The organism is Arabiibacter massiliensis, assembly GCF_902386925.1.
GTDB classification, from domain to species: Bacteria; Actinomycetota; Coriobacteriia; order Coriobacteriales; family Eggerthellaceae; genus Arabiibacter; species Arabiibacter massiliensis.
This window is the reverse complement of the sequence record NZ_LR698996.1, coordinates 403,701-861,599: the sequence shown is the minus strand read 5'-3', so window position 1 is coordinate 861,599 and position 457,899 is coordinate 403,701. Positions and strand designations below refer to the sequence as shown.

At 67.8% G+C, this 457,899-nt stretch carries 400 protein-coding genes, 2 tRNA genes and 2 pseudogenes (2 of these 404 running past the window's edge); 229 read left to right on the top strand and 175 right to left on the bottom strand.

Translation table 11 applies throughout. The features are described 5' to 3' along the window. From aroA to FX134_RS03640, 13 genes are all read left to right on the top strand, one after another. A protein-coding gene (aroA, locus tag FX134_RS03700; RefSeq protein WP_080797759.1) for a 3-phosphoshikimate 1-carboxyvinyltransferase crosses the window boundary here: on the top strand, nt 1–29 show its final stretch. The gene continues 1,300 nt to the left of window position 1, outside the view; only the last 29 of its 1,329 coding nucleotides appear in the window; its start codon lies off the left edge, out of view; its stop codon occupies nt 27–29. Beyond that, nucleotides 26–706 (top strand): (d)CMP kinase, encoded by a 681-nt coding sequence (cmk, locus tag FX134_RS03695; RefSeq protein WP_080797756.1) that lies wholly within the window; start codon nt 26–28, stop codon nt 704–706. The genes aroA and cmk overlap by 4 nt, the downstream gene beginning before the upstream one ends. A gap of 139 nt (nt 707–845) precedes the next feature. Then, a complete protein-coding gene (locus FX134_RS03690; RefSeq protein WP_080797753.1) occupies nt 846–1,796 on the top strand; it encodes a lysophospholipid acyltransferase family protein in 951 nt (316 codons plus the stop codon). After that, nucleotides 1,793–2,629, top strand: coding sequence for a 4-hydroxy-3-methylbut-2-enyl diphosphate reductase (ispH, locus tag FX134_RS03685; RefSeq protein ID WP_080797751.1), 837 nt, complete (start codon nt 1,793–1,795; stop codon nt 2,627–2,629). The genes FX134_RS03690 and ispH overlap by 4 nt, the downstream gene beginning before the upstream one ends. A gap of 198 nt (nt 2,630–2,827) precedes the next feature. Further along, nucleotides 2,828–3,334 carry a MarR family winged helix-turn-helix transcriptional regulator gene (locus FX134_RS03680; protein ID WP_080797748.1) on the top strand — a complete coding sequence of 169 codons (507 nt, stop codon included), beginning with the start codon at nt 2,828–2,830 and terminating at the stop codon, nt 3,332–3,334. A gap of 96 nt (nt 3,335–3,430) precedes the next feature. Next, nucleotides 3,431–4,606, top strand: coding sequence for an ArsA family ATPase (locus FX134_RS03675; RefSeq protein WP_080797745.1), 1,176 nt, complete (start codon nt 3,431–3,433; stop codon nt 4,604–4,606). Next, a complete protein-coding gene (locus FX134_RS03670; protein ID WP_080797742.1) occupies nt 4,596–4,805 on the top strand; it encodes a hypothetical protein in 210 nt (69 codons plus the stop codon). The genes FX134_RS03675 and FX134_RS03670 overlap by 11 nt, the downstream gene beginning before the upstream one ends. Before the next feature lie 17 nt (nt 4,806–4,822). Continuing rightward, nucleotides 4,823–5,992, top strand: a complete 1,170-nt coding sequence (locus tag FX134_RS03665; protein WP_080797739.1) for an ArsA family ATPase — start codon at nt 4,823–4,825, stop codon at nt 5,990–5,992. Beyond that, nucleotides 5,989–6,483, top strand: coding sequence for a HigA family addiction module antitoxin (locus tag FX134_RS03660; protein ID WP_080797736.1), 495 nt, complete (start codon nt 5,989–5,991; stop codon nt 6,481–6,483). The genes FX134_RS03665 and FX134_RS03660 overlap by 4 nt, the downstream gene beginning before the upstream one ends. A 662-nt stretch (nt 6,484–7,145) precedes the next feature. Then, nucleotides 7,146–8,759 (top strand): DUF512 domain-containing protein, encoded by a 1,614-nt coding sequence (locus FX134_RS03655; protein WP_080797733.1) that lies wholly within the window; start codon nt 7,146–7,148, stop codon nt 8,757–8,759. Between the two features lie 9 nt (nt 8,760–8,768). Beyond that, the gene (gene der, locus FX134_RS03650; RefSeq protein ID WP_080797729.1) at nt 8,769–10,085 is read left to right on the top strand and encodes a ribosome biogenesis GTPase Der; all 1,317 of its coding nucleotides are present in this window, start codon (nt 8,769–8,771) and stop codon (nt 10,083–10,085) included. An 8-nt stretch (nt 10,086–10,093) separates the two neighbouring features. Further along, the gene (plsY, locus tag FX134_RS03645; protein WP_080797726.1) at nt 10,094–10,762 is read left to right on the top strand and encodes a glycerol-3-phosphate 1-O-acyltransferase PlsY; all 669 of its coding nucleotides are present in this window, start codon (nt 10,094–10,096) and stop codon (nt 10,760–10,762) included. A 1-nt stretch (nt 10,763) separates the two neighbouring features. Then, on the top strand, nt 10,764–11,765 hold the full coding sequence (locus FX134_RS03640; RefSeq protein WP_080797723.1) for an NAD(P)H-dependent glycerol-3-phosphate dehydrogenase: 1,002 nt from the start codon (nt 10,764–10,766) through the stop codon (nt 11,763–11,765). 522 nt (nt 11,766–12,287) lie between these two features. Here the strand turns inward: FX134_RS03640 and FX134_RS03635 are convergent. Both FX134_RS03635 and FX134_RS03630 read right to left on the bottom strand, forming a co-directional pair. Then, the gene (locus FX134_RS03635) at nt 12,288–14,315 is read right to left on the bottom strand and encodes an NAD(P)H-hydrate epimerase (protein WP_080797719.1); all 2,028 of its coding nucleotides are present in this window, start codon (nt 14,313–14,315) and stop codon (nt 12,288–12,290) included. 58 nt (nt 14,316–14,373) lie between these two features. After that, nucleotides 14,374–14,862 carry a methylated-DNA--[protein]-cysteine S-methyltransferase gene (locus FX134_RS03630; protein ID WP_080797717.1) on the bottom strand — a complete coding sequence of 163 codons (489 nt, stop codon included), beginning with the start codon at nt 14,860–14,862 and terminating at the stop codon, nt 14,374–14,376. A gap of 680 nt (nt 14,863–15,542) precedes the next feature. On the opposite strand from FX134_RS03630, the gene rpe reads away from it, so the two are divergent. The 5 genes from rpe to FX134_RS03605 are packed head-to-tail and all read left to right on the top strand — an operon-like array spanning nt 15,543 to nt 20,025. Further along, entirely contained in the window at nt 15,543–16,256 is a 714-nt protein-coding gene (gene rpe, locus FX134_RS03625; RefSeq protein ID WP_080797714.1) for a ribulose-phosphate 3-epimerase, read from the top strand. After that, nucleotides 16,257–17,468 carry a cysteine desulfurase family protein gene (locus tag FX134_RS03620; RefSeq protein WP_080797711.1) on the top strand — a complete coding sequence of 404 codons (1,212 nt, stop codon included), beginning with the start codon at nt 16,257–16,259 and terminating at the stop codon, nt 17,466–17,468. It abuts the gene before it with no gap. Between the two features lie 13 nt (nt 17,469–17,481). Beyond that, on the top strand, nt 17,482–18,294 hold the full coding sequence (locus tag FX134_RS03615) for a histidinol-phosphatase HisJ family protein (RefSeq protein ID WP_080797709.1): 813 nt from the start codon (nt 17,482–17,484) through the stop codon (nt 18,292–18,294). Nucleotides 18,295–18,350: 56 nt separating this feature from the next. Continuing rightward, complete coding sequence (locus tag FX134_RS03610; RefSeq protein WP_080797706.1) at nt 18,351–19,256, top strand: Nif3-like dinuclear metal center hexameric protein; 906 nt, start codon at nt 18,351–18,353, stop codon at nt 19,254–19,256. Nucleotides 19,257–19,305: 49 nt separating this feature from the next. Next, complete coding sequence (locus tag FX134_RS03605) at nt 19,306–20,025, top strand: zinc ribbon domain-containing protein (RefSeq protein WP_080797704.1); 720 nt, start codon at nt 19,306–19,308, stop codon at nt 20,023–20,025. 652 nt (nt 20,026–20,677) lie between these two features. Here FX134_RS03605 and rpmB read toward each other — a convergent pair. Continuing rightward, complete coding sequence (gene rpmB, locus FX134_RS03600; RefSeq protein WP_080797701.1) at nt 20,678–20,869, bottom strand: 50S ribosomal protein L28; 192 nt, start codon at nt 20,867–20,869, stop codon at nt 20,678–20,680. A gap of 224 nt (nt 20,870–21,093) precedes the next feature. On the opposite strand from rpmB, the gene FX134_RS03595 reads away from it, so the two are divergent. The 14 genes from FX134_RS03595 to FX134_RS03530 all read left to right on the top strand — a co-directional run bounded on the left by FX134_RS03595 (nt 21,094) and on the right by FX134_RS03530 (nt 37,265). After that, nucleotides 21,094–21,441 (top strand): Asp23/Gls24 family envelope stress response protein, encoded by a 348-nt coding sequence (locus FX134_RS03595; protein WP_080797698.1) that lies wholly within the window; start codon nt 21,094–21,096, stop codon nt 21,439–21,441. An 88-nt stretch (nt 21,442–21,529) separates the two neighbouring features. Then, nucleotides 21,530–23,161 (top strand): DAK2 domain-containing protein, encoded by a 1,632-nt coding sequence (locus FX134_RS03590; protein WP_080797694.1) that lies wholly within the window; start codon nt 21,530–21,532, stop codon nt 23,159–23,161. A gap of 232 nt (nt 23,162–23,393) precedes the next feature. Next, the gene (locus FX134_RS03585) at nt 23,394–25,604 is read left to right on the top strand and encodes an ATP-dependent DNA helicase RecG (RefSeq protein ID WP_080797691.1); all 2,211 of its coding nucleotides are present in this window, start codon (nt 23,394–23,396) and stop codon (nt 25,602–25,604) included. A gap of 7 nt (nt 25,605–25,611) precedes the next feature. Continuing rightward, nucleotides 25,612–26,202, top strand: coding sequence for a 16S rRNA (guanine(966)-N(2))-methyltransferase RsmD (rsmD, locus tag FX134_RS03580; protein WP_080797688.1), 591 nt, complete (start codon nt 25,612–25,614; stop codon nt 26,200–26,202). Continuing rightward, complete coding sequence (coaD, locus tag FX134_RS03575) at nt 26,199–26,675, top strand: pantetheine-phosphate adenylyltransferase (RefSeq protein ID WP_080797684.1); 477 nt, start codon at nt 26,199–26,201, stop codon at nt 26,673–26,675. The genes rsmD and coaD overlap by 4 nt, the downstream gene beginning before the upstream one ends. A 222-nt stretch (nt 26,676–26,897) precedes the next feature. After that, the gene (locus FX134_RS03570; protein WP_080797681.1) at nt 26,898–27,371 is read left to right on the top strand and encodes an ATP synthase subunit B family protein; all 474 of its coding nucleotides are present in this window, start codon (nt 26,898–26,900) and stop codon (nt 27,369–27,371) included. After that, nucleotides 27,372–27,920, top strand: a complete 549-nt coding sequence (locus FX134_RS03565; RefSeq protein ID WP_080797678.1) for a YceD family protein — start codon at nt 27,372–27,374, stop codon at nt 27,918–27,920. Between the two features lie 146 nt (nt 27,921–28,066). Further along, nucleotides 28,067–30,937 (top strand): helix-turn-helix domain-containing protein, encoded by a 2,871-nt coding sequence (locus FX134_RS03560; protein ID WP_172623364.1) that lies wholly within the window; start codon nt 28,067–28,069, stop codon nt 30,935–30,937. A gap of 512 nt (nt 30,938–31,449) precedes the next feature. Next, a complete protein-coding gene (locus tag FX134_RS03555) occupies nt 31,450–32,028 on the top strand; it encodes a TetR/AcrR family transcriptional regulator (RefSeq protein WP_080797671.1) in 579 nt (192 codons plus the stop codon). A gap of 9 nt (nt 32,029–32,037) precedes the next feature. Next, nucleotides 32,038–33,558, top strand: a complete 1,521-nt coding sequence (locus tag FX134_RS03550) for a phytoene desaturase family protein (RefSeq protein WP_197735967.1) — start codon at nt 32,038–32,040, stop codon at nt 33,556–33,558. 214 nt (nt 33,559–33,772) lie between these two features. Beyond that, a complete protein-coding gene (locus FX134_RS03545) occupies nt 33,773–34,144 on the top strand; it encodes a GntR family transcriptional regulator (protein WP_080797665.1) in 372 nt (123 codons plus the stop codon). After that, complete coding sequence (locus tag FX134_RS03540) at nt 34,137–34,994, top strand: ATP-binding cassette domain-containing protein (RefSeq protein ID WP_080797663.1); 858 nt, start codon at nt 34,137–34,139, stop codon at nt 34,992–34,994. The genes FX134_RS03545 and FX134_RS03540 overlap by 8 nt, the downstream gene beginning before the upstream one ends. A 4-nt stretch (nt 34,995–34,998) precedes the next feature. After that, entirely contained in the window at nt 34,999–35,703 is a 705-nt protein-coding gene (locus FX134_RS03535) for a hypothetical protein (RefSeq protein WP_080797660.1), read from the top strand. 101 nt (nt 35,704–35,804) lie between these two features. Then, on the top strand, nt 35,805–37,265 hold the full coding sequence (locus tag FX134_RS03530) for a helix-turn-helix transcriptional regulator (RefSeq protein ID WP_172623363.1): 1,461 nt from the start codon (nt 35,805–35,807) through the stop codon (nt 37,263–37,265). Between the two features lie 68 nt (nt 37,266–37,333). On the opposite strand, the gene FX134_RS03525 is transcribed toward FX134_RS03530, so the two are convergent. Genes FX134_RS03525 through FX134_RS03515 form a run of 3 tightly spaced genes read right to left on the bottom strand, consistent with a single transcriptional unit; the run spans nt 37,334 to nt 40,034 of the window. Further along, nucleotides 37,334–37,606 carry a triple tyrosine motif-containing protein gene (locus FX134_RS03525; RefSeq protein ID WP_087881527.1) on the bottom strand — a complete coding sequence of 91 codons (273 nt, stop codon included), beginning with the start codon at nt 37,604–37,606 and terminating at the stop codon, nt 37,334–37,336. A gap of 13 nt (nt 37,607–37,619) precedes the next feature. Beyond that, nucleotides 37,620–38,423 (bottom strand): molybdopterin-dependent oxidoreductase, encoded by an 804-nt coding sequence (locus FX134_RS03520; RefSeq protein WP_080797653.1) that lies wholly within the window; start codon nt 38,421–38,423, stop codon nt 37,620–37,622. Nucleotides 38,424–38,435: 12 nt separating this feature from the next. Then, nucleotides 38,436–40,034, bottom strand: a complete 1,599-nt coding sequence (locus FX134_RS03515) for a molybdopterin-dependent oxidoreductase (protein WP_080797651.1) — start codon at nt 40,032–40,034, stop codon at nt 38,436–38,438. A gap of 443 nt (nt 40,035–40,477) precedes the next feature. Between FX134_RS03515 and FX134_RS03510 the strand changes: the two genes are divergently transcribed. The 8 genes from FX134_RS03510 to smc all read left to right on the top strand — a co-directional run bounded on the left by FX134_RS03510 (nt 40,478) and on the right by smc (nt 51,782). Beyond that, on the top strand, nt 40,478–40,972 hold the full coding sequence (locus tag FX134_RS03510) for a hypothetical protein (RefSeq protein ID WP_172623362.1): 495 nt from the start codon (nt 40,478–40,480) through the stop codon (nt 40,970–40,972). A gap of 178 nt (nt 40,973–41,150) precedes the next feature. After that, nucleotides 41,151–42,440 carry a chloride channel protein gene (locus FX134_RS03505; protein WP_080797647.1) on the top strand — a complete coding sequence of 430 codons (1,290 nt, stop codon included), beginning with the start codon at nt 41,151–41,153 and terminating at the stop codon, nt 42,438–42,440. Nucleotides 42,441–42,443: 3 nt separating this feature from the next. Further along, nucleotides 42,444–43,697 carry a chloride channel protein gene (locus tag FX134_RS03500; protein WP_080797646.1) on the top strand — a complete coding sequence of 418 codons (1,254 nt, stop codon included), beginning with the start codon at nt 42,444–42,446 and terminating at the stop codon, nt 43,695–43,697. A 16-nt stretch (nt 43,698–43,713) separates the two neighbouring features. Then, on the top strand, nt 43,714–45,576 hold the full coding sequence (locus tag FX134_RS03495) for an ABC transporter ATP-binding protein (protein ID WP_080797644.1): 1,863 nt from the start codon (nt 43,714–43,716) through the stop codon (nt 45,574–45,576). A 298-nt stretch (nt 45,577–45,874) separates the two neighbouring features. Then, entirely contained in the window at nt 45,875–46,054 is a 180-nt protein-coding gene (gene rpmF / locus FX134_RS03490; RefSeq protein WP_080797642.1) for a 50S ribosomal protein L32, read from the top strand. Nucleotides 46,055–46,290: 236 nt separating this feature from the next. Beyond that, complete coding sequence (gene plsX, locus FX134_RS03485) at nt 46,291–47,334, top strand: phosphate acyltransferase PlsX (RefSeq protein WP_080797640.1); 1,044 nt, start codon at nt 46,291–46,293, stop codon at nt 47,332–47,334. Further along, complete coding sequence (rnc, locus tag FX134_RS03480) at nt 47,331–48,215, top strand: ribonuclease III (RefSeq protein WP_080797637.1); 885 nt, start codon at nt 47,331–47,333, stop codon at nt 48,213–48,215. Before plsX ends, rnc begins: the two co-directional genes overlap by 4 nt. Nucleotides 48,216–48,221: 6 nt before the next feature. Next, the gene (smc, locus tag FX134_RS03475) at nt 48,222–51,782 is read left to right on the top strand and encodes a chromosome segregation protein SMC (protein WP_080797635.1); all 3,561 of its coding nucleotides are present in this window, start codon (nt 48,222–48,224) and stop codon (nt 51,780–51,782) included. Nucleotides 51,783–52,415: 633 nt separating this feature from the next. On the opposite strand, the gene FX134_RS03470 is transcribed toward smc, so the two are convergent. Next, nucleotides 52,416–52,766 (bottom strand): hypothetical protein, encoded by a 351-nt coding sequence (locus tag FX134_RS03470; RefSeq protein WP_080797633.1) that lies wholly within the window; start codon nt 52,764–52,766, stop codon nt 52,416–52,418. A gap of 113 nt (nt 52,767–52,879) precedes the next feature. Here FX134_RS03470 and FX134_RS03465 point away from each other — a divergent pair, with 113 nt between their 5' ends. From FX134_RS03465 to FX134_RS03445, 5 genes are all read left to right on the top strand, one after another. Further along, nucleotides 52,880–53,233, top strand: coding sequence for a PadR family transcriptional regulator (locus FX134_RS03465; protein ID WP_080797630.1), 354 nt, complete (start codon nt 52,880–52,882; stop codon nt 53,231–53,233). Further along, on the top strand, nt 53,214–53,771 hold the full coding sequence (locus FX134_RS03460) for a DUF2812 domain-containing protein (protein WP_080797627.1): 558 nt from the start codon (nt 53,214–53,216) through the stop codon (nt 53,769–53,771). Before FX134_RS03465 ends, FX134_RS03460 begins: the two co-directional genes overlap by 20 nt. Before the next feature lie 140 nt (nt 53,772–53,911). After that, complete coding sequence (ftsY, locus tag FX134_RS03455) at nt 53,912–54,832, top strand: signal recognition particle-docking protein FtsY (RefSeq protein ID WP_080797625.1); 921 nt, start codon at nt 53,912–53,914, stop codon at nt 54,830–54,832. A 10-nt stretch (nt 54,833–54,842) separates the two neighbouring features. Next, entirely contained in the window at nt 54,843–55,829 is a 987-nt protein-coding gene (locus FX134_RS03450) for an MBL fold metallo-hydrolase (RefSeq protein WP_080797623.1), read from the top strand. A gap of 118 nt (nt 55,830–55,947) precedes the next feature. Further along, a complete protein-coding gene (locus FX134_RS03445; protein WP_080797621.1) occupies nt 55,948–56,424 on the top strand; it encodes a hypothetical protein in 477 nt (158 codons plus the stop codon). 21 nt (nt 56,425–56,445) lie between these two features. On the opposite strand, the gene FX134_RS03440 is transcribed toward FX134_RS03445, so the two are convergent. The 4 genes from FX134_RS03440 to FX134_RS03425 are packed head-to-tail and all read right to left on the bottom strand — an operon-like array spanning nt 56,446 to nt 59,376. Continuing rightward, the gene (locus FX134_RS03440) at nt 56,446–57,672 is read right to left on the bottom strand and encodes a hypothetical protein (protein ID WP_232050829.1); all 1,227 of its coding nucleotides are present in this window, start codon (nt 57,670–57,672) and stop codon (nt 56,446–56,448) included. A gap of 49 nt (nt 57,673–57,721) precedes the next feature. Further along, nucleotides 57,722–58,273, bottom strand: coding sequence for a hypothetical protein (locus tag FX134_RS03435; RefSeq protein ID WP_080797619.1), 552 nt, complete (start codon nt 58,271–58,273; stop codon nt 57,722–57,724). Beyond that, entirely contained in the window at nt 58,266–59,030 is a 765-nt protein-coding gene (locus FX134_RS03430) for an ImmA/IrrE family metallo-endopeptidase (RefSeq protein WP_080797617.1), read from the bottom strand. Before FX134_RS03430 ends, FX134_RS03435 begins: the two co-directional genes overlap by 8 nt. Next, nucleotides 59,020–59,376, bottom strand: coding sequence for a helix-turn-helix domain-containing protein (locus FX134_RS03425; protein WP_172623360.1), 357 nt, complete (start codon nt 59,374–59,376; stop codon nt 59,020–59,022). Before FX134_RS03425 ends, FX134_RS03430 begins: the two co-directional genes overlap by 11 nt. A gap of 190 nt (nt 59,377–59,566) precedes the next feature. Between FX134_RS03425 and FX134_RS15040 the strand changes: the two genes are divergently transcribed. Beyond that, nucleotides 59,567–59,683, top strand: a complete 117-nt coding sequence (locus FX134_RS15040; protein ID WP_143412123.1) for a zinc ribbon domain-containing protein — start codon at nt 59,567–59,569, stop codon at nt 59,681–59,683. A 205-nt stretch (nt 59,684–59,888) separates the two neighbouring features. Here the strand turns inward: FX134_RS15040 and FX134_RS03415 are convergent, their stop codons facing one another. Beyond that, on the bottom strand, nt 59,889–60,104 hold the full coding sequence (locus FX134_RS03415) for a helix-turn-helix domain-containing protein (protein WP_080797612.1): 216 nt from the start codon (nt 60,102–60,104) through the stop codon (nt 59,889–59,891). Nucleotides 60,105–60,323: 219 nt separating this feature from the next. On the opposite strand from FX134_RS03415, the gene ffh reads away from it, so the two are divergent. The 23 genes from ffh to FX134_RS03300 all read left to right on the top strand — a co-directional run bounded on the left by ffh (nt 60,324) and on the right by FX134_RS03300 (nt 86,996). Continuing rightward, nucleotides 60,324–61,733, top strand: a complete 1,410-nt coding sequence (gene ffh, locus FX134_RS03410) for a signal recognition particle protein (protein ID WP_080797610.1) — start codon at nt 60,324–60,326, stop codon at nt 61,731–61,733. Between the two features lie 418 nt (nt 61,734–62,151). Further along, nucleotides 62,152–62,895, top strand: coding sequence for an ABC transporter ATP-binding protein (locus FX134_RS03405; RefSeq protein ID WP_080797609.1), 744 nt, complete (start codon nt 62,152–62,154; stop codon nt 62,893–62,895). Further along, entirely contained in the window at nt 62,889–63,719 is an 831-nt protein-coding gene (locus FX134_RS03400; protein WP_080797607.1) for an ABC-2 transporter permease, read from the top strand. The genes FX134_RS03405 and FX134_RS03400 overlap by 7 nt, the downstream gene beginning before the upstream one ends. 67 nt (nt 63,720–63,786) lie before the next feature. Next, nucleotides 63,787–64,293 (top strand): GNAT family N-acetyltransferase, encoded by a 507-nt coding sequence (locus FX134_RS03395; protein ID WP_080797604.1) that lies wholly within the window; start codon nt 63,787–63,789, stop codon nt 64,291–64,293. Between the two features lie 257 nt (nt 64,294–64,550). Beyond that, nucleotides 64,551–64,796, top strand: coding sequence for a 30S ribosomal protein S16 (gene rpsP / locus FX134_RS03390; RefSeq protein ID WP_080797602.1), 246 nt, complete (start codon nt 64,551–64,553; stop codon nt 64,794–64,796). 6 nt (nt 64,797–64,802) lie between these two features. Beyond that, nucleotides 64,803–65,057 carry a KH domain-containing protein gene (locus tag FX134_RS03385; protein ID WP_080797601.1) on the top strand — a complete coding sequence of 85 codons (255 nt, stop codon included), beginning with the start codon at nt 64,803–64,805 and terminating at the stop codon, nt 65,055–65,057. After that, nucleotides 65,058–65,579 carry a ribosome maturation factor RimM gene (locus FX134_RS03380; RefSeq protein ID WP_080797599.1) on the top strand — a complete coding sequence of 174 codons (522 nt, stop codon included), beginning with the start codon at nt 65,058–65,060 and terminating at the stop codon, nt 65,577–65,579. Between the two features lie 33 nt (nt 65,580–65,612). Beyond that, the gene (trmD, locus tag FX134_RS03375; RefSeq protein WP_080797597.1) at nt 65,613–66,335 is read left to right on the top strand and encodes a tRNA (guanosine(37)-N1)-methyltransferase TrmD; all 723 of its coding nucleotides are present in this window, start codon (nt 65,613–65,615) and stop codon (nt 66,333–66,335) included. A 338-nt stretch (nt 66,336–66,673) separates the two neighbouring features. Next, nucleotides 66,674–67,237: a signal peptidase I gene (lepB, locus tag FX134_RS03370; RefSeq protein WP_080797594.1), complete on the top strand. Its 564-nt coding sequence runs from the start codon at nt 66,674–66,676 to the stop codon at nt 67,235–67,237. Between the two features lie 95 nt (nt 67,238–67,332). Beyond that, a complete protein-coding gene (locus tag FX134_RS03365; protein ID WP_080797592.1) occupies nt 67,333–68,781 on the top strand; it encodes a helix-turn-helix domain-containing protein in 1,449 nt (482 codons plus the stop codon). Nucleotides 68,782–68,924: 143 nt separating this feature from the next. Beyond that, entirely contained in the window at nt 68,925–72,263 is a 3,339-nt protein-coding gene (locus tag FX134_RS03360) for a molybdopterin-containing oxidoreductase family protein (protein ID WP_080797591.1), read from the top strand. 12 nt (nt 72,264–72,275) lie between these two features. Beyond that, nucleotides 72,276–72,923, top strand: coding sequence for a 4Fe-4S dicluster domain-containing protein (locus tag FX134_RS03355; protein ID WP_080797589.1), 648 nt, complete (start codon nt 72,276–72,278; stop codon nt 72,921–72,923). Beyond that, entirely contained in the window at nt 72,914–73,765 is an 852-nt protein-coding gene (locus FX134_RS03350) for a DmsC/YnfH family molybdoenzyme membrane anchor subunit (RefSeq protein ID WP_080797587.1), read from the top strand. The genes FX134_RS03355 and FX134_RS03350 overlap by 10 nt, the downstream gene beginning before the upstream one ends. A gap of 22 nt (nt 73,766–73,787) precedes the next feature. Next, the gene (locus FX134_RS14930) at nt 73,788–74,537 is read left to right on the top strand and encodes a hypothetical protein (RefSeq protein WP_080797585.1); all 750 of its coding nucleotides are present in this window, start codon (nt 73,788–73,790) and stop codon (nt 74,535–74,537) included. Nucleotides 74,538–74,553: 16 nt separating this feature from the next. Continuing rightward, nucleotides 74,554–75,285: a TorD/DmsD family molecular chaperone gene (locus tag FX134_RS03340; RefSeq protein WP_080797583.1), complete on the top strand. Its 732-nt coding sequence runs from the start codon at nt 74,554–74,556 to the stop codon at nt 75,283–75,285. Beyond that, entirely contained in the window at nt 75,282–76,055 is a 774-nt protein-coding gene (locus FX134_RS03335) for a 4Fe-4S dicluster domain-containing protein (RefSeq protein ID WP_080797582.1), read from the top strand. The genes FX134_RS03340 and FX134_RS03335 overlap by 4 nt, the downstream gene beginning before the upstream one ends. A gap of 24 nt (nt 76,056–76,079) precedes the next feature. After that, nucleotides 76,080–77,138 (top strand): 4Fe-4S binding protein, encoded by a 1,059-nt coding sequence (locus FX134_RS03330; protein WP_232050828.1) that lies wholly within the window; start codon nt 76,080–76,082, stop codon nt 77,136–77,138. Nucleotides 77,139–77,606: 468 nt separating this feature from the next. Next, entirely contained in the window at nt 77,607–78,173 is a 567-nt protein-coding gene (gene lepB / locus FX134_RS03325) for a signal peptidase I (RefSeq protein ID WP_080797580.1), read from the top strand. A gap of 21 nt (nt 78,174–78,194) precedes the next feature. Next, nucleotides 78,195–79,154, top strand: a complete 960-nt coding sequence (locus FX134_RS03320) for a glycine--tRNA ligase subunit alpha (RefSeq protein WP_080797579.1) — start codon at nt 78,195–78,197, stop codon at nt 79,152–79,154. Then, nucleotides 79,147–81,237: a glycine--tRNA ligase subunit beta gene (glyS, locus tag FX134_RS03315; RefSeq protein WP_080797578.1), complete on the top strand. Its 2,091-nt coding sequence runs from the start codon at nt 79,147–79,149 to the stop codon at nt 81,235–81,237. Before FX134_RS03320 ends, glyS begins: the two co-directional genes overlap by 8 nt. Nucleotides 81,238–81,241: 4 nt before the next feature. Further along, nucleotides 81,242–82,141 (top strand): pyruvate, water dikinase regulatory protein, encoded by a 900-nt coding sequence (locus FX134_RS03310; RefSeq protein WP_080797576.1) that lies wholly within the window; start codon nt 81,242–81,244, stop codon nt 82,139–82,141. Nucleotides 82,142–82,469: 328 nt separating this feature from the next. Beyond that, complete coding sequence (gene ppdK / locus FX134_RS03305; protein ID WP_080797573.1) at nt 82,470–85,208, top strand: pyruvate, phosphate dikinase; 2,739 nt, start codon at nt 82,470–82,472, stop codon at nt 85,206–85,208. Nucleotides 85,209–85,484: 276 nt separating this feature from the next. Further along, nucleotides 85,485–86,996, top strand: a complete 1,512-nt coding sequence (locus tag FX134_RS03300; protein ID WP_172623358.1) for a sensor domain-containing diguanylate cyclase — start codon at nt 85,485–85,487, stop codon at nt 86,994–86,996. A 553-nt stretch (nt 86,997–87,549) separates the two neighbouring features. Here FX134_RS03300 and FX134_RS03295 read toward each other — a convergent pair. From FX134_RS03295 to FX134_RS03280, 4 genes are all read right to left on the bottom strand, one after another. Next, entirely contained in the window at nt 87,550–89,913 is a 2,364-nt protein-coding gene (locus FX134_RS03295; RefSeq protein ID WP_080797567.1) for a cation:proton antiporter domain-containing protein, read from the bottom strand. A gap of 136 nt (nt 89,914–90,049) precedes the next feature. Further along, complete coding sequence (locus FX134_RS03290; protein WP_080797565.1) at nt 90,050–91,408, bottom strand: ATP-binding protein; 1,359 nt, start codon at nt 91,406–91,408, stop codon at nt 90,050–90,052. Between the two features lie 263 nt (nt 91,409–91,671). Further along, nucleotides 91,672–92,709: a DUF5692 family protein gene (locus tag FX134_RS03285; RefSeq protein ID WP_080797563.1), complete on the bottom strand. Its 1,038-nt coding sequence runs from the start codon at nt 92,707–92,709 to the stop codon at nt 91,672–91,674. 94 nt (nt 92,710–92,803) lie between these two features. Beyond that, nucleotides 92,804–93,403, bottom strand: a complete 600-nt coding sequence (locus FX134_RS03280; RefSeq protein WP_080797561.1) for a TetR/AcrR family transcriptional regulator — start codon at nt 93,401–93,403, stop codon at nt 92,804–92,806. Nucleotides 93,404–93,788: 385 nt separating this feature from the next. Between FX134_RS03280 and FX134_RS03275 the strand changes: the two genes are divergently transcribed. From FX134_RS03275 to FX134_RS03260, 4 genes are read left to right on the top strand one after another with little or no spacing between them, the layout of a single operon-like run. Next, a complete protein-coding gene (locus FX134_RS03275) occupies nt 93,789–94,352 on the top strand; it encodes a cytochrome c3 family protein (protein WP_080797559.1) in 564 nt (187 codons plus the stop codon). 25 nt (nt 94,353–94,377) lie between these two features. After that, nucleotides 94,378–94,884 (top strand): FMN-binding protein, encoded by a 507-nt coding sequence (locus tag FX134_RS03270; RefSeq protein ID WP_080797557.1) that lies wholly within the window; start codon nt 94,378–94,380, stop codon nt 94,882–94,884. Next, nucleotides 94,881–96,734 (top strand): FAD-binding protein, encoded by a 1,854-nt coding sequence (locus FX134_RS03265; RefSeq protein ID WP_080797555.1) that lies wholly within the window; start codon nt 94,881–94,883, stop codon nt 96,732–96,734. Before FX134_RS03270 ends, FX134_RS03265 begins: the two co-directional genes overlap by 4 nt. 1 nt (nt 96,735) lies before the next feature. Next, on the top strand, nt 96,736–97,434 hold the full coding sequence (locus FX134_RS03260) for a hypothetical protein (RefSeq protein ID WP_080797553.1): 699 nt from the start codon (nt 96,736–96,738) through the stop codon (nt 97,432–97,434). 61 nt (nt 97,435–97,495) lie between these two features. Here the strand turns inward: FX134_RS03260 and FX134_RS03255 are convergent, their stop codons facing one another. Beyond that, nucleotides 97,496–98,434, bottom strand: coding sequence for a MarR family winged helix-turn-helix transcriptional regulator (locus tag FX134_RS03255; RefSeq protein WP_080797550.1), 939 nt, complete (start codon nt 98,432–98,434; stop codon nt 97,496–97,498). A gap of 231 nt (nt 98,435–98,665) precedes the next feature. On the opposite strand from FX134_RS03255, the pseudogene FX134_RS15035 reads away from it, so the two are divergent. The 5 genes and pseudogenes from FX134_RS15035 to FX134_RS03230 form a co-directional block, all read left to right on the top strand. Continuing rightward, nucleotides 98,666–100,018 (top strand): annotated as a pseudogene (locus FX134_RS15035) (sensor histidine kinase); the annotation flags it as partial. Between the two features lie 349 nt (nt 100,019–100,367). Continuing rightward, nucleotides 100,368–101,174: an RsiV family protein gene (locus FX134_RS03245; protein ID WP_080797548.1), complete on the top strand. Its 807-nt coding sequence runs from the start codon at nt 100,368–100,370 to the stop codon at nt 101,172–101,174. Nucleotides 101,175–101,367: 193 nt separating this feature from the next. Continuing rightward, nucleotides 101,368–103,002, top strand: coding sequence for an SGNH/GDSL hydrolase family protein (locus tag FX134_RS03240; protein ID WP_197735965.1), 1,635 nt, complete (start codon nt 101,368–101,370; stop codon nt 103,000–103,002). After that, on the top strand, nt 102,999–103,328 hold the full coding sequence (locus FX134_RS03235; protein ID WP_080797547.1) for a hypothetical protein: 330 nt from the start codon (nt 102,999–103,001) through the stop codon (nt 103,326–103,328). The genes FX134_RS03240 and FX134_RS03235 overlap by 4 nt, the downstream gene beginning before the upstream one ends. Before the next feature lies 1 nt (nt 103,329). After that, entirely contained in the window at nt 103,330–103,698 is a 369-nt protein-coding gene (locus FX134_RS03230) for a hypothetical protein (protein ID WP_080797545.1), read from the top strand. Here FX134_RS03230 and FX134_RS03225 read toward each other — a convergent pair. Next, a complete protein-coding gene (locus tag FX134_RS03225; protein ID WP_080797543.1) occupies nt 103,695–106,421 on the bottom strand; it encodes a cation-translocating P-type ATPase in 2,727 nt (908 codons plus the stop codon). The two genes, FX134_RS03230 and FX134_RS03225, sit on opposite strands and share 4 nt — an antisense overlap. 234 nt (nt 106,422–106,655) lie before the next feature. Here FX134_RS03225 and mtnA point away from each other — a divergent pair, with 234 nt between their 5' ends. Beyond that, nucleotides 106,656–107,750, top strand: a complete 1,095-nt coding sequence (gene mtnA, locus FX134_RS03220) for an S-methyl-5-thioribose-1-phosphate isomerase (protein ID WP_080797540.1) — start codon at nt 106,656–106,658, stop codon at nt 107,748–107,750. A 3-nt stretch (nt 107,751–107,753) separates the two neighbouring features. Here the strand turns inward: mtnA and FX134_RS03215 are convergent, their stop codons facing one another. From FX134_RS03215 to FX134_RS03205, 3 genes are read right to left on the bottom strand one after another with little or no spacing between them, the layout of a single operon-like run. Then, nucleotides 107,754–107,969, bottom strand: coding sequence for a hypothetical protein (locus tag FX134_RS03215; protein ID WP_080797538.1), 216 nt, complete (start codon nt 107,967–107,969; stop codon nt 107,754–107,756). Further along, nucleotides 107,959–108,534: a DUF3990 domain-containing protein gene (locus FX134_RS03210; protein WP_080797535.1), complete on the bottom strand. Its 576-nt coding sequence runs from the start codon at nt 108,532–108,534 to the stop codon at nt 107,959–107,961. Before FX134_RS03210 ends, FX134_RS03215 begins: the two co-directional genes overlap by 11 nt. Then, nucleotides 108,531–108,743 (bottom strand): DUF3791 domain-containing protein, encoded by a 213-nt coding sequence (locus FX134_RS03205; RefSeq protein ID WP_080797533.1) that lies wholly within the window; start codon nt 108,741–108,743, stop codon nt 108,531–108,533. Before FX134_RS03205 ends, FX134_RS03210 begins: the two co-directional genes overlap by 4 nt. A gap of 388 nt (nt 108,744–109,131) precedes the next feature. Here FX134_RS03205 and FX134_RS03200 point away from each other — a divergent pair, with 388 nt between their 5' ends. After that, a complete protein-coding gene (locus FX134_RS03200) occupies nt 109,132–110,175 on the top strand; it encodes a deoxyguanosinetriphosphate triphosphohydrolase (RefSeq protein WP_080797531.1) in 1,044 nt (347 codons plus the stop codon). 235 nt (nt 110,176–110,410) lie between these two features. Next, on the top strand, nt 110,411–111,808 hold the full coding sequence (locus FX134_RS03195; RefSeq protein WP_172623357.1) for a helix-turn-helix transcriptional regulator: 1,398 nt from the start codon (nt 110,411–110,413) through the stop codon (nt 111,806–111,808). A gap of 70 nt (nt 111,809–111,878) precedes the next feature. Here FX134_RS03195 and FX134_RS03190 read toward each other — a convergent pair whose 3' ends face one another. Both FX134_RS03190 and FX134_RS03185 read right to left on the bottom strand, forming a co-directional pair. Beyond that, the gene (locus FX134_RS03190) at nt 111,879–113,909 is read right to left on the bottom strand and encodes an FAD-binding protein (RefSeq protein ID WP_080797526.1); all 2,031 of its coding nucleotides are present in this window, start codon (nt 113,907–113,909) and stop codon (nt 111,879–111,881) included. Between the two features lie 166 nt (nt 113,910–114,075). Further along, on the bottom strand, nt 114,076–115,251 hold the full coding sequence (locus tag FX134_RS03185; RefSeq protein ID WP_172623356.1) for a chloride channel protein: 1,176 nt from the start codon (nt 115,249–115,251) through the stop codon (nt 114,076–114,078). A 407-nt stretch (nt 115,252–115,658) separates the two neighbouring features. Here FX134_RS03185 and FX134_RS03180 point away from each other — a divergent pair, with 407 nt between their 5' ends. The 16 genes from FX134_RS03180 to FX134_RS03105 all read left to right on the top strand — a co-directional run bounded on the left by FX134_RS03180 (nt 115,659) and on the right by FX134_RS03105 (nt 131,566). Next, nucleotides 115,659–116,345: an AzlC family ABC transporter permease gene (locus FX134_RS03180; protein WP_080797522.1), complete on the top strand. Its 687-nt coding sequence runs from the start codon at nt 115,659–115,661 to the stop codon at nt 116,343–116,345. Next, on the top strand, nt 116,345–116,677 hold the full coding sequence (locus FX134_RS03175; RefSeq protein WP_080797519.1) for an AzlD domain-containing protein: 333 nt from the start codon (nt 116,345–116,347) through the stop codon (nt 116,675–116,677). The genes FX134_RS03180 and FX134_RS03175 overlap by 1 nt, the downstream gene beginning before the upstream one ends. 278 nt (nt 116,678–116,955) lie before the next feature. After that, nucleotides 116,956–117,303: a 50S ribosomal protein L19 gene (gene rplS / locus FX134_RS03170; RefSeq protein WP_080797517.1), complete on the top strand. Its 348-nt coding sequence runs from the start codon at nt 116,956–116,958 to the stop codon at nt 117,301–117,303. A gap of 108 nt (nt 117,304–117,411) precedes the next feature. Further along, entirely contained in the window at nt 117,412–118,200 is a 789-nt protein-coding gene (locus tag FX134_RS03165) for a ribonuclease HII (RefSeq protein ID WP_080797515.1), read from the top strand. Nucleotides 118,201–118,494: 294 nt separating this feature from the next. Beyond that, nucleotides 118,495–118,971 (top strand): YraN family protein, encoded by a 477-nt coding sequence (locus FX134_RS03160; protein ID WP_080797513.1) that lies wholly within the window; start codon nt 118,495–118,497, stop codon nt 118,969–118,971. Between the two features lies 1 nt (nt 118,972). Further along, entirely contained in the window at nt 118,973–121,018 is a 2,046-nt protein-coding gene (locus FX134_RS14740; protein ID WP_232050826.1) for a YifB family Mg chelatase-like AAA ATPase, read from the top strand. A gap of 90 nt (nt 121,019–121,108) precedes the next feature. Continuing rightward, nucleotides 121,109–122,515, top strand: coding sequence for a methylenetetrahydrofolate--tRNA-(uracil(54)-C(5))-methyltransferase (FADH(2)-oxidizing) TrmFO (gene trmFO / locus FX134_RS03150; protein WP_143412121.1), 1,407 nt, complete (start codon nt 121,109–121,111; stop codon nt 122,513–122,515). Continuing rightward, nucleotides 122,505–123,464, top strand: coding sequence for a tyrosine recombinase (locus FX134_RS03145; RefSeq protein ID WP_087881524.1), 960 nt, complete (start codon nt 122,505–122,507; stop codon nt 123,462–123,464). The genes trmFO and FX134_RS03145 overlap by 11 nt, the downstream gene beginning before the upstream one ends. Before the next feature lie 178 nt (nt 123,465–123,642). After that, complete coding sequence (locus FX134_RS03140) at nt 123,643–124,128, top strand: hypothetical protein (protein WP_080797509.1); 486 nt, start codon at nt 123,643–123,645, stop codon at nt 124,126–124,128. Nucleotides 124,129–124,264: 136 nt separating this feature from the next. Beyond that, the gene (locus FX134_RS03135; RefSeq protein WP_080797505.1) at nt 124,265–124,744 is read left to right on the top strand and encodes a hypothetical protein; all 480 of its coding nucleotides are present in this window, start codon (nt 124,265–124,267) and stop codon (nt 124,742–124,744) included. A 138-nt stretch (nt 124,745–124,882) separates the two neighbouring features. Further along, a complete protein-coding gene (locus FX134_RS03130) occupies nt 124,883–125,551 on the top strand; it encodes a response regulator transcription factor (protein WP_080797502.1) in 669 nt (222 codons plus the stop codon). 2 nt (nt 125,552–125,553) lie between these two features. Then, the gene (locus FX134_RS03125) at nt 125,554–126,591 is read left to right on the top strand and encodes a sensor histidine kinase (protein ID WP_080797501.1); all 1,038 of its coding nucleotides are present in this window, start codon (nt 125,554–125,556) and stop codon (nt 126,589–126,591) included. A gap of 88 nt (nt 126,592–126,679) precedes the next feature. After that, nucleotides 126,680–127,498, top strand: coding sequence for an ABC transporter ATP-binding protein (locus tag FX134_RS03120; RefSeq protein WP_080797500.1), 819 nt, complete (start codon nt 126,680–126,682; stop codon nt 127,496–127,498). Continuing rightward, a complete protein-coding gene (locus FX134_RS03115; protein ID WP_080803711.1) occupies nt 127,488–129,680 on the top strand; it encodes an FtsX-like permease family protein in 2,193 nt (730 codons plus the stop codon). The genes FX134_RS03120 and FX134_RS03115 overlap by 11 nt, the downstream gene beginning before the upstream one ends. Before the next feature lie 298 nt (nt 129,681–129,978). After that, nucleotides 129,979–130,902, top strand: a complete 924-nt coding sequence (locus FX134_RS03110; protein WP_080797499.1) for a HipA domain-containing protein — start codon at nt 129,979–129,981, stop codon at nt 130,900–130,902. 124 nt (nt 130,903–131,026) lie between these two features. Next, nucleotides 131,027–131,566 (top strand): hypothetical protein, encoded by a 540-nt coding sequence (locus FX134_RS03105; RefSeq protein WP_143412120.1) that lies wholly within the window; start codon nt 131,027–131,029, stop codon nt 131,564–131,566. Nucleotides 131,567–131,596: 30 nt separating this feature from the next. Here FX134_RS03105 and FX134_RS03100 read toward each other — a convergent pair whose 3' ends face one another. Next, nucleotides 131,597–131,941 (bottom strand): nitrous oxide-stimulated promoter family protein, encoded by a 345-nt coding sequence (locus FX134_RS03100; RefSeq protein ID WP_080797496.1) that lies wholly within the window; start codon nt 131,939–131,941, stop codon nt 131,597–131,599. Between the two features lie 187 nt (nt 131,942–132,128). On the opposite strand from FX134_RS03100, the gene FX134_RS03095 reads away from it, so the two are divergent. After that, a complete protein-coding gene (locus tag FX134_RS03095) occupies nt 132,129–134,258 on the top strand; it encodes a PTS sugar transporter subunit IIC/EAL domain-containing protein (RefSeq protein WP_172623355.1) in 2,130 nt (709 codons plus the stop codon). A 147-nt stretch (nt 134,259–134,405) separates the two neighbouring features. On the opposite strand, the gene FX134_RS03090 is transcribed toward FX134_RS03095, so the two are convergent. Together FX134_RS03090 and FX134_RS03085 are read right to left on the bottom strand one after the other, a co-directional pair. Then, the gene (locus tag FX134_RS03090; protein WP_080797494.1) at nt 134,406–135,680 is read right to left on the bottom strand and encodes a GHKL domain-containing protein; all 1,275 of its coding nucleotides are present in this window, start codon (nt 135,678–135,680) and stop codon (nt 134,406–134,408) included. Continuing rightward, nucleotides 135,677–136,468 carry a LytR/AlgR family response regulator transcription factor gene (locus FX134_RS03085; protein WP_172623354.1) on the bottom strand — a complete coding sequence of 264 codons (792 nt, stop codon included), beginning with the start codon at nt 136,466–136,468 and terminating at the stop codon, nt 135,677–135,679. The genes FX134_RS03090 and FX134_RS03085 overlap by 4 nt, the downstream gene beginning before the upstream one ends. Nucleotides 136,469–137,427: 959 nt before the next feature. Here FX134_RS03085 and FX134_RS03080 point away from each other — a divergent pair. Then, nucleotides 137,428–138,741 (top strand): ATP-binding protein, encoded by a 1,314-nt coding sequence (locus FX134_RS03080; protein WP_080797492.1) that lies wholly within the window; start codon nt 137,428–137,430, stop codon nt 138,739–138,741. Nucleotides 138,742–138,880: 139 nt separating this feature from the next. On the opposite strand, the gene FX134_RS03075 is transcribed toward FX134_RS03080, so the two are convergent. Continuing rightward, on the bottom strand, nt 138,881–140,152 hold the full coding sequence (locus tag FX134_RS03075; protein ID WP_232050825.1) for an ATP-binding protein: 1,272 nt from the start codon (nt 140,150–140,152) through the stop codon (nt 138,881–138,883). A gap of 373 nt (nt 140,153–140,525) precedes the next feature. Between FX134_RS03075 and FX134_RS03070 the strand changes: the two genes are divergently transcribed. Then, nucleotides 140,526–144,719: a fibronectin type III domain-containing protein gene (locus FX134_RS03070; RefSeq protein ID WP_080797491.1), complete on the top strand. Its 4,194-nt coding sequence runs from the start codon at nt 140,526–140,528 to the stop codon at nt 144,717–144,719. Nucleotides 144,720–144,997: 278 nt separating this feature from the next. Here the strand turns inward: FX134_RS03070 and FX134_RS03065 are convergent, their stop codons facing one another. From FX134_RS03065 to FX134_RS03055, 3 genes are all read right to left on the bottom strand, one after another. Further along, nucleotides 144,998–146,284, bottom strand: a complete 1,287-nt coding sequence (locus FX134_RS03065; protein ID WP_080797490.1) for an ATP-binding protein — start codon at nt 146,282–146,284, stop codon at nt 144,998–145,000. Nucleotides 146,285–146,520: 236 nt separating this feature from the next. Further along, nucleotides 146,521–147,870 (bottom strand): ATP-binding protein, encoded by a 1,350-nt coding sequence (locus tag FX134_RS03060; protein WP_080797489.1) that lies wholly within the window; start codon nt 147,868–147,870, stop codon nt 146,521–146,523. 297 nt (nt 147,871–148,167) lie between these two features. After that, nucleotides 148,168–150,087: a putative bifunctional diguanylate cyclase/phosphodiesterase gene (locus FX134_RS03055; RefSeq protein WP_080797488.1), complete on the bottom strand. Its 1,920-nt coding sequence runs from the start codon at nt 150,085–150,087 to the stop codon at nt 148,168–148,170. 330 nt (nt 150,088–150,417) lie between these two features. Here FX134_RS03055 and uvrA point away from each other — a divergent pair, with 330 nt between their 5' ends. The 22 genes from uvrA (at nt 150,418) to FX134_RS02940 (ending at nt 181,278) form a co-directional block, all read left to right on the top strand. Further along, the gene (uvrA, locus tag FX134_RS03050) at nt 150,418–153,309 is read left to right on the top strand and encodes an excinuclease ABC subunit UvrA (protein ID WP_080797487.1); all 2,892 of its coding nucleotides are present in this window, start codon (nt 150,418–150,420) and stop codon (nt 153,307–153,309) included. A gap of 106 nt (nt 153,310–153,415) precedes the next feature. After that, nucleotides 153,416–154,951 (top strand): GNAT family N-acetyltransferase, encoded by a 1,536-nt coding sequence (locus tag FX134_RS03045; protein WP_232050824.1) that lies wholly within the window; start codon nt 153,416–153,418, stop codon nt 154,949–154,951. A 204-nt stretch (nt 154,952–155,155) separates the two neighbouring features. Beyond that, a complete protein-coding gene (locus FX134_RS03040) occupies nt 155,156–156,760 on the top strand; it encodes a GNAT family N-acetyltransferase (protein ID WP_407641813.1) in 1,605 nt (534 codons plus the stop codon). Between the two features lie 47 nt (nt 156,761–156,807). Further along, entirely contained in the window at nt 156,808–157,341 is a 534-nt protein-coding gene (locus FX134_RS03035) for a GNAT family N-acetyltransferase (RefSeq protein ID WP_080797486.1), read from the top strand. A 449-nt stretch (nt 157,342–157,790) separates the two neighbouring features. Further along, a complete protein-coding gene (locus tag FX134_RS03030; RefSeq protein ID WP_232050985.1) occupies nt 157,791–158,432 on the top strand; it encodes an alcohol dehydrogenase in 642 nt (213 codons plus the stop codon). Nucleotides 158,433–158,784: 352 nt separating this feature from the next. Further along, nucleotides 158,785–161,925: a molybdopterin-dependent oxidoreductase gene (locus FX134_RS03025; RefSeq protein ID WP_143412119.1), complete on the top strand. Its 3,141-nt coding sequence runs from the start codon at nt 158,785–158,787 to the stop codon at nt 161,923–161,925. Nucleotides 161,926–161,941: 16 nt separating this feature from the next. Then, nucleotides 161,942–162,868, top strand: a complete 927-nt coding sequence (locus FX134_RS03020) for a 4Fe-4S dicluster domain-containing protein (RefSeq protein ID WP_080797482.1) — start codon at nt 161,942–161,944, stop codon at nt 162,866–162,868. Continuing rightward, on the top strand, nt 162,861–163,625 hold the full coding sequence (locus FX134_RS03015; protein WP_080797481.1) for a cytochrome b/b6 domain-containing protein: 765 nt from the start codon (nt 162,861–162,863) through the stop codon (nt 163,623–163,625). Before FX134_RS03020 ends, FX134_RS03015 begins: the two co-directional genes overlap by 8 nt. 191 nt (nt 163,626–163,816) lie before the next feature. Further along, the gene (locus tag FX134_RS03010) at nt 163,817–164,716 is read left to right on the top strand and encodes a formate dehydrogenase accessory protein FdhE (RefSeq protein WP_080797480.1); all 900 of its coding nucleotides are present in this window, start codon (nt 163,817–163,819) and stop codon (nt 164,714–164,716) included. 5 nt (nt 164,717–164,721) lie between these two features. Then, a complete protein-coding gene (locus FX134_RS03005) occupies nt 164,722–165,471 on the top strand; it encodes a formate dehydrogenase accessory sulfurtransferase FdhD (RefSeq protein WP_080797479.1) in 750 nt (249 codons plus the stop codon). A 389-nt stretch (nt 165,472–165,860) separates the two neighbouring features. Further along, nucleotides 165,861–166,868 carry a DUF559 domain-containing protein gene (locus tag FX134_RS03000; protein WP_080797478.1) on the top strand — a complete coding sequence of 336 codons (1,008 nt, stop codon included), beginning with the start codon at nt 165,861–165,863 and terminating at the stop codon, nt 166,866–166,868. A 285-nt stretch (nt 166,869–167,153) separates the two neighbouring features. After that, a complete protein-coding gene (locus FX134_RS02995; RefSeq protein WP_080797477.1) occupies nt 167,154–168,557 on the top strand; it encodes an NAD(P)/FAD-dependent oxidoreductase in 1,404 nt (467 codons plus the stop codon). 175 nt (nt 168,558–168,732) lie between these two features. Further along, nucleotides 168,733–168,999, top strand: coding sequence for a twin-arginine translocase TatA/TatE family subunit (gene tatA, locus FX134_RS02990; protein WP_080797476.1), 267 nt, complete (start codon nt 168,733–168,735; stop codon nt 168,997–168,999). A 205-nt stretch (nt 169,000–169,204) separates the two neighbouring features. After that, on the top strand, nt 169,205–170,698 hold the full coding sequence (locus tag FX134_RS02985; protein ID WP_080797475.1) for a helix-turn-helix transcriptional regulator: 1,494 nt from the start codon (nt 169,205–169,207) through the stop codon (nt 170,696–170,698). Between the two features lie 43 nt (nt 170,699–170,741). Continuing rightward, nucleotides 170,742–171,647 (top strand): UDP-N-acetylmuramate dehydrogenase, encoded by a 906-nt coding sequence (gene murB, locus FX134_RS02980; protein ID WP_407641848.1) that lies wholly within the window; start codon nt 170,742–170,744, stop codon nt 171,645–171,647. A gap of 185 nt (nt 171,648–171,832) precedes the next feature. Further along, the gene (gene cydD / locus FX134_RS02975) at nt 171,833–173,572 is read left to right on the top strand and encodes a thiol reductant ABC exporter subunit CydD (protein WP_080797473.1); all 1,740 of its coding nucleotides are present in this window, start codon (nt 171,833–171,835) and stop codon (nt 173,570–173,572) included. After that, nucleotides 173,569–175,317, top strand: coding sequence for a thiol reductant ABC exporter subunit CydC (gene cydC, locus FX134_RS02970; protein WP_080797472.1), 1,749 nt, complete (start codon nt 173,569–173,571; stop codon nt 175,315–175,317). The genes cydD and cydC overlap by 4 nt, the downstream gene beginning before the upstream one ends. Before the next feature lie 183 nt (nt 175,318–175,500). Further along, a complete protein-coding gene (locus FX134_RS02960; protein WP_080797471.1) occupies nt 175,501–176,313 on the top strand; it encodes a hypothetical protein in 813 nt (270 codons plus the stop codon). Between the two features lie 125 nt (nt 176,314–176,438). Then, the gene (locus tag FX134_RS02955) at nt 176,439–177,497 is read left to right on the top strand and encodes a nucleoid-associated protein (RefSeq protein ID WP_080797470.1); all 1,059 of its coding nucleotides are present in this window, start codon (nt 176,439–176,441) and stop codon (nt 177,495–177,497) included. A 31-nt stretch (nt 177,498–177,528) separates the two neighbouring features. Next, nucleotides 177,529–179,208, top strand: coding sequence for an energy-dependent translational throttle protein EttA (gene ettA, locus FX134_RS02950; protein WP_080797469.1), 1,680 nt, complete (start codon nt 177,529–177,531; stop codon nt 179,206–179,208). A gap of 189 nt (nt 179,209–179,397) precedes the next feature. Continuing rightward, nucleotides 179,398–180,003 (top strand): bifunctional phosphoserine phosphatase/homoserine phosphotransferase ThrH, encoded by a 606-nt coding sequence (gene thrH, locus FX134_RS02945; RefSeq protein ID WP_080797468.1) that lies wholly within the window; start codon nt 179,398–179,400, stop codon nt 180,001–180,003. A gap of 108 nt (nt 180,004–180,111) precedes the next feature. Then, nucleotides 180,112–181,278, top strand: a complete 1,167-nt coding sequence (locus FX134_RS02940; RefSeq protein ID WP_080797467.1) for an iron-containing alcohol dehydrogenase — start codon at nt 180,112–180,114, stop codon at nt 181,276–181,278. A gap of 21 nt (nt 181,279–181,299) precedes the next feature. On the opposite strand, the gene FX134_RS02935 is transcribed toward FX134_RS02940, so the two are convergent. The 4 genes from FX134_RS02935 to FX134_RS02920 all read right to left on the bottom strand — a co-directional run bounded on the left by FX134_RS02935 (nt 181,300) and on the right by FX134_RS02920 (nt 184,515). Beyond that, on the bottom strand, nt 181,300–181,902 hold the full coding sequence (locus FX134_RS02935; RefSeq protein WP_080797466.1) for a putative ABC transporter permease: 603 nt from the start codon (nt 181,900–181,902) through the stop codon (nt 181,300–181,302). A gap of 15 nt (nt 181,903–181,917) precedes the next feature. Beyond that, nucleotides 181,918–183,015, bottom strand: coding sequence for a putative ABC transporter permease (locus tag FX134_RS02930; protein WP_080797465.1), 1,098 nt, complete (start codon nt 183,013–183,015; stop codon nt 181,918–181,920). 89 nt (nt 183,016–183,104) lie between these two features. Beyond that, entirely contained in the window at nt 183,105–183,833 is a 729-nt protein-coding gene (locus tag FX134_RS02925; RefSeq protein WP_143412118.1) for a hypothetical protein, read from the bottom strand. Beyond that, nucleotides 183,805–184,515 carry a hypothetical protein gene (locus FX134_RS02920; RefSeq protein WP_143412117.1) on the bottom strand — a complete coding sequence of 237 codons (711 nt, stop codon included), beginning with the start codon at nt 184,513–184,515 and terminating at the stop codon, nt 183,805–183,807. The genes FX134_RS02925 and FX134_RS02920 overlap by 29 nt, the downstream gene beginning before the upstream one ends. Nucleotides 184,516–184,699: 184 nt before the next feature. Here FX134_RS02920 and FX134_RS02915 point away from each other — a divergent pair, with 184 nt between their 5' ends. Then, on the top strand, nt 184,700–185,503 hold the full coding sequence (locus FX134_RS02915; RefSeq protein WP_080797462.1) for a rhomboid family intramembrane serine protease: 804 nt from the start codon (nt 184,700–184,702) through the stop codon (nt 185,501–185,503). A gap of 26 nt (nt 185,504–185,529) precedes the next feature. Here the strand turns inward: FX134_RS02915 and FX134_RS02910 are convergent, their stop codons facing one another. Then, complete coding sequence (locus FX134_RS02910; RefSeq protein WP_232050984.1) at nt 185,530–186,405, bottom strand: helix-turn-helix transcriptional regulator; 876 nt, start codon at nt 186,403–186,405, stop codon at nt 185,530–185,532. A 274-nt stretch (nt 186,406–186,679) separates the two neighbouring features. On the opposite strand from FX134_RS02910, the gene FX134_RS02905 reads away from it, so the two are divergent. From FX134_RS02905 to FX134_RS02895, 3 genes are all read left to right on the top strand, one after another. Then, nucleotides 186,680–189,301: a molybdopterin-dependent oxidoreductase gene (locus tag FX134_RS02905; RefSeq protein ID WP_080797460.1), complete on the top strand. Its 2,622-nt coding sequence runs from the start codon at nt 186,680–186,682 to the stop codon at nt 189,299–189,301. 12 nt (nt 189,302–189,313) lie between these two features. Then, complete coding sequence (locus tag FX134_RS02900; protein ID WP_080797459.1) at nt 189,314–189,889, top strand: 4Fe-4S dicluster domain-containing protein; 576 nt, start codon at nt 189,314–189,316, stop codon at nt 189,887–189,889. A gap of 87 nt (nt 189,890–189,976) precedes the next feature. Beyond that, entirely contained in the window at nt 189,977–190,648 is a 672-nt protein-coding gene (locus FX134_RS02895) for a TorD/DmsD family molecular chaperone (RefSeq protein ID WP_143412116.1), read from the top strand. Nucleotides 190,649–190,663: 15 nt separating this feature from the next. On the opposite strand, the gene FX134_RS02890 is transcribed toward FX134_RS02895, so the two are convergent. Further along, complete coding sequence (locus FX134_RS02890) at nt 190,664–191,302, bottom strand: hypothetical protein (RefSeq protein WP_080797457.1); 639 nt, start codon at nt 191,300–191,302, stop codon at nt 190,664–190,666. A 28-nt stretch (nt 191,303–191,330) separates the two neighbouring features. Beyond that, complete coding sequence (locus tag FX134_RS02885; protein ID WP_080797456.1) at nt 191,331–192,449, bottom strand: putative NPN-dependent ornithine cyclodeaminase; 1,119 nt, start codon at nt 192,447–192,449, stop codon at nt 191,331–191,333. Nucleotides 192,450–192,915: 466 nt separating this feature from the next. Between FX134_RS02885 and FX134_RS02880 the strand changes: the two genes are divergently transcribed. The 8 genes from FX134_RS02880 to FX134_RS02840 all read left to right on the top strand — a co-directional run bounded on the left by FX134_RS02880 (nt 192,916) and on the right by FX134_RS02840 (nt 206,886). Further along, on the top strand, nt 192,916–195,531 hold the full coding sequence (locus tag FX134_RS02880; RefSeq protein WP_080797455.1) for a DEAD/DEAH box helicase: 2,616 nt from the start codon (nt 192,916–192,918) through the stop codon (nt 195,529–195,531). A gap of 157 nt (nt 195,532–195,688) precedes the next feature. Further along, the gene (locus tag FX134_RS02875) at nt 195,689–196,543 is read left to right on the top strand and encodes a transporter substrate-binding domain-containing protein (RefSeq protein ID WP_232050823.1); all 855 of its coding nucleotides are present in this window, start codon (nt 195,689–195,691) and stop codon (nt 196,541–196,543) included. Between the two features lie 12 nt (nt 196,544–196,555). Then, complete coding sequence (locus FX134_RS02870) at nt 196,556–199,642, top strand: mechanosensitive ion channel domain-containing protein (protein WP_080797454.1); 3,087 nt, start codon at nt 196,556–196,558, stop codon at nt 199,640–199,642. Between the two features lie 1,099 nt (nt 199,643–200,741). Continuing rightward, nucleotides 200,742–202,529 (top strand): ABC transporter ATP-binding protein, encoded by a 1,788-nt coding sequence (locus tag FX134_RS02860; RefSeq protein ID WP_080797453.1) that lies wholly within the window; start codon nt 200,742–200,744, stop codon nt 202,527–202,529. Nucleotides 202,530–202,584: 55 nt separating this feature from the next. Further along, nucleotides 202,585–202,995: a pyridoxamine 5'-phosphate oxidase family protein gene (locus FX134_RS02855; protein WP_080797452.1), complete on the top strand. Its 411-nt coding sequence runs from the start codon at nt 202,585–202,587 to the stop codon at nt 202,993–202,995. 77 nt (nt 202,996–203,072) lie between these two features. Then, a complete protein-coding gene (locus FX134_RS02850) occupies nt 203,073–204,068 on the top strand; it encodes an NAD-dependent epimerase/dehydratase family protein (RefSeq protein WP_080797451.1) in 996 nt (331 codons plus the stop codon). Between the two features lie 54 nt (nt 204,069–204,122). Further along, nucleotides 204,123–205,325 carry an NADP-dependent isocitrate dehydrogenase gene (locus FX134_RS02845; RefSeq protein ID WP_080797450.1) on the top strand — a complete coding sequence of 401 codons (1,203 nt, stop codon included), beginning with the start codon at nt 204,123–204,125 and terminating at the stop codon, nt 205,323–205,325. Between the two features lie 244 nt (nt 205,326–205,569). Continuing rightward, entirely contained in the window at nt 205,570–206,886 is a 1,317-nt protein-coding gene (locus tag FX134_RS02840; RefSeq protein ID WP_080797449.1) for an FAD-dependent oxidoreductase, read from the top strand. Between the two features lie 45 nt (nt 206,887–206,931). On the opposite strand, the gene FX134_RS02835 is transcribed toward FX134_RS02840, so the two are convergent. Both FX134_RS02835 and FX134_RS02830 read right to left on the bottom strand, forming a co-directional pair. Beyond that, nucleotides 206,932–207,918 (bottom strand): hypothetical protein, encoded by a 987-nt coding sequence (locus tag FX134_RS02835; protein WP_080797448.1) that lies wholly within the window; start codon nt 207,916–207,918, stop codon nt 206,932–206,934. Nucleotides 207,919–207,933: 15 nt separating this feature from the next. After that, a complete protein-coding gene (locus FX134_RS02830; RefSeq protein ID WP_080797447.1) occupies nt 207,934–208,242 on the bottom strand; it encodes a hypothetical protein in 309 nt (102 codons plus the stop codon). 175 nt (nt 208,243–208,417) lie between these two features. Between FX134_RS02830 and FX134_RS02825 the strand changes: the two genes are divergently transcribed. The 5 genes from FX134_RS02825 to FX134_RS02805 all read left to right on the top strand — a co-directional run bounded on the left by FX134_RS02825 (nt 208,418) and on the right by FX134_RS02805 (nt 214,388). Beyond that, nucleotides 208,418–209,440 carry a helix-turn-helix domain-containing protein gene (locus FX134_RS02825; RefSeq protein ID WP_080797446.1) on the top strand — a complete coding sequence of 341 codons (1,023 nt, stop codon included), beginning with the start codon at nt 208,418–208,420 and terminating at the stop codon, nt 209,438–209,440. 128 nt (nt 209,441–209,568) lie between these two features. Continuing rightward, complete coding sequence (locus tag FX134_RS02820; RefSeq protein WP_172623353.1) at nt 209,569–211,575, top strand: oxidoreductase; 2,007 nt, start codon at nt 209,569–209,571, stop codon at nt 211,573–211,575. A gap of 46 nt (nt 211,576–211,621) precedes the next feature. Beyond that, entirely contained in the window at nt 211,622–212,617 is a 996-nt protein-coding gene (locus FX134_RS02815; protein ID WP_172623352.1) for an SDR family NAD(P)-dependent oxidoreductase, read from the top strand. A 126-nt stretch (nt 212,618–212,743) separates the two neighbouring features. After that, on the top strand, nt 212,744–214,081 hold the full coding sequence (locus FX134_RS02810) for a Y-family DNA polymerase (protein WP_080797443.1): 1,338 nt from the start codon (nt 212,744–212,746) through the stop codon (nt 214,079–214,081). Continuing rightward, the gene (locus tag FX134_RS02805; protein ID WP_080797442.1) at nt 214,074–214,388 is read left to right on the top strand and encodes a hypothetical protein; all 315 of its coding nucleotides are present in this window, start codon (nt 214,074–214,076) and stop codon (nt 214,386–214,388) included. Before FX134_RS02810 ends, FX134_RS02805 begins: the two co-directional genes overlap by 8 nt. Before the next feature lie 82 nt (nt 214,389–214,470). Here FX134_RS02805 and FX134_RS02800 read toward each other — a convergent pair whose 3' ends face one another. Next, on the bottom strand, nt 214,471–215,373 hold the full coding sequence (locus tag FX134_RS02800; protein WP_080797441.1) for a Fic family protein: 903 nt from the start codon (nt 215,371–215,373) through the stop codon (nt 214,471–214,473). A gap of 208 nt (nt 215,374–215,581) precedes the next feature. Here FX134_RS02800 and FX134_RS02795 point away from each other — a divergent pair, with 208 nt between their 5' ends. Next, nucleotides 215,582–217,111 (top strand): aminotransferase class I/II-fold pyridoxal phosphate-dependent enzyme, encoded by a 1,530-nt coding sequence (locus tag FX134_RS02795; RefSeq protein WP_087881522.1) that lies wholly within the window; start codon nt 215,582–215,584, stop codon nt 217,109–217,111. A gap of 30 nt (nt 217,112–217,141) precedes the next feature. Here FX134_RS02795 and FX134_RS02790 read toward each other — a convergent pair whose 3' ends face one another. After that, the gene (locus FX134_RS02790) at nt 217,142–219,664 is read right to left on the bottom strand and encodes an excinuclease ABC subunit UvrA (RefSeq protein ID WP_080797440.1); all 2,523 of its coding nucleotides are present in this window, start codon (nt 219,662–219,664) and stop codon (nt 217,142–217,144) included. 141 nt (nt 219,665–219,805) lie between these two features. Here FX134_RS02790 and FX134_RS02785 point away from each other — a divergent pair, with 141 nt between their 5' ends. Continuing rightward, nucleotides 219,806–220,804: a VanZ family protein gene (locus FX134_RS02785; protein ID WP_080797439.1), complete on the top strand. Its 999-nt coding sequence runs from the start codon at nt 219,806–219,808 to the stop codon at nt 220,802–220,804. A gap of 96 nt (nt 220,805–220,900) precedes the next feature. Here the strand turns inward: FX134_RS02785 and FX134_RS02780 are convergent, their stop codons facing one another. Continuing rightward, on the bottom strand, nt 220,901–221,371 hold the full coding sequence (locus FX134_RS02780; RefSeq protein WP_080797438.1) for a hypothetical protein: 471 nt from the start codon (nt 221,369–221,371) through the stop codon (nt 220,901–220,903). 510 nt (nt 221,372–221,881) lie between these two features. Then, nucleotides 221,882–224,035: a Tex family protein gene (locus tag FX134_RS02775; RefSeq protein WP_080797437.1), complete on the bottom strand. Its 2,154-nt coding sequence runs from the start codon at nt 224,033–224,035 to the stop codon at nt 221,882–221,884. A 126-nt stretch (nt 224,036–224,161) separates the two neighbouring features. Here FX134_RS02775 and FX134_RS14925 point away from each other — a divergent pair, with 126 nt between their 5' ends. The 5 genes from FX134_RS14925 to FX134_RS02755 all read left to right on the top strand — a co-directional run bounded on the left by FX134_RS14925 (nt 224,162) and on the right by FX134_RS02755 (nt 228,317). Further along, on the top strand, nt 224,162–224,284 hold the full coding sequence (locus FX134_RS14925) for a hypothetical protein (protein ID WP_267900870.1): 123 nt from the start codon (nt 224,162–224,164) through the stop codon (nt 224,282–224,284). A 58-nt stretch (nt 224,285–224,342) separates the two neighbouring features. Continuing rightward, a complete protein-coding gene (locus tag FX134_RS02770) occupies nt 224,343–224,858 on the top strand; it encodes an ATP-binding protein (protein WP_080797436.1) in 516 nt (171 codons plus the stop codon). Between the two features lie 82 nt (nt 224,859–224,940). Beyond that, nucleotides 224,941–225,282 carry an arsenate reductase family protein gene (locus FX134_RS02765; RefSeq protein ID WP_080797435.1) on the top strand — a complete coding sequence of 114 codons (342 nt, stop codon included), beginning with the start codon at nt 224,941–224,943 and terminating at the stop codon, nt 225,280–225,282. A 156-nt stretch (nt 225,283–225,438) separates the two neighbouring features. Beyond that, entirely contained in the window at nt 225,439–227,394 is a 1,956-nt protein-coding gene (locus FX134_RS02760; protein WP_080797434.1) for a fructose-1,6-bisphosphatase, read from the top strand. 50 nt (nt 227,395–227,444) lie between these two features. Continuing rightward, nucleotides 227,445–228,317 (top strand): aldose 1-epimerase family protein, encoded by an 873-nt coding sequence (locus tag FX134_RS02755; protein WP_232050822.1) that lies wholly within the window; start codon nt 227,445–227,447, stop codon nt 228,315–228,317. A 61-nt stretch (nt 228,318–228,378) separates the two neighbouring features. On the opposite strand, the gene FX134_RS02750 is transcribed toward FX134_RS02755, so the two are convergent. Then, nucleotides 228,379–230,007, bottom strand: a complete 1,629-nt coding sequence (locus FX134_RS02750; protein ID WP_172623351.1) for an FAD-dependent oxidoreductase — start codon at nt 230,005–230,007, stop codon at nt 228,379–228,381. 329 nt (nt 230,008–230,336) lie between these two features. Between FX134_RS02750 and FX134_RS02745 the strand changes: the two genes are divergently transcribed. Next, entirely contained in the window at nt 230,337–231,740 is a 1,404-nt protein-coding gene (locus FX134_RS02745; protein ID WP_172623350.1) for a response regulator transcription factor, read from the top strand. A 1-nt stretch (nt 231,741) separates the two neighbouring features. After that, entirely contained in the window at nt 231,742–232,320 is a 579-nt protein-coding gene (locus tag FX134_RS02740; protein ID WP_080797430.1) for a DNA-3-methyladenine glycosylase I, read from the top strand. Nucleotides 232,321–232,419: 99 nt separating this feature from the next. Here FX134_RS02740 and FX134_RS14735 read toward each other — a convergent pair whose 3' ends face one another. Together FX134_RS14735 and FX134_RS14730 are read right to left on the bottom strand one after the other, a co-directional pair. Then, entirely contained in the window at nt 232,420–232,947 is a 528-nt protein-coding gene (locus FX134_RS14735; protein WP_232050821.1) for an STAS domain-containing protein, read from the bottom strand. Nucleotides 232,948–233,008: 61 nt separating this feature from the next. Beyond that, nucleotides 233,009–233,815 (bottom strand): annotated as a pseudogene (locus FX134_RS14730) (SulP family inorganic anion transporter); the annotation flags it as partial. 605 nt (nt 233,816–234,420) lie between these two features. On the opposite strand from FX134_RS14730, the gene FX134_RS02730 reads away from it, so the two are divergent. Both FX134_RS02730 and FX134_RS02725 read left to right on the top strand, forming a co-directional pair. Continuing rightward, a complete protein-coding gene (locus FX134_RS02730) occupies nt 234,421–235,464 on the top strand; it encodes a hypothetical protein (RefSeq protein ID WP_143412115.1) in 1,044 nt (347 codons plus the stop codon). Further along, nucleotides 235,461–237,074, top strand: coding sequence for a hypothetical protein (locus FX134_RS02725; protein WP_080797428.1), 1,614 nt, complete (start codon nt 235,461–235,463; stop codon nt 237,072–237,074). The genes FX134_RS02730 and FX134_RS02725 overlap by 4 nt, the downstream gene beginning before the upstream one ends. A gap of 190 nt (nt 237,075–237,264) precedes the next feature. On the opposite strand, the gene guaA is transcribed toward FX134_RS02725, so the two are convergent. Beyond that, a complete protein-coding gene (gene guaA / locus FX134_RS02720) occupies nt 237,265–238,248 on the bottom strand; it encodes a glutamine-hydrolyzing GMP synthase (RefSeq protein ID WP_080797427.1) in 984 nt (327 codons plus the stop codon). A 150-nt stretch (nt 238,249–238,398) separates the two neighbouring features. On the opposite strand from guaA, the gene FX134_RS02715 reads away from it, so the two are divergent. Beyond that, a complete protein-coding gene (locus tag FX134_RS02715) occupies nt 238,399–239,331 on the top strand; it encodes a DMT family transporter (RefSeq protein ID WP_232050820.1) in 933 nt (310 codons plus the stop codon). Here the strand turns inward: FX134_RS02715 and FX134_RS02710 are convergent. Beyond that, nucleotides 239,325–239,720 carry a metallopeptidase family protein gene (locus FX134_RS02710; RefSeq protein WP_080797425.1) on the bottom strand — a complete coding sequence of 132 codons (396 nt, stop codon included), beginning with the start codon at nt 239,718–239,720 and terminating at the stop codon, nt 239,325–239,327. The two genes, FX134_RS02715 and FX134_RS02710, sit on opposite strands and share 7 nt — an antisense overlap. Before the next feature lie 159 nt (nt 239,721–239,879). Between FX134_RS02710 and FX134_RS02705 the strand changes: the two genes are divergently transcribed. Then, the gene (locus FX134_RS02705) at nt 239,880–240,248 is read left to right on the top strand and encodes a PadR family transcriptional regulator (RefSeq protein WP_080797424.1); all 369 of its coding nucleotides are present in this window, start codon (nt 239,880–239,882) and stop codon (nt 240,246–240,248) included. Next, nucleotides 240,235–241,224: a hypothetical protein gene (locus FX134_RS02700; RefSeq protein ID WP_080797423.1), complete on the top strand. Its 990-nt coding sequence runs from the start codon at nt 240,235–240,237 to the stop codon at nt 241,222–241,224. Before FX134_RS02705 ends, FX134_RS02700 begins: the two co-directional genes overlap by 14 nt. A 42-nt stretch (nt 241,225–241,266) precedes the next feature. Here the strand turns inward: FX134_RS02700 and FX134_RS02695 are convergent, their stop codons facing one another. The 8 genes from FX134_RS02695 to FX134_RS02660 form a co-directional block, all read right to left on the bottom strand. Further along, nucleotides 241,267–241,638 (bottom strand): hypothetical protein, encoded by a 372-nt coding sequence (locus tag FX134_RS02695; protein ID WP_143412114.1) that lies wholly within the window; start codon nt 241,636–241,638, stop codon nt 241,267–241,269. Continuing rightward, nucleotides 241,635–242,027: a hypothetical protein gene (locus FX134_RS02690; RefSeq protein WP_080797421.1), complete on the bottom strand. Its 393-nt coding sequence runs from the start codon at nt 242,025–242,027 to the stop codon at nt 241,635–241,637. The genes FX134_RS02695 and FX134_RS02690 overlap by 4 nt, the downstream gene beginning before the upstream one ends. Before the next feature lie 83 nt (nt 242,028–242,110). Next, on the bottom strand, nt 242,111–242,329 hold the full coding sequence (locus FX134_RS02685) for a helix-turn-helix domain-containing protein (RefSeq protein ID WP_080797420.1): 219 nt from the start codon (nt 242,327–242,329) through the stop codon (nt 242,111–242,113). Nucleotides 242,330–242,338: 9 nt separating this feature from the next. Further along, nucleotides 242,339–242,821: a hypothetical protein gene (locus FX134_RS02680; protein ID WP_080797419.1), complete on the bottom strand. Its 483-nt coding sequence runs from the start codon at nt 242,819–242,821 to the stop codon at nt 242,339–242,341. An 88-nt stretch (nt 242,822–242,909) separates the two neighbouring features. Continuing rightward, entirely contained in the window at nt 242,910–243,155 is a 246-nt protein-coding gene (locus FX134_RS02675) for a VF530 family protein (RefSeq protein WP_080797418.1), read from the bottom strand. A gap of 207 nt (nt 243,156–243,362) precedes the next feature. Beyond that, nucleotides 243,363–245,291: a heavy metal translocating P-type ATPase gene (locus FX134_RS02670; protein ID WP_080797417.1), complete on the bottom strand. Its 1,929-nt coding sequence runs from the start codon at nt 245,289–245,291 to the stop codon at nt 243,363–243,365. A gap of 104 nt (nt 245,292–245,395) precedes the next feature. Further along, nucleotides 245,396–245,614 carry a cation transporter gene (locus FX134_RS02665; protein WP_080797416.1) on the bottom strand — a complete coding sequence of 73 codons (219 nt, stop codon included), beginning with the start codon at nt 245,612–245,614 and terminating at the stop codon, nt 245,396–245,398. Nucleotides 245,615–245,697: 83 nt separating this feature from the next. Continuing rightward, nucleotides 245,698–246,090 (bottom strand): ArsR/SmtB family transcription factor, encoded by a 393-nt coding sequence (locus tag FX134_RS02660; RefSeq protein WP_080797415.1) that lies wholly within the window; start codon nt 246,088–246,090, stop codon nt 245,698–245,700. Between the two features lie 166 nt (nt 246,091–246,256). Between FX134_RS02660 and FX134_RS02655 the strand changes: the two genes are divergently transcribed. The 3 genes from FX134_RS02655 to FX134_RS02645 all read left to right on the top strand — a co-directional run bounded on the left by FX134_RS02655 (nt 246,257) and on the right by FX134_RS02645 (nt 248,778). Then, nucleotides 246,257–246,877, top strand: coding sequence for an ATP-binding protein (locus tag FX134_RS02655; RefSeq protein ID WP_080797414.1), 621 nt, complete (start codon nt 246,257–246,259; stop codon nt 246,875–246,877). Nucleotides 246,878–247,004: 127 nt separating this feature from the next. Then, on the top strand, nt 247,005–247,883 hold the full coding sequence (locus tag FX134_RS02650) for an AraC family transcriptional regulator (protein ID WP_080797413.1): 879 nt from the start codon (nt 247,005–247,007) through the stop codon (nt 247,881–247,883). Nucleotide 247,884: 1 nt separating this feature from the next. Next, the gene (locus tag FX134_RS02645; RefSeq protein WP_080797412.1) at nt 247,885–248,778 is read left to right on the top strand and encodes a DMT family transporter; all 894 of its coding nucleotides are present in this window, start codon (nt 247,885–247,887) and stop codon (nt 248,776–248,778) included. Between the two features lie 80 nt (nt 248,779–248,858). Here the strand turns inward: FX134_RS02645 and FX134_RS02640 are convergent, their stop codons facing one another. Next, nucleotides 248,859–249,518, bottom strand: a complete 660-nt coding sequence (locus FX134_RS02640; RefSeq protein ID WP_080797411.1) for an SOS response-associated peptidase — start codon at nt 249,516–249,518, stop codon at nt 248,859–248,861. Between the two features lie 18 nt (nt 249,519–249,536). Further along, nucleotides 249,537–250,097 carry a DUF308 domain-containing protein gene (locus FX134_RS02635; RefSeq protein WP_080797410.1) on the bottom strand — a complete coding sequence of 187 codons (561 nt, stop codon included), beginning with the start codon at nt 250,095–250,097 and terminating at the stop codon, nt 249,537–249,539. Nucleotides 250,098–250,240: 143 nt separating this feature from the next. Between FX134_RS02635 and FX134_RS02630 the strand changes: the two genes are divergently transcribed. Both FX134_RS02630 and FX134_RS02625 read left to right on the top strand, forming a co-directional pair. Beyond that, a complete protein-coding gene (locus FX134_RS02630) occupies nt 250,241–250,546 on the top strand; it encodes a metal-sensing transcriptional repressor (RefSeq protein ID WP_325063573.1) in 306 nt (101 codons plus the stop codon). Nucleotides 250,547–250,674: 128 nt separating this feature from the next. Next, on the top strand, nt 250,675–253,218 hold the full coding sequence (locus tag FX134_RS02625; RefSeq protein WP_080797408.1) for a heavy metal translocating P-type ATPase: 2,544 nt from the start codon (nt 250,675–250,677) through the stop codon (nt 253,216–253,218). A gap of 128 nt (nt 253,219–253,346) precedes the next feature. Here the strand turns inward: FX134_RS02625 and FX134_RS02620 are convergent, their stop codons facing one another. After that, nucleotides 253,347–254,483, bottom strand: coding sequence for a pyridoxal phosphate-dependent aminotransferase (locus tag FX134_RS02620; RefSeq protein ID WP_080797407.1), 1,137 nt, complete (start codon nt 254,481–254,483; stop codon nt 253,347–253,349). A gap of 104 nt (nt 254,484–254,587) precedes the next feature. Between FX134_RS02620 and dinB the strand changes: the two genes are divergently transcribed. Further along, nucleotides 254,588–255,916, top strand: a complete 1,329-nt coding sequence (dinB, locus tag FX134_RS02615; RefSeq protein WP_080797406.1) for a DNA polymerase IV — start codon at nt 254,588–254,590, stop codon at nt 255,914–255,916. An 89-nt stretch (nt 255,917–256,005) separates the two neighbouring features. Here the strand turns inward: dinB and FX134_RS02610 are convergent, their stop codons facing one another. After that, a complete protein-coding gene (locus tag FX134_RS02610) occupies nt 256,006–256,884 on the bottom strand; it encodes a DegV family protein (RefSeq protein ID WP_080797405.1) in 879 nt (292 codons plus the stop codon). A gap of 384 nt (nt 256,885–257,268) precedes the next feature. On the opposite strand from FX134_RS02610, the gene FX134_RS02605 reads away from it, so the two are divergent. From FX134_RS02605 to FX134_RS02590, 4 genes are all read left to right on the top strand, one after another. Next, nucleotides 257,269–259,539 carry a hypothetical protein gene (locus FX134_RS02605; protein WP_080797404.1) on the top strand — a complete coding sequence of 757 codons (2,271 nt, stop codon included), beginning with the start codon at nt 257,269–257,271 and terminating at the stop codon, nt 259,537–259,539. 298 nt (nt 259,540–259,837) lie between these two features. Beyond that, on the top strand, nt 259,838–262,687 hold the full coding sequence (gene ileS / locus FX134_RS02600) for an isoleucine--tRNA ligase (protein ID WP_080797403.1): 2,850 nt from the start codon (nt 259,838–259,840) through the stop codon (nt 262,685–262,687). A 3-nt stretch (nt 262,688–262,690) separates the two neighbouring features. Then, nucleotides 262,691–263,242, top strand: coding sequence for a signal peptidase II (gene lspA, locus FX134_RS02595; protein ID WP_080797402.1), 552 nt, complete (start codon nt 262,691–262,693; stop codon nt 263,240–263,242). Then, the gene (locus FX134_RS02590; protein WP_080797401.1) at nt 263,239–264,246 is read left to right on the top strand and encodes an RluA family pseudouridine synthase; all 1,008 of its coding nucleotides are present in this window, start codon (nt 263,239–263,241) and stop codon (nt 264,244–264,246) included. Before lspA ends, FX134_RS02590 begins: the two co-directional genes overlap by 4 nt. A gap of 39 nt (nt 264,247–264,285) precedes the next feature. Here the strand turns inward: FX134_RS02590 and FX134_RS02585 are convergent, their stop codons facing one another. Continuing rightward, a complete protein-coding gene (locus FX134_RS02585) occupies nt 264,286–265,056 on the bottom strand; it encodes a putative ABC transporter permease (protein WP_080797400.1) in 771 nt (256 codons plus the stop codon). A 101-nt stretch (nt 265,057–265,157) separates the two neighbouring features. Between FX134_RS02585 and hemH the strand changes: the two genes are divergently transcribed. Further along, nucleotides 265,158–266,180, top strand: a complete 1,023-nt coding sequence (gene hemH / locus FX134_RS02580; RefSeq protein ID WP_087881521.1) for a ferrochelatase — start codon at nt 265,158–265,160, stop codon at nt 266,178–266,180. After that, entirely contained in the window at nt 266,173–267,372 is a 1,200-nt protein-coding gene (coaBC, locus tag FX134_RS02575; protein WP_080797398.1) for a bifunctional phosphopantothenoylcysteine decarboxylase/phosphopantothenate--cysteine ligase CoaBC, read from the top strand. The genes hemH and coaBC overlap by 8 nt, the downstream gene beginning before the upstream one ends. 205 nt (nt 267,373–267,577) lie before the next feature. On the opposite strand, the gene FX134_RS02570 is transcribed toward coaBC, so the two are convergent. Continuing rightward, nucleotides 267,578–268,843, bottom strand: coding sequence for a RidA family protein (locus tag FX134_RS02570; RefSeq protein WP_080797397.1), 1,266 nt, complete (start codon nt 268,841–268,843; stop codon nt 267,578–267,580). Between the two features lie 348 nt (nt 268,844–269,191). Next, nucleotides 269,192–269,268: transfer RNA gene (locus tag FX134_RS02565), tRNA-Pro, on the bottom strand. 234 nt (nt 269,269–269,502) lie between these two features. Here FX134_RS02565 and FX134_RS02560 point away from each other — a divergent pair. The 10 genes from FX134_RS02560 to FX134_RS02520 all read left to right on the top strand — a co-directional run bounded on the left by FX134_RS02560 (nt 269,503) and on the right by FX134_RS02520 (nt 279,692). Continuing rightward, nucleotides 269,503–271,404 (top strand): sensor domain-containing diguanylate cyclase, encoded by a 1,902-nt coding sequence (locus FX134_RS02560; protein WP_197735964.1) that lies wholly within the window; start codon nt 269,503–269,505, stop codon nt 271,402–271,404. A gap of 121 nt (nt 271,405–271,525) precedes the next feature. After that, entirely contained in the window at nt 271,526–271,777 is a 252-nt protein-coding gene (locus tag FX134_RS02555; protein WP_080797395.1) for a GlsB/YeaQ/YmgE family stress response membrane protein, read from the top strand. A gap of 173 nt (nt 271,778–271,950) precedes the next feature. Beyond that, nucleotides 271,951–272,154 carry a cold-shock protein gene (locus FX134_RS02550; RefSeq protein ID WP_080797394.1) on the top strand — a complete coding sequence of 68 codons (204 nt, stop codon included), beginning with the start codon at nt 271,951–271,953 and terminating at the stop codon, nt 272,152–272,154. A 412-nt stretch (nt 272,155–272,566) separates the two neighbouring features. After that, nucleotides 272,567–274,024, top strand: a complete 1,458-nt coding sequence (locus FX134_RS02545) for an MATE family efflux transporter (RefSeq protein ID WP_080803692.1) — start codon at nt 272,567–272,569, stop codon at nt 274,022–274,024. A gap of 277 nt (nt 274,025–274,301) precedes the next feature. Then, nucleotides 274,302–276,263: an NADH-quinone oxidoreductase subunit 5 family protein gene (locus FX134_RS02540; protein ID WP_232050819.1), complete on the top strand. Its 1,962-nt coding sequence runs from the start codon at nt 274,302–274,304 to the stop codon at nt 276,261–276,263. An 18-nt stretch (nt 276,264–276,281) separates the two neighbouring features. Further along, entirely contained in the window at nt 276,282–277,163 is an 882-nt protein-coding gene (locus FX134_RS14725; protein ID WP_232050818.1) for a complex I subunit 1 family protein, read from the top strand. 13 nt (nt 277,164–277,176) lie between these two features. Then, nucleotides 277,177–277,620 carry an NADH-quinone oxidoreductase subunit B family protein gene (locus tag FX134_RS02535; RefSeq protein ID WP_080797393.1) on the top strand — a complete coding sequence of 148 codons (444 nt, stop codon included), beginning with the start codon at nt 277,177–277,179 and terminating at the stop codon, nt 277,618–277,620. A gap of 3 nt (nt 277,621–277,623) precedes the next feature. After that, complete coding sequence (locus FX134_RS02530; protein WP_080797392.1) at nt 277,624–278,238, top strand: NADH-quinone oxidoreductase subunit C; 615 nt, start codon at nt 277,624–277,626, stop codon at nt 278,236–278,238. Between the two features lies 1 nt (nt 278,239). Next, the gene (locus FX134_RS02525; protein ID WP_080797391.1) at nt 278,240–279,328 is read left to right on the top strand and encodes a hydrogenase large subunit; all 1,089 of its coding nucleotides are present in this window, start codon (nt 278,240–278,242) and stop codon (nt 279,326–279,328) included. A 7-nt stretch (nt 279,329–279,335) separates the two neighbouring features. Continuing rightward, a complete protein-coding gene (locus tag FX134_RS02520) occupies nt 279,336–279,692 on the top strand; it encodes a 4Fe-4S dicluster domain-containing protein (RefSeq protein WP_080797390.1) in 357 nt (118 codons plus the stop codon). Between the two features lie 72 nt (nt 279,693–279,764). Here the strand turns inward: FX134_RS02520 and FX134_RS02515 are convergent, their stop codons facing one another. Next, nucleotides 279,765–280,355: a TetR/AcrR family transcriptional regulator gene (locus FX134_RS02515; RefSeq protein WP_172623349.1), complete on the bottom strand. Its 591-nt coding sequence runs from the start codon at nt 280,353–280,355 to the stop codon at nt 279,765–279,767. 218 nt (nt 280,356–280,573) lie between these two features. Between FX134_RS02515 and FX134_RS02505 the strand changes: the two genes are divergently transcribed. From FX134_RS02505 to gluQRS, 13 genes are all read left to right on the top strand, one after another. Continuing rightward, complete coding sequence (locus FX134_RS02505; RefSeq protein ID WP_172623348.1) at nt 280,574–282,457, top strand: FAD-dependent oxidoreductase; 1,884 nt, start codon at nt 280,574–280,576, stop codon at nt 282,455–282,457. 30 nt (nt 282,458–282,487) lie between these two features. Continuing rightward, nucleotides 282,488–283,189, top strand: coding sequence for a 2Fe-2S iron-sulfur cluster-binding protein (locus tag FX134_RS02500; RefSeq protein WP_080797388.1), 702 nt, complete (start codon nt 282,488–282,490; stop codon nt 283,187–283,189). 194 nt (nt 283,190–283,383) lie between these two features. Continuing rightward, entirely contained in the window at nt 283,384–284,034 is a 651-nt protein-coding gene (locus tag FX134_RS02495) for a CDP-alcohol phosphatidyltransferase family protein (protein ID WP_080797387.1), read from the top strand. Nucleotides 284,035–284,037: 3 nt separating this feature from the next. Then, complete coding sequence (locus FX134_RS02490; RefSeq protein WP_080797386.1) at nt 284,038–286,221, top strand: VanW family protein; 2,184 nt, start codon at nt 284,038–284,040, stop codon at nt 286,219–286,221. 23 nt (nt 286,222–286,244) lie between these two features. Continuing rightward, on the top strand, nt 286,245–287,549 hold the full coding sequence (locus FX134_RS02485) for a phenylacetate--CoA ligase family protein (protein ID WP_080803685.1): 1,305 nt from the start codon (nt 286,245–286,247) through the stop codon (nt 287,547–287,549). A 1-nt stretch (nt 287,550) separates the two neighbouring features. Then, a complete protein-coding gene (locus FX134_RS02480; protein ID WP_080797385.1) occupies nt 287,551–287,979 on the top strand; it encodes an amino acid-binding protein in 429 nt (142 codons plus the stop codon). A gap of 1 nt (nt 287,980) precedes the next feature. Beyond that, on the top strand, nt 287,981–289,342 hold the full coding sequence (locus FX134_RS02475) for a D-alanyl-D-alanine carboxypeptidase family protein (RefSeq protein ID WP_080797384.1): 1,362 nt from the start codon (nt 287,981–287,983) through the stop codon (nt 289,340–289,342). A 22-nt stretch (nt 289,343–289,364) separates the two neighbouring features. Next, nucleotides 289,365–289,805, top strand: coding sequence for an FHA domain-containing protein (locus tag FX134_RS02470; protein WP_080797383.1), 441 nt, complete (start codon nt 289,365–289,367; stop codon nt 289,803–289,805). Nucleotides 289,806–290,031: 226 nt separating this feature from the next. Further along, a complete protein-coding gene (locus tag FX134_RS02465; RefSeq protein ID WP_080797382.1) occupies nt 290,032–291,765 on the top strand; it encodes a thiamine pyrophosphate-dependent enzyme in 1,734 nt (577 codons plus the stop codon). Beyond that, entirely contained in the window at nt 291,758–292,369 is a 612-nt protein-coding gene (locus FX134_RS02460; RefSeq protein WP_080797381.1) for an indolepyruvate oxidoreductase subunit beta, read from the top strand. Before FX134_RS02465 ends, FX134_RS02460 begins: the two co-directional genes overlap by 8 nt. Beyond that, a complete protein-coding gene (locus FX134_RS02455; protein ID WP_080797380.1) occupies nt 292,366–292,800 on the top strand; it encodes an amino acid-binding protein in 435 nt (144 codons plus the stop codon). Before FX134_RS02460 ends, FX134_RS02455 begins: the two co-directional genes overlap by 4 nt. Nucleotides 292,801–292,807: 7 nt before the next feature. Continuing rightward, on the top strand, nt 292,808–294,172 hold the full coding sequence (locus FX134_RS02450; RefSeq protein WP_080797379.1) for a phenylacetate--CoA ligase family protein: 1,365 nt from the start codon (nt 292,808–292,810) through the stop codon (nt 294,170–294,172). A 219-nt stretch (nt 294,173–294,391) separates the two neighbouring features. Then, on the top strand, nt 294,392–295,609 hold the full coding sequence (gene gluQRS, locus FX134_RS02445; protein ID WP_197735963.1) for a tRNA glutamyl-Q(34) synthetase GluQRS: 1,218 nt from the start codon (nt 294,392–294,394) through the stop codon (nt 295,607–295,609). A 4-nt stretch (nt 295,610–295,613) separates the two neighbouring features. On the opposite strand, the gene FX134_RS02440 is transcribed toward gluQRS, so the two are convergent. Then, nucleotides 295,614–296,093 (bottom strand): hypothetical protein, encoded by a 480-nt coding sequence (locus FX134_RS02440; protein ID WP_080797378.1) that lies wholly within the window; start codon nt 296,091–296,093, stop codon nt 295,614–295,616. A gap of 624 nt (nt 296,094–296,717) precedes the next feature. Between FX134_RS02440 and FX134_RS02435 the strand changes: the two genes are divergently transcribed. The 6 genes from FX134_RS02435 (at nt 296,718) to FX134_RS02410 (ending at nt 304,064) form a co-directional block, all read left to right on the top strand. Then, complete coding sequence (locus FX134_RS02435; protein WP_232050817.1) at nt 296,718–297,479, top strand: hypothetical protein; 762 nt, start codon at nt 296,718–296,720, stop codon at nt 297,477–297,479. A gap of 24 nt (nt 297,480–297,503) precedes the next feature. Continuing rightward, entirely contained in the window at nt 297,504–300,341 is a 2,838-nt protein-coding gene (locus FX134_RS02430; RefSeq protein ID WP_080797377.1) for a molybdopterin-containing oxidoreductase family protein, read from the top strand. Then, complete coding sequence (locus tag FX134_RS02425; protein ID WP_080797376.1) at nt 300,341–300,955, top strand: 4Fe-4S dicluster domain-containing protein; 615 nt, start codon at nt 300,341–300,343, stop codon at nt 300,953–300,955. The genes FX134_RS02430 and FX134_RS02425 overlap by 1 nt, the downstream gene beginning before the upstream one ends. A gap of 117 nt (nt 300,956–301,072) precedes the next feature. Then, on the top strand, nt 301,073–301,762 hold the full coding sequence (locus FX134_RS02420; protein ID WP_080797375.1) for a TorD/DmsD family molecular chaperone: 690 nt from the start codon (nt 301,073–301,075) through the stop codon (nt 301,760–301,762). Beyond that, complete coding sequence (locus FX134_RS02415; RefSeq protein ID WP_080797374.1) at nt 301,759–302,442, top strand: ferric reductase-like transmembrane domain-containing protein; 684 nt, start codon at nt 301,759–301,761, stop codon at nt 302,440–302,442. Before FX134_RS02420 ends, FX134_RS02415 begins: the two co-directional genes overlap by 4 nt. A 218-nt stretch (nt 302,443–302,660) precedes the next feature. Next, a complete protein-coding gene (locus FX134_RS02410) occupies nt 302,661–304,064 on the top strand; it encodes a helix-turn-helix transcriptional regulator (protein WP_232050815.1) in 1,404 nt (467 codons plus the stop codon). A gap of 505 nt (nt 304,065–304,569) precedes the next feature. Here FX134_RS02410 and FX134_RS02405 read toward each other — a convergent pair. The 4 genes from FX134_RS02405 to FX134_RS02390 form a co-directional block, all read right to left on the bottom strand. Next, nucleotides 304,570–305,007 (bottom strand): lipocalin, encoded by a 438-nt coding sequence (locus FX134_RS02405; protein WP_080797373.1) that lies wholly within the window; start codon nt 305,005–305,007, stop codon nt 304,570–304,572. A 188-nt stretch (nt 305,008–305,195) separates the two neighbouring features. Beyond that, entirely contained in the window at nt 305,196–305,672 is a 477-nt protein-coding gene (locus FX134_RS02400) for a hypothetical protein (RefSeq protein ID WP_080797372.1), read from the bottom strand. A 16-nt stretch (nt 305,673–305,688) separates the two neighbouring features. Continuing rightward, complete coding sequence (locus tag FX134_RS02395) at nt 305,689–306,654, bottom strand: prenyltransferase (protein ID WP_080797371.1); 966 nt, start codon at nt 306,652–306,654, stop codon at nt 305,689–305,691. Next, nucleotides 306,651–307,823 carry an Mbeg1-like protein gene (locus tag FX134_RS02390; RefSeq protein WP_080797370.1) on the bottom strand — a complete coding sequence of 391 codons (1,173 nt, stop codon included), beginning with the start codon at nt 307,821–307,823 and terminating at the stop codon, nt 306,651–306,653. The genes FX134_RS02395 and FX134_RS02390 overlap by 4 nt, the downstream gene beginning before the upstream one ends. Before the next feature lie 41 nt (nt 307,824–307,864). On the opposite strand from FX134_RS02390, the gene FX134_RS02385 reads away from it, so the two are divergent. Then, the gene (locus FX134_RS02385; protein ID WP_080797369.1) at nt 307,865–308,320 is read left to right on the top strand and encodes an acyl-CoA thioesterase; all 456 of its coding nucleotides are present in this window, start codon (nt 307,865–307,867) and stop codon (nt 308,318–308,320) included. Between the two features lie 43 nt (nt 308,321–308,363). Then, nucleotides 308,364–308,933: a phosphatase PAP2 family protein gene (locus FX134_RS02380; protein WP_080797368.1), complete on the top strand. Its 570-nt coding sequence runs from the start codon at nt 308,364–308,366 to the stop codon at nt 308,931–308,933. On the opposite strand, the gene ku is transcribed toward FX134_RS02380, so the two are convergent. Together ku and FX134_RS02370 are read right to left on the bottom strand one after the other, a co-directional pair. Then, on the bottom strand, nt 308,930–309,775 hold the full coding sequence (gene ku, locus FX134_RS02375; RefSeq protein WP_080797367.1) for a non-homologous end joining protein Ku: 846 nt from the start codon (nt 309,773–309,775) through the stop codon (nt 308,930–308,932). The genes FX134_RS02380 and ku overlap by 4 nt on opposite strands. A gap of 389 nt (nt 309,776–310,164) precedes the next feature. Then, the gene (locus FX134_RS02370; protein ID WP_080797366.1) at nt 310,165–310,731 is read right to left on the bottom strand and encodes a hypothetical protein; all 567 of its coding nucleotides are present in this window, start codon (nt 310,729–310,731) and stop codon (nt 310,165–310,167) included. 625 nt (nt 310,732–311,356) lie between these two features. Between FX134_RS02370 and FX134_RS14520 the strand changes: the two genes are divergently transcribed. Continuing rightward, a complete protein-coding gene (locus FX134_RS14520) occupies nt 311,357–311,503 on the top strand; it encodes a hypothetical protein (RefSeq protein WP_172623347.1) in 147 nt (48 codons plus the stop codon). Here the strand turns inward: FX134_RS14520 and FX134_RS02365 are convergent. From FX134_RS02365 to FX134_RS02345, 5 genes are all read right to left on the bottom strand, one after another. Then, nucleotides 311,500–311,973, bottom strand: a complete 474-nt coding sequence (locus FX134_RS02365; RefSeq protein WP_232050813.1) for a hypothetical protein — start codon at nt 311,971–311,973, stop codon at nt 311,500–311,502. The genes FX134_RS14520 and FX134_RS02365 overlap by 4 nt on opposite strands. Nucleotides 311,974–312,118: 145 nt before the next feature. Continuing rightward, nucleotides 312,119–312,553 (bottom strand): MerR family transcriptional regulator, encoded by a 435-nt coding sequence (locus FX134_RS02360; RefSeq protein ID WP_080797365.1) that lies wholly within the window; start codon nt 312,551–312,553, stop codon nt 312,119–312,121. 86 nt (nt 312,554–312,639) lie between these two features. Beyond that, nucleotides 312,640–313,086, bottom strand: coding sequence for a dUTP diphosphatase (gene dut, locus FX134_RS02355; RefSeq protein ID WP_172623346.1), 447 nt, complete (start codon nt 313,084–313,086; stop codon nt 312,640–312,642). Beyond that, nucleotides 313,086–313,532, bottom strand: coding sequence for a transcriptional regulator NrdR (gene nrdR, locus FX134_RS02350; protein ID WP_080797364.1), 447 nt, complete (start codon nt 313,530–313,532; stop codon nt 313,086–313,088). Before nrdR ends, dut begins: the two co-directional genes overlap by 1 nt. A 97-nt stretch (nt 313,533–313,629) precedes the next feature. Next, nucleotides 313,630–313,938: a hypothetical protein gene (locus FX134_RS02345; protein WP_080797363.1), complete on the bottom strand. Its 309-nt coding sequence runs from the start codon at nt 313,936–313,938 to the stop codon at nt 313,630–313,632. Nucleotides 313,939–314,052: 114 nt separating this feature from the next. Between FX134_RS02345 and lexA the strand changes: the two genes are divergently transcribed. Continuing rightward, entirely contained in the window at nt 314,053–314,691 is a 639-nt protein-coding gene (lexA, locus tag FX134_RS02340) for a transcriptional repressor LexA (protein ID WP_080797362.1), read from the top strand. A 72-nt stretch (nt 314,692–314,763) separates the two neighbouring features. On the opposite strand, the gene hflX is transcribed toward lexA, so the two are convergent. From hflX to dapB, 16 genes are all read right to left on the bottom strand, one after another. Beyond that, nucleotides 314,764–316,080 (bottom strand): GTPase HflX, encoded by a 1,317-nt coding sequence (gene hflX / locus FX134_RS02335; RefSeq protein ID WP_080797361.1) that lies wholly within the window; start codon nt 316,078–316,080, stop codon nt 314,764–314,766. A gap of 174 nt (nt 316,081–316,254) precedes the next feature. Beyond that, nucleotides 316,255–317,220 (bottom strand): tRNA (adenosine(37)-N6)-dimethylallyltransferase MiaA, encoded by a 966-nt coding sequence (miaA, locus tag FX134_RS02330; protein WP_080797360.1) that lies wholly within the window; start codon nt 317,218–317,220, stop codon nt 316,255–316,257. After that, entirely contained in the window at nt 317,210–318,571 is a 1,362-nt protein-coding gene (gene miaB, locus FX134_RS02325; protein ID WP_080797359.1) for a tRNA (N6-isopentenyl adenosine(37)-C2)-methylthiotransferase MiaB, read from the bottom strand. The genes miaA and miaB overlap by 11 nt, the downstream gene beginning before the upstream one ends. 9 nt (nt 318,572–318,580) lie before the next feature. Beyond that, on the bottom strand, nt 318,581–318,931 hold the full coding sequence (locus FX134_RS02320) for a stage V sporulation protein S (protein ID WP_080797358.1): 351 nt from the start codon (nt 318,929–318,931) through the stop codon (nt 318,581–318,583). Between the two features lie 142 nt (nt 318,932–319,073). Continuing rightward, on the bottom strand, nt 319,074–320,177 hold the full coding sequence (locus FX134_RS02315) for an ATP-binding protein (protein ID WP_080797357.1): 1,104 nt from the start codon (nt 320,175–320,177) through the stop codon (nt 319,074–319,076). 15 nt (nt 320,178–320,192) lie between these two features. Then, complete coding sequence (rny, locus tag FX134_RS02310; protein WP_080797356.1) at nt 320,193–321,725, bottom strand: ribonuclease Y; 1,533 nt, start codon at nt 321,723–321,725, stop codon at nt 320,193–320,195. Nucleotides 321,726–322,379: 654 nt separating this feature from the next. Beyond that, a complete protein-coding gene (locus FX134_RS02305) occupies nt 322,380–322,967 on the bottom strand; it encodes a regulatory protein RecX (RefSeq protein ID WP_080797355.1) in 588 nt (195 codons plus the stop codon). Nucleotide 322,968: 1 nt separating this feature from the next. Beyond that, the gene (recA, locus tag FX134_RS02300) at nt 322,969–324,027 is read right to left on the bottom strand and encodes a recombinase RecA (protein WP_080797354.1); all 1,059 of its coding nucleotides are present in this window, start codon (nt 324,025–324,027) and stop codon (nt 322,969–322,971) included. A gap of 310 nt (nt 324,028–324,337) precedes the next feature. After that, nucleotides 324,338–325,516, bottom strand: a complete 1,179-nt coding sequence (gene pgsA, locus FX134_RS02295; protein WP_080797353.1) for a CDP-diacylglycerol--glycerol-3-phosphate 3-phosphatidyltransferase — start codon at nt 325,514–325,516, stop codon at nt 324,338–324,340. A 5-nt stretch (nt 325,517–325,521) separates the two neighbouring features. Next, the gene (gene rimO, locus FX134_RS02290; protein WP_080797352.1) at nt 325,522–326,826 is read right to left on the bottom strand and encodes a 30S ribosomal protein S12 methylthiotransferase RimO; all 1,305 of its coding nucleotides are present in this window, start codon (nt 326,824–326,826) and stop codon (nt 325,522–325,524) included. Between the two features lie 9 nt (nt 326,827–326,835). Further along, a complete protein-coding gene (locus tag FX134_RS02285; RefSeq protein ID WP_080797351.1) occupies nt 326,836–327,333 on the bottom strand; it encodes a YajQ family cyclic di-GMP-binding protein in 498 nt (165 codons plus the stop codon). 139 nt (nt 327,334–327,472) lie between these two features. Then, on the bottom strand, nt 327,473–328,528 hold the full coding sequence (locus tag FX134_RS02280; protein WP_080803667.1) for a helix-turn-helix domain-containing protein: 1,056 nt from the start codon (nt 328,526–328,528) through the stop codon (nt 327,473–327,475). A gap of 13 nt (nt 328,529–328,541) precedes the next feature. After that, complete coding sequence (locus FX134_RS02275) at nt 328,542–331,064, bottom strand: FtsK/SpoIIIE family DNA translocase (RefSeq protein ID WP_080797350.1); 2,523 nt, start codon at nt 331,062–331,064, stop codon at nt 328,542–328,544. A 98-nt stretch (nt 331,065–331,162) separates the two neighbouring features. Continuing rightward, entirely contained in the window at nt 331,163–333,058 is a 1,896-nt protein-coding gene (locus tag FX134_RS02270) for a ribonuclease J (protein WP_172623345.1), read from the bottom strand. Between the two features lie 151 nt (nt 333,059–333,209). Beyond that, nucleotides 333,210–334,103 (bottom strand): 4-hydroxy-tetrahydrodipicolinate synthase, encoded by an 894-nt coding sequence (dapA, locus tag FX134_RS02265; protein WP_080797348.1) that lies wholly within the window; start codon nt 334,101–334,103, stop codon nt 333,210–333,212. A gap of 87 nt (nt 334,104–334,190) precedes the next feature. After that, nucleotides 334,191–334,964: a 4-hydroxy-tetrahydrodipicolinate reductase gene (gene dapB, locus FX134_RS02260; protein WP_080797347.1), complete on the bottom strand. Its 774-nt coding sequence runs from the start codon at nt 334,962–334,964 to the stop codon at nt 334,191–334,193. Nucleotides 334,965–335,195: 231 nt separating this feature from the next. Between dapB and FX134_RS02255 the strand changes: the two genes are divergently transcribed. After that, nucleotides 335,196–335,402: a hypothetical protein gene (locus tag FX134_RS02255; protein WP_080797346.1), complete on the top strand. Its 207-nt coding sequence runs from the start codon at nt 335,196–335,198 to the stop codon at nt 335,400–335,402. Between the two features lie 67 nt (nt 335,403–335,469). Here FX134_RS02255 and pnp read toward each other — a convergent pair whose 3' ends face one another. The 6 genes from pnp to FX134_RS02225 all read right to left on the bottom strand — a co-directional run bounded on the left by pnp (nt 335,470) and on the right by FX134_RS02225 (nt 342,800). Continuing rightward, complete coding sequence (pnp, locus tag FX134_RS02250) at nt 335,470–337,710, bottom strand: polyribonucleotide nucleotidyltransferase (RefSeq protein WP_080797345.1); 2,241 nt, start codon at nt 337,708–337,710, stop codon at nt 335,470–335,472. A gap of 220 nt (nt 337,711–337,930) precedes the next feature. Next, entirely contained in the window at nt 337,931–338,218 is a 288-nt protein-coding gene (gene rpsO / locus FX134_RS02245; protein ID WP_080797344.1) for a 30S ribosomal protein S15, read from the bottom strand. Nucleotides 338,219–338,444: 226 nt separating this feature from the next. Continuing rightward, a complete protein-coding gene (locus FX134_RS02240) occupies nt 338,445–339,569 on the bottom strand; it encodes a GGDEF domain-containing protein (protein ID WP_080797343.1) in 1,125 nt (374 codons plus the stop codon). Then, entirely contained in the window at nt 339,566–340,723 is a 1,158-nt protein-coding gene (locus FX134_RS02235) for a GGDEF domain-containing protein (protein ID WP_143412111.1), read from the bottom strand. Before FX134_RS02235 ends, FX134_RS02240 begins: the two co-directional genes overlap by 4 nt. A gap of 190 nt (nt 340,724–340,913) precedes the next feature. After that, nucleotides 340,914–342,047 carry a sensor histidine kinase gene (locus FX134_RS02230; RefSeq protein WP_080797341.1) on the bottom strand — a complete coding sequence of 378 codons (1,134 nt, stop codon included), beginning with the start codon at nt 342,045–342,047 and terminating at the stop codon, nt 340,914–340,916. 24 nt (nt 342,048–342,071) lie between these two features. Further along, nucleotides 342,072–342,800 carry a response regulator transcription factor gene (locus FX134_RS02225; protein WP_232050812.1) on the bottom strand — a complete coding sequence of 243 codons (729 nt, stop codon included), beginning with the start codon at nt 342,798–342,800 and terminating at the stop codon, nt 342,072–342,074. Between the two features lie 778 nt (nt 342,801–343,578). Between FX134_RS02225 and FX134_RS02220 the strand changes: the two genes are divergently transcribed. Beyond that, complete coding sequence (locus tag FX134_RS02220; RefSeq protein WP_080797340.1) at nt 343,579–344,364, top strand: C39 family peptidase; 786 nt, start codon at nt 343,579–343,581, stop codon at nt 344,362–344,364. Between the two features lie 69 nt (nt 344,365–344,433). Here FX134_RS02220 and FX134_RS02215 read toward each other — a convergent pair whose 3' ends face one another. From FX134_RS02215 to FX134_RS02130, 18 genes are all read right to left on the bottom strand, one after another. After that, nucleotides 344,434–344,682, bottom strand: coding sequence for a TIGR03905 family TSCPD domain-containing protein (locus tag FX134_RS02215; RefSeq protein WP_080797339.1), 249 nt, complete (start codon nt 344,680–344,682; stop codon nt 344,434–344,436). A gap of 20 nt (nt 344,683–344,702) precedes the next feature. Continuing rightward, nucleotides 344,703–345,473, bottom strand: coding sequence for a DNA repair protein RecO (gene recO / locus FX134_RS02210; protein ID WP_080797338.1), 771 nt, complete (start codon nt 345,471–345,473; stop codon nt 344,703–344,705). A 7-nt stretch (nt 345,474–345,480) separates the two neighbouring features. After that, nucleotides 345,481–346,992 carry a PASTA domain-containing protein gene (locus FX134_RS02205; protein ID WP_080797337.1) on the bottom strand — a complete coding sequence of 504 codons (1,512 nt, stop codon included), beginning with the start codon at nt 346,990–346,992 and terminating at the stop codon, nt 345,481–345,483. A gap of 136 nt (nt 346,993–347,128) precedes the next feature. Then, nucleotides 347,129–348,046, bottom strand: a complete 918-nt coding sequence (era, locus tag FX134_RS02200; RefSeq protein ID WP_080797336.1) for a GTPase Era — start codon at nt 348,044–348,046, stop codon at nt 347,129–347,131. A gap of 31 nt (nt 348,047–348,077) precedes the next feature. After that, entirely contained in the window at nt 348,078–348,506 is a 429-nt protein-coding gene (locus FX134_RS02195) for a diacylglycerol kinase family protein (RefSeq protein WP_080797335.1), read from the bottom strand. Between the two features lie 18 nt (nt 348,507–348,524). Next, on the bottom strand, nt 348,525–348,986 hold the full coding sequence (ybeY, locus tag FX134_RS02190; protein ID WP_080797334.1) for an rRNA maturation RNase YbeY: 462 nt from the start codon (nt 348,984–348,986) through the stop codon (nt 348,525–348,527). 5 nt (nt 348,987–348,991) lie between these two features. Continuing rightward, complete coding sequence (locus tag FX134_RS02185) at nt 348,992–349,948, bottom strand: PhoH family protein (protein ID WP_080797333.1); 957 nt, start codon at nt 349,946–349,948, stop codon at nt 348,992–348,994. Between the two features lie 103 nt (nt 349,949–350,051). Beyond that, on the bottom strand, nt 350,052–350,729 hold the full coding sequence (gene hypB, locus FX134_RS02180) for a hydrogenase nickel incorporation protein HypB (protein WP_080797332.1): 678 nt from the start codon (nt 350,727–350,729) through the stop codon (nt 350,052–350,054). Between the two features lie 124 nt (nt 350,730–350,853). After that, entirely contained in the window at nt 350,854–351,954 is a 1,101-nt protein-coding gene (locus FX134_RS02175) for a C39 family peptidase (protein WP_080797331.1), read from the bottom strand. Next, nucleotides 351,947–353,266, bottom strand: a complete 1,320-nt coding sequence (locus FX134_RS02170) for a MiaB/RimO family radical SAM methylthiotransferase (RefSeq protein ID WP_080797330.1) — start codon at nt 353,264–353,266, stop codon at nt 351,947–351,949. Before FX134_RS02170 ends, FX134_RS02175 begins: the two co-directional genes overlap by 8 nt. Next, complete coding sequence (locus FX134_RS02165; RefSeq protein WP_080797329.1) at nt 353,263–354,030, bottom strand: RsmE family RNA methyltransferase; 768 nt, start codon at nt 354,028–354,030, stop codon at nt 353,263–353,265. The genes FX134_RS02170 and FX134_RS02165 overlap by 4 nt, the downstream gene beginning before the upstream one ends. Before the next feature lie 13 nt (nt 354,031–354,043). Further along, nucleotides 354,044–355,183 carry a molecular chaperone DnaJ gene (dnaJ, locus tag FX134_RS02160; RefSeq protein ID WP_080797328.1) on the bottom strand — a complete coding sequence of 380 codons (1,140 nt, stop codon included), beginning with the start codon at nt 355,181–355,183 and terminating at the stop codon, nt 354,044–354,046. 65 nt (nt 355,184–355,248) lie between these two features. After that, the gene (gene hrcA, locus FX134_RS02155; RefSeq protein ID WP_172623344.1) at nt 355,249–356,262 is read right to left on the bottom strand and encodes a heat-inducible transcriptional repressor HrcA; all 1,014 of its coding nucleotides are present in this window, start codon (nt 356,260–356,262) and stop codon (nt 355,249–355,251) included. 136 nt (nt 356,263–356,398) lie between these two features. Further along, entirely contained in the window at nt 356,399–357,511 is a 1,113-nt protein-coding gene (hemW, locus tag FX134_RS02150) for a radical SAM family heme chaperone HemW (RefSeq protein ID WP_080797326.1), read from the bottom strand. Nucleotides 357,512–357,723: 212 nt separating this feature from the next. Next, entirely contained in the window at nt 357,724–358,695 is a 972-nt protein-coding gene (gene dusB, locus FX134_RS02145) for a tRNA dihydrouridine synthase DusB (RefSeq protein ID WP_080797325.1), read from the bottom strand. 112 nt (nt 358,696–358,807) lie between these two features. Next, nucleotides 358,808–358,999 (bottom strand): hypothetical protein, encoded by a 192-nt coding sequence (locus FX134_RS02140; RefSeq protein ID WP_080797324.1) that lies wholly within the window; start codon nt 358,997–358,999, stop codon nt 358,808–358,810. A 1-nt stretch (nt 359,000) separates the two neighbouring features. Next, nucleotides 359,001–360,803, bottom strand: coding sequence for a translation elongation factor 4 (gene lepA, locus FX134_RS02135; RefSeq protein ID WP_080797323.1), 1,803 nt, complete (start codon nt 360,801–360,803; stop codon nt 359,001–359,003). Between the two features lie 244 nt (nt 360,804–361,047). Further along, complete coding sequence (locus tag FX134_RS02130; protein ID WP_080797322.1) at nt 361,048–361,485, bottom strand: hypothetical protein; 438 nt, start codon at nt 361,483–361,485, stop codon at nt 361,048–361,050. A gap of 176 nt (nt 361,486–361,661) precedes the next feature. On the opposite strand from FX134_RS02130, the gene FX134_RS02125 reads away from it, so the two are divergent. Further along, entirely contained in the window at nt 361,662–363,020 is a 1,359-nt protein-coding gene (locus FX134_RS02125) for a helix-turn-helix domain-containing protein (protein WP_080797321.1), read from the top strand. A gap of 640 nt (nt 363,021–363,660) precedes the next feature. Then, nucleotides 363,661–364,161 (top strand): 30S ribosomal protein S20, encoded by a 501-nt coding sequence (gene rpsT / locus FX134_RS14920; RefSeq protein WP_080797320.1) that lies wholly within the window; start codon nt 363,661–363,663, stop codon nt 364,159–364,161. Between the two features lie 107 nt (nt 364,162–364,268). Here rpsT and holA read toward each other — a convergent pair whose 3' ends face one another. The 10 genes from holA to FX134_RS02070 form a co-directional block, all read right to left on the bottom strand. Continuing rightward, complete coding sequence (gene holA, locus FX134_RS02115; RefSeq protein ID WP_080797319.1) at nt 364,269–365,246, bottom strand: DNA polymerase III subunit delta; 978 nt, start codon at nt 365,244–365,246, stop codon at nt 364,269–364,271. Between the two features lie 10 nt (nt 365,247–365,256). Next, entirely contained in the window at nt 365,257–367,605 is a 2,349-nt protein-coding gene (locus tag FX134_RS02110; RefSeq protein ID WP_080797318.1) for a ComEC/Rec2 family competence protein, read from the bottom strand. After that, nucleotides 367,593–368,252, bottom strand: a complete 660-nt coding sequence (locus FX134_RS02105; RefSeq protein ID WP_080797317.1) for a ComEA family DNA-binding protein — start codon at nt 368,250–368,252, stop codon at nt 367,593–367,595. Before FX134_RS02105 ends, FX134_RS02110 begins: the two co-directional genes overlap by 13 nt. A 204-nt stretch (nt 368,253–368,456) precedes the next feature. Beyond that, nucleotides 368,457–369,671, bottom strand: a complete 1,215-nt coding sequence (gene thiI, locus FX134_RS02100) for a tRNA uracil 4-sulfurtransferase ThiI (protein WP_080797316.1) — start codon at nt 369,669–369,671, stop codon at nt 368,457–368,459. A gap of 91 nt (nt 369,672–369,762) precedes the next feature. After that, nucleotides 369,763–370,023 (bottom strand): DNA-directed RNA polymerase subunit omega, encoded by a 261-nt coding sequence (locus FX134_RS02095; protein WP_080797315.1) that lies wholly within the window; start codon nt 370,021–370,023, stop codon nt 369,763–369,765. A gap of 6 nt (nt 370,024–370,029) precedes the next feature. Then, a complete protein-coding gene (gene gmk, locus FX134_RS02090; protein ID WP_080797314.1) occupies nt 370,030–370,602 on the bottom strand; it encodes a guanylate kinase in 573 nt (190 codons plus the stop codon). A gap of 9 nt (nt 370,603–370,611) precedes the next feature. After that, entirely contained in the window at nt 370,612–370,920 is a 309-nt protein-coding gene (gene mihF, locus FX134_RS02085) for an integration host factor, actinobacterial type (protein WP_080797313.1), read from the bottom strand. A 204-nt stretch (nt 370,921–371,124) separates the two neighbouring features. Beyond that, the gene (pyrF, locus tag FX134_RS02080) at nt 371,125–371,850 is read right to left on the bottom strand and encodes an orotidine-5'-phosphate decarboxylase (RefSeq protein ID WP_080797312.1); all 726 of its coding nucleotides are present in this window, start codon (nt 371,848–371,850) and stop codon (nt 371,125–371,127) included. Continuing rightward, complete coding sequence (locus FX134_RS02075) at nt 371,844–372,797, bottom strand: dihydroorotate dehydrogenase (RefSeq protein WP_080797311.1); 954 nt, start codon at nt 372,795–372,797, stop codon at nt 371,844–371,846. Before FX134_RS02075 ends, pyrF begins: the two co-directional genes overlap by 7 nt. Then, entirely contained in the window at nt 372,798–373,607 is an 810-nt protein-coding gene (locus FX134_RS02070; protein ID WP_080803661.1) for a dihydroorotate dehydrogenase electron transfer subunit, read from the bottom strand. A gap of 586 nt (nt 373,608–374,193) precedes the next feature. On the opposite strand from FX134_RS02070, the gene FX134_RS02065 reads away from it, so the two are divergent. From FX134_RS02065 to FX134_RS02035, 7 genes are all read left to right on the top strand, one after another. Then, nucleotides 374,194–375,381 (top strand): winged helix DNA-binding domain-containing protein, encoded by a 1,188-nt coding sequence (locus FX134_RS02065; RefSeq protein ID WP_080797310.1) that lies wholly within the window; start codon nt 374,194–374,196, stop codon nt 375,379–375,381. Between the two features lie 33 nt (nt 375,382–375,414). Beyond that, complete coding sequence (locus FX134_RS02060) at nt 375,415–376,044, top strand: DUF3267 domain-containing protein (RefSeq protein ID WP_080797309.1); 630 nt, start codon at nt 375,415–375,417, stop codon at nt 376,042–376,044. Nucleotides 376,045–376,171: 127 nt separating this feature from the next. Continuing rightward, nucleotides 376,172–376,642 carry a hypothetical protein gene (locus FX134_RS02055; RefSeq protein ID WP_197735962.1) on the top strand — a complete coding sequence of 157 codons (471 nt, stop codon included), beginning with the start codon at nt 376,172–376,174 and terminating at the stop codon, nt 376,640–376,642. A 5-nt stretch (nt 376,643–376,647) separates the two neighbouring features. Next, nucleotides 376,648–377,523, top strand: coding sequence for an alpha/beta fold hydrolase (locus FX134_RS02050; RefSeq protein WP_080797308.1), 876 nt, complete (start codon nt 376,648–376,650; stop codon nt 377,521–377,523). A 196-nt stretch (nt 377,524–377,719) separates the two neighbouring features. Further along, nucleotides 377,720–378,049 (top strand): type II toxin-antitoxin system MqsR family toxin, encoded by a 330-nt coding sequence (locus tag FX134_RS02045; RefSeq protein ID WP_080797307.1) that lies wholly within the window; start codon nt 377,720–377,722, stop codon nt 378,047–378,049. After that, complete coding sequence (locus FX134_RS02040; RefSeq protein ID WP_080797306.1) at nt 378,043–378,471, top strand: type II toxin-antitoxin system MqsA family antitoxin; 429 nt, start codon at nt 378,043–378,045, stop codon at nt 378,469–378,471. Before FX134_RS02045 ends, FX134_RS02040 begins: the two co-directional genes overlap by 7 nt. A 25-nt stretch (nt 378,472–378,496) precedes the next feature. Continuing rightward, entirely contained in the window at nt 378,497–379,222 is a 726-nt protein-coding gene (locus FX134_RS02035; protein ID WP_080803652.1) for an AAA family ATPase, read from the top strand. Nucleotides 379,223–379,277: 55 nt separating this feature from the next. Here the strand turns inward: FX134_RS02035 and carB are convergent, their stop codons facing one another. The 10 genes from carB to FX134_RS01985 form a co-directional block, all read right to left on the bottom strand. Further along, entirely contained in the window at nt 379,278–382,502 is a 3,225-nt protein-coding gene (carB, locus tag FX134_RS02030; RefSeq protein ID WP_080797305.1) for a carbamoyl-phosphate synthase large subunit, read from the bottom strand. After that, nucleotides 382,495–383,934 carry a glutamine-hydrolyzing carbamoyl-phosphate synthase small subunit gene (gene carA, locus FX134_RS02025; protein WP_080797304.1) on the bottom strand — a complete coding sequence of 480 codons (1,440 nt, stop codon included), beginning with the start codon at nt 383,932–383,934 and terminating at the stop codon, nt 382,495–382,497. The genes carB and carA overlap by 8 nt, the downstream gene beginning before the upstream one ends. Before the next feature lie 275 nt (nt 383,935–384,209). Continuing rightward, nucleotides 384,210–384,890 (bottom strand): PspA/IM30 family protein, encoded by a 681-nt coding sequence (locus FX134_RS02020; protein ID WP_080797303.1) that lies wholly within the window; start codon nt 384,888–384,890, stop codon nt 384,210–384,212. 31 nt (nt 384,891–384,921) lie between these two features. Continuing rightward, the gene (locus FX134_RS14665; RefSeq protein WP_197735960.1) at nt 384,922–385,977 is read right to left on the bottom strand and encodes a hypothetical protein; all 1,056 of its coding nucleotides are present in this window, start codon (nt 385,975–385,977) and stop codon (nt 384,922–384,924) included. Between the two features lie 136 nt (nt 385,978–386,113). Next, nucleotides 386,114–386,944 carry a hypothetical protein gene (locus tag FX134_RS02010; RefSeq protein WP_080797302.1) on the bottom strand — a complete coding sequence of 277 codons (831 nt, stop codon included), beginning with the start codon at nt 386,942–386,944 and terminating at the stop codon, nt 386,114–386,116. A gap of 481 nt (nt 386,945–387,425) precedes the next feature. Further along, on the bottom strand, nt 387,426–388,415 hold the full coding sequence (locus FX134_RS02005) for a PDDEXK family nuclease (RefSeq protein WP_080797301.1): 990 nt from the start codon (nt 388,413–388,415) through the stop codon (nt 387,426–387,428). Nucleotides 388,416–388,812: 397 nt separating this feature from the next. Beyond that, the gene (locus FX134_RS02000) at nt 388,813–390,105 is read right to left on the bottom strand and encodes a dihydroorotase (protein ID WP_080797300.1); all 1,293 of its coding nucleotides are present in this window, start codon (nt 390,103–390,105) and stop codon (nt 388,813–388,815) included. Then, nucleotides 390,089–391,033 carry an aspartate carbamoyltransferase catalytic subunit gene (locus tag FX134_RS01995; RefSeq protein ID WP_080797299.1) on the bottom strand — a complete coding sequence of 315 codons (945 nt, stop codon included), beginning with the start codon at nt 391,031–391,033 and terminating at the stop codon, nt 390,089–390,091. Before FX134_RS01995 ends, FX134_RS02000 begins: the two co-directional genes overlap by 17 nt. 3 nt (nt 391,034–391,036) lie before the next feature. Further along, the gene (gene pyrR, locus FX134_RS01990) at nt 391,037–391,624 is read right to left on the bottom strand and encodes a bifunctional pyr operon transcriptional regulator/uracil phosphoribosyltransferase PyrR (protein ID WP_080797298.1); all 588 of its coding nucleotides are present in this window, start codon (nt 391,622–391,624) and stop codon (nt 391,037–391,039) included. A gap of 295 nt (nt 391,625–391,919) precedes the next feature. Continuing rightward, nucleotides 391,920–392,864, bottom strand: coding sequence for a LysR family transcriptional regulator (locus tag FX134_RS01985; RefSeq protein ID WP_172623342.1), 945 nt, complete (start codon nt 392,862–392,864; stop codon nt 391,920–391,922). Between the two features lie 183 nt (nt 392,865–393,047). Here FX134_RS01985 and FX134_RS01980 point away from each other — a divergent pair, with 183 nt between their 5' ends. Next, the gene (locus tag FX134_RS01980; RefSeq protein ID WP_172623341.1) at nt 393,048–394,616 is read left to right on the top strand and encodes an FAD-dependent oxidoreductase; all 1,569 of its coding nucleotides are present in this window, start codon (nt 393,048–393,050) and stop codon (nt 394,614–394,616) included. Between the two features lie 98 nt (nt 394,617–394,714). Here FX134_RS01980 and FX134_RS01975 read toward each other — a convergent pair whose 3' ends face one another. After that, a complete protein-coding gene (locus FX134_RS01975) occupies nt 394,715–395,116 on the bottom strand; it encodes a hydrogenase maturation nickel metallochaperone HypA/HybF (protein WP_080797295.1) in 402 nt (133 codons plus the stop codon). Between the two features lie 75 nt (nt 395,117–395,191). Beyond that, on the bottom strand, nt 395,192–396,652 hold the full coding sequence (locus FX134_RS01970; protein WP_172623340.1) for a 4Fe-4S binding protein: 1,461 nt from the start codon (nt 396,650–396,652) through the stop codon (nt 395,192–395,194). A gap of 169 nt (nt 396,653–396,821) precedes the next feature. Between FX134_RS01970 and FX134_RS01965 the strand changes: the two genes are divergently transcribed. Beyond that, nucleotides 396,822–397,745, top strand: coding sequence for a LysR family transcriptional regulator (locus tag FX134_RS01965; RefSeq protein WP_172623339.1), 924 nt, complete (start codon nt 396,822–396,824; stop codon nt 397,743–397,745). After that, nucleotides 397,738–398,817 (top strand): selenide, water dikinase SelD, encoded by a 1,080-nt coding sequence (gene selD / locus FX134_RS01960; protein WP_080797292.1) that lies wholly within the window; start codon nt 397,738–397,740, stop codon nt 398,815–398,817. The genes FX134_RS01965 and selD overlap by 8 nt, the downstream gene beginning before the upstream one ends. Before the next feature lie 160 nt (nt 398,818–398,977). On the opposite strand, the gene FX134_RS01955 is transcribed toward selD, so the two are convergent. From FX134_RS01955 to FX134_RS01940, 4 genes are read right to left on the bottom strand one after another with little or no spacing between them, the layout of a single operon-like run. Continuing rightward, nucleotides 398,978–399,232, bottom strand: a complete 255-nt coding sequence (locus FX134_RS01955; protein ID WP_080797291.1) for a DUF3343 domain-containing protein — start codon at nt 399,230–399,232, stop codon at nt 398,978–398,980. A gap of 8 nt (nt 399,233–399,240) precedes the next feature. Continuing rightward, nucleotides 399,241–399,846, bottom strand: a complete 606-nt coding sequence (gene yedF, locus FX134_RS01950) for a sulfurtransferase-like selenium metabolism protein YedF (RefSeq protein WP_197735959.1) — start codon at nt 399,844–399,846, stop codon at nt 399,241–399,243. A 19-nt stretch (nt 399,847–399,865) separates the two neighbouring features. Further along, the gene (locus tag FX134_RS01945; protein ID WP_080797290.1) at nt 399,866–401,011 is read right to left on the bottom strand and encodes an aminotransferase class V-fold PLP-dependent enzyme; all 1,146 of its coding nucleotides are present in this window, start codon (nt 401,009–401,011) and stop codon (nt 399,866–399,868) included. Nucleotides 401,012–401,057: 46 nt separating this feature from the next. Continuing rightward, nucleotides 401,058–402,287, bottom strand: a complete 1,230-nt coding sequence (locus FX134_RS01940; RefSeq protein ID WP_080797289.1) for a glycosyltransferase family 4 protein — start codon at nt 402,285–402,287, stop codon at nt 401,058–401,060. A 185-nt stretch (nt 402,288–402,472) separates the two neighbouring features. On the opposite strand from FX134_RS01940, the gene selA reads away from it, so the two are divergent. After that, nucleotides 402,473–403,930 carry an L-seryl-tRNA(Sec) selenium transferase gene (gene selA / locus FX134_RS01935; RefSeq protein WP_080797288.1) on the top strand — a complete coding sequence of 486 codons (1,458 nt, stop codon included), beginning with the start codon at nt 402,473–402,475 and terminating at the stop codon, nt 403,928–403,930. Next, complete coding sequence (gene selB, locus FX134_RS01930) at nt 403,927–405,858, top strand: selenocysteine-specific translation elongation factor (RefSeq protein ID WP_080797287.1); 1,932 nt, start codon at nt 403,927–403,929, stop codon at nt 405,856–405,858. Before selA ends, selB begins: the two co-directional genes overlap by 4 nt. A gap of 197 nt (nt 405,859–406,055) precedes the next feature. On the opposite strand, the gene FX134_RS01925 is transcribed toward selB, so the two are convergent. From FX134_RS01925 to FX134_RS01835, 19 genes are all read right to left on the bottom strand, one after another. After that, nucleotides 406,056–406,152 (bottom strand) — tRNA-Sec (locus FX134_RS01925). 438 nt (nt 406,153–406,590) lie between these two features. Continuing rightward, complete coding sequence (gene amrS / locus FX134_RS01920; protein ID WP_080797286.1) at nt 406,591–407,430, bottom strand: AmmeMemoRadiSam system radical SAM enzyme; 840 nt, start codon at nt 407,428–407,430, stop codon at nt 406,591–406,593. After that, complete coding sequence (amrA, locus tag FX134_RS01915; RefSeq protein WP_080803645.1) at nt 407,423–408,847, bottom strand: AmmeMemoRadiSam system protein A; 1,425 nt, start codon at nt 408,845–408,847, stop codon at nt 407,423–407,425. Before amrA ends, amrS begins: the two co-directional genes overlap by 8 nt. Before the next feature lie 159 nt (nt 408,848–409,006). Further along, nucleotides 409,007–410,263: a chloride channel protein gene (locus FX134_RS01910; RefSeq protein ID WP_172623338.1), complete on the bottom strand. Its 1,257-nt coding sequence runs from the start codon at nt 410,261–410,263 to the stop codon at nt 409,007–409,009. Nucleotides 410,264–410,344: 81 nt separating this feature from the next. Continuing rightward, the gene (locus tag FX134_RS01905) at nt 410,345–411,229 is read right to left on the bottom strand and encodes a formate dehydrogenase accessory sulfurtransferase FdhD (RefSeq protein ID WP_172623337.1); all 885 of its coding nucleotides are present in this window, start codon (nt 411,227–411,229) and stop codon (nt 410,345–410,347) included. 19 nt (nt 411,230–411,248) lie between these two features. Next, entirely contained in the window at nt 411,249–412,073 is an 825-nt protein-coding gene (locus FX134_RS01900; protein WP_080797283.1) for a formate/nitrite transporter family protein, read from the bottom strand. A 184-nt stretch (nt 412,074–412,257) separates the two neighbouring features. Next, complete coding sequence (locus tag FX134_RS01895) at nt 412,258–412,719, bottom strand: hydrogenase 3 maturation endopeptidase HyCI (protein WP_080797282.1); 462 nt, start codon at nt 412,717–412,719, stop codon at nt 412,258–412,260. Continuing rightward, entirely contained in the window at nt 412,716–413,198 is a 483-nt protein-coding gene (gene hycH, locus FX134_RS01890; RefSeq protein WP_197735958.1) for a formate hydrogenlyase maturation protein HycH, read from the bottom strand. Before hycH ends, FX134_RS01895 begins: the two co-directional genes overlap by 4 nt. After that, entirely contained in the window at nt 413,195–414,034 is an 840-nt protein-coding gene (locus FX134_RS01885; protein ID WP_080797281.1) for an NADH-quinone oxidoreductase subunit B family protein, read from the bottom strand. Before FX134_RS01885 ends, hycH begins: the two co-directional genes overlap by 4 nt. Continuing rightward, nucleotides 414,034–414,570: a formate hydrogenlyase complex iron-sulfur subunit gene (locus tag FX134_RS01880; RefSeq protein ID WP_080797280.1), complete on the bottom strand. Its 537-nt coding sequence runs from the start codon at nt 414,568–414,570 to the stop codon at nt 414,034–414,036. Before FX134_RS01880 ends, FX134_RS01885 begins: the two co-directional genes overlap by 1 nt. A 9-nt stretch (nt 414,571–414,579) precedes the next feature. Beyond that, on the bottom strand, nt 414,580–416,310 hold the full coding sequence (locus FX134_RS01875; protein ID WP_080797279.1) for a hydrogenase large subunit: 1,731 nt from the start codon (nt 416,308–416,310) through the stop codon (nt 414,580–414,582). 7 nt (nt 416,311–416,317) lie between these two features. Next, entirely contained in the window at nt 416,318–417,910 is a 1,593-nt protein-coding gene (locus FX134_RS01870; RefSeq protein WP_080797278.1) for a hydrogenase 4 subunit F, read from the bottom strand. 9 nt (nt 417,911–417,919) lie between these two features. Further along, complete coding sequence (gene hyfE, locus FX134_RS01865; protein WP_080797277.1) at nt 417,920–418,573, bottom strand: hydrogenase 4 membrane subunit; 654 nt, start codon at nt 418,571–418,573, stop codon at nt 417,920–417,922. A 10-nt stretch (nt 418,574–418,583) separates the two neighbouring features. After that, nucleotides 418,584–420,035: a hydrogenase 4 subunit D gene (locus FX134_RS01860; RefSeq protein ID WP_080797276.1), complete on the bottom strand. Its 1,452-nt coding sequence runs from the start codon at nt 420,033–420,035 to the stop codon at nt 418,584–418,586. A gap of 22 nt (nt 420,036–420,057) precedes the next feature. Continuing rightward, on the bottom strand, nt 420,058–420,987 hold the full coding sequence (locus tag FX134_RS01855; RefSeq protein WP_080797275.1) for a respiratory chain complex I subunit 1 family protein: 930 nt from the start codon (nt 420,985–420,987) through the stop codon (nt 420,058–420,060). A gap of 13 nt (nt 420,988–421,000) precedes the next feature. Further along, nucleotides 421,001–423,031, bottom strand: coding sequence for a hydrogenase 4 subunit B (gene hyfB, locus FX134_RS01850; RefSeq protein ID WP_080797274.1), 2,031 nt, complete (start codon nt 423,029–423,031; stop codon nt 421,001–421,003). Beyond that, the gene (locus tag FX134_RS01845) at nt 423,028–423,618 is read right to left on the bottom strand and encodes a 4Fe-4S dicluster domain-containing protein (RefSeq protein WP_080797273.1); all 591 of its coding nucleotides are present in this window, start codon (nt 423,616–423,618) and stop codon (nt 423,028–423,030) included. Before FX134_RS01845 ends, hyfB begins: the two co-directional genes overlap by 4 nt. A gap of 74 nt (nt 423,619–423,692) precedes the next feature. Continuing rightward, the gene (gene fdhF / locus FX134_RS01840) at nt 423,693–425,909 is read right to left on the bottom strand and encodes a formate dehydrogenase subunit alpha (protein WP_080797272.1); all 2,217 of its coding nucleotides are present in this window, start codon (nt 425,907–425,909) and stop codon (nt 423,693–423,695) included. Between the two features lie 17 nt (nt 425,910–425,926). Continuing rightward, nucleotides 425,927–426,481: a 4Fe-4S dicluster domain-containing protein gene (locus FX134_RS01835; protein WP_080797271.1), complete on the bottom strand. Its 555-nt coding sequence runs from the start codon at nt 426,479–426,481 to the stop codon at nt 425,927–425,929. 392 nt (nt 426,482–426,873) lie between these two features. Between FX134_RS01835 and FX134_RS01830 the strand changes: the two genes are divergently transcribed. Together FX134_RS01830 and FX134_RS01825 are read left to right on the top strand one after the other, a co-directional pair. Next, complete coding sequence (locus FX134_RS01830) at nt 426,874–427,170, top strand: type II toxin-antitoxin system RelB/DinJ family antitoxin (protein ID WP_172623336.1); 297 nt, start codon at nt 426,874–426,876, stop codon at nt 427,168–427,170. 15 nt (nt 427,171–427,185) lie between these two features. Then, nucleotides 427,186–427,557: a PIN domain-containing protein gene (locus FX134_RS01825; RefSeq protein ID WP_080797269.1), complete on the top strand. Its 372-nt coding sequence runs from the start codon at nt 427,186–427,188 to the stop codon at nt 427,555–427,557. A gap of 7 nt (nt 427,558–427,564) precedes the next feature. Here FX134_RS01825 and FX134_RS01820 read toward each other — a convergent pair whose 3' ends face one another. The 10 genes from FX134_RS01820 to FX134_RS01775 all read right to left on the bottom strand — a co-directional run bounded on the left by FX134_RS01820 (nt 427,565) and on the right by FX134_RS01775 (nt 438,033). After that, on the bottom strand, nt 427,565–429,997 hold the full coding sequence (locus FX134_RS01820; RefSeq protein WP_080797268.1) for a glycoside hydrolase family 3 C-terminal domain-containing protein: 2,433 nt from the start codon (nt 429,995–429,997) through the stop codon (nt 427,565–427,567). Between the two features lie 406 nt (nt 429,998–430,403). Then, nucleotides 430,404–431,888: an APC family permease gene (locus FX134_RS01815; RefSeq protein ID WP_080797267.1), complete on the bottom strand. Its 1,485-nt coding sequence runs from the start codon at nt 431,886–431,888 to the stop codon at nt 430,404–430,406. A 128-nt stretch (nt 431,889–432,016) separates the two neighbouring features. After that, nucleotides 432,017–433,246 (bottom strand): serine/threonine protein kinase, encoded by a 1,230-nt coding sequence (locus FX134_RS01810; protein WP_172623335.1) that lies wholly within the window; start codon nt 433,244–433,246, stop codon nt 432,017–432,019. A 128-nt stretch (nt 433,247–433,374) separates the two neighbouring features. After that, on the bottom strand, nt 433,375–433,794 hold the full coding sequence (locus FX134_RS01805; RefSeq protein ID WP_080797265.1) for a transcriptional regulator: 420 nt from the start codon (nt 433,792–433,794) through the stop codon (nt 433,375–433,377). Between the two features lie 94 nt (nt 433,795–433,888). Continuing rightward, nucleotides 433,889–434,638, bottom strand: a complete 750-nt coding sequence (locus tag FX134_RS01800; protein ID WP_172623334.1) for a DUF5067 domain-containing protein — start codon at nt 434,636–434,638, stop codon at nt 433,889–433,891. Between the two features lie 185 nt (nt 434,639–434,823). Next, nucleotides 434,824–435,684 carry an aldo/keto reductase gene (locus FX134_RS01795; protein WP_080797263.1) on the bottom strand — a complete coding sequence of 287 codons (861 nt, stop codon included), beginning with the start codon at nt 435,682–435,684 and terminating at the stop codon, nt 434,824–434,826. Nucleotides 435,685–435,811: 127 nt separating this feature from the next. Next, the gene (locus tag FX134_RS01790) at nt 435,812–436,231 is read right to left on the bottom strand and encodes a type II toxin-antitoxin system VapC family toxin (protein ID WP_080797262.1); all 420 of its coding nucleotides are present in this window, start codon (nt 436,229–436,231) and stop codon (nt 435,812–435,814) included. Further along, nucleotides 436,228–436,470: a FitA-like ribbon-helix-helix domain-containing protein gene (locus tag FX134_RS01785; RefSeq protein ID WP_080797261.1), complete on the bottom strand. Its 243-nt coding sequence runs from the start codon at nt 436,468–436,470 to the stop codon at nt 436,228–436,230. The genes FX134_RS01790 and FX134_RS01785 overlap by 4 nt, the downstream gene beginning before the upstream one ends. A gap of 181 nt (nt 436,471–436,651) precedes the next feature. After that, a complete protein-coding gene (locus FX134_RS01780) occupies nt 436,652–437,428 on the bottom strand; it encodes an SDR family NAD(P)-dependent oxidoreductase (RefSeq protein WP_080797260.1) in 777 nt (258 codons plus the stop codon). Further along, a complete protein-coding gene (locus FX134_RS01775) occupies nt 437,428–438,033 on the bottom strand; it encodes a TetR/AcrR family transcriptional regulator (RefSeq protein WP_080797259.1) in 606 nt (201 codons plus the stop codon). The genes FX134_RS01780 and FX134_RS01775 overlap by 1 nt, the downstream gene beginning before the upstream one ends. Nucleotides 438,034–438,807: 774 nt before the next feature. Between FX134_RS01775 and FX134_RS01770 the strand changes: the two genes are divergently transcribed. The 8 genes from FX134_RS01770 (at nt 438,808) to FX134_RS01735 (ending at nt 447,858) form a co-directional block, all read left to right on the top strand. Next, nucleotides 438,808–439,317, top strand: coding sequence for a helix-turn-helix domain-containing protein (locus tag FX134_RS01770; protein ID WP_080797258.1), 510 nt, complete (start codon nt 438,808–438,810; stop codon nt 439,315–439,317). 111 nt (nt 439,318–439,428) lie between these two features. Then, entirely contained in the window at nt 439,429–440,034 is a 606-nt protein-coding gene (locus tag FX134_RS01765; RefSeq protein ID WP_080797257.1) for a hypothetical protein, read from the top strand. Between the two features lie 114 nt (nt 440,035–440,148). Further along, nucleotides 440,149–441,117: a helix-turn-helix transcriptional regulator gene (locus tag FX134_RS01760; protein ID WP_080797256.1), complete on the top strand. Its 969-nt coding sequence runs from the start codon at nt 440,149–440,151 to the stop codon at nt 441,115–441,117. A gap of 73 nt (nt 441,118–441,190) precedes the next feature. Further along, nucleotides 441,191–442,516 carry an MFS transporter gene (locus FX134_RS01755; RefSeq protein WP_080797255.1) on the top strand — a complete coding sequence of 442 codons (1,326 nt, stop codon included), beginning with the start codon at nt 441,191–441,193 and terminating at the stop codon, nt 442,514–442,516. A 43-nt stretch (nt 442,517–442,559) separates the two neighbouring features. Next, nucleotides 442,560–444,368 carry a glycoside hydrolase family 2 protein gene (locus tag FX134_RS01750; protein ID WP_080797254.1) on the top strand — a complete coding sequence of 603 codons (1,809 nt, stop codon included), beginning with the start codon at nt 442,560–442,562 and terminating at the stop codon, nt 444,366–444,368. Beyond that, nucleotides 444,368–445,591, top strand: a complete 1,224-nt coding sequence (locus FX134_RS01745) for a galactokinase (RefSeq protein ID WP_080797253.1) — start codon at nt 444,368–444,370, stop codon at nt 445,589–445,591. The genes FX134_RS01750 and FX134_RS01745 overlap by 1 nt, the downstream gene beginning before the upstream one ends. Beyond that, the gene (locus FX134_RS01740; RefSeq protein ID WP_080797252.1) at nt 445,591–446,901 is read left to right on the top strand and encodes a galactose-1-phosphate uridylyltransferase; all 1,311 of its coding nucleotides are present in this window, start codon (nt 445,591–445,593) and stop codon (nt 446,899–446,901) included. Before FX134_RS01745 ends, FX134_RS01740 begins: the two co-directional genes overlap by 1 nt. A 120-nt stretch (nt 446,902–447,021) precedes the next feature. Next, a complete protein-coding gene (locus FX134_RS01735; RefSeq protein ID WP_080797251.1) occupies nt 447,022–447,858 on the top strand; it encodes an SDR family oxidoreductase in 837 nt (278 codons plus the stop codon). A gap of 525 nt (nt 447,859–448,383) precedes the next feature. On the opposite strand, the gene FX134_RS01730 is transcribed toward FX134_RS01735, so the two are convergent. Continuing rightward, a complete protein-coding gene (locus FX134_RS01730; protein WP_080797250.1) occupies nt 448,384–449,772 on the bottom strand; it encodes a DUF362 domain-containing protein in 1,389 nt (462 codons plus the stop codon). A 142-nt stretch (nt 449,773–449,914) separates the two neighbouring features. On the opposite strand from FX134_RS01730, the gene FX134_RS01725 reads away from it, so the two are divergent. Together FX134_RS01725 and FX134_RS01720 are read left to right on the top strand one after the other, a co-directional pair. After that, entirely contained in the window at nt 449,915–450,352 is a 438-nt protein-coding gene (locus FX134_RS01725; RefSeq protein WP_080797249.1) for a cupin domain-containing protein, read from the top strand. Nucleotides 450,353–450,377: 25 nt separating this feature from the next. After that, a complete protein-coding gene (locus tag FX134_RS01720) occupies nt 450,378–450,674 on the top strand; it encodes a hypothetical protein (RefSeq protein ID WP_232050810.1) in 297 nt (98 codons plus the stop codon). A 376-nt stretch (nt 450,675–451,050) separates the two neighbouring features. On the opposite strand, the gene FX134_RS01715 is transcribed toward FX134_RS01720, so the two are convergent. After that, complete coding sequence (locus FX134_RS01715; protein ID WP_080797248.1) at nt 451,051–452,028, bottom strand: aromatic ring-hydroxylating oxygenase subunit alpha; 978 nt, start codon at nt 452,026–452,028, stop codon at nt 451,051–451,053. A 325-nt stretch (nt 452,029–452,353) separates the two neighbouring features. Here FX134_RS01715 and FX134_RS01710 point away from each other — a divergent pair, with 325 nt between their 5' ends. Further along, entirely contained in the window at nt 452,354–453,595 is a 1,242-nt protein-coding gene (locus tag FX134_RS01710; RefSeq protein ID WP_080797247.1) for a DEAD/DEAH box helicase, read from the top strand. A 7-nt stretch (nt 453,596–453,602) separates the two neighbouring features. Here the strand turns inward: FX134_RS01710 and pdxR are convergent, their stop codons facing one another. Further along, nucleotides 453,603–455,039, bottom strand: coding sequence for a MocR-like pyridoxine biosynthesis transcription factor PdxR (gene pdxR, locus FX134_RS01705; protein ID WP_172623333.1), 1,437 nt, complete (start codon nt 455,037–455,039; stop codon nt 453,603–453,605). Between the two features lie 123 nt (nt 455,040–455,162). Here pdxR and pdxS point away from each other — a divergent pair, with 123 nt between their 5' ends. After that, complete coding sequence (gene pdxS, locus FX134_RS01700; protein ID WP_080797245.1) at nt 455,163–456,059, top strand: pyridoxal 5'-phosphate synthase lyase subunit PdxS; 897 nt, start codon at nt 455,163–455,165, stop codon at nt 456,057–456,059. Nucleotides 456,060–456,069: 10 nt separating this feature from the next. Further along, nucleotides 456,070–456,663: a pyridoxal 5'-phosphate synthase glutaminase subunit PdxT gene (gene pdxT, locus FX134_RS01695; RefSeq protein WP_080797244.1), complete on the top strand. Its 594-nt coding sequence runs from the start codon at nt 456,070–456,072 to the stop codon at nt 456,661–456,663. Here pdxT and FX134_RS01690 read toward each other — a convergent pair. After that, on the bottom strand, nt 456,660–457,899 hold the 3' portion of the coding sequence (locus FX134_RS01690; RefSeq protein WP_080797243.1) for a fibronectin type III domain-containing protein. The gene runs 584 nt beyond the window's last position; 1,240 of the gene's 1,824 nt are visible here — the last part of the coding sequence; its start codon lies beyond the right edge, outside the window; the stop codon is at nt 456,660–456,662. The genes pdxT and FX134_RS01690 overlap by 4 nt on opposite strands.

Sequence of the window (457,899 nt, the reverse complement as noted above, 5' to 3'; positions counted from 1 at the left end):
TCTCCGACATCGAAAGGTTGGCACGATGATCATCGCCATAGACGGCCCGAGCGGGGCCGGAAAGTCCACGGTCGCGAAGGCCGCGGCCCGCGAGCTCGGCTTCTCCTGCCTGGACACGGGCGCGATGTATCGCGCCGTGGCGTGGCGCGCGCTCGAGGACGGCGTCGCGCTCGACGACGCCGAGGGCCTCGGCCGCGTCGCGCGCGAGTGCGAGATCGCGTTTCTGCACGAGCCGGGCGACCCCATGCCCAAGGGCGTCACCATCGGCGGCGTCGACGTGAGCAGCGCCATCCGCACGGCCGAGATCGACCGCGCCGTGAGCCCCGTGTCGGCCGTGCCCGCGGTGCGCGCGGCGCTCGTGGAGCAGCAGCAGCGCATCGGCCGCTCGGGCGACTACGTGGTGGAGGGCCGCGACATCGGCACGGTGGTGTTCCCCGAGGCGCCGGTCAAGGTGTTCCTGACGGCGTCGGCCGAGGAGCGCGCGCACCGCCGCGTGCGCCAGAACGTCGACCGCGGCGTGGGCTCCATCGACTACGACGTGGTGCTCGCCGACATCCGCCGCCGCGACGACCTCGACTCCTCGCGCGCCGCCTCGCCCCTGAAGCCCGCCGACGACGCGGTGCGCCTCGACTCCACCGGCCGCTACATCGAGGATGTGATCGACGACATCGTGGCCCTCGCCCGCGAGAAGCAACTGTCATCCTGAGCGCAGCGTAGCGGCCCCATTTGTCATCCTGAGCGGAGCGCGCAGCGGAACCATTTGTCATCCTGAGCGCAGCGCGCAGCGCGGAGTCGAAGGATCCCGCGCGGCGACAGCAGGTAAACGCACGATAAGGAGAGAGTACGTGAGCCTTTTCCTTCCCTACGAGAAGATGTGGGACATGCCCTTCGGCGGCACGTCCGACGAGAAGCAGGCGCCCCACTGGTCGGGCAACCTCATCTGGGGCTTCCTCGCGTTCGTGTTCAAGATCTGCTTCCGCTACAAGGTGGAGCACCGCGAGCGCATCCGCGCGTTCGCGGGCAAGAGCGGCCTCGTGGTCATCGCGAACCACACCTCGTTTCTGGACGTGGCCATCATGTACCTGGTCACGCGCCCGAAGCAGTGGATCCGCTTCATGGGCCGCGAGAACCTGTTCGGCAACGCGCACGGTCTGGTGGGGCAGATCCTCTCGCGCGTGGGGGCGTTCCCCATCAAGCGCGACGCCGCCGACCGCACCGCCATCAAGCGCGCCACGCGCATGCTGAAGAACGGCGAGATCGTCGGCATCATGCCCGAGGGCACCCGGCGCGGCAAGAGCGATCGCACGCCCGAGCTGCACTCCGGTGCCGCGTTCATCGCGAAGATGGGGAAGGTGCCCATCCTGCCCATGACCGTGCGCAACGCCGAGAACGTCAAGCGCAAGGGCGAGCGGCTGCATTTCCCGAAGATATCCATCGAGTACGGCAACCCGGTGCTGGTGGAGGACTTCGACTTCCTGCCGAAGGAGGACCGCCTCGACGGCTGCACGTGGTACGCCATGCGCGAGTGCTTCGCCCTGTCGCTGCGCGTTCCGCGCGAGCAGGTGGACATGCCCGCCCTGTTCCCGGGCGGCAAGGACTTCACCGCCGCCTTCGCCGAGCATCCCATCCCCGAGCACACCTCCGAGGAAGTCGTGGCCTCCCTCTGTCATCCTGAGCGAGCGGAGCAGCCCACCCCCCGTCATCCTGAGCGGAGCGCGCAGCGCGCAGTCGAAGGATCCTCTCAAGAAAGCGCCGAAGGCGCGTCACCCTCTTCTCCCGACGGGAGCGCCTCATGAGGGTGGTCCGCGCCGAATACGCGGGCGCGTGCTACGGCGTGCAGCGCGCGCTCGACATGGCCATCGAGGCCTCCGAGGGAGGGGAGGGCGCGTCCACGCTGGGGCCGCTCATCCACAACCCGCAGGTGGTGGCCGACCTCGCCGAGCGCGGCGTGCATGCCGTCGGCGGTCCTGAGGACGTGGAGCGCGGCACGGTCATCATCCGCAGCCACGGTGTGACGCCGGCGGTGCGCCGCAGCGTCGAGGAGCGCGGGCTGCCCATCCTGGATGCCACTTGCCCGCATGTCGCCCGCGCGCAGAGGGCGGCGGCCGACCTCGCCCGGCGCTGCGGGCGCGTGGTGGTGGTGGGGGAGGCGGGCCATCCCGAGGTGGAGGGCCTGGTGGCGTGCGCGCGCGAGGCGGGCGGCCAGGTGGCCGTGGTGGCCGAGCCAGCCGATCTGCCCGATGCCCTTGAGGCACCGGTGGGCATCGTCGTGCAGACCACGCAGACGCGCGAGGCGCTCGATGCGGTGACGGCCGCCCTCTCCGCGCGCGGCATCGAGCCCGAGGTGAAGAACACCATCTGCTTCGCCACGCGCCAGCGCCAGGAGTCGGCCGCCGCGCTCGCGGGCGAGGTGGACGCCCTCGTGGTCATCGGGGGGCGCAACTCGTCGAACACCACGCGCCTCGCCGACATCTGCGCCGCCGCCTGCCCGCGCACCCACCACGTGGAGTCCGCCGACGAGATCGACCCCGCCTGGTTCGCCGACTGCGAAACCGTGGGCGTCACCGCCGGCGCCAGTACCCCCGAGGACCAGATAGCCGCCGTAGTGGAGCGCCTGGAGGCGTTGTGATGTCCTAAACGGGGGCGTCCCTGTTTGGGGCAGTGGGTCGCTTTGAGCGATTTCACGTTACGGGTGTGCAATGTTTCACGTGAAACATTCGTACCGAAAAGGCTGTTCACGATCTTGCGCGTCGTAAAGATTGAGTATTCTCTTGACAGCGCATTACTTCGGTGGCAGAATGAAAATACTTCGAGAAAGGAAGTATTGATGGCGAAGCGCGTAGTCCCCGGAGCGGAGTTCGAGGGGGCGTACTGGGAGTTCCTCGATGCGGCGAAGGACGCGTTCGCGGCCGGCTGGTGGCAGAACGCGCTCATGGACTGCTCGAAGAACGAGATGCTCGCGCTCGTGCACGTGTACCGCGCGGGCGAGACATCCATGTCGCGCCTGGCCGAGTACGTGGGCGTCCCGCTCAACACGGCCACGGGCATCGTGAACCGCCTGGAGAAGCGCGGACTCGTGCAGCGCTGGCGCAGCGAGCAGGACAAGCGCGTCATGGTGGTGCGCATCACCGAGCAGGGGAGCGCGCAGGTTGCCTCCGTGCTGGAGGCCGTGGGCTCGACGCTGGGGCGCGTCTTCGAGGGACTCGACGACGAGGAGCGCCGCGTTCTGCTCAAGGTGGTCGGCCGGCTGCCCGCGCTGCTCGCGCAGGAGGCGGGCGAACGCGAGGGCGCGGCGCACGGCAAGGGCGGCATGAAGCGCATCGCCATCGAGTGAGGCGCGGGAATGCGAAGGATGCGGCCGGCGGGCCGCTCTTTTCGGACTAATACTTCGACTGATGAATAATTCGCAACCAGAAGGAAGGACGAGGGTATGGCGCTCATACGGGTGTTCACAGGGAAAGGCGGCGTCGGCAAGACGAGCGTCGCGGCGGCGAGCGCGCTCAAGCTCGCGGTCGAGGGCCAGCGTACGCTTCTGGCCAGCACCGATGCGGCGCACAGCGTGGGCGACGTGCTGGATATGCGCATCGGCCCCGACGTGGTGAACGTGGCGGAGAACCTCGACGCCGTGGAGCTCGATGCCGACCGCATCATGGAGGAGGGCTACGGCGCGCTCGTGACGTCGGCTCTTTCAATGGCGTCCAGCATGGGCGGGGGCGACGACGGGGACCTTCCCGCGATGCCGGGCATGGACGGCCTGTTCGCCCTGCTCAAGCTCATCGACTTCGCCGAGGGCGGCGCCTACGACTTCATCGTGGTTGACTGCGCGCCCACCGGCGAGACGCTCTCGCTGCTCAAGTTCCCCGAGCTGTTCGGCTGGTATCTGGAGAAATGGCTACCGGTGGGAAAGGTGGCCCTGCGCGTGCTCTCGCCTCTGTCGAAGAAGCTGCTCAAGGTGGAGCTGCCCGACAGGCGCGCGATGTCCGACATCGAACGCCTCTACGCGCGGCTCATCGAGCTGCAGCAGCTGCTGAAGGATCCGGAGCGCACGTCGGTGCGCATCGTGGCGCTGCCCGAGAAGATGGTGGTGGAGGAGACGAAGCGCAACTTCCTCTACCTGAACCTGTTCGGCTACCGGGTGGACGGCCTGGTGGTGAACCGCGTGCTGCCGCCCGAGGCGCGCGGCGGCTTCTTCGCCGAATGGGCCGACGTGCAGGCGCGGTGCATGGCCGAGCTCTCGCAGGTGTTCGCCGGCCTGCCGCGCGCGCAGGTTCCCTGGTACGGCACCGACATCTGCGGGATGGAGGGCGTGAGGCGACTCGCGGCCGAGCTGCCCGACGACGCCGTGTTCGCCGCCGCGCCGCCTGTGGAGCACGAGCGCTACGAGAGGACGGACGCGGGCTGGGCGCTTCTGCTGGCGCTGCCGCTCGCCGACAAGCGTGCGATGGAGCTCTACCAGGCCGGTAGCGACCTGGTGGTGCGCGTGGGTGCCATGACGCGCTGCATCCCGCTGCCGAACGCGCTGGCCGGCTTCGACGTAGCCGCCGCCAAGCTGGACGACGGCGTGCTGCGGGTTGAGTTCGCGAAAGGAGTAGATGATGAACGCTGAGTTCGTAGGGAAGATGCTAAAGGCCAAGCGCCTCGAGGCCGAGGCTGTGGCTGCGCTCGTGCCGCCGGAGGCGCGCCGCGCGGCGGCATGCGCGGTGCGGGCGCTCTCCGAGGCGGCCCTGGACGTGCTCGAGTCACCCGGCGGACGGCCCCGGGACGCAGGGCGGGGCTGTGTTGCGCGCCCCATTGACATCGGCTAGAAGGGGAGAGGCGAAACATGAGGATCATCCTGTATACCGGAAAGGGCGGCGCGGGCAAGACCTGCGTGGCTGCCGCGACGGCGCTGCGCCTGGCCGAGACGGGTCGGCGCGTGCTCGTGGCCAGCACCGACGTGGCCCACAGCCTGGGCGACGCGTTCGACTGCCCCCTTGGAAGCGAGCCCGCTTCCATCGCGCCCAACCTGGACGCGCTCGAGATCGACCCCGTCGTGGCCGGCCGCGCCGCCTGGGGCCAGCTGCAGGGCTACCTGCGCGCGGTCATGACGAGCCACGCGGACGGCGCGGAGGCGGGCATCGAGGCCGAGGAGCTGTTCATGTTCCCCGGCCTGGAGGAGCTGCTCTCGCTGGGCGCGCTGCTCGACATCGACGACGCGGGCGCCTACGACGTTCTGGTGGTGGACTGCGCGCCCACCGGCGAGACGCTCTCGCTGCTCAAGTACCCCGAGCGCTTCGGCGACTTCATCGAGCGGGCGCTGCCCCTGAAGCGCAAGGCGCTCAAGGTGGGCGGGCCGCTCATCGAGCGCGTGATGAAGATGCCCATGCCCGACGACTCCCTGTTCGACGAGCTGTCCGCGCTGGTGAGTCGCTTGGAGCGCCTGCGCGAGCTGCTCACCGACACGAGTCGCGTGAGCCTACGCGTGGTCACCACGGCCGAACGCATCGTGGTGAAGGAGGCGAAGCGGGCGTTCGCGTGGCTCGGCCTGTACGGCTACCACGTGGACGCCGTGGTGGTGAACCGGCTGTATCCGGAGGATGCGCTCGCGGGCTACTTCGACGGCTGGACGGAGCTGCAGCGCACGTCGCTCGAGGAGATAGAGCGCTCATTTTCGGGCACGGCGGTGCTGCGCCTCATGCTGCGCCACGGCGAGCTGCGCGGCGTGGACGGCCTGCGCGCGGCGGCGCGCGAGCTCTTCGGCGACGGGGACCCGGCGGCCCTGCTGACGCCCGTCGAGGCGGCGGGCGCGCGCGAGGGTGGCTGCGAGCTGGTCGTGCCCGCGCCGTTCTTCGACAAGCGCGACCTCGACCTCGTGCAGGACGGCGACGCCCTCGTGGTGTCGCTCGCCAACCAGCGCCGCCGCATCCCGCTGCCCGCCCACCTGCGCGGCTGCGCCGTCGTCGGCGCCCGCCACGAGGACGGCCTGCTGGTCGTGCGGTTCGAGGAGGCATGATACTATCTTTCTATGCCGTCGCGAGGCATCACGATAGACGGGAAGCGAGGCGCATCGCGAGCGAAAACGACATCATCGACCCTGTTTCTCCCGGCGAGCTTCTCAAAGAGGAGTTCTTGGAGCCGTTGGGCATCTCGCAGTGTCGCTTGGCGAAGGAGATCGGGGTGCCGGCCCAGCGCATCGGCCAGATCGTGCTGAACCGCCGTGCCGTCACCGCCGACACCGACCTGCGCCTCTGCCGCTTCTTCGGTCTGTCCGACGGCTATTGGCTCCGAGCCCAAGCTGCCTACGACACCGAGATGGCGCGTCGCAAGCTGGGCCCCGAGCTACGGAAGATCCGGCCCTGGAACGCCGCAACCTGCGCCGAGTTCGACCGGTGGGATGGACGCGATCGAAAGAAACCACCCTCAAGGCATTGCGGGAAGCGGGGAGGGGGCGTGCTCGCAAATGATGGACGAGGAGATGCGCGCAATGCATCGGAGCCGGTGTGAACAGCGTGCTCATAGGCATGGCCGTGGTTTACATTCACGCCCAATACGGATGCAAGTGCGATCTCATGATGATACTCAGTGCACCTGATTCACGATTTTTTGAGCAGAAATTGCGATAAAAAGAGCGATAATTCATATGTGCTTGAGGGCGGCAGTGTATTTGCGCTGGTCAAGGGAATGAGGGGGATGACCATTCCTTGTGCCAACTCGGTTTTTGAGCGGGGAAGAGGGCTCGAAGCGTCCTATAACGAATTTTTTGCTCAAAAATCGTCGAATCTCATACACTCTTCTGGCGAAACGCGGTTTAAGAAATCGAAGCTGCTTCCGAGAGCGAAATTCAACAGCTTCGAATGATGAATTTCGGTCATCACCTGTCACGAAGCCCTGAAAACATCTGCCCTCAAGACGACGCGCATGCGCATCGCGCCATGCCTTGTGACTTCGGTCGACCTGCGGCGAGCAACCTGCCCACGTGCTTTTCGTGAATCGCCACAGCGGTGTCGTTGACACAAAGTAAGATGCTGGCCTATAGTAGAAAACATCAAGCGCCCGAACGGTATGCATTGTACCTGCCTCGGGCGTTTTGCATTGTATCGGTTCTTGAAGCGAGTATCGACGGGGCACGATCCGGAGAATCTTCTCGACAGAGCGAAGGCCTTTTCATGAGCACCTATCCCTCCAAGGACATTGAACGCGCGGCGCGGGTCGGCGAGCCCGAGGCGCCGCGGGCGCTCGTGCGGGCGGTCGCGTCCCAGAGCCCGGCTGACGATGCGGGGTTCGAGCCCGGCTGCTACGTGACCAGCGTGGACGGACGTCCGGTGCGCGACCTCATCGACTGGCGGTGGCTCGCGTCCGACGATGTGATCGAACTCGGCTACATCGACCTCGACGGCGACGCGGGAGTGGTGGAGCTCGAGCGCGAGCCCGGCGAGGACTGGGGTTTCGAGTTCGAGGGCGTGGTGTTCGACGGCGTGAAGCAGTGCCGCAACGCCTGCACGTTCTGCTTCATGCGGCAGCTGCCCGATGATATGCGGCCCTCGCTCACGCTGCGCGACGACGACTTCCGCCTGAGCTTCCTCGCGGGCACGTTCGTCACGTTCACGAACCTCACGGCCGCCGATGAGGCGCGCATCCTGGAGCAGCGCATCTCGCCCCTGCGCGTGTCGCTGCATGCCTCGAACCCCGAGGTGCGCCGCCGCATCATCGGCCGCCACGCACAGCACGGCCTGGACGCGCTCGACCGGCTGCTGGCCGCGGGCATCGAGTTCCACGCGCAGATCGTGCTCATGCCCGACGAGAACGACGGCGACGCTCTGGTCGAGACGCTGGCCTGGGCTTACGCGCGCCCAGGCATCCTGGACGTGTGCATCGTGCCGCTGGGGTTCACGAAGCACCAGACGCGCTTCACGCGCAGCTTCAACGACCCGGCTGCCGCGCGCGCCGCCATGGAGCGCATCGTGCCCTTCCAGGAGCGCGCGCTCGCCGAGCGGGGGACGATGTGGGCCTTCGCGGCCGATGAGTTCTACCACAACGCGTATGGCCCTGCGCTCTTGGAGAACCTGCCGCCGGCCGCGCAGTACGGCGACTTCGCCATGTTCGAGGACGGCGTGGGCATCATCCGCTCGTTCGTCGACGATTGGCGCGAGGCCGAGCGCGCGGGACTGTCGGAGCAGGCCGCCGCCGCGCTGCGCGACGCGGGCCTACGCGTGCGCTTCGTGGCCGGCTGCGCCACGCGCCACTTCCTCGGGCCGCTGGTGGAGGAAAGCCCGCTCGCGGGCCTGTTCGAGCCGCTGTACGTGAAGAACGAGTTCTTCGGCGGCAACGTGGACGTGACCGGCCTCCTCTGCGGCTGCGACATCGCGGCGGCGGTGAGGGCCTGTCATCCTGAGCGGAGCGGCATAGCCGCGGAGTCGAAGGATCCCGCGCGGTGCCAACAGGAAGATCCGGGGCTGTCGCCGCACGGGATCCTTCGACTCGCTTCGCTCGCTCAGGATGACAAGAGGCGAGCCTCCGCCCAGGATGACAAGAGGCGAGCCTCCGCTCAGGATGACAACGAGGGAGCCCAGACGTCGCGCGCACGCTCTCTTTACCTCCTTCCGCGCGTCATGTTCAACGACGATATGGTGACGCTCGATGACATGACTTTGGAGGATATGGAAAACGCGGCCGGGGCGCGCATGTCCGTGGTATCCTGTAACGCGTCCGATTTCCTGCGGGAGATCGTCGATCTGGCCGCGCGCGAACGCACGGCGGCCCCTGACCGAACCAACCTGTGAGGAAGCATCATGCCTTTGCCCCTAGTGGCGGTGGTGGGACGGCCGAACGTCGGCAAATCCACCTTCGTCAACCGCATAGTCCAGGCCGACGAGGCCATCGTCCACGAGATGCGCGGCGTCACACGCGACCGCTCTTACCATGAGGCCGACTGGAACGGCGTCGAGTTCAAGCTCGTCGACACCGGCGGCATCGAGATGGGCGACGACGACGCCTTCCAAGGCTCCATCCGCGCGCAGGCCATCGCCGGCGCGAACGAGGCCGACGTCGTCATCTTCCTCGTGGACGGCAAGACCGGCATCAACGCCGACGACGAGGCCGTCGCGCGCATCTTGCGCAAGACGAACAAGCCGGTGTTCCTCGTCGTGAACAAGATGGACACGCCGAACCGCGAAGACGAGCTGTGGGAGTTCTACCAGCTGGGCCTGGGGGATCCGTGGCCCGTCTCGTCGATGCACGGCCACGGCACGGGAGATTTGCTCGATGCGGTCGTCGAGGAGCTCAAGCGCGCGGAGCTGCCCGGCGGGGAGGACGACGAGCCCGGCATCAACGTGGCCATCATCGGTCGCCCGAACGCCGGCAAGTCCTCGCTCACGAACAAGATGACGGCAAACGAGCGCTCCATCGTCTCCGACGTGGCCGGCACCACGCGCGACGCCATCGACACGCACGTGGAACACGACGGCCGCCGCTACACCATCGTCGACACCGCCGGTTTGCGCCGCAAGAGCCAGATCGACGAGGACGTGGAGTACTACGGCTTCGTGCGCGCCATGCGCGCCATCGACCGCGCCGACGTGGCGCTCTTGGTCATCGACTCCACGCTCGGCCTCACCGACCAGGACCAGCGCGTGGCCGGGTTCGCCGCCGAGCGCGGGTGCGCCATGGTCATCGTGCTGAACAAGTGGGACCTCGTGGAGGGACCCGAGGCCAAGGCCGAGATCCGCGAGCGCATCGCCGACCGCCTCACGTTCGTGGGCTACGCGCCGGTCATCGCCATCTCGGCGCTCACCGGCAAGAAGGTGGACCGCATCTGGGACGCCATCGACCTCGCCTATGAGAACTTCAGCCAGACCATCCCCACCAACCAGCTCAACACCTGGCTCGGCACCATCCGCGAGGGCGGCCACACGGTGAGCAGCGGCAAGGCGGTGCTGCGCATGAAGTACGTGACGCAGACGGCCACGCGCCCGCCGCGCTTCACGTTCTTCGTGAACCGGCCCGACCTCGTGAACGACAACTACGAGCGGTTCCTCGAGAACCGGCTGCGCGAGGGCTTCGACCTCGTGGGCACGCCGATCACGTTGAAGTTCAAGAAGAAGGACTAAGGGGCGAAATGCAGGATCTGCTGGTTGCGGCCGCGCTGTTCGTCGCGGCGTTCCTTCTGGGGTCGATCCCCTGGGGGCTTGTCATCTCGAAGGTGTTCTACCACACCGACCTGCGCGAGCACGGCTCGGGCAACATCGGCACCACCAACGCCATCCGCACCATGGGCAAGGTGGGCGGCTACGCCGTGTTCGTGCTCGACTTCGGCAAGGGCCTGCTGTCGGGCTTCCTCGCGTGGGCGTTCGCCTGGAACTTCCTGCCGGGGGGCGGCCTCGTGCCCGGCGCGCTCGTGAGCTACGACACCATGCTGGCCGTGGCGTTCCTCGGCTGCGTGTGGGGCCACATCTTCTGCCCGTGGCTCGGCTTCAAGGGCGGCAAGGGCATCGCCGTGGCCGTGGGCTGCCTGTTCGTGACGTTCGGCTGGGTGGGCGCGTGCCTGGAGCTGGCCATCTTCATCGTGCTGGTGCTGGTCACCCGCCATGTATCGGTGGGGTCGATCGCGGCGGCCGTGGCATGCCCGTTCTTCTCGCTGTACTACTTCTGGGGCGACTGGATCGCCTTCGCCATGTGCACGCTGGCGGGCCTCACCGTGGTGTGGGCGCATCGCGGCAACATCAAGCGTCTGCGCGAGGGCACCGAGAGCCGCGTGGGCGACAAGAAGAAATCGCAGGAGGGCTGACGTGAAGGTTGCCGTGATAGGGGCGGGGTCGTGGGGCACCGCCCTTGCGCAGGTTTTGGCGGGCAACGGGTGCAACGTGGGGCTGTGGGCCCGCAAGCCCGAAGTGGTGAACGCCATCAACGCCGAGCATCGCAACCCGCGCTATCTGAGCGACGTCGAGCTGTCTGAGAACATCGTGGCCACGCTCTCGTACAAAGACGCGCTTTTGCGCGCGAAGGCCGCCGTCATCGTCACGCCGTCGAACCTTATGCGCGGCGTGGCCCGCGCGCTCGCCGACGTGGTGGACTCGGAGTTCCCCGTCATCATCTGCTCGAAGGGCGTCGAGGAGGGCAGCGGTCTATTGCCCGTGGAGGTGTTCGAGGCCGAGATGGGCAACGCGGCGCGGCTCGCGGTGCTCTCGGGCCCGAACTTCGCCTCCGAGGTGATCCGGTGCATCCCGACGGGCACCGTGGTGGCGAGCCCCGACGCGGGCACGGCGACGTTCTTCCAGGAGCTGTTCGCGAGCGACACCTTCCGCACGTATGCGAGCGACGACGTCATCGGCGTGGAGCTGTGCGCCGCGTTCAAGAACGTCATCGCCATCGCGGTGGGCGTGTCCTACGGCATCGGGTTCGGCGACAACACGGCCGCCATGCTCATGACGCGCGGCATCGCCGAGATGAGCCGGCTCGTGGTGCGCTGCGGCGGGCAGGCCATCACGTGCATGGGGCTCGCGGGTACGGGCGACCTCGTGGCCACGTGCACCTCCGAGCACTCGCGCAACCGCCGCTTCGGCAAGCTCGTGGCCGAGGGGGGCACGCTCGAGGAGTTCACCGAGCGCACGCACATGGTGGTGGAGGGCGCGCTCGCGTGCAAGACGCTCGAGACGCTGGCCGATGCCTACGAGGTGGAGCTGCCCATCACCGATGTCGTGCGCAGCGTGGTATGGGAGGGTGCCGACCCCCGCGAGGTGGCCAAGACCCTCACGAGCCGCCCCTTGACGACGGAGTTCTACGGCCTGTAGCCCGAGCGGAGGCGGCGAAGCCAGCCCCTTTGCCATCCTGAGCGGAGGCGGCGAAGCCGGCCCCTTTGTCATCCTGAGCGGAGGCGGCGAAGCCGCCGGAGTCGAAGGATCCCGTGCGGCGCCAGCAGGAAGCGTCACGGTTGGCACCGCACGGGATCCTTCGACTCGCTCCGCTCGCTCAGGATGACAGGCAGGGCGCTTTGCTCGCTCGGGATGACAAGCAGCGCAATCCACGGCGTGGCAACAAGGCGTTGACCGGGGGTTCACCGAAGGCGCGGGCGTGTTGCGCCGATGGGCGGGCACGGGTATCTTAGTCTTCGCCAAGCGGAAGCGCGGCATTGACAACCTATCCGAGTGCCCGTCGTCTCGTCTCTCGTGTGAACCCCCCTCTCTCTCACTCTCTCAAAACCTCCGACGGGCCATGAGCATGCGCACCTTCCCCTTCTCCTCAGTGCGCACTGCACGAGCGCCTCCGGGACCCCCCCCATCCCGGAGGCGCTCCTTTTTTGCGGGGGAGCTCCCTTACGCATCCTCTCCCTCGATCAGGACGCCCTCGTCGGCGTACGCCGCCGCGTCCACTCCGAGCTTCGCGAGCCGCACCGCGCCCGTCCAGCGCCGGGCGACCGGAGCCACGAGCCCCGGCTTGTACGCGAGCATGGTCACCGTGAGATCGGCGGCGAAGCAGGGCCGGGCCGCGACGCCGGTCTGGGCCGACAGCCCGCTCGGCACGTCCACGGCCACGGCGAAGGGCGCGTCCTTCGCGCGCTCGGGCAGCGCGCGGCGCATCCCGCGCACGTGGTCGCCCCGGTCGTTCACGCGTCGGCGGTGCCTTCCGCGGCCCTTCCCGCGCGACCCCTCGAAGCGGCGGCGGTTGGCGGCCTCGATCCACGAGGAGAGAGGCTCGCGCACCTCGCTGCCGTTGAACCCCGTGCCCAGAAGCGCGTCCACGACGGCCTCCGCCCCGTCCACGGCCTCGGCGAGCACGTCGGCGTCGGGCGCCACGAGCACGCTCAGGGGCAGCTTGCGCGCCGAGGCGTCGGCGAACGCGTCGAGCGCGGCCGAGCGCGCCGGCTCGGCCTTGATGCGCTCGGCCAGATCGGGCGTCACGAGCTTCACGGGGTAGCCCGCCTCGGCGAGCGCGTGCGCGCACACCCAGCCGTCGCCGCCGTTGTTGCCCGCGCCGGCGAGCACCACCACGGGCGCGGGGTCGGGCACGTGCGTGCGCACCGCGTCGGCCGTCGCTGCGCCGGCGCGCTCCATGAGGTCGTAGAGCGGCGTGCCCGCCTCGGCGATGCGCCGCTCGATGGCGGCCACCTCGGCCACATCGTACACGCGCCGCCGGTCGCGCTCGAGCTCGACGCCCTTCACGGTCATCACGCGCGTGTTGGACAGAAGCCCGTTGAGCATGACGAACGGCCGCTTCGCCATCGCGGCCCGCACGGCGCGCACGACGAGGGTGACGGCCCACGCGGCCATGACCGCGACCCAGACCCAGAAGAGGGCCTGCTGGTTCTGGGCGGCGAAGGCCGCGACCGCGTTCATCTCGCCGGACCTCGACGAGTCGAGGCCCATCAGGCCGCTCAAGACGGCGAAGGGCCCCCAGATCATCAGGTACAGCAGGCCGTAGCGCGCAAGGTACTGGTACCAGCGGGCCGGCGACGCGTCCGAGCGCACGATGCGCAGGTGCAGAAGCTTCTGCCCGAGCGTCTGCCCGCGGGTGAGCGCGGGCACGATGACGAAGAACGTCCCTAAGACGAGCAGGTCGAGCCCGTACGCCGCGACGTTCCAAACGCCCTCCTGCGCCACCAGCTTGTCGGCGATCCCCGATCCGGCCACGCCGAACACCAGCAGGCATGAGACGGCGAACACGCAGATGACGTCGATGAGGAACGACACCCCGCGCTGCGTGACGCTCGCGCGCACGCCGGCCTCGCGCGCCTCCTCGTTCACGAGGCGGATGTCGGGCAGCACGCGCATCGCGGGCCCCACCATCCAGAAGCCCACCATGGCGCCGAGCGCGTTCATGATGAGGTCGTCCACGTCGAACAGCCGATACGGATGCGCGTAGACGCCCCACAGGCCCGTGAGCTGCGTGAGCTCGAAGGACAGCGTGACCAGAAGGCCGATCGCGAGCGTCTGCCACCACCTGCGCCGGAAGTAGTAGCGCAAATACATGCCCAGCGGCACGAGCAGCAGCACGTTGAACAGGGCCTCGTAGACGTAGGGATCGCGCAGCGTGGCCAGCCAGGTGGAGGGGTCGCCGATGGAGAACGTCGTCTCGGCCAAAAACTCGCGCAGGAAGTTGAACGGCACGAGCTGGGGCGTCTGGGCGTAGGGCACCACGGCCATGCGGTCCTCGGGCAGGGGCAGCAGCACGAGGAAGTACGCGCACAGAAGGTAGAACACGAACGAGTACACGATGAGCGTGCGCAGCCACGGCACCGAGCCGAACTTACGGAACTGGTAGATGAGGTAGGGCAGCGTGATGACGAAGGCGATCAGCGGGAAGGAGACGGCGGCGAAGACGATGTTGGACACGTAGACGTTCATGGCGGGGGGCGGGGCCTTTCGGATCGGGACGGACGGGGTGCGGGGATGCGGGCGTCGATCAGCCGGCGTCGCCCGCGACGGCGCGCCGCTCGAGGTCGAGCAAAAACGCCTTGATCTTGGTGCCGCTCGCGTAGCCGACGAGCGAGCCGTTCGCGCCGACGACGCGGTGGCAGGGCACCACGATGGGCAGCGGGTTTCTGTTGTTGGCGCCGCCCACGGCCCGGCAGGCGCGGGGGCTGCCGATGGCTGCGGCGATGTCGCTGTAGGAGCGCGTCTCGCCGTAGGGGATGTCGGCGAGCGCCGCCCACACCTTCTTCTGGAACTCGGTGCCCGCCGGCGCGAGCGGCAGGTCGAAGGCGCGGCGCTTGCCGGCCAGGTACTCCTGCAGCTGGTTGGCGGCGCGGTTCGTGAGCTCGGTGGCGTGCCGCTCGCCGGGAAGCTCCTCCTCGCCGAAGGCGATGGCCGTGATGGCGGCGCCGTCCGAGGCGATGGTGAGCCGGCCGAGCGGAGTCTGGTAGACGAAGTGCGTAGGGCAGGGGGCGTGCATGCGGGCACCTTCTTCCAGTCGGGTCGGGTTCATTATAGCAGTGCCGCCCGCCGCTCCGATGGATGCGGGCCTCTCCGCCGCCCCCGCAATCAAATCTCGACAAACGCAGTTCGAGCCCGCGCGCCCGCGGATCGACGTTTCGGCCGCCGCGCTCCTCGCTGCACGAAAAACCGGGCCGGCAGACACGAAAAACCTCGACGTGAAAGGCCTGGAGGCGGAAAAGGGCGCGCGTCGGTTCCCCGGAGCGGAGGCCCCTCGGCGTTACCCCAGGTCGCGAGAATCAGAAGCCCGCGCAGCTCGTCGGAATTCTTTCACGTCGAGGTTTTTTGCGCGGAGATGACCCGATTCGCGTGCAGCGAGATGGTGGCGGTTGTGCAGCGAATTCGACCGTTTCAACACGAAAACGTCCCTCGTGCGAACGTCCCCGTAGAGCGGGATTTTCGTGACCTGGGAAAACGCCCATCCTTCTTTGCGTCTAAGGGAGCGAATGGCCTCTCAGGGATCCGTCGCTTTCGCATGAGGGAGCTTTTTGCGTCGGAGGCTAAATCTCGGGTAGCGTCGAGATGGGGAATGATAGCGCCCCAGAGTGTCGTTTTCCTATGCCGCCCGCCTGCGCTCCTGTGCGCGCAGGCGGGCCTCTGCGTTAGAATGGGACGAAAACAACGGGAGGAGCGCAGGAAATGTTCGAACCGGTGAAGATCGCGCCGTCCATCTTGTCAGCCGACTTCATGGACCTGGGGCGCGACATCGCGCTCATCGAGCGCGCGGGCGCGGGATACGTGCACGTCGATGTGATGGACGGGCACTTCGTGCCGAACCTCACCATGGGCGTGCCGGTGGTGAAGCAGCTCAAGCGCGCCACGTCGCTGCCGCTCGACGTGCACCTCATGATATCCAACCCGCTCGAGCAGCTGCCCTGGTTCCTCGACGCGGGAGCCGATTCCGTCACCGTGCATGCCGAGGCGCTCGACGCCGACGGGCTCGCGCGCGCCGTGGAGGCCATCCACGCGGCCGGGGCCAAGGCCGCCGTCAGCGTGAAGCCCCGCACGTCGGTCGGCGCGCTCGCGCCGGTGCTCGCGGACCTCGACATGGTGCTCGTCATGAGCGTGGAGCCCGGCTTCTCGGGCCAGAGCTACATCGAGGGCAGCGAGGGCAAGGTGGCGCGCATCGCGGAGATGGCCCGCGCCTTGGGTGCCGCGCCCCTCATCCAGGTGGACGGGGGCATCGGCGTGTCCACGGCGCCGCTCGTGGCGGCCGCGGGGGCCGACGTGCTGGTGTGCGGCAACGCCGTGTTCGCCGCCGACGACCCGGCCGCTGCGCTCGCAGCCGTGGCCACCGCAGCCGACGAGGCGCGCCTGGCGGCCCTGGCCGCATCCGCTGGGGAGGCGCGCTAGATGGCCTTCGACCCGGAAACCTACGTCTACCTCGATTACGCCGCCACCGCGCCCTTGTGCGAGGAGGCCGCGGCCGCCATGGCGCCCTACCAGGTTCCCGGCCGCGCGAACCTGTCCGTGGGCGGCAACGCCAACTCGCTGCACGGCCCCGGCCGCGCGGCCTTCGAGGCGCTCGAGGCGGCGCGCCGCTCGCTCGCGCGCGACCTGGGCGCGAGCCGCCCCTCCGAGATCGTGCTCACCTCCGGTGCCACCGAAGCCGACGACGCGGCCGTGCTCGGCATCGCCCGGGCCGCCGCGGCCGAGCGACGCCGCCGGGGCGCGGGGGCCGGCTTCGTCCCGCATTTCGTCACCACCGCCGTGGAGCACGACGCGGTGCTCGCGCCCGCCAAGCGCCTGGAGGCCGAGGGCTTCCGCGTCACGCGCCTCGCGCCGAACCGCCAGGGCTTCGTGGAGCCCGCCGCGCTCGAGGCCGCGCTCGACGCCGATACGGTGCTCGTGTCGGTGCAGGCCGCGAACTCCGAGGTGGGCAGCATCCAGCCCATTGCCGAGCTCGCCCGCGCGGCGCACGCCGCCGGCGCCCTCTTCCATACCGACGCCGTGCAGGCGCTCGGCAAGGCCCCGCTCGATCTGGGCGCGCTCGGCGTGGACGCCGCGTCGCTCTCGGCCCACAAGGTGGGCGGCCCCAAGGGCATGGGCGCGCTCTACCTCAAGGCGCGCACGCCCTTCGAGCCCCAGGCGGTGGGCGGCGGCCAGGAGGACGGCCGGCGCAGCGGCACGCAGAACGTGGCCGGAGCCGTCGGGTTCGCCGCCGCCGCGCACGCGGTCACGGGCATGCTCGACGAAGAGGCCCCTCGCCTGCGCGCGCTTCGCGACGCGCTCTACGCGCGGCTCGCGGCCCTCCCGGGCGTCGAGGCCACCGTGCGCGTCGATCCCGGCAGCGCCGGCTTCCTGCCCAACATCGTGCATGTGCTCGGCGACGGCCTGGAGAGCGAGACGCTCATCCTGCGCCTCGACATGCAGGGCTTCGGCGTGTCGGGGGGCTCGGCCTGCTCGTCGCACTCCCTCGAGCCGAGCCATGTGCTGCGCGCCCTCGGCATCGACGCCGACCGCGCGCACGGCGCCCTGCGCGTCTCGATGGGACGCTACACGACGCGCGAGGACGTCGACGCCTTCGCCGAGGCGCTCGAGGCGAGCCTCGCCTGGAACCGATAGGAGCCCGCACGCCATGGAACTGGTCACCACCCACACGCACACCTGCTTCACGAACCACGGCGAGGGCACGGTTGAAGAGCTCGTCTCCGCCGCCGCGGCCGCCGGCATAACCACCATCGCCGTGACGGAGCACTATCCCCTCACCGACGCGTTCGACGCGCGCCACTACCTGGCCATGGACGCGGGCCGGACGGGGGAGTACCTGGCCGCCATCGAGGCCGCGCGCGCGGCGCACCCCGAGATCGAGGTCATCGCGGGCTGCGAGCTGGACTGGCTCGGCGACGACGAGGACCGCGACCTGAGCCCTGAGGACTTCGAGCCGTTCGGCCTGGTGCTGGGCTCGGTGCACTTCGTCGACCGCTGGCCCTTCGACGATCCCGCGCAGCGCGGCCGCTGGGACGAGGTGGGCGCCGACGCCATCTGGCGGCGCTACTTCGAGGTATGGTGCGAGGCCGCGGCCTCCGACGGCCCGTTCCAGGTGATGTCGCACCCCGACCTCGCCAAGAAGTTCAATTTCTATCCCAGCTTCGACCCCCGTCCCCTCTACGAGGAGGCGGCCGAGGCGGTCGCGTCGGCCGGTCGCATGGTGGAGGTGAACACGTCGGGCTCCTATTACGCCTGCAAGGAGATGTTCCCCGCGCCGGCGCTCCTGGAGGCCTTCTGCCGCGCGGGCGTGCCGTGCACGGTGGGCACCGACGCGCACAAGCCCGAGCATGTGGCGCGCGATATCGAGGAGGGCTACCGCCTGATGGCGCGAGCGGGTTATCGAACGGTAACGGTGCCGACAGCCGATGGCGGGCGCCGCGAGATTATCATCGACCTGTAGGTTCCGACGGCTTGCATGCCGCGGGATGAGGGCCGAAGCCGAAAGGACTGATGAGCATGGTTGCAGCGAAGAAGGAGCAGAAGGGCGCGCAGGGCGAGCGGGGCCTCGCGCAGCGCGCGTCGGGCACGTTGGCAAAGCCGACGACGGCGATCACCACGGGCGCGCTCGAGCGGGCGCTGCTCGCGGAGTTCCCCGCGGCCGATGCCGAGGCGTGGGACCGCACGGGCATGGCGGTGGGCGACCCGGCGCGCCTCGTCGAGGGCGTGGCGGTGGCGCTCGACCCCACGGTGGCCGCCATCGACGCCGCGGCCGACGCGGGAGCGAACGTGCTCATCACGCACCACCCGGCGTTCCTCGCGCCGCCCGACTCGTTCAGGCCGGCCTCGTCCGCGGCGGCGAACCCCGGCGCGGGCGTGTGGCGCGCCATCGAGCGCGGCGTGTCCCTCATGGCCTTCCATACCTCCCTCGACGTGAGCGCCCGCGCCCAGCGGGTGCTGCCCGGCATGCTGAGCCTCGTCTTCGAGCGCGTGCTCTCGCCCCTGCCCGGCTCGAGCGAGAAGGGCTACGGCCAGGTGTGCTCCCTCGGCGAGGACGACGGCCTCACGCTCGGCCAGCTGGCGGCGCGCTGCACGTCGGTGTTCGCGCGCGCCCCGCGCGTGTGGGGCGACTTCGCGCGCGACCTCGACCGCGTGGTCACGTGCACGGGTTCGGCGGGCGATTTGGGCCGCAGGTGCCTGGACGTCCAGGCGGACTGCCTCGTGTGCGGCGAGATCAAGTACCACGAGGCGCTGGAGCTTTCGCAGGCGGGCCTCGCGGTGATCGACCTCGGCCACGACACGAGCGAGCTGCCCCTCGTGAGCGTGCTCGCGAGCGCCGTGGAGGCCGTGGGCGTTCCCGCCGATTATGTGAGGGCGCTCGCCGAGCGGGATACCTGGACCTACCCGGAGACGGTGCGGGTATAATGGGGACAGCGCCGCACGCACGGCGCTCCGACGCGAACAAAGGACTTGCATGCGCATAGACACCGACGACCTCGCCACGCTGCTCCAGATGCAGCACATCGATCTCGAGGTGCTGCGCGCCCGGAAGAAGCTCGAAGCGCTTCCGCAGCGCAAGGCCATCCTCGACGCCCGCTCCAAGAAGAAGGCGGTCGGGCAGAAACGCGACCAGCTGGACGCGCTGCGCGCCGAGGCCGAGCGCAAGCTCTCGGTCATCGGCGACGAGGACGCGGCGCTCGCCGACAAGCAGCGGCGCGCGCAGGAGGAGATAGACGCGGCGCGCGGCGACTACCGCGGAGTGGAGGCGCGCACCAAGGAGCTCAACGGCTTCGCGAAGCGCCGCAACACGCTGGAGGCCGAGCTTACGGCCGTGGGCGAGGAGCTGTCGAAGATCGAGGGCGTGATCGCCCAGGTGGGCCAGATGCTCTCCGGGCTCGACGCCGAGGAGCAGAAGGCCACCGAATCGTTCGTGAAGGAGGGCGGCGCGCTCAAGGACTCGATCGCGCGCGCCGAGGCCGAGCGCGCGATGCTGTCCTCGTCGCTTCCCAAGGAGCTCCTCGACGCCTACGAGAAGACGGCCGCCCGCACCGGCGGCGTCGCGGTGGGCCGCCTGCAGGGCGAGAGCTGCGGCGTGTGCCGCATGGCCATCGAGGGCGGCCGCCTCATCGACATGCGCCGCGCCGGCAACCTGGCCCCCTGCCCCCACTGCGGCCGCCTGCTGATCCTGGAGTAGGTTCCGGGGTCGTCTCATTCCGACAGGTGCGCTTTGCCATTGAAAGCGCAGCTTGACTCGCTTCGTAGGGCAAGGGCTCTGCCCTTGCCGCCAACCCGCGACATCTTACTTGTTGAACGCAAAAGTTCTGCCTGGTCGTTTCTCATGGGTTGATCCGTAGGGAAGATGCGCAAGCGCCCGATTGATCAGAGCGAATGAGACGATTACCCCGCTCCTTTGTCTCACTAGCCGCCATGCGCAAAGCTACCCTCATCCGCGAGGGCGACCTGAAGCCGGAGGACTGGCGGTCCGAACACGCGCTGCCCGCAACGCCTTTGCGTGCACGGAAAATCCGATTTCGTGGCAGTTTTTGACGGAAATCCGCCGTCGGATCGCCCCGGAAGTGACGCGCCGCGCAGGCGCGCTGCCAAGCTGCTAGCGTTTCACCTGTTCACCGTCTTACCCTCCGCAAACCCGCTTTGAGCGGCCATAATCGAATCGCAGATTTCCGTCAAAAACTGCCACCAAATCCGATTTCGCCGTCAAACCAGGGTTGGCATAGACCAGGGAGGGGCTTCGCCAAGGCGAATGGGGCGGGCGAATGGCAACCCCCCCCCAACGCAAAAAAGCCCGCGCGAGCGGGCTTTTCGGGTTCGACCTGGGAGATTGCGCTTTAGGCGCGCTCCACCTTGCCGGCCTTCATGCACTTCGTGCAGATGTTGGCCTTGCGGACGCGGCCCTTGGCATCCTTGATGGTGACCTTCTGGATGTTGGGACGGAACCAGCGGTTCGACACGCGATGCGAGTGGCTGATGCTGCGCCCCGCGACCGGCGCCTTACCGCAAATTTCACAGACCTTCGACATAGTTCTCACTCCATTGACGTTTGGTTGCTCGTCGGCTCTCGGCCGTTGTTGACAAAAAAGCCCTCATACTATAGCACATAAACTGAAGAGGTCACAAGAATTTTTCGTGTATTATACTTTCCGTCCCGATCAGGCGCGTCGCACGACCGCGAGGCCATGCGTTATACTGCTTGAACAGGTTTTCGTCGTGCGCGGCCCTCGGTCCGCGCCGTGAAAGGAATGCCATGAGCGATACGATACCAGGCAACCTCCACGTTGCCAACGATGTTCTGGCCGACATGGTCGGCAACGCCGCGCTCGAATGCTACGGCGTCGTCGGCATGGCCGCCCCTAACGCGGTCGACGGCATCGCGAAGATCCTCCCGGCCTCCCGGCTACGCCGCGGCGTGGTGGTGACCACCACCGAGGCCGGCGTGCACGTGGAGCTCTACGTGGTCATCGAGTACGGCACGAACATCAACACGGTGTCCCAGAACCTCATCGACCAGGTCTCGTTCGCGCTCACCGAGTACGCCCGCGTCCCCCTCGACGGCGTCGAGGTGCACGTGCAGGGCGTCAAGGTGCGCAAGTAGCGCCACCGCCTTCGACGAGCCGCGCGGCTGCCTTGGAGAGAGGGGCGGCGCGCCGCGGCGTGTACGCTAAAAGGAGAATAGATAAGCAATGTCAGAATCCTATACCGCGAACGACCTGCTCAACGCCATCGCCGCCGCGAGCAAGACCTTAAGCGAGCGCAAGGACGAGATCAACCGCCTCAACGTCTTCCCGGTGCCCGACGGCGACACGGGCACGAACATGTCGCTCACGCTCGAGACCGTCGTCGAGAACCTGGCCCGGCTGCCCATCGGGGCGGAGGGCGCGGAAATTCGCAAGGCGATCACGACCGGCGCCCTCATGGGAGCGCGCGGCAACTCCGGCGTGATCACCTCGCAAATTTTGCGCGGCCTGTGCGAGGGCAGCGTGGGCCACGAGCTGGACGCCGTCGGCATCGACGCGGCGTTCTCATCGGCCGTGGACGTCGCGTTCCAGGCCGTGCGCAAGCCGGTGGAGGGCACCATCCTCACCGTGCTGCGCGACAGCGCCGCCGCCGCCAAGCGCGCGCGCAAGAAGAAGCTCGCGCCCGAGGAGGCCCTGGAGGCCGTGGTGGAGGAGGCCTACGCGTCGGTGGGGCGCACGCCCGAGCTTCTGCCCGTGCTCAAGGAGAACGGCGTGGTGGATGCGGGCGGCTTCGGCCTGGCCATCTTCTTCGACGCGTTCGCCTCGGCGCTCACCGGCAAGACGGGCCCGCTGCGCGACGAGCTGGCGTTCGCGCGCGGCGGCGCGGGCAAGGTGGAGATCGAGCAGATCAACGACTGGGAGGGCTCGGAGTTCCGCTACTGCACCGAGTTCCTCGTGCACTCCGACGACATCGACGAGGACGCGGCCAAGGACTTCCTGCCCACGATGGGCGACTGCGACCTCATGGTGGGCATGCATCCCAACTTCAAGGTGCACGTGCACTCGAACCGCCCCGACGAGGTGCTCGGCTGGTTCTTGAACCACGGCGCGCAGATCTCCGAGGTGCACATCCACAACATGCAGCTGCAGAGCGCCGCGCGCACCGACTCCCTGGCCTCGGAAGAGGCCGCCGAGCGCAAGCCGCTCGGGTTCGTGGCCGTGGCCGCGGGCGAGGGCAACGCGAAGATCCTCAAGAGCCTGGGCGTGGACGTGGTGGTGTCCGGCGGGCAGACCATGAACCCCTCGACGAAGGATCTGCTCGACGCGGCCGGCAAGGTGAACGCCGACGCCGTCATCATCCTGCCGAACAACAAGAACATCATCATGGCCGCCCAGAGCGCCTGCGAGCTGTCCGAGTCGCCATGCGCGGTCGTGCCCACGCGCAGCGTGCCCGAGGCGTTCGCCGCGCTGTTCGGCTTCGACGAGTCCGCGAGCCTCGAGGAGAACGTCGAGTCGATGACCGAGGCCTACGCCGAGGTGAAGACCGGCGAGGTCACCACGGCTATCAAGGACTCCAAGGACGCGCACGACAACCCCATCAAGGAGGGCGACGTCATCGGCATCGCCGACGGGGCCATCGAGGCCGTGGGCTCCACGACCGAGGACGTGGTCATGTCGCTTCTGGACACGATGGAGGCCGCCGACGCCGACACGCTCACCATCTTGGCGGGCGAGGACCTCTCCGACGAGGCGTTCGAGGCGCTCGTGGCGCGCATCGAGGAGGCCTACGACGAGCTGGAGGTGGACGCCCACCGCGGCGACCAGCCCCTGTACCCCATCGTGATGTCCGTGGAGTAGAGCGTATTTTGTCATCCTGAGCGAGCGAAGCGCCGCGTCTGTCATCCCGAACGGGCGGAGCAGCGCCCCCCCCTCTTGTCATCCTGAGCGGAGCGCGCAGCGCGGAGTCGAAGGATCCCGCGCGGCGATAGCCGAAAGCGCCGCAGCTGGCGCCACACGGGATCCTTCGACTCCGGCGGCTTCGCCGCCTCCGCTCAGGATGACAAGAGGCTAGCGACGAGGAAGTTGAATTTTGCCGAAAGCGCCTGACACGAACACGCCCGACCGCCTGGCGGCCACGCTCGCGCTCGACGAACCCGTCGGGCGCGTCCGTTTGGTGAGCCCGGGGCGGGCCCGCGCGCTCGAGGGGCTCGGCATCCGCACGGTGCGCGACCTTCTCACCCACTTCCCGCGCCGCTACGTGGACCTGTCGGCCAAGGAGACGGTGGCCTCGGCCGTCATCGGCCAGTCGTGCACCATCGAGGGCGCGGTGCACGAGGTGAAGCTCAAGCGCCCCAAGCCGCGCCTGTCGCTCGTGGAGATCTCGCTCGTGGACGAGACGGGCGTGCTGCTGGTGACGTGCTTCCGCCAGCCGTGGCTCGCCGACCAGCTGAAACCCGGCATGCGCGTGGCCGTGGCCGGCAAGCTGGAGTTCAACTACGGCTTCAAGCGCATGACGAACCCCTACCTCGAGGCGCTCGACGAGGGGCAGGGCGGCGGGGCCGAGGGCATGGTGATCCCCGTGCACCCGGCGTGCGAGAAGGTGTCGGCGGCGTGGATGCGGCGGCTCGTGGGCAACGCGCTGGAAGCGTCGCGCGGCCTCTACGACCCGCTGCCCCTCGAGCTGCGGGCGAAGTACCGCCTGATGAGCCGCGCATCGGCGCTCTCGTGCATCCACTTCCCGCACGCGATGGCCGAGGCGGCCGAGGCGCGTCGGCGGCTCGCGTACGAGGAGGTGCTGCTGCTCGAGCTCATGCTCATGCGCGAGGAGCGCGAGCGCACCGACGGCCGCGAGCCCGTGCGCCACGTGACGGACGGCCCGCGCGTGGCCGCCCTGGCGGCGGCGCTTCCGTTCGAGCTGACCGATGTGCAAAAGGAGGCTCGGCGCGCCATCCTCGCCGAGCTGGCCGCGCCGCGCACCGCGAACCACATGCTGTTGGGCGACGTGGGCACCGGCAAGACGGTCGTCGCCGCGTTCGCCCTGGCGGCCGCGTCGGACACGGGCGCTCAGGCGCTGCTCATGGCGCCCACCGAGGTGCTCGCGCGCCAGCACGGCAAGAGCCTGGGGCCGCTCTTCGACGCCGCGGGCGTCACCTGGGAGGTGCTCACCGGCTCGACCTCCGCCATCGAGCGCGAGGCCATCCTCGAGCGCTTCGCGGCCGGCACGGTGGACGTGCTCATCGGCACGCACGCGCTGCTCGAGGACGACGTGCGCCCGCGCCGCCTTTCCCTCGTGGTGATCGACGAGCAGCAGCGCTTCGGCGTGGAGCAGCGCGCGAGGCTCCTGGCCAAGGGCGACGCGCCCGACGCGCTCTACCTCACGGCCACGCCCATCCCGCGCACGCTCGCGCTCGCGCTCTACGGCAGCCTCACGCTCTCGTATCTGAAGCGGCGCCCGCACGATGTCGCGCGCCGGGCCACGTTCGTGCACCAGAAGGCCGACCGGGGCCGGGCCTACGACGCCGCCCGGGAGGCGCTCGCGCGCGGCGAGCAGGTGTACGTGGTGTGCCCGCTCATCGGCAAGGACGGCGAGGAGCGCGACGCCAAGGCCGCGGGCGCGCGCCGGCGCGAGGCCGACGAGGAGGCCTATGAGTTCGCCGCCATCAGCATCGAGGACGACGCCGACCTCGCGGGCGACGACGTGGCCGCCGCCTCGAAGGAGGCCGCCTACCTGCAATCCACCGTGTTCGCCGACTGGCGCGTGGAGCTTCTGCACGGGCGCATGGGAAACACGGAGAAGCAGGACGTCATGCAGCGCTTCCGCGACGGCGAGACGCACGTGCTCGTGGCCACCACGGTCATCGAGGTGGGCGTGGACGTGCCCAACGCCACGGTCATGATCGTGGAGGACGCCGATCGCTTCGGCCTCTCGCAGCTCCACCAGCTGCGCGGGCGCGTGGGCCGCGGCGAGAAGGACGCGCAGGTGCACCTCGTGTCGGCCTCGAAGTCCGACGCCGCCCTCACGCGCCTGGCCGCCATGGAGCGCACTGACGACGGCTTCGAGCTGGCCGCCTTCGACCTGTCGCTGCGCCGCGAGGGCGACATCCTAGGCAACCGCCAGCACGGGGCGAGCGGGCTCAAGCTGGTGAACGTGGTGCGCGACGGCAAGATCATCGAGGCCGCGCATGCCGACGCGGCGGCCATCCTTGAAGAGGATCCGCGCCTCGAGCAGCCCGCCCACCGGGTGCTCGCGCGCGAGGTGCGCCGCGCCTTCCCCGACGAGAGCGCCGTGCAAGGAGGCTGACGAGGACATGAGGATCATCGCAGGGGAGTTCCGGGGCCGGCCGCTCAAGGCCCCCAAGGGCGACGGCACGCGCCCCACCACCGATCGCGTGCGCGAGTCCATGATGAGCGTGGTGGCGAGCGCCCGCGGCGGCTTCGACGGGGCCGCGGTGCTCGACGCGTTCGCGGGATCGGGCGCGCTCGGGCTGGAGGCGCTCAGCCGGGGGGCGGCGAGCGCGTGGTTCTACGAGCGGGCGGGCGAGGCTCTGCGGGCGCTCGGCGGCAATGTGAAGGCGCTCGGCCTCGATCCGCGCCGCGCGCGCGTCTGCCGCGCCGACGTGCTGAAGAGCCCGCCGACGCGTGCGCGGGCGCCCTTCGACCTGGTGTTCCTCGACCCGCCCTACGCGCTGTCGGCGGCCGAGGCGCTCGGGGTCGTGCGGGCGCTCGCCGAGGACGGCGCGCTCGCGGACGATGCGCTCGTGGTGTACGAGCACGGGGCGGCGACGTGCGCGGAGGCCGACGACGCGGCCGCGGGGGCGGGTTTGTCCCTTGCGCAACGCAAGAAGTACGGCGATACTGTCGTGGACATCATGAAACCGAAGGAGCACAGCCTACTATGAAGCGAGCATTGACGCCCGGCACGTTCGATCCCATCACGAGCGGGCACCTCGACGTCATCACCCGGGCGGCCCAGCTGGTCGACGAGGTGGTGGTGGCGGTGGCCGCCTCCCCGAAGAAGCAGCCCCTGTTCACGCTCGAGGAGCGCGCGGGGCTCGTGCGCGAGGCCACGAGCCACCTGCCCAACGTGCGCGTGGAGCCCTTCAACGACCTGCTGGTGGACTTCGCCGCGAAGATGGACGCCACCGTGGTGGTGAAGGGCCTGCGCGCCATCACCGACTTCGAGTACGAGTTCCAGATGACGGCTTTGAACTACCAGTTGAACCAGGAGCTCGAGACGCTGTTCATCATGTCACCGCCGCAGTACATGTACCTGTCGTCGTCCATCGTGCGCGAGATCGCGAGCCTCGGCGGCGACGTGGACCAGTTCGTCCCCCCCTGCGTGGCCGAGGCTTTGAAAGGGAAGTTCGCCTAAGCGGGACGGGGGCGTGACAGGGGGACGGCGTCACGCCCGCTACGCCCCGACAGCGCCCCGACAGCGCCCCGACAGCGCCCCGACCGGGTAAGATGTGCACGCTTTGTGCAGTGGAGCTTGGCATTCCCCGCTTCCATGCTAGAATGTGGGGATGTATGCGCGCCAGGTACCCGCGCGCGCTCACGCAGATGAAACGCAGCACGCCTGGGTGGAAGGACGATAATGGACGAAACAGGAGTCTTGGGGCTTTTGGAAGAGCTCTCGATTCTGCTTGAGGACTCTAAGCCGGTGTTCGGCAAGAACAACATGCGCCAGGTGGACATCGCCGCGGCGTTCGAGATAATGGACGAGATCCGCGACACGTTCCCGAGCGAGTTCGCCCAGGCCCGGCAGATCGTTCGCGAGCGTCAGAGCCTGCTCGACGACGCCGAGGCCGAAGCCAACCGCATGATCGAGGACGCGCGCAGCCAGGCCATGACCATCGCCAGCGAGCAGGAGATCGTCCGCATCTCCCAGCAGCAGGCCGACCAGGTGCTCGCCGACGCCCGCGAGCTGGAGCGCCAGACGCGCGCCGGCGCCGAGGACTACGCCGACGAGGTGTTCGGCCACGTGGAGCAGAGCCTCGACACGCTGCTCGGCAACGTGCGCCGCTGCCGCGACCGCCTCAACGCGAACTCGCTGGCCGCAGGGCGCTAAATGGAAACGCGCATCCTGGTTCCCAACGAGCTCTTCGCCCCGGCGGAGAGCTCGCATTTCGAGGGGTGGACGAACATCCCCGTCATGAAGGCCGGCCCCGACCTCTACGATTTCGAGGGGCCGCTGGCCTGGCAGGTGGACATCTCGAACACGGGCGACGCGCTGCTGGTCACCGGCACGGTGGAGGGCGAGGCCAAGACGGCGTGCGCCCGCTGCCTCGACGAGTTCTCGTTCGAGGTGACCGGCGAGATAGAGGGGTACTTCCTGCTCGACGGGGAGAAGGATGCGCCCGAGGACATGGACGACGACGAGTTCGACGTGCTGCCCGAGGACCGCGTGATCGACCTCGAGCCGCTCATCACCGCGGCGCTCATGCTGGAGTTCCCGCTCGTGCCGCTGTGCGACGACGACTGCAAGGGCCTGTGCGCCACGTGCGGCGCGAACCTCAACGAAGGCCCCTGCGGCTGCGCGCCGGCCGAGGACGCGGGCGACGACGCGCCGCCGAACCCGTTCTCGGTGCTCAAGGACTTCCCGTTCGACGAGAAGTAGGCCGACCGCCTTTCGATAGCGATGCGCCCGCCCCCTCCGGCGGGCGTTTTTCGTCTGCACCGTCGGAAGCGCAAGATCGATGAAGACGAGGGCGCGCTTTTCTGGTTGAATGGATGGTTCGACGCGGCGGACGAAGGGAGGAGCCCATGGATCGGGAGCAGGAGCGTGCGGTGGGGCGCGTGCTCGAATGCGTCGAGGAGCGCCTTTCCGAGCGGATCGACCTCGACGCGCTGGCCGAGGAGGCCGGCTACTCCAAATACCATCTGCATCGGCTGTTCGCCGAGGCGACGGGCTTCGCCGTGTGCGACTACGCGAAGCGCCGCCGCATCACCGAGGCCGCGCGCGCCCTTGCGGCGGCGGACGCCCCGCTCGTCGAGGTGGCGCTCGCGTTCGGCTACGAGAGCCAGCAGGCGTTCTCCTCGGCGTTCGCGGCGCTGTACAAGACCTCGCCTGCGCGGTTCCGCGAGCAAGGGGAGTTCTACGCGCTCCAGCTTCCGTTCGAGCTGGGCGAGGGCGCGGGCGCGCCGGACGCGGAAGGCGGCTGGGAGGTCGAGTGCGCCGAGCCGGGCGACGAGGTCGCGTGGATGGAGCTCATGCGCGCGGCGGTGGACGGGTTCCCGCACCTCGACGAGGCCGGGCACGGGGCGTGGGCGGCGGCTTGCATCGCGGAGGGCCGCGCGCTCGTCGTGCGGGACGGCGACGTCCTCGCGGGCGCCCTCGCGTTCGATCCGGAGGCGGCGCGCATCGATGTTTTGGCGGTGCGCCCCGGGCAGCGCCGGCTCGAGGTGGCCCGCGCGCTCGTGGACGCCGTGCGCGCGGTGGAGCTGCCGGAGCGCGACGTGTCAACCACCACGTTCCGCGCGGGCGACAAGGCCGACACCGGCTGGCGGCGGATGCTCTTCGACCTGGGGTTCGAGGAGGCGGAGGAGGCTTGGGAGCTGGGATACCCCGTGCAGCGGCTCGTGCTGCGCGCGGAGGGCGGGCGCGGGGACGCGACGGGCGAGGAGCGCCGCCGCCTGGCCGAGACGCTCGGCCTCCTGCATGCGGCGCTCGAGGAGGCCGAGGGGCTGCACGAACGCGTGGACGGCGCGTACCGCGAGCAGAAGCGCTACATGGTGGAGTACCGCGGCGAGATCGACCCGGCCGAGGGGTTCCAGAACGAGCTCGCCCTGGCCGAGGTCGATCGCCGGGCGGCCGAGGCGCGCACGGCGGCCGAGCGGCTGCGGAAGATGCTCGACGCGCCGTACTTCGCGCGCGTGGACTTCGCGGCGGCGGGGGAGGGGGTGCCGGAGGCGTTCTATCTGGGGCGCTTCTCGTTCTCGGCCGAGGGGCGCACCGTCGTGTCCGACTGGCGCTCGCCGGTGGCGGGGCTGTTCTACGAGCACGACGAGACGGGGCCCGCGGCCTACGACGCGCCTGGGGGACGGGTGGAGGGCGTCCTCTCGCTCAAGCGCCAGCTGGGCGTGGAGCGCGGCGAGCTCGTGTACGTGGCGGACGGCGCCTCGGGCGCGCGCGACGAGGTGCTCGCGCGCGAGCTGGGGCGCTCGACCGATGCGGGCATGCGCGCCATCGTCGCGTCCATCCAGGCCGAGCAGAACCGCATCATCCGCGACGAGGAGCCGGGCACGATGGTCATCCAAGGCGTCGCGGGCTCGGGCAAGACGTCCATCGCGCTGCACCGCGTGGCGTATATGCTCTACCGCCGGCGCGGCGAGCTGTCGTCGCGCGAGGTGGCCATCCTGTCGCCGAACAGCGTGTTCGCCGACTACATCGCCGGGGTGCTGCCGGAACTCGGCGAGGAGCCCATCGCGTCGATCGACCTGCGGGGAATCATGGAGCGGGTGCTCGGAGGAACGGCGCGCGTCGCGCCCGCGCTTCCGGGGGTCGACGGCGCGCGGCTCGAGCGCGCGCGGCTGAAGGGGACGGTTGCGTTCGCCCGCGCCCTGCTCGCGTTCTTGGAGCGCGCGCCGGAGGCGGCGTTCGCGGCCGAGGACCTGGCGTTCGGCCAGCGCACGCTCGACGCGGCGTGGGTGGAGGCGCGGTTCCGCGCGCACGGGGGGCTTCCGCTCGACGAGCGGCTCGACCTCGTGGCGGCGAGCGCCGTGTACGAGCTGGAATCGACGAGCGTGGGGCGCGACCGCCACGCCGTGCCCACGAGGCGCGAGGCGCGCCGCCGCCTGGCCGACATGCTGCGGGCGAAGGACGCGCTTTCGCTGTACCGCCTGTTCATGGCCGAGCAGGGCTGGGAGGACGCCCTCAAGGTGGGGCCGAAGCGCACGGTGGAGTGGGAGGACGCCGCGCCGCTCGCGCTGCTCCAGGGCGCGTTCTCGGGCTTCGAGGCCTACGACGGCGTGAAGCACCTGGTGGTGGACGAGATGCAGGATCTCTCGCCCGTGCAGCACGCGCTCGTGGCGCGCCTGTTCCGCTGCGACCGAACCGTGCTCGGCGACTGCTGCCAGGCGATCGACCAGGGCTCCGGCGCGACGCTCGACGACATCGCCGAGGCGTACGGGGCCGCGCGCGCCGTGCGGCTCACGCGCAGCTACCGCTCCACGAGCGAGATCGTGGCGCTCGCGAACCGCGTGAAGCCCGCGGCCGCGCTCGAGGCCGTGGAGCGGCACGGCGAGGAGCCCCGCATCGTCGGCTGCGCGGACACGGCGGAGGTGCTCGCGCGGGTGCTGGAGGCCGTCGAGGCGTTCCGCGCGGGCGGGCTTACGACGCTCGGCATCCTGCACGCCTCCGACGAGTTGGCTGCGCGCTACTTCGAGCTGATCAGCCGCGACGTGGATGCGCGCCTTCTGACCGAGGAGTCCGCGACGTTCGGTGAGGGCGTGTCGGTGGCCTCCGTCAGGATGGCGAAGGGCCTCGAGTTCGACGAGGTGGTGGTGCTCGACGCCGACGCGCGTTTCTTCTCCGGCGAGCTGGGCCGCAACCTCCTCTACGTCGCCGTCACCCGCGCCCTCCACCGCATAACCCTCCTGCACCGCGGCGACCCCGCCCCCTTCCTCGCCGGGTAGGGACGCGAGTCGTCGCATACGCCCGTCCCGTCGCATTCGTCCCGTACCACGCCAGCTCGCCTCACGTGCCCGCCCCGCCGCGCCGGCCCTTCGCAGCCGCGATGTTTCACGTGAAACATCCGTTCTGGAACCCCCTCTTGACGCACAATCGAGCGCCTCGGGGGAGTGGTGCACGCGAATCGGGCCCTCTCAACACGAAAACCCTCGACGTGAAAGGATCTCGGCGATACATCCGCGTGCCAGGGTTTCGCGACCTGGGAAAACGCCGAGGGCTATTGCTCCGGGGAGCCGACGGCCGCCCTTTTCCGCCTCCGAGTCTTTCACGTCGAGGGTTTTCGTGTCGAGAGGGCCCGATTCGCGTGCAGGAGGAAGCGGTCGCCGCACTTGTGCGTCAAAAAAGAGTCGGGACATCCGTTCTGAATGACATCCTTCGAAGTCTGCGCCCAGGATGACAATCCCTGCGCCTCGTGCTACAATATTGAATATTTATTCAATGAAAGGAAGTTCAACAAATGGTGACGAGGCAGGAGCAGCGGGAGCGGCGGCGCGAGGAGATCCTCCGGGCGGCGCTGCGCCTGTTCGTGCGCAAGGGGTACGCGGGCACGAAGGTGGGCGACATCGCGGAGGCGGTGGGCATGAGCACGGGGCTCATGTTCCATTACTTCGACTCGAAGGAGGCGCTCTTCGGGGAGTTGATCGCCTTCGGCGTGGAAAGGCCGATGGCGATGATGGACGGCGGCACCGGCGCCGACGCGCTCGCGTTCTTCGAGGGGGCCGCCGCGAGCATCCTGGGCTTCCTGCGCGAGGAGCCGTTCATGGCCGACATGTTCGTGCTCATGGGCAACGCGCTCATGGACGACGCGATCCCGCGGCACGCGAAGGAGCTGCTCGCGGGCTTCGACGTGAACACGCCCACGGCCGAGGTGGTGCGCCGCGGCCAGCGCGAGGGCACCATCCGCGAGGGCGACCCCGTGGCGCTGTCCATCGCGTTCTGGGCCGCCATCCAGGGCATCGCCGAGGAGCTGGCGTTCGACCCGAGCATGCCGTGCCCGGAGCCGGAATGGATCGTCGACATCGTGAGGAAGAGGTAGGGGATGAGCATGGGGCGAACGGATGTTTCACGTGAAACAATGGGCCGCAAGCGCGTGGCCGTCGTGGGAGCGGGCATCGCGGGGCTCGCGGCGGGGGTGTACGCGCGCCAGAGCGGCTTCGACGTCATCGTCTTCGAGGCGCACGCCATTCCCGGCGGCGCGTCGACCAGCTGGAGCCGCAAAGGCTACCTGTTCGAGGGCGGCATGCACTGGCTCACGGGGTCGTCGCCGAAGACGGCGCTCAACGCGGTGTGGACGGAGATCGGCGCGCTCAACCCGGACGTGCCCGTCTACGTGCGCGACCCCTTTCTCGTCTACGAGTTCGAGGGGCGGACGGTCTGTCTCTACCGCGACCTCGACCGCCTTGAGGCGCATCTGCTGGACGTGGCCCCCGAGGACGGGCGCGAGATCCGCCGCCTGGTGAAGGACGTGCGGAAGTTCGCGAAGATGGACATGCCCGTCACCGATCTCAAGGGCGTGAAGGCGGCCGCGCCACGCACGGTGGGCCTGGGGACGATGCTGCCGATGCTGCCGGCGATGGCGCGCATGCCCTTCTACGCGGGCCAGACTTCCCGCACGTTCTCGGAGCGCTTCTCGAACCCGCTGCTGCGCACCCTGTTCACGAGCATGGTGGGCGAGGACATGAGCGCGATGGGCCTTGCCTTCACGCTTGCGACGCTGGCCTCGGGCGACGGCGGCTACCCGCTGGGCGGCTCGCTCGCCATGGCGCGGCACGTCGCGCAGACGCTGGAGAGGCTGGGCGGCCGGATCGAGTACCGCACGCCGGTTGAGCGCGTGGCGGTGAGGGACGGCCGCGCGACGGGCGTAGTCGTGGGCGGCGAGGAGCGGGCGTTCGACGCCGTGATCGTGACGCAGGATCTGCGCATGGCCGTCGACGAGCTGTTCGACCCGCCGCTCGCGGAGGGGTGGGCGGACGACCTGCGGGAGAACGTCTCGCCCATCCTCGACACGTTCGTGAGCCTCGGCATCCGCGCCGACCTCTCGGACGTGCCCGAATGCGTGAGCTTCTCCGTGGGCGAGTCCGTCTTCTGCGGCGGGCAGCGCCACGACGTGCTGGGCGTCAACAACTACGCCGCCTACGAGGGCTACGCGCCCGCGGGCTGCACGGCCGTGACGCTGTTCATGAGCGGCGACACCTACGACTGGTGGGCCGCGAGACGGGCCGACGGCACCTACGCGCAGGAGAAGGAGAAGCTGGCTGAAGCGGTGATCGCTGCGGTGTCGAGGAAGTACCCGCAGGTGGAGGGCAAGGTGGAGGTATGGGACGTGGCCACGCCGCTCACCTACGAGCGCTACCTGCATTCGTACAAGGGCTCGTGGATGTCGAACATGGCGCCGGGCGGGAAGATGGGCAGCTATCCCTCGAAGCCCGAGGGCATCGCGGGCGTCTACTTCGCCGGCCAACGCATCACGCCTCCGGGCGGCCTGCCCACCGCGGCCCAGACCGCCCGCACCGCCGTCCAGCACCTCTGCCGCGACACGGGCACGGTGTTCCAAGGCGCGCTCTGAGAAGCGCGCGGTCACTATGTTTCACGTGAAACATTCGTGCTAAGTCGCCAGATGTTTCACGTGAAACATCGGTAATGCGAACATGGGGGAGGCGTGTTGGGATCGGACGATTCGACGCGCCTCCCTTTTTCCGCTTGACATCCCGCCGGTCTCCCCTTAGACTGTCAGTTAGTTACTTGAGTAACTAACTGACAAGGAAGGGAAGGGAGGCGGCGTGAACATCGATCCGGGCAGCGACGTGCCCCTGTTCGTGCAGATCGCCGAGCAGATAGAAGACGATGTCTTCACCGGCGCCTTCGCCGAGGGCGATCGCGTGCCCTCCACCAACGAGCTGGCGGCGCTTCTGGGCATCAACCCGCACACCGTGCTCAAGGGCATGAACATCCTCGTGGACGAGGGCATCATCTATAAACGGAGGGGTATGGGCATGTACGTGCAGGACGGCGCGCGCGACAAGGTGCGCGCGAAGCGCAAGAGCGCCTTCGACGAGCGCTACGTAGCGGCCCTCGTGGCCGAGGCGAAGAAGCTGGGATTCACGAAGGAGCAGGTCATCGACCTCATCGAGAAGGGATACGACCATGCGTGAGCTGCGTGCCGAGCATCTGACGAAGCGGTTCGGAAAGACGACGGCGCTCGACGACGTGACGCTGTCCTTGGAATACGGCAAGATCCACGCGCTTCTGGGTCGCAACGGCGCGGGCAAGACGACGCTTCTGGGCATCGCGTCCAACCGCCTCGTGCCCACGGAGGGCCGCATCCTGGTGGACGGCGAGCCCGTCACGGACAACCCGCGCTCTCTCGCGAAGGTGTTCTGCACGGGCGACGTGCAGATGATCCCCGGCTCCATGTACGTGGATGACCTCATCGAATGGATGGGCCGCTTCCACGAGGGGTTCGATGCGAAGCGGGCCCTGCGGCTGGCGAAGGCGTTCGACCTCGACGTGAAGGCGAAGACGGGCGCGCTCTCCACGGGCTTCCGCACCATCTGCCAGCTGGTGCTGGCGCTCTCGCTGGACGCGGACTACCTGCTGCTGGACGAGCCGGTGCTGGGCCTGGACGCGAACCACCGCGAGCTGTTCTACAAGCTGCTGATGGAGGACTACCTGGAGCGGCAGCGCACGGTGGTCATCGCCACGCACCTCATCGAGGAGGTGGCGAACCTCGTGGAGCGCGTCACCATCATCGACGAGGGGCGCGTGCTCATGCAGGCCTCGGCCGACGAGCTGCGCGCGAGCGGCTACAGCGTGTCGGGCCGCACCGGGGACGTGCGGGCGTACTGCGAGGGGCTCGACGTGCTCGGCATCGACGAGCTGGGCGGCGTGGCGGTGGCGTACCTGCTGGGCAAGCCCGACCCCGCGCGCCTGGCCGATGGGCTGGATACGGCGCCCATGAACCTGCAGAAGCTGTTCGTGAAACTGACCGAGAAGGGGGAGTGACCTTATGAAGCTCAAGGCAGCCTTCCGTTACCAAGCCGTGGAACTCGTGCAGAGCGCAGCGGTGTTCTGCCTGATCATCGGCGCTATCCTTGCTGTTCTCTTCGTGATGATGCTCTCGGGTAGCGGGCAGGTGGCGCTGCCGGCCATGGGCGCGCTGCCCTATGCGCTCATGGCCTTGCTCGCCCTGTCCACGCTGCCTGGCGACATACGGTTCCTCATGCAGATGGGGCTCACGCGGCCCCAGATGATCGCGAGCACGGCGGCGTCGCTGGGAGCGGTCTGCCTGTTCCTGGGCGTCGTCGAGGCGGTATGCTCCGTCGTATTCCCGGCGTTCTGGCCAAGCGGGCAGTCGCTGTTCCTGATGACGTACGGGGTGGAGAACGGCCCCGTGCTCGACTTCCTGTTCATGTTCCTGGGCTGCGCCGCGGCCTCGGGCGCGGCGCTCGCGTTCGCGGCCCTGCAGATGCGCTTCGGCACGCGCCGCGTCGTGCTCTCCCTCATCGCGATCTTCGTGGTGGTTCCCTGGGTTCTTTCTGCCGTCCTGCCGTCGTCCATAGCTTTCTGGCTGGCCCTTTCGGATGCGACGCAGGCGGCGTTCGGCTTCGGCGCAGGGGCGAGCCTTGCGAACCCGTTCATCACGTTCGCCGTCGTTGCGGCCCTCGGCGTGCTCATCGCCTGGACCGCCGTCCGCCGCATCGAGGTACGCTGACCGGGACTGTTCAACTTAGGCCGGTTCGTGCGTCAAGCTTCTTCGGTGGTATACTTGATGGGATAAACAGGGGTGCCGAAGGGGAGCGGGGCTAGATGCGTTTGGACACTGGGTCGGACAAGAAGGGCTCTCGCTCTCTCTTTCTGCTCGGCTTCGCTTTCTGGTGGGTATGGTGGGACATGTTCAGGATCTCGGACTCCCACCTCCTGCCTGACGGCGTCGGCTACGACACCGATCTCGGTCGACTTATGCTCGCGGTCGGATGCAACGTCGGATTCTTCCTCATGTGGCGTTTCGGCAAGCGGATCGGCCTCGTTTGCCTTCGTCCGAAATTGCTCATTGCATCGGTTGCGATCATCATCGGCTGTATGGTTCTGTTCTATCTGCCGGTCGTGAGCGTCGCGCGTCCGGCACCTCTTGCGCTTCCGCTGGTCATCGGCATGGCGGGTGCACCGCTGTTCTTTGCCTGGTTCGAGTTCTACAGCCTGGACGCCGTGCCGCAATCGCCCACCCTTCTTCCCATTTGCCTGCTTTTGGACATAGTCCTGCTTCTGACGGCCCTGGTGGCGCACTTGTTCCTTCCGACTTGGATCATCATCCTCGTGCATTCCGCCGCACCGGTCGCCTCCTGTGCGATGCTGCTTAAGAACGTTCGGGACTTCCGCCCCTCGTTCTCGACGTCGTTCGACGAGGCGCTTGCAAAGCCTCCTCTGCGCTTCCCTGCGAAGCTCATGGCCGCGCTCATCGTCTTCGGGGCGACGTTCGGCTTCGTGTTGAATTTCGCTCCCAACCTCACGCCCGATCATTCCGCCACGCACCTCTCTCTTGCTTTGGAAATAGCCGGGGCCGCGCTCGGGGCGGTCATCTTCCTTGCATTCGCTCGGCGTTTCGTGGAGGAGCCCGAGAAGATATTGTCCATGCGCTGGGCCATGGTTCCCTTCGTGGTGTTGAGCCTCATGTCCCTTCTGGTGGTAGGAGGGCTGAACCCGTACGTGTCCAAGGCGTTCCTCTGGACTGGATACGAGTATCTTGATCTGGTGATGATGACCATTTACATCCGAATGGCGCGGGAGCTGGCGGCGCGGCCTCTGACGGTGAACGCCCAGGGACAGTCGGCCGACACGTTCGGCATCGCTGCGGGGATGGCGCTTGGCATCGCTGTGGGGGCGGTCGTGCCCGACGTGTCTCAGACGGCGCTTTCCGTCATCGTGACCGTGGCCGTGATGATCGTGATCGCCACGGCTATGAACATCATGACGGATCGCAACATATCGACGTTCTGGGGGATGCAGAAGAGGCCCGCCCGCGCGCTCGAGCAGATAGCGGCACGGCGAGGAAAGCGCCTCGAGGCGTTTGCTGACTTGTACGGCCTCACGCCGCGCGAAACGGAGATCCTCGGCGAGCTTGTTGAACAGAAGCGTCCGAAGCTCATTGCCGAGTCGCTGTTCATCTCTCCCGAGACGGTGCGGTCGCACACCGCTCGCATTTACGCGAAGACGGGCTGCCATTCCCAGATCGAGCTTGTGAAGCTCTTCGAGGAGGAAGGTTGCGAGGCCGTTTGACCGGTGAAACAGAAAGGGCCCGACTCGAAAGCCGGGCCCTTTCTAATGCTGCGTACTGCGAGCCTCTCTCAGTCCACGCTGAAGCTCACCACGGCCGCGAGCGGGCTCGCCTTGCCCTGGTCGTTGACCGATCGGACTTTGAGCTGGTATTCACCAGGGGATTTTGGCGTATAGACGAACCGCCACCTCACCCAGCGACCCGCTTGCGCCCCTTTCGTCGAGAAGCCCGTCCAGGTTGCTCCGCCGTCCATCGAGAACTCGACGGCCTTGATGGCGTGGTCGTAGTCGTCGGCGTACCCTTCGAACACGATGGGCTCCCCCACGGAGGCCTCTCCGACCATGAGGATCTCCTTCCTAGCGTGCGACCGAAGCGGACACGTTCGGCCGGTTCGTGTACATCATGCCGGACTCGGACAAGTCGGGCTCGGCGGGCGGCTCGTCCTGGCATGAAAACTCGACGTTCACGACGTCGCGCGTGAAGTGGGCACCGGCAGAGCCTGAAAGCCAAAGCTGGTTGGTTCCGCCCACGGAAGCCGCGAGCTCCTCGCCGTTGATCTCGAAGGCGATGACGGCTCCGTGCGAGAGCACGTAGGTGAGGGGCAGGCTCGACCTCGTCCCGTCAGCCGACTCGAACGTGACGGTGTTCACGTCGGCGTCGATGCCGGCCCGCACGATAAGCTCGCGGACGGGCACTCCAGTGACCTCTGCATTTGCGATGGCTCCACCGCCGGCTTGGTTCGCCGAGCATGCGCAGGTCATCACCTTGGTCTCCACATCGTCGCCCTCGGAGAGCTCGCCCAAGGTGGCCACGAAGGCGTTGCTCACGTCTCCCTTCACCTCGATGGTCCAGCTGTCGGGGTCGCCAGCCGCATAGCGGGGCAGCTGGCTGCACACGGCCGTGACGGCCTTCTGGAACATTCCGCGAATCGTCTCGTTCGGAGTGATCTCGTCTTGGCTGAACGCGAACTCCCCTTGGACGTCGGCGACGCTCACCAGGGATTGGGCCGTTGCGGAGGTTTCGCCTCGGGCCTCCTGGCCGGTGGCTTGCATGCCTTCTGCCTCGTCAGCCAAGGCCGGCGCGGCGTACGCCATGCCCATGCCCGCCACCATGGTCGTTCCCATGAGGGCGCTCAGCACTTTTGCGCTCTTGTTGTTCATCTTTCCTCCGTCCTATTTTTCCACCGTCACGATGATGTTGGCCGGTGCGGTCTGCACTGATCCGTCCTCGCTTTCGGCCAGCACTTTCACGACGTAGGTGCCCGCTTCCTCGGGAGTCCACGAGAAATCCCAATAGGTCCACTGAGTGGGGTCGAGGTCTGCGGGAGGGGCGAAGTCCACCCAGGTGTCACCGTAGTCCAGGCTGAAGCTCACCTTGTTGATGGCTCCCATGGACGATGCCCACGAGAACGAGAAACCCGTCAACTGCACCGGCTCGCCCTTCTTGAACGTCGTGCCGTCCTCCTGGAAGAAGGCGGAGTTGACCGGGTAGATGGCCTCGATGAACTTGTTCCTGTCGTAGGGGTTGAACACCTTCTCGGGATCGTCCATGGCGCGGAAGTCAAGGCTCGCCACATGCTTGACCCAAGCCGCGCCCGGCGTGCCGGGGGTCACGACGCAGGCGGGCGCTCCCTGGTTGTCGTTCAGCTCATGTCCGTAGAACTCGAGCGCGACCATGCCGTCGGCTGCCAAGATGGAGCTGATCGACATGCCGTCGTATCCCTCGCCTGTCCACGTGTCTGCGCTGACGGGGAACATCTGAACCGTGGCTTCGTCGGCGGCAAGGCCGCCGCATGCCTCGATGATGTCCGCCATGAGCACGCCCTTGACGGGGATGTTCATGACCGTCGTGCAGCCGAGGCCGGTGGTCTCGCAGCATTGGGTGACGGTGTACTCGGTTTGCGGCATGCCCTTCAGCTCGTCGAGCGTGAAGGAGCGCGGGTTGTTGACGCCCTTGATCTCAAGCTTCCAATCGCTGTAATCGTAGTCTTCGAGATGCCATTGCGTGCCGTTGATGTCGATGCTCTGCCAGTTGTTGATCTCCATGCAGTCTTTCTCGTCGGTGACGGGTTGACTGAACCTCACGTCGACGTTCGGGCTCGCAGCCACGTTCACGCCGGAGATGTAGCCGCTGTCGGCGATGCCGCGCGACTGCACCCAGTACAGCGTGTTGACGTCGGTGGGGTCGTCGTAGCCGGCGTAGAGGGAGTCGTACTTGACCTCGTCCCACAGCTCCCATGTGACTTCCTTGTCCTCGCCGTTGAGCGTTGCGTGGCAGCTCCAGCAGTTGCCGTTCTGCTCGTCAGTGAACATCGGGTTCGCATAATGGGACGCATGGATGGAGTCGCCGAAGTAGATGCCGGCGCGACCCCAGCGGAAGTCATGGCAGGGCTGGCAGTCCGCGTAGGTCATGGCCTTGTCGTAGCCTGCATAGTCGATGATGTGCTTGGGGTTGGTGGTCTGAAGCACGTCTATCAGATCTTCGTGGCATGAGTTGCAGCCGCGATTCCCCGTGTTTTGAAGCTGGTTTTGATAGATGTCCGGCAGGTCTCCCGTGTCGACGTTCTGGAAGTTCGCCCCGGTCGTCGTCGTGATGGCGGGAGCGCTTGACTTCGCTTTGTCCTCCGTCCCCCCTCCGTCCTGCCCCGCCGCTTGCGGCTGGCATCCTGCAAGGAGGAACGCGCCCACGACGAGTACTGCTGCCGCTGTTGCGAGGAATGCTTTCGCCGTCTTTGAGCGCGTTGCGGCGGGTTCCTCTTTCGTTCCTTTCATGTTTCACCTCGTTTCTCGCTTGGCGTTGATCGTCGTCCAGGCGTCTGTTCCTCCTTCCCCTCTCGCGCGGACCGACCTCGTCGAGCATAGAAGGAACTGAAGGTGTCGGTCATCGCGCAGAATTATGCAAAGCGCTGGCGTTCGAACACCAGGGCCTACATAAAAATTGGTGAGGTCTTCGGGACGTTTTGACGGCGTTTGGATAAGTCTGTGGGTCGCCTGTTCTCAAGAGCTCCGGTAACGTCGGCGGCGTCGGATGAGAAGATAGGAGGAGCATGATGCTGGGAAGCGATATGAAACGAAGGACGTTCATGAAACTCGCCTCGGTTGCCGTCCTCTTGTGCGCTTTCCCCCTTGCGGGGTGCGACCAAGATCAGAAAGAAGCGGCATCGAGCGAGGCTTTGGTCGTTGAGCCTGCGTTCGGAGAGGGCTTTCAAACGGTGATGGACGCCATGAGGCAGGAGGCTCCCGACGCCGTTCTTTTGGCGGTGCGCACGTCGACTGTGGTGGAGCCGGAGACGCGGTGCTCGTGGTCTTACCTGTTCGGCTCCGAAGGCGAAGGGTGCGCCTACACCGCTTTCACGAGCGAGGGAAAGGCGTACCCCGCCTATTTGGGCGTCTATGAGATCGACGACGAGGAATGGGCGTCGATACCCCCCGCGGACGAGGTGGGCGTGGACGCTGATCAGGCGCTTTCGCTCGCGCTGGATGCATGGGGCGGGGAGGAGGCAGCGGAGAACTGTTATGTGTACCTGCTCACCCATATTGCCGAGAACGAGGATCCGTCGGCGGGCACTATGAAGTGGTATGTTGAAATCAACATGCCGGATGCCGACGGCGAGGCTCTCGCTGCAACGGACGGGGAGTCGCCTTCGGGTTCGGCCGAGGCTGCTTTTTCCGTGGATGCACGATCGGGAGCGGTGGAGAAGGTGAAGTGAACCGACTCCTTGTCGAGAGCCTCCCTTTTCTTCAAAAGAGGTGGGCTTGAGGCAACCGGAGGATGCACGCGGGATGGCGGCTCGTTGACGGCGCCGCCTTCGGGTCCGCCGTCCGCCGCGCCTCGCCTACCATGAGCGGGATAGGCATCCATCATGGCGACGAGGCGGGGAGGCGAGCATGGCGAAGCGGGCAGCGCGGGACGGCGGCATCGATCCCTCGCAGGTCGCGCGGCACTTCCTGTTCGCTCTTGCCGCAGGGGTCGTGGGCGCGGCGGCGTCCATCGCGCTCTCGCTCGCCGTCGACTTCGCCGCGAAGCTCTCTGCCCGCTTCCCGTGGCTGCTCCTCGCGCTGCCGGCGCTCGGCGCGGCGTCGGTCGTGCTCTACCGCGCGCTCAAGCTGCCCGATCACCTGGCCACGGACACGCTGGTCGACCGCCTGCGCCGCAACGACCCCGTGCCGCCCGCCCTTGCCCCGGGCATCCTCGCGGGCACGTTCCTCACGGTGCTCGGCGGCGGGTCGGTGGGCAAGGAGGCCGCCGCGCTGCAGATGGGCGCGTCGCTCGGCGCGCTCGTGGGCCGCCCCTTCAAGCTCGCGCCCGTGCGCCGGGGCGCGCCGGCCATCCCGCAGGGCTACGCCGCAGCCGTCGGCATGGCGGCGTGCTTCGGAGCGCTCTTCTTCGCGCCGCTCGGCTCCACGATGTTCGTGCTGGAGCTCGCCCGCTTCGATCGGACCGTGGCGCGCCATGTGCCCACGCTTCTGCTCGCGTCGTTCGCGGCGTTCGGCATCGCGCGCCTCACCGGCATCGGCGATGTCATCCCGGGCGTCGCCGTGCCCGCCCTCTCGTGGCCGCTCGTCGCGCAGTGCGTGCTCGTGGGCCTCGCGTGCGGGGCGGCGGGCACCGTGTTCGGCACGGGGCTGCGCCTCGCGCGCCGCGTCGTGCGCCGACGCGTCGGTCGGCCCCTGATAGCCGCCGTCGCGGGCGGCCTTTTATTCGCGGGCGTTGTGCTGGCCTTCGGCTGGCAGGGCTTCGAGGGCACGGGCATGCCGCTGCTGCGGGGGGCGCTCGCGGGGCACGCGGGAGGCATGGACTTCGCCGTGAAGGCGGGCCTCACGGTGCTCGCGCTCGGGTTCGGCCTCAAGGGCGGCGAGATCATGCCCATGTTCACGGTGGGCGCGCTTCTGGGCTGCGCCCTCGGGGGCCTCACGGGGGCGGCGGCGCCGTTCTCGGCCGCGCTCGGGCTGGCGGCGTTCTTCGGGGCAGTGAGCCGCTGCCCGCTGGCGGCGCTCCTCATGGGCGCGGAGATATTCGGCCTGGCCGCAGCGCCCTACCTCGCGCTCGCGGTGGCCGTGGCCTACGCGGGCAGCCGCGACGTGGGCGTGTTCGGCCGCGGCACCGCAAGCGCGCTCGCGCGTCTGCGCGCTCGGGCCCGCCAGCGGGAGGACGCCCGCCGCCGGGAAGGCCGCTGAGCCATGACGCGCCCGGCCCGCCGCCTTCCCGTCCAACTGGCGCGCCACGCCGCGTTCGCGCTGGTTGCCGGCGCGACCGGGGCGCTCGCGGCGGCGCTCGCCACCCTCGCGCTCGACGCGGCCTCGGCGCTCTCCGCGCGCTTCCCCTGGCTCCTGCTCGCGCTGCCGGCGCTCGGGGCGGCCTCCATCGGGCTCTTCCGGCTGCTGGGCCTGCCGCTCGGCGCGCAGCCGGGCTCGGTGGTGGAGGACGTGCGCGAGAACGACCGCGTGCCGCCCGCCCTCGCGCCCGCCGCCCTCGCCGGCACGCTGCTCACGGTGGCCGGCGGCGGCTCGGCGGGGGCGACGGCCACCTCGCTCGCCATGGCGTCCTCGGCCGCGTCGGGACTCGGCCGGCTCGCGCGCGTGGAGCCCTTGGCCGCCTCCGGCGCGCGGACGCCCCGCCGCGGCTGGACGGCGGCCTGCGGGATGGCGGCCGCGTTCGCGGCCCTGTTCGGCGCGCCGCTCGCCGGCGCCGCGTTCGCGCTCGAGCTCGTCCGCTTCGACGGCGCGGTCGTGCGCCACCTGCCGGCCGTGCTCGCCGCGTCCCTGACGGCCTGGGCGGCTTCCCTGCTCTTGCCCGGCGGCTACGCGCTGCCCGCCATGGCGCCGCCCGGCCCCTCGTGGAAGGCCGCCGCCCTCTGCCTGCTCGTGGGGCTGGCCTGCGCCGCTGTCGGCACGGTGTTCGGCTGGTCGCTGCGCGCGCTCAGGCGCGGCTTCGGGCGGGCGCGCGCCCATCCGGCCCTCGTGGCCGCTGTGGGTGGGGCGCTCGTCTGCGCGCTCGTGCTCGCGTTCGGTTGGCAGCGCTTCGAAGGCTCGGGCCTCGCGCTTCTCGCGGATGCCTTCGCCGGCGGCGCCGCGCCCTTCGACTTCGCCGTGAAGGCGCTGCTCACCGTGGTCACGCTCGGCTTCGGTTTCAAAGGCGGCGAGGTGATGCCCGCGCTTTCGGTGGGCGCGCTCCTCGGCGCGAGCTGCGCGGGCCTCATCGGGGGTGCGCCCCTGTTCGCGGCGGCCATGGGCGCGACGGCGTTTCTCGCGGCCGCCGCGCGCTGCCCGCTCGCGGCGGTGCTGCTGGCAGCCGAGGCCTTCGGGTGGGCCGCCGCGCCGTGGGCCGCCCTCGCCGTCCTGCCCGCGTACCTGGGCAGCGCGGACGTGGGCATGTTCGGCCGCGGGATCACGAGCCGTCGCGTCAAGGATCGCGGGAGCGAAAAGGAAAGGTAAGCGCTACAATAGCCTTATGGAAACGAAACGAACCCCCGCAAACCCCGGAGCCTGCGCAAACCCCGAAGCCTCCGACGCGCCCGCCGTCTCGGCGCGCCAGGTGCTCGCGCGCTTCGCAAGTTACTACGGGCCCTACAAGGGGCTCTTCATCCTCGACCTTCTGTGCGCCACGGTGCTCGCGGCCGTCGACCTCGCGTTCCCGCAGTTCCTCGGCTTCTTCACGAAGGACTTCTTCCTCAGCGCGCCCGAGGCCATCCTCGCATCGCTCGGATGGATCGCGCTTCTGTTCGCGGCGCTCTACGGCGTGCGCACGGCCTGCCAGTACTTCATCACCAGCTGGGGCCACATCATGGGCGCGCGCATGGAGGCCGACATGCGCCGCGACCTGTTCGAGCAGTACCAGCGCCTCTCTTTCAGCTACTACGACCGCAACAACACCGGCGAGATGATGAGCAAGCTGGTCACCGACCTCTTCGACATCTCGGAGCTCGCGCACCACGGGCCGGAGAACCTGTTCATCTGCATCCTTAAGATCGCGGGCTCGTTCGCGCTGCTGTTCCTCATCAACGTGCCGCTCACCGCCATCATGCTGCTGGCCACGGCGCTTTTGGCCGCCTACGCGTTCTGGCGCAACTACCAGAAGCGCGTCATCTTCACCGAGAACCGCCGCAAGATGGCCGACATCAACGCGCGGCTGCAGGACTCGCTCGGCGGCATCCGCGTGGTGAAGTCGTTCGGCAACGAGGCGGTGGAGATAGGGAAGTTCGACCGCGCGAACGACCGCTTCGTGGCCACTAAGGAGAGCTCGTACCGGTTCATGGGGTCGTTCCATGCGGTGAACTCGCTGTTCATCGGGGTGCTGTATACGGTCACCATCGTGGGCGGCGGCTACTTCGTGGCCACGGGCGGCCTGGACGTGGCGGATCTGGCCATCTACGCCCTCTACATCGGCATCTTCATCTCGCCCATCGAGCAGCTCATCAACTTCACCGAGCAGTTCCAGAAGGGCTACGCGGGCTTCCGCCGCTTCATGGAGGCGCTGGCCGTGCGCCCCGATATCGCCGACGCGCCCGACGCGGTGGACCTCGCCGCTGCCGAGCGCGCCCGCTGCGGGGGAGCGGAGGGGTTCGTGGCCGGGGCGGTGCGCTACCGCGACGTGCATTTCAGCTACGACGGCATCCACGAGGTGCTGCGCGGGCTCGACCTGTCCGTGCCGGCCGGCGCGACGGTGGCGCTCGTGGGGCCCTCGGGCGGCGGCAAGACCACCACCTGCTCGCTGCTGCCGCGCTTCTACGACCCGGACGCGGGCAGCGTGGAGATCGACGGCATCGACGTGCGCGCCCTCACCGTGGAGTCGCTGCGCGACGCCATCGGCATCGTTCAGCAGGACGTGTACCTGTTCGGCGGCACCATCCGCGAGAACATCGCCTACGGCCGCGCCGACGCGACGACGCCCGAGATCATGGAGGCCGCGCGCCGCGCGAACATCCACGAGTTCGTCATGGGGCTGCCGGAGGGCTACGACACGTTCGTGGGCGAGCGCGGGGCGCGCCTGTCCGGCGGGCAGAAGCAGCGCATCGCCATCGCGCGCGTGTTTTTGAAGGATCCGCGCATCCTCATCCTCGACGAGGCCACGAGCGCGCTCGACAACGAGAGCGAGCGCGCCATCCAGAAGTCGCTCGGGGAGCTCTCGGCCGGGCGCACCACGCTCGTGATCGCGCACCGCCTGTCCACCATCCGCGGTGCCGACCTCATAGCCGTGGTGGAGGGCGGCCGCGTCGTGGAGCGCGGCACCCACGACGAGCTGCTCGCCCTCGGCGGCACGTACGCAAGGTACTACGAGATGCAGTTCGGCCCGAGGGAGCCTTCGCCATCCTGAGCGAGCATCTTGTCATCCTGAGCGGAGCGCGTAGCGCGCAGTCGAAGGATCCCGCGCGGCGCCAGCCGAAAGCGTCACGGCTAGCGCCGCGCGGGATCCTTCGACTGCTCTCACTTCGTTCGTTCCGCTCAGGATGACAGGGGGCCTCGCTTGTGAAACCTGCGTGCGGTTTGGGAAAATGTGGGAAACGACCCCTTGCGGCGCGGACTTCGCTTTGATAGTATATCGGTTCGCGTGTTTACCAAGCGAAAACGAGCGAGCGGACGCTGCTCGGCTTACCTGAAGGAGATAGAGAACCATGGCTGTACCTAAGCGCAAAATGGGCCGTGCCCGCACCCACGCCCGTCGCAGCTCCAACGACAAGATCGCGGCCCCCTCGCGTTCCGTGTGCCCGCAGTGCGGCGAGGCGAAGCTCCCGCATCGCGTGTGCCCGAACTGCGGCTTCTACAAGAACCGCGAAGTCATCGAGACCGAGTAGCACGGTTCGCGCTTGCGCGTCGACACGGTGCGCCGCGCGTTGACAAGCCTCCCCGCACATCGCGCTTTTCGCGCGAAGCGCCGGGAGGCTTTTTGCATGTTCGTCTATAATACGGTGGAGAACCATGCGTTGCGCGCATGCGCCTGCTCGCCAGCGGCCGGCCGCCCCGATCCGGGCCCGCCGCGAGCGGTCGGACGCATGCGTCCACGCGGCCCCGAGAGGAATGCGAGGACATCATGCCCCAGAAGGTCATCATCACCGTCGACGCCATGGGGGGCGACGACGCCCCCGGCGTCGTGCTCGAAGGCGTCGCCGACGCGCTTTCGGCCGACGAGGACCTGACCGTCATCCTGTGCGGCCCGGCCGAGGTGGTCGAGCCGTTCGCCGCCGCGCACGCCCGCTGCGAGGCGCGCGCGTGCTCCGAGGCCATCGCCATGGCCGAGCATCCGGCCAACGCCGTGCGCAAGAAGAAGGACTCCTCCATCGTGGTGGGCTGCCGCCTCGTGAAGGAGGGCGCGGCGCAGGGCTTCTTCTCCGCCGGCTCAACGGGCGCCTGCCTCGCGGCGGGCACGCTGGTCATGGGCCGCATCAAGGGCATCGCGCGCCCGGCGCTCGCCACGGTCATCCCCTCTCCCGTGCGTCCCGTCGTCATGTGCGACATCGGCGCGAACGCCGACTGCAAGCCGGAGTACCTCGTGCAGTTCGCCCAGATGGCATCGGTGTACGCCGAGAAGGTGGTGGGCATCGAGAGCCCGCGCGCGGCGCTGCTCAACATCGGCGAGGAGGACGAGAAGGGCTCGCAATTCGCCCAGGAGGCCCACCGCCTGCTCGCCGAGCGCCTGCCCAACTTCGCCGGCAACGCCGAGGGCGGCGACATCCTGCCCGCCACGTTCGACGTCATCGTGACGGACGGGTTCACGGGCAACGTGTGCCTGAAGACCATCGAGGGCACCTCCAAGACGCTGTTCAAGACGCTCAAGGGCGTCATGATGAAGAGCCTCGCCACCAAGCTGGGCGCGCTCGCCATCAAGGGCGGCCTCAAAGAGCTCATGGCGCAGGTGAGCCCCGACACCTACGGCGGCGCGCCGCTTCTGGGCGTGAAGGGGGCGCTGCTCGTGGGGCACGGATCGTCGGGCGCGCTCGCCATCAAGAACGGCGTGCTCACCACGGCGGGCATCGTGCGCGCCGACGTGGCCGGCATCATCGCGCGCACCGCGGCGGGCAAGGCCGAGGCGGCCCCTGCGCCAGGCGCGGGCGTTGGGGAAGGCGGCGCGGCATGACGAGCGAGCTGAGCGCGCGGTTCCCCGAGCAGGAGGCGTTCACCGACGAGCAGCGGCGCAAGCTCGACCGCGCCCAGGAGATCCTCGGCCATCGCTTCACCCATGAGCAGCTGCTGCTCTCGGCCATCACGCACCCCTCGGCCACCGAGGGCAAGTCGGTCAAGTACTCCTACGAGCGCCTCGAGTTCCTGGGCGACAGCATCCTCGGGGCCATCGTGGCCTCCATCGCCTTCGACCGCTTCCACGACCTGGACGAGGGCGGCCTCACGCGCATCAAGGTGGCGCTCGTGTCGGGCGCGAGCCTCTCCGATGTGGCCGACAAGCTCGGGTTCACCGACGTCATCGTGTTCGGCTCGTCGGAGACGGGCACGGGTCGGCGCGGGCTGCACTCGGCGCTCGAGAACGTCTACGAGGCCGTGGTGGCCGCGCTCTACCTGGACGGCGGCATCGAGGCGGCCGCGGCGTTCGTGCGCGAGACGCTGATCCCGCGCATGTCCGTGGACATGGCGCGCGAGCCCGAGAACCCCAAGAGCGCGCTGCAGGAGAAGCTGCAGGAGGACGGCATCACGCCCACGTACAAGCTGGTGGAGACGCAGGGCCCGCCGCACGACCGTACGTTCGTGGCGCAGGTGTTCGCCGGCAGCCAGGGGCTCGCGCGCGGGACGGGCCGCACGAAGAAGGAGGCCGAGAGCCAGGCCGCCAAGAGCACGCTCGCGCGCCTCGGCGAGTTCTTCGGCCTGGGCGTGGACGGCGAGGCCCGCGCCGAGAAGGCCGAGGCCGCCAAGCTCGCGAAGGCCGAGAAGGCCGCCGCGCGCGCCGAGGAGAAGGCCCGCAAGAAGTCCGAGCGCGAACGCGCGAAGCAACGCAACAGGCAGGGATAGCCGCCGATGTACCTGAAATCGCTCATCCTCAAGGGGTTCAAGTCGTTCGCCGACCGCAGCGTGCTCACGCTCGAGCCCGGCATCACCGCCGTGGTGGGGCCGAACGGCTCGGGCAAGTCGAACATCTCCGACGCCGTCCTGTGGGTGCTCGGCGAGCGCAATGCGAAGAACCTGCGCGGCCAGGCCATGGAGGACGTCATCTTCGCGGGGTCGTCCGCGCGCAAGAGCGTGGGCATCGCCGAGGTGGACCTGGTGCTGGACAACTCCGACGGCACGCTGCCGGTGGAGTACGACGAGGTGGCCATCACCCGGCGCATGTACCGCTCGGGCGAGAGCGAGTACCTGATCAACGGCACGCTCGCGCGCCGCATGGACGTGCTGGACATCCTGCACGACTCGGGGCTGGGCACCGGCACGCACTCCATCATCGGGCAGGGGTCGCTCGACTCCATCCTGCAATCGAAGCCGGAAGACCGCCGCGCGCTCATCGAGGAGGCCGCGGGCGTGCTCAAGCACAAGCAGCGCAAGGCGAAGAGCGAGCGCAAGCTGGCCGCGATGGACGCGCACCTGGCGCGCGTGAAGGACGTGGCCGCCGAGGTGGAGCGGCAGCTGGGGCCGCTCGAGCGCAAGGCGAAGCGCGCGCGGGCCTACCAGGGCCTCGCCGCCGAGCTCGCGGATTTGAACCTGACGCTCGCGGTGGACGACCTGCGCACGTTGCGGCGCGGCTGGGACGAGGCGTCGGCGCGCGAGCAGGCGCTTCTGGCGGAGCTCGAGGAGCGGCGCGCGGCCATCGCGAAGGCGGAGGCGGCGGCCGAGGAGCTGCAGGAGAAGATCCGCCGCGAGAGCGTGGACGCGGGGGAGCTCGCGCGGCAGCATCGGCGCGCGTCCTCGGCGGTGGAGCGCTTCGACGGCGCGACGCTGCTTCTGCACGAGAAGCGCCGCGCGGCGCAGGGCTACGAGGCTGAGCTGCGCGTGACGCTGGAGTCGAACAAGGCCAAGCGCACCCAGGCCGAGGCCGATCGAGCGCAGGCGGCCGCGCAGCTTACCGAGGTGCGGCGCGACCGCGAGGGGGCGGATGCGGCCGTTGAGCGCCTGAGTGCCGAGCAGGCCGAGAACTCCCAGGCCCGGCGCGCGCTCGAGCGCGAGGCGGAGGAGCTGGAGCGCGCGAAGCGGTCGGGGGAGCGCGAGCAGGAGACGGCGCGGCGCGAGCTGGCGAGCACGCAGGAGGCGCTCGCGAGCGGGCTCGCGCACGTGAAGCTCATCGAGGGCCATGGCAAGGAGCTGGAGCTGCAGCTCTCGCGCGCGCAGGCCGAGGCGGCCTCGCTCGCCGAGGCGGCGGCGGGTGCCGAGGCGGCGCTCGGGACGCTTGCGGAGGCCGAGGGCGCCGCGCGCGAGCGCGTGGGCGAGGCGCTCGGGGCGCGGGAGTCCGCGCGAGGGACGCTCGACGAGGCGCGCGACGCGGCCTCGCTTCTGGCGTCGGAGATCAAGGGGCTCGAGGAGCGCGAGCGGGCCGGCGCGGCGGCGGGGCCGGCGCGCGCGTGGCTTTTGGACAACGCCGGGGAGCTGGACGTGCGCCTCGCGCCCATCGCGCATGCGGTGCGCGCTTCCGAAGGGTTCGAGGAGCTGGTGGAGCGCCTGCTGGGGGCCGACGTGTCGGCGCTGCTCGTGGACGACGCGGCCCGCGCGAACGCCGTCGCGGCGGCGCTCGCGGCGCGCGACGAGCAGGGCGAGGTGGTGCTCGTGCCCCGCGCGGGCGAGCCTTCGCGCGGCTGCCCTGCGCGCGCGGCCGCGGAGGCCGGGTTGGGGCGGGCGCTCGTGGACGAGCTTTCGTATGCCGAAGAGGACGCCGCCGCTGTTGAGGCCCTGCTCGGCGACGTGGTGGTGTGCGACGACGCGGACGCGGCGTTCGCGGCGCATGCGCGGGGCGGCGTCGACGCGCGCTTCGTCACGCGCTCGGGCTGCGTCGTATGGCCGAGCGGCAAGGCGGTCCTGGGGGCCGCTGCGGCCGAGAGCGACGAGGGCGTGCTCGCCCGCGCCCGCCGTCTCGACGACCTGCGGGTGCGCCTGCATGCTGCCGAGGGGGCGCGCGCGGCTGCCGAGGAGGCTGCGGCGGCTGCCGAGGAGGCCCTGCGCGCCGCCCAGGGCGAGAGCCTGCGCCTGTCGCAGGAGCTGGCCGAGGCGCGCGGCAAGACCGACTCCGCCCGCGCCGAGGCGCGCCGCGCCGAGGAGAAGCTCGCCAGCGTGCGCCGCGAGTTCGAGGACATCGAGCGCCAGCGCGGCGAGGCCGAGCGCACCGTGGCCGAGGCCCGCCCGTCGGTGGAGGCGCTCGAGGCGCGGCTCGCGGAGCTCAAGGGCTCGCTCGAGCAGGGCGCCGCGCGCTTCGAGGAGGCGCAGGCGGCGGTGGTTCCGCTGCGCAAGGAGGCCGCGCGCCTGCGCGACGCGCTGGCCGAGGCCAAGCTCAAGGCGGCCACGCTCGCCGAGCGCGAGACGTACACCGCCCGCGTCGTGGACGCCCGCGCCCGCGACCTGGCGGCGGTGGACGCGAGCGATGCCGAGGCGCGCGAGGCGCTCGCCCGGAAGACGGTGGCGCAAGAGCGCATCGAGCCTCTGCTCGCGCTCTTCGAGGAGCTCGTGGCCAGCGCCCGGAAGTGGACGCGCGACCTGGAGGAGGCGGCCACGGCCGCGCAGGACTCCTCGGCGGGGCTGCACGGCGCCGTGAACGAGGCCCGCGCCGCCGCGCGCGCGGCCCACGATGCCTACGACGACGCGAACGCCCGCCTGTCGACGGCCCGCGTGGACAAGGGCCGCCTCGAGGTGCAGGTGGACGCCGCGGTGAACGCCATCGTGCACGAGTGCGGCGCTCCGCTCGAGCGCGCCCTCGAGCTCCCCGAGCTGGAGGACCGCGGGGCAACGGAGGACGCCGCCTTCAAGCTGCGCCGCCGCATCGCCAACATGGGCACCATCAACCCCGACGCCGCCGAGGAGTACGAGTCGCTCAAGGCGCGCTACGACTACCTGGCCTCGCAGCTGGCCGACCTCGACGGCGCGCGACGGGCGCTCTCGAAGATCGTGCACGTCATCGACGCGCGCATGAAGGACGATTTCATCCGCACCTACGAGGCCGTTGACGCGAACTTCCGCGAGATCTTCGCCGTGCTGTTCCCGGGCGGCTCGGCCGAGCTCTCGCTGTCCGATCCCGACGATCTGGAGAACACGGGCGTGGAGGTGACGGCGCAGCCCCGCGGCAAGCGCATCACGAAGATGATGCTCATGTCCGGCGGCGAGAAGTCGCTCACGGCGCTCGCGCTCCTGTTCGCGGTCTACCGCATCCGCACGACGCCGTTCTACATCCTCGACGAGGTGGAGGCCGCGCTCGACGACTCGAACCTGCGGCGCCTCACGGGCTACCTGCAGACGCTGCGCGATACCACGCAGCTCATCATGATCACGCACCAGCGGCGCACGATGGAGATGGCCGACGTGCTGTTCGGCGTGTCCATGCAGTCCGACGGCGTGACGAAGGTGGTCAGCCAGAAGCTCGAGCACGCTTTGCGGCACGCGGAATAGCGGTTCGACCTGCGGGACGGCGGCTCGGCGTGCCCGGGCTCGAGCTTCTCCCTAGCAGGAGGGGGAGGGTTCAACCTGCGCGTCTTGTCATCCTGAGCGGAGGCGACGAAGTCGCCGGAGTCGAAGGATCCCGTGCGGCGCCAGCCGAAAGCGCCACAGCTCTAGCCCAGCGGTATACTCTGGCCCTCACGTGAAACATCCGTGCTGATTCTTCCTTTGACGCACAATCAAGCGCTTCGGGGGGCGGATGCACGCGAATCGAGCCCGCCGCTGTTAAACCAAGATTGACATCGCTCAGGATGACAAGATGCGGCGTGTCAATCTTGGTTTAACAGCGGGTCGAGCCCTCTCGACACGAAAATCCTCGACGTGAAAGGGTCTCGGCGATCCGTGCGCGTGCCGGGGTTTTGCGACCTGGGAAAACGCCGAGGGCTGCTGCTCCGGGGAGCCGAAGGCCGCCCTTTTGCGCCTCCGAGCCTTTCACGTCGGAGGTTTTTTGTACATGAGAGGTCCGATTCGCGTGCAAGAGGAAACGGTCGCCGCTCTTGTGCGTCAAAGGGGAGTCAGAACATTTGTGCTGAGAAGGCTGGTGGCGGGGTTGCGTCGCGCTCCCCGCCACCGAAGATGGCTCGCTTACTTCACCAGCAGGTAGACGATGTTGGCCAGCGCCCAGATGAAGAACAGCACGCAGTTGGCCTTCGCCAGCACGTCGAGCGCCTTGTTTGACAGCTTCTCGCCTTTGACCAGCACGTCCGCGTTCAGCAGCGAGAAGAAGAGGATCATGAGCGAGTAGCTGTTCATGTTGCCCTCGTTGCCCATGACCAGCGCGTAAAAGAAACCCGCCCACGTCAGTGGCAGCATGACCAACGTGATCACCCGGAAGAAGCTCGCGTCCTGCCGTTTCCTCAGCTCAGGGTCTTTCCTCTGCTCGAACCAGCCTTTCTCCTGCCCGCTTGCAGGCGCTTCCAAATGCTCTTTAGCCATGATGAGACGCTCCATTTCCAGATAGAGTATAGTGGGGAAGTTGAAATTGTGTCCGCTTGCAAGCAGGATGATTGTAGCATAGTATCCATTATTGATATACTAGAAGGAGCGAAATGGCGAAGCCAAGCCCGTATGAGACAGGGGAGCTGTCCGACAGCATCTTCCTGATCCTGCTGGCCACGCTTGAGCCTGTGCACGGCTATCGGATCATGCAGAGCATCGAGGAGTCCACGGACGGCGCGGTGAAGGTGGGTCCGGCCACCATGTACACGACGCTCAAGAAGCTCAAGGCCGCGGGCTGGATCGCGGAGACCGCCGAGGACGAGAAGCGCATCCTCTACGCGGCCACCGCCGAAGGGCGCGCGGTCCTCGAGCGCGACTTCGAGCGGCGCAAGCGGCTGGTCGCTTTTGCGCAGGCGCGGCTGGGCGAGACGGACGGGGAGGGCCATGGCGAAGACGACCTATAGGATGTGCGGGGGCCTCGTGCTCATGCCGGGCCACGACATGGCGATGCTCAAGCGGATGAGCGCGAAGGGCTGGCACGTGACGGGGATCAACCGGGCGCTCCTGTACCGCTTCGAGCAGGGAGAGCCGCACGATTACGACTACGCGGTGGACTACCAGCGCGACTTCTCGCCCGAGGCCGAGGAGATCTTCCGCCTCGGGGGCTGGCGGAGCGTGGCCGTGGGCCCCGGCTGGCAGATCGTGCGCGCGGAGGCTGGTACCGTCCCGTTGTACACCGACGAGGACGCGCAGACGGAGACGCTCGCCGCGAGCCGCAAGGGCCTCGGGTGGACCGCGCTTCTCTGCGCGCTGGCCGCGGCGGCGCTCCTCGCGCTCGAGGCGCGGTTCTCGGCTCGGGGCGACGGGCTCTTATCGTGGGCGTGCCTCGTGGCGTGCATCGCCTTCGCCGCCGGCTTCGTGTTCTCGTTCCTGCCTTTCGTCGGGTACACGCGCACCTTACGCAAGATCCGCGCCGAGCAGGAGGCCGACCCGCGCCGCTGACGCCGATGTCCCAAACGGGGACAGTCCCCATTTGGGACATTCTCGAACTTGCGGGAACGCTGCGGTTTCGGCTCGCCCTGCCGCTGACGCGGGTCTTTCGTTGCGCTACACTGTTCCAGGTTGTTGAGAAAGGAGCCCGCATGGGATTTTTCGATAGGATCAGCGAGGGGCTGTCCCGCTCGCGCGACAAGTTCAAGGAGCAGATGAACGTCCTGCTTGACCGCGGGCCGGACTTGGACGAGGACTTCTGGGACGGCCTGGAGGAGACGCTCATCCTGGCCGATATCGGGGGAGCGGCGGCCTCGGAGATCGTGGAGAACCTGCGCGACCAGGCCACGCGCCGCGCGCTTCCCGACGCGTACGCGGTGCTCGATCTGCTGAACGACCAGATAGCGGCCACGTTCACGCCGGGCGGCGAGGATGTGCTCGGCGGCGAGCCGGCTGTGGTGCTGTTCGTGGGCATCAACGGCACGGGCAAGACCACCACGGTGGGCAAGCTCGCCAAGGAGGCCACGGACGCGGGCCGCACGGTGCTCCTCGGCAGCGCCGACACGTTCCGCGCGGCGGCTATCGAGCAGCTCGAGGTGTGGGCGCGCCGCGCCGGCGTGGAGGTGGTCACGCGCGAGCGCGGCAGCGACCCGGCGAGCGTGTGCTACGACACCCTCGAGCGCGCCGAGACGCAAGGCACCGACCTCGTGCTCATCGACACGGCGGGGCGCCTCCACACGTCGGCCGACCTCATGCGCGAGCTCGAGAAGGTGGTGAACGTGGTGCGCAAGCGCTCGCAGCTGCCCGTGTTCACCGTGCTCGTGATCGACGCCACCACCGGGCAGAACGGCCTGCAGCAGGCGCGCGAGTTCGACCGAGCGCTCGACCTGGACGGCGTGATCATCACGAAGCTCGACGGCACGGCGAAGGGCGGCATCGCGTTGGCCGTGAGCCACGAGCTGGAGCTGCCGGTGCTCAAGATAGGCGTGGGCGAGGGCCTCGACGACCTCAAGGACTTCGACGCCCACGACTTCGCCCGCGCCCTCGTCGGCGACTTCGACGAGCGCGGGTAGGGCCGACTCCATGTCATACACCCAGGTCAATGCAAATCCCGATGTGTTCGAGATCAAGGTTCCCTTCGCCAACGTGAGCACGAGCGCCACGAACTGCTTCGTCGTGATGGACGGCGGCGAGGCGCTCGTGGTGGACACGGGCGCGCCCACCGACGAGGGGGCGGGCGTGCTCGACGCCGCCCTCGACGAGCTGGGGGTAGACCGCGCGCGGGCGACGTTCTTCCTCACGCACCTGCACCTCGACCATGCGGGGCTCGTCGACCGCGTCGTGCCCGAGGGCGCGCCGCTGCTGATGAGCGCCGTCGACTTCGACGCGGTGCGCGCCTCGAGGGCCTCGACGGCCTACGACGCCTCGCGCCGCCGGCTCGTGGCGGAGGGCGTGGGCGCTTCGGACGCCTCGGGCTACGCGCGCTATGCCGTGGAGCCGCCGCTGTTCGACCCCGAGCGGGTGCGCGCGACGTTCGTCTCGGAGGGCGACGAGGTGCCCGTCGGCCGCTTCCGCTTCCAAGTGATCGAGGTGCCGGGCCATACGCCGGGGCACCTCGCGCTGTTCGAGCCCGACTCGGGCATCCTGTTCGGCGGCGACCACGTGCTGTTCGTCATCTCGCCGGGCATCGCGCCCTCGCCCGACGGCGCGGACTCCCTGCAAGCCTACCTCGACAGCCTGGCGAAGGTGCGCGCGCTCGGCTGCTCGCGGCTGTTCGTGTCGCATGGCGAGCCGCGCGACGACTTCGCCGAGCGCATCGACTGGCTCGAGGCGCACCATCGCGAGCGCCTGGAGGAGGCCGCGGGCATCGTGGCCGCCCATCCGGGCCTGACCGGCGAGCAGGTCGTCCGCCGCATCAAGTGGAACGTGCCGCACGACGCGTGGGAGGACATCTCGTTCGTGCAGCGCTGGTGCATCCTCATGGAGGGCCTCGTGATCCTCGATCACCTGGCCGACCGCGGCCTCGTGCGCCGCGAGGAGGGCGAGGCGGGCGTGCGCCGGTACTTCTGAGAGAGCCTGTTTCGCGCATATCGCGTCTGATTATGCGCTTCGCTTGCACGGCAGCCCGGCAGCCCCTACCATTGCGCGAAAGGCGAATCTCCCGAAAGGGCGCGCGAAAGGAGCGGCGATGAACGCGAAGGCGAAGGCGGGCTTGCTCGCGATGGTGCTGGCGGCTGCGGCTTTCGGAGGCGGCGCGCTGGCAGGATGCGCCGCAACCGAGCCGGCGTCAGGACCGAGCATCGGCCTCGTGAACGAGGTCACCACGCAGGAGGGCGTCGCGTTCACGCTGTACGTGGGGCTGGCCGATGCGGATACGGGCGCGCAGGAGCTCTCGTTCGACGAGGCGAAGGCCCTGGCCACGCCGCTGGTATCGGCCGTGGGCGGCGGCTACACCGTGATCGAGGCGCAAGGCGGCTTCACCGACGACGCGGGCAACCTGGTGGAGAACGGCACGCTGGTGTACACGGGCATCCATGCGGGCGAGCAGGAGGTGCTCGGCCTCATCGACGACCTGAAGGCGGCGCTCCACGTGGAGAGCATCTACGTCACGAGCGCCCAGCAGGGCTACGCCATCTACGGCGGCACCATCGCCCCCGCGGCGTAGGGAGCGGCAGGAAGAGGGGCATCACCGTTCGGGTGCGAAGGGATCCGTAGTGCGTGCCTCTGCCATGCGATGCAGCTTACGGCGGAGATCGGCCGCATCCACCGTCGGCAAGGCAAGCAGATGCTCCATTCGCAGTTGGATGTACTCGTTGAGAAGGTCGACGTATTCGTCTGCAAGGGCGCGCACGGGATGCGGCGTGAGTTCGAATTTGCGCAAAAGCGCGAGGCGATCCTTCATGTCGGCGGTCATCAGGTACTCTGCCTGGTAGTCCAGCGTCACGTCCATCTGGCCACGGTAACACGCCGCCGTGGATGCGAGGTCGGCGGCGGTCAAGCCCGAATCGATGTCGCGCATGAACAGCGCCAGGTTGTTGTCGAACACCGGCGCCGCGCCGGTTATGCGCCGCGAGGCGTTGTCGAAGAGGAAACCGAAGTTGTTCAGATGTCTATCATCGTTGGCCGTGAGCGCATCGAGCACCGACATGCCTGCGAATAGGCTGAACGCCTCCTCGCCTAACCCGAAATACACGGCTGCGGCCTCTTCGAAGGGCAGGACGCCGAACGTGGCCGCAAAGGACGTGAAGCCTGTTTCGCGACTGGTGAACAGCGGACAGGCGCTGCAGAGCGATCCGTGCCATTCAGCCAGGTCGTAAGTGGTATGATAGATCCCGAGAGCAACGGACAGCTGGGCGGCGAAAAGCTCCGCGAACGGCTCCAGCCCGTTCGTGTTGAGGGAGCCCGCCTTGTAGAGGAAGCGTTTCCCTTCGTGGATGCGCCAGGCCTTGGGGAACTGGCCGCTGGTGGTGAGCTCGCCGGAAGGGCCGGTCGGCGTTCGGGATGAGTCGACGATACCCGAAAAGGCCACGGTTGCGACGAGGTCGTCGAAATCGTTCTCGTAGAGGTTCTTCTCGGCGAACATCGCGTTCGATCCCTCGGGAACAACCCAGTAGGCATCGTTCAGGGAGAGCGCGTTGCAGGCGTCGAGTATCTGGATGGGGTCGTCGAGATGAATCCCGTATTGCCGCACGATGCGCGAGGCGTACGTCCGGTTCTTCGAGATGGTGCGCGCGCGAATCCAACGCTCCACCGAGGCGGGCTCGCCTGTCATGCGGAAGGGAAGCAGGTGGCGCTTGCCTTCATCCACCTCGGCGTTCATGCAACGCGCTCCCGTGCGTGCATCGCGCGCAAGCGTGAACCACGCCACGTCGACGTCGAAAAGCTTCAACCGGTATGTCCGCGCTTCGTCCATGGGGCCATTCTACCATGGCGGGCAAGGGGGTTTTCAGTGAGAAGGCAAGCTAGAGGCCGGCCAGCGGATCGATGGGCTTGGCGAGGAATTCAGTGAAGCTGCGCGCGCCGATCCAGCGGCCTTCGGAGAGCATGTCGGCCCAGATCGCGTTCGCCTCCGCCTCCGAAACCAAGCCGTTCTCGTATGCCTCCACGAGGATGCTCCCCGTCGTCTTGTACTTCAAGTTGAAGGCGCGGATGTAGGCGGCGGTGTCACGGAAGTTGTTGCTGGCCACGACGCCCTGATGGACGACGGCGAGCGCCATGGCCGCCGCCTCGCCGCGGCCAACCACCTTGAAGCCCGGCTTCGGTCGGCTTGTCATCTGGCGATACAGCGGGAAGGCCGGCGAGGAGAGGTCGATGTCGCGAACCTCGACGTCCGTGCTCGCAGTCAGCGCTGCCACACGCTCTTTGAAGGCGGGCGCGGTGACGCGCGAGAGCTCGTCGAGCACCGACTGGGGCACGACGACGCGCCCGGGATAGAGCCGCGTGACGATGCTTCCCTGATCGGTCCAGAGGAAGGCCGACAGGCAGTCGGTGTCGAAGAAGAGCGGCTCAGTCAACGAGCTCGCCGTCCTCGAAGGTCTCGATGAAGATGTCGTCGCGGAACCCGTCGGCCAAGAGCTCCTCCGCCTTGCCTTGCGACAGGACGCCCTCGCCGAAGAGGTCCGCTATGCGATCGATGTAGTCGCCGTCGGCCATGCGCGCCCTGCTCCCGCGGAGCGGCTCATACAGGGCCGTCGGGTAGCCGAGCCTGCGGGCGCCCGCCTTCACGTTGCGGCCGAGCGCGTCTTTCTGCGCAGCGTTCACGATCCCCTCGTCCTGCAGGCGCACGAGAAGGGCCAGGCGCGAGATGCCGAACTTCTGCTCGATGGCCACGACGGATGCGAGCAATCGCTCGTCGTTTACCGCTGCGTCCGGGGCGAGCCCCTGTGCCCGCAGCTCGTTTCGCAGGGCGTGGTAGGGCAGCAGGAAATGCGAGGCGAACGTATCGGCCGCCCACTCTGCCTCGTCGTAGCGCTTCGTACTCTTCGGGCAGACGGTCGTGGCGGCCGCGTCGTCGAAGAACAGGTGGTACAGCTCGTGGGCGAGCGTGAAGCGCTGCCGGCCGAGCGTCTGGGCGGAGTTGTACGCGATGAGCGAGAAGTCGTCGTGCTTGACGCACATGCCGCTGATGGAGTCGCCCAGCGGGTAGGCCACCGTGGTGAGCCGCGGAACCTCGCGCGCGCAGGCGAGCACGTCGATGGGGGAGAGGTTGTCCTTGCCGAAGTCGGCGCGCAGCTCCTCGGCCTGGCGCGCCGCCTCGTCCCTACGCCTCATCGCCCGCCGCCTTTTCGAGCGCTGCCATGCCCTCAAGGTTGCGCACGATGCGCCCGATGGCGGCGAGGGCGTGAAGGTCGTCGCCGGCGAGCCCGTCCGCGCGGAACGCCACCGCCTTTCCCACAGGTGCCTGGCTGCTCTCGCCGATCAGGTCGTCGAGCGAGCAGAAGAACAGATCGCACAGCTTTTCGAGCGAGGCTACCCCGAGCGATCGCTGCCCGCTCTCCACCTTGCTCACGAGCGTCTGGTCAATCCCGAGGTACCGCGCCATGTGCTCCTGCGTGAGCCCGCGAAGCTTGCGCATGCGCTTGACGTTCGCCCCCACGACAACGTTGATGTCCGCCATACGGCTGCCTCCTTTCAATGGGCAGTATAGCATGGATGTCATATTCAATACAAAAATGAAAGTTTAAAATATGACAACCGGTCAATTTGGGCGCATCAAACCACCCTGTGTTTTCGTGAGTGTGGTATAGTTCTGTTGACTTGATAAAGCAAGTCAACAGATATCAAGCGATCACTGTTTCGATTGGAAGATGATTATGCCGTTCGTCGCCTGCCCTGATTGCAACAACGTTGTTTCAGATGCCGCCCATAAGTGTCCGCATTGCGGCAAAGACCTGGATCAGATGTGTTCGCTGCGTGCTTCTTGACGTCGACCGTCGTGGCGAGCCTAACGTATTTCACGAGTTTCTGGATCATAGAAGAGCATACGGCGTCGAGCCTGCTTCCAATGATAGGCGTGAGCGTTGTCATGGGAGTGGCGTTATCCGCGATACCGTCGGCTTTGGCGGCTGTGATCTTGCATGCGGCGCTCAAAGAAGGGCGATCCTGATTCGACGCTTGTTGACCTGGGAGCTAAAAGTCGATGAGGTCTTTCACGTCGGCGCCGAGCCCGTCGGCGATGCGGCAGAGCAGGTCGATCCCCACGCTCACCTGGCCTGTCTCGATTTGCCAAAGATGAGTCTGGTTGGTGTCGACCATGAGCGCGAACTTGCGTTGCGAGAGGTGCTGCTCTTCTCGCAATCGCCTAATGGTTTGGCCCAGCTTGATTCTGCGTCCATCGCTTTTCATGGATTCAGGGTAGGTGCTACGCTTCCTTTGATGACTTGCTAAAGTAAGTCATCAAAGGAAGCGTATATAGCCGATGGCGAATCAAAGCGCGGTAAGGTTTTTTGCGCCAAGCCATGGAAGGGATTCTAAACGGCTTGTGTGTTTGCGTCCGCCGCCTGGCTAGCTGACGTATAATGCATGGTCAACAAGCAAGCGACGCTGGCAAGGAGCTCACCAACCATGCTCGAGAACCTCTCCGAACGCCTTCAGGGCATATTCAGCGGGCTGCGCGGCAAGGGCCGCCTGACCGAGGACGACATCAACGGCGCGATGCGCGAGATCCGCATGGCGCTTCTGGAAGCCGACGTGAACTTCAAGGTGGTGAAGGGGTTCATCGCGCGCACGAAGGAGCGTTGCCTGGGCGCCGAGGTGCTCGACTCGCTCACGCCGGCGCAGAACGTGGTGAAGATCGTGCTCGACGAGCTCACCGAGCTGTTGGGCCGCACGGACTCCAAGCTGGTCCTTTCCAGCCGCATCCCCAACGTCATCATGCTCGTGGGCCTGCAGGGCTCTGGCAAGACGACCGCCGCGGCCAAGCTGGCCTACCGCCTGAAGCAGGAGAACCATTCGCCGCTGCTCGTGGCCTGCGACGTGTACCGCCCCGCCGCAGCCGACCAGCTGCAAACCCTCGGCGGCGAGATCGGCGTGCGCGTGTACCGCGGCGACGGTCAGGACCCGGTGCGCATCGCCACCGAGGGCATCCAGGACGCCATCGACAACCTGCGCGACGTGGTCATCGTGGATACGGCGGGCCGCCTGCACGTGGACGACGAGATGATGGACGAGGCCGAGGCCATCAAGCGCGCGGTCAAGCCCGACCAGATCCTCATGGTGGTGGACGCCATGACCGGCCAGGACGTGGTGAACGTGGCGGCCGCCTTCGCCGAGCGCGTGGACTTCGACGGCGTGATCATGTCGAAGATGGACGGCGACGCCCGCGGCGGCGGGGCGCTGTCCATCAAGCAGGTCACCGGCAAGCCCATCAAGTTCATCTCGTCCGGCGAGAAGCCCGACTCGCTCGAGGAGTTCCACCCCGACCGCATGGCCAAGCGCATCCTGGGCATGGGCGACGTGGTCAGCCTCATCGAGAGCGCCGTGAAGGTGCAGCAGGAAGAGGTGGAGCAGGAGCAGGCCGAGCGCATGATGCGCGCGAACCTCACGCTCAACGACTTCGTGGACATGAACCGCCAGATCCGCAAGATGGGCGGCATATCGAAGCTGATCAGCGCGCTGCCCGGCGGCGACAAGGCCATGTCGCAGGGCCAGGTGGACGAGGGGGCGCTCGACCACATGGAGGTCATCATCAGCTCCATGACCAAGGCCGAGCGCGAGAAGCCCGACCTGCTGAACGGCTCGCGCCGCGCGCGCATCGCGGCCGGCGCCGGCGTGACCGTCTCGGACGTGAACCAGCTGATCAAGAAGTTCAACGAGACGAAGAAGATGATGAAGAAGATGATGCCGGCCATGGAGGAGGCTCAGGGCAAGCGGGGGAAGAAGGGCAGGAAGGGCCGTAAGCGCCGCATGCCCGGCCTGCCCGGCGGCATGAACATGGCCGACCTCAAGAAGCTCCAGGACATGATGGGGCAATAGGCGATTCGGGGGCCTTCCGCACGTGGGAGGCCCTCCTTTTTGCAACGTCGTCGAGTTATGCACCTCCGCGCAGACAGAAGAGGGCGGGTTTCGCGCGGACGTGGCTGTTCGTCTGCGCGAAACCCCTGGTCGCGTTTTCAACGTGTGCGGCGAATGGCCCGCGCACCGTCCGGAAAAGGTGCATAACTCGAGCACATTGCATTTTCTGGGGCTTTTCGATAACGCAAGGGTGCAGAACTCGAGGACTTTGCAAGAAGCTGGGACGGCCGGCTCGATGGCGTATAATAGTCCGAACACGATGTCATCCTGAGTGGAGGCGCCACTGCTAACGCCGCGCGGGATCCTTCGACTCCGCGCCTGCGGCGCTCCGCTCAGGATGACAAACGAGGTCAAAGACGCGTCGTCGGAAGGGGCGGGCATGGTGGATGCGACGTATCCAGGGCAGGAGGCGCCCGTCGCCGCCGAGCCGCCGGTGCTGCAGTGCGCGGGGCTGATCAAGGCGTTCGGGTCCATGGCGGCGCTCAACAGCGTGTCGTTCTCGGTGCCGCGCGGGCGCGTGGTGGGCTTGCTCGGCCCCAACGGCAGCGGCAAGACCACGCTCATCAAGCTGGCGGCCGGGCTGCTCACGCCCACGGCGGGCACGGTGCTGGTAGCGGGGATGGAGCCCGGTCCGCAGACGAAGGCCCTCGTGTCCTACCTGCCCGAGCGCCCGTACTTCTCACCCGGCATGAAGGTGGCCCGCACGCTCGACTTCTTCGCGGATTTCTACGCAGACTTCGACCGCCCCCTGGCCGAGGACATGCTCGCGCGCTTGCAGGTGCCCCTCGGCGCGCACATGGGCTCGCTCTCGAAGGGCACGAAGGAGAAGGTGCAGCTGGTGCTGGTGATGGCCCGCCGCGCGGCGCTCTACCTGCTTGACGAGCCCATCGGCGGGGTGGACCCGGCCACGCGCGACTACATCCTGGACACCATCATCGGCGCGTACCGCCGCGAGGCCACCATCCTCCTTTCCACGCACCTGGTGGCCGACGTGGAGCGCGTGCTGGACGACTTCATCTTCCTCCAGTACGGCACCATGGTGCTCCACGCGCCGGTGGCCTACGTGCGCGAGACGTTCGGCATGAGCGTGGACGACTACTTCAGGGGGGCGTTTCGATGCTAGGGAAGCTGTTCAAGCACGACATGGCCGCCCTCTCGCGCGTGCTCGTGCCGTTGCATCTAGCGGCGCTGGGCGTGGCCGTGCTCGCGGCCGTGTGCGGGCTGGCGGGCAACGGCCTGGGCGAGGCGGCGCGGCAGGCCACGGGCGTCGGCGGCGAGATGCTCAGCCTGTTCGCGGGTTTCGCGTACGTCGCGTTCGGCTTCAGCCTGTTCCTTCTGTGCACGCTCACGCTGGCGACGTTCTTCGTCGTCGCGCACCGGTTCTACCGCAACCTCTTCACCGACGAGGGCTACCTCACGTTCACGCTGCCCGTCACGGCCAACCAGATCGTGCTGTCCAAGACGCTCTCGGGCGCGCTTTGGCTGCTCATCGACTTTTTGGTGGTGGGCGTATGCATAACCGCGGTGATGTTCGGGATGGACGCGTTCTCTTCGATGCTCTCCCAGAGCTACTCGTTCGGAGGCGGCCCGCAGCTGCCGAGCGCGGGCGAGTGGGCGAACTTCGCGAACACGTGCCTCCAGGCGATAGCGTGGATGCTCGCGGCGTACGCGGCGCTCTGCGTGGGCTCGGCTGCCGCGCGCCACAAGGTGGCGGCCGCCGTGGGAGCGTTTCTGCTCATAGGGATGGCCGTGGGCATCGCCTCGGCCCTGTTGAACGCCGCGGCCTTCATGGCCATCTCGACGTTCGCGCCGGGGCTCTGGTCTGCGCATTTCGACCCGTACGGCCCCGTGTCCCGCGCCATCGGGCAGCTGACCATGCTCGCGCTCGCCGCCGCCAGCTACGCTGTCTGCGTCTGGTGCCTCAAACGGCACGTCAACCTGGCGTAAACCCGCACGCCCGCTTCCTCTGCTATACTGGCGCTCGCATTGAAGGCTGCGCGTGAAAGGATGCGCCATGGCGCTTGAGATACGCCCGTACCGCGAGGAGGACCTTGCGGGCATGATGAAGGTGTGGAACGAGGTCGTGGAAGGCGGCGAGGCGTTCCCGCAGATAGAGCCGCTTACGCTGGAGACGGCGCGCGAGTTCTTCGCCGAGCAGACGCTTTCCGTGGTGGCGGTGATCGGCACGCGGCTGTTCGGCCTGTACATCCTGCATCCGAACAACGTGGGCCGCTGCGCTCACGTGGCCAACGCGAGCTACGCCGTGGCGTCGAGCGCCCGCGGGGTCGGCCTCGGCCGGGCGCTCGTGGAGGACTCGCTCGCCCAGGCGGCGCGCAAGGGCTTCCGCGGCCTGCAGTTCAACGCGGTCGTGGCCGGCAACGCCGGCGCCATCCATCTCTACGAGGACATGGGCTTCACGCGCGTGGGCACCATCCCGGGCGGCTTCGTGAACTTCATGGGCGCCTACGAGGACATGCACATCTACTACAAGAGCACGCTGCCCGCCCAGCGCTCCTGTTGAGGCTAGCATCCGCCGCCCGGTCGGGCGGCACGAGGGGCGCGAAGGGGCTCCGTTCCCGCCCAAACATGGGCTTTTCGAGGACGCGCGGGGTCGGCGTTGGCCGGCTTCGCGCGTTTCGCTACAATTCGGCTTGGTAATCCGCTTGTCAAACGGTCGTTTTCGCCGTATCATAAGCAATTGCTGTTTTCGCTACGTCGCGCGCATCGCGGCGTTGAGCATCGAATCGAACGCAAGAAGCAAAAAAGGAGTTCACCTTCATGGCAGTCAAAATTCGCCTCTCCCGTCACGGCGCGAAGAAGCGCCCGTACTACCGCATCGTCGTCGCCGACTCGCGCGCCCCGCGCGACGGCAAGTTCATCGACGAGGTCGGCCGCTACAACCCCTGCGCCGAGCCTGCCATGGTGCAGTTCGACATGGAGAAGGTCGACCAGTGGATCAAGAACGGCGCCCAGCCCACCGACACGGTCGTCCGCCTGCTCAAGAACGCTCGCGAGAACGCGTAGCGCGCCATGGCCGAGCAGACCGAAGACATCGTCGGCCTCGTCGAGTCCGTCGTGCGTCCCCTCGTCGAGTTTCCCGACGAGCTCGAGATCACGGCGTCCGATGCCGAGGACGGCTCGATCCTCGTCGAAGTCCGCGTGAACGAAGAGGACGCCGGCAAGGTCATCGGCCGCCAGGGGAGGGTCATCAAGGCGATCCGCACGCTGGCCCGCGCCGCCGCCTCGCGCACGAACACCCACGTCGAAGTGGAGCTTCTCGACTAGATGCGCGCATGGGCGAACGTGGCCGAGCTGGCCAAACCGAAGAACCTGACGGGAGGGCTCGTCGCGCGCAGCGCGCCGGGTCTTCCCTTTTTGCTGCATGAGGGCCTGGAAGTGGCCTTCGTGCCCCCGCAGATCGACGCGCCGCGCCGGGCGCGGGTGGCCTCCGTGCAGGACGCGGGCCGGGGGGCCTACCTGGTGACGTTTGAGGGCGTCGACTCCATCGACGTGGCCGAGCGGCTGGCGGGCTGCCGCTGCCTCGTGCGCCGCGCCGACGTCCCCGAGGCCGCGCTGGCCGGGGAGGCGGAGGGCCTCGAGGGCTTCGAGGTGCACGATGCCTCCGCGGGCCTCGTGGGCGTCGTCGCCGAGGTGGTGGAGAACCCGGGGCAGACGCTCCTGTCCGTCGACCGGGGCGACGGCGGGCGCATGGTGCTCGTGCCCCTCGTGGACGCGCTCGTCGAAGGCATCGACGAGGGCGCGCGCCGCATCGACATGAACCTGCCGGAGGGCCTGCTCGACCTGTAGCGCGCCCCCGCCGCGCACGCGAAAGGACCTCTTGTGATCATCGAAACGCTCTCGACGTTCCCCGGCATGTACGACTCCGTCATGGGGGCGTCCATGATGCGCATCGCCCAGGAGAAGGGCATCCTCCGCTTCACGGCGCACGACCTGCGCGACTGGACGCACGACCGCCACCGCACCACCGACGACGACCCCTACGGCGGCGGCGACGGCCTGGTGATGAAGTGCGAGCCCATCTTCGAGGCTTTCGACGACATCGCGGCCGCAGGTCCCAGGCCCTGCACCGTCTTCCTCGCGCCCTGCGGCGAGCCCTTCGATGACGCGCTCGCCTGCGAGCTGGCGCGCGAGAAGCGCCTGCTGTTCGTGTGCGGCCATTACGAGGGCATCGACGAGCGCGCCTACTCGCTGGCCGACCGCGTGATCTCGCTCGGCGACTACGTGCTCACGAGCGGCGAGCTGGCCTCCATGGTGGTCATCGACGCCGTGGTGCGCAAGCTGCCCGGCGTGCTGGGGGCCGAGACGGGGGCGCTCGGCGAGAGCTTCGCCGACGGGTTGCTGGAATACCCCCAGTACACGCGCCCGGCGTCGTTTCGCGGCATGGACGTGCCGCCGGTGCTCCTGTCGGGCAACCACGCCGCCGTCGCCCGCTGGCGCCGCGAGCAGTCGCTCGAGCGCACCGCCCGCCTGCGCCCCGACCTCCTCGAGCGCGTGGACCTCTCCGACGCCGACCGGAAGTTCCTCACCGGATCGTCTTCCTGAGCGCAGCGGCGAAGCCCCCCTCTTGGCATCCTGAGCGAAGGTCGAAGGCGGCCTCCCTTGTCATCCTGAGCGAAGGCCGAAGGCGGCCTCCCTTGTCATCCTGAGCGGAGCGCGCAGCGCGGAGTCGAAGGATCCCCCGCGGCGCCAGCAGTGAGACTTCCGGCTAACGCCGCGCGGGATCCTTCGACTCCGCTCACTGCGTTCGCTCCGCTCAGGATGACAAAAGGGGGGGCTTCGCTCCGCTCAGGATGACAGAAGGGAGCGCGCGTTGCTTACGGCTCTCCTGCTGCGCTATCATGGGGGCAGCGTCCCGCGCAGCCACGAAAGGATGGTGCCCCGTGAACTCCGGCCAGCATGCAGCCAGCCAGCCTCCCGGCATCTTGCGCCGCTTCTTCAACCTGCTTGCGTGGGTGGGCTTCGTCGGCCTGATGTCGTGGCTGATGTTCGCCTACGTGGGGCACGCCTACGCGGTGCCGTCGGGCTCCATGGAGGGCACCATCATGACGGGCGACCGCGTGTTCGGCGAGAAGGTGAGCTACTACCTGCGCGACCCCGAGCCGGGCGACATCGTGATGTTCCAGGATCCGGAGATCCCGGGCCGGCTGCTGCTCAAGCGCTGCATCGCCGTGGGCGGGCAGACCGTGGACATCAACGGCGAGGACGGCCTCGTCTACGTGGACGGCCGGCCCCTCGACGAGCCCTACACGGCCGGCCAGCCTACCTACCGCCTCGACGAAGGCGTCGACTACCCCTACACGGTGCCCGAGGGATGCATGTGGATGATGGGCGACAACCGAGGCAACTCGCAGGACTCGCGCTACTTCGGCGCGGTGCCCGCCTCCACGGCCGAGGCGCGCAGCCTGTTCGTGCTGTGGCCCCTCGACGACATCGGCCTGCTGTAAAGGCCTCATCTGAAATATAAGCGGCGGGATGGGCGATGCGCTTTCGCCCGGTCGTGCTAGAATGGCGTTGGCGAAGAGACTTTCGGAGGGGAAGCATGCAGGGCCATTCGAGCGAGAGAACCTATATCACCAGCTGGTCGGCGGCGAAGTACCTGTCCTACGCCTTTTGGCGGGCATGGTTCCTGGTCATGTACTCCTCTCCTGTGTGGCTCTCCTTCGTGGTGCCCGAGGGCGTGAACCCGGGCCTGCAGATGTACTACCTGTCCACCGTGTGCTTCGTCGCGGCCTCCGTGATCCTCTCGGTGCTCCATGCCAAGACGGTGGAGCTCTTCTCGCTCAAGGGCGCCATGGTGGCGTTCGGGGCGGGCGCGAGCGCGGGCGTAGTCATGGAGTTCGCCGCCCTCATGCTGTGGCACGATCCGGGAAGCTGGCTGTTCTGGCTGGGAAGCGGCCTCACGGGCATCTGCACGGCGCCCATCGCCATCCGCGCGGGGCAGATATACGCCTCGGTGCGGGTGAACACGGCGGTCATCGGCACGCTTCTAAGCGACGTGGCCGCGGGGCTCATATTCTTCTTCTGCATCGGCACCTGGCCCATCGTGTGCCTGTTCATAGCTGCGGCCCTGCCCCTGCTCTCGGCGGTGATGATAGTCATCACCACGCCCTCGGGCGACGGGGGAGCGGTGGATATCGGCACGGCCACCGCAGGCGCGCTGTCGCGCAAGTCGTTTCTGCGCTTTCTGGTGGTGGTGTTCCTCATCGGCGCGGTGGCGTTTCTGCAGAACGGCCTGGGCAACTCCTGGTTCTCGCAGGCGAGCTTGGACAGCGGCCTTACGCTGGGCGTGAGCCTTCTGGTCATGGTGTCGTTCGCGCTGGCAGTGTTCTTCGCCATCGTGCAGAAGGTCCAGTTCGAGACGCTGTACCGCCCCATCATCTTCTGCCTCATCGCGTTCGTGGCCGTGGCCTACCTGCTGGACTTCGGCAACCCCGTGGCCATCGGCGGCACGTTCCTGGTGTACTGTTTGTTCTCGTCCTACATCTGGGTGTTCATGTCCTACCTGGGGCACAGCCGCTACTTCTCGCCCGTGCAGGTGTTCGGCTACGGGCGCAGCGCCTACGCGGGCGGGTCGCTTCTGGGCTGCCTTCTGGGGGTGTACGTGCTTCCGCAGGTTGACCTGGTGCGCGCGCTGCCGGTGATCGTCGTGGTGATGATAGGCATCCTGCTGCTGTGCGCGGTGGCCATCCGCCAGGTGGACATCTCCTCCATCCTGGTGCAGGACGCCGCGGAGAAGCGCTCCGACAGCCACCCCGCAAAGGCCGATGCGGCCGCCGCGCCCGTGGAGGCCGACCAGTTGGGCGACGTGCACCTCTCGCCGCGCGAGCTGGAGGTGTTCGCGCTCATGCGGGCCGGGCGCGACTCGGAGTACATCGCCAACAGCCTGTGCGTGTCGCGCAACACCGCCAAGACGCACATCCGCAACATCTACGCCAAGTTCGGCGTCCACCGCCGCCAGGATTTCATCGACGTCATCCAGAAGCTCTAGAATCCCCCTCACCCGGCATCACCCAGTGGGTGATATGCCCTCACCTGCGTAAACTTCATCCTACGGGAGGATTGTCCGCCCCTTCGCGACCGGCCATGCTGCTGAATGTAGCGTTATGCCATTCGCCGAAGAAAGGATGATCTATGAAGCGTGAAGGCTTGACCAGACGCTCGTTCGTCAAGGCGACGTCCCTGGCAGGTGCCGCGGCTGCACTCGGCACCCTGTACGGCGGGAAGTTGCAGAAGACCGAGCAGGCGTGGGCCGCGGGGGAGTCCACCAGCCAGCGCAAGACGTACGTGACCACGTGCCGCGGTTGCATCCAGGCCTGTCCCGCCCGCGTGTACGTGGAAAACGGCATCGTGGTGAAGATCGAGGGCCATCCCTACGCGCCCACGTCGCTGGGGTCGCTGTGCATGAAGGGCCTCAACCAGATAAACAACTGCTACAGCCCGCGGCGCGTGCTCTACCCGCTCAAGCGCTCGGGTCCGCGCGGTGCCGAGGAGATGGCCTGGGAGCGCATCAGCTGGGACGAGGCCATCGAGCTGGCGGCCACCAAGATCGCCGACGCCATCGAGAAGTACGGCACCTATTCGTTCTTCACGTCGGTGGGCGGCGGCGGCTCCTACGCCATGCGCCAGGCCATCACCATGAGCCACTCGCTGGGCTCGCCCACGGTGTTCGAGCCGGGCTGCGCGCAGTGCTACCTGCCGCGCTACTCGGTGGCGCTGTTCATGTACGGCGGCGCCGACCAGTCCATCGCCGACGCGGCCGCGCAGGAGCCCTTCAAGGGCATCGCGCGCCGCTGGTACGAGAAGATGGGCGTGTGGGACCAGATAGACGACGAGAACAAGAAGGGCTACGCCGACCAGATCGATACGAACACGATCGTCATCTGGGGCGCGCAGCCCTCGGTGTCACAGACGGCGCAGTCGGGCCGCGGCATGGCCGAGCTGCGCGAGGCCGGCTGCAAGACGGTGGTGGTGGACCCCAACATGAGCCCCGACGCCGTGAAGGCCGACGTATGGCTGCGCGTGCGCCCCGGCGCCGACGGCGCGCTGGCGCTGTCGTGGTGGAACTACATCCTCGAGCACGAGCTGTACAACGAGGAGTTCACCAAGCAGTGGACGAACCTGCCCTTCATCATCAACGAGGACACGAAGCTGCCCTACCGCGCCACCGACATCTGGCCGGACTTCAAGCAGAGCACCCCGGCCGACACGCCGGCCTACGTGTGCTTCGACGCCAACACCGGCAAGCTGGCCCCCTTCGAGTACCAGGACGAATCGGTGGACCCGCAGATTTTCTGGAGCGGCGCCATCGACGAGCTGGGCGGGGTGGCCGCCCGCAGCGCCGGCCAGATCTACAAGGAAGCCGCCGCCGAGTGGACGCTGGAGAAGACCGAGGAGATAACCTGGGTGCCCGCGGCCGAGAACGAGAAGGCCATCCTTTTGTACACCGCGCCGCTCAAGGAGGGCAAGTGCGGCGGCATCTGCCATGGCGTGTCTTCCGACATGGAGCAGATCGCCCACCAGCTGCCGGTGGGCCTGTGCGGCCTGGACGCCATCATGGGCTACGTGAACAAGCCCGGCTGCACGCTCACGCAGAACTCCAAGCCCAAGACCGACGAGAACGGCCATGTGGCGCGTCCCACCACCATCTTCCAGTACCGCAACGTGGACATCGTGCACGACTGCGGTGTGGGCTACATCGTGGGCAACTCGCCCGAGGAGAACGCCGCGCGCCTGGAGGGCTTCAAGCCCGACCCCGACGGGTTCCCGAACCCGCGCACGGCCGAGCTGCTCTACATCACCAACCAGCTGCGCCTCGACCGTCTGGGCATGAAGAACCACAAGGGCCTGTACCACTGGGAGCACAGCCACATCCCCTCGGTGCTGGAGGCCATCCGCACCGGCGAGCCGTACAAGCCGCGCGTGTGGTTCGACATGTCGGGCAACAAGCTGGCGATGCTGGGCAACGCGAAGTCGTGGTACGACGTGTTCCCGGAGATCGACTTCTGCATCTGCCAGCATCCCATGATCACGTCGTTCCAGGCCGAGGTGGCCGACCTCATCTTCCCCATCGAGGAGTGGCTCGAGGTGACCAGCCACGACGGCCGCGACATCACCACGGAGGGCGAGATCAAGGACCCCTCGCCCGACACCACCGACACGGGCCAGCTGAACTTCAAGTTCGGCATGTTCCCCATCCTGCACCTGGGCGAGACGGTGTCCAACTTCGTGGCGCCCAAGAAGGTGACCGGCAAGGTGGCCGAGATCTTGAACGCCAAGCTGGAGGCCGGCCAGGACATCGTGCTGGGCGCGGTGGGCCAGGCCACGGGGCGCACCTACATGGAGGAGCCCACCACGGCAAACGACGGCTTCCTGTCCACGTCGAAGGGCGCGTCGTATCTGCACGACGTCGACCGCTCGAAGTTCAACCTGCGCTTCCCGCTGCCCCCCGGCGTCATGTTCGGCGAGGAATCCGACGAGCGCATCCAGCAGTCCTTCGCGGAGCGCTTCGGCGCGCCGGACATGGAGGCGCTGCATGAGAATCCCGAGCAGTACCAGACGCCCGTGGCGGGCGAGGGCGGCGGCAAGCTCTGGCCCGACGGCACGCACCACTGGTGGAGCCCTCAGGACGAGTTCTGGGTGTACGACCAGCACGAGATGATTGCCACCGACGGCTTGAAAGCCGGGTTCGGCACCGAGAGCCGCAAGTTCGAGGTGTACGCGCAGATGCTCGTGCAGCTGGCCAAGACCGGTTTCCCCTGCTGCTACCCGCGCGCTCAGGTGGACGTGGACCCCTCCATCGGCCAGGGAGCCTACGAGGGCACCTACGCCCCCATCTGCCAGCACATCGAGCCGGCCGAGAGCCCGCTCGAAGGCACCGAGGGCTACGACCCCGAGTACCCGCTCTCGCTCACGAGCGGCCGCGTGTACTACACGCACCACGGCACGCAGCGCCAGGCGCCCTACATGCGCGAGATATGGCCGGCGCCCGATCTGCGCATGAACAGCAAGACGGCCGAGAAGTACGGGCTGGCGCACCTGGACTGGGTGAAGGTGACCTCGCGGCGCGGCTCCACGCATGCCCGCGTGTACATCACCGACGGCATGCACGAGAACGTGGTGTGGATGGAGCGCTTCTGGAACCCCGAGTGCTTCGACTCCTCGCAGGAGACGAAGACCGGCGGCTGGCAGGAATGCAACGTGAACATCCTCACCAAGAACACGGCGCCGTTCAACGAGGTGTACGGCTCCTACACCAACCGCGGCTTCTGCGTGAAGGTGGAGAAGGCCGAGAAGCCGCCGCGCGTGTGGGTGGAGCCCCAGGAGTTCGAGCCGCTCATGTACACCCACAAGAACCAGTACGTCGACGTGAACCCCTTCGAAGAGACACTGGCCGACCCGTCGGCAAGCTGGACCCCGGTGGTCACCTTCGACGAGGCGCACACGTTCTCCAACGAGACATTCAAGCATTAGGAGGGATACGCAATGGCAAGACGGACTTTGGTCATCGACCTGAACCGCTGCTCGGGCTGCGACTCGTGCACGGTGGCCTGCAAGTACGAGAACAACATCCAGCTGGGCTCATTCTGGAACCGCGTGCTGGCCGTGGGACCCACAGGCGAGTACCCCAACATCGAGATGTACTGGCTTCCTATGCAGTGCCAGCAGTGCGAGAACTCCCCCTGCGTGGGCGTGTGCCCCACGGGCGCGTCGTACCGCGACCCGGAGAACAACGTGGTGATGGTGAACAAGGAGCTGTGCATCGGCTGCCAGTACTGCATGTACGCCTGCCCCTACGGCGTGCGCCAGTTCAACGAGGCCGAGGGCGTGGTGGAGAAGTGCACGCTGTGCAACCACCTGACGGCGAAGTCGGACGGCATCGAGAACATCAACGACAGCTTCGACGAGGAGCATGCCGTGCCGCCCTGCGTGCACAACTGCTGCTGCGGCGCGCGCTACTACGGCGACTTGGACGACCCGAACTCCGCCGCGTCGAAGGCTCTGGCGGCCGCCGGCGGCGAGGGCTCCGAGAACGTGCATACGATAAGCGACCCCTCGGGCGCCAAGCCCACGGTGCGCTACATCTTGAACCCCTCCGTGGCGCAGTGGAAGGAGCTTGACTCATGGAAGTAGGAATCCAATGGCCCTTGGTGCTGTTCACCGTCATCGCGGGCGCGGGCTACGGCGCGATGGCAACTGCCGGCGTCGCCCGCCTGGCGAATAGGCAGAACGAAGCCACCCGCAAGACGGCCCTCATCGTGGTTCTGGCGCTGCTGGTGGTGGGCGGCTTGATGAGCGTGTTCCACCTGGCGCACCCCGAGCGCTTCATGGGCGCCATCGCCAACCTGCTGTCGTTTTCGGGCATCGCCCTCGAGCTCATCAGCCTGGCGGTGGGCGTGGTGGTCGCCTTCCTGTTCCTGGTGTTCGCATCCACGGGCAACAAGGCGGGCGAGAAGGTCATGGCGGCGTGCTCCATCGCGGTGGGCGTGGTGGCCGCGTTCCTGCAGGGCTACGCGTACTTCGAGGTGGCGGCCCAGCCGGGTTGGCACTCCCTGGCGCTTACGTTCGGCTATCTGTTCACGTCGCTGGCGGCTGGCGCGCTCATCTACGTGGCCGTGGCCGCCTTCAGGAAGGACGACGAGGCGGCCCTGCGCCTGACGGGCATCCTGGCCGTAGCGCTGGCGGCCTTGGCGGCGCTGTCGTGCATCGCCTACGCCGCATCGCTCGGCGCGGCCGGGCTGCTGGCGAACGCGGCGCTGGTCGTGGCCGTGCTCACTGTCGTGTGCGAGCTGGCGGCTGCGGGGCTGGGGACGTGGTTCGCCTTCAAGAAGCGTTCCCTGCCGCTGGTCGTCGCGGCCGCCGTGGCGGCGCTCGCCGCCTCCATCGCGGTGCGCGCGCTCATGTGGGTGGTCGCGTCGTACGGGTTCAATTTCATCTGGGAAGCGGCAGCGAACCGCGGCCTGCTCCTGTTCTAGTCAAGAGAAAGGCAGTCTCCTCATGTCAGACATCGCCCAAGCAGACGTTCCTGCGAACAAAGATCTGGCCGACCGGAAGGCGGCATGCGAGCCCACGTTCGACGAGAAGGTGAACGGCCTGATGAGGTTCATCCATTTCGAGCCGCTCATCAGGGAGCTGGACTACCAGGTGCTTCTGTACTGCACCGAGCGCAAGGGCCTGTCTGACATCGAGGAGCACCTCGCATCGCTGCCGGAGTTCAAGGCCGCCACGCGCGACCAGTACTCGCTCATCACCGAGCTGGTGCACCATCATGGCCTGGAGTTCTTCGAGCTTGACGAGGCGGGCAACCCCGTGGGCGAGGCCGATAAGGCGGGCCTCACGGAAAACGAGGTGGACGACCTGGTGGCAGGGTACGCCTACCGCACCACCGAGGCGGGCCTCGAGGTGGCGGCGCGGATGGACCCGGCGCGTCGCCTGGCCGATCTGCTGGAGGCCGAGCCGCACCGGCGCGACGCCTACCTGGCCCTGCTGGAGTTCTTGCAGGAGGCGCATTCGTTCGCCCAGGTGGACGGGTTCCTACGCGGCTGCAACGTAGCGGAACTCGCCCGCCAGGCGGGCGACGGGGGCGTGCAGCCCTCGGTGTTCGTGGATAAGCTGGAGCGCGCCGGTGTGATCATCTACGACGGCGGCTGGCAGGCCACCGAGGCCGGCCGCGCCGCGCTCGCGCAGCTGTCGGCCGAGGCCGGCCGCGCCGCGAACGCGAAAGCCATGACCCCCGTCCACGCGTAAAGGAAGGAAGGCAATCATGTCAAACGCCACGACCGCCGCGGCCCTCGCGCCGGATACGCTCGCGCAGCTGTGCGAGGTGCTGGAGGACCGCGCCGAGTTCTACCTCACCCTGGCGGGCTTCTACTACAAGCCGCTCACGCAGGACCAGATCGACCACATGGCCGCGCAGGACTATTCGCAGTACGCGGCCCACGCCGACGAGTCGCTTCTGGACGAGGGCTTCGACGACATCCGCCGCGCCCTGCGCAAGCGGCACACGGGCACCCGGTGCATCCTGGCCACGGAATGGACCAGCACCTTCGGCGGCGCCGAGGCCTACAAGGGGCGCTACTGCGTGCCCAACGCGTCGCTGTTTTTGGACAAGTCCGGCCTCACCTACGGCCGGCCGCGCAACGAGGTGAGCCGCATCTTCGCCGGGCAGCGGCTGCGCCTGCACGACGATGCCGGCATGCCCGAGAGCCATCTGTGCTTCGAGCTGGAGTTTCTCTCGGTGCTCTCCGGCGAGATAGCCGCGCATCTGCGCGCGGGCGAGCTGGAAGCGGCGCTGGAGAAGATCGACGTGTCGCAAGAGTTCATCCAGGGGCACATCCTCACGTGGTTCCCGCAGCTTTCCGAGCTCGCCCTGCTCATGCTGAAGACGAGGTTCTACAAGGGGGTCCTCAAGATCACGCAGGGCTACCTGGAGCTCGACGTGCAGACGCTCGCCGACGTGGAAGCCGAGGTGCGCTTCGGGGTGCAGGCGGCATGAACGGCCCGGTTATCTCGCGCCGCTCGCTCATAGCCGGCAGCATCGGCATCGCCGCGCTTTTGGGGCTGGGCGGGGGAGTGAAGTACGCGTGGGCCACCGAGCGCGAGCTTCTGCGCCCGCCGGGCGGGCAGGACGAGGAGCGGCTGCTGTCCCTGTGCATCCGCTGCGACCGGTGCCGTCAGGCGTGCCCTTTGCACGCCATCGAGAGCGCCGGCGTGGAGGAGGGGCTGCTGAACGTGCGCACGCCCAAGCTGAACTTCCGCACGCACGCGCTCGCCCGCACGCTGGGCACCACGGAGTACCACGAGGTGGACGCGGGCTACTGCAACTTCTGCGACGCGGAGGGCGCGGGCGGCCAGGTGAAGAAGTGCGTCGCCGCCTGCCCCACCGGCGCGCTGGCGGCCTTCGACGAGAGTTACGAGCGCATCGGTACGGCGGTGATCGACCCGGTGTACTGCATCAACTTCCCGCAGCTGGGGCAGACGCCCACGGGGTGCCGCCTGTGCGTGGACGCGTGCCCCTACGAGGCCATCGTGATGAACGACGAGCAGCGGCCCCAGGTGGTTCCCGACAAATGCAACGGCTGCGGCAAGTGCGAGGTGGTGTGCCCCAGCGCCTCGTACCGCGCGCTGGTGGGAGTGGGCGCTCTGGAGGAGCGCGCCGCGGCCGGCAACGCCGACTACGCCGCCTCGCTTTCGTTCTACCGCCGCACGGGCGTGCTGCCGCGCGGGATAAACATCGTCGTCCAAGACCAAGCAGCCGAAGCGTAAACCTGAGAGGAACGGGACTTCGCCATGTCTACCACCACTACCGCCCTCGATGATTCGATGGATACCGCGCCCGAGCCGAACGGGAAGGCGCCGTCCTGCGATGCGGCCTCCGGCGAGCATGCCGCGGTGGCGGGGGAGCGGCCCCTCAAGAAGCCGCTCGTGCGCCGCCTCGTGGTCGCGGGCGTGTTCCTGGCCGCGTGCGCGGGCATCGTGTTCAATCTGGGCGTGGGCACCATCTCGTCGTTCGGATGGGAGTCGCTTGCCGCCATCTGCCCGCTGGGCGGTTTGGAAACCATGCTGGCGGGCAAGCTGTTCATCCCGCGGGCGCTCGTGTTTTTGCTGCTGGTGGTGGCGGTGGGGGCGGTGCTGGGGAAGGTGTTCTGCTCGTGGGTGTGCCCGGTGCCCGGCGTGCGCTCCCTCATCGACGCCCTCGCCCACCGAAGCCCCCGCATAGCGACGGGAAAGGCGAAGGGGGAGGACGGCGCCGAGACGGCCGAGTTCAAGGTGGTGCGTCCCCTCACCCGCCGTGAGAAGCGCGCGCTCGCGAAAGCCGCAGGCGGCGACGGGGCCTGCGCCTCCTCCTGCTCCTCGTGCGCGGCGTGCGGCCCGCGGGAGCTTTGCGCGCGCCTGGACTCCCGGCACCTGGTGCTGGGCGGGTCGCTTCTGAGCGCCGCCGTGTTCGGCTTCCCGGTGTTCTGCCTGGTGTGCCCCATCGGGCTCACGTTCGCCAGCATCATCGCGCTCGTGCAGCTGTTCGGGCTGCAGACGCTGTCGTGGGGCGCGGTGCTGTTCCCGCTCATCCTGGTACTGGAACTCACCGTGTTGCGCAAATGGTGCGGCAGGTTCTGCCCCCTGGGCGCGCTCATGTCGCTTGCCAGCCTGCCGAACCGCCTGCTGCGTCCCCGGGTGGATGCGAAGAAGTGCCTGCGCGGCAAGGGCGTTGACTGCCGCATCTGCGCCGACGCGTGCCCCGAAGGGCTCGACCCGCACGTCGCCGAGGGCATGCACGAGTGCTCCAAGTGCCGCGACTGCGCCGTCAACTGCCCCGCTGGCGCCATCACCTTCCCCTTGCGCCGCCGCTAGTCTCGCCCGGCGGCCAGGGGCGCCGGGCGCGTCCCACGTGTTTTACGTGGAACATCCGTGCTGGAAACGCCGGCCGCGCCGTCCAGCGCCAGCGGCTCCTCGGCAATCCACCAAGAACAGCGGAGGGCCCGGGAGTCTTGCACGAGAATCGCGTTCGTGCGAGCTGTTTCACAAAGCTAACTTGACGTGAGGCCCGCCCCACTTTATCCGACCAGGCAAAACGCTTGAGCCTTGTCCAAAAAATACAGTTAGCCATGGCGAACACCTCGCACGAACGTCAATCTCGTGCACGGGACCGCGCCGCGCAGCCTCTTGACCCCCGGCGTACCGCATCCTTTCCCCCGATGATCGGGAAATTTCTGCAAACTTTGTCGAACGCGCCGGGCGCGCTGTCGCGACGCGCTATCATATGGGCTTGCGACTTCATCCGGGCGCATCGCGCCCGTTCGGAAAGGATAGACATACCTCATGGATTCCGGTCAGCACGCCGTTCGCCAGAGCCCGGGCATTCTCAGGACGTTCGTCGGCCTGCTCGTCATGGTCGCCTTCGTGTTCGGGCTGTCGTGGGTGCTGCGCACGTTCGTGTTCCAGGCTTACGAGATTCCCTCGGGCTCCATGGAGGAGACCATCATGACCGGCGACATGGTGTTCGCCGAGAAGGTGAGCTACTACCTGCGCGACCCGAAGCCCGGCGACATCGTGACGTTCCAGGACCCGGAGATCTCCGGACGCATCCTCATCAAGCGCTGCATCGCCGTGGGCGGGCAGACCGTCGACATCAACGACGAGGACGGCCTCGTCTACGTGGACGGCGTGCCGCAGGACGAGCCTTACACCGACGGACAGCCGTCCTACCGGCTGCAAAGCGACGTGGAGTACCCCTACACGGTGCCCGAGGGGTATCTGTGGATGATGGGCGACAACCGCACGAACTCGCAGGACTCCCGCTTCTTCGGCGCCATCCCCATCTCGTCCGTGACGGGGCGGGGGGCGCTCGTGTACTGGCCGCTCAACGATTTCAGCCTGCTCGACTGATCGATCAAGACAAGGAGAACCATGCCAACCGAAACCGCATCCGCGCACGGGGAGCGCGCTCAGGCAGCCGTCCAGCTGCCGCCGACGTTCCAGGACGTCATCATGAACCTGCAGCGCTACTGGGGCGATGCGGGCTGCGTCGTGCTGCAGCCCTACGACAACGAGGTGGGCGCCGGCACGAACGCTCCGTCCACCACGCTGCGCTCGCTGGGACCCGACACGTGGCGCACCTGCTACGTGCAGGGCAGCCGCCGTCCCACCGACGGCCGCTACGGCGAGAACCCCAACCGCACGCAGCACTACTTCCAGTTCCAGGTGCTCATGAAGCCCTCGCCCGACGACATCCAGGAGATGTACCTGGGCAGCCTGCGCGCCATCGGCATCGACGTGGACGCGCATGACGTGCGCTTCGTAGAGGACGACTGGGAGAGCCCGACGCTCGGCGCGTGGGGCCTTGGCTGGGAGGTGTGGATCGACGGCATGGAGGTGACGCAGTTCACCTACTTCCAGCAGGTGGGCGGCTTCGAGTGCAGCCCCGTGCCCGTGGAGATCGCCTACGGCCTGGAGCGCCTCACCATGTTCGTGCAGGGCGTGGACTCCATGTTCGACATCGTGTGGAGCCGCGGCGCCGACGGCGTGGAGTTCACCTACGGCGACGTGTACCTGGAAAACGAGCGCCAGTACTCGCGCTACAACTTCGAGGTGGCCGACACCGACTTCCTGTTCCAGGAGTTCAACGACCGCGAGGCCGAGTGTTTGCGCACGCTCGAGGCGGGGCTGCCGCTGCCGGCCTACGACAGCGTGCTCAAGTGCTGCCACGCGTTCAACCTGCTCGATGCGCGCGGCGTGATTTCCGCCACCGAGCGTATGGCCTACATCCTGCGCGTGCGCACCATCGCCAAGGCCGTGTGCGCGAGCTACATGGAGCACGTGGTGGGCGTCAAGCCCGCCGAGGAAGGGGAGGAGGCCGACCGTGGCTAGCCTGCACACGCTCGCGTTCGAGATAGGCACCGAGGAGATCCCGGCGTTCGACCTGCACAAAGCGACTGCCCAGCTGGAGAAGCTCGTGCCCGAGGCGCTCGATCAGGTGCGCATCCCGCACGGCGAGGTGGCCATCCACACCACGCCGCGGCGCCTCATCGCGCTCGTGGCGGACGTGGCCGAGGCTACCGAGGCGCTCGAAGAGGTGTTCCGCGGCCCGGCCGCCAAGATCGCCTTCGACGCGGAGGGCAACCCCACGAAGGCCGCAACCGGCTTCGCGCGCGGCAAGGGCGTGGACGTGGACGCGCTCGAGCGCCGCGAGGAGAACGGCGTGGAGTACGTGTTCGCCACGAAGAGCGTGGCCGCCCGCGACGTGGCCGAGCTCCTGCCCGGCGTGCTGGAGGGCGTCATCACGGGCATCTCGTGGCCGAAGTCGTGCCGCTGGGGCACCACGAGCGAGTATTTCTCGCGTCCGGTGCGCTGGCTTCTGGCGATGCTCGACGAGCGCGTGATCCCCGTGACGTTCGCGGGCCTCACCGCCGGCAACCTCACGCGCGGGCATCGCTTCCTGGCGCCCGGCCCGCACGAGGTGGCCACGGCCGCCGACCTGCTTTCCGTGGTGGAGGCCGCGCACGTGGTGACGAGCGAGGCCGCCCGCGAAGAGGCTATCCGCGCCGGCGTGGCCGAGGCCGAGCGCGCCACCGGCGCCCGCGCCGAGCTGCCCGAGAAGACGCTTCTGGAGGTGACGAACCTCTGCGAGCAGCCCACCGTGCTCGTGGGCACGTTCGACGAGGAGTTCTTGCGCGTGCCCGAGGAGATCATCGTGGACGCGATGCTCATGCACCAGCGCTACTTCCCGCTCTACGACGAGGCCGGCAAGCTGACGAACCACTTCATCGTGGTGAGCAACGGCGACCCGGCGCACGCCGACACCATCATAGACGGCAACGAGCGCGTGGTGCGCGCCCGCCTCTCCGACGCGAAGTTCTTCTACGAGGAGGACCTGAAGCGCCCGCTCGAGGCCTACGTGGAGCGCCTGGACGAGGTGGTGTTCCAGGAGACGCTCGGCACCATGCGGGCGAAGGTGGAGCGCATCGTGGCGCTGGCGAACCATCTGGCCGCCGACGCGGGGCTCTCCGCCGCCGACGCGGCGGACGTCGCGCGCGCCGCGCTTCTGGCGAAGGCCGACCTCGTGACGAACGCCGTGGTGGAGTTCACGAGCGTCCAGGGCGTCATGGGCTCGTACTACGCCGTCGCCTCGGGCGAGAACGACCAGGTGGCGCGCGCCATCGCCGACCACTACCGCCCGCGCTTCTCCGGCGACGAGCCGCCCGCGTCGGTCGTGGGCCGCATCGTGGCCGCTGCCGATAAGCTGGACACCATCTGCGGCCTGTTCGCGGTGGGGCAGGGGCCCACGGGCTCGTCGGACCCCTTCGCGCTGCGCCGCAGCGCCATCGGCATCACGGCCATGCTGGAGGCGGGGCTGCCCGTGTCGCTTTCCGCCGCCATCGACGCGTCGCTCGCCACCTACGAGGCCGCCGGCGTGGAGTTCGACCGCGATGCCGTGCGCGCCGAGGTGGCCGAGTTCTTCGTCACGCGCACGAAGGTGATGCTGCGCGACGGCGGCTGCGCGCCCGACGCGGTGGACGCGGTGCTGGCCTGCGGCGTGGAGGAGCCGGCGCAGATCATCGCCCGCACCCGCGCGCTGGAAGCCGCCCGCACCCACGCGCCGGAGACGTTCGACGATCTGGCCACGGCCTACGCCCGCGCGAACAACCTGCGCGACGCGGGCCTGGGCGAGGAGGTTGACGAGGCGCTCATGGGCGAGGCCGAGCGCACCCTGGCCGCCGCCGCCGACAAGGCGTCTTCCCAGGTGGAGGCCGCGCTCGCCGCAGACGACTACGCGGCGGCCCTCGAGGCCCTGGCCGCCCTGCGCGCGCCCATCGACGCGTTCTTCGAAGACGTGCTCATCATGGACGAGGACGCCGCCCTGCGCGGCAACCGCCTGCGCCTGCTCAACCGCTTCGTGGCCGTGTTCGCCCATGTGGCGGACTTCGGCAAGATGGCGAAGGGCGGCAAGTAGCGCCGTGACCGAGTTCATCTCCTACGGCCCGCCGAACGCCGACCCCGTCTCGCTGCCCACGTTCCATGTGATCAGCGATTCGGTGGGCCTCACCGCGCAGGCGGTGGCCCGCGCGGCCGCCGCCCAGTTCGGCGTGACGAACCCCGCCATCGAGGTCCTGCCGGGCGTGCGCACGTTCAAGGAGGTCAGGGAGTTCATCGAGGCGCACGGCGCGGTGCATCGGCAGAGCAAGGGCGACGGGCGCATGCTCGTGTTCTACACGTTCGCCGATGCCGCCCTGTCGCGCGAGCTGGCCGCCTACGCCGAGGAGTGCGAAGACCTGGTGGCCGTCGACCTCATGACGGCCCCCGTCAACGCCATCGTCCACATGACGGGCCGCAAGCCCTCGACGAAGCCGGGCGCCATCCACGTCGCCGACCAGAACTACTTCCACCGCATCGAGGCCATGGAGTTCACCATCGCCCACGACGACGGGCGCAACCCGCAGGACCTCGAGCGGGCCGACATCGTGCTTCTGGGCGTGTCGCGCTCGTCGAAGACGCCCACGTCCATCTATCTGTCGCAGCAGGGCTACAAGGTGGCGAACATCCCGCTCGACCCCAGCACCAAGCCGCCGGTGGAGCTGGAGAAGGTTGATCGCACGCGCCTGTTCGGGCTCATGACCACGGCCGAGGTGCTGCTGCCCATCCGGCAGCGCCGTCTGGGGCGCGCGGCGGCGGTGGCCACGAAGTACGCCGATCCGGAGTACGTGTATCGCGACCTCGAGCAGGCGCGCGCGCTCATGCGGAAGCTGGGCTGCATCGTCGTGCACACCGAGAACCGCGCCGTGGAGGAGACCGCCCAGGAGATCCTGCGCTACTACGAGCGCGTCCATCCCCCCAGCGCCCCCACGCCCGCAGGGTGACGAAGAGCACGCAAGCCCCCGCCCTCGCGATTCCGCCCGGCGGGCGTGGGGGCGCTGGGGGGATGGACGCGGCCCCCACGCCCGCAGGGTGACGAAGAGCACGCAAGCCCCCACCCTCGCGATTCCGCCCGGCGGGCGAGTCGCGGAGGTCTGCTCCCTGTTCTACTCGCTGCGAAGCGGGGCGCTTACGCCGAAAAAAACGCCGTTGAGGAAACCGCTCAGTGAATTTTGCGTTAGGATAGGTGCCCATCAGCCCTTGGCTGATAAGATGGTCAAGACCTGTGAACCAAGGTCCAGGCTGATAGGTACGTCGGGTTAAGGAGAAAAAGTGACTGAAGAAGTCAAGCGAGTCTACGCATTCGGCAAAGACGCCCAGGGGAACAACGTAACCGAAGGCAACACCTCCATGAAGGCGATCCTCGGCGGCAAGGGCGCGAACCTCGCCGAGATGGCCAACATCGGGCTGCCCGTGCCTCCGGGATTCACCATCACGTGCCAGACCTGCATGGAGTACGCCAACGCGGACAACACCTGGCCGGAAGGCGCGCTCGATACCATCCAGGCCTACCGCGAGGACCTCGAGGCCCGCATGGGCAAGAAGATCGGCGACGCGGCCGACCCGCTGCTCGTGTCCGTGCGCTCCGGCGCGCCCATGTCCATGCCGGGCATGATGGACACGGTGCTCAACCTCGGCCTGAACGACGAGTCCATCAACGGCCTCATCGCCCAGACCGAGAATCCGCGCTTCGCCTGGGATTCCTACCGCCGCTTCATCCAGATGTTCTCCGGCGTGGTCATGGGCCTGGACGGCGATCTGTTCGAGAACGCCATCACGGCCATGAAGAACGCCCGCAACGCCGCCTCCGACACCGACCTCTCCGCTGAGGACCTCACGCAGCTCGTGGCCGAGTTCAAGCAGATCTTCACCGAGAACGTGTCCGCCGAGGCCTACCCGACGCTCGTCGTGGACGGCCGCGTGCAGTTCCCGCAGGACCCGAACGTGCAGCTGCAGCTGGCCATCGAGGCCGTGTTCGGCAGCTGGAACAACCCGCGCGCGGTCCTCTACCGCAAGCAGAACAAGATCGCCGACGACCTGGGCACGGCCGTCAACGTGCAGTCCATGGTGTTCGGCAACAAGGGCAACACCAGCGCCACTGGCGTGGCGTTCACGCGCAACCCCGCCAACGGCGAGAAGGAGTTCTACGGCGACTACCTGGTGAACGCCCAGGGCGAGGACGTGGTGGCCGGCATCCGCAACACGAGCCCCATCGCCGACCTCAAGAACGTGGAGGGCCTGGAAGAGGCCGGCCGCGAGCTCGAGGAAGTGTTCGTCACGCTGGAGAACCACTTCCGCGACATGTGCGACATCGAGTTCACCATCGAGCAGGGCAAGCTCTGGATGCTGCAGACCCGCGTGGGCAAGCGCACCGCCGCCGCCGCGCTGCACATCGCCATCGAGATGGAGAAGGAGGGCCTCATCTCCAAGGAGGAGGCCGTCATGCGCGTCGACCCCGAGCAGCTCGACCAGCTGCTGCACCCGCAGTTCGACAAGAACGCGAAGTACGACGTGGTGGCCAAGGGCCTCAACGCCAGCCCCGGCGCCGCCGTGGGCGAGGCCGTGTTCTCGGCCGCCGACGCCGTGGCCGTCACCGAGGCCGGCCGCAAGTGCGTGCTCGTGCGCTGGGAGACGAACCCCGACGACCTGGCCGGCATGATCGCCGCCGAGGGCATCCTCACGTCGCACGGCGGCAAGACGAGCCACGCGGCCGTCATCGCCCGCGGCATGGGCGCGCCGTGCGTCTGCGGCGTGGAGGCCCTGCGCATCGACGCCGAGAAGAAGCAGGCCGCCGTGTCCGGCACCGACATCGTCATCAAGGAAGGCGACATGGTCTCCATCGACGGCACCACCGGCTCCGTGGTGCTCGGCGCGGTCGAGCTCGTGCTGCCCGAGATGACGGGCGATCTGGACACCATCCTCGAGTGGGCCGACGAGTTCCGCACGCTCGGCGTGCGCGCCAACGCCGACAACCCCGAGGACGCCGAGCTTTCGCGCAACTTCGGCGCCGAGGGCATCGGACTGTGCCGCACCGAGCACATGTTCCTGGGCGACCGCAAGCAGATCATCCAGACGTTCATCCTGAACGAGGACGAGGCCGTGCGCGAGAAGGCCGTGCAGGAGCTCCTCGCCGCGCAGACGGGCGACTTCCTTGGCATGTTCAAGGAGATGGACGGCCTGCCGGTGATCGTGCGTCTGCTCGACCCGCCGCTGCATGAGTTCCTGGAGAGCCCGCGCGCGCTGGACGTGGAGATCGCGCGATTGGAGGCCACGGGCGGCGACCGCGAGGCCATCGCGCAGAAGCGCCAGCTCATGGAGCAGATCGACGGCATGAGCGAGGCCAACCCGATGCTCGGCCTGCGCGGCTGCCGCCTGGGCATCGTGTACCCGATCCTGCCGGTCATGCAGGTGCGCGCCATCGCCACCGCCTGCGCCGAGCTCAAGAAGCAGGGCCTCGACCCCAAGCCCGAGATCATGATCCCGCTCGTGTCCGTGGTGGCCGAGCTCGAGAAGCTGCGCGCCGTGGCCGAGAAGACCATCGCCGAGGTGGCCGCCGAGCAGGGCGTGGAGCTGGACATCCCCGTGGGCACGATGATCGAGCTGCCGCGTGCGGCCGTCACCGCAGACGAGATCGCCACGCAGGCCGACTTCTTCAGCTTCGGCACGAACGACCTCACGCAGACGACGTTCGGCTTCAGCCGCGACGACGTGGAGGCCGAGTTCGTCCCGCAGTACCTGGCCGAGCGCCTGCTGCCGTTCAACCCCTTCGCCACCATCGATCCGGGCGTCGCGAAGCTCGTGAAGATGGGCGTGGAGCTGGGGCATGAGGGCAACCCGGGCATCGTGTGCGGCGTCTGCGGCGAGCACGGCGGCGACCCCGACTCGGTGAAGACGTTCCACCAGATCGGGCTCGACTACGTGAGCTGCTCGCCCTACCGCGTGCCGCTCGCGCGCCTCGCCGCCGGCCAGGCCGCGCTGGCGGAGAAGATGGGCGACCACCGCGACAAGTAAGCAGGGCCGCGCATCCGCATGGCGTTTCGACGGGGCGCTCCTTCGGGGGCGCCCTGTTCTATGGCGCGTCTTGTCATCCTTCGACTCCGCGCCTCCTCGGCCCCTCGCCGCGGTTTCCCTGCCGTTCGACGGCTCGATTGCGGCGGCGTTGCAGCTTGCCGACGGGCGCGCTTTCATGCCAGGTTGAAGTTGCGACCCCGCCTTGGCCTGGGGTGTCGCATGGTACAATGGCCGCTCCAACGACGGCGTCGGCCCGCACCCGGAGGAGGTGGCCGCTTGAACATCCTGTCTTTTCTGGCGACGGCTTCGGCCACGTACTTCGTCATGATCGCCTACCAGCGGGTGACCGACGGCCGCCAGAGCCGGCAGAACCTCATGGCCGTGCTCGTGCTGCTCAGCCTGGGCTGGTGGTGCCTGTGCGACGCGTTCTTCTACAGCGCGCCCACGGAGGAGACGGCGTGGTTCTGGCATCGGATGGGCGCGCCCGGCTGGTGCGGGTTCATCGCGCTCACGTCCTACTACTTCATCGTGATGACGGGGCGCGATAGGCGCATGGGGCGCGCGGCGAAGGCCGCCTTCTGGATCGTGCCGGCCGTGCTCGTCGTGCGGTTCATGGCCTTCGCGCCGAGCGGCATCGCCGACGGGCTGGTGGAGAGCGGCAGCGGCCTGGGCTGGACGTACGTGCAGGGCTTCGGCACCGTGTGGCCCTACCTGCTGCTCGCCTACCTCGTCGTGTACTTCGGCGCGGGGATGTGGTGTCTGGTGCGCTGGCGGCGCGAGGCGGCGAACCGCGCCGCGCGCGATCTGGCGCGCGGCTACATCGTGGTCGACCTGGCCGCCGTCGCGGTGGGGTTAGTGTCGCTGTTCGTGGTGCCCCAGTTCACCACGTACCTCCCGCCGCTCGGGTTCGTGGCCACCATGGTGTTCGGCCTGGGGTACTGGACGCGTCTGCGCGACTACGACTTCGAGTTCGTGGAGCTGGCGCTCATCCCCACCTACGTCTATGAGCACAGCATCGACGGCCTCGTGGTCACCGATGAGGAGCGGCTCGTGCTGTACGCGAACGCCGAGGCGCGCCGCATCCTGGGCGACGAGGCGCCGGAGGGAAAGCCCTTCGCGTCCTTCGTCGCGCCGGACGAGCGCCCGCAGGTTGAGCGGGGCGCGGAAGATGAGGACGTGCGGCTGTTCCGGGGCGACCTGGCCATGGCGAGCGGCATCCCCGCCATGTGCTCCGTGAACCGGGCGAAGGTGCGCAGCGGCCAGTTCGACCTTCTGCTCGTGCACCTCGCCGACGTGAGCGAGCTCAAGGAGGCGCGCGACGAGCTGGAGTACATGGCCTACCACGACCCCATGACCGGCGCGTCGAACCGCCGCCGCCTCGAGGACCTGCTCGACGAGCGGGTGCGCGCGTTCGCGGCGGGCGAAGGGGACTTCTCGCTTCTGTTCATGGATGTGGCCGGCTTCAAGCAGGTGAACGACACGTTCGGCCACGCGGTGGGCGACGCCGCGCTCATGGCGGTGGCCAATGCGCTCAAGGGGGCGTGCGCTGCGGGCGAGGAGGTCGTGCGTTACGCGGGTGACGAGTTCGTGGTGCTCGGAGGTGCGGACCACGCGGAGCTGGCCGCGCGCATGGACGCGGCCGTCGCGGCCATCGACGGCGGGGCCATCGTCTGCGGGCTGTCCATCGGCATCGACATCGGCGGCGCGCGCTACTCGGAGGCCGGCAGCGTGGACGACCTGCTGCGCCTGGCCGACGCCCGCATGTACGCGAAGAAGAACGCGAGGTAGAGAACGCCCTTTGTCATCCTGAGCGGAGCGTGAAGATGCCCCCCTGTCATCCTGAGCGGAGCGACCGAAGGGAGCGGAGTCGAAGGATCCCCTGCGGTGCCAGCATGAGCGCTTCCCGGTTGTGGCAGGAATTTGCGGCTATGGCACGCGCGGCGCGTTCGCGAAATTTGCGACCTGGGGAAACGTCGGCGGCTGGTCGCCCGCGCCGCCCGAAACCCGCCCGATCCGTGCCACAGCCGAAAAATCTCGCCACTTGGCTGAGGTGTCAGTTCCCCGCAGGGGCCACGAGCGCGGTTTCGGAGCCTCCTGCGAAAAAAATGCGCGCAATGGACGGATTGATGCCGCTGGGGTGGCATTTCGACCTGGGGTTTCCCTTGCGCGTCTCCGTGGAGGACGTCCTCAAAGCGGCGTTTCGCCCTGCGGATTCGTCCATTGCGCGCAAAAATTTCGCTGGGAGCCCCGTTTTCCCGCTTCAGCCTCGCTACGTCGACCGTGACGCTTTCAGCTGGCGCCGCACGGGATTTTTCGACTACGCTCCCTTCGGTCGCTCCGCTCAGGATGACAGGGGGGCTGCTTGCTCGATGAGGGCGGCGGCGCGGGCGGGGTCGCCGACGAGCCAGACGCGGTCGCCGGGGAACAGGCGCGTGTTGCGGCTCGGCTTCATGCGCACGAGCGCGTCGTGCTCGTGCGCTACCACCAGGCTCCTGTAGGCGCCCTTGAAGTCGATGGAGGCGATGGTCTTGCCGGCGAAGGGCGAGCCCGCCGCCTCCACGTCCACGGCGAAGCAGGCCGCGTCGAAGCGCGCCGGGCCGCGGGAGAGGTAGGTGTCGAGCATGGCGCTCTCGGCCTCGTCCTCCTCGAGCGAGCCGTCCTTGACCATGCTCTGCAGATACGCGTCCACCTCCGCCTCCGTGCCCAGAAACGCCAGCACGTCGCCCTCGCGCACGCCGAGCGGGTCGTCCGGATCGTTGATGCGCCGCGCGATCTCCTCCTTCGACAGGCGCGCGATCTCGTCGGCCCCCACGCGGCGGCCGTCGCGCACGATGGCCATGAGGTCCAGGTTGTGCGCGATGCCGAACATCACGTCGGCCGGTCGCCGCGCGCCCAGCAGCTTGAGGGTGCGCGAGGCCTCCACCTCCACCACGTACAGGTGCTTCTCCACCCAGTTCGCGTGCTCCTCGTCGCCCAGGCTGGCCCGGCGCTCGGCGAGCACGCTCTGGCTGAGGTTGCCGGCGAAGCTCGTCTCCAGCTTGAGGAACAGCGAGTGCAGCGTCCGCGACCGGCCGAGCGCGGCCGTGCAGACGGCGGCCAGAACGACCATCCATAGAAGGTTGTCCGCGCCGGCGGCGTAGGCGATGAACAGCACCGATCCGAACGAGATGGCGAGCCCCGCGGCCGAGAGCGCCGCGAGGGCGGGGCGGTTGCGGCGGCGGCGCATCCACAGCGCGCCGAATTCGTTCTTGCGGCCGGTGTAGAAGAGGTTGGCCATGAACAGTCCCGTGGCCAGGATGCCGAGGGCGGCCAGCGCGCCGGTCAGGAACGGCTCGGGGGCGAGCCCGCGCAGGAGGCGCGGCGCGATCCGCACGAGCAGCTCCACCGAGGCCGCGGCGCAGAGCACCACCATGCCCGCCTTGAGGAACCAGCGCTTCAGGTAGTCGCGCCAGAGGGTCTCGCCCTCGTCGTCGGAGCCGTCCTCGGCGGCTTTCTCGCGCCGCTCGAGGAAGGCGAGCGCGCTCGCGGGCAGAAGGCGCACGAGCACGCGGTAGGCGCGCTCGGAGTTGCGCACGAGCAGGGGCGAGGCGAGCGAGGTGATCACCGAAACCGTGACGATGACGGGGTAGAGGAAGCCCGCGGTCACGCCGAGGGATGCGCCGAGCGCCGCGATGATGAACGAGAACTCGCCGATCTGCGCGAGGCTCAGGCCCGCCTTCACCGCCGTCCTGAGCGACTGGCCCGCCAGAAGCGCGCCCGCGCAGCAGAAAAGCGAGCGCCCGACCACGGCCACGACGGCGATAAGCGCCACCGCGCCCGCGTTCTCGATGATGGCATGCGGCGTGACCAGCATGCCCACCGACACGAAGAACACGGCTCCGAACAGGTCTTTCAGCGGTTTGAACAGGGCCGCGACGCGCGGGGCCTGCACGGTGCCCGCCAGTATCGACCCGGCCAAAAACGCGCCGAGCGCCGAGGAGAACCCGATGCCCACGGCCAGCGCCGCCATCCCGAAGCACAGCGCGAGCGACGTGACGAGCAGGATCTCGTCGTTCACGGCGTCGCGGATGCGCTTGAGGGCGCTCGGCACCACGATGACGCTGAGCGCGAACCATACGATGAGGTAGAGCGCCATCCGGCCGATCTTGAGCGCGGCGGCCGCGGCGTCCGCATCGGCGCCCGCGCCGGCGGTGGAGAGCGCCGCGAGCAAGAACACCGCCGCGATATCCTCGATGACCAGCACGCCGAACACGAGCTCGGTGAAGCCCTGCCCCTTGACCCCCAGGTCGTTGAACGTCTTCACGATGATGGACGACGATGAGATGGCCAGCATCCCGCCCAGGAACAGGCTCATGGTGAACGACCAGCCCAGAAGCGTGCCCACCATCAGGCCCGTGGCCATCATGAGCGTCATCTCGAAGGCGGCGGTCACCACGGCGGGGCGGCCCACGGTGGCGAGCTTGAGCACGCTGAACTCGAGCCCCAGGCCGAACATCAGGAAGATCACGCCGATGTCGGACCACGCGGTGACGCTGGCCGTGTCCACCACGGTGGGGATCCAGTGGATGGCCGGCCCCACGAGGAAGCCCGCCAGCACGTAGCCCACCACGAGCGGCAGCCGGAAGCGGCGGCACACGATGGTGACCACCGCCGCCACGGCGAGGATGAGGGCGAGGTCGGTTATGAGCTGGGGCAGCTGCTGCATGGGATCCTTCCCGGGAGGGTTCTGCCGTCGGCGCGGGGCGCGAAACGCCCAACCATCCTATTCTAGCAGGTCGAAGCCCTTCGCGACATGCCGCATCCTGGGTTTCCAAGGGAGCTGACGCATGAACCTGCGGTGCTCAGCCCAAAGCCCACTTCCATGCCGGGATCATACGGATGGTTCCGTGCTCTGCCGCGACGGTTCCCTCCTCGCGCAAGGTGACGATGGTTCCGTTTTCGAGCCCGAGCCGAGCCATCGCCTCGTCAAGCGCGTGGATCTCGCGGTTCCGCGTCTTCTCCGACTCCATCGACGCCGTCACTTGGTAGAGCGCGTACGGCTCGGCAGCGAGCGCGTCGCCCACGAGGAAGTCCACCTTCGCGCGTTGCGGCGAGCCGAGGGTGAGCGAGGTGACCGTCTCGGTGCGCCTCCCCGCCATTCGTCTGCGCAATTCGAGGTAGACGGCGGTTTCGAGGCGCTTGCCGATGTCCTGCTGGTTCGCCCTCGACACCGCGTAGACTATGCCGGGGTCGACGGCGTAGACTTTGGGGACGGCTGTCGTGTCGGATTTGAGGGCGGTCGAGTACTCGGCGAGCTCATGGAGCATAAAAGCCTGCTTAAGCAGGTCGAAGAGTCGGTTGACCTTCTCCCAGTACACCTTGTACCCTGCATCCTGCAGCTGCTCCACCATGTTGTTGACCGAGAACTCGCAGGCGGTGTTTCGCAGCCCGAACAAGGCCAGCTGGTTCGCAAGGGCGATGTCCTCGCGCCCGAACCGCTCGGCCACGTCGCGCGCCACCACGTCGCGTACGTAGCTTTGAAGGATCTCGATGCGATCCTCCTGCTCGAGCGTCTGCACGCCGGGGAACCCCCCACATACGAGAAAGCGGTCGAACGCGGACTCAAGGGAGGTCTCGGTGCGTGGGGATACCGACTCGCTGCCGTTGCCTGGGGCGGGCACGCCGTTGAACTCGCAGAACTCCCTGAAGGACAGGGGCGCCATCTCGTGCGCATGCGAACGGCCGCGGAAGCTTGTGGCGATCTCCTCGGATGAGAGCTTCGACGACGATCCGGTGATCACCAGCGTCACATTCTCCAGCTCGGCCATGCGTTGGCAGAAGCCCTGCCAGTTCTCGGCTTCCTGCACCTCGTCGAGGAACAGGTAGGCGCCCTCGCTGCGCGCCGCGGGCACTTGGCGGAAGTATTCGGAGACCGTATCGTCCAAAACGGTTGCGGAAAGCGGCTTCAAGCGGTCGTCGGCGAAATTGAAGTAGAAAATATCTGATCGGGAAACGCCGTTTTCCATTAGGTTTTTCATCAGCTGGAACAGGTAGAAGGTTTTGCCGCAGCGGCGTACGCCCGTGATGATGTGGACGAGGTTGAAGGGCGCCGGTTCGGGGAGGCTGCGGACGATGTCGTTGCGGGCCACGAGGCGGGGCGGCATGAACTCCATGTATTCGCGCACCAGGCTCGGATAGATGCCCAAGGGGTTCGCCGCCATGATCTCTCCTTTCGCCGATGATCGACTATGATACCAACTTCTCAGCAAAATTGAGAAGTCATGCAAGAAACTTCTCAATTTCTTTGAGAAGTTGTAATCTGCGGCTTTGAGTGATAGGCAGGGGAACCCGATTGTCGACCGAAACGAACGCATGGGGCGCCTGTGGCGTGTGTTTCGGTCGACAATCGGGTTCCCCTGCCCAGAAAAGAGCCCGCCGGGGGGAGGCGGGCTCTCGAAGGGGGAGTGCGGGTTGCGCGCGGCGCCTATGCTCCCTGCGGGGCGGCGTCGTCCAGGTCGCCCTTGGGGTCGGCCGGCAGCGACGGCGCATCCTCGCGACGGGCCATGGCCTGGTCGTAGTCGCGCGTGCCCACGAACACCTCGTTCATGTACGGATTCTTCCCCAGCTTCTTCGCGCGGTACATGATGTAGGCGAACGCGGCCACGTTGGCCAGCAGCGCTATCACCGACACCACCAGGTTCACGTCCGGGTTGTTCACCGACTGCGTGCTGAACACGCTGTAGTCCTGGAACGCGGGGAACACCTGCGCGAACATGCACCAGATGGCCAGCGTGAACGCGCGGTTCTGGATCCAGCCGCCCTTGTTCCAGAGCATCGCCGCCACGGTGGGAGCCAGCAGCAGCGCCAGGCCGCAGTAGAACGCGTGCGAGGGCAGGCAGTTGTAGGTGTAGCAGAAGTTCCACAGGTCATACGCGATGATGAACACCCACGTCATGTCGGGCCAGAGCATGTCCTGCTTCTTCTTGGACACGTAGATGCCGAACCAGCCGGTCATGCACGCGATGTTGATGATGCCGGCCAGGCCGTTGAACACGTTGTGCCAGCCGCCGTAGAGCGTGACGCCCTCGCTCGACACCCAGGTGGTGCCCCAGGCGCGGAACGCGCTCTCGAAGTCGCTCACCACGGCGATGAGGATGTTGATGGCAACGATGACGAACGGGAAGCACTTGAACCACTCGGCTTTGCCGAGGCGGCCCCACTTGTACTTGAGCGCCATGAAGCCGATGCAGCCGATGGTGGCCGCGTAGAGCTTCGCGTAGTGGAACCAGCTGTTCATGTGCACGTACGTGGGGTTGTTGAGCGCCCAGTCGGCGCCGGCCGCCGCGCCCATGTAGATGGCCACGAAGTAGGCCGTGAGCGCCACCGGGATGCCGATGAAGCAGATGGTGCCGCCGATCTTCGTGCGACGGGCGATCTCGTTGACCAGGATGAGGCCGATGAACACCATGGCCCAGCCGAGCCACTGGTACAGGGCGTTCTCCCCGTAGACTTGGAACAACATGTGGAACCCTCCTTCAGTTTGGGTATGCTTCGCACAGGCCGCCTTCCGGCCTGCTGTTTCCGCTGGTGATATGGGTGGTGCGGTGCTGCGGCGCCTAGCCGCCGGGCGGGGCGGTGGTTCCGCGGTCCATGTGCAGCGTCTGGGCGATGAGGTCCTTCAGCACCTCGTCATCGGCATCCGGATGCGTGCGCAGGTAGCCCACGATGCCGAGGATGAGCACGTAGAACGTCTCGTAGACGTGCTCGATGCGTATCTCGTGCAGCTCGCCGTAGTCGCGCACGGTGGTGTCCACGATGTAGGAGGCCACGCGGTCGGCCACGCGGTTGATGAAGTCGATGTAGAGCGCCGCGTTCTCGCGCGAGGCGAGCGAACGGCGGAACGCGTCGTGCTCGAACACGCCCAGGCGCATGAGCTTCACCACGCTGGTGAGCGCGCTCTCGATGTCGCCGCGGCGGCGCTGGGCGTTCCAATAGTGCGTGGCCTCGATGAAGTCGGCCACGTAGTCGTCGAGCACCGCCGAGGTGACGGCGTCCTTGTCGGGGAAGTAGTGGTAGAAGAGCGAGCGGGTGACGCCCACGCGGTTCGTGATGTCCTGCACGGAGGTCTTCGAGAGCCCCTGCTCCTCGTACAGCTCGCGGGCGGCGGCCACGATGTCGTCGCGGCGGGCAGCGCCTTCGCGTCTGGTCTCCGTCATGTCGGCACCCCCTTGCGCCTGCGGTCGCGTTCCCTCGGCTTCGATGAGCCGAACCCCTGATGAGCGCAGCATACGCTCCTGATTGACGAAGCGTCAATAGACACTTTTGACAATCCGTCAACGGGGAGGGGTGCCTTGCGGGGACCGGCTGATGACGCAGGACGGGGGTAATGTCATCAAATCCGATAACCTTGGCTGTGATGACATTACCCCCGTCCTGCGTCATCCGCTGCGTCATCCGGTCGTTGACGGGTTGTCAGGGGGCGTCAACAGCGGCTTTCCTTCGCATTCCGAAGATGCTAGCATGCGGGCTAACAAGTTCACTAACGAAATAAAAACGAAACAAGTATGAACTAAAGGGAACGATCGAGCGAGGAGGGGACCTATGGGAGAGACGCGACCGAGCGGCAAACGCGCGGGAAGGCGGAAGTGGCCCATCGCAGTGGGCGTGGTGGCCGTGGTGCTGGTGGCCGCGGGCGCCGGGTTCTGGGTGTGGCACGAGCAGCCGAGTTTCTGCAACGCCATCTGCCACGATCCGATGGACAACTACGTGGAGGGCTACTTCAACGACGCGACGCTTCTGGCGAACGCGCACGAGCAGCAGGGCACGACGTGCCTCCAGTGCCACGAGCCCAAGATCGATGAGCAGGTGGCAGAGGGCCTGGCCTGGGCGTCGGGCGATTTCGAGACCGACGAGGCGGGAGACATCGTGCGCACGGGCGTGACGGCCGACAAGAAGATGTGCGCGAAGAGCGGCTGCCACGAGTGGGCCGACGTGGTGGCGGCCACCGAGGACTGGGGCGGCGAGGCGGGCGTGAACCCGCATGAGTCCCATCAGGGCGAGGCCATCGACTGCAGCAACTGCCACGGCGTTCACGGGTCGTCGCAGATGTACTGCAACACCTGCCACGACTACGAGCTGCCCGAGGGCTGGGCGAACCCGCGATGAGGGAAGCGAAGAGGAGGACTGATCGATGAAGAAGAGGGCAGCGGCCGTATGCGGCGCCGCCGTGCTCGCGATGGGCATGTCGGGCTGCGGCGCGGGCTTCGAGGGGTCGGGGTCGAAGGACGCCGCAAGCGCCGAGCAGCTTGCTCTGCGCGCGGACGATCCGTGGGCGCAGGAGGTGGCGGCCGACGGGCAGGCGAAAGCCGAGGGCGTGCTCGCCGACGGCGTGTACACCGGCACCGGCAAGGGCATGGAGGGTCCCATCACGGTGACGCTGATGGTGCAGGACAACCGCATCTCGTGCCTGGAAACCACGCAGGAGGGCGAGAGCCAGAGCCGCGGGGGCTACGAGGCCATCCGCGATGGCAAGTTCGCCGCCATGATCGAGGCCGCGCAAGGCGCCGACATCGATGCGGTGAGCGGCGCCACCATCACCACGGCGGGCGTGAAGCAGGCCGTGGAGGACGCGCTTGCGCAGGCCGAGGCGGCCGCTGCGGGCGGCGCGGCGGCAACCGAGGGAGGGGAGGCGAAATGAGCGGGAACGTGAAGCAGGGAGCGCGGGGGCTCACCCGGCGCGACTTTTTGGCCGGCGCGGCGGTGGCGCTCGGCGGAACGGCTGCTGCGGCGGCGGTCGCGCCGGTGGCGGCCTTCGCCGAGGAGCCCGGCATCATCGGCGACTGGGCGGCCGACGGCAGCAAGGACGTGGCCGTGCCCGAAAGCGCCGAGGGAAACGCCTCCGGCTCAGACGGCACCTACCGCGAGCACAACGGCGCTGCCTTCCCGGCGAACGACGCGAGTCCCATCCCGCCGCGTTCCGTGCCCGCGACGTGGGACTACGAATGCGAGATCTGCGTGGTGGGCGCGGGCGGCGGCGGCCTGAACGCGGCGGCGCGCGCGGCCGAGCTGGGTGCGCAGACGATCTGCGTGGAGGCCATGGGGCTGCACGGCGGCAACGCGCAGGAGGCCGGCATGTGCGCCATCCTCGGCGGCTCGAAGCTCCAGGAGTCCAAGCGCTTCGCCTTCCCCAGCTATCCCTTCGATGCGAAGAAGCTGGCCGACTGGGCCATCGACGAGTACCACTACGCGTGCGACCCGCACCTCATCCACCGCATCGCCGAGGAAGGCGGCCACTGCATCGACTGGATGGCTGACTGCGGCGTGCGCTGGCGCCTGGGCGAGGTGCCGGTGTACGTGGCGCCGAAGAACTCTACGCTCGACCACCACGTGCTGAAGATGAAGGACGCCACCGACGCCATGTTCGCGTTCGGGCAGCGCAACGGGGTGCAGTACCTGTTCCAGAGCCCGGCCGAGGCGCTCGTGCAGGACGGCGACGGCCGTATCGTGGGCGTGGTGGTGCGCGAGGACTATGCGCAGGAGAAGTACATCCACGCCACGCGCGCGGTCATCCTCACGGCGGGCGGGTTCTGCAACAACAAGGCCCTGCTGAAGCAGTACATCCCTACGGCGGCCATGGGCTGCGCGAGCAGCTACCTCACGGCGGGCGAGACGGGCGAGTGCTTCCGCATGGGGCTCGGCGTGAGCGCGGACGTGTCGGGCTTCAACAGCTCCGCGAGCTTCGACGGCGGCGTGGACTGGGAGGCCGAGGGCGGCCAGTGGGCGCGCTTCCTCTACGACGGCATGACGCAGCTGTCGCGCCAGCCGTGGTTCACCATCGACCGCTGCGGCAACCGCCTGCGCTATATGGACAGCCGCGTGGGCGAGGACGGCGCGAACGCCATCTACGCGCTGGGAGATCTGGCCACCATCCAGATGACGCCGCCGGGGCATCGCTCCTACATCATCTTCGACGCGCACTACGAGGATCATCTGGCGGGCTTCGCGCAGGAGCACTGCCGCAAGCTCATCACGCCGGACCTCGAGCAGATCGACAAGGTGCCCGAGCACTACCGCGACTGGCACCACGGCGTGGACGACGCCATCGAGGCCGACGTGCTGAAGAGGCGCGACTCGCTCGAGGAGCTGGAGCGCGACCTGGGGTTCGAGCCCGGCGTGCTCGTGGAGGCCGTGGAGAAGTGGAACGCGACGTGCGAGCGCGGCGAGGACGACTTCATGTATCCGATGCCGCCCGAGTGGCTGCACGCCATCAAGGACCCGCCGTTCTACGGCTGCCGCATCGGCGGCAACCTCTACGGCACGAAGGCGGGCCTTCTGATCAACGACGAGATGCAGGTGATCTCGACGAAGGGGCGGCCCATTCCGGGATTGTACGCCGGGTGGCACACCGCCGGCGGCGCGTGCGGCGAGAACAGCTACATCGGCGACCCCATTTTGGGCTCGCTGCTGGGCGACGTGAGCCTGGCGTTCTGCGGAGGGTATCTGTGCGGCACGTTCGCGGTCGAGAACGAGATGAAGGGAGGGGAGTAGCATGAAAGAGCAGATGAAGGCCATGGCCCGGCCGTTCGGGACGCTGTTTCTGATCGCGCTCGCGGTGGCGCTCGTGGGGCGCGTGGGGCTGGCCGTGATGGATTTGACCGGAACGCTCTCCTACGACTACATCTCGGCGGCCGACGTGCCCATACTGGACATCGTGTGCTCCATCCTCACCGGGTCGGCGCTGGTGGCGTTCATGTACGCGGCGGCGCTCGCCATGGTGGTGTCCACGGCGGGGGTCGCGCTCTACGGCTTCCTGGTTTGGCGCGGCGAGACCGGCGTCGGCAAGCCCGCGACGGCGTTTCTGTGGGGCTGGGCGACGGCGCTCGTGGCTGTTCTGTGCCTGCTGATCACGGTGAGTGGGATACTCTCCGCCGTGCAGGTGGCGTCGATGAGCTCGAAGCTGCCGAGCATGCCGGTGCTCGTGGTGGCGCTCGTCGTGTTCGCGGCGTTCCTGGGAACGCTGCTGGGCGCGGCCTCCATGACGGTGTGCGCGTGCCTCTCCCGCAAGCGCCCCGGCCGCGCGCTCGTCGTGGCGGCCCTCGCGTGCGGCCTCGTGGTCATGGTCCTCACCGTGGGCACGTTCGCGGCCATCAATACCGCGAGCATCAGCCTGCCCGCCGTGGGAGGCTGGTTCGCCGCCGACATCGCCGTGAACCTGATCATCCTCTTCGCCGCGCGCAAAATGGCATAGAAGGGGACAGTCCCCTTCTATGCCAAAACGTCCCAAATGGGGACTGTCCCCATTTGGGACATCACTCGATGGGCTGCAGGAGGCCGAGCGCGGCTTTGCGCTCGGCCTCCTTGCGCGCTTGGGCGTCGGCGATGACGATGCGCCAGGTGCGGGCGAGGGCTCGGCGCTGCTTGGCGTCGAGATTCGCCCACAGGTGCGTGCGCGCGAGCACGTCCACGGCGCGTGCGATGGCCTTCTGCCTGCGCCTGCCTTCCTCGGTGGCGGCTGCGAACACGGCCTTGCGGTCGCTCGGGCTGGCGAGGCGCAGCGCCCATCCGCGACCGACCAGGCCGTCCACGGCGCGCGCCACGGCCACGGGGCTCATCTGCAGCTGCGTGGCGACGTCTCCCACGCGCAGGGGCTCGCCCACCTCGCCGAGGCGCTGGAGCACCCGGCACTCGGCAAGCGGCGCTCCCACCGCGCGGCGCAGGGCCCCCTCCATTGCGCGCTTCACCAGCTCGAGCGACACGAGGGCGCGCGAGGCGGCGAAGCGCGAGGCGACATCGCCGGAAAGCGGTGGGTCGATGCTCGCGCCGGCCGCGATGGCCGCCTCCAGGATGGCACGGTGGTCGGCGTCCTCGGTGGGGAAGAGCGCGTAGAGGCGCTCGACGATGGAGGCGTTCGACCGGGCCACATGGGCCTCGCCGGTCTCGGTGACGCGGGCGGTGCGCGTGCGGCCGTCGGCCCCCTCGTCGCGTAGGCGCACCGCGAGCCCGGCCTCCTCGAGCGCGTTCAGGGTCTGCGTCACTACGTTGGGCTTGAGGTCGAGGAGGCGCCCTAAGTCGGATTGCGCGACGCCCTCCGCGCCTGCGGCCAGAAGCTTCACGAGCATGCGGTACTGGGTGACGTTGAGCCCGCTCGCCGCCGCGAGCCCGCTCTTGAGCGCGCGGTGCGTCAGGTCGAAGGCCACGAAGAACGTCGAGTCGAGCGCCAGGTCGCGCCCCGCATCCCCCTCGCTCATCCGACCTCCTCGCGCCTCGTATTCGTTCATTGATGAAACGATATTATACCGCGTGAGAAACCCGGTCGCCGAAACCCCACGAGAGCGCCATCAGCCTCTCAGGTTGAGCAGCGCGGGGACCCGCCATCTCTTGCTCTCAGCCTCTCTCGCTTATAAAGCAAGCTTGTCAACTTATAAAGATTGCTTTGCAATCATTCCGAATTTCCACCTCAACAGCACCGGGATCATCAAATGTTTCACGTGAAACATCGGTGGTTTCAGCCGTGCAGCGCCCGCTCGCACGGCGGTTGCGCTTCGGGCGCGGGGCGTTCATACTTGGCAGTGCATCGGATCGCCGCGTTCGAACGGGGAAGGAGAAGGGGCATGGACGCTTTCGCCTGGCAGCACTACCCGTGGGCCGCGTTGGACTTCCTCCTGTTCGCCTCCGTATGCGGCATGCTCCTGGACAGCCGGCTCGGCAAAAAAGGGACGCTCCTCGCGGCGTCGGGCCTCCTCGCCGCCATCGCGGCGCTGCAGGCGGGCCTGGTCCTGTCCGGTGCCGACGACATGCTCGTCCTCACGCTGCTGCCGCTAACCGCCTACCTCCCGGCGGTTATCGGCGTCCACGCGCTGTCACGCAACGGCTTCTTGCAGACCGCGGCCGTCTGGATGGTTGCGGGCATGGCGGCCTTCGTCCTCATCTTCCTACAGAAGCTGCTGGTCACGGGCGTACTGGGAGGCGCTGCCCTGCGCGGCGGCCTCGCGGAGACGGGGTGCGTGCTCGCCGTGGCGCTCGTGCTCGCGCTCATGGCGTGGCGCTGGCTGCGCGGGCCGTTCCGCACGCACGTCCCGCGCGGCGACGCCGGCTGGCTGCCGCTCAGCCTGTGCTCGGCCTCGGTGTTCCTGCTGCTGTCCTACTTCGGCAACAGCCCGGTCGACCTGCTGGTGACGGCGCTCATCTTCCTCGTCGCGCTGTCCGTGTACGCCGTCATGGCGCGCGCGATCCTCGCAGCCTCGCGCGCCCAGGAGGCGCGTCGGGCGCAGCAGGAGGCTGCCGCCCAGCTGGAGATCCAGCGGGGCGAGTATGCCGGCCTGCTGAGCAAGCTGGAGGCCGGCCGCGCCTATCGCCACGACATGCGCCACCACCTCATGGTGCTCGAAGAGCTTGCCGGCGAGGATGCCAGCGAGGAGCTCGCAAGCTACCTCGAGGGCCTCGGCGCGCGTCTGCGCGAAACGGAGCCTGAGCGCTTCTGCGAGAACGCCTCGGTGAACGCCGTGCTGGCCTCCTGCGTCGCGCAGGCGCGCGAGGAGGGGTGCGCGGCGACGGTGAGGGCGTCCGTCCCGGCCGACGTGCCCTTCGACGATCTGGACGTATGCGTGCTGCTGGCGAACGCCCTGGAGAACGCCGTCAACGCCTGCCGCGCCGTCGAGGGCGAGGGGCCGCGCGCGATCGAGGCGACCGTCGAGCTCGAGCGCGGGCGGAACCTGGCGGTGAGCGTGGAGAACCCCTGCGCCGAGCCGATCCGCCTCGACGCGGCCGGCCTTCCCTTGGGGCAGGAGCGCGAGGGACACGGCATCGGCCTTAGGAGCATCCGCGCCGTGGTGGACAAGTACGACGGCCTTTTGCGCTGCTCGTGCGAGGAGGGAAGGTTCCGCCTGCAGGCGGTGCTCTGCGCGCCCGCCGAGGAGGCCGAGCCGAAGAGGCGGCCGGGGCTCTTGCGCCGTCCGGCCCAAGGAACGCTCGCGCTCGGCTGCGCGCTGCTCCTCGCGGCGGGGTGCCTGCCGGCGGCAGCGCGCGCCTCGGACGGCAGATTGCTCGAGGTGGCGCAGACGCGGGTCGAGGGCTTCCGCTGGGGCGCCACGTCCTTCCAGGCGGCCGTGCCGCGGGTGGAGGCGCTCGCGCCGGCCGATGCGGGCGCGCAGCAGGAAGAGGCGCCCGCAGAGGAAGCGCCCGATGAGCCGCAGGCCGCCGCCCCGGCCCCCGAACCCGAACTCCCCGCCGCGCCCGAGCCCGTCGAGCCGCCCCGAACCCGAACTCCCCGCCGCGCCCGAGCCCGTCGAGCCGCCGGCATCCGGCACGCTCTCATGGGAGAGCGGCTCCAGGGACGACGGCGCGCCCGCGCCCCTGCCGAGCGTCCCGGAGGTGACCATCCCGGTTGCCCCCGCCAGCCCGGACGAAGGCGACGGCGCCGCCGACCCGCCGCCCGCCCTCGCGGAGGGCGTGGACGAGATCAACCGGCAGATGGAGGCCTACGTCGAGCAGATGCGCGAGAAGTTCCTCTGGTACGCCGCGCGCAAGTACAACGGCTACGTGGGCATGGACGTGGCCTACGACGTAGTGCGCGACGACGACGCGCTGCTGGCCATCCGGTTCGTCGGCACGCTCAACGCCGGCGGCTCGGGCGAGTACGCGCGCACGTTCACGCTGGACAAGCGCACGGGATGCTTCCTGGAGCTGGCCGACCTGTTCGCGCCCGGTGCCGACTACGTGGGGGCCGTGAGCGCCGAGGTGCTGCGCCAGATGGCCGAGCAGGTGGACGCCGGCACGGCCGACTACTTCATCCCCGGCGGCATCTGGCGGCCCGACGAGTGCTTCCAGAGCATCGCGGCCGACCAGCACTTCTATATCGACGACGCGAACCGTCTGGTCATCGTGTTCGACGAGTACGAGGTGGCCCCGGGCCGCGCGGGCATGCCGGAGTTCGCCATCCCCGCGAGCGCGCTCGCGGGCCTTCTGAGCGAGCCGTCGATCCTCTGCTGACGGCGCGTCCGCCCCGATCCACTTGCGCGCAAAACGGGGCCGAATGCGCGCAACGCGCCACAGGGAAGGCCGACTGCGACAAAATAGCAGGAGCGGCGCGCCGGCCGGAGGAGGCCGACCGCCGGGGTCGCGGCGGCACGTGGCGAAAGCGAGGCGATGCGGGATGCGGGGTTCGAAGGGATCGTCCGGAAGGTTGCGCAGAGGGGCGGCGGTTGCGCTGGCCGTCGTCCTCGCGACGGCGCTCTGCCCGGCGCGGGCGCTCGCGGCGGCGGGCGACGCAGTCGTCCACAAGAAGACGGGCACGGACATCGAGTACACGGTGACGGCCGAGGCGGGGCCCGGGCAGGGGAGCGCCGTGCTGTCCGGCATCGCGGACGACGCGGCCGGCACCGTCGCGATCCCCGCATCCATCATGGTCATGGAGGATTGGGAGCAGCCCGCCACCTACGCGGTGGCGGGCATCGCGGCGGGCGCGTTCTCGGGCGCGGCCGCCTCGTCGGGCGCCGTCGAGCGCATCGACATCGAGGGCGTGATCGACGTCGACCCGGCGGCGTTCTCGGGGCTTTCGGAGGCGACGGCGTTCACGGTGCGCGACCAGGCCATGGTCGAGCGGCTCGAGGCCGCCGGCATCGCGCCTGCGCGCATAGCCTGCGAGCCGCTGCTCACGAAGTACGTCGTGTTCGGCGACAGCATCGCGGCGGGCTACGCGCTGCAGGAGTACGACAACTCCGACCCGCTCTACGACCAGATGCCCACGCCCTCCGACGCGTTCGCGACGCTGGTGGGGGCGCATCTGGCGGACGCGTACGGCCCTGCGGCCACGGACAACCTGGCGGCGTCGGGCTGGACGAGCCAGCAGCTCTTGGACGCGCTCTCCGCCGGCGCCTACGACGCCGCGCTGGCCGACGCCACGCTGGTGAGCGTGACCATCGGCTCGAACGACCTTCTAGGCCGCTTCATCGAGATCATCGCGGAGGCGCTTGCGGGCATCGACGACTTGAGCGCGGAGGAGGTGCAGGCGCTCGCGGCCGAGGCTGAAGCCGATCCGTCCGCGCTCGAGGCGGACCCTGGGGAGGATGGGCTCGCGAGGAAGCGCCCCTCGCCGGTCCGGGACCTCGTGGAGAAGATCGCCGCCGCCATTGCCCAGATCAACGAGGCCATCGAGGCCGACCCGCAGCTGCTCGCCGCCTGCGAGACGTTCGCCCAGGTGAACCAACCGTCCATCCTCGCCGAGCTGCACGCGCGCGCCCCGCATGCGCAGGTGTGCTGGACCACGCTCTACAACCCGTTCTACGGCCAGGTGCTCGACCTGCGCGCGCTGTTCCCCAACCTGGCGGGACTCGTCGGCGACGACGTGGTCCTGTCCATCGACCTGAGCGGCGCGGGCGCGCGCTACATCGAGCTCATGAACGAGGCGTTCGACAAGAATACGGAGGGCTGCACGGCCGTGGACCTCTACGAGCCGTTCAACAACCCGGGCCTCACGAACGTGCAGATCGGGCGCGCGGAGGACGGCTCCATCGTCTTCGGCGTCGACTCTCACCCGAACCACGACGGCCACGCGCTCATCGCACGCCTGATGAACGCCGCGATCGACGCGACGTACCGGCCCGTCGCGCCGCCGCCTGCGCCCGAACCCGAGGCCGAGCCGCCGGCTGCGGGCGGCGGATCCGAGGCCGCCGCGCCCGGCACGCCGCTCGCTTCCACCGGCGACGGCGCCCCGCACCCGCTGGTTCTCGCCGCTGCCGCGGGGGCGGCCCTGTCCCTCGCCGCAGGCGCGCGCCGGCGGATGCTCGCGGAGCGCGACGCCGTGCGGAGCGGCTCATGAACGGGGAGCCGCGCCCGCGCGCCCTCCTGCGCCGCATCCGGGCCGCCGTCACGCCCGACCGCCTGCTGGCGACCCTGTGCCTCGTCGCCGCGCTCGCCATGGCCGCGCCCTGGGTCCGGGTGAGCGTGGCCGATCTCATCGACCGCGACGTCTCCTACTCGGTGCCCGACGTGCTGGCGACGGGGCAGGTGCTCGTCGACCGCGCCCAGTCGCTCGCGGACCTGGTCGAGAAGGCCCGCGCCGTCGCCGACCGCGCGGCGCAGATCGTCGAGCGGGCCCAGGACGCGGCCGAGCGCGTGTCGGACGTCCTCGACGAGAGGGGTTGAGATGGACATCGGCCTGATAGGGATCCTGCTCGTGCTCGCGCAGGCGCTCTGGTGCCTGCTGGTCGCGTTGCTGGCGGCCGCCGCGATCGCCCTCGCCGCGGGCGCGAGGGCACGCTACGTGCTGCTCGTCGCCTCCTGCTCGTGCGCGGCGACGCTCTCGCTCGCGTGGATCGTGCTGGTGCGCGTCGTCGACTCGCTCGCCGTCGGCGCCATGGTGGACGCGCTGGGCCCGTGGGTGGTGCTCGTGGCCTCCCATGTGATCGAGCCCACCGCGTGGCCCGCCGCAACGCTCGCCTGCTCCGTCTGCGGCATGGCGCTCGGCATCGTCGCCCTTCGCCGGAAGCGCGCCCAGCAGGGCCCTTGGGCCTAGCGCCGCGACGCCCGCAGGCGGCCGATGGCCTTCGCGACCTCGGTCTGCGCGAGCGAGAGCGCGGCCAGGCCGAGCGCCACGGCCCACTGCCACCCGTTCATGGGCGCGCCGCCGAACGCGGCGGTGACCGGCGGCACCAGCAGCACGACCAGCATGAGCACGGTCGATACGGCCACCGCGCCCCACAGCCACGGGTTGCGTCCGCCGCCGCGGTTCCATACGGGATCGACGGTGGAGCGCTGGTTCACGGCGCGCAGCACCTGCGAGAACGCGAGCACGGCGAAGGCCATCGACGATCCTGTGGCGTCGCCGCCCGCCTCGCGGCCCACCATGAACGCGAACAGCGCGAACGCGGCCACGAACACGCCTTGGAAGACAACGCGCCGCGCGAGCTTCGGTTCCAGCAGCGTCCCCGAGCGCAGGGGCGGATGCTCCATGATGTGGCGGCTCGCCGGCTCCACGCCCAGCGCCAGCGCGGGAAGGGTGGCCGTGGCCAGGTTCACCCAGAGGATCATCACGGCCGTGAGCGGGGCGTTCCAGTTGAGCGCCACGGCGGTGAGCAGCACGAGGATCTCGGCCAGGTTGTCGGCCACGAGGAAGGCCACCACCTTCTGGATGTTGCGGTACACGCGCCGCCCCTCGCGCACGGCGTAGACGATGGTGGTGAAGCGGTCGTCGAGCAGGATCATATCCGAGGCGTCCTTCGCCACGTCGGTGCCGGTGATGCCCATGGCCACGCCGATGTCGGCGGCCTTGAGGGCGGGCGCGTCGTTCACGCCGTCGCCGGTCATGGCCACGATCTCGCCGTCGGCCTTGAGCGCGCGCACGATGCGCAGCTTGTGGAAGGGCGACACCCGCGCGAACACGCTCGTGCGCTCGATGGCCGCATCCAGCTGGCGGTCGTCCATCCCGTCGAGCTCCTCGCCCGATACCACGAGGTCGCCCTCGCGCCAGATGTCCAGCTCGCGCCCGATGGCGCGCGCGGTGGCGGCGTGGTCGCCCGTGATCATGACGGTGCGCACGCCGGCGGTGCGGCAGGTGTCCACGGCCTCGCGCACGTCGGCGCGCGGCGGATCCATCATGCCCACGAGGCCGATGAAGGTGAGGCCGCGCTCGATGTCCTCTCCGTCGGCGGGCACGCCGGGCAGGGCTCGCGTGGCGAAGGCGAGCACGCGCAGCGCCTCGTCGGAGAGGTGCTGAGCCACTTCGAGCGCATGGGCGCGGTCCTCGTCGCTGATCGGGCGCGGGCCGTCCGCGTCCATCACGAAGTCGCACAGCGGCAGAAGACCGTCGAGCGCGCCCTTGACGGCCGCCACCGTCTCGCCGTCGCGCTCGTGCACGGTGGCCATGCGCTTGCGGTCGGAGTCGAAGGGCCGCTCGGCCAGGCGCGGATAGGCCTCGCGCAGAGCCGCCGGGTCGATGCCGCCGTCGCGGGCCATCACCAGCAGCGCGCCCTCGGTGGGGTCGCCGATCACGGTGTCGGGGCTCGCGGGGGCGCCCGCCGACGCGCCTTCGCCCTGCGCCTCGGCGAAGCTCGCGTCGTTGCAGAGCACGGCCGTGAAGGCCAGGTAGCCGAAGAGCTCGGGGCTCTCCTCGATCGCGCGGGCCGGGGGCGCGGCCTCGCCGCGGTCGAGGTCGGGCCCGAGCGCCACGCGCACGACGTTCATGCGGTTCTCGGTCAAGGTGCCCGTCTTGTCCGTGCAGATGACCGTGGCACCGCCGAGCGTCTCCACGGCGGGCAGCCGCCGCACGAGCGCCTGGTGCTTGGCCATGCGCTGCACGCCGAGCGCCATCACGATGGTGGCCGTGGCCGGCAGCCCCTCGGGGATCACCGAGATGGCCAGCGATATGGCCAGAAGCAGCAGCGGCGCGAAGGGACGCCCGTACGCCATGCCGACCGCCAGCACCACGAGCGCGGCGGCCACGCCCACCACGGTGAGCATCTTGCCGAACGAGGCCAGCTTGCGCTTGAGCGGCGTGTCCAGCTCCTCGTCGCCCTCCAGAAGGCCCGCGATGCGCCCGACCTCGGTGTCCATGCCGGTGCCCACCACCACGCCCGTGCCGCGCCCGCCGGTCACGATGGCGGTGGCAAAGGCCATGTCCGCGCGGTCGCCCACGAGCGCGCCGGGAACCACCGCGGCCCGGGCGTCCTTCTCCACGGGCACGGACTCGCCTGTGAGCGCGGCCTCCTGCATGCGCAGCCCCGCCGCCGAGAGCAGCCGCAGGTCGGCGGGGGCCATGCTGCCGTCGCCCAAGACCACCACGTCGCCCGGCACCAGCTCGCGGGCGGGCACCACCGTCTCCGCGCCATCGCGGATGACGCGCGCGGTGGGCGCGCTCATGTTGCGCAGCGCCTCGAGGGAGGTCTGCGCCTTCCTCTCCTGCACGATGCCGATGAGCGCGTTGGCCACCACGATGGCGAAGATGATGCCCGCCTCGGCCCACTCCTGCAGAAGCGCCGAGAGGGCGGCCGCCACCAGCAGGATGAGCACCATCGGGTCGCCGATCTGCTCGCGCACCATCTGGGCGAGCGTGCGCGGCGGCTTGGCGTTGAGCTCGTTGGGACCCACCTCGGCCAGGCGCTCGCGCGCCGCGAGCTCGGAGAGCCCCTCGGGCGAGGCGTTCAGCTCCGCGAGCACCTCCTCCAGGGGCATCGCATGCCAGGGGCGCAGGGCTGCGGGCTTCGCGCCCGGGGCCGTCGCAGCAGCAAGTTGGTTCGTCATGGGTCGTATCCTCCGTCGCGCGTGCGGTTTTCCCTACCATGATAAGCGCGCCGGGCGCATATGCCCCGAACCGTCACGAACCGGCAACCTAAGGGCCGATCTTCGCTCCGAAAACACGCCTCAGCGCACGAGGCGTGTTTTCGGAGCGAAGATCAGGTGCTGCCGCTGACCAAGGCCGTCCCCTCGGCCGTGGGGGTACGGTAGAATGTCGCCATCGGACAGAAAGGACGCCCCATGGCCGCAACGCTCAACCTGGATAACCTGCCGCGTACCATCGAACTCGGGCGCGACGGCGACGGGCGCGCCGAGCTCGCCTACGTCGACCAGCGCCTGCTGCCCGGCGAGCTGCGGATCGTCCGCACGGGCGACTGGCGCGCGGTCGTCGACGCAGTCAAGACGCTCGCGGTGCGCGGCGCGCCGGCCATCGGGGTGGCGGGCGCGGCGGCAGTGGCGCTCTGGGCCTGCAACGAGGGCGCGGCCGACGCGGCGGCGGGCGGGTGCGCGCAGGCCGGTCCGCGCTTCCTCGACGCCCTCGCCCGCGTGGCCGACGAGGTGGCCGACGCGCGTCCCACCGCCGTCAACCTGGCGTGGGGCGTGCGCCGCCTCGAGCGGCTCGCGCGCGTCTGCGCCGACGAGGGCGCTGCGCCCCACGCCATCGCCGACGAGCTCTTCGCCGAGGCGCGCCGCATGGAGGCCGAGGACGAGGCCGCCAACCGCGCCATCGGCGCGCACGGCTCGGCGCTGCTGCCTCAGGGCGCGCGCATCCTCACGCACTGCAACGCCGGGAGTCTCGCCACGGCCTTCTACGGAACCGCGCTCGGCGTGGTGTACGCGGCCGCCGCCGAGGGCAAGGTGGCGCGCGTGTACGCCGATGAGACGCGCCCGGTGGGCCAGGGCGCGCGCCTCACCGCCTGGGAGCTTGCGCGCGCGGGCGTGCCCGTGACGCTCATCTGCGACGACATGGCCGCGAGCCTCATGGCGAAAGGGGAGGTGGACGCCGTCGTGGTGGGTGCCGACCGTATCGCCGCCAACGGGGACGTGGCCAACAAGATTGGCACCTACGGCGTGGCCGTCCTCGCGCGCCACCACGGCATCCCGTTCTACGTGGCCGCGCCCGCCTCCACCATCGACCCCGCGTGCACGACCGGCGCGGACATCCCCATCGAGGAGCGCGACCCCGCCGAGGTGCTGCCCGCGCCCATCCCTGGCGTGGACGTGTGGAACCCCGCCTTCGACGTGACGCCCGCCGCCCTCATCACCCGCATCGTCACCGAGCACGGCGCCTTCGCCCCGCCCGATGCCGCCCGCGCCGCCATGACGGCGCGTTGACGTCTAGCCGTCCTTCCCGCCCAAGGCGAGCAATCCGACGAAATAGTCGGGACCTTCTTGCCACAGCCCCGTCTCGAAATCGTAGAGCGCGGCGTAAGCGGGGGACTCGATCACTTTGCGGCGCACCTGCTCCGTCGGCAGCCCTGTGCGCGCGGCTATGTCCTGCACGGCGTCGGCGAAGATCAGGTCGGCGCATTGGGCCATGATCTCATAGTTCATAGCGCGTCACCTTCATGGGTTCCAGGCATGCGACGGCTCGTTGAGTGGCAAAGCAGAACTGGTCCTTGAGCCGGTCGGGCAGGAGAAGGCCGATGGCCGTGCTCGCGGATTTCGGGTCGTCGAGGGGGCCGTAAAGCCCGTTGAGGTAGGTGGTTATGACAGGGTTTGTGGTGTCGTTAGCCACCTTTCCAATGATGACGTCGGCGCAGGTCAAACCCGGATCCACTTTGTCGCGCAACTTGACTGCCAAAGCGCTTCTGCGGTTCAGTGAGACGAACCGCAGCCAGTGCTCGTCCGCAGTGGGGAATTCGAAAACGCTCAGGGACGTTGCGGGCGTGCGAAATCGGAACGCGGAAACGTAGCCGGAGCGTTGGCCGGCATCAACTTGGCCGAGGCTTTGCGCTTTCAGCAGGGACGTTCGGATGAACCTTCTGGCCTGATCCTCGTCCGAGGTCAGATAGAATCCCTTCCCGAAATCTTTTCCCGTCGAGCATTTCTTGAGGTCGATGTCCTCAACGGGGGCATAGCTGCCATGGTAGAGGGTCATTCCGTCCGACAGGCTCATAGCGAGACTCCTTGGGCGGCGAGCTTCGTGCGGATGTCCTGGAGAGCGGCTTCGTCGCTTTCGAGATGGAGGGCGTCGTAGCACTCTTCGATGAAGCGCCAGATGCCCTGCTCCTCGAACAGGCGGTTCGAATCCTTCGGGCTGAGCCCCGTCTGCTCTCTGAACATGCGGAAGAGGCGCGCTTCCATGAAAAGCACTTCGTCGAGCATGGGACACCTCCTGTCTGCTCCGCCGTCGAACCTCGCCTAGGCCGCATTATACGCGACAAACTCCCGGGCGGCCTCGCTTGTTTCTCGCGCGATGCAATTGGAAGGGACGTGCTGCACGCGAAATCGGCTGTGCTTGCACGAAAATCCTCGACGTGAAAGGATCCCGGCGGGCCGTGCAAGCGCTGGATTTTCGCGACCTGGGGGAACGTGGCGGCGACGCCGCTTAGGGGAGCCGATGCCCGCCATTTCGCCGCGCCGAGCCTTTCACGTCGGGGATTTTTGTGTCGAGCAGCCCGATTTCGCGTGCAGCGGAGGCACCAAGGCGGGTCGCCCGAACCCCCTTTCTGCTACAATGGCCTCACCGCAGGCACGTCGCTAGGAGGTTCCCATGCGCATCATCCATCGCGAGGACCAGGAGCTGCGCGAGCACGTCGCGCTTTCCGACGACGCGTCGTTCGCCGACGAGAGCGAGGGCCGCGCCCGCTCGGCCGAGCCCGACATCCTGCGCACCGACTACCAGCGCGACCGCGACAAGATCCTGCACACGAAGTCGTTCCGCCGCCTGTCGCACAAGACGCAGGTGTTCCTGGCCGCCGAGGGCGACCACTTCCGCACGCGCCTCACGCACACCCTCGAAGTCGCCCAGATCGCGCGCACCATCGCGCGCGCCCTCGGGCTGAACGAGGACCTCACCGAGGCCATCTCGCTCGGCCACGACCTGGGGCACACGCCCTTCGGCCACACCGGCGAGGAGGCGCTCGCCCGCTCGCTCGCGCGGTGCGCCGGCATCGATCCCGCGTCTCCCGAGGCCGAGGCGCTCTACCGCCACAACGAGCAGAGCCTGCGCGTTGTGGAGCGCATCGAGAACGGCGGCAAGGGCCTCAACCTCACGCCCGAGGTGCGCGACGGCATCCTCTGCCACACGGGCGATCTGCGCGCCGAGACGCTCGAGGGCCGCATCGTGGGCACGGCCGACCGCATCGCCTACGTGAACCACGACATCGACGACGCCATCCGCGCGGGCATCCTGCGCGAGGCCGACCTGCCGGCTTCGACGCACGCCGTGCTCGGCCCGGACCACTCCTCGCGCATCGAGACGCTCGTGCTCGACATGGTGGAGACGTCCGCCGCCGCAGACGATATCCGCATGAGCGGCGAGGTGTGGGGCGCCATGATGGAGCTGCGCGCGTTTTTGTTCGATCGCGTGTACACCTCCGACGTGGTGATGGCCGAGGTGGCGAAGGCGACGCACCTCATCGAAGACCTGTTCGACCACTACGTCGAGCACGTGGACGAGGTGCCCGAGGAGTACCGCGACATCTCCGAGGGCGACGACCTGCGCGCCGTCACCGACTTCATCGCCGGCATGACTGACCGCTACGCCAAGAGCCTCTACCAGCAGCTCTTCATCCCGCACTCGCTGCACTACTAGGGAGGGAAACGCGCAAGGTCCGCGTCCGCCGAAGGGAGCGGAGGGTTCGGCGCGCCGGCGGTCCGCCCCCGCGCCCCCGCGCGTCCGAAAGAAATCAACCGGAGCTTCAATCTGCCCTGCCGGTCGATTATTTTTCACCGCGAGGCTCATCAATGGGTAGAATTGCGTGGGGACGACGCTGTGGAGGGAAATGATTGTGCGTACGGTGAGCCGTTTTTTGATTCCGATGGCGGGAATGGCCTTCTTCTGGTGCTATTTCCGCTTCCAGAGGTTCTTCGGGGTGCTGTACCCGCCTACCTTCTCTTACGAGCTCTTCGGCATCCCGCTCAACGTCTCATTGGTTTTCATCGTCGAGCTGGTGGTCGTGGGCCTGGCCTGCATAGCGGCGCGAAGGCAGATCGACCGGATGATGCGCCTTCGCCGGCCGCTCGTCTTCGCCTGCGCGGCGGTCGGCTCGATCGGCGCCCTTGCCATGCTCTCGCTGTCGCAGGGAGGGGCCCCGGCCGCGCTGCTGTGGCCGGCCTCCCTCCTCATCGCGGTCGGCTTCGCCGCGAACTGCCTTGCGTGGGCGACGTACTTCTCCGCTGATTTCGGCGCGAGGGAGGTCTGCATCCTGGTCGCGTCCTATCTGGCGAGCCTCGCTTTCATCCCGGCCCTCGGCCTGGTCATCGACGTCGACCGCACGCTGGTCCTCCTCACTCCGCTCGTCTCCGGCGCCGCCTGGCTTCTCTCTCCTCGGTCTGAGAATCCGGAGTTCGACCAGAGCGGCTCGGCTTTGAAGTCGATAGGCCTGTACGTCCCGCTTTTCATCGTCTTTCTGATCGCCGGGAGCGCGATGCGGGGCATCGTCGATGTGGCGGGCGGCGGAGGCTCCCGCACGGGGCTCTCAATCGCGATAGGGGCGCTGATCTGTGCGCTGTTCTGGTACTACTGCGGAAAGCCGAACCCCTTCGCCGGCACCTCGAAGGCGCCCTCCGCAGGCGCTTTCGGATCCGTCGAGAAGGCGGTATTCAAAAGCTGGGTGGTCCTCGTATTCCTCTTCCTCTTCGGCCTGTTCGTCAGCCTGGTCGCGCCCTACCGAGGCTTCGGCGGCCACGTGGTGGTCATCGCCCGCTCGTTTCTGGACCTCTTCCTCTGGGTCCTTCTGTGCAACCTGGCCTTCCACAAGAAGATATCGCCCGTCCTTCTGTTCGTGGCGTGCAGCCTGTTCGTAGAGGCGCTCTCCTGGTGCTTGAGCTACGTCGTGATCCCCATCCTGCTCTATCTGACGGGGGAGGGCCTGCCGCTGCAGAACAGCATCGGCCTCGCGGTCGTGTTCGTCCTCTTCTCCTCGGTGACGCTCATCTTCAGCTCGATCGTGAGGAGGCAGGCCGATGCGAAAGCTCCTTCGGGCCAAGGGGACGTCCGGCGCGCGGAGATCTCCGAAGAGCTCGCGGCGCGCTACGGCCTCACCAACCGGGAGGTCGAGATAGCCAACCTCTTCATGCGGGGGAGAAGCCTGAAGAAGGTCGCGTCGATGCTGGTGATCTCACCGAGCACCGCGCAATCGCATATCAAGAGCGTCTACCGGAAGCTGGATGTCCACTCGAAGGACGAGCTGATCGATCTGGCGGAGAGGTGGAACGCCGTCTGATTGGGAGCGCCCCCCGCGCCATCTGCGACGCGAGGGGCGCTCCGTTCGGATCCGCCTATCCTGCCTGCGCTTACTTCGACTTCGTCAGGGCGTCGTTGACGGCCTCTTCGAATCCGCGGAGGGTGTTGGTGGCGCCGCTCACCGTGTCGATGTCGAAGCTCTGCTTCTCGACGATGGTCTCCACGTAGGTGGGAAGCGCCGCCGCGCCGATGCCGGCGGTCTCCTTCGAGTCCACCACCTCCACCTCGGCGATCTTGCCGCCGGAGATGGTCACCGCGACGGTGATCTTGTCGTTGAAGCCGGTGCCCACTCCTTCGTAGGTGCCGTCCTTGTACGCGCCCTCGACCATGGTGAGCGCGGCCTCGTCCTCAAGCGGGCCCTGCCAGGTGATGGCCTCTTTGGTCTCGCCGGTGAAATCGCCCTTGGCCCGGTGCGCGGCGTTCTGGCCGGAAATGCGGCCGAACACCATGGTCTCGCCGAGGTTGCCGCTGCCGTTGTACATGTCGCAGAAGATCGAGCCGAGCTCGCCCGCGGAGAAAAGTCCTCCGATGGGGTAGCCTTCCACGCTGATGACCTGGCCGTACTTGTTGCGGCGTGGTCCACCCATGGTGTTGAAGTAGGTGGGGCCGATCTTGATCGCATAGAAGGGGCCCGTCTTCACGGGAACCATCGTGTCGATGGGCCTGCCGTAATCGGCGTCCTCGCCGGCGTCGAGGCGCATGTTGTACGCGTTGACGTCGGACACGAAGATGTCGGTGTCGAAGGCGGGGGCGTCCTTCCCGTCGTTCGACTTCCGGATGTTCTCGGCGAGCTCCTCCAAGGTGTCGCCGGTGATGACCTCGCCCTTCGCGATCTCGTCGACGTAGTTGTCGGAGAAGGAGCTCATGAACTTGACGGCCAGCTGGTCGGCGTCGTGGACGAGGTAGGACGGCAGGGGCATGGGGGTGGAGATCCAGCGCCCGCCGATGTCGATGCGGCCGTGGCGGTTCTCCGCGACCTCGTTCATGAAGCGCCCGCCGCCCAGGCCGACGATCACGCCGATCTTCGTGCTGGGCCCCGCCAGGCCGACGGTGGAGAGGGAGGGGTTCTTGTAGGTCCAGGAGAAGCCCGCGCTGTTCGACATGTGCCAGAGGTCGGCGCCTATGCCCATGGCCATCTTGATGCCGTCGCCGTCGTTGTACAGGCCGCCGCGCTGGTGCACGTAAGGCTGCTGCAGGTAGCTCTGGATCATCTCTTTGTTATGCTCGAAGCCGCCGGTGCACAGCACGACGCCGCCGTTGGCCTTGACCCTGACGTCCTGGCCATCCTTCTCGATGACGCACCCGATCACGTTGCCCTCGCCGTCCGCGATCAGCTTCTTTCCGGGGGCGCCGAGCCAGACGTCGATGCCCTTTCCCGCGCGCGCGTCGACGGCGGCGTGGCACAGGTTGTAGTAGCCGCGGTCGAAGCGGGTTCCCGTCGCCGTCAGGCACAGGCAGTGCTGCCCGGACTCCAGCTCGGGGAACTCGTGCCAGTTGTACACGTAGCCCTTGCGCCCCAGGCCCCACACGTCGTCCTTCTCTATCCAGTTCTTCGCGGTGGCCGGCGAGCTCTCCATCGGGAAGCTCGGCTTCTCGGTGGGGGCGATGACGTTCGGGTCGCCGCCCATGGGCCCGGTCATCCAGGCGAAGTTCTCCGCGCAGCCGTCGCAGTAGGCCTGCACCGCCTCGTTGTCCCAGTTGTTGAACTTGCCCATCAGGGTGGTCAGGTAGTTGTAGAGCTGCTCGGAGTCGTCGGTGGCCATGACGAACTGGCCGGATGCCGCCGAGTTGCCTCCTTCGCTGCCCTCCGGCGCCTTGTCGGTCAGCAGGACGGAAGCGCCCTCCTCGCACGCGGCCACCGCCGCATTGGCCCCCGCGGCGCCGAAGCCCAGCACCACGACGTCGTATTCCGCGTCCCAGTTCTCAGTGCCGCCCGCCGGCGCTCCGCCCGCCGGCTCGCCGCTCGCCTGCGGAGCGCCTGTTTGCGGGGCGCATGATGCCAGAAGCCCGGTCGCGGCCGCTCCCGTCGCCCCGATCGCGGCCCCCTTGAGAAAATCCCTCCGCGATAAGCCTTCACCCATGATGATCTCCTTTCACATCCCCTTCTTAAGCGGCGCAGCGCCCAAGATGGGGCCGCGTCGCTTCATGACGGTTGGCATCTTGGCGGGAGTCGGAGGGGAATTCATCCCATAAAACGAGGGGATTGCCTCACATAAAATCGGGGAGTGCTCTCTGACGTGGGGAAACTCAGAGCCGCGTGCTCGGCTGGGGCAGGAAGGCGCCGACCGCGATGGCGACGGCCAGCCAGGGCAGGTCCTGCACGGGGAAGCACAGGAGCATGATGAGCGCCGTCATGGCGGGCTTGCGGGTGAAGCCGCCGATGAGCGCGGAGGTGACCACGGCTACGGCCAGCTCGGCCGGCGCGCCGAGGGTCGCGGCGAAGCCGAACCCCACGCTCACGCCGCAGAAGATGAGCGGGAAGAACGGCCCGCCGCTCCACCCAAGGTTGAGGCACAAGGCGATGAACGCGAGCTTGATAAGCCCGGTTGCGAAGAGCCCTGCGGCTTCCATGCCCGTCCACGAGGCCGCGAGGTCGGACGCCTGCTGGGTGCCCGGGAACAGCACGTAGGGAAGCGCGAGCGCGACCGCGCCTAACGCGATGCCGCACAAAAGCGGCTTGAGCACCGGACGGTCGCCGAGAGTCGCGGCGAGGTGCCGCGATGCGCGCACGGCCAGGCCGTAAAGCACCGCCATAGCCCAGCCGACGAGGGCGAGCGGGACGCACCAGGCGGCCGCCTCCCAGGAAAGCGGCGCGGCGTCGAAGTGGGGGATGGGCATGCCGCCGCCGAGGAGCGCGCCGAACGCCGCGACGCCCGCGACGCCGCCCGCAACGCCGAGCGCGTACAGGGGGATCTTCTGCCTGAGGGAGAAGGCGCCCTCGACGCCCGCCAGACGGCGCAGCTTCGCGCCCACCCACGTGCAGCCGGCCGCGACGAGGCCGGTGAGCCCCGCCTCCGGCCCCACCGAGCCTCCGAACGCGATGGGCAGCAAGAACGATACCGCGCTCGGGGCGATCCGTCCCACCGAGTAGCCGCCTTTCGCGCGCACCTCGGCCATCACCTCGTCGAGCGGCTTGGGGGCGCTTCTGAACCGCGCGTTCCACAGGCCGATGAAGAGGCCGCCTGTCGTGCACGCGATCAGGGGGAACAGCGAGAACGCGGGCTCGCCGAGCATGCCGCGCGCGCCCGTCCACACGATGTCGGTGAGCCAGTACGCCGAGCTGAGCAGCGCCCAGATGGCGAATCCCACGCCCGCGCCGAGCACGGCCGCCGCGACGCCGAGCCCGAGGGCGCGCGCTATCCCGATGCGCGCCGGATCCGCCTCCCCGAGCGTCTCGTCCGCCTCCGTCTCCCGCTGCTCCATTCCGCGCCTTCCTCTTCGGATCTCGCTTCCCGGATTGTAGGGCATTTCCTTGAGCAGGTGCGCAGGCCTTGCGTCGAATCCTCCCTCTTTCGACACGCCATCCACGCTTGGAAGCGGCGCCTTCGGATTTTTGGGCCCTTCGAGTCACATTTTGGCCGCTCTGAAGCTCGCGCGGACTCGGCGGCGACGGCTCGTCGTTGCCGAACTGGGCAAACGCTCGCAAACGTTTCGGCGTGCCGCCGGAAGCTGGCCGTAGGGCGCCGGAAACGCTTCAGAGCGGCCAAAACCGTGCATTCGGGACCCGGTTTCCGCAATGCGCGGCCTTCGCGGCTCCCGGCTCCTGCGTGCACCGGGCGCGCGGCTTTTCGTTGTTGCGCAGGTGCACAAACCTTGTATAATCGATTGCTATGGTTTCAGGGGATCACATCAGGCAATCGTTCCAGGCGGCGCTGCCCATCATGCTGGGCTACGTCGCCATCGGCATTCCCTGCGGCATCCTCAGCGCCTCCATCGGGCTGAACGGCTTGCAGGTATTCCTGCTCTCGGCGCTGTTCTACTCGGGCGCGGGGCAGTTCATGATCCCCAACATGTGGCTGGCGGGCTCGCCGCTGGCCTCCATCATCGCTAGCGTGTCGCTCGTGAACACGCGCCAGATGCTGTACTCGGCGGCCTTCGCGCCGGCGTGCAGGGGCGTGCGAAAGCGCCTGTCGTTTTTGTTCGCGGCCACGGTGACCGACGAGAGCTACGGCGTGAACGTGTCGAAGTTCGCCTCCGGGGACTGGTCGGTAGGCCGCGCGACGATGGTGAACCTCATGTCGCAGAGCTCCTGGGCGCTCTCGAACGTGGCGGGCGTGCTCGTGGGCAACGCCGTGGGCATCCCGCTCTCCATCGCGTCGTTCGCCATGACGTCCATCTTCATCTGCCTGCTTGTGACGCAGAAGCCCTCGGCGGCGAACCTCGTGGCCGCAGGCGTGGCCATGCTCGGCGTGTTCCTGTGCAAGGCGGCCGGCCTTGCGGGCCCGGCCATCCTCGTGGGCGCGGTGGCCGGCGTGGCCGCGGCGCTCGCGTTCAGCTGGGCGAGGGGGCGGGGCTGATGGCGGCCATGGGCTGGGGCGACTTCCTCATCGTGTTCGCGTGCTGCGCGGGCACCATGCTCGTGTGCCGCGTGGCGCCGCTGTTCGCGCTCAAGGGACGCAACCTTCCCGAGAACGTCGAGCGCGCGCTCGGGTTCATCCCGCCCGCCGCCTTCGCCGCGCTGGTGGCGAACGACCTGCTCACGCCCGGCATGTTCGACGCCGGCGTGTGGCCCGCGGCCGCGCCCCTCGTGGCCGCCGGCGTGGTGGCCCTCGTGGCGTGGAAGACGAAGTCGCTCCTCTGGTGCGCCGTCGCGGGAGTGGCCGCCTACGCGCTCCTCACGCTGGTATAGAGACGGTCGCCGTCACCCCGTGAGCGCGATCTTCGCTCCGAAAACACGCCTCAGCGCACGAGGCGTGTTTTCGGAGCGAAGATCGCACCCTGCTGCGGGAACTGTGCGCGGAGCCGACTGCGGCCGGTTTTCTGCGCATCGCGTGGAGGGAGGGGAATTTTGAGGAAGATGCCCGAGAATATCCCTTGCATGCGATGTTGCCAGGCGGTATACTGTCAAATCGTGTCTTTCCAAGACGACATGCACGAGATTCATTGAACATATAGAAGGAACGGACCATGGATATCATTCGCGCCATCGAGCAGCAGCAGATCAAGCAGGACCTCCCCGAGTTCAACGTGGGCGACAACGTGAAGGTGCACTACCGCATCACCGAGGGCAACCGCGAGCGTATCCAGGTGTTCCAGGGCGACGTCATCCGCCGTCAGGGCGCTTCGAACCGCGAGACGTTCACCGTCCGCAAGATCAGCTTCTCCATCGGCGTGGAGCGCACCTTCCCCGTGCACTCCCCGAAGATCGAGAAGATCGAGGTCGTCCGCAAGGGCGACGTGCGCCGCGCCAAGCTCTACTACCTGCGCAAGAAGGTCGGCAAGGCCGCGAAGATCAAGGAGAAGGCCTACCGCTAGGCCGCTCCCGCACGCGAGCGATCGAGAAGCCCCTCGCCCTCTCCGGAGGCCGGGGGGCTTCCTTTTGCGCTATCATGGTGCGATGGGAAGAGAGACGGGGAGGCTTCGATGGGTCTGACGGTTGCCGACATAGAGCGGCGTCTGCGCGAGGCGGACGCGCGCGAGTTCGCCGTGCTGGAGCGCTCGCTCGTGGCCGACGCGCGCAAGGGGGTGCGCGACGCGGTGGAGCGGGCGCGCCGGCGCATCGAGGCGCAGGAGGCCGAGCGGGCGCGCCTCGCCGCGCTCTACGCCTTCGAGCGCGAACTTGCCGCCGGGCGGGGCGGCGGCGTGGTCGTGGGGCTTGACGAGGTGGGGCGGGGTCCCTTGGCCGGGCCGCTCGCGGTGGGCGCGGTCGTGCTGCCTCTCGAGCCCGTCGTGGAGGGCTTGAACGACTCCAAGCAGGTGCGCCCCGAGGATCGCGAGCGCATCGCCGCCCAGGTGAAGGCCGTGGCCGTGGCGTGGACCGTGGAGTACGTGGAGGCCTGCGATATCGATGCCTGCGGCATGACGGCCTCGCTCGTCACGGCGTTTCGCCGCGCGGTGGCCTGCGTGGAGGCCGCCGGGGTGCGCCCCGACGTGGTGCTGCTCGACGGCAACCCTTTGCGCATGGACCCGCGCGAGGTGAACGTGGTGAAGGGCGACTGCCGCTGCGCCTCCATCGCCGCCGCCTCCATCGTGGCCAAGGTGGAGCGCGACGCGCTCATGTGCCGGCTGGCCGAGGAGTACCCCGAATACGGCTTCGAGTCGTGCAAGGGCTACGCGAGCCCCGCCCATATCGAGGCCATCAAGCGCTTCGGCCTCACGCCGGTGCACCGCGCGTCGTTCTGCACGTCGTTTCTGCAGCCGACGCTGTTCTAGCGCCGCCGCGCGCGTTTCCACCGCGTGTTTATCCGCTTCTCCACAACGGCCCGCAGGATCGTCCTGCGGGCTTTGCACGCTTCTGGCCTGGGGTTACGGAGGGTCGGCTTCGCCGTGCTTGATTTCCGCTTGATTCCTGCTGGATTTCCGCTTGAAACGCGCTTGATCCGCGCTGGATATGCGCGCCATACGCGCTGGATCCGCGATGGATCGGGGCGCGCTTGCGCTTGACGCACGCCATGGATCCGCTGGATCGGCCCTGTACCATGGAAGGCGGAGAAGAAGGGAGCAGACATGGTGGAAAGCGCAGTGGCGGATGCGGTCGAGAAGGCCGCCCCGAAGCAACGCAAGAAGGCGTCGGGCTCGCGCCGCAAGAAGGGCGCGGCGAAGAGCGGCCTCACGGCGGGCGAGCGCAACGCCGAGCTGGGCCGGCGGGGCGAGGAGGCGGCCGCGCGATTCCTCGAGCGGAGGGGCTACGAGATCGTCGCGCGGAACTGGACGTGCGCGGCCGGCGAAGCCGACATCATCGCCCGCGACGGGGAATGGGTCGTGTTCGTGGAGGTGAAGACGAGGTCGAACTGCGAGCGCGGCCTGCCGTCCGAGGCCGTGAACGCCGACAAGCGCGAGCGCTACGAGCGCATAGCCGCGTGCTTCCTCGCCGTCTACGACGTGGTGGACGTGCCGCTGCGCTTCGACATCGTGTCGATCGTGGTGACGGCGCCCGACCGCGCCATGATACGCCATCACTTCGACGCGTTCTGCGCAGGCTGACATGCAGGGGCAATGCAGGGTTCGGGCCGCCACGCTGCGCGGCGTGCAGGCCGTCCCGGTGGACGTGGAGGTGTCGGTGGGGCCGGGCATCCCGGGCTTCGCCATCGTGGGGATGGCGGACGCGTCGGTGCAGGAGTCGCGCGAGCGCGTGCGGGCGGCGCTGCGCTCCTGCGGGTTCTCGGTGCCGCCGAGCAAGGTGGTGGTGAACCTGGCGCCCGGCGCGCTGCGCAAGACGGGCTCGGGGTTCGACCTGCCCATCGCGGCGGGCATCCTGTGCGCCACGGGGCAGATCGACCCGCGCGCGGTGGAGGGCGCGCTGTTCGTGGGCGAGCTCTCGCTGGAGGGGGCGGTGCGCCCGGTGGCGGGCCTTCTTGCCTACGCGCTCTGCGCGCGCAACCTGGGCTGCTCGCTGGTGGGCGCGCCCGTGGACGAGGGCCTCATGCAGGTGGAGGGCCTCGACCTGCGCTGCCTGAAGAGCGTCGCGGGCTTCCGCGACCTGCCGTTTCCCGCGGCCGTGCCCATGCGCCGCGAGCGCGCGTCGTCCGCGCCGGACTTCCGCGACATCGCCGGGCACGACATGGCCAAGCGCGCGCTGCAGGTGGCGGCCGCCGGCGGCCATGGGGTGCTCATGATGGGGCCGCCGGGCTCCGGCAAGACGATGCTCGCCTCGCGCCTGCCCTCCATCCTGCCGCCCCTGTCGCAGGCCGAGCGCCTCGAGACGGCGGTGGTGCACTCGGTTGCCGGCGAGCCGTTGGACTCCGTGCTCGGCGGCGTGCGGCCCTTCCGCAGCCCGCACCATTCGGCGAGCCTCGCGGGGCTCGTGGGAGGCGGCTCGCCTCTGCGGCCGGGCGAGATATCGCTCGCGCACAATGGCGTGCTGTTCCTGGACGAGGTGGCCGAGTTCGCGCCTAGCGTGCTGCAGGGCATCCGCCAGCCGCTCGAGGCGGGGCGCGTGGTGATAACGCGGGCCGACGGCAACGTGGAGTTCCCGGCGCGCTTCATGCTGGTGGCGGCGTCCAACCCGTGCCCCTGCGGGTACTTCGGCGACGGCGAGGAGCCGTGCACGTGCACGGTGCACCAGATCAGGACGTACCAGGGGCGCATAGGAGTCGTGAGCGCGCGGGACCCGCGGGGGCGCGGGGGCGTGCTGGAGGGGCCGCGCACGGTGCTCGAGCGGGGCGGCCCCGGCTATCCTTCGGCGTTCGAGCGGCTCGCGCAGCCGCCGGAGCGGCTCTACGTGGCGGGCGATCCGACGGCGCTCGCGGAGGGACTCGCCGTGGTGGGCGCGCGCAAGGCGACGCCCTACGGCATCGGCTGCGCGCGCCGGTTCGCCCGGCTGGCGGCCGAGCGCGGCATCGCCGTCGTCTCAGGAGGGGCGCGCGGCTGCGACGCGGCGGCCCATCGCGCCGCGCTCGAGGCGGGCGGGCCCACGGTCGCCTTCCTCGGCGGCGGCTGCGACAGGCCCTATCCGGCCGAGAACGCGGGGCTCTTCCAGCGCATCGTGGACGCGGGCGGGGCCGTCGTATCCGAGCACGCCTGGGACGAGCCGCCCTTGCCCTACCGCTTCCGCGCGCGCAACCGCCTGATCGCAGGGCTCGCGCGCGCCACGCTCATCGTGGAGGCGGGGCTGCCGTCGGGCACGTTCTCCACCGCCGACGAGGCGCTGGCGGCCGGCCGCGACGTGCTCGTGGTGCCGGGGGCCATTACCGCCTCCTCCTCGTGCGGGGCGAACCGGCTGCTCTGCCAGGGAGCGACCCCCGTGGTGGACGATGAGTCATTCGAGGACGCGCTGTTCTCGCTGTTCGGCTGCCTCAAGCAGGAGCGCTTCGAGGCGGGCGCGGGCGGCGCCGCGAAGGGCGAGGCCGACCCGGTGGCGGCCGCGCTGCGCTCCCAGCCGCTCGGCATGGAGGACCTCTACGCGCTGGCCGTCTCGTGCTGCGGCGATGCCGAGCCGCGTTCATGGCTCATGGAGCGCCTCGTGGAGGCCGAGCGCGCGGGCCTTATCGCCCGCTACCCCGACGGCCGCTGGGGCCCGGTCGTCAAGTGAGGAAGGGAATCGCGCAGCGAGCCGGTGGGGTAGTCGCGGGGATGCGGGGGAGTTTGCGGGTTCGCGCGCCGCTTAGGCGCGGGATTTGGTATGCTTCCCGGCATGTCTGAATCATACGTCACCATACTGGGCGCCGGGCTCGCCGGCAGCGAGGCTGCCCTGCAGCTCGCCGCGCGCGGCGTGCGCGTGCGGCTCGTCGAGATGCGCCCCGCCGTGCGCACCGCCGTGCACGACACGGGCCTCTGCGCCGAGCTCGTCTGCTCCAACTCGCTGAAAAGCACGAAGCCCGACAGCGCCGCCGGCATGCTGAAGGCCGAACTCGGCGGGCTGGATTCGTTCGTCTACGCCGCCGCCGGGCGCAATGCCGTGGCGGCGGGCGGCGCGCTCGCCGTGGACCGCGCGGCCTTCGCCCGCGACGTCACTGCGCTCGTCGAGGGCCACCCCGCCATCGAGCTCGTGCGCGAGGAGGCCGTCGACCTCGGGCAGGCCGCCCGAGGCGTCGACGCGCTTATCGTGGCGACGGGCCCGCTCACCTCCGACGCGCTGGCCGAGTCGCTCGCCGCGCTCACGGGCGAGGCCCACCTCGCGTTCTACGACGCGGCCGCTCCCATCGTGATGGCGGACTCGCTCGACTCCTCCAAGCTCTTCCGCCAAAGCCGCTACGAGGACGCCGCCGACGGCGCGGGCGACTACCTCAACGCCCCCTTCGACCGCGCCGAGTACGACGCCTTCATCGAGGCCCTCGTCACGGCCGAGCGCGTGATCAGGCGCGACTTCGAGACGCGCGAGCTGTTCCAGGCCTGCCAGCCCATCGAGGAGATCGCCCGCAAGGGCCACGACGCGCCGCGCTTCGGCACGCTCAAGCCAGTGGGGCTCACCGACCCGCGCACGGGGCGGCGCCCCTGGGCGGCATTGCAGCTGCGCGCCGAGGACGCGCACGGCGAGAGCTACAACCTCGTTGGCTTCCAGACGAACCTCACCTTTCCCGAGCAGAGGCGCGTGTTCCGCATGATCCCCGGCCTCGAGAACGCGGAGTTCGCGCGCTTCGGCGTGATGCACCGCAACACGTTCGTGGACGCGCCGCGTCTGCTCGACGCCGACCTGCGCCTGCGGACGCCGGGGGCCGACGCGCTGGGCGTGCCGGTGTTCCTGGCGGGCCAGATCGCGGGCACCGAGGGCTACTGCGAGGCGATCCGCTCGGGTCTGCACGCGGCGCTCTCCGTCGCCGCGCTCCTTGCCGGCGCGCCCGCGCCCGCGCTGCCGCGGCAGACGGCGTTCGGCGCGCTTCTGGCCTACGCGACCGATCCCGCCACGGCCGACTACCAGCCCATGCACGTGAACTTCGGCATCATGGAGCCGCTCGACGCTCCCGTGCGCAACAAGCGCGACCGCTACCGCGCCTACGCCGAGCGCGGCGCGCAGGCGCTCGCAGCCTACCGCGCGGCGCTCGCCGAGGCGGGTCTCGCGCTCGACGGAGGCGCCGACGATGCCCGCTGACGACGCGGCCGGCGGCCCCCTCGACTGCAACCCGCAGGCCGCCGCGCTCGCGGAGGCCTTCTGCGAGTCGATGCGCGTCGAGCGCAACGCCTCGGCCCACACGGTGCGCGCCTACCGCATCGACCTCATGGACTTCCTGCGCTGGGCGCGGCGCGAGCGCGTGGACGTGCTCTCGGCCACGCACCGCCAGCTGCGCCTCTACCTGGCCGAGCTCGACCGCGCGCAATACTCGCGCACCACGGTGAACCGCCGCCTGTCCGCGCTGCGCAGCTTCTACCGCTGGCTCAACGTGACGGGCGCCTCCGACGAGGACCCGGCGAGCGTGCTGTCGGGCCCGCGCAAGCAGAAGAGCCTGCCGAACGTCATCCGCGCATCCGACATGGCGCGCCTGCTTTCGGTGCACGGCCCGCGCGACGCCTCCGGCAACCCGCGCGAGCAGAGCCCGGCCGACCTGCGCGACCAGGCGCTCCTCGAGTTCCTCTACGCGTGCGGCGCGCGCGTGTCCGAGGCAAGCGCGCTGCTGGCCGCCGACGTCGACTTCGGGCTGGGCCAGGCGAAGGTGTTCGGCAAGGGCGCGAAGGAGCGCATCGTGCCGCTCCACGACATGGCCCTCTCCTCGATGCGCGCCTACCTGCGCGACGGCCGCCCCCTGCTTCTGCGCGAGCGCTCCTGCGACTTCTTCTTCGTGTCGACGCGCGGCAACCGCATGGGAACCGACGCCATCCGCAAGATGTTCAAGGACACGGTGCGCCGCGCGGGCCTCGACGAGACGCTCTCGCCCCACGACATGCGCCACACCTTCGCCACCGACCTCCTGGAAGGCGGGGCCGACCTGCGCAGCGTCCAGGAGATGCTCGGCCACGCGAGCCTGTCCACCACCCAGATCTACACCCATCTCACGCCCGGACGCCTCAAAGAGGTGCACGCCCGGGCCCACCCCCGCGGCTGACGGGCCCGTCCCTTTGTCACGCCGTGCGGCTACCCTGTCGCGGCGGTTCCGGCGGCGTGACCGCTCTCTGACGCTTGCGCGGGCCGCCGCGACGGCGTCCCTCCCTTCGGGCACAATCGACCCCGTTACCGGCAGCGTGCCGCGACCGCGACGCGCGAATCGACCAAGGGAGGCTTTTATGAAGAAGAAGATGCGCGCCTTCGCCTTCGCCACCGCCACGGTGCTCGCGTTCATGCCGTTTCTGGGCGGCTGCGCGGCGGCCGAGGACGCGGGAGGCCAGAACGGCGAGGCCCAGCAGGAGCTCGCCTACGACGAGCAGCAGCGCAACGAGGACATGGGCTCCATCGGCCAGGGCGTCCAGGGCGAAGACGTTCGGTACGGCCAGGTCATGGCTCTGAACGGCAACCAGGCCACCGTCGTGGTGGGCGAGCTCGCCGATGCCGCCGACGGCTCCAAGGCGTTCAGCTCCGGCCAGGACGAGATCACGTTCGACGTCACCGAGGTGCAGGTAGCGGACGGCCGGCAGCTTTCCGCCGACGACATCGTGGTGATGCAGGGCACCGGCGAGGGCTCGAGCTTCAAGCCCGAGACGGTCGAGGTCATGGACGTGGCCGCGGCCGGCACGAACGCCGACGACGCGCAAATCCCCCAGGGCGCGAAATAGCGAATGCGTGGGCGGGCGCGTCCGCAGGCGGCCCGCCCCTTGCCAACGGCCCCGAGGGGCCTATAATGACGGGACGCCGCAGAACCTGCGGCGTCCTTGCTTGCGCGGAGGGCCGCGACCGGACGGAGGAGCCATCATGCAGCTGTTGAAGATAACGACCGACAAGCTTCTGCTCGTGGCCGGCATCGTGTGGTTCGTCGCGGGGGCGAACATCGTGAACATCGGCCTGGCGGCCTACCTCGACGAGTCCGGCTGGATCTTCTGGGTGCTCGTCGTGGGCACGCTCGTCATCTTCACCCTGTTCCACATCTTCGTGTTCACCAAGATGGTGGGCAAGCACGCCGACCGCATCCGCGGCTACGACGAGGACAAGACGCACGTGTTCAAGTTCTTCGACAAGAAGGGCTACATCATGATGGCCGTCATGATGGGCGGCGGCATCGCGCTGCGCGCCTCGGGGGTCGCGCCGGAATGGTTCGTCGCGTTCTTCTACACGGGGCTCGGCCTGGCGCTGGCCGTGGCGGGCGTGAGCTTCATGCTGCGCTACTTCAAAAGCTCGAAGGCCGCATGCCCGGTGCTGCCCAGGACGCGCCCGCACCACCCGAAGGATTCCTGAGGGCCGCAGCTGCGGGCCGCCGGGCGGCGTCAACGAATCGGTTACGGCTTGCCCGCGCTGGGGAAACGCTCGCGTACCATGGAGCCGATGAAGTAGGAGACGAGTGGCCGCCTGCGGGCGGCGGTGAGGGGGCCAGAGGTGGCACGCATCTTCGTGGTGGAGGACGACGCGTCGCTGCGCGGCGAGCTCATGCGGCTTTTGGAGCTGCAGGGCCACGAGCCCCTCGGCTGCACGGGGTTCGACCGGGTGGTGGACGACATACTGGCCGCTGCGCCCGACTGCGTGGTCCTCGACCTGAAGCTGCCCGGCACGAGCGGGCATGCCGTCTGCCGCGACCTGCGGCGCGCAAGCGACGTGCCCGTCATCATGCTCACGTCGTCCGACAGCGAGTTCGACGAGGTCATGAGCATGAACCTGGGCGCGGACGACTACGTGACCAAGCCCTACAACCCCGCCGTGCTGCTGGCGCGCGTGCAGTCGGTGCTGCGGCGCTCGCAGCGTCTTGAGCCCGCCACGCGCCTGGAGCACAAGGGCGTCGTGCTCGACGTGGCGCGCGCCCAGGTTGAGCACGGCGGGCGCACGGTGGAGCTCACGCGAAACGAGCTCAAGGTGCTCCGACTCCTCATGGCGAACAAGGGCGCCATCATCTCGCGCCAGGAGCTTATGGTGGAGCTGTGGCAGTCCGACGCGTTCATCGACGACAACACCCTCACGGTGAACATCAACCGCCTGCGCAAGAGCCTGGCCTCCATCGGCGTGCCGGACGACTTCCTGGTCACGCGCCGCGGCCAGGGCTACCTGGTGTAGCCGTGACGCCGGGTGCCTACCTCAAGGACCGCCTGATCGACGTGGCCCTCGTCGCGCTCGCTGCGCTGGGGGTGGGCGCGATGCTGGCGCTTCTGGGCGACGGCTGGGATGCGGCGCTCGCGGGCGCGGCTTTGGTGGCGGGGTGCGGCGCGCTCGCCCTGGCCGTGGGCTACGCGCGCCGGCGGCGCTTCTACCGCGAGCTCGCGCGCTGCGTGGAGGAGCTCGACAAGACGTACCACGTGGCCGCGCTTCTAGAGGAGCCGACGTTTCTCGAGGGGCGGCTCGCCTTCGAGGCGCTCGAGGCTGCGGGCAAGGCGGCCGCCGACGACGTGGCCGCCCACAAGCAGCAGGCCGAGGCCTACCGCGACTACATAGAGCTGTGGATCCACGAGATCAAGACACCCATCGCGGCCGCCGGGCTCATGGCGGCGGGCCTGCACGGGCCCGAGGCATCGAAGCTCAAAGGCGAGCTCGACCGCATCGAGGGCTACGTGGAGCAGGCGCTCTACTACGCGCGCTCCACCTCGCTTGCGCAGGACTTCTCCATACGTCCGGTGAGCCTTGCCCTCACGGCGCGCGAGGTGTGCAAGAAGCACGCGCGCTACCTGGTGGAGCAGGGCGTCGCGCCCGCCTTCGAGCTGGACGAGGGCGCCCAGGTGTTCGCCGACGGCAAGTGGCTCGCCTTCGTGATGGGCCAGGTGGTGGCGAATGCGGCGAAGTACGGCGCACACACGGTGCGCTTCTCGGCGCGCGAGGAGGGGGAGGGCGCCGCCGGGCGCACGGTGCTCGAGATCGCCGACGACGGGTGCGGCATTCCGGCCGCCGACGTGCCGCGCGTTTTCGACCGCGGCTTCACAGGCGAGAACGGGCGGCGCACCGGGTCGTCCACCGGCATGGGCCTGTACCTGGCCGCCCTCATGTGCGAGCGCATGGGCCTGGGGATAGCCGTCGCCTCCGAGGAAGGCGCCGGCACCCGCGTGCTCCTCACCTTCCCCCACGACCGAAGGCGCATGGACTCCTCCTCCCTTTCAAATACGTAAGGTTCGCGTCACCCACTTCGATGGCGGCGCGGCGCGCAAGGCCGTAGTATCTTCCCAGCAAAGAGAGTGCGAGAGAAGGAGCAATGCCATGGCCGAAGTGTACGCCACGCCCGCGCAGGCGGCGACGACCCTGCGGGGGGAGCGCCCGATCCTGTCGGTGCGCCAGATAGAGAAGATGTACGGCAACCGCGACTCGGTGACCCAGGCCATCCGCGACATCAGCTTCGACGTGATGCCGGGCGAGTTCTTAGGGCTCATGGGGCCGTCGGGCTCCGGCAAGACCACGCTTCTGAACTGCGTGGCCACCATCGACACCGTGACGAGCGGCCACATCCTGGTGGACGGCCGCGACATCACGGGCCTGCGTTCGCGCTCGCTGGCGAAATTCCGCCGCGACGACTTGGGCTTCGTCTTCCAGGACTCCAACCTGCTCGACACCCTCACGGGATTCGAGAACATCGCGCTCGCGCTCACCATCAAGGGCGAGCCCGCCGGCCAGGTGAGACCGAAGGTGGAGGCCATCGCGCGCACGCTCGGCGTGTCCGAGGTGCTGGGCAAGCACCCCTCCCAGATGTCGGGCGGGCAGCGGCAGCGCATCGCCGCGGCGCGCGCCATCGTGAGCGACCCGAAGCTGGTGCTGGCCGACGAGCCCACCGGCGCGCTCGACTCCAAGAGCGCGCAGACCATGCTCGACACCCTCACCATGATGAACCGCGATCTGCACGCCACCATCATGATGGTCACGCACGACTCGTTCGCGGCGTCGTTCGCCAGCCGCATCCTGTTCATCAAGGACGGCGCGCTGTTCAACGAGATCCGCCGCGGCGACACCTCCCGCAAGGACTTCTTCGGGCGCATCATGGAAGTGGTCACGTTCTTGGGCGGGGATGTGCGCGATGCTAGCTAAACTCGCTTTCCGCAACGTGCGCCGCTCGGTGCGCGACTACGGCGTGTACTTCGTCACGCTCGTGTTCGGCGTGGCGGTGTTCTACGCGTTCAACTCCGTGACCAGCCAATCCATCCTCTTCGACCTGGAAAGCGAGTCCTCGGCCGGCGTGTTCATGCTCACGGGGCAGTTCATCGGCATGTTCAGCGTGGTCATCGCGTGCGTGCTGGGCTTTCTGGTGCTCTACGCCAACGGGTTCCTCATCCGGCGGCGCAAGCACGAGTTCGGCACCTACCTCATGCTGGGCATGCGCCCTGGCAGCGTGTCGGCCATCGTGCTTCTGGAAACGGCGGCGGTGGGCCTCGTGTCGCTGGCCGTGGGGCTGGCGCTTGGCTTCGCGGTGTCGCAGGGGCTCTCGTTCGTCACGGCGGGCCTGTTCAACATCCCCATGGTGAAGTACCAGTTCATCTTCTCGCCGGGCGCGTTTCTGCTCACCCTTGGGTGCTTCGTGCTCATCTTCGCGGTGACGGCGGTGTTCAACACCCTGTCGCTTCGGCGCTACAAGCTCATCGATTTGCTGTCGGCCCGCTCCAAGAACGCGCGCTTCCGCGTGCGCAGCCCGTGGGTGAGCCTTATCGGGTTCGTTGTGGCGGTGGGCCTGCTTGCGTGGGCGTACGTCACGCTCATCCAGAACGGGATCGTCTACTTCGATGACGGGTTCTGGCGCGCCACGTGGCTCATGGTCATCGGCACGTTTCTGTTCTTCTGGTCGGTGGCGGGCTTCGCGCTGGCCGCCATCGAGCGCACGCGCGGCGTGTACTTCAAGGGACTGGCCATGTTCACCATGCGCCAGATCGCCAGCAAGGTGAACACGGCGTTCGTGTCGCTTTCGGTGGTGTGCATCATGCTGTTCTTCTCGCTCACGGTGTTCTCCACCGGCATGGGCCTGGCGCGCGCGTTCTCGGGCAACATCGAGAACGGCACGCTCTACGACGCCACGCTGACGGCGAACGTGTACCTGAACACGGGCGGCACGGACGACGCCGAGAAGCTGGCGGGCATGAGCGAGGCGGATCGCGAGTACCAAAAGGTGGCCGACGAGAAGGCCGCCGCCATCGACGCCGACGGCGAGGCCTATGGCTGGGATATCGCCGCGAAGCTGGCTGATTCCTCGCCGGTGTGGGACGAGCTGGTGGACCGATCCGCGCAGGTGGACGCCTTCGTGAGCAAGGATGTGACCTACGGCGCGCTCATGGATCGCTACGGCCAAGACACGGGCAACGACCAGCAGAATGCGGCGCTGCACGGCCAGGGCGTCACGCTGGTGGGGCAGTCGCAGTTCAACGCGCTGGCCGAGATGACGGGTCGGCCCACGGTGGATGTGGGCGAGAACGGCTTCGCCATGAACAACACGCTCGACGCCATGAAGGCGCTCTCCCAGGCCGCCTCTCGCGAAGGCGAGGTGCTGGAGGTGGCGGGTCGCACGCTCGCTTCCACAGGCGAGATGCTCAGCCAGCCTATGGAGGACAGCACGTTTCCCTCAAGCGGCACGGAGTTCATCGTGCCCGACGCGGTGATCGACGAGCTGCGCGCGCAGGGCGAGGAGCCCACCGCGAGCTACCTTGATATCATGTACAAGGTGGGCCGCGCCGAGGGCGACAGGATGCTCGACGAGGTGCTGGCCGCGGCCTCGCCCGCAAGCGACGAGGTGGCGTCGTCCGGCTGGACGTTCAGCCCGAAGCCGTGGCCGGTCACGCTGAAGTTCACGGCCGAGGAAGTGCTCGTGCAGTCGAGCGGCATGAACCTCATGATCTCGTATCTGGCGCTCTACATCGGCTTCGTGTTCCTCATCGCCACGGCGGCCATCCTCGCCATCCAGCAGCTCTCCGAGACGAGCGACTCGCTGCCGCGCTATCAGGTGCTCGCGGAAATCGGCTGCGACCGCCGCATGATCCTGGGATCGCTGCGCACACAGGTGCTCGTGTACTTCCTCGCGCCGCTCGTGCTGGCGGTGTGCCACACCGTGTGCGCCGTGGGCGTGATCAACGGCGCGATCATCTCGCAGCTGGGCGTGTCCATCTTCGAGCCCGCGCTCATGACCGGCGTGCTGGTGTTCGTGGTGTACGGCGCGTACCTGCTGGTCACGTACTTCACCAGCAAAGGCATCATCCGCGCTTCGCTCGGCAAGAAGCTGCTCGGGTAGGGAAGGGAAAACAAAAAGAGGGCGCAGGGAAGGGGGGTCGGTCGGGTGGGCTGGGAGAGGTGAAAAAGAGACGGGGGGGGGGGGGGGGCGGGCTGCCCCCCCCCCCCGCCGCACGCCTCGCATGTTTCACGTGAAACATTTGTTCTCATATCGCACTACATTGCGACAAGTGTTTTACGTGAAACACCGCACATCGCGTCTGGGCGATGACGGGTTCCCCTCGTCTCTGAAGCCCTGCCGCCCGTGCGTGGTACAATTGCGCGAAGGATTTTGATGACGACGAAGGAGAGGCGGGGCGATGGAGATAGCGGATTTGCGGGAGTGCCCCGCGAGCGGCCTGTTCTACGGCGGTCGCGCCGGCCAGAAAGAGGGCATCCTCGTTGACGGTGCCCCCTGGATAGCGAAATATCCGCGTACGACTCGTGATCTCCAGGGAAAGCATCTGCCTCCTTACACGTCGAGTCCGCTTTCGGAGTACCTGGGTGCGCACATCTACGCGTCGCTCGGCGTCCCCGTGCACGAGACGATGCTCGGCTACCGCAACGGCAAGATCGTGTGCGCGTGCAGGGATTTCACGTTCCCGGACAAGCGCCTCTTCGAGTTCAAGGATATCAAGAACGCGCTGTCTGACGACGACGGCGGGTTCGACTCGGCCCCCTCCGACGGCGAGAGCGTGTTCTTGGGCGACGTGCTGGCCACTATCGAGACGTCTAGCCTGCTCAGGCGCGTGCCGGGTGTGCGCGAACGCTTCTGGGACATGTTCGTGGTTGACGCGTTCATCAAGAACCCCGACCGCAACAACGGCAACTGGGGCGTGCTCATGGATTCGTCGTTCAACTACGAGCTGGCGCCCGTGTACGACCTGGGAAGCTCGCTGTTCAGCAAACGCGGCGACTCACTGGCTGAACGCAGGATGGGCGACGAGTCCGACATCGAGCAGGACGCCTTCGGCACGAACGTGTCGTGCTACCGCCTGCCCACGTTGGACGGGAAGAGCGCGGCCATCCACCCCTTCGCCTACATGGCCGAAACCGTGAACCCGGACTTGAGCGCGGCTATCGGGCGTTTCCTCGCGGCCGTGGACATGGATGCGATCGATGCGCTCATCGACGACGTGCCGCCCGAGGCGTACGGTCGCCCCCTCATCTCCGACGCCGTGCGCGCCTCCCACAAGCTGCTGCTGCGCCGCCGTCTTGAGGAAGGCTTCGCGCCCTTGGCGTGAGCCAGCATGCGAAGCCAACGGTAACGGTTGGGCAACGAAGGAGCCTCGGCGCCGGGGGGGGGGGGCTGCTATGATGGCTAAATCTCGTAGGTGCGTATTCGCCCGCAAGACAGGGGGCCGGCTCATGATAGGGAAGCGCTTCAAGATTCTGGCGATGGCGGCGCTTTGCCTGGCTCTTTCGGGGTGCGCAGGTTTGGCGAACCGGGTGCAGACATCGATGTACGACGACGAGGGGCTCATTGCGCAGGAGGCCGATTCCTATACCGCCCTCATCTTCAATGGCTCCGTTCAGGACGAGATGAGCTTCGACGGCTTCACAGGTTCGTGCTCGGTGCTGGATGTGTCGGTTCCTGTAGGCGGCGGAAAGCTGCTCATCGAATACGATGTGTCCGTTTCCAAAGGCGACTTCAAGATAGTCCTCGTGCAGGGCGCGAAACAGGTGGAAGCCGTGTGCGAGGGCACGGGGGAAGGAACGCGGACCTTCGACCTGGAGGCCGGAAACCAGGTGGTTAAGGTGGTGGGGGACGGCGCCGCTTCGACCGTGGCTCTCGGGTTCAAGGCGACGGAGGGCGTCACCGCCCGACCGGCGGATGTCTTCTCCGAAGGCTGGCCCCTCGAAGACGGAGAGCCCGAGCCGCTGCAGCTGGACGCTCTCGACGTTTGACGTCGCTCTCAGCGGGGGAGGCCTGGGGCGCTACTTTCCCATGAGGTGCCGCACGGCGGCTACGGGGTGCTTTTTCAGCATGCGGGGGCCGGCGTAGCGCATGACCTGCTTGATCTCCTCGCGCGCGGCGGGGGCGTAGCAGTGGTTGCCGCATTCCTCGCAGGAGGTCTTGACTTCCATCTTGCGGCAGCGCTCGGTGCGCAGCACGGCGTAGGCGTCGATGCGCGCGCAGTCCGGGCACACGGCCTCGCCGCAGTGGGCGACTTCGGTGCGGACGGCGGCGTCGTGGTTGTCGGCGCAGTACAGCGCCACCATCTGGGAGATGGTGCGCTTCTCGCGCACGCGGCGCTTGGCGGTCTTCGGCGAGTCATCCATGGCTAACATGCTAGCAGAACCATCGCTCCCTGACGAGCGGGATTTCCCCGTGCGCCCGTCCGGCGGCCATGCGGGCAGGCGGGCGCGATGTTCCGCCGAGGCTCCGCACGTGCGAGTGGTGTGCATCTGCTGTTCGGGGTACAATGACCCTCAACGATTGGTGGAGGATCTTGATGGAAGGGCGGGCATGCTCGACAAGGTGTATGCGCGGTTCGCGCGCTTGGAGGACGTTATGGCGTTCCAGGCCCTCCGCCAAGGGCTCATCCTCACCATCCCCGTGCTGCTGGTGGGCTCGTTCTGCCTCATCCTGCTGAACCTGCCGCTCGACCCCTACCAGGAGCTGCTCGCCCGCGCGCCGCACATCGAGGGCCTGCTCAACCTCGTATACGACGCCACCATGGGCATCTTCTCGCTCTACGTGGCGGTGGCCGTGGCGCTGCGCTACGCCAACGCCTGCGCCGAGCGGCATAGTGGCTTCTTCGTGCAGGGCGCGCCTTTCGCCGCACTGGCGTCCTACCTCATGTGCGTGGGCTTCGGCACCGAGGGCTTCGATGCGGCGGTGCTCAGCACGCGCTCGCTGTTCATCGCCATCGTGTGCGGGCTGGCCTCGTCGGTGCTGTACTGCCGGCTCGTGCGCCGGCGGGGCGCGCGGCGGCTCTACGGCGACAGCATCGACAACGTGTTCAACCAGGCCGTCTCGGGCCTCGTGCCCATCGCGGCCGTCATCGCGCTCTTCGGCGCCGTGAACGCGGCCGTGGCGGCGCTTTCGGATGCGAGCTGCGTGGAGCAGCTGTTCTTCCAGGGCGTGAGCGCGCTGTTCCCCCTAGCCACGGCTACGCTCGGCAGCGGGCTTCTGTACCTGCTCATGAACAACGTCATGTGGTTCTTCGGCATCCACGGCGGCAACATGCTCGACGGCGTGGCGCAGAGCGTGTTCGTGCCCGGCACGGCGGCCAACGCGGCGGCGCTCGTGGCGGGCGGCGAGCCCGTGCAGATCGTGACGAAGACGTTCATGGATGTGTTCGCCTCCATCGGCGGGGCGGGCGCGCTCTTGTCGCTGCTCGTGGCCATCCTGCTGTTCGGTCGCCGCAGGAGCGCGCGGAGGCTCTCGTCGTTCGCGGCGGTGCCCATGTGCTTCAACATCTCCGAGATCATGCTGTTCGGCCTGCCGGTGGTGTGGAACCCGGCGCTGTTCGTGCCGTTCATCATGGTGCCGCTGGCGAACATGGCGGTGTCGTTCGCGGCCATGGACCTGGGCCTCGTGCCGCCGGTGGTCGTGGACGTGTCGTGGACCACGCCGCCGCTGGTGGGCGGCTGGGTGGCCACGGGCTCGCCCGCCGGCGCGGTGCTGCAGCTCGTGTGCATCGCCCTGGGCACAGCGCTCTACCTGCCGTTTCTGCGCCGCTACGAGCGCTTGGCCGACGACCGCGCGCGGGTGGAGTACGCTTCGCTTCTGGCGGCCTTCCAGGAGGACGAGCGCGCCGGCCGCGAGACCGAGCTGGTGGCGGCGCCCGGGGTGCTCGGCGGCGTGGCCCGCTCGCTGGCGGAGGACGTGCGCCGTGCCGTGGCCGAGCGCTCCTTCGAGCTGCGCTACCAGCCGCAGTTCGACGCCGCCGGACGCGCGGCGGGGGCGGAGGCGCTCCTGCGCCTGGAGCATCCCGTGTACGGCTGGCTCTACCCGCCGCTCGTCATCGAGCTGGCGCGCGAGGCGGGCGTGTGCGGACAGCTGGAGCGCGCCGTGTTCGAGAGGGCCCTCGACGACGCGCAGGCGGTGGAGGCGCTCGCGCACGCGGGCGAGCTGGCCGCGGATTTCAGCGTGAGCGTGAACGCCACGGCCTCGATGCTGCAGGACGAGCAGGCCGTGGGCTTCATCGTGGAGGCTTTCCGCGCCCGCGGCCTCGACGTCGACCGCGTGGTGGTGGAGGCCACCGAGCACGAGGCGCTGCGCTGGGACGCGGGCGCGCACGACCTGCTGCGCCGCGTGGCCGACGCGGGCATGCCGCTGGCCATCGACGACTTCTCCATGGGCCGCACGTCATTCCGGTACCTGGAGACGAGCGTGTTCTCCGTGGTGAAGCTGGACGGCGCCATCGCCAAGGGCGTCATGGAGAACGAGCGCTACGCCGAGATCGTCTCGTCCATCGCCGACCTCTCCGAGCACCTGGGCTTCATCGTGCTGGCCGAGTACGTGGAGACGGCCGAGCAGCGCGACGTGCTGAAGATGCTCGGCTGCTCCCGCTTCCAAGGCTACCTCTACGCGCCGGCTCTGCCGCTGCCCGAGATGCTTGACCTCGCGCGGGTCGATTCGTCATCCTGAGCGGAGGCGGCGAAGCCGCCGCAGTCGAAGGATCCCGCGCAGCGCCAGCGAGTAAGTGTCGCGGCTACGCCGCTCTTTTGGAAGGACCCTTCGACTGCGCTCAGGGTGACGGTCTTCGTGTCCTCTTGGGCGAGCGCGGCGCTGCCCTCACCCCATCCTCGGCGGGAAGGCCAGGCGCAGGGTGCAGCGGGCTTCGCGGATGTCCCAGTCGCAGGTCGCCCCGTAGCGCTCGGCGAAGGCCGCGAGCGAGCGGGTGCCGAAGCCGTGCCCCGGCTCGTCGGTGCGCGGCCGCCCGTCCGGCCCCAGCGTGCAGCCGGGCGCGCAGGAATTGGCCACCTCCACGATGAGGAAGGGCTCTGCCACGCTGCGGCACGTCACGCGCCGCTCGCCCTCGGGAACGTCCTCGCAGGCGGCAAGCGCGTTCTCCAACGCGTTCGCCAGCGCCACGGCCAGCTCCAGCGCATCGGCCGGCAGCTCGTCGGGCAGCCCGAGCTCGCAGGTGAACGCCACGCCCGCCGCCCGCGCGCGCTCGGCGTAGGCGCCCGCCACCGCATCGAGGGCCGGCTCGCGGCACAGCCGCTCGAGCGCGGGCCGGGCCAGCTCGCCGTCTGCCCGGCCGATGAAGGCGGCGGCCTCGTCCACCCGCCCCTGGGCCAGAAGCCCGCCCAGCACGTCCAGCCGGTGGCGCATGTCGTGGCGCTCGACGAGCAGCGCCTGCTCCTCGCGCCGGTCGGCCTCCATGCGCTGCTCGATCTCGCGGGCGCGGGCGGCCAGCGCCTGGGCGCCCGAGGCGCTGCGCGCCGCTTGGTCGATGCGCAGGAACAGCACGTACACCAGCTGGTAGGCCGCCACCAGCAGCGCCACCAGCTCGGCGAACAGCACCGCGGCGCCCGCGGGCACGCCCTCGGCAAAGTAGACGAGGTTCAGAAACAGCGCGATGAACAGCGCGGGCAGCAGGCACAGGTACGCCCACACGCTGCGCCGCTCCTCCGCGACCTGGCGGTGGATGGGCCGTAGGCGCGCCACCACCCACGCGAACGCGGCGGCGATGAACCCGAAGCGCGCCGCCAGCCCCCAGAGCCTGCCCGCGCCCGCGTGCACCACAAGCGACTCCAGCACCATGCCCGCGCAGAACAGCACGATGCCCGTGAGCACGGCGAACACGAGCCGCCACCCGCCGTAACGTGAGAGCACGGCGAACTCGGCCAGCAGCGCCACCGTGTTGAACACCCAGATGAACCGCTCGTAGCGTTCGTAGCCCACCGCCAGCATCGCGGCGGCGTTCACGGCCAGCGTGCCCAGGAAGAAGCCCGCCATCACGAGCGCGGTGGTGCGCGGCGGCCTCCGCCAGACCACGAGGGCGGCGCACAGCAGGGGGAGCACGGCCGCCGACACGGCCATGCGCGCGAGCTCGAACGTCATGCCGCGCCGTCGCCGTCCTCGGCGCCGGCCCCTTCCCGGCCGTCCGCATCCTCGCGCGGCAGCCACTGCTCGAGCCACGCCCGCCGCGCCGCCTCGGCCCGCAGGCGCGTGAGGGGCAGCGTGGTGCCGTCCTCCAGGCGCAGCGTCGTCTTGCCCATCGCCTCGACGCGCCCGAGGCTCACCACATGCGACGACGAGGTGGCGGCGAACCGTCCGCTCTCCACAAGCGGCGCCATGGCGTCCTTAAACGACGTGCGGATGGTGAGCGTGAGCACCGTGGAGCCGTCGCGCAGGTGATAGCGCACGGCGCGCTTCGCCGTCTCGGCGAACACGATGTCGTCGAGGGAGAGGCGCACGAGCCCCGACGCCGTCTTGGCCACGATGGTGGGGCAGGCCGAGCGCCGCTTTTTGTGCGCGAGCGCCTTCTCCAGCAGGTCGGACAGCCGCATGGGGTCGACGGGCTTCAGCAGGTAGTCGAAGGGGTGGGCCGCGTAGGCGTCCAGCGCGAACTCGGGCGACACCGTGAGGAACACGATGCAGGCGTCCTCGTCGAGCGCGCGGATGCGGCGCGCGGCCTCGATGCCCTGAAGGGGCGCCTCGGGCATGATGATGTCGAGGAGATACACGTCGAACGGCCCTTGGCGCTCGACGCGGTCGAGCAGCGCGAGGGGGGAGTCGAACGGGGAGACGATGAGCGCGTCGTCGCCTTCCGGGCGGCAGGCGCGGACGGCCTCGGCGATGCGCTCGAGGTCGCGGGGGTCGTCGTCGCAAAGCGCGATGCTGGGCATGGCCTCCTCCTTCGGTGGGTGCGGGGTCGCCGCGCGGGCATCTTCCGATTTTCGCATAACCGCGCCGGTTCTGCGCAGCATCTTCCGCGCAGTACACCTTCTGCACACCATTGTAGTGTCCCTGCGCCCCCGTCCGCACCGTTCGCACCCGTCGATTCCGCGCAAAATAGCGCCGATTCCGTGCACCGCTTGGGCAGCTGATGGCCCTGCATCGAGGTGTTGCTGGACAAAAATGAAGGCTGTGGGAACGAGGGGATGGGCCAGAGGGGTGTTTCTCCTGTCCGAATGCAAGAAACCCCAGGTCGCGAATATCTGAGACGAATCGGCCGCGCGAAGGCGTTCCTATAGCCTTCGATTCTGTCCATGATGCTGCAAGTCATATGAAACGGAGCATGAAACCGCCCGCAAATCGCCATTCTGCGCGTAGTCGAGGATTCTCCTAAAAACAGCGCGCCGCAAGGTACGCTTCCAACGCGGTTTTGTGCGCATTGCGCGCCGGCCCTGCCGGTCCCGTGCCGTGCATTTTGTATCGTCACTATGGTGTAAAATGCATCGGCATCGCAAACAATTAGTAGAAAGGCGCTTTGATGGCCCAAGCGCACGCTCGTCTTATGTGCATTGGCGCTCTTGCCTCTGTTCTCACGGTGCGAGCGTGGCGGCGAGGATGACGTACACCCCGTCGGTTCGGTGTTTTACACCCTTTCCGTTACGGAAAATACACCTTTCTCGTAATGGAGAATACACCCTACAAGCGATGTGGGTTGATTGCCATTTGAAGCGCACGGATTCGTGCAGACTAGTGCATTGACTAGTGCAACTTCAGATATTTTCTCTTCAGAAAAAGTGCGAGTAATGGGCAATATTCCCTTATATAATGTGTTCTGATCGTATCATTTTCCCTCTGAAAATATGATATCTTGTTGCAGGGAACAGTAGGGCGACTAATCGATGGGAGGAATATGGATCGTTTGTTCATGCGGTTCCTTGCCGAGTGGAAGGACAGGAAGAACCGCAAGCCGTTGGTGCTCGAAGGGGCCAGGCAGGTTGGCAAGACGTGGCTGGTCAGGGAGTTCGGCAAGAGCAGCTTTGACAGGACGGCCTACATATCCCTTCAGAACAACGAGAGGATGGAGCAGCTGTTCTCCGGCGACATCAAACCGCAGCGCCTCATCCCAGCCCTTTCCCTGGAATCGGGCGTCGCTATCGAATCCGGCACGACGCTTATCGTGCTCGACGAAGTGCAGGAAGTTCCCCGGGCGCTCACCGCCCTCAAATACTTTTACGAGGAAGCTCCCGAGTACGCGGTGATCGCCACGGGGTCGTCTTTGGGTATCGCCCTCCACCCCGGCACGTCTTTTCCCGTGGGAAAAGTGGAAGCAGCGCGCCTTTACCCGTTTTGCTTTCGCGAGTTTCTCATGGCACGAGGCGAGCAGGGGCTCGCCGACGTCGTGGCGAACATGGATCCCGATATGATGACCCTGTTTCACAATCGCCTCATGGAGGAGTTGAAGTACTTCTTCGTGGTCGGCGGCATGCCGGAGGCGGTCAAAACGTTCGTGGAAACGTATCCCGGGGTGGATTTCAAAGCGATCACTTCCGTTCAAAAGCAGATCGTCGAGAGCTATCGTGACGATTTCTCGAAGCATGAGTCGTCGGCGCCTCGCGGCTTGACCCTGCGCCTCAATCAGGTATGGGACTCGATTCCCTCGCAGTTGGCGAAGGAGAACAAGAAGTTCGTCTACGGTCTGGTCAAGCAAGGCGGCAGGAGACGCGACTTCGAGCTTGCGATACAGTGGCTCGTCGACACGTCGCTCGTACTCAAAGTGCCTCGCGTGAGCACCCCCCGCTACCCGCTCAAAATGCATGAGGACCTATCTGCGTTCAAGCTCTACCTCTGCGATGTCGGTCTTTTAAGGACGATGGGCGGCATCGAGCCGGAAATCGTTTTGGAGGGAGACGCCGTGTTCAACGCAGCGAAAGGGGCCCTCGCCGAGCAGTTCGCCTGCCAGGAGCTGCTCGCCACCGGCAAGGTGCCGTACTATTGGGCGGCAAAAAACGCGACATCCGAACTCGATTTCGTCCTGCAGCATAACGGGTGCGTCGCTCCCCTTGAAGTGAAGGCGGGTCGGAATCTGAAAGCAAAAAGTCTCAAGGCCTCGATAAACCGCTTCGGCTTCGAGAGCGCGTACCGGTTTTCGACGCTGCCTCCGCGTCACGACGGCGTGGTGTACGACTTGCCGCTTTACACCATAGGGGAATTCGCGGCGCGATGAAGGCGGAAGCGGCCCGCTCGGGACACCACCATGCAGGAAGACGGCGGAGCGGCTTCGCCGCGTAGTCGAAGGATTCCGTGCGGCGCCAAGCATATGGAGATCGGCGTCAACGGGGAAAAGCCATAAAATGAGCCTCGGGCTAGGGTTTCATGCAGCCGATCGCAATGACGTGCACGCCGTCATCGCGAGTGTAGGCATAGGTTCCCGCCGTCACGACAGCGAGAAACGCAGGCGGCCGCATATGCTCCTGGTCAACCCTGGAGGCGAATGCCTGCAAAGATCTCGCCCCATCTTCGACGCGGGCGTCTCCCAGCTTGATTTCGACGGCTGCCCAATCGCCGGTGTCAAGGACGAGGATAAGATCGACTTCCAAACCGGTGTTGTCGCGGTAGTGGTATGCGGCTCCGCCTAAGCGTTCGACATATATACGCAAGTCACGTGCGCAAAGCGATTCGAAGACAAGTCCAAAGGTGGGGATGTCGTCCAAAAGAGAGTCGGGAGAAGCGCCCAAAGCGGCGACAGCTATCGATGGGTCGACGAAATGACGCGTCGGCGAGGTTCGTATGGCCGATTTGGATCGCAGCTTCGGGGACCAGGCGTGCAGCTCATCCGTCACGAATATTTGCTTCAACGCGCCTAGATATTCAGCCAATGTTGGTGCGGACAGCTCCTGTCCGGATTTCTCCATGTCTTGTTGAAGCGTCGCGTTCGGCACCTGAGCGGCGCTGCTCCGCGCATAGGCTCTGAGCAGCATCCGTGCTTTGTCGGGATTGCGGCTCACATCATCAACCCTGCTGATATCCTTATCGCAGACCGCGCTCACATATTCTTTCACAATCGAGAGGGACTCCCGTCGCCTACCCTCGCGCCCCAGAACGACCGCTCGAGGCCATCCGCCTCGGGCGGTGGCGTAGGCCGTATCTTCGAGCGACATGCGGGAAACCCCTGCAGCTTCCGCGCCGCCGAATAACGAGGAGAGCGATACTTCTCCTGTCGATTCCTTCGACTCAAACAAGCTCATAGGACGCATTCGTAGAAAACCGAAGCGTCCGGTTCCCGTGTGCCGGGGCTTTTTCTTGCTCGGAACCGCCGAGCCTGTCAATATGAACTGGCCTGCCTCGCCATTTTGGTCTATGGAGAAACGCACGGCGTCCCATAGTTGGGGAGCCTCCTGCCATTCGTCGATGAGTCGAGGTTTTTCACCTCTCAGAAGAAGTGACGGCATGGTTTCTGCCGCAGCCATGTTGCGCTCGTACGTGTCGGGATCTTGCAGGAAAAGGGTGCTTTCGGCTATCTGCTTCGCCGTTTCCGTCTTGCCGCACCATTTTGGGCCTTGCACTTCGACCGCGCCCATATACGACATCTTATTCCGCAACGTCTCGTCGATGATCCTTGGTAGATATGTGTCCAAAATATCTTCCCTTCAGGTGACAATAGATATATATGATTAATTCGCATCGTTAATTTTAGAGAATGTAACGATTTTACTTTATCGTATGGAATGAATCAATTTGGGACTTTGAAACCTGGCGGTCAGGCAGTCAGGCGGTCTGCATCATGCGCGTCTGAGCGAGTGAAGCGAGTCGAAGGATCCTTCCAAAAGAGCGCGCCGCTAGGCGCGTCGCCCTTTTCCCACTGCCGCTCGCCGGTGGAACCCTCAATCCAATCTTGCGCAAAACGGCACCGATGCTGCGCAAACGCCCACGGGCGGGGGCGCCTTTGGGAAAATATCGCCAAAGTGTGCAGAGAGGCCGCGCGGGCGGCACGGGCGAAAGAGGGTTCGCATGGCGATGGCGAAACGGTTGCTGCTGGGGTTCTGGACGGTCGTAGCGGGAGCGGTGCTCCTGTGCGCGCTCTTGCCGGCGACGGCGTTGGCTGACGTCGTGGAGCTCACGGTCACGTTCGACGCCGATACGGAAGGTGCGATGACCACTGCCATCGACGCCGCTCTTGCAGCGCCAGGCGCGCCGGACAAAGCTACCGTCACTCGCATCAATGTCTCCGGAACCGCGACCGACATAACCGACGGCAACTGGGAGGCCCTCCGCACCTGCTTCACGGCAGACAGCGAGTGGGCCGCCCTCGAAGACCTCTATTTCACGAACATGCCCAATATCGCAAGCGTCGGCTTCACCTCCTCCGGGAGCACGTCCGTACCCTCCAGACTCATAGAGGTAAGCTTCTCCTTTCAAGACGCGCATCCCACGACCATCGGCAACTACGCCTTCCAGAACTGCTCGAAACTGTACTTCGTCTGGTTCGGCAACCATGTCGAAACCATCGGGAAGTACGCGTTCTCCGGCTGTAAGGCCTTCTCTTCGAGCAAAGTGCCTGACAGCGTGAAGAACATCGGGGAGTATGCGTTCAAGGGGTGCACGAGTCTCGATATAATCCGTCTACCCGATGGCGTGACGAGCGTTCCCGAAGGCGCCTTCCAAGGCTGCACGGGCTTGGAGCGGATGTGCTTTCCCGCCGGGGTGACGTCCATCGGGCCCCACGCGTTCGACATAACGTACTCGGACGGCAGGCCCCACTCGCTCACCCAGCTGACCTTCCTGGGCGCGCCGCCGACGATAGGTCAGGAGGCCTTCGGCGCAAGCTCTGAGGGCATACTGATCTGCGAAAGCGGTAAGGTCTCCGAGTTCGAGGCGTGGAAGGCGACGGCGTTCGGTAGCAGCGCCTCGAATTGGTTGATCAGCAGGGCCGACCGTGACCTTGTGGTAAAAGGCGGCGTTGAAGGCACGGATTGGAGCTGGTCGTCCGACAACAGCGTGCTCACCGTCAAAACCGCTACGCCGCTGACCATCTCGGGCAAGTGGAGCACCACGAAGTCGAACACTATGGACTCGGTGAAAGCCCGCATCGAGGTGGCTTGCGGCGAGGGAACGACCGCGAACATCACACTCGGTGACATCAACATCAACACCGATACCGGATCGGCCTTGCGCGTGGTGAGCGGCGCGCTCAACCTGGCCTTGATTCCCGATATAGGTACTATTTTCCTCAAGTCGTCCAATGGGGCCGGCATCGAGCATGGCACGAACCCTCTCGAGCTTAAGGTCGTCGACAACTACCACGCGATCGAGATAAAATCCACAGGCGGCGGCGCGGGCATCGGCGGAGCCGATGGCGACGGCCGCAAGGACGCTGGAAATCTCATCCTGTCCGATGATACCGAGATCGACAAAGCCGTCGAGGTGACGGGTGCGGCGGGCTGCGCGGGCATCGGCGGTGCCACAGGCGGCAGTGCGACGGATATGAAGCTTGGCGAAGGCAAGCTCAAATTCAAGGTGACCGGCGGCGCGGGCGCGGCGGCCATCGGCGCGGGCTCGGGTGGTACGGCTCCGGGCATCGTCATTCGGAAGGGCTACTTCGAGGTTGCCGGCACGCCGGCTTTCCCCGTTGGCACGGAGATCACCGGCGGGTACTTCGGCGCGGGCGACGAGAGCGCGAATACGGTGTACGGCATCACGCCGCAGGAGGGTTTCAAGGTATGCGCGAACAAGGCCTCCGATAAGGACGTGTACCCGTTCTACGTCGCCAAGTCCTCTACGCTCACGCTCAAGCAGAACGTGGAGAAGTTCTACACCGGCAGCGAGCTCGCGACGGGCGATGTGCTGGAGGCGGCCTCGTACGGCGCGACGGACGCGAAGGCAGACGTGAAGTTCACCTTCCGCGAGGCGGGCACCCAGGATAACTGGATAGGCGGCCTTCCCAAAATGCCGGGCACGTGGGACGTGACCGCCACGCTGCCTGCAAAGACGGTGGACGGCGTGTCCTACGCCGGCGCTACGGCCACTGCCACGGTGACCATCAAGGCGCTGCCCAAGCCTACGGACCTGAAGGTGGCGGACATCGGCACGGACAGCGCCGTGCTTTCGTGGACGGCCGCCCCGAACGCGACCGGCTACGAGGTGAGCTACGGGCAGCAGGGCGGGTCGCCCTCCACCAAGCAAGTTTCCGGCACATCGTTTACGTGCGAGCCTTTGGAGCCCGGCACCACCTACGAGTGGCAGGTGCGCGCGACCTTTGACAAGGGCCCCGCGTCCGACTGGGAGAAGGGGGAGCCGTTCACAACGCTCTCCCTTAAAAGCCCGCTCACGTCTGCGACAGTGACGCCGGCCAAGACGATGGCCGGGGAGGGCGTCGCGACCACGCTCGCGGTTGCGCCGAACGCCGAGGTAGACGGCAGCTTCACGCTGACGTACCAGTGGCAGGAGTCGGTTGACGGGGCGTGGGCCGACGTTGCCGGCGAGACGGCCGCTTCCTTGAGCGTTTCTGTGAACGAGAGCGCTCCCAGCAGGACTTTCCGCTGCAAGGTGACTGCCGAGCGGTCGGGTTACGAGAGCAAGACCGTGGAGAGCTCGGAGGGTACCATCGCATTGATGGGACTGCCCGCGAACCCGGTGGCAAGCGATGCGACCACGGGGGGCGCCGTTCTCTCGTGGACGGCTGCGACGAACGCGGCCGGCTACGAGGCGCACTACCGGGCGAAGGGGGCCGAGGCGTGGATCGACGCGTACAAAGGCGCCGACCTGACGTGCGCGCTTGCGTCGCTGGCTCCCGGCACCACCTACGAGTGGCAGGTGCGCGCGACCTTTGGCGAGGGCCTCGCGTCCGACTGGGTGGACGGCGCTGGGTTCGCCACGCTTTCCGAGAGCCCGCTCAAGTCCGCGACGGTGACGCCGGCAGAGACGGTGGCCGAGGCAGGGAAGACGGTGGTGCTGACGGTTGCGCCGAACGCCGAGGTGGACGGCACCTTCGCGCTGACGTACCAGTGGCAGGAGTCGGTCAACGGGGCGTGGGCCGACGTTGCCGGCGAGACGGGCGCCTCCTTGAGCGTTTCCGTGGATGATCGCACGCCCGCGAGGACCCTGCGCTGCGTGGTGACCGCCTCGAAGGAGGGCTTCGCGACGGCGTCCGTGGAGAGCGCTCCCGGCACCGTCATCCTGGAGGGACTGCCCTCGAACCTTGCGGCAAGCGACATCACGTCGAGCGGCGCCGCGCTGACGTGGACGGCCGCCACGAACGCGATCGGCTACGAAGTGAGCTATTCCGTGAAGGGGAGCGGCTCGTGGACCGTGGCCGGCAGCACGGCCGAGACGTCGTACTCCCTGAGCGGCCTCGAGCCCGCGACGGCCTACGAGTGGGGCGTCAAGGCGAAGTACGAGGGCGGCCTGATGTCCGACCTCGTGCACGGCCCCGAATTCACTACCAAGGGCTTCGTGCCGCTGACCTCAGCGGTTGTGGCGCCGGAGTCGAGCTCGGTGGATGCGGGCGCGGCGGTGCAGCTGGCCGTGACGACCGACCTCGACGGGGAAGCGGGCGTCACGCTGGCGTACCAGTGGCAGCGCCTTGCGGGCGGCGCGTGGGAGAACGTGGGCGGCAACGCGCGGGCGTATTCGGCCGTCGCGCCCGCCGCGGGTGCGAGCGACACGTACCGCTGCCAGGTGACGGCCGCCAAGGGGGGCTTGGAGTCCACGACGCTTACCAGCAACGAGGCCGTGGTGAGCGCGAAGGAGGCCCCGAAGCCGGTGGTCTACCCGGTGGTCGAGGGCGACAAGGGCACATGGAAGCCGGGCGGCGAGAACGGCATGCGCTTCAGGATTGACGCGCTGCTGGACAAGCTCCTCGAGGTGAAGGTGGACGGCAACGCCGTCGTGGCCGGCCGCGACTACGACGCGAGCGAGGGCAGCACGGTCATCGTGCTGCGCCCGGCCTACCTGGCCGGCCTGGCCGTGGGCGAGCACACGCTAGACGTGACGTTCGCCGACGGCTCGTCGAAGGCCACGTTCACCATCGAGGGCGCGCCCGGCCCCGAGCCCCAGCCGAAGCCCGAGCCGAAGCCGCTGCCCACCGGCGACGACGCCAAGAAGCTCGCGCCCACCGGCGACCCGCTCGGCCTCGCCCTCGGCGGCACCGCGGCCTTGGCCGCCCTCGCCGCCGGCGTGCTCGTGCTGGTGCGGAAGCGCGGCTAGCGCCGCTCACGGAGAATATCCTTCGACTCGCTTGCGCTCGCTCAGGATGACGAGAGGGGAGGCGTCATCCTGAGCCTGCCGAAGGATCCTTCCCCAAACAGCGCGCCGGGCGTATGCACCGAATTTGCGTCTGTGCGAGCTGTTGCACATGGCTAACTCGTGTCCGTGTACGGAGGATTCTTCGCGACCAGGGCAAACGTCCACAGCAATGATGGAAATCTAAGTTAGCCGTCAGAAACACCTCGCACAGACGCAATTTTCATGCACTGCGAAGGGGCCTACGCGTCCAATCGGCCGATGAGGCTTACCATGTAGATAGGCAGATACGTTATTGGGCCGGATTCTTCCACGTTGCCGTCGCAGAGGACCATTGCTTTCTCAAAGCCTCTCTTTGGGTTCTTGAGCAGGTTGTTCAGGGCGCTATGGCGCTTGTAGTCCTTTCCCGACTTCACCTCGATAGGTATAACGGTGCCCATGTCGGGGTCTTCCACCACGAAGTCGACCTCACCGAATTTCTTCGAGGCGAAGTAGTGAAGCCTGAATCCGTGGGCCTTCAGCTCTTGGGCTACGGCGTTCTCGAAGATCGAGCCGTAGTTCACCCCCGACGTGCGGTTGACGATGTCGAGGGCGGCCTTGCCCATGAGCCGAGACGTCAAAAGCCCCACGTCATTCATGAAAAGCTTGAAGGAGCTGCGGTCTTCCGAGAGTCCGAGGGGAAAGCTCGTTTCGCCCACGCGCGTTGCGGAAAGCGCCACGCCAGCTGCATCGAGCCAATCGAACGCGGTCTCCATATTGACGAAGCGCAGGTTCTTTTCCAGGCGCGCGTACTTGAAGCGCTTGCTTGGCGCGTTCAATTGGCCGGGGATCGATTCGTAGATCATCTTGATTTGGCGGGCTTCTAGCTTGCTGTCGACGTATTTGGCCATGTCATCTTCGTAGAGGTCGAAGATGGCGCGCTGGGAATTCCGAACGGGGACGATTTCAGAGGACGAGGCGAAAGCCTGGACGGCATCAGGCATCCCTCCGATGAGCAGATACTTGTAGAAAAGATCGATAAGCCTGTCGTGGAGGAAGCCTGGTACCTCAGAGACGCTGCTGAAACACTCGCGCAAGCGGTCGAATGCCCCGTCAGCCAATCCGGCAGCCCAGCAGAACTCCTCGAAGTCAAGCGGGAACATGATGTGTTCCTGGAGGAAGCCCACAGGTAGGGAGCGAACGTTGACGAGCGCGTCCAACCCCAGAAGGGAACCCGACAGCACGATATCGAGGCCGGTACGCTCGGCCAGGAACTTCACCCACGTCAGAAGATCTTGGCATTCCTGAACCTCGTCCAGGAAGAGCAGGGTTTTGCCCGGTTCCAGCCGCTTGCCCGTGAGGACGGACAGCCGGAAAAGAAGGTCGCTTGCATCTGCAGCTTGTGACACGGTTTCGATGGCGGCCCTGTTCCCGTAGAAGCTCACCTCCGACAAGATGTCGTACTCTCTGCGGGCGAATTCGCGAACCGCCGTGGTTTTCCCCACCTGACGAGCGCCGGTTAAAAGGAACGCTTGCGTCGTCCTGTTCATCTTCCAATCGGATAGGAGGCAGCGTGTACGACGACAAACGCCGCTGGAAGGCGTCCCGCTGAAGCCTCGTGCTGTCCTGAGCAGCGCGCCGCAAGGGAGCGTCGCCGAAGGATCCTTCCAAAACAGCGCGCCGCCAGGTGCGTCGCTGACTTGATGCAACGCGAAGGGTCACCAGGGGCGACCCTTCAAACGGTCGCCCCGGCGCTTCGAGTGGGACGCAGCAAAGCTGAGGTGCGCTAGATGAATTCGTTCATATCTACAACAAAGCTCTCGGGCAGTTCGGGTTTTTCGATGCAGATGAGCGCGTACCAAGGGAGGTAAGTGACCTTGCTTTTTTGCTCGATGTTGCAAGAACAGACAACGAAGGCGCTGCTGAGACGCCATTCCTGTACGGCAAGCAGGTTGTCGAGCGCGGCGTGTTTACGAAAGTCTCTTCCCGACTTCGCCTCAAGGGGCACTATGCTCTTGCCGTCCTGCAAAAGAAAGTCCACTTCGCCGACTCTCTGCTTGTCATAGTAATACAGATCGAAATCGTGGGCGACCAGCTGCTGAGCGATAGCATTTTCCAACAAACTGCCCCAGTTCACATCAATGTTTCCTTGGAGGAGTTCAAACTGGACGGTTCCTCCAAGTGCAGCGCCCAAAAGTCCCACATCGCAAAGGAACACCTTCAAAAGACTGTGTTGCGCGTTGATGGCGAGCGGGGCCTTAGGTTCGCTGGTGTTGTAACAGGGAAGCGCGACTCCAGCGTCCGCAAGCCACATGAAATCGCTTGCATAACGCTCCATACGAGCCGTCTTTGCCAGGTCGGAGAGTTTGAAGCGCTTGTTCTTCTTGTCCAGCTCTGCCGGTATGTGGTCGAAAATGGCATGAACATGTGTCTTGTCGCTCGCGTAACGTGCAATATCTTGGCGATACTGCGCGAGAATATCCCTTTGGATTTTGAGTACGCGCGCCAGGTCGCTTGAGTTGACGAATTCCTGGACAGCTGCCGGCATACCGCCGACAACAAGGTAGAGCCGGAACAGCTTTAGCAACCGTTCGTGTAGGGCTTCAGCTACAGGGGTGCGGTGAGAAAAGCAGGCCCGAACATGCTCGAATACCTCGGGTTGGATTCCGTTGGCGTGGAAGAATTCTTCTAGAGTGAGCGGATACATGCGCAGATAGGTTTCGTATCCCACCGGGTAAGAGGGGACTTCTTTGTAGCGCACGCCCAAAAGCGATCCCGATTCAATGTAGTCGAACCGTCCGTCGTCCACTAGAAATTTTATGGCGGTTCGAGCGCGGGGACATTCTTGAATCTCGTCGAGGAAGATCAAGGTGCTTCCCGGTACGAGCGGCTTGCTGCTGAAGGCGGTGAGATTGGCAATAAGGGTGCGAGCATCCAGATCGCCTTCGAATATGGCGGTAGCGCTGGGTGTTTGAACGAAATTGATCTCAATAAACGTGTCGTAATGATTTCGGGCAAACTCACGGACAAGGTAGGTTTTTCCTACTTGGCGTGCTCCGGTTATGAGGAGGGCGCGATGGTCGGGGTTGTTTTTCCACCGTTCAAGATGCTTAAGCGCTTTGCGTTTCAAGGCCATTTCAGTTCCTCGCTCCAGGGTATCCGCAGAGGTTCACTCGCAGTATACTACGTTTTATGAAGAGAATAGTGCTTAGTGTGCGACGTTTTATAAATAGTAAATGAATCATTTTGCGACGTTTTGCGCATTACTGCTCTGAGTGTGTCACAGGTCGGTGCATTATAAGTCCTGCCTCGTCGGTTCTCGCGGGTTTAAGCGTAGGGCAGGGGTTTGCCCTTGCGGCCGCCTGCGGAACGTTCCCATAATGAGCTTCAATTTCGGGACTTTTGATACAGTCCCCTGCGGGCGATAGGCGCATTACTCCGTCGCCAGCAGCTCGGCCAGGGCGTCGCCGTCGAGGGGGCGGGCGTAGCGGTAGCCTTGGATGCGGTCGGCGCCCAGCGCGCGCACGGCGACGTCCTGCTCCTCGGTCTCCACGCCCTCAGCCACCACGGGCAGCCCCAGCGCGTGGAAGAGCGCCACGAGCCGGCCCACGGCCTGGCGGTCGCGCTCGCTTTCGGCGATGTATGCCAGCAGGCTGCGATCCACCTTCACGCCCTCGAACGGCAGCTTCATCACCAGTGCGAAGTTCGAGAAACCGGTGCCGAAGTCGTCCAGATGGCATCCCACGCCCAGGCGCGCGAGGCGCTCCATGGTGTCGGCGGCCGTGCGCTCGTTCTCGGCCAGCACGCGCTCGGTGATCTCGATCTTCAGGCGCGAGGGCTCCACGCCGTAGCGTTCCAGCAGCTCGGCCACGCGGCGCTCCAGATGGGGGTCGAGCATCTGCGGCATGGACAGGTTCACCGTCACGGCGTTCAGCGGCAGATCGGGGCGCGCGGACAGGAAGCGGCACGCCTCCTCCAGCATGAACCAGCCCACTTCGTCCACGAGTCCCATCTGCTCGGCCAGCGGGATGAACTCGTCGGGCGGGATGGGGGTGCCGCCCGCGTCGGACAGGCGTACGAGCGCCTCGGCCTGCGTGAAGCGCCCTTCCGCGCACGAGAACACCGGCTGGTACACCACCGTGAACGACTTCTCCGCCAGCGCGCGCTTGAGTTCTTCGGCTACGAACGTCCGGCGGTCCACCGTGCGCTGGAAGTCCTCGTCGAAGCTCACGGTGCGCAGGCGGCCGTCGCGGGCGCGGGTGATGAGGGCGTCCAGGTAGACGATGATGCGCTCGGGGTCCCAGCCCTGCCCGTCGCGCACGAGCGAGCAGCAGCTGAACGCCAGTTCGCAGACGGTTCCCTGGAGCGCCCACGGCTCGTCGAAGCGCGCGGCCACGGCTTCCAGCGCGCGCTTCGCATCGGCCTCGCCGCGATAGGGGCGCACGAGGGCGAACGACACCTTCCCGTAGCGGAACACGTCGCCCTTCCGGTCGAAGGAGCGCAGCCAGCTGGCCGTCAGGTACAGCGCCTCGTCGGCCGTGCGATGCCCCAGGCGGTTGTTCACCGAGCCGAAGTCGTGCAGCGCCACCAGCACTATCTGGAACGGCCGCCCGTCGTCGCAGCGCCGGCGCAGCTCTTCGTAGAAGCTCATGCGGTCGCGGGCCCGCGTGAGGCTGTCGGTGCCCAGGCGGCTGCTCTGGAAGTTCAGCAGGATGATGATGAGGGCACACGCCGCGATGGAGCCGTTCAGGTACAGCTCCGGGTAGATGAGCTGGAACGCGCCCATGCCCACCACCACGGCCGGCAGCGTGCGCATCACGCGTACCACGCGCGCATCTACGCTGCGGCGGTTGCGCACGTAGCACATGAGGGCGAGCACCACCTCGACGGCCACTATCGCGTAGCCGGTGGCGTTCAGCGGGCCGCGCACGTAGGCGCCGTCGGCGGCGATGGCGAACACCGCGCCCGTCCACACGTTCGCCATCAGCAGCGCGGCGAACGCGACGTTGAGGGCGACGACGATGGCCGTGAGCCGTCGATGGCAGGAGCCCTGGTGCACGTGCGCCAGCATGAGGTCGTACAGGTAGAGGGCGATGAGGCTGGCCGTCCATACGATGACGAGGAAGTAGGCGCTGTTGAGCGCCAGCAAAAGCCAATGGGGCGCGCTTTGGCGCTCGAGGAGGATGGTGCAGACGGCGTTGAGCACGATGGAGGCGCCTGCCATAAGCAGCGCCGCGTTGAACAGGTGCCCGCGCCGCGTGGGCGCCACCTTGAAGCTGCCGTGCGCGTACAGCGCCATGACCACGATGAGCAGCAGCGCCATGCATTCAGCCGCGAGCGACCAGTACGTCATGCGGAGCCTCCGTCCTCGGGCACGGCCCGCAGACCGCGCTATTCCGAAGCGATATGATAGCAAATCGCAGAGGTCATGGTTGGCGAGACGGGCGAAGTCAGGGGTTTACCACCTGCGGAAGGCGACACATCCTTTACCCACGCCGGACGGGATCCTTCGGTCTGCCGCGCATCGAACAAATTGTGCGCATCGTTTGAACGCTTTGACACGAACGGATGTTTTCGCGCGCTCTTTTCGCCGGGCTGCGCTAGAATGAACGATTGCACGGAAATGATAGTTCTCCGGTAGCCAAACCTGCGGCCGCCGCGTGATAGAAAGAGCATACGCCACATGGGACAGAACGCCATCGTCATCAAGGGTGCCCGCGAGCACAACCTCAAGGACATCGACCTCACCATCCCGCGCGACCAGCTGGTGGTGTTCACGGGCCTGTCGGGGTCGGGCAAATCCTCGCTCGCCTTCGACACCATGTACGCCGAGGGCCAGCGCCGCTACGTGGAGAGCCTGTCCAGCTACGCGCGCATGTTCCTGGGGCAGATGAGCAAGCCGGACCTCGACAGCATCGACGGCCTGTCGCCGGCCGTGTCCATCGACCAGAAGACCACGTCCAAGAACCCGCGCTCCACGGTGGGCACTACCACGGAGATCTACGACTACCTGCGCCTTCTGTTCGCGCGCGTGGGCATTCCGCACTGCCCGGAATGCGGGCGCCCCATCATGAAGCAGACCACCGACCAGGTGACCGACGAGATCCTCGCGCTCTCGCCGGACGCGAAGGCCATCGTCATGGCCCCGGTGGTCACCGGGCGCAAGGGCGAGTTCACCAAGCTCTTCGCCGACTTGCAGAAGGAGGGCTTCAGCCGCGTGCGCATCGACGGCGAGATCGTGAAGCTGGACGGCGAGCCGCGCACCCTCAACAAGAAGATCAAGCACTTCATCGACGTGGTGGTGGACCGCGTGCAGCTTAAAGGTAGCGCCACGAGCCGCATCGCCGAGGCCGTGGAGCTGGCGACGAAGCTCGCCGACGGGCGCGTGCTCGTGCAGGTGCTTGGGCCCGACGGCCAGCCGCTCGGCGAGGCGGGCGGGCAGTCTTCCGGCGCGAAGGGCGGCCTGGGGGCGGGGGAGCATATCTTCTCGCTCGCGCTCGCGTGCCCCGAGCACGGCCACTCCATGGACGAGCTGCAGCCGCGCGATTTCTCGTTCAACGCGCCCTACGGCGCCTGCCCGGACTGCCTCGGCATCGGCAGCCGCGAGGAGGTGGACGCGTCGCTCGTGGTGCCCGACCCCTCGCTCACGCTGGCCGAGGGCGTGATCGCGCCGTTCAAGACCGGAAACTACTATCCGCAGGTGCTGCGCGCCGTGGCCCGGCACATGGGCACCGACGAGACCACCCCGTGGGAGGACATGCCGAAGAAGGCCACCGACGCGCTGCTGTACGGCCTGGGGAATCAGAAGGTGCGCGTGGACTACGTCACCGTGGACGGGCGCGAGACCTACTGGTACATCGAGTGGGAGGGCGCGCTCGCCGCGGTGCAGCGCCGCTACCAGGAGGCTCAGTCCGACTCGCAGCGCGAGAAGCTGGCCAGCTACTTCGCTGTTGTGCCGTGCGCCACCTGCGGCGGCAAGCGCCTCAAGCCCGAGATCCTCGCAGTCACGGTGGACGGCCGCTCCATCCACGACGTCACCGAGATGAGCGCCGCGGACTCGCTCGCATTCTTCAGCGGCCTCGAGTTTCACGGCGCGGAGGAGCACATCGCCGGTCCCATCGTGAAGGAGATCAAGGCGCGCCTCAAGTTCCTCGTGGACGTGGGGCTCGACTACCTCACGCTCGAGCGCGCCACGGCCACGCTCTCGGGCGGCGAGGCGCAGCGCATCCGCCTGGCCACGCAGATCGGCGCGGGCCTCATGGGCGTGCTCTACATCCTGGACGAGCCCTCCATCGGGCTGCACCAGCGCGACAACGAGCGGCTCATCGCCACGCTCGAGCGCCTGCGCGATTTGGGCAACACCGTCATCGTGGTCGAGCACGACGAGGATACCATCCGCAGTGCCGACTTCGTGGTGGACATGGGCCCGGGCGCGGGCGAGCACGGCGGAGAGATCGTGGCCATCGGCACGCCCGAGGAGATCGTGAACGCGGAGGGCTCGCTCACGGCCGACTACCTGTCCGGGCGGCGCTCGATCGCCGTGCCCGAGAAGCGCCGTAAGCCCCGCCGCGGCTCGCTCAAGCTGACGGGCGCGACGGAGAACAACCTGCGAAACGTCACGCTCGAGGTGCCCTTCGGCACGCTCACCGTGGTCACGGGCGTATCCGGCAGCGGCAAGAGCTCGCTGGTCACCGACACGCTGGCCCCGGCGCTCGCGAACCGCGTGAACCACGCGCACCGCCGCACGGGCGCGTACAAGAAGATCACCGGCCTGGACAAGATCGACAAGGTCATCAATATCGACCAGAGCCCCATCGGGCGCACGCCGCGCTCGAACCCCGCCACCTACATCGGCCTGTGGGACGACATCCGGGCGCTGTTCGCCAGCACGCAGGAGTCGAAGGCGCGCGGCTACGGGCCGGGGCGCTTCTCGTTCAACGTGAACGGCGGGCGCTGCGAGGCGTGCAAGGGCGACGGCCAGATCAAGATCGAGATGCACTTCCTGCCCGACATCTACGTGCCCTGCGAGGTGTGCGGCGGCGCGCGCTACAACCGCGAGACGCTGCAGGTCACCTACCGCGGCAAGAACATCGCCGAGGTGCTGGACATGACGGTGGAGGACGCGCTCGCGTTCTTCGAGAACATCCCCGGCATCCGCCGCAAGCTGCAGACGCTCTTCGACGTGGGCCTGGGCTACATCCGCCTGGGACAGCCCGCCACCACGCTCTCCGGCGGCGAGGCGCAGCGCGTGAAGCTGTCGAGCGAGCTGCAGCGCCGCCAGACCGGCAAGACGTTCTACATCCTGGACGAGCCCACCACCGGCCTGCACTTCGAGGACGTGCGGCAGCTGCTGGAGGTGCTCGAGCGCCTGGTGGATGCCGGCAACACCGTGCTCGTCATCGAGCACAACCTGGACGTCATCAAGTGCGCCGACCGCATCGTCGACCTCGGCCCCGAGGGCGGCGAGCGCGGCGGCATGATCGTGGCGCAGGGCACCCCCGAGGAAGTGGCCCAGGTGGAGGCCAGCTACACCGGCCAGTTCGTGAAGCGCATGCTGGAGGACGGCCGCCTCTAGCTGGTCTTTGGCGGGAACTTGCCGCAACCCCCTTTACCTTCGGGGCGCGAGGTGCGACAATGCTTCGGCTTTGTTGGCAGACGGTGCGGGAAGAGGGTTCGATCAAGTGGCGGAAGCGGTGGCGGCGGCCGGGGGCCGCCATGTGGCGCGGGGCGTGGTGTGCGCGCTCGCGGGCGGCATCTGCTGGGGGTTCTCCGGCACGTGCGCGCAGCTGCTCATGGACGACTACGGCGCTCCGGCTACCTGGATAACCTGCGTGCGCATGGTCATCGCGGCCGTGTTCTTCCTCGCGCTCACGGCCATGCGCAACTGGCGCGACCTCGTGGCGGTGTTCCGCGACTGGCGCTCGCTCGTCCAGATAGCGGCGTTCGCCATCTTCGGCGTGCTGCTCACGCAGCTGAGCTACCTCAACGCCATCGCCTACACGAGCGCCGGCGTGGGCACCACTATCGAGCAAGTGGGCCTCGTGCTCATCATGCTCTACGTGTGCCTGCGCAACCGCCGACTGCCGCGCGTGCGCGAGGCGGCGGGCCTGGTGCTCGCGCTCGGCGGCATGGTGGTCATCGCCACGCAGGGCGATCCCGGCCGGCTGGCCATCCCGCCCGAGGGCCTGGCCTGGGGGCTCGTGTCGGCCGTGGCGCTCACGTTCTACACGCTCATGCCCGTGCGCGTGCTGGGGAAGTGGGGCTCGATGCTGGTCACCGGCCTCGCCATGCTGTTCGGCGGCTCGGCCGCCTCGGCGGTGGTGCAGCCGTGGACGATGGACGTGCAGCTGTCCACCGGCGGGCTCGCGACGCTCGTGGCCATCGTGCTGGTGGGGACGCTCGGGGCCTACATGCTCTACCTCCAGGGCGTGAACGACGCCGGCCCGGTGAAGGCGAGCCTGCTGTGCTGCGTCGAGCCGGTGTCGGCCATGGTGCTCGCGCTCTTCTGGCTGCACACGCCGGTGTCGGTGTGGGACCTCGCGGGCTGCGCGCTCATCGTGGCCATGATCTTCCTCGTCACCGAGCGCGAGCCCAAGCTCGCCGAGGGCGCGCTGCCCGCCTCCGACTACGACGACCCGCCGCTGTTCGCCGGCCGCGCGTCGGTGCTCGGCTACTACACGAGCCGCCCGGCCGTGCGCGAGGACTTCGACCGCGTGTCCGCGCTGCTCGACGTGGGCCACCAGACGTTCGCCGAGCTCGGCATCGACGAGGGCCGCTCGAAGAAGTACCCGTCGGCCCGCCGCCTCATGCACAGCATCAAGAACGGCACCACCCACGTCATCGAGGACGCGCACGGCCGAACCATCGCGGTGTTCGCCGTGTCGTTCTCGCCCGACAAGAACTACGAGCGCCCCCTCGACGGCGCCTGGCTCACCGACACCGCCGCGCAGCCCCAGCCCTACGCCGAGCTGCACTGGGTGGCGGTTGACTACCCGGCCCGCCGGCGCGGCGTGGGCATGTTCATCCTCGACAAGGCCGACCACATCGCGCGCGCGGGCGGGCGCGCCAGCATCCGCGCCGACGTCTACCCGGACAACGTCCCCATGCAGAAGCTGCTGGAGAAGCACGGCTACGAGCGCTGCGGCACCCTGGCGTTCAAGGACGTGCTCGGCCGCGAGAAGCGCCGCGCCGCCTACGAGCGGCTGCTGCGCCCCTAGCCGGCGCGGCCCGGCTCGCAGGCGGGCTTCCGGCCCCCGTCGCTCGCCTTACGACATGGTGTTTTGAGCGGCTGCGCAAAACTTGGGCGAAACCCGGCCGAAACACCTTTACCGGCGCGGTCGGACGTGCGACAATTCCCTGATGCGCTGTAAGAGGCGCGCGTCCCGAGGGCGGCGCGCGAGGCGAAACGAGAGGAGGACGGCATGGCCCAGGAGGCGATGGGGACGGCCCCGGCAGGGGAGGGCGCGCCCGCGAAGGCGCCGGGCGGGCACGTGGCGCGCGGCATCGTGTTCGCGGCGCTCGGCGGAGTGTGCTGGGGGTTCTCGGGCACGTGCGCCCAGCTCATGACCAGCGGATACGGCGTGCCGGTGGCGTGGATCACCTGCGTGCGCCTGCTTCTGGCGGCCGTCATCTTCCTCGTCGTGTGCGTCATCCGCGAGCCGCGCAACCTGCTGGCCGCCCTGCGCGACAAGCGCTCGCTCGCCCGCATCGCGGCGTTCTCGCTCCTAGGCGTGCTGCTCACGCAGGTGAGCTACCTCACGGCCATCGCCTTCACCAACGCCGGCACCGGCACCGTGCTCGAGCGCCTCGGCCTCGTGCTCATCATGCTGTTCGTGTGCGTGCGCATGCGCCGCCTGCCGAAGGTCCGCGAGGCGGCGGGGCTCGTGCTGGCCATCGCGGGCACGGTGCTCATCGCCACGAAGGGCAACTTCAGCTCGCTCGCCATCCCGGCCGAGGGGCTGTTCTGGGGCCTCGTCTCGGCGTTCGCGCTCGCGTGCTACACGCTCATCCCCGGCAAGGTGCTCGAGAAATGGGGCAGCTTCATCGTGACGGGGCTGGCCATGCTCATCGGCGGCGTCGTGGCCACCGCGGCCGTGCAGCCGTGGACGATCTCGGTGAGCCTCACGCCCGACCTGGCCTTCGTCATGGGCGCCATGGTGCTCGTGGGCACGTTCGCGGCGTACCTGTTCTACCTGCAGGGCATCACCGACGCGGGGCCCGTGCGCGCGGGACTCGTGGGCTGCGTGGAACCGGTGTCGGCCACGGTCATCTCGGCCGTGTGGCTGGGCACCCCGGTGGGGCCGGTGGACCTCGTGGGCATCGGCATGATCATCGTCATGATGTTCCTCGTCACCCAGCGCGGCGAGGAACCCGCGCGCGGCGCCGCGGCCTACGACGGCGCGGCGTGCGACCTGCCGCCCTTCCAGGGCCGCGCCACCGAGCTGGGGTACTATCGCGCCCGCCGCGCCACGCGCGAGGATTTCAAGCGCGCCAAGGAGCTGCTCGCCGACGGGCACCGCGCCATGGCCGCGCTCGGCATCAGGGAGGGCGTCAAGAAGTACCCCTCGGCGCGCCGCCTTATGCGCTCCATCGATGCGGGGAAGACCTACGTCGTGGTGTCCCATCGCGCCGACGCCGACGGGGCGGAGGAGCGGGACAGGGGCCGCATCATCGGCATGTTCGCGCTCAACCCGCAGGGCGATCCTGCGTATGCGCAGGCCAGCGGCGCGCGATGGCTCACCGAGTCGCCCGAGCCGCCTGAGGGCGAGCCGACGTACGGGGCGCTGCACTGGGTGACCGTCGCCGAGGACGCCCGGCGGCGCGGCGTGGGCGGCTACATCCTCGGCACCGCCGAGCGCATCGCGCGCGACGCGGGGCTCAAGAGCATCCGCGCCGACGTGTACAGGGAGAACGCCCCCATCCGCGCGCTGCTCGAAGACTACGGCTACGCCTTCTGCGGCGACATCGAGATCAAGCCGAGCCTCGGCCGCGCGAAGCGGCGCGCCGTGTACGAGCGCGCCTGGTAGCCGCGCCGGCGCCATCGTCCGTCATGAGAAGAAAGCGAACCGAACCCGTGCGATTCCGCAGAACCAGCGAAAAGGACATCGACCGCGTCATGGACGTGCTCGCCGAAGGGCGCGCCTCGCTCGGCGCGCTCGGCATCGACCAGTGGCAGGGGGGCTACCCCCATCGCGAGGCGATCGAAGGCGACGTGGCCGCGGGCGACTCCTACCTCGTCGAGGACGACGGGGGCCGCATCGTGGCCACCGCCATGGTGGGCTTCTCCGGCGAGCGCGACTACGACCGCATCGAGCGCGGCGCCTGGCTCACCGCCGGGACTTCGGACGACCCGCGCTACGGCGTGGTGCACCGCGTGGCCGTGTCCTCGGCGTGCCGCGGGCGCGGGGCGGCGTCGCTTCTGCTCGAGCGCGCCGAGCAGCTCGCCCGGGAGCGCGGACGGGCGAGCGTGCGCGTGGACACGCATCCCGGCAACGCGCCCATGCGCCGGCTGCTGGAAAAGCGCGGCTACACGGAATGCGGCACCATCTACATCGCCCACGCCGAGGAGGCCACGCCCGACCGCATCGCCTACGAGAAGCTGGTCTGAAGCGCTGCCGCTCAGAGCGTCAATGACCTTACCAGTCATCAAATGTTTCACGTGAAACATCTGTGCTGATTCCCCTTTTGACCCACAATCGGGTTGCGGAGGCCGAAGGCCGTGTCGCTTGTCATCCTGAGCGGAGCGGCGAAGCCGCGGAGTCGAAGGATCCCGCGCGGCGACAGCCGTGGCGCTTCCTGCTGGCGCCGCGGGGGATCCTTCGACTCGCTTCGCTCGCTCAGGATGACAAGGGGGGGGGCTTCGCTCGCTCAGGATGACAAGGGGGGCTTCGCTCCGCTCAGGATGACAAGGGGGCTTCGCTCCGCTCAGGATGGCACGCGGTCCTTCGGCTTCCTGTCGAAATTCTGTCGCTTGGGCGGGCGGGGCTTGAGCGTGCGGGCGCGCGGTATAATGCGTGCACTATGTCTTCCCGATCTCGCGAGAAAATAGCTTTGGCGGTGTTCGCCGGCCTCATCGTGCTGAGCCTGTGCGGGCTGGGATGGTACCTGTTCGCGGGCCATTCCTGGAACGTGGCGGCCTCGAACATCGACGACACGTTCGGCAGCATGGACGGCTACACGGCCATCGTGTACGCCGGCACCGAGCAGACGCCCGTCGAGCCGATCGACGAGGACGATGCCGAACCCGCGGCCCCTGCGGCACCCGCCGAGAAGCTCCCCGAGCCCCTCGACCCCGCCGACGTCGTGGCGAGCTACGAGGAGAAGGCCGCCTCCGTGCTCCTCCTCGACACGCTCGATCCCTCGGCCTACGAGGAGGGCTCCATCCTCAAGAAGGGCGGCCGGCGCTTCGGCGTGTTCAGCGCCGAGGAGCCGCTCACGCCGCGCGCCCTCAAGCGCATGGTCGCCTACTTCGACGAGCACAAGGTGGACTTCGTCGTGGCCGTCGTCGCCGACAAGGCCTACGTCGAGGAGGCGGCGGGCATCGACATCGTCGTGTCGCTCCAGGATGAGGGGCTCTTCGTCATGGGGGAGACGATCGACGGCACGTTCTACGTGAGCGCGCCCGAGGCGGGCAAGGTGGGTGCCATCCTCGTCTCGCCGAGCAACGTGGTTTCGGCGAAGGTCATCGAAGAGCTGTAGGGCCGCCGGCGCCGCTCGCCCCGCTTTTCGGCCGTTCGTCGGTTTGTGAGTTTATCGTCCCTGATCAGAGCGGTGAAGGCGCTGAACGCCGTTCGCCGGCTCAAACCGCCGCACCTTCCCGTCCCGTTGATCGAATATCAGCCGCTCGCCGGATAACGTCTCTCCGCTCAGGAGCCCCGATGGTACGATCACGCCCGTCAGGCGGCGGAGGGCTGCCGCTCGGCGGCCCCCATGCGGGCCGGATCGCCATGGACGCGCGGCACGCCTCCCATGCCCTCGACGCGCCGCTTCCGTCCCCCGCGCGATCCGAATGCATGCTCCCCAATGGACGAGAGGAAAGGAGATCGAGGACATGAACCTGTCACGCAGGGGCTTCTTCAAAGCCGCCGGCGCAGCGTTCGCCACGTCCGTGGCGTTCGAGCTGTCCTCACAGTCGGAGGCGCTCGCCATCGAGCCGGCGTCCGACTGGAAGCTCGTGAACACCGAGGAGCACACCAACATCTGCTGCTACTGCTCGGGCGGATGCGGCGTGATCTGCTCCACGCGCGACGGCGAGCTGGTGAACATCGAAGGCGACCCGGACCACCCCATCAACGAGGGCGGCCTGTGCCCGAAGGGCGCCACCATGTTCCAGCTGCGCAACGTCGTGGACCCGGAGACGCGAGAGATCATCAAGAACCCCAACCGCACCACCAAGCCGCTCGTCCGCCGTCCCGGCGGGACGGAGTGGGAGCCCATCACCTGGGACGACGCCGTCAAGGAGATCGCCCGCAAGGTGAAGGACACCCGCGACGCCACGTTCGAGGCCGTGTCGAACGGCATCACGGTGAACCGTTGCCCCGGCATCGCGAGCCTCGGCGGCAGCCAGCAGAACTGCGAGGAGGAGTACCTCATCACCAAGATGATGCGCTCGCTCGGCGTGATCGCCATCGACAACCAGGCGCGTGTTTGACACAGCCCCACCGTTGCCGGTCTGGCAGCATCGTTCGGTCGCGGCTCCATGACGAGCCATTGGTGCGACTTCCAAAACGCCGACGTCATCATGACCATCGGCTCCAACAACGTCGAGAACCATCCCGTCTCGGCGAAATGGGTGCAGAAGGCCCTCGACAAGGGCGCGACGTGGATCGTGGTCGACCCGCGCTACACGCGCTCGGCCGAGATGGCGGACATCTACTGCCCCATCCGCTCGGGCACCGACATCGCGTTCTACGGCGGCCTGTTCAACTACATCATCGAGAACGACCTGTGGCAGCATGAGTACGTGCTCAACTACACGAACGCCTCCTACCTGCTCAACGAGGAGTACTCCTTCGACGTGCACGAGGGCATCTTCTCCGGCTACGACGACAAGACGGCCTCCTACGACAACGCCACCTGGCAGTACCAGGTGGAGGAGGTCAAGGAGTGGGACACCTCCGAGGGCGGCGCGTACGCGTGGGCCGCGAAGCCCGGCGTGCCCGAGTTCACGCCCCCCAAGCTCAAGGTGCCCAAGAAGGATCCCACGCTCGCCGACCCGATGTGCGTGTTCCAGCAGATGAAGAAGCACTACTCGCGCTACACGCTCGACGCCGTGGCAAGCGTGTGCGGCATGGACAAGGGCCTGCTCGAGAAGGTGTACGCCACCTACGCGTCCACCGGCGCGCCCGACAAGTCCGGCACCATCCTCTACGCCCTCGGCCAGACGCAGCACCACTACGGCGCGCAGAACTGCCGCTCCATGGCCATCCTGCAGCTGCTGCTGGGCAACGTCGGCCTGGCCGGCGGCGGCGTGAACGCGCTGCGCGGCGAGCCCAACGTGCAGGGCGCCACGGACATGGGCATGCTGGTGGCCACGCAGCCCGGCTACCTCAACTGGCCGACCGAATACGGCACGCCCTCCATCGCCGCGTGGTGCGAGAAGGAGACCTACGCCGACGGCTACTACACCAACAAGCCGAAGTTCCTGGTGAGCGCGCTCAAGGAGTGGTTCGGCGACGCCGCCACGGCCGAGAACGACTACGGCTACGACTGGTGGCCGAAGGTTCCCAAGTCGCCCGACTACACCATCATCGGCTCGTTCGAGCTCATGAGCCAGGGCGTCATCAAGGGCTACTTCAACTGGGGCATGAACCCGGCCCACTCCGCGCCCAACGCCTCCAACGTGCGCCGCGCGATGGCCAACCTCGACTGGCTCGTGGTGGCCGACTGGGTGATCACCGAGTCCGCGAGCTTCTGGCAGGCGCCGGACATGGACGCGTCGCAGATCGACACCACGGTGTACTTCCTGCCGGCCGCGCTCATCTACGAGAAGGAGGGCTCCATCGCCAACTCGGGCCGCTGGCTGCAGTGGCGCACCCAGGCCGTCGAGCCGTGGGACGAGTCCAAGCCCGACTACGAGATCTGCGACCTTCTGTGGACCGAGATCGTCGACCTGTACGAGAAGGAGGGCGGCGCCGTCCCCGAGCCCGTCGTGAACACGAAGTGGGACTACTACGTGGACGGAAAGATCGACCCGCGCCCCGTGGCCTGGGCCTTGAACGGCTACAACTACGAGGAGGGCGGCTTCGAGAAGGGCGCGCCCGACCTGCTCAAGACGTTCGGCAACCTGCAGGCCGACGGCTCCACGGCGTGCGCCATGTGGATCTACACCGGCTTCTACGCCAACAACGACGACGCGCTCGACCCCGCCGTGCAGCCCTGCGCCCGCCGCTCGACGGAGGATAAGTCGGGCATCGGCCTGTTCTCGGACTTCTCGTTCTGCTGGCCGCTCAACCGCCGCATCATCTACAATCGCGCCTCGGCCGACATGGCGGGCAAACCGTGGAACCCTGCGCGCAAGCTGGTCGAATGGAACGGCGAGAAGTGGGAGCAGGTGGACGTGGCCGACTTCGGCACAGCCGCGGCCGACGGCACGCCCACGCCGCCCAACAACAAGGCGTTCATGATGCTCTGGGAGCAGAACGCGCGCCTCGAGAGCTACGCCATGGGTGATGCGCCGCTGCCTGAGCACTACGAGCCCTTCGAGAGCCCGGCGGACAACCAGATGAACGGCCGCCAGAACTCGCCGTGCATCCGCTTCGCCGAGTTCGACTCGGTCAAGCGCGCCGACCGCTCCGAGTTCCCCATCGCGGTGACCACCTACTCGGTCACCGAGCAGTGGCAGACGGGCAGTCAGACGCGCTCGTGCCCCGCGCTCGTCGAGGCCATGCCCGAGCAGTTCGTGGAGATGTCGCGCGAGCTTGCCGCCGAGAAGGGCATCGAGAACGGCGACTTGGTGCGCGTGTTCAACAACCGCGGGTCGGTGAAGGTTCATGCCCTGGTCACGCCGCGCTTCAAGCCCTTCACGGTGAACGGCGAGACGGTGCACCAGGTGGGCATGACGCACCACTTCGGCTGGGCGGGCAAGTTCGCCACCGGCGACATCGTGAACGACCTGCCGCCCAACGTGGGCGATCCGAACTGCCAGGTGCCCGAGTTCAAGGCGTTCCTCGTGAACGTCGAGAAGGCTTAGAGGGGAGGTGCGGAAGATGACTGAGAAAGCGATACTCTTCGACTCCTCCCGCTGCTCGGCGTGCCGCGGCTGCCAGGTGTCCTGCAAGACGTGGAACAGCCTGCCGTCGCCTTTGGAGAAGAACGCGAACCCGTTCACGGGGTCGTATCAGAGCCCGATGGACCTCGGCGGCGACACCCGGCTCCTCATCAGCTTCAACGAGGAGGCCGGCGGCGACAAGGGCGTGATGTGGGCCTTCGGGCGCCGCTCGTGCCAGCACTGCGGCGACGCCCCCTGCTCGCAGATCTGCCCGCCGAACGCCATAACCAAGAACGAGGAGACCGGGCTCGTGGTGATCGACGAGTCCAAGTGCATCGGCTGCAAGTACTGCGCGACGGCCTGCCCGTTCGACGTGCCGCGCTACCGGGCCGACAACGGGCGCATGAACAAGTGCACCGGCTGCCCGGACCGCGTGGAGCAGGGGCTCGCGCCGGCGTGCGTGACCACCTGCCAGCCCGGCGCCCTCAAGTTCGGCGACCGCGACGAGATGCTGGCCATCGCGCGGGAGCGCGTGGAATACCTCAAGGGCAAGGGCTACGCCGACGCCGCGCTCTTCGGCGAGGAGGAAGTGGGCGGCCTGCATGTGATCCAGGTGCTCAAGCACGGCGTGGCCGCGCATGGCCAGGTGGAGAACCCGCAGGTGAACCCCATCGTCGGCCTCACGCAGATCATGAAGCCGGTCACGGCGGTGGCCACGGGCGTCACCGTGGCGGGCCTCGCCGCCATGTTCGTCCTGGGACTCGGCTACAAGCGCGACAAGCTGGCCTACAACCCGGCCACCGAGGACACGATCGACGTCGACACCGGCGAGGTCGTGAAGCACGGCGACGGCCAGGACGACGAATCGGTGAAGGAGCACATCTTCGAGAACCTTCCGGGAAAGAAGGGAGGCCGCGATGAATAGGGGACCCGTCAAGGTGCCGGCCCAGGAGGCCGCCGACAACAAGGCGTTCTTGGAGCAGATGGCCAAGGGCGGCGCCGAGCGCTACATCAAGCGGCATTCGCTGCAGGCCCGCATCACGCACGACGTGACCATCATCGCGTGCATCCTGCTGGCTATCTCGGGCCTGTTCGTGTTCGTGCCGGCGCTGGCCGCGGCGGTCGGGCCGGACACGGTGTGGCTCATCCGCATGTCGCACCGCGTGCTGGGCGTCGTGTTCGTGGCGGTGCCCATCGTGAGCGCCATCATGGCGCCGAAGGGCGTGGCCCACATCTTCAAGAACCTGTTCGCGAAGTGGGACTCCGACGACAAGAAGTGGATGATCCTGTTCTTCCCGTACCTGTTCATGGCCAAGTGGATCCACATGCCCGACCAGCATGAGGTGAAGAGCGGTCAGCGCTTCGCCGACGGCATGCTGTGGTTCGCGGGCGGCCTCATGGGCATCACGGGCGTGCTGCTCCTTCTGGGCACCACCGTGGCCGATTTCGGCGCGGCGCAGGGCGTGTTCCTGTTCCTGCATGACGTGGGCTTCCTGCTGATCGCGGTGTTCGCGCTCGCGCACATCTTCCTGGGCGCGGGCATCTTCCAGCCCTACCGCGGCACGTACAAGCTCATGTTCGGCGACGGCACCGTCTCCGAGTCCGACGCTCTGTACCACTGGGGCCACTGGGCCCGCGAGGAGATCGCCACCGGCGAGCACGTGATCGAGAAGAAGAAGTAAGAGAGACGACCGTGCGCCCCGCCGCGGTGGCGGGGCGCACGGTTTGTCATCCTGAGCGGAGCGCGCAGCGACCACCTTTTGTCATCCTGAGCGGAGCGCGCAGCGCGGAGTCGAAGGATCCCCCGCGGCGCCAGCCGGAAAGCCCACGGCCTCCGCCCAGGATGACAAACGACCTACGAGAAGGAACGCCCATGAACCTCAAAGCAATCGATGCGGCCCTGGCCGCGTACCGCCCGCAGCTCGACGACGCGGACAACGCGCGGCTCGCCTTCTTCCGCGAGCTGTGGGCCGTCCAGGACGCCGCGGCCCGCGAGTCCGCACCCGCCTACGACGTGCCCGCCGACGACGACCTGCGGGCCTGGGGCCGCGCGGGCGAGGCCGTGCTCGCGCATGCGCCCGTCGCCGTCGGGGCCGACGCGCTCGCGGGGGCCCTCGAGGCGCTGGCAGGCGTGCTGGCCGAGCACGGCGGCTTCGCCGACTCGGTGAACGAGGCGCTCGCGCGCACGAAGTGGGATCGCATCGTGGCCGCGAGCCCGCTCGAGCTGGCCGGCGGCGACCCGGCGGCCTACGTGGAGGCCTTCGAGGGGCTGCTCGCCGACGACGGCATGTCAGATGACGCGGCGCAGGTGGGCGCGATGGCCGCCACGCTCGCGTTGCGGGCGCTCCTCGACGGCGCGGCCGCCTCCGTGGCCGCCGCGCGCGAGAAGGCGTGCGCGAACGACCCCAAGCCCGTGCGCTGCCCCGTCTGCGGAGCCCCCGCCGCGCTCGCCCGCGTAGGCGCGGCCGACGTGGCGCAGGGCGGCGGCAAGGAGCTGTGGTGCGCGCAGTGCGGCAGCGCGTGGCCGTTCGAGCGCGTGCGCTGCGGCCGCTGCGGCACGCAGAACCAGGGGCACCTGCACTACTTCAATCTGGAGGGCGACGAGGCGCACCGCCTGGCCACGTGCGACGAGTGCGGCGGCTACGTGCGCACGGTCTACCAGCAGGACGCCCTCGCGCCCTTCGCCTACGAGGTGGAGGACGTGGTCATGGCCAAGCTCGACCTCGTGGCCTACCGCCGCGCGGCGGCCGACGCCCGCGCCTCGCAGGGGTGAGCGCCATGGCCCGCGTCGAGTTCTGCGCGCCCGCGCCGGCCGAGACGGCCGAGCGGCCCATCCGCATCTTCCTGAACGACGTTCCCGTGGCCGTGAGCCAGGGCAGCCCCTACGGGCTGGCCGAGCTCGCGGTGGGCTACCTCTTGTCCGAGGGGCTCATCGCCGACCGCGAGAGCCTCGTGCACGTGGAGGCCGACTCCGAGCGCTCCGAGGTGCGCGTGGCTTCCGGCGAGCGGGCCGAGACGGGCTACGTGCCGCTGCACCGCGTGACCTCGGCCGGCTGCGCCCAGTCGGCGCTGCTTTCGGCCGCACGCGTGGGGGAGCCTGCGCGGCTCGAGACGGATGCCGTGTTCGACGCCGACGCGCTGCTCTCGTGCATGGAGGAGCTCTGCGAGCGCAGCCCGCGCCGCAACACCGGCGAGTGCGTGCACGGCTGCGGCCTGGCCGCGTCGGGGGAGGGCGGGCTTCTGCTCGTGCGCGAGGACATCGGGCGGCACAACGCCATGGACAAGCTCGTCGGCCAGGCGTGGCTCGACCGCGTGGACGTGCGCGACAAGGCCCTGTTCATCACCGGGCGCATCAGCTGCGAGATGGCCCTCAAGGCGCACCGCGCGGGCTGCCCCGTGCTGGTGAGCCGCAAGTCCGCCACCGACGAGGCGGCACGGCGCGCCGCCGCGCTCGGCGTCACCCTCGTGTCCCACTGCCGCGAGGGCGCCCTGCGCGTGCTCTCCTGCCCCGAGCGCATCGCCGGCTGACGCGCCGCGCTGCACGCGAATCGGGCCGCCTCTGCACGAAAATCCTCGACGTGAAAGGATTTCGAGTAGGCTCCGGCGACCGTGAAAACGGCGAGCTGGGCAAACGCCGAGGCGTGCAGGGAAACGCGGCGACGAAGGCGGCTCGAAACACCCCCGGAGCTTTCACGTCGGGGGTTTTCGTGTTGGCGGAGCTGATTTCGCGTGCTAGAATGACGGCAACGAAGAGTCAGTGCGAGCGCCCTTCCCCGAAGCGGCCCATTGTGGAAACCGTGCCCGCGTTTCCCCTCCCACGCTCGCAAGATCCTCTGAAGCCCAGGGCTCAAAGGGGGTCTTATGCCTTCGTTCGTCTATCAACCTGATTTCAACGCGCGCAGCCAGGGGCGATTCGCATGAGCGCGCCGACGGCGTGCTTCGGGCATCGGACCGCGCTTCAAATCCTGCGCACGGCGGATCCGGCCGCCCGCACCTTGTTGCGTCGAGGATCGCACGCGCTGCCGGCCAGCGCGCCCACCGCCTCAGACCTTGGAGAGGTTGTCGAGCGGCTCGAAGCGATGCATCCCGGCATCCTCATCGAGCGTCCCGTCCACATCCTCGTCGCCGACGCTGCGAAGCGGTGCTATCCGAGAACCGCCGCGGCGCACGTGTGCTCGTTGGCGCTGCAAGGCCGCGCGCTTTATCGGCTCGCTCCCGGCGTGCTCACGGGCTCAGCCGCGCTCGCCCTCGTGCATGCGGCCCAGACTATGGACGCCATCGATCTTCTGCAGCTCGTCTTCGAAGCGTGCGGCTCGTACCAAACCAAAAGGACCGGCGTCCCTCCCGCCTACCAGGTGCCTTCCCTCGCTTCGGTTAAGGGTCTCGAAGAATTCGTAGCGCGCAACCCGTCGCTTCGCGGCTCGGGGAAGATGGCGGGCATCCTGCGCTACGCGGCCGACGGCTCCGCCTCGGCCCGGGAGACCAAGAAGGCCCTCGTGCTCGGCCTGCCCATGATGCGCGGCGGCTACGGTTTGGGAATTCCCCACATGAACTTCGAGGTGATGGCGAGCCCTGCTGCGCGGGCTCTCACCGGCAAGTCGAGCTTCCGCTGCGATTTGTGCTGGCCCGAGGCGAAGCTCGACGTAGAGTACCAGAGCCGGGAGCGCCACGAAGGCGAGAAGATGCGCATCTCCGACTCGCGGCGTGCGAACGCGCTTGCCTCCATGGGATGGACCGTCATCGGCGTCACGAACGACGAGCTGGACAGCATGGCGGCCACCGACGCCATAGCCGAGACGATCCGGCGGCACCTCGGCAAGCGCTCGCCGGTGAGGGTTTCCCACTACCACGCGCGCAAGCTCAAGCTTCGGAGGCAGCTCGGGCTTCCGGTAGGCTACGACGACCTCGCACTGCACGCCTTTTGAGCTCTCGCGACACGAAAATCCCCGACGTGAAAGGATCGGAGGGGCGCTGCGGAAGCTGGGTTTTTCCTGACCTGGGGAAACGCGAAGGCTCTCCCTTCCCAAGGAGCCGACGCCCGTCCTTTTCCGCCTCCAGGCCTTTCACGTCGGGGGTTTTTGCGTCATACAGCCCGGATTCATGTGCAGGGGGCTGGCCGTTGCATGCCAAGAGGGATCTCTGACGCGGGCTTGCGCTACAATGGCATCGGCCCGCATCGGCGCGGGCGGCGACACGGCAAGGAGGCGCGCATGGGCGCACAGGAGACTGACATCGTCATCGTAGGAGCGGGGCCCGCGGGCATCTTCTGCGCGCTCGAGCTGGTGAGGCGGGGCTTCCCGGGGCGCATCACGATGCTCGACAAGGGGCTGGCCGTGGAGGAGCGCTCCTGCCCGAAGCTCTCGGTCGGCCGGTGCGTGGGCTGCGAGCCGTGCCGCATCACCACCGGATTCTCCGGCGCGGGCGCGTTCTCGGACGGCAAGCTGTCGCTCTCGCCCGAAGTGGGCGGCGATCTGCCCGACCTCATCGGCGCGGATGCGGCGCGCACGGCCATCGGCGAGGTGGACGGCATCTACCTGGCCTTCGGCGCCGACGAGCGCGTGGAGGGCGCCGGCGCGCGCCCCGAGGTGGACGACATCCGCCGCCGCGCCATCAAGGCGGGCCTCAAGCTGGTGGACTGCCCCCTGCGACACCTGGGCACCGAGCGCGCCCGCGACCTCTATGCCCGCATCGAGCGGCACCTGGTGGAATCGGGCGTCGACGTGCGCTTCCGCACCCAGTGCACGCAGGTGCTCGTGGAGGGCGACGTCTGCCGCGGCGTGGCGGCGGAGGGCCCCGAGGGCCCCTTCGAGCTGCACGCGCGGCGCACGGTGGTGGCCACCGGCCGGCGCGGCGCCGACTGGCTCGAGCGCATGTGCCGCGAGCACGCCATCGCGCACTCGTCGGGACCGGTGGACATCGGCGTGCGCGTCGAGGTGCGCAACGAGATCATGCAGACGGTGAACGACGTGCTCTACGAGAGCAAGCTCATCGGCTATCCCAAGCCGTTCAAGAACAAGGTGCGCACGTTCTGCCAGAACCCTGGCGGCTACGTGAGCCAGGAGAACTACGACGGGGGCCTCGCCGTGGTGAACGGCCACTCCTACAAGGACCGCAAGTCGCCCAACACGAACCTGGCCATCCTGAGCTCGCACAACTTCTCAGAGCCCTTCGACCAGCCCATCGCCTACGCGCAGAAGGTGGGGGAGCTCGCCAACATGCTCGGCGACGGCAGCATCCTCGTGCAGCGCTTCGGCGACATCCTGGACGGCAAGCGCACGTGGAAGAAGGAGCTCGACCGGGGCAACGTCGTGCCCACGCTGCCCGACGCCGTGGCCGGCGACATCACGGCCGCCATGCCCTACCGCGCGATGACCAACATCATCAACTTCATCCTGGCCGTGGACGAGGTGGTGCCGGGCTTCGCATCGCCCGAGACGCTGCTCTACGCGCCGGAGCTCAAGTTCTACAGCAACCGAGTGAAGATGGACGCGCGCTTCGAGACGAGCGTGCGCAACCTGCGCTGCCTGGGCGACTCGAGCGGCTGGACGCGCGGGCTCATGATGGCGAGCGTGATGGGGCACCTTGCGGGAGGCTACGCGGCCGAAGAGCTGTGAACAGGCAAGACGCATTTCATACCCCGTTTGCACGACAAGGAGGAAAAGGCGGGGCCGCGAAAAATCATGCGTCTGCACGATAGCCAGGCGGCCGGCGGCGAGCGATGATGTGCCCACGTTGAAAAGCGGCGGCTCCCGACGAGGGATACTGCCCGGAACCTTTACGGAGGCGCACATGAAACTGTTAGGCATGGGAGTTCCCGAGCTCCTCATCATCCTCGCCGTGATCCTGCTCATCTTCGGCCCCAAGAACCTTCCGAAGCTCGGCGCGTCGCTCGGCAAGACCGTGCGGAACCTGCGCGAGGGCCTGGGCTCCGACAAGGCCGAGGAGGCCATGGAGCTGGCCGTCGAGGACGTCGAGGACGAGGACGAGCCCGAGCCCGTCCGCGCTGCCCCCAAGAAGACGGTCAAGGTGGCCAAGAAGGCCGAGCAGACCGCCTAACCATCCAGCCCTTCCCTCTATTCCAGGCGCGACCCCTTCCCTCCCCGCGCCCGCAACCGCCCCCGGCACGCCTGCCGGGGGCGGTTGCGCTTTTGGGGGAGATGGGCGCGCATCGGCCCGGGTGCGGCGGCGCTTCGGGTATCATGGAGGCGGCCGCGCGTGGCGGCCGTCGACGACGAATCGATCGAGGGGGAAGGAGCGGCCCGTGCCGTTCGGCTTGCGCGCCGGAAGCTTTCGCGAGGAGGGGGCCCTGCGGGTGATCCTCGGGTTCGCCTGCAACCAGGGGTTCGTCTTCTCGCTGTTCTACCTGGGGCAGAACCGCGCGGTGGGGGCGGGTGCCTTCGCGTTCGAGCGCGCCGACCTTTTGGGCGCGCTTTCGTGCATGCTGCTGTCCTTCGCGCTTCTGCGCGCGGCCTCGCCCCGCGCCCGCGATGCGCTTCTGGCCCGGCCGCTTCTGTGGTGCTACGCGGGGCTGCTCGTGCTCGGCTCGCTCGTGCCCTCCCTGGCCGGCGCCGGGGCTGCGGCGGGGGCCATCGTGGTGGAGAGCCTGCTCGTGGGCGTGCCCGCGGGGCTCATGCTGGCGGCGTGGGGCCGCGCGCTCGGGGGGCGGCCGGTCGAGCGCTCCGTGCCCGAGGTGCTCGTGGCCTCCGGCGTGGCGGCCGCCATCTGCCTGGCCGTCGCGGCCATCCCCGTGCCCGGGGCCCTCGCCGCGCTCAAGCTCCTGCCCCTCGGCAGCGCGCTCGCCCTGCGCGGGCTCGTCTCGGCCGTCGCGCCCGGCCGCGGGGAGCGCGCGGAGGGCTCGGGCGTCCTCAGGCTCGGCGACCTCGTGGCCACGCGCGAGCAGCGGGCCGAGACGGCGCGGCTCTCGAAGAAGATCATCGCCGGCACCGTGCTCTACGGCCTGGCCGCCGGATTCATGGAGACGTTCGGGTCGGATCCCGGCATGGCCTCGACGCCCGCCTTCGCGGCGACGCTGCTTCTGCTCGTGGTGTTCTGCCTCGCGGCCCTGCAGCTGCTCGCAGGCGGGCTCTCGGGCGGCGCGGAGGTGGGCGAGGCGGACGCGGAAGGGCCCCTTGACGGCGTGTACCGCCTGGCCATCCTCGTGATGATGGCGGGCTTCCTGTTCGTGCCGGTGCTCGGCGCGTTCGGCGTACCGGGCGAGGCCATCGTGCTCGCGGGCTATCTGGGCCTCACCTGCGTGCTGGTTTCGCTGTTCCTGGTCATGGCGAAGATCACCGGGCAGGACGCGGCGCTGTCGTTCGCCCGCGGGTTCGCGGCGCTCTACGCGGGGGAGCTCGCGGGCATCGTGCTCGGCAACGGCATCGAGCTTCTCGAGCCGCAGGGCCAGGCGCCCTACGCCGTCGCTGCGTTCGCCGGGCTGGCGGCGCTGTTCGCCTACCTGTTCCTGTTCACCGAGCGCGACTTCCGGGCGCTGTCGGTGATCGTGCGCGAGGCCGATCGCTTCGACGACGCGTGCGCGGCCATCGCCTGCGAGTTCGGGCTGTCCAAGCGCGAGGGCGAGGTGCTGCCGCTCGCGCTCAAGGGGCGCACGGGGGAGCGCATCGCCGCGGAGCTGTTCATCTCCAAGAGCACGGTGGAGACGCACCTGCGGCGCATCTATTCGAAAACGGGCACGCACGGCCGCCAGCAGCTCATCGACCTGGGGGAGCGCACGCTGCGCTCGCTCTCGCGGCGATGAGGGCGGATCCGTCGGGAAGGGGACCTTCAACATGGATCGATCGATGATGCGGGAGCTGCTCGGGGCCGTCGTCGGCGCGGGGCGCGTGCGCGAGGACGAGCCGATGGCGGCGCACACGACGTTTCGCATCGGCGGGCCGGCCGACTTCCTCGTGGAGCCGCGCACGGTGGAGGAGGCGCGCGCCGTGTACGAGGCCTGCCGCGCCGCGGGCGCGCCCGTGTGCACGGTGGGGCTCGGCAGCGACCTTCTGGTGTCGGACGCGGGCCTGCGCTGCGTGGTGGTGCGGATCGCGGAGAACCTCTCGGACGTGCAGGTGGAGGGCGAGCGGCTGCGCGTGCAGGCGGGCGCGTCGAACGCCCAGGTGGCGGACGTCGCCTGCGCGGCGGGGCTTGCGGGCTACGAGTTCGCGAGCGGCATTCCCGGCACCGTGGGCGGGGCGGCCATCATGAACGCCGGGGCCTACGACGGCGAGTTCAAGGACGTGTGCGAGTCGCTCCTCTGCCTCACGGCCGCAGGCGACCTCGTGGAGGTGGGGGCCGAGGAGGCCGCGTGGTCGTACCGGCACTCCATGATGGACGAGGCGGGGCACGTGGTGCTCGAGGCCGTCCTGCGCCTGGAGCGCGACGATCCCGCGGCCATCCGCGCGCGCATGGACGACCTCGCGCGGCGGCGCGCGGAGAAGCAGCCGCTCGAGATGCCGAGCGCGGGCAGCACGTTCAAGCGCCCGACGGGGTTCTTCGTCGGCAAGCTCGTGCAGGATGCGGGCCTGCGCGGATTCCGCGTCGGCGGCGCGCAGGTGTCGGAGAAGCACACGGGCTTCGTGGTGAACGCGGGCGGCGCCACCGCCGAGGACGTGCGCGCGCTCATCGCGCACGTGCGGGCCCGCGTGCTCGAGGACTCCGGCGTGCGCCTCGAGTCCGAGGTGCGCATGTGGGGCTTCGACGACTGACGTGAGCATGCGTCGCAATGTCGCACGATAGTGGTACAAATGTTTCACGTGAAACATTTGTACGTTTCACTGTATGTGCGGCATCGCGACGGGGAGTGGGCGACGGGTAGGGAAACGGCCCTTCCCAGCGGGGCGGAGAAATGTTACTATTGCTATAACATTTGTTGACGCAAGGGGGCGTGTCGATGATCGATCGTGCTTTGTTCGCGCTTGAGGGCATCCGCGGCGCGCTCGCGGCGCTGCTCGCGCTCGCGACGGCCCGCGCGGCGCTCGTGGTAGCCCAGGCGTGGGCGCTCGCGAGCGCTATCGTGCATCTGTGGGAGGGCGCGCCGCTTCTCGATCAGGCTCCGCTCATCGCCCTGTTCCTCGCGTGCTTCGTGGGCGGGCAGGGCGTGCGCTACGCCCAGGACTCCTTCCTCGACCGCTACGCCTACGCCCGCATCGACGACTTGCGCGGGAAGCTTCTGCGCGCGGTGTTCACGGAGGGCTCGCGCATCGTGCAGGCCGAGGGCTCGGGCAGCGTGTCGGCTCTCGTGCTCGAGGGCATCGACCAGGTGGAGACGTACCTGCGCCTCATCCTGCCCAAGATCGTGTGCGTCGTGGTGGTGCCGCTCGTGGTGCTTCTGTGCACCTTCCCGGTGGACTGGGTGTCGGGGCTCATCATGCTCGTGATGTACCCGGTCATCGTGTTCTACATGGGGCTCATCGGCGCCACGGCGAAGGCGGCCGCGTCGCGCCAGCACGACGAGTACCGCAGGCTCTCCAACCACTTCTTCGACTCGATGCGCGGCATCGACACCCTGAAGCTGCTCGGCCAGGGCAGACGCCACGGCGAGCGCATCTTCGAGGTGAGCGAGCGCTTCCGCGAGGCCACGGTGAAGACGCTGCGCCTGGCCACCCTCTCCGGCTCGGTGCTCGACCTCATCTCCACGCTCTCGCTGGCGGCCGTGGCCATCATGCTGGGGTTCCGCCTGGTGGACGGCTCGATCGCGTTCTTCCCGGCGCTGTTCGTGCTGGTGCTCGTGCCCGAGTACTTCAAGCCCATCCGCGAGTTCGCGAGCGACTACCACGCCTCGCTCGACGGCAAGAACGCGCTTGCCTCCATCCAGGCCATCGTCGCCTCGGCGCCCGCCGGCGACGCGAGCGAAGGCGAGGACTCGGGCGGCGCCGGCATCCCCGCCTGGGACGAGGAGTCCGTCCTCGAGCTCGCCGACGTGGGGTTCTCCTACCCGGGGCGCGAGGCGCTCTCGGGCGTGTCCTTCGCCGCGCGCGGCTTCGAGCGCATCGGCGTGATCGGCGCGAGCGGCTCGGGCAAGAGCACGCTCGTGAACCTGCTGGGCGGCTTCTCCGCGCCGAGCGCGGGCGGGGTGCGTGCGGCGGGCCGCGAGGTAGCCGACCTGCGCGACCCCTCGTGGCAGCGCCAGGTGCTCTACATCCCGCAGGACCCCTACCTCTTCCACGCCACGCTGCGCGAGAACATCGCGTTCTACCGGCCCGGCGCCTCCGAGGAGGACGTCGAGCGGGCCGTGGGCGTCGTCGGCTTGGACGCGCTGGTCGCCGAGCTGCCCGACGGCCTGGACACCGTGGTGGGCGAGGGGGCCCGGGCGCTCTCGGGCGGCCAGGCCCAGCGCATCGCGCTCGCCCGCGCGCTGCTCGATCGCTCGCGGCGCATCCTGTTGTTCGACGAGCCCACCGCGCACCTCGACATCGAGACGGAGCTGGAGCTCAAGGAGCGCATGCTGCCGCTTATGGAGGGGCGGCTCGTGTTCTTCGCCACGCACCGGCTGCACTGGGTGCACGACATGGACGCCGTGCTCGTGCTGGAGGACGGGCGCGTGGCCTGGTTCGGCCCGCCCTCCGAGCTGGCCGCCCGCGACGGCGCGCTCGCCCGCGTGGCGGCGCGGTTGGAAGGAGGCCTCGCATGACGCGCGACGAGGGCCTGGCGGCCGTGCTGCGCCGCGACGCGTGGGTGAGGCCGTTCTTCTTCCGCTATCGAAAAGCGCTCGCGCTGGCGCTTCTCCTCGGGGTGCTCACGTTCGCCTTCGCCTCGGCGCTCATGTTCACGTCGGGCTATCTGGTGAGCGCCTCGGCCGTGGTGGAGACCATCCTGTTTCTGCACCTGCCGCTCATCTTCGTGCGCATCTTCGGCGTGGGCAAGCCCATCTTGCAGTATCTTGAGCGCCTGACCAGCCACGACTGGGTGCTGCGTATGACGAGCGGCCTGCGCCTCAAGCTCTACGAGGCCCTCGAGCGCGACGCGGTGTTCTTCCGCGCCACGCACCGCACGGGCGACGTGCTGGGGCTTCTGGCCGAGGACGTCGGGCACATCCAGAACCTGTATCTGCGCACGGTGTTCCCCACGGTGGTGGCGTGGCTGCTCTGGGCGATCGTGGTCGCGTGCCTCGGGTGGCTCTCGCCGTGGCTGGGGCTCGCGATGCTGCTCGTGCTGGGCACGGCGGCGTTCGTGGCGCCGCTCGTGTCGGTGCTGGCCAACGCGGCGCGCCAGGCCCGCCACAAGGCGCTGAAGAACGAGCTGTACGCGGAGCTGGCTGACAACGTGCTGGGCGTATCGGACTGGGTGTTCGCCGGGCGGGGCGAGGAGTACCTCACGCGCCACAAGGCCCGCGAGCGCGAGATGCGCGCCATCCAGGAGCGCATGGAGCGCTTCGGGCGGCGGCGCGACCTGGCGCTGCAGGCGGTATTCGGGCTGGGCGCGGTGCTCCTGCTCGTGTGGGCGGGCGGCCGCTTCGGCGCGGAAGGGGGCGACGCCGCCAACTGGATAGCCGCGTTCGTGCTGGCGTTCTTCCCGCTCATCGACGCGTTCGCGCCGCTGTCGTCGGCGGCGGTGGAGGCCGGGGCCTACCGCGATTCCATCGCGCGCCTGAACGACCTGCCCGCGCCGCGCGCCGACGCGGCCGCCGCTCCCGTGCCGCAGGCCCCGCTCGACGTGCGGGTGGAGGCGGCGACGTACGCTTACCCGGGCGGCGCGGGGCCGGTGGTGGACGGCCTCTCGCTCGCGGTCCCGCAGGGCCAGCGCGTGGCCGTGCTCGGGCGCAGCGGCGCGGGCAAGAGCACGCTCGCCTCGCTCGTGCGCGGAGACATCCGCCCGGACGCCGGCAGCGTGACCCTCGGCGGCGTGGCGACGGCCGACCTCGGTGACGACGCGGCGCGCTGGATCGGCGTGATCCAGCAGCGCACGTACCTGTTCAACATGACGCTGGCCGAGAACCTGCGCCTCGGGCGCGAGGACGCGACCGACGAGGAGCTGTGGGAGGCGCTCGCGAAGGTGGGCCTGCGCGAGATGGCCGAGCGGCTGCCGCAGGGCCTCGACACGATGGTTGACGAGGCGGGCCTGCGCTTCTCGGGCGGCGAGCGGCACCGCGTCGCGCTCGCGCGCGTGCTTCTGCAGGACGTGCCCGTGGTCATTTTGGACGAGCCCACGGTGGGCCTCGACCCGGCGACCGAGCGGGCGCTTTTGGACACGCTGTTCGAGGCGCTCGCGGGCAAGACCGTCATCATGGTCACGCACCACCTGGCCGGCGTGTCCGCCATGGACCGCGTCGTGTTCGTGGAAGACGGCCGCGTGGAGCTGGACGGCTCGCCGGAAGAGCTTGAGCGCACGAGCGAGCGCTACCGCCGTCTGCTCGCCTTCGACCGCGGCGTGGCCTGAGGGCGCGCTCAGCTGCGGGCGCGCAGGAGGGCGGTGGCGTCTTCGGGCGCAAGCGCGCAGACGGTGGACCGCCGCTCTCTTCGAAAACCGCGAGGGCCAAATGTTGGAGATCCAACAGACGGCGCGGAGCCGGTCGGGTAGGGTGGGGGCATCGACCGTCCGCGCCGTCCCGAGGAGTCCCGCGTGCTTCCCTTCTTTCCCGCCTTCGTTCCCAACCTGCTGCAGGCCGCGCCGTTCGCGCTCGCGTTCTGCTTCCTATGCGCCCGCCCGCTGCGCGCTCATCCCGGGCCCTTCTACGCGCTGTGGGGCGTGGCCGCCGTCGCGGCCTTCTGGCACGATCCCGCTGCCGCCCCTCCCGCGCTCGACGCGGTCATGCAGCTTCTGACCTCGGCGTACACGGGGGTGTGCCTGTACTTCGTCGTGATGTTCGCCGGCGCGCTCGAGCGCACGCCCGCGGTGAAGCGGCTGCTGTCCATCCGCTCGGAGCTCTCCGTCATCGCCGGCATCATCATCGCGGGGCATCTGGTGCGCGTGATCGACTTCCTCGTGCTGTCGCTCACGCCGATGTGGGAGCAGATCTGGGGGCAGCCGGCGGCGGGCATCATGTTCGCCGCGGCGGTGGTCGTGGGGCTTCCCCTCACAGCGACGTTCCTCGTGCCGTGGATCACCTCGTTCAAGTGCGTGCGCCGGCGCCTGTCGCAGAAGGCGTGGAAGCGCACGCAGCTTCTGGCGTACCCGTTCGTGCTGCTCATGGCGGCGCAGGGCTTCCTGCTGGCGGTGGGGCACCTGCTGCACGGGTATCCCTACGACGGGCAGCAGACGCTGTTCGCCATCATGGCGGACCCGTCCGCGTGGCTGGCCACGTTCGCGCAGCAGGTGGCCACCGCGTGGCTGTACCTGGCGCTCGGCGTCGGCTACGTCGTGCTGCGCCTACGCAAGCGCGCCCGCGACAGGGCCCGCCGCGAGAAGGCGCTTGCCGAGGCGGCCGCGTGCTAATGTCCCAAAAGGGGACAGACGCCTTTTGGGACATTCCTCTCTGGTGATTTTCCGGCTTTCGGGGCGCTGGCGAGCGAACTCGGGTATCCTGATCGTTCTCGATTCCCACACCCGAGAGAGGCCCCATGAAGATCAACCACGCCATCCTGCACGTCTTCGACTTCGTGTCGTGCGTGAACGTGTACGCCCAGGAAGAGCTCGACCTCGCGAGCAAGAACGCCAAGCGCTACGCGACGAGCCACGCGAAGAAGGCGCTCGGCAACATCGACGCCAAGCGCGGCGAGTTCGCCGAGGACAGCCTCTTCGCCGAGGAGCTGCGTGCCTACTTCCACGGGCAGCGCGATTTCGTGGGATTGTCGACGCAGGTGGCCGAGTTCATCGCCACCGAGCTGGGCCGCATGGAGAAGTCCGAGTCGGCCGACCTGCTGGTGCTCGACTTCGAGGACGACCCCGACAACACGGTGCGCGAGATGGACGACGAGGAGGCCGCGGCCGCCTACGAGGCGCGCGGCAAGCGCTACTTCGCGTTCATGCTGCTGGAAAGCCGGCAGGCCTACATGCACGAGGTGGGCTACAGCGAGACCGGCGCGCAGCGCGTGGACGTGGCGCGCCACCACGCCATCCTGCCGAACCCCTCGCAGAAGGTGGCGTCGTTCGCGGTGGTCGAATCCAAGTCGCTTTCCGTGTCGTTCTGCGACAAGGAGCGCGAGATCGCCGGCGAGCGGCGTTGGCTCATCCCCGACGGCCTGCTGCAATGCTCGATGGAGGCATCGAGCAAGGAGGTGTTCGACACGGTGGCGCGCATCGTGGAAGAGGTGGCCGAGGAGTACGGCGCGAACACCGCCGTGGCGCTCTCGAAGGCGAAAGCCTACGTGGCCGGAAACGCTGACGAGTCCGATGAGCTGGCCCCGTGGGACCTCGGCGAGGAGGTGTTCGAGGACGAGCCTTTGCAGCGCCGCTTCGAGCAGGCGCTTGCCGAGGAGGCGCTGCCCGAGCGCGTCGTGGTGGAGAAGAGCGTGGCCAAGCGCGTGGCGAAGAGCCACAAGATCCGCACCGACACGGGCATCGACATCACCTTCCCGGCCGAATACGGCGAGAACCCCGAGTTCATCGAGTTCGTGAGCGGCCCGAACGGCCTCATCAACATCGAGCTCAAGAACATCGGCCGCATCGAGAACCGCTAGCGCGACGGGCGCAGCGAGAACAGGAGCACAAATGGCGGAATTCATCTATCAAATGCACCAGGCGCGCAAGGCGCACGGCGACAAGGTCATCCTCGACGACGTCACCCTGTCGTTCTACCCCGGCGCGAAGATCGGCGTCGTCGGTCCGAACGGCATGGGCAAGTCCACCCTGCTCAAGATCATGGCCGGCATCGAGGAGGTGTCCAACGGCGACGCGCGCCTCACGCCGGGCTACTCGGTGGGCATCCTTCTGCAGGAGCCGCCGCTTGACGAGGACAAGACGGTGCTTGAGAACATCGAGCAGGCGTTCGGCGAGCTCAAGGCCAAGATCGACCGCTTCAACGCCATCGGCATGGAGATGGCCGAGCCCGACGCGGACTACGACAAGCTCATGGATGAGATGGGCGAGCTGCAGGACGCCATCGACGCCGCGAACGGCTGGGACCTGGACAGCCAGCTTTCCCAGGCCATGGACGCGCTGCAGTGCCCCGACCCCGACGAGCCGGTGAACCACCTCTCCGGCGGCGAGCGAAGGCGCGTGGCGCTCTGCCGCCTGCTCTTGGAAGCGCCCGACCTGCTGCTGCTCGACGAGCCCACGAACCATCTGGACGCCGAGTCGGTGCTGTGGCTCGAGAAGTTCCTGCAGAACTACCCCGGCGCGGTGCTGGCCGTCACGCACGACCGCTACTTCCTCGACCACGTGGCCGAGTGGATCTGCGAGGTGGACCGCGGCAGCCTCTTCCCCTACAAGGGCAACTACTCCACCTACCTGGAGACGAAGGCCGCCCGCATCGAGGCGCAGGGCCAGAGCCAGGAGCGCCTGGCCAAGAAGCTGAAGAACGAGCTGGAGTGGGTGCGCTCGAGCCCGAAGGCCCGCCAGGCCAAGAGCAAGGCGCGCCTGGCCGCCTACGAGAAGATGGCCGCCGAAGCGCGCGCGAACAAGAAGCTCGACTACAACGAGATCCAGATCCCCGTGCCGCCGCGGCTGGGAGCGAAGGTGATCGAGGCCGAGCATCTGCACAAGGCGTTCGGCGACCGCGTGCTCATCGACGACCTGTCGTTCAAGCTGCCGCCCAACGGCATCGTGGGCGTGATCGGCCCCAACGGCGTGGGCAAGTCCACCCTGTTCAAGATGATCATGGGGCTGGAGCCCGTGGATAGCGGCACGCTCGACATCGGCGAGACGGTGACCATCAGCTACGTCGACCAGAACCGCGAGGGCATCGACCCGAGCGCGTTGCTGTGGGAAGTGGTGTCCGGCGGCAACGACTACATGATCGTGGGCGACACCGAGATCCCGAGCCGCGCCTACGTGGCGAGCTTCGGCTTCAAGGGCTCCGACCAGCAGAAGCCGGCCGGCGTGCTCTCTGGTGGCGAGCGCAACCGCCTGAACCTGGCCCTCACCTTGAAGCAGGGCGGCAACCTGCTCTTGCTCGACGAGCCCACGAACGACCTCGACACCGAGACGCTGGCCAGCCTGGAAGAGGCGCTGCTGGCGTTCCCCGGCTGCGCCGTGGTGACGTCGCATGACCGCTGGTTCCTCGACCGCGTGGCCACGCACATCCTGGCCTGGGAGGGCACCGACGAGAACCCCGGCAACTGGACGTGGTTCGAGGGCAACTTCGACGACTACCAGAAGAACCGTGTCGAGCGCCTGGGCGAGGAGGCCTCCCGCCCGCACCGCATCCACCGCAAGCTCACCCGCGACTAACGAACGCCATTTTGGCATAAAAGGGGACAGTCCCCTTTTATGCCATTTCCTTTTATGCCGCTTTCCCGGGCGCTTTTTCGGCCGCAGGGCCGACACGGCGAAGTAGGCCGTCGACGGACAGGGTATGATGTGCGAGACGTCTGGCGATGCGCGGCGCGCGGGGAAGCGCGCCCCGAAGGGAGTTGAGAGATGCATATCACCTGCTTGGACCTCGAGGGCGTGCTGGTGCCCGAGATCTGGATCGCGTTCTCGGAGGCGACGGGCATCCCCGAGCTCACGCGCACGACGCGCGACGAGCCCGACTACGGCAAGCTCATGGATTTCCGCTTGGGCGTCCTGCGCGAGCACGGCCTGGGGCTCAAGGAGATCCAGGACGTCATCGCGACGATCGATCCCCTGCCGGGCGCGAAGGAGTTCCTCGACGAGCTGCGCGCCGAAGGCCAGGCCATCATCATCAGCGACACGTTCACCCAGTTCGCACAGCCGCTCATGAAGAAGCTCGGGTGGCCGACGTTGTTCTGCAACGAGCTGGAGGTGGCCGAGGGCGGCGAGGTCACGGGCATCCGCATGCGCTGCCCCGACTCCAAGCTCACCACGGTGCGCGCCTTGCAGTCCTGCGGCTTCGACACCATCGCGGCGGGCGACAGCCACAACGACCTGGGCATGATCCTGGCCAGCAAGGCGGGCTTCCTGTTCCGCTCCACCGACGCCATCAAGGCCGAGCACCCCGAGCTGCCCGCGTTCGAGGAGTACGACGACCTCTTGGCCGCCATCAGGCAGGCCATAGCCGCGTAGCTCGCGAGCAACGTCGCGCGAAAAAACTTGCGGAAAGCGCTTGACTTGGAGCACGCTCCAAGAGGCATGATGGTCTCCAGACGGAACACGAGACGCAAGGAGATCATCATGCTCGGAAACTTCACCTACGACAACCCCACCCGCCTGCACTTCGGCCCCGACGCGCTCGAGCGGCTGCGCGACGAGCTGCCGAAGTTCGGGCGCGTGGTGCAGCTGGCCTACGGCGGCGGCTCCATCAAGAAGTCGGGCCTGTACGACCAGGTGACGGCCATTCTCGAGGAGTGCGGCAGGACCGTGGTGGACGACGGCGGCGTCATGCCGAACCCCACGTCGGAGAAGCTGGCCGAGGGCGTGCGCATCGCCCGCGACAACAACGTCGACTTCATCCTGGCCGTGGGCGGCGGCTCGGTGGTGGACTACGCGAAGGCCGTGAGCGTGTCGGTGCACTGCGACGAGGATCCGTGGGAGCGCTACTACCTGCGCTTCGACGACGTCGAGTGCGACATCGTGCCCGTGGGCTGCGTGCTCACCATGGCGGGCACCGGCTCCGAGATGAACGGCGGCGCGGTCATCACCAACCACGACCAGAAGCTCAAGATCGGGCACGTGTTCGGGCCGGAGGTGTTCCCGAAGTTCGCCATCCTGAACCCGGAGCTCACGTTCACGGTGCCGAAGTACCAGATGGCAGCCGGCATCTTCGACGTCATGTCGCACGTGATGGAGCAGTATTTCTCAGGCGTCGACGACAACGTGACCGACTACCTGATGGAGGGCCTCATGCGCTCGCTCGTGGCCAGCTCGCGCGCGGCGGTGGCCGACCCGCGCGACTACGAGGCGCGCAGCAACATCATGTGGGCGGCCACCTGGGCGCTCAACACGCTCTTCGCCATGGGGAAGGCCACCGACTGGGAGGTGCACATGATCGGCCAGGCCGTGGGCGCCTACACCGACGCCACGCACGGCATGACGCTTTCGGCGGTCTCTCCGGCGTACTACCGCCTGGTCGCGCCCTACGGCCTGCCCAAGTTCGCGCGGTTCGCCCGCACGGTGTGGGACGTGGAGGCCGACGGGCGCACGGACGAGGAGCTCGCGGAGGCCGGCATCGCCGCGCTCGAGGCGTGGGCGCGCGAGATCGGCTGCGTGATGAGCCTGCGCGAGCTGGGCGTGGACGAGGGCATGCTCGACGGCATCGCCGAGGCCACGCTTCCCATGGAGGGAGGCTACCACCCGCTCTCGCGCGACGAGGTGGTCGAGGTGCTGCGCGCGAGCCTGTAGGCCGCGCGCGGCCGGGCGGCCTCAGGCGAACTTCACGGCGCAGAGCACGGTGAACCCGACGACGACGGCTGCCGCGAGCGCGTTCATCACGCGCAGCGGCAGCTTCGCGAGCGCCTTCTGGCTGAGCGGGTAGACGACCCAGGTGTAGAGCATGGCCACGGCGCCGAGGGCCAGGTCGTTCACGAGCCACGCCTGGCCGAGCACGTTCAGCGGCAGCTGCGAGTTGTCCCACAAGGGGTATTCGCCGGCGGCGTTGGGCTGGTTCAGCATGAGGCCCATGCCCAGCTCCATGACCAGGCACACCCCCACGGTGATCAGGTAGAACTGCGCTCCCGCGCCGAGCAGCGTGCGCCGGCGCGCCACGAGGCGCTGCTTGAGCGGCTCGAGCAGGAGCACGCACACCGCCACGCCCACGCCGTACACGAGGAACGGGTACATCGGGTCGTCCCACACGAGCGAGTCGGCGTCCACGATGCCGAACAGGTTCATGGACGAGCAGTAGGCGATCTCCATCCAATGCCCGATCACGCTGAACGCGCAGAAGTACACGGCCAGGTTGCGCCAGAACGCGAAGGCGTCCGGCGCGTAGCCGACGAGCTCGTCGTCTTTCGTGAGGAGCGGCATGGGGATCGCGCGCCGCTAGCCCGCGCCGCCGGCCTCGGAGGCGGGCTGCACCTGCTCGGTCGGCGCGTCGTCGAAAAGCTCGTCATCGTCGAGATCGGGCAGCAGGATGTTCACGCAATAGAAGAAGAACAGGATGCAGAACGCGATGACCACCGCGATGAACGCCACGTTCATGACGTCCTTCGAGAACCGCGCGAGGAACGTCTCGAGGCCGGGGTAGATGACCCAGGTCGTGAGTGTGGCAACCACGCCGAACGCGACGGCGTTCTGCAGGCACACCTGGCCCATGAAGTTGCAGAACATGTCGCGGTAGTCCCACAAAGGCAGCGTCCCGTCGGGCAGCGGCTGGTTGAGCATGAGCCCCATGGCCAGCTCGATGAGCGTGCACACGAGCGCGTTCACGACGAAGCTGAGCACGAGCGGCACCCCGTGCGCCTTGATGTGGCGCTGGAGGAAGTTCTTGACGGGGAACAGCAGCAGCACGCACGCCACCGCGCCGAAGCCGTACACGCAGAACGGGTAGAGCCAGTCCGACCAGATCTGCGAGTTCGGGTCGTAGATGCCGGGGATGAGCCCGAAGCGGATGAGCGTGCAGTAGCCGGCCTCCATCCAGTGGCCCACCACGCTGAACACGCAGAAGTAGATGATCAGGTTGCGCCAGAACGCCCAGGTGCGCGGCCGGTAGAAGTCGACGTGGCGCTCAAGGTCGGCGCGCTTGATCTCGGCCGAGAAGGGACGTGTGAGCACCGCCTTGGCGCGGCGCGACGTGAGGAAGTAGGCGAGCAGGATGATGTCGGAGGCCGATGCGAGCAGCTGGTCGATGAGGTCGAACTGCCCCGTGGCCAGGTTGTAGATGCTGCCGACGACGATGTTGAATAGGCTGAACGCGATGATGAAGTGGCGCGCGAGCCGCTTCCTCTGCCAGATGAGCCAGAAGCTCACGCCGTCGAACACGAGGTTGACGAAGTCGAGTATCTCGCCGAAGCCCAGCTCATCGCCGCCCTTCACCACGAACACCAGAAGCGAGATGGTGAGCACGATGTTGATGGCGAAGAACACCTGCAGCAGGCGCATGAAGCCGAGCTTCTTCGGGTTGCTGAAATCCTTGGTCATGGGCGGACTCCAAACCGTTGGGGCGGATCGCTTCGATGATTATAGCGCGCCGCGCGCCCGATCGGCACCGCGCCGCGGGAGCGGGCGCGCTAGCTCGAAAGGATGCGCAAGGTCAATCTGCCCGCAACGCGCATATCCTCTGGAAGAAGGAGCCATGCGGGCTCATTCGGGCTTGCCAACGCCTCTGCTGCAGAGCGTATTCTGCTCCGATCCGATCCGTGGATGCTTTCGAGCATGGTCGCATGATCGCTCGCAAGGCTTGCTAACAAGGCGACGTCTTCAAGATGCCGATGACGGTCTTTCCCATCGGTCATCCATGCGGCGGTTTTGAGCACGATCGCGCCTAGCAGATTGGGCATCTCGATAACGGCCTGACGGCTCTCAGAGGCAAGCACCACCTTCATGCGCCTCTCGATAGCCTGCGCTCCACCGGGCGTTTCCATCATCGGCCAGCGATTCACCCTCGCATGCTGCTTTCTTCCTGAAGGCAGGTGATCCGCAACCAGCACGTCGACGATCATGCCGTCTTTGACAGTGCGATGAAAGGGGCTTCCCCTGAGCCCCGGCTCCTGCGGCTCGAAACCCAAGCGCCTGAGGCTTTGCATGACTCCTGAGACGTTCGAAGGGTGCGCGATGAGGTCGACCAGCACATCCACGTCCTTTGTGGCTCGAGAGGTTCGACCGCAAAGAGCGGCATGGGCCTGCGTCATGAGGCCGCCCACGAGGATCCAGGATCCTTGCGGTGCCGATGCGGCGACATCGAGGACCGTCTTCCAAGCTGGAATGCTTTCAACTATCTGAACCGTTGGCGTATCCATCGATCAGCTCCTTCAGCTTGGCGAGTCCGGCGCTTCTTCCCCGCGTGTCGAGCGAAGCCGCGAGATCCACGGCAACAACCGCTTCGGGCATGGTGCTTCCCTCGACATCCGGTAGCCAGTCCTCCGCATGCACGACCACATTCCCCCTAGGATCATCTTCAAGAAAGAAGGAACGAGCTAGGTCGGCAAGATCATCGAGGCGGGCATAGCCCTCAACCACGTCGTCGCTGGCTACGAGGCCAAGGGCACCCGACGTTTCCCGGGTTCGGCCAGACAGGATCATTCGTTCCTTGATGCGGGGGAGAAACGAGGCGCTCGCGCGATACCGCCTCTCGACGGCCCGCTTGCGGGTGACCCATACGAGATCTTCCGCCGTCGTATCGGCGAGCTTTATGCGCAGCCGCCGCCTTTGGGCATAAGAAAGCCATGGCGCCTCCAACCCTGAAAGCTCCCAGAGCGCTGCAAACGCCATGCGATTTGAAAAAGGCCTCCCTTTCCCCCTGCTGATCTGCTTGTACACGTAGAGAGAGGAGGCGTCGACCAACAGCGCGTCGCCAGCGGTTCTCAGGGAGGCTATCTCGCCATCGCGTGCGAGGCGGGCGACGTGGTGCGAGGTTGAGCCGAGAACGTGCGAGGCTTCAGCGGTTGAAAGATAGCCTGATATGTTTGAGGTCGTTGTCATTTACACAAATAGTACCATTAAGGACTATTTATGTAAATGACTGATGCGACATGATGCAGCGGGAGCGGGCGCGAGGGTTTTCTGGTGATCGCGAGACGTCGCTCTGCGGCGCATGCCCCGCCGCGCTCCCTCATGGTAGGATGGTCGGGTTTCCACGTACCCGACCAATCGAAGGAGCCAGCACGTGGCGTACCGTGTGAACGACCCCGACGCGCCCTCGAGGCCCGTCATCGACGACGAGCAGCTCAAGCGCATGATGGACGCGAACCGCCCGAGCTTCCTCAAACGCAACCGGTTCCGGCTGGTCACGCTCGCGCTCATCGCGCTCAACGTGATCGTGTTCGCCGTCGAGGCGGCTATCTCCGCGCTCGCCGGCGCGCGCATGGGGGCATCGCTCGACATCCCCACGATCGTGCTCGTGGACATGGGCGCCATGTACGCGCCGCTCGTGCAGGCAGGCGAGCTCTTCCGCTTCATCACGCCGATGTTCCTGCATATGGACCTCATGCACCTCGGCTTCAACATGGTGGCGCTCTACAGCGTGGGCGAGGTGCTCGAGCGCGTGCTCGGCCGCGGCAACTTCCTGGCGCTCTACTTCGTGGGCGGCATCACGGGCAACGCCGTGTCGTATCTGGCCGACGTGCTTGCGGGCGGCATGCCCACCGTGAGCGCGGGCGCGTCCACCAGCGTGTTCGCCCTGTTCGTGGCCGTGGCGCTGCTCGGCGTGCTGCACAAGGGCAACCGGCACGTGTTCGCCCAGTACAGCAAGAGCATGCTCGCCATCATCGGCGTCAACGTGGTCTACACGCTCCTCGTGCCGGGTATCTCCGTGAGCGGGCACCTCGGCGGCGCGCTCGGCGGCCTCATCGCCATGTTCATGATCCCCGCGAAGAACCTGCGCGTGCCCAGCGGCGTGCGCGTCGCCGTGACTGTGCTGTGGGTCGCCGCGATGGCCTGGGTCGTCGCCGGCGCGCTCGGGCTGGGGTAGCGCTACCTGCAGGGGTGAAGCGCCATTCAAAGCGCTGTTTCGCCGTGCTCTTCTCCGGTCCGATTCTTCCTGTAATCGCTCGGGGTCGTTCCGTATCTCTGCCGGAATGCCTTCGAGTAGTACCCTTGCGAGGAGAAGCCGCATCCGCTCGCAACGTCGGCTATGGGCGTGTCCGTCCGGTCGAGGAGCGCCCTGCTTCGTTCGAGCCGGAACGTGATGAGGAAATCGATGGGGGAGGCGTCGAGGTACTCCTTGAACAGCTGGGAGCATTTGGTTTTGCTCGTCTGTCCCGCCTGGGCGATATCGGACAAGGTGACTTTCGCCGCGTGGTTCTCCTTGACATAGGAGACCATGGATTTGACCGAGGCCAGCTCTTCTTGCGGGACCCTGCGCGCGAAGGGGATATCGGCCCTGCGCCGGGCGACCAGCATCGTCCACAGCCGGGCGGCCTCCAGGGAGCATTCGAGCTCGAAGGCGTAGGGCTGCCCCTCCACGAGGGTTTGGAGCCTGTCGAAGGCCTCCCGTACCTTCGCGGCCTCCTCCTGTCCGACGGGCAGGCGCAGGAAGTCGAACGCGTCGAGCTCGACGAGCGGCTCTACGTATAGCGACACGAGCGCCTCGTTCGCCAGCAGCCCCTCGGGGGCGAACAGCAGGATGTCGTAGGAGCAGCCGGACGTGTCGAGCGGCTCTGCGAAATGGATGCGCCGGGAATTGATGACAAGGCAGTCTCCGCTGTTCATCCGCACCTCCTTCGCGTTCACGTGGTAGAGCATCCGGCCGCTGCGGATGCGCACGATCTCGACCTCGGGGTGCCAATGAGGCTGGGAGTACCAGACGGGGGCATCGTCGGGCCTTCGCGGCCTGCCGGCAGCCGCAGGGCGCTGATCGATGCTCCCGACCATCACGGGAACGTCGGGATGGAGGTAGGGGACGCGGATGGACGAGTCGTCGAAACATTTGACCGGCTTCAGAGCGATCACCCCGCTATCGGATATGCAAGATCGATGATTGCAATATTTTACAAACTTCGAAGGCGATTGTCCAAATTCGGGAAAGAATTGCAAGATCTTACAAAAAACGAGGTCGATCATATATTTCGGACTTCTCCTGCGGTCAATATGCTGGGAACGGGACACCGAGGAAGGTTTCCCGCCATGACCAAGGGAGGAGAGGAATATGGAACATCCTACCAAAACGGGCCGACACCTGACCGAGTTGAGCCGCCGGAGCTTCGTGAAGGCCGCATCGGCCGCGACGGCGGCGCTCGCCGCGACGGGAGCGCTCGCCGGATGCGCGAACCAGGTGGGGGAGGCGGAGCCGGTAGCGGAACAGCCCGCAGGCGAGTGGGTTCCGGCCGCCTGCTGGCACAACTGCGGGGGCCGCTGCGTCAACAAGGTGCTCGTCGAGGACGGCGTCATCGTCCGCCAGAAGACCGACGACACGCATGAGGACAGCATCGAGCGCCCGCAGTACCGTGGCTGCCTGCGCGGCCGCTCCCAGCGAAAGCAGGTGTTCGCCGAGGACCGCCTCAAGTACCCGATGAAGCGCAAGGGATGGCAGCCCGGCGGCGGCGAGAGCTCCAACGGCCAGATGCGCGGCCGGGACGAGTGGGAGCGCATCTCCTGGGACGAGGCCATCGCCTACATCGCCGACGAGGTGCGCCGCATCATCGACGCGCACGGCAACCGCTCCATCCTCGCCTACGGCGGCGAGGCGTCGAAGGTCCTCTCCCTGCTCGGAGGCTACATGCCCGAATGGGGGACGGGCTCGTACGGTTCGTGGGCGCAGACTTCGAGCATCGTGGGAATCGACCGCGGATGGCCGGCTTTGGGCATCAACGACCGCATCGACATAGCCGACAACACCGACGTGATCGTGACGTTCGGCATGAACCCCGCGTGGTCCGCCCCCGGCAATCCCTGCAACTACCTCAACCACATGAGGAAAGACGGCATGAAGATGGTGGCCGTCGACCCCTTCTACAACGACACGTACAGCATGATGGGCGCCGAGTGGATTCCCGTGAGGCCTTCGACGAACACGCCGCTTCTGCTCGGCGTCGCCTACGCGATGCTGGAGATGGACGACGAGAAGCACCTCATCGACTGGGACTTCCTCGACCGCTGCACCATCGGCTTCGACGCCGACCACATGCCCGAGGGGGAGGATCCGGCCGGCAACTTCAAGGACTACGTCCTGGGAACCTACGACGGCACTCCGAAGACCCCCGAGTGGGCGTCGAGATTCTGCGGCGCGGCTCCCGAGCAGATCCGCCGCCTCGCAGAGCTCTGCGGCAAGGACAACGCCGTGGCGATCCTCCTCACCTGGGGCTCGGCGCGCACCCATAACAACGACACGCTTCCGCAGCTGGTCATGACCATCGGGGCGATGGGCGGCCACTACGGCAAGCCCGGCCATATGTGCGGGATCTCGTCGCACATGCATGCGATGAACGGCGGGCCGGGCATCATCAAGCCGGGTGACTCCGGGCAGGGCAGCGTGGCGAATCCGCTCGCGGCGACCGAGGGCGTCAACCGCACGGAGCTGTGGAAGGCCATCCTCGAGGGGAAGTACACCTACGGCGGCACCATGATGAAGAAGGTGCCCGGAGAGGTCCGCGACCTCGACATCAAGATGATCTACCACGACGCGATGAGCGCGAGCCTCCAGACTTCCGACGGGCAGGCGCAGGGCATCGAGGCGCATCGCAAGGTCGAGTTCGTCGTGTCGCATGCGATGTTCCTCACGACGAACGCCAAGTACTCCGACATCGTCCTTCCCATCACTTCGATGTGGGAGGTGGAAGGCGGCTTCTCGAGCCTCGGCACGGGCAGGGAGATGGTGCTGTACTGGTCGAAGGTCGTCGAGCCCTTGTTCGAGTGCAAGCCGGATGCGGAGATCGCCAAGCTGCTCGGCGACAAGCTGGGCGTCGACTGCTCGGAGATCTACCCGATCAGCGGTAAGCAGGCGCTGTTCAACCAGCTCCTGGGCGCGACGATCCTCGACGAGGCGGGCAAGAGCAAGCCCTTCCTCACCATCACGGAGCAGGACGTGTCCGACTGGGAGTGCGAGGGCGCGCCGCAGGAGGGCGTCGTCTCGATCAACGAGTTCATCGAGCAAGGATCGTACCAGGTCAAGCGCACGTCCGGGGATGGATACGGCTACATCGCCTACCAGGCCTTTGTTGAGGACCCCGAGGCCAACCCCCTCGACACCGAGAGCGGCAAGATGGAGATCTACTCCAAGAGGCTCAAGGAGCAGATCAACTGCTTCGGCTTCAGCCAGCCCATCGAGGCCATCCCCACCTACATTCCCTCTCGGGAGGGCGTCGAGGCCACGTTCAGCGATTTCGAGGCGGGGATCAAGGGCGACTACCCCTTCCAGGCGTTCAACCCCCACTACCTGCGTCGGTCGCATACCGTGTTCGACAACGTCGGATGGCTGCGCGAGGCGTGGGAGAACCCCGTGTTCCTGAACGCCCAGGACGCCGCCGACAAGGGGATAGCCGCCGGCGACACGGTGCTCATAACGAGCCCCCATGGGAAGAGCCTGCGCAAAGCCTGCGTCACCAACCGCTTCATGCCCGGCGTCGTGGGCGTCCCCCATGGCGCGTGGGTGGACGTGGACGAGGAGACCGGGGTGGACAAGGCGGGCTCGGACAACTACCTCACGGGCCAGATCCAAACCGGGCAGGGCACGTCCGGATGGAACAGCTGCATCTGCAACATCGAGAAGTACGCGGAGGACCTTCCCGCCGATGCCGACGTCGCTCCGCGCATCCCCGCCGCCCAGAACTAGGAGGACGAAACGATGAGACAAGGATTCTACTTCGACATGCAGGCGTGCATCGGATGCAAGACCTGCCAGATAGCGTGCAAGGACAAGAATGACGCGCCGCTCGGCGTCAACCTTCGAACGGTTGAGGACTACGAGACGGGGGCGTACCCCGCCGCCGCGGTGTACCACTACTCCGGCGCGTGCAACCACTGCGAGACGCCGGCGTGCGTGCAGGTCTGCCCGCAAGGCGCGACGTATCTCGACGAGGAAGACGGCACCGTGCAGCACGATGAGGAGAAGTGCATCGGCTGCGGGATGTGCGCGAAAGCCTGTCCGTACGGACATCCCCAGCTCGAGGCCGAGCGGAAGGTCATCCGCCGCTGCGACGCCTGCATCGACCTGCGAGCCGCCGGCGAGCAACCCGCCTGCGTCGCCTCCTGCCCCATGCGGGCGCTTGAGTTCGGCGACATCGAGGCGCTGAGGGCGGCGCATCCCGACGCGGTCGACTCGATCGCCGCGCTTCCCGATCCGTCCCAGACGAAGCCCTCGATCGCCGTCGGTGCCTGCGAGGCCGCTTTCGAGAAGGACTTCGTCCTGGCCATGCTCTAAAAGACGCGTCCGTGACGGCATCCGGCGGCGAGGCCTTCGCGCGCCGGATGCCGTCCAGCAGAGGAGGGATGAGAGATGGATCGGGCTATGACACAGCGGGAGGACTTGCTGCACGCAAGGGCCTTCCTCTACGCCTACCTGCACAGGGTGTTCGCGAGCGCTCCCGATGAAGAGCTTTTTTCCGTGATGAGAAGCGGGGTCGCCGAGGAGGCCTGCCGCGTCCTAGCGGGGTGCGAAGGCGCTGCGGCGCACGCGCAGGCGGAGCTGGCGGGGCGGCTCACCGGTTCGCCGTCGTCGTACGAGGACGATTTCGCGCGCGCCTTCGTGGTGCCCGGCAAGACCCGCGTGCCGTTGCACGAGTCGGTCTACTCCTGCGGCGAGCCCCTCCTGTTCCAGAAGAGCACGCTCGAGGTGCGGCACGCCTACCGGAGGGAGGGGCTCGAAGCGACGGGGTATCCCCACGAGCCCGACGACCACCTGGCGACCGAGCTGTCCTTCATGAAGAGGATGGCCGATCGGCTCCTGGAGGCGTGCCAAGACGGGTGCGAAGGCCGCGCCGCCGAGCTGGCTGATCACCAGGTCAGGTTCCTGCGCGATCACCTCGCCCCCTTCGCCGCTTCTTTCGCCGACCGGGTTGAGGAGGCGCTGCCCGAGACGAGCCTCTACGTGCCCGCCGCCCGGCTCTGCGCGTGCGTGTGTGCCGACGACGTCGCGGTTCTGGGGGAGTTGAAGGATGGGATCGTCTTAGGGATTGTGTAAGGAGATCGCCGTCCGTCACTCCCCGTAGGCGGGGCAGGCCACCTGCATGGTGGCGAAGGCTTTCATCACGCGCTCCATGCGCGCTTCGTCCCAGCCGAGGCGGTCGAGCGCGGCCACGTCGGCGAGATCCTTTTCGCGGGCGCTCGCCACCTTCGCCGCGCGGCAGGCCTCCGCGGTGGAGACGCCGATGCTCGTGCCGTCCGGCAGCTCGCGCATCTCCACGAAATCCTCCTCGGCGATCCCCTCGATCGTCGCCTCGAGCAGTGCCTCGTAGCCGGCGAACGCGCGGTGCTGGGCATTGCGCTGCACGAGCGCCCCGCCGCGCGCGAAGAAGGGCGCGAAGCTCGCGAGCACGCCGTCCACGCGCGCGTGCACGCCGAAGTCCTCGGCCGCGGCGTTGCAGGCGAGGAGCCGGGAGTCGAGGTCCGGGTCGTAGATCCCCTCGGCCTCGAGCCACACGCGTATGGCCGGCATGTCTGTGAGGCGCACTGAGAAGTCGACATCCCCGTGCTCGCGGCCGGAATCCCCGCCGCCGAGCACCCACGGTACGAGCCCGCCTTCCAGGAACACCTTGCCGGAGAGCCCGGGCGCGAGCAAAACGCGCAGGGCCGCGGCCTTCGCCTGCGCGCAGCTCGCCGTCTCCTGTTCGCCCATCAGCCCCTCCTCGCCTCGATGCCCTCTCTTACAGCCCGAGCCCCTTCGCCACGTTGGCGATGAAGTCCTGGACGTTGGTGACGATGCCGCGCGAGGCGATGGAGCCGCGGTCGGTGAGCTTGTTCACCGCGAACTCGGCGATGTCCACGCAATAGAAGTACACCTGCCGGATCGTGCCGTCACTCAGCACGCGGTACGACGGCGTCATGTTGCCGGTGGCGATGGAGTGCAGCATCGTGGCCATGCACACCACGGTCGTCGCCTTGCGCAGGTGGGCGCGCATGGCGTCCTGCGCCTCGTAGACGTTGGCGTGCACGCTGGGCAGGGGCCCGTCGTCGCGGATGGAGCCGGCCAGCACGTAGGGCACCTGGTTCTTCTCCAGCGCGTGCATGATGCCGCCGGTGACCCCCTCCTCCTCGATGAAGCGCCCGATGGAGCCGTGCAGGCGCACGCGGTTGATGGTGTCCAGGTGGTTGTAGTGCCCGAGCGGCATGTTCTCCTGCGTCTCGATGTCCTGGCCGAGCGCCGTGTGGAAGTACGCGCCCTCCAGATCGTGGGTGGCCATGGCATTGCCGGCGAACACCGCGTCGGCGTACCCGGCGTCGACGATCTTGGCGAACGCGGTGCGCGAGAAGCCGTTGAACGTGAACGCGGGGCCCATCACCCACACGATGTAGCCGTAGTCGCGCTCGTGGCGCAGCAGCTCGTAGAGCTCGTCGTACTCGCGGGAGAACGCCGTCTCGCGCGAGCGGCCCAGCCGGAAGGCGAAGTTGTCGGCGCGTCGGCCGGCGTCGTCGAGCTCGCCCTGGCCGTCGGCGCGGCGGTCGAACCCGCCGGTGTGCACGTAGATGCCGTAGGCGCCCGACTCCGTGCGCCCGCACGCCACGAGGTCGCCCTGCTTGAGATGGCGGAACTCGCGCACGAAGATGCGGCCGTCCTCGAAGACGGGCACGCAGTCCATGCGGCTGTCCTCGGCGAGCAGCCAGGCGCCGCCGATCTTGAAGTACTCGGGGTACACGCTCATAGCGTGGTAGCCCTCGGGCGCCACGCCGTCCTTCGGCGCGGGGGCCAGCACGGCGTCGGGCGCGGACGCGAGCGGTTCGCGGTCGAAGTCGGGCGGGCTGTAGGGGGTCAGCGCGAAGCTCATGGGCGGCCTTCTTCCTCGTGACGGGCGCGCGGGGACACCCGGATTCTCTCTCGGGCCCGATTATAGCAGCATGCGATGGACGCGCCGGCGAGGCACCGCAGCTCAACGCAGAGTGCAGGGCGCAGGGGAGCATCGCGAAAAATCAGGGTTCGAAGTCACATTTTTGCCGCTCTGAAGCTCGGCGCGCCTTGATCGGGAGGGGGCGCACGAAGCGACCAGGGCAAATGCTCTCCGGGTGCTCGTCTGAGCGCGAAAAAAGTGTTCGGCATCGCGGGAAAAGCTTCAGAGCGGCAAAAATGTGACTCGGGGGGCCTTTTTCGTGAAACGCGGTAGGCTCGCGAGTGCGCGCCGCCCGCCTCGCGCGAGTGGCGCGCATGTTCTTTTGCCGCCGCGTGCGGAGTGCGGCGGCCAGTCCGGGTAGAATGGGCATTCGACGAAACGATCGAAGCATTCCGGAGGCCTCCTTATGGCAGAACAGATGATGGACGAGGCGGCGGAGGCCGCCCGTGGCGAGGCCTTCTCGCACGGCTCGCTCGGGCGGCTCGCGCCCTCGTGGTGGGAGCCCGAGGAGGGCGAGCCCGCGCCCGAGCCGTGGCTCGAGCCCGACGAGGCGCTCGACCGCTTCCTCGCCTGGACGGTGGAGCGCGGCATCGAGCTCTGGCCCCATCAGGAGGACGCGCTCATGGCCCTCATGATGGGCGACCATGTGATCCTCGGCACGCCCACGGGCTCGGGCAAGTCGCTCGTGGCGCTGGGCATGCACTTCATGGCGCTCGCCACCGGCCGGCGCGCGTACTACACGGCCCCCATCAAGGCGCTCGTGAGCGAGAAGTTCTTCGACCTCGTGGAGGTGCTCGGGCGCGAGAACGTAGGCATGATCACCGGCGACGCGCACATCAACGCCGGCGCGCCGGTCATCTGCTGCACGGCCGAGATCCTGGCCAACCAGGCGCTGCGCGAGGGCGAGGGCGCCGACGTGGGCTGCGTGGCTATGGACGAGTTCCACTACTTCGGCGACTACGACCGCGGCTGGGCATGGCAGGTGCCGCTGCTCACGCTGCCGAAGGCTCAGTTCCTGCTGATGAGCGCCACGCTCGGCGACACCTCCGCCATCGCCCGATCGCTCAAGGCGCGCACGGGCACGGACGTGGACGTCATCGCCGACGCGCCCCGCCCGGTGCCGCTGTCTTACGAGTACGTGGAGATGCCGCTCGAGGGCACGGTGGAGCTCGCCCTGCGCGAGGGCGAGGCGCCGCTCTATCTCGTGCACTTCTCGCAGGACGCGGCGCTCGCCACCGCGCAGGCGCTCTCGAGCTACGGCGTGGCCACGAAGGAGCAGCGCGAGGCCATCAAGGAGGCCGTCAAGGGCACGCGCTTCACCACGGCGTTCGGCAAGACCTTGAAGCGCCTGCTGGCCAGCGGCGTGGGCGTGCACCACGCGGGGATGCTGCCGCGCTACCGCCTGCTGGTGGAGAAGCTCGCCCAGCAGGGCCTTCTGCCGGTGATCTGCGGCACGGACACGCTCGGCGTGGGCATCAACGTGCCCATCCACACGGTGGTGCTCACGGCGCTCACCAAGTTCGACGGCCGCAAGATGCGCCGGCTGCGCGCCCGCGAGTTCCACCAGATCGTGGGCCGCGCGGGACGCTCCGGCTTCGACACCGAGGGCATGGTGGTGGCCCTCGCGCCCGAGCACGACATCGAGAACGCGCGCCTCGTGGCCAAGGCGGGCGACGACCCCAAGAAGCTGCGCAAGATCAAGAAGCGCCAGCCGCCCGAGGGCTTCGTCACCTGGAACAAGCAGACCTTCGAACGCCTGATCGAGGCCGTGCCCGAGACGCTCAAGCCGCGCATGAAGATCACGCACTCCATGGTGCTCTCCGAGGTGGTGCAGGGCGGCGACGCCTACGCCCGCGTGCGCAGGCTCATCGACGACTCCGCGCAGACCGACGAGGAGAAGGCCGCGCTCGCCCAGCGCGCCGACGAGATCTTCCAGACGCTCATCGACGCGGACGTGGTGGAGCGCCTGGAGGGGGAGGACGGCCAGGCGGAGTACGCGTGCACCGTCGACCTGCCCGAGGACTTCGCGCTCGACCAGCCGCTCTCGCCGTTCCTGCTGGCGGCGCTCGAGCTCCTGGACCCGGAGAGCGACACTTACGCGCTCGACGTGGTGTCGATGGCCGAGGCTACGCTCGAGGACCCGCGCCAGGTGCTGCGCGCCCAGGAGCGGGCCGCGCGCGACAAGGCGATGTCCGAGATGAAGGCCGACGGCGTGGACTACGACGAGCGCCTGGAGCGCCTGGCCGAGATCACCTATCCGCGTCCGCTTGAGGACGTGCTGGAAGCCGCGTTCGAGCGCTACTGCGCCGAGGTGCCGTGGGCACGCGACTTCGAGCTGGCCCCGAAGTCGGTGCTGCGCGACATGCTGGAGAGCGCCTCGGACTTCAAGGGCTACGTGCAGCGCTACGGCATCGCACGCTCGGAGGGCACGCTCCTGCGCTACCTGTCCGACGCCTTCCGGGTGCTCGACCGCACGGTTCCGGCGGACAAGCGCAACGAGTGGCTCGACGACGCCATCGCGTGGCTCGGCTTCGTGGTGCGCTCGGTGGACTCGAGCCTGGTGGACGAGTGGGAGAGCGCGGGCTCTGCCGTGGACGCGCCGCCGCCCATGGCGGGCGAGGCCGTGGTGGCCGACCGCCGCGGGCTCACGGTGCTCGTGCGCAACGCGCTCTTCCTGCGCGTGCGGCTGGCCTCGCAGGGGCGCGCCGACGAGCTGGGGAAGCTCGACCAGGAATGGGGCTGCGGCGAGCCGCGCTGGCAGCGGGCGCTCGACGCGTACTACGAGGCGCACGAGGCCGTGCTCGTGGACGCGGATGCGCGCTCGTCAGCCTACCTCGTCATCGACGAGTCCGACGAGCAGGCCGCCCACGTGTGGCGCGTGCGCCAGATATTCAGCGACCCGGAGGGCGACCACGACTTCGCCATCGTCGCCGAGGTGGACCTCGACGCCACGCAGGAGGAGGGCGAGGCCGTGTTCAAGAGCCTGCGCGTCGGCTTCGCCGAGGACCTCGCCGAGGGGTGAGGGGCCCCTCAGCGCACTCCCGAAGCTTCAACAATTATTTGAACCGTTGCGATGTGGCTGCCGTTCCGTATCCTTTTTGCCATACTGCTCTTTTCGAGCGATAACGGCCGACGGTTTCGTGCGGCCGTTTGCATGCAGTCGATGGGAGGATTGACGTATGGGGAAGATGGGGAAGGCGAGAAGAGGCGGGCTCGCTCGGCTGCTCGCAGCCGCGCTGCTCCTTTCGTGCCTGCTGGTGGGTTTCGCCGGCTGCTCCGGCCCGGGCGGCGGCGGGGATGCCTCCCCGTCCGGCGAGGGCACGCTGCGCGTGGGCGTTCGCAGCGACGTGGTGGGCTTCGGCTACCTGAACGAGGAGACGGGCAAGCACTACGGCCTGGAGATCGACATCGCCCGCGAGATGGCCGCGCGCATGGGCTACGCCGACGTCGAGTTCGTGAGCGTGCTGCCCGAGAACCGCAAGGACATGCTGGCCAACGGCGAGGTCGACTGCCTCGTCGCGTGCTATTCCATCGCCGAGTCCCGCGAGAAGAACTTCGACTTCTCCCCTGCGTACTACACGGACGACTCCATCATCATGGTGGAGGACAGCTCGCTCATCGACAGCGTGGAGGACCTCGTCGGCCTGACGTTCGGCACGATGGCCGGCTCGAACACGGCGCCCCAGCTGGCCGCGCGGATGGCCGAGGCCGGCTTCTCGTCCGGCGAGGTGGCCTCGGCCAACGAGGACAACTCCGACGTGCTCTTCGACACGTACCACCTGGTGCAGATGGACTCCTACGAGTTGCTCAGCCAGGCGCTCGAGGCGGGCTCGATCGACGCCGCGTGCATGGACGGCAGCATCGCGCAGACCTACCTGAGCGCCGACCGCCACGTGCTCGACTTCGCCATCGCGACGCAGGAGTACGGGGTTGCCACCCAGAAGGGCTCCGAGCTGAGCCCGCGGACGGCAGAGGCCGTCCAGGGGATGCTCGACGACGGCACCATCGCCCGGCTGACGGACAAATGGGACTAAGGGGAGGCGCGCATGTCTAGCAAACTGAAGGCGAAGATCGTCATCCTCGTCGCCGTCGCGGCGGCCAGCATGGCGGTCATGGGCGTGCTTCTGTCCTCGATGCAAAGCGAGCTGTCGCTTGAGGGGTACACGCAGGAGATGCGGCAGAAGTCCGAGGAGCTCGACGACCTTCTGCGGGTGGCGAACGACAACGCCGAGCAGAACACCGCGACGTTCGACGACATCTACCGCTCCAAGGCCGCGAGCGTGGCCTTCATGGCGAAGAACAACGCCGGCTACGAGGCGACCGATGCGAAGATGGCGGAGCTACGCGACCTTCTGGGCGTGGACAACGTCCTGATCGTAGGCCGCGACGGCGCGATCGCGGCGCAGGCCCAGGAGACGCTGGCCGACTTCTCGTCGTCGCGCTTCAACCAGCTGCGCACCGTGTTCGACGACGACGAGCCCTCTCAGGCCGTGGAGGTGGAGCTGCCCGAGCAGGACTGGCTCATGCGCTACTACGCCGCGCGCATCGACGACGGCACCATGGCGGTGGTCGAGCAGAACCCCGAGGAGCTGCGCCAGCTCGTCCAGGAAACCGGCTCCGTGGAAAGCGTGCTCGAGAGCGTCGCCATCGGCCAGCACGGCTACGTGTTCGCCGTGTCCGCGAAGGACTACCTGATCTCGTACCACCCCGACGAGCGCCTCGTGGGCGCCGACGCCCTCGACGCGGGCCTCGACCCGACCGACCTGGAGGACGGCGCCTACGGCTGGATGGAGCTCGACGGCGAGCCCCTGTACTGCGGCGTCACCGAGATCGACGGCACGTACTACCTGGCCGCGCTGCCCGAGAGCGACATGGCCTCCGCCCGCAACATCACGGTGGGCGTCATCCTGTTCATCTTCTTCGCGGTCATGTGCGTGGTCATCATGTACGGCATCTTCGTCATGCGCGAGAACGAGCGCGAGGGCCTCGACCCCGACAACTACCGCTCGCTCGGACCGCTGCGCTACAATAAGGCGATCGGCAGGAAGGCCGCCGTGCTGTCGTTCGTGGGCTTTCTGGCCATCCTGGGCGTGTCGTTCTACATGCAGACGCTGTTCGCGCTCTCGTCCGAGTCGGTGGCGAACAACGAGCGCGCCCGCGAGACGGTGGAGACCATCGAGCGCGCCCAGGCGCGCATGGACGACCTCACCGACCAGTACAGCGAGCGCTACCTGAGCAAGTGCCGGGTGGGGGGCTACATCCTCGACCAGAACCCCGCGCTCAAGAACAAGGCCGACCTGCAGGGCCTCGCCGACGTGCTGCAGGTGCAGTACCTGTTCGCCTTCGACGCGGACGGCAACCTGACGGCCACGAACTCCTCGTACACGAACTTCCGGCTGAGCCAGAACCCCGAGGACCAGTCCTACGAGTTCAACCGCCTGCTCCAGGGCGCCGAATCGGTGGTGCAGGAGCCCCGCCCCGATGAGATATCGGGCCAGCTGCGCCAGTACATCGGCCTGCCGCTGCACGACGCCGAGGGCAACGCGAGCGGCCTCGTGCAGATCGGCGTGCGCCCCACGCGCCTGGAGAACCTGCTGGAGACGGTGCAGATCGACAGCGTGCTCGACGGCGTGAAGGCGGGCTCCGGCGGCTTCGCCTTCGCGGTGGGCAAGGCGGACAAGACGTTCGCCTACTACCCCGACCAGCGGCTCGTCGGCAAGAGCGTGCTCGAGCACGGCATGACGGACGCCCAGCTCAAGGACGGGTACTGCGACTACCTCGATATCGACGGGGAGCGTTACTACGCCTCGTCGGCCGAGACGGACAACTACTACCTCTACATCGCCGGCACCGAGGGCGAGCTCATGGCCGAGCGCGTGCCGCTGACCGTGACGACGGGGGGCGTGGCGCTCGTCTGCCTCGTGGTGGTGTTTTTGCTGCTGGCGTTCGAGCCGGGCCGCGCCCGCGTGGCGGCCAGGGCCGCCGAGGACGACGGCGACGATGACAGCCGCATGTTCGACGTGAAGATGCCGAGCGGCCGCAAGGCCAAGACCGAGTCCGCCGCCAGCCGCTGGATCTCCCGGTCGTTCAAGTGGAGCGAGAAGACGGCGGAGCAGAAGACGGCCACCGTCGTGCGCTGGCTCGTGGGCGTTTCGGTGCTCGCGGTGTTCCTGGCCGTGGTGTTCCAGGACCGCCTCTTCGGCTCGGGCTCCATCTTCTCCTACATCCTGGGCGGCGGATGGGAGCGCGGCCTGAACGTGTTCGCCCTCACGGCGTGCATCATGTTCGTGTGCGTGGCCCTGACCGTGGTCACGCTCGTGCAGAAGCTGCTGAACCTGCTGGCCACCGTGCTCGGCGCGCGCGGCGAGACCGTGTGCCGCCTTCTGGGCAGCTTCGTGAAGTACGCCACCATCATCGGCATGGTGTACTACTGCCTCATGCTGGTGGGCGTGGACACCACGACGCTTCTGGCCTCGGCCGGCATCCTGTCCATCGCCATCAGCTTCGGCGCGAAGGAGCTGGTGAGCGACATCTTGAGCGGGCTCTTCATCATCTTCGAGGGCGAGTTCCGCGTGGGCGACACCATCAAGGTGGGCGACTGGCGCGGCACCGTGGTGGAGATCGGCGTGCGCACCACGAAGGTGGAGGACGGCTCGCGCAACGTCAAGGTCATCCGCAACAGCGACATCAGCAACGTGGTCAACATGACCAAGGAGGTGTCCTATGCCTCCTGCGATGTGGGCATCGAGTACGGCGAGTCGCTCGAGCGCGTGGAGAACATCCTGGCCAAGGAGCTGCCGAGCATCCGCGAGCGTCTGCCGAAGGCCATCGACGGCCCGTTCTACAAGGGCGTCGTGGAGCTGGGCGACAACAGCGTGACCATCCGCATCGTGGTGCAGTGCGACGAGGGCGACCGTCCGCAGCTCGAGCGCGACCTGAACCGCGAGATGAAGCTTTTGTTCGACAAGTACGACATCAGCATCCCGTTCCCGCAGGTGGTGCTCAACGAGCCCACCGTGCACCGCAAGGCCACGGCCGCCGAGAAGCGCAGCGCCGAGCGGTTCAACGCGGAGCAGAAGGAGGCCTCGGAGGACGTGCTCGAGGATGCTCCGACGAAGTCGGAGGGGAAGTAGCGGAAACGGCGGCGAGAGCGCGCGAAGGGCCCGGGACGTGAGCGTTCCGGGCCCTTTTTCTGTGCGCGGCCGGAAAACCGCGCGTTCCGGCGAACCTCCGCGCGCCCCGGTGCTACACGGCCCTCGCTTCCTCGTAACGAGGCGGGAAGCGCCCGAGAAGACGGATTGAGTCCTAGGCTAATAGATTCGATCCACCGCCTTTCGTCGAACTTGCTTGAGGAAGTTCTTCTTGAACGTCTGCACCGATCCGAACATCTTAACGCTGAGTTCGTCGGTTCGTTGTTCGCGAACTTGGCGGCGGTCAGTTCTATCGTGCAGAGAAAATCTGCCACTTGAAAAAGCCGGTAGTCCTCGGGCCGTGCCTTTCGATACAGAATAGCTTCTTTGGAAAGCTCATAGTCGATAGCCCGATGAAGCGCCTCGGTGACCATGTGCTGCCCGTTATCGTAATAGATCTTCACCTTGTCGAACGATTGGAAGAAGGGCAGATTGTCTGCGAGGAAGACAACGAGGTCGCGCCGCAGCCGCGCGACGAAAGCCGGAGTGTCGACGATTTCGCTCCTGCGATAGATAAAGGATTTGTACTGTATCGGAAGGGATCTCATGAAAACGAAGAAAGCGGCGAAAAGCCGTTTTCGCTTGGCCAATGTCATGTCGCGATAATCGCCTTTTCCATACATGAGAGGCGAGGCGTGGAAGGGCACGTCTGGGAGCCCTTTCGCATGCAAGGAGCGCGCATATGCTCGAACTTGCTCTTCCAAATCGTCATCTTGGCTGTGGAAGACGAGCGTGATGAGGCAGTATTTCGATATGCCCTCCTGCCTCCTGACTCATCGACGAAAATGCTCAGCTCTTTCAAAAGGCCCCAATCAACAAAGATGCCGGAGGATAGCCCCCGGCGACTTGGTAGAAGTCCTTTCGAACCTCCGATACGTTTATACCACGATTCGAATGCCTTCTCAAGGCCGTGCCCGATCATTTGCAACAATTCGCGTATCGGCGTATCGGCGTCGGTGGGCCTGTGAAGCCGGAATGCGTAACGCGTCTGCGCGGCCCGGTTGTGGCATAATCGAGGGGATCGAAGAGAAAGGCTTCCTCCATGGCACATTCTGGCGCTCCGTCGACGACCAGGCGCACGCTGCACTACTTCTGGCTGGTCACGCGCAGGCACCTCGGGCTGTTCGCCGCGCTCATGACGGCGACGTTCCTGTTCGTGGCGCTCTTGTCCTACGGCAACCCCTACGTCATGAGCCTGGTGGTGGATCGCGTGAGCGCGGGCTCGGTGCCGCCGGATCAGGTTTTTGCCGTGTTCGGACCGTACATCGCGGCGCTCATCGGCATCAACGTGGCCGGCCAGGCGGCCAGCAAGGTGCAGGACTACGCCATGTACCGCCTGCAGATCGCCGCGTCCTACGACCTGGCCACCATGTCGTTCGACGCGCTGGCCAACCAGTCGATGTCGTTCCACTCCAACCGCTTCGGCGGCACGCTCGTGAGCCAGACCACCAAGTTCATGAGCGCCTACCAGCTGCTGCTGGAGACCATCACGTTCCCGTTTCTGCCGGTTGTCTGCTCGGTGGTGTTCACGTGCGCCATCCTGGCGCCGCGGGTGCCGGTGTACGTGGCCATCCTCATGGTGCTGCTGGCGGTGTACGCGGGCGTGTCCTACTACATGTACAAGCGCATCCTGCACCTGAACGAGCAGGCGGCGAGCGCCCAGAACCAGCTCTCGGGCGAGCTGTCCGACTCGGTGGCGAACATCCTGGCCGTGAAGACCTACGGGCGCGAGGACTACGAGCGCAGCCTCTTCGACCAGGCCAACCGCGAGGTGGTGGCGCGCGACTCCAAGCGCATGTGGGCGTCGCTCACGCGCGGCATCGTGACGGCGTGCATCACCATCGCCATCATGAGCGTGGTGGCCGTGTTCATCGCGGGCGGCAACGCGTGGTACGGCATCACGCCGGGCACGCTCGTGGTGATGTTCACCTACACCTACACGGTGACGAACCAGTTCAACTTCATCAACAACGGCCTGCAGCGCTTCAACCGCGCGTTCGGCGACGCGAGCGGCATGACCGTCATCCTCGACGAGCCGCGCCTCGTGGACGACAAGCCGGACGCGCTGCCCCTCGAGGTGCGCGAGGGCGCCATCGACTTCGAGGACATCGGCTTCTGGTACACCGACGGCGACGCGCGCACGAGGGTGTTCGACCATCTGGACCTGCACATCCCCGCAGGCCAGCGCGTGGGCCTCGTGGGCGCGAGCGGGGCGGGGAAGACCACGCTCACGAAGCTTCTGCTGCGGTTGTCCGACATCCAGGAGGGGCGCATCCTCGTGGACGGGCAGGACGTGTCCCAGACCACGCAGCAGTCGCTGCGCCGCCAGATCGCCTACGTGCCGCAGGAGGCGCTCTTGTTCCACCGCTCTATCGCGGAGAACATCGCCTACGGGCGGCCCGACGCCACGATGGAGCAGATCAGGGAGGCAGCGCGGCAGGCGAACGCGCTCGAGTTCATCGAGCGGCTGCCGCAGGGCTTCGACACCGTCACGGGCGAGCGCGGCGTGAAGCTCTCGGGCGGGCAGCGGCAGCGCATCGCCATCGCGCGGGCGCTTCTGGCCGACTGCCCGGTGCTTGTGCTCGACGAGGCCACGAGCGCGCTCGACTCCGAGAGCGAGCAGCTGGTGCAGGACGCGCTCGCAACCCTCATGCGCGGGCGCACCGCCATCGTGGTGGCACACCGCCTGTCCACCGTGGCCGCGCTCGACCGCATCGTCGTGCTCGATGGCGGGCGCGTGGTGGAGGACGGCCCGCATGCCCAGCTCATCGAGGCCGGCGGCCCCTACGCGAATTTGTGGAGCCGCCAGACCGGCGCGTACCTAGAGTGAGTGTCCCAAATGGGGACAGTCCCCATTTGGGACATTTTGGAGAAAGGATGTGCGCATGGAGGGCTTTTTCGGAGAGCTTGCGGGAAGCGAGGTGCTCGTGCTGTCGACGAGCCTGGACGACGAGGTGACGTCGCGGCCGGTCAGCCCGCTGGTGATGGACGGGAGGATCGTGGTGCGCACGTCGCGCTCCTCGACGAAGGCGCGGCAGATGGAGGGCAATCCCCGCGTGGCGGGCTGCGTCGGCGCCTCGTACTTCACGGGGCGTGCCCGGCTGCTCGGCGGCGTGGACGATCCGGCCGTCGCAGCGGTGCAGAGCGCATACGCAGCCCGCTTCGAGGGCGCGTTTTCCGACGAGGACGGATTCGTCGAAACCGACGAGGCGTTCTACGAGATAGAGGTCGCCACGCTACACCGGTGGGAATACGAGGACGGCGAGCCGGTCGGGCTATCCGAAGTTTTGGCATAAAAGGGGACTGTCCCCTTTTATGAAAGGGGACAGTCCCCTTTTATGACATTTTCGACGTCGAAGGGAAGGGGAGCGCCATGCGCGTGCTCGTTTTGGGTGGGACGCGGTTCGTCGGACGGGCGGTGGCCGAGGGGTTGATCGCGCGCGGCTTCGACATGTCCATCCTCACGCGCGGACGTCTGCCGGTGGAGTATGACGGCCTGATGAGGCATTACCGCGGCGACCGGCGCGACCCGGCGAGCCTGAGCGAACTTGCGGGCGAGCGCTTCGACGCGGTGGTGGACGTGTCGGCGTACGCGGCCGCCGACGTGGCGCCCGTGCTTGACATGCTGCGCTTCGGCGAGGGGACGCGCTACGTGCTCGTGAGCTCGGGCGCGGTGTACGTGCCCTCCGACGCGCCCCTCGCCGAGGACGCGCCGATAGGGGAGAACGAGGTCTGGGGCGCCTACGGCCTGGGGAAGCTCGAGGCCGAGCGCCTGCTTGCCCGCGAACGGGCGCAGCTCGGCTTCGCGCTCACCATCCTGCGGCCCGCCTACCTCTACGGGCCCGGCAATAACCTCTACCGCGAGGCCTACCTGTTCGGCCGCCTCGAACAGGGGATCGCCGTGCCCGTGCCCGCCGGTGGCGCACGCACGCAGTTCCTGCACATCGACGACTTCGTGCGCCTGTTGCTGAGCGTCCTCGACGCCGAGCCGTGGGGCGCGGAGGTGCTCAACTGCGCGCATCCTGAGCCGGTGGGCTGGGACGGCCTTGTCCGCGCCGCCGCGGCCGCAGTCGGCGTCGAGCCGCGCATCGTGCCCGTCGACGCCTGCGGCGCCATGGAGGCGCGCGAGTTCTTCCCCTTCCGCGACCAGACCTACCTGCTGGACGTCGGCAAGGCGGCGCGGTTCGGCCTGGCGCAGCCGCGCATAGCGCTCGCCGAGGGCATGCGGAGCTCCTGGGAATGGTTCCGGCGCGAGCGGCCGCGCCTCGCCGACCCCAGGATGTCCCGCGTCGAGGAGGCCCTCCGCATGGACATGCGCCGGATTATGGCGTCGTCCGGGCGCGCACCGGCGGATTCAACGCTATCATAGGCGGGTAGAGGAAAACGAGGGAGCGACGGCTCTTTGGACGCAGAAAGGCAGACCATGGCGAAGATTCAGATGACCACGCCGTTGGTGGAGATGGACGGCGACGAGATGACGCGCATCATCTGGCAGATGATCAAGGACGAGCTGATCTGCCCGCACGTCGACCTCAAGACCGAGTACTACGACCTGGGCCTGGAGCACCGCAACGCCACCGACGACCAGGTGACCGCCGACTCCGCCGAGGCAACCAAGCGTTTGGGCGTGGCTGTGAAGTGCGCCACCATCACGCCGAACGCCGCGCGCATGGACGAGTACGACCTCAAACAGATGTGGAAGAGCCCCAACGGCACCATCCGCGCCCTGCTCGACGGCACGGTGTTCCGCACGCCCATCACCGTGGCGGGCATCGAGCCGTGCGTGCGCAACTGGGTCAAGCCCATCACCATCGCCCGCCACGCCTACGGCGACGTGTACAAGAACACCGAGCTGCGCATCCCCGGCCCGGGCAAGGTGGAGCTCGTGTACACCGCCGCCGACGGCTCCGAGACGCGCGAGCTCGTGCAGGAGTTCGACGGCCCCGGCATCGCGCAGGGCATGCACAACCTGGACGCGTCCATCGAGAGCTTCGCGCGTAGCTGCTTCGAGTACGCGCTCGACCTGGGCCAGGACATCTGGTTCGCCACTAAGGACACCATCTCCAAGAAGTACGACCACCGCTTCAAGGACATCTTCCAGGAGATCTACGACGCCGAGTACGCCGCGCGCTTCGAGGCCGCCGGCATCGAGTACTTCTATACGCTCATCGACGACGCCGTGGCGCGCGTGATGAAGGCCGACGGCGGCTTCATCTGGGCGTGCAAGAACTACGACGGCGACGTGATGAGCGACATGGTGTCGAGCGCGTTCGGCTCGCTCGCCATGATGACGTCGGTGCTGGTGTCGCCGGCTGGCGTGTACGAGTACGAGGCCGCGCACGGCACCGTGCAGCGCCACTACTACAAGCACCTCAAGGGCGAGGAGACGTCCACGAACTCGGTGGCCACCATCTTCGCGTGGACCAGAGCGCTGCGCAAGCGCGGCGAGCTGGACGGCCTCGACGACCTCGTGGCGTTCGCCGACCGCCTGGAGCGCGCCACGCTCGACACCATCGAGGCCGGCGAGATGACGGGCGACCTCGCGCTCATCACCACGCTGGAGAATCCGACGACGCTCTCCACCCGTGACTTCATCCTCGCCATCGCCAAGCGCCTCGCCGCGTAAGCCGCAAAACGTCAACCTGCACGCGGCACTTGGGATCCGTCCCGGGTGCCGCTGGTTTCGGAGGATTGTCGACCGAAACACACGCTTGAGGCTGCTGTGGCGTGTGTTTCGGTCGACAATGGCTCACGCAAGCGAAACCGTTCGGCAAGGGGCGGGTGACGCGGCGCGTGGGCCAGCGGTGCGCCCGATCGGACGAGATACCCTTCTCCGCGACTGTTTCCATCTGCGGACGAAAGGGCTGGCCATGACATCTATCTGGGAGGCGACTGCGCAGCGGCCGGAAGGCCCCGTGCGCACGCTCCACGGCGACCTGCGCGCCGACGTGGCGGTGATCGGCGGCGGTATGGCGGGCATGCTGTGCGCGCACATGCTGACGCAAGCGGGCGCGCGCTGCGCGGTGCTCGAGGGCAAGCGCGCGGGCCTCGGCGTCACGGCGAACACCACCGCCAAAGTGACCGCCCAGCACGGCCTCATCTACGACAGCATCGTCAAGCGCGAGGGCCCCGAGCGGGCGCGTCTCTACTACGAGGTCAACCAGGCCGCCGTCGAGGGCTACCGCGCACTTGCCGAGCGCGTCCCCTGCGACTTCGAGGAGCGGACCGCCTACGTGTACGCCCAAGGCTCCACCGCCAGCATCGAGCGCGAACGCGCCGCCTACGAGCGCCTGGGCATCCCGCACCACGTGCTCGACCATGCGCCCGTGCCCGTTCAGAACAACGGAGCACTCGGCATGGAGGGCCAGGCGCAGTTCAACCCGCTCAAGCTGCTCTTCGGCCTCATGCCGTCGATCGAGGTGTACGAGGACGCGTTCGTCACGGACGTCGAGGGAAACACGGCGCACACGGCCCAGGGCTCGGTCACGGCCGACTACATCGTGTACGCGACGCACTACCCCCTGGTCAACGTACCCGGCCTCTACTTCATGAAGCTGCACCAGGAGCGCTCCTACGTGCTCGCGCTCGAGGGCGCCCAGCCGGTGGACGGCATGTTCGTGAGCGACGGCGGCGGCTACTCGTTCCGCACCTACGGCGACGCCCTGCTGGTGGGCGGCGGCGGGTGCCGCACGGGCGAAGGCCCCGGCCCCGACCAGGGCTACGCCCAGCTGCGCCGCTACGTCGGCGAGGCCTATCCCGGCGCGGCGGAGCGCTACGCGTGGGCCACGCAGGACTGCATGAGCCTGGACGGAATGCCCTACGTCGGCGTGCACCAGCGCAGCCACCCGAACCGCTACGTGGCCACCGGCTTCAGCAAGTGGGGGATGACCGGCTCCTACGTGGCCGCCCGCGCCATCTGCGACCTCATCGTGCGGGGGCGCAGCGACGTGCAGGGCCTCCTCTCGCCGCAGCGCTCCATGCTCTCGCCCAGCCTGTTCTCGAACCTGGGCGTCTCGGCCGCGAATATCGTGAAGCCGGGGAGGCGCTGCACGCACCTGGGCTGCTGCCTGGCGCACAACGACCAGGAGGATTCGTGGGACTGCCCCTGCCACGGCTCTCGCTTCGACGCCGAAGGCGAGGTGCTCGAAGGCCCCGCGAAGCGTCCCATCAAGCCTGAGAGCCGGTGACGGACGGGGGTCTCGCGCTAGGAACGAGGCCCCCGGCTCCGAACGCTATCTGTTCTCGGGCGGCGTGAAGGCGAGCTCCTCGTCGGCCTTCGCCTCGAGGGCTTCGAATTCGAACTGAGCCATGAACGCCGGCGCCTCGATTCCGTGGTTCTCGAGGGCGATGGGGCTGATCGAGCCGAAGTTGCCTTCGAGGTAGCGCATGCGCTCGTCCATGACCAGCCAGCAGTCGCCCGTGTCGTAGGCGATGGCCCGGTCGGTGGGGATGTAGAAGCGGTTCGAAATGCCGAACGCGGCGAGGAAGCCGTCCACGAGCGCCTTCCACTCCTTCTTGCCCAGGTCGGGCCCGTAGCCGCCGAGGGAAAGCGCCGTCTTCTCGATGGGAAGCCCGCCGTCTGCGGCGGGCAGGAAGATGCGCCTGAGCTCGAAGAGCCTGCACGCCTCCTCGCCGGCCCGGTAGTTGGCGGCGAGCGCCTCCTCGAGCGCCGGGGTGAGCACGGTGGGCAGGCCGGAGAAGGCGCCGAGCGGCTCGGCCAGCTGCACGCCGCGGTTGTTGGCGTCCCAGCTCTCCTGGATCATGTTCATCTTTCGATAGCAGTCGGCCTCGTAGACGTCGAGGCCGTGGAACTCGGCGAATCCGAGCCCGCGCAGCAGGTTGCATGCGCGGCGGCGGTGCGGCGCGCCGAGGGAGGAGGAGGCGTCCTCGAACCGGCGCAGGAACGTCATCGTCGGATCGTAGAGCTCCGCGCGCCCCGCAAGGCCGTGCGCGGCCACGGCCACGGCGTCTACGTCCACGGTGAAGGCCCAGGTGGGCGCGTCGCTGTCCTCGATCCCCAGCAGGGCGCGTGCCAGGCTCGACGCCTCCCCGACGCAAGCGAGCCGGAACGGGGCGCCGTCCGCGACCGCCCCCACCTCGTAGGCGCCCTCGCAGAGGGGCGCGAGCTCCGCCTGCGCCCCCACGCCGAACGCCTCCTCGGCCACGGCCGTCCAGAAGCGCCCGAGCTCGCGCGGCCCGATGTCGGCCTCCGCCCACACGCCCTCGATGCAGGATCATCCGGGGCGCTGCTGGTCGCGGGCGTCGTAGACCCTGCCTGCCGAGAACGCCCGCAGCGGGAGCGGCCCCCTCAGCGAGGCCAGCTGGGCGGCGAGCAGCTCCGAGCGCAGGGCGCAGCCGCCGTCCTCCAGGAGGACGGGCCGGGCGTCCATGTCGTCGGGCTTGCGATGCAGCTTGAAGGACCAGTCGGGCTCCTCGACCTCGCGTGCGGAGCCGTCGTCGTGCGGGGTGAAGCCGTTGAGCGCGAGCGCGCGTTTCAGCGCGTCCTCGACCGCGCGCAGCGGATGGTGCGTGATCTTTTCCATAGCGTCTCCTCGGTGAGTCTGTCGTGCGCTGCAGGATGGCGGATGGGGATGGAGACTGGATGAGTTGCCGAGGATTATCCTGCACCGTTGCTGGTACAATAGTTCAAATACTTTCCCGCGTCAATGAACGCGGGTGGCAAAATGGAAAATAATTGAACGTTGGAAGGACGCACCCATGAAGTTCGCCGTCACGCCAGAGCTGGCAAGGCTCATCAAAACGCTGCGCGCGCAGAACGGCGTGGGCGCCAAGGAGCTGGCCGAGCACCTGGGCAAGAGCCCCTCCTACGTGTCCAAGCTCGAAGGCGGCGCCGTCAAGTTCGTCGAGCGCGGCACGTTGGCCGACGCGCTCTGCTTCGCTGCCGGCGGCGGGGGCCTCTACGAGGAGGCGCTGCCGAGCGCGGTGCGGCTCCTCCGGGGATCGATGGAGCCCGGGCGGCTGGTCGACCAGGTGTGGCTCATGCACTTCGACGTGGTGGAGCGGCCGATCCGCGTGCCCGAGGGCATGGCCGCCGACATGGCGCGCAATCTCGCCGAGATGGGCGTCACGACGGAGGGCCTGGCGGCGTTCCTCAACGCCAACGTCGACTCCCAGATGTCGGACTCGTTTCCCGCCAACGAGATGCTGGTGGTGGACTACGACGGCAAGCGCCGCATGCTCGCGCGCGTGGAGATCGAGGAAAGCGCCATTGACCAGCTCATTCGCGAACGCGGCGCCACGGTGCGCTACTTCACGCTCTACAACGTCGTGCACGCGCTGTTCCGTCTCAAGCGCTTCCCGGACGTGATGGAGAAGCTCCCGCCCGACGACGCGGCCACGGTGCTGCGCTGCGCCGCGGCCTACATGGAGCGGTGGGGCGTGCACTCCCTCATCGGCTACAGCCACTTCCTCTCCTCCGACGAGTTCATCGAGCACCAGCGCCCGCTCGCCGCCGCCGAGGTAGGCATCGTGGAGCGCATCGGCGAGCGCTTGCGGGAGGTGTCCGCGCACGACCCGCTGCACGCCGTCAGCCAGCTCAACGCCTTCTACGACACGCTCGAATGGGATCCCGCCTTCGCGCTCAAGGTGATGGGGATGCCCTTCGCCGTCCTCGACGACCTGAGCTTCTCGAACAAGCGCAGGCTCCTCGACGACATCCGCGAGCTCGTGGAGCGCTACGACCGCATGGAGGAGTTCGAACGCAAGATCGAAAGCTACTGAAGCGGCCGTTGGTGGGAAAAACATTCCATTGAAGGAAGCAATAGTGGAAAATAATTGAATAGTAGGGCCCAGCCCGCTACCATGGGGGACGGATGAGCGGTCGAGGAGGTCGATCAGAGGAGAACTCCATGAACACCGAATTCCCCATGCTCATGAAGCCGGGGTCCATCGGCCGTTGGGATCTGCCCAACCGCATCGTCATGGCGCCCATGGGCACGCTCAACGCCGACAAGGACGGCTACATCACCGACCGCTCGATCAAGTTCTACGCCGAGCAGGCGAAGGGCCGCATGGGCCTCATCGTCGTCGAGTGCACCTTCATCGACGAGGTGGCCAGCAAGGGCGAGGAGAACAGCCAGATGCTCACCCGCGACGACCAGATTACGGGCATGGCGCGCCTGGCATCGGCCATCAAGGACTGCGGCGTGAAGGCGGTGCTGCAGCTCAACCACATGGGCAAGCAGATCGCGCTCACCGACCGCCCCTCCTGGGGCCCCTCCACCATGAACGAGCTGATGGGCGGCGTCATGCCGTTCCCCATCCGTGGCATGTCGAAGGCCGAGATCAAGCAGTGCGAGCGCGACTTCGCCAAGGCCGCCTGGCGCGCGAAGATGGCCGGGTTCGACGGCGTGGAGATCCACGGCTCCATCAACCATCTCATCGCCATGTTCTGCTCGCCGTTCTACAACCACCGCGACGACGAGTACGGCGGCTCGCCCGAGAACCGCGTGCGTTTCTACCGCGAGATCGTCGAGGAGGTGCAGAAGGAGTGTGGCAAGGGCTTCCCCATCATCGCGCGGCTGGCCGGCGACGAGTACAGCCCCGACGGCCTGACGATGGAGGAGGGCATCGCGCAGGCGAAGATCCTCGAGAAGACCGGCGTCGTGTGCTTCCACATCGTAGGCGGCGACTACCGCAACGTGCGCTGCATCAACGCCCAGTATGACAAGCGCGGCGACTTCATCGAGATCGCGCGCGGGTTCAAGGAGGCCGGCATCGAGCTGCCCATCATCCTGGACGGCGGCTTCACCACGCCCGACTTCGCCGAGCGGGCGCTTGCGGAGGGCGCGTGCGACTTCATCGGCCTGGGGCGGCCCATCATCGCCGACCCGCTGTGGGCGGTGAAGATAGCCGAGGGCCGGCCCGAGGACATCGTCCCGTGCATCCGCTGCACGAAGGGGTGCGTAGGCACCATGGAGACGTTCAACGCGGCCGTGGGCCTGCGCTGCTCGGTGAACCCGCGCTGCAACATGGCGGGCATCCGCGACGTGAACCCCGTCGGCCGGGTCAAGCGCGTGGGCATCGCGGGCGGCGGCCCCGCGGGCATGGAGGCGGCGCGCCTTCTGCGCGTGCGCGGCCACGAGGTGGACCTCTACGAGAAGCGCAAGCTGGGCGGCACCATGCACGAGGCCGCGTTCGACCGGGAGCTCAAGCACGACATCGGCCGGCTCATCGATTACTACGCCGTGCAGATGCGCAAGCTGGGCGTCAACGTGATCGAGCGCGAGGCCGACGCGCGCACCCTGATCGAGGGCGGCTACGACGCTGTGATCGTGGCCACGGGCGCGCCGGCGCTGCCCGCGAAGTGCAAGGGCGCGGACGCGCATGCGGGCAAGGTGCGCTCGCTGCGCGACTTCGCCGAGAATCCCGACGCCGACTCCCTCGGCCAGACCGTGCTCATCGTGGGCGGCTGCTTCATGAACCTGGAGATGGCGCTCAGCCTCCTGCGCAAGGGCAAGCGCGTGATCGTGAGCTCGCGGCGCGGCGCGACGATGGGCACGATGGAGCTCGGCGACGACAACTCCACGCCCCAGCAGCAGCGCCTGAACATCCTTTTGGACGAGTTCCGCAAGGAGGGCCGGCTCGCGTTCAAGCTGAACCGCTCGTTCGTCGAGGTGACGGACGCCGGCGCCGTGCTGCGCGACGGGAAGTCCAAGAAGGAGGAGGAAGTGGCCTGCGACGACATCCTCATGTGCCGCGGCTACCACGGTCAGCCGGCCCTGTGGCGCGAGGTGCGCGAGGCCGTGCCCGAGGCCTACCTGGTGGGAGACGCGGTGCTGCGCTCGCGCTGCGACGACAAGCGGGTCATCCACGATGCCATCACCGACGCGTGGGGCATCGCGAACAACATATAAGCCAGGGCCGCGAAGGGCGGCCGCAACGCGAGAGGAGACAAGGCTCATGGGAGTGTTGGACGGGAAAGTCGCCATCGTCACGGGATCGGGGCAGGGAATCGGGCGCGGCATCGCCGTAGGGCTCGCGCGCGAGGGCGCCCGCGTGGTCACGAACAACCGCGCGCCCGGCTCGCTGAGCGTGCGCAGCTACGACAAGGACTCCATGCCCGAGGAGGACTACAACGAGATGCTCGCGCTGGCGGGCGACGCGGAGGCCACGGCGGCGCTCATCGAGGCCGAGGGCGGCGAGGCCGTGCCCTGTTACGGGGACGTGTCGGTTCCGGAGGACGCCGAGCGCCTGGTGCAAGCCGCCCTCGACGCGTGGGGGCGCGTGGACATCGTCGTGAACAACGCGGCGGGCATGGGTTCGGGCTCCATCGTGAACCTCGACGAGGCGATGTGGGACAAGCTCACGGTCACGAAGATGAAGGGCGCGTTCAACATGATGCACTTCGCCGTGCCCCACATGATCGAGCAGGGCTTCGGCCGCATCTTCAACGGGTCGTCCGACGCCTGGGTGGGCCTGCCCGACAACGACGCGTACTCGGCGGGCAACGCCGGGATCGTGGGCCTCACCTACGCGTCCGCGAAGGAGCTCTTCCGCTTCGGCATTACCGTGAACGCGTACTGCCCGCAGGGGAAGTCGCCCGCGCATGCCGTGGAGTACAACAAGATGCTGCGCAACGTGAAGGCGGCCACCGGGGTGGATCCCGACCCCGAGCTTCTGAAGGTGGTCGAGGACGACCACGGCGATCCGGCGAACCTGGGCCCGATCCTCGCGTACCTGTCCACCGAGGAGGCCGGCTACATATCGGGCGAGGTGTTCGGACTGAAATCGTCGGGCAAGATCGACCGGTACTCCTACCCCGAGGTCGTCGCCCGCGCGCAACGCGAGCCCGGCCAGGGGTTCCTCTGGGACGTGACCGAGCTGTCGGACGTGTTTCGCGACGTGGTGATGGGGGAGGGCTACGTGAGCCACGCCTCCAAGCGCGCCTGGGGTTGACGCGCGGCGCGGGCGGGACAAGGGGACGGTTCCCTTGTCCCGCCCTTTTTCGTCGCCCCTCCCTTCTCGAACGTGGTATACTAGCGAACAAACGTTTCCACAAACGAGAGTTCGAAGGAGGGCGGCGTGGCCGAGGGGCGCACCTACGTGTGCATCGACTTGAAGAGCTTCTACGCGAGCGTCGAGTGCGCCGACCGCGGGCTCGACCCGCTCAAGGCGAACCTCGTCGTGGCCGATCCGGACCGCACGGAGAAGACCATCTGCCTGGCCATCACGCCGCCGATGAAGGCGCTCGGCCTGTCCAGCCGCTGCCGCGTGTTCGAGATCCCGGAGGGCGTCGACTTCATCATGGCGCGCCCGCGCATGCGGCGCTACATGGAGGTGTCGGCCGACATCTACTCCGTCTACCTGCGCTACGTGTCGCCGGAGGACATCCACGCGTACTCCATCGACGAGTGCTTCATCGACGCCACGCCGTACCTTGCGCTCTACCAGGTGGACGCGCGGGAGTTCGCCGTCATGCTCATGGACGCGGTGCTGGCCGAGACCGGCGTCTACGCCACGGCGGGCATCGGGCCGAACCTCTTTCTCGCCAAGGTGGCGCTCGACATCACGGCCAAGCACGCGCCGGACCGCATCGGCGCGCTCGACCAGGCAGAGTTCGAGCGCAGCATCCAAACGCATCGGCCCATCACCGACATCTGGAACATCGGTCCCGGCATCGCGCGGCGGTTGGCCAAGTACGGCGTGCACGACCTGCGCGGCGTGTGCGAGATGAGCGAGGCGACGCTCTACCGCGAGTTCGGCGTGAACGCGGAGTACCTCATCGACCATGCGCACGGGGTGGAGCCCTGCACCATCGCCGACATCCACGCCTACGAGCCGAGCGGCCATTCCCTGATGAACGGGCAGGTTCTGCCCGGCGACTACACGTTTGACGAGGCGCGCGACGTGCTCAAGGAGATGGTGGACCAGCTCGTGCTGGATTTGGCGGACAAGCGCCTGGTGGCGGAGTCCATCTCGCTGTTCGTGGGCTACGCGAAGGGGCCGGGCGGGAACGCGGACGGGGAGGGCGGCGCGTTCTTCGACGGCGGCCACGGCAGGAGGCCCGCGAGCGGCAGGCGCTCCTTCCCCCACACCGGCGCCACGCGCAAGCAGCCCGACCGCACGAACCTGTTCTCCAAGCTCATGCCGCGCTTCTTGGAGCTCTACGACGAGACCACGCGCACAGACGCGCCCATCCGCCGCCTCAACGTGGGCTTCGGCGGGGTGCTGCCCGAGGAGTTCGCCACGATGGACCTGTTCACCGACGAGGCGGCCGAGGCCGAGGAGCGCAGCCTGCAGCGCGCGGTGCTCGACGTGAAGCGCCGCTTCGGCAAGAACGCGCTTCTGCGCGGCACGAGCTTGAAGGAGAAGGCCACGGCGCGCGAGCGCAACGAGCAGATAGGGGGCCACCATGCCTGAGCGCCGCCCGCGGGCCGACCGCGCCCAGCAGTTCATGCCCTTCGCCGCCTTGCGCGGCTACTACGACCTCGTCCGCGAGCGCGAGCGGACGGCGGAGCCCCGGCGTGAGATGACCGAGGAGCGCGCGCTCGAGCTGTCGCAGAAGTTCGCGCAAGTGGAGCGCCGCGCGATGGTCGCCGTCACCTACTACGACGGCGAGGCCTACGTGATCGCGCGCGGCCTCGTGAGCGACATCGACGAGGCCGGCCGCACCCTCACCATCGTGCGCGAGCGCATCGCCTTCGACGACATCTGGGACATCGAGTGAACGGCGCATTGTCGCCCGAAACGTACGGTTTTCGCGCCAAAACCGTACGTTTCGGACGACAGTAAGGGCAAATGAGAGGGGACTACGAACGCTGCTGCTCCAGTTGCAGCATGCGCTGGCCGATGGAGTCCTCCAGCCGGCGGGCGACGAGGTCGACCATCGCCGAACCGTCGCGGCCCTCGAAGTCGCGCGTGAACGACTCGATGGCCTGGTAGTACGCGGCGACGCCCGCCTCGTCAGCCTTGAGGCTCACGGCGGGGTAGCCGGCGCTCATCAGCATGAAGTTGAGCAGCACGCGGCCCGTGCGGCCGTTGCCGTCCTGGAAGGGATGGATGTCCTCGAACGCGAGGTGGAAGAGCGCCGCCGTCTCGATCGCGGGGCCCTCGGCTTTCTTCGTCCAGGCGAGGAGGCTGTTCATGAACTGGGGGACGCGCGCGGGTGGCGGGGGGATGATGGGCGAGGAGGAGATGTAGCGCTGGTCCCAGCGGTACTCGCCGGGCTCGCAGTCGTCCAGATGCGCCGATGCGGCTTCGTGGATGGAGAGGATGACTTCCTCGGAGAGCGGCTTGCGGTCGCGCACGAGCTCGACCATGAGGTCGAACGCACGGGCGATGTCGACGACTTCGAGGTGCTCGCTCAAAGGCTTGCCGGGAATGACGGCGTCCTCCTCGAGCACCAATCCGGTTTCCTTGAGCGAAAGCGTATTGCCTTCGATGCGAGCGGTGGTGTGCACGAAGTCGACTTTCACGGTTTCGAAGATATGGTCTTCCTTCGTGGGGTCGAAGCCGTGAGCGGCGAGGATCTCCCTCTGATCTTCGAGCCGCTCTATGAGCGCCCTGTCGCATTTCGGAGCCGTGGGGCGCGTGTCGAAGCGATGAAGCTGGTATTGAAGAAGGCGCAGGTAATCCTCGCGTTCGTCGGTGATGCCGTACATCTTCTCGTAGCCAGTGGCGTAATCGAGATCGCTCAAGTCCTGTTCCGTCATGAGGGCCTTCCGTGTCTTCGAGGCGGTTGCGGGTTGCACGGTTAGATTCTACCACGTCTCCAACGGCACATTTCGACGCGGCCTGACCGTCTGCCTTCGCTGCGGTACCGGAAAATGAACTTTTCTGCGCATGCCTTGTATCCTCGGCGGTTCTCTGGTTCAATAGGTTCAATTTAATTCCAAGCGAAATTGAACCTATGGAGCGTCTATGAGCATGCAGCACGAAACGTTCGCCGACCGCCTTGCGCAGGCGATGGCGGCCAAGGGACTCAAGCAGGCCGATCTGATACGCATCGCCTCAAAACGTGGAACGAGGCTTGGGAAGAGCCAGGTCAGCCAATACGCGAACGGGAAAACCGAGCCGCGCCGCCCGGTGGGGCGTCTGCTCGCCGACATCCTCGAGGTGCCCGAGGCGTGGCTCCTCGACGGCGCGGGGCACGATGCGACGGGCACCGCCAAGGGAGAAATTGAACTTTCAGAACCGAACGAATCATCCGAAATTGAACTGAGGAGCGAGACCATGCGCGAGATCAAGAAGTCGACCAAACTGGACAACGTGCTGTACGACGTGCGCGGACCGGTGGTGGAGGAGGCTGAGCGCATGGAGGCGGCCGGCGCGCGCGTGCTGAAGCTCAACATCGGCAACCCGGCGCCCTTCGACTTCCGCGCGCCCGAGGAGATGGTGTTCGACATGAGCCGCCAGCTGGCCGAGTGCGAGGGCTACTCCTCGGCGAAGGGCCTGTTCTCGGCGCGCAAGGCTATCATGCAGTACGCGCAGCTCAAAGCTATCCCGGACGTCGATATCGAGGACGTGTACACCGGCAACGGCGTGAGCGAGCTCATCAACCTCAGCATGCTCGCGCTGCTCGACAACGGCGACGAGGTGCTCGTGCCCTCGCCGGACTATCCGCTGTGGACGGCCTGCGTGACGCTCGCCGGCGGCACGCCCGTGCACTACGTGTGCGACGAAGGGGCCGAATGGTACCCGGACATGGACGACATCCGCAAGAAGGTGACGAGCCGCACGAAGGCCCTCGTCATCATCAACCCCAACAACCCTACCGGCGCGCTCTACCCGCGCGAGGTGCTCCAAGAACTCGTGGATATCGCGCGCGAGCACAACCTCATCATCTTCTCCGACGAGATCTACGACCGCATCGTCATGGACGGCCTCGAGCACGTCTCCATCGCCTCGATGGCGCCCGACCTGTTCTGCGTCACGTTCAGCGGCCTGTCGAAGTCGCACATGGTGGCCGGCTACCGCATCGGGTGGATGATCCTCTCGGGCGACAAGGCGTCCGCGCGCGACTACATCCTGGGGCTCAACATGCTCTCCAACATGCGCATGTGCTCGAACGTGCCCGCCCAGTCCATCGTGCAGACGGCGCTCGGCGGCCACCAGAGCGTGCAGGGCTACATCGTGCCGGGCGGGCGCGTGTACGAGCAGCGCGAGTACGTGTACCAGGCGCTCAACGACATCCCCGGCGTGACCGCGGTGAAGCCCAAGGCCGGTTTCTACATCTTCCCGAAGCTCGACGTGAAGAAGTTCAACATCGTGGACGACGAGAAGTTCGCGCTCGACCTTTTGCACGAGAAGCGCTTGCTGGTGGTGCACGGCGGCGGCTTCAACTGGAAGAAGCCCGACCACTTCCGCGTGGTGTACCTGCCCCGCATCGAGGTGCTCGGCGAGGCCATGCGCGATCTTAGCGATTTCCTCAGCCATTACCGCCAGGCGTGAGGCGGCGTCCGTCGCGAAGCGCTCCTGCGGCTACAAATACCGCCCGGTGACGCTGTCGGGGTTGGCGGCGACCTCTTCGGGGGTGCCGGCGGCGACGATGCGGCCGCCGGAGGCACCGCCGCCGGGGCCGAGGTCCAACACGTAATCCGCATTGGCGATGACATCGAGGTCGTGCTCGATCACCACGACGGTGGCCCCTTGCGCGACCAGGCGGTCGAACACCTCCAAGAGCGTGCGCACGTCCAAGGGGTGCAGGCCGATGGTGGGCTCGTCGAACACGAACACGGCATCCGTCTGCGAGCGCTTCATCTCGCTGGCCAGCTTCAGGCGCTGGGCCTCGCCGCCGGAGAGCGCGGGGGTGGCCTCTCCGAGCGTGAGGTAGCCGAGCCCCAGGTCGTGGAGCGTCTGCAGGCGCGTGGCCACCTTCTTGAGGTCGGCCGTGCACGGCAGGGCCTCGTCTACGCTCATGGCCATGAGGTCGGGCAGCGACAGCATATCCACGGGGTCGCTTGCGTGCGAGCGGCGGATGCGGTCGGCCTCGGCCGCGTAGCGCGAGCCGCGGCATGCGGGGCAGGTGATGCCCACGTCGGGCAGGAACTGCACGTCTAGGCTGATGGAACCCGTGCCATCGCACACCGGGCAGCGCAGCTTGCCGGTGTTGTACGAGAAGTCGCCCGCCTTGAGACCGGCGGCCTTGGCATCCGGCGTGCGGGCGAAGGCGCGGCGCAGCTCGTCATGGACGCCCGCGTAGGTGGCCACGGTGGAGCGAACGTTGATGCCGATGGGGGAGGCGTCGATGAGGTTCGCCCGCTCGATGCCCGCGGCCTCGACGGCGCGCACGTGGGCGGCCGGCGCCTCGCCGATCGCAGCCGCCGCCAGCGCGGGCACGAGGCTCTCCAGCACGAGCGTGGTCTTGCCCGAGCCCGACACGCCGGTGACGGCGGTGAGCCGCCCGCGCGGGATGTCCACGGAAAGCGGCTTCACGGTGTGGAGCGCCTCGGTTTCCAAGTGGATGCGGCCGAGGGTAAACACGTCGCTGGCCGCCGCGCGGTCGCGCACGCGCACGGTGCGCGCACCGGAGAGGAACGGCCCGATGAGCGAGGCGGGGTCGGCCTCGATCTTAGCCACGGGGCCCTGCGCGACCACGCGCCCGCCCGCCGCGCCCGCACCCGGGCCCAGCTCCACCAGGTGGTCGGCCTCGCGCAGGATGCGCGTGTCGTGGTCCACCATCACCACCGAGTTGCCGTCGGCCAGCAGATCGCGCATGACCTCCAAAAGACCGTCGACGTTGGCGGGATGCAGCCCGATGGACGGCTCGTCGAGCACGTAGAGCACGCCGGTGGTGCGGTTGCGCACGGCGCGGGCCAGCTGCACGCGCTGCCGCTCGCCGGTGGAGAGCGTCGCTCCCGCGCGGTCGAGCGAGAGGTATCCCAGCCCCAAGTCGCCGAGCCGGCGCGCCGTGTGCTGGAACGACTCGCAGATGCTCACGGCCATCGGCCGCATCTCGGGCGGCAGGCCGCCCGGCACGGCGGCGACCCATTCCACCAGGTCGTCGAGCGTCATCTCCGTGGCCTCGGCCAGGTCGATGCCCGCCACCTGGGGGCGTCGCGCCGCGTCGGAGAGGCGCGTGCCGCCGCAGTCGGGGCAGGGGCCCTGCTTGAGGAAGCGCGCCACGCGGGCGAGGCCCTTCTCGTCCTTCACCTTCGCCAGCGCGTTCTCCACGGTGTACACGGCGTTGAAGTAGGTGAAGTCCATCTCGGCGAACGTCTCGGTCTTCTTCGCCCGGTACAGGATGTGGCGCTTCTCGGCGGGGCCGCGGAACACGATGTCGCGCTCCTTGGGCGTGAGCTGGGAAAATGGCACGTCGGTGCGCACGCCCATCTCGCGGGCGACCTGCTTCATGAGGTCCCACATGAGCGTGTTCCACGGAAGCACCGCTCCCTCGTCGATGGAAAGCGACTCGTCGGGCACGAGCGCGGCCTCGTCCACCGCGCGCACGATGCCGGTGCCGTCGCACTCGGGGCACGCGCCGTCGCCGTTGAAGGCCAGCTCCTCGGCGCTCGGGCCGAAGAACTCCACGCCGCACGTGGGGCACGTGATGGGCCGCTCGGCGGCGACGTTCAAGGTGGGCGGCACGCGGTGGCCGTTCGGGCACACGTGGCTGCCCGTTCGCGAGAACAGCAGCCGCAGCGAATTCAGGAGCTCGGTGGAGGTGCCGAAGGTGCTGCGCACGCCGGGCGCGGCGGGGCGCTGGTGCAGCGCGAGCGCGGCGGGCACGTGCAGCACCTCGTCCACGTCGGCGCGCCCCGCCTGCGTGAGGCGGCGGCGCGTGTAGGTGGAGAGCGCCTCCAGGTAGCGGCGCGACCCTTCGGCGTACAGCACGCCGAGCGCGAGCGACGACTTGCCCGACCCCGACACGCCCGCGATGCCCACGAGGCGGTTCAGGGGGATGTCCACATCGACGTCGCGCAGGTTGTGCACGCGCGCTCCGCGCACCTGGATGCGGTCGGGCGCGGGCGGGGTGGGCGGCTGAGTGTTGCGAGAAGTTTCCATGCACCCATTGTAACGGTTCGCGCGCCGAGGCTTACGAAGAAGTAAGCGCGCCGTAAGCGGCGGGCAAGAGCCCCGCAAGGAGGCCGCGCCATACTGGAGCCTTGAAGAAGAGCGCGGCGGATGGGAAGGGAGCGGGCGCGCATGGGTTTCATTTCGCAGTTCCTCGGGCGGTTCAGCGAGAGCTTCATGGCGGCGGTGGCGTTGTGGCCGCTCGCCTCGATGGCGCTCACGCTGCCCATCCTCGCGTATTTGTACCATCGCGACGGGCGGTTGCGCGCGGCATCGGCGGTGACGGCCTACCTCGCGGTGCTCTACGTGCTGGGGCTCGGGTGCTTCACGCTCTATCCGCTGCCCGACGGCACGTCCGGGCCCGGCATCACCTACGGCATCCCTCCGCGCTTCAACCCGCTCGGCTTCCTGGACGACTTCGCGAAAGACGGCGTGCGCGCCCTGCCGGACATGGTGGCCAACGTGGCGTTCTTCGTGCCGCTCGGCTTCATCGCGGGCCGCTTCTTGCGCTGGGGGACGATGCCGACGATCGCGCTAGGGTTCGCCACGTCGCTTTTGATAGAGACGGCGCAGCTCACGGGGTTGTTCGGCCTGTATCCCCATGCGTACCGTATGTTCGACGTGCTGGATCTCTTCTGCAACACGGCGGGTGCTGCCGTGGGCTGGGGCTTCGCCGCGCTCGCCGCACGGTTCCTGCCGCCGGGCGAGCTCGCGCGGGAAGGGCAGGTGACCGACCGCCCCGGCTTCGTGCGCCGCGCCGTCGCGTTTTGGATCGATCTGACGGCGGCGGGTGCAGCCGCCTTCGTCGCGCTCGCCGCGGCAAGCGTCGTTTTGCACCTGACGGGCGACGCGTCATGGACCGAGGATAGCTGGTGGGAAGGCTCGGTGCTCGTCGGCGTGTTCGTCGTGGCGGAGGGAGTCGTCCCGTGGTGCCGGCAGGGGCGCACGCTCGGCGGCGGCTTCGTGCGCATGACCTGCGAGACCCGTCCGCGCACCGGTTGGCGGCGGCTCGCGTTCTACGCCGTGCGGATCGCCGTGCTGGCCTGCGCCGTCGTCTTCTCGCCGCTCATGGCTCCGGCGCTGCTCCTGTTCTACGCCGTCAAACGCCGCATGCCCTACGACTTCGTGTGAGGTGCGTCCGTCTCGTCCGGTGGGCGGCCTACGTTGCTCAGGCCCTTGACGTGCAGGCCCTAGTGTCTCATCCTCGTGGTGTGCTAGCCGCGGCGCTTACAGCAGCTTCGTCAGCTTGTCGAAGGCGGCGTTCAGGGAGTGGCCCTGCACGAGGCCGGCTTTGACGGTGAAGCCCGTCAGCACCAGCTGCGCCTGCGCGCCGTTCGGGCACGCCTCGGCCACGACGACCGTCGGGTTGGCCATGGGCCCCTTGTTGAAGTACGCGATGAAGGGCGCGTCGGTGGGAGGCTGGCGCAGGGCGAGCAGGCTCTTGCCCAGCTTGCCCGCCAGATCGCGCAGCACGTCGACCGCCTGGTCGGGCGCGCACGCGAGCGGCACAATTCTCGTGTCCGAGCGCAGTCTGCCCGCCTTGGCGTAGAGCGCCGTCGAATCGGCCGCGCCGGAGCCGCCGACGATGGCCTCCAACGGGTTGCCGTCGAGCACGCCGTCCAAAAACGCGAGCGGGTTGAGCCCCGACTTCGCCTGCCCTTTGGCGAGGATGCTCTCGATCTCCTTGGTCGCCTGCATAGCGCGCCGCCTTTCGCTCGGGTTGTCGCTCTCGCAACACGATAGTGCGCTCAGTACACCAAAGCAACACCGTGCGCGCTTGGAGCGATCGGTAGGGGGGAGGTGCGGGTCTCCCGATATCCTCTACAATCCGTTTTAGAAAATTGTGCAAAGTGATGCGTGGCGGGCGCTCGCCAATGCGGCAAGTCGTATTTGCCTTTCAACCTGCTCATGGAGCACCTTGCCGCTTCGCGTACGTGATGGGCGGCAACTCCAAGCTTCTTTCCGCGGATATCGTCACCGAGTTCTGGGGCAGAGGGGGACGAGGTTCACGTTCATCTCCCTCATCACGTTCATCTCCCTCAAAGAAATCCCCCATAGACAAGTGTGCCGGAGGACACCCCCCGGCGACTTGGAGGAAACATCTTGCGATGTCTCCGAATACCCTTATACCACGAATCGAAGGCGGCGGCTAGTGCCTTGACGATCCTTGTTGCGAACTGGTGGAGCCGGTGGAGCTGGGTTTTGCGACTACGCCTTGCCCTTCACCATGGAGAGCGAGATCTTGCCGCGATCCTTGTCGACGGCGGCGACCCAGACGGTGACGGTATCGCCGACGGCCACGACTTCGCTCGGGTGGCGCACGAAGCGCTCGGCCAGCTTGGAGACGTGCACGAGGCCGTCCTGCTTCACGCCGATGTCCACGAACGCGCCGAAGTCCACCACGTTGCGCACGGTGCCCGTGAGCTCCATGCCGGGCGCGAGGTCGTCGAAGGAGCGGATGCCCTTGCTGAACACGACCTCCGGCGCGCTGTCGCGGGGGTCGCGGCCCGGCTTCTCCAGCTCGGCGACGATGTCGCGCAGGGTGGGTAGGCCCACGCCCAGCTCGGCCGCCAGCGCCGCGAGGTCGCCCAGGCGGCTCGCGATGTCGGGGGCGCCGCCACGGGCGAGCGCCTCGGGCTTCACCTTCGCGCGCTTGAGCAGCTCGCGCGCCACGGGGTAGCTCTCGGGGTGGACGCTCGTGGCGTCGAGCGGGTTCGCGCCGCCCGTCACGCGCAGGAAGCCGGCGCAGTTCTGGAAGGCCTTGGCACCGAGCTTGGGCACCTTCTTCAACTCGCGGCGGTCGGCGAACCTCCCGTGCTCCTCGCGATAGGCCACGATGTTTTTCGCCACGGCGGCGCTCACGCCCGACACGTAGCCGAGCAGGCTCGCGCTGGCCGTGTTGAGGTCGACGCCCACGCGGTTCACGACGCGCTCCACCACGCCCGCGAGCGCGCGGCCGAGCTCCGCCTGGTTGAGGTCGTGCTGGTACTGGCCCACGCCGATGGACTGCGGCGGTATCTTCACCAGCTCCGCGAGCGGGTCCTGCAGGCGGCGGCCCAGGCTCATGGCGCCGCGCGTGGTGACATCGAGATCGGGGTACTCCTCGCTCGCCAGCTGGGAGGCCGAGTACACCGACGCGCCGGCCTCGTTCACGATGGTGTAGCGCAGGGGCGCGTCCGTCCGGGTGATAAGGTCGGCCACGACCTCCTCCGTCTCGCTGCTGCCCGTGCCGTTGCCGATGACGATGGTGTTGGCGCGGTGGCGCTTCACGTACTCGGCCAGCTTGTCCTGCGCCTTGCGCACCTCGCTGCGCGGCGGGGTGGGGTAGACGGTGGTGAAGTCGAGCAGCTTGCCGTACTCGTCGAGCACCGCCACCTTGCAGCCGGTGCGGTAGCCCGGGTCGATGGCGATGACGCGCGCGCCGCGCACGGGGCGCTGCGAAAGGAGGCTCTCGGTGTTCTTGGCGAACACGCGGATGGCATCGGCCTGGGCGCGCTCGGTGAGGAGGCTGCGCATCTCGCGGTCGAGGGCAGGCGCCATCAGGCGCTTGTAGCCGTCGGCGAGGGCCTCGCGCAGCACGGGGGCGAAGGGGCTTGCCGGGTTCCTGACTACGCGGCGCTCGAGCTGCTCGATGGCGGCGTCCGCGTCCACGCGCACCTTCGCGCGCAGCTTGCCCTCCTTTTCGCCGCGGTTGACGGCGAGCACGCGGTGGTTGGGGATGCGCGAGAGCGGCTCGGAGAAGTCGTAGTAGGCCTCGTAGACGGTCTTCTCGTGCGGGTCGACCGCTTCCACGGCCAGCGCGCCGGTGCGCTTCGTGAACGCGCGCAGGGCCTCGGTGTGCTCGGCGTCGTCGGCGATGGCCTCGGCCACGATGTCCTGCGCGCCCTGCAGCGCCGCCTCCGGCGTGGGGAAGCCGGCCTCGGCGTTCACGAGCCCGGCCGCCAGGGCGAGCGGCGTCTTGTCGCTGCGGCCCTGCGCCAGGATGAGCAGCGCGAGCGGCTCGAGCCCGGCGTCGCGCGCCTTCGACGCGCGGGTGGCGCGCTTCTTCTTAAACGGCTTGTACAGGTCCTCCACGCGCTGCATGACCTCGGCCACCTCGATCTTCGCGCGCAGCTCGTCCGTGAGCTTGCCCTGCTCGTCGATAGCGCGCAGCACCTCGTCCTTGCGGGCCTCGAGGTTGCGCAGGTAGGAGAGGCGCTCGTCGAAGGCGCGCAGCTGGGCGTCGTCCATGCCGCCCGTGGCCTCCTTGCGGTAGCGGGCGATGAACGGGATGGTGTTCCCCTCGTCGACGAGCCCGATGACGGCCGCGACCTGGGCGGCAGTCAGGTTGAGCTCACGTGCGAGCGTGGTTTGGATGTTCACGGATTCTGCTCCTGACCCTATAGTGGAAAGCGTTCGTTTTGGGATAACCACGCTTCCGCGTATGTTCGCTTGCTAGTATAGCCGGGGAGTTGAAAAAGTCGGGCGCCGTTCGTGAAAGGATGTGCCATGGTCATGAACAAGGTGAGGATCACCGTCTTGAAGACCACGCTCGACGGCCTGCGCCCCGTCATCATGAAGCTCGTGACCACCGATATCCCCGTTAAGCTGAACTACGATCCGGTGAGGTAAGGGGCGGGGTTGTTCGCTAAGCAGCCGTGACAAATCGGAATTTGTGGAGGTAAGTGAAATGATTATTTTGATTACAGGAGCATCGCATACAGGCAAAACAGCACTTGCTCAAAAATTGCTCGAGAAGTATAAATACCCATACTTATCAATAGATCATCTTAAAATGGGGTTAATTCGCAGCGGAAATACAGAACTCACACCGATGAGTGATGATAAAGACTTGACCGCATACTTATGGCCTATCGTCCGCGAAATGGTTAAAACTGCTATCGAAAATAAGCAGAATTTAGTTGTTGAGGGCTGCAATATTCCGTTCGATTGGCAAAAGGGCTTTAATCCTGAATATCTTGAACATATTAAATATTATTGTCTTGTAATGAGCGAAGGGTATATTAGAAGTCATTTTGCAGACATAAGGGGATATGCAAATACCATTGAAAATCGTGTAGACGATGAATGGTGTACTATGGAGGGTGCATTGGAAGACAATGCAAAAATATTAAACTATGCGCAGAAATATAAAGTAAACTGCGTACTCATTGAAGATAAATACGAAATCAATATTGATTTATAAACGCGACGTCGGCATACATCCTTGCGCGCATCTGGTGGTTCTGGGCGTCGAGCCGATCTAGCAGGCGGGGGAGGCGAATGCGATGAACATCCAGGTGTTCGGCACCAAGAAGAGCTTCGACACGAAGAAGGCGCAGCGCTACTTCAAGGAGCGGCGTGTGAAGTTCCAGTTCATCGACCTCGCGGAGAAGGGGATGAGCAAAGGCGAGCTGGAATCGGTGCGCCGCGCGGTCGGCGGCATCGATGCGCTCATCGACCCGAAGGCGAAGGACCAGGACGCGGTGGCGCTGCTCGCGTACCTGTCTCCCGACCAGAGGTTCGACAAGCTGCTGGAGAACCAGCACGTGCTGGCCGAGCCCATCGTGCGCAACGGCAAGCAGGCCACGGTCGGCTACGCGCCGGACGTGTGGAAGCAATGGGAGTAGTCCTCTCGATTGCCCGCCCGGCATCGATCTTCGCTCCGGACGCTTCTCGTTCTCTGTCGATTATCCGAACCGTTCGGTTTCGGGCTGGGCGACGCGGCTTGCAAGCGGGTATCATAGGGCTATCGTCAAGCTGCTCGGACCCAAGGAGGCTCGCCCATGGATGCGATGGAAAAGCGGTACCTGGAACTTCTCTCGCGGTCGTTTCCCACCGCCGCGAAGGCTTCGGCGGAGATCATCAACCTCAGCGCCATCCTGAACCTGCCGAAGGGCACCGAGTTCTTCGCCTCCGACATCCACGGCGAGTACGAGGCGTTCTCGCACATCCTGCGTAACGGCTCGGGTTCCATCCGTCTCAAGATAGACGACGTGTTCGGCGACGAGCTGACCGAGCAGGAGAAGCGCTCGCTCGCCACCCTCATCTACTACCCGCGCGAGAAGATGGAGCTGGAGCTGGCGCGCACCGCCGATGCGCAGGCCTGGTACGAGGTCGCCATCCCGCGCCTCGTGGCCGTGTGCCGCCGCGCCGCGCAGAAGTACACGCGCTCCCGCGTGCGCAAAGCGCTGCCGCGCGACTTCGCCTACATCATCGAGGAGCTGATGACCGAGGACAGCCACGGCGTGGACAAGCAGGCCTACTACGCCGCCATCATCGACGCCGTCATCCGCACCGGCCGCGTAGACGCGCTCATCGAGGCGCTCTGCCAACTCATCCAGCGCCTCGCCATCGACCACTTGCACATCGTGGGCGACATCTACGACCGCGGGCCGTACCCCGACGTCATCATGGACGCGCTCGCCGGCTACCACTCGCTCGACATCCAGTGGGGCAACCACGACATCGTGTGGATGGGCGCCGCGCTCGGCCAGCGCGGCTGCATCGCGCACGTGGTGCGCAACTGCGCGCGCTACGGCAACCTCTCCATCCTGGAGGACGCCTACGGCATCAACATCCTGCCGCTCGCGGCGTTCGCGACGAGCGCCTACGCCGACGACCCCTGCGTCGGTTTCGCCCTCAAGGGCAACCCCGACCTGCCGCCGCAGGAGCTGGAGATGAACGTGAAGATACAGAAGGCCATGGCCATCATCCAGTTCAAGGTGGAAGGCCAGCTCATCGACGAGAACCCCGGCTTCGGCCTGGAGAGCCGTAAGCTTCTGGACAAGATCGATTACGAGCGCGGCACGGTGATGCTCGACGGAGTGGAATACGAGCTCACCGACACCGTGTTCCCTACGGTGGATCCGGCCGACCCCTACCGGCTCACGCCTGAGGAGGAAGAGGTCGTGCAGCGCCTCGAGCAGGCGTTCACGAACTGCGAGAAGCTGCAGCGCCACATGCACTTCTTCCTGGAGGCCGGCAGCCTGTACAAGGTGTACAACGGCAGCCTGCTGTTCCACGCGTGCGTGCCGCTGAACGAGGACGGCTCGCTTATGGAGACGGACGTGTTCGGCGAGAAGTACAAGGGCCGGGCGCTTTACGACGTGATGGAGCGCTACGTGCGCGCGGCGTTCAACGACCCCGACCCCGAGATGCGCAAGCGCGGCCGCGACCTTTTGTGGTACATGTGGCTGGGGGAGGGCTCGCCCCTGTTCGCGAAGAGCAAGATGGCCACGTTCGAGATCTACCTCATCGCCGAGAAGGAGGCGCGCAAGGAGGTCAAGAACCCGTTCTACACCTACCTGAACGACGAGCGCGTGATGGCCGGCATCTTCGAGGACTTCGGGATGGACCCCGAGACGTCGCGCATCGTGTGCGGGCACGTGCCGGTGAAGGTGAAGGACGGCGAGGACCCGGTGAAGTGCGGCGGGCGCGTGCTCACCATCGACGGCGGCTTCTCGAAGGCCTACCAGCCCACCACCGGCATCGCGGGCTACACGCTCATCTCGAACTCGTACGGGTTCGTGCTGGCCGCGCACGAGCCGTTGGAGTCAGCGCAGGCGGCGGTGGAGCGCGAGCTCGACATCCACTCGTCGCGCAGCGTGGTGGAGCGCGTGGATGGCCGCACGCTGGTGGCCGACACCGACATCGGCGCCGAGCTCAAGCGCCAGATAGCCGAGTTGGAGCGGCTGCTTGAGGCCTATCGCACCGGCGAGATAGCCGAAGGTGGGAAGTAGGGGTTGCGGCGTAGAGCGTCCTTTTGTCAAAACGGGAATAGGCGGCAATGATGGTTTCATTGGCGAACGAAGCGCTTTCCGTGCGCATCGCGCATAAGGGGGCGGAGCTGCAAAGCGTCGTGTGCGACGGGCTCGAGCGGATGTGGTGCGGCGATCCGGCCGTGTGGGGGAGGCGCGCGCCGCTTCTGTTCCCGCTGATCGGGCGCTTGCGGGACGGGTGGTACGCGAACGGCGGCGAGCGCGTGGACGTGCCGATGCACGGGTTCTGCCGCGACAGGGTGTTCGCGGCCGAGCAGGTGTCGGCCATGCACGCGCGCTTTGAGACGGTCTCCGACGACGGGACGCGCGCGGTCTACCCCTTCGACTTCCGCCTGCTCGTTGACTTCTCGCTCGAGGGCAACGCGATCGTGAAGTCGCACACCGTGGAGAACATGGGCGACGCACCGATGCCGTTCGAGCTGGGCGGTCACGAGGCGTACGCGACGCGGCTGCTGCCGGGGGAGCATATGGCGGACTACTTCGTGCGCTTCGAGGACCTCGATGCAATCGAGATGTTCGACATGGACGCTTCGGGCATCCTGACGTTCCCGAAGATCGAGGTGCCGCTCGAGGACGGCCGCCTGACGAAGACCCCCGAGCAGCTGGGCATCGACACTATCGTGCTGGAGAATGTACTCGGCAGCAGGGTCGCGCTGGCGAGCGTCGAGAACGACCGCGAGGTGACGGTTGAATTCCCCGACTTCCCCTACCTGGGCATTTGGACGAAGGACGGCCAGGACGACGCGCGCTACCTGTGCCTCGAGCCCTGGTCGGCGCTGCCTGACGCGCACTTCTCGTCGCGCGAGCTGGCCGAGAAGCCCGGCGTGCGCGTGCTCGCACCGGGGGAGAGCACGACGCTCGTGTACCGGATGACGTTTCACTAGGGGCGAAAGCGCGCAGAGGGCCCCGGAGGACCCTCTGCGCGGGAGGGAGGATGCGGAGGCGCTATGCGCCGAGCGTATCCACGGGCTCTTCGAGCATGCCGAGGGCCGAGCGGGCCGACAGCACGCCGAAGGTCCAAGCGCGACCGTGGGAGCCGCCGGTGATGAACAGGGGGTAATCGTCGCCGTAGTAGGAGCCGGACGCGTTGCCTGCGGCGTAGAGGCCGCCCAAGGGCTTGTTGGACTCGTCGAGCACCTCGAGCTTCTCGTTGATGGCGAGGCCTCCGCACGTGGACAGGACGGCGGGCATGCGCTTGATGGCGTAGAAAGGCGCTTCCTTGATGCCGTTGTAGGTCATGAACGTTCCATCGACGCCGAAGTCCTCGTCGTAGCCAGCATCCACCAGCTCGTTGTAGCGAGTGACCGTGGCCACGAGGTTCTCTTTGTCGATGCCGCACTTATCGGCAAGCTCCTCGATGCTGTCCGCCTCGACGATGGCGCCGCGCTCCAGGGCCGACTTCCAATCGTTGGCCGGATCTGCCGTGCCGCGGCTGTGGCTGTTGGGATGCTTGTAGTCTCCCTTGGGAGCGTGCTGGTCCCAATTCTTGTCGATGATTTGGAAGGCGGTCATTTCCGGCTGATAGCGGACCTGGGTCACATGGCTCTGATAGCCGAGGTTCTCGTTTCCGAAGCGCTCGCCGTTCAGGTTCACCCGAAGCCAGGGAATGCCGGAATAGGGGGCGTTTCCTTCGGGCATCCAGGTGGGATCGAAGTGCATCATCATGGTGTGGGGGGCGGGGTCCATGGAGGCGCCTGCCCACAGGCCCATCTTCTGTCCGTCGCCTGTGTTGCACGGCGCGCCGTGCATGCTTTGCACGCCGAGCATGAGGGGGCAGTAGGCTTCGAGCATCTCCTTGTCGTCGGACGTGTCGCCCGTGCACAGGATGACGCCCTTCGAGGCGTTCACCTTGACGTAGCCTTCCTTGCCCTCGCCGATCACTCCGGTGACGCGCCCGGTCTCGTCCTGGACCAATTGAACGGCGGGGGTGTTGTAGCGAACGTCGGCGCCGGCGGCCACTGCCTTGTCGGCGACGGCGTTCAGGAGCTTCTTGAACTGCTCGTAGCGCGTGGCCATGTCGTTGTTGATGTACCAGCCGTATGTGTGGCCGGAACCTTGCATGACGGGAGTGAATTCAGGCGTTTGACGGATGATGTAGTCGATCACCTCGCCGCTGCGACGCAGGAAGGTCTGGACGACTTTGGGGTTGTCGCGGCCGTTCGACAGGTTGGCGAAGTCGTTGTATATCTGCGCGAGGTCGTAGGTTTGCCCGGCGTCGAGGAACATTTGGGAATTGTACGCGGCGACGCACCATCCGTTGGTGATGACTTGGTCCAGCTTTTGCAGGACGACGACCTTCGCGCCGCTTTGGGCGGCGGCCATGGCGCAGGTGGTGCCCGAAGAGCCGAAGCCCACCACGCAGATGTCGGTGTCAATCGTCTCGACGATGTCCGCGTCGCTGATGGGCTCGGGCTTGGTCTCCCAGCTCCAGCGCGTTCCTTCGGCGGCGCCCGCGTTGGCCTCCGCAGACGCCTTGCCGCTCGGCGCGCAGCCGGCCATGCTCGTGACGGCAGCGCCCGCTACGGCAGCAGCGGCCCCGGTCAAGAAGTTGCGGCGCGAAATGTTCCGTTCCATGTTCGTTCCTTTCTCGATGCGCGTCTGGCGCGGGTTTTCCGATGCCGGACGCTTCCTCTCCCTTTGCTCGAGGCGATGTCTGCGTAAGGGGAGCCGCATCGCCGTCGTCGCTTGAAACCATACAAGGCCGGCCGCGTCTCGCCATCCTCCTCCGCACCTGGAAGGAGGGGGATATTCGGGAGAGAGGCATCCCCCCTGCCTCGTAAAGAGGGGGGATATTGGCGAATCGGAGCATCTCTCCCCACGCTTCGGCGCTATAATTCCCTCGCAGAGGGTTAGGCGGGATGGAGCGCAGGGGAAGGGAAGGCTCATACGAGCGGGGGCGCGTCATGAAGGTGAAACGGTTCGCAAACTTGAAGGAGCTCTTCATCGAGATGCCTTTTGCCTTCACGGGCATGGGGTTGTTCCGCGTGTGGACGGAAACGGTGTACTCCAACGGTGCCATCGCGTTTCCCTCCCAAGACCAGACGGGTTTTGGGTTCGCTGCTTTCAACATGATAGCCGCTGCCGTGCTGCTCGTTGCCACCGCCTGCTCCCGGCGAATCGCGCCCTTGCACGGCAAACCGGGGGTTCCCTTTGCCACCGGCACCTGTCTGGTAGTTTCCGCCTGCATGAACTTCTTAAGTGTTTACATGCCCGAGCTGGCAGGCGTCTTCGGTGCTCCTGCCGCTGTTTTGGGAGCGATCGGCATCGCCCTCATCATCTTGCTGTGGTCCGAGCTGTTCGGATGCTTGAATCCGTTTCGAGTGGCGTTGTACTTCTCTGGAGGGTTGGTCGTCGGCGCCTTGGTGCTGTGGCTTTTCAAAGGACTTGCCATTCCCTGGCTGTGGGTTTGCACGTGCCTCATCCCCGTCGCCAGCCTGATCTGCCTTCGTCGCGCTTACGCGCTCTTGCCCGACAACGAGCGTCCTCACGCCGCATGGGGTTCCTTTTCCTTCCCCTGGAAGCCGATCGCGATCGTAGCGCTCTACTCCTTCTCCTACGGAATGTGCGAGAGCGTGTTCGGGAGCGAGCTGGGCATCCATTCGGGCTTCGGCTGCGTGGCCGCCGCAGGCGCGGTGTACCTGGTCGTCTGCCTGCGCCGTGATCGATTGAGGCTGTCCTTCGCCTATTTCGCGGCGTGCCCGCTGCTCTTGATGTCGCTCGTCCCCCTGGGCTCTTGGATCCCGTTCGGCGGGGAGCTGGCAAGCTTCTGCGCCTTGGGAGCCTACACTTTCGTGTTGATCGTCATCATGGTAGTGCTCAGCAACCTCACCTATCAATACGGGTTCAACGCGGTATGGCTTTTCGGCATCGAGCGGGCCGTCCGGCTCGTGTCGGTGCAGGCGGGCCTGACGGCGACGGAGGTGCTGCCTGCATCCTCGTTCGGTTATCTGGCGCTTTGCGCGGTCGTCGCCGTCGCTGTCGCGACGGCGACGCTGTTCTTTCTTTCCGAAAAGCAGCTGACGACGCCATGGGGTGCCGTGCTGAAGAGCTTCAGCGGCCAAAGCTGCGAAAATCGCTTGCGGATCGGCGTGAAGTGCGACGAGCTGAGCGTCAAGTTCGGCCTCACCTCGCGCGAGTCCGAGATCCTTACCCTGATCGTCCAAGGAAAGAAGCAGGGGCAGGTGGCAAGGGACCTCTACATCGCGCCGAGCACGGTGAAGACGCATATCAAGCATTTGTATCAGAAGCTGGACGTGCATTCGCGCGCGGAGCTCTCCGAGCTTGTCGGCGTGGAATTGGGGGAGTGACATGGAGGAGAAGACCAGGTGCCCGTGGGCGGGCGACCTGCCGATTTACGTGGACTACCACGACAACGAGTGGGGAAGGCCCGTCCACGACGACCGAAAGCTGTTCGAGATGCTGATCCTCGAGGGCGCGCAGGCGGGCCTCTCGTGGCTAACCGTCCTCAAGAAGCGCGAGGCGTACCGCGGGGCGTTCGACGGCTTCGATCCCGTCAAGGTGGCGTCCTACGACGAGGCGAAGATCGAGGAGCTCATGGCGAACGCGGGCATCATCCGCAACCGCCAGAAGATCAAAGCCGCCGTGACCAACGCCAGGCTGTTTTTGGACGTGGTCGAGGAGTTCGGCAGCTTCGACGCGTTCATCTGGAGCTACGTGGACGGCACGCCCATCGTGAACCATTGGCGGAGCCAAACGGAGATCCCTGTCACCACGCTGCTTTCCGATCAGGTGAGCAAGGACCTGAAGGAGCGCGGCTTCAAGTTCGTCGGCTCCACCAGCATCTATGCCTACCTGCAATCCGTCGGCATCGTGAACGACCACATCGTGGGCTGCTTCGTGTACCGGGAGACGGTCGGGGCGCTGTAGGTCAGGCCTTCGCCACCGCCCCCTCCTCGTCCAGCAGGTGGCGTGCGAAGGCTATGACGTCGTCGATGTTGGCGCGGAAGTGGTCCTCGCCCACGAGGTTCACGAAGCCGGCGCGCGCATGGTCTTCATCGGCTGCTCGTTGGCGTGCGAGAAGATGAGGCTGACGCCGTTCTCGCGGCAGTACGCATGGAGGCTCTCGAGCGCGTTCATGCCCGTCGAGTCGAGCGAGGGCACGCCGCGCATGCGGATGATCAGGTACTTCGTGAACGATTTCACCGAGATGTCGGAGATGCGGTCCGTCATGCCGAAGAACATCGTGCCGTTGATCTCGTACACGCGCACGCTCTCGGGCAGCTCGCGCAGGTGCGTGACCTCGGAGTCCTCGTCGCCGTAGTACTTCCAGCCGCGCACCTCGGTCTCCTCGCTCACCATCTTCATGAACAGCACGACTGTGATGAGCATGCCCACGCCGATGGCCACCACCAGGTCGAACACGATGGTCAGCGCGAAGGTGAGCAGCAGCGTGGCCACCGCGCCGCGGGAGGCCGTCCTGCACAGGTGGACGAAGTTGCGCCAGCCGGACATGTTGTACGCGACGTGCAGCAGGATGGCCGCGATGACGGGCATCGCCGTTCTTGACGTTCGCGGCGGTGCGCGCGATGGCGCCCGTTGCCGGGATGCCGCCGAACAGCACCGAGCCGATGTTGCCCACGCCCTGCGCCACCAACTCCATGTTGCTGCGGTGGTGCGAGCTGATCATGCTGTCGGCCACGACGCAGGACAAAAGCAACTCGATGGCGGCCAGGATGGCGATGGTGACGCCGTTCGGCAGCTGGTCGCGCAAAAGGTCGACGCTGAGCTGGGGGATGTGAAGCGCGGACGGCTCGCTCGTGAGCACGTAGAGGTCGCCGATGGTGCTCACCTGCATGCCGAAGCCGCTCACCATTGCGACGCCCGCGAGGAGCGCCACGAGCGACCCGGGGATGCGCTCGCTCACCTTGGGCTAGAGGAACAGGATAGCGAGGCACACCGCGCCCACGAGAAGGGCCTGCCAGTTCGCCGTGCCGACGCTCTGGGCGACGGCTTGCAATTTGTCCATAGTCTCGACGGTCGGCGCGCCGGCGGGGAAGGCGAGGCCGAGGAAGTCCTTGACCTGCCCGATGACGAGGGTGACCGCGATACCCGCAGTGAAGCCGGTGGTGATGGTGTAGGGCACGAACCGAATGAGGGATCCCAGCTTGAGCAGACCCATCAGGATGAGCAGGACGCCGGCTATGATGGTGGCCGCGACCAGGTCGTCCACGCCATCGGTGGCCACGATGCCCGCGACGATGGTGGCGAAGGCCGCCGTGGGGCCCGAGATCTGCACGCGGCTGCCGCCGAGGAAGGCGATGAGGAACCCGGTGACGATGGCGGTGTAGAGCCCCTGCTCGGGGCTCACGCCCGAGGCGATGGCGAGCGCGATGGACAAGAGCAGCGCAACGACGGCCACCATGAGCCCGAGAGGACGTCCTTGGGCAGTTGCCGCTTGAGCTCCTCGGCGCTGGAGTGCTTGACGATGCTAAAAAGTATCGGCTTGATCTTGTCGCGTTGCAATGTGATGCTCTTCTCGATGGTCGGTCCCGCCCGGCGCGCGAAAAAGCGTTCCGTCCAGGTGGAAGGCCCGAACGGAACACGAAAGAACGCTATACGATTGGGTGCGGTGTGTGTCTTTGCGAGGCCATTATACCGCCAAGCAGCGAATAATGGCTAAGGCCGAAAAGGGGGCGGGGGCGAATGATTAAAATGTCCGTAAACGAATCTTCTCAAAGTCAAAGGTCGTGCCATTCGAACTCCTTAAAGGGTCGTTACCTGCTCTGCAATAAAATGTTAGTCATTACTAAGTCTATAATTCTCATCTGGTAAAATATGTATCAAAGAAAGTTTACAAAGAAACTTGTGTCTGAGAAAGTCGCTTGTGCGACCAGCAATCTAAGGGCTCTTATGTGTCTTTCTGACGGAGAACAGCTTCGGGCCTGCCTAAGGCCGCAGCGCTCGTTGTATGGGCGTTGCTCGCTTTAGTGGCTACATGAGATTTGCTGAAGAAAGGACTGCTCGTAGATGGGTTATACTTTCATTTCAACGGAGAAGGGCACGCCTGCGGGAAACGAAGCTGAGACTTGCGCACTGCTTCATCTGATGTGTTTCTCGAACGAATGCGATGAAATTGACCAGTTTGCAATAGATTGCTTCAATGATGTGACTGGAATGGATAGTTCATGCTTTTCTCTCCATGATGTTCAATCCAAAGCAGGAAAAGGTATCACCCCTTCCAAGCTAGGCGCAGATCTAGCGACCCTTTTTGAAAACTTTGTAAGCGAGTTCTCTCAGTATTTTGTCACGCTGACTATTTTTGTTGGCGGAGTTTCTGTAAGTGTTTTAGAAAACCCGGAGTCGTCGGAGTTTGGTTTTCATGACATGAAGCCAAGGGCTCAGAAAAGCGTGAAAGAGCATCTCATCGTCGCCTGCAATAATCGTCATGAAGGCATGTTTGCTGATCTGGCTACTGATAAGAACATTGATGCATTCCTAGATCGCGTAAGGTTCGTCGTAGCTAAAACAGATCCTATCGAATACATCCTATCTTTAGCTCGCACCTCATCCGTTTTGTTGCCAGGCGAGCGTGAACTTAGACGTATCTTTGCTGAAATACGCGACAAGCAGACAGCTCTCAAAAATCGTGCTGGTATTGCAGGCGCAAGTATAGATAGACCAGATAAAGTAATGGACTTTGGGCGAGTTCTCAAGGTTCGCGATATCAAATTGTTGATCATAGAGCGCTTGCTTAATCGCGATTTCTTCAAGGATGATGTACCCGAAGACTTTCGATACTATCTGGCATCGCTTCCTCCAGAAGAAAACGAGGACGAGGTTTTAGAGGATTGTAGAAATGAATTGTTCACCCAGTATTTCGACAAGAATGATCGTGACGCATTCTGGACGCTTTTTAACGAGATCGTAGCTATCTTTGAGGTAGATCTTGGAGCGGACATACAGGACGTTCATAAGTTGATAGAGATCACCAATTTGCAAGCATGCACGCATATGAACAGACGCTCGCACTTGTACTTCATAGCTATCATAAAGGATGGGTTGCGCAAATGATTAAAGTCAAAAAAGTTTATATTGGTAATGAGATTGAATCTTATATTCAGGGCGAATTAACGGATGGCGTCAACATAATTACAAGCGATGAGAACCATGTAGGAAAAACCATCGTCATGCAATCAATAATGTATGCACTTGGCTCCGATCCGATGTTTCCCCCTTCGTTCAAGCATAAGCAGTATTTTTTCATTGTCGATATTGACGATGATGGTCAAGAGCTATCGATCCTTCGAAACAAAGATACTTTCGTCATAAAAAGCAGCGAAACGATCACGCCGCTTGAATCCAGAATGAGCTTCGACGAATACTGGAGTGAGCATATTTCTCCATTACCTACGATTATTAAAAATGGAGTACCAACGCTTACTGGCCTTTCCTTATACACGCAGATGGCTTTTGTTGCACAGGCGGGTAGAAACACTTCCAATACTGTTGGCAGCTATTTCAAGAAGGATGACTTTACCGAGATGATCTTCGCTATCAAGGGGTTGGAAGCGAGGCAGATGGACTCAGAGACTGAAAAGGAACTCAAACGCAAAAGAGAAGTCCTCAAGACTCGTAAAAATGAGCTTTTTAAAAAATCGTCCACTTTGAGGCGAGTGGGAACATCTCTAGAGGCAGTCAGTCCTACAGCGGACAGAGAAGCGACCATCAGATTCGTCGCAGAACTCGATGGGCTGAAGAAGTTAATTACTGATTCCCAAAAGCGTCGAAACCATTCATATACACGGATGAAGAAGAACCAATCGGTTCTTGATGAGCTGCGCTCACTAAATAGGGAAATAAAGGTCGGATCAGTCGTGTGCATGAATTGTGGACAGGAGTCGATTGGATATAAGATGCCAGGCTCAGATTTTGTTTTCGATATTACAACTGACGATATGCGCAGACAGATTGTTCGTACGGTTGAGGACAGGATTGATTCATATGCTGCCGAAGTCGATCGTCTTGATAGGCAGATACGAGAACTGCAACGGCGATTCAATTCACTTGCCGATACAAGGGAGATTACGTTAGAAGACATTTATGTTGCTCGAGAGGATTATATCGATCTTGAAGAAATAGATCGCGAGCTAAGTGATATCTGCGATGAGCTTGACCGCATATCCGAAAGACTCAAAGATGCTAAACGGGTAGATAAAGAACTCAGTGAAGATCGAGCCGATCTAAAAGCATCAATGCTTGAAACAATGAACATGATGCGTCAGATTATAAACGATGATTCTGGAGCAGAGGAGTATACTGATCTATTTACTTCCGCTCACAGTCCCTACATGGGAAGCGAAGCCACGGAATTCTTCCTTGCCCGCGTTTACTCCCTTGCTATACATGTAGCCCACGGTTTGCCAATACTTATCGATTCATTCCGTGCAGAGGAGCTTTCTACCGCCAGAGAAGAACGCGCCTTGCCTCTCTTTGTCAACCTACCAAACCAAGTCATACTCTCGGCTACTCTTAAAGGTCAAGAAGCTGGTAAATATAAAAGCATGGAGCAAATTAATAACATCGATTATGCAGGCTACACTGTAAACAAGCTGCTTGGTGACGTAAATAATGAAGAATTCGGATCGAAAGTGACCTCGTTTGGGATTAGGCTGAGCAAGTAACTGCGAATCGACATCCCCGTTTATTAAGCTGCTGGTAAAGGAAGTCGACAAAAAGAGCACCGAGGGAAGCCGGTATTGTGCGAGGGTAAGAAATGGAGAACCCTCAACTTGCGTATCCGCCAAGAGAGCTTGGTTAAAACGCGGCCGCAGAGCAAGATCTGCGGCCGCGTAAGTGAAGCATTTAGGCTCGCTACTCCCACTCGATGGTGCCGATAGGCTTTGGCGTCAGGTCGTAGACTACGCGGCAGATGCCGGGGACTTCCGCCAGAATCCTGGCGGTGATCTTCTTGAGCAGCGACCAATCGAGCTCCGGCACCTCCGCCGTCATGGCGTCCACCGTGTTCACCGCGCGGATGATGGCGGGCCACTCGAAGGCTCGCACGCCGTCGCGGACGCCGGTGGCGCGGAAGTCGGGGACGCTCACGAAGTACTGCCACACCTTGCCCTCGAGGCCCGCCTCGGCAAACTCCTCGCGCAGGATGGCGTCGGCCTCGCGCAGCGCCTCCAGGCGGTCGCGGGTGATGGCGCCGAGGCAGCGCACGCCGAGTCCCGGGCCGGGGAAGGGCTGGCGCTCGACCATGCTCTCGGGCAGCCCGAGCTCGCGACCGATCACGCGCACCTCGTCCTTGAACAGTAGCTTCACGGGCTCGCACAGCTCGAACTGCAAGTCGTCCGGCAGGCCGCCCACGTTATGGTGCGCCTTCACGCCGTCGGACTCCAGGATGTCGGGGTAGATGGTGCCCTGCGCGAGGAAGCTCACCTCGTCGCCCACCTTGCGGGCCTCTTCCTCGAACACGCGGATGAACTCCGCGCCGATGATCTTGCGCTTGGCCTCGGGCTCCTCGACGCCCGCCAGCAGGTCGAGGAAGCGGTCGGCTGCGTCCACGTACACGAGGTTCGCGTCCAGCTGGTTCTGGAACACGTCCACCACCTGCTCGCTCTCCCCCTTGCGCATGAGGCCGTGGTTCACGTGCACGCAGATGAGCTGCTTGCCGATAGCCTTGATCAACAGCGCCGCCACCACCGACGAGTCCACGCCGCCGGAGAGCGCCAGCAGCACCTTCTGGTCGCCGATCTGGGCGCGGACGGCCTCCACCTGCTCGTTGATGAACGCGTTCGCCAGCTCGGGCGTGGTGATGCGCTCCATGTCCTCGGGACGCTTGTTGGGATCCATGCGGTGTCCTCCTCGATCTCGGTGATGTTCTGGGGGAATTATACCGGATGGCGCGACGTCAACCGAGTAAAAGCTCCAGGCGACAAAACGGATAGAGTCCCTCGACGACCGCGCGTCCGTCCCACGCGCCCGTGTGCTACCATGGGCGGCATGCGTTCTCCACTCCTGAAATACGCGCTGGCCGTCTTCTTGGGCGGGGCCAGCTACGGCGCCATGGGCACGGTGGCGAAAAGCGCGTTCGCCGCCGGCTTCGCGTGGCCCCAGACGGTCATGAGCCAGGCGCTGTTCGGCACGCTGCTCTTCGGCCTCGCGTTCGCGGTCGAGGCCCTGCGCAACAAGGGCGCGGCGCCCATGGACGCCCGCAAGCTGCTCAGGCTCGCGGGCACCGGCATGGTCACGGCCACCACGGGCGTGCTCTACAGCATCGCGCTCTCGAAGCTGCCGGTGGCGGTGGCCATCACGCTTCTGTTCCAGTTCACGTGGATCGGCATCGTCATCCAGGTGGTCGCCACGCGCAAGCTGCCCCACGCGGCCCAGGTGGTGGCCGCGGCCGTCATCATGGCGGGCACGGTGCTTGCGAGCGGCCTTCTGTCCGCCGACGTCGATCTCGCCTCGTTCGACCCGGTGGGCGTCGCGTGCGCGCTGCTCTCGGCGGTGTCGTGCGCGGCGTTCATGTACCTGTCGGGCCACGTGGAGAACGACATGCCGTCCTTCCAGCGCGGGTTCTTCATCTGCCTGGGGACGCTCGTCGTGGGCGTGATCGTGTGCCCGGGCTACTTCCCGTCGGGCGTGCTCTTCCAGGGCATCGCGGGCTACGGCGTGCTGCTGGCCGTGACGGTGCTGTTCGTGCCCGTGCTCCTGTTCGGCATCGGCACGCCGAAGCTGCCGGTGGGCGTGTCCACCATCCTCGCGGCCTCGGAGCTGCCGTGCGGCATCCTCGTGTCGGTGCTCGTGCTGGGCGAGGGCGTCGACGCCGTGCAGGCGGCCGGCGTGATCGCCATCCTGGCCGGCGTCGTGATCGCGCAAGCGCCCACGATGCGCGTGCGTCCCCGCCGGCGCCCGGAGGGGAAGCGGGCTCAGTAGCCCATCTCGTAGAGGCGATCGTCGTCGATGCCGAAGTAGTGGCCGATCTCGTGCACCACCGTCTTGCCGATCTCATCCACCAGCTCCGCGCGCGAGCCGAAGCAGCGCTCGTGCGGCCCCTTGAACACGGTGATTACGTCGGGCAGGTCGCCGTCGTAGCCGTCGGCGCGGTCGGGGAGGGACACGCCGTCGTAGAGGCCAAGCAGCTCGTCGCCCCGCACCGACGCGCCCAGGCAGTCGGGCTCGTCCAGGATGTCGAAGTGGTAGTCGTCGGGCTCGTCCTCAATCACCACCGCCACGTTCTCGAGCGCCTCGAGGAACCGCTCGGGGATGCTCGCCAGGGCCTCCTCGACCGCGGCCTCGAACTCCTCGTCCGTCATGCGCGCCATCGCCGCCTCCTTCGCCGTCGCCGTCTTCCGTGGGCACGAGTATAGCGGAAGGCGCGCGCTCGGCCGGCGTGAAAACTTTTACTGTGCGCCGCACACTAACGTGCAATCTATGGTATAGTGTGCGACACACAGTAAGCAACGACGAGGAGGGAGGCGCGCATGGAACGCGACGACATCGTGTCGAGCATGGTGCTCGAGCTGCGGCGCGGCACGCTGGTGATGCTGGCGCTCAGCCGGCTGCGCGAGCCCGCGTACGGCTACGCGCTGGTGAAATCGCTCGCCGACCACGGCATCCCCATCGAGGCGAACACGCTTTACCCGCTCATGCGCCGCCTGGAGGCCCAGGGGCTGCTGGAAAGCGAGTGGGATCACACGGGATCGAAGCCGCGCAAGTACTACCGCACCACCGAGGAGGGGCTGCGCGTGCTGCGCGAGGTAGAGGAGCAGTGGCACGTGCTCTGCACCGGCGTGGACGGGCTTTTGCGAACCGACGAACGAGGGAAGGACGACGAAGATGCCCTACGATAACGACCTGGTGGAGCGCTACCTCTACGCCGTCATGCGGCGTTTGCCCGCCAAGCAGCGCGCCGACGTGGCCGAGGAGCTGCGCACGCTCATCTCCGACATGCTCGACGAGCGCTGCGGAACCCTGCCGCCCACGCAGAAGGACGTGCGCGTCGTGCTCACCGAGCTGGGCACGCCCGGCGAGATGGTGCGCAAGTACACCGCCGACGAGGACGCATGCCTCATCGGCCAGCCGTACTACGCGCAGTACCTGCTCGTGCTGAAGATCGTGCTTGCATGCGTCGCCGGAGGCATCACGCTGGCCTCGGCGCTCACGATGGTCACCGGTGCCGCCGACGACGGCCTGCTCAAGGAAGGGCTCGGATGGTTCGGCTCGATCATCATGGCCTCGGCGTTCGCGTTTACGTTCGTGACGGTGCTGTTCGCCGTGTTCCACCGCAAGGGCGTGCAGGTGGAGGTCATGGGCTCGCTCGACGACCTGCCGCCGGTGCCGAACGGGAAAAGCTCCACGCGCGGCGAGGCCGTGGTCGGCATCGTGTTCTCGATCGCGTTCGCGGCCGTGTTCCTGCTGTTCCCCGACATTCTGAACGCGCTCAGCCACCGTGCGGACGGCGTGCCCTTCGACCCCTTCAACGTCGAGGCCATCCGCGCGTCGGCCTGGATACTCGTAGCATGGGTGCTCGTGAGCGTGGCGGGCGAGAGTTTCAAGCTGGTGGAAGGGCGCTACACGAAGCGGGCCTTCGTCGTGACGCTCGTTGCCAACGTGGCCGCCGCCGCGCTCGCGGTGTTCTGGCTCACGAACTACCAGATCGTCGATTCCCAGGCGATCGTGCAGGCGTTCGCCTCGACGGGCGACGTGCCGGAGGGATTCCTGCTCCAGCTGCTGTCGAACGTGCAGCCGGCGTTCTGCGGCCTCGTCGTGGTCGCGCTCGCCATCGACACGGTGAACGAGGCAGTGAAGACGTTCCAAGGACGCTGAGAGTGCGATGATGAGGCTGGCCGCGATAGCCGCATCGTCTTCCTAGCGCTCGTCCTCGGCTTCGTGCGCCGCCGTGCGGGCGAGCTCGGCGCGATGAACGCGCTTGAAAACGGGGAAGGAGAGCGCGGATCCGACGATGGCTCCCACAAGGCCCGGCACCATCGTGTCGGGCGTCGACCGGTCGAGCACGATGGCCCCAACCGCCTCGGACCAGGCTATGAGCAGACAGGCCGCGATCACCGCCATCGCGCAGGCCGAGCGCAGCGACATGCGGCGGCGCAAGGCGTTGACCAGCAGGAAGGAGAGGACGAGGTAAGCGGCGAACTGCACGGCCAGTCCGACCGTCCCTTCTCCTGCGGGCAGTGCGAGGGCGATGGCGAGCGCCCAGGCAAGAGCGACGACGGCACCGATCATCGCAGCGGGTTGAGGGTCCGGTCGACGAGCGGCATCGCCAGGTAGGCGACGAGCGCTCCGATGAGCGCACCGAGCGCGTCCACCAGCCAGAGCACCGGCACTGCGGCGAAGTCGGCGGTGCCGAGCGCCAGCTCGCCGACGACGGCGGCGAGCCCCGTGAGCGCGAATGCCATGACGCACGCGCGCTTGAGCGGAACGTGCTGCCAAAGGGCGTTGGCCAGCAGAAACGTTAGCAGGAAAGCGGCGAACATGCGCGGGATGGACGGCCACAGCACGACAACCGCTGCAGCCCAGGCGATCGCGAGGCCCCAGCGCACGGCCACGAGCGCCGGCCGCAGCTTCGAGCGAGCGACGGAGGAGCGGTTTTCGGATGTTCTTCTCGTATCCATGCCGAGCAGGGTACTCCACGGGAGGCCTCGCACGCCGCGCGCCCGTGGATCCGTTGCCCTCCGCTCGTCGCGCCGTTACCTGTTCACGCCTCTGCGTCGTCGGGGACGTACTCCAAAAGGTCGCCCGGCTGGCAGTCCAGCTCTTTGCAGACGGCGTTGAGCGTTTTGAACCGCAGGCCGCTCACCTTGCCGTTCTTCAGCTTCGATAGGTTGCCGTCCGCGATGCCCACGCGTTCGGCCAGCTCGCCGAGGGGCATCTTCCGGTCGGCCATCATCCGGTCGAGCCGTAGCACGATAGCCATGGCGCCTCCCTAGATGATCTCGAAGTTCTCGTCCTGCACGAGGCAGCCGTACTCGAAGATGCGCCCCAGGCAGAACACCACCGCCGCCAGCACGAAGGCGAAGATGACCCCTTCGTCGATGAGCGCCCCGACGAGCGTGCCTTCTTGGAAGCTCAGGATCGCATTGCCGAGCCATTTCGGCGCCGCGAGCGCGAGGAACAGAAACGCGGCGGCCGCCTTGATCATGCGGGGCAGCTCCGGGAAGAACGGCGTCTCCTCGCGGGCGATGCGCTCGAAGACGAACGCGATATACACTGCCAGCGCGATGAGCAGGGCCTCGGAGAGAAGCCCCACGCCCCTGCGGACGAAATCGGCGTCCGCGAGCGTGCTGCCGTCCGTCCACCATCCCGCTATGCGCGACGCCGTCCCGATGCCAAGCAAGAGCGCGATTGCGAGCAGCGCGACGCCTGCGACCAAGCAGCTCGACCTGATCTTCCCGCGCACCTCGTCCATGGATCCTCCTCTTCTTGGGAACGACTCCATCATACGCGCTTTGATGATGAAAAGCGACAAGAATTTGACGTTTTACGTCAAATTGCGCTCACAGCTTTACCCAGAAGCGCGAGTTCTTGTACAGCTCCTCCACCTTCGCCCGCGCCCACGGCGTCTTGCGCAGGAAGCTGAGCGAGCTCTTGAAGTTAGGATCCTTCTTGAAGCAGTTGATTCTGATGCGCTTGGCCAGGCCGTCCCAGCCGTACTTGTTCACCAGCTGCTTGAGCATCTGCTCCAACGTGACGCCATGCAAAGGGTCGTTGGGATGCTCGCGCTGTCTCGGGTCGTCGGGCATGCGTCCTCCATCTTCTTGCCGAGCCTCCATGATGACCGATGCACCGCCCGTTTCCGCTCGGTCGGCATCATCTGCGTGAAATCCCCTAAGCCCGGATGTTTCACGTGAAACATCCGTATGTGCAAACGCATGTTTCACGTGAAACATCGCGTCCGTCCATGAACGACGCGGCGCCGCCCTCTTGGACGGCGCCGCGGGAAGGGGGGGCTACTTCAGCTTGCCCACGTTCATGGCGCGCATGGCGTTCAGGATGGCTATCACGGCCACGCCCACGTCGGCGAACACGGCGAGCCACATGTTGGCGATGCCCACGGCCGCCAGCACCAGCACGAGGAACTTCACGCCGAGCGCGAACACGATGTTCTGCCACACGATGCCCATGGTCTTGCGCGCGATGCTGATAGCCCGCGCGATGTTGGACGGCTTGTCGTCCATGAGCACCACGTCGGCGGCCTCGATGGCCGCGTCGGAGCCCATCGCTCCCATGGCGATGCCGATGTCGGCGCGCGTGAGCACGGGAGCGTCGTTGATGCCGTCGCCCACGAAGGCGAGCTTGCCCTTGCCGGCCCCGTGCTCGTGCGTGGCAGCCAGCAGCTTCTCCACCTCGGCCACCTTGTCCTGGGGCAGAAGCTGCGCGCGGTACTCGTCCAGGCCCAGCTCCGCGGCCACGGCGGCGGCCACGTCGGCGCGGTCGCCCGTGAGCATGACGGTCTTGCGCACCCCGGCCGCCCGCAGCGCGGCCACGGCCTCGGCGGCGTCGGGCTTCACTACGTCGGCGATCACGATGTGGCCGATGTAGGCGCCGTCGAGCGACACGTGCAGGATGGTGCCCGTGAGCTCGCAGTCGTGGAAGCCCACGCCGCACTCGCGCATGAGCTTGTCGTTGCCCACGTACACCACGCGCTCGTCCACCTTTGCGCGCACGCCGTGGCCGCACTGCTCCTCCACGTCGGCGATGCGCTGCTGGTCGATGGGGCCGGAGTACGCCGCGCGCACCGAGAGCGCGATGGGGTGGTTCGAGAACGCCTCGGCGTGCGCCGCTACCGAGAGCAGTCGGTCGGGGTCGACGTCGGCCTCGGGGTGCACGGCCACCACGTTGAACGAGCCGTCGGTGAGCGTGCCGGTCTTGTCGAACACGACGGTCTCCGTGCCGGCGAGCGTCTCCAGGTAGTTGCTGCCCTTCACCAGGATGCCCAGGCGCGACGCCCCGCCGATGCCGCCGAAGAACGACAGCGGCACGGAGATGACCAGCGCGCACGGGCACGACACCACGAGGAAGATGAGCCCGCGCTGCACCCATTCCGACCAGCTCTGGCCCAGCACGAGCGGCGGCAGCACCGCCAGCAGCACGGCCACGCCCACGACGATGGGGGTGTAGTAGCGCGCGAAGCGGGTGATGAAGTTCTCGGTCTTGGCCTTCTTCTCGGCCGCGTTCTCCACGAGCTCGAGGATGCGGCTCACGGTGGACTCGCCGAAGGGCTTGGTCACGCGCACCGTGATGAGGCCGGTCATGTTCACGCAGCCGGAGATGATCTCGTCGCCTTCGCGCACCTCGCGCGGCACCGATTCGCCGGTGAGGGCCGCCGTGTCCAGCTGCGAGGAGCCGCGCACCACCACGCCGTCGAGCGGCACGCGCTCGCCGGCCTTCACGATTATCTCGTCGCCCACGGCCACCTCGTAGGGGTCCACCTGCATAAGCTGCCCGTCGCGCTCCACGTTGGCGAAGTCGGGCGCGATGTCCATCATGTCGGCGATCGACTTGCGCGATTTGCCCACGGCGTAGCTCTGGAACAGCTCGCCCACCTGGTAGAACAGCATGACGGCCGCGCCCTCGGCCATGTGCGGGTCGCTGTCGGGGAACAGCACCAGCGCGAACGCGCCGATGGTGGCCACGCTCATGAGGAAGTTCTCGTCGAACACCTGGCCGTGGCCGATGTTCTTCGCCGCGCGCACAAGCACGTCGTAGCCGGCGATGAGGTAGGGGATGAGGAACAGCGCGAACTCCGCCCAGAGCGCGTTCGTCTCGCCGCCGAGCCACGTGGCCAGCGGCATGAGCTCCGCCACTGCGTAGGCGACGGCGAACAGCGCGATGGCAAGGAGTATGCGGTTCCTCGTTCGTTTCTGCTTCTTGTTCATCGGTTTCAACTTTCGTTTCGTTCGGTCGAGGACGCACGAGGCCGCGATGTTTCACGTGAAACATTTGTACGGCAAGGGTCGCCCCCGGTATGTGCGGGAAGGTTTTAGTGCAGGATGACGCAGTCGGGCTCGATCTTGGCGCAGACGCGCTGCGCCTCGTCGAGGATGGCGTCGAAGCGCTCGTCGTCGGCGTCCAGCACGAGCTTCTGCGTCATGAAGCTGATCGTGGCGCTGTTCACGCCGTCGATGTCCTTGATGGCGTTCTCCATCTTGGCGGCGCAGTTCGCGCAGTCGAGGTCCTGGAGCTTGAATGCCTTGCGCATGGTGGTTCCTTTCGTTGATTGTCATCCTGAGCGGAGCGCGAAGCGCGGAGTCGAAGGATCCCGCGCGGCGCCAGCCGGATGGGCTATTCGCAGATGTGGGTCATGCCTTGGGCGAGCATCGTGTACACGTGGTCGTCCGAGAGCGAGTAGATCACGTTCTTGCCGTCGCGCTGGAACTTGACGAGGCGCGCCTGCTTGAGGGTTCGCAGCTGGTGCGACACGGCGCTTTGCGTGGCGCCGATGAGGTCGGCCAGGTCGGCCACGCACAGCTCGCGCGCCATGAGCGCGTAGAGGATCTTGATGCGCGTGGTGTCGCCGAACGTCTTGAACAGGTCGGCCAGATCGTAGAGCAGCTCCTCGTCGGGCAGGCCCTCCGGCGGATGGTCGGGCGTCGGATGCTCCGCGCTGCCGCAGGCGCAGCCGTTGTCGTGCGCGCTCGCGGCTCCGGCCGCCTCGTTCGCTTCATCTCTCTTCATGGTCACATCCTAACATATGATCAACTGTTCATAAGTATAGGCACGAGAACGCCGCTGTCAAGGGGTCTCGGCGGGTATTTTCCCCGTGGCGTTGGATTTCCAACAGAGCGCCCGAGCGGCCCTGTGCTATGCTCGCGGCAGACAACGGCGAGCGGGAAGGAAACCCATGAAGCGGAAGATCATCGAGATAGACGAGGCGGCCTGCAACGGCTGCGGACTGTGCGCGAGCGCGTGCCACGAGGGCGCGATAGGCCTGGTGGGCGGCAAGGCGCGCCTTCTGCGCGACGACTACTGCGACGGGTTGGGCGACTGCCTTCCCGCGTGCCCGACCGGCGCCATCACCTTCGTGGAGCGCGAGGCCGCGGCCTACGACGAGGCCGCCGTGCAGGCGGCGAAGCAGGCCCTGCGCGCGGGATCGTCCGAGCTGACGACGTGGCCCGTCCAGATCAAGCTCGCGCCCGTGCAGGCTCCGTACTTCGCCGGGGCGCGCCTGCTCGTGGCGGCCGACTGCACCGCCTTCGCCTACGCCGGGTTCCACCGCGACTTCATGCGCGGGTGCGTCACGCTCGTCGGCTGCCCGAAGCTCGACGGGGTGGACTACGCGGAGAAGCTCTCCGCCATCCTCGCCGGCAATGATGTGGCTTCGGTCACGGTGGCGCGCATGCAGGTGCCTTGCTGCGGCGGCCTGGAGCACGCCGTCCGCGCCGCCGTCGCGCGCAGCGGCAAGGACGTTCCCGTCGACGTGGCTGTCATCTCCACGCAAGGCGAGCTGCTCGAGCGCCGCTGATCCGGCGAATCGTACGGATGTTTCACATGAAACATCCGACCGGCCTCGCGGGCTCGTCCGCAATTTCGTTCAAGCGCGCTCCATCAGGACGTGGTATCGTTCTCATCTTGGACGAGAGGCAGGGTGCATGGAGACGCTTGAGGAATGGAACGCGCGCGCGGACGTGGCGGGTGCGCGCCTGGCCGACCCCGACATGGGGGCGGAGCATCGCCGCATCGCGCCGTATCCCGCGTGCCCGGGCGTCGAGCTCGTGACGCTCGAGGGCATCGTGCAGCCGTTCCCCCTGCATTTCCACGGGTTCTGGACCGTCGGGCAGATCGTGCGCGGGCGGCGGCGCACCGTCTGCCGCGGCGAGGAGCGGGTGCTCGGCCCCGGCGACCTGGTCCTCTTCGGACCCGGCGAGGTGCACGGCTGCCAGCCGGTGGGGGAGGAGCCGCTCTTCTACCGCAGCGTGGTGGTGCCCGACGAGCTGTTCGAGGTCCCGCGCGGGGCCCGCTTCTCGCGCGCGTTCGTCCGCGACCCTGAACTGGCCGAAGCCGTCGCGCGCGTCTATGCCCTGGCCTCGGACGAGTCCGCCGAGGCGCTCGAGCGGCAGGAGGCCCTCGCCGCTCTCGTCGGCCGGGCGGCCGCGCATTGCGACGCGCCCGCAGGGGAGGACGACGCGCCCCTCGGCGAGGCGGTCGAGCGCGCCCGCGCCCTCCTCGATGAGAGCCTGGTCACCGGCGTCTCGCTCGACGAACTCGCACAGGCCGCGGGCCTGTCGCGCTACCACTTCCTGCGCGTATTCTCGGCCCGGGCCGGCCTCACGCCGCACCGCTACCTGCAGGCCGCCCGCGCGAACCGCGCACGCTCGCTGCTGGCCGCGGGCGCGACGCCTGCCGAGGCGGCGGCCGGCGCCGGGTTCTCCGACCAGGCGCACATGACGCGCGTGTTCAAGGCGCTCTTCGGCCTCACGCCGGCGCGCTACCGGGCCGCCGCGGACCGCGCGGCCGGGAGGGGCCGCTAGCATGGGCGCCCCGACCCAGGCGCGCGGGCACGTCTACGCGCTGGTCACGGTGCTCGTGTGGGCCGTCACCTTCGTGTCCACGAAGGTGCTGCTCGTCCATCTCGCGCCCATCGAGATCCTCTTCTTCCGCTTCGTCATCGGCTTTGCGGCGCTCGCCGCGCTGCGTCCGCGCCGCCTGCGCGTGGAGGGCCTCGCGCAGGAGAAGTGGTTCATGCTGGCCGGCGCCACGGGCGTGACCCTGTACTATCTGCTGGAGAACATCGCGCTCACGTTCACCACCGCCTCCATCGTGGGCGTGGTGGTGGCCGCCGCGCCCCTGTTCACGGGCATCCTGTCGGCCGTCGTGCTGAAGGAGCGCCTGCACGCGCCGTTCTTCCTCGGGTTCGTGCTGGCCATGGCGGGCGTGTGCCTGGTGAGCTTCGCTGGGTCGGGCGTGGGCGCGGAGGGCATGGGCGGGACGGGGCTCGTCGGCATGGCCCTCGCGCTGGCCGCAGCCGCCACGTGGGCCGTCTACTCCGTGGTGACGAAGAAGGTGGCGGCGTTCGGCTTCGACAGCATCCTGGTGACGCGCCGCACGTTCGCCTGGGGCCTGCTGTTCATGGTGCCCACGCTGCCTTTCTTGGGTTTCTCGCCGGACTGGGCCTCGCTCGGCGCGCTCGAGATGTGGGGCAACCTGGTGTTTCTAGGCCTGGGGGCGAGCGCGCTCTGCTTCGTCACGTGGAACCTGGCGGTGCGCGCGCTCGGGCCGGTGCGCACGAGCCTCTACATCTACCTCGTGCCGGCGCTCACCGTGCTGGCCTCGGCCGCCGTCCTGGGCGACCCGCTCACGCCGCCCGTCATCCTGGGCGTGGTCCTTACCATCGGCGGCCTGCTCCTCTCCGAGCGCGGGAAGTAGCCGCGCGCCCTCCCGATGTTTCACGTGAAACATCGGTTCGCGCGTACGAATGTTTCACGTGAAACATTCAGCCCCTCTTGTCATTTTGAGCGGGCGAGCGCGAGCGCGCTGCGGTCGACGAGCCCTGCGAGGTCGCCGGCCAGCCAGTCGGCCGACTCGGCGGCGTCGAGCGCGAGCGGCATGCGGTCGTGCACGGGCGCTACGGCGGCATTCGGCTCCGTGGTGACCAGCGAGAAGCGCCCCTGGTCGTGGATGCCGGCCAGCAGAAGCGGCGCGCCGTCGGGCCGCTCGAAGGCGTACTGGCGCTTCACGGGCTTGCCGGTGCGCGGGCTGGGGACCGTCTCGCTCCCGTGCGACTCGAAGAACGCGCGCGCCGGCACGATGCAGCGCCTGCGCGCGAGCGACTCGGCCCACATGCACGACGGATCGTCGAGCGCCGTCTCGATGCGCGTGTTGAACACGGGACCGCGCTTCCACGGCACCTCGAATCCCCAGGTCATGTCGGCCACGGCCAACTGCGCCCCGCAGCCCGTGGGCGCGATGAGCGCCACAGTGGAGGAGGGGAAGGCCTCGCGCGCGGCCCCGCCGGCCGGGTCGGCAGGCTGCGACAGGAAGGGCCGGTACGCCTCCAGCGGGTCGAGCGACGCCAGCTCGCCTTCGCGTCCCTGCAGGTCGCGCGCGATCTCGCGGGCGATGGCCATCACCTCGTCGCGGTCGATCATGATGAAGCGCCGGCACATGCGAAAAGCCCCCTCGCGCTACGCTTCCGCTTCCAGCCGGAGCCTGCCCTGCTCGCGGTGCAGCTTGAAGGGGTAGATGATAAGCTCCACGCCCAGCAGGAGCAGGTGGTGCTCGATGTTGGCGAACGGGTTCAGGATGAGCAGCACCGCCAGCACCAGCTCGAACACGCAGATGGCGAGCGAGAGCAGGAAGGGCTCCTTCGCCTTGATGCTGCCGATGATGTCGTCGAACTCGCCGGCGCCCTTCTCCAGGCCCAGCAGCCCCCAGATGATGCCGATGAACGTGGTGGAGTTCGCGCCGTGCACGACGGTGACCAGGCCCAGCACCACCAGCACGATGGCCGCGCCCACGCTGGTCTCGCCGGCCTCCAGGTTCCGCTCGCGCGCCACGGCCACGATGCTGCCCGCGCCGGAGAGCACCATGGGAACGCCGAGCAGCCACGGAAGCGCCTCTTCGGCATAGGCGGGCAGGAGCAGGCAGAACAGCCCGACGAACGGCAGTAGCAGGATAGCCGCGATGGCCACCTTCTGGCTGAGCTTGATCTCCTTGACGTCTTTCACGGAATGGACGGTGGTCATGGGGTTCCTTTCAGCGGGTCGAGCATTGTACCACGCCGGCGGATTTCTTCGCGGAAAACCCTTGACGATACCCCTGTAGGGTATATACTGACCGACGAGACAAGATGCCCCCAGGGGGTATGCGAGGCGAAGGGAGGCCCGGGATGGGCGAGGAGGCGTGCTGCTGCCACCGCAAGGAGACGCCGCGCTCCGAAGAGCTGCAGGGCGATCTGCACCGGCGGCTCAACCGCGCGATAGGCCAGCTCAACGGCGTGAAGGCCATGATCGACGACAACCGCTACTGCGGAGATGTGCTCACGCAGCTCGCAGCGGCGGAGAGCGCCGTGCACCGCGTGTCGGCCCTTCTGCTGCAGGACCATCTGGAGACATGCGTGGTGGAGCAGATCCAGCGCGGCAACGTGGAAGTGGTCGACGAGGTCATGCAGCTCCTCCAGAAGTTCTCCCGCTAGCGAAGCGCCGATTGATGGCGCGCTCGCATCCCGCCGTAGGGCAAGGGCAGAGCCCTTGCCCTACAAGTCAACCATAGCACGGGAATGTTTCACGTGAAACATCCGTACGTATTACGAAAGGAACGCTCGTGAAGCAGACGTTCGACGTGACCGGCATGACCTGCGCGGCGTGCTCGGCGCGCGTGGAGAAGGCGACGCGCGCCGTGGACGGCGTGGCCGACGTGGCCGTGAACCTGCTGAAGAACAGCATGGAGGTGGAGCTCGACGGCGCGCCCGGCGCCATCGAGGCCGTCACGGCCGCCGTGGAGAAGGCGGGCTACGGCGCCTTCCCGCGCGCGGCTCGCGGCGCCGCGCCCGCAGCCCGCGCGGCCCAGGCGCGCCCCGTGGCCGACGCCGCCGCCGAGGCCCGCCGCGTGCGCACGCGGCTCATCGTGTCCGCCGTGTTCACCGTGCCGCTGTTCTACCTGTCGATGGGCCACATGTTCGGCTGGCCGCTGCCCGGGTTCTTCCTCGGCGACCAGAACGTGATGACGTTCGCGTTCACGCAGTTCCTGCTGCTCCTGCCCGTCATCTTCGTCAACTTCAAGTTCTTTCGCGTGGGCTTCAAGACGCTCTTCCGCGGCGCGCCCAACATGGACTCGCTCATCGCGCTCGGCTCCACGGCCTCCACGGCCTACGGCGTCTACGCCATCTACAAGATAGGCGCCGCGCTGGGCGCGGGCGACCTGCACGCCTCGCATATGGCCGCCATGGACCTCTACTTCGAGTCGGCGGCGATGATCCTCACGCTCATCACGCTGGGCAAGTGGTTCGAGGCGCGCGCGAAGGGCAAGACCACCGACGCCATCGCCAAGCTCATGGACCTCGCGCCGAAGGAGGCCGTGCGCCTCGTCGACGGCCGCGAGGAGCGCGTGCCGGCCGACGACGTGCGCCAAGGCGACGTGCTGGTGGTGCGCGCCGGCGAGGCCGTGCCGGTCGACGGCACCGTGCTCGAGGGCGCGGGCACGCTCGACGAGTCGGTGATCACCGGCGAGAGCGTGCCGGTGGATAAGCGCCCCGGCGACCAGGTGACCGGTGCCACGATGAACCGCACGGGCTGGTTCAGCATGCGCGCCGACCGCGTGGGCGACGACACCACGCTCGCGGGCATCATCAGGCTCGTCGACGAGGCCACCTCCACGAAGGCCCCCATCGAGAAGGCGGCCGACAGGATCTCGGGCGTGTTCGTGCCGGCGGTCATCGTCATCGCGCTCGTCGCCTTCGCCGCGTGGATGCTCGGCGGCTCGACGTTCGAGACGGCGCTCACCCACGCCGTCAGCGTGCTCGTCATCTCGTGCCCGTGCGCGCTGGGGCTGGCCACGCCCACGGCCATCATGGTGGGGACGGGCCGCGGCGCGCAAAGCGGCATCCTCGTCAAGTCGGCCAAGGCGCTCGAGACGGCCCACGCCGTGCGCACCGCCGTGCTCGACAAGACCGGCACGGTCACCGAGGGCGCGCCGAGCGTGACCGACGTGCTGAGCGCGCCGGGCGTCGCGAAGGAGCGCCTGCTCGAGCTGGCCGTGTCCATCGAGGGCCGCTCCGAGCACCCGCTCGCGCGCGCCGTGGTGGAGCATGCCCGCGCCCAGGGGGCCTACCCGCTCATCGTCGAGGCGTTCGAGCAGGCGCCCGGCGAGGGGGTGTCCGCGCTCGTGGACGACCGCCCGTCGCTCGCCGGCAACCTGCGCATGATGGAGGCGCGCGGCGTCGCCGCGGGCGCGCTGGCCGACGAGGCCGCGCGGCTGGCCGACGAGGGCAAGACGCCGCTGTTCTTCGCGCAGGACGGCAAGCTTCTGGGCGTCGTCGCCGTGGCCGACACGGTGAAGCCCACGAGCGCCGCGGCCATCCGCGAGCTTCGCGCCATGGGTGTGCGCACCGTCATGCTCACCGGCGACAACGAGCGCACGGCCGCCGCCATCCAGCGCGAGGTGGGCGCCGACGAGGTGGTGGCGGGCGTGCTTCCGCAAGGCAAGGAGCGCGAGATCCGCCGCCTCGCCGAGCAGGGTCGCGTGGCCATGGTGGGCGACGGCATCAACGACGCGCCCGCCCTCGCGCGCGCCGACGTCGGGATAGCCATCGGTGCCGGCACCGACGTGGCCATCGAGAGCGCCGACGTCGTGCTCATGCGAAGCGACCTACTGGACGTGCCCGCCGCCATCCAGCTCTCGCGCGCCACCATGCGCAACATCAAGCAGAACCTGTTCTGGGCCCTCGCGTACAACGCCGTGTGCATCCCCGTGGCCGCCGGCGCGCTCTCGGCGTGGGGCGTGAACCTCAACCCCATGATCGCGGCCGCCGCCATGTCCCTGAGCTCGGTGTGCGTGGTCACGAATGCGCTGCGCCTGCGCGGATGGAAGCCGAGCCTGCCGGAGGTGCCGACGGCCGCGCCGGATGCGCCCGTCGTGGAAAGCAAACCCGAAGAGAAGGAGAAGACCATGGAGAAGACCCTGCACGTGGAGGGCATGATGTGCCAGCATTGCGTCGCGCATGTGAAGAAGGCCCTCGAGGCCGTTGACGGCGTGGAGGAGGCCGTCGTGGACCTCGACGCCAAGACCGCCGTGGCGAAGATGGCCCGCGACGTTCCGGAGGAGGCCCTGGCCGCCGCCATCGCAGACGCCGGCTACGAGGTGAAGTAGCCCCCCTTGTCATCCTGAGCGCGCCAGCGCGGAGTCGAAGGATCTTCAACCGAGCGCCCCGTGCGCTGCCGAAGATCCTTCGACTCCGCGCTGGCGCGCTTCGCTCGCTCAGGATGACAAACTGCCTTCTAGCAGCCGATGATGATCTCGCGCAGGGCGGCGATGAGCTTCTCGTTGTCCTCGCGCGTGCGCACGGCCACGCAGAAGTAGCGGCCGTCGTCGAGGCCCGGCGTGCCCTCCAGCTTGCGGATGAGGAACCCGGCCAGCTGCAGGCGGCTCGCCAGCTCGTCGGCGCTCTGCACGCCGAGGGCCAGGTCAGGGCCGTTGTCGAACGAGCACATGACGTAGTTCGCCTCGGCGGGATAGATGTCGATGCCCGGGATGAGGTTGAGCATGCACTGCAACCACGGTATCTCCGAGTCCAGAAACTCGCGCGTGCGTTCCAGATGCGCCGTCTCGGAGAGCGCCAAGTCGCCGATGACCTCGGCGAACATCGGCACGGCCGATGAGTCGTAGAAGCGCGCGATCTGCGCGATGGTGTCGGGATGCGCGATGCAGTAGCTGATGGGGATGCCCGGCATGGCGAACGGCTCGCAGAACGAGCGCACCACCACGAGGTTGCGGTGCTCGGACACGAGCGGCACCATGCTCTCGCCGCCCAGCGTGAGCTCGATGGAGCGCTCGTCCACCACCACCCAGCCGCACGCCTCCAGATACGAGCGCAGCGTCGGCTGCGGCAGCAGGCGGCTCGTGGGGTAGCCGGGGTTCGCCAGCACGGCGGCGTCGAAGCGGATGCCGTGGCGCTCGGCGGCGGCAGGGTCGGGGATGACGAACCCGCCGGGGCTCGCTATCTCCACCACGCGGTGCCCGGCGTTGCCGGCGGCCAGCGCGTACTCCACCGGGCCCGGCACGGCCACGCCCACGGTGCACGGCTGGTAGGTCTGCGCGATGGCGCGCACCATGTCGCCCACGGTGGAGCCCACCAGAAACGAGTCCACGGGCAGGCCGTACTTGCGGGCCAGCACGCTGCGCAGCGCGTGGGCCTCGCGGTCGGGCGGGTAGTTGAGCTCGCCGGCGGCCAGCGCGGATTCCATGGCGCGGATGAACGAGGGGGGAGTGCCCAGCGGGTTGGCCGTGCCCGAGAAGTCGATCCAGTTCATCTCGGTGCGCAGCTCGTAGGGCGGCGAGAGCAGCTGCTCGGGCAGGGCGGTCACGCACGCGCGCACGCCGGATCGCGCGCCGGTGTCTCGCTGCGTCATCGTCATGTCTCTCCCTCCCTGGGTTTCCGCCTCGCGATTCGAGGCAAGGAATGAATATCCTAGCACATGTCCGCGGCGGGCGTGGACGGCGTGGTAGACTTATTCGCGCCATGGCACGCGAATTCCCACATACCGATCTGCACGGCGCCGATGCCTCGGCGGACGGCGGGCTGCCCCTCGAGCCCTGGGAAGGGCCGGCCATCCTGCTCGTCGACCTGGACGCGTTCTTCGCCTCGGTGGAGCAGCTCGACCATCCCGCCTGGCGCGGCAAGCCCGTCATCGTGGGCGGCGACCCCGACAAGCACGGCGTGGTGTCCACCGCCTCCTACGAGGCGCGGCCTTTCGGCGTGAGAAGCGCCATGCCCTCGTCCACCGCCAAGCGCCTGTGCCCGGACGCCATCTGGACGCACGGGCACTTCGACCGCTACCGCGAGATGTCCGATGCCATCATGGACATCCTGCGCGCCGAGACGCCCCACGTGCAGCAGGTGAGCATCGACGAGGCGTTCCTCGACGTCACCCCCACGTCCGTGAACCGCGAGCACCCCGCGCGCGTGGCCCAGCGCATCCAGCGGCGCGTGGAGGAGCTGGGCGTGACGTGCTCGGTGGGCGTGGGCACGTCGAAGACCATCGCGAAGATCGCTTCCGACATGGACAAGCCGCGAGGCCTCACCGTGGTCTACCCCGGCGGCGAGCGCGACTTCCTGGCCCCGCTGCCCGTGCGGACGATGAGCGGCATCGGCGCGGCGGCCGAGGAGAAGCTTGCGTCGCGCGGCATCCGCACGTTGGGGCAGCTAGCCGACGCAGACCTGCGCATGCTCGAGCGCGTGTTCGGCAAGCTGGGGCGCGTAATGCACGTGCGGGCGAACGGCGGCGACGACGCGCCCGTGGAGCAGGACGACGCGGTGAAGTCGGTGTCGAACGAGATGACGTTCGCGCACGACCTCACGCGCCGCGAGGACGTGGAGGCCGCCATCGCCACGATGGCCGCGAAGGTGGGCCGCCGCCTGCGCCGCAAGGGCCTGCGCGGGCGCACGCTCGCGCTGCGCGTGAAGTTCGACGACCTGAGCGTGCGCTCGGTGCAGCGCCAGCTGCCGCGTCCGAGCGACGACGAGCTGGCCTACACGCCGCTGCTCTACGCCATGGTGGACGAGATGTGGCGACCCGGCACGCCGCTGCGCCTCGTCGGCGTGGGCATGAGCGGCTTCGCGGAGGAGGGCGCCGTGCAGGAGAGCCTCTTCGACCTGTCCGAGGCCGCGCCGTGCGACGCCGACGTCGAGCCCGTCGTGCGCGACGAGCGCAAGCGCCGCGGCCTCATCGAGGCCACCGACCTCGTGAAGGACCGCTTCGGCGAGGCCGCCGTCCGCTTCGGCCACGAGCTGCGCAACGAGGAGAACACCACCGGCTCCTCCTCCAAGAACCCCGCCGACTACAAATGAGGGCATTGTCGCCCGAAAAACACGCCTCAGCGTTGAAAAGCGTGTTTTTCGGGCGACAATGCGTTGTGGAATAGGGGTTTGCGAGCTCCTTAGCGCTGGTCGGCCAGGAAGAACAGGGCCATCGTGCCGGGGCCGGAGTGGGCGCCGATGACGGGGTCGACGTAGTTGATGACGACCTCCTTCACGCCGAAGCGCTCGCGCACCTGCTCGGCCACGTACTCAGCCTCCTCCAGGCAGTCGCCGTGCGTGATGAACACCATCTGCTCGTCGATGGGCTGGACGGCGCTCTTCACCATGTGGTCCACGAGCGCGTTGAGCGACTTCTTGCGCCCGCGCACCTTCTCGAGCGGGATGAGATGCCCTTCGTCGTCCACGTGCATGACCGGCTTGATGTTGAGCATCGTGCCCGCCCAGGCCGCCGTCTTCGACACGCGCCCGCCGCGGAACAGGAACATGAGGTCGTCCACCGTGAACCAGTGGGCCAGGTGCAGCTTGTTCTGCTCCACCCAGTCGCGCACCTCCTCGATGGTGGCGCCGGCGCGGGCGCGCTGCACGGCGTGCCACACCAGCAGACCCTCGCCGCCGGAGGCCGCCAGCGTGTCCACGGCGAGCAACGTGCGCTCGGGGAACTCGGCGGCCAGGTCGCGGATGAGCAGCTCGGTGGCCTCGAACGTGCCGGAAAGGCCGCTCGAGAAGCCCAGGTACAGGATGTCGCGCCCCTGCTCCAGAAGGCCGCGCATGAGCGCCTCGGAGTCGGCCAGGTTCGGCAGCGACGTGGTGATCACCTTGCCCTCGCGCATCATGGTGTAGAACTGCGCCAGGTCGGTGTGCTCGCCTTTGAGATAGCTCTGGTACTGCTCGCCATCCACCATGAAGGTGAGGGGCAGGATATGCAGCCCGAAGTCGTCGATCATCTCCTCGACGAGGTTGCTGCTGGAATCGGTGACGATCTCGAAGCTCATGGGCATGGCGCGGTCCTTCCTCTATGTTCGAGCGCGCCGGCGTGAAGCGGCCGGCGGCCATTGCGCACAACAGATAAAAGTATAGCGGTTCGCTGCCCGCTCGGCGACGCGATTTTTCTCGCGCAGGGCGGCGGTCCGAGGCGAACTGGCAGGATTTTTCGGCTGTGGCGCAGATCGGGCGGGTTTTCGAGGTCTCGGGCGCTCATGGGCGAGCGTTTCCCCAGGTCGCGGAAATCGCGGACGCGCCGCGCGTGCCACAGCCGCACATTCCTGCCGCTTCGTCCCGAGGCCGCTCCCGCGGCGCGCATGGATCCTGGCGGTTACGCGGCCGCCTCCCGTGCTAGAATGGGGCGCATACGGTATGCGCGCGAACAGGGACGGGGGCTCGCCATGGAGGCTTTGAGAACGAGGGGGTCCGGCCTTCTGCGGGCCGGCGCGCTCGCGGCGCTCCTCGCCGCGTTTCTGGGGTTGCCTCTCGCGCAGACGGCCCACGCGGCCGACCTCGGCTTCAACGTGTCGGGCGGCAGCGCGGGCGTCGACTACACCTACGATGCCGGCGTCCTCACCGTGGTAGGCGAGGCACCGCTCGCCGTGTCCCTGGCCGGGGACGCAACCGCCGACCGCATCGTGGTCGACCCCGGCGAGGGCAGGACCGCGCGCCTCACGCTCGATGGCGTGCGCATCGACGTCATCTCCCTCGGAGAGGCCGCCTTCCTCGTCGAGTCCGGAGGCCTCGACCTCGTCCTTGCCGGCGACAGCTCCCTGAAGTCGGGAGGAGGGCATGCCGGCCTGGAGAACGGGGTGAGGCCGCTTTGCATCTCGGGCGACGGCAGGCTTTTCGCGCAGGGCCCTGGCGCCGGCATCGGCGGCGGAGACGGCGACGGATCGAACATCACCATAAAAAGCGGCGAAGTTGTAGCCAATGGCGGCTGCGCCGGCATTGGCGGCGGCTACGACGGAAGCGGCACATACATAACTATCGAAGGCGGCACGATCGTAGCTAACGGCGGCTGTGCCGGCATTGGCGGCGGCTACGACGGCGACGGCGCGAACATCACCATCTCTGGCGGCGTGGTCGTTGCTACGGGTAGCATGTACGCCGCTGGCATCGGCGGCAGCTTCAACGGCAACGGTTCGTATATCGCTATCACGGGTGGAACCGTCACAGCTACGGGTGGCGAGTTCGCCGCCGGAATCGGCAGCGGCCGCGGTCTCGGCAACGGCTCGGACATCACCATATCGGGGGGCATGGTCACGGCCACGGGAGGTTTCGGTGGCGCTGGTATCGGCGGTGGCGATTGCAACGGCGAAGCCAACTGTGCCAACGGCACGAACATCGCCATCACGGGCGGCACGGTCATAGCCACAGGCGGGGAGTGTGCCGCCGGCATCGGCGGGGGCTATAGCTGGAGCGGCCACGGCTCTGGAGGCGTCGGATCGGGTATCGCTATTTCAGACGGAAAGGTCACAGCTGTAGGCGGTCCGTATGGCGCCGGCATCGGCGGAGGCTGCGATAGCGACGGCTTTCATATCGCCATCACGGGCGGTGATGTTGCAGCTACGGGCGGCGACGAAGGCTCCGGTATCGGCGGTGCCGCCGATGGAAACGGCCTGGGCATAACCGTCTCGGGCGGCACGGTCGCGGCCACGGGCGGCATATACGCCGCCGGAATCGGCGGCGGCTCCGGCCTCGATGCCAATCTTGACCCGGGCATCGGCGGCATCGGCTCCGGCATCGCGATCGAGGGCGGGTTCGTCTCGGCGGTGCCGGGGGAGAACGCGCAGGCCATCGGCGGCGGCTCCGGGGCGGCGGAGCGCGAGGACCCCTCCCTCACCGGCGGGTTCTTCGCGGATGCGGCGCGCGACTGGGCGGGCAACAGGGTCTACGGCGTGGCGCCCGCGCGGGGCTTCGCCGCGGCGGAGAACCGGGACGCGGCCACGTCGGCCGCCTACCCGGTGCGCGTGCTTCCCATGGCCGCCCTCGAGCTGGCCGCCGACGCCCGGCTCTCCTACGACGGCGCGGCACCCGCCGCCTCCGAGGTCGTGGAGGCCGCCCGCTACGGCGAAACCGACGCCCTCGGCTCGGTGGCGTTCGAGCACCGGGCGGCCGGCGGCACCTCCTGGGAGCCCGGCCTGCCCTCTGCCGCCGGGACCTACCGCGTGCGCGCGGCGCTCCCCGAGAAGGAGGTGGGCGGCGCCCTCTACGCCGCCGCCACGGCCGAGGGCGGCCTCGTCATCGCCCCCGCGGCCTTCTCGTATCGCGTCGACGACCGGGAGGTTATTGTCGGCTCGCGCCTCTCGGACGTCGCGGTCCCGGCTGCTGCCGCGGGCGTGAACGGCGAGGCGGTGGAGGGCTCGCTCACCTGGTACGCCGACGCCGCCCGCTCGGCGCCCCTTCTCGGCGACTGGGAGTTCTCGGGCGAGGCGGGAGCCGCGGCCACGCTCTACTGGCGCTTCGCCCCCGACGCCTCCGAGGTCAACTACGCCCCCGAGCCCGTCTCCGGCCAGACGACTTTCACCCTCGTCGCGCGGCCGGCCGGGGGAGCGTCCGCGCCGAAGCCCCTTCCCGGGACCGGCGACCCGCTCGGGCCCGCGGCCCTCGCGGCCCTCGCCTCGGCCGCGGCCGCCGGCGCGGCCCTGCGCCGCGCGCGCAGGCGGTAGGCGGGCGCCGCCTTGTCATCCTGGGCGAGCGAAGCGAGTCGAAGGATCCCGCGCTGACGCCAGCTGCAAGCGTCATGGCTGGCGCCGCGCGGGATCCTTCGACTACGCGCTGGCGCGCTCCGCTCAGGATGACAAGGGGGCACTCGCTCCGTTCAGGATGACGGCGCGCGCTCCTCCTATGTCGCAATTTTGGAAAGTCGGGCCGGCCCTGGGGAAAGCACGCGGTTTCGCCTATACTATACAGGTTTGAATCTGAACCGCCTGAAACGCATGCACAGGATGAAAGGTACTCACAGCCGTGGCGAACAGCTATAAAGAGACGATGAACCTGCCTAAGACCGACTTCGCGATGCGGGCGAACCTGCCCGAGAACGAGCCGAAGCGCCTTGAGAAATGGGAGCGCGAGCATATCTACGAGCAGGTGCTCGAGAAGAACAGGGACGGCAAGCCATTCATCCTGCACGACGGCCCGCCCTACGCCAACGGCCCCATCCACATCGGCCACGCCTTCAACAAGATCCTCAAGGACTTCGTGAACAAGTCCCATGCGCAGCGCGGCTTCTTCACGCCGTACGTGCCCGGCTGGGACTGCCACGGCCAGCCCATCGAGCACATGGTGGAGAAGACCCTCGGCCCCGAGAAGATGGCCGAGATCGACCAGCCCACGCTGCGGCGCCTGTGCCGCGAGTGGGCCGAGAAGTACGTGGACGTGCAGCGCGACGGCTTCAAGCGCCTGGGCGTGAACGCCGACTGGGAGCACCCCTACCTCACGTTTCTGCCGAACTACGAGGCCGGCAACGTGGAGGTGTTCAAGCAGATGTACCTGGACGGCTCGGTGTACCGCGGCCGCAAGCCCATCCACTGGTGCAAGCGCTGCCACACCGCGCTCGCCGAGGCCGAGATCGAATACTCTGACGAGGAGTCGCCGTCCATCTTCGTGCGCTTCAAGATGGACGTCATGCCCGGCATCTTCGAAGCGGCCGGCGCCACCGGCGACGCCCACATCCTCATCTGGACCACGACGCCCTGGACGCTGCCGGCCAACACCGCCGTGTCGCTCGCGCCCGACGCCGACTACGTGATGGTGCGGGTGGACGGCGCGAACATGATCATGGCGCGCGAGCTGGTGGAGCAGGTTGCCGAGATCGCGGGCTGGGAGTCCTACGGCCTCGTGCGCGGCGCCGACGGCGAGCCGGTCGCGCTCAAGGGCCGCGAGCTCACGGGCCTCACCTACACGTGCCCCATCCGCCAGGACCTCAAGGGCGCCATCATCTACGGCGACCACGTCACGCTCGACTCCGGCACCGGCTGCGTGCACACCGCGCCCGGCCACGGCCAGGACGACTACCTGGTGGCGCTCGAGTTCGACGTGCCGCTGCTCATGCCGGTGGACGACAACGGCGTGCTCACCGACGAGGCGGGCCCCTTCGCGGGCCTCGACGTGGACGAGGCGAACCCGGTCATCATCGAGTGGCTGCGCGAGCGTGGCGCGCTGGTGGCCGAGAAGAAGATCCTGCACAGCTACCCGCACTGCTGGCGCTGCCACGAGCCCGTCATCTTCCGCGCCACCGACCAGTGGTTCGTGTCGATGGACAAGAACAGCCTGCGCGAGAACGCGTGCAAGGCCATCGAGAACGACGTGGAGTGGATACCCGCGTGGGCGTCGAACCGCATCGGCTCCATGGTGGCCGACCGCCCCGACTGGTGCATCTCGCGCCAGCGCAGCTGGGGCGTGCCCATCCCCGTGTTCAAGTGCGCGAAGTGCGGCAGCACGGTGGCGAACGAGGCCACGTTCGGCGCGGTGATCGACCTGTTCTACAAGGAGGGCGCCGACGCGTGGTTCACGCGCGAGCCGTCCGAGTACCTGCCGCGCGGCATCAAGTGCGAGACGTGCGGCTGCACGGAGCTCGTGCCCGAGCGCGACATCCTGGATGTGTGGTGGGAGAGCGGCGTGTCGCACACCAGCGTGTTGAAGCACCGCGCCTCCGAGGGCCTGCGCTTCCCGGCCGACATGTACCTGGAGGGCTCCGACCAGCACCGCGGCTGGTTCCAGTCGGCGCTGCTCACCAGCATGGGCGCCTACGGCGTGCCGCCGTACAAGAGCGTGATGCACTGCGGCTTCACGGTGGACGAGCAGGGGCGCAAGATGTCCAAGTCGCTCGGCAACGGCGTGGACCCGGCCGAGGTCATGGGAAAGTACGGCGCCGACGTGCTGCGCCTGTGGGTGGCCAGTGTGGACTACTCGCAGGACGTGAGCATCTCCGAGAATATCCTGAAGCAGGTGTCGGACGCCTACCGCCGCTTCCGCAACACGTTCCGTTTCCTGCTGGGCAACCTGGACGACTTCGACGACGCGCGCGACATGGTGACGTGGGACGCTCTGGAGCCGCTCGACCGCTACATGATGGTGAAGACGGCGTCGTATTTGTCCGACGTGGAAGAGGCTTACGACACGTACCGCTTCAACGCGGTGTACCGCATGACCTACGATTTCGTGGACGACCTGTCGGCCGTGTACATGGACGTGACGAAGGATCGCCTGTACTCCGAGGCGCCCGACTCGCCGCGCCGCCGCGCCGTGCAGACGGTGCTCATGAACATACTGGAGGTGCTCGTGCGGGTGCTTTCGCCCGTGTTGTCGTTCACCTGCGACGAGGTGTGGGAGCACTACCCGCTGGCCCTGCGCGAGCGTGAGGGACGGCCCGAAAACGTGCAGCTGGCCGGCTGGCCTGCCGCGAGCGACTTCGTGCCTGCCATCCCGGCGAGCGCGGCGGGGGAGACCACGGTGTTCGCCATGCTGCTTTCGGCCCGCGACGCGGTGACCAAGGCGCTGGAGGACGCGCGCGGTGCCGGCACGGTGAACAAGAGCCAGGAGGCTGAGGTGACCGTGCAGGGGCCGGACGCCCTCGTGGGCTTCGCCGAGCGCTTCGACGCCGCCGTGCTGGAGGAGCTCTTCATCGTGGCGAACGTGCGCTTCGAGAGCAACGGCTCGGAGGACGACATCACGGCCACGGTGGCGCGCACGTCTGCCGAGAAGTGCCCGCGCTGCTGGAACTACCGGGAGCTCGGCGGCAACGCGAACCACCCGGATGTGTGCGAGCGCTGCGGCGACGCGCTCGACGCCATCGGCTACACGGAAGGCGAGTAGCCCGTGGAGCAGGCGAAGGGCGGCCGGCGCGGCCGCGCCGCGCTCGTGTTCGGGGCGATCGTCGTCATCTGGCTCGCCCTCGACGTGGCCACGAAGGGCTGGGTGTCAGGCGGCTGGTCGGAGGGGGAGGTCATCACGGGTCCCCTCCTCGGGCTCGTGCGCTTCCACCTCGTTCACAACACGGGCATGGCCTGGGGCATGTTCGGCGACTCGACGTTCGCGCTCGGCATCATGTCGCTCGTGGTGTGCGCGGTCATGACCGTCTACCTGTTCGCGTTCTCGCCGAGGGCCGGCATGCTGGAGACGGCGGGCATCGCGCTCGTGGTGGCGGGCGGCCTGGGCAATGCGCTCGACCGCTTCACGCTGGGCTACGTGGTGGACTTCATCGAGCCGGTGTTCATCGACTTCCCGGTGTTCAACGTGGCCGACATCGGCGTGACCTGCGGCTTCGTGCTGTTCTTGGCGGGCATGCTGCTCACGTGGCGCCGCGACGACCGCGCGGCTTCGCTGGCCGCCGCGCAAGCCGAGGATCCGGAAGGCCCCGACGAGCGATGACGCGCCTTCTGAGCCACACCGTCGATGCCGCCGACGCGGGGCAGCGCCTCGACGCCGTGCTGGCCGCGCGCGGGCTCTTCCCGAGCCGCAGCGCCGCCGCCCGCGCGATCGACGAGGGGCGCGTGTACGTGAACGGGGCCACGGTGCCCAAGAAGCACGCCGTGGCGGCGGGGGATACGCTCGTGTTCCAAGCCGAAGACGAGCCGGCGCCCGGACCCGTGACGGGCCAGGCCATCGACCTGGACATCCGCTTCGAGGACGAGCACCTCATCGTGCTCTCGAAGCAGGCGGGGCTCGTATGCCACCCCTCGGTCGACCATGACGACGGCACGCTGGTGAACGCGCTCATCCACCACTGCGGCGCCGACAACCTGTGCAACGTGCAGGGTGACGACGACCGCCTGGGCATCGTGCACCGCCTCGACCGCGACACCACCGGCCTCATGCTGGCGGCCAAGGACGACGCGACCGGCTACGCGCTCATGGCCGACATCCGCGACCGCGCGGTGGACCGCCGCTACCTGGCGCTCGTCCACGGCGTGATCGCGCACGACACGGGCATGATCGACGCGCCCATCGCCCGCGCCGAGAAGGAGCGCACCCGCATGGCCGTGCGCGACGCGGCCTCGGCCCGCGAGGCGGTCACGACGTTCCGCGTGCTGGAGCGCTTCGAGCACGGCCCGCGCGACGACGGCTACACGCTGGTGGACTGCAAGCTGTTCACCGGGCGGACGCACCAGATCCGCGTGCACATGGAGTACGCGCACCACCCGCTGGTGGGAGACCCCGTGTACCGCTCGCGCGCACCGAAGGACGCCGCCGCCGACCTGGGCCTCGAGCGGCAGTTCCTCCACTCGTTCCAGATCGCCTTCGCGCACCCCGCCACCGGCGAGGAGCTGCGCTTCCACGACAGCCTGCCCGCCGACCTCCAAGACGTCCTGGACGCCCTGGCCCCCCGCAGCACCGGCCGCACCCCCGCCGGCAAAGAAGTCCTCGGGGCGTGACAGGGGCGGCGTGACAGGGGGACCCCTGTCACGCCGCCCTCACTCCCTCCCGTAGACGCTCATGTTCTGCATGCGGGCTTGCAGGAAGCTGTCGGGGAAGTGCTCGTCGAAGAACTCCTGCGTCCAGGTGGTGGCCGGCACGCCGGCGGCGCGCTGGCCCTCGCGGTCGAGCGCGAGCACGGTCGCGACGATGTCCACGGCCAGAAACGCGCTGAGCGCCGCCGTGACGAGGCGCGCGGCGAGCGCGCGGGCATCCACATGGGAGAAGATGCGCCTGATGAACGGCAGCGCCATGCGCACCCACAAAAGCCCGAGCAGGCCCCACATCACGCCGAACGCGAAGTTAGTCCGCCCGTTGATCGAGCCGAACGTGCCGCTGTAATCCCAGGCGATAGCGCCCCAGAGCACCTCCATGAGCCAGCTGGTGGCGTACTCGATCACCGAGCCCACCGCCATGGCCACGAGGAAGATGATGAGGTTGTGCGAGTGGTAGAAGCGGTTGAGCGACGCGGTGAGCACGACCGCGCCCACGCCGTAGATGGGGGAGAAGGGGCCCCACACCAGCCCCGCGCGGCTCTCGAGGCCGCCGTAGACGATGGCGTGGAACGCCGTCTCCACGACGAGGCCGACCACGCAGCCGGCCACGAACAGCCAGAACAGCGTGAAGTAGTCGAGCTTGAGGTAGCCTTGGTTCGGGCGGACCTGCTCCTTGACCTCCTGGCCCAGCTCGCGCAGGATGCCCTGCTCGGCCGCGCCGGAAGCCGCGGCGGCACCTGCCGGCGCCTCCGGATTTTTCGGTTCTTTCTCCATTCACCTGCCCTCCGCCAGACCAATGGGCTAAACTATATCAGATTTCAGGGGGACGGAACTCAGCCGTTTCCCCATGGTGGATTCCAGGAAGGTGATCGATCGTGCAAGAGCAGGGTCGCTGCGGGGTGCTCCTCGTCAACACGGGCACGCCGTCCGAGCCGCGGCCGCGCGCCGTGCGCAAGTACCTCGCGAAGTTTCTCATGGACAAGCGCATCGCGCCGATGAACCGCGTGGGCTGGTGGTTCATCCTCCATCTGTTCATCCTGCCCAAGCGCGGGCGCGCCTCCGCCGAGAAGTACGCGATGATCTGGACCGACGAGGGCTCGCCGTTCACCATCGCTCACGAGAAGCTGGAAAGCGGCCTGCAGGCCGCGCTCGAGGGCGAGGGGCTCGACGTCGTCGTGCGCTGCGCCATGAGCTACAGCGACCCCACGGTGCCCGATCGCGTGCGCGAGCTCAAGGAGGCGGGCTGCACGCGCCTCGTCGTGCTGCCGCTCTACCCGCAGAGCGCGCTCTCCACCACCGGGTCGGTGTCGGACAGCGTCGAGCGCGCCCTCAAGAAGGAGCGCTGGGACGCGCCGTGCGACTTCATCGACAACTACCACGACGACCCCACCTACGTCCGCGCCATCGCGGCCTCGCTCGAGCACGCGGGCTTCGACGCGGCCTCCGACGACAAGGTGCTGTTCTCCTACCACTCCATCCCGCTCGCGGACATCGAGGCGGGCGACACCTACGAGCTGCAGACGGGCGCCTCGAGCCTCCAGATCGCCGGCGAGCTGGGGCTCGACCGCAACCGCTGGACCATCGGCTACCAGTGCCGCTTCGACAAGAGCCGCGAGTGGCTCTCGCCCTATACGCGCGATGTGCTGGCGCGCTGGGCCGAGGCCGACGTCGGGCGCGTGTTCTTCGTCTGCCCGAACTTCGCGGTGGACTGCCTCGAGACCATCTACGACATCGACCACGAGCTCAAGCCGTTCTACCTCGAGCGCATCGAGGCCGCGGGCCGCACGCCCGCGCCCGACTGCTTCACCTACGTGCCGTGCCTGGACCGCAGCCGCGCGCACGTGAAGGTGCTCGCCGACGTGGTGCGGCCGCATATCCAGGAGGTTGACCATGCCTAGCGTCCAGAAGACCGTGCTGTTGGGGGTGACGGGCTGCATCGCGGCCTACAAGTCCTGCGAGATCGTGCGCGCGCTGCAGAAGGCGGGCGTGCGCGTGAAGGTGGTCATGACCGAGCACGCGACCGAGTTCGTGGGCCCCGTCACGTTCCGCGCGCTCACGCACGAGACGGTGGCCGTCGGGCTGTTCGACGACCCGTCCGACCCCATCCACCACATCTCGCTCGCGCAGGAGGCCGACGCCTTCCTCATCGCGCCGTGCACCGCCAACGTGATCGCCAAGATCGCCAACGGCATCGCCGACGACCTGCTGACCACCACGGCGCTGGCCACCACGGCGCCGCTCGTCATCGCGCCGGCCATGAACGTGAACATGTACGAGAACGCGGCCACCCGCTACAACATCGGCAAGCTGCACATCCGCGGCGCGCGCATCATCGAGGCCGGCGACGGCTACCTGGCCTGCGGCGACGTGGGGAAGGGGAGGCTCGCGGAGGTGGACGACATCGTGGCGGCCACGCTCGACGAGCTGGGGCTGCAGCGCGACCTGGACGGCCGCCACGTCATGGTGACGGCCGGGCCCACCGTGGAGCCCATCGACCCGGTGCGCTACATCTCCAACCACTCCTCGGGCAAGACCGGCTACGCCATCGCCCGCGCGGCCGCCCTGCGCGGCGCCGAGGTGACGCTCGTGTCCGGCCCCGTGTCGCTGCCCGCGCCCGAGGGCGTGCGCGTCGTGCGCGTGAAGACGGCGCGCGAGATGATGGCCGCCGCCGAGGAGGCCTTCGAGCATGCCGACGTCGCCGTGTTCGCCGCCGCCGTGGCCGACATGCGCCCGCGCGAGGCGGCCGACCACAAGCTCAAGAAGGGCCAGGCCGACGCCGAGCTCGGCACCATCGACCTCGTGGAGAACCCCGACATCCTGGCCACGCTCGGCGCGGCTAAGCGCGGGGGCCAGGTGGTGGTGGGCTTCGCGGCCGAGACGGGCGACGTGGTGGCCAACGCCGAGAAGAAGCTCGCCTCCAAGCACGCCGACTTCATCGTGGCGAACCAGGTGGGCGACGGCCGCGCCTTCGGCACCGATGACAACGCCGTATGGTTCGTGGACGAGGACGACGTGGAGGAGCTGCCCCGCATGGCCAAGTCCCGCATCGCCGACGAGATCCTCGACAAAGCCAAGGAGTTTTTGAAGTAGGGGCCCTTGTCATCCTGAGCGAGCGAAGCGAGTCGAAGGATCCCGTGCGGCGATAGCTGTGACGCTTCCTGCTGACGCCGCACGGGATCCTTCGACTCCGCTCCCTTCGGTCGCTCCGCTCAGGATGACAAAAAGGCCCGCCTCGACTTCCATCGGGGCGGGCCTTCTCGATTCGCGCGCTATCCCATGCAGCTGGGCGCGGCGCTTACGCCACGGGCGGGGTGCCCTCGGCGTTTCCGAAGATGGCATCGATCATGACGCGCGCGTCCATCGGCAGCGCGGACGTGCCCACGGCGCGGAAGGCCGGGGTCCCGCCGAAGCAGCGGGCGCATGCGTCCTCGACGGCCGCGAGGTCGGCCAGGTCGCGCAGGTACACGTTCACCTTGACGGCGTCGGCCATCGTGTGGTCGACGTTCTCGATGATGGCCTGGATGTTCTTGCACGCCTGCTCGGCCTGCTCGGCCGCGCCGCCGGCCACGAGCTTGCCCGTGGCGGCGTCGACGCCCAGCTGCGCCGAGATGTTGTTGTAGTGCGAGAACGCCACGGACTGCGAGGACAGGGCGCTCTTGGGGGCGGCGTCGGTGTCGTTGGCCTCGACGATCAGGCCGTGACGGGCCTCCACCTCCTGCGGGGGCGTGCCGTCGCCGTGCGACACGACGGCCTCGATCTGCACGAGCGCGTGCAGCGGCAGGTCGGCCACCTCCACCACGGTGCGGGCGGGCAGGTAGCCCACGGCGCGCGCGATGCCCGAATCGGGGAAGAAGCGCGTGTACACCTCGTCCACGGCATCGAGGTCGGCGAGGTCCTTCAGGAACACGGTCACCTTGACGATGTCGTCGAACGGCGCGTCGATGCTGGTGAGGACGGCCTTGATGTTCTTCAGGCACTGCGCGGCCTGCTCGGCTACGCCGCCGACCACGATCTGGCTCGACACGGGGTCGATGGGCAGCTGGGCGGTGACGTTGTTGTAGTGCGAGAACGCCACGGACTGGGAGGACAGGGCGTCGTAGGGGGCGTTGTGCGTGTTGTTCACGTACTTCACCAGGTCGCCGGCCTGGGGCGCGTCGGGGATGGTGCCCTCGCCGTTGGTGAGGAGCGCCTCCACCTGCACGAGCGCGTCCATCGGCAGCGCGTCCACGGCCACCGTCGTGCGCGCGGGCACGTAGGTGGGGAAGTAGGCGCGGAAGACCTCGTCAACCGCGTCGACGTCGCGGATGTCGCGGACGAAGACGGTGATGCGCACCACGTCGGTCAGGGAGTGGTCGATGCTGTCGACGATGGCCTCGATGTTGGCGAAGCACTGGTCGGCCTGCTCGGCGATGCCGCCGGCCACGAGCGCGCCGGTCTCGGGATCGATGGGCAGCTGGGCCGAGAGGTTGTTGTAGTGGGAGAACGCCACCGTCTGCGCATGCAGGTCGCTCTGGGGCGCGCCTTCGGTGTTCCTTGCCAATACCACGTTGTCGCCGCTCATGTAGTACCCTCCTTCGGAGATTTCGGGAATCCGGGGCCTTGGGGCCCGACCGCGCGCCGGATTCTTCCCGACGCGTGCGGAGGCTGAAAGTATAGCGTCTTGTGCAGGTGCACAAAATGGTTTTCGCGATATTTCTGACCAGCGGAAACGGGTGGATGCGACCGCTCGCCGCAAAAAATGGAAACCACGGCGCGCCCATGCAGAAAACCCGATGCGGTGATTCGTTTCATGCAGGATTATCGAGGCTGCCGCTCACCGATTAGTTCGCCTTGGGCGGCGCGCCCGCATTCGGGCGGAAAAGAGAAGGGCCCGGACGGAGGCTTCCCTCGTCCAGGCCCTTGAGCGTTCTGGTCGGGTTGACAGGATTTGAACCTGCGACCCCTTGACCCCCAGTCAAGTGCGCTACCAAACTGCGCCACAACCCGTTCATCGCGCTTCGCAGCCCTGCGGCTTGCGAAACAGCGTTGATTATATTAACCGTAACCCTCCGGCTTTGCAAGGAGGAATTTCGAGGGATTTGACCGCCTCCCGCCTGCGCGCGGCCTTTCCGCATTCGTTGAAGCTTTTCGTTGGTGCCGACATGGTGCGCTTCGCGTGCTACTGTAAGTTCGGAACATTAGGTGCGGCGATCGGAGCGATGGATGAAGCAGGGCATTTTGATGCGGACTAACGTCCTGATCTGCCTCGTCGTCATCGGCGGCTTCGCCATCACGTCGCTGCTCAGCTACCAGGCCAACTACGGCGCGTCGATCGAGAGCATCGAGCAGGTGTCGCGCCTTGCCTCCGAGAGCATCTACTACCGCCTGAGCGCCGAGTTCGCCAAGCCGGTGAACATCTCGCTCACCATGGCCAACGACAGCCTGCTGGAAAGCCTGCTGCTCGAGGAGCCCGCGCGCCGCGACGACGCGGCCTACATCGAGACGATCCGCGAGTACCTGGCCTCCTACCGCGACCAGTACGGCTACGACTCGGTGTTCCTCGTGTCCACGGCCACGGGGCGCTACTACAACTTCGAGGGCATCGACCGCGTGCTCGAGCGGGGCGACCCCGAGAACGACTGGTACTTCGCGCTGCTCGAGGGCGGCGAGGAGCACGCCATGAACGTGGATAACGACGAGGCCGCCCACGACGAGATCACCGTGTTCGTGAACTGCAAGATCCACTCCGGCGACGAGGTGCTCGGCGTCATCGGCGTGGGCATGCGCGTGGAGCACCTGCAGGGGCTCTTCCTCAACTACCGCGAGGAGTTCGGCGTCGACGCCTACCTCGTGGACGACTCCGGGGTGGTGGAGGTCTCGACCGAGCACAACGGCCACGAGGGCATCGACTACTTCTCGCTGCACCCCTTCACCTCCGGCCAGCGCGACGACGTGCTCGACCGCGACGCGGCCGACAACTCGGGCGGCTTCTGGGCGGAGAAGGACGTCGAGGGGGGCGTGGCGTCCTCGTTCGTGGTGTCGCGCTACGTGAGCGACCTGGGCTGGCACCTCGTGGTGGAGCGCGACACGGGCTCCACCATCGCGGAGCTGCGCGCCCAGCTCGTGCGCACCGTGCTCGTGATCACGGCCATCGTCGCGGTCATCCTGATCATCATCACCTCGGTCATCCGCGGCTTCAACCGCCGGATCGTGAACCTCACCCAGTCGGTCGAGCGCGAGCGGCGCACGGCCTTCGAGAAGGCCACCGACCAGATGTTCGACGGCATCTACGAGCTGGACGTCACCCACGACCGCCCCGCGAACCAGGCGGCCGAGGACTACTTCGAGAGCCTGGGCGCGCCGCGCGGCCTGCCGTTCAGCAGCTCGCTGCACATCGTGGCCGAGAAGCAGATCAAGGAGGAGTTCCGCCAGGGCTACCTCGACATGTTCTCGCCCGAGAGCGTGCTCGCGGCGTTCGCCGAGGGCCGCGACGTGCTGAGCTACGAGTGCATGATCTCCTCCGGCGGCGACTACTACTGGATGCGCATCACCGCGCGCCTCGTGCAGAACGATGCGGACGACTCGGTGCGCATGCTGGTGTACCGCCAGAACATCGACGCGGAGAAGCGCCAGGAGAACCGCCTGCAGCATCTGGCCATGACCGACGAGATGACGGGGCTCTACACGAAATCGGCCACGATGCACCTCATCGAGCGGCGCCTGGCGGAGCGCCCCGACGAGACGTGCGCCTTCTTCATCTTCGACATCGACGTGTTCAAGCAGGCCAACGACCGGTTCGGGCACGTGTTCGGCGACTCGGTGATCGAGTCGTTCACGGGCACCATCCGCTCGAGCTTCCGCAAAGACGACATCATCGGGCGCGTGGGCGGCGACGAGTTCGTGGCGTTCGTCACCGTGCCGAGCGACACGTGGGCCAAGCGCAAGGCCGAGGTGCTCTCGCGGGCGCTCGACCATGACCACACGGAAGGCGACGCGACCTGGCACGTGTCGGCGAGCATCGGCATCGCGCTCGCGCCGCGCGACGGGCGCGACTTCAAGACGCTCTACAAGCACGCCGACGAGGCGCTCTACCGCACGAAGGACCGCGGCCGCAACGGCTACACGCTCTACGGCGACGCGTAAGGCCCGCGGCTGCGGGAGGAAAACGGCTTCGCAACGGGGCGTCCACCTTCGCCGCGCGCGGCGTCGCGGCGGCGCGGATCCTCCTATCCTTATCGGTCAAACGGCAGATAGGAGGCTTATTATGAGCATCATCGTATGGATCGTCATCGGCGGCTTGGCAGGCTGGATCGCGGGCATGATCATGAAGGAGCAGGGGAGCCTGGTCAAGAACATCGTCGTCGGCATCGTGGGCGCGCTGGTGGGCGGGTTCATCATGAGCTTCTTCGGCGCGGCCGGCTTCACCGGGTTCAACCTGTGGTCGTTCGTCGTGGCGCTGATCGGCTCGGTGGTGCTGCTCGCTGTGATCAACCTCTTCACCGGCAAGAAGGCATAGCGGATCCGAACGTGTTGATACCGTGTGCGCGCGGCTATTATCCCATCGCGGAGCATGCGGGGGCCTCCGGCGTGTAGACTGATCCGGCGGCAGCACGCCGCATATGTGAACGGACCGCTCCAGATGGGCGAATCCGTCGGTTGCAGCCCTTCGGGGCGGGAAGTTAGGTTTGCATGGCTTTTGGTACAGTGAAATGGTTCAACGCCGAAAAGGGCTACGGTTTCATCTCCCAGGAGGAAGGCGGCGACCTGTTCGTCCACTTCAGCGAGATCCAGGGCGACGGTTTCAAGACCCTCGAGGAGAACGCCCGCGTCGAGTTCACGGTCGCCTCCGGCAACAACGGCAAGGACCAGGCCACGAAGGTTCGCGCCCTCTAAACAGCGCGCACATACATGCGAAGAGAACGGCTCCTCCGGGGGCCGTTTTTCATGGGGCTTGTATCAAAGTTTCGCCTCGCCGCCTCTCCCGTGTCGAGCGTAGGGCAAGGGCTCTGCCCTTGCCGTCGGGCGGAATCGCCCCGCAGGTTGCGGCAAGGGCAGAGCCCTTGCCCTACGAGGCAGTCCCAGGTGTCAAGAGAACCGTCCCCCTGACACGGCCCCGACACGCAGGTTGCGGCAAGGGCAGAGCCCTTGCCCTACGAGGGGCGTCAGGATGGTATACTGTCTTTCGCCCGGGATGACCCGGGGTTGAAGAGTCTGCCGGGACAACCCGGAAAGCCGACGACATGCGCTCGAAACGCCCGCCCACGCGGCGGCCTTCGGACGCATGTTCGCGTTCAGGAGCTCGCTTATGGAAACGAATGGAATAGCCGTCGACGAGGCCGCGCCGGCCCCGCGCGGCAAGGATCGCACGATAGACCGGATGGGCACCGAGGGCACGTTCAAGCTGCTGCTCGAGTTCTCGCTGCCGGCCGTGGCGGGCATGATGGTGCAGATGCTCTACAACGTCATCGACGCGGTGTACGTGGGGCACGCGGTGGGCGCCGACGGCCTGGCCGCCACCACGGTGGCGAACCCCATGATGACGGCCATGATCGCCGTGGCCATGCTCGTGGGCGTGGGCGGCAACGCGCTCGCGGCCATCAAGCTGGGGGAGCGCCGCCGCGCGGTGGCCGAGCGCGTGCTGGGCAACAGCTTCGTGCTGCTGCTTCTGGCCACGGTGGTGCTCTGGGCCGTCGCGGCCTTCGCGCTCGAGCCCATCCTACGCTACTCGGGCGCCGACGAGGACGTGCTGCCGCTCGCCATGGACTTCATGACCGTGATCGTGGCGGGCTGCCCCTTGCAGTTCATCGCGTTCGGCATGAACAACTTCATCCGCACAGCGGGGCATCCCAACCGCGCGCTCGGCTCCATGCTCGTGGGCACGGGCGCGAACATCGTGCTCGGCTACCTGTTCATCATCGTGCTCGACGGCGGGATGCGCGGCGCGGGCCTGGCCACCGTGTGCTCATGGGCGCTCTCGGCCGCCTTCGTCATGCAGTTCTTCCTGAAGAAGGGCTCGCCCATGCCGCTGCGGCGCGCGTCGCTCGGCCTGAGGCCCCGCGTCGCCCTGCGCATCTGCGCGCTCGGCGTGGCGCCCTCGGTCATGGAGCTGGGCTTCGCCGTGTCCTCGATGATCGAGAACAACCTGCTCGTGCTCTACGGGGCGTCCGACGCCATCGGCGTGGACGGGGCGCTCGCCATCATGCGCGTGCTCACCGCCGTGGGCATGTTCACGTTCATGCCGTCGATGGGCATCGCGATGGGAGCGCAGCCCCTCATCGGGTACAACTACGGCGCGCGGCAGTACGGCCGCATGAAGCGGGTGCTCGCGCAGGCGGTGCTGCTCGGCGTGGCCGTCACGGCGCCCCTGTGGGCCACCGTCATCGTGGCGCCGGACATGTACGCGCACCTGTTCGGCCTGCCGGAGGAGTACATGGCCGAGACGGCGTGGGCGCTCGTGCTGTTCCTGCTGTTCATCCCCATTCTGCCGCTGCAATCCATCGGATCGAACTACTTCGACGCCACGGGGCAGGCGGTGAAGGCCACCGTGCTCACGCTCACGCGCCAGATCCTGTTCCTCATCCCGCTGCTCGTGTTCTGCCCGATGGTCCTGCCGGGCCTGCTGCCCATCACGCCGCTCGAGAGCGTGTGGCTCGCGCCGTCGATCTCGGACATCACCTCCACGCTCCTTGTCGCGGCGTTCCTCGTTTTCGAATGGCGTCGTCTCGCGCGGCTCGAGGCGCGCGAGGCCTCCCACAAGGAGTGAGGCTCCGGGGGGGGGGCCGCGTCTGCGCTCCCGCCCCCCCGACCGCTCGCCGACGTGACGGCTCGGTGACGGTTCGGCCTCGAAACGCCGTCCATCCGTCAACAGCAGCCGTTCGTTGGAGAGGTGCGAACCGCTGGCACCCCCTTTTTTACACGAAAGCAACCGGATTCGACCCGCCGCTTGACCGTTTTTCCTTCTCTGCTAGAGTGCATGGACGAGCGACGCCCGGTCGCTTTCTGCTCGCAAACATCGAAAAACATGAAAAGGGGGAGGCAACGTGGCTCTGCTCGGCTTTCTAATCCTTTTCCCGCTGGTTGTTGCAGGCGTGCTGCTCATCGTGCGCAACAACCGAGCGAGAAACGCGATTGTCGCAGCCTCGGCGCTCGTCATCGCTCTAGCCTCGGTCTGGCTCGCGGTCTCCGGGATCGGCACGTCGGGAATCGTGCTCTTGCCGTTCGGCCCGCATGTCCTCGACTACGTCTGCACGGGCATCGGCGTGACCATCGCCGCGGTCATCTTCTTCTACGGCGTGAAGTACCGCAACGTGCTCGCATGCGTGCTCGCGGCGATCCAGGCGACGCTCTCGCTCGTGCTCGAGTTCGGGTTCGCCTGGCGCATCGAGGTGCACCAGGGCCTCTACTTCGACTCGCTGTCGCTGCTCATGGCCCTGATCATCGGTATCATCGGCTCGGGCATCTGCGTCTACGCCATCGGCTACATGGAGGATTTCCATGCGCATCACCAGGCCGAGGGCGACGAGAACGTCGATAGGCGCCCGCGGTTCTTCGCGCTCATGTTCCTTTTGCTGGGCGCCATGTTCGGCGTGGTGTTCTCCAACAACATGCACTGGCTGTTCTCGTCGTGGGAGATCACGACGCTCTGCTCGTTCCTGCTCATCGGCTACACCCGCACCGGCGAGGCCATCGGAAACGCCTTCAGGCAGGTGACGATGAACATGCTCGGCGGCATCGCGTTTCTGGTCGCCCTCATCGTGTGCGCCTCCTCCCTCGGCACGCTCTCGCTGATCGACTTCCTCGTGATCGGCGTGCAGAATCCGGCCCTCGTCGTGCTGCCGGTCACCGCGCTCGCGTTCGCGGGCCTCGTCAAGGCCGCGCAGATGCCGTTCCACACGTGGCTGCTCGGCGCCATGGTGGCGCCCACGCCCACCTCGGCCCTGCTCCACTCCTCCACGATGGTGAAGGCGGGCGTGTTCCTGCTCGTGAAGCTCGCGCCCGTGATGTACGCCGGCGTGGCCGACCCGCAGGCCGGGTTCCTGGCCGCGGTGCCCTCCCTCATGGTCGTGCTCGTGGGCGGCATCACGTTCGCGCTCTGCTCGTTCATGGCCATCTCGCAGACCAACGCCAAGCGCGTGCTCGCGTACTCCACCATCGCCAACCTCGGGCTCATCGCGGCGTGCGCCGGCGTGGGCACGCCGGAGGCCGTGTGGGCCGCCGCGTTCCTCATCCTGTTCCACGCCATCGCGAAGTCGCTTCTGTTCCTGTGCGTCGGCACGGCCGAGCACCATATCGGCAGCCGCGACATCGAGGACATGGACCTGCTCTTCGAGCGCATGCCGCGCCTGGCGCGCTTCATGATGCTCGGCATCCTGTGCATGTTCATCGCGCCCTTCGGCATGCTGGTGGCCAAGTGGGCCACGCTCGTCTCCTTCGCCGAGACCGGCCAGGTGGCGCTCATCATCGTGCTCGCGTTCGGCTCGGCCGCCACGTTCATGTTCTGGGCCAAGTGGCTCGGCAAGCTCTCCGGCATCGCCGCCGGGCGCGAGAACGTGGAGGAGGGCGTGCACAAAAGCGAGTGGATCGCCATCCTGGCCATGGCCGTGCTCGTCGTCCTGTGCTGCGTCGGCCTGCCGGTCATCTCCTGGGCCGTCGTGGAGCCCTACGTCTACAGCGTGTTCGGCGCCCTCGGCCAGGACATCTCGGCCGCGAACCTCTGGATCGCCTCCATCCTGTCGGCCGTCGTCGCCATCGTGCTGTTCGCCGGGCTCGGGCGCTCCAAGGCCAAGCGGGCGGACGTGTACCTGGCCGGCGTGAGCCGCGACAACGCCGAGCGGACGTTCAGCAACTCGCTCTCGGGCGAGACGGCCGCCACGGCGCGCAACTGGTACCTCGAGGGCGTCTTCGGCGAGGCCCGCATCTCGCCGGCGGGCACCGCCGTATGCGCGCTCATAATCATCGCCGCGTTCGCGGCCTCGGCCGCGGCCGTGCCGGGGATGTTCTAGGGAAGGGTGTGATCTGGTATGCAACTGCTCCTCGTGCTCGTCGGCACCCTCGCCTTCGCCGTCCTGGCGCCGGTGGCGGGCTGCCTGCTCGCCGGCCTCGACCGCAGGATCTCGGCCCGCATGCAGGGCCGCGTCGGCCCGCCGCTTCTGCAGCCCTACTACGACGTGCGCAAGCTCATCGAGAAGGACGACGTGTCCGTGAACTCCGTCGAGGGGACCTACGTCACCTGCGCGCTCGCGTTCACGCTCATCGCCGGCGGCATCTTCTTCTCCGGCGGCAACCTGCTGATGAGCGTGTTCGTGATCACGCTGTCGGGCCTGTTCTTCATCGTGGCCGCGTACTCCACGCGCAGCCCCTACGCCGAGATCGGCGCCGCCCGCGAGACGCTGCAGGTGATGGCCTACGAGCCCATGGTGCTGCTCATGGCCGTGGCGTACTTCCTGGCCGCCGGCACCTTCGACGTCGCCGGGGCGTTCGACCTGGGCCTGCCCGTCATCGTGTCCATCTGGCCGGTGTTCCTGGGCTTCCTGTTCGTGCTCACCATCAAGCTGCGCAAGTCGCCCTTCGACCTGTCGTACTCCCACCATGCCCACCAGGAGATCGTCAAGGGCATCACCACCGAGATGAGCGGGCGCACGCTCGCGAAGGTGGAGGTCATGCACTGGTGCGAGAACATCCTGTTCTTGGGCTGGACGGGCCTGTTCTTCGTCTGGGGCGGCCCGGCGTCGCTCGTCGCGGCCGTGCTCGTCGCGGCGATCGCGTACTTCCTCGAGATCTGGATCGACAACAACTTCGCGCGCGTGAAATGGCAGGCGCTGCTGAAGTCGGCGTGGGCGGTGGCGCTGGTCGCCGGCGGCGTGAACATCGCCGTGCTCGCGTACGCGCCCTACCTTCTGTAAAGGAGCCGCATCTATGACGTATGCAACCAAATCGCCGTGGGTCATCCACTACGACGGGTCCAGCTGCAACGGCTGCGACATCGAGGTGCTGGCGGCGCTGTGCCCCGGCTTCGACGTGGAGCGCTTCGGCATCATCAACACCGGCAACCCCAAGCACGCCGACATCTTCCTGGTAACCGGCAGCGTGAACGAGCAGAACATCAAGGTGGTGCAGGAGATCTACGACCAGATGGTGGAGCCGAAGGCGGTCGTGGCGTGCGGCATCTGCGCGTGCTCGGCCGGCATCTTCCACGACTGCTACAACGTGATCGGCGGCGTGGACCAGGCCATCCCCGTGGACGTGTACGCGCCTGGCTGCGCCGTGCGCCCCGAGGCCATCATCGACGCGGTGGTCGAGGCCATGGGCATCCTTGAGGAGAAGTCGAAGGCCCTGCAGGCGCAGAGGATGGGGGCGTAGGAGATGGAGCTGAGAAGCGAGTTCATCCCGCTCGCCGTCGAGGAGCTGCCGGCGCTCGCCGCCGAGAAGAAGGCCGAGGGCGCGCGCTTCGTGCAGATGCTCGCCGTCAGCACCGAGGACGGCGTGGACCTCGTCTACTCGTTCATGAAGGACGGCCTGCTGGCGAACCACGAGATCAAGGGCGTGAAGAAGGGCACCACGGTGCCCAGCATCACCGGCGAGTTCCTCGCGGCGTTCGTGTTCGAGAACGAGGCGCACGACCTGTTCGGCGTAGACATCGCCGACATCGCCATCGACTTCGGCGGGAGCTTCTACGCGCTCGCGCAGAAGGAGCCCATGACCGTCATCTCGCCGGCCCAGCATGCCGCGCGCGAGAAGGCCAGGAAGCTCGCCGCTGCCAAGGCGGCCAAGGCCGCGATAGCCAACGCCGAGTTCGTGGCGGAGCATCCCGAGGCCAAGCCGAAGCGCGAGGGCGTCGTCGCCCCGTCCGGCGAGGACGGCCTGGAGGCGCGCCTGGCGGGCGTCGATCCCGAGAAGGTGGCGCGCGTGAAGGCGGCCCTCGCCGCGAAGGCCAAGAAGGCCGCCGCCGAGGCCGCGGCGCAGAAGGAAGGTGAGTAGCATGGGAAAGGCGACCGTCATCCCGTTCGGCCCCCAGCACCCGGTGCTGCCCGAGCCTCTGCACCTCGACCTCGTGGTGGAGGACGAGAAGGTGATAGAGGCCGTCCCGCAGATCGGCTTCATCCACCGCGGGCTGGAGAAGCTCGTCGAGACGCGCGACTACAACCAGTTCATCTACGTGGCGGAGCGCATCTGCGGCATCTGCGCGTTCGGCCACTCCATGGGCTACGCCGAGACGGTGGAGAAGCTCATGGGGGTTGAGATCCCCGAGCGCGCCGAGTACCTGCGCGTCATCTGGCACGAGCTCTCCCGTATCCACTCCCACGTGCTGTGGCTGGGCCTGGCCGCCGACGCGTTCGGCTTCGAGAGCCTGTTCATGCACTGCTGGCGTTTGCGCGAGCGCGTGCTCGACATCTTCGAGAAGACCACCGGCGGGCGCGTCATCTTCAGCGTCGTTAAGGTGGGCGGCGTGGTGCGCGACATCGACGGCGCGCAGTTTGCCGAGATCAAGCGCGTGCTCGAGGGCATCAAGGACGACTACAAGCAGATCTGCGGCGCCTTCCTCAAGGACTCCTCGGTGAAGAACCGCACCGTGGGCGTGGGTTATATCAGCCATGAGGACGCGCTCGCCCTGAGCATGGTGGGGCCGTTCGCCCGCGCCTCCAACGTGAACTGGGACGTGCGCATGCTGGGTGGCGGCGGCTACCGCAACCTGTCCGACTTCGAGCCCGTCCTGGACTCCCAGGGCGACTGCTACGCCCGCGTGAAGGTGCGCGCGCTCGAGGTGCTGCAATCCATCGGCATCATCGAGGAGATGATCGCGAAGATCCCCGCCGGCGACATCGCCGTGGACGTGAAGGGATCGCCCGCCGACGGCGCGCAGGCGGCGATCGTGGCCGAGCAGCCCCGCGGCGAGTGCTACTACTACGCGCGCGGCAACGGCACCAAGAACCTGGAGCGCATGCGCATGCGCACGCCCACGTCGCAGAACCTCGCGGGCATGACCACCGCGCTCGCGGGCTGCGACTTGGCCGACGTCAACATGATCGTGCTCACCATCGACCCCTGCATCAGCTGCACGGAAAGGTAGGAGGACCATGGGAAGCTTCAAACTCGGGAAGATGACGCTCGGAGGCCTGTTCAAGACGCCCGAGACCGTGCAGTACCCGGCGCAGTCCAAGACGTCGCCGCCGGGCCTCAAGGGCCATGTGGTCAACGACGTGGACGCGTGCATCCTGTGCGGCATCTGCCAGAAGCGCTGCCCCTGCGACGCCATCGTCGTGGACAAGGCCGCGCGCACCTGGACCATCGACCGCTTCCGGTGCGTGCAGTGCGGCAGCTGCGTGCGCGAGTGCCCGAAAGCGTGCCTGGCCATGGAGCCCGCCTACGCGCCGCCCGCCACGAAGAAGCACGCCGACGTCTTCGAGGTGCCGGACGCGAAGAAAACGGCTTAAGCGCCCGAACGAGAAGCGCCCGCGCCCTTTCCAGGTCGTGGGCGCTTCTTCTCACCCGGGAGAACCCAACCGTCAAGGCCGCTGCGGGCCGAGCGAGAGCGCGTCGTACAGCGGCTTCGGCACGCAGTCGCGCAGATAGCGGGCGTACACGTCCGGCGCGATGGACATCTTCGTCCCAAACCAACGCTGGGCCCTCTCTATCTCCACGTCGAGAAAGGCCTCGATGCAGAAATCGAGCTCTTCGTCCAACGGGATGCGCCGATGCTGGGTGAGCGTCTCGACGATGCAGTCTTTCCGGTACGCGCGCATGTTGGACTTGCTGAACTCCTGCCCCGTCATATCCAGCGTGGAGAAGTAGAAATCCCGCTCTTTGAAGAGCAGCTCGTAGTGCTTCAGCAGCCCCTCCTCCCAGGTGAGCGTGCGCCCGATCTCGGCAAGGGTGTAGACCTGGATGAGCTTCGAGTACCACAACGGTATCTCGTTCTTGCTTTTGAAATGGTAGTAGAACGTGGCGCGGGATAACCCGCACTTCTCGCATATCTCCTGGACGGAGATCGTCTTCAGCGAGCGGTCGATCGAGCGCAGTATCTTCAGCTTGGTCCTGACGTCCGGCGCCAGATGGCGGTCGTCGGCGAGCAGGCTGTCGATGACGATATGAGGCATGGCATCCTCGCTTCCGAAGAGCAGCCCGGGCGGCATGGCCCATGCTGCTTTGTCCCCTCGTCCAAGCCTAGAACATTCGCCCCCTCCGTGCAAGGCCCGTTTAGGCAACGCATCATGTTTGTCTGAGCACGTCGCGCAGGTTCGTGCGCCTGGATATGGCCGCCGTCGCCGCCGCGCGTAAGAATGAGGCAGGGTCATTCGATGATCAAGGAGGAGCAATGGACAACAGGGAAAGAAAGACGGCGGGGAAGCGCGAGGAGAGCGGCGGGCTGTCGCGCAGGTCGTTCCTCAAATACGGCGGGTTGTTCGCCGGAGCCGCCGCAGTGGGCGTGGGAGCTGGCGGGTTGACGGGGTGCGCTGCGGGCGACGGAGCCGCGGGCGCTCCCGACGTCGCGCCGACGTCGACCGATCTGCCCGAGTACGAGGTGTTCGACACCGACATGCTCGTCATCGGCGCGGGCTTCGGGGCCATGTCGGCCTGCGACGAGGCGGTGCGGCAGGGCAAGCAAGTGATGGTGATCGACAAGGGCCCCTACGGATTCGGCGGTGCCTGCGGGATGAACTGGGACATCTGCTACACCTGGTCCCCCGAGGGCACGGACGACAAAGACGTTTACTTTTCGACGCGCACCACGAACAAGCAGCTATACGTGAACGCGGCAACGAGCGATCCCCACCAGCCGAACGACTACGTGCCCATCATCAACTGGGGGGAAACCTGCCCTCAGCGCAACGAGGACGGCACCGTGCTCAAGAAGATCGACCTTCCCACCATGGGCATGGTCGAATGGGGCTTCCCGCGCCATATGCTGGACCACTTCGCCCAGAGCGACTGCATCACCGTCCACGACCTCACCATGATCACCGACGTGTTCATCAGCGACGGCGTGTGCGTGGGGGCCGTGGGCATCTACCTGCCGACCGGCGCGTACCGCGTGTACCGCTCCAAGGCGACGGTGCTGGCGACCGGGGGCTGCACATGGCTGTACGGCTGGGTGACGCTGAGCTCGGTCACCAACAACACGCCCGACAACACCGCCGACGTCGAGATGGCGGTGTTCCGCCATGGGGGCCGCATCGGCGATGCCGAGCATGCGGCCTACGACATGATGGGCATCGTCCCCTCGGGCTGGGCGAGCTCGGAAGGCTCCATGTTCGGAGGAGACTCTATGGACATCGAGTTCATGCTCGACAAGGACGGCGTAGCCTTCTGCCTCGACGAGTCGCTCGATCAGGAGCGCATGATCCTCGACCGCCCCTACTTCAACCAGGTGGTCGCCAAGGTCATCATGGACGGGAGGGGAGGCCCCAACGGAGGCATCTTCCTGCCCGCCAACGACGAGATGCGAAAGCAGATGCGCTACATGTACCTGCGCTGCGTGAACCTCATCGAGGAGAAGACCGGCACCGACCTGCGCACGGAGCCGATGGAGTGCCTGATCGAGATGTACGAGCACGGTGGCACTCCCGTCATCGACGACAACATGATGAGCACCGAGTTCCCCGGGCTGTTCTGCGTGCGCGGCGCCGGCGTTGCCGGAGAGGCCGGAGGATCGACCAACAACCGCAACCGCGTTCTGGGCAGCTACGCCTTCCGCTGCGCCCTCGACTACCTTGAAAGCTACAAGGAGCCTGAGAGCCTCGACTGGTCGAGCGTCGAGGAGGAGATCAGGAGGCTCGAGGATCTGCGCACGCGCGAGGTGTCGGGAGGCCTGCGCCCCGTGGAGATCCAGCGCAAGATCCAAGGGGTTTCCTACGGCGCCCTCGGCGTGATCCGCACGACCGAGAGCCTGGAGGCCGCCCGGACCGAGCTCAAGAGGATCCTCGACGAGGACCTTCCCAAGATGACCGTCTCGTCCCACACCCGCACGTACAATCGCGACTGGAAAGACGCGATCGAGACCATCAACCTCCTTGAGCTGGCGCGGCTGTCGGTCGAGGGAACCTACCTGCGCCCGGAGAGCCGCGGCAACTTCTACCGTCCGGACTATCCCGAGCAGAACGACGACGAATGGAAGTGCGTGCTCGCCTTGCGCGCCGCAGACGGAGGCGAGCTCGCCTACGACAAGGTGACCTACCCCGACGTCGAATTCCCCGCGTAACGAAGCAGCACGAGAGCAAAGGAGATCCGGATGGATATCACGATTCTGCGCTACGACCCTGCGGTTGACAGCGCCCCTTACGAGAAAACGTACGACGTCCCCTTCCGCGAGAACATGACGGTGCTCGAAGCCATCATGCATATCCACGAGAATTACGAGGCGATCGGGTTCGACTACACCTGCCGCGGACGCCTGTGCGGCCGCTGCTCGGTGACCTATGACGGGACCCCCGTGTTCGCCTGCATAGAGTTCGTGGAGGAGGGCAAGCACACGATCGCGCCTCTCGAGGGCTTCCCCGTGCTGCACGACCTCATCGTGGACAAACGGCGCGCCCAGGCGGAGCTGGCGAAGACGTATGAGCGCGTGCGCATCGCCCCGCTGACCGACGAGGAGATCAACGACGGCTCCATGACGCCGGAGCTCGCCGACCAGCTGCATCTGCTGGAGTACTGCTGCCGTTGCCAAGTGTGCACGGCCGGTTGCCCGGCGAAGAAGGCGACGCCCACCTATGTGGGGCCCTCCAAGATGATCGCCATCGCATACCGCTACTTCGACCCCTATGACCAGGCCGACAGGCTCATCGAAGCCGTGCAGGCGGGATTGTGGGATTGCCAGATGTGCGGCACATGCGACATGCTGTGCCAAAACAGCCCGGAGATCCACCATATGGAGGTGTTCCAGAAGCTGCGCGATGCGGCCGAGGCACGCGGCCTGAAGCCGGCAAGCGCGTAGCAAGAGGCGCCCGCGACCTGAAGAGGACGCGGGCACTTTGCCATGCTTGTGATGAAAATGGTGTTGAACCCTGATACGGGCAGGGGCGCGCGGGAAACCTGTTAGAATAGAGCGAATCGGTTCGAAATCGGCCGGGCCTGCGAAGGGGCCCGGTTTTTGCGTGATGACGAGAGGCGCGGGGAAGGCTGGCAACCATGCGGAGCACGGGTGCGAAAAGCAAGAACGGACAGGCGAGCAACCGCATCTTCACGGTGCCGAACCTCATATCGGTCATACGGCTCTGCCTCGTGCCCATCTTCCTCGTGCTGCTGCTCAACGGCTACGACCTCATGGCGACGTTCCTGTACGCGCTCGCGGCGGGAACCGATTGGATCGACGGCCAGATAGCCCGCCGCACGAACGCCGTCTCCAAGCTCGGCCAGCTGCTCGACCCGGCGGTGGACCGCATCCTCATGATCGCGGGCGTGGCGGGCCTCTTCCTCGTGGGACGGCTGCCCCTGTGGATCATCGTGGTCGTGCTCGCGCGCGATCTGCTCTTGCTCGTGGGCGGCGCGATCCTGATCAAGCTCTACCGCGTGCGCGTCGCGGTCGTCTATCCCGGCAAGGTGGCCACCACGCTGCTGTTCGTCGGGTTCGCGGGGCTGCTCCTCAACTGGCCCCTCGTGCAGGGCCTGGGGCTCGTCGACGCCGCATGGCTCCCGGGCCTGAACGCGGGCGCGTGCTCGTGGGGCATCTGGTTCGTCTACGCGGGGCTCGTGCTCGCCCTCCTCACCACCGTGTACTACTGCGCATCGGCCCTCTCGCAGGTGAGGCGTGCGCGCGAGCGCGAAGCCGGCGCGCGGTAGGCCATGGCCCAAAGGACGCCGAAAAACGCGCCCTCGAAGCGGTCGGCGGGCAGCAGGCCCTCCGTGCGGCGCGGGCAGGTCGCGCGCACGGAGCGGCCGCGGCGCGCGTCGTCGGGCGCGAAGGCCGGCGGGCCTTCCGCCTACAACGCCCCCTCGCTCTGGACGAAGGACGCTCCACGGCGCGCTACGGCGGACGGGGGGACCGCGCGCCGCGTCCTCGGCGCCGTCGGCGGCTTCCTGCTGACGGCGCTCTCCTTGGCGGGCCGGGGCCTCGCCGCCCTCGTGCGCGGCTTCGCCTCCCTGCTCGCGCGCAGCCGCGTGGCCCTCGCCGTCTTCATCGTGGCGCTCGTCGTCGCGACGGGCGCGGCCGTCGACTTCGGCATGAACCTCGGCAAGGCGTACCCCGGCGTGCGCGTGGGGGAGGTGGACGCGGCCGGCAAGACGGCCGAGGAGATCGCCGCCTTGGTCGAGCAGGCCTACGTGCCGCGCCTCGAGGGAGGATCCGTCACCGTGTACGCGAGCGAGGACGCCGCCGCGCGCCTCGCCGACGAGGCGGCCGCGGCGCAGGACGCCGCGCTCGCCGAGCAGCTGTCGGCGGAGGAGGCGCGCGCGAACAAGCTCGCCTGGACGACGACGGCCGCGGACCTCTCGGCCCGCATTCCCGCCGACGAGCTGGCGGCCGCGGCGCTCGCCGTGGGGCGCGACGACGGCGGCCTGCCCGCGCGGCTCGGCGCGCTCTTCTTCGGGCGGGACCTCGAGGTGCGCTCGACCTTCGACGACGGCGCCGTCGAGGACCTGGCCGCCGACATCGACCTGACCGTGGGGGACCCCCGCGTCGACTACGACGTGGCCGTCGTTGACGGGCTCGCCTCCGTCACCGAGGGCCACGACGGCGACATGCTCGACCGCGAGGCGTTCAAGCGCGCGCTCGACGGGGCGTTCCTCGGCTCGCCGGACGGCACGGGCTCGTTCGTCGCCGAGCCCGTGCACGCGCCCCTGCGCATCGACGGGGCCGCCGCGCAAGCCGTGTGCGACCAGGTGAACGCCGCCATCGCCGACGGCGCGCGCTTCGTGCTGGGAGACGCCTCCTGGGATGCGACGGCGGCCGAGGTGGGCGCCTGGGTGGCCACGCGCGTCGAGGAGCGGGACGGGGGCTGGGCGCTCGTCGCCTTCCTCGACGAGGCGCGCACGAAGCCGGCCATCCTCTCCCATATGGAAAGCGCCCGCCCGCAGGGCGGCCTGCGCGTGGAGTTCGCCTCGACCGAGGGCGGCGTGGAGGTGCGCACGGACGGCGCGGGCGAGGTGCCGCTCGTCGCCGAGACGACGCGCGCGCTCGAGGAGGCGCTCTTCGGGCAGGGCCGCGCCGAAGGGCCGGCGGAGGTGCGCGTCGCCACCGGGCCGATGCCCGCCGCGCTCTCCTTCGACGAGGCGCTCGACTCAGGCGTCATCGGCGTCGTGTCGTCCTACACCACCGAGTTCACCACCGGCGCCGGCACCGAGAACCGCAACCACAACATCGCGCTCGTATCCGAGCTGCTCAGCGACTCGGTGGCGAAGGCGGGCGGCCGTTGGTCGTTCAACGGGACGGCGGGGGAGTGCAACGAGGAGAAGGGCTTCCTCGGCGCGGGCGCCATCATCGACGGCGAGTACGACGACGCGGTGGGCGGCGGCATCTGCCAGGTGGCCACCACCGTGTTCAACGCCGTGTACGAGGCGGGCTATCCCGTGCCCGCGCGCCGCAACCACTCGCTCTACATCGGCAGCTACCCGGCCGGGCGCGATGCGGCCGTCAGTTGGCCCGACCTCGACCTTGTGTGGGAAAACGACGGTGCGAGCGATGTTTTGCTGCGGGTTTCTTGTGCGGACGGCTCCGTTACCGCTACACTGTACGGAGTCGATCCCGGCTACCAGGTGACCTCGGCCGTGGGAGAGTGGGCCGAAGGCGAGCCGTATGCGACGAGGAGGAAGGTCGACGAGACCCTCGCCCCGAACACGAGCTACGTGGAGACGCGGGGCACCGACGGCCGGAGCATCACGGTGGCGCGCACCGTCTCCGACGAGTCCGGCTCGATCCTGCACGAGGACGTGTTCTCCTCGGTCTACGATCCGGTGACCGAGGTCGTGGTGGAGGGACCGAAAGCGGAAGAGAAGGAACCGACGGAGGATGCGCCCTCCGCCCAAGGCTAGCAAAAGGAGAGGTGATCCCCGAGGTGTTCTACCAGCCAGATATCGAGACCATGCCGCGCGAGGAGCTGCGCGAGCTCCAGCTCGACCGCATGAAGCGAAGCATCCGCCACGCCTACGACAACGTGGCGTTCTACCAGCAGTCGTTCAAGGACGCGGGAGCTACCCCCGACGACCTCCGCACCCTCGAGGACCTCGAGCGCCTCCCGTTCGTCGTGAAGCAGGACATGCGCGACGCCTACCCGTGCGGGCTGTTCGCCGTGCCGCGCAAGGACGTGGTGCGCATCCACGCGTCCTCCGGCACGACGGGCCAGGCCACGGTGGTGGGCCACACGGCCGCCGACCTGAAGAACTGGGGCGACTGCTTCGCCCGCGGCATCGCCATGGTGGGCGGCGACGAGAACTCCACCATCCAGGTGTCCTACGGCTACGGCCTGTTCACGGGCGGCCTGGGCGCGCACGCCGGCGGCGAGGCCATGGGCTGCACCGTCATCCCCACCTCGTCGGGCAACACGCGCCGCCAGGTGCAGATGATGAAGGACCTCGGCACCGACATCCTGGCCTGCACGCCGTCCTATGCGCTGCTCATCGCCGACACGGCCATCGAGATGGGCTACGACCCGGCCACCGAGTTCAAGATCTCGGGCGGCATCTTCGGCGCCGAGCCCGCCTCCGACAACATGCGCGACGAGATAGCCGCGAAGCTGGGCATCCAGTACTGCGACGTGTACGGCCTCTCCGAGATCATGGGCCCGGGCGTGGCCATGCAGTGCTCCGAGATGGGCGGCCTGCACGTGGCCGAGGACCACTTCTACTGCGAGATCCTCAACCCCGAGACGATGCGGCCCGTGCCCGACGGCGAATGGGGCGAGCTCGTCATCACCACGCTCACCCGCGAGTGCTGCCCGCTCGTGCGCTACCGCACGCGCGACGTCACCCGCATCATCTCCGAGCCGTGCGCGTGCGGGCGCACGCACCGCAGGATCGACAAGCTGCGCGGCCGCACCGACGACATGCTCATCATCCGCGGCGTGAACGTGTTCCCCTCGCAGATCGAGCAGGTCATCACGGGCTTCCCCGAGATCGCCACGCACTACCAGATCATCCTCACCACGCGCGGCCCCCTCGACCACGTGGAGCTTCAGGTGGAGACCGAGCCCGACTTCCCCATCGACGAGATCCGCAAGATCGAGGAGCTCAAGCGCCGCCTGGGCGCCGAGCTCAAGAGCAACCTGCAGGTGTCGGTGGAGGTGAAGATCGTGGAGCCGAAGACCATCGAGCGCAGCGAGGGCAAGGCCAAGCGCGTCATCGACCTGAGGGAAGGGAAGTAGCATGATCTCACAGCTGACCGTATTCCTGGAGAACGAGAAGGGCCGCCTGGCGGCCGCCTGCCGCACCGTGTCGGAGGCGGGCATCAACATGCACGCGCTCAACCTGGCCGACACGGCCGACTTCGGCGTGGTGCGCATGCTCACCGACACGCCCGACGCCGCGGCCGAGGCGCTCAAGGCCGCCGGCTACCGCGCGGCGGTGACGCCGGTGCTGGCCGTGCGCGTGCCCAACGTGCCGGGCGGCCTGGCCTCCCTGCTCGAATTCATGGACGGGCAGGGCGCGAACATCGAGTACGGCTACTGCTTCTCGGTGAACGAGGAGTTCGCCGTGGACGTGCTCAAGGTGGACGGCGACGACTCCCTCGAGGCCAAGCTGGCCGAAGCCGGGTTCGAGCCGGTGCGGCCGGAGGACGTCTACCGCCTTGGCTAGCATGACCGGGCATATCGCATCGAAGGGGCGCGCGCGCTTCGCGGCGTGCGCGCTCTGCCTCGCGCTCGCGTTCGGCCTTGCCGCCGCGCCGGGGGCGGCGCTCGCCGACGTGCGCAAGGCCGACGTCGTCTACGGGCAGACGGTGGACGCGCGCGGCCTGTCGGTGGCGCAGTGCCCCAGCATCGACGCGGAATACGCCGCCGTCATGGACGCGGAGGGCACCGTGTACTTCGAGCGCAACGCCGACGCGCCCACGCAGATCGCCTCGATCACCAAGATCATGACGGGCCTCGTGGCGCTCGACGCCGTGGCCGCCGGCGCCGTGTCGCTCGACACGCCTATCACAGTGAGCGCGGAGGCGGCGTCGGTGGGGGAGTCCTCCGCGGAGCTTCAGGAAGGCGATGTCTTGGATCTGGGGACGGCCCTCAAGGCGCTGCTCGTGCCCTCGGGCAACGACGCGGCCGTGGCCATCGCGGAGACGGTGGGCGGCAGCGTCGAGGGCTTCGTCGAGATGATGAACGCCAAAGCAGCCGAGCTCGGCTGCACGGACACGGTGTACGAGAACCCCCACGGCCTGGACTACGACGCCTACGAGGGCAACCTGCACAGCACGGCGGCCGACGTGGCCCGGGTGGTGCAGGCCGCCATGAAGGACGACACGTTCCGCGCCATCGTGGGCGGCGGGAGCACCACCATCCAGGTGGAGCGCGGCGGCCAGACGGCCGACATCTACCTTGAGACCACCGACGGCTTCCTCGACATCTACGAGCACGCCATCGGCGTGAAGACCGGCGTGACGCTCTTGGCCGGGCCCTCGTTCGCCGGTGCCGCCAACAACGGCGAGCGCGAGCTGTACGCCATCGTCATCCACTCGTCCTCCGAGGCGCAGCGCTTCGAGGACGCCAAGACGCTCTGCGAGTGGGTGTACGCCCATCTCGTGAACTACCCGTTGGCCAACAGCCCCGAGACGACCGTCTACCAGGGCGCCGAGGTGCCCGTCATCGCCGAGGTCGCCCATGAGGACTGGATCGACAAGACGGTGAAGGCGACGCTGTCCGAGCCGGAGGCGGCCGTGGACATCTTCGACCTCAACGGCAACGTGAGCCAGTCGCTCGAGTTCGAGAAGCTCTCGGGCAACGTGCGCGCCGGCGACAAGGTGGGAACGGCCACCTTCAAGCAGCGCAACGCCGTGATCGCCACGTTCGACCTCGTGGCCTGCGAGGACGTCGCCGCTCCGGACTTCTTCGAGGGCGTCGGCATCTGGTGGGACCGCCTGTTCCGCGGCTTCTCGGGCCAGGAGGGCACGGCCCAGACCGTCACCCTCAACGAGACGCCGCTCATCATAGACAAGACCGCCGCTTAAAGGCGCGAAGAGAGGAATCGCCATGACCGCCACCTGCCCCGTTTGCAACAGCCCCGTCGATCCGGGCGCGCCCGCCTGCCCGCAGTGCGGCTTCAAGCTGCTCGGCGCGACGCAGAGCTTCGAGCCCGTGTCGTTTTCCGACGAGGCGCTGCCCGTCGAGGCGCCTCCGCAGGCCGCCGCCGCGCTCCGCGTGGTGCGCGGTCCGTCGACCGGCGTGACGTTCCACTTGGGCGACGCGCCCCTCACCATCGGCCGCAGCCCGCAGTGCGACGTGTTCCTCAACGACATGACCGTGTCGCGCTCGCATGCCTCCATCGAGCCCTCCGAGGGCGGCTACGTCATCCGCGACGCCAACTCGTTCAACGGCGTGTGGGTGAACAACGCCAGCGTGGACGCGCACCGCCTCGTCTCCGGCGACGTCATCCAGATCGGCGCCTTCTGCCTCGTGTACAAGGAGGAGTAGGCTCCCCCTGTCATCCTGAGCGGAGGCCGCAGGCCGGAGTCGAAGGATCCCGTGTGGCGACAGCTGGGAGGCTTTCAGTTGGCACCGCACGGGATCCTTCGACTCGCTGCGCTCGCTCAGGATGACAAGAGGAGGGCATTCGCACCGCTCAGGACGACATCGCGCGCACGCGGCGCGCTTTGCCGTATAATCCCCTGCGGGTCAGCATTTCAAGGAAGGTTCGTCTATGGAATTGATGTCAGGCAACGAAGCCATCGCCCAGGGGGCATGGGAGGCCGGCGCGCATATCGGCGCGGCATATCCGGGGACGCCCTCTACCGAGACGCTCGAGGCGTTCGCGAAGAAGGACGGCGTCTACGCCGAGTGGGCCGTCAACGAGAAGGTGGCCGTGGAGGTGGCCGTGGGCGCGTCGGCCGCCGGAGCGCGCGTGCTCACCACCATGAAGCACGTCGGCGTGAACGTGGCGGCCGATCCGCTGTTCACGGCCGCGTACTCGGGCGTGGGGGGCGGCCTGGTGGTGCTCGCGGCCGACGACCCCGGCATGTACTCGTCGCAGAACGAGCAGGACAGCCACTGGTACGCCCGCGCCGCGCACATCCCCATGCTCGATCCGGCCGACTCCGCCGAGGCGCTGCGCTTCACGCGCGAGGCCTACGACCTCTCCGAGCGCTTCGACGTGCCGGTGTTCATCCGCTCCACCGTGCGCGTGTCGCACACCAAAACCCCCGTCGAGCCCGGCGAGCGCGTCGAGGTCCCGCTCAAGCCCTACGAGAGCAACCCGGCGAAGTGGGTCATGATGCCCGCCTTCGCGAAGCCCCGCCGCAAGGTGCAGCTCGAGCGCATCGACGCGCTGCGCGCCTGGGCCGAGGAGTGCCCGTACAACGAGGTGCTCGAGCGCGGAAGCGCCGTGGGCGTGGTGTGCGCGGGCGCCGTGTGCCATCACGTGGCCGAGGCGCTGCCCGAGGCGAGCGTGTTCAAGCTCGGGTGCACCTGGCCCCTGCCGGCCGAGCGCCTGCGCGCGTTCGCCGCGGGCGTGGACGCCCTCTACGTGGTGGAGGAGGCCTCCGAATACCTGACCGAGAGCGTGCGCGCCCTCGGCGTCGAGGTGGCCCCGTTCCCCGGCGGGCTGCCGCGCGACGGCGAGCTCACGCCCGGCCTCGTGCGCGCCGCGTTCGGCCTGGAGGAGCCTGCGCACGCCGCGATGCCCGAGGGCCTGCCGGGACGCCCGCCCGCCTTGTGCGCCGGGTGCCCGCACCGCCTCGTGTTCAAGGAGCTCGCGCGCATGAAGGCCGTGGTCACGGGCGACATCGGCTGCTACACCTTAGGCGCGCTGCCTCCGCTTTCGGCCATGGACACCACCATCGACATGGGGGCGTCGGTGTCGATGTCGCACGGCTTCGAGCTGGCCTGGGCGGGCACCGAGCACCGTCCCGTCGTGGGCGTCATCGGCGACTCGACGTTCGCGCACTCGGGCCTCTCGGCGCTCATCTCCACCGTGTACAACCGCGGGGGCGGCACCGTGTGCGTGCTCGACAACCGCACGACGGCCATGACCGGCCGCCAGGGCAACCCCTTCAACGGCGAGACGCTGCAGAAGCGCCCCTCGCGCGAGCTCGACCTCGAGGGCATCGTGCGCGCCATCGGCGTGGAGGACGTGCGCACCATCGACCCCAACGACGCGCTGGCCACCCGCCGCGCCCTCAAGGAGGCAGTGGCAAACCCGGAGCTCTCGGTGCTCGTGTTCCGCAGCCCCTGCGTGCTCATCGACCGCGTGCGCAAGCCCGCCTTCGCCGTGACCGACGCATGCACGGCCTGCGGCGTGTGCTCGACGCTCGGGTGCCCGGCCATCGCGAAGGACGCCGAGGGCCATGCGCTCATCGACCCCGTCCAGTGCATCGGCTGCGGCCAGTGCGCCCAGTATTGCGCGTTCAAGGCCATCGAAGGAGGCTCCCATGAGTAACGCGACCACCGTGCTCCTCTGCGGCGTCGGCGGGCAGGGCACCATCCTCGCCGCCGACCTCCTGGCCCACGCGGCGCTGGAATCGGGCTTGGACGCGAAGGTGTCCGAGATCCACGGCATGTCCCAGCGCGGCGGCGCCGTGACCACCGTCGTGCGCTTCGGGCAGGATCCCGTGCTCTCGATGGTGAGCGACCCCGGCTGCGCCGACTGCGTGGTGTCGTTCGAGACCACCGAGGCGCTGCGCAACCTGGCCAACGTCCGCGAGGGCGGCTACCTGCTGGTGGCCGACGAGTCCATCCAGCCGCTGCCCGTGCTCATCGGCCGCGCGTCCATGCCCGAGCATCCTCAGGAGACGCTGGCTGAAGCCGGCGCCACGCTCATCCCCGCCGGCGAGATCGCCCGCGAGGTCGGCAGCCCGAAGTCGGTGAACGTCGTGCTGCTGGGGGCGCTTGCCACCCGCCTGGAGTTTCCGCAGGAGGCTTGGGAGCGCGTGATCGCGCGCCGCGTGCCGCCTAAGACCGTGGAGGCCAACCTGGCCGCGTTCCGCGCGGGGCTCGCCTTCGCGCGCGAGGCCGACGGGGCGGGGAAGGGGGCCGCGTTGTGAGCGTGCAGCAGATCAGCGTGTTTCTGGAGAGCCGCCCGGGGCATCTGCGCCGCGTGCTCGACGCGTTCGAGGAGGCCGGCGTGAGCGTGCGCGGCTACAGCGCTTCGGACACGGGCGACTACGGCATCGTGCGCTTCGTCGTGGACGACCCGGCCCGCGCCCTCGAGGTGCTGGACGGCATGGGCGCGGCCGCCACGGCCACCGACGTGCTGTGCCTGCGCCTGGACGATACGCCGGGCGAGCTCGCGCGCGTCATGGGCGTGATGGCCGACTGCGGCATCAACGTGACGTACAGCTACTCGCTCATCTCCACGTTCATCGTGCTGTCGGTGAAGGACCTGGTCCAGGCCGAGGAGCTCCTGGCGGCCCAGCCGGTGGAGCTCGTGGGGCAGGCCGACCTCGCCGCGCCGCTCGCGGCCGAGGGGCGGTGACGCGGGCATGGCCGACATGACCGTGAAGGGCGCGGCGCTGGCCGCCGCTGCGGCGGGCGACTTCTCCGACCTGCCCGTCCACAACCCGGCCGTGGAGTGCGCCTCGCGCGAGCGCATCCGCGCCATCCAGCTGGAGAAGCTCATCGCGCAGGTGGAATGGACCTACGCGCGCGTGCCGTGGTACCGCGCGCGCATGGACGAGCTGGGGGTGGCACCCGCCGACATCCGCACGCTCGATGACGTGCGCAAGCTTCCGTTCACGGACAAGTCCGTGCTGCGCGACACCTTCCCCTACGGGCTGTTCGCCGTGCCGCTCGACGAGGTGGTGGAGCTGCACGCGTCTTCGGGCACCACGGGCAAGCCCATCGTGGTGGGCTACAACCGCGCCGACATGGACATGTGGGCCGACTGCATCATGCGCCTCGTGCAGATGGCCGGCGTCGTGCCGGGCGACCGCGCGCAGATGGCGTTCGGCTACGGCATGTTCACCGGCGGCTTCGGCCTGCACTACGGGCTGCAGAAGCTCGGGTGCATGATGATTCCCGCAGGCTCGGGCAACACCGAGCGCCACATCGCCATGATCGAGGATTACGGCACCACCGTGCTCGTGGCCACGCCCTCCTACGCGCTGCACATGTGCGAGGTGGGGGAGAAGATGGGCTTCGACTGGGAGGCCTCGACGCTGCGCGTGGGGCTCTTCGGCGGCGAGCCGTGCCCGCCGGGCCTCAAGGCCGAGATCGAGCGGCGCATGCACATCGTGTGCACCGACAACTACGGCCTGACCGAGGTCATGGGTCCCGGCGTGTCGGGCGAGTGCCTGGCGTCGCGCGACATGCAGCATATCGCCGAGGACCATTTCCTGTGGGAGGTCGTCGACCCCGAGACGGGCGAGCCGGTGCCGGAAGGCGAGATGGGCGAGCTCGTGCTCACGCCTTTGGGGAAGCAGGCCATCCCGGTGCTGCGCTACCGCACGCACGACCTCACCCGCGTCGTGTGCGAGCCCTGCGCCTGCGGCCGCACGACGGCGCGCATGCAGAAGGTGCGCGCGCGATCCGACGACATGCTCATCATCCGCGGCACGAACGTGTTCCCGAGCCAGGTGGAGGACGTGCTCGCCGGCATCGAGGGCGTCACGCCGCACTACCGCATCGTCGTGGACAACGAAGGCGGCCTCGACCGCATGGCCGTGCACGTGGAGCTCAAGCCCGAGGCGTTCAGCGACTCCTTCGAGGACATGGAGTGCCTGCGCCGCTCCATCGAGGAGCGCCTGAAGGGCGTGCTCCTGGTAGGCGTGCGTGTGAAGCTGGTGGAGCCCGGCGGCATCGAGCGCTCCCTCGGCAAAACCAAGCACGTCGAGGACCTGCGGAAGTAAAGGCGGCGCGCCTCCGGCGCTTCTTTGGAAGAAAGACACGCAGGTTGTCGTCCTGGACAGGCGAGACGAACGGGTTGTCATCCTGAGCGAAGGCCGAAGGCCGTAGTCGAAGGATCCCGTGCGGCGTTAGCAGGAAACGTCACAGCTATCGCCGCACGGGATCCTTCGACTACGCTCACTGCGTTCGCATCGCTCAGGATGACAAACAAGGGGATATCGATGGCTCAAGCGAACGACTATAGCGTCTACATCATGAGCAACCCTCGTCGCACGGTGCTCTACATCGGCGTGACCAACGATCTCGAACGGCGCGTTGCCGAGCATAAGTCGCATGCCTACAAAGGGTTCACCGACCAGTACAACGCAACCGACTTGGTGTACCACGAAACCTGCGGCCGCATCGATGACGCCATCGCTCGCGAGAAGCAGCTCAAGGGCTGGACGCGGCGAAAGAAGGAAGCGCTCGTCGAGCGGCTTAACCCCGATTGGCGAGACCTCTCCACGTCTCCCTCGAGAGGCCCTGTCGTGGGACGGTTCGCGCCTTCTCCTACGGGGCGGATGCATGCGGGGAACGTGTTCGCGGCGCTCGTGGCGTGGCTCGTGGCGAAGTCGCAGGGCGGGCGCATCGTCTTGCGCATCGAGGATTTGGATGCGGAGCGGTCGAAGCCGCAGTTCGTCGACGCGGTGCAGCGCGATTTCGAGCGGCTCGGGCTCACGTGGGACGAAGGCCCCTTCTTCCAGCACGACCGCCAAGAAGCCTACCGTGCGGCCTTCGACTCGCTCGTCGAGCGTGACCTGGTGTATCCCTGTTTCTGCACGCGGGCCGACCTGCATGCGGCCTCGGCGCCGCATCGAGGCGAGAAGCCGGTGTATCCCGGCACGTGCCGCACCCTGACGTCGGCCGAGCGCGCCGCCCGCGCCCTTGAGCGCACGCCTGCGCAGCGCCTCGTCGTGCCCGACGCAGACGTCTCCTTCATCGACCAGGTGCAGGGGCCGTATTCCCAGAACCTCGCGCGCGATTGCGGCGACTTCCTCGTGAGGCGCTCGGACGGCGCGTTCGCCTACCAGCTGGCCGTCGTCGTGGACGACGCGGCGCAGGGCGTGAACTCCATCGTGCGCGGCGTCGACCTTCTGTGCTCGACGCCGCAGCAAATCCACCTGCAAGAGCTGCTCGGCCTGCCGCATCCCGACTACGCGCACATCCCGCTGCTCGTGGCCGAGCTGAACCGGCGGCTCTCGAAGCGCGACAAGGACGCCGCCCTCGACGAGCTGATCGCCCGCTTCAAGACGCCCGAGGCCGTCATCGGCCACATCGCCGGCATCACCGGCCTCGCGCCCACAAGCGAGCCCGCCACCCCCGAGGAGCTGCTGCGAACCTTCGACCTCGCCGCCCTCCCCGCAACCTTCCCCGACCTCGTCCAGGTGCAGTGGCGGTAGGCTTTCAAACGATAAGGGTGCAGATGATCTCGGCAGCCAGGACGGCGAGCATGGCGATGGCTAACATGGCGGCACGACGCGCATCGAGGACGTATTCTCCGGCAAGCTCCGAGCTTTCGCCTACTGCGGAGCTCGCGATCTTGAACTCGCGCCGCGACGTCGCGACAAGCCAGCTGCCTCCCACGAAAACGCAAGCGGCCAAGATGGCAGACACCATATCGAGGTTCACAGCAAAGCCGCTCAGCGCGCTGAAAGCTGTGATTCCAAGCGCGCCGGCGAGTGCGACCACCCATACCAGGTAGACGAGGGCAGCGCGCCTGCCCTTGCGCCTTTGGAGGTTCTCGGGCCTCTCGTCGGCGAGGTAAGTCAAATCTGAGAATGCGAGCCACTTCCCGCGCCAATTCTTCCAGGCTGTCACCAGCAACAGCGCGATAATGGGAATGAAGATGACGCATCCGACGATCAGGCTTCCGTACCTACCCATGGCGCGCTCCCTTCGACCGGCGTTTCCCTCAGCATACTCCGCGTCGGCGAGCAGGGCAAGACGACGCGAGGGAAGGCACGCGCAGGGGAGGGGTGCGTTGGAGCGCTTCGCTCGGGATGACGAGATGCGCGCTGTTCTACGACAGGAACAGCGACGCGACTTGAGTCAGAACAAATGTTTCACGTGAAACATTTAATGACTTGGAACATCATGGACACAATCGGCCTTCGGGACTGATTTTTCGTTCGGTGCTCTTGGCTCGGCTTCCCGCCACCTGGAGTTTCTCCATGGCAAGGCGGGATCGGTGCGAAAAAATCAGTCCCGAATGGCGATTTTGTCCACGTCTTCTCCTGCAAGCGGCGGGCCTGCGATCGCGGGATTCTTCGACTCGCTCCGCTCGCTCAGAATGACAAAGAGAGGGTCCGCTCCACTTGCTCAGGATGGCAGCGAGGCCTCCACCTGGGGATTCATCGTGCGTCATCCTCGGCTCACGCATTTTGCGTGAGGTGTGGGGTCACAATTTCTTCACATTTCATCCATAGTGCGGATTGGCGCGGAGCGTCTTCCTTCTTAGAGTCGGCGGTGTCGAGACGAATGCAGGCGACACCGAAGGGGGAGGTGGACATGCAGGACGCATGGACCGATCAGGGGATGCCGCTCGAGGCCGAGTCCGAGGACAACGGCCTCGCCGAGCCGGCGGATACCGACGTCGCTCCCGAGGAGGAGGCACCCGTCGAGCTCACGTTCGACGAGAAGCTCTTCCTGCTCGAGGAGGCCGTCACGAAGCACCCGCTCAACCGCGAGGTGCTCTACAAAACGCTCGCGTACTGCGCCGAGGAGCGCACGCTGCAAGACCTCGAGGCGAAGATCGCCTCCTGGCCCGAGTTCAAAACCGCCACCCAGAACCAGGCGCGCATGGCCGACACCCTGGTGCGCGCCCACGGCCTGGAGCGCATCGAGCGCGACGCCGATGGCGAGCCCATCACTCCGGAGCAGAAGGAGGGCCTCGACGAGGACGCGATCGACGACCTCGTGCAGTCCGTCTCCTTCCGCGCCACCGACGTGGGCGCTCGCTTCGTGGAGCAGCACCGGCCTCGCGCGCGCCTGGTGGAGCTCTTGCAGCTCGCGCCCGAGCGCGCGGGCACCTACATCGAGCTCTTGGAGTTCACCGCCGAGAAGCCCCGCTCCTACGGCGAGATCTCGGAGCTCCTGCGCGGCCGCCCCGTCCTAGAGACGGTCATCGACGGCACGCGCCACACCATGCAGCCGAGCGTTTTCGTGGACAAGCTGGAGCGCGCTGGCGCTCTCGTTTGGAAGGAAGGTTGGAGCCTGACGGAGGAGGGGGAAGCATTTCTGCAAGATCTGAGGGCAAGCGATCAGGGATAACGAACAAGGAGAAAGGTTGAGAACATGGCGGAAACCACGTTGACACGCCGAAGCTTCGTCAAAGCGTCCGCGTTGGCAGGCGCAGCGGCAGCGTTCGGCGCCTCGATGGCCGGCTGCGTGCAGGAGACCCCGAAGGAGGAGGCGCCCGCCCAGCAAAGCGGCGGCGGCGACCCGAACGAGGGCCTCGTCGCGATGAAGACCTCGTGCCACGGCTGCATCCAGATGTGCCCGGCCATCGCATACCTGAAGGACGGCGTCGTCGTGAAGCTCGAGGGCGACCCCGACGCGCCCGTGAGCCGCGGCAGCCTCTGCATCAAGGGCCTGAACCAGCTGCACACCATGTACAGCCCGCGCCGCGTGCTGCATCCGCTGCGCCGCGCCGGCGAGCGGGGCGAGAACAAGTGGGAGGTCATCAGCTGGGACGAGGCCGTCGAGGAAGCGGCGACGCACATCTGCGACGCCATCGACAAGTACGGCCCCTACGCGTTCTTCGCGAGCGTGGGCGGCGGCGGCTCCTACTCGTTCATGGAGGCCATGACGCTGCCGATGGCGTTCGGCTCGCCCACGGTGTTCGAGCCGGGCTGCGCGCAGTGCTACCTGCCGCGCTGGAGCCTGTCCAAGCTCTTCTACGGCGGCAACGACCAGTCCATCGCCGACAACGCCGTGCAGGAGATCTTCCGCACGGGCGACGCCAACAAGACCGAGGCCGTGGTGCTCTGGGGCGCCCAGCCCTCCGTGAGCCAGACGGCCGAGTCCGGCCGCGGCATGGCCGAGCTGCGCGCCATGGGCGTGAAGACCGTCGTCGTCGACCCCAACTTCTCGCCCGATGCGGTGAAGGCCGACGTATGGCTGCCGGTGCGCCCGGCCACCGACACGGGCCTGCTTCTGTGCTGGTACCGCTACATCTTCGAGAACAAGCTCTACGACGAGCAGTTCACCAAGTTCTGGACGAACCTGCCGTTCCTCATCGACCCGGACACGAAGCTGCCGGTGAAGGCGACCGAGCTTTTCCCCGACTTCCAGCAGACGACGCCCGAGAACACGCCTGCCTACGTGTGCTACGACCTGAAGACGAGCGCGGTGGCGCCCTTCGAGTACTCCGCGCCCGCTGACGCCACGGTCGACCCGGAGATCTTCTGGACCGGCGAGTTCAACGGCAAGACGTACAAGACGGCCGGCCAGATCTACAAGGAGGAGGCCGAGCCCTGGACGCTCGAGCACACCGCCGAGAACTGCTGGCTTCAGGCCGACAAGATCGAAGAGGCCATCAAGATCTACACGAGCGCGGGCGTGGCCGGCATCGCCAACGGCGTGGCGTCGGACATGACCGAGTCCGCCAGCCAGGTGCCGCTCGGCTGCATGGGGCTCGACTCCATCATGGGCTACGTGAACAAGCCCGGCTGCACCATGACGCAGTACGGCGCGGGCAACAAGCCCATGGCGCGCCCCGTCACCTTCAACAACGGCTTCGGCGGCATGTTCTCCGACATGTACGGCATCGGCGCGGTCATCGGCATGTCCGACGCCGAGAACGAGGCGCGCATCAAGAAGCTGGGCGAGGAGAACCCGCAGCAGAAGCTGGCCAACCAGCTGCTCGTCGACCGCCTGGGCATGAAGGACCACAAGGGCCTCTACGCCTGGTGCCACAGCCACATCCCCACGGTGCGCCAGGCCATCGCCACGGGCGAGCCGTTCAAGCCGCGCGTGTGGTTCGACATGTCCGGCAACAAGCTGGCCATGCTCGGCAACGCGAAGTCGTGGTACGACGTGTTCCCCGAGGTGGACTTCATCATCGGCCAGTACCCCATGCTCACGTCGTTCCACATCGAGGCCGCCGACCTAGTATTCCCCGTGCGCGAGTGGCTCGAGGAGCCCATGGTGAACATGACGCAGCTCAACACCCAGTGGCTGCAGAACGAGTGCGTGCACATCGGCGAGACGGTGTCGCACTCCATCCCGGCCGCGCAGGTGGTGGCCAAGTGCAAGGAGAAGATGGGCGGCCAGCTGCCGGGCCTCGTGCCGGGCTACCTGGGCAGCGCCACCGAGGAGGAGGTCAAGGCCGGCGTCGCCGAGACGCTGCACGCCCCCAGCTGGGACGAGCTCGTAGCGAACACCGACAAGTACGTGCCCTACGTGACGCCCGAGGACGAGTACTTCGGCTACAACCAGCACGAGACGGTGGTGGACGACGGGCTGCCGGCGGGCTTCGGCACCGAGTCGCGCAAGATCGAGGTGTACTGCCAGATCCTGCTGCGCATGTCTCGCACGGGCTACCCGTTCTGCTACCCGGAGCCGCAGGAGGCCTGCGCCGACTACAGCCCCATCTGCTCCTACATCGAGCCGGCTGAGAGCCCGCTTTCGGACGAGGAGTACCCCTTCGTGCTCACGTCGGGCCGCGTGCCGTACTTCCACCACGGCACGATGCGCCACGCGGCGCTGTCCCGCGAGCTGTACCCCACGGCGGAGATCCGCATCAACCCGGCCAGCGCCAAGGAGCTCGGCATCGAGCACATGGACTGGGTGAAGGTGACGAGCCGCCGCGGCGAGGTGCACGCGCGCGCCTATCTCACCGAGGGCGTGCACCCCAAGACCGTATGGATGGAGCGCTTCTGGAACCCCGAGTGCTACGACGAGTCCCAGGCCAACCCCACGGCCGGCTGGCGCGAGTGCAACGTGAACGTGCTCACGAAGAACGACGCCCCCTTCAACGAGGTGTACGGCTCCTACACCAACCGCGGCTTCACGGTGAAGATCGAGAAGTCCTCCAAGCCCGCGAACATCTGGGTGGAGCCCGAGGAGTTCGCGCCGTTCCTGCCCACTGAGGCAATGCTGTCCGAAGCCCAGACGAAGGATGTGTTCTGATGAGAAACTGCCTGGACATCGATCTCGACCGCTGCAGCGGCTGCGATAGCTGCGTGGCGGCCTGCAAGCTTGAGAACAACGTCGACTTGGGCGTGTACTACAACCACGTGCACGCCGTGGGGCCCGTGGGCACCTTCCCGGATATCCAGCAGTACTGGATCCCCATCCAGTGCCAGCAGTGCGAGAACCCGGGCTGCATCGAGGTGTGCCCGACGGGCGCGTCCTACCGCGACGAAGCCACGGGCGTCGTGCTCGTGAACGCCGAGGAGTGCATCGGCTGCGAGTCGTGCCTCACCGGCTGCCCGTACAACGCGCGGCAGCTCAACCCCAACACCAACAAGGTGGAGAAGTGCACGCTGTGCTTCCAGCGCCATGAGGCCGAGAACTGGGAGCCGGCCTGCGTGCACAACTGCTGCTGCGGCGCGCGCTACTTCGGCGACCTCGACGATCCCGAGAGCCCTGCCGCCAAGGCGGTGGCCGCGGCCGGCGCCGAGAACTGCCACCAGCTGGCCGACGAGCACGGGTTGAAGCCGTCGACGGTGTACATCCTCTCCGCGAAGACCGCGAAGTGGCAAGACGATCCGGAGACGACCGACCGCTACGTGAAGGCGTAGCCCGACCGTCTCGCATTCCGAACATCCCCGGCGGGCCGACCTCCCTCCCCAGGTCCGCCGGGGCTCCCGTCCTCACGTGGCGGGATTCGCCGGGGAGGGAGGAGAGGGGGATGCATCATGGCAGAAGGAGCCGCATACGCCGACATCGTCTCCGCGCTCGAGGGGCGCGCGGCGTTCTATGATATGCTCGCGGCGCTCTACTTCAAGCCGCTTTCGGCCGAGCAGGTGGATGCGATCGCGAGCGCGGACCTCGCCGCCTACGCCGATGTGAACGAGCTGTTCGCCGAGGGGCTGCACGACATCGAGCGCTCGCTGGCCAAGCGCGACTCCGGCACGCGCCAGGAGCTGGCGGTGGACTTCACCGCCGCGTTCGCCGGCACGTCGTCGTGGGAGGGCCGCTACGCCGTGCCCTACGAGTCGGTGTTCACCAGCGACGAGGGGCTCCTGTTCCAGGAGTCCTACCATGAGGTATACCGCCTGTTCAGGCAGCAGGGCGTCAAGCGTGCCGAGGGGCTCGACTACCCCGACGACCACCTGACGTTCATCTGCGGGTTCCTCGCCGTCCTGTCGAGGCGCGCCATCGAGGCGCTCGAGGCGGGCGACGCGGCCGGAGCGCGCGAGCAGGTGGAGCTCTCGCAGGCGGTGCTGCGCGACCATGTGCTGGCGTGGTTCGACGACTTCGAGGAGCTGGCGCTGCGCATCCTCAAGACCCGCTTCTACCGCGGCGTGCTCAAGATGAGCAAGGGCTTCTTCCTGCTCGACGCCGAGGTGCTATCCGAGATGGGGGAGGAGTTGGAAAGGCTATGACGTTCGCGCTCGTCCTTCTGTGCACCGTGGCGGCGTGCTTCGCGCTGCGCAACCCCCTGAAAGCGTGCCCGATGGCATTCTACGCGCTGTCGGTCGCCGTCGACGCGGCCTTCGTGGCCGGGACGGCGTTCGGCATGCCCCGCGAGGTATGGAGCATGTTCTTCATCCTCATCCAGAAGTGCCTGCTGCCGCTCGCGCTGTTCGTGGTTGTCATGTACATCGGCGTGCTGCCGCGCGAGTCGCGGCCCTACGCCTGGCTCAAGCCCGTGCGCGCGGAGCTCTCCATCGTGGCGTGGATCCTCTCGCTCGGGCACATGGCCGTCTATCTCGCGTCCTACCTGCCGCGCATCCTGGCGGGCGGCCCCTTCAACGTGAACGTGACGGTGTCGTTCGCCGTGGCCGCCGTGCTGCTCGTGCTGCTGCTCCTCCTCGGCGTGACCTCGTTCAACTTCGTGAAGAAGCGCATGCGCACCGAATCCTGGAAGAAGCTCCAGCGCCTGGCGTACCCGTTCTTCGCCCTCACCTACGTGCACCTGCTGCTGATGCTCGCGCCCTCCGCGCTGCGCGGCGGCATTGCCGCGGAAGCGAGCGTTGCGGTATACTCCATCGTGTTCATCGGCTACTTCGTGCTGCGCCCCGTGCGCGCGGCCCTCGATCGGAGGGCGCGCCGCGCGACCTGAGCGCGACGGCGCGGCCGCAAGGGGAGGGCGCAGGGGTTCGGCGTCCGCACGGGGGAGGGAGCCTGCGGCTTCATGCAGACGTTTTAAGGAAGCTCGTCAAGGCGTGCCCGTCGCTGCCGTGCCTCTCGCTCGGCATCTGGCTCGCCTGGGCCTATATCGCCTACAGCGGCACGGCGTGGCTGTCCGACACCGAGGTGGACGGCGCGAACATCTCCACCATGTACATCGTGTCGACGATCACGTTCGGCATCGCTCTTCTGGCCTCCACGTTCCGCGCGGCCCCGGCGCGGCGGCTCCTGGCGCGTCCCGCCTTCGTGGCGGCCGGCGGGGCGCTCGCATCGCTCGGCTGCGCCGTCATCATCGCCGTGGGGCCGTACTACCTGTACTACCTGCTGCCCTACGGGGTCATCCGCGCCGCTTTCTACCTGGGCTGCGGCCTGACCGGCCTGGGCACGGCGGTCATCGGCCTCAAGTGCGGCGAGCTGTTCGGCAGGCTCGCGCCGCGCAAGGCCATCCTCTATGCGGCGCTCTCGCACATCGTGCTCGCGCTCGTGTACTTCACCGTCATCGGATCGCCCGCTTGGCAGCCCGTCCCCGGCGGCCCCTCGCTCGCAGGCATCGTGTCGTTCGTGGGCATGCCGCTCGCGGCGGCACTCGCAGCGTGCCTGTCGTTCGTCGAGCGGCATGAGGGGCGCGAGGAGGCTCCGCAGGCATGCTCGGAGAGCCGCGCGAGCTTCCCGCGGTCGTTCTGGAAGCTGGTGGCGGTCACGCTCGTGTTCTCGTTCGTGGTGGTGGCGCTGAGATCGATGCTGGTGGAGGTGTCGCCGGTCGACGTCACGCTGGAGAGCACGCGCCTCGTCATGCTGCTGCGCATGCTCATGGCGCTCGCCTTCGCGGCGGCGGCCATCGGCGTGGAGGGCGAGCGCTTCGACTTCGGCAAGATCTACTCGGTCATCATGGCCGCCGTGGTGGCGCTCATCGCGTTCTGCCCCATCGTGGGCGTGACGCATTTGGGCTGGAGCCAGCTCGTGACGTTCCTCTCGGCCGTGTTCGAGTTCGTGCTGTGGTGCATCCTCGCGTTCGTGGTGTACCAGCGCCGCATCTCGGCGGTGCTCGTGTTCGGCTTCGGCTACGGCGCGTTCATGCTGGGCTCGGGCGCGGGCTGGGCCGCCGGCGTGCACCTGTTCCCGCAGGTGGCGGCCACGTCGAACTCGCTCGTGCTGTTCGGCGCCCTCGCGTTCGCCGTGCTGGCGTGCGCGTTCCTGCTGTTCTCGGAGAAGGAGTTCGACCGGCTGTTCAAGACCGAGGAGGACCCCGAGACGTCGCTCGACGACCTTCTGGGAGACGAGCTGCCCGCTCCCTTCTCCGACGAGGCCGCCGTCAAGAAGGGGAGGTTCGGCCAGGCCATCGACCAGATCGCCGAGGAGGCCTGCCTCTCGCCGCGCGAGAAGGACGTGCTGCGCTGCCTGGCCATGGGCTACGACAGCGGCGCCGCGGCCAAGCGGCTGCAGGTATCGTGGAACACCGTGCGCACCCACACCCGCAACGTCTACGCCAAGCTCGACGTGCACTCCAAGCAGGAAGTCATCGACCTCGTAGATGCGGCGACGAAACGACTGTGACTCATCCTGAGCGGGGGCGAGGGAAGCGGCTGGGTCGCGAACGGATGTTTCACGTGAAACACTTAATGATCGGGAGCATCATGGACAAAATCGGCCTTCGGGACTGATTTTCCGTCCGGTACTCTTGGCTCGGCTTCTCGCCACCTGGGGTTTCTCCGTGGTGAGGCGAGATCGGCGCGACAAAATCAGCCCCGAGGGCCGATTTTGTCCACGTCTCCTCCTGCAAGCAGTGGGCGGCAGCGAGATCCTACGATTCGCTTCGCTCGCTCAGGCAATCTGCGCCATGTCGATATTGGATCAACAGCGGATGGCTCGGTTGGCGCACAAATAGCGGCTTCGTGCGAGAGTCCGAGCGGCCATACGCCTGTCGGAAGACGTTTGGCCGCGAGCGTTGACGACGTTTTCCCTGTTCATGAGATGAGGCATCTCGCTGCTTGCAGCGCGGGTTTCGCACGAGGGAGATTTTTGCGCATCGGTGGGCGATTTTGCTGCAAGCCCGGCACGATCACGCGAACAGGAGGGACTCCGCGGTGAGGATGATGCAGCAGGCGAGGAGCAGGATCAGCAGGCGCGCGCCCTCCTTCTTGAAGCGGGTCTGGAAGCTCTGATCCGTCCGGCCGCCGAAGAGCGTCCACACCACGGCCGCGCAGAACGCGACGAGGGCGACGGCATTCAGGAGCTGGGCGGTCTGCGCGAACGCGGGCACCTCGAGCACGGCGGCCATCTCGGAGGCCATGAGCGTGCCCGTCACGGCGAAGCAGGCCACGAGCACCCACGAGGCTCGCTGGCCCGTGCGGGCGGTGCCCTCGGGGTAGAACGTGCCCTTCTTGGCCTTCTCAGGCTCGGCGATCAGGAACAGCCAGCGGCCGTTGTACAGCTGCACCGCCAGAACCGCCGCCGCCACGAGCAGCACCACGCCCAGCACCAAGCGCGCGATAGCCATGTCGTCCCCCTGCCTCGTTCGTTCTCGTCAGGTGAGAGTATACGGCAAGAAGGGAGCTGCGGCCACCTCGGGCTGTCGCCGCGCGGGATCCTTCGACTCGCTTCGCTCGCTCAGGATGACAAGAGGGCCGCCCTGCGCTCAGGATGACAAGGAGGGGCGCCCTACGCGCTCCGCTCAGGCAAAAAACATCACGCGAGGGCGGCGAGCATGCCGACGGCGGCCACGACCGCCAGCACGGCCAGCATGAACACGATGGTGCGCATGTGCAGGTGGTCGAGGCGCGCCGTACGGGCACGAGCCGCCGCGGCGTTCTCGGCACCCTCCGGGCGCTCGGGACGCTGCACGATGAAGAACCAGGCCACGACCGCGATGAGCGCGACGAAGGCGACGTTGTTGGCGAACGTCGCGACCGAGGCCAGGCCGGCCGCTCCGGCGAGCCCTGCCGCCAGGAACAGCGCGAGCGTGGCCATGAGCGCGCAGCCGACGGCCAGCACGACGACCATGCGGCGGGCAAGCGTCCGGAGCCCCGCTTCGTCCTCAGGCGAGCGGGCCGCCTCGGCCGCAAGCAGCTCGAGCCACGATCCGCGCCAGAACATGGCGCCGACGACGGCGAACGCGGCCAGCGCGACGAGGGTTGCCGCAAGGGCGGCGACGGTTGCCTCCATGGTTACTCCTTCGCTTTCAGATGACGAGCACGGCGCCGCTCGCCAGGATGCCGGCCGCGTAGAACGCCCCGAGCGCGACGTTCACGCCGCACACCTGGGCCATCGCGCCGATGCGCGAGGCGGGAACGAGCGGATTGGACAAGAGAGCCTTGAGCAGGGGATAGGATGCGAGCAGCATGAACGGGGCCACCACGAGCCCGTTGGAGAAGAACGCGGCGAGCAGGACGACGACGGCCGCCACCCAGGCGTACACCGCGCCGTGGTAAAGCCGCCGCGCGCGTTCGCGCCCGAGCAGCACGGGCAGCGTCCGGCGGCCCGACTCCACGTCCTTCTCGATGTCGCAGGTGTTGTTCGTGAGCATGATGAGCCCCACGCCCAGGATGGTGGGCACCGCCCACAAAAGCGCGCGCAGGTCGAAGACGCCGGTCAGGGCCTGGTAGCAGGCGAGCGGGATGAGCCCGCCCATCACGAGCCCGCTGGCAAGCTCGCCCACGGGCAGATACGACAGCGGCGTCTTGCCGGCGGAGTACAGAACGACGATGGCCGCGCCCACGCCGCCGATGGCGAGCGGGATCCACCCGGCGATCCAGATGACGTAGGCCCCGATCGCGAACGCCGCCGCGAGGAACCCGATCGCCAGCGCGAGCGCCGCGCGCGGATCCACGTTGTTGTACACCAGCACGGCATCGGTGGGGTCCACGTTGTCGTCGGCCGAGTCCGCGCCCTTCACGTAGTCGTAGTAGTCGTTGAACGTGTTCACGGCGGCCTGCATGAGCACGCAGATGACCAGCAGCGCGCACGCCATCGTCGCCGACACGGCCGGTGCCGTCACCGCGGCCGCCGCCAGCGCGACGAGCGCGGGCAGGATGGCTGCGGGCCAGGTGTGGGGCGCGGCCAACTGCACGGCCATGCGCGGCGTGAGCCGGCCGAAGCCGCCCGCCGCCTCGGGTTCCTCCGCTATCTCGCGCGCCTCTGCGCTCATGCTCCGCTTCCTTTCCCCTCGTCGTAGCGGTTGCGCCGCCCGGACAGCCACGTGGGCGGCGCGGGCTTGAACCGCTTGATGGTCTCGTTCTTGAGGATGCCGCCCAGCGAGCCGATGGTCTGCCAGATGAAGCTCTTCGTCTCGGCGTCCAGCTTCGAGCGCGCGCCGAGCACCTGGCGCGTGTTCGCGAACAGCTTCTCCTGGAACTCGGCCCACGACGCGGCCTCGGTGGACGCCAAGAGCTCGTAGATGGTATCGATGAAGCGCTCGCGCTCCTCGGGCGCCTTGCTGCGCAGCCACGCGTCGAGCGCCTCGTCGAAGAACACCGCCGTGGGGTTGAGCGCCTCCTGGTACACGAAGTCGTCGCCCTCGGTCTGCCAGGTGAACGGCTCGTGCTGGAACACCGACAGCGCCGAGGACACCACCACGCGGAAGTCCGCGCGCCGCTCGAGGATCATGCCGAACGCCGAGGACTCGGGCACCGTCTTGTGCAGCAGCGCGCAGAACCGCACGTCATCGATGCGCGGCGAGGGATCCTCCAAAAAGGACGGCCCGTCGTGGTTGTACACGCCCTCGAGGCGCGCGTAGGCGCCCTCGTCCACCGTGAGCGCCGCGTACTCGGCGAGGTTGCCGCCCTTGGAGTGCCCGCCCAGGATGAGCGGCCCGCCGAAGGCCGAGGCAACGCCCGAGACGTAGGCCGCCGCCGTGCGCTGGGAGGGGATCACCCGCTTGAAGCACAGGTTGAAGTCCTCCTTCCAGCCGGCGAAGCTGCCGTCGGTGCCGCGGAAGGCCAGGTAGGCCGTCTCGCCCGCGGCGGCGGGGAAGAACAGCGTCACCGCCGAGAACTGCTTCTCCACCGCTTCGGAGAGCTCGTTGGCGTAGAAGGCGACGCGCACGTCGCGCATGCGCCGGCTCGCTGAGAGCACGTGCAGGAAGTCCCGCGTGTCCTTCGCGTCCTCCATCCAGCTGTGCGCCGTGAGCGCGTCCCAGTCGGCGAGCATCACCACGTCGTGCAGCAGGACGCGCTCGCCGGGCTCCGCGGGCAGGCAGGGGGCCTCCTCGTAGTTCAGATAGGCCAGCGTGGAGAAAACGAGCGAGTCCACCGGGTTAAACGGTGATTCCGCGAAGGTTCGCTGCTCCTCGGCCATATACGCTACGATATTCCTCATGCCGTCATTGTAGCCGATCGGAAAGGACGGGTGCCCGGACCATGCGGGTTTGCACGCCAATAACCATACGCTATGCCGAAACGGACATGATGGGCATCGTCTACCACGCGAACTACCTGCTGTACTTCGAGGACGCGCGCACCGCCTTCCTCGAGGCTATCGGGTTCCCGTACTCCAAGATCGAGGAGGCGGGCTTCATATCGCCCGTGGTCAGCTTCACCTGCGACTACGGCGAGCCCTTGCGCTACGGCGACATCGCCATCGTGCGCACGCGCGTCGTCTCCTCGCGTCCGACGAAGACCGTCTACGCCTACGAGGTGTTCAAGCAGGGCCAGGACCTCGATGCGGCGAAGCCCTGCTGCACGGGACGCAGCACCCACTGCCTCGTGGACGCGGAGACGTTCAAACCCGTGAGCGTGAAGCGCGCCCTGCCCGGGCTCTACGCGCGCTACGCCGAGGTGCTCGAGCCCGAGGACGGGGAGGGGAGCGCCCGATGAGCGCCTCCGCTGCTGGCCGCGCACGGGCCGCGTGAGGCTGCCTGTGGACCTCGCCATCCTCGATTTCATCCAGGAGCGCCTGCGCACGCCCCTGCTCGACGACGTCATGATCGCGCTCACGCATCTGGGCGACCTCGCGCTCGTCTGGCTCGTCGCGGGCGCCGTGCTCCTCGCGCAGCCGAAGCGCCGCCAGTACGGCGCGGCCGTGATACTCGCCGTGGTCGCCACGGCCGCCATCGGCATGCTCGTGCTCAAGCCGCTGTTCGACCGCCCGCGGCCCTTCGTCGCGCACGAGTTCCTCGGGCTGCTCGTCCCGCCGCCCCTGGGCACGTCGTTCCCGTCGAACCACTCGATGGTGTCCTTCGCCGCCGCCACCGCCATCTGCTGCATCCCGGAAGGCGGGCGCGGCGTGAAGGCCGTGAAGACCGGCGCGCTCGTCGTGGCGGCGCTCATCGCCATCTCGCGCATCTACCTGTACGTGCACTACCCGAGCGATATCCTGGTGGGCGCGATCGTGGGCGTGGGCCTGGGGCTCGCCTCCGTCTGGGTCGTCAAGCGCCTTTGGAGCCTGCGCGGGCGGGGGAGCGGCGGCACGGGGCCGGACGGCGGCTAGGAGGCCTTCTTGCGCCCGCGCTTCGGGGCGGGCTTCTCGGGCTCCTGGGCGGCCGCCTCCTTCGCACCCTCGCCGTCGCCTTCGTCCTCGCGGGCCTTCAAGCTGGCGGCGAGCGCGTCCATGAGGTTGATGATGTTGGAGGGCTGCGCGGCGGGCTCTGCGGCCACCACCTGCTTGCCGGCGATCTTGTTCTGGATGAGGTCCATGAGCTTCTCCTGGTAGGAGTTCTTGAACCGCGCGGGGTCGAAGGGCTCGGTCATGCTTTCCACCAGGCGCTTCGCCATGTCGAGCTCGGCATCGGCCACGTCGGGGTGCTCGAGGGACTTGGGGATGTCCTTCACCTCGCTCGCGTAGTGCAGCGTCATCATGACCAGGTCGTCCTCGTAGGGGATGAGCGCGATGGGGGTCTCGGAGTTGCCGAGCACCGTGGTGCCGATGGCTATCTTGCCCTCGTCCACCATCGCGCGGCGCAATAGCTCGAGCGCCTTCTCGCCGCCGGGCTGCGCCACCAGTTGGTAGGGCTTCTCGAAGTAGATGGGCGGCACCTCGGCGAAGTCAGAGAACTGCACGATCTTGAGCGAGCGGTCCGCCGCGCTCTTGACGGCGTCGAGCTCCTCGTCGGAGACGACGACGTACTTGCCCTTCTCGTACTGGTAGCCGCGCACGATGTCGTCGGGCCCCAGCTCACGCTTGCAGTCGGGGCACGTCTTCACGTAGCGCACGCGCTTCATCGTGTCCTTCGCCAGCTGGTTGAACCGCACGGCGTCGTCCTGGGTGGCCGCGAACATCTCGATGGGGATGTACACGAGGCCGAACGCGATGGCGCCCTTCTTTCCGGCCATGGCCGCACCTTCCTTTCCGTCTGCGACGCGGTTGGGGAAGACCGATCGTAGCGCGCCTGCAGGGCGCGGCGGGGCGGCGGGGAAGGGCCGGGGGCGAACTGCAACGTGCTTGTTGACGCACGTCATCCGAATACGCAAGGAGCCGGCGCGTGGACGGCTCCTTGCGTTAGAACTGTGCGCTGTCACGCAAGGCGTCGAACGAGCGATGCGCACCAAAGGACGCCCGCGAAGCACAACAGCGAAATCACGTATCCCATGACTCCTCCTTGCATCCAGACCGCGAGCCGTACGGCTCGCAGAGAGGATATCAGTCAGGCGGCGCGGCCCGGCACCCCTCGCGCCAACGGTTACCGAACGGTGGTTGAACCGTTACCGCGCCGCGCGATCCCCTAATTCGAGAACAACGCGTTGGACAGGGCGTGCTGGGCGTCGGCCGTGGGGGTCCAGACGTTGTCCTTGCGCTCGAACGTGAGCGCCACCGGCGCCGTCTCGGTCGCAGGCACTGCGGCGATGGCGTCCATGATGGTCTGGCCGAGCTTCTGGTTGAGCTCCTCCTCGCTGAGATCGGCGAGCGACTCGTCGCCGGCGAGCTCAGCCGAGGCCGCCTCAAGCGCATCGGTGTAAGCCGCGAAGCTCTTGCAGGTGAGCGTGACCGTGGCCGTGGCAGCATCCCCGTTCACCGTCACGTCGTCGATGCGGTAGTCGAAGCCGCCCAGATAGGTGCTCACGAACTCCTTGGCGTCGATGCCGAAGTCAGCGAGCTGCTCCACCCCTGCGGACGCGGCGAGCTCGTCGACGAGGCTCGCATCGAGGTTCTTCAGGCTGTCGAGCTCCTTGGTCACCCCTTCGCGCACCACCTCCTCGGCGCTCGGGCCGCAGCTCACGAGCGCGAAGGCCCCGAACGCCAGCAGCGCCGCCACCAGCAGCCCGGCGAGCCCCCTCTTGATTCGAACCATGCTCCCTCTCCTCTCCTTATGAAAAGCGCGTGGTGCAAGCATACGGCATAGAAGCGCATCCGTCTATGCCGAGCAGCCCGAGGAAGGGCGCGCAGTCAACCGCCGGTTCAACAAAGAAGCTCCAGCAGCCTGACACTTACGTTAGAGTTACTCTAAGAGGCTTCCGTTTATCGCTTTGCAACGCGATAGTGGAGAACAGGGGCTCTGAAGCAACGCTGCACGCGCATCATGCTTCTTCCGCACAAAAAACCTCGGCGTGAAAGGATCCCGGCGGGCCGAGCAGCCTCCGGTTTTTCGCGACCTGGGAAAACGCTGGAAGCCTTCCGCTCAGGGGAGCCGATGCGCGTCCGTTTTTGCTTCCGGACCTTTCACGCCGAGGTTTTTTGTGTCGAGCAACCCAGATTTACGTGCAACAGTGGAAAGGATCCGGTTGTACGCCATGTGCAAAACGATCTACAGGGGGAGGAGGTACGACAGCTCTGCCAATCTCAGTTCCCATCCCGCATCCCGCCGCCGCATCTGCCATTCCCTGACTTTACATAAGACATGTTATCATCAAAATGGACATACAATATTAAGGAATCTGATTTATCATATTGCAGAGGGATTCGCGAAGGAGCGTCTAATGGAGAAACACCTGCATATCAGCTTCTCATTCGCATTGGTCTTTTCGGATCATGCAGTGAAAAATGAAATTTGCATCGAGCCCTCATCTCGCAAAACGCTGTTCGATCGGCTCAAGACGGTATTTCTCGAAATGCGCCTACGCTAGCCCCAGGTTGATGACCCTGCGGCTCCGCTTCCGGGGTCCATTGCGAAGCCGGCGTAGTCTCCGCTTTCCATCATCTGCATGACCTCGGGCAGCAAGATGAAGAAGGAAATCCCGTTGAGCACGAGCGCGATGGCGCACAAGACGATGCCGACGGCGCTCGAGCGCTTCAACAGCGCGGCAGCCGCCCCGACGCGCGTCGTCCTCGTCACCAACTGCTTGAGCCGTGAGTTCGCAACGATGGCGCACACGAGTCCGACCGTGCTCAGCAGCACGCCGCCCAGGAAGAGCGACACCGGGCCGGCGATGTTCGCCACCATCACGAGCGTCTGGGCCTTCTTCAGCTGCTGCATGTCGAGCACGTTCGGCTGCAGGCTCGGCGAAAGGCCGGGCTGGCGCTCGTCGGGATCGGGTTCGGCCCCGTTTCGAGGCGGACGAGGGGGCTCGGGAGGCAAATTGTCGCTGTCGCTCATGGCAATCCTTCAATAGGTCGATTTTTCATGCCTCTGACCTGGGGTTTTATAAACGAGGCTCTGAGAGCCGTTCTAAGGCCCTATCTTGCCCTCGGACGACTCCTAGGTCATGGAAATCGGCGTTTTCTCTTCGCTCAAACGGGTACTATAGCATTGCGGGCCGGCCGCCGGGTCGATCCGCAGACAATTCCACACCCGCCGCGCGAAGACGGCCGAGGCACTCCTGAAGCTCGGCCAACTGGTACTCGAGCACCGTCTCCTGCGCGAGTACGATATCGCGCCGCTCGTCGACCGAGCGCGCGCCGCGCCTCTGAAGCTTCACGTAGTACTGAATGCCCTCGATGGACAATCCGCTTTTGCGGAGCGCATCGACGAAGTAAAGCTGGGCGATGTCGGCTTTCGAGAACGTGCGGATCCCGCGGTGGTCGCGCGCCAGGTTCGGGAAGAAACCGCATTTGTCGTAGTAGCGGATCGTGAAGGCCGAGATGCCCGTCTGGTCGGCGACCTCGGCGATGCCGAAGCACGGCAGGACGCTCGCATCGCCATGCTCCTCGAAACCGCTTCGCTCCTCGTCGGCCATCGTCGCCTTCCCCGGTTGTTGCTTAGAGTAACTCTAAGCAACCGTTCTCTTCGACGGTTTTCACGTTAGAGTTACTCTAACGCTCCTTACATCCTCACGCCGCTGCTGCCGAAGCCGCCCGCGCCGCGCTCGGTCTCGGGCAGCTCCTCGCTCGGATCGAACTCGACCGCCGGGACCTGGAGCACGACGAGCTGCGCGATGCGATCCCCCCGCTTCACGGCGAACGGCTCGTGCGCATCGAGGTTCACGAGGACGACCCCCACCTCGCCGCGGTAGTCGCTGTCGATGAGCCCGGGCGCGTTCACGAGGGACACGCCGTGCTTGATGGCGAGGCCGCTGCGAGGCAGCACGAACCCGGCGTATCCGCGCGGGATGGCGAGCGCGATGCCGCAGGGCACGAGCTTTCGCTCGAAGGGCTGGAGCAGCACGTCGCAGGTGGAGCGCAGATCGACGCCGGCATCGCCTGCATAGGCGTAGGCGGGCGCGGGAAGATCGGGATCGAGCCTTTGCAGGGGCACGCGGAGGACGGCCATCAGCGCAGCTCCTCCAACGCGGCGGAGAACTCCTCGACGTTCTGGAAGTCCTTGTACACGCTCGCGAAGCGCACGTACGCGACGTCGTCGAGCTTCGCGAGGCGCACGAGCGCCATGTCGCCGAGCTCCTTCGAGCCGATCTCGGTCTTCGACGCGTTGCGCAGCTCGGCCTCGATGCTGTCGATGAGGGCCGCGATCTGCTCGGGCGCGATCGGGCGCTTGGCGCACGCGATCAGCAGGCCCCGCATGAGCTTCTGTCTATCGTAGGCCTCCGAGGAACCGTCCGTCTTGATGACGATGAGCGGGTTCTCCCCCAGCCGCTCGTAGGTAGTGAAACGCCTTCCGCAGTCGAGGCATTCGCGGCGGCGGCGTATGGCCGTGCCGTCTTCGGAAGGTCGCGAATCGACCACTTTCGATTCGGGGTTGCCGCAGGAAGGACAGCGCATTCAGGCTCCTTAGATCGCTTTCCGATCAGCCTAGCACACTATATATTGTGGCTCAATTGACGAAAGAGAATCGCGCAAAAAACCCTCCCGCCGGCCTTCAGACGCCGAGCACGGCCAGGAGCGCGACCGCCGCGAACACGATGCCGGCGACAACCGCCTGCCATGGCGCGATGCGGTCGTAGGAGCGGCCTTTCGCAGTGCCGTAACGTAGGCTGCGGACCAGTTCCGAGCCGAGGATCCTATCGCGCGCGCCGCAACGCTGAGCGCCGAGGGAGCCATGGGCCGCGCAGGGAGCGGCTTGTGCCGGGAACTTGATGATGGTCCCCCGGCTGGAAGACGGATGAGAAAGCTTCGGCTGCAGCGCGGAGGTGCCGTTCACTGGATAGCGCATCGCGAAATTCTTCATCTTTCTTGCTCCTTGCTCTTGCGTAGAACCTATGTTCGCATATATAATAGTCCGAACAAAGGTTCATGTCAACAAGTTTTAAAACATTTGTTCGGTTGAAGGAAAGGACGAGAAATGTCCGAGAAAGTGACGAAGCGTCAGCAAGCGGTTCTCAGCTGCATCGAGGATTGCATCCGCGAGAAGGGCTACGGCCCCACCGTGCGCGAGGTGTGCCAGACCTTGGGCCTCTCCTCCCCCTCCACCGTCCACGTGCACCTCAAGGCGCTCGAGGAGAAGGGCCTCATCAAGCGCGATCCCCTCAAGTCGCGCTCCATCGCGCTCACCTATCCGCTCGAGGACGCGGCGCTCGCCACGAACATCGTGCAGCCGTGCTTCAGCAAGATCGTGAACGTGCCGCTGGTGGGCAACGTGGCGGCCGGCTCGCCCATTCTCGCCGAGGAGAACATCACCGACACGATCTCGCTCCCCACCGACATCGTGGGCGACTCGCCCTCCTTCCTCTTGTCGGTGCGCGGCGAGAGCATGATCGAAGCCGGCATCAACGACGGAGACTACGTCGTGGTGAAGGAGCAGCCGGTGGCGAACAACGGCGACATCGTGGTGGCCATCGTCGACGACGGTGCCACGGTCAAGCGCTTCTACAAGGAGCCCGACCATATCCGCCTGCAGCCCGAGAACTCCACGATGGAGCCCATCATCACCACCGACTGCGCCATCGCGGGCAAGGTGGTCGCGGTCTTCCGCCGCCTGTAAATGCCCGACGCCCCCTCGACACGGGAGAGCCGTCGTCGAGGGGGCGTCGTCAGGAGCGTCGGACGCGGGCGCTCAGCCTCTTTCCACCGCGAAGGGCCTGAACGATCCGGCATAGGAAGGCGCTGCCAGCATGACGATGCGCGTGCCGCCCTCTTCGTGCGTTTCCGACAGGATATGGCAGCGCTCATGAGCCACCGACACGAGGTCGCCGCGGCTGTAGGGCACGAGCACGTCGAGATGCTCGTCGTGGGCCGAGGCGACGCGGGCGATGTGGTCGATCAGCTCGGCAGTGCCCTCCCCCGTCGCCGCCGACACGAACTGCGCCTGGGAATGGCGCGCTTTGAGGGCTGCAAGCGCCTCGTCGTCGAGCAGGTCGCACTTGTTGAACACGAGCACGCGCCCGAGGTCCTGCGCATGGATCTGGCCGAGCACGTCCTCGACGGCGGCTATCTGCGAAGCGTACTCCTCCGACGAGGCATCCACCACGTGAAGCACCAGGTCGGCGCCCGTTATCTCGTCGAGCGTTGATTTGAACGCCTCCACGAGCGTGGTCGGCAGCTTCTGGATGAATCCCACCGTGTCGGTTATGGTGATCTCGCGTCCCTCGGGCAGCACGAACTTGCGCGTGGTGGAGTCGAGCGTGGCGAACAGCTTGTCGTAGGCGAGCACGTCGGCGTTCGTCAGACGGTTGAGCAGGCTCGACTTGCCTGCATTCGTATAGCCGGCCAGCGCCACCTTGAACATGCCGCTCTCGTAGCGGCTCTCGCGCTGAACCGCCCGCACCTCGGCCAGATGCTTGAGTTCGCGCTTGATGGACGTGATGCGCTTGCGCACCATGCGGCGGTCGACCTCCAGCTGGCTCTCGCCCTCGCCGAAGCGCGACCCCACGCCGCCGCCCATGCGGTTGGAGGCCAGGTGGGCCCACATGCCGCGCAATCGCGGCAGCAGGTACTCGTTCTGCGCGAGGCGCACCTGCAGACGGCCCTCCTTGCTGGTGGCGTGCAGGGCGAAGATGTCCAGGATGAGCGCCGTGCGGTCGATGACCTTGACGTCCTTGCCGACGGCCTTCTCCAGGTTGGCCTGCTGGGAGGGCGTGAGCTCGTCGTCGAACACCACGAGGTCGGCCCCGTGGGCACGCGCGAGCTCCGCCACCTCCTCGGCCTTGCCGGTGCCGACGAACGTTTTGGGATTCGGGGAATCGAGCTTCTGCGACGTCGCGGCCACGACGTCGGCGCCGGCGGTGTCGACGAGCCGCTCCAGCTCGGCGAGCGACGAGGCGAGCGGCCAGGTCGAGCCCGGGCGGTCGACGCCCACGAGCACCGCCTTCTCGCGGCGCTGCTCGGAGACGGGAACCATCCCGCGCATGATGACGGATTCTAATTCTGACATGGGGCAATCCTTTCCCAGAGACGGATCAAGACGGTACGAGAAACGATCACCTCGGCTGCATGGATGCTCCTTCGCTCGACGGAGGGCCGCGCTCAACGGCGCGCCATCATCATAGCATAGAGGACGGCCGCGCCGAAAACCGCAGGGAAACGGATGCCGTCCGACCCGCCTGCCTCAGGCGTCCGAGCGCTCGAGCAGGGCGAGGGCCTCCACGACGAGCGCGTCGGCATCGCCCGCGTCGGCATCGATCCAGCGGATGCGCGCGTCCTTGCGAAACCACGTGCGCTGCCGCTTCGCGTAGCGATGCGTCGCCGTCTTGATGCGCTGCACGGCCTCATCGAGGGTCGTCTCGCCGTCGAGCGCGGCCGCGATCTCCTTGTACCCGATGGCCTGCGGCGCCGTGATGCCCTCGCGGAACCCGCGCGCGAGCAGCCCGCGCACCTCGTCTGCCAGCCCCGCCTCCATCATCGCATCGACGCGCGCGTCGATGCGGGCGCGCAGCATGTCGGGATCGACCGAAAGCCCGAGGAAGACGGCGGGCACCACCTGGGGAATCGCCGAGAGCTTGGCGCGCTGCTCGGCATAGGTCGCGCCGTCCTCCAAAAGCTCGAAGGCACGCGCGACGCGCTTGACGTCGGCCGGAGGGATGATGGCCGCGCTCGCCGGGTCGCGGCGCTCGAGGAGGTGCCAGAGCGCCTCGGCTCCCTGCTCCTCGGCAATGCGCATGCACCGCTCGCGCACAGGGTTGCCCACCTGCTCGCCCGCGGGAAAGTCGTAGCCGTCGATGGCGGCGCGCACGTAGAACCCCGTCCCGCCGCACAGCACGCAACGCCGCCCCCGCGCGTCGATATCGCGGAAACGCCCGCGCGCGTACTCTTGGAACAGCGCCGCGGAGAACGGCTCTCCCGGATCGACGAGGTCCAGGCCGTGATGGGGCACGAGGCGCTCGGCGGGCGGGAGCTTGCCCGTGCCGATGTCCATGCCGCGGTAGATCTGCATCGAGTCGGCGCTCACCACCTCGCCCCCGAGCTCGCGCGCGAGGCGCGCCGCCACGTCGGACTTGCCGGACGCCGTCGGCCCGACGACGCATACGACGGGCGCGACAAGCGAGAACTCAGGGGCCGTGGTATCAGCGGCCATCCACGACCTCGCCGGCGAGGTACCAGGTCTTCGCCTCGTCGACGCGCACCTTGACGATGCTTCCGGCGAGGTCCTGGGCGCTTGCCCCGGCGGGCGCGGGCGCATGCACGGTCTGGTTCTTCGGGCTCTTGCCCGCGAGCAGCCCCGCGTCGCGCTTGGACGCGCCCTCCACGAGCACGTCGACCGCCGCGCCGAGATCGGCCTGGTTCGCCTCGAAAGCGCGCTCCTGCACGAGGTCGACGAGGCGGTCGAAGCGCTGCTGCACGACCTCGCGCGGCGTCGCGTCCTCGATCGAGGCGGCCGGCGTGCCCTCGCGCTTGGAGTAGATGAACGTGAACACCTGATGGTAGCCCACCTCGTCCACCAAACGGTACGTGTCCTCGAAGTCCTTCGCCGTCTCGCCGGGGAACCCGACGATGATATCGGTCGAAAGCGCGATCTCCGGCAGCGCCTCGCGGAGCTTCCGCACCAAACCCAAGTAGTGCGCGCGCGTGTAGCGGCGGTTCATGGCGGCGAGCACCGCGTCGGAGCCCGACTGCACGGGCAGGTGCAGCGCCGGCATGAGCGAGCGCAGCGTGGCGAACTTGCCGATGACCTCGTCGGTGAGGTCCTTCGGGTGGCTCGTGGCGAAGCGCAGCCGCTCGATGCCGGTGGCGTCGAGCGCATCGAGCACGGCCGCGAAGCGCGGGCTTCCGTACAGATCGCGCCCGTAGGAGTTCACGTTCTGCCCCAGAAGCGTGATCTCCTTCACACCGGCGGCCACGTAGCGCTCGGCCTCCGCGACGATGTCCTCGAGCGGACGGGACTTCTCGCGTCCGCGCACGTAGGGCACGATGCAGTAGGAACAGAAGTTGTTGCACCCGATGGTGATGGGCAGCCATGCCGCCCAGTCGTGCTCGCGCGCGGTGGGCAGCTCGGTGGGAAACGACGAGGCGGCATCGAGCACCTCCACCTGATGGCCGCCCTCCTCGATGGCGGCCTCGAGCAGCCGGGGCAGCGCGCCGAGGTTGTGCGTGCCGAACACGACGTCGAGATGCGGCAGCGCGTCGACGAGCTTCTCCCCGTCGCGCTGGCCGATGCAGCCGCCGACGGCGACGACGCGCTTCGAGAGCGGCGAGCCCGCGCGCAGGGGCACGTTCTTGAGGGATGCCACCTGGCCGTACAGGCGCGTGTCGGCGGCTTCGCGCACGCAGCAGGTCATGAACGCGACGATATCGGCGTCCTCGATCGACTCGACCTGCAGCGCGCCCATGCCTTCCAGCATGCCGGCGATGCGCTCGGAGTCGTGCTTGTTCATCTGGCATCCGAACGTGCGGATGCAGAACGTAAGGTTCATGAAGGGGGTCTGCATGGGCGCGGTCTAACGTGCGGCGGGGCTGCCCGGCTGGGCTCCGCCCGATGCGGCCGGAACGGTTCCGCGCAGATAGCGGGGCTCGACGGTGAAGCGGATGGCGGTGCGGTACTCTCCGTCGATGACGATGTCGGCGAACGAGGGGACGCACGCGATCTCGATGCCGACGGGAGACAGGAAGCCGCGCGAGATGGCGATGGCCTTCACCGCCTGGTTGACCGCGCCGGCGCCCACGGCCTGGATCTCGACGCACACGCCGTCCTTCACCATGCCGGCGATGGCGCCGGCGACGGAGGCGGGCGACGACTTCGACGATACCTTCAAGCAGCCGATGTCCGGCTTGTTATCAGTAGTGGACATGCATATCCTTTTTCGTTTGGTCCGTTACGCGTGCGTTTGGCTCATGCAATATGCTCGGCGATCAACATCAAATTTGCATCTGTTATTCTACCTATTCAGCCCTGCGCGCGCAACCTGCCCGTATGCGCTCCGACAAGGAGTTTCAGCGCAGCTTCTCCACGGGGATGAACACGCGGATTCCGTCTTTGCCCACACGGACATCGGGCACTGCGCCGGGCTCGAGGTAGTAGGCGCGGGCGAGCTCGCCGAACGCCTCGGCCACGCGCTCGGAGAACGCCTCGAGGTCGGCCGGATCCACCCTCAGGCCGCGCGCATCGGCCCCCGCCGGACGTAGCGCGGGATGCGCCGCCTTCGTCGCGCCCGGGTGCGGGGCGCCGTCCTCCCCTGCGATGCGCACGCGCGCGAGGAGCGGCTCGAGCGGCTCGATGCCGCCGTCCATGATGCGCCGCGCCGAGCGCTCGGACAGGAGAAGGCCCAGCTTGGCCGCCTCCTCCGCGAGCATGGCGGGATCGGCCGCCGTCGCGAGGCGCTTGCAGACGGGAAGCTCGGAGGAGTCCGTGCAGAACGCACGCACGGCGGAGGTGAGCGACGAGAGGCCGAACGCGTAGAGCGTAGCGGCGATATCCGTGGCCGATCCCAGGTAGACCGTGCACGCGCGCCGGCTCTCGAGCGCGAACTCGCAGGCGGTGCGCAGGATGTTCTTCGGGCCGCGCACGGCGACGCTTCCGGACTCCGTGCGCTCGAACGTGGGGAACGTCGACTGGTCGGTCTTCTCGCCGAGGCGATCGAGGTCCGTCTCCACCACGAACGCGGCGCCCATCCCGGCATCCGATGCGGCAATGCGCGCCGACGCGGCGTTCACCGCGATGGAATAGAGCGCCATGCCGCGCCCGTGCACGCCCCACTTGTCCATGTGCATGGTGTCGAGCTTGGATGTGACGCGGGGCTCGAAGACGCGCTCATGCATGGCGGGCGGCACGCCGTCGCCGTCGTCGACCATCACGATGCGCCGCCGCCGCTCCTCTCGCGTGGCCGCCACGAAGACGCTCTTCGCGTTCGCATCGCGCGCGTTGCGCAGCATCTCGATGACGACGTCCTCGGTGGAGCGGATGTCGTGGGCGGCCTGGCGCCGCTCGGCCTCGGCGCTCCTCAAACGGACGAAGCCATCCCCGAGGTCGGCTTCGACCCGGAGATGGCTCATCCCGCAGACGTTCTCTATGAAGCTCTCGAGCGCTTCGTCGGCCACGGTGGGCGCGCCGTCCTACTTCGCGATGCCGACCGCGCGGCTCTCACGGATGACCACGACCTTCACCTGGCCGGGGTACTGCATCTCGTTCTCGATACGCTGCGCGATGTCGTGCGCGAGCACGGTGGTGGCGGCTTCGTCGACCGCCTCGGGCTCCACCATCACGCGCACCTCGCGACCCGCCTGGATGGCGTAGGTGCGCTCGACGCCCTTGTAGGAGTTCGCGATCTCCTCGAGCTTCTCGAGGCGCTTGACGTAGGCGTCGAGGGTCTCCTTGCGGGCACCGGGGCGCGCGGCGGACACGGCGTCGGCGGCCTGCACGAGCACGGCGAGCACGCTGGAGGGCTCCACGTCGTTGTGGTGCGCCTCGATGGCGTGCACGATGTCGGGCTTCTCGCCGAAGCGGCGCGCCAAGTCGGCGCCGATGACGGCGTGACTGCCCTCCACCTCGTGGTCGACGGCCTTGCCCAGGTCGTGCAGAAGGCCCGCGCGCTTGGCCGGGATGGGGTCGAGCCCCAGCTCAGAGGCCATGACGCCCGAGAGGTAGGCCACCTCGAGCGAGTGGTTGAGCACGTTTTGGCCGTACGAGGTGCGGTAGCGCAGACGTCCGAGCGTGCGCACGAGCTCGGGGTGCAGATCGTGGATGCCCGTGTCGAAGGCGGCCTGCTCGCCGGCCTCCTGCACACGCTGGTTCACGAGAGCCTCGGCCTTGCCGAACATCTCCTCGATGCGCGCCGGATGGATGCGCCCGTCGGCGACGAGGTTCTCCATGGTCACGCGGCCGATCTCGCGGCGAACGGGGTCGAAGCACGAGATGGTCACGCACTCCGGCGTGTCGTCGATGATGAGGTTCGTGCCGGTGAGCTGCTCGAACGAGCGGATATTGCGCCCCTCGCGGCCGATGATGCGGCCCTTGAGGTCATCCGAGGGGATGTGGATGGCGGACACGGTGGTCTCGGCCGAGTGGTCGGCCGCAACGCGCTGGATGGCGAGGCTCAGGATGGAGCGAGCCTTCTTGTCGGCCTCGGCCTTGGTGCGGGCCTCGGCGTCGCGGATGATGGCCGCGGACTCGTGCACGACCTCGTCCTTGAGCGTGTCGAGCAGCTCCGCCTTGGCCTCCTCCGGCGTCATGCCGGCCACGCGCTCGAGGCGCCGGCTGACCTCCTGCTCGGCCGCGTTCAGATCGCGCTCGCGGCGGTCGAGCTGGCCCTGCGTGGATGACATTTGATGCTCGCGCGCGTCGAGCGACTCGACGCGGCGGTCGAGCAGCTCCTCGCGCTGGGACAGGCGGCTCTCGGCCGAGCGGACCTCGCGCATGCGCTCCTTGTTCTCGGCCTGGGCCTCCTGCTTGAGGCGCAGGGCCTCGTCCTTCGCTTCGATGACGGCCTCGCGGCGCAGCGTCTCGGCCTGGCGTTTCGCGTCGGACACCACAGTCTCGGCCTCTTGCGCCGCTCGTTTCGTGGACGCGTTGACCAGGTACCTGCTGCCGACGAAGCCGAGGGCGATGCCGACGACCGCTCCGATGAGCAGCCAGATGATCTCGGGCATGCGATCCCCCTTTCGTTTCGTGTTCGATCAGTGTCAGTACAGCTCGTAAAGGTTGTGTGCATGAAAAATCCCGGACAAAGCCGGGCATGAGCGAACGCACGCGATACGGGTGGCATCGTATGAACTTTTCTATAAGAAGTACCCTCATCAGGTACGCATCACTCAAGCTATATCACATGATAAGGCTTGTGGTTGATTTGTAAAAGCCCTGACAAGAAATATTCTGAAAACCCAGGACACGGCGGCGGGGTGTGGCGGTGCCGGTTGCGAGCACGGCCGACAAACGGTCGGCAAGGAGCTGCGGAGCTGCGGAAGGCGGAAATGCATCTCGCAGCCCCTTGCCACGGCGTTCCAACCTGTGGTAGGATGCCGACAAGCGGTCGCCCGCGGCAACGGGCGGCTACCTCACATATTTTGAGTATGTGATCGAGGGCCGTCCTTACATCGGGGCGGCTCTACTCTTTCCTACGCATGACTAGATCGAGTAGAGCGATGATCACCAGGCAAAACGCGAACAAGCTTTCCCATGTCACCATTGGCGTACCTCCTAGTCGGGGGTAGCCTGCCGCTTGCCGGCATCCCAAAGGGGCCGAAGCCCCCGGCGAAGACGCGGTTCCGGCGCCCTTGCCGGGGGCTTCGCTTCATTCGTCCGCCTCAGCGCTCCTCTTCGCGCGCCTCGCTCCAGAGGCGGGCGGCCGTGGAGGCGGCGGAGGCGCCGTAGCCCTTCTGCACGAGGCGGCGGTAGGCGGCGTCGCGGGCGTTCTTGGCGCGCGGGGGCCTGCGCTCGAGCAGATCGAGGGCGCGCTCCACCTCGCGCTCGGCACCCTCGTCAGACTCGGCGAGGGCCTCCACCCCGTCGGGGTCGATGCCGAGGTCTGCGAGCTCCGCCGCGATGCCCTGCCGGCCGCGGCCTTGCGCGAGCCGGCTGCGCACGAGCACGTCGGCGTAGCGCATATCGTCCACGAGCCCGCAGGAAAGGGCGCGCGCAAGCGACTCCTCCACGGCCTCCGGCGAGAACCCGTCCCGCGCAAGGCGCCGCCTCAGCGCGGCGCTCGCCTGCTCGCGCGCGGAGGCGAGCCTCTCGATCTTGCGGAAAGCGCGTTCGGCCTCGGCCGGCCCGTCTGCCGCCTCGGCCTCCTCACGCGCCTTCTGCGGCGCGGCCGCATGCGGGGCCGGGCCGCCCTCGATCGCGTCGATGCGGGCGCGGAGGGCGGCCCTCACCTCCTCTGAGCTGGGAGGCATGCTATTTCTTCTTCGTCGGCTTCGCGACCGGGCTCAGCGCGTCGGCCTCCTCGGTCGAGCGCGTGATGATGGGGATATCGAACGATTCGCGCACCTTCGTCTCCAGCACGTCGCGCAGATCGGGATTCTCCTTGAGCGTCTGCTTGGCAGCCTCGCGGCCCTGGCCCAGGCGCTCCTCGCCGTAGGTGTACCATGCGCCCGACTTCTTGGCCACGCCGCACTCGACGGCCATGTCCACGATGCAGCCCTCGCGCGAGATGCCCTCGCCGTACATGAGGTCGAACTCGGCCTGGCGGAACGGCGGGGCCACCTTGTTCTTCACCACCTTGGCGCGCACGCGGTTGCCCACGATCTCGCCGTCCTTCTTGATGGAGTCGATGCGGCGGATGTCGATGCGCACGCTCGAGAAGAACTTGAGCGCGCGGCCGCCCGTCGTGGTCTCGGGATTGCCGAACATGACGCCGATCTTCTCGCGCAGCTGGTTGATGAAGATGCAGGTGGTGTTCGACTTGGAAAGCGAGCCGGCCAGCTTGCGCAGCGCCTGGGACATGAGGCGCGCCTGCAGGCCCACCGTGGTGTCGCCGATCTCGCCCTCGATCTCGGCGCGCGGCACGAGCGCGGCCACCGAGTCGACGACCACGGCGTCGATGGCGCCGCTTCGCACGAGCATGTCGCAGATCTCGAGCGCCTGCTCGCCGGTATCGGGCTGCGAGATGAGCACTTCGTCGATGTCCACCCCCAGGCGCGCGGCGTAGACAGGATCGAGCGCGTGCTCCGCGTCGATGAAGGCCACGATGCCGCCCATGGCCTGCGCCTCGGCGAGGATCTGCAACGCGAGCGTCGTCTTGCCGCTCGACTCGGGGCCGTAGATCTCCACGATGCGCCCGCGGGGCACGCCGCCGATGCCGAGCGCCGCGTCGAGCGGCAGCGCCCCCGTCGGGATGACGCCGACGTTGAGGTCGAGCCCTCCCTCGCCGAACTTCATGATGGAGCCCTTGCCGAACTTCGTCTCGATCTGATCGGTGGTCAGCTTGAGCATCTTCGATTTTTCTTCGTTCATGCGCTTCCTTCTCTTCCCCGGCCGTGCGCGCTCTCTGCCGCGTGGTCTTGTTCCTACTATTATACGAACATATGTTTGTCGGTCAAGTCCTTTTCGCGAAACGACTCCGAATCACAGTATAACGACGCGATCCAGCGCATCCATGGCGCGCGTCCAGCGCATCCGCGCCCCGATCCATCGCCGATCAAGCGCGCCTCCAGCGCCCGTCCAGCACGTTTCCAGCGGGAATCAAGCGCGTTTCCAGCGAAAATCAAGCGGAAACCTTACACCCCAGCTCAAAGGCCCGCCTTCACAGGCCGCAACGCGCCGCTCAGCACCGGGCGGGATCCCCCTCGAGCGCTTCCAGCAGCATCCCGAGGGCCGCGCGTACGGTGGCCAGGCGCACCTCCTCGCGGCTCCCCTCGAAGGAGAACAGCCGCTCCTCGGCATGCCTGCCGCACGAGAGCCCGATCCACACGGTGCCCACCGGCTTGCCCGGCTCCGCGCCGCCCGGCCCGGCGATGCCCGTCACCGCCACCGCCGCGTCGCAGGCGAGCTCGCGGCGCGCACCGGCCGCCATGGCGCGCGCCGTCTCGGCGCTCACGACGCCGAAGCGCTCGATGGCGCCGGCGTCCACGCCCAGCACGTCGCTCTTCACCTCGGCCGCGTAGCTCACCACGCCGCCGCGCACCACGTCCGAGCTGCCGGCCACGTCGGTGAGCGTCACCGCGATGAGGCCGCCCGTGAGGCTCTCGGCCGTGCCGAGCGTCCTCCCCGACGCACGAGCGGCGTCGAGCACCCGCGCGGCCAGCGCGTCGAGCCCCTCCATCTCCTCGAGCTCCTCCGCTTCGCGCGAGCGCGGGCGTCCCAGCCCGATGAGCTTGCGCGCCTTCGCGATGTAGTCGAGCATCGACACCACCGTGAGCACGAGCGCGACGATCATCACGCCCCAGCTCAGAAGCCATAGCCCGTCGGAGAACGCCGCGCCCGCGCTGCCCACCATGTAGGAGTCCTTCACGCAGAACAGCACGATGGCGACCATCTGGAACACGGTCTTGAACTTGCCGTACCAGCTGGCCGCGATGACCACGCCCTCGCTCGCCGCCACCATGCGCACCCCCGACACGATGAACTCGCGCGCCAGGATGACGAGCACGACCCAGCTGGGCAGCGACCCCAGCTCCACCAGGGCTAGAAGCGCCGCGGCGACGAGGATCTTGTCGGCGAGCGGGTCCATGAACTTGCCGAAGTCCGTCACCTCGTTGCGGCTGCGCGCCAGGTAGCCGTCGAGCCAGTCGGTGCACGAGATGAGGATGAAGATGCCGGCCGCCACGAGGCTCTTCGCGTCGTCGGCCACCTGCGGCAGGCCGAACCACTGCGGCCAGGGGCTGATGAGGGCCACCACGAACACCGGCACGAGGCAGATGCGCACGAGCGTGACGATGTTGGCCGGCGTCCACAGCTTGTCCGCCGGGGTCGGGCTCACCTGCACCGTGCGCTTCGAGGCCATGGCGCTCACTCCCCTTCCATCTCGTAGAGCAGCGTGTCGACGATGCGCACGCGCACCACCTGGCCCGCCTCGCCGCGCTCAAGGTAGGTGACGCCGTCCACCTCGGGCGCCTGGCACCTGGCGCGCCCGTAGAGCTGGCCGTCCTCCTCGCGTCCCTCCACGAGCACGTCCATCTCGCGCCCGACGCGCGCGGCGATGCGCGGCACGCACACGCCGTCGGCCAGGTCGCGCAAACGCTGCGCGCGGTCGGCCTTCTCGTCGTCGTCCACCTGACCGGGCAGCCCGGCCGCGCGCGTGCCGTCCTCGCGCGAGTACGCGAACACGCCCACGTAGTCGAACAGGCCCTCCTCCACGAAGTCGCAGAGCTCCTCGAACTGCCCGTCCGTCTCGCCGGGGAAGCCCGCGATGAGCGTCGTGCGCAGCGTCGCGTCCGGCACGCGCGCGAGGATGCGCTCGATGAGGGCCTCGAACTCCGCGCGCGAGCCCGTGCGGTTCATGGCGCGCAGGATGCCCGCGTCCACGTGCTGCAGCGGGATGTCGAAATAGGGGCACACGTTGGGATGCGACGCGACGGCGGCGAGGTAGGCGTCGGTCACGCCCTCCGGCTGCAGGTACATGACGCGGAACCACGTGTCGGGGAACTCCTCGGCCAGCGCGGACACGAGCTCGCCGAGCGACGAGGGCTCGTCGAAATCGGCGCCCCAGCGGCCCGTGTCCTGCGCGATGAGCACGATCTCGCGCGTGCCCGCCGCCACGTGGGCCGCCACCTCCGCGCGGACGTCGGCCAGCGGGAAGCTGCGATAGCGCCCGCGGATGAACGGGATGGTGCAGTACGAGCAGAAGCGGTCGCAGCCGTCGGAGATCTTCACGTAGGCGAAGGGGGCGGCAGGGGCGGCTTGGGAGGGCGCGCGGTTCTCAGGATGATAGCCCAGGGCCTCGGCGAGGACGGCGGCTATGTCGTCCTCGCGGCTGCAGGGCAAAAACGCCCGCGCCTCCACCAGCTCCTCTGCCAGGTCGTCGCCGTAGCGCGCGGGCATGCAGCCGGCCACGACGAGCGGCGCGCCGGCCTTCACGTTGGGCAGCCCCGCCGCGTCGAACACGGCCTCTATGCTCTCCTCGGTGGCGCTCTGGATGAACGAGCACGTGTTCACCACCACCGCGTCGGCTCGCTCGGGATCGTCCTCAAGCGCGAAGCCCGCCTCAAGTAGGCGGGCGCGCATGTGGGCGGTGTCCACCTCGTTCTTGGCGCAGCCCATCGTGACGAAGGCCACGGCGGGCGCTGCGGGCGCGCCCTTGATGCATCGCTTCATCCCGCGGCCTCAGCGGTAGTTCACGTACTGGAGCGGCTGGCCGTAGTCCTGGCCCTTCAGGAAGGCGATGACCTCCTGAAGGGCGTCGCGCGACGCCGAGCTCACGCGCAGCTTGTCGCCCTCGATCTGCACCTTCACCTTGAACTTCGCGGCTTTGATGTCCTTGTTGATCTTTCCAGCCGTCTCCTTGTCGATGCCCTCGACGATGGTCGCCGTCTGGCGCACGCTCTGGCCGGCGGCCGGCTGGGCCTCGCCCCACTTGACGGCGGCCAGGTCGATGCCGCGCTTGATCAGCTTCGAGCCGATCACGTCGGCCACCTGGCGCGCCACGAACTCGGCGGGCGCCGCCACGGTCATGGTCTTGCCCGCCTTGTCGAGCGTTATCTCCGCGCCGGAGTCCTTCAGATCGTAGCGCTGCGCGAGCTCCTTCTTCGCCTGCTGGAACGCGTTGTCGATCTCCTGCATGTCCACCGTGGACACGACGTCGAAGCTGGATTCTTTCGCCATGGAGGTTCCTTTCCCGCAACGCGGCCCGCCCCCGGGCCGCCCGTAGTTTCCATATCGGAACAGGATAGCGCATTTTCACGCCGCGAGCGGGGATTCCAGAGGTCGTCCACGGGCGTGACAGGGGGACGCCCCCCCTGCCTTACGCGGCCGTGTCGGGGTGGTCGGCCTTCCATTGCTCGAGGATGGCGGGGAAGTCCACGGTGTAGCTCCACAGGCCGTCGCCGTCGTCGTCCGTCAGCTCCACGGCCTCTCCGTCCACCGTCAACGTGACCGCGTCCGGGTTCGGCGTGTAGAGCGTGAGCGTGGTATCGACGTCGAAGGTCTCCTTCGCCGGCCCCTCGACCTCCTGCGAGAAGTCGAGTTCGTTAGACTCGCCCACGTACGTCTCGATGTAGGCCGTCTGGCCGGAGGCGACCTCGTACTCGAGCACCGCCTTCGCCGGCGCCACGGCCTTCGGCGGCGTGACGGGCTCCTGCGCGGCACCTTCCGACCCCTCGCCGCCCTCGGTCTGCGTGGGGTCGGTGAGACCGGACACGTGCACCTTCGGCGCGTCGTCGGTCGCTTCGCCCCCCTTCCCGCCGAACACGAGCGCGAGCACGATGACGAGCAGCACGAGGATCACCGCGCCCGCGATGATGAACGGCAGCTTCGACTGCACGGGATTCGGCGCCTTGGGCCCCGCGTAGAAGTTCGTGTACTGGGCGTTGGGCAGCGCGGCGTGCCGGCTCGGGTGCGTGCGGCTCTCGTCGTAGAGACGCCCCTCGCCCGCGCCGGAGCGCGCGCTGAAGTCGCGCCGGTCGTCGTACATCGTGCGGCCGAGCGCGTTCTGTCGGGGCGGGCGCTCCTCCTGGCGCTGGGCTGCACGCTCGCGCGGACGCGCAGGCCGCGACGAGGAGGCGCCCCTCGCGGAAGCTCCCGCGTCGAAGCGCGCCGACTGGCCGTCGCGGGCGCGGCCCACCTGGTAGGCGTAGGCCTCGTCCAGATACATGCGCGTCATCTCGGTGGGGTTGAGGCCCACGAGCCGCGCGTAGGCGTTCACCATGTTGCGCGCGTAGCCGCGCGGGGGCATGCGCGCGAAGTCGTCCTCCTCGATGGCGCGCAGGATGTCGGGCCTGATGCGCAGCCTTCGCGCGGCCTGGGCCAGGTCGTACCCCTTGCGTTCGCGGGCTTCCCGCAGAATCGTTCCGAATGTCACCTGAGCCACCTCGTCATTCGTCCGAGCTGTCGGCGTCATGGGCTTCGAAGGCCTTCAACGTCTCCAGCTCCATGGCGTCCACGAGCACCTCGCGGGGCTTGCTGCCGTTCGGCGGCCCCACGACGCCCTTCTCTTCCAACATGTCCATTATACGCCCTGCGCGCGAATAGCCCACCTTGAGCCGGCGCTGGATGTTCGAGGTCGACCCGAGGCCGCTCGACACCACGATCTCGGCGGCCTCCCAGATGAGGGGGTCGTCGCTGTCGCATCCGCCGCCGCTGCCGTCGGGTGCCGACGCGCCGAGCGTGATGAGGTTCGTCGAGAGGATCTCGGAATGGTACTCGGGCTCGCCCTGCTCTTTGAGCATCTCCACCACGGCGTTGATCTCGTCCTCCGACACGTAGCAGCCCTGGATGCGCTGGGGCTTGGGGTACTCGGGCTTGGAGAGCAGAAGGTCGCCGAGGCCGATGAGCCGCTCGGCTCCGGGCGTGTCGAGCACCACGCGGCTGTCGATGCCGGAGGCCACGTTGAACGCGATGCGGTTCGTGATGTTGGCCTTGATCAGGCCCGTCACCACGTTGGTGGACGGGCGCTGGGTGGCCACGATCAGGTGGATGCCGGCAGCGCGCGCGAGCTGCGCGATGCGGCTGATGGAGAACTCCACCTCCTTGCCCACGTTCATCATGAGGTCCGCGAGCTCGTCGATGATGATGACGATATAGGGAAGCTCCGCGCCCAGCTCGCCGGCGGGAGGCTCCTCGCCGGCCGCGCGCGCCTTCTCCTGCGCGGCGATCTCCGCCTGCACCTTGGCGTTGAACTGGCCGATGTTGCGCGCGCCGGCCTTGGAGAACACCTTGAGGCGCCGCTCCATCTCCGCCACGCCCCACGACAGCGCGCTCGCGGCCTCGCGGGCCTCGGTGACCACCGGCACGTAGAGGTGCGGGATGCCGTTGTAAGGCGTGAACTCCACGCGCTTGGGGTCGATCATGATGAAGCGCACCTCGGCGGGCGTGGCGCGCATGAGGATGGACATGATCATGGCGTTCACCGACACCGACTTGCCCGAGCCCGTGGTGCCGCCGATGAGCAGGTGGGGCATCTTGGCCAGGTCGGACACGATGGAGCGGCCCTCGACGTCCTTGCCGATGGCCACCTGCAAGGGGCCCTCCCCCGCGTCCTTGAGCACGTCGCCGAGGAGCACGGTCTGGCGCGTGCGGTTCGGCACCTCGATGCCGACGTAGTTCGTGCCGGGGATGGGCGCGAAGATGCGCACGCCCGGCGCCGCGAGCGCGAGCGCGATGTCCTGCTCGAGCGCCGTGATGCGGCTCACGCGCACGCCGGCGGGCAGGTCCACCTTGAAGAGCGTCACCGTGGGGCCGGCCACCCAGCCCACGACCTCGGCGAAGATGCTGAAGCTCTCGAGCGTCTCCTGCAGGCAGAGCGCCGTCTCCTTGAGCTCGGCGTCGTTGGCGAGGTCCTTCTTGGGGTTCTTCGAGGTGGCGAGCAGGTCCATGGGAGGCAGCGTGAAGCCGTCGGCGGGACGCGGGGTGGCGAGCGGCGTGGAGGCCGCCGAAGATTTCGCGGACGCGGCCGGGGCGTCCTTATCGTGCTTGCGGCCGAGCTTGCGCGTGAGCGCCTGCGGGGCGTCGCCGACCGTTTCGGCGGGCAGACGGCGGGTGGCCGCTGCTTGCGACGAGAGGGACTGCGAGGCCCGGCGGGGCTTCGAGGGGCGCTCCTTGCCGGCCTCGCGCGGCAGCACGTTGGTCGCGCCCGCCTCGAAGGCCTCCCCCATCGTGGGCACCACGGGCACCTTGGCGCTCGAGGAGCGCTTCACGCGCGCGAAAGGCGGGGCCGCCAGCACGTCGGCCGCCGCGTCCTCCTCCGCCCGCGCGGCGCGGGCGTCCTGCACGCGCTCGACGAGCTTGGAAAGCGAGAACCCGATGACCACGAGGCCCGCCAGGATGACGCCGGCCAGGATGATGCACGACACCGCCTGCCCGAACAGGCTCAGGCCCGCCCAGGCGATGCCCGCCCCCACGTAGCCACCGCGGGCGGCCAGCTGGTCGGGCTCGAACAGAAGCTCCGTCGAGTCGGGCGTAGGCTGGGGCGTGAACAGCGCCAGGAGCGCGAGCACCGCGACGAAGATCATGACGAGGCCCACGGCCACGCGCAGAGGAACGCGCTCGCGCTCGAAGCGCGCGAGGAAGCTCGCGCCGATGACGAGCAGGAAGAACGGCAGCAGGTAGGCCCCGAGGCCCAGCGTGAGGTGCAGGGCCTGGGACACGAAGGACGTGACGATGGCGCTCGAGGGCATCACCGCGGCCACGAACAGCACGACGGCGAGCACGGAGATCGCCACCCCCGTGATGTCGCGGCGGACGCGCTCGTCGAACAGGCGCGGCTGCTCGACCGCCTGCGCGCGGGACGCCCTTCCCTTCTGGGCCTGCTTCTGTGCCGGGGAGGACGCGCGCGCCTTCGGCTTGGAAGACGGCTTGCTCCCCTTCGAACTCTGTGCGGATGCTGACTGTCGGGCCACGCCCTGTCTCCTTCGTGCTGCGTTTCTTCTGCGTTTGACGAGTGTGTTTCAGCCGCTCACGGCCGCATGCGCGCGGAAGCGCATGCGGCTATTATAGCCTAAACCTCCAGCAAGTTCACCACCACCATGGGACGCGTCTTCGTGCGCTCCCACAGAAGCGACAGAAGCGCGTCGCGGCCGGCCTTCTTGAGCTCCTTCTGGCCGCCGGCCTTGCCGAGCTGGCGAAGGAGGGCGTTTCGCACGGTGGTCTGCGCCTCGCGCACGAGGAACTCGTCGTCGCCGCCCGTGATGCCGTGCATCTCCACCTGCACGCTCCCGGCGACGTCCTTGCGCTTGCCGGACACCGCGGCCGCCACGGCCACGAAGCCCTGGGCCGCGAGCGCGCTGCGCTCGTCGAGGACGTCCTGCGAGGTGTCGCCCACCGACAGGCCGTCCACGAACACGATGCCCGACTGCACGGTCTCGCCGCGGCGCACGCCGCGGGCCGTCAGTTCGAGCGACTCGCCGTTCTCGCAGATGAACACGTTGTCCGACGGCACGCCCGTGGCCTCGGCCAAACGGGCGTGGGCCCGCAGGTGCGTGGCCTCGCCGTGCACCGGCATGAAGGCCTTGGGCCGGACGATGGACAGCACGAGCTTCAGCTCCTCGGCGCCGGCGTGGCCGGACACGTGCACGCGCGCGCGGTTCTTGTCGTAGACGTCCGCGCCGATCTTGGCTAGGCCGTTGATGACGCGCGTGACCGCCTTCTCGTTGCCGGGCACCGGCGTGGCCGACACGATGACGGTGTCGCCCTCGTCCATCTGGATGGTGCGGTGCTCGCCGTTGGCGATGCGCGCGAGCGCCGAGAGCGGCTCGCCCTGGCTGCCCGTGCACATGATGACCACCTGGTCGGCGGGGATGCCCTTGAGGTCGTAGGCGTCCAGGATGTCCGCGTCGGAGATGTTGAGGTAGCCGAGGCGCCGCGCGATGTCGGTGTTCTGGATCATCGAGCGGCCCGTGACCACCACTTTGCGGCCGTTGGCCACCGCCGCGTCGCAGATCTGCTGCATGCGGTGGATGTGGCTCGCGAACGAGGCGATGATGACGCGGCCCTTCGCCTGGGCGATGATCTTGGCCAGCTCCTTGCCCACCTCGGCCTCGGAAGGCGTGAAGTTGGGGTTCTGGGCGTTGGTGGAGTCGCTCATCATGAGGTCGACGCCCATCTGGCTGAACTTGGAGAGCGCGCCGAAGTCGGTGGTCACGCCGTCGATGGGCGTCTGGTCGAGCTTGAAGTCGCCCGTGTGCAGCACGTTTCCGGCCGGGCTCTGGAAGAACACGCCCACCGCGCCCGGGATGGAGTGGTTCACGGCGAAGAACTCGGCCGTGAAGCAGCCGAGCTTGATCTGGTCGCCGGGCTTGATCTCGATGAGCTTCGCGTTCTTGATCTTGTGCTCGGCGAACTTGCCCTCGATGAGGCCGAGCGTCATCTTCGTGCCGTAGATGGGCACGCTCCGGTCGAGGTCCTTGAGCAGGTAGGGCAGCGTGCCCGTGTGGTCCTCGTGGCCGTGCGTGATGATGATGCCGCGCAGCTTGTCGGCGTTCTCGAGCACGTAGGTGTAGTCGGGCAGGATGAGGTCGACGCCCGGGTGGTTGTCGTCGGGGAACATGAGCCCCGCGTCGTCGAGGATCATGTCGCCCTTGCACTCGAACACGGTCATGTTCTTGCCGATGGCGTCGAGGCCGCCGAGCGGGATGATCTTGAGCGCGGCGTTCGGGTCCTTCTTCGGCGAGGCGAAGTCGCGCCGCGCGTTCTGCTGGCCTCCCTGCCGCTGCTGGCCGCCCTGGCCCTGCGCGCCCTTCGAGAGCTGGGGGCGCTTGTGCTCGAGCTGCACGTGCTTGTACGAGCGCGTCTTCTTGTCCTCGGCCGCGCGGGCGGCGCCTTTGCCGCCCTGCGAGCGGTTGCGCTGCCCGCGGCCCTGTTCGCGCTCGGGGCGCTCGTTGTTCTGCTGTTCCATATGCTTCCTTCGCTTCTCTGCGCGCTTCGCGGGCCGCTTCATGCAGCGCAAGGCCGGGCATGCCGACCTCTCCGCGCGGTGCGCGCGATGTCCTTATATTCATGCGCGGGCGTCGCCGCCCGCGCTCTCTTCCCTCTTCCGTGCGGCGCGCCTACAGCACGCCGACTTCCCGCATGATGCCGGCCAGGCGCTCGGACTGCTCGGGCGTGGCGTCCACGAGCGGCAGGCGCACGCCTCCCACCGGGAAGCCGAGCAGCTTCAGGGCCTCCTTGACGAGGATGGGGTTCGACGTTTCGAACAGCCCCGTCATGAGCGGCATCAGGCGCTCGTTGGCCTGGGCGGCGGCATCCCAGTCGCCGACGGCGCACAGATCCACGATCTCCTTCATGCGCGCGGGCGCCACGTTGCCGATGGTCGAGATGACCCCGGCGCCTCCCAGCCTCATGATGTCGAGCGTGGCCGAGTCGTCGCCCGAGTACACGCAAAAACCCTCCGGCGCGCCCTCGACGATGGCCTTGATCTGGTCCATCTTGCCCGACGCCTCCTTCACGGCCACGACGTTGGCGCAGTCGCGCGCGAGGCGCAGGGTGGTTTCCGCTTCCATGTTCACCACGCAGCGGCCCGGGATGTTGTACAGGATGATGGGCAGCTCCACCGCGTCGGCGATGGTGCGGAAGTGCCGGTACATGCCCTCCTGCGGGGGCTTGTTGTAGTAGGGCACCACGCACATGAAGCCGTCCACGCCGAGCTTCTCCACGTCGCGGGCGAAATCCACCGTGTCGGCCGTGCAGTTGTCGCCGACGTTGGCGATGACGGGCACGCGGTCGCCCACGGCCTCCACCACGGCGCTGAACAGCTTCATCTTCTGCGGATAGAACACGGTCGGGCTCTCGCCCGTCGTGCCGTTGATGATGAGCGAGTCGCTGCCGCCGTCCACGAGGCGGGCGGCGAGCGCCTGCGCCTTGTCCAGGTCGAGATCGCGGTTCTCGTCGAACGGCGTGACCATGGCCGGTATCATGCGGCCGAAACGGGGCTCTTGCGACATGCGTCCACCTTGCCTTCCACCTGCGCGGCCTTCGCGCAGCGCTCATCGAACAATCGTACTCGTGCAGCTATTATGCCATGTCGGGCGCTAGCGCGCCATGAAGTTCTCCAAACCTACAATCAGGCCCGAACGGCCGCCCACGCTGCGGATGCCCAGAAGGACTCCCGGCATGTAGGAGCCGCGGTCCCAGCTGTCGTGGCGGATGGAGAGCGTCTGCCCGAACGAGCCGAACACGACCTCCTGGCTGGCCACGTAGCCCATCGAGCGCACCGAGTGCACGGGCACGCCCTCCACGAGCGCGCCGCGCGCGCCCTCGCAGCCTTCGATCTCCGTCTCGTTGCCCGGCGCCTCGCTCGCGCGGCCGTCGCGGGCCTCTGCGATGATCTGGGCCGTGCGCACCGCCGTGCCCGAGGGCGCGTCCTTCTTGTTGCAGTGATGGAACTCCATGACCTCGGCCTCGGGGAAGTACGGCGCGGCCGCCTTCGCGAACTCCATCATGAGCACGGCGCCCGTCGTGAAGTTGGGCGCGTAGAACAGGCACGTGCCCTCGGGCGCGAGCGCGGCGAGCTCCTCGAGCGTATCGTTGGAGAGCCCTGTCGTGCCCACGACGCAGTCGATGCCGGCCGGCAGCGCCTCGCGCAGGTTGGCCGCCACGACCGCGGGCTGCGTGAAGTCCACGAGCACGTCGAACGTCCACGCCTCGATGGCCGCCGCCACCGTCGGATACACGGGAAAGCCCGCATCCTGCGCGCCGTGCGGGTCGATGCCGCACACGAGCTCCATGTCGTCGGCCGCGCGCACCGCGTCGACCACCGCCGTGCCCATGCGCCCCGCGCACCCGGAAACCGCCACCTTGATCATGATGCAACCTGCCTTTCGCTCAACGTTTAGCGTCATCCTACCACGGCGAGCCGCCGGGCACCCGCCTCGCCGTCTCGAATGGCATGGGAGGCCCTGCGTGCGTCGTTAAAATTTCAGTTTCATCACGGGCGGTTCGCGCAGGGTAATCCTATGAATCCCCTATACTTTTCCGAAGTGCCGGAAAAGCGGCTTCGCCCGGGATCGGGTGCCCGAGAGAGAAAGGCTGTTTCGATGTACTATGTCCTTATGCTGATCTTCCCCATCGTCGTACTGGGCTTCGGCGTTTTCATGGTGGCGGCGCCGGCGACGGCGACCAAGAAGGACCGGAGGGGCGAGCCCGGCCAGGTTTCCAAGACGAGGCGCAACGGGATGATCGTCATCATCTTGTCGATCGTCCTGTTCGCGATCGCCCTCTTCCAGGTTTCGCTCGCGCACTGAGAATCGAGCGGGCCCCAGGCAGCCTGGGGCCCGCTCGACGTCGGATGCGCTTTGAGAAGCGGGGCCTTTACGCGTCGTGGCGGCGGCGCGGGGTGCGGCCGCCGTTGCCATTGCCGCTGCCGCTGTTGCGGCCGCTGCGGCCCGGGCGGTTGTCCCGATCGCCGCGGTCCTCGCGGCGCGGGCGGTCGCCGCGCTCGCTGCGGGCGGGCGCGGAGCCCTCGGGGGCGTCCGGCTTGTCGAGGCGGTCGAGCGAGATCTTGCCCGAGCCCGGATCCACCTCGAGCACCTTCACCTTCACGACGTCGCCGAGCGCGAGCACGTCCTCCACCTTGCCCACGCGGCCGTTGGCCACGCGCGAGATGTGCAGCAGGCCGTCCTTGCCGGGCGTGAGCTTGATAAACGCGCCGAAGTCCTTGATGCCCACGACCTCGCCGTCGAACTCCTCGCCCACCTCGGGCTCCTTGACGATCCCGAGGATCATGGCCTTGGCGGCATCTCCCGCCGGGCCCTCGATGGCGGCGATGTGGATGGTGCCGTCCTCCTGGATGTCGATCTGGGCGCCCGTCTCCTCCTGGATGCCGCGGACCACCTTGCCGCCGCTGCCGATGACGTCGCGGATCTTGTCCACGGGGATGTGGATGGTCTCGATGCGCGGCGCGAACTGCGAGAGCTCCTCGCGCGGCGCGGAGATGGTCTCGATCATGGCGTCGAGGATGTGGGCGCGGCCCTCCTTGGCCTGTGCGAGCGCGCGGGCCAGGATGTCGACGGAAAGCCCGCGGGCCTTGTTGTCCATCTGGAGCGCCGTGATGCCCTTCTCGGTGCCGCACACCTTGAAGTCCATGTCGCCGAGGAAGTCCTCGATGCCCTGGATGTCGGAGAGGATGACCACGTCGTCGCCCTCCTTGATGAGCCCCATGGCGATGCCGGACACGGGCGCGGCGATGGGCACGCCGGCGTCCATGAGGGCGAGCGTGCTTCCGCAGGTGGAGGCCATGGACGACGAGCCGTTGGACTCGAGCACCTCGGACACCACGCGGATGGCGTAGGGGAAGTCGTCCTCGCTGGGGATCACCGGCAGAAGCGCGCGCTCGGCGAGCGCCCCGTGGCCGATCTCGCGGCGCTTCGGCGCGCCCATGCGGCCGGCCTCGCCGGTGCAGTAGGGCGGGAAGTTGTACTGGTGCATGTAGCGCTTGCCCTCGGCCGGGTCGATGGTGTCGAGGCGCTGCCACTCGTTGAGCATGCCGAGCGTCACCACCGAGAGCACCTGGGTCTGGCCGCGCTGGAACAGGCCCGAGCCGTGCACGCGGGGCAGGTAGCCCGGCTTGATGTAGAGCGGGCGGATCTCGTCGGGGCGGCGGCCGTCGGCGCGCTCGCCGGTGGCGATGACCATGGCGCGCATGGCCTTCTTCTCGAGCTTCTTGAGCTCGGCGGCGATGTCGCCCTTCCAGGCCGCGCGCTCCTCGTCGGAGAACTGCTCGGCCTTGACGCGGTCCTTGAGCGCCTCCACCTTGGCCATGCGTGAGTGCTTGTCGGCGTCGTGCAGGGCCGCGGACATCTCGGCCTCGAACGGGGCCACGCGGCTTGCGATGGACGGGTCGGCCACATGGACCTCCCACTCCACCGGCTCGATGCTCGCGCGGTCGAGGAAGCGCTGCTGCACCTCGCAGAACGCGGCGATGGCCTCCTGGCCGAAGGTCATGGCGGCCAGCATGTCGTCCTCGGAGATCTCCTCGGCGCCGGCCTCCACCATGGAGATGTAGTCGGCCGTGCCGGCGATGGTGAGCTCCAGGTCGGAGTTCTCGGACTCCTCGAACGTGGGGTTCACGATGAACTCGCCGGTCTCCACGTCGCGCCCGATGCGCACGCAGGCGGCCGGGCCGTCGAAGGGCGCGGCGCCCAGCATGAGGGCCGCGGAGGCGCCCATCACGCAGACGGTGTCGGGCGGGTTCACGCTGTCCACCACGAGGGTGGTGCACACCACGTGCACCTCGCGCTTGAAGCCGTCCACGAAGCCGGGGCGTATGGGGCGGTCCACCATGCGGGCCGTGAGCGTGCCCTTGTCGGACGGACGCGCCTCGCGCTTGAGGTAGCCGCCCGGGATCCGGCCCACGGCGTACATCTTCTCGATGAAGTCCACCGTGAGCGGGAAGAAGTCATAGTCCTTCTCCTGGCCGATGACAGCCGTCACCAGCACGGTCGTGTCGCCTTGCGTCACGAGGACCGAGCCGGTGGCCTGCTTGGCGAGCTCGCCCGTCTCAAGGCGGTACTCCTTGCCGTACAGTTCGAAGGATTCGACGATTTTTTCCATGTTCTGCTTTCTTTCTCTTCTGCCTTGGACGCCCTAGTGCGGCCAAGCTTCTTCGACGCGCCGGCTCCTATGCCGGCCGCCGCGAGCAGGCGCGCCCTTGCGCGCCCGACCGCTCTATACAGAAGGAAGCTTCCGCTTCCGGCTGCGCTTTCCGAACCGCCCTCCCCCATCGGGGCCGGGCGGTATACGAGAGCCCGCTCGCGCGGGCTCTCGTACGTGGCTAGATGGTGTCGCGGATACCGAGCTTCTTGATGAGCGAACGGTAATCCTCGATGTCGCGGTTCTTGATGTACTTCAGAAGGCCGCGGCGCTTGCCGAGGAGCATCATGAGGCCTCGACGGGTGTGGTTGTCCTTCTTGTGCACCTTGAGGTGCTCGGTGAGGTTGCGGATGCGCTCGGTGAGGATCGCCACCTGCACCTCGGGACTGCCGGAGTCGCCCTCGCCCTTGCCGTACTCCTTGACGAGCTCGGCGGTGCGCTCCTTGCTGATGCTGAGCTTGCTAGCCATGCTGTTCCACCTTTCATGCGCGGTCGCCTTCCCGGCGCCGCTTCTTCGATATGCGCTCCCCTCTGGGTGAGCATGCGGTGGTGTGCATGCGGACCAAGCGGGAAGTGCCTGCGTTTTCGCAGCTCGCCTATTGTAGGCGAAGCCCCAGGCCGCGGCAAGCGCGCGCGGATGCGCGCCACAGGTTGCCCACAAGCCGGCGAGTGCGTGACAAAGGGACGTCCCTTTGTCACGCCCCTCTGGCGCGCTTGCGAGCGTACATGGCGGCGTCGGCGGCGGCGATGAGCTCGCCGGGAGTCGCACGGCGGGCCGCATCGAAGAACGCCCAGCCGACGCTCGCCTCAAGCCTTCCCTCGGTGCTCGCGGCAAGCTCCTCGTCGAAGGCGCGCACGAGCCGCTCGACCGCCTCGTCGCGCGCGTCGTCCAGCACCACGGCGAACTCGTCGCCGCCGAAGCGCGCGATGAAGGCGTCCTCGCGCCCGAAGGCATGCTTGAGCACGTCGGCCACATGGCGCAGCGCCCGGTCGCCCTCCGCGTGCCCGAAGGAGTCGTTCACCTCCTTGAAGCCGTCCACATCGAACATAGCGAGGCACCAGCTCCCGCCCCGCGCGCAGCGCTCGGCGAGGAACCTGTCGAGCCGTCCGCGGTTGTAGAGTCCCGTCAGGCCGTCGCATACCATGAGCCCGCGCTGCAGATCGAGGTACACCAGCAGCACCGACACCGCCAGACCGGGCACGAGCAGGCTCAGTCCCGAGAAGAGCGTCTGCGCGGCGCCGGCGCCCACGGTGGGCACGAACGCCGCGGCGAAGTAGGCGCACCTGCGGCGGACGACCGGGTCGAACGAGGCGCGCCGGCCGCGCAGCGCGCAGGCGGCGGAGGCCACCGCGTAGCCGATGCTCACGGCGAAGATGAACGCGAACAGCGGACCGCGCTGGTAGCCGCCCTGGGCATCCACCGAGAACAGGGCGTGGGTCCAGGGGCTCGACACGATGAGCGCCTCGTAGCTGGCGAATATGGCAAGCGACGCGATGTCGACGGCGTCCTTCGCCGCCAGGGTGCCGTCGTTGCGCACGGCGGCGCGCACGAACGTGAACCAGAGGAACGACAGCACGCCGCCCAGGGAGTAGAACGCCACGTTGAGCGTCCAGGCAAGGGCGAGCGGCGCGCCCGGCCCCCCGCCGGCCGCGAACGAGCAGGCGATGTCGAGGACGAGCTCGCCGATGGTGAGCGCAACCATGAGCTGGAACAGGCGGTTCGTCCGGGAGAACGGCAGGCGCCCGCGCGAGTTGGCGAGCACCACCGCAAGCGCGAGGGCCGGGACGAAGTCGGCCTGGGCGTAGGCGAACCCGTTCATCGCGCGTCGCCCCCCTTCGCGTCCGCGCGGCGGCGGTCCTTCTCCTTATACATCGCCCTGTCGGCGGCGGCCAGCAGGTCCTCCGCGTCGGTCTGCGCGGCCCTGTCGCACAAAGCGCCGCCGGCGCTGCACGTGAGCGCGCCAACGCGTAGGCCCGCCGTAGCGCGCGCCATCGCCTCGTGCAGCCGCCCGATGGCGCGGCGCATGCCCTCCTCGCCCTCGCAGGACGTCATGACGGCGAACTCGTCGCCGCCGAAGCGCGCGACGCAGGCGTCGCCCTCCCCGAACGCGTCGCGCAGGGCGTCAGCCGTGCGGCACAGGGCCTCGTCGCCGAAGGCATGGCCGTAGCGGTCGTTCACGGCCTTGAACTCGTCGAGGTCGACCATGATCACGCACCACGGGCCGTCCATGCGCGCCCAGCGCGCGGCCAGACGCTCGTCGAAGCCCGCGCGGTTGAGCAGGCCCGTGAGCGCGTCCACCGATATGCGCACGTTCTGGATGCCCACGTAGGCAAGCAGAAGCGCGATGGCGTCAAGCGGCCAGACCGCCCACCAGACGCTCCAGAGGCTCTGGAGCAGAAGCCCCGCGACGGGGATCGCGCCTATCAGCGCGAGGCTCGCGTACTGGCGGCGGCGAGCGAGCGAGGCCGTGGAGGCGCAGCGCAGCAAAGGCATGGCCACGGCGCACAGAAGCGCCGCCGCCATGACCGCGTAGAGCACCGCGACATGCGGCCCGCGCACGTACTCCTGCCCGTCGATATCGAACAGCGTATCCGTGAGCACCCCCGCGGCCACCGCCGCGACGCACAGCGCGAAGGCCGCTCCGCAGAGGACGGCGGGTCGGCGCAGCTGGGAGGGGCGGGAGGCGCCGCGCATCTTCGCCAGCACGTAGAGCAGCCACAGAAGGCTCACGGCGCAGGAGAAGAGCAGGTAGACGGCCATCGCCGCGCGCAGGGGCCCCTCGTCGGGCGCGAAGGCCGCGCCCACCACCCAGCTCGCGGCCTCGGCGGCCAGCGTGCCCAAAAGCACGAGCGCGAGCGCGCGGAACAGCCGGCTCTCGAGGTCGCGCGCGCCGGTGAACAGCGAATCACCGAAGATGACGGCGACGAGCACCGCCGGGAACAAGCCCACGTTCACATGGGTGAGAACGTCCACCGCGCCCCTCCTCCGCCCAGGCTCCGCAAAGCCTCGCCGCACCCGCGCACACCACATCGGCACCAGTATAGCGCATAGCCGCCGGACAGGGGAAACGCCTTCCGCAGGGCAAGGGTTTTGCCCTTGCCGGATTACGACGTTGAGCGGCAAGGGCAGGGCCCTTGCCCTACGGAGCACCGGCAGCGCTTCCCTAGGCCACGCTCGGGCCCTGGGGGATCCAGATGGTGAACGACGTCGTGCCCGCATCGCTCGCGACGTAGATGTCGCCGCCGTGGGCCCGCGCCGTCTCGCGCGCGATAGCCAGGCCGAGGCCCGCGCCCCCCGCCTGCGCGCCGCGGGCCTCGTCGGCGCGGTAGAACCTCTCGAAGATGCGCTCGAGATGCTGCGGCGTGAGCTCGCGCCCGCGGTCGGTCACCGTGAGCTCCCACCACACGAACCGGTCGGCCCCCGTGGCGAGCGAGGTGCGCACCGCCACGTCGGTGCCGGGGTCGGCATAGGCCACGGCGTTCTTCATCACGTTGTTGAGCACGCGCGCCACCTTGCCCGCGTCGGCGAACACGGAGAGCTCGGCCGGCCCGTCATAGACCAGCCTCAGGCCCCGCGCCTCGGCGAGCGGGAAGAACTCCTCGATCACCTGGTTGCAGAACAGCGCGCCGTCGAAGCGCGAGCGCTCGATGGGGATGGCATGCAGGTTGTAGCGCGTGATCTCGAAGAACTCGTCGAGCAGCTCCTCTAGGCGGTACGCCTTCTCCAGCGTGATGCCCGTGTAGCGGCTTCGCACTTCCACCGGCAGGTCGGGAGACTCGTCGAGCAGCGTGAGGTAGCCGACGATCGAGGTGAGCGGCGTCTTGATGTCGTGGGCCAGGTAGGCCACGAGCTCGTTCTTGCGCTCCTCGGCCGCCTTCGCGGCGCGGTCGCTCTGGTCGGCCTGCTCCTTTATCTCGTTGAGCGCGGCGGCGGTGGGCGCCAGCTCCAGCGGGAGCCGGATCGAGCCCTCCCGCTTGGCGAGCACGTCCTCGACCGAGGAGATCAGCAGGTCGAAGTAGCGCAGCGACCGGTTGACGCCCGCGCGCACGATGAGGAACAGCCCCGCCGCGTACCCGGCAGCGAGCAGCCACCAGAACGCGTCCGCCAGCAGGTAGTAGAAGCCCGAGCCGCCCAGGATGTTGTAGAACACGAAGTTCGACAGCGGCAGCTTGACGACCTCGACCATCGCGAGCGCGACGAGGCACGCCGCCGTGAAGGCGAGCGCCTGGAGCACGAGCCGCCCGAGCACCGACCTTCTGAGGAGCCTCTTCTGTTCGACCGCGTACCGCTGCTGCATTGCATCGCCGCCTTCCCCGGGCCGTCAGCCCAGCTTGTAGCCCACGCCCCACACCGTCTCGACGAACTCCTGCGACGAGTCGACGGCGGCCAGCTTCTTGCGCAGATGCCGGATGTGCACCATCACCGTGTTGTTGGACTGCGCGTTGGCCTCCTCGCGCCACACCTCCTCGAACAGCTCGCGCGACGCCACGGGCCGGCCCTCGGCGCGCAGGAGGCACGCGAGGATGGCGAACTCCTTGGGCGTGAGCGCGAGCGGCTCGCCGTGCAGCGTCGCCGTGAAGGCCGACTCGTCGAGCGCGATGCCGCGCGCCTCGAGCACGGGCCGGGCCGCGTCGCGGGCGGCAGGAACGGCCGCGCGGCGCAGGCGGGCCCGCACGCGCGCCACGAGCTCGCGGGGCTTGAAGGGCTTGACCACGTAGTCGTCGGCGCCCAGCTCGAAGCCCACCACCTTGTCCACCTCCTCGTCCTTCGCGGTGAGGAAGATGATGGGCACGCCGCTCGTGCGCCGGATCTCGCGGCAGCAGGAGAAGCCGTCCATGCCCGGCATCATGATGTCGAGCACCACGAGGTCGCACGGCTCCTTCGCGAGCGCGGCCAGGAGGTCGTCTGCGGCATAGAACACGCAGGGCTCGATGCCCGTCTCGGCGAGCAGCTGCCCCACCAAATCGGCGATGGCCCGCTCGTCGTCGCAGACCGCCACCCGCTTCCGCTCCTCCACCAGCGCTCCCTTCGCCCGCATTCCCTTCTGCATCCATTGTATCCGCAGGCGGCGAACGCAAGTGCGCGAGCGACGGGCAATTAAGGAAAACTTAAGATAACCCGCCTTCCCCTGCGGCTGCGACGTTTCGCATGAAACGTCCGTGCTGACTTTCCGCCTAACCCATAACCCGGCGACCGCGTTCTCCTGCACGCGAACCGCGGCTGTCCGACACGAAAACCCTCGACGTGAAAGACTCGGAAGAGGAACGAGACGGGAGGCGGCTCCCCAAAGCGGTGGTCTTTCGACGTTTTCCCAGATCGCGAGAAGCCGGCGTCCACACAGTCCGTCAGGATCCTTTCACGTCGAGGGTTTTCGTGTCGAGAGGGCCCGATTCGCGTGCATCCCCCCCCCGACGCGCATCGATTGCGTCGTAAAAGGAGGGAGCCAGAACATCCGTGCTGAGAAACCCGTCCCAGTGCGCGAAAAACGGCCCTTCGTGGCAGAAATCGACGGGAAATGATCATCTGGAGCGCCAAAAGCGGATCGAAGCGAGCGAGGCGATCCCGCGCGTCCTCATCATCCCTGTTCAGCGAGGCGATGCATCCCTGTGCCGCAATAGGGCCACTTGGCGATGATCATTTCCCGTCGATTTCTGCCACGAACCCCGGTTTTTCGCGCGCCAGGCCGCGAGCGGCGCAAAGCCTTCGACACGAGACGATCGGAGGCCGTCGCGCTTCAGGAAAACTTAAGGGATCGGTTGACGGTTCTTCTGGGACGCAGGGGCGGGCGGGCGCGAAAATCGAAAGGGAAACGCGAAAGGAGCCTGCTCATGACCTACTCGAACTCGTTCGGACGCGCGGCCGCCTCGTCGAGGCGGCCCTCCCCTTCCGGCCGCTACGACCGCGCCGCCTGGTCGCCGCCGTGCAGACGGCGCACAAGGCCCCTCTTCGCCCAAAGGCGGCTGCCGACGAGGCGCATCGCCCTCATCGCAGCGCTCGCCTGCGTCCTCGTCGGCGGCTGCTGGTTCGCCGCGTCGACGCTCGGCGGGCTCGTCGCCGGCGCGCAGGAGCCGGGCGCGGGATCCCCGGCCGCCCCGCAGAGCACGCCGCGCGACCAATGGCGAGCCGGCGAGGTACCCGAGCTCTACCAGCGCGATCCCGCGTGGGCGCAGACGTCCTACGCCGGGGACGATTTCGGCGAGACGGGCTGCGGCCCCACGTGCCTGGCCATGGCGTACGTGGCGCTCACCGGGCGCGACGACAGGGGTCCGGCCGACCTCGCGGCGCTCTCCGAGCAGATGGGCTGCGCCACGCCCGACGGCACCGCCTGGGCGTTCATGACCGAAGGCGCGGCCGAGGTCGGCCTTGCCGCCGAGGAGCTGCCGGCCGACGAGGGGAGCATCCGCCGCGCGCTGGCGGCGGGATCGCCCGTGGTATGCAGCGTCGGTCCCGGCGACTTCACCACGACCGGGCACTTCATCGTGCTCGCCGGCGTGGACAAGGACGGCCGCCTCGTCGTGCGCGACCCGAACAGCCCCGAGCGAACGGCGAAGGCTTGGGACTTCGACGTCGTCATCGGGCAGTGCCGCGCCCTCTGGGCCTACACGGCTGCATGAAGGGGACCGGATCGCCGGCAAGGGCAGAGCCCTTGCCCTACGTTCGACCCGCAGGATGACAAGCAGAGCTTACTGCGCGGCTTGGGCTTCCCTCAGGCCGCGCACCAGCTGGTCGACGCAGGAGGTGGAGCGGCGTCCGCAGGTGTTGCCTTCGAACAGCTCCGCCACCCGCTCCACCGGCATGCCGGCCACCACCTTCGAGATGGCCTTGAGGTTGCCGTCGCAGCCTCCCACGAAGTCGACGTGCGACACCGTGTCGCCGTCGAGCTCGATATGGATCTCGCGGGAGCACGTCCCGCGCGTCTTGTACGTGTACACGATCGCGATTCCCTCTCTTCTCAGAACAACCCGCAGGTGAACAGGAAGTTCAACGATTTCAACTGCGCGCCCACGTGCTCGCGGACCCACTCCTGGCAGAAGCGCAGCGCGCCGAACGCCTCCGACGGACCCGCCCTCATGCCCTCGATCTGATCGAACGTCGATCCGAGGAGCGCCTTGCACCAGTCCACGGTCGCCTGCGGCACGACGCGCGCCTCCATCCGCCCCGCGCACTCGGCGCACAGCACGCCGCCCTCGCGAAACGACACGCGCGCGTCAGCCGGCAGGGCGGGCGCAGCCACGTCGCGGCCGCATCCCGCGCACACGTCCAGGCTCGGCCGCAAGCCCGCGAACGCGAGCGCCTTGAGCAGGTGCGCCGCGCACACGGCGGGCGCCTGGGCCGCCTCGACGCGCCCGAGGCTCTGAAGCGCCGCGCACGTGAGCGCGAACAGGCGCGGGCTCTCGAGCCCCATCTGCGTGACGCGGTCGAGCAGCTCCGCCATGGGCGCGGCGCAGGCGGCATGCTCCATGTCGAGGCGCAGACGCTCGTTGCTCTCGACGAGCCGCGCCTCCTTCACGATGTCGAGGCTGCGCCCGCGCGCCAGCAGCAGGTCGGCGACCGAGTACAGCTCCAGCCGCGCGGAGAACGGGCTCGACGGCTTGCGCGCGCCCTTCGCCACCGCCCGCAGCTGCGAGCCGTCCTCGGCGAGCAGCGTCACCACGAGGTCGCTCTCGCCGAGCTTCGTCTTGCGCAGCACGATGCCGCGCGCGCGGTAGGTGGACTGGGACACGTCGGCCTTAGGAGATGCTCACGACGTTGTTGGAGGCGTCCCACACGATCGAGCCGCTCTTCTGCTTCGCCGAGCCGTACACCGTCTCGCCGTCGAGCGTGGCCATGGCGCGCCCCGTGATGGTGAACGACGTCGTCTCGCTGCCCTGGTAGGCCACCGCATCCACCGAGTCGATGGCGTAGGCGGTGTCGCCGAGCGTGATCGTGCCCGCGCCCTGCAGGTAGGCGAGCGCGGCGGCCTCGAGCTCGGCCGCGCGCGAGAGCGCGATGTTCACGGTCACCGTGGAGCCTGAGGCCAGCTTCTCGCCGGGCGCGGGATCGGTGCCGAGGACGGTGCCGGCCGCGACGGAGTCGTCGTAGACGTAGGCGTCCTGGGCGACGTAGCCCTCGGCCTCGAGCGCGGCCTTCGCCTCGTCCCACGTTTTGCCAGCCACGTCGGGGACGACGTAGGCCTGGGACACGGTCACCGTGATCGGCGCGGCGGAGAGGGCCTTCGAGCCGGGCGCGGGGTCGACGGCCAGCACGACGCCCTCGCGCTCGTTGGACTTCTCGATCTTGAACGACACGTTCCCGAAGCCCTCGTCCTCGAGCAGCCCCACCGCCTCGTCGCGCTGGCGGCCCACGATGCCCTCCGGGATGACGCGGGCCGTCGCCACGCGCACGAGCACCTCGGTGCCCTGCTCCTGGCGCGCGCCGGCGCCGGGCTCCATGGACAGCACGACGCCCTCCGTGTCGTCGGACTTCACCTGCTCGACGCGCACGGCGAACTCCTTGCCCTCGAGCGCGTAGACGGCGTCGGTCTGGGTCATGCCCACCACGTCGGGCAGCATCTTGCCGCCCCAGATCTCCAGGTAGTAGGTGACGCCGGCCGCCGCGCCGCCGATGGCGAGCAGGCACAGCAGCGCGATGAGCGCGGCCTTGCCCTTGCCACCCTTCTTCTCGTTGGCGTCGGGCGCGCGGAACTCCTTCTGCTTCGGGGCGGCGGCACCGTCGATGCGCGGCATCTCCATCGTGTCGCCGGAGCGCCACGAGGCCGCGGGCGGCACGTAGCTCGCGTCCACGAGGCATTCGTCGAGGCCCGAGAGGTCGGCGGCGACGCCCTCGTCATCGGGGCGCTTGGGAACGAAGGGGGCGAGATCGTCGGCGGCGCGTGCGGCCTCGGGCCTCTCGGCGGCATCCTCCTCGCCGATGGGGCTGAAGTCGAACGCGTTGCCGTTCTCGTCGACGTTCACGCCGGCCACGTCGATGACGGGCAGGCTCGCGGGATCGAGCGGGCCCGAGGCGCCCGGGCGCGCGCCCTTCCGGGGGCGGGCGGGCTCCTCGTCGGCCGGGGCGGCCGCTTCGGGCTCGGAGACGGCCTGCTCGTCGGGCGCGGGCTCCGGCGCGGGGGCGGATTCCTCGCCCTCGGCCCGGTCGGCGGCCGTGGCGAGCTCGGCGATCTTGCCCGTAAGCGGCATGCCGCACTCGTTGCAGAACCTCGCGCCGTCGCGGTTTTCGGAATGGCAATGGGGACAGATCATGCTGGCATACTCCCTCGCAAACTTGCTTGATGGGAAGATTGTAGCCGAAAACCCGCCGCCGCGCGCGGCGAGGGAGCGGACGCGGGCCCGTTCACGACAATACTTGCAGAACTCCGAGGATCCGCCGCGCGGAGCCTCACGCGCCTTCGCCGTAGCCGAACCTTCTGATCTGGCTCGCGTCGCGCCGCCAGTTCTTCTTCACCTTCACCGAGAGGTCCAGATACACGCGCGTGCCCAGCAGCTGCTCCAGATCGGCGCGGGCCTCGGTGCCGATGCGCTTGATGGCCGCGCCCTTCTTGCCGATGATGATGCCCTTCTGGCTGTCGCGCTCCACGTACACGGTGGCGAAGATGCGGTGGAGGTCCTTCTTGCGGTCGTATTCCATCTCGTCGACGCGCACGCCGATGGCGTGGGGCACCTCGTCGTGGAACGTCCGCAGGATCTTCTCGCGGACGAACTCGGCCACCACCACCTCGATGGGCTGGTCGGTCTCCATGTCGGCCGGGAACCACGAGGGGCCCTCCGGGAGCAGGTGCACGACCTCCTCGACGAAGGCCTCCACGTTGTAACCGGTGGCAGACGACAGGCCCACCATGGCGTCCCACGTGCCCAAGCGCTCGGCAGCCTCGCGCTGCGCGCTGATCTGGGCGGGGCTCGCCAGGTCCACCTTCGACAACACGCAGATCTTCTTCGACCGCACGCGGGAGAGCTGCTCGGCCACCCACTCGTCGCCCCGCCCGATGGGCTGCGAGGCGTCGATGAGCATGGCGACCACGTCCACGTCCTCGAGCGCCTTCAGGGCCGACGTGTTCAGCTCCTCGCCGAGCGCATCGTGGGGCTTGTGCAGGCCCGGCGTGTCCACCAGGATGAGCTGGAAGTCCTCGCGCGTGAGCACGGCGCGGAAGCGGTGGCGCGTCGTCTGCGCCGTGTCCGACGTGATGGCGATCTTCTTGCCCATGATGGCGTTCACCAGCGTCGACTTGCCGGCGTTCGGCCTGCCCACAAGCGTGACGAAGCCGGATTTGAACCCCTCGACGTCCGTTTGGAAATCCATGTGCGATCCTTACTTCAATTGACGACTGTGCTTAGCCGAACAGCAGGGCCCAGGCGGGGGGGCCGAATACCACGGCGGCCACGACGAGGGCGACCACGGCGAAGATGAGCACCGCGCCCGCCGCCGTGTCCTTCGCGCGGCGCGCCAATTCGTGGTACTCCGGCGACACGAGGTCCACCACGCTCTCCACCGCCGTGTTCACGCACTCGGCCGCGAACACGGCCGCGATGCACAGGATGACGGCCGCCCACGAGGCCCCGTCGATGCCGAACGCGAAGCCGAGCGCCACCGCCGCCACGGCGATGACCAGGTGGATCTTCATGTTGCGCTGCGTGCGCACGGCGTAGGCGATGCCGTCCCACGCGCACTTGAAAGCGCTCACGAGCGGAAAGCGCGCCCGCGACTCCTTCGCCGCCTTGTTGCGGACGAAGCCCTCCTCGGCCTCTCCAGACGCGTCCATGCCAGCCCCCTTCCGGCGTCAGCGCTTCGACCAGGCCTCGAGTATCTCGGCCTCGCGCTTCTCCATGACCTCGGCCTCGTCGTCTTCGATATGGTCGTAGCCGCACAGGTGCAGAAGCCCGTGCACCAGAAGCAGGCTGATCTCCTCCTCGAACGTGGTGCCGAACTCGCGCGTCTGGCGGCTGGCCACGTCCGGCGCGATGACGACGTCGCCCAGCTCGAACACCGGGTCCTCCGCCAGCGTCGTCGCGGCGAGGTCCTCGTCCACGCCGTCGCACTCGAACGACAGCACGTCGGTGGGGCCCTCCTTGTGGCGGTACCTCTCGTTGAGCTCGGCGATGGCGTCGTCGGTGACGAAGCTCACGGACACCTCGGTGTTGAAGGGCTTGTCCTCGCGCGCGAGCACGAACTGCGTGAGCTCGTGCAGCGGCAGCTTCTCGAGCTCGTCTTTGCGGTAGTCGTAGTTGATCTGGATGTCCATGGTCGTCAAGCCTTTCTGCTCGCCTCGTCGTAGGCGGCCACGATGGCGGCCACCAGCGAATGGCGCACGACGTCTTTGCCGGTGAAGTCGCAAAACGCGATGTCGTCGACGCCCTCGAGGATGGCCCGCACGCCTTTGAGGCCCGACACGCCGTGCGGCAGGTCGAGCTGGGTCACGTCTCCCGTGACCACCATCTTCGAGCCGAAGCCCAGGCGCGTGAGGAACATCTTCATCTGCTCGGGCGTGGTGTTCTGCGCCTCGTCGAGGACGATGAAGCTGTCGTTCAAGGTGCGCCCGCGCATGAACGCGAGCGGGGCGATCTCGATGACGCCGCTGTCGATGAGCTGGTTGGCGCGCTCCATGTCGGTCATGTCGAAGAGCGCGTCGTAGAGCGGGCGGATGTAGGGGTCCACCTTCTCGGTGAGGGTGCCGGGCAGAAAGCCCAGGCTCTCCCCCGCCTCCACCACCGGGCGCGTGAGGATGATGCGCCCCACCTCCTTGCGCTTGAGCGCGGCCACGGCCATAGCCATGGCGAGGTAGGTCTTGCCGGTGCCCGCGGGCCCGATGCCGAACGTGATGGTGTTCTCGCGGATGGCGTCCACGTAGCGTTTCTGCCCCGCCGTCTTCGGACGGATGGCGCGGCCGCGGTACGTGAGCAGGATGTCCTCGCGCAGCGCGGTCGGGCTGAACTCGGCCGTGCGCAGAAGGTCGATGGCACGGCGCACGTAGTCGACGCTGGGCTCGCCACCGCCTTCCACCAGCTTGATGAGGTCGGAGAACAGCGCCGTGAGCGACTGCACCTCGAGCGGATCGCCCTCGAGCACGATGGTGTCGCCGCGCACCGTGATGCGCGCCGCGAAGGCATCTTGCACGAGGTGGAGAATCTCATCGGCCGGCCCGACGATGAGCGCCATGTTCACGCTTTGCGGGGCCGTCAGCGTGATTTGGGTCTGGTCTGTCATGCGGCCATTGTACCACGACCCCGCCCGACCCGGGCCGATGTCATCGAACCGACAAGGGCCCGGGGCGCGCGGAGCCCGGCAGAACTCGGCGATCGGCCGGCTCCTACGCGAGCGCGGCCTCGCGGCGGGCGCGCATCCAGTCGGCGAGCTCCTCCATGCCCTCGCCGGTGCGTGCGCTCGTCACGAAGATCTCGAGGCGCGGGTTCAGGGCGCGGGCGCGCTCCTTCAAGGCCTCCATATCGAAGTCGGGGTTCAGGGGCAGGTAGTCGCTCTTCGTCACGATGAGGGCGTCCACCACGGCGAACATGGGCGGGTACTTCATCACCTTGTCCCAGCCCTCGGGGACGGAGAGCAGCATCACGCGCGCATGCGCGCCGGTGTCGAACTCGGCCGGGCACACGAGGTTGCCGATGTTTTCGAGGAACAGATAGCCGAAGTCCGCGCCGCCGAAGGCCTCCCACGCGCGCTCCACCATGCCCATCTCCACGTGGCAGATGCCCTTGGTGTTGAGCTCGACGGAGGCGACGCCGGCCTCCTTGATCTTGAGGGCGTCCACGTCCGACTCCAGGTCGGCCTCGATGACGCCCACGTCGGGCTCGCCCGCCGCGCGCAGGTGCTCGATGAGCGCGAGCAAAAGCGTCGTCTTGCCCGCGCCCGGCGAGGCCATCACGTCCACGAAGAACGTGCCGTCCTGCCTGCGCGCGTCGCGGAAGGCGTCGGCCGCCTCGTCGTTGGCGGCCAGGATGCTGCGCTTCACCTCGATGACGCGTGTCTCTTCCATGCTGCGGCTCCTTCCCCGCCCGCCGGTGTCTGCCGACGCTGCGAGCTTCTCGTTCGATGTCCCGAACATGGTAAACCGAGGGAGTGCCGAGCGCAACCGGCAGGCCGGCCGCGCGCGGGACGCCTCAGGCGAGGCGGTACGCGTAGAGCGCCATGGTCTGGCCGAGCACGTCCCCGACGTCCCAGCCGCGCTTCGAGCGCTCGGCCGAATACGGGTCGTTGATGGAAAGCGCGCCGTCCTCGGCGATCCCCGTGATGACGAAGAAGTGACCGGCCTCGGTGAAGTCGCCCGGCCCGACGTTGCAGATGACCGCCGCGCCGCCCTCGAGCGCCGCGCGCAGGGCGTCGGCGTCCACGGAGAGCGACTCGCACGTAAGGCCCAGGCCGGCGGCCTCGTTCACGAGGAAGGAGGCGTCGGTGCCGTCGTATTGCGTCTCGTAGCCGCCCTCGGCCGCGCGCCTGCCCATGTCGTAGGGCGAGAGGTCGCCCTTGCCCGTGAGGCCCTGGTACACCATGGAAAGCGACGTGGGGCAGCAGCCGGTGAGGGCGAACGTCGTGGACGAGTACACGGTGGCGCCCCAGCGGGGATCCCACTGGTAGAGCCGCGGCACCTCGCCTGCGGAGGGATCGCCCGTCCCTGCGGCGTCCTCGGCGGGATACGCTTCGGGGAACGCGCGCACGAAGGGCACGGCCTCGGGCTCGACGGCGGCAAGCTTGAGGAGCTTGCGCTGCACGGCCTCGCCGTCTGCGGCGTAGGCGTCCGGATGAGAGGCGATCCATGCGACGTCGTCGCTGGCCGAGGCGGCCTGGACGAGCTGCGCCGCCAGCTCGTCGCCGAGGATCGAGGAGAGGACGGCCTCGTCTATCTTCGCTTCATCGGGCTGCTGCGCGGCGGGAGCCGGGGCGGGCTCTTCCGGGACGGCCGCTCCGTCGCCTGCGGACAGGCACCCTCGGACGCCCATGACGAGGGCGATGAGGAGGGCGAGCGCCGTCGCGCCGATCGCAAGCCGCTTGGGCCCGATCGCGCGCAGGACGCCCGCGGCGGCGTCGGCGAGGGCGGGAAGGCCCTCGGGCCCCTGCGCCTCCCGGGAGCGCCGGCCGGCCGGCGCGGCGCGATTGGGCGGGCGGCGTCCCGGCGCGGACGGCCCGGCTGCGCCTCCATGCAGGCGCGTTTGGCGCTCCTCGAGCCTTCTGCGGGCCCGCTCGCGCGCCTCGCTCTCAGACATCCGCGCCTCCCTTCCCCAGCTTCACAGGCACGAGGGCGCCGAGCGCGGCGCCTGCGGGAGCGGGCACTTCGAAGTAGCTCTCGGTCATGGCGGCGCCGTCCTCCTCCACGAGCGCCAGCTCCGCGGTTCCGGCGCGGCGGGCGAAGTCGGCGGCGCGTAGCTCGTCGCCGAGCGCGCGCAGGGCGGCGGCGCGGGCGGCCTTGACCTCGGCGGGCACTTGGTCGGCGCGCGCGGCGGCCGGCGTGCCCTCGCGGCGCGAGTACGGGAACACGTGGATCTTGGAAAAGCCGCAGCGGCGCGCGAGGTCCATCGTGCGGGCGAAGTCGCCGTCCGTCTCGCCGGGAAAGCCCACGATGACGTCGGTGGACAGGCTGATGCCGGGCACCCGCCGGCGCAGCTCTTCCACGAGCGCGGCGAAACGCGCCGAGTCGTAGGGGCGCGCCATCTCGCGCAGCACGCGGTCGCTGCCCGCCTGGAGCGGCAGGTGCAGGTGGCGGCAGACGCGCCCGCCCTCCTCCGCGAGCACGCCAATGAAGGCCCCGTCCACGTCGCGCGGCTCGATGCTCGACACGCGGAAGCGGCACGGCGGCTCGCCCGGCGCGTGGAGCGCGGCCGTCTCGTCGAGCAGGCGGCGCAGCAGGCCCGCGAGGCGCAGGGTCCCATCGCGGTACGACCCCAGGTTGATGCCGGTGAGCACGATCTCCTTAGCGCCCGCCTCCACATAGGCGCGGCACTCGCGCACGACGTCGTCGGCCGACCGGCTCGTGGCGGCTCCGCGCGCCACGTGCACGATGCAGTACGTGCACGCGTTGTCGCACCCGTCCTGCACCTTCACCCCCACGCGCGTGCGGAAGCCCTCCCCCACGCGCAGCGAAGGAGCTGATTGCGAATCCCCCGTAGGGCAAGGGCTCTGCCCTTGCCGTTCAACCAAGGCTTCCTCGCCAGCCGACGGCAAGGGCAGAGCCCTTGCCCTACGGTCGTCCAGCTCATCGGCCAGCTCGGCCGCGCGCGAAAGCAGCGCCGCCTTGCCCACGCACTCCACGCGGGGGTCGAGGCCCTCGTAGAACGCCGCGTCGATGGCGGCAGCGCATCCCGTGACGAGCACGCGGGCGCTCTCGTTCGCGCGCAGGGCGCGGCGCACGGCCTTGCGGGTCTTCTTCTCGGCCTCGCCCGTGACCGTGCACGTGTTCACCACGATGAGGTCGGCGTCCTCCTCGCGCGTCTCGATGCCGCGCGCGGCCAGGAGCGCCGCCGTGTCGTCGGACTCTACGCGGTTCACCTTGCACCCCAGATTGACGACGGCGAAGTTCATCGCGCGGCCCGCCGAAGCTCGTACAGCACGAGGGCCGGGGCCACGATGCCGGCGGTCTCTGTGCGCAGGATGGAGGGCCCGAGCGTCACGAGCGACGCGCGCGGGTTGCAGGCGAGGAGCGCGTCCACCTCGCGGGCCGCGAGGCCCCCTTCGGGCCCCACGACCACGGCCACGCGCGCGTCGGGCGGCGAACCTTCCAGGGCGTCCTCGATCCGCGCCGTGCCGGGGGCCTCCTCCCAGCACACGAGCACGGCGTCCGCGTCGGCGAGCAGCCCGCACGCCCGGGCGAGCGCCATCGGCTCGCGCACCTCGGGGATCGCCGGCTGCCCCGACTGCATGGCCGCGCTCTTCGCGATGGCGCGCCAGCGCTCGGCCTTCGCGACCCCCTTCTTGGCATCGAGCCTCACCACGGAGCGCTCGCACGAAAGCGGCAGGAACTCGGCCACGCCCAGCTCGGTTGCGTGGCGGATGACCGTCTCCATCTTGTCGCCCTTGGCGAGGCCCTGCACGAGCACGACCGACGGGCGGGCCGCGGCGCGCTCGAGCCGCTGGGCGATGCGCACGTCGGGCAGCATGCCGTCGAACGAGACGACCTCGCACTCGAAGTAATCCCGCCCGGCGTCCACCACGGCCACGTGCTCGCCGGGCGCCAGGCGCAGCACGCGGGCGTGCTTGGCGTCGCCCGCGGAGAGGCGCAGGGAGAAGACCTCGCCCGGCTCATCGGCGAGCACCTGGTCGTCAAGGTAGAAATGAGGCAGGGACATGGGAGGCTCGCCGCTAGTTGAAGGCGTCGCGCAGCTTCTGCAGCGGCGAGCGCTCGTCGGCCACGTCCTCGCCCATCTCCTGGGCCAGCTGCTCCAGAAGCTCGCGCTGCTTCTTCGTCACCTTCTTGGGCACCACCACGTTCACGTGCACGAACATGTCGCCGCGCGACTCGCTGCGGAACTTCGGCATGCCGTAGCCCTTCACGCGCACCACCTGCTCGTTCTGGCAGCCCTCGGGGATGCGCACCTGCACCTTCTCGTCGGCGAAGATGCCGTCGATCTCGATCTCGGCGCCGAGGGCGGCCTGGACGATGGAGATGTTCGCGCGCGCGTGCAGGTTGTCGCCGTCGCGCTCGAAGAACTCGTGGGGCTGGATGCGCACCGTGACGATGAGGTCGCCCGGGCGCGCGCCGTGCATGCCGGCCTCGCCGAAGCCGGAAAGGCGCAGCTGCTGGGAGTCGCGGATGCCCACCGGCACCTCCACGGTGACGCGCTGGCGGTCGGGCACGCGGCCCTGGCCCTCGCATTCCGGGCACGGGTTCTCGATGGTGCGCCCGGTACCGCCGCAAGCCTTGCAGGTGGCGGACGTCTGCATGTCGCCGAGGAAGGTGTGCTGGATGGTGACCACGCGGCCCTGGCCATGGCACTCGGGGCAGGTGATCTCGCGGCCGTCGGGGCCGAGGCCGGTTCCGTCGCAGTCGGGGCACGGCGCCAGGCGGTCGTAGACGATCTCCTTCTTGGCGCCCGCGGCCACCTCCTCGAGCGTGAGGCGCAGGCCCACGCCCATGTCGCGGCCCTCGCGGCGCTGCGGGGCGCGCCCGCCGGCCGCGCCGCCGAAGAACGAGCTGAAGATGTCGCCCATGCCGAAGCCGCCGCCGAACAGGTCCTCGAAGTCGACGTAGCCGCCGCCCCCGTAGGGGCTTCCGCTGCCCGCCGCGCCGGGGATGGTGCCGAAGCGGTCGTACTGGGCGCGCTTCGTCGCGTCGCTCAGCACGTCGTAGGCCTCGTTGAGCTCCTTGAACTGGTCCTCGGCGTCAGGCGCCTTGTTCACGTCGGGATGCAGCTCGCGCGCCCGCCGGCGGAACGCCTTCTTGATCTCCTCTTCGGTCGCCTCTCGGGAAACTCCCAGAACTTCGTACAGGTCCCTGGCCATCTGCGATTATTACCTTTCCTCCAAGGGCGCGCGGCACGCTTCGCCGCCGCCCGTGCTCTCGGTTCCTACACATCCTCGAGCGCCGCGCTCGCGATGCGCACCGCCCGGATGACTTTCGAATAATCCATGCGCGTGGGCCCGACGACGGCCACCACGCCCGCCGACGCGCCGCGCCCGTAGCGGCTGGCCACCACCGACACGCCCGACAGCGCCGCCGCGTCGTTCTCGCGGCCGATGCGCACGCTCGGCACGCCCGCGCCCTGCGTCGCCGCGTCGTCGAGGATGTGCAGGAGCACGGTGTCGTCCTCGAGCACGCGCATGACGGGCAGGAGCGCCTCGGCCTGGCTGAACTCGGGCTTCGTAAGCAGCGAGCTCACCCCCAGCCGGTGCGCGCGCGACAGCTCGCTCTCCTGCAGGCACGACAGCACCTCGTCGAGCGCCATGCGCACGAGCGGGTCGCGGAACGCCTCCATCATGCCCTGCCCCAGGCCGTCCTCGATATCCTGCAGCGACTTGCCGTTGAACACCTCGCCGAGGAAGCGCTGCACGCGCGCCAGGTCGTCGGGGGACACCTCGTCGGCGAACTCCATCTGGCGGTTGAACACCTGGCCGTCCTCGGTGACGAGCACGACGAGCGCCCGATGCGGCGCGAGCGAGATGAGCGAGAGCTGCTTGATGTGCAGGTTGAGCACCGAGGGCGCCAGCACGATGGACAGGCAGTCCGTGAGGCGCGTGAGGGCCGAGGACGTCTGCTCCAGAAGCGCGTCGAGCTCGCTCGCGCTGCGGCGCAGCTCGTCCACGACGGGACGGTAGCGCTCGTCGTCGGCCGCGAGGTCGGTGGCCAGCAGGTTGTCGACGAAGGCGCGGTAGCCGAAGTCGGTGGGGACGCGGCCCGCGGAGGTGTGGGGCTGCGCGATGTAGCCGCCGTCCTCGAGCACCGACAGCTCGTTGCGCACCGTGGCCGGGCTCACGCCCAGCTGGTAGCGCTCCGTCAGCGTGCGCGAGCCCACCGGCAGAGCGCGCGCGACGTACTCTTCGATGAGGGCCGCGAGCACCCTCTGCCTTCGATCTGAAAGCACGCCTCTCCACCTTCCTCTTTCACTTGACCGTTCCGCCAACGCACCATTCTAGCAGCCGGCGCAAGAGAGTGCTAAAAAACCTGGAAGATTCTCTGAAATGTCCCAAAAGACGGCAGGGATGACAACCGGGGCATTATCATGGAGCGAGGTCGAGGAGGCGGCCGTAGAGGTCGTTGCCGCAGAGCCAGCCGCGCTCGGTGGGCCTCCAGCGGCCGTCCTCGTGCACGACGAGGCCCTGCTCCGCGAGCTCGGCGAAGGCCTGCGTCGCCCCGAGGCCGAGCGCATCGGCGCGCTCTGCCTGCGCGTCGGGCACGCCGCGCGACATGCGCATGCCCAGCATGAGGTCCTCGGCGGCCATCTGGCGTGCGTCGAGGTCGTCGGTCACCTCGCCGTCCTGCATGCGCATACGGCGGCTCGCGTTCTGCGTCATCGTGGCGGCCGAGCGCCCGAGGCCGAGGTAGGGCACGCCCGTCCAGTACGCGGTGTTGTGCCTGCTCTCGAAGCCGGGCCGCGCGTAGCTCGCCACCTCGTAGCGCGTGAAGCCCGCCGCGCCCAGCACGCGCGCGGCCGCTTCCATGTGCGCGGCTTCCACGTCGTCGTCGGGCTCGTCCAGCTCGCCGGCGAGCACCGCCGCGTCGAAGGGCGTGTGCGGCTCTATGGTCAGCGGGTACACGCTCACGTGCGTCGCGCCGAGTGAGACGGCCTCGCGCACGCTCGCCTCGAAGCTGGCCTCCGACTGCCCGGGGATACCGCACATGAGATCCACGCTCACGTTCTCGAAGCGGGTCCGCGCGGCCTCGATGGCGCGCCGGGCCGCATCCGCGTCATGAGCGCGGCTGAGCACGCGCAGCACCTCGTCGTCGAAGCTCTGCACGCCGATGGACAGGCGGTTCACCCCGAGCGCCCAGATGTCGCGCACCATGCGCTCGTCGAGGCTCTCCGGATTGGCCTCCATCGTGCACTCCACCTCGGGCGTAAGATGCATCGAAAGCGAGAGCGTATAGAGGAGCATCGAGAGCCGAGAGAGCCCCACATGCGAAGGCGTGCCCCCGCCGATATACACCGTCTCGATGGCGCCGAGCTCCCCCTCCTTCGCCTTGCGGCGGATCTGCAGGCAGAGGTCCTCCACGTACGCGTCGATCTCCGGCGAGCCAGCCGGCACCGCCGCCGTCGCGAAGTCGCAGTAAGCGCACCGCTTCACGCAGAACGGCACGTGCAAGTAAAGAGCCTTGTACGGATCGTGGGGCATGCTACAGGTCCCCCCCCCCTCCCCCAGCCGAGGCTTCCGGGAGCCTCCCCCGCCGGGAGAATAGTGCGGTTGTTTTAGACGGATCCTTCGACTCGCTCCGCTCGCTCAGGATGACGAAGAACGCAGCGTGAGGAGGGATCGGCGGGCATGCCGCGCGCAGTTCCGCAGCGAAGCGAGGACTGTCTGAGCACGGCGTGCCCGCCGATCCCTCCTCACGCGGACGGCCCTCCATAATCCAGCAGCTCGTCGAAGACGCGGTCGAAGTCCTCCACCGAGACGCAGGCGTTGATCTTCGCGCGGGCCGCCGAGGCTCCTGGAAGGCCGGCCATGTACCACATGGCGTGCTTGCGCATGCGCACGATGTTCTTCCCCTCGCGCTCGGCGAGCAGCCGCGCATGGCGGCGGGCCATGGCGATGCGCTCCTCCACGGCGGGCGCCGCCGGCTCGGGTTCGCCCGCAAGCGCGGCCTTGGCCTGCGCGAACACCCAGGGATTGCCCTCGGCACCGCGCGCGATCATCACGGCGTCGCAGCCCGTGCGCTCGATCATCGCAACGGCGTCGGCACCCGTCCGCACGTCGCCGTTGCCCACCACCGGCACGCTCACGGCCTGCTTCACCCGCGCGATCACGCTCCAGTCGGCGCTGCCCCGGTAGAGCTGCTCGGCGTACCTCCCGTGCACGGCGACGGCGCACGCGCCCGCATCCTCCATGCGCCGCGCGAACTCCGGGGCCGTCTCCTCCCCCAGCGCCCACCCGCGGCGGAACTTCACCGTCACCGGGTGCGCCACCGCCGAGCGCACCGCGCGCACGATGGCGGCGGCCAGCTCGGGCTCCTTCATGAGCGCCGAGCCGTCGCCCTTCGACACGATCTTGCGCGCGGGGCAGCCCATGTTGACGTCGAGGTACGCGAGCGACTCCCCCATCTCGTCCTCGATCCAGGCGGCCTGCGCGGCCATCGTGTCGGGCTCGTGGCCGAATAGCTGCACCGCCACCTGGTCCTCCCCCGGCGCGAGGCGCAGCAGATGCCGTGTCTTAACGTTCGCGTAGGAGAGCCCCTTCGCCGACACCATCTCGGTGAAGGCGAGGTCGGCCCCCTGCTCGCGGCAGAGGGCGCGGAACGCCTCGTCGCTCACGCCCGCCATGGGCGCGAGCAGCAGGCGGTGCTTTCGGAAGAACTCGTGCATGATGCCTTTCTGTAAATGCGCGTATCGGGCGGGATCGTTCCGCAGGTTGCGGCAAGGGCAGGGCCCTTGCCTTACGAGGCGGCCCGCCAAAACGATCCCTGCGGACGCGTTCCTAGCCCATGAGGATGTCGGCCATGTTCACCAGGGAGAAGGCGATGAGCAGCACGAAGCCCACGACGGCGACCAAGCACCCGCAGCCGACCGCCGCCTTCGCACGGCCGCTCATGCCCTCGGGCTGTCGCGCGGCCTTCTTCTCGTCGAACGGGTCGTCCAGCCAGTCGAACTCATCGTTTCTGCGCGCCATATCAATCATCCACCTTGAGGATGGCCATGAACGCCTCCTGCGGCACTTCCACGTTGCCGATGTTCTTCATGCGCTTCTTGCCGGCCTTCTGCTTCTCCAGAAGCTTGCGCTTGCGGCTGATGTCGCCGCCGTAGCACTTCGCCAGCACGTCCTTGCGCTTCGCCTTCACCGTCTCGCGCGCGAGCACCCGCCCCCCGATGGCCGCCTGGATGGGCACCTCGAACATCTGGCGCGGGATGATGCCGCGCAGCTTCTCGGTGAGGACGCGTCCGCGGTCGTAGGCCTTGTCCTTGTGGATGATGAACGACAGCGCGTCCACCGGCTTGCCGGACAGGAGGATGTCGAGCTTCACCAGCTTCGAGGGCTTGTAGCCGTCGAAGTCGTAGTCGAGGCTCGCGTAGCCCTTCGTGTTGGACTTGAGCTTGTCGAAGTAGTCCATGATGAGCTCTGAGAGCGGGATGTCCCAGAGCATCTCCACCGTGGTGGGCGAGAGGTAGTTCATGGTGACGAACGTGCCGCGGCGCGCCGTGGTGAGCTCCATGACCGCGCCCACGTAGTCGGGCGGGATGAGGATCTTCGCCTTGAGGTAGGGCTCCTCGATGCGCTCGATCTCGCCGGGGTCGGGCATCTCCTGGGGCGAGTGCAGGCTGATCATCTCGCCGCCGGCGCGGTACACGTGGTACTCCACGGAGGGCGCCGTGGCTAGAAGGTCCAGGCCGAACTCGCGCTCGAGGCGCTCCTTGATGACCTCCATGTGGAGCAGCCCCAAAAAGCCCACGCGGAAGCCGAAGCCGAGCGCGTGCGACTTCTCCGGCTCCCAGGCAAGCGCCGGGTCGTTGAGCGAGAGCTTCTCGAGCGCCTCCTTCAAGGGCTCGTACTGGTCGCCGTCGATGGGGAACAGGCCCGTGAACACCATGGGCTTGGCGTCGCGGTAGCCGGGCAGGGGCTCGTCCACCCCGCCGCGCACGGCGGTGATCGTGTCGCCCACCTTCACCTGGCGCACATCCTTGAGTCCCGTGACCAGGTAGCCCACCTCGCCTACCGAGAGCTCGGGCATGGCAGTCTCGGCCGGGCGGCGCGCGCCCACCTCCTCCACGAGCACCTCGGTGCCGGTGGCCATCATGCGCACGCGGTCGCCCTTCTTGAGCGAGCCGTCGACCACGCGGATGAGCGCCACCACGCCGCGGTAGGGGTCGAAATACGAGTCGAAGATGAGCGCGCGCAGCGGCCCGTCCGCTTTGCCCTCGGGCGCGGGGATGTTGTACACCACGGCCTCGAGCAGGTCGTGGACGCCCGCGCCGGTCTTGCCGGAGGCGAGCACCGCGTCGTCGGCGGGGATGGCGAGGCCCTCCTCGATCTCCTCGCGCACGCGGTCGGGCTCGGCGGCCGGCAGGTCGATCTTGTTGATGAGCGGGATGATCTCGAGGTTCGCGTTCATGGCCATCATGGCGTTGGCCACGGTCTGCGCCTCGACGCCCTGCGTGGCGTCCACCACGAGCACGGCGCCCTCGCACGCGGCCAGGCTGCGGCTCACCTCGTAGGTGAAGTCGACGTGGCCCGGCGTGTCGATGAGGTTGAACTGGTAGGTCTGGCCGTCGTCGGCCGTGTAGTCCACGCGCACGGCCTGGCTCTTGATGGTGATGCCGCGCTCGCGCTCGATGTCCATGGTGTCGAGCAGCTGCTCCTGCATGTCGCGATGCGCCACGGTGCCGGTGAGCTCGAGGATGCGGTCCGAGAGCGTCGACTTGCCGTGGTCGATGTGCGCGATGATGGAGAAGTTGCGGATGAGGTTCGGGTCGGTCATGTCCTGTCTTTCACGTCGTGCGCGCGCCGCGCGAGACGCGGGCGCTGCGGGAAAACGGAGCCTATTCTACCAGCGAGCGCCGCATCCGGAAGCGGCGCTCGCTGAAAACCCACGGAAGGCGGCGGCCGGAGCGGGCTCGGCGCTAGGAAACGCTGATCGATGCGCGGTCCACTGATGCCGTAGGGCAAGGGCTCTGCCCTTGCCCTACGGCGCACCCGCATCCTTGGCATTGATCAGCGCTTCCCTAAAGCTTGATCTCGGCGGAGTCGGAGCGCGAGGGGTCAACGCGGACGAGCTGGGCGCGGGCCGAATCGCCGTCGTCGACGCAGATGGCCCACAGGCCCTCTTCCAGCTCAAGCGTCGCCGAGCCGGCGTCGAGCGCCATGCGGGACGCCTCGACGGGCACGTAGCGCGACCCATCCTCGGCCGTGAACCTCGGCACGCAGACCGACACCGCGTCCGCATCAGAGCTCACGGCCACGCGGATCCCGCTCTCAACCGCGCCCGAGGGGACGTCGGCGCCCCGCTCGTAGACGGCCTTCTCCTCCGAGTGGCACGACGAGCACTCCTCGCCCGCGCCCACCACCTGGTGCTGGGCCGCGCTCGAGCAGCCGGCGAGCAGCAGCGCCCCGACGACGATCGAGCAAGCGGCCGCAAGGACGCGGGCAGAGGAGGTCTTCATGGGCTTCCTTTCGGTAGGTTGAATTTTTAAACGCAACGCTGTTGCGCTTGCTCTTGCAGGCGAAGCCTGGAGCCCCTTTCAGCGCGTAGGTCGTAAGGCCTGCCGCTGAAAGGGGCTTTTCCCTTCTCTTCTACAATCTTTCCCGTGCAGGTTTCCCGGGCGGGAAGGAGGAGGCGATGCCTGAATCGAAGGGAAGGCATCTCACGAAGGAGAACAGGGAGGTGATCGAGGAGGGGATCCGCAGCCGCGACTCGGCGAGGGCTATCGCCAAGAGGATCGACGTCAGCCCCTCGACCGTGACCCGCGAGGCCAGGGCGCACAGGACCGTGAGGCAGAGGAAGATGTCGAGGGGCGAGAACGCCTCCGCGAGGTGCGCCAAAAGCCAGTCGTGCCAGGCGAGCGGCACCGCCTGCAAGAGGTGCTCGACCGCGCTCACGGCATGCAAGAGGTGCAAGACGCGCCCGTGCGTCCTTGCGTGCCCGGACTTCGAGCCCAAGATGTGCCCGACCACGCAGAAGTGGCCCTACGTCTGCCCCGAGGGCTGCCCGAAGCGCGGGTGGTGCGCCTACCCCAAGTGCTCCTACGACGCGGGCGACGCCCACGCGGCGTACCGCGGGACGCTGAGCGCGTCGAGGAGCGGCATCTGCATCTCGCAAGAGGAGCTCGACGCGATGAACGCCATCGTCGTCCCCCTCTCCAAGCAGGGGCAGAGCTTCGAGGCGATCTGGGCCGCGCATGCGCCCGAGCTGCCGGTGTGCGTGCGCAGCGCCTACAACTACCAGGCGAAAGGAGAGGTCGGCCTGACGAGCCTCGACATGCCGCGCAAGGCGCGCCTGCTCCCGCGCCGGAAGCCGAATGGGAAGGGCGGGGACGCCGACGCGCCCCGCGAGAGGGTGGACCGCGCGGGGCGCGCCTACGCCGACTTCCTCGAGCTCGCCCTCGCCGAGCGCGTCCGCGTCGTGCAGGGCGACTCGGTGGAGGGGTATCAGGGAAACGCCACGGATATTTTGAGCCTGCACGTCGTCGCCCGCTCCTTCCAATTCTACCTGAAGAAGCGCCATGGCGACCCCGCGGCGGTCGTCGCATGGCTCGACGTCATAGAGCGCGCCTTGGGCTCGCCTGCGGCTTTCGAGGAGATCTTCGGAATCCTCCTCTTCGACCGAGGGGTCGAGTTCGACGACTGGGCCGGCGTGGAGCGCTCGTGCCTGGTGGAGGGCGCGCGCCGGGCCCGGGTGTTCTACTGCGACGCGATGCAGTCCAACCAGAAGGCCCAGGCGGAGCGCAACCACGAGCGCCTCAGGCGAATCCTGCCCAAGCACCGCAGCGACTTCGACGCGCTCAGCGTGTGGGACGTGGCGGTGTGCGCGAGCCACGTGAACTCCTACCCGCTCGCCCGCGCGTCGGGCAAGTGCCCCTTCGAGGTCGCCGAGGGGCTGATCCCCAGGGTGCTTTTCGACGAGCTGGGCTACGAGCGGGTGCCCGCCGACGAGGTCGTGCTGAAACCGTATCTGATGGCCCACGCGGTGGAGCAGTAGCCCGCCGCGCTTCGATAAAGCCCGGGAAGCAGTGCGCGTAAACATATCCTAGATTCCAAGGCCCCGCGCGTTGCGCTTTCCTCTGCACTTTCCGAGGCGGGGGCCTGCGCGAGCGCGCCCGAATCCTCTCGAGATGCTGTGGGGCAAAGGGCGGTCTGAGGCGGATCGGCGCCGATTGCAAGGGCAAGCGCAACGCGATTCCCCCTGTTTTGCACGTGAAACCGCAACTGTTGCGATAACTCATGCAGTGTTGCAGCTACTTTTGCAACCAACCTGGGCTTCCTTTCGAACGGGTGCAAGATGTGTTTTTGCATTTCCGCGTGCAATGACGCGGATCCTTTGGTATTCTATCGCATTGTGTATCCAGCGGCACGTGCGCGCGATGGCTTCCATCGCCGAGTCGGCAGACGTGGCTGCGCTTTACGATTCGTGATCGCTGGGTGGCCGATAGGTCGAGGAGCAGAGAAATCCCGCCTGCTCAACGTGCATACGAACGCCTCCGCCCCGCGGAGCGCCGATCCCCGTGGATCGCATGCGCGAGCTATCGGACGCCCTGCGGCGGTATGTTCGCCGGATGCGCGAGGGGGCCCGAAGGCTCCGCAGAGAACAAGCTCGTGATTCATTGGAGGAAAGAACACACATGGCGAACATCAAGAGCCAGAAGAAGCGCAACATCACCAACGAGAAGTCCCGCATGCGCAACCGCGCGGTCAAGAGCGAGCTCAAGACCGCGACCCGCCGCGTAAAGGAGGCCGTGGCCGCCGGCAATGGCGCCGAGGCCTACGCCGCCGCGCTCGCCGCCTGCCGCCTCATGGACAAGGCCGCCAGCAAGGGCGTCATCCACAAGAACCAGGCCGCCAACCGCAAGAGCGGCATCATGCTGCTCATCAAGGACGTGGTGACCGAGGCCGACCGCGCCGCCTACGTGAAGCCGGAGAAGAAGGAGCAGAAGACCGGCTCCAAGAAGGCTGAGCGCAAGGCCGCCCGCAAGGCCGAGATGGAGGCCGCCTCGAAGGAGAAGGCCAAGCGCCGCGAGAAGCAGCTGAAGGACGAGGCCGCCGCCGCGAAGCGCAAGGCGAAGGAGGCCGAGGAGGCCGCCAAGGCCGAGGCCGAGGCGCCCGCCGAGGAAGCCGCCGAGTAGCCCACCCCATCGGAGAATCGCCCCGCGATCCTTCCGCATATCAAGAGAGAGGAAGCCCCGGATCCCGGGGCTTCCTCTCGTTCAGGCCTTCGTCGCGGGCGGTCGGCTCAGCGGCCGACGACGACCGCGAGCATCCAGTCGACGAACGTCGCGCGCGGATCCGCGCCGCTCTTCATGGCGCGCTCGGCGTCGCGGGCAGACACGATGGCGCCGCGCAGCTCGGCGGCGGTGAACCCGCGCGCCCAGGCCGCGTGGTTCTTGCAGCGCCAATCGGGCATCTTGAGGGCGGCGGCCACCCCGCGCGGGTTGCCGCGCTCGGCTAAGCTGCGGGCGCACACCAGCTCGCGCAGGCGGGAAGTACACATCGCGATGAGCGCGTGCGGCGACACCGAGTCCATCCGTCCCAGGTAGAGCAGGCATTTGCGCGCATCGCGCGCGGCGAAGGCGTCCACGAACTCCCAGGGCTTCACCTCCGCCGTGCGGCTCACCATCGCTACGATCTCGTGCTCGTTCACCGCGTCGGTGCCGCGATGCGCCAGCGCGATCTTCTTGAGCTCGCTATCCAGGTGCACGGTATCCTCGCCCACGAGGTCGACGAGCTTGGCGGCCGCGCCCTCAGTGAGCGTCACGCCGTGCCCGACGGCCATGGAGCGCACCATCCGCGGCAGCTCGTAGCGCTTGGGCGGCGTGCAGTCGATGACGGCGGTCTTGCCGTGCGCCGCCACGGCCTTGTACAGGCGCGTGTTCTTGGCCAGCTTCTCGGCCACGAGGGCGAGCACGGTCGTCTCGTTCGGCGAGGACAGGTAGGCGACCAGCGCCTCGGCGTCGGCTTTCTTGAGCTTGTCGGCCCCGCGCACCTCGACGAGGCGCACAGGACTCGCGAACGGCACCGTGTTGCATGCCGCGACGATGTCGGCGCCGAGGGCCGTCTCGCCGTTGAACTCGTCGGCGTTGAACGACAGGTCGCCCATCTTCGAAAGGCGCGCGCGCAGGCGCTTCGCCACCGCGTCGCGCTTGAGGGCGTCCTCGCCCGAGACGAGGTACACGGGCAGAAGCGGCGCTTCTTGTTTGGTTTGAGCAGTCATGCCGCCTATTCTAGCGCAGGGCGCTCACCTCCATCCGATCGGGCTTGAATTCGCACGAAACGTCCCCCTCCTCGTCGGTGCGGCGGACGGCGGCGCCCACGGCCTCGAGCCGCGCGAGCGTCTCGGGAGCGGGATGGCCGTAGCGGTTGCCCGCGCCCGCGCTCACGAGGGCGAGGCGCGGCGAGAGGACGGCCGCCTCCTCGTCGTCGAGCGCGTTCTTCGAGCCGTGGTGCCCCACCTTGTACACGTCAACGGCGCCCACGAGGCCCGCATCGATGAGCGCGCGCAGCTGGTCGCGCTCGGCGTCGCCCGTGAAGAGCGCCCGCCAGTCCCGCGTCCCGTCGCCGTCCACGTCCGCGTCGGCGAGCAGGCACACGCTGTCGGCATTGCCGCCCGCATCCGAGAACGACGCGGGCCACACCACCGTCAGGTCGAACGCCCCCACATGCAGCACGTCGCCCTGCGAGAGGCCCGCGACTCCCTGCTCGCCGACGAGCGCGCGGGCATCGGCGAGCAGGCGGCCGCACGCGTCGCAGCCGCAGGAGAGCGCGTCTTTCGCCACCAGCACGCGGTCGACCTCCACGATGCCCGCAAGCGACGCGAGCGAGCCCATGTGGTCGTCATCGCCGTGCGTGACGACGACGGCATCGAGGCGCAGCACGCCGTGGCGGGCGAGGGCCTCGCGCAGGAGGCGATCCTGATTGCCCGTGTCCACGAGCACCGCGGCGCCCCCGCTGCGCACGACGAAGGCGTCCCCCTGCCCCACGTCGAGCATCACGATCTCGTCGCCGGCGAGGCGCGGCCATACGAGGAGCGCGCATGCCGCGACGGCCAGGGATCCGGCGGCGAGCGCCGCGGCCAGGCGCGCGCCGGGGCGCGGCCAGGCGAGCCAGAGGGCCGCCGCGAGGACGGCCGAGGCTACGAGGGCGAGCGGCAGGGGCACGTCTGCGGGCACGCTGGCATGGGGGATGCCCGCGAGCAGGCGCACGAGGGCCGTCATAACCCCTGCGAGGCCCGCGGCCGCGCCCACGAGCGCGGGCGCCAAGGGCGGGACGAGGAGGGAGAGCGAGCAGGCGGCGAGGCCCGCAGCGCACGCGAGCGGGAACAGGGGCGCCACCGCTACGTTAGCGATCGGCGCGAGCAAGGGCAGCTGCGAGAACAGCGCGGCGGAAAGCGGCGTGGCCAGGATGCTCGACGCGCAGGTGAGGGCGAGCGCGTCGCGCGCCATGCGCGGGGCCTGCGGGGCGAACCGCCCGATCCAGGCCGAGGCCAGGCCCGCGAACAGCACGATGCCGAGGGTGGAGAGGGCCGAGAGCGCGAACGACGCCGAGAGGGCCGTGCTCGGCGAGAGGGCGATGCAGCCGATCATGCACGCGGCGAGCGCGCCGAGGGCGGCGGGACGGCGGCACGCCATGAACGAGAGCATGCCCGCGAAGGCCATGACCGCCGCGCGCACGGCGGACACCGGCGCGCCCGCGAGCGCGAGGTACGCGAGCAGGAGCGCCGCCTCGGCCGCGCACGCCGCCCAGCGCGGCAGACGCATGAGCCGGAAGGCCGCCATGGCGACGGCGGCCACGATGGACAGATGCGCGCCCGACACCGCCACCAGGTGCGCGAGGCCCGTCGCCTTGTAGGCGTCGTAGGCCCCGGCCTCCTCGAGCAGGCCGCGCCATCCGCACACGAGCGCCGCGAGCACGGCGGGGCCGTCCCCCTCTCCCGAGGAGGCGATAAGGTCGATGGCGCGGTTGCGCGCGGAGACGAGCGCGCCCACCAGATCGGCGCGACGGGCGGGCTCGGCCTCGACGACGCGCGCCTCGGCCACGATGCCCGAGCGCCAGCAGTAGTCCGCAGCCGACGCGCCCGGCGCGGAAAGGACCGCCCGCGCCGTGACCACGTCGCCGAAGCGCGGGACGGCCGCATCGCCGTCGAAGCGCACGCGCACGAGGGCCTCGCGCCCGTCGGGAAGCGCGGTCCGCATGGCGCACGAGGCTCCGAACAGGCCGTCCCGCCCGTCTTCGACCGCCTCGAAGCGCCATTCCCCCGACGCGCCTTCGGCCGCCTCCCCGGCCGCATGGAGGCCGGCCGCGCACCCGCATGCGCACGCGAGCCCGAGCGCCGCGCCCAGGGCGAGCGCCCACGCCTGCGCCGCCCTCCCCCGCCAGAGGCCCGCCGCGGCGGCGACGGCGCCGAGCGCTCCCGCCGCCCCGACGGCGAGGCATGCGCCGATCGACCACCCCTCCGCAGCCGTCAGCGCCGCCGCGCACGCCGCCCACATCCCGAGCGCGCAGCCGAGCGTCGGCGGCAGCGACGGGCGCGGCGGCATCTCCGCAGCGCGCCCGCGCCCTTTCAGCCGACGCATACGAGGTCGGCGAGCTCGGCGAGCTTCTTGTCGCCGATGCCCGAGACGCGTTTGAGGTCCTCGATCGCGGCGAAGGGCCCGTTCGCCTCGCGATCGGCGACGATCTTCTCCGCCGTGGCCGGCCCCACGCCCGGCAGCGCGTCGAGCTCGACCGCCGAGGCCTGGTTGATGTTCACCTTGCCGCCCGCCGCCGTCCCCGGCGCCGCGGGAGCCGCCGCTTCGGCAGCCTGGGCCTCCTCGAGCGTGGGCACCATCACCTGCTCGCCGTCCACGAGCACGCGCGCCAAGTTGAGCGCGTCGGTGGCCGCTCCCTCGGCGAACCCGCCGGCGGCCTCGACGGCGTCCTGCACGCGCGCGCCCTCCGGCAGCTCGCGCACCCCGGGCTCTCCCACCGCGCCGCCCACATGCACCACCACCGTCTTGGCGGGAGCGGGCTCCGCCGCTGCGCCTTCTCCCTCCCCCTGCTCCTGCTGCGCCGGAGCGCGCTCGATGGAGAACGCCTCCGACGACGCCGCGTCGAGAAGCGCCTTGCCCGCCACGAGCAGCACGATGAGCGCGAGCGCCGTCACGCCCACGAGCACGGGCAGCCGCGCGCCGCCCAGATGCGCCTTGGAACGCCACGACTCCGCTTGCTCGACGAACGGCATCCGCCCCACCCCCTTCGGTCCGCATCCAGCATACCGCACGGACCTTGCACGGATATGGCGTGCGTCAAGCGGATAGCCGTCCGGATCTTTCGCGGATCAAGCGGGAATGCAGCGCGAATCCAGCGAGAACCTTGCGCGGATCCAGCGCGTTTCCAGCAGGAATCAAGCGCGGATACAGCGCCCCAGGTCAGAAGGAGGGCGTTCTCAGGGGCGCTTCTTCTTGGGCTTGTAGGCGGGGCAGGCGTAGTCGCGCACCTCGGCGGCGTCGGCCAGCTCGGGCACCCAGCGCTCGACGGGCAGCGCGCTCTCGGCCTCCTCCACCACGGGCAGCTTCGCGTGCGTCTCCGGGCTGCGCGGCATGAATAGCGTGCAGCAGTCGGGCGCGTCCTGCGAGGACACCTCGAAAGAGCCCAGGCGCTCGGCCTCGGCGATGATCTCCAGCTTGTCGGTGCCGATGAGCGGGCGGAACACGGGCAGATCCACCGCCGCATCGGTGCAGCGGATGTTGTCGAGCGTCTGCGAGGCCACCTGCCCCAGGCTCTCGCCCGTGACGAGCGCGCCCGCCCGTTCGCGGCGCGCGATCTCCTCGGCCACCTTGAACATGAGGCGGCGGTACATGATGACCCGCAGCTCCGGCGGCACCGTGAGCGCGATCTCGCGCTGGTAGTCGCCGAAGGGCACCGTGTACACACGTGCGATGCAGCCCGTGCGCTCGAGCACGTGCGCGATGTCGTCCACCAAATACTCGCTCGCGTCCGAGGTCTGCGGGCGCCCCGAGAAGTGCACGCCGATGCACACCGCGCCGCGCCGCGCCAGCTTCCACGTGGCCACCGGCGAGTCGATGCCGCTCGACAGCAGGCACACCACCGCGCCGGAGCTGCCCACCGGAAGGCCGCCGATGCCCGGCAGCGAGCGCGCGTACACATACGACGCGTTCTGCACTACCTCGACGCCCACGGTGATATCGGGGTTCTTCATGCGCACCCGCTTGTCGGGGTATGCAGCGCACAGCGCCGCGCCGATGATCTGGTTCATGTCCATCGAGCCTGTGGCGAAGTCGGTGTGGTTGCGGCGCGCCGCCACCTTGAACGAGTCGAACTCCCCCGCCTCGGCCATCGCGGCCAGCGCCGCCTCGGCCATGACGTCCAGGTCGCGCGCGCACTTGAAGCCGCATGACACGCGCGCGACGCCCGGCACCCCTCCGATGGCGTCGGCGACGCGCTTGGCCGTCTCCCAGTCGGTGCCCTCGCGCAAAAACACGAGCAGCCGGCCCGCGATGCGGTGGATGGTGACCACGGGGAACGGCGCGAGGAGCGCCTCGAGGTTCTTGAGCAGGCGCATCTCGAACGTGGCGCGGTTGTGGCCCTTGAGCCCGATCTCGTGGTAGTGCACGAGGCAGATGCGTTGGAATTCAGTCATGGACGGCCTTCGTCTTCCGAATGCGGACACAGCAAGGCCGCGCCAGGGTCCTGGCGCGGCCGGATGGCGCAGACTCGATCAAACCTGCGGCTTAGTGGTAGTTGACGTCGATGGACGCCGGGTCGTAGGACACCTCGCCGCGCGCGATCTCGTTGAAGGCCAGCGACAGCGGCTTCTTGTCGGCGGCGCGGGCGATCTCCACGGCCGTCTGCAGCTGGATGGCGCGGTCGCGCTGGCCGCGCATCATGTCGTTGATGTCGTGGGCGCGCTTCGACGCCAGGGCGCACAACAGGAAGCGGTCGTTGTCGGCGCGGTCCAGAAGGACGTTGATCTTCGGTTCGATAATGCTCATAGGGTGCTAACCTCGTGTTCTCTCGGCTTGCTCGTCGACGTAGCCCGCCAGGGCCCGGACGGCCCCGTCCAGATCGTCGTTCACCAGCCGTACATCGTACTCCATTTTGCGTGAAAGCTCCACCTTCGCCGTCTCCATGCGCTCGGCGACGGCCTCCTCCGTCTCGGTTCCCCGCCCGCGCAGGCGCTCCTCGAGCACCTGAAGCGAAGGCGGCTCGATGAACACGAGCCGGGCCGAGGGCATCTTGTCGCGCACCTGGAAGCCGCCTTGGACGTCGATCTCCAGGATGACCTGGTCGCCCTTCGCGATGTGCTCCTCGACGGTGGCGCGCGGCGTGCCGTAGCGGTTCCCGCCGTACACCGCCCACTCGAGCAGCCCGTCGGTCGCGACGAGGCGGTCGAACTCCTCGTCGGAGACGAACCGGTAGTGGACGCCGTCAACCTCGCCGGGACGCGGCGCGCGCGTCGTCGCCGAGACGGACACCCAGGCGTCGGGAACCTCGCGCACAAGTCGGGCCACCAGCGTGCCTTTGCCGGCACCCGATGGCCCAGAGATAACGAACAGATTGCCGTGTCTCATGCGGGAGGTTTAGCCCAGACGCTCCAAGAGGGCGGTCTGCTGGCGCTCGCCCAAACCGCGCAGGCGGCGGCTCTCGGCGATCTGGAGCTCCTTCATGATCTTCTCGGCCTTGGCCTTGCCGTAGCCCGGAAGCGTCTCGATCAGGGTGGACACCTTCATGCGGCCCACGACCGAATCGTTCTTCATCTCGAGAACCTGCTCGAGGGTGAGCTTGCCCGACTTCAATTCGTCACGAACCTCGGCGCGCTTGATGCGAGCGGCCTTCGCCTTTTCCAAAGCGGCCTGACGCTCTTCAGGGCTGAGTTGAGGAATAGCCATCGTGTTTCTCTCCTTCTGTTCCGAACAATGCCGTGATACTATCACGCAATTTGCCGTTTCACCTTGTCGATTGCCACAAAATCCAAAAATTTCAACACGCTGACACACATTGTAGGAGCGCCGCGCCCTTCTGAGGGCGTTTCGTCGCCTAATCGTCACCTTCGACGAGCGATCAGGCGAAACCGCGAAAAGCCCTCTGCCGCCCTACAATTCGGCCGCGATGGCCTCGAACGCGGCCGCCGGATCGTCGGCCTGCGTGATGGGGCGGCCCACCACGATGTGCGACGCGCCATTGGCGAAGGCCTCGGCCGGCGTGGCCACGCGGCTCTGGTCGCCCTTGGCACTGCCGGCGGGGCGCACGCCCGGGGTGACGATGTAGGCGTGCGCGCCCAGGATCTCGCGCAAGCGCGCCGCCTCCTGGGGCGAGGCCACCACGCCGGAGATGCCGGCGCGCTTGGCCTGCTCGGCGAGCACCACCACCTGGTCGGCCATGGCGCGGGAGACGCCCGTTTCAGCCAGCGCGGCATCGTTCATGCTGGTGAGCACCGTGATGCCGAGCGTGGCCGGCACCTCGTGGCCGTACTCGGCCGCCGCGCGCTCGGCTCCGCGCTGCGCGGCCGCCATCATGTCCACGCCGCCCACCGTGTGCATGGTGAGCATGTCGGCCCCGCTGCCGGCAGCGGCGTACGCGGCGCCCTCCACCTGATGCGGGATGTCGTGGAACTTGAGGTCGAGGAACACCTTGAAGCCGCGCTCCTTGAGGGCATAGACGATGGCCGGGCCGTTCGCATAGAACAGCGTCATGCCCACCTTCATCCAGGTGGCCTTGCCCTGCAGCTGGTCGGCGAGGTCGAAGGCCTCCTCGATGCCGCAGTCGAGCGCCACGATCACGCGCTCCCTCGCGGGGATCTCCTCGAACGAATTCACCATTCCAACGCTCCTATCAGCTCCTGCACGTCCTTCACTCCGTGCCTCTCGCAATACTGCGCTATTCCGTCGATGATTTCAACCGTGGCGTGCGGATTCACGAAATTCGCGGTGCCGACGGCCACCGCCGTGGCTCCGGCCAGCATGAACTCCACGGCGTCGGTCGCGCACGAGATGCCGCCCATGCCGAGCAGCGGCACGTCCACGGCCTTGCGCACCTCCCACACCATGCGCAGCGCCACGGGCTTGACGGCCGGGCCCGAAAGGCCGCCCACGACGCGCGCGAGCACCGGGCGACGGCGCTCGGCGTCGATCGCCATGCCCATGAGCGTGTTGATGAGCGACAGCGCGTCGGCGCCGGCGGCCTCGGCCGCGCGCGCGATCTCGGTGATGTCGGTGACGTTGGGGGTGAGCTTCACGATGAGCGGGCGCTTCGTGGCGGCGCGGCAGCGCGAGACAACGGTCTGGACGCTGTCCGTGCAGGTGCCGATGGTCATGCCGCCCGCGTCCACGTTGGGACACGAGATGTTCACCTCGTAGGCGTCCACCGGCGCGTCCTCAAGCGCCTCGATCACCTGCACGTACTCGTCGAAGCTGTGGCCCGACACGTTCACGATGGCCGTCGCGCCGCGCTCTTGCAGCCACGGCAGGTCGTGCTCTTTGAGGTGCCCGACGCCGGGGTTCTGCAAGCCGATGGAGTTGAGCATGCCCGAGGGCGTCTCGGCGATGCGGGGCGTGGCGTTGCCCTCCCAGCCGGCGAGCGACACGCCCTTCGTGGTGACCGCGCCGAGGGCGGCCACGTCCACGAAGTCGCCGTACTCGCGCCCGGCCGCGAACGTGCCTGAGGCGGTCGTGACCGGGTTCTTCATCTTGAGGCCGCCCAGGTTCACGGCCATGCGCACGTCCGTGGGGGCCGTCGTGCGCGGGGTCGCGCTCGCGTTCGCCGTCATCTACCACACCACCTTCCGTGCGTCGAACACCGGGCCGTCGACGCAGGCCCGCTTCTTGCCGTCCACGGTGTCCACCACGCACGACAGGCAGGCCCCGACGCCGCAGGCCATGCGCTTCTCGAGCGACGCCTCGCAGGGAACGCCCGCAGCGTCGGCCATGCCGGCGACGATCTTCATGAGGGGCTCGGGGCCGCACACGGCCAGGTAGCCGTAGGGGTCGCCCGCTGCCGCCGCCTCGGCGAGGGCCTCCTCCACGAGCGAGGTGCAGAAGCCCGCGCGGCCGAAGCTGCCATCGTCGGTGGCACAGCGCGGCGGCGCGTCGAGCAGCGCCTCGTAGCGCGCGCGGCACGTGAGCGCCGCCTGCGTCTGCGCACCGAGCACGACGTCCGTGCGCACGCCCGCGCCCGCCAGCTGCTCGCACAGCATGAACAGCGGGGCCGCGCCCACGCCGCCGCCCACGAGGAGCGCCCGGCGCACGTCAGCGGGCGGCTGCCACGCGCGGCCGACGGGGCCGACGAGCTCCGCGCCCCAGAGGTGCTCGGCGCGCTCGGGCTCGATGCGCGTCATGTGGTCGGTGCCGAAGCCCACGGCCTGGTAGAGGATCTCGAGCGTCCCGGCAGCCGCGTCGCGCGCGTACACCGAGAACGGGCGGCGCAGGATGTGCGCCTCCATGTTCGGCACCTTCATGTGCACGAACTGCCCCGGCTCGATGGCCGCCGCGATGCGCGGGGCCGCGAGCTCCATGAGGTAGAGGTTCGGGCCGACTTCCCCGTTGGCGAGGATGCGCGCCCGCTCGTTGACGAGTGCCACGTTCATACCTTTCGATCCGTCGCCGCCGGCCTGCCGCCGGGGCGCGTCTTCGTCTCTCGAGGGCCGATTGTAGCATCTGCACGGAGGCGCACGCATCTGAGCGGCCGAAATGCCAAGGAAAGTGCACGAGGAACGCTGCCAGACGCGCCCGCCCCCGTCATCCTGAGCGAAGCGACCGAAGGGATCGGAGCCGAAGGAACCCGTGCGGTGCCAGCCGTGACGCTTCCAGCTGCCGCCGCACACGAAGCGGGGCCGCCCGACACGAAAACCCTCGACGTGAAAGGTTCGGCGGCGGAAAAGGGGGCGCATCGGCTCCCCAAGCTGAAGGCTCCCGACGTTTTCCCAGGTCGCAAAAATCCGGCGCCCGCGCGGCCAGCCGGGATCCTTTCACGTCGAGGGTTTTCGTGCTCAAGAGGCCCGATTCGCGTGCACCCCCCCCCCAAGGCGGTCGATTGCGCGTCAAACAGGGAGTCTGAACAAATGGTTCACATGAAGCATTTGTCGCAACACGGTGCGACAATGCGCGCCAAGCTGCGCTGGACTCCCGCTACCTATATACTAGGGCGCGACGGAAAGGAGGCGGCCCATGGACGAGGCGAGCGTGGAGCAGGTGAGGAGCTTCCGACTGCGCGCGCACCATCTGGATCGGGCGTACCCGGCGGCGGATGCGCTCACGCTCGTCGGGGCGTGCGGCATGCAGAACTCCCCTCCCGGCGCGTGGGAGACCGCTCTCGCGAACCGCGCGCCGTCGCTCGGCGCGGACGGCACGGCGCGGCTGCTCGCGCGCGGCGGCGGCCTCGTGCAGGCGTGGAGCCTGCGGGGCGCGCCCTACGTGTTCCCGGAGGCCGAGGCTGGTGCGTTCCTCTCGGCGCTTGTGCCGGAAGCGGGCGAGCCGTGGATATACACGGACGGCATCGGGCTCGCGCTCGACGCGCTGGGGCTGGGCTTCGACGAGCTTCTGGATGTCCAGCGGTCGGCCATGGGGCGCCTCGACGGCCTGGTGGTGGAGGGAAAGCCCAAGCTCGACCGCCTGGTGGCCTCGTGGATGGAGCCGTCGATCCCCACGGGCAAGCTGGAGGCGTGGCGCGCGCCGTCGATGTACGGAAGGCCCGACGTGCAGACGGTGGGCGGCGCGGTGGCGTCGTTCCTGTTGCGGCCGTGCGCCTTCGAGGGGCGCGTCGTGTTCGGCGAGCGGCGGGGACAGGCGCCGACATTCACGTCGTATGGCAGCTGGACAGGGCGCGCCTTGGAGCCGCCTCCCGACGCGGCCGCGCAGCTCGTGCGGAAGCTCATGCGCTGCTACGGGCCGGCCACCCCGGCGATGCTCGCGTCATGGCTCGGCTGCTCGGGCGCGCAAGCGCGGCGCATGTGGGCGCAGGTCGCCGACGAGGTCGCGCCGGTTGCCGTGGACGGAAAGCGCGCGTTCGTGCTGGCCTGCGACCTCGAGCACCTGCTGCGCCCGGAGCCGCTCGAGCGCGAGACGCTTCTCCTCGGCCCGCACGACCCCTACCTCGACCAGCGCGACCGCGCCGTGCTGCTGGCCGACAAGGCGCGGCAGCGCCGCGTGTGGACGACCGTGTCCAACCCCGGTGCCGTCGTGCATCGCGGCGCCGTGGTCGGCCTGTGGAAGGGCCGCAAGCGCGGCGGGAAGCTGGACGTGGAGGCCGAGCTCTGGGAGGCGGGGCCGGACGAGGGCGTGCTGCGAGCGCTCGCCGAGGAGCATGCGGCCTTCCGGGGGTTGGAGCTTACCGATATCATGGTCGCGCGTGCCTGAGGCGGACGGGCTGCCGAACGGAAAGGAAGGCGCATGGGACAGAAGGAGCGCACGCTCACGAAGGCGGAGCTCGCGCGCATGGAGGCGTTCGAGCGGACGTGCGCGGACTTCGAGGAGCAGGGCTTCCGATCCCACCCGCTCGTCATCGGCGTCGTGGCCGCCAACCTGGGCGCGGTCGTGCTCTCGCTGCCGATCATCGCCGTGCTGGGAGTCGGCTTCTTCGCGTTGCACCCTTCGGGCGCGGGATCGCTCGGACCCTGGGGCCTCCTCATCTTGTCGGCGTCCTTCCTCGTGCTGGCCGCCGTGCACGAGCTCATCCACGGGCTCGTGTGGAGCGCGTTCGCGAAGAGCGGCTGGAAGGCGGTGTCGTTCGGCGTGATCTGGCAGTACCTCACCCCGTACTGCACGTGCTCCGAGCCGCTGCCGAAGCACGCCTACGTGATCGGCGCGCTCGCGCCCACCGTCGTGCTGGGCCTGCTTCCCGTGCTCGTATCCTACGCCACCGGGTCGCTCGTGTGGTTCGGGGTGGGCGCGCTCATGATCCTCGGAGGAGGCGGCGACCTGGCCGTCGTGCTGAAGCTCCTGCGCTTCAAACCGGCCGGCGACGAGGCGGTCTTCCTCGACCACGCCTGCGACTGCGGCCTCATGGCCTTCGAGCGCTAAGGGAAGGCTGATTGATGTAGTACAGCATGTCATCCTGAGCGAGCGAAGCGAGTCGGAGGATCCCGAGCTCGACCCGCCGCTCTCAAGGCGTATACTTCCCTCGACGGGCAACGAGCGAACAGGAGCGATGATGGAGAAGCTGCCGCCTTTGGCGAAGGTGTTCGAGGCGTGGAGCGCGCTGGCGGACGGGCGCGTGGCGTTCGACGCAGAGGGGCGGCGCGCGACGGTGGCCTCGTCGAACGGCGCGAAGGCGTACACGGTGGCGTGGAGCGAGGACGGCTCTGCGTATTCGTCGAACGACAACGCCACGTACTGGCAGGGCTACGCGGGCTATCCGGTCATCGCTGTGCTCATGGCGCAGGGGCGGCTGCCCTTCGACCGCCAGGTGGCCGAAGGATTTGCGCACGTGGACTGGACCGAGCTGAACGAGCGGCACAAGCGCGACTATGCGGCGGCCGTGCGCGAGGTGGTGGACGCACGCGGATTGGACGCCGCGCAGGCAGACGCGGCCGCCCATGAGGTGCTGGACGCGCTCGCGGCGCTCGACGTGACCGTCAAGCGCGGATCCGCGAGGCCGCCGAAAGCGAAGAAAGCGTGAGCGACATGAAATCCATCTACAAGAGCGCGTCAGGCAAGCGCGCCGTCCTCGATTTGTACGACGAGCAGATGGCCCGCATCGGCTGCCCGTTCGAGGACGTCTACGTGGACACGGCGTTCGGGCGCACGCACGTGGTGGTCACCGGCAACCCGGACGGCATTCCCGTGCTGTCGTTCCACGGCGGCAACTCGACGACGGCGCACAACCTGGTCACGTCCCCGTTTCTGCTGCGCGGAGACTTCCGTGTGTTCGCGGTGGACACTATCGGCCACCCCGGCAAGAGCGACGAGACCTGCCTGCCAGCGTCCGGCTACGCGTACGGCGAGTGGGCGTCGCAGGTGATCGACGGGCTGGGATTCCCGCGCATGCGCTGTATCGGCGGCTCGTTCGGCGCGGGCATCCTGGCGAAGCTCATGTGCGTCGCGCCCGAGAAGGTGGAGCGCGCGGTGCTGTTCGTGCCGTCGGGCATCAAGAACGCGCCCCTGCTGAACAGTGCCTCCATGATGGGGCCGATGATCATGTATATGCTCACGCACCAGGAGTCGTGGTTCGTGAAGACGCTTTTGCCCATGGCGGGCACGCCCGACGTCATCGACGCCGAGACGCTGGCCACGGCGCGCGCCACCATCGACCATTCCAAGGTGAAGGCCGGCATGCCCACCGACGTCGACCCCGAGCGCATGGCCGCCTGCACCGCGCCCACGCTCGTGATGGCGGGAGATGCCGACCACCTCTTCCCCGCCGCCCGCGTCCTTCCGCAGGCCGAGCGCATCATCCCCAACGTTACCTGCCGGCTCATGCCCGGCCGCGCCCATATGGGCGCCTTCACCCCCGAGCAGGAGCGCGAGATCGTGGAGTTCTTGAAGGCAAGCGCGAAATGAGCTCATTTTTTACAAACAGGTGTTCCCTTATTGTGCATGCTATGGTACTATACGAACATAAGTTCTTATAGTGGCTGGAGCAACCTCCTAACCCGTTCGGGGACAGCCGTACTCGACGAGGAGGTGGCAACATGCTCTGCCCTCTTGCAATCCGCATTCCTGTTTCGTATACTGCTAGTGGTAGCAAGGTGCTACCATGAACGGGAAAGAGCCGCACTACGATCTCGCGGAAGTAAAGCGGTTGATAAGGGAAGGCCGGTATCGCACGACAAGGAAGAGCTGCTCCTGGCTCATCGCCCACGGGCACTACGCCGAGGCTTCGTGCGACATGATCCTTTCGCTGGAGAGCGCGGAGTTCTTCGAGTCCTCCCCTCCCCGAAGCGTAGACGGCGCTTGGGCCGACGTGTACCGATGCCATTACGACGAAGGAGGGCTGCGCGGAGTCTTCTACGTGAAGTTCATCGTCGATGACACCTTTGGCGAAGTCATCGTCATGTCGTGCAAAGAATGGGGTTACGCATGGTAGGTTTGCAGAAATGCCCGATCTGCGGAGGCAAGATTTCGCAGATCCACGGGCCCATCGAATGGGACGTCAAAGGCGAGCCCATCGTCGTCGACGACGTCACCTACGACATGTGCTGCGAATGCGGCGAGTCGTATTTCGCCGGAGGGCTCGCGGGTGAGATCCACCGGCGCGCGGTCGACCAGTACAAGCGGGACAACGGGCTGCTTTCGGGCGACGAGGTGCGGGAGCTCCGGCAGGGCCTGGGGCTCTCGCAGGCCAAGTTCGAGAAGCTCATCGGCGCGGGGCCGAAGACGGTCGTGCGCTGGGAGAACGGCTCGGTGTTCCAGAACCGCACGGCCGACACGCTCATGCGCGTCGTGCGCGACTTCCCCGAGGTGGCCGCCTACTTGATGGAGCGCGTGGACGAGCCGCGCACGTCCTGACGCGAGCAGACGAAAGGAGATGGACATGCGCGACGACGTCTTCGTGACCTCGCTCGCCATCGACTGGACGGGCGTCCCCGACCGGTGCGTCTACCCGTTCAACGTGCCGGCCATCGCGAGCCTGCGAGCGCTCGACCTGGGCCAGCGCGTCACGTTCTTCTGCGGCGAGAACGGCACGGGCAAATCGACGCTGCTGGAGGCGATGGGCGTGGCCTACGGCCTCAACCCCGAAGGCGGCTCGCGCAACTACACGTTCTCGGTGCGCGACACCCACTCCGAGCTCTGCGACCACATGCGTCTGCTTAGGGGCATCTGCCGGCCGCGCGACAGCTTCTTCGTGCGCTCGGACACGATGTTCAACCTTATCTCGGAGATGGACGCACTCGAGGACGACATGCGCTACTTCGGCGGGCGGTCGCTGCACGCCCGCTCGCACGGCGAGGGCATCCTTGCACTGGTGTCGCGCCGCTTCGGCGGCGAGGGGTTCTACGTGCTCGACGAGCCCGAGACGGGGCTCTCGCAGCTGGGCCAGGTGGCACTCTTGGCCGAGATCGTGCGGCTGGCTCAGGCGGGCTCGCAGCTGGTCGTGGCCACCCACTCCCCCATCCTGCTCACCGCGCCAGGAGCCGTCATCTACCAGTTCGATGACGAGGTGCGCCGCGTAGACGCAGAGGAAACGCTGGAATGGGACGTCCTCAAACGCTTCATGGAGAACCCAGACCGCCTGCTCACAGAGTTTCTAGCCAACTGAATGGCGTCTAGGAGCAACGGTCGAGCGGCGAAGAATCGCCGCTCGACCGAAATGCCTACTCCCACTGGGGGAGGTCTTGGAGGGCTACTACGGTCAGGCCGCTTTCGCGGGCGACCTCGATGGCGGTGACCATCGCCTGGGCGCTCGCGAGGTTCGTGACGTGGGTCACGCCGTGCTTCACTGCCTCAAGGCGCAGCTCGTAGCCATCGGCGCGCGTGGCGTGGCCGAACGGCGTGTTGATCATGAGCGACACCTCGCCGCCCGCTATCATGTCGCGCACGTTTGGCTCGCCCTCGTGAATCTTCTTCACCTCTTCGCACTCCACGCCGGCCGCGCGCAGGGCCCGCGCCGTGCCCCCGGTCGCCACCAGGCGAAATCCCAGGCGCACCACGTCGCGCGCGATGGACACGATGGCGCGCTTGTCGCGGTCGCACACGCTGATGAACACCGTGCCGCCCTCGGGCAGCGCGTAGCTGATGGCCAGCTGCGTCTTCGCGAACGCGCAGGGGAAGTTGCGCGCGATGCCCATGACCTCGCCGGTCGACTTCATCTCAGGGCCGAGCACGGTGTCGGCGCCGGGGAAGCGGCCGAAGGGCATGACGGCCTCCTTCACGCTGAAGTGCTCAAGGCGGCGGTCATCGGGCGGCAGGCCCAAGTCGGCTATCTTCTCGCCCGCCATGATGCGCGCGGCCATCTTCGCGAGCGGCACGCCCGTGGCCTTCGACGTGAACGGCACGGTGCGGCTTGCGCGCGGGTTGGCCTCGATGATGTAGATGACCTGGTCTTTTATAGCGAACTGGATGTTGATGAGCCCCACTACGCCCAGGCGCAGCGCCAGGCGGCGCGCGATGGCCATGAGCTGGGCCTGCACGGCCTCTGAGAGCGCGAAGGGCGGCGTGCAGCAGGCCGAGTCGCCCGAGTGGATGCCCGCCATCTCGATGTGCTCCAGGATGCCGCCCACGTACACCGCCTCGCCGTCGCAGAGCGCGTCGAGGTCCACCTCCACGGCACCCTCCAGGAAGCGGTCGAGATACACCGGGTGATCGGGCGATATCTTCGCGGCCTCGGCCATGTACTTCTCCAGCTGCGCGCCGTCGTAGACGATGCCCATGCCGCGCCCGCCCAGCACATAGCTCGGACGCACGAGCAGCGGGAACCCTATCTGGTCGGCCACGACGCAGGCCTCTTGATACGTGGAGGCCATGCCGGCAGCCGGGTAGGTGATGCCGAGCTCGTCCAAGATGGCGCTGAAGCGGTCGCGATCCTCGGCCAGGTCGATGGCCTCCGGCGAGGTACCCATGATGGGCACGCCGGCCTCGGCCAGCGCGTTCGCCAGCTTGAGCGGCGTCTGGCCGCCGAGCGTGACCACCACGCCGTCGGGACGCTCCACGTCCACGATGTCCATGACGTCTTCGAACGTGAGCGGCTCGAAATACAGCTTGTCGGAGGTGTCGTAATCGGTGGACACCGTCTCGGGGTTGCAGTTCACCATGATGGTCTCGAAGCCGGCCTCGGCAAGCGCATAGCTCGCGTGCACGCAGCAGTAGTCGAACTCGATGCCCTGGCCGATGCGGTTCGGCCCCGCGCCCAGGATCATGGCGCGGCGGCGCGACTTGGGCGCCACCTCGGTCTCATCGGCGTCGTAGGTCTTGTAGTGGTAGGCCGTTGAGCTGGGGAACTCGGCTGCGCAGGTATCCACCGTCTTGAACGCGGGCACCACGTGCAGCATCTTGCGGCACGTGCGCACCGTGAGCTCGTCGCTTCCGGTGAGGTGCGCGATCTGCGCGTCGGAGAGCCCCATGCGCTTGAGCAGGCGGAACGCGTCGGCGTCCAGCTCGTCGAGCCGCGTGCCGCGCAGGTTCTCCTGCACGCGCACGATGTCGGCCATGCGCGCGATGAACCAGGGGTCGATGCCCGTGGCCGCATGCGCCTCGTCCACCGTCCAACCGCGGCGCAGCGCCTCGGCCAGATAGAAGATGCGGTCGGCCGTCGGGCGCGCCACGAGGTCGTCGAACGCCTCGCCATCCGGCAGGTCCGCGTCCTTGCCGTCGGCACCGAGGCCCGCACGCCCGTTCTCCAGCGAGCGCATGGCCTTGCCGAGCGCCTCCTCGAAGGTGCGGCCGATGGCCATGACCTCGCCCACGGCCTTCATGCGGGTGGAGAGCGTATCGTCGGTGCCGGCGAACTTCTCGAAGGCGAAGCGCGGCACCTTCACCACGCAGTAGTCGATGGAGGGCTCGAAGCAGGCGGGCGTGGCCTTCGTGATGTCGTTCACGATCTCGTCGAGCGTGTAGCCCACGGCCAGCTTCGCCGCCGCCTTCGCGATGGGGAAGCCCGTGGCCTTCGACGCGAGGGCCGAGGAGCGCGACACGCGCGGGTTCATCTCGATCACGATCATGCGGCCGTTCTCCGGGTTGACGGCGAACTGCACGTTGGAGCCGCCGGTTTCCACGCCGATCTTCTCCAGGATGGCAAGCGACGCCGCGCGCATGCGCTGGTATTCCACGTCCGAGAGCGTCTGCGCGGGGGCCACCGTGATGGAGTCGCCCGTGTGCACGCCCATGGGGTCGAAGTTCTCGATGGAGCACACGATGATGCCGTTGCCGGCCCTATCGCGCATGACCTCCATCTCGAATTCCTTCCAGCCCTCGATGCTCTCCTCCACGAGCACTTCGCCGGCAGGCGACAGCTCCAGGCCCTGCCCCACGATCTCGTGCAGCTCCGCCTCGTCGTGCGCGATGCCGCCGCCCGCGCCGCCGAGCGTGAACGAGGGGCGCAGCACCACGGGATATCCCAGCTCGGCCACGATGGCCTCGGCGTCGGCCAGCGAGTAGGCGTAGCCGCTTCTCGACGTCTCGATGCCCAACTCGGCCATGCACTCGTTGAAGAGCTTGCGGTCCTCGCCGCGCTCGATGGCGGCCAGGTCGCAGCCGATCATCTCCATGCCGTACTTGTCGAGGACGCCCGCGCGCGCAAGGTCGACGGCCGTGTTGAGGCCGGTCTGGCCGCCGAGCGTGGGCAGGAGGGCGTCCGGGCGCTCCTTGGCGATGACCTGCTCCACGAACTCGGGCGTGATGGGCTCCACGTAGGTGCGGTCGGCCAGGCCCGGGTCGGTCATGATGGTGGCGGGGTTGGAGTTCACGAGCACCACGCGGTAGCCGTCGGCTTTGAGCACCTTGCACGCCTGCGCGCCCGAGTAGTCGAACTCGCACGCCTGCCCGATGACGATGGGACCGGACCCGATGACGAGGATGGTGCTGATGTCGTCGCGCTTAGGCATGGGAGCCTCCTTTCGCCCCCGCCACGGTGGCGGCTTGCTCGCCGAAGGTCCAGCCGGCCAGGCGGTCGGCGGCGATATCGATGTCCAGGTAGTCCTCGCCGGTGAAGGAGGCGGAGGTTTTGGAAGGATCCTTCGACTCGCTTCGCTCGCTCAGGATGACGGATTGGCCCTCCATCAAACGCGTGAACGCCGTGAACAGGTAGTGGGCGTCGGTGGGGCCGGGCGAGGCCTCGGGGTGGTACTGCACGCTGAACGCGGGGATGTCGAGGAACGCCACCCCCTCGGCGGTGCCGTCGTTGAGGTTCACGTGCGTGAGGCGGATGCGGCCGAAGCGCGGGTTGTCCACGACCGGCGCGACGCCGCGCTCCACCCAGGCGCGCAGGTCGGCCTCGTGCGCGTCGAAGCCGCCCGACAGGCTGGGCACGAGCTCGCCCAGGCTCGGGAATACCAGGCCGAAGCCGTGGTTCTGCGCCGTGATCTCCACGCGGCCCGTGAGCAGGTTCATCACGGGATGGTTGCCGCCGCGATGCCCGAACTTGAGCTTCTCGATCTCGGCGCCCGCCGCCTTCGCCATCATCTGGTGCCCCAGGCAGATGCCGAACACGGGAACCTGGCCGAGCAGCTTCTCCACCTGGGTGTACGTGCCCTCCACGGCCTCGGGGTCGCCCGGGCCGTTGCTCAGGAACACGCCGTCGGGTTCCATGGCAAGCACCTCTTCGGCCGGCGTATCCCACGGCACGGCCGTGACGGCGCAGCCCGCGCGCACGAGGTTCTGCAGGATGGAGCGCTTGGCGCCGCAATCGTAGGCCACCACCCGGAAGCGCGCCTCGGCGGGCGGCGCCACGGCGAACGCCTGGCTCGCCGGCAGGTCGCCCGCGCCCACCTCGTAGGGCGCCTCGCACGACACCGTAGCCGCGAGGTTCGCCCCCACGATGGACGCGCTCGCGCGCACCTTCCGCAAAAGGCTCGCCTCGTCCATGTCCGCCGTGGAGATCACCGCCCGCTGCGCGCCATGGTCGCGCACGTGGCGCACGAGCGCGCGGGTGTCCACGCCCTCAACCGCCACCACGCCCTGTTCGCGCAGATAGTCGCCCAGCGACATCTCGCTGCGCCAGTTCGACGGCGTGGCGCACATATCGCGCACCACGAGGCCCCGCAGAGCCGGGCGCGCCGCCTGCGTATCGTCCGAGTTCACGCCGTAGTTACCGATCTGGGGGTATGTCATGGTCACGATCTGCCCCGCGTAGGACGGGTCGGTGATCACCTCGAGGTAGCCCTCCAGCGACGTGTTGAAGCAGATCTCGCCGAACGCCTCCCCCGCCGCCCCGCATGACGTGCCGCGAAACACGGCGCCGTCCTCCAGCACGAGCGCCGCCGGCGCTCCAGCGGCCTTCGATGTTCCCGCCAGCAGCTCGTCCGCTTTCTTGCTCAAGCCTGTTCCTTTCCGTCGGGCGCCCCGGCCTACAAAAAACGCCTCCATCCGAAGACAGGAGGCGGCGCATGCAAGCTGATAGGTCGCGTACCTTGCCGGTCTCTCCGTACCGCCTTAAAGGTTGCAAGCAAGTATACGACTATTTCGAATCGATCGGTCTGAAAATGCAGTATTTCTATGATTGGAGGTAGATTTATGCAAAGAAGCGGTCTCCCAGGGCAGAAAAAGAGCCCCGGGCGCGCATCGGCGGCCGGGGCCCGGGACGGAGAAGGCGGCTAGAGCCCCATCTCCTCCTTCAGCTTCGCAAGCTCGTCGTCCACCGACGCGTCGCTGCCGGCGTTCGCGTACTTCGCCTCGAGCGTCGCCGCCTCGTCGACGGGCTGGGCGTTCAGCTCCTCCATGGCGTTCGCTCGGTCGAGCATCTCGTCGGCCTTGGCCTCCATGCGGTTGAACGCGCTCATGGCGCCCTCGGCCTTGTCGGCGGCGCCGGTCAGGTCGTTCACCTTGTCCTGCGTCTTGGCCACGGCCACCTTCGCCTTGATGGCCTCGCGGCGGCCGTTGAGCGTCTCGATGTCGCTCACCAGCTTGTCGTGCATCTCGCGCATCTTCGAGGCGTTGCCGCTCGCGGCCTGGTAGGCGCTGGCCAGAGCCTCGCCCTTCGCGGCCAGCTCCTGCTTCTTGGCCAGAAACGTGCGGGCATCGCCCTCGTTGCCGGCCTCGAGCGCCTTGCGCGCCAGGCCGTCGTAACGGGCGACTTCCTCAGCGTTGTCGTCCACCAGGCGCTTCGTGCGCGCCTCCTCGGCCATGACGCCGGCCGTCTCCTGCTTGACCTCGGCAAGGCTCTCGGTCAGGTCGCGCAGGTACTGGTCGATCATCTTGGCGGGGTCCTCCGCGCGGTCGAGCAGCTCGTTGATGTTCGCCTTCACGATGTCGGCGAAGCGGTCCAGTATGCCCATATTCTTCTCCTGTCTGGCCCTTCGGCCGTCTCTATTCGCTCTCCTCGTACTTTCGCGCGAGGTCTTCCACGTTTTGATCGCCGAACTTCTCGAGCGGGGTGTTGAGCACCTGCTCGACGCGCTGCGACTCGCGCTCCTTGCGCTTCTGGCGCGCCCTGAACGCCGCGAACGCGAGCGCCGCCACGGCCACGACGGCCAGGCACGCGACGACGGGCACGACGGGCGACTGCGTCACGGTCATGATGCGCGCGCCCGTGTCCTCGAACGTCTTGGAGAATATCTGCTCCTCGGAAAGCGAGTAATCCGCGTAGTAGCGCGCGAGGTAGTCGGCGAGGATGCCCACCGCCTCGTCGTCCATGACGGTCTGCGCCTGCGAGCCCGCCGCGTATCCGCAGTTGTACGAGCCGCGGCCGTCGTCGCAGAACACGAGCAGGAAGTGGCCCTCGTCGGCGAACAGCTCGTCGTAGAGCGCCGCGGCGCGCTCGCCGAGCGCCTGCACCGACGTCGTCTCGCCGTTCGGCAGGATGTAGACGTGGGGCTGCACGCCCGTCTCGCGCTGGAACGCCCGCAAGCCGCTTTCCAGCTGGCTCCCGTTGGACACCCAGCCGCCGTCCTCATCGGTGTAGTAGGCCGTCTCGGTCACGGCCGAGGCGGGCAGGGCCTGCCGCTCGTGGGTGGAGGCGTCGATGCTCGAGCCCGCCGAGCATGAGCCGACGGGGAACAGCGCCAAGACGACGAGCAACAGGAGCACCGCCGACAACGCCACGATGGCGCAGCCGCAACCGCGTCCGCTGCCGCCGGAAGGGCCGTCGACCTGAGGCGGCCGGGGGTCGTCGGGCGGGAAGAAGCCGCCGCCTCCGCCGCCCGAGCGCTGCGAGCTGAGCAGGTGGCCGAGCAGCATGCCCATGCCGAGCCCGTTGCCGCCAAAGCCGCCTCCCCCGTAGGAGGGCCCGCCGCTGCTGCGACCGCCGCCAAACGGCAGCGAGCTGCGGCCGCCTCCGCCCGAGAAGCCGCCCGACGACCGGCCGCCGCCGGAGAAGCCGCCGAAGCCGCCTCCCCCGAATCCTCCGCCGCCCGACCTGCCCATGGCGCTCCTTCTCCTCCGATTCGCCGCGTCCGGCACTGTTCCGACGGCGGCGCTCTCTCTCGGGCCTATTGTACTAGAACGCGGACAGAAGCACGCCGCGCGCCCGCACGATTCCACCGCGGGTGCACCCCTGCGCTCACACGCGCGGCGCGGGCCCGCCGTCGTCGCCGGGGGAGTCCTCGTACTTGCGCGCCAGGCGCTCGATCCGCGCGTCGCTGAACTTCCGCAGGGGTTCCGACATGAGCCTGCTGATGCGCTCCTCCTTGTTCTTGCGGCGTTTGACCAGCGCGTACACGTACAGCGCCGCCACGCCCAGAAGCGCCACCGCAAGCAGGAACGTGAGGGAGAACGCGATGAACACGCCGAGAGCGGATCCGACCCGCTCGGCGCCGCGGTACTCCCCCATCGCCACCGTGCCGGCCTTCTCGAACGCCTCCGAGAACATCTGCTCCTCGAACGCGCGCGTGGAGTAGCGATAGTAGGCCTCGTCGAACTCCTCCTCGAAGGCGGCGATCGCCTCGTCGCCCACCAGCTCGCGCGCCTTCTCTCCCACCGCGTAGCCGAAGAAGTACGATCCGCGCCCATCGTCGCAGAACACGACCAGGAAGTGCGCCTCGTCCTCGAAAAGCTCGCCGTAGAGCTCCTGCGCGCGACGGTCGAGGTCGGCGGAGGAGGCGCTCGCGCCGTCGGACAGGATATGGAGGTAGGGCTGCACGCCCGTCTCGTCCTGGAAGGCGCGCATGCCCGTGACCAGCTGGTTCGGATACCTGATCCAGCCGCCGTCCTCGTCGGCGTAGTACGGGGTCTTCACCACCGCCGAAGGCGGGAGAGGCTCGGGGCAGGAGGGCTCGTCGTTCAGGGACGTCGCGCACGCCCGCGGCAGCGCCAGCAAAAGCAGCAGGCCGAACGCACCGCACAGGAAGGCCCCTATGCCGCCCAGGCACCCCTTCGCCGTGACCTTCGCCATGCCCCGCTCTCCCTTCGCTCGATTCCGCGACCATGATAGCATGCGCCCCGCGCGTCCCGCCGGAGAGAACGATCCTATTCCTGGTCGAGCGCTCACGGTCGATACCGGCAGGCCGCCAGCCGCCCCCCCTCCCCGGCTGGCGGCCTGCGTTTGTCTAAGCGGAGCGCCGCAGGTGCGGAGTCGAGGGATCCTGCGCGGATGTTCGATACTTCTCCGTTTTCGCCTCTCAAGTGCTGCAAATTCACCGCTCTGAAGCTTTTTCACCCTTGGAAAACGCCAACAGGGGGCCGATTGCGAAGCACATCCCAGCATGCGAGCTTGTGACCTGGCATTTCTCGGACAGCGTCGCGCTCGGCCATGCAATCACGCCGCAAGAGAGCTTCAGAGCGGTGAATTTGCTGCATCGGAACCCCTGAAAACGCGAAGAACCGCGCCGAGCGATCGCGGCGCGGTTCTTCGGCGGCTTGCGGGCGGAGACGCCTTAATCGTAGCCCACGCCCAGCCCCAGCTGGCGCCTGAGCTTGAGCTTGCGCGCATGGAGGTCGTCGTAGCGAACGCTCACGCGCTTGCCGAGGTGGCGGCGTATCGTGCGCGCGATCGTCTCGGTCGCCGCGAGGCTGTCGAGCTCGTCGTTGGTGACGCCGATCACCGTCCAGCCCATCGACATGAGGGCGTTCGTCCTGCGCGAGTCCTTCAGACGGTTGCCCTCGCCTTCGTGAGCGAAGCGGCTCTGATACTCCACGTCGAGCTTGGCCTCCGGCCAGCACAAATCGCAGCGGAAGCTCGACCGCCCCGAGATGACGCGCGCCGCCGGGCTCGCCCGCACGACGAAGTTCATGCGGGGAATGCCGAGCCCTTCACCGCCCTGCCGCAGCGGAAAGCCCAACACGAGCGCCTGCTTCGTCTCTCGCGCCGAGGCGGAGTCGTCGGCCGCGTAGCGCAGGACGCGGGCGAGCTTGCCGGCTCCATTGAGCGAGGGATTGCGCGCGACGAACGCTCGCAGATCGTCCACCGACGCGAGAGGCGCAACGTCGTAGGCCGAATCGACGCCCGTGCGACGCGTCTGGTACGTTCCGCAGGCCTCGTACACCAATTCCAGCAGAGCCGCCTGACTGGCCGCATGCACCGCGGTCTGCGCGATCGCGAGAGGGGGGCACGCCGCGTACACGCCTTCCATCACGCGGCAGAACTCCCTACCCGCCAGCGGCGCAGCGCATACGTGCTCGCGGCAATCGCTCGCCAGACGGCGATGCGCATCGTCGCTCACGAGCACGTGAGCCGGCCAGTCGATGCGCATGCCGGGATGCGTCTCCCGCAGACGTTCGACGACCTCCTCAAGCTCGGCTTTGCCCGGCGCATGATCGGGCAGAACGCGAACGGCGCCTCGCAGCGGCGCGCGCTCCGCAGGGCTCAGCGCCCGCAACACTTGAAGCGAAGTTAGATGACTGAAGTAGACCCGCGTGCCCGTCATAGGCGCACTACCCCCTCCGAACGCCCAGGTTCTGAGAGGATCTTGCAGGTGTGGTAGGGGAAGCGAGGGCGACGGCTTCCGCATGGGCGGCGTCCGAAGGGGAAGCGCGCCTGCACTGGCTCTTTGATGCGCCTATGGTACCACGCGGAAAACGGGCGCGCGAGTCACAGTTTTGGCCGTTCTGAAGCCTTTTCGCGCCCCGAAAGGCGGTTACAAGAGAGTCCGCGCGACGCATGAAGATCCAGATAACCCATGACCTGGGCTTTCTTGAAAGCGTTCGGCGCAGGAAGCGCGACCGAGCTTCAGAGCGGCCAAAACCGTGACTTCGGGTGCCCGAAAACGCGAAGGCCCGCGCCGGAGGTGCGGCGCGGGCCTTCGACGACATGCGAAGCGAGGGTTACTCGACGATGGCGCCGTCCTCGAGGGTGGCGTAGCCGCCCACGTAGACGTCGGTGGCGCGGCCGGTGAGCTCAGCGCCGATGAAGCCGGAGTTGCCCGCCTTCGACAGGAACTCGGCGGCGTCCACCGTCCAGGCGGCCTCGGGGTCGATGACCGTGAGGTCGGCGGTCGCGCCCGGCTCGAGCGCCACGCGCTCGACGCGCAGGATCTCGCGGGGCTTCGCGGCCATGAGCTCCACGGCGCGCTCCCAGGTAATCTTCCCCGGCGCCACCAGGTTCGTGATGACGAGCGCAAGCGACGTCTCCAGGCCGGTCATGCCGAAGGGCGCCAGCTCGAACTCGCAGTTCTTCTCGTACTCGGTGTGCGGCGCATGGTCGGTGACGATGGCGTCCACCGTGCCGTCCACGACCCCCTCCACCAGCGCGGCGGCGTCCTCGGCGGTGCGCAGCGGCGGGTTCACCTTGAGGAAGGTGTTGTAGTCGTCGCCGATAGCATCCTCGGTGAGGAACAGGTGGTGCGGCGTGACCTCGCAGGTGACGGGCAGGCCCTCGGCCTTCGCGGCGCGCACGAGCTCCAGGCCGCGCGCGGTGGTGAGGTGCTGGATGTGCAGCGGGCAGCCCGTCAGGCGGCAGACGGCGATGTCGCGGGCGATCTGGATCTCCTCGCCCTCGGCCGGCCAGCCGAGCATCCCCAGGCGCGTGGACACGACGCCCTCATTCACCTGGCCCGCGCCCACCAGGTCCTCGTCCTGGCAGTGGCTCATGACCACGCGGTCGAACTGGGCGGCGTAGTCCATGACGCGGCGCATCATGCCCGCGCCCTGCACGCCGCGGCCGTCGTCGGTGAAGGCGACGGCACCGTGGGCCACCATGTCGCCCATCTCGGAGAGCGTCTCGCCCTTGAGCCCCTGGCTGCACGAGCCGGCCACGTGCACGCGGCACTTGCCGACGGCCGCCGCGCGGGCCTTCACATATTCGACGCCCACCGCGTTGTCGATGACGGGCTTGGTGTTGGGCATGCAGCACACCGCCGTGAAGCCGCCGTGGGCTGCGGCGCGCGTGCCGGAGGCGATGTCCTCCTTCTGCTCGTAGCCGGGCTCGCGCAGATGCACGTGCATGTCCACGAGACCGGGCACGACGATCTTGCCGGAAAGGTCGCGCTCGACGCCCTTCTCCATCGTGAGGCCCTGGCCGACTTCGACGATCTTCCCGTCGCGCACAAGGATGTCGGCCGTCTCGTTCAGACCGACCTGCGGGTCGATCACGTGGGCGTTTTTAAGCAGTAAGGCCATCTTCGCTCCCTCCCAGAAGAAGATACATTTCCGCCATGCGGGTCAGAATTCCGGCGTACACCTGATCGAGGATGACCGAGCGCTTCGGATGGTCGGCCATGTAGCTGTCCAGCTCCACGCCGCGGTTGATGGGGCCGGGGTGGCAGATGAGGGCGTCGGGCTTCATGAGGTGCTCGCGCTCCTTGGTAAGGCCGTAGAGCAGGTTGTACTCGCGCAGGCTGGGGTACGGCGCGCCCTCGAGGCGCTCGCGCTGGATGCGCAGCATGTACACCACGTCGAGCTCCGGCAGCGCCTCGTCGAGCTTCGTGGTCACGTGGTCGGCGCCCAGGATGTCGGGGCGCGCGGGAAGGAGCGTGGGCGGGGCGATGACCGTCACCTCGCAGCCAATGATCTTCAGCGCGGGGATGAGGCTGCCGCACACGCGGGAGTGGCCGATGTCGCCCACGACGCCCACCTTGAGGCCGGCCAGGTCGCCCTTGACCTCCCAGATGGAGTACAGGTCGAGCAGGGCCTGCGTGGGGTGCTGGTGCTTGCCGTCGCCCGCGTCGATGACGTGCGCGCCGGAGACGTCGGCAATCTTGCGCGGCACGCCGGCGTGCTTGTCGCGCACGATGATCATGTCGATCTTGTAGGCGCAGAGCGTTTCCACCGTGTCCACCAGGCTCTCGCCCTTCACCGTGGAGGTGGACGAGCCACCGAAGTTCAGGCTGTTAGCGGAGAGACGCTTCTCGGCGATCTCGAACGACGAACGCGTGCGCGTGGACGGCTCGTTGAACATGTTCACGATGGTGACGCCCTTGAGCGTAGGGACCTGCTTGATGCGGCGCTCGTTCACTTCCTTGAAGCGGACGGCCGTCTCCAGGACGGTCATGATATCGTCGGCGGAGTACTCCGTGATATCTATCAGGTGCTTGTGGTTGAAGGCCATGCCCTATTCACCTCCCAGCGGCGCCGAGCCCGCGCGGGTGCCCGGTGCGATTTCCAAAATCTCCACCTCGGACTTGCCGTCCGTCTCCTCCAGGAACAGGCGCACGTTCTCATCGGCGGCCGAGGGCACGTTCTTGCCCACGAAGTCGGCGCGGATGGGCAGCTCGCGGTGCCCGCGGTCCACCAGCACGGCCAGCTGAACCGTCTTGGGGCGGCCGATGTCCATGAGCGCGTCGAGCGCGGCGCGGATGGTGCGGCCGGTGTAGAGGACGTCGTCCACGAGCACGATGTCCTTCCCGTCCAGGTCGAAGAGGATGTCGGTGGAGTGCACCTCGGGGGCGAAGTGCGTCGCGAAGTCGTCGCGATAGAAGCTGATGTCCAGCTTGCCGAGCGGCACCTTGGTGCCCTCGATGGCCTCGATCTTCTCGGCCAGGCGCTTGGCCAGGAGGTCTCCCCTGGTCACAATGCCCACGAGCGCGATGTTGCCCGCGCCTTTGTTGGCCTCGAGGATCTGATGCGCGATGCGCGTCAGCGACCGCTCGATCTCGTCCGCGTCCATGCAGACGGTCTTGACTGTTGCTGCGTCGTTCATACACACCCTTTCTTTCGTCGGGCGCGTACAGACGGACCTGCTCATCCGCCGGGCGGCGCTCTCGCGCCTCCCCCGAGTTGGCGGCGTCTGCGCGGGGGCATGAAAAAAACCTCCGACAGACGAAGGCTTCAAGCTCGCGCGCGTTCTTGTTCAGGTGAACGCTTGAGGGTGTTACCTTGTCGGTCTCTCTGTACCGCTTTTAAAGGACTGGATGCAGTATATGCGGTTTGAAACGGTTTGGTAACCCCCTTTATGCAGTTTTTCGAAAAAAGTATGCAGGGAGGGGGATTGAGGCTCACTCCCCTCTGTCCAGCTGCCGACTACTCTCGCGGCTGGCCTCGACCAGCTTCTCCAGAACGAGGGCGAGGCACGCGGGAGCGTTCTTCCTTCGGAAGATCGCATGGCGGTCGGCATTGACTCCCGGCTCAGCCACCTCGCACAGGACGCTGCGCCTCTCCGCGACCGAGGGCATGGGGCTTCGACCCTCCTGGAACGACGTTTTGGTGAAGCACCATATGCGCCTATCGTCGTCGAACGTGTAGTACTGGTCCGAGGTGTCGATCGAGACGTAGCGCACGCTGAAGTCGATCCCTCGGTCCACGAACAGCCTCAGAGCGTAATCGTAGTAATCCGAGAACGCCTTGCAGAGCGGGTAGAAGAACACGCTTCCCGAGAAGTCCTCGAGGCGGTATTTCGCCTTGCGCTCGACGGGATTGCGCACATTCGCGCCGATGACCAGGGGATCATGGAAGACGACCCTGCTGCCGAGGCTTTCCTCGTCCAGATCGGAGGGGCGGTACATCAGGGCCACGTCGGCTTCTCCCCCCTCGACCATGGACCGCATGGAGCTGTCGCGCGGCGTGAGCAGCTCGACGTCGACTTGCAGATGCTCCTTCTCGATGAGAGCCTTCGCCATGCACGCGACGTCGGACATCGCCCGATCCTCCTGGCGGTAGACGATGCGGATCCTGTTTGCGGCGCCCTCCTCCAAAACATGGATCTTGCGCACCATCTCGTCGTAGATGCTGACGATGTGCGAGGCTTCCTCGAGGGCTATCTCGCCGGCGGCCGTCAGCTTCGCTGGATCCTTGCGCGCGAACAGCCGCGTGCCGAGGTCCGCCTCCATCCGGGCGATGTGCCGGCTGAGCGAGGAGGGCGATATGTGCAGCTGCCGCGCCGTCTTTGACAGGCCCTCGCCCCGTGAGAACAGCATGAACTCCCTGAGTATCTCGATGTCCATTCGGACCCCTTTCCGGATTCCGCAACAATAGTACTCGGCGTTTGCACGCAGCGCAAACGCATCGCAGAATTTGCAACGCGCTTTTCGTTTCGCGAAAAGGCCTTCCGACATATGCGGGGAAGCGTCCGCGCCGCCGAGCCTACAATCATGGCGTCAGGCACGTCGAAACCAAAAGGAGGGGACATGAAGAGAAATCAAGAGAACGAGGGCCTCACCCGCCGGAACTTCGTCACCGGAGGACTGGTTGCCGCGGCCGTCGGCGCCGGAGCGCTGGCGGGATGCGCTCCCCAGGGGAAGAGCGACCCTTCGGACTCGGCCCAGGAATGGGACGCCGAGGCCGACGTCGTGGTCGTGGGCTGCGGAGCCGGGCTCGCCGCCGTCCTTGCCGCCGCTGAGTCGGGGGCCAAGGTGATAGGCATCGAGAAGAACTCGACGTTCGGAGGGAACTGGGCCATCAACCAGGGCGTGTTCTACGCAGCCGCCACCGATGCCATGAAGGCCAACGGGGACATCGACCCCCGCACCGGAGCTGACGACACGATCGAAGGGGCCTACGCCGACTGGATCGAGGCGGCTGCGGGACGCTGCGACCCCACTTTGGCCAAGATCGTCCTAGAGGAGCAGCGAAACTTCATCAACCAGCTCTTCGCCGAGGGATACAGCTTCTACACCGAGATCCCCGGCTCCCCCGTCCCGGTGGCTCGCGGCCACAGCGTGATCGGCGACGACGGGAAGCTCCTCGGCGGAGCCGTGTACACCTCCTACCTCGAGGAGAAATGCAGGCAGGCCGGCGCCGAGCTCGTGGCCGACACGACGGCCCTCTCGCTCATCGCCGACGATGGAGGAAACGTCATCGGGGTCGAGGCGAGAAGCTCCGGCAAGAAGACGAGGTACAAGGCGAAGGCGGTCGTCGTCGCCACGGGCTCGTACGCGGCCAACCTGCGCATGCGCGCGCAATACAACCCCGAGACCGACGGATGGGGGCTCATCGGCGGCGGCTGGGCGACCGGCGACGGACATCGCATGCTCTTCGACCTGGATGCGGCCGTGACGGGGCACAGCACGATATCTCCCTCGAACACGGTCGAGCAGAAGACCGGCGGGGTCTACTCACACAACATGTACTCGGTGTTCTGGACCGGGCCCCGCTCCTACCTCATCGCAGACAACACCGGCAAACGGAACCGCGACGAGACCGTGAGCTACGTCCAGGTCGACGGGAAGCTGCTCACCGTCCCCAGCTTCCACATCTTCGACCAGACGCAATTCGACGATGAGGAGTTCACCCTCATCACCACCTGGTCGAAGAGCGCGCTCGCTTCCGCCGTCGAGGACGGCACGATCGCCAAGGCCGACACCGTGGAGGAGCTGGCGGCGAAGCTATACCTCGACAAGGACGTGCTTCAGCAGACCATCGACGAGTTCAACGAGGCCGCGAGGACGGGCAGCGATCCGTTCGGCCGCAAAGCCGAAACCATGAGGGAGCTTGCGCCTCCGTATTACGGCTCGACGGGCACGAACGGCGTCGGCGGCACGGCCCTGTCCATGTGCATCAAGATCGACGAGGACGCGCGCGTGATGGACATACACGGGAAGGCCATCCCGGGAGTGTACGGCGGCGGGAACGACATGGTGTTCATCAACTATGCGAGCGAGAACTACATCGCGAGCGGCACCGGCTGCTCCGGCGGCTATGCCATCTCGACCCACGCGGGACGAAAGGCGGCGGAGTACGCCCTCTCACGCAGCTGAGCCGAAAACATCTGCTCGACGCGAGTCCCTCCCTCCTCGAAGCGCCGTCCGGGCAGCAGCCCGGGCGGCGCTTCACCCGCTCAGACGACAGGAAGAGCTCAACCGCTCGAGGGCTGGCCGCAGGTCATGAGCGCCTCGCGTTCCTCGACTTCGATCTCCAGCTCGGAGATGGTCAGCTCCATGCCGCTCACGAGCGCGTAGTCCCGCGCCGCTTCGCAGCGAGGGCAGGTCCAGGTCCCCTCATCCATCACGTTCAGGTGGAACGGCGCGCCGCATCGATTGCACCGGACCATATAGGGCATCTCCACCAGCACGAGCTCCGCGTCCTCGGCGATGGTGCCGCGGGCCAGGAACCGGAAGAGGCCCTCGAACAGCTCGTTGACCACATCGCGTCCCTCGCCCACCAGCACGTGCACGGCGACGACGCGTGACGCGCCCGCCGCCTCCGCCCGCTCGAGCACGATGTCCATCACGTTGCGGACAAGCGACATCTCATGCATGAAGCACCCCTTCTCCCCTGCGTGCCGAGCCTGCGGCGGAAGCACACGCCCCCGCCGCAGCTCATCGCCTTCGCCCTACGCCTCCACCTGGAGCTTCGTGTCGGTGAAGTCCTCCGTCAACCCGCGAGCCATGCGGTCCTTCGCGAAGTAGCGGTTGCAGTCGATGTACTCGTTGGGCAGATCCGGATAGCCCTCGGTGGGGGTCAGGATACGGGCGCTTTGCGGGCAGGCCTCGACGCAGTGGCCGCACCGCACGCAGAGCGCGTCCATGACGCATTTGCCGTCCTCGATCGTGACGGAGTGCATCGGGCAGATGTCGACGCACTTCCCGCAGCCGATGCACTTCTCGGCGTCGTACTTCAACGTGTAGGCGCTGAAGTACGTGCCGCAGTTGCCGCCGCCGGCCGCGAGGTAGCCCTTGAGGTTGCCGCAGCTGTCGCCGTGGCAGCAGCAGATGATGTCGGCATTCTGCGCGCACACCGACTCGGGCACCATGCCGTGCGCGATGGCGTCCTCCACCACGGCGATGGCCTCATCCTGGGCGATCTGGTCGCCGATGCCGTTCTCGATGAAGTACTCGGCCATCTCGCCGAGCGACAGGCACGTCCTGATGGGATGGTCCTCGGGATAGTCGACCTCGAGGGCGTTCCACATGGTGCGGCATTGGCACGGCGACACCGTGATGGTCTTGTTGCGCTTGATAAGCGCCCGCCAGTCCTGCCACGGCTCGAAGGCGTCGCCCTCGATGACGTCGAGGCTGATGGGATACGAGCGGAACAGCGGGAACGTCAGGTCGTAGTCGTTCGCATCGGCCATGATCCCCTGCTGGTTGAACTCGGCGATGGGGCCTCCCGGCTGCGTGTTGTAGGGGTCGCCGCTCTCGTAGGCCAGCTTCAGCTCGTAGAACTCCCAGAAGCCGTTGATATGGGGCAACAGCAGGAAGTACGTCAGGCCGGCGCGGCGCACGCGGTAGATCAAACAGCGGTCCGCCATGTCCTCGAGGATCTCCGCGCATTCGTCCTCCGAGCGCCCGGAGAGCACCGAGTAGTTGGCCGCCGTGAAGAACTCGTGCATGAGCATCTCAAGGTAATGCTCGGCGTCCTCCTCGCTGAACAGGTACATGATCATGTCCCAGCTCTCCTTGGCGGGATGCGAGCCGATGCCCTTGCCGATGCGGTTGATGCGGTTGCGCATGCGCACGTAGATCTCGGGGATCACGGTGCCGTCCGACATGACGACGTCGCCCGCCACCTCCGACTCCTCCAGAACCTGCTGCATGAGCGCGTCGCTCGTCAGGGGGTCGACGCGTCCACCGCTGGCGACCGCGCCCGTCGTCGCGGGGGCCTTCACCTGAGCCGCAGGTGCCGCCCCCTCGGGCTCGGCGGCCTTCGCGTCGCCGGGCGCCTGGCTGCAGCCGAACAGCGAGGCCATGGACGCCCCCATGGCGCCGACGGCCGCGCACTTCAGGAAGTCGCGCCGCTTGATGCCTCCCTGCGGGGTGACTTCCTCGTCGATCTCGATGAATTGCCTGGACATGATCCCTCTCCTTCCTGAATCCCCAACATCTTTCCCCATCAGGCGTTCTGACCGCCTTCGCCTCACAATGGTAGAAGGAGGACAGAGCATCCGGAAGTCCCGATGTGGTACAATCGCCTGAACCAAAAGGTTCATATGCGGCTGGAGTCGCATGAGGGGGGCACGGGGGATGCACGACCGGCATTTGGAGGGATTCGTTCGCGTCGTCGAGCGCGGGAGCTTCTCGAAAGCGGCGGCGGATCTGTTCGTCTCGCCCAACGCGCTCATCAAGCAGGTGAACCTGCTCGAGAGGGACGTCGGCGTGGAGCTGCTCTCGCGCACCAACCGCGGCATCAAGCCCACCCCCGCGGGCGAGTACCTGTACGAGAAGGCGAAGGCGTTCATCGCGGAATCGCAGAAAGCCACGGAGGAGGCCCGCCGGATAGGCAGCGCCGAAACCCACGTCATCCGCCTCGCGACGTCGCTTCTCAGGCCCACGAGGAAGATCGCCGCATGGTGGAAGGACATCGAGGTCGACCATCCCACGTTGAAGCTGACCATCGTCTCCATCCCCGACGAGTTCGAGCAGTGGCAGAAATACTTCCTCGAACTGGGGAACGAGATCGACGTCGCCGCGGCCATCAAGCCCGGCGAAGGCTGGAGCTGGTTCAAGAAATGCCGGGTCAGGGACATCTACACCACCCCGGTGGTCTGCGCGGTGCCGCAGGGGCACCGCCTGTGCAAGAAGGAGCGCCTCACGTTCGCGGATCTGCACGACGAGAAGGTGCTGCTCGGCCCGCCCAACACGACGCCCGCCTACGACCTGGTGCGGGCCCGCATCGTCTCCGAGCATCCGCGCATCCGGCTCGCCGAATGCGCCCCCTACGACGTGGGCGACCTCAACACGGCGGCGGAGGACGGCTCCATCGTCATCGTCTGCGAGGATTGGGCGGGCGCGCACCCGTTCTTCGACTTCATCCCCCTCGAAGAAGGAGGGCGCGTCACCATAAGCCTCATCTATCCTTTGGACTGCAACGATGCCATACTGGAGTTCGTCGACGCGATAAGCGAGCAGGCGGGCAAAAACGCGACGGAAGGAAGCATCCATGAGTGAAGCGGAGCGCATCATGCTCACCACGCTCACGTCGAAGGGCGGTTGAGCGGCGAAGTGGGGTCCGGGCGACCTCGAGGACATACTGGCGAAGATCGCCGCGCCGGCGGGCATGCCTCCCGACGAGCGGCTGCTGCTCGGCTTCGAGACGAGCGACGACGCCGCCGTCTGGAAGCTCTCCGACGACGCAGCGGCCGTGCTCACGGTGGACTTCTTCACGCCCATCGTGGACGATCCCTACGAGTTCGGGCGCGTGGCGGCGGCCAACGCGCTCTCCGACGTGTTCGCCATGGGAGCCGTGCCGCACGTGGCGCTGAACCTGCTCGCGCTCGATTGCGCGCTCGGGCCCGACGTGGCGGCGGCCATCCTGCGCGGCGGCGCGGACGCGGTGCGGGAGGCGGGCGCGTTCGTGGCGGGCGGCCACACCATCGACGACGCGGAGCCGAAGTACGGCTTGGCCGTGTTCGGCACCGTGCATCCCGACCGCATCCTGGCCAACGCCGGCGCGCGGCCGGGCGACGCGCTCTACCTGACGAAGCCCTTGGGAACGGGCATCATGGTGGCGGCGAAGTCGTGCGGACTCGCAGACGAGGAGGGGCTGCGCCCTGTCGTGGAGTCGATGATGGAGCTCAACGCCGCCGGCGGGCGGGCGTGCCGGGCTGCCGGGGCGCACGCGGCCACCGACGTCACCGGGTTCGGGCTGGCGGGGCACCTCCACGAGATGCTCGCGGCGAGCGGCTGCGCGGCCGAGCTGGACTTCGACGCGTTGCCCCTGTTCGAAGGGGTGTTCGAGCATGCGGCGGCCTATTGCAGGCCCAACCGCACCTTCGCCATCATGGACCGGGCCGAGGCCTACGTGGCGCAGGGGGCGCTCGACGACGAGGAGTTCGACAACCGCATGGCCGTCATCTGCGACCCGCAGACGTCGGGAGGCATCCTGGCCGCCGTCGCGCCCGAGCGTGCCGCTGCCTTCGAGAGGACCTTCCGCGAGGCCGCCGGACGGCCCCCCGCGCTCATCGGCTGCGTCGTCGAGGGCGAGGCGGGGACGATACGGTTCGCCCCCTTGTCATCCTGAGCGGAGCGCGTCAGCGCCCCCCCCCTTGTCATCCTGAGCGGAGCGCGTCAGCGCGGAGTCGAAGGATCCCGCGCGGCGCCAGCAGTAAGCGTCACGGCTGTCGCCGCACGGGATCCTTCGACTGCGCTCACTTCGTTCGCTCCGCTCAGGATGACAATGCTCACAGGCGCTCTACCAGGTCGCATGCGCCGTCTTCCATGCGGTAGAGGGCGGCCAGGCCCCGCGCGGCCTCCACGGAGCGCACGCGGGCGAGGGCCTCGGCGTCGTCCGCGGCCGTGAAGCGCAGGGACATGCCGCAGCCGGCGCTCACGGCGCGCGGCGTGGGGATGAGCTTCGCCCCTCCAGGCGAGAGGAATTTGTCGGCGGCCATCGCGGCATGCGTCGACTCGAAGGCCAGCACGTAATCGAAACCCATGGCGCGGCCTACAGCGAGATCACTTTGGCGGCCTCGCGCATGCGCCCGAGGATGTCGTACATGTTGGACGCCTCGCCCGCCGCGAGCCTGTCCTTGAGGCCGTAGAAGTCCAGGCACGTGCCGCACACGAGCACCTCGGCGCCCTGCTCCATCAGGCTCCTCACGCTGTCGACCACCTGCTGCTCGCCGCCGGCCACCAGCTTCACGCCCGCGTTCATGAACAAAAGCGACGCGGGCGGCTCGCCGCATTCGGCCAGGGTGTAGAGCGCCATCTTCATGAGGTTGTAGCCGAGCTCGCCGTCGCCCTCCCCCACGTGGTCCTTGCCGACGAACACCGCGTAGCCGCAGCCGCCGGACGCCGGGCAGGCGGCAGCCGGAGCGGACGGCGCCTGCCCAGCCGGCCCGTCGCCCTCGGAGAACGTCACGAGGAACCCGCCCTCGATGCCTTCGACGGAAACGCCCAGGCCGGACGTGCCGGCAAGGCGCGAGAGGTTCTTCACCGCTGTGTCGTTATCCACCTTGACCGCGAGCTCGCGCACGCCCGCGTCGATCTCCTTCTTCGCCAGCACGAGCGGCTTGGGGCACTGCAGCCCGAACGCGTCGATCACCTTCACGATGCTTCCTTCCTCGTCGTCATGCCAGGTCGCGGGCGACGGCCTCGAGCGCCTCGAGGGCCTGGTCCACCTCGTACTCAGTGTTGAAGTGCGAGAAGCTGAAGCGCACGGCTCCCTGCCCCTCGGTGCCGAGCGCGCGGTGCATGAGCGGCGCGCAGTGGGCGCCCGCGCGCACGCAGATGCCGAAATCCTGCACCAGCCGATCGGCCACGAGCGCCGAGTCGGCCCCGCCCACGTTGAGCGCGACGATGCCGCAGCGCGCGATACCGCCGTGCCCGCCGAGCACGCGCACGCCGGGGACGGCGAGCGCCCCCGCCTCGAAGCGCTCGACGAGGGCCGCCGCCTGGCGCGCGACCTCGTCCACGCCGACGCCCTCCAGATAGGCAATGCCCGCCGCGAGGCCCGCCAGGCCGTGCGCGTTAAGCGTGCCCGCCTCCAGGGCCTCGGGCATGAAGCGCGGGTGGCGCTCGTCGAAGCTGTGCGTGCCCGAGCCGCCCTCCAGAAGCGGCGACACCTCCACGCCTTCCGCCACGGCGAGGCCGCCCGTGCCCTGCGGCCCGAACAGGCTCTTGTGGCCGGTGAAGCACACGACATCCGCGCCGAGCGCGCCCATGTCCACCGGCAGCGCGCCCGCCGTCTGGGCCGCGTCCAGCACGATGAGCGCGCCCGCCTCGTGCGCCATGCGCGCCAGGAGCGCCGCATCGTACACGTCGCCCGTGAGGTTGGACGCGTGCGCGACGGCCACGAGGTCGGCCCCGCCCGCGAGCAGCCGCTCCAAAGCCGCGAAGTCGAGCGACCCGTCCGCGCCATGCGGCGCCACCTCCACCGAGCAGCCGCGCTCGTCGCGGGCGCGGAACAGCGGCCGCAGCACCGAGTTGTGCGAGGCCGCCGTGGTCACGGCCCGCCCGCCGTCGGGCAGCAGCCCCTCGATGGCGATGTTGAGAGCCTCCGTCGCGTTGGCCGCGAAGGCGACGCGCGCCGCCGAGGGCGCGCCGAGCAGCCGCGCCGTGCGCTCCCGCGCGTCGAACACCGCCATGCCCGCCGCGATGGACGCCTCGTGCACGCCGCGCCCCACGCCGCCGAACGAGCCGATGGCGCGCGCCACCGCCTCGGCCACCTCGGGCGGCTTCATGAGCGTCGTCGCCGCGTTGTCCAAATAGATCATGCCCCGCTCGCCTTCCCTCTTCCCATCTTGCACCGACCCGTCCACTTTAGCACTCCCGGGCCGCGGCCGCGCGCTCCATATGCGAGAGGATGCGCTCGGACAAGCGCTCCCAGCACGCGCCCTCGGTGTCGCAGAAGCGCGGCGGACGCGCGACGGCGTCCTCGAGCGCGCGGGCCAGGCGCCGCTCGAAGGCGGGCAGGTCGTCCGCAGCCGGCTCGTCGATGCCTTCCATGCGCGGCGGCTCCACGTAGGAGACGGGCGCGCCGGGGATGCGCTCGTCGAGCCACGGCCGCACGCCCGGCAGGTCGGTCATGACCACGGAGCACCCGCACGCGAGCGCCTCCACCGTCACGAGCGGCAGCCCCTCGTAGAACGACGGCAGCACGAACACGTCGGAGCCGCGGCAGATGCGCGCGACCTCCGCCGGCGCCTTGCGGCCGAGGAGCTCCGCCGGGCGGCGGCACGCGCGCGCCCGCTCGCAGATGAGCGCGTGCTCGGCCGCATCGCCCGCCCCGCCCACGAGGCGCAGCCGCGCGCCGGCGGGCGCATCCATCGCATCGAACGCCTCCAGCAGGCTGAGCAGGCCCTTCTTGCGCGCGATCTTTCCCACGTACACGAGTTCGGCGGGCCGTCCCTCGGCGAGCGGCCCCGCGCCGAGGGCGCGCCCCTCCCGCGAGAACGTCGCGGCGTCGTAGCCGGTGCCCACCACCTGCACGCGCCCGGGATCGACCCCGTAGACCCGCTCGATCTGGCGCTTCTGCTCCTCGTGCAGCGCAAGCACGACGTCGAGCCCCCTCACGTCGGCCACGATGCGCTCGCGCGCCAGCCCATGCGTCGCCATCTGGCGCAGGTCGGTGGAATGGCACACGGCCCCCATCGGGCGGTGCGGCAGAAGCTCGCGGGCGATGGCCGTGAGCAGATACAGGTGGTGGCAGATCACCACGTCGGGCCGGAACGCCTCGTCCATCTCCGCCAGGGCGGCCGCGAACGCGCGCTCGAAGCGCTCGGCCATCCCAGGCGTCAGATCGCGGTAGCGAGTTGAGCGGTAGGGCATCTCGTCGGACATGCCGCACACGGGGAAGGGCAGCGCGTCCGTCTCGAAGCGCACGGGGCGCACGGGAACGCCCGCGGGCAGCGCCGCCTCGTCGCCGGCCGCGACGCCGCACACGACGGCCGCCTCGTGGCCCGCCTCCACCTGGCAGCGCACGAGCTGGGCCAGGTACACGCCGCTTCCCGTGCTGTCCGGCTTCTGCGCCGTGACGTTGAGGATCCTCATTCCGTCCGCCCCTTCCGCCTTCCCGCTCCGTCGAAGCCGCGCGGCCTTGCGCGCCGTTGCGACAGTATGCCACAACGGCGCGTGCAAGCGGGCGCACCGCCGCCGGATTCGCGCGATTTTGCACTATAATCTTGCAAGGCGCCCCGGCGGCGCCGCCCTGCCCCTTGCGAAGAAAGGCCCGCCCCATGGCGATCACTCCCCCGACCGACCTGCTCCGATCGCTCCCCCAGGTGGAGGAGACGCTCCATGAGCCGGAGCTGCGCGCGCTCGAGGCCCTCGTACCGCGCGCCATGCTGGCCGACTGCGTGCGGGCGGCCGTGGACGAGACGCGCCGGGCCGTCCTCGCGGGCACGTGCACGGCCGTGGACCCCCGCGCCGTGGCCGAGGACGCCTGCCTGCGCGCGCTCCTGTGCCTGAAGCCGTCGCTGCGCCGCGTGGTGAACGCCACGGGCGTCATCGTGCACACGAACCTCGGCCGCAGCCCGCTGGCGCAGGAGGCCGTGGACGCGGTCGTCGACGTGGCGCGCGGCTATTCCACGCTGGAATACGACACCCGGGCCATGGCGCGCGGCAGCCGCCACGACCATGTCGAGCACCTCATCTGCGCGCTCACCGGCGCGGAGGCCGCCATCGCCGTGAACAACAACGCCGCGGCGGTCATGATGGTGCTCACGGAGTTCGCATCCGGGCACGAGGCCGTGGTCTCGCGCGGCGAGCTGGTGGAGATCGGCGGGTCGTTCCGCGTCCCAGACATCATGGCCCTCTCGGGCGCCGCCATGGTAGAGGCGGGCACGACGAACAAGACCCACCTCGCCGACTACGAGCGCGCGCTCTCGCCCGACACGGCGATGCTGTTGAAGGTGCACCCGTCGAACTACCGCATGGTGGGCTTCGTGGAGAGCGTGGGCGTGGCCGAGCTGCGCCGCCTCGCCGACGAGGAGAACGCGCGGCGCGGCGCGCGGCGCGGGGAGCGCGGCGGCGTGCTGGTGTACGAGGACCAGGGGTCGGGCGCGTTCCTGCGGCTCGACTGCTTCGGCGCCTACGCCGAGCCGGCCGTGGCCGAGTCGCTGCGCGCGGGCTGCGACCTCGTGTCGTTCTCGGGCGACAAGCTGCTCGGCGGGCCGCAGGCGGGCATCGTCGCGGGATCGCGCGAGCTGGTGGGCCGCTTGAAGAAGAACCCGCTCGCCCGCGCGCTGCGCCTGGACAAGATGACGCTCGCCGCGCTCGAAGCGACGCTGCGCCTGTACCTCGAGCCCGAGCGCGCGCTTGCGGAGATCCCTGCGCTGCGCATGCTCTCCGAGCCCGCCGAGGCGGTGCGCGCCCGTGCCGAGCGGCTGCTGGAGACCGTCGCGGCCGCGCTGCCCGAGGGGTGCGCGCGCCTTTCGGTGGTGGACGAGATCGCGCGGGCGGGCGGCGGGGCCCTTCCCATGTGCGACATCCCCACCTTCGCCGTGCGCGTGGAGTTCGCCTGCGGCGACGCGCTTTCCTGCGAGCGGCACCTCGTGAGCGGGCGCGCCATGCCCGTGGTGGGCCGCATCAAGAAGGAGGCCCTGCTGCTGGACGCGCGCACGGTGCTCGACGGAGACGAGATGGCCGAGATCGCCGCAGGGCTTGCGGAATACTTCGAGGAGGCACGGGCATGACGGCGGCGGACGGCGGCGGACGCAGCGTCGTGCTGGGCACGGCGGGCCACATCGACCACGGCAAGTCCTCGCTCGTGCGGGCGCTCACCGGGGTGGACCCCGACCGCCTTGCCGAGGAGAAGCGCCGAGGCATCACCATCGAGCTGGGGTTCGCGCAGCTCGAGCTGCCGGACGGCACGGGCATGGGCGTGGTGGACGTGCCGGGACACGAGCGCTTCGTGCGCCAGATGATAGCGGGCGCCACGGGCATCGACCTGGCGCTCCTGTGCGTGGCCGCCGACGACGGCGTCATGCCGCAGACCGAGGAGCACCTGGCCGTGCTCGAGCTTCTGGGCATCGAGCGCTTGGTGGTGGCGCTCACGAAGAGCGACCTCGTGGACGGGGAATGGGCCGCGTTCATGGCCGACGAGGTGCGCGCGCGCCTGGCCGGGACGCCCTTCGCTGGCGCGCCCATCGTGGCCGTGTCGGCGCGCACGGGCGAGGGGCTCGACGAGCTCAAGGCCGAGCTCGGACGTGCGGCGCGCACTGCGAGCCGCGGCAAGGCCGGCGAGCGCTTGCGCCTTCCCGTGGACCGCGTGTTCACCATCAAGGGCGCGGGCACGGTGGTCACCGGCACGCTGTGGAGCGGCTCGGCGCAGGCGGGCGACGAGGCGGAGGTGCTGCCCCGGGGCCTGCGCACCCGCATCCGCGGCGTGCAGGTGCACGGCGAGCCCGTCGAGCGCGCCGAGGCCGGGCACCGCGTGGCCCTCAACCTGAACGCGGTGTCCGTGGACGAGGTGCGCCTCGGCGACTTCCTCGCCGCGCCCGGAGCCGCCCTCGCCACCGACCGCTTCGACGCGACGCTCTCCTACCTGGGCCTGCCCGGCAAGCCGAAGCCCCTCGAGAGCGGCGCGCGCGTGCACGTGGCGCACGGCACGCGCGAGGTGTGCGGCCGCGTGCTGCTCATGGGCGGCCGCGAGTCGCTTGCCCCCGGCGAGCGCGCCTACGCGCAGATCCGCCTCGACGAGCCCCTGCCCGCCGCCTGGCGCGACCGGTTCGTCGTGCGCTCGTACTCCCCCGTCCACGTGATCGGCGGCGGCGAGGTGCTGCGCACGCGGCCTCGGCGCACGACGGCGCTCCCGCCCGAGGCGCTCGCGCTGCTCGACGCGCTCAAGGCCCACGACGAGGCGGCCGTTGCGCGCGCGGCCTTCGCGCTCGAGCCCTACCCGGTGACGGCGGCGGAACTGGCCGCGTCGTCGGGCCTCGACGAGGAGTCGGCGCTGCGCGAGCTCGAGGCGCTCGCGGCGTCGGGCGCGGCCGTGCGCCTCGGCACGGGCGGGCGCTTCGCGGCGAAGGCCCAGCTGCAGCGGCACTGCGCAGCCATCGAGAACGCGCTTCTGAAGTTCCATATGGAGAACCCCTCGCTCACCGGCATCGCCAAGGACGCGCTGCGTCGGCGCTGTCTGCCGCGCGCGGGCGCCGACTGCTTCGACGACCTCCTGGCCGAGGCGGCGGCGCGCGGATCGGCCGTAGTGTCGGGCGGCGAGGCGAGCCACCCCAAGGCCGGCGCGGGCGCGAAGAAGCGCGAGGAGGAGGCCGCCGAGGCCCTGCACGCGAAGCTCGCGGCCGCCGCCGGCGCGCCACCGACCACGGCCGATCTGGTCAAGGAGTCGGGCCTCGACGCGCAGATGGCGCATCGCGCCCTCGGCATGCTGGAGAAGCAGGGCCGCGCCCGGCGCGTGGGCGGCGAGTTCTACTTCGACGCGGCCGCCTACGACGCCCTCGAGGACGCCGCGCGGTCACGCCTGGCCGAGGGCCCCGCAACCGCCGCCGAGCTCAAGGACGCCATGGGCACGAGCCGCAAGTACGCCATCCCCCTGCTCGAGCACTTCGACGCCCGCGGCCTCACCCGCCGCGACGGCGACGTGCGCGTCCTCAACAAGAAGTGACCCTCGCCCGAGCGAAGCGCCCCCCCTGTCATCCTGAGCGAGCGAAGCGCCCTTCTTGTCATCCTGAGCGAGCGAAGCGAGTCGAAGGATCCCCTACGGCGCCAGCCGTGAGGCTTCCAGCTGTCGCCAAACGGGATCCTTCGACTCCGGCGACTTCGTCGCCTACGCTCAGGATGACAAAGGGTGAAGAGGGAAATTGGCGGAGATGCGTGCGAATCGAACGCACCCGAGACGTTCTGCGCGCCTCACAACGGCTTTGAAGGCCGCGGGGCCCACCAGGACCCATCCATCTCCGCATAATCGATACGCCGAATCAGCGCTTGAATATGATACCGCATAATCCAGCGATTCCATGCATTTTTTCACAAAGGACGCGCGGAAGGAAGGTGCAAGGAGGGGCCCGTGCCCGGCACCCTCCCCGTGCGGGGAATCCGCCCGATCCCGACCATCTCCTGAAACACCCCTCCAAGTCACGGTTTTGGCCGCTCTGAAGCGTTTCCCGTTGATCGAAGGGCCTCTCCCGGCGGCATGGCGAAGCATCTGGAAGCGTTCGCCCAGGTCGGAGATAACATGCAGCCTGAACCGAGCTCGCGCGGGCTTCAGAGCGGCCAAAACCGTGACTCGAGGAGGCTGAAAACGCGAAGAAGCCTTGCGATGATGACGCTATCCCCGTCCTGCGTCATCAACCTGCGTCATTAACTAGCAGGATGACAAGTAGGGGGCTCGGATCGCTCAGCAGTTGCCTAGCAGGACGTCGTCGAGGTGGCGGCGGGCGACGGCCGCGAGCTTGCGAAGCGTCTCCACGGGCGTGGGCGGGCGGTCGGCCATGCGGTGGCACGGGAAGAAGCGCGTGAGGTGGTACGGAATGGACGGGTCGAGCGAGGCGAGCCAGGCGGCGGCCGCGTCGATCGTCTCCGCGTCGTCGTTGAGTCCGGGGATCACGAGCGTCGTCACCTCGAGGTGGCAGCTCGGCAGGGCCGCCAGCGTCTCGATCGCGCGCTTGACGGCCGCGAAGTCGCCGTCCACCACATCGTAGAAGCCCTGGTCGAACCCCTTGAGGTCGATGTTCGCCGCGTCGACGAGGGGCGCCACCTCCGCAAGCGGGCCCTCGTTCACCATGCCGTTGCTCACGAGCACGTTCGCGAGCCCCGCCTCGTGCGCGAGCCGCCCCGCGTCGCGCACGTACTCCCAGCCCACGAGCGGCTCGTTGTACGTGAAGGCGATGCCGACGTTGTCCGGGCCCGTCTTGAGCGCGAGGTCCACCAGCGCCTCAGGCGACGCCTCGCGCCAGCGCACGTCGTCGGGCCCGGCGCAGGCGATGTCGGCGTTCTGACAGAACGGGCAGCGCAGGTTGCAGCCGTAGCTTCCCACCGAGAGCACGTTCGAGCCGCTGCGCCACCGGGCGAGCGGCTTCTTCTCCACCGGGTCGAGCGCGAGCGCGGTCACCCGGCCGTAGTTCTCGTCCACCACGCGTCCGCCGCGAGCGACGCGGGCGCGGCAGAGGCCCCGCTGCCCGTCGGCGAGCGAGCAGGCATGGGGGCAGGCGCCGCACACGGCGCGCAACTCACCCACGGCAGGCCTCCCCTCCCCGAGCGTGGCGCACCACCTCGAAGCGCTCGAGCTCCACGTCGTCGTCCGCAGGGTCGATGCCCGCCTTGCGCTTGGCGATGGCCAGCTGGTCGGCCACGTCGTCCACGCCCTCCAGGTTCGGCAGCAGAAGGCCGCGCCGCCAGCCCTTCGTCACGATCACGCCGAAGCGCGCGGGGTCGAGCTCCTCGGGCGAGCCGACGGGCATCGGGGGCCTCAGCACGTCCACCGAGTACGACAGCGCGTCCAGCTCGCGCTCGCGCACCGGCGGGAAGCGCGGGTCCTCGCTTGCGGCCGCCACGCCGTTGCGGATGATCTCGTCGGCGACGCACCCGGTGACCGGCGCGATGGTGCCGATGCAGCCCCGCAGGTCACCGCCCTCGTGCAGCGACACGAACACGCCCGCCCGCTCGTCCATCAGCTCGGGCGGCAGGCCGGCGGGGCGGTCGATGGGGCGGCCCGTGCGCACGAAGCCCTCCACGCTCGCCCGCGCGAGCGCCACGTAGGGGTCGACCGCGCCTTCGTCCGCCGCAGCGTCGGCCGCCGCGCGCGCATCGGCCTCGGCATCCACGGCGGAATTCACCGCGCCATCGCCCTGCGGGCCCTCCACCTCGAACGCGGCCACGGCGTAGCCCACGCCGAAGGGGCCCTCGTAGCTCAGGAGTTCGTGGGTGGTCGGCAGACCCTCGAGCGCCCCGGCCATGATCTGGAACGAGCGCAGCCCGCATTCGGCCGCCGCGTCGGCGAACGCCGCGTCGATGGCGAAGAGCCCCTCCAGGTCGCCTGAATCGAAGAGCGCGGTCACCTCGCGGTCGAACACGGGGCCCTCGGGCGCGAAGCCGTAGGGCCCGTCGGCGGCAAGCTTGTGGGACAGATCGCCGCTCGCCACGAACACGCAGCGCCGGCCCAGGTCGCGCGCCGCCTCCGCGATGCAGCGGCCGAGCGCGCGATGCGTCTCGGGCGAGAGCGCCGAGAGCCCCGTGCGCACGAGGCGGAAGCCCTGGCACGCCTCGCCGATGAAGTGGAGCGGCACGAACGTCGCGTGGTCGAGCTCGGCGTCGGCCATGCCGCTGCCGCAGACGGGCACCGTGTGCTTGCGCGCGCATGCCGCGACCGCGGCCACGAACTCCTCGTCGTAGCCCACGTTCACGGCCGCGTCCCACGCACCGAAACGGCCCATGTCGCCGTGCGCCGCCTCGCCGGTGGATAGGTGAAAGCAGTCGCGGAACAGGGGCGCATGGGGCGAGGACACCACGATCGTGTCGGGCTCATGGGCGGCGATGCGGCGCGCGACCTCGCGATACGCGTCGATCGTGGCCTGGATGGCCCGCTCCTGGCCGCGCCCCACCTCGGGCACGATGAGCGGCGGATGCGGAACGGCGTATGCGGCGACGATGCTCATGGCGGCTCCTAACCTCGCGGGAGCGCCCGCCGCGCACGGCACGCTGCGGCGCGCGACGGGCATCTTGACCGCCATTGTACACCGCCCGCCCTCCGGCCGCGAGCCGATCGGCCGCCGCTCAACCCTTCTGGCACGCAGACGTTGACCGGGGAGCGCGCCTCATCCGCGCGGCTCACCGCCCTCGGCGCGCTCGCGCCACCGGCGCAGCATGCCGGCCGGCGTCCAGTCGATCACCGCCGACTGGTACAGCCCGCAGCGATACGACAGCGCGAAGCCCACGAGCGACACGATGAGCAGGGCGGGCGCGCCGGCCGTGCCGAAGAGCTCCATCCCCAGGATAAACGACGCGACGGGGCAGTTCGAGCACGCGGAGAACAGGCCCACCATGCCGAGCGCCGCCATGCACGCGCCGTCGAGGCCCGCCGCGGCGGCGAAGGACGATCCCAGGCACGCCCCCATGCACAGCACCGGCATGATCTCGCCGCCCTTGAGCCCCGCCGCCAGCACGAGCAGCGTGACCGCGCCTTTGGCGAGGAACGCCTCGGCGGGCAGGGATTCGCCCGCGAGCGCCGCGTCTATCTGGACGAGGCCCGTGCCGCCGTAGGGCGACCAGTCGGTGAACCCGAGCACCATCGACACGAGGGACCCGCCCGTCACCAGCACGAGCAGCGGCGCGCCCAACCGCGCGAGCTGGCGGCGCGACGTGCGCAGCGCGATGCAGAAGGCGGCCGCGAACACGGCGGCCATGGCGCCGAGCGCCGCCGTGGCCAGAAGGTCGGCACCGGCCAGGTCCACAGGCGGAAGGTCGAGCGGCACGAGACGGGCGCCCGCGAGGCGCGCCACGCCGTACGAGACGAGCGCCGAGGCCGCCGGCGCCAGGAAGCAGCGCGCATGGGGAAGGCGGCGGTGCATGACCTCCGCCACGAACACGGCGGCGGCCAGCGGCGCGAGCAGCACGGCGCTCAAGGCCGCCGCCATGCCGCACATGACGAGCGTCTGCCGGCAGTCCTCGGAGCCCAGCCCGAAGAAGCGTCCCACGTGCGACGACACGCTGCCGCCCAGCTGCAGGGCCGCAGCTTCCTTGCCCACCGAGCCCCCGCACAGCAGCGTGAGGCAGGTGCCGGCGAAGATGCCGGGGGCCAGCGCGAGGGGCACCGGCCGCGAGGCGCGGGCGGCCTCGATGACGTCGGCGGTGCCGAGTGAGAAGTCGAGGCGAAGCAGGCGGTAGAGCCCGAACGTCGCCGCACCCGAGAGGGGCAGGAGCCATTTCAGCACGTCCTGCGCGTCGAAGAACGCCGCGACGGAAGCCTCCACCGCCCAGCCGAGCGCCACCGTGAGCGCGCCGACGGCGACGCCCACGAACGCGGCGGCGGCCGTCCAGCGCGCCGCCGCGCCTATCCGCGCACGGGCGCGCACGGCGTCAGCGACCCTCCGGGGCCGCCGCCCGCTGGACCTCGGCCCTCTCAGCCCTCCCGCTCATGAAGCCGCTCCTCTCGCTCAGCGCGCTATGCGCTCGGGATGCGCGTACACGGTGAAACGGCCCTCGCGCGCGAACGCGCAGAGGGTGACGTCCTCCCGCTCGGCGAAGTCGAGCACCGCCGTGGTGGGCGCCGACACCGTGGCCACCAGCCGCACGCCCGCGCGGGCGAGCTTCGCCACCAGCTCGAGCGCGCAGCGGCTCGACAGGTAGGCGAAGCCCTCCGCCGGGTCGATCCCCGCGCGCAGAAGCGCGCCCACCAGCTTGTCCACCGCGTTGTGGCGCCCCACGTCCTCGCGCATGAGCAGCGCGCGTCCGTCCAAGCCGGCGAACACGGCCGCATGCGTGGCGCCCGTGGCGCGGTGCATGCCCTGCACGGGCAGAAGCGCGCGGCTCATGCGCCAGATGGCCTCGGGCTCCACAAGCGGCAGCCCGCGCCGCTTGCGAGCAGCCGCCCCCGGCGCCCCGCCCTCCCGCAGGGCGCCGGCCAGCGTGCAGCCCGGAAACACCGCGCCCGCCGGGGCGGCGAGCCCGCAGCAGCGCCGCGGCGCGGCGTGCGCGACGCCGGGGGCCAGCTGCACGTCGAGCACGGCCGCCCCCTCCGCCGCACGCACATCCACCGAGGCCACATCGGCGGCGCGGGCGATGGCGCCGGCCCCGAACAGCGCGCCTAAGGCGTAGTCCTCCAGGTCGGAGGGCGTGAGCGCCGCCGAGGCCCAGTACTCGCCGTCCAGCAGGATGTCCGCCCGCATCTCCACGGCCACCACCTCGGTGCGCCGGGCGGCGCCCTGCTCCGTCACCAGCAGGGCCTCCACCTCGCGCATGCCGGCTGCGCCCGCCTCGTCGGGCACCTCCCAGGCCTCGGCGCGCGCCGCCGGATCCCTCTCGTCGCGATCCTGTCGCATGCAGGCGTCCATCGCTTCCCTACTTCTCCGCCTTCTTGTGGTAGATGAACCAGTAGGCCAGGCCCACCAGGCCGCCGCCCACGATATTGCCCAGCGTCACGATGCACAGGTTGAACGCCATGCCGCCCAGCGTCACCGCGCCGGCCGCCCCGATGCCCACCGAGTTCAGCAGGAAGCCCATGGGCAGGAAGAACATGTTGGCCACGCTGTGCTCGAAGCCGATGGCCACGAAGGCCGAGATGGGAAGCAGGATGCCGATGACCTTGTCGGTGACCGTGCGGGCCGAGAACCCGATCCACACCGCCAGGCACACGAGGATGTTGCACATGATGGCCTTGAAGAACATGGGCACCACGTCGAGCGCCACCTTGCCGGCGGCCACGTTCACGAACACCTCTCCCACGGCGCCGCCCGCCATGCCCTGCGTGTTCGCCATGAAGACGAGCCCCACGGCCAGAAGCGAGCCCACCAGGTTGCCCACCCACACGACCGCCCAGTTCTTCAAAAGGCCGCTCCAGCCTATCCTCTTCGACGCCTTCGCGCACAGCATGAGCGCGTTGCCGGTGAAGAGCTCCGCGCCGCAGCACAGCACAAGCGCCAGGCCCAGGCAGAAGCACAGGCCGCCCACCAGGCGCTGCGCGCCGAACGGCATGGTGGTGTCGCCGAGGAACAGGCAGAAGTACGTCGCGCCGAACCCGATGAACGCGCCGGCCAGTATGGCCGACACGAAGCACTTGCCGCCCGACATGGACGCCTTCGTGCAGCCTACCCCTTCGGCCTTCGACTCGGTCTCCGCCGGTGACAGCGCGTCGGGCTTGAGCCCCTTCAGATCTTCCGGTGCCATAGCGATGGCTCCTTTCTCTCGCGGCGCCCGGCTCGTGCCGGACGCCCGTTTTCCAACCCCTCGATCCCCGTTTCGGCGCAAAGCTACCGCCTGCCCCGGCCGAAAACGGGGTTTGAAACCGTTGATTCGCGTAGCATCTCGTTTTGGCATAAAAGGGGTCTCCCCTTTTATGCCAAAGGCTCCGTCAGCCGTCCATGGTCGCGTACCCCGAGAAGTCCCCGCCCGCGCGCAGGCAGGCCGCTATGTCGTCGAGCGCGGCGCGCACCTCGGGCGACAGCGGCTCGAAGAACTCGGTCGAGCGCAGCTGGATGCCCAGAAACGTCACGTCGTCGCAGATGCCCTGCAGCTCGCCCAGCAGAAACGAGATGGGCAGCGAGTGCGTGGTGATGAGGAACTGCCGCGCCACGTCGTCCACGCCGAGCCGGCGCACCGCCCCCGGCCAGAGTCCCATCTGCGCCGCGTCCACCAGCACGATGCGCTCGGGGGCGGCGCGGCGGATCACCGCGAGGTCGTCCTCGGGCGTCTGCCCGCCGTCCACCACGTCCCAGCCCTCCACCGGGTCGTCCTCGAGCATCTTGGCCAGCATCGGCCCCGCAGCGTCGTCGCCGCGCAGCACGCTGCCAACCGTGAACACGATGCCGCTCATGAGGTCCGCCTCGCCATCACGTACACCGACGGCTCGTCGCGCACCTTCAGCAGCAGATCCACGAGCCCCATGAGCGCCGCCGTCTCGTCGGCCGAGAGCGCGATGCGGGTCTTGCCGGGCTCGTTGAACACGTCGAGCGAGGCCAGGGCCGCGCGCGCCGCGGGCAGCAGCACGCCCACGTGCGCCTTGTCGATCTCTATCTCGCCGAAGCGCGATACGCCTTCAAGCTTGTAGCGCGCCTCCTCGTCGTCCATGAGCGCCACGAGCTTCTCGTAGGTGGCAAGCGGCATGGCAAGCGCCCGCTCGAAGCAGTCGATGACGCCGGTGTGGTGCCCCACGGCCAGCGTGTAGTACAAAACGTCGCTCGCGTCCTCGGGCACCGAGGCGGCGCTGTCCACGAACTTCCGCGTCAGGCGGAAGAACGACACCGCCTCTCCCTGGGCCCGCACGGCGTCGACGGCTGCGGGCACCGCGCTCACGGCCGCACCCCCACGACCTTGGCGGCCACGAGGTCCTTCAGGTCGGCGTACACCTCGGCCTTGCGGGGATCCTGCTCGGCGGCCACCAGGGCGGCAAGCGACGCCATCACGTCCCCGCCGTCCTCGGGCGAGAGCGCCTCCATGAACCTATCCACCAGATCGCGCCCGTAGCGGTACCCCGACATGAGGCGCGCCTCGCGCTCCAGCTCCACCCGCAGCTTGTAGGGGATGTCGGCGTGCAGAAGCGGCGCCTGCTCGCCCTCCCCTTCCACGAGCGCCTTGGCGTGCAGCTTCTGGCCCAATAGCCCCAGCGCGACGGCGAACCCGTAGATGGTCTGCGCCGGCGAGGGCGGGCATCCCGGGATGTACACGTCCACCGGCATGAGCTTGTCGGTGCCGCCCCACACGCAGTAGTTGTCGTGGAAGATGCCGCCCGTGCACCCGCACGCGCCGTAGCTCACCACGAGCTTCGGGTCGGGGGCGGCCTCGTAGGCGCGCAGGGCCGGCATGCGCATGGCGCGCGTCACCGCCCCCGTGTACACCAGGATATCGGCGTGGCGCGGGCTCGCCATGTTCTTGATGCCGAAGCGCTCGGCGTCGAACACCGGCGTGATGGTGGCGAATATCTCGATCTCGCACGCGTTGCAGCCGCCGCAGTCCACGCGGTAGATGTACACCGAGCGCTTGATGTCGTTCAAGAGCGCGGCCTTCGCGGCGACTATCTTGTCGTCGAGCTCCTTCTTGTCCAGGCGATGCTGCAGGCTCTCGGGAAACACGATGCCCTTGCCCGCGCCCGCCCGGACCGGCGCCGTCGCCGTCGTTGCGATCTCAGCCATTATCGTCCTCCTTGCGCGTCGGTCGCCCGCTTGGCGGCCAAACCGTCGGCGCGGCGCTTGCAGGCAGGGCACACGCCCGCCAGCTCCACGGCCGCCTCGCCTTCCGGCGACGACTCCATGCCGCCCAGAAGCCTCACCGCATAGTCCACTTCCTTGCGCGGCGCGAAGTAGCGGCCGCATTCCGAGCACGTCTGCAGCTGGTAGGTGCACGACTCCACAAGGTCGTCCTTGCACATCACCGCCAGCTCGAACTCGCTTCCCAGGCGGATGGCCTCGAGCGGGCACACCTCCTCGCAGCGGCCGCAGAAGATGCAGCGGCCGTAGTCGATGGACCAGGTGATGGTGCCGGCCTTTTCATCGGCCGCCATCTGGATGGCGTTCGGTGGGCAGGCCACGGCGCAGGCGGCGCAGGCGATGCAGCGCTCCAGGTCGTGCTCGGGCTTGCCGCGCATGTCCGGCGTCGTCTCCAGCGGCGCGAACGGGTACTTCACCGTGGCGTCGCCGGTCTTCAGTATGTTGCGCAACGTCTTCAGCATGGCGTCCCCCTAATCCTTCAGCGGAGAGTGGGTGCGGCGACGGCAGTAGGATTCCAGCTGCGTCTTCGTGAGCACCGTGCTCGTGCGCTTGTTCACATCCACCACGGTCACGCGGTCGGTGCACGAGTAGCACGGGTCCATGCTGCCCACGATGAGCGCGGCGTCGGAGATGGTGTTGCCGCGGAACATGTAGCGCAGGATGGGCCAGTTGCTGTACGTGGCCGCCTTCGCGCGCCAGCGGTAGCACTTCTGGTTGTCGCCCGTCATGGCCCAGTGGGTGTCCTCGCCGCGCGGCGCCTCGGTGAAGCCGAGGGCGAACTTATGCGGCGTGTACGTCCAGTGCTCGGTGAGGATGGGGCCGGCCGGCGCGTTCTCCAGCATGCTCTCGATCATGTCGAGCGAGGCCAAGAACTCGTCGATACGCACGAGCGTGCGGCTCTTCACGTCGCAGCCGTCGTGGCTGGCCGCCTTGAACGAGCCCATGAGGCTCTTGTAGCCGTCGAAGGGATGGTCGAAGCGCACGTCGCGGGCGAAGCCGCTGCCGCGCACGCAGGGCCCCACCGGGCTGAACGCGCGGGCCACCTTCGGGTCGAGGATGCCCACGCCCTCGGTGCGGGCGAGGAAGTTCGGCGTGGACATGAGCTCGTCCACGAGCGCGGCCACCTCCTGGCGCAGCTCGCCTACCAGGCGCAGGGTGGCCGTCTTCTGCTCGGCCAGGATGTCGCGGCGCACGCCGCCGATGAGGTTCAGGCCGTAGGTCTTGCGGTGGCCGGTGAGCAGCTCGGCCAGGTCCATGGACTTCTCGCGCACGCGGAAGAAGTGCATGAAGCCCGTGTCGAAGCCGCAGTAGTGGCACACGAGCCCCAGGTTGAGCAGGTGCGAATGCAGGCGCTCGACCTCGAGCAGGATGGCGCGGATGTACTGCGCGCGCAGCGGCACCTCGATGCCCTGGGACTTCTCCACCGCCTCGGCGTAGGCCACCGAGTGCGCGCATCCGCAGATGCCGCAGATGCGGTCGGCCAGAAACGTGACGGCGTCGTAGTTCAGGCGCGCCTCGGCCACCTTCTCCATGCCGCGGTGCACGTAGAACAGCCGGTAGTCGGCGTCCACGATCTCCTCGCCCTCCACGAACAGGCGGAAGTGCCCCGGCTCGTCGGAGGTGATGTGCAAGGGCCCCATGGGTATCTCGGTGGTCTCGCGCCCGTCCGTCTCGGCCAGAAACGAGTAGTTCTCCACATCGGACACCGGCGCGGGACGGCGGCGGTAGTCCATCGCGTCCTTGCGCAGCGGGTAGAGGCCGTCGGGCCAGTCGTCGGGCAGCACCAGGCGGCGCTCGTCGGGCAGCCCCACGGGCACCAGGCCGAACATGTCGCGCACCTCGCGCTCGCTCCACACGCAGGCGGGCACGCGCGGCGTCACGCTGGGAAACGAGCACGTTTCAGGATCCACCTCGGCGCGCACCGTGAGGTAGCACTTGTCCTCTTCCTCCATGGACAGCACGTAGTACAGCGCGTAGACGCCGCTGATCGCGCGCTCGTCGTTGCCCACCATCATGGGCAGCCAGCCGCCGCGCTGCCAGTAGAGGAACTCCATCACGTCGGGCAGCGAATCCGTGGCCACCGTGATGGTGAGCTGGTCTTCCGCCTGCCAGGCGGCATCTTTCATCACGCCGGGGAAGCGCTTGCGCACCGCTTCGACGTGGGAGGCGCCGATGCGGGCGCTTTCAGTCGTCTTCTTCATGAGGGCCTCACTCCTTAACCGACGCGCCCGCCGACGGCGAGTCCTGCGCCTGGTCGGTCATGGCGAACAGATCCTTGAACAGCGGCGCCTCATGCAGCACGTCGGTGTCCTCCTGCAGCACGATGGCCGTTGCCGACTCGATGCCGTTGAGCACCGGCTGCGGCAGGGCCACGCCGAACCACAGGAGCATGGCCACGAGCGCGATCTCGGGCGCGAGGGCCACCCAGCCCACGTCGCCCTTCTCCATGCCCTCGGGCGGCGTGCCCATCACGGCCTGCGTCACCACGTGCACGCAGGCGGCGATCACGATGGTCAGCGCGATGGCGAACACCACCACGATGACGAAGTTGCCGCTCACCACGCCGGAGATGAACGCCAGGACCTCGGAGATGAACATCGCGAAGGGCGGAAAGCCCGCCAGCGCGAAGAAGCCGATGGCCATGACCACGCCGGTGACCGGGGCCACCTTCAGGATGCCGCTGATCTTGTTCAGGTCGCGCGTGCCGTACTTCATGAGCACGTTGCCCGACACGCAGAACAGAAGCGCCTTGGTCATGCCGTGGGTCACGCAGTGCAGAAGCGCCGCGGCCACGCCGAGCGGCCCGCCGAAGCCCAGGCACAGCGCCACGATGCCCACGTTCTCGCAGGAGTGGTACGCCAGCTTGCGCTTGAGGTCGTCCTGCGAGAACACGGCGAGCGCCGCGATGCCCACCGAGCAGATGCCCAGGATGAGCATGACCGTCTGCGGGAACGCAGGGCCGAGCGCCTGGACGGCCAGGATGTAGAACCGGATGATGATGAGCATGGCGCATTTCAGCAGCACGCCGGACAGCAGGCCCGACACCGGGCTCGGCGCCTCGGAGTGCGCGTCGGGCAGCCAGGTGTGCATGGGGAACAGGCCCGCCTTCGTGCCGAAGCCGATGGCGGCGAACACGAACGCGATCTCCATGAGCATGACGTCGAACTGCGAGGCGTAGGGCAGAAGCGACGTCCAGAACACGGCCTGGTGCGCGTCGGCCATCACGTCGGCGGCGTTGGCGTACACCACCACGGTGCCGTACAGGCCGAACGCCACGCCCGCCGTGCACACGATGATGTACTTCCACGCGGCCTCCATGCACAGCTTCGTGGTGTAGGCGCCCACCAGGAACACGGTGGACAGCGTGGTGGCCTCGATGGCCACCCACATCATGATGATGTTGTTGGACATGGCCACCACGAGCATGGTGAACACAAACAGGTTGAAGAACGCGTAGTACTGCTTCACCTGCGAGGGGTTCATGTGGCCGATCTTCACGTCGTTTCGGATGTAGGAGAGCGAGTAGAAGCCGGTGAGGAACCCGATGACGCCGATGAGCGCCACGAACACGCTGCCCAGAGCGTCGAGGTGGAACCAGAGGCCTATGGCGTCGATGGGAGTGCCAGACGTCATGACCTGGGCCACCAGGTAGAGCGACAGCAGCAGCACCGCGGCGAGCGAGGCCAGGTGCACGGCCTCGTACACGGCGCGCGGCACGGTTTTGGACGGCAGCGCGGCCATGAGGAGCGAGGCCGCCAGCGGCACCGCCATCAGCACGACTACCAGCATTGAGTAATCCATGAGGGCACCCTAGCCTTTCAGTTCCATGAGGTCGTCGGCGTCCAAGGTGCGCGCGTTCCTGTAGATGCGCACGACCATGATCGCCATGATGATGACCGCGAAGAACGCGTCGGTGGCGATGCCCACTTCCACGAGCTCGGGCGCCTGGGGCGCGAGCAGCGCCAGCGTCACGTGCGAGCCGTTCTCCATGAGGCAGTACCCGAATATCTGCTTGACGATGTTGCGCTGCGTGACGATGCACGTGAGCCCGATGAAGAAGTGCGCGAGCGAGATGGCCAGCGCCGGCTTCACCTCGGCCACGATGGGCAGCTCGACGCCCTGGGCCACCACGAAGCACAGATACACCTCCACGGCGATGACCACGATGGTCTTCACCGGCGAGAGGCGCGACTCCAAACCCGCTCCGGCGTCGCCGAGCTTCTTCACGGTGAACAGGATGATGCCGGGCACCACGAGCACCTTCGTGACGAAGGCCGTGCCCGCCCAGGTGAACAGCTCGCTCGACCCGGTGACCGAGCCCAGCGCCGCGAACAGCGCCACGATGACGAGCGACTGCACCGCGTAGAGGTACGCCGCCCTCTTGGGGGCCCGCGCCAGCACCACGAGCATCGAGGTGACGACGAGCAGGCCTCCGAGAATATTGATTATCGAGAATCCAGTCATATCTCTCCTCCTAGCCCAGCCACGCTGCGGCGATGAAGCTCGACGCCACGGCCATGACGATCAACACCGCGAGCACTCCGGCCATGGGCTTGGGCAGCGGGGCCGCGTCGGCCACCGTCTCGGACGGCTGGCCAGGCAGCACGCTTCCCATCCACTTGAGGAACCAGGCGAAGCAGCCCACCGTCTCCACCAGGGCCACGATCACGATGAGCATGAGCACCCAGTTGCCCTGCGCCGCCGCGAAGCTGCCCGAGAAGATGGCGAACTTGCTGAAGAAGCCGTTCAGGGGCGGCACGCCCGCGATGGCGAGCGCGGCGAAGGCGAAGCCCACGCCCAGCAGCGGCTGCTTCTTCAGCACGCCCTTGATCTGCGGCAGCATGCGGGTGCCCAGCGTGTAGCTGAACGCCCCGGCCACGAGGAAGAACAGGGTCTTCGCGAACGCATGGTTGAACATGTGCATCACGCCGCCCTCGAAGGCCAGATCGCTTCCGAAGATGAAGAAGCCGAACGCCAGGAAGATGTAGGAGAGCTGCGAGATGGTCGAGAACGCGAGAAGGCGCTTCATATCCTTCTGGGGCAGGTACATGAAGAAGCTGAACAGCATGGTGGCGATGGCGCCGACGACCACGACCCAGCCCACGATCTCGGGCACGCCGGCAGCCGCGAGCACCTCGCGGGCGAACACCGCCACGCCCACCTTCACCATGGACGCGCCATGCAGGTAGGCCGACACCGGCGTAGGGGCCTCCATGGCGGAGGGCAGCCACATGTACAGCGGCAGCTGGGCCGACTTGCCCCAGGCCGCCCACAGCACGCACAGCAGGACGAACGCCTTCCACCAGCCGTCGAGCTGGGCGATGGCGTCCACCGCGAACGTACCGGTCTGCAGGTAGAGCGCGCCGGCCGCCACGTACAGGCCGATGGAGGCGAGATGCGTGAGGATGAGCGCCTTCATGGCCGACTTGCGGGCCGTGGGCGTGTCGTAGTAGCCGATGAGCGCCCACGAGCACGCGCCGGTGATCTCGAAGAACACGAGCTGCCCCACCACGGTTGAGCTGAACACGACGCCGGCCATGGCGCCGATGAACACCGTGAAGAACGCGTAGAACCTCCGGCGCGGCGCGTCGGGATGCTCGCGGTTGCCCTTGTTCATGTAGCCCACCGAGTAGATGGATATGAGCAGGCCGATGCCGACGAAGCACGGGGCCAGCATCACGCTCATCTTGTCGAACACGAATCCCAGGATCTCGGCGTCGCCCAGCATGGCGAACGTGACCGTGACCGAATCGAGGCCGCTGCCGGCGAAGGCGGCCCACAAACCCGCGGTGAGCGCCGTCGAGGCGGCGGCGGCTGCAACGCACAGCCATTTGGCGGCGCGTTGCGGGGCCATCACGATGACCACGGCCGCGATGAACGGGACGACGATCGAGGCGATGGCGAGAACCGACAAAGTTGTCTCCATGGTTTCCAATCCTCCCTATCGCCTAGACGCCCAGGACGCAGAACACGAACGCGAGGGCGGACACGCCCACCACCGTCCACGTCTGGCGCCCCATGAGCTTGTAACGGACGCGCGCCACGAGGTTCTCCACCAGCGAGCAGGCGAAGAACACGACGGCGAGCTTGGCCACGTACGCGACGAGCCCCAGCGCGAGCGCCGGAAGCGTGGGCTCCACCGCGCTGCCGAAAGGCAGGAACACGGCGATGAACAGGCTCGCCACGATGATCTGCTTCATGGACAGCGACATCTTCACCATGGCCAGCGACGCGCCGGAGTACTCGGCCAAAGGGCCTTCCTGTATCTCCTGCTCGGCCTCGGCCATGTCGTAGGGCAGCTTGCCCAGCTCGATGTAGCAGGCGATGGCGAACGCCGCGCCCGCCACCACCACGGCCACGGGGGCGCCGGCCGAAAGCGATCCGATCATGGCCCCCATGCCGCCGATGTTGGTGGTGCCCGTCGCGAGGGCCGCCACCAGAAGCGCCAGCATCATGGAGGGCTCCACCAGCACGCCCACCAGAAGCTCGCGGATGCCGCCCACGCCCGCATAGGCGTTGGAGCTGTCCACGCCGGACAGCGCGAAGAAGAAGCGCGGCAGGGCCATGAGGTAGATGATGGTGATGATGTCGCCGAGCACCGGCACGGGGCACAGGCGCGTGATCATGGGCACGCCGCACGCCAGCACGAGCATCGTGCCGAAGAACAGCGGCGGCATGAGGCGCGAGACGAAGCTCGAATCGGCCGTGTGCACGTCTTGGCGCTTGAGCAGCTTGAATATATCGTAGTAGTCCTGCAGGATGGACGGCCCGCGGCGCGTGTGCATCTTGGCCCGCAGCCAGCGCGCGCCTCCCGACACGAGCGGGGCCAAAAGCACCAGCAGGAGGCACTGCACGATCGCTATGATGATCTCAGTCATTTGCGCTACCTCCCTACTTCACCAGAACGGACAGGCAGAGGAAGAACACGAGCGCCGCCACGATGTACACGATGTACTTGCGGAAGTCGCCGCCCTCTATCTTCTGCACCTGATGGCTGACCCACGTGACGAGCGCGGCCACGGTGTCCACGAGGTACTTGTCGCCGACCGTCTCGGCCACCGACGCGCCCTTCACCGTGCCCTCGAACAGCGCCACGAACCGGCCGCTTTGGCGCGACACGATGGCGCGCATGCGGTAGAGCGGCTCCAGGAACATGTTCACCTGCGAGGCGAAGCTCGTCGCGATGACGGGCATCTCGCCCTCGGGATGGTAGCCGCACGCCCACGGGTCGCGCCGCTCGGCCACGCCGCCACGGCCCAGGAGCGCCCGCAGCGCGATGGGCAGGGCCACCAGGGCTATGAGCAGCACGGCCATGAACGGCGTGGACACGATGGAGCCCAGATCGGGGTTCACGAGCGTGGCGCCCAGGACCACCGGCGCATCGGCCAGGGCCGCCACCGGTGCCATGACGGAGCGGGCGATGCCGTCCATCGCAGGGGCGATCCACGGAGCGCCCACGCCCAGGATCACGCAGAGCGCGGCCAGAAGCACCATGCCGAACTTCATGGCGCCGGGCACCTCATGGGCGTCGCGGGCCGCCTGGGAGCGCGGCGCGGAGAGGAACGACACGCCGTAGGCCTTCACGAAGCAGGTGACGGCGAGCGCGCCGGTCAGGGCAAGCGCCACGATGCCGATGGCCGCGACGATCTTCACGACGGCGTCGCCGCCGAAGGCCGCGCTGAACATGGACTGGTAGGTGAACCACTCGGACACGAAGCCGTTGAGCGGCGGGATGGCGGAGATGGCGAGCGAGCCTATGAGGAAGCACATCGCCGTGACCGGCATGACGCGCGCCAGGCCGCCCATCTTCTCCATGTTGCGCGTGCCCGTGGCATGCAGCACCGAGCCCGCGCCCAGGAACAGCAGGCCCTTGAACAGGGCGTGGTTGAGCAGATGGTAGAGCCCCGCCATGAGGCCCACCACGGCGAGCACCGGCTGGCCGAGCGCCACGCCGATGAAGCCCACGCCCACGCCGAGCAGGATGATGCCGATGTTCTCCACGGAGTGGTACGCGAGCAGGCGCTTCAGGTCGTGCTCCGCGAGCGCGTACACCACGCCGAGCACCGAGGACACCGCGCCGAACAGCAGCACCACGATGCCCCACCACAGCTCCACCTGGCAGGACTGCAGAAGGTCGAGCCCCACCTTGATCATGCCGAACACGCCGATCTTGATCATGCCGCCCGACATGAGGGCCGACACGTTCGAAGGGGCCGCGGGGTGGGCCTGCGGCAGCCACGAATGGAACGGCACCATGCCCGCCTTGCAGCCGAAGCCGATGAAGGCCAGCATGAACACCGTGCCGGCCACCGGGGCCGCGAAGGCGGTCTCGCGGAAGGACTGGAACTCGAAGCTGCCCGTGATGCCCGCCATGGTGAAGAACCCGATCATGATGAGCAGGAAGCCCACATGCGCCATGATGAGGTAGAGGAACCCGCCCTTGATGGACTTCTCGTCCTGCTCGATGATGACGAGGAAGTACGAGCTCAGCGACATGAGCTCGAAGAACACGAGGAACCAGAACGCGTTGTCCGCGCAGATGACCAGCATCATCGACGCCACGAACAGGTTCATGAAGAACCCGGCCACGCCGAGTCCCTTGCCCCGGTACTCGTCGAAGTACTTGAGGCCGTACACCCACGCCGCGAGCGCGAGCAGCGAGATAACGCCTATGAGCAGGCCCGAAAGCGGGTTCAGCAGAAGCGTGAACGCCGCGAAGGAAAACGGCGTGGCCACGCTGGAAAGCTCGGCCGGCCCGAAGATGGCCGCGAGCGCCGCGGCGATGCCCACGAGGGCGGCCAGCGCGCCGAACACGCAGCCGACGGCCTTGGAGACCTGCTCGGAGCGCTTCAGCAGAAGCGATGCCACCCCGCCGACGCACGAGATGCACACCGATGTCAAAAGCAAAGCAGTCGCGCTCATTTCGCCCTCCTCACGGCCGCGATCTCAGGGCCCATGACCCCGTTCTTACCCGCAGCCTCGAGGCGCTTGCCCTTCACGGACGCGTCCGCATCCATGGTGGTCACGTACTCGAGGGCGTTGGTGGGGCACGCGGGCACGCAGTGCGGCCCCTCCTGGTCGTACGCGCACAGATCGCACTTGACCGCGCACGTGTACACGCCTATCTCCCACTGCAGCAGCGGATCCAAGCTGGCTGGAAACGTCGGCGTCTTCACCATCGTGCCCGCTACGCCCGCGACGGACGTGCCGGCCGGATGGATGGCGCCGAACGGGCACACGATGCCGCACAGCTTGCATCCGATGCAGCGCTGCTCGTTCACGATGATCGCGCCCTTTTGGCGGTAGATGGCGTTCACGGGGCACGCCGCAGCGCACGGCGCCCCCTCGCAATGATGGCAGGTGACAGCTGCCGAGATATCGCGGGTCATGACCATGGCGAGACGCGGCTCGCCCTGCAGCCCCACCGCGCGATGCCCCTCGCTGCACGCCGCCCGGCAGGTGCCGCAGCCTATGCACCTGTCAGGATGTATGGCGATGAATCGATTCACATCCGCTCCTTGATCTTCCGAGGGCCCGGAAGCCTGCGAGGCTTCCGGGCCCGTTGCGCGCGAGCGCGCTTCCTCTACGCGAGAACCGGTTGCGGCGCAGCCTCCTCGAGGCTCTTCGCAGCGGCCGGATCGACGTCCTGCAGGGCCGCCGTGTCGGCCAGCTCCTGCTTGAGGGCCCCGTAGAGCTCCTGCAGATGCTGCTCGGCCCATACCTGGTCCTCGATGCCCTCGACCTGGCAGGCGCTGAACTTATCCTCGGGCGTGTGCGAGCGCGGATCGACGGCGTGGAGCGTCAGGTTATTGCACTTGCCGATCCACCACTGGTAGGTCATGTACACCGTGCCCTTGTTGATGCGCTCGTCCACCACCGCGCGGCTCATGGCCTCGCCGCGGCGCGAGAAGGCGCGCACGAGCTCGCCGTCGCGGATGCCGCGGGCCTCGGCGTCGATCGGGTTGATGTGCAGCTCGCCGGGCTCCTCCGCCAGAAGCGACAGCGCGCGGCAGTTGCCGGTCATCGAGCGGCAGGAGTAGTGCCCCACCTCGCGCACGGTGCACAGGATGAGCGGGTACTCCTCGTCGGGAAGCTCGGTGGGCGGCTCCCAATCGTGCGCCATGAGGTTGGCGCGGTTGTCGGGCGTGGTGAACGTGCCGCCCGGGAACATGTCGGGCGAGCCGGGATGCTCGAGCGTGGGGATGGGCCACTGGGCGTGCCCGGTGCCCTCCATCTTCTCGTAGGTGGCGCCGTAGAACGTGGGGCAGAGCTCGCGCACCTCGTCCCAGATCTCCTTCGTGTCCTCGTAGTGCATGGGGTAGCCCATGCGGGTGGACAGCTCCTGGAAGATCTGCCAATCGTGCTTGCACTCCCCCTTCGGCGGCACGGCGGCCGTGAAGCGCTGGAACGTGCGGTCCGACGCGGTGAACACGCCGTCGTGCTCGCCCCAGGACGTGCCCGGGAAGATGACGTCGGCGATGAGCGTGGTCTGCGTCATGAAGATGTCCTGGCAGATGAAGAGGTCCAGGTCCTTCAGCTGGCGCTTGAGCTCGATGGCGTCGGGCTCGGTCTGCAGCGGATCCTCGCCGAAGTTGTAGAACGCGTGCACCTTGCCCTCGTCCACGTTGTGGCCCACGTCGGTGAGCTTGTAGCCCACGTGGTCGGAGAGCTTCTCCACCGGCACGCCCCATGCCTTCGCGAACTTCTCGCGCATGGCGGGGTCCTCCACCTTCTGGTAGCCCGGATAGAGGTTGGGCAGCATCCCCATGTCGCAGGAGCCCTGCACGTTGTTCTGGCCGCGCACGGGCGCCAGGCCCGAGTTCGGCTTGCCGATCTGGCCCGAGATGCAGGCGAGCGCGGCGAGCGAGTGCACGGTGAGCACGTTCTGCTTCTGCTGGGCCACGCCCATGCCCCAGCCCACGATGGACGACGGCTGGGCGGTGGCGTACATGCGCGCCGCGCGGCGCATCGTCTCGGGATCGACGCCCGTGATGTGGGCGACGGACTCCGGCGTGTAGTTCTTGATGGTCTCCCACCACTCGTCGAAGCCGTTGGTGTGCTCTTCGATGAATTTCTTGTCATGCAGGTTCTCGGTGACGATGGCGTTCATGAAGGCGTTCAGGAACGCGACGTTGCAGCCGTTGTTGATCTGCATGTAGATGTCGGCGATGCGCGCGGTTTCGATGACGCGCGGGTCGGCGACGATGATCTTGGCGCCCTTCTCCTTGGCGCGCACGATGCGGCGCGACACGATGGGGTGCGATGCGCTCGGATTGTAGCCGAACAGGAAAATGCAGCCCGCGTCCTCCATACCGGGGATCGAGCAGCTCATGCAACCGGAACCTACTGTGTCCATCAGACCGATGACAGTGGGGCCGTGTCAAGTTCGCGCGCAGTTGTCTATGTTGTTCGTCCCGATGCAGGCGCGCGTGAACTTCTGCATGACGTAGTTGGCCTCGTTGCCCGGGCCGCGCGAGGAGCCGGTGAGCATGATGGAGTCGGGGCCGTACTTCTCCTTGATCTCCATGAGCTTCTTCGCGGTGAAGTCGAGCGCCTCGTCCCACGACACGCGCTCGAGCTCCGCATCCTTCGTGCGGCGGATCATCGGGTGGTAGATGCGGGGCGTGAGGATCTTCGTGTCGTTGATGAAGTCGTAGCCGTGCAGGCCCTTCAGGCACAGCTCGCCTTGGTTCGTGATGCCGTCGAGGCCCTCGGCCCCCACGACCTTGCCGTTGTCCACCAGCAGGTCGAGCTTGCAGCCCGCTCCGCAGTAGGGGCATACGGCCATGTGCTTTTCCATGGTGCTCCCTTCTCCTCTTACGCGAGAACCGGGTTGAGCGGCAGGCTGGAGATGGACTCCGCCGCCTCGGCCGCCGCGCGGTTCTTCTGCTTGATGCCCGCTTCCAGCACATCCTCGTCCACCAGCACGAGGCCCTTCGTGGGACACGCCTGCACGCAGGCCGGGCCCTCGGGACGGTCGACGCACAGGTCGCACTTGATGACGACCGGCTTGTCGGACTCGCCGATGACCAGGCTGCCCAGCTTCGTGACCACGTGACGCGTGGCGATGGTGACCGCTCCGTAGGGGCAGGCCATCACGCAGCCGCTGCAGCCGATGCAGCGCTCCGCGCGCACGCCTACCCGGTTGTGCTCCGCGTCCAGGTACAGCGCGCCCGTGGGGCACGCCGCGGCGCACGGAGCGTCGGCGCAGTGGTGGCACACGATGGGCGCCGACACGTTAAGCGTGGTGACCAGGTTCAGACGGGCCTGCGCCACGTCGTCGCACACATCGTGCTTGGAGAGGCAGGCCGCCATGCAGGTTTTGCACCCTATGCAGACCCCGGGGTCCGCTATGACGAATTTGTTGCCCATAGTCTCTTCTCTCGTCTCGCTTGAGGAAAGCCCGCCCGGCGCGCCTTGTGCACGGCCCCCGCGCGGCTTTCCCTGCTTCGGTTTCAGACCGGATGCAGCCCCCTTCGTGCTCACCGCCTTCCCCCATCGTTGGCTGCACATATAATTCATAACTACCTGTCGGCGAATATAGGGTGCGTCGATCAGGTTGTCAAGGATGATTTTCAAAAACGGAAGCATGTCGATGTGGAATTCATTTTACCTGATGAATAGCTATGTATCGCGTTTTATCGACCCCTCAGCAAAAAGTTTACGCCCAACGCCGCTGTCGGGAAGGGTTCCCTTCGTCTGAATATTCGTGTATGATAATTGAAGTACAAATTGTGGATTTTACGAAGAGAGGGGTGCGGAAAATGGCCAAAGAGGCGCTTCTTCAGGTGCGTATCGACCCGCAGGACAAGCGCGACGCCGAGCAGCTGTACGCTTCCATGGGAACGAGCCTTTCGGAGGCCGTGAGGATGTTCGTCAACCAAAGTTTGCTCGACCAGCGCATGCCCTTCACCCCCACGAGCCTGAACAAGAAGGGCTCGGGGCGGGCCTACGGCGTGCTCAACGTGTTCGCCAGCCCCACGAAGCGCGAGCAGGAGCGCGACGCCTGGATCGCCTCGCTCAGCATGAAGGCCGAAAGCGAGCTGCGCAATAAGAAGTAGCGGAGAGGGGAAGCCATGTTCACCATCATCGACGAGACGGTCATACTGCGCTACGTGCTGAAGGACAACAAGCGCCACGCCGAGGAGGCGGCCGCCGTCATCGCCACCGGGCGCGCCTACACCTACCCCGAGATCATCGCGCGCGTGGCCGTGACGCTGCGCGACGTGTACCACGTGCCCCGCACGATGATCGGCGAGACGCTCAACATGCTGCTCGACGACATCTGCGTGAGCGAGGAGGATATCATCAGGCTGGCCTGCCGCTACTTCGGCGCCTACCCGCTCGACTTCACCGACAGCATGCTGGTGGCGCGCAACGTCCTACGCGGCTACCGCGTGAAGAGCTTCGACAAGACCATCCTCAAGCGCACCCTGCCCGACGTGTGAGGCTTCCCTACCCCTCCCGGGAGGCGGCCGCCTGCGCGGCGCTCTTCGGGCGCTTGAGGCGCGAGAGCTTCCTGAAGCCGCGGATGAAGCGGTAGTTGAGGATGTCCACGATGCCGTCGATCACGCTCATGTCCATGCCCGACATGGCCAGCGCGCGCAGCGGCAGGTCCATGAACGTGCGGTAGGCCACGTCGCGCAGGTCGGCGTCGCCGCGCACGAAGAGCTTCAGCTCGTGGCGCAGCACGGCGTGCACGATGCGCCCGATGAGCGACGACTTGAGGTCGCCCACCGTGGCGTTGGCCGTGTAGGGGCGCAAAGGCACGATCTGCTTGGGGAACGGGCGGCCGTAGAGCGCGCGGAACGCCTCGTCATCGAAGCCGCCGGGGCGCGGGCGGCGGTAGGCTTCGGGCGCGCCGTCGTCTGCGGCGGGCGCGCCGGCCAGATGCACCTTCTGCGTAAGGCGCACGTCGCGGCTCGAGGCGGCGGCGCGCAGCTCCCAGGCACCGGCCTCCACCTGCCACGCGCCCGCTTTCGCGTCCCAGTAAGCGAAGGCGCGGCGCGGCACCGCAAGCTGCACGCGCCGGGCCTCGCCGGGCTCCAGGCGCACCTTCGCGAACGCGGCCAGCTGCTGCGGGGGCTTGAACGCGCCGGATTCGCGCTCGCACGGCGCTACGTAGAGCTGCACGGCCTCGGCGCCTGCGCGCGGGCCCGTGTTCTCCACCGTGAGCGACACATGGAAGGCGGGCGCGTCCAGGCCGAGAGTGCCGTCGGGGCCGGGACCCGCCGCCCCCGCCGTCGGGTCCACCCGCAGGTCGCGGTAGGCGAACGCGGTGTAGGTGAGTCCGTGGCCGAAGGGGAACGCCGGCTCCACGCCCGCGGCGTCGTAGTAGCGATACCCTATGTAGATGCTCTCGCGGTAGCGCGCCTGGCGGCCCGGCGCGGGAAAGCCCTCTTCTCCGCAGGGCACGTCGGCCAGGCGCGCGGGCCACGTCTCGGCGAGCTTGCCCGAAGGATTCGCCGCGCCCAGCACGATATCGGCGAGCGCGCCTCCGCCCTGGCAGCCCGCCAGGTACACGGCGAGCACCGCCCCGGCCGCCGCGCGCCACGGCAGCTCCACGGGCGCGCCTGCCTGCACCGCCACGGCCGTGCGCGGGTTCGCGGCGCACACGCGCTCCGCCAGGCGGTCGCAGCCCTTCGGCAGGCGCAGGTGCGCGCGGTCGGCGCCTTCGGATTCCGCCGCGTCGGGCAGCCCCACCACCACCAGCGCGCAGTCGGCCGCCGCACCGGCGGCCTCGGCCTCTGCCAGCTGCTCCTCGGTCGCCTCGCCCGAAACCGCGTCGTATCCCTCGGCAAAGATGCAGCGCGCGCCCGCGGTCGCAAGGGCGTCCCACACATTATCGAGCGCCACCGGGTTGATCTTCGACGACCCTGCGCCCTGGTAGCGCGGGCGTTTCGCGAACGCGCCGATCACCGCGATGGTCGCGCCCGGCGAAAACGGCAGCGTGCCATCGTTTTGTAGCAGCACGGCGCTCTCCGCGGCCACGCGGCGCGCGAGCGCGAGACGGGCCGCGACGTCGAGCGGCTCAGCGGGCGGGCGCGCGCCTTCGCACCGCTCGTGCAGCTCGAGCACCCGGCGCACGGCGTCGTCCAGCGCCGCCGCTTCGATGCGCCCCGCGCGCACGGCGGTCGCCACATCAGCCTGGTAGTCGCGCCGAGGCCCCGGCATCACCACGTCGAGGCCCGCAGGAAGGCTGCGCCCGTTGTCGTTCTGCGCACCCCAATCGGCCACCATCGCGCCGTCGAAGCCCCACTCCCCTCGCGCCACGTCCCGCATGAGCCAGGCGTTCTCGGTGCAGTACGTGCCGTTGAGCAGGTTGTACGCGCCCATGAGCGTCCACGGGCGGGCGCGCTGCACCACGCGGCGGAACGGCTCCAGGTACAGCTCGCGCAGCGCGCGGTCGTCCACCACCGAATCCGAGATGAGGCGGTACGTCTCCTGGTTGTTCGCGGCGAAGTGCTTAGGCGAAGCGCCCACGCCCGCCTCCTGCATGCCCTCCACGTAGGCCGCGCCCAACTCGCCGGAGAGCAGCGGATCCTCGCTGAAGTATTCGAAGTTGCGGCCGCAGCGCGGGTCGCGCTTGAGGTTCACGCCGGGCCCCAGCACCACCGACACCCCCTGCTCGCGCGCCTCGCAGGCGAGCGCCGCGCCCACCTCGCGCAGCAGGCTCTCATCGAACGAGCACGCCGCCGCACTCGCCGTGGGAAAGCACACCGCCGGCTCGCTGGCGGAAAGCCCCAGGTTGTCGGCCGGCCCCTCCTGCTTGCGCAGGCCGTGCGGGCCGTCGGCCATCATGAGCGGGGGCACCCCCAGCCGCGGGCAGCCGCCCAGATGCCAGTAGTCCGCGCCCACCGGGCACGCGCACTTCTCCTCCAGCGTCATGGCCGCCACGACGGCGTCGATGTCCCGTCCCGCTTCCGTCCCCGCGCTCCTCCGAACGACTATCCTTCGGCAAGCATCGTATCACAACCCCCACGATGTCAGACGCCTTGTCATCCTGAGCGGAGCGCGAAGCGCGGAGTCGAAGGATCCCGTTTGGCGTCAGCCGGAAACGCCACAGCTGTCGCCGCGCGGGATCCTTCGACTTCGCTCCCTTCGGTCGCTCCGCTCAGGATGGCATCCCGGACGAGCGTGCTGGACAGAATCGAAGGATATGGGAACGGAAACGCGATTCGGGGTCATGCGAGAACGGGGAAACCCCAGGTCGCGAGAAACTTCACTGCGCCAACCGCGCCAGCGCGTTCCCACAGCCTTCGATTCTGTCCATGATGCTGACAATCATCCTTCCCTACTGCCCTATCCGCACGTTGCGTTTCAGCACGAAGCGCAGCACCAGGTAGTAGACGATGCCGAGGGTCATCCAGATGAGGCCGATGGTCTTCGCCTGGATGTCGAGGCCCCACCATGTGTAGCCGATGACCGCGAGGCCCGCGAGCGGCACCAGCAGGTGCGCCACCCAGCGTCCGTCGCGCTTCTTGATGAAGAAGTACCAGATGACAGTCACGTGCAGCAGCAGAAACGCCGTGAGCGCGCCGAAGTTCACGAACAGCGAGATGGTGTCGGTGCCAAGACGTCCGAACGTGAGCACGATCACGAGCGTGAGCACGCCCACGAACAGGGTGGCGATATACGGCGTGCGGTACTTCGGGTGGATCTTCGCGAGCGGCCGGGGCAGGTTGCCGTCGCGCCCCATAGCGAAGAGTATCCGCGACACCGCCGTCTGCGCGGCAAGCGCCGTGAACAAACCCCACGACACGGCCGTGGCCACCGCGCACACCACGTAGAGCGCCCGCCCTCCCACCACTTGCGCCACCAGATAGAACGCGTTGTTGGAGTCCTGCGCGAACACGGCGCCGTCGGGGCTGATGGCGCTCGCGATGTAGGTCTGCAGCACGAAGAACGTGCCCACCACGGCGAGCGCTATCATCATGGCGCGCCCCGGCCCGCGCCGGCCGTCCTTCGCCTCCTCGGAGAGCGTGGCGATGCCGTCGAACCCCAGAAACGACAGCACGGCCAGCGACACCGCGCTGATCACCACGTTGGGGTCGAACGTGGCCGGGTTGTAGAAGGGCTTCAGCGTGAAGCCGTGCGAGTCGGGGCTCGTAGCCAGCCAGTACACACCCAGCGCCACGAACACCAGAAGCACGAGAATCTCAAGTGCGAGCGCGATGCGGTCCACCACGTTGGCCAGCTGCACGCCCCGCACGTTGATGAACGTATTGAACACCACGAACGCCACCGCGAACGCCCACACGGGAATCTCGGGGATGATGCCGTGCAGCGCCGTGGAGGCCACCACGTACAGAAGCACCGGCGAGAGGATGTAGTCTAAAAGCAGCGTCCAGCCCGACACGAAGCCGATGCCCTTGCCCAGCCCGCGCGTGGTGTAGGCGTACACCGAGCCCGATGCCGGGAACTCCTTGATGAGCATGCCGTAGGACAGCGCCGTGAACACCATGGCGAGCGTGCCCACCAGATACGCGAGCGCCGGCATGCCGCCGGAGTCCTGGAACACGCCGCCGTAGATGCCCATGGGCGCGATGGGCACCATGAAGATGAGCCCGTATACCACCAGGTCGGGTACCGTGAGCACGCGCTTGAGCCCGGAGCCGCCCGGCTTCGCGGAGGCCTCCTCGGACGCGGCGGGGGTGCGCGCCGGCGCCGCATCGGCGGGCCGCACCTCGAAGGCGGCGGCGCGCTTGGAGGGCTCGGCGGCATGCCGGACGTGCTGGGTGCTGCGCGCGGAGGCGCGGGTATGGGTGTCGTCGGCCATGCGCCGGCTCCTTTCGCCAGGGTGGGAGGCGCGCGGCTCGCGCGCGGATCGATTCCCGTAACTCTAGCGGGAAGGCAGGGGGCGTCCAACCTCTCGCGCCAAGGCGTTGACCAGGCGTGGCGCGGTTGTCAGATGCCGAAGAGGTCGAGGACGCCGAACACGAGCACGCAGACGGCGAACCCGGCGAGCACGACGAGAAGCTCCGTGCGCAGCCGCGGCTCGGGCAGATGCGGCGCGATCCGGCGCAGCGGACGGCGGTCGCGCAGGACGAGGAGCGCCGGCCAGAAGAAGAGGACGACAAGCGAGCCATAGGCCACGGCCCGGTAGGCGATCGATTCGGCAGCCATCGAGGAGCCCGCCTCCGGCTGGAGCGCCAGGCTGCCCGCCACGAGGGCGAACAGCGCGAGCAGAAGGAGGATCGCCATGTCCCACACGACGCCGACCCACAGGGGGAGCCGCTCGGTCGTCCTCACGGACCTCGGCGCGGCGGGCTTAGCAGCGGGCAAGGGCGCGGGGGCGGGAGCGGGCTGCGGCGTGGCGGCACCGCCGACCCCGAGCGCCCCTTCGGCCGCCGCGAACGCGCGCTCGAGTTCGACGACGCTCGCGTAGCGCGCCTCCGGGTCGAACGCGGTCGCCCGTTCGATCACGAGGCGCAGCGGCTCGGGCACCTGCGGCGAGCGGAAGCGCTCCTTGCGGGCCTTCGCGTCGGGGGTCTTCTCCGTCAGGCAGAAGTACAAAAGCATGCCGAGCGCGTACACGTCCGAGCGCACGTCGGTCTGCCCGAAGCCGAACTGCTCGGGCGGCGCGTAGGCGCGCGTGCCGAAGCGCCGCGTATCCTCCTCGGCCTCCTCGTCGAAGGTGCGCGCGATGCCGAAGTCGATGACGGTGAGGCCATCCTGTGTGACCATGATGTTCGATGGCTTGAGATCGCGGTGGATAATGGGCGGGTCGAAGCCCTCGTGCAGCTCGCGCACCGCCTCGCACAGACGGGGGAACAGATCGTAGGCCAACTCCACCGATGGGTCGCAGCGGTACACCGCATCGGCAAGCGTCTCGCCCCGCACATGCTCCATCACCACCGCGCGCCGATCCCCCACCGCATACCAGTCGATGATCTGCGGCAGGTGGAGGAAGCGCCGGCCGGCGCGCTGCGCCTGCCCTATGCGCTCGTAGGCCGCGCCAAGCCCCGCCTCGCCATCGAGGTACTTGCGCACATACGGCCCCTGCTCAGCGCCATTCGCACCCACGAAGAACACGCGCTGCGTCGTTTCGAAGGGGCCTTCCTTCAGCACGGCATCCACGCGGTAGCAGTCGTCGCGCGCGAGGGAGTCGAGGTGTTCGGCTAGTTCTTCATGCATGGCATCCATGGTAGCAGATCGCGCATACCCCGCAGCCGACACCCGGCCTGCCGCGACCAGCGAAGCGCCGGCAGCGGCCTCGGCATCAGGGTCGGCGTCGGCGCGCGCATGCGGCCGCGGGCGCATGCTCAACAGATGGTCTCCTCGCCGAACCGGTAGAGCTCCTCGTCGGTTTTCTGCAGGCTGCAGCCGCGATCCAGGCAGAAGATGATGATGGCGTCGCGCCGGTTCTTGCAGTACAGCTCGTTCGCGCCCGCGGCCTGCAGAAGCCGGTCGGCCTCCTTGAGCGTGAGCTTCATGGCGAAGGCGAGCTGCAGCACCTTGTTGCGCGACGCGCCGCGCTGCCCCATGAAGATCTGATAGCCGAACGTCTCGTTGAGTCCCGCCGCGCGGACGACGTCGACCCGCTCGAGGCCCTTCTCGTCGAGCAGCTCCTGCAGGTACTCCGGCAGGGTGCGCTTGGCGAGCCGATGGCGGTCGGCGAACGCGCGCGGATCGGGCGCCGCCAGCAGCTCCTGCAACAGCTCCTCTGTCAACGGCTCTTTCACTCGTCGCTTCCTTCGCCTTCGCTTGATGTTCTTCTCCATGGTAGCAGAAAGCGGCGCACGGGCGGATCGCCCCCCCCCTGCGCCGCCGCGGCGCTTAGGCGACCGAGAACGTCTTCTGGGCCAGCACGGCATCATCCATGCTGATGAGCTCCGTGCACTCCACGCTCACATCGGACTGGTCGTCCAGAGCGTAGGCCATCTGCACGGTGGCGGTCGCGCCCGGCTTGACCTCGTTCATGGAGCTCTGCGCATCGATGTCCTGCACGATGCCCGTATCGAGCTGCACCCCGTTCTGGAACGCCTTCGCCGAGACGGCCACGATGAAGCTCTGCGGCTTGTCGGAGTTGTTGGCGAACGTGTACGTGACCACGATGGCGGGCGCGCCCGAGTAATCCTGCGTCACCTGGCAATCGTCGATGCTCACCGCGTACTTCGCCTGCTTGCCCTCGTCGGACCCGCTTGCGGGCACGGGCTGCCCCGCGTCGGTCGCAGCGGGCGGCGTTGTCGAGGAGGAGCTTGCGTTGCCGGCAGCCTCGTCGAGGGCCGCGCTGAACATCGCCTGCGTTGCAAGCACCACGACGATGGATACGACGCAGATGGCCAGGGCGGCTATGGCGAGGGCCTTCCCGCGGCGCTTGCCGCGCACCGTGCCGACGATGCCCACGATGGCGAACACCAGCCCCAGCAGGGCCAAAACGAACGAGAAGTTGTTGATGAACGGCAGAAAGGAGGTGAGCAGCGCGAGGATGCCCAGCACCAGACCGGCTATGCCCATTGCCGTCATCGGCTGCGGCGCCTCGTAGCGACGGCCTCCCGGAGCTCCGGGCGTTTGGTATTCGTTCATGAGGGATCCTTCCTCCTGCAAGGCTGAGCAGCCTTCTTCCGACAAGGTGCCAATCATGCTAAAGAAAGAGGAGGGCGAAAACATTAGCTGTCAGCTAAGTTCTCGCAGAGGGTTTCGAGGCGCGGCCGAAGCCGCGCCTCTTTTACGGGCGCGCAGCCGGCCCGGGCCGCCCCCGATCGGCGCGCTTAGAAGTCGATGGCGTCCGGGTCGAGGCCGGACTGGCCGAGGGGGTCGAGCTCGTCGATGCGCTGCAGGTCGAGGTCGGTGAGGTTGAGCCAGAACAGGCGCTCGTTCTCGGCGATGCGCGCCGGATTCGTGGACTTCGGCAGCGGGATGGCGCGGCGCTGCAAACACCAGCGCAGGCAGAGCTGTGCAACCGTGCAGCCGTAGGAGGCCGCGATGTCGATGAGCAGCTGGTTTTGCAGCACGCGCCCGCTGCCGAGGGGCGACCACGCCTCCACCACGATGTCGTGGCGGTTGCAGAACTCGCGCGTGACCTCCTGGTTGCAGCCGGGATGCAGCTCGATCTGGTTCACCATAGGCAGCACCTCGGCCGCGTCCATGAGGGGCTCGAGGTGGTGCGGCTTGAAGTTGCTCACGCCGATGGCGCGCACCTTGCCCTCCTGGTAGAGCGTCTCGAGCGCCCGCCACGTCTCCTGGTTCGTGCGCTGCCAGTCGGCCTCGGCGCCGCGCGCGGCGGGCCAGTGGATGAGGTAGAGGTCGACGTAGTCCAGGTGGAGCTTGCTTCGCGACTCCTCGAACGCCTTGAGCGTGGCATCGTAGCCGCGGTCCGTGTTCCACACCTTGGTGGTGACGAACAGCTCCTCGCGCGGGATGCCCGAGGAGGCGAGCGCCTTGCCCACCGTCTCCTCGTTGCCGTAGGCCGCCGCCGTGTCGATGTGCCGGTAGCCGTCGGCGAGCGCCTGGTGGACGGCCTCGAGGCCCGTCTCGCCGTCGGGCATCTTCCAGGTGCCGAACCCCACGCACGGGATGCCGTAGCCGTTGCGCAGCTCGATGCGGTCCTTCGCGCTCGTCAATTCCGCCATGTGTGCCTCCTTATCGCCTGCGGCCTCTTCGGGGAGGGCCGCCGCGGTCGTCGTTGCCTATCGCGCACACGGTAACCCCTGCGCGCCCGCAGTCGCCGACCCGTTGCGCAACCGTTGGAGGCGCGGGCTAGCGCGGATCGAAGGAGTTCACGAGCTCGATGCCGAGGAAATCGAAGTCCTTCGTGTTCCGCGTTGCGAGCACGGCGTCGTTGCGCTGGCATATGGCCGCGATCATCAAGTCCTCGATCGTCGGCGTCCGGCCGCTTGCGACGGCGGCCTCGTGCATCCGGGCGCACAGGTAGGCGCTGAACGCATCGAAGGGCAGCGTCATGTCCGCGCAATCCATGACGATGGCCGTGATGGCCTCTTCCAGGGCGCGCTTGCGCCGTCCGTCGGGCAGGCGCAGCATGCCGAAGTACAGCTCCTTGACGGTGATGGCGGTGAGAAGCACCTCGCCCTCGTGGTCGAAAAACCAATCGACGACGTCGGGCGACGGGTCGCGCTTCATCAGCTCGGAGACGACGTTAGTGTCGGCGACGTACTTCACAGCCAGCCTCCCGTGTCGATGCCGCGGGCAGGATGGCGCTCGGGAAGCTCGATCTCGATGCCTTCGGCCGCTGCGGCGGCCTTGCGCAGGCGCGACACCCAGCTTCGCGGCTCGGGCTCGAGGGCCGCCTCGAGGATCGCACGGGCCTCGGCCTGCTGAGACCTGCCGTTCCTCGCCGCGCGCGCCCGGAGCGCGTCCTTCGTCGCGCTCTCGAGGTTCCTGATGAGCAGATCCGACATAGCACTCCTCTTTCTCTATTCGCCTCGCCTCATGATATCATCGATATCACTCGATGGCTAGGAGTAGAACGCCTCGGAGATTGCGAGATTTTGCGGCGAAGTCAAATGAAACCTCCCGGATGTTTCACGTGGAATATCTGGGGTTTCAGCACGGGTGTTTCACGTGAAACACGGGCTCCGGTCAGCGCTCGTAGCGCTTGAGCATGCGCAGCCACGTGGCCATGACGAGGCGCTGCGGCATGAGCTTCGCGGCCACGTGCAGGTACTTCGCGTACAGGGGGAACACAGAGAGCGCGCGGCCCCGCCGCGCGTCGCGCAGGGCGCGGTCGGCCACTTTCCCGGGCGGCACGAGGCCGGGGAACGCCACGCGGCGGCCGTTCACCTCGCGCAGGAGCAGATCGGTATCCACCCAGCTCGGACACACGGCGCACACCGTCACGCCAGTGCCCGCGAGCTCCGCGCCGAGCGCCCGCGAGTAGCTGAGCTCGAACGCCTTCGTGGCCGCGTAAAGGGCCAGGTAGGGCGTGGGCTGGAACGCGGAGGCCGACGAGATGTTGAGGATGCGGCTCCCCTTTCCCATGAACGGCAGGCAGATGCGGCAGAGGGCGCCGACGGCCGTGCAGTTGAGGGCGACCGTGCGCTCGATCTCGCCGACGGAGAACTCGTCCCACGCGCCCATCTTGGCCGCGCCCGCATTGTTCACCAGGTAGGCCACCGTGGGGCGCTCCGGCTGCGCGAGCAGGGCGCGCTCCACGGCGCGCAGCCCCTCGGCGGTCGAGAGGTCGGCCGCAAGGGGCGCTACGCGCTCGTCCCGTTCGCCGCGCAGGCGCTCGAGCTTTTCCGGGGTGCGGGACACCGCCCAGAGCTCGTCCACGCCCTCTTCCTGCAGCAGGCGCTCCGCGAAGGCCCGCCCGATGCCTCCGGTCGCGCCCGTGACGATGACGATGCGCGCGCCCATTAGCGGCCCCCCTCCAGCAGCGTGCGCTCCAGGTCGGCCGCGCTTATCATGGCGTAGCCCTCGGTGAACAGGCGCTTGAGCGCGTAGAGGTACACCACGCCCCAGAAGTAGTCGGCCAGCTTGAAGGGGTCGCCCGCGGCCACGCTCCCCTCGCGCTGGCCCTGCTCCACGATGCGCGCCGTGTGCGTGTACAGCTCCGAGCGATAGGGAGCGGGCCGATCGTCCGCGTTCGGCTCCTCCTCCAGCATGAGCTGGGCGTTCAGCACCACCGAGGCCGCGAACAGCTCGTCGTCGGCCAGACGCTCAAGGACGGTAGCGGACAGGCGATGGATCTTCGCCTTCGCCGGAAGCGGCAGCTTCGCAAGCAGCTTGAGCTCCCGCACGTCGTCGCCGTTCGCCACCAAAGAGTGCAGGGCCGCGAACAGGTCCTCTTTCGAGTCGAAGTACCGGTAGATCGTCCCCTGCGCGATGCCGATGCCGCGCGCCAGGTCGGCGATCCTCGTGCCCGCGAACCCGTTGCGCGCGAAATAGCGCAGCGACCCACGCAGTATCCGCCCCCGCATCTCGTCCCGCATCTCCGCGCACCGCTCCGCCGACTTCGGCACGGCATCCCCTCTTCCGTTGGATGAGCATTTTCTCATCCATAAAATACGCGTCGGCAAGCAGGAAGTCAAACGGGAAGCGGACGCGCACGCCGATGCGGCCAGTTCGTCGGCTGAGCGAAAGCACCTACCCCCCTCATGGCGAACATGCGGCGCGGTCAACCGCGCGGACCCCTGTGTGCCGTGCTCCCCACGAACGTGCGACGCCCTTCCCCATCGTCCCCCTCGCGAATCGGCTCCGCGCCATCAAAATGTTTCACGTGAAACATAGGGGATTTCAGCACATATGTTTCACGTGAAACATAGGGCGCGGCGAACCCCTTCGCTGCAAGACGAAGGCCTGCAAACTGAAAAATTCTATATCGGTTATCGCTTGAAACTGATAGAAATTTTATCAGTCAGTTCTGAAGCCTCAACCGTCGCTCGAGCCAGTCGGCGAGGTCGCACAGCACGCGGCGGGGGGAGGCGGGCATCGCGCTCGACACAGGAGAGAGCCTGTTCTTCAGCCACTACGACCCCAACTTCGTGGAGTCCATGGCCGACTTCGGCCACCGTGTGATGTAGCGCCACCGGCGCGGAGGGCGATCCTCGCGATAAACCCTCCGCGCCCCACGACTTGGCGCGCGCTTCGAGAAATACCACGAACATCACTTAAAGAACAGCCCAGTGGACCAGCAATTTTCCCCTCCTCGGCTTGAATGTTGCTTTGCGTTGCTTGCGGCAACAGGCGCTTTCTCGCACAATGGCGGCAATGCCGAGAGAAAGGATGCAGTCCCCATGCTGAGCGAGAACATCCAAGCCATCAGGAAATCGAAGGGGCTCTCGCAGGAGGAGCTCGCCGTCAAGCTGAACGTGGTGCGGCAAACGATCTCGAAATGGGAGAAGGGCTTATCCGTCCCTGACGCAGATCTGCTGGTCGCCCTCTCGGAAGCGCTCGAGACGCCGGTGAGCACCTTGCTGGGGGAAACCGTCGTCGAGCCCGCGGCCGACGACTTGAAGGCGATTTCCGAAAAACTGGAAGTCATAAACTTGCAGCTTGCGCGAAGGAAGACCGCGAGGCGGAAGATGGTTCGCTGGCTGCTTATCTCGCTCTGCGCGGTGCTTGTGCTGGTTTCCGCAGCTCTCGTGGTGATGAACAGCCCTTACTTGGGTTGGGATTACAGCGATCCCGAGACGGCTGTGTTCGGGGCGGCTTTCCACGTGTTCGAATGGCTATTCGTCAGGTTGGCGCCCCTCGCCCTCATCGGGGCGATCTTCGGAATCATCCTGACGCGTGAAAAAGCTTGAGACGCCCACGGAGCAATGTTCCACATGAAACGCCGCAACCCTCTTGCCGCTGCGGGCGAAGATGCGTATGCTTCGCCCGAGAAGAATCCTCCAACGAAGGGACGGATGGGGATGGATGAGATCGTCGATTTCATCGAGGCGAACGTGAACGGCAGGACGCTGCGCACGGAGGAGCTGGTCTACGAGCTGGAAGGCGGCGCGTTGCAGGGCGTGTACTCCGACCAGATGTCCTTCTGCAACCTGAAGCGCTCGTCGAGCGGGTTCCAGCTCGACATGTTCATCGTGTCCAACGAGAAGGTCTGGCTCATGGGGGAAGACGGGCAACGCGAGGAGCTGCGGAAGGACTTCAGCGCCGTGTCCCTGTTCCGCTTCGAGCTGGCGCGGCGCAGGAGCACGGGCGGCATCACCGGCAGCTTCCGCTGCGTCTCCGCTTCGGGGAAGGACGTCGCCGCGGAGGCCGTCGTGAGCGGCATCTACGACGTGCGCCTCGAGGACGGCGTGCTGAAGCTCAGGGAGGATCAGGCGCTCTACCGCGACCAGCCGGTGCAGGACGGGCGCTTCAAGCCCGTCGCCTTCCAATCGGAGCATCGCTTCCGCTGCGAAGGCGGCAAGCTGCGCTATGAGTACGACGGCGCCTCCTTCGACGTGGACGCCGACACCATGCAGAGGCGCGGCGGCTCCGACCGCTTCCCCCCGTTCGTCTCCGTCGAGCAGTAGGACGGCTTTCCCTCGGAACGCGCAGGCAACGACCGCAAGTCGAATCAAGCGAGGGCGGGCACGTTGTCCTATAGTGGGAATCAGCGCGCGCGACCCGAAAGGAACGAACACGACATGCACGAATGGCGAAGGCAGGTGCAGCAGATCGTCGACGCGATCGACGAGAGCATCGCGAACCGCGACGACGAGGCGCTCACGCTGCGCGCCCTGGCCGAGCGGCTCGGCTACTCCGAGTTCCACACCACGCGGAGGTTCCGGGAGGTCTCGGGCATGCCGCTGCGCGACTACCTGCGGGGGCGTCGGCTGGCGTTCGCGCTCAAGGAGGTCCGCGACAGCGAGAAGAGCCTGCTCGACATCGCGCTGGCGCATGGGTTCTCGTCGCACGAGGCGTTCACCCGGGCGTTCAAGCGCGCCTTCGGGGTGACGCCGAGCGCGTACCGGGCGGACCCGCGCCCCGTGGTGCTGCGCACGAAGATCACCGCCTTCGACCGCTACGTGCTGGGAATGGGAGAGATCGGCATGGCGGAATCGAACGATCGCATCGAGCCGTACTTCGTCACGGTGCCCGCGCATAAGCTCCTGCACGTGCGCAACTACGAGAGCAACGGCTATTGGGACTTCTGGCAGAGGCAGGCCGAGATACCCGGGCAGGACAGGGCCACCGTCTGCGGCCTGCTGGACAGCGTGAAGGGGAAGCTCGACGACGAGGGCGGCGCGGAGGCGAACGCCGGCGGCGGCCAGGTGATGGCCTACGTGAGCGACCCCGAAGGGCGTCTGTGCGAGTGGGGCTTCCCACGCGTGGAGTGCCACGGCGCGCGCCTTCCCGCCGACTGGGCAGGCGAGGTGCCGCCGAACCTGCAGCTCATGGACGTGGACGCGGGCGAGTACGCCGTGTTCGAACACGGGCCCTTCGATTACGAGCAGGAAATGCGCACCGTAGAAAGCCAGATAGAGGCCGCGATGGCCGCGTTCGAAGCAGCCGACAACGGCTGGGAGTTCGACACGACGCCGGGCAAGGTGATCTATTTCTACTTCGATCCCGCCCGCTTCTGCAAGTACGTGCGCCCGGTGCGCCGGGCGTAAAGGAGGGTGCGCCGGAGCGGGGAATCCGGTAGGATGGCACTAGGTTGTTTCCCTCGAGAGAATCGACGACGCCATGTCTGCTGAAAACGTCTCCCCCGCCCGCTCCGGCCTGTCCAGGCGCTCGTGGGCGCTCATCATCCTGCTGTCGTTCTTCGGGCAGGTGGCCTGGGCGCTCGAGAACAACTTCTTCAACCTGTTCATCCAGGACGCGTTCGGCGCGTCGCTCTCCGACGTGGCGCTCATGGTGTCCGCCTCGGCTCTCACGGCCACGGCCACGACGCTGTTCGCTGGCGCGTGGTCGGACCGTGTCGGGCGGCGCAAAGCGTTCATCGGCGTGGGCACCATCCTCTGGGGCGCGTCCATCATCGTGTTCGCGTACCTGCAATCAATCTCGTCGGCGCTCGCCGGCACGGCTGCGGCGGCCATGGCGTTCGGCGTGACGCTCACCATCGTGTTCGACTGCGTGATGACGTTCTTCGGCAGCCTGGCGAACGACTCGTGCTTCAACGCCTGGGTCACCGACATCACCACGGAAGAGAACCGCGGGCGCGTGGAGGGCGTGAACTCGGCCATGCCGCTGCTCGCGATGCTGGCCGTGTTCGGCGGCGCGATGTTCTTCATGATCGTGGGGCCCGACGGCACGGTGACCTACGACTACCCGCTGTTCTTCACCATCGCCGGCGTGGCGGTCATGGCGCTCGGGGCAGCGGTGCTGCTGCTCATGCGCGATTCCGCGCCCGGTCGCGCGCCCGCGGGCGGCTATCTGGCGAATGCGCTCTACGGCTTCCGCCCGCAGGCGGTGCGCGAGAACCGAACGCTCTACCTGGTGCTTCTGGGCTACCTCGTGTTCGCCACGGCGCTGCAGGTGTTCATGCCCTACTACGTGCTGTACCTGCGGCTTCCTTATATCCTGGGCGAGAGCTACGTGTTCGTGATGGCGCCGGGCATCGTCATCGCCGCCGTGTTCACCATCCTCTACGGCAAGCGGGTGGACAGGCGCGGGTTCTCGCGCGCGGTGGTGCTGCCGCTTGCGCTGTTCGTGGCGGGGTGCGTCGTGCTCACGCTGCTCACAGGGCTCGCGGGCGTGTTCGCGGGGTCGGTGCTCATGCTCTGCGGCTACCTGGGGGCGGTCGCGTGCTTCGGCGCGGAGGTGCGCAACAACACCCCCGCCGGGCGCGTGGGGTCGTTCCAGGGCGTGCGCATCTTCATGGCGGTGCTCGTGCCGATGCTGGTGGGGCCGTGGATCGGCTCGGCTTTGAGCGCGGGGTCGGGCGCGCTCGGGTTCGGCGTGGTGGGCGACGGGTTCACGCCGTCGTCGCTCATCTTCCTGGGCGGCGCGGCCGTGGCGCTCTTGACGTTCGTCGTGCTGCCGTTCATCAAGAAGAGCAAAATGGCATAAAAGGGGACAGTCCCCTTTTATGCCATTTTTTGAGGAGGCGAAGATGCTCGATATCAAACGCGTGCTGGCGAGCGCGCCGCGCAAGCCGGAGGACGTGGAGCTGCGGGAGCTTCTCACGCCGTGGGGCGAGGCGCTCGCGGCGGGGGACGAGCGGACGCGCGTCCATCCGCGGCCGCAGCTCGCGCGTGAGGCCTTCGAGCTGCTGGACGGGTGGTGGGACTACGCGATCACAGCAGCCGGGGAAGCCGAACCGCCGGCGGAGTGGGACGGGCGCATCCGCGTGCCGTTCTCGCCGGAGGCGCCGCTCTCGGGCGTGCGCCGGCAGGTGCGGCCGGACGAGCTTCTGTGGTACCGGCGCGCGCTGACGTGCGGCAAGCCTGCAGACGGCGAGCGGATCATCCTGCACTTCGACGCCGTCGACCACGCCTGCGCCTGCTATGTGAACGGGACATGCGTCGGCGAGCACAGGGGCGGCTACCTGCCGTTCTCGTTCGACGTCACCGACGCGCTGGCCGACGGCGGGAACGAGCTCGTCCTGCGCGTATGGGATCCAAGCGATGCCGGCACCCAGCTGCGCGGCAAGCAGCGGCTCGCGCGCGGGGGCATCTGGTACACCGCGCAGAGCGGCATCTGGCAGAGCGTGTGGCTGGAGACGGTGCCGGCGGAGCGCATCGTCGCGCTCAAGATCGACCCGCATCCCGACGAGGGAAAGCTTCTGCTGGAGGCGACCGTGCGCGGGGACGCAGTGCTGGCCGCGCGGCTGCTCGACGGCGGCCGCGAAGCCGCGCGAGGCGAGGCCCCTGCGGAAGACGGCCGCTGCATGCTCTCGCTCGACGTGCCGAACCCGCATCTCTGGAGCCCGGACGACCCGCACCTCTACGACCTCGAGCTCTCCTTCGGCCGCGACCGCGCAGCCAGCTACTGCGCCTTCCGCACCGTTGGCGTGGAGCCGGATGCGCACGGCGTGCCCCGCTTCTGCCTCAACCACGAGCCGCTCTTCCTGCGCGGCGTGCTCGACCAGGGCTACTGGCCCGACGGCCTCATGACCGCGCCCGACGACGAGGCGCTTGCTCACGACGTGCGCGCAATGCGCGAGGCGGGCTTCAACCTGCTGCGCAAGCACATCAAGGTGGAGTCCGACCGCTTCTACTGGTGGTGCGACAAGCTGGGGATGCTCGTGTGGCAGGACATGGTGAGCGGCGGCGGCGCGCCCGATGCGTGGCAGTCCAGCTACAAGCCCACGTTCTTCCGCAGCTCGTGGGGCCGCCACGCCGACGACGATCCGCGCCACCTGCCCGGCCTTGCCGCCGATGACCCGGCGTTCCGCGCGGAGTGGACGGCGACGTGCGCGGGCACCGTCGAGCACCTGCGGAACCACCCGTGCATCGTCGCCTGGGTGCTGTTCAACGAGGCATGGGGGCAGTTCGAGGCGCGCCGGGCGACGGAGCTCGTGCGCGGCCTCGACCCGACGCGGCCCATCGACGCGGTGAGCGGGTGGTACGACCAGCGCTGCGGCGACTTCCTGAGCGTGCACAACTATTTCCGGCCGCTCGAGGTGTACCCCGACCACGCCCGGCCGCCGCGCGCGTTCGTGATCTCGGAGTTCGGCGGGCTCTCCTATCACGTGGACGGGCACTGCTCGCTCGAGACGTCGTACGGGTACGGCTCCTCGGGCGACCTCGCGTCGTTTCGCGCGGGCGTGCGCGAGATCCTCGCCCAGGCTGACGCGCTGGAGGCCGAGGGGCTGGCCGGGTACGTGTACACCCAGCTCTCCGACGTGGAGGAGGAGACGAACGGGCTTCTGACGTACGATCGACGCGTGAGCAAGCTCGCGAAAGAGGGAGGGCTGTGATGCGGAGCGAGGAAGAGGCGCTGGAGCACCTGAAGCAGCGGTTCATCGCGCGCTTCGGCGACGTGGACGGCCGTTCCTTCGCGTTCGCGTCCGCGCCGGGGCGCGTGGAGCTGGCCGGCAACCATACCGACCACCAGGGCGGGCGCACCATCTCCGCCGCCATCGGCCGGCGCATGTTCGCCCTGGCCGCGCCGAACGGCACGGACGCGATCCGCATGAGCATGGAGGGCTTCGGCGAGGCGGCGCTGCGCATCCGCGACCTCGAGGCGCGCGCCGAGGAGCGCGGCACGTCGGCGGCGCTCGTGCGCGGCATGGCCGCCGCCTACGCGCGGGCGGGCGGCGAGATCGCGGGGTTCGACGCGGTCACGTGCTCGGACGTGCCGCCGGGATGCGGCGTGTCGTCGTCGGCCGCCTTCGAGATGATGATGGGCCTGGTCATCCGCGCGGTGTGCGACCCGCCTGGCTCCGACCTGCGCCGCGACCTCACGCATCTCGCACTCGCCGGCTCCTGGGCAGAGGACGTCTACTTCGGCAAGCCCACCGGGGCGCAGGACCAGCTGGCGAGCGTGCACGGCGGCATCGTGGCGCTCGACTTCGCGCGCGAGGTGCCGCTCGTCTCCCCCGTCGCCTTCGACGCGGCGTCAAGCGGGCACGCGCTGCTCCTGGTGGACAGCCGCTGCGACCACTCGCGCCACACCGACGAGTTCCTTGCCGTCCCCGCCGACATGTTCGCCGTCGCGCGGCGCTTCGGACGCGAGCGGCTGGAGGACGTGCCCTATCAGGCGTTCCTCTCCGACTTGCCTGGGGTGCGCGCGGAGCTGGGCGACCGCGCGGCCCTGCGCGCGCTCCACTACTTCGAGGAGACGCGGCGCGTAAACGCGCAGGAGAAGGCGCTTGCGAACGGCGACTTTCCCGCGTTCCTCGCGCTCGTGCGCCAATCGGGGATGTCGTCGGCGCAGTTCTTGCAGAACGTGTCGCCGCGCGCGAACGGCTCGGGCGCCGAGCAGCCCGCCATGGTGGTGCTCGCACTGTGCGCGCACCTGCTGGGCGAACAGGGCGCGTTCCGCATCCACGGCGGCGGGTTCGGCGGCAGCGTGCTCGCGTTCGTGCCCGAGGAGAAGGCCGACGCGTTCCGCACGCGCATGGACGCGCTTCTGGGCTACGACGCCTGCCTGCCCGTGGCCATCGGCGCGCCGGGCGCGTGCGCGCGGAGGCTCGGCTGATGGGCGCGGCGCTGCCCGCGCCGGAAGAGGTGCGCGCGGAGTTCGACCGCCTGCGGGCGCAGGATGCGGAGGCAGCCGTCGCCTACCTGCACGACCTGGGCACGTCGAGCGGCTACATCGACGAGGCGGCCGTGGCGCGCACCATCCGCTGGACGGCGGGGAGCCCCTACGGGGAGTTGGAGATCACCATCAACCGTTCGAAGCCCGAGAAGGATCCGCGCGCCATCGCAGCAGCCGCCCGCAACGCCGGAACGTCCGCGCCCGCAGGCCCCGGCATCCCCCGCTGCGACCTCTGCTGGGAGAACGAGGGCTTCCCCGGCGCGCCCGGACGTCTCCCGAAGCCCGGGCTGCGCATCGCCGCCATCGAGCTCGGCGGCGAGCGCTGGGGGCTCCAGTTCTCGCCCTACGCGTACTTCGACGAGCACTGCATCGCGCTCTCGGCCGAGCACCGGCCTATGAAGATCGACCTGTCCTGCTTGGCGCGGCTGCTCGACTTCGCAGACCTGTTCCCGTTCTACTTCGTCGGGTCGAACGCCGATCTGCCCATCGTGGGCGGCTCGATACTCTCGCACGACCACCTCCAGGGAGGACGGCACACGTTCCCCCTGATGAGGGTACCCATTGAGCGCGAGGTGCCGCTGGCGGGGCTGCCGCAGGTGCGCTGCGGCGTCGTGCGCTGGCCGGCCTCGACGCTGCGTCTGCGCTCGTGCGACCGCGACGCCCTCGCGCGCGCTGCCGCGCGTATCCTTGAGACATGGCAGGATTTCTCCTTCGAGCCGTGCGGCATCGTCGCGCATGACGCGGACGGGCGGCACAATACGCTCAACCCCATCGTGCACCGCGAGGGCTCGGACTACGTGATGCACCTCGTGCTGCGCAACAACCGCGCCGACGCCGAGCGCCCGGGGGGCGTCTTTCACCCCGGTGCCGAGCTGCACCACATCAAGAAGGAGAACATCGGCCTCATCGAGATCATGGGCCTCGCCATCCTGCCTCCGCGCCTCGCCCGCGAGCTGCCGCAAGTGCAGCGCGAGCTGGCGGACGCCGCCCGCGCAGGACGCACGCCGCAGGAGGCCGAGGCGCGCCTGCGTGCGCACGAGGACGCCGCCCCGCACGCCGCCTGGGCCGCCGCCATCCTCGCCCGCCGCGCCGCCGAGCTCGCCCGCGAGCCGCACGGCGGGGCGATCGGCCCCATTCTGCGCGACGAGGTCGCCCGAGCCTTCGCCGCCATCCTCGAGACCGCCGGCGTCTTCAAACGCGACCCCGCCGGCCAAGCCGGCTGGAAAGCCTTCCTCCGAATCCTCTGCTGAGCCACCGGAAACGGCCCGTCGGCGACGGTTCCGCTCGCTCGCGGCCCCCGGCAAAGAACTCCGGAGGCCGTGCTCTATACTGGATCGCATCATCCGCGGGCACGGGAGGAAGGACGTCGCATGGTCGATTACGAGCTGGACGGCAAGGTTGCTATCGTTACGGGAGCGGCGGGCGGCGGAGCGGGCGGCACGGGCCTGCGCATCGCGCAGCTGCTTGCTGAGCAGGGCGCCAAGGTGGTGCTGGCCGACATCAAGCCGACGGGCCAGGAGGAGTCCGACAAGCTGAACGCCCAGGGCTTCGACACGTGCTTCGTGCAGATGGACCTTGCGGACGAGGAGTCCATCAAGGCGCTCGTCAGCACGGCGGTCGAGCGCTACGGAAAGCTCGATATCCTAGTGAACTGCGGCTTCATGCAGCTCAAAGAGGGTCAGGTACACGAGACGCCGGCCGACGTGTGGGACCGCATCATCGCCGTGGACCTGCGCGGCGACTTCCTCACCATCCACCACAGTCTGCCGCACCTGCTGAAGCAGGGCGGTGCCATCGTCAACGTGAGCTCCACGGCGTCGCTCACGGGCGAGGACAACACGGCCGCCTACGCGTGCGCCAAGGCCGGCGTGAACGCGCTCACGCGCTCGGTGGCCGTGCAGTACGGCGATGCGGACGTGCGCTGCAACACCGTGGTGCCGGGCTCCATCCTAAGCGAGGGCATCCTGGAATACGCCAAGACGAACGAATCGGTGCAGTTCCAGTTCGACATGCTGAAGCGCCATGCGCCGCTCAAGCGCTATGGCACCGGCGAGGACATCGCCAATTCGGTGCTGTTCCTGGTCAGCTCGAAGGCGTGCAACATCACCGGGCAGACGCTCGTATGCGACGGCGGCTACTCCATCCGCTCGGGCATGTGGGCCGACATCCACGAGTACAAGCAGACTCATTCCTGGGACACCATGTAGCGGACGCGCCCGCGTCCTCGGCCGGCTGCGGCTCCTGCGTCGAGCAGGCCAGCGGCTTGCGCAAATCGTCATCGGGATGTCGCGCGCGAACATCGCCGAGCGCGCCTTCGATACCGCTGCCGCTGCTCGTGGAGAACAGCGCAACCGTCTTACCCGTCATGGCGTGCTACTGCAAGAACGCGCGCACTACGTAAGGCAGCTAGCCCCACCAGATGGGATGGCCCAAATACACCGTTTCGTAAGCGCCCCGATCCGGCACCGCAGCCGCGAGCGGGGGCAGACGGCATACCTCGACAAAAACGGTTTTCCCAGTCACCGTTTTGGCCGCTCTGAAGCTCCGAGAGCGATCTTTGAGAGATAGGGGAACAAGTCACCTGGGGAAACGCACGCGGCTTGTCCTCCGACGAAGCGCGCCGGGCCCTCCAACCCTCCTCAGGAGCTTCAGAGCGGCCAAAACGGTGCACCTGAGGGCCGCTTTTCGCGAAGAAGGCCCCGACTGCTCGCATCATGAGGCGGCGTACCCGTTCAGCGCAGGATGCGGACGAGCTCGATGCCCTCGGACTCGCCGCGGTCGCGGCTGTAGAGGCGCTCCGTCGCGTTGTTCCAGTGCTCGTGCACGCCGAGGCTCGCCGCCGGGTTGCCCGCGCCGTCGAAGTAGGCCGTGCCCGAGGGCGCGGCATCGGCGAGCGCAGCCTCGTGCAGGTAGTTCTCCACGCCGAGGTTGCCCGCGAGCGCGGCGTTCCTGCTGGTGACGGCCGGCTGGTTGATGAGGAGGTCGGCGCCCACCGAGTCGAGCGCCACGGGATCCTGCGAGAACAGCACACTCGCGCAGAACCCGCCGTCGAAGGGAGAGCCTTCCCAGCGTGCCGCCTCGGGGGTCACGCTCGCACCCTCGGAGGAGGCCGGCACCAGGCCGTCGAGCATCCAGAGCACCGTCTTGCCGCCCAGGTTCGCGTTCGCCAGCAGGTCCACAAGCACCGTGTACATGCCCATGACCTGGCCCGAGGCATAGCGGTGGATGCCCGCCGCCTCGGGCGGGCGCGTGCGGCTCGAGTTCACGAGCGAGCCGAAATGGTTCTTCGCGCTCAGGGTGAGGCCGTAGCTGTGGCCCTTGAGGCTGGCGAGGTTCACCAAGTAGTCGGCCTCCGACACGCAGCGCGGCACGACGTTCGCGTCGCCCGCCACGTTGGCCGACCACGCGATGGGCGCGTCCTCGTCGCCGGCCGCGTCGTTTTGGCCGCCTGCGTCGTTGTAGCGGAAGCGCACGCCGGCGAGCGCGCCCTCCGAGCACAGTTCCATCATGTGCCGCGGAAAGATGCGGCATACGTCGTACACTGTGATGTCATCGGGAGCCGCGCCCGCGTCCTCCACGAGCGAGAGCAGAAGCGCACGCAAAAGCACGGGCGTCGTGTAGCTCATGGCGCTGTCCTCGTCGGATCCGTTGGTGCCCGCGCCGTTCATGTTGGCCTTGACGGCTATCTTCTGGCCGGGCAGGTAGCCGCCCTCGCGGCCCCTGCGCGCGTTGTGCGCCTCGAAAAGCGCCCGCCACCCGGCCGCGACGTCGTCCGCGCCCGCCGTCGCCGCGATGCCGTCGGGCACCATGCGGCGCACCACGTCCTCATCGAAGTGCTCGCGCTGCCACCAGTAGCCCGACCCGTCCCAGTTCACGGCCGCCCCGTCGCGCACCCACGCGACGCGCCCCGGCATCGCGCCGATGCCGCGCCCGAGGGGTTCATGCGGCGGGAACATGGAGTCGTAGGACAGCGCCTCGGCCGCAGGTTCGGGCGCAGCCGGCCCGACGGCTGCGGGCTCCTCGGCCGCGCACCCGCCGAGCGCCCCGCCCGCGAGCGCCGTCGCGCCGAGCGCGGCCGCGCCCATCACGAACGTGCGCCTGTCCAAGCATCGCTTTTCCATCAAGCCGCCTTTCGTCGCATCGCTTTCCGAAACAAGATACCGTCTGGAGTCCGCTCCAAGTCAAGAGCCTCTTGACTTGGAGTTCGCTTCAAGGCGCACAATGAGGGCCGAACCGATCAAACCACGAGAAGGGAATCGCGAGATGGCAACCATGGACAAAGAGGAATTTGAGCGGGAGAACATGTTCGGCACGGGCGCGCCCAACGACGGGTTCGCGCGGTACTTCGCCGGGCAGTCGTACCTGAACCCCCTGGTGGACGCGCAGGCCGCTGGCATCTCCGTGGTGAACGTCACGTTCGAGCCGGGATGCCGCAACAACTGGCACGTCCACCGCGCCGCATCGGGCGGCGGGCAGATCCTGCTGTGCACCGCCGGCGAGGGCTGGTACCAGCAGAAAGGCGAACCGGCGCGGAGCCTCACGCCGGGCACCACGGTTATGATCCCCGCGAACGTGAAGCACTGGCACGGCGCGAAGGCCGGAAGCTGGTTCGGCCATATCGCCATCGAGGTTCCCGGCGAGGGCCGTTCCAACGAATGGCTCGAGCCCGTGACCGACGAGGAGTACGCCGCCTTGGCGTAATGTCCCAAATGGGGACTGTCCCCATTTGGGACATGTATTAGCTCCGGCCGCGCTGGCGCCACTTGCGGCCGCGCTGCCGCTGGGAGCCGTCGGACTCGTCGACATCGCGGCGGTATGCCTGCTCATGTACGTGATGAACTCCACCGTGCAGATGCTGTTCCAGAACATCGCGCGCACCGACTACCCGAGAGCGCTCACGTTCTCGGCGTCGCTGCACCCCATGTCCTTCAACGCCGGCGTCGCGCTCGGGTCGTCCGTCCCGCAGCGCCCGGCAAGCCCGCCCGCGCCGCAGCCCAGAGATGAGAACAATAAAAGAGAATAACAGAATAAAGAAAAGAAATAAAAAAAGAGCGAAAGAAGTGGAAATTTGTTTTTTTTCAACCAAAAGACGGCAGACGAGATGGGATTCCGTCTCGTGGACTCGGAGATGTTTATAAGAGACGGGCGGGAAATTTGCGTCTGTGCGAGCTGTTTCTTATGGCTAACTTCCAAATTCGCCTCGCCTTCGTCCATAAGGCCTGGTCGCAAGAACCGCCGCACTCGCATGAGCGTGTTAGTCTAATCTAACAGCTCGCACAGACGCAAATTTTGAACAGAGCACAAACAAAATAGACCTGCTTTCGCGCGTTCATGAAGGGCGACGTCTCGAAGCTGGGCAGGGAGACCGCCGCCACCTCCTACCGCAAGCTCGCGGAGGGCTAACGCCCCTTCCCTGCGCGTTTGAGTTCGTCGCGGCGGGAGCGGAATTCGATGACGGGCTTGTCGCCGCGCAGGAGGTTCTCGCCCATCTGGAGCTCGGTCTTCTTCGGGCGCTGGGTGAGCACCACGCGGCGGTCCTGGTGCAGGATCACGCCGTTGGCCACGTTGCCGTCGGCGCACACGAGGCCTCGCAGCACCGGCACGCGAACCATGCGCTGGTAGAGGCGCAGGTAGATCTTCGTGTGCTCCTCGTCGATGGGCGCGAATGCCGCCATGATGCGCAGGTCATCCGAGATGCGGTTCTGCCAAAGGTTCGGCACGCGGTACTGCAGGCTGGTGAGCTCCTGCCAATCCTCGATCTCGTCGGCTTTCTGCGGCGTCTGGCCGTGGTCGGGCTCGTTCTTCACGTAGAACGTGAGCGTCTCGTCGTCCCACCTGGTCACCGGGCCGTTCACCAGGGTCTTGTGACCGCGTCCGATGGTGTTGGAGTGCACGAACGGCAGGTGGATCACGTCGAGCTGGTTCTCGATGGCGCGCGAGTAGTGCACGTCCCACACCTCCGAGCGCTCGGCGTAGGGGAAGCCGTGGCGGAGCTCCTCGAACATCGGCAGGTCGTCGGGCGCGTCCTCGGGCTTGCCGTTGAACACCCAGATGAAGCCGAAGGCGTCCACCGCGAGCCACGGGCGCACGCGGAAGTTCTCGGGCACCTCGGCTTCCAGGCCGTTCGCGGGGATGGCCACGACGCGCCCGTCGGCGGCGTAGCGCAGGCCGTGGAAGGGGCAGTGCACGTGGCCGCCCTCCACGCGTCCCGCCGCCAAATCCGCGCCGCGGTGGCAGCACGTGCCGTCCAGGCAGGCGACGTTTCCGTCCTCGTCGCGCCAGAACACCAGGCGCTTCCCGAAGCGCACGGCGCCCACGGGGCGGCCGCGCCTCACCTCGGAGGACGACAGGACGGCGTACCACTGGTTCGGGATCATGAGGGGCCTCGTTTCCGGAAAGCGCGCGGGCTGTCGCGCGCGTAGCGTTCGTTCGCTTCCCATTGTCGCGCTCCTGCGACATGCGAGGCAACCAACGACCCTTCAACCCCTACGCATCGCGAAGGCAACGCGCTCGCTCCCCGCCTCCCGCTCCCCGCGCCACTCCCCTTTGCGGCTTGTTCGCGCAGTTTTCCCGTGAACGCGCCTGATGCGCTATCATAGTCGCAGGTGATCGGCGCGCACCTTCCCCGCGCCGCGCACGACGCGAGTCGGCCCGCAAAGCCGTCGCGCCGCGCGAGACCCGCGCACAGCTTGGAGATACGCTTTGAGTTCGACATTCGAAGACCTCGGCCTGTCCGAGACCGCCCTCGCCGCCGTCGCGCGGATAGGCTACGACACCCCCACCCCCGTCCAGGAGCAGGCCATCCCCATCGCCCTTGAGGGCCGCGACGTGGTGGCCGCCGCCGTCACCGGCACCGGCAAGACGGCCGCCTTCGCGCTGCCCGTCATCGAGCGCATCGGCCACGCGAAGAAGCCCGGCTCGCCGCGCGCGCTCGTCGTGAGCCCCACGCGCGAGCTGGCCCTGCAAATCGACGCCGCCTGCACGCAGCTGGCGAAGGGTTCGGACCTGCGCGTGGTCACCGTGGTGGGCGGCGTGCCCTACAAGGGGCAGCTCTCGAAGCTCTCGCGCGGCGTGGACATCCTCGTGGCCACGCCGGGGCGCCTCCAAGACCTCATGGAGCGCGGCGACGTGAAGCTGCGCGACGTGGAGATGCTCGTGCTCGACGAGGCCGACCGCATGCTCGACATGGGCTTCTGGCCCGCCATGAAGAAGATCGTGGCCGCCACGCCCGCCTCGCGCCAGACGCTGCTGTTCTCCGCGACGCTCGACCGCAAGGTCATGCAGAGCGTCTCGGCCATCCTGCGCGACCCCGCGTTCGTCGAGGTGGCGCACAAGGGCGAAACGTCCGACACCATCGAGCAGTTCATCGTGCCCGTGGGCTCCATGAAGAAGCCCGAGCTTCTGCGCCTGCTGCTCGCCGAGCGCGGCAGCAAGCGCGTCATCGTGTTCACCGACACCAAGACGCGCGCCGAGATCTGCGTGGGCCAGCTCAAGCGCGCGGGCTTCAGCGCGGAGTCCATCCATTCCGACAAGACGCAGGTCCAGCGCAAGCGGGCGCTCGCCGCGTTCAGCAAGGGAGACGTGGACGTGCTCGTGGCCACCGACGTGCTCGCGCGCGGCATCGACGTGCCGGACATCGCCTACGTGGTGAACTACGAGCTGCCCGAGAACCCCGACGACTACGTGCACCGCATCGGCCGCACCGGGCGCGCCGGGGAGGCCGGCTGCTCCATCTCGTTCGTGAGCCCCGAGGCGAAGGCGCAGCTGCTCGACATCGAGAAGCTGCTGGGCTCGAAGATCCCGACGCTCGCCGTGGAGGGCTACGACGCCACCGAGGCCGAGCGCGCGCTCGCCAACCAGTTCGTGCCCAAGACCACCGTGGGCAGCGCCGCGTTCTCCCGCTCCCTGCGCCGCAACCCCACCGGCTTCGGCCGCCGCAGGTAGACCGGCCTCAGCCCGCCGCCGCGACGGCGCGGGCGAGGGCTTCCACCACGTGCGGGACGGCGGCACGGTCGAGGGCGGCGTAGCTCACCACGAAGGCGGGCGCGTCTTGTTCGGCGGCGGCTTCGACCGGGCGCTGACGGAACGCCGAGAGCGGCGCGAGCGCCACCCCTTCGCGTTGCGCCGCGGCGGCGAGGTCGGCCTCGGACGCCGAGGAATCGACGCGCAGCAGGAAGTGCAGGCCCGCCTCCGCCCCCTCGACCGACAGCCGCCCGGCCGCGGGGCACGCCGCCAGCGCGGCCAACAGCTCGTCGCGCACGCCGCGGTAGTGGCTGCGCATGCGGTTGACGTGGCGCTCGAAGTCGCCGTTCTCGATGAACCGCGCGAGCGCCAGCTGCTCGGGCGTGGACACCGTGCAGGAATAGAAGCCCAACTCGCGCTGGAACCGCTCGGCCAGGGGCGCGGGCAGCACCGCGTAGCCGATGCGGAAGGCGGGCCCGAGGCTGCGCGCGAACGTGTTGAGGTAGACGACGCGCCCACCCGCGTCGATGCTCTTCATGGCGGGGATGGGACGTCCCGCCAGGCGGAACTCGCAGTCGTAGTCGTCCTCGACCACGTAGCGGTCGGGCGCGTCGTTCGCCCAGCCCAGAAGCTCGTAGCGGCGGCTCACGGACGTGACGATGCCCGTGGGGTATTGATGCGACGGCATGAGGTGCGCCACCTGCGCCCCGCTTTCGGCGAGCGCCGCCACGTCGATGCCGCCCGCGTCGAGCGGCACGTGGTCGAGCTCCACGTCGTTCGCCCGATAGACGCTCGTGAGGCGCGGGTAGCCCGGATCCTCCACCGCGTAGCGCAGACCGCGACCGAGCAGCTGCACCAGCAGGTTGTAGAGCGTCTGCGCGCCCGAGCCCACCAGGATGCACGCGGGGTCGACCTCCAGGCCCCGGAAGGCGCGCAGATGGCCGGCCAGCGCCTCGCGCAGCCGAAGCGCTCCCATGGCCGGCGACGCGCCCAAGAGCGCGCGCTCCGGCTCGCGCGAGAGCACCTCGCGCATCGTGCGCGCCCACACGGCGTACGGGAACAGCTCCGCAGCCGCCGACCCGCCGGACAGGTCGGCCAGAAGCTCCGGCTCGGATGCCCCGAATGGCATAAAAGGGGACAGTCCCCTTTTATGCCATTTTTCCGGTGCGGGGTCGGGCGGAGGGGCAATGGGATTCGCAAAGTAGCCCCGGCGCGGCTCCGAGCGCACGTAGCCCTCAGCCATGAGCTGCTGGTAGGCGCCCTCCACCGTGATGAGGCTCACGCCCAGGTGCTTCGCGAACGCGCGCTTCGAGGGCAGCTTCGCATGCGCCGGGATCGCGCCCGACTCGATGTCGCGCCTGATGCAGCGGTAGAGGTGCCCGTAGAGGCTCTCCCCCTCCCGGTCGTCGAACGAGTACGTGAGCATGACGACTTCCTCAGCTGGCCTACTTCTGGCCTTATCGATTGCTTTCGTTTTGGACATACTATCATACCCACTTTCACTCTATCCTCGTTCGACATAAAACCGCGAAGAAGAAGGAGCCTACTCATGGCAGAAACCGCACCCGAACCGCAGGCCGACCGCCGCATGCTGAACCGCTCGCTCGCCCAGATGCTCAAGGGCGGCGTGATCATGGACGTGACCACCCCCGAGCAGGCGCGCGTCGCCGAGGACGCCGGCGCGTGCGCGGTCATGGCGCTCGAGCGCATCCCCGCCGACATCCGCGCGGCCGGCGGCGTGTCGCGCATGAGCGACCCGGCCATGATCCGCGGCATACAGGAGGCCGTGTCCATCCCCGTCATGGCGAAGTGCCGCATCGGCCATTTCGTGGAGGCGCAGCTGCTCCAGGCCCTAGGCATCGACTACGTGGACGAGAGCGAGGTGCTCTCCCCCGCCGACGACGTGTTCCACATCGACAAGAACGCCTTCGCCGTGCCGTTCGTGTGCGGCGCGCGCGACCTGGGCGAGGCGCTGCGCCGCATCGCGGAGGGCGCGAGCATGATCCGCACGAAGGGCGAGCCGGGCACGGGCGACGTCGTGCAGGCCGTACGCCATATGCGCCTGATCATGGGCCAGATCCGCGCGGTGGCGGCGATGGCCGAAGACGAGCTCTACGAGGAGGCGAAGCGCCTGCAGGTGCCGCTCGAGCTTCTGCGCGAGGTGCACGACGAGGGCAGGCTCCCCGTGGTGAACTTCGCCGCAGGCGGCGTGGCCACCCCGGCCGACGCGGCGCTCATGATGCAGCTGGGCGCGGAGGGCGTGTTCGTGGGCAGCGGTATCTTCAAGTCGGGCGATCCGGCTAAGCGCGCCCGCGCCATCGTGCAGGCCGTGACCAACTTCGAGGACGCCGAGCTCATCGCGCACCTGTCGGAGAACCTGGGCGAGGCCATGGTGGGCATCAACGAGCACGAGATCGACGTGCTCATGGCCGAGCGCGGGAAGTAAGGGCGCCGCGATGGGAACAGTCGTCGCTGTGCTGGCCGTGCAGGGCGCCTTCGTCGAGCACGAGCGCAAGCTGGATCGGCTGGGGGCGACCTGCTTCGAGCTGCGGCAGCGCGCCGACCTGGAGCGCCCTTTCGACGCGCTTGTGCTGCCCGGCGGCGAGAGCACCGTGCAGGGCCGGCTGCTCCGCGAGCTGGGGATGCTCGAGCCCCTGCGCGAGCGCATCGAGGCCGGCCTGCCCGTGCTCGCCACCTGCGCGGGCATGATCCTCCTGGCCGAGCGCATCGAGCCGCGCGAGGAGCCCCACCTGGCCACCATGCCCATCACGGTGCGCCGCAACGCCTACGGCCGCCAGCTCGAGAGCTTCCGCACGCACGCCGAGCTCGCGGGCGTCGGGCAGGTGCCGTGCACGTTCATCCGCGCGCCCTACGTGGAGGCGGCGGGCCCGGGCGTCGAAGTGCTGGCCTGCGTGGACGGCAACACCGTGGCCGCGCGCCACGGCAACCAATGGGCCCTCGCCTTCCATCCCGAGCTGGACGCCTCCGATGCCGTCCACGCCGCCTTCCTCGCCTCGATCAGGCATGCGCCGCCGACTTCAGCGACCTAGCGCAGGCGGAGCCTCCTCGCCGCGAGCACGGCGCCGCCGGCGATGACCGCGATGCCGAGCGGTATGAGCGGCAGCACGCCGTCGCCCGTGCGCAGAAGGGGCTTGGGCTGCGAGGGATCCGACGGCTGCGGCTTCGCCGGCGCGACCTTCGCGTCCACGGTCACGGAGACGCTCGTCTCGAGGGGAACGTCGCCCGGATTGGACACGCCGGCGGGCAGGGTCACGGTACCGGACACGGCGAACGTCTGCTTGGACGGGGATGCCGGATCGTAGGCGGGCTTCGTCGCCGTCCTGTCCCACGCGACGTCGGCGAGCCTGTCCCCCTTCTCGGTCTTGAGCGTCACCTGGCTCGGCAGCGGGATGTCGGCAAGCGGCGTGCCATTCGCGATGCCCGCCACCGCGCGCGGCGTCACGACTGCGACCAGCTTGACCGGCGGCGCGGCCGTGACGCTGGCCGCCTCGCCCGCGCCCACGCTGTTGATCGCGCGGACCTTGAAGGTATAGCCGGTGCCGTTCTCGAGGCCCGTCACCTCGTAGCTTGCGGTGGAGCGGTCGGAGCCGGGCACGTCCTGCCAGGAGTCGGCGCCGCCCTCGGCCGTAACGGAGTACTGGTACTTCTGAATGCCCATGACGCCCGCCGGCGCGGTCCAGGAGAGGCCGATCTTCCCGTCTCCGGGAACCGCGGAGAGGCTTTGCGGCGCGGTGGGGGCCGGGTAGGACTCGAACGTCCAGTTAGGCAGCTGGTTGCCGCCGTCCACAGCCTTGAACATACCCGTTCGGTAGCCTTGGGCGCCTTCAGGGTAGTACACCGTGCCGTCATCGGGTGCAAGGTAGAACGCATTGACTATCGTGGGAGCGGTCTTTTGCCCGAAGACGAGCTGCTTGAGGCTCGTGCATCCCCTAAAGACATCGTTGCCAACGGAAAAAGAATTGCCGACATCGCAGCTCGAGAAATCCACGCTCTCGAGAGTCGTGTTGTCCGAGAAGGCAGAGGATTTGATGCCCGCCACCTCGAACACGGTTCCGGGACTGCCGACGTAACCCGAAACCCGCGCAGGGATGACGATGCTCTCGAGCGACGCCCCGTCAGCTCCCCCGATCACCCGAACCGTGTTCTCGCCGGGCGCACCCGCTCCGCCGGGAGCGCCTTCCGTGACCACCTCGTACTTGAGGTTGCCCACATCGAACGCGATGTGGGTGACTTTGATGGAGATTCGACGGATCAAGGGGCCTTTG

Bases quoted from the DNA above. Each gene is read 5' to 3' on its own strand.
- FX134_RS02655 (WP_080797414.1), top strand. From the start codon at position 246,257: ATGAAGCGGAAGATCATCGAGATAGACGAGGCGGCCTGCAACGGCTGC.
- FX134_RS03165 (WP_080797515.1), top strand. From the start codon at position 117,412: ATGGGTCTGACGGTTGCCGACATAGAGCGGCGTCTGCGCGAGGCGGAC.
- rpsO (WP_080797344.1), bottom strand. From the start codon at position 338,218: ATGGCTAGCAAGCTCAGCATCAGCAAGGAGCGCACCGCCGAGCTCGTC.
- FX134_RS03285 (WP_080797563.1), bottom strand. From the start codon at position 92,709: ATGTTGTTCCAAGTCTACGGGGAGAACGCCCTGTACCAGTGGCTCGGC.
- FX134_RS03235 (WP_080797547.1), top strand. From the start codon at position 102,999: ATGAACGGGGAGCCGCGCCCGCGCGCCCTCCTGCGCCGCATCCGGGCC.
- FX134_RS02545 (WP_080803692.1), top strand. From the start codon at position 272,567: ATGGAAACGAATGGAATAGCCGTCGACGAGGCCGCGCCGGCCCCGCGC.
- FX134_RS03330 (WP_232050828.1), top strand. From the start codon at position 76,080: ATGTCTACCACCACTACCGCCCTCGATGATTCGATGGATACCGCGCCC.
- FX134_RS03015 (WP_080797481.1), top strand. From the start codon at position 162,861: ATGAATAGGGGACCCGTCAAGGTGCCGGCCCAGGAGGCCGCCGACAAC.
- FX134_RS03360 (WP_080797591.1), top strand. From the start codon at position 68,925: ATGAAGCGTGAAGGCTTGACCAGACGCTCGTTCGTCAAGGCGACGTCC.
- FX134_RS14740 (WP_232050826.1), top strand. From the start codon at position 118,973: ATGCAGGGGCAATGCAGGGTTCGGGCCGCCACGCTGCGCGGCGTGCAG.
- FX134_RS03470 (WP_080797633.1), bottom strand. From the start codon at position 52,766: ATGGCTAAAGAGCATTTGGAAGCGCCTGCAAGCGGGCAGGAGAAAGGC.
- FX134_RS03465 (WP_080797630.1), top strand. From the start codon at position 52,880: ATGGCGAAGCCAAGCCCGTATGAGACAGGGGAGCTGTCCGACAGCATC.
- FX134_RS01755 (WP_080797255.1), top strand. From the start codon at position 441,191: ATGTCTGCTGAAAACGTCTCCCCCGCCCGCTCCGGCCTGTCCAGGCGC.
- FX134_RS01895 (WP_080797282.1), bottom strand. From the start codon at position 412,719: ATGAGCGGCATCGTGTTCACGGTTGGCAGCGTGCTGCGCGGCGACGAC.
- FX134_RS01730 (WP_080797250.1), bottom strand. From the start codon at position 449,772: ATGGAAAAGCGATGCTTGGACAGGCGCACGTTCGTGATGGGCGCGGCC.
- FX134_RS02140 (WP_080797324.1), bottom strand. From the start codon at position 358,999: ATGGCGCGCAGAAACGATGAGTTCGACTGGCTGGACGACCCGTTCGAC.
- FX134_RS02175 (WP_080797331.1), bottom strand. From the start codon at position 351,954: ATGTCTGAGAGCGAGGCGCGCGAGCGGGCCCGCAGAAGGCTCGAGGAG.
- FX134_RS02130 (WP_080797322.1), bottom strand. From the start codon at position 361,485: ATGAAGACCTCCTCTGCCCGCGTCCTTGCGGCCGCTTGCTCGATCGTC.
- FX134_RS03515 (WP_080797651.1), bottom strand. From the start codon at position 40,034: ATGAAAGGAACGAAAGAGGAACCCGCCGCAACGCGCTCAAAGACGGCG.
- FX134_RS02385 (WP_080797369.1), top strand. From the start codon at position 307,865: ATGCGGGTTTGCACGCCAATAACCATACGCTATGCCGAAACGGACATG.
- FX134_RS01885 (WP_080797281.1), bottom strand. From the start codon at position 414,034: ATGGCTGAGATCGCAACGACGGCGACGGCGCCGGTCCGGGCGGGCGCG.
- miaA (WP_080797360.1), bottom strand. From the start codon at position 317,220: ATGGCCGCTGATACCACGGCCCCTGAGTTCTCGCTTGTCGCGCCCGTC.
- FX134_RS02665 (WP_080797416.1), bottom strand. From the start codon at position 245,614: ATGCGCAAGGCATTCAAGCTCCAGGACCTCGACTGCGCGAACTGCGCC.
- FX134_RS01780 (WP_080797260.1), bottom strand. From the start codon at position 437,428: ATGGGCGCGCGCATCGTCATCGTCACGGGCGCGACCGGAGGCATCGGG.
- FX134_RS01715 (WP_080797248.1), bottom strand. From the start codon at position 452,028: ATGATCCCGAACCAGTGGTACGCCGTCCTGTCGTCCTCCGAGGTGAGG.
- FX134_RS03290 (WP_080797565.1), bottom strand. From the start codon at position 91,408: ATGGCGGCGAACCCCTTGGGCATCTATCCGAGCCTGGTGCGCGAATAC.
- FX134_RS02170 (WP_080797330.1), bottom strand. From the start codon at position 353,266: ATGAACTTCGCCGTCGTCAATCTGGGGTGCAAGGTGAACCGCGTAGAG.
- FX134_RS02620 (WP_080797407.1), bottom strand. From the start codon at position 254,483: ATGACGATGACGCAGCGAGACACCGGCGCGCGATCCGGCGTGCGCGCG.
- FX134_RS03665 (WP_080797739.1), top strand. From the start codon at position 4,823: ATGAGGATCATCCTGTATACCGGAAAGGGCGGCGCGGGCAAGACCTGC.
- dnaJ (WP_080797328.1), bottom strand. From the start codon at position 355,183: ATGGCCAGGGACCTGTACGAAGTTCTGGGAGTTTCCCGAGAGGCGACC.
- FX134_RS03160 (WP_080797513.1), top strand. From the start codon at position 118,495: ATGGTGGAAAGCGCAGTGGCGGATGCGGTCGAGAAGGCCGCCCCGAAG.
- FX134_RS01955 (WP_080797291.1), bottom strand. From the start codon at position 399,232: ATGGGTTTCGATTACGTGCTGGCCTTCGAGTCGACGCATGCCGCGATG.
- amrA (WP_080803645.1), bottom strand. From the start codon at position 408,847: ATGAGCATCGTCGCCGCATACGCCGTTCCGCATCCGCCGCTCATCGTG.
- FX134_RS02185 (WP_080797333.1), bottom strand. From the start codon at position 349,948: ATGACAGACCAGACCCAAATCACGCTGACGGCCCCGCAAAGCGTGAAC.
- FX134_RS02105 (WP_080797317.1), bottom strand. From the start codon at position 368,252: ATGCCGTTCGTCGAGCAAGCGGAGTCGTGGCGTTCCAAGGCGCATCTG.
- FX134_RS03520 (WP_080797653.1), bottom strand. From the start codon at position 38,423: ATGAACAACAAGAGCGCAAAAGTGCTGAGCGCCCTCATGGGAACGACC.
- trmFO (WP_143412121.1), top strand. From the start codon at position 121,109: ATGCTTCCCGGCATGTCTGAATCATACGTCACCATACTGGGCGCCGGG.
- FX134_RS03430 (WP_080797617.1), bottom strand. From the start codon at position 59,030: ATGAGGCGTAGGGACGAGGCGGCGCGCCAGGCCGAGGAGCTGCGCGCC.
- FX134_RS02875 (WP_232050823.1), top strand. From the start codon at position 195,689: ATGGGGAAGATGGGGAAGGCGAGAAGAGGCGGGCTCGCTCGGCTGCTC.
- ftsY (WP_080797625.1), top strand. From the start codon at position 53,912: ATGGGATTTTTCGATAGGATCAGCGAGGGGCTGTCCCGCTCGCGCGAC.
- hyfE (WP_080797277.1), bottom strand. From the start codon at position 418,573: ATGACTGGATTCTCGATAATCAATATTCTCGGAGGCCTGCTCGTCGTC.
- FX134_RS03535 (WP_080797660.1), top strand. From the start codon at position 34,999: ATGAAGCTCAAGGCAGCCTTCCGTTACCAAGCCGTGGAACTCGTGCAG.
- FX134_RS02095 (WP_080797315.1), bottom strand. From the start codon at position 370,023: ATGAGCATTATCGAACCGAAGATCAACGTCCTTCTGGACCGCGCCGAC.
- FX134_RS03635 (WP_080797719.1), bottom strand. From the start codon at position 14,315: ATGAACGTCTACGTGTCCAACATCGTCTTCGCCGCCGTCTCCTTCCCG.
- pdxT (WP_080797244.1), top strand. From the start codon at position 456,070: ATGGGAACAGTCGTCGCTGTGCTGGCCGTGCAGGGCGCCTTCGTCGAG.
- FX134_RS01810 (WP_172623335.1), bottom strand. From the start codon at position 433,246: ATGCATGAAGAACTAGCCGAACACCTCGACTCCCTCGCGCGCGACGAC.
- FX134_RS03195 (WP_172623357.1), top strand. From the start codon at position 110,411: ATGGCCTTCTTCTGGTGCTATTTCCGCTTCCAGAGGTTCTTCGGGGTG.
- pdxR (WP_172623333.1), bottom strand. From the start codon at position 455,039: ATGCTCACGTACTCGTTCGACGACCGGGAGGGGGAGAGCCTCTACGGG.
- FX134_RS03350 (WP_080797587.1), top strand. From the start codon at position 72,914: ATGGAAGTAGGAATCCAATGGCCCTTGGTGCTGTTCACCGTCATCGCG.
- FX134_RS02365 (WP_232050813.1), bottom strand. From the start codon at position 311,973: ATGAGCGACAGCGACAATTTGCCTCCCGAGCCCCCTCGTCCGCCTCGA.
- FX134_RS01875 (WP_080797279.1), bottom strand. From the start codon at position 416,310: ATGAAGAAGACGACTGAAAGCGCCCGCATCGGCGCCTCCCACGTCGAA.
- FX134_RS02805 (WP_080797442.1), top strand. From the start codon at position 214,074: ATGCCTGAGCGCCGCCCGCGGGCCGACCGCGCCCAGCAGTTCATGCCC.
- FX134_RS03365 (WP_080797592.1), top strand. From the start codon at position 67,333: ATGCAGGGCCATTCGAGCGAGAGAACCTATATCACCAGCTGGTCGGCG.
- FX134_RS03080 (WP_080797492.1), top strand. From the start codon at position 137,428: ATGGATCGTTTGTTCATGCGGTTCCTTGCCGAGTGGAAGGACAGGAAG.
- FX134_RS02680 (WP_080797419.1), bottom strand. From the start codon at position 242,821: ATGGACGAGGTGCGCGGGAAGATCAGGTCGAGCTGCTTGGTCGCAGGC.
- FX134_RS02050 (WP_080797308.1), top strand. From the start codon at position 376,648: ATGAAATCCATCTACAAGAGCGCGTCAGGCAAGCGCGCCGTCCTCGAT.
- FX134_RS02880 (WP_080797455.1), top strand. From the start codon at position 192,916: ATGGCAGAACAGATGATGGACGAGGCGGCGGAGGCCGCCCGTGGCGAG.
- rpmF (WP_080797642.1), top strand. From the start codon at position 45,875: ATGGCTGTACCTAAGCGCAAAATGGGCCGTGCCCGCACCCACGCCCGT.
- recA (WP_080797354.1), bottom strand. From the start codon at position 324,027: ATGAACGAAGAAAAATCGAAGATGCTCAAGCTGACCACCGATCAGATC.
- FX134_RS03175 (WP_080797519.1), top strand. From the start codon at position 116,345: ATGGCGGCCATGGGCTGGGGCGACTTCCTCATCGTGTTCGCGTGCTGC.
- FX134_RS03120 (WP_080797500.1), top strand. From the start codon at position 126,680: ATGGCCGAAGTGTACGCCACGCCCGCGCAGGCGGCGACGACCCTGCGG.
- hemW (WP_080797326.1), bottom strand. From the start codon at position 357,511: ATGCCCCACGATCCGTACAAGGCTCTTTACTTGCACGTGCCGTTCTGC.
- FX134_RS03620 (WP_080797711.1), top strand. From the start codon at position 16,257: ATGGCCTTCGACCCGGAAACCTACGTCTACCTCGATTACGCCGCCACC.
- FX134_RS02885 (WP_080797456.1), bottom strand. From the start codon at position 192,449: ATGAGCTTCGCGCTGACCCCCTACAGCCCGCCCGACTTCGACCGCGAA.
- FX134_RS01995 (WP_080797299.1), bottom strand. From the start codon at position 391,033: ATGGCCTTCAACCACAAGCACCTGATAGATATCACGGAGTACTCCGCC.
- FX134_RS14925 (WP_267900870.1), top strand. From the start codon at position 224,162: ATGGTCATGAACAAGGTGAGGATCACCGTCTTGAAGACCACGCTCGAC.
- ybeY (WP_080797334.1), bottom strand. From the start codon at position 348,986: ATGGACATCCAGATCAACTACGACTACCGCAAAGACGAGCTCGAGAAG.
- pnp (WP_080797345.1), bottom strand. From the start codon at position 337,710: ATGGAAAAAATCGTCGAATCCTTCGAACTGTACGGCAAGGAGTACCGC.
- FX134_RS03525 (WP_087881527.1), bottom strand. From the start codon at position 37,606: ATGGTCGGAGAGGCCTCCGTGGGGGAGCCCATCGTGTTCGAAGGGTAC.
- FX134_RS03380 (WP_080797599.1), top strand. From the start codon at position 65,058: ATGCGCGCATGGGCGAACGTGGCCGAGCTGGCCAAACCGAAGAACCTG.
- FX134_RS02390 (WP_080797370.1), bottom strand. From the start codon at position 307,823: ATGAGGAATATCGTAGCGTATATGGCCGAGGAGCAGCGAACCTTCGCG.
- FX134_RS02425 (WP_080797376.1), top strand. From the start codon at position 300,341: ATGAGAAACTGCCTGGACATCGATCTCGACCGCTGCAGCGGCTGCGAT.
- FX134_RS01980 (WP_172623341.1), top strand. From the start codon at position 393,048: ATGAAGAGAAATCAAGAGAACGAGGGCCTCACCCGCCGGAACTTCGTC.
- uvrA (WP_080797487.1), top strand. From the start codon at position 150,418: ATGGGACAGAACGCCATCGTCATCAAGGGTGCCCGCGAGCACAACCTC.
- dut (WP_172623346.1), bottom strand. From the start codon at position 313,086: ATGGCCGTCCTCCGCGTGCCCCTGCAAAGGCTCGATCCCGATCTTCCC.
- FX134_RS03560 (WP_172623364.1), top strand. From the start codon at position 28,067: ATGGATCGGGAGCAGGAGCGTGCGGTGGGGCGCGTGCTCGAATGCGTC.
- FX134_RS02940 (WP_080797467.1), top strand. From the start codon at position 180,112: ATGCTCGGAAACTTCACCTACGACAACCCCACCCGCCTGCACTTCGGC.
- FX134_RS02420 (WP_080797375.1), top strand. From the start codon at position 301,073: ATGGCAGAAGGAGCCGCATACGCCGACATCGTCTCCGCGCTCGAGGGG.
- FX134_RS02405 (WP_080797373.1), bottom strand. From the start codon at position 305,007: ATGGCTATCGCGCGCTTGGTGCTGGGCGTGGTGCTGCTCGTGGCGGCG.
- FX134_RS02925 (WP_143412118.1), bottom strand. From the start codon at position 183,833: ATGGATACGCCAACGGTTCAGATAGTTGAAAGCATTCCAGCTTGGAAG.
- FX134_RS03555 (WP_080797671.1), top strand. From the start codon at position 31,450: ATGGTGACGAGGCAGGAGCAGCGGGAGCGGCGGCGCGAGGAGATCCTC.
- FX134_RS03140 (WP_080797509.1), top strand. From the start codon at position 123,643: ATGAAGAAGAAGATGCGCGCCTTCGCCTTCGCCACCGCCACGGTGCTC.
- pgsA (WP_080797353.1), bottom strand. From the start codon at position 325,516: ATGGCCTCGAAGCGCACGGTGCAGGTGAGCCCGACCCCGGCGGACAAG.
- FX134_RS03460 (WP_080797627.1), top strand. From the start codon at position 53,214: ATGGCGAAGACGACCTATAGGATGTGCGGGGGCCTCGTGCTCATGCCG.
- plsX (WP_080797640.1), top strand. From the start codon at position 46,291: ATGCCCCAGAAGGTCATCATCACCGTCGACGCCATGGGGGGCGACGAC.
- FX134_RS01770 (WP_080797258.1), top strand. From the start codon at position 438,808: ATGCTGAGCGAGAACATCCAAGCCATCAGGAAATCGAAGGGGCTCTCG.
- FX134_RS02225 (WP_232050812.1), bottom strand. From the start codon at position 342,800: ATGCAGAAGGGAATGCGGGCGAAGGGAGCGCTGGTGGAGGAGCGGAAG.
- dinB (WP_080797406.1), top strand. From the start codon at position 254,588: ATGGCACGCGAATTCCCACATACCGATCTGCACGGCGCCGATGCCTCG.
- hflX (WP_080797361.1), bottom strand. From the start codon at position 316,080: ATGTCAGAATTAGAATCCGTCATCATGCGCGGGATGGTTCCCGTCTCC.
- FX134_RS03680 (WP_080797748.1), top strand. From the start codon at position 2,828: ATGGCGAAGCGCGTAGTCCCCGGAGCGGAGTTCGAGGGGGCGTACTGG.
- FX134_RS03185 (WP_172623356.1), bottom strand. From the start codon at position 115,251: ATGGAGCAGCGGGAGACGGAGGCGGACGAGACGCTCGGGGAGGCGGAT.
- FX134_RS01975 (WP_080797295.1), bottom strand. From the start codon at position 395,116: ATGCATGAGATGTCGCTTGTCCGCAACGTGATGGACATCGTGCTCGAG.
- FX134_RS02395 (WP_080797371.1), bottom strand. From the start codon at position 306,654: ATGAGCGCAGAGGCGCGCGAGATAGCGGAGGAACCCGAGGCGGCGGGC.
- FX134_RS03615 (WP_080797709.1), top strand. From the start codon at position 17,482: ATGGAACTGGTCACCACCCACACGCACACCTGCTTCACGAACCACGGC.
- FX134_RS02855 (WP_080797452.1), top strand. From the start codon at position 202,585: ATGGAGGGCTTTTTCGGAGAGCTTGCGGGAAGCGAGGTGCTCGTGCTG.
- FX134_RS02770 (WP_080797436.1), top strand. From the start codon at position 224,343: ATGATTATTTTGATTACAGGAGCATCGCATACAGGCAAAACAGCACTT.
- FX134_RS02035 (WP_080803652.1), top strand. From the start codon at position 378,497: ATGCGCGACGACGTCTTCGTGACCTCGCTCGCCATCGACTGGACGGGC.
- FX134_RS02715 (WP_232050820.1), top strand. From the start codon at position 238,399: ATGCGTTCTCCACTCCTGAAATACGCGCTGGCCGTCTTCTTGGGCGGG.
- FX134_RS02055 (WP_197735962.1), top strand. From the start codon at position 376,172: ATGATGGAGAAGCTGCCGCCTTTGGCGAAGGTGTTCGAGGCGTGGAGC.
- FX134_RS02850 (WP_080797451.1), top strand. From the start codon at position 203,073: ATGCGCGTGCTCGTTTTGGGTGGGACGCGGTTCGTCGGACGGGCGGTG.
- FX134_RS01785 (WP_080797261.1), bottom strand. From the start codon at position 436,470: ATGTCGGATCTGCTCATCAGGAACCTCGAGAGCGCGACGAAGGACGCG.
- FX134_RS03540 (WP_080797663.1), top strand. From the start codon at position 34,137: ATGCGTGAGCTGCGTGCCGAGCATCTGACGAAGCGGTTCGGAAAGACG.
- hypB (WP_080797332.1), bottom strand. From the start codon at position 350,729: ATGGAAGAGACACGCGTCATCGAGGTGAAGCGCAGCATCCTGGCCGCC.
- ku (WP_080797367.1), bottom strand. From the start codon at position 309,775: ATGGCCGGAAAGAAGGGCGCCATCGCGTTCGGCCTCGTGTACATCCCC.
- FX134_RS03385 (WP_080797601.1), top strand. From the start codon at position 64,803: ATGGCCGAGCAGACCGAAGACATCGTCGGCCTCGTCGAGTCCGTCGTG.
- FX134_RS02635 (WP_080797410.1), bottom strand. From the start codon at position 250,097: ATGACCACCGTCCATTCCGTGAAAGACGTCAAGGAGATCAAGCTCAGC.
- FX134_RS02905 (WP_080797460.1), top strand. From the start codon at position 186,680: ATGGAACATCCTACCAAAACGGGCCGACACCTGACCGAGTTGAGCCGC.
- hyfB (WP_080797274.1), bottom strand. From the start codon at position 423,031: ATGAGCGCGACTGCTTTGCTTTTGACATCGGTGTGCATCTCGTGCGTC.
- FX134_RS03040 (WP_407641813.1), top strand. From the start codon at position 155,156: ATGGCCCAGGAGGCGATGGGGACGGCCCCGGCAGGGGAGGGCGCGCCC.
- FX134_RS03295 (WP_080797567.1), bottom strand. From the start codon at position 89,913: ATGCAGCAGCTGCCCCAGCTCATAACCGACCTCGCCCTCATCCTCGCC.
- FX134_RS01880 (WP_080797280.1), bottom strand. From the start codon at position 414,570: ATGCTGAAGACGTTGCGCAACATACTGAAGACCGGCGACGCCACGGTG.
- FX134_RS02165 (WP_080797329.1), bottom strand. From the start codon at position 354,030: ATGTCCCTGCCTCATTTCTACCTTGACGACCAGGTGCTCGCCGATGAG.
- FX134_RS02430 (WP_080797377.1), top strand. From the start codon at position 297,504: ATGGCGGAAACCACGTTGACACGCCGAAGCTTCGTCAAAGCGTCCGCG.
- FX134_RS03180 (WP_080797522.1), top strand. From the start codon at position 115,659: ATGGTTTCAGGGGATCACATCAGGCAATCGTTCCAGGCGGCGCTGCCC.
- selA (WP_080797288.1), top strand. From the start codon at position 402,473: ATGGCGATCACTCCCCCGACCGACCTGCTCCGATCGCTCCCCCAGGTG.
- FX134_RS03355 (WP_080797589.1), top strand. From the start codon at position 72,276: ATGGCAAGACGGACTTTGGTCATCGACCTGAACCGCTGCTCGGGCTGC.
- FX134_RS02195 (WP_080797335.1), bottom strand. From the start codon at position 348,506: ATGGACGCGTCTGGAGAGGCCGAGGAGGGCTTCGTCCGCAACAAGGCG.
- miaB (WP_080797359.1), bottom strand. From the start codon at position 318,571: ATGCAGACCCCCTTCATGAACCTTACGTTCTGCATCCGCACGTTCGGA.
- FX134_RS02490 (WP_080797386.1), top strand. From the start codon at position 284,038: ATGGCCCAAAGGACGCCGAAAAACGCGCCCTCGAAGCGGTCGGCGGGC.
- FX134_RS03230 (WP_080797545.1), top strand. From the start codon at position 103,330: ATGGACATCGGCCTGATAGGGATCCTGCTCGTGCTCGCGCAGGCGCTC.
- FX134_RS03105 (WP_143412120.1), top strand. From the start codon at position 131,027: ATGATAGGGAAGCGCTTCAAGATTCTGGCGATGGCGGCGCTTTGCCTG.
- FX134_RS01765 (WP_080797257.1), top strand. From the start codon at position 439,429: ATGGATGAGATCGTCGATTTCATCGAGGCGAACGTGAACGGCAGGACG.
- FX134_RS01855 (WP_080797275.1), bottom strand. From the start codon at position 420,987: ATGACTGAGATCATCATAGCGATCGTGCAGTGCCTCCTGCTGGTGCTT.
- rnc (WP_080797637.1), top strand. From the start codon at position 47,331: ATGACGAGCGAGCTGAGCGCGCGGTTCCCCGAGCAGGAGGCGTTCACC.
- FX134_RS02870 (WP_080797454.1), top strand. From the start codon at position 196,556: ATGTCTAGCAAACTGAAGGCGAAGATCGTCATCCTCGTCGCCGTCGCG.
- FX134_RS02415 (WP_080797374.1), top strand. From the start codon at position 301,759: ATGACGTTCGCGCTCGTCCTTCTGTGCACCGTGGCGGCGTGCTTCGCG.
- cmk (WP_080797756.1), top strand. From the start codon at position 26: ATGATCATCGCCATAGACGGCCCGAGCGGGGCCGGAAAGTCCACGGTC.
- FX134_RS02005 (WP_080797301.1), bottom strand. From the start codon at position 388,415: ATGACGGGCACGCGGGTCTACTTCAGTCATCTAACTTCGCTTCAAGTG.
- gmk (WP_080797314.1), bottom strand. From the start codon at position 370,602: ATGAGACACGGCAATCTGTTCGTTATCTCTGGGCCATCGGGTGCCGGC.
- FX134_RS02500 (WP_080797388.1), top strand. From the start codon at position 282,488: ATGGATATCACGATTCTGCGCTACGACCCTGCGGTTGACAGCGCCCCT.
- FX134_RS14665 (WP_197735960.1), bottom strand. From the start codon at position 385,977: ATGGGCAGGTCGGGCGGCGGAGGATTCGGGGGAGGCGGCTTCGGCGGC.
- selB (WP_080797287.1), top strand. From the start codon at position 403,927: ATGACGGCGGCGGACGGCGGCGGACGCAGCGTCGTGCTGGGCACGGCG.
- FX134_RS03110 (WP_080797499.1), top strand. From the start codon at position 129,979: ATGGAGATAGCGGATTTGCGGGAGTGCCCCGCGAGCGGCCTGTTCTAC.
- FX134_RS03060 (WP_080797489.1), bottom strand. From the start codon at position 147,870: ATGGCCTTGAAACGCAAAGCGCTTAAGCATCTTGAACGGTGGAAAAAC.
- FX134_RS03005 (WP_080797479.1), top strand. From the start codon at position 164,722: ATGGCCCGCGTCGAGTTCTGCGCGCCCGCGCCGGCCGAGACGGCCGAG.
- plsY (WP_080797726.1), top strand. From the start codon at position 10,094: ATGCAGGATCTGCTGGTTGCGGCCGCGCTGTTCGTCGCGGCGTTCCTT.
- FX134_RS02785 (WP_080797439.1), top strand. From the start codon at position 219,806: ATGGGTTTCATTTCGCAGTTCCTCGGGCGGTTCAGCGAGAGCTTCATG.
- FX134_RS03630 (WP_080797717.1), bottom strand. From the start codon at position 14,862: ATGCACGCCCCCTGCCCTACGCACTTCGTCTACCAGACTCCGCTCGGC.
- FX134_RS02670 (WP_080797417.1), bottom strand. From the start codon at position 245,291: ATGAACAAGAAGCAGAAACGAACGAGGAACCGCATACTCCTTGCCATC.
- FX134_RS02790 (WP_080797440.1), bottom strand. From the start codon at position 219,664: ATGGAAACTTCTCGCAACACTCAGCCGCCCACCCCGCCCGCGCCCGAC.
- coaD (WP_080797684.1), top strand. From the start codon at position 26,199: ATGAAGCGAGCATTGACGCCCGGCACGTTCGATCCCATCACGAGCGGG.
- FX134_RS02840 (WP_080797449.1), top strand. From the start codon at position 205,570: ATGACATCTATCTGGGAGGCGACTGCGCAGCGGCCGGAAGGCCCCGTG.
- FX134_RS02040 (WP_080797306.1), top strand. From the start codon at position 378,043: ATGGTAGGTTTGCAGAAATGCCCGATCTGCGGAGGCAAGATTTCGCAG.
- FX134_RS01725 (WP_080797249.1), top strand. From the start codon at position 449,915: ATGGCAACCATGGACAAAGAGGAATTTGAGCGGGAGAACATGTTCGGC.
- FX134_RS03085 (WP_172623354.1), bottom strand. From the start codon at position 136,468: ATGCCCAGCATCGCGCTTTGCGACGACGACCCCCGCGACCTCGAGCGC.
- FX134_RS03145 (WP_087881524.1), top strand. From the start codon at position 122,505: ATGCCCGCTGACGACGCGGCCGGCGGCCCCCTCGACTGCAACCCGCAG.
- mtnA (WP_080797540.1), top strand. From the start codon at position 106,656: ATGGCCGCAACGCTCAACCTGGATAACCTGCCGCGTACCATCGAACTC.
- FX134_RS01870 (WP_080797278.1), bottom strand. From the start codon at position 417,910: ATGGATTACTCAATGCTGGTAGTCGTGCTGATGGCGGTGCCGCTGGCG.
- FX134_RS02480 (WP_080797385.1), top strand. From the start codon at position 287,551: ATGATCTCACAGCTGACCGTATTCCTGGAGAACGAGAAGGGCCGCCTG.
- FX134_RS02470 (WP_080797383.1), top strand. From the start codon at position 289,365: ATGACCGCCACCTGCCCCGTTTGCAACAGCCCCGTCGATCCGGGCGCG.
- FX134_RS02920 (WP_143412117.1), bottom strand. From the start codon at position 184,515: ATGACAACGACCTCAAACATATCAGGCTATCTTTCAACCGCTGAAGCC.
- FX134_RS02780 (WP_080797438.1), bottom strand. From the start codon at position 221,371: ATGCAGGCGACCAAGGAGATCGAGAGCATCCTCGCCAAAGGGCAGGCG.
- FX134_RS02065 (WP_080797310.1), top strand. From the start codon at position 374,194: ATGGACGAGGCGAGCGTGGAGCAGGTGAGGAGCTTCCGACTGCGCGCG.
- FX134_RS02010 (WP_080797302.1), bottom strand. From the start codon at position 386,944: ATGGCGAAGGTCACGGCGAAGGGGTGCCTGGGCGGCATAGGGGCCTTC.
- cydC (WP_080797472.1), top strand. From the start codon at position 173,569: ATGACGCGCGACGAGGGCCTGGCGGCCGTGCTGCGCCGCGACGCGTGG.
- rsmD (WP_080797688.1), top strand. From the start codon at position 25,612: ATGAGGATCATCGCAGGGGAGTTCCGGGGCCGGCCGCTCAAGGCCCCC.
- FX134_RS01970 (WP_172623340.1), bottom strand. From the start codon at position 396,652: ATGTCCAGGCAATTCATCGAGATCGACGAGGAAGTCACCCCGCAGGGA.
- thrH (WP_080797468.1), top strand. From the start codon at position 179,398: ATGCATATCACCTGCTTGGACCTCGAGGGCGTGCTGGTGCCCGAGATC.
- FX134_RS02860 (WP_080797453.1), top strand. From the start codon at position 200,742: ATGGCACATTCTGGCGCTCCGTCGACGACCAGGCGCACGCTGCACTAC.
- FX134_RS02495 (WP_080797387.1), top strand. From the start codon at position 283,384: ATGCGGAGCACGGGTGCGAAAAGCAAGAACGGACAGGCGAGCAACCGC.
- FX134_RS02745 (WP_172623350.1), top strand. From the start codon at position 230,337: ATGAAGGTGAAACGGTTCGCAAACTTGAAGGAGCTCTTCATCGAGATG.
- FX134_RS02820 (WP_172623353.1), top strand. From the start codon at position 209,569: ATGAACACCGAATTCCCCATGCTCATGAAGCCGGGGTCCATCGGCCGT.
- FX134_RS03135 (WP_080797505.1), top strand. From the start codon at position 124,265: ATGCAGCTGTTGAAGATAACGACCGACAAGCTTCTGCTCGTGGCCGGC.
- coaBC (WP_080797398.1), top strand. From the start codon at position 266,173: ATGCCTAGCGTCCAGAAGACCGTGCTGTTGGGGGTGACGGGCTGCATC.
- FX134_RS02550 (WP_080797394.1), top strand. From the start codon at position 271,951: ATGGCTTTTGGTACAGTGAAATGGTTCAACGCCGAAAAGGGCTACGGT.
- pyrF (WP_080797312.1), bottom strand. From the start codon at position 371,850: ATGGTGAATTCGTTCGAGGAGATCCCCGCGAGGGAGCGCGTGATCGTG.
- FX134_RS14930 (WP_080797585.1), top strand. From the start codon at position 73,788: ATGTCAGACATCGCCCAAGCAGACGTTCCTGCGAACAAAGATCTGGCC.
- FX134_RS02995 (WP_080797477.1), top strand. From the start codon at position 167,154: ATGGGCGCACAGGAGACTGACATCGTCATCGTAGGAGCGGGGCCCGCG.
- FX134_RS02345 (WP_080797363.1), bottom strand. From the start codon at position 313,938: ATGAAGAATTTCGCGATGCGCTATCCAGTGAACGGCACCTCCGCGCTG.
- FX134_RS01985 (WP_172623342.1), bottom strand. From the start codon at position 392,864: ATGGACATCGAGATACTCAGGGAGTTCATGCTGTTCTCACGGGGCGAG.
- FX134_RS02890 (WP_080797457.1), bottom strand. From the start codon at position 191,302: ATGGGCGAACAGGAGACGGCGAGCTGCGCGCAGGCGAAGGCCGCGGCC.
- FX134_RS03675 (WP_080797745.1), top strand. From the start codon at position 3,431: ATGGCGCTCATACGGGTGTTCACAGGGAAAGGCGGCGTCGGCAAGACG.
- FX134_RS02530 (WP_080797392.1), top strand. From the start codon at position 277,624: ATGGAGCTGAGAAGCGAGTTCATCCCGCTCGCCGTCGAGGAGCTGCCG.
- guaA (WP_080797427.1), bottom strand. From the start codon at position 238,248: ATGGATCCCAACAAGCGTCCCGAGGACATGGAGCGCATCACCACGCCC.
- FX134_RS02570 (WP_080797397.1), bottom strand. From the start codon at position 268,843: ATGAGCGGCGACAACGTGGTATTGGCAAGGAACACCGAAGGCGCGCCC.
- FX134_RS03595 (WP_080797698.1), top strand. From the start codon at position 21,094: ATGAGCGATACGATACCAGGCAACCTCCACGTTGCCAACGATGTTCTG.
- FX134_RS02705 (WP_080797424.1), top strand. From the start codon at position 239,880: ATGGAACGCGACGACATCGTGTCGAGCATGGTGCTCGAGCTGCGGCGC.
- FX134_RS03275 (WP_080797559.1), top strand. From the start codon at position 93,789: ATGGGAGAGACGCGACCGAGCGGCAAACGCGCGGGAAGGCGGAAGTGG.
- FX134_RS02830 (WP_080797447.1), bottom strand. From the start codon at position 208,242: ATGGAAAAGATCACGCACCATCCGCTGCGCGCGGTCGAGGACGCGCTG.
- FX134_RS03280 (WP_080797561.1), bottom strand. From the start codon at position 93,403: ATGACGGAGACCAGACGCGAAGGCGCTGCCCGCCGCGACGACATCGTG.
- FX134_RS02605 (WP_080797404.1), top strand. From the start codon at position 257,269: ATGGAGGCTTTGAGAACGAGGGGGTCCGGCCTTCTGCGGGCCGGCGCG.
- FX134_RS02650 (WP_080797413.1), top strand. From the start codon at position 247,005: ATGGAGACGCTTGAGGAATGGAACGCGCGCGCGGACGTGGCGGGTGCG.
- FX134_RS03210 (WP_080797535.1), bottom strand. From the start codon at position 108,534: ATGAGCCTGTCGGACGGAATGACCCTCTACCATGGCAGCTATGCCCCC.
- FX134_RS03065 (WP_080797490.1), bottom strand. From the start codon at position 146,284: ATGAACAGGACGACGCAAGCGTTCCTTTTAACCGGCGCTCGTCAGGTG.
- FX134_RS03225 (WP_080797543.1), bottom strand. From the start codon at position 106,421: ATGACGAACCAACTTGCTGCTGCGACGGCCCCGGGCGCGAAGCCCGCA.
- FX134_RS03270 (WP_080797557.1), top strand. From the start codon at position 94,378: ATGAAGAAGAGGGCAGCGGCCGTATGCGGCGCCGCCGTGCTCGCGATG.
- ffh (WP_080797610.1), top strand. From the start codon at position 60,324: ATGCTCGAGAACCTCTCCGAACGCCTTCAGGGCATATTCAGCGGGCTG.
- FX134_RS03090 (WP_080797494.1), bottom strand. From the start codon at position 135,680: ATGACGTTCGAGCTCGCGCGCATGGCCGTGTCGGCGGCCGTGCTCCCC.
- FX134_RS01735 (WP_080797251.1), top strand. From the start codon at position 447,022: ATGGTCGATTACGAGCTGGACGGCAAGGTTGCTATCGTTACGGGAGCG.
- FX134_RS02305 (WP_080797355.1), bottom strand. From the start codon at position 322,967: ATGCCTCCCAGCTCAGAGGAGGTGAGGGCCGCCCTCCGCGCCCGCATC.
- FX134_RS02935 (WP_080797466.1), bottom strand. From the start codon at position 181,902: ATGCCGCTCCTCACGAAAGACGACGAGCTCGTCGGCTACGCGCCGGAC.
- gluQRS (WP_197735963.1), top strand. From the start codon at position 294,392: ATGGCTCAAGCGAACGACTATAGCGTCTACATCATGAGCAACCCTCGT.
- FX134_RS03570 (WP_080797681.1), top strand. From the start codon at position 26,898: ATGGACGAAACAGGAGTCTTGGGGCTTTTGGAAGAGCTCTCGATTCTG.
- FX134_RS02685 (WP_080797420.1), bottom strand. From the start codon at position 242,329: ATGGCTATCGTGCTACGGCTCGACCGGATGATGGCCGACCGGAAGATG.
- FX134_RS01820 (WP_080797268.1), bottom strand. From the start codon at position 429,997: ATGACGCTGGAGGAGAAGTGCGCGTGCCCGGTGGGCGCGGACTACTGG.
- rny (WP_080797356.1), bottom strand. From the start codon at position 321,725: ATGCCCGAGATCATCTGGCTGCTCATCGGAGCGGTCGTCGGCATCGCC.
- FX134_RS02060 (WP_080797309.1), top strand. From the start codon at position 375,415: ATGGGACAGAAGGAGCGCACGCTCACGAAGGCGGAGCTCGCGCGCATG.
- FX134_RS01940 (WP_080797289.1), bottom strand. From the start codon at position 402,287: ATGAGGATCCTCAACGTCACGGCGCAGAAGCCGGACAGCACGGGAAGC.
- FX134_RS01750 (WP_080797254.1), top strand. From the start codon at position 442,560: ATGCTCGATATCAAACGCGTGCTGGCGAGCGCGCCGCGCAAGCCGGAG.
- FX134_RS01800 (WP_172623334.1), bottom strand. From the start codon at position 434,638: ATGAACGAATACCAAACGCCCGGAGCTCCGGGAGGCCGTCGCTACGAG.
- FX134_RS02895 (WP_143412116.1), top strand. From the start codon at position 189,977: ATGACACAGCGGGAGGACTTGCTGCACGCAAGGGCCTTCCTCTACGCC.
- carB (WP_080797305.1), bottom strand. From the start codon at position 382,502: ATGCCTAAGCGCGACGACATCAGCACCATCCTCGTCATCGGGTCCGGT.
- FX134_RS03445 (WP_080797621.1), top strand. From the start codon at position 55,948: ATGAACGCGAAGGCGAAGGCGGGCTTGCTCGCGATGGTGCTGGCGGCT.
- lepB (WP_080797580.1), top strand. From the start codon at position 77,607: ATGGATTCCGGTCAGCACGCCGTTCGCCAGAGCCCGGGCATTCTCAGG.
- FX134_RS02075 (WP_080797311.1), bottom strand. From the start codon at position 372,797: ATGACGGCGAACGCGAGCGCGACCCCGCGCACGACGGCCCCCACGGAC.
- FX134_RS02255 (WP_080797346.1), top strand. From the start codon at position 335,196: ATGTACTATGTCCTTATGCTGATCTTCCCCATCGTCGTACTGGGCTTC.
- FX134_RS02465 (WP_080797382.1), top strand. From the start codon at position 290,032: ATGGAATTGATGTCAGGCAACGAAGCCATCGCCCAGGGGGCATGGGAG.
- FX134_RS02525 (WP_080797391.1), top strand. From the start codon at position 278,240: ATGGGAAAGGCGACCGTCATCCCGTTCGGCCCCCAGCACCCGGTGCTG.
- FX134_RS02700 (WP_080797423.1), top strand. From the start codon at position 240,235: ATGCCCTACGATAACGACCTGGTGGAGCGCTACCTCTACGCCGTCATG.
- FX134_RS02760 (WP_080797434.1), top strand. From the start codon at position 225,439: ATGGATGCGATGGAAAAGCGGTACCTGGAACTTCTCTCGCGGTCGTTT.
- FX134_RS01945 (WP_080797290.1), bottom strand. From the start codon at position 401,011: ATGATCTATTTGGACAACGCGGCGACGACGCTCATGAAGCCGCCCGAG.
- tatA (WP_080797476.1), top strand. From the start codon at position 168,733: ATGAAACTGTTAGGCATGGGAGTTCCCGAGCTCCTCATCATCCTCGCC.
- ettA (WP_080797469.1), top strand. From the start codon at position 177,529: ATGGCGGAATTCATCTATCAAATGCACCAGGCGCGCAAGGCGCACGGC.
- murB (WP_407641848.1), top strand. From the start codon at position 170,742: ATGATGCGGGAGCTGCTCGGGGCCGTCGTCGGCGCGGGGCGCGTGCGC.
- FX134_RS03245 (WP_080797548.1), top strand. From the start codon at position 100,368: ATGAGCCGCAGGCCGCCGCCCCGGCCCCCGAACCCGAACTCCCCGCCG.
- FX134_RS02695 (WP_143412114.1), bottom strand. From the start codon at position 241,638: ATGATCGGTGCCGTCGTCGCTCTTGCCTGGGCGCTCGCCATCGCCCTC.
- FX134_RS01905 (WP_172623337.1), bottom strand. From the start codon at position 411,229: ATGCGACAGGATCGCGACGAGAGGGATCCGGCGGCGCGCGCCGAGGCC.
- lexA (WP_080797362.1), top strand. From the start codon at position 314,053: ATGTCCGAGAAAGTGACGAAGCGTCAGCAAGCGGTTCTCAGCTGCATC.
- FX134_RS02900 (WP_080797459.1), top strand. From the start codon at position 189,314: ATGAGACAAGGATTCTACTTCGACATGCAGGCGTGCATCGGATGCAAG.
- FX134_RS03495 (WP_080797644.1), top strand. From the start codon at position 43,714: ATGGAAACGAAACGAACCCCCGCAAACCCCGGAGCCTGCGCAAACCCC.
- FX134_RS03400 (WP_080797607.1), top strand. From the start codon at position 62,889: ATGCTAGGGAAGCTGTTCAAGCACGACATGGCCGCCCTCTCGCGCGTG.
- FX134_RS03440 (WP_232050829.1), bottom strand. From the start codon at position 57,672: ATGGACGAAGCGCGGACATACCGGTTGAAGCTTTTCGACGTCGACGTG.
- rpe (WP_080797714.1), top strand. From the start codon at position 15,543: ATGTTCGAACCGGTGAAGATCGCGCCGTCCATCTTGTCAGCCGACTTC.
- FX134_RS01740 (WP_080797252.1), top strand. From the start codon at position 445,591: ATGGGCGCGGCGCTGCCCGCGCCGGAAGAGGTGCGCGCGGAGTTCGAC.
- FX134_RS02410 (WP_232050815.1), top strand. From the start codon at position 302,661: ATGTACATCGTGTCGACGATCACGTTCGGCATCGCTCTTCTGGCCTCC.
- FX134_RS03190 (WP_080797526.1), bottom strand. From the start codon at position 113,909: ATGGGTGAAGGCTTATCGCGGAGGGATTTTCTCAAGGGGGCCGCGATC.
- FX134_RS03415 (WP_080797612.1), bottom strand. From the start codon at position 60,104: ATGAAAAGCGATGGACGCAGAATCAAGCTGGGCCAAACCATTAGGCGA.
- thiI (WP_080797316.1), bottom strand. From the start codon at position 369,671: ATGACTGAATTCCAACGCATCTGCCTCGTGCACTACCACGAGATCGGG.
- FX134_RS02000 (WP_080797300.1), bottom strand. From the start codon at position 390,105: ATGGCCTTACTGCTTAAAAACGCCCACGTGATCGACCCGCAGGTCGGT.
- FX134_RS03425 (WP_172623360.1), bottom strand. From the start codon at position 59,376: ATGGCGGACATCAACGTTGTCGTGGGGGCGAACGTCAAGCGCATGCGC.
- FX134_RS02240 (WP_080797343.1), bottom strand. From the start codon at position 339,569: ATGAACGGGTTCGCCTACGCCCAGGCCGACTTCGTCCCGGCCCTCGCG.
- FX134_RS02955 (WP_080797470.1), top strand. From the start codon at position 176,439: ATGAAGATCAACCACGCCATCCTGCACGTCTTCGACTTCGTGTCGTGC.
- pyrR (WP_080797298.1), bottom strand. From the start codon at position 391,624: ATGAACGACGCAGCAACAGTCAAGACCGTCTGCATGGACGCGGACGAG.
- FX134_RS14735 (WP_232050821.1), bottom strand. From the start codon at position 232,947: ATGCCCGTCATCGCGGCCATCCTGCTGCACGTCGCGTACAACATGTCC.
- FX134_RS03320 (WP_080797579.1), top strand. From the start codon at position 78,195: ATGCCAACCGAAACCGCATCCGCGCACGGGGAGCGCGCTCAGGCAGCC.
- FX134_RS02045 (WP_080797307.1), top strand. From the start codon at position 377,720: ATGAACGGGAAAGAGCCGCACTACGATCTCGCGGAAGTAAAGCGGTTG.
- FX134_RS02535 (WP_080797393.1), top strand. From the start codon at position 277,177: ATGACGTATGCAACCAAATCGCCGTGGGTCATCCACTACGACGGGTCC.
- FX134_RS02730 (WP_143412115.1), top strand. From the start codon at position 234,421: ATGGGTTATACTTTCATTTCAACGGAGAAGGGCACGCCTGCGGGAAAC.
- FX134_RS02520 (WP_080797390.1), top strand. From the start codon at position 279,336: ATGGGAAGCTTCAAACTCGGGAAGATGACGCTCGGAGGCCTGTTCAAG.
- rpmB (WP_080797701.1), bottom strand. From the start codon at position 20,869: ATGTCGAAGGTCTGTGAAATTTGCGGTAAGGCGCCGGTCGCGGGGCGC.
- FX134_RS02440 (WP_080797378.1), bottom strand. From the start codon at position 296,093: ATGGGTAGGTACGGAAGCCTGATCGTCGGATGCGTCATCTTCATTCCC.
- FX134_RS02645 (WP_080797412.1), top strand. From the start codon at position 247,885: ATGGGCGCCCCGACCCAGGCGCGCGGGCACGTCTACGCGCTGGTCACG.
- smc (WP_080797635.1), top strand. From the start codon at position 48,222: ATGTACCTGAAATCGCTCATCCTCAAGGGGTTCAAGTCGTTCGCCGAC.
- FX134_RS02610 (WP_080797405.1), bottom strand. From the start codon at position 256,884: ATGCCCATGAGCTTCGAGATCGTCACCGATTCCAGCAGCAACCTCGTC.
- FX134_RS02270 (WP_172623345.1), bottom strand. From the start codon at position 333,058: ATGGAACAGCAGAACAACGAGCGCCCCGAGCGCGAACAGGGCCGCGGG.
- FX134_RS02515 (WP_172623349.1), bottom strand. From the start codon at position 280,355: ATGCCTCATATCGTCATCGACAGCCTGCTCGCCGACGACCGCCATCTG.
- dusB (WP_080797325.1), bottom strand. From the start codon at position 358,695: ATGCACGAGTTCTTCCGAAAGCACCGCCTGCTGCTCGCGCCCATGGCG.
- FX134_RS03655 (WP_080797733.1), top strand. From the start codon at position 7,146: ATGAGCACCTATCCCTCCAAGGACATTGAACGCGCGGCGCGGGTCGGC.
- FX134_RS02555 (WP_080797395.1), top strand. From the start codon at position 271,526: ATGAGCATCATCGTATGGATCGTCATCGGCGGCTTGGCAGGCTGGATC.
- FX134_RS03115 (WP_080803711.1), top strand. From the start codon at position 127,488: ATGCTAGCTAAACTCGCTTTCCGCAACGTGCGCCGCTCGGTGCGCGAC.
- FX134_RS02750 (WP_172623351.1), bottom strand. From the start codon at position 230,007: ATGGAACGGAACATTTCGCGCCGCAACTTCTTGACCGGGGCCGCTGCT.
- FX134_RS03000 (WP_080797478.1), top strand. From the start codon at position 165,861: ATGAGCGCGCCGACGGCGTGCTTCGGGCATCGGACCGCGCTTCAAATC.
- FX134_RS03095 (WP_172623355.1), top strand. From the start codon at position 132,129: ATGCTCGACAAGGTGTATGCGCGGTTCGCGCGCTTGGAGGACGTTATG.
- FX134_RS03260 (WP_080797553.1), top strand. From the start codon at position 96,736: ATGAAAGAGCAGATGAAGGCCATGGCCCGGCCGTTCGGGACGCTGTTT.
- FX134_RS01745 (WP_080797253.1), top strand. From the start codon at position 444,368: ATGCGGAGCGAGGAAGAGGCGCTGGAGCACCTGAAGCAGCGGTTCATC.
- FX134_RS03670 (WP_080797742.1), top strand. From the start codon at position 4,596: ATGAACGCTGAGTTCGTAGGGAAGATGCTAAAGGCCAAGCGCCTCGAG.
- cydD (WP_080797473.1), top strand. From the start codon at position 171,833: ATGATCGATCGTGCTTTGTTCGCGCTTGAGGGCATCCGCGGCGCGCTC.
- FX134_RS03020 (WP_080797482.1), top strand. From the start codon at position 161,942: ATGACTGAGAAAGCGATACTCTTCGACTCCTCCCGCTGCTCGGCGTGC.
- FX134_RS02370 (WP_080797366.1), bottom strand. From the start codon at position 310,731: ATGGTTCGAATCAAGAGGGGGCTCGCCGGGCTGCTGGTGGCGGCGCTG.
- FX134_RS01825 (WP_080797269.1), top strand. From the start codon at position 427,186: ATGTTCACCATCATCGACGAGACGGTCATACTGCGCTACGTGCTGAAG.
- FX134_RS03265 (WP_080797555.1), top strand. From the start codon at position 94,881: ATGAGCGGGAACGTGAAGCAGGGAGCGCGGGGGCTCACCCGGCGCGAC.
- FX134_RS03215 (WP_080797538.1), bottom strand. From the start codon at position 107,969: ATGAACTATGAGATCATGGCCCAATGCGCCGACCTGATCTTCGCCGAC.
- FX134_RS02710 (WP_080797425.1), bottom strand. From the start codon at position 239,720: ATGGCGCGCATGACGGACGAGGAGTTCGAGGCCGCGGTCGAGGAGGCC.
- FX134_RS02020 (WP_080797303.1), bottom strand. From the start codon at position 384,890: ATGGGCATACTGGACCGCTTCGCCGACATCGTGAAGGCGAACATCAAC.
- FX134_RS14725 (WP_232050818.1), top strand. From the start codon at position 276,282: ATGCAACTGCTCCTCGTGCTCGTCGGCACCCTCGCCTTCGCCGTCCTG.
- FX134_RS02755 (WP_232050822.1), top strand. From the start codon at position 227,445: ATGGTTTCATTGGCGAACGAAGCGCTTTCCGTGCGCATCGCGCATAAG.
- FX134_RS03500 (WP_080797646.1), top strand. From the start codon at position 42,444: ATGACGCGCCCGGCCCGCCGCCTTCCCGTCCAACTGGCGCGCCACGCC.
- FX134_RS03605 (WP_080797704.1), top strand. From the start codon at position 19,306: ATGCGCATAGACACCGACGACCTCGCCACGCTGCTCCAGATGCAGCAC.
- FX134_RS02590 (WP_080797401.1), top strand. From the start codon at position 263,239: ATGACGCGCCTTCTGAGCCACACCGTCGATGCCGCCGACGCGGGGCAG.
- FX134_RS01860 (WP_080797276.1), bottom strand. From the start codon at position 420,035: ATGGAGACAACTTTGTCGGTTCTCGCCATCGCCTCGATCGTCGTCCCG.
- dapA (WP_080797348.1), bottom strand. From the start codon at position 334,103: ATGTCGCAAGAGCCCCGTTTCGGCCGCATGATACCGGCCATGGTCACG.
- FX134_RS01830 (WP_172623336.1), top strand. From the start codon at position 426,874: ATGGCCAAAGAGGCGCTTCTTCAGGTGCGTATCGACCCGCAGGACAAG.
- ispH (WP_080797751.1), top strand. From the start codon at position 1,793: ATGAGGGTGGTCCGCGCCGAATACGCGGGCGCGTGCTACGGCGTGCAG.
- FX134_RS15040 (WP_143412123.1), top strand. From the start codon at position 59,567: ATGATTATGCCGTTCGTCGCCTGCCCTGATTGCAACAACGTTGTTTCA.
- FX134_RS02795 (WP_087881522.1), top strand. From the start codon at position 215,582: ATGAGCATGCAGCACGAAACGTTCGCCGACCGCCTTGCGCAGGCGATG.
- FX134_RS03660 (WP_080797736.1), top strand. From the start codon at position 5,989: ATGATACTATCTTTCTATGCCGTCGCGAGGCATCACGATAGACGGGAA.
- FX134_RS02800 (WP_080797441.1), bottom strand. From the start codon at position 215,373: ATGACGGAACAGGACTTGAGCGATCTCGATTACGCCACTGGCTACGAG.
- FX134_RS02630 (WP_325063573.1), top strand. From the start codon at position 250,241: ATGGGCGAGGAGGCGTGCTGCTGCCACCGCAAGGAGACGCCGCGCTCC.
- FX134_RS03070 (WP_080797491.1), top strand. From the start codon at position 140,526: ATGGCGATGGCGAAACGGTTGCTGCTGGGGTTCTGGACGGTCGTAGCG.
- FX134_RS02585 (WP_080797400.1), bottom strand. From the start codon at position 265,056: ATGGAGAAAGAACCGAAAAATCCGGAGGCGCCGGCAGGTGCCGCCGCG.
- FX134_RS03505 (WP_080797647.1), top strand. From the start codon at position 41,151: ATGGCGAAGCGGGCAGCGCGGGACGGCGGCATCGATCCCTCGCAGGTC.
- FX134_RS02435 (WP_232050817.1), top strand. From the start codon at position 296,718: ATGCAGGACGCATGGACCGATCAGGGGATGCCGCTCGAGGCCGAGTCC.
- FX134_RS03205 (WP_080797533.1), bottom strand. From the start codon at position 108,743: ATGCTCGACGAAGTGCTTTTCATGGAAGCGCGCCTCTTCCGCATGTTC.
- pdxS (WP_080797245.1), top strand. From the start codon at position 455,163: ATGGCAGAAACCGCACCCGAACCGCAGGCCGACCGCCGCATGCTGAAC.
- FX134_RS01795 (WP_080797263.1), bottom strand. From the start codon at position 435,684: ATGGCGGAATTGACGAGCGCGAAGGACCGCATCGAGCTGCGCAACGGC.
- FX134_RS01760 (WP_080797256.1), top strand. From the start codon at position 440,149: ATGCACGAATGGCGAAGGCAGGTGCAGCAGATCGTCGACGCGATCGAC.
- FX134_RS02360 (WP_080797365.1), bottom strand. From the start codon at position 312,553: ATGGCCGACGAGGAGCGAAGCGGTTTCGAGGAGCATGGCGATGCGAGC.
- FX134_RS01900 (WP_080797283.1), bottom strand. From the start codon at position 412,073: ATGGCACCGGAAGATCTGAAGGGGCTCAAGCCCGACGCGCTGTCACCG.
- FX134_RS03550 (WP_197735967.1), top strand. From the start codon at position 32,038: ATGGGGCGAACGGATGTTTCACGTGAAACAATGGGCCGCAAGCGCGTG.
- FX134_RS14520 (WP_172623347.1), top strand. From the start codon at position 311,357: ATGGAGAAACACCTGCATATCAGCTTCTCATTCGCATTGGTCTTTTCG.
- mihF (WP_080797313.1), bottom strand. From the start codon at position 370,920: ATGGCTATTCCTCAACTCAGCCCTGAAGAGCGTCAGGCCGCTTTGGAA.
- FX134_RS02320 (WP_080797358.1), bottom strand. From the start codon at position 318,931: ATGTCCACTACTGATAACAAGCCGGACATCGGCTGCTTGAAGGTATCG.
- FX134_RS02125 (WP_080797321.1), top strand. From the start codon at position 361,662: ATGCCTGAATCGAAGGGAAGGCATCTCACGAAGGAGAACAGGGAGGTG.
- FX134_RS02845 (WP_080797450.1), top strand. From the start codon at position 204,123: ATGGCGAAGATTCAGATGACCACGCCGTTGGTGGAGATGGACGGCGAC.
- FX134_RS03610 (WP_080797706.1), top strand. From the start codon at position 18,351: ATGGTTGCAGCGAAGAAGGAGCAGAAGGGCGCGCAGGGCGAGCGGGGC.
- FX134_RS03255 (WP_080797550.1), bottom strand. From the start codon at position 98,434: ATGAGCGAGGGGGATGCGGGGCGCGACCTGGCGCTCGACTCGACGTTC.
- rplS (WP_080797517.1), top strand. From the start codon at position 116,956: ATGGATATCATTCGCGCCATCGAGCAGCAGCAGATCAAGCAGGACCTC.
- lepA (WP_080797323.1), bottom strand. From the start codon at position 360,803: ATGACCGACCCGAACCTCATCCGCAACTTCTCCATCATCGCGCACATC.
- FX134_RS03450 (WP_080797623.1), top strand. From the start codon at position 54,843: ATGTCATACACCCAGGTCAATGCAAATCCCGATGTGTTCGAGATCAAG.
- FX134_RS02110 (WP_080797318.1), bottom strand. From the start codon at position 367,605: ATGCGTCGGCTGAAAGGGCGCGGGCGCGCTGCGGAGATGCCGCCGCGC.
- FX134_RS02475 (WP_080797384.1), top strand. From the start codon at position 287,981: ATGACCGGGCATATCGCATCGAAGGGGCGCGCGCGCTTCGCGGCGTGC.
- era (WP_080797336.1), bottom strand. From the start codon at position 348,046: ATGGATTTCCAAACGGACGTCGAGGGGTTCAAATCCGGCTTCGTCACG.
- der (WP_080797729.1), top strand. From the start codon at position 8,769: ATGCCTTTGCCCCTAGTGGCGGTGGTGGGACGGCCGAACGTCGGCAAA.
- FX134_RS03405 (WP_080797609.1), top strand. From the start codon at position 62,152: ATGGTGGATGCGACGTATCCAGGGCAGGAGGCGCCCGTCGCCGCCGAG.
- FX134_RS03200 (WP_080797531.1), top strand. From the start codon at position 109,132: ATGCGCATCATCCATCGCGAGGACCAGGAGCTGCGCGAGCACGTCGCG.
- FX134_RS01835 (WP_080797271.1), bottom strand. From the start codon at position 426,481: ATGGGCAACAAATTCGTCATAGCGGACCCCGGGGTCTGCATAGGGTGC.
- FX134_RS03055 (WP_080797488.1), bottom strand. From the start codon at position 150,087: ATGACGTACTGGTCGCTCGCGGCTGAATGCATGGCGCTGCTGCTCATC.
- FX134_RS01815 (WP_080797267.1), bottom strand. From the start codon at position 431,888: ATGGCCGACGACACCCATACCCGCGCCTCCGCGCGCAGCACCCAGCAC.
- FX134_RS02400 (WP_080797372.1), bottom strand. From the start codon at position 305,672: ATGGAGGCAACCGTCGCCGCCCTTGCGGCAACCCTCGTCGCGCTGGCC.
- FX134_RS02640 (WP_080797411.1), bottom strand. From the start codon at position 249,518: ATGTGCCGGCGCTTCATCATGATCGACCGCGACGAGGTGATGGCCATC.
- rpsT (WP_080797320.1), top strand. From the start codon at position 363,661: ATGGCGAACATCAAGAGCCAGAAGAAGCGCAACATCACCAACGAGAAG.
- FX134_RS03010 (WP_080797480.1), top strand. From the start codon at position 163,817: ATGAACCTCAAAGCAATCGATGCGGCCCTGGCCGCGTACCGCCCGCAG.
- FX134_RS03510 (WP_172623362.1), top strand. From the start codon at position 40,478: ATGGACGCCATGAGGCAGGAGGCTCCCGACGCCGTTCTTTTGGCGGTG.
- FX134_RS03565 (WP_080797678.1), top strand. From the start codon at position 27,372: ATGGAAACGCGCATCCTGGTTCCCAACGAGCTCTTCGCCCCGGCGGAG.
- FX134_RS02230 (WP_080797341.1), bottom strand. From the start codon at position 342,047: ATGCAGCAGCGGTACGCGGTCGAACAGAAGAGGCTCCTCAGAAGGTCG.
- FX134_RS02285 (WP_080797351.1), bottom strand. From the start codon at position 327,333: ATGGCGAAAGAATCCAGCTTCGACGTCGTGTCCACGGTGGACATGCAG.
- FX134_RS02450 (WP_080797379.1), top strand. From the start codon at position 292,808: ATGGCCGACATGACCGTGAAGGGCGCGGCGCTGGCCGCCGCTGCGGCG.
- nrdR (WP_080797364.1), bottom strand. From the start codon at position 313,532: ATGCGCTGTCCTTCCTGCGGCAACCCCGAATCGAAAGTGGTCGATTCG.
- FX134_RS02825 (WP_080797446.1), top strand. From the start codon at position 208,418: ATGAAGTTCGCCGTCACGCCAGAGCTGGCAAGGCTCATCAAAACGCTG.
- FX134_RS02690 (WP_080797421.1), bottom strand. From the start codon at position 242,027: ATGGATACGAGAAGAACATCCGAAAACCGCTCCTCCGTCGCTCGCTCG.
- FX134_RS03590 (WP_080797694.1), top strand. From the start codon at position 21,530: ATGTCAGAATCCTATACCGCGAACGACCTGCTCAACGCCATCGCCGCC.
- FX134_RS02205 (WP_080797337.1), bottom strand. From the start codon at position 346,992: ATGATCTGTCCCCATTGCCATTCCGAAAACCGCGACGGCGCGAGGTTC.
- FX134_RS02765 (WP_080797435.1), top strand. From the start codon at position 224,941: ATGAACATCCAGGTGTTCGGCACCAAGAAGAGCTTCGACACGAAGAAG.
- FX134_RS02660 (WP_080797415.1), bottom strand. From the start codon at position 246,090: ATGAAGAGAGATGAAGCGAACGAGGCGGCCGGAGCCGCGAGCGCGCAC.
- FX134_RS03395 (WP_080797604.1), top strand. From the start codon at position 63,787: ATGGCGCTTGAGATACGCCCGTACCGCGAGGAGGACCTTGCGGGCATG.
- FX134_RS02560 (WP_197735964.1), top strand. From the start codon at position 269,503: ATGCGGACTAACGTCCTGATCTGCCTCGTCGTCATCGGCGGCTTCGCC.
- FX134_RS02815 (WP_172623352.1), top strand. From the start codon at position 211,622: ATGGGAGTGTTGGACGGGAAAGTCGCCATCGTCACGGGATCGGGGCAG.
- FX134_RS02910 (WP_232050984.1), bottom strand. From the start codon at position 186,405: ATGGTCGGGAGCATCGATCAGCGCCCTGCGGCTGCCGGCAGGCCGCGA.
- FX134_RS02505 (WP_172623348.1), top strand. From the start codon at position 280,574: ATGGACAACAGGGAAAGAAAGACGGCGGGGAAGCGCGAGGAGAGCGGC.
- FX134_RS02930 (WP_080797465.1), bottom strand. From the start codon at position 183,015: ATGACCAAGGATTTCAGCAACCCGAAGAAGCTCGGCTTCATGCGCCTG.
- rpsP (WP_080797602.1), top strand. From the start codon at position 64,551: ATGGCAGTCAAAATTCGCCTCTCCCGTCACGGCGCGAAGAAGCGCCCG.
- FX134_RS01965 (WP_172623339.1), top strand. From the start codon at position 396,822: ATGCACGACCGGCATTTGGAGGGATTCGTTCGCGTCGTCGAGCGCGGG.
- FX134_RS03100 (WP_080797496.1), bottom strand. From the start codon at position 131,941: ATGGATGACTCGCCGAAGACCGCCAAGCGCCGCGTGCGCGAGAAGCGC.
- FX134_RS02675 (WP_080797418.1), bottom strand. From the start codon at position 243,155: ATGCCCGACGACCCGAGACAGCGCGAGCATCCCAACGACCCTTTGCAT.
- dapB (WP_080797347.1), bottom strand. From the start codon at position 334,964: ATGATCAAGGTGGCGGTTTCCGGGTGCGCGGGGCGCATGGGCACGGCG.
- holA (WP_080797319.1), bottom strand. From the start codon at position 365,246: ATGACTGCTCAAACCAAACAAGAAGCGCCGCTTCTGCCCGTGTACCTC.
- FX134_RS02740 (WP_080797430.1), top strand. From the start codon at position 231,742: ATGGAGGAGAAGACCAGGTGCCCGTGGGCGGGCGACCTGCCGATTTAC.
- FX134_RS02725 (WP_080797428.1), top strand. From the start codon at position 235,461: ATGATTAAAGTCAAAAAAGTTTATATTGGTAATGAGATTGAATCTTAT.
- rimO (WP_080797352.1), bottom strand. From the start codon at position 326,826: ATGAAGCGATGCATCAAGGGCGCGCCCGCAGCGCCCGCCGTGGCCTTC.
- FX134_RS03340 (WP_080797583.1), top strand. From the start codon at position 74,554: ATGTCAAACGCCACGACCGCCGCGGCCCTCGCGCCGGATACGCTCGCG.
- FX134_RS03335 (WP_080797582.1), top strand. From the start codon at position 75,282: ATGAACGGCCCGGTTATCTCGCGCCGCTCGCTCATAGCCGGCAGCATC.
- FX134_RS02220 (WP_080797340.1), top strand. From the start codon at position 343,579: ATGACCTACTCGAACTCGTTCGGACGCGCGGCCGCCTCGTCGAGGCGG.
- FX134_RS02460 (WP_080797381.1), top strand. From the start codon at position 291,758: ATGAGTAACGCGACCACCGTGCTCCTCTGCGGCGTCGGCGGGCAGGGC.